Annotated in this window: 430 protein-coding genes, 6 tRNA genes and 4 pseudogenes (2 of these 440 cut by a window edge); 187 read left to right on the plus strand and 253 right to left on the minus strand. The window is 53.8% G+C overall.

Annotated elements, in window-relative coordinates:
* The 4 genes from KGFNPO_RS08265 to KGFNPO_RS08280 all read right to left on the minus strand — a co-directional run.
* On the minus strand, nucleotides 1-211 hold the start of the coding sequence (locus KGFNPO_RS08265; protein WP_472634268.1) for an MFS transporter. It extends 986 nt beyond the left edge of the window; only the first 211 of its 1,197 coding nucleotides appear in the window; the start codon lies at nucleotides 209-211; its stop codon lies beyond the left edge, outside the window.
* Nucleotides 212-336: 125 nt separating this feature from the next.
* The gene (locus KGFNPO_RS08270; protein ID WP_472634269.1) at nucleotides 337-576 is read right to left on the minus strand and encodes a hypothetical protein; all 240 of its coding nucleotides are present in this window, start codon (nucleotides 574-576) and stop codon (nucleotides 337-339) included.
* 338 nt (nucleotides 577-914) lie between these two features.
* Complete coding sequence (lon, locus tag KGFNPO_RS08275; RefSeq protein WP_472634270.1) at nucleotides 915-3,353, minus strand: endopeptidase La; 2,439 nt, start codon at nucleotides 3,351-3,353, stop codon at nucleotides 915-917.
* A 178-nt stretch (nucleotides 3,354-3,531) separates the two neighbouring features.
* Nucleotides 3,532-4,557, minus strand: a complete 1,026-nt coding sequence (locus KGFNPO_RS08280) for a site-specific integrase (RefSeq protein ID WP_472634271.1) — start codon at nucleotides 4,555-4,557, stop codon at nucleotides 3,532-3,534.
* 185 nt (nucleotides 4,558-4,742) lie between these two features.
* Here KGFNPO_RS08280 and KGFNPO_RS08285 point away from each other — a divergent pair, with 185 nt between their 5' ends.
* The 26 genes from KGFNPO_RS08285 to KGFNPO_RS08410 all read left to right on the plus strand — a co-directional run bounded on the left by KGFNPO_RS08285 (nucleotide 4,743) and on the right by KGFNPO_RS08410 (nucleotide 33,284).
* Nucleotides 4,743-5,795 (plus strand): DNA-binding protein, encoded by a 1,053-nt coding sequence (locus tag KGFNPO_RS08285; protein ID WP_472634272.1) that lies wholly within the window; start codon nucleotides 4,743-4,745, stop codon nucleotides 5,793-5,795.
* 334 nt (nucleotides 5,796-6,129) lie between these two features.
* Entirely contained in the window at nucleotides 6,130-6,393 is a 264-nt protein-coding gene (locus tag KGFNPO_RS08290; protein ID WP_472634423.1) for a hypothetical protein, read from the plus strand.
* Nucleotides 6,394-6,976: 583 nt separating this feature from the next.
* Nucleotides 6,977-8,185 (plus strand): XrtB/PEP-CTERM-associated polysaccharide biosynthesis outer membrane protein EpsL, encoded by a 1,209-nt coding sequence (gene epsL, locus KGFNPO_RS08295; protein ID WP_472634273.1) that lies wholly within the window; start codon nucleotides 6,977-6,979, stop codon nucleotides 8,183-8,185.
* A gap of 126 nt (nucleotides 8,186-8,311) precedes the next feature.
* Nucleotides 8,312-9,694, plus strand: a complete 1,383-nt coding sequence (locus tag KGFNPO_RS08300) for an undecaprenyl-phosphate glucose phosphotransferase (protein ID WP_472634274.1) — start codon at nucleotides 8,312-8,314, stop codon at nucleotides 9,692-9,694.
* Nucleotides 9,695-9,797: 103 nt separating this feature from the next.
* The gene (locus KGFNPO_RS08305; protein WP_472634275.1) at nucleotides 9,798-10,316 is read left to right on the plus strand and encodes a hypothetical protein; all 519 of its coding nucleotides are present in this window, start codon (nucleotides 9,798-9,800) and stop codon (nucleotides 10,314-10,316) included.
* A gap of 112 nt (nucleotides 10,317-10,428) precedes the next feature.
* On the plus strand, nucleotides 10,429-11,406 hold the full coding sequence (locus tag KGFNPO_RS08310) for an EpsD family peptidyl-prolyl cis-trans isomerase (RefSeq protein WP_472634276.1): 978 nt from the start codon (nucleotides 10,429-10,431) through the stop codon (nucleotides 11,404-11,406).
* Nucleotides 11,407-11,490: 84 nt separating this feature from the next.
* A complete protein-coding gene (gene epsE, locus KGFNPO_RS08315; protein ID WP_472634277.1) occupies nucleotides 11,491-12,279 on the plus strand; it encodes a polysaccharide export protein EpsE in 789 nt (262 codons plus the stop codon).
* Between the two features lie 58 nt (nucleotides 12,280-12,337).
* Nucleotides 12,338-13,762, plus strand: coding sequence for a chain length determinant protein EpsF (epsF, locus tag KGFNPO_RS08320; protein ID WP_472634278.1), 1,425 nt, complete (start codon nucleotides 12,338-12,340; stop codon nucleotides 13,760-13,762).
* 57 nt (nucleotides 13,763-13,819) lie between these two features.
* Entirely contained in the window at nucleotides 13,820-14,725 is a 906-nt protein-coding gene (gene epsG, locus KGFNPO_RS08325; RefSeq protein ID WP_472634279.1) for a chain length determinant protein tyrosine kinase EpsG, read from the plus strand.
* Between the two features lie 120 nt (nucleotides 14,726-14,845).
* A complete protein-coding gene (locus tag KGFNPO_RS08330; protein ID WP_472634280.1) occupies nucleotides 14,846-15,898 on the plus strand; it encodes an acyltransferase family protein in 1,053 nt (350 codons plus the stop codon).
* Nucleotides 15,888-16,859: a glycosyltransferase family A protein gene (locus KGFNPO_RS08335; RefSeq protein WP_472634281.1), complete on the plus strand. Its 972-nt coding sequence runs from the start codon at nucleotides 15,888-15,890 to the stop codon at nucleotides 16,857-16,859. Before KGFNPO_RS08330 ends, KGFNPO_RS08335 begins: the two co-directional genes overlap by 11 nt.
* A gap of 298 nt (nucleotides 16,860-17,157) precedes the next feature.
* On the plus strand, nucleotides 17,158-18,600 hold the full coding sequence (locus tag KGFNPO_RS08340) for a lipopolysaccharide biosynthesis protein (RefSeq protein ID WP_472634282.1): 1,443 nt from the start codon (nucleotides 17,158-17,160) through the stop codon (nucleotides 18,598-18,600).
* Nucleotides 18,601-19,698, plus strand: coding sequence for a glycosyltransferase family 2 protein (locus tag KGFNPO_RS08345; RefSeq protein ID WP_472634283.1), 1,098 nt, complete (start codon nucleotides 18,601-18,603; stop codon nucleotides 19,696-19,698). It abuts the gene before it with no gap.
* A 53-nt stretch (nucleotides 19,699-19,751) separates the two neighbouring features.
* Nucleotides 19,752-20,690, plus strand: a complete 939-nt coding sequence (locus tag KGFNPO_RS08350; protein WP_472634284.1) for a glycosyltransferase family 2 protein — start codon at nucleotides 19,752-19,754, stop codon at nucleotides 20,688-20,690.
* A 13-nt stretch (nucleotides 20,691-20,703) separates the two neighbouring features.
* Entirely contained in the window at nucleotides 20,704-22,110 is a 1,407-nt protein-coding gene (locus tag KGFNPO_RS08355) for an O-antigen ligase family protein (RefSeq protein WP_472634285.1), read from the plus strand.
* Nucleotides 22,100-22,621 (plus strand): serine O-acetyltransferase, encoded by a 522-nt coding sequence (locus KGFNPO_RS08360; RefSeq protein WP_472634286.1) that lies wholly within the window; start codon nucleotides 22,100-22,102, stop codon nucleotides 22,619-22,621. The genes KGFNPO_RS08355 and KGFNPO_RS08360 overlap by 11 nt, the downstream gene beginning before the upstream one ends.
* 36 nt (nucleotides 22,622-22,657) lie before the next feature.
* Nucleotides 22,658-23,929, plus strand: coding sequence for a glycosyltransferase (locus KGFNPO_RS08365; protein WP_472634287.1), 1,272 nt, complete (start codon nucleotides 22,658-22,660; stop codon nucleotides 23,927-23,929).
* Nucleotides 23,930-23,934: 5 nt separating this feature from the next.
* Nucleotides 23,935-25,119 (plus strand): glycosyltransferase family 2 protein, encoded by a 1,185-nt coding sequence (locus tag KGFNPO_RS08370; protein ID WP_472634288.1) that lies wholly within the window; start codon nucleotides 23,935-23,937, stop codon nucleotides 25,117-25,119.
* Nucleotides 25,120-25,302: 183 nt separating this feature from the next.
* On the plus strand, nucleotides 25,303-26,298 hold the full coding sequence (locus tag KGFNPO_RS08375) for a DUF4124 domain-containing protein (protein WP_472634289.1): 996 nt from the start codon (nucleotides 25,303-25,305) through the stop codon (nucleotides 26,296-26,298).
* 64 nt (nucleotides 26,299-26,362) lie between these two features.
* Nucleotides 26,363-27,685 carry a UDP-glucose dehydrogenase family protein gene (locus tag KGFNPO_RS08380; RefSeq protein WP_472634290.1) on the plus strand — a complete coding sequence of 441 codons (1,323 nt, stop codon included), beginning with the start codon at nucleotides 26,363-26,365 and terminating at the stop codon, nucleotides 27,683-27,685.
* Between the two features lie 721 nt (nucleotides 27,686-28,406).
* Nucleotides 28,407-29,168 (plus strand): WecB/TagA/CpsF family glycosyltransferase, encoded by a 762-nt coding sequence (locus tag KGFNPO_RS08385; RefSeq protein ID WP_472634291.1) that lies wholly within the window; start codon nucleotides 28,407-28,409, stop codon nucleotides 29,166-29,168.
* Between the two features lie 29 nt (nucleotides 29,169-29,197).
* Nucleotides 29,198-30,196, plus strand: a complete 999-nt coding sequence (gene galE, locus KGFNPO_RS08390; protein WP_472634292.1) for a UDP-glucose 4-epimerase GalE — start codon at nucleotides 29,198-29,200, stop codon at nucleotides 30,194-30,196.
* Nucleotides 30,197-30,266: 70 nt separating this feature from the next.
* Nucleotides 30,267-31,394 (plus strand): sugar phosphate nucleotidyltransferase, encoded by a 1,128-nt coding sequence (locus tag KGFNPO_RS08395; protein WP_472634424.1) that lies wholly within the window; start codon nucleotides 30,267-30,269, stop codon nucleotides 31,392-31,394.
* A gap of 9 nt (nucleotides 31,395-31,403) precedes the next feature.
* A complete protein-coding gene (locus KGFNPO_RS08400) occupies nucleotides 31,404-31,547 on the plus strand; it encodes a hypothetical protein (protein ID WP_472634293.1) in 144 nt (47 codons plus the stop codon).
* Between the two features lie 194 nt (nucleotides 31,548-31,741).
* Nucleotides 31,742-31,873 carry a hypothetical protein gene (locus KGFNPO_RS08405; RefSeq protein WP_472634294.1) on the plus strand — a complete coding sequence of 44 codons (132 nt, stop codon included), beginning with the start codon at nucleotides 31,742-31,744 and terminating at the stop codon, nucleotides 31,871-31,873.
* A 115-nt stretch (nucleotides 31,874-31,988) separates the two neighbouring features.
* On the plus strand, nucleotides 31,989-33,284 hold the full coding sequence (locus tag KGFNPO_RS08410) for an acetyl-CoA hydrolase/transferase family protein (RefSeq protein WP_472634295.1): 1,296 nt from the start codon (nucleotides 31,989-31,991) through the stop codon (nucleotides 33,282-33,284).
* A gap of 124 nt (nucleotides 33,285-33,408) precedes the next feature.
* Here the strand turns inward: KGFNPO_RS08410 and KGFNPO_RS08415 are convergent, their stop codons facing one another.
* The gene (locus KGFNPO_RS08415) at nucleotides 33,409-34,224 is read right to left on the minus strand and encodes a class I SAM-dependent methyltransferase (protein WP_472634296.1); all 816 of its coding nucleotides are present in this window, start codon (nucleotides 34,222-34,224) and stop codon (nucleotides 33,409-33,411) included.
* A 12-nt stretch (nucleotides 34,225-34,236) separates the two neighbouring features.
* The gene (locus tag KGFNPO_RS08420) at nucleotides 34,237-35,400 is read right to left on the minus strand and encodes a patatin-like phospholipase family protein (protein WP_472634297.1); all 1,164 of its coding nucleotides are present in this window, start codon (nucleotides 35,398-35,400) and stop codon (nucleotides 34,237-34,239) included.
* 305 nt (nucleotides 35,401-35,705) lie between these two features.
* Between KGFNPO_RS08420 and KGFNPO_RS08425 the strand changes: the two genes are divergently transcribed.
* Nucleotides 35,706-36,089: a DoxX family protein gene (locus KGFNPO_RS08425; protein ID WP_472634298.1), complete on the plus strand. Its 384-nt coding sequence runs from the start codon at nucleotides 35,706-35,708 to the stop codon at nucleotides 36,087-36,089.
* A 142-nt stretch (nucleotides 36,090-36,231) separates the two neighbouring features.
* On the opposite strand, the gene KGFNPO_RS08430 is transcribed toward KGFNPO_RS08425, so the two are convergent.
* From KGFNPO_RS08430 to KGFNPO_RS08450, 5 genes are all read right to left on the minus strand, one after another.
* Entirely contained in the window at nucleotides 36,232-37,626 is a 1,395-nt protein-coding gene (locus KGFNPO_RS08430) for a YVTN family beta-propeller repeat protein (protein WP_472634299.1), read from the minus strand.
* A gap of 3 nt (nucleotides 37,627-37,629) precedes the next feature.
* A complete protein-coding gene (locus KGFNPO_RS08435) occupies nucleotides 37,630-38,109 on the minus strand; it encodes a DUF305 domain-containing protein (RefSeq protein WP_472634425.1) in 480 nt (159 codons plus the stop codon).
* A gap of 8 nt (nucleotides 38,110-38,117) precedes the next feature.
* Nucleotides 38,118-38,918: an anti-sigma factor family protein gene (locus KGFNPO_RS08440; RefSeq protein ID WP_472634300.1), complete on the minus strand. Its 801-nt coding sequence runs from the start codon at nucleotides 38,916-38,918 to the stop codon at nucleotides 38,118-38,120.
* Complete coding sequence (locus KGFNPO_RS08445) at nucleotides 38,915-39,421, minus strand: RNA polymerase sigma factor (protein ID WP_472634301.1); 507 nt, start codon at nucleotides 39,419-39,421, stop codon at nucleotides 38,915-38,917. Before KGFNPO_RS08445 ends, KGFNPO_RS08440 begins: the two co-directional genes overlap by 4 nt.
* A 62-nt stretch (nucleotides 39,422-39,483) precedes the next feature.
* Entirely contained in the window at nucleotides 39,484-39,831 is a 348-nt protein-coding gene (locus KGFNPO_RS08450; protein ID WP_472634426.1) for a COG4315 family predicted lipoprotein, read from the minus strand.
* 488 nt (nucleotides 39,832-40,319) lie between these two features.
* Here KGFNPO_RS08450 and KGFNPO_RS08455 point away from each other — a divergent pair, with 488 nt between their 5' ends.
* Nucleotides 40,320-40,499 carry a hypothetical protein gene (locus tag KGFNPO_RS08455; RefSeq protein ID WP_472634302.1) on the plus strand — a complete coding sequence of 60 codons (180 nt, stop codon included), beginning with the start codon at nucleotides 40,320-40,322 and terminating at the stop codon, nucleotides 40,497-40,499.
* Here the strand turns inward: KGFNPO_RS08455 and KGFNPO_RS08460 are convergent.
* The 3 genes from KGFNPO_RS08460 to KGFNPO_RS08470 form a co-directional block, all read right to left on the minus strand.
* Nucleotides 40,487-42,208, minus strand: coding sequence for a cobaltochelatase CobT-related protein (locus tag KGFNPO_RS08460; RefSeq protein ID WP_472634303.1), 1,722 nt, complete (start codon nucleotides 42,206-42,208; stop codon nucleotides 40,487-40,489). The two genes, KGFNPO_RS08455 and KGFNPO_RS08460, sit on opposite strands and share 13 nt — an antisense overlap.
* Nucleotides 42,205-43,188, minus strand: a complete 984-nt coding sequence (locus KGFNPO_RS08465; RefSeq protein ID WP_472634304.1) for an AAA family ATPase — start codon at nucleotides 43,186-43,188, stop codon at nucleotides 42,205-42,207. The genes KGFNPO_RS08460 and KGFNPO_RS08465 overlap by 4 nt, the downstream gene beginning before the upstream one ends.
* A 118-nt stretch (nucleotides 43,189-43,306) precedes the next feature.
* Entirely contained in the window at nucleotides 43,307-44,119 is an 813-nt protein-coding gene (locus KGFNPO_RS08470; protein WP_472634305.1) for an IclR family transcriptional regulator, read from the minus strand.
* Between the two features lie 171 nt (nucleotides 44,120-44,290).
* Here KGFNPO_RS08470 and xsc (KGFNPO_RS08475) point away from each other — a divergent pair, with 171 nt between their 5' ends.
* The 10 genes from xsc (KGFNPO_RS08475) to KGFNPO_RS08520 all read left to right on the plus strand — a co-directional run bounded on the left by xsc (KGFNPO_RS08475) (nucleotide 44,291) and on the right by KGFNPO_RS08520 (nucleotide 56,286).
* Nucleotides 44,291-46,111 carry a sulfoacetaldehyde acetyltransferase gene (gene xsc / locus KGFNPO_RS08475; protein WP_472634306.1) on the plus strand — a complete coding sequence of 607 codons (1,821 nt, stop codon included), beginning with the start codon at nucleotides 44,291-44,293 and terminating at the stop codon, nucleotides 46,109-46,111.
* A 315-nt stretch (nucleotides 46,112-46,426) separates the two neighbouring features.
* Nucleotides 46,427-46,843 carry a nuclear transport factor 2 family protein gene (locus KGFNPO_RS08480; RefSeq protein WP_472634307.1) on the plus strand — a complete coding sequence of 139 codons (417 nt, stop codon included), beginning with the start codon at nucleotides 46,427-46,429 and terminating at the stop codon, nucleotides 46,841-46,843.
* A gap of 37 nt (nucleotides 46,844-46,880) precedes the next feature.
* Complete coding sequence (locus KGFNPO_RS08485; RefSeq protein WP_472634308.1) at nucleotides 46,881-48,320, plus strand: NAD(P)/FAD-dependent oxidoreductase; 1,440 nt, start codon at nucleotides 46,881-46,883, stop codon at nucleotides 48,318-48,320.
* A 132-nt stretch (nucleotides 48,321-48,452) separates the two neighbouring features.
* Nucleotides 48,453-49,472 (plus strand): taurine ABC transporter substrate-binding protein, encoded by a 1,020-nt coding sequence (tauA, locus tag KGFNPO_RS08490; RefSeq protein ID WP_472634427.1) that lies wholly within the window; start codon nucleotides 48,453-48,455, stop codon nucleotides 49,470-49,472.
* An 86-nt stretch (nucleotides 49,473-49,558) separates the two neighbouring features.
* Nucleotides 49,559-50,374, plus strand: a complete 816-nt coding sequence (locus KGFNPO_RS08495) for a taurine ABC transporter ATP-binding protein (RefSeq protein WP_472634309.1) — start codon at nucleotides 49,559-49,561, stop codon at nucleotides 50,372-50,374.
* 31 nt (nucleotides 50,375-50,405) lie between these two features.
* Complete coding sequence (locus KGFNPO_RS08500; RefSeq protein WP_472634428.1) at nucleotides 50,406-51,233, plus strand: ABC transporter permease subunit; 828 nt, start codon at nucleotides 50,406-50,408, stop codon at nucleotides 51,231-51,233.
* A 220-nt stretch (nucleotides 51,234-51,453) separates the two neighbouring features.
* On the plus strand, nucleotides 51,454-52,893 hold the full coding sequence (locus KGFNPO_RS08505) for an amino acid permease (protein WP_472634310.1): 1,440 nt from the start codon (nucleotides 51,454-51,456) through the stop codon (nucleotides 52,891-52,893).
* Complete coding sequence (sorT, locus tag KGFNPO_RS08510) at nucleotides 52,887-54,116, plus strand: SorT family sulfite dehydrogenase catalytic subunit (RefSeq protein WP_472634311.1); 1,230 nt, start codon at nucleotides 52,887-52,889, stop codon at nucleotides 54,114-54,116. Before KGFNPO_RS08505 ends, sorT begins: the two co-directional genes overlap by 7 nt.
* Nucleotides 54,117-54,133: 17 nt before the next feature.
* Nucleotides 54,134-54,457 carry a SorU family sulfite dehydrogenase c-type cytochrome subunit gene (sorU, locus tag KGFNPO_RS08515; protein WP_472634312.1) on the plus strand — a complete coding sequence of 108 codons (324 nt, stop codon included), beginning with the start codon at nucleotides 54,134-54,136 and terminating at the stop codon, nucleotides 54,455-54,457.
* 179 nt (nucleotides 54,458-54,636) lie between these two features.
* Nucleotides 54,637-56,286 carry a methyl-accepting chemotaxis protein gene (locus tag KGFNPO_RS08520; RefSeq protein ID WP_472634313.1) on the plus strand — a complete coding sequence of 550 codons (1,650 nt, stop codon included), beginning with the start codon at nucleotides 54,637-54,639 and terminating at the stop codon, nucleotides 56,284-56,286.
* Between the two features lie 118 nt (nucleotides 56,287-56,404).
* On the opposite strand, the gene KGFNPO_RS08525 is transcribed toward KGFNPO_RS08520, so the two are convergent.
* From KGFNPO_RS08525 to xsc (KGFNPO_RS08540), 4 genes are all read right to left on the minus strand, one after another.
* Nucleotides 56,405-57,352: a YeiH family protein gene (locus KGFNPO_RS08525; protein WP_472634314.1), complete on the minus strand. Its 948-nt coding sequence runs from the start codon at nucleotides 57,350-57,352 to the stop codon at nucleotides 56,405-56,407.
* 681 nt (nucleotides 57,353-58,033) lie between these two features.
* Nucleotides 58,034-58,798 carry a TSUP family transporter gene (locus KGFNPO_RS08530; protein ID WP_472634315.1) on the minus strand — a complete coding sequence of 255 codons (765 nt, stop codon included), beginning with the start codon at nucleotides 58,796-58,798 and terminating at the stop codon, nucleotides 58,034-58,036.
* Between the two features lie 226 nt (nucleotides 58,799-59,024).
* Nucleotides 59,025-60,029 (minus strand): phosphate acetyltransferase, encoded by a 1,005-nt coding sequence (gene pta, locus KGFNPO_RS08535; protein ID WP_472634316.1) that lies wholly within the window; start codon nucleotides 60,027-60,029, stop codon nucleotides 59,025-59,027.
* Nucleotides 60,030-60,236: 207 nt separating this feature from the next.
* Nucleotides 60,237-62,057: a sulfoacetaldehyde acetyltransferase gene (gene xsc / locus KGFNPO_RS08540; protein WP_472634306.1), complete on the minus strand. Its 1,821-nt coding sequence runs from the start codon at nucleotides 62,055-62,057 to the stop codon at nucleotides 60,237-60,239.
* A 94-nt stretch (nucleotides 62,058-62,151) separates the two neighbouring features.
* On the opposite strand from xsc (KGFNPO_RS08540), the gene KGFNPO_RS08545 reads away from it, so the two are divergent.
* Nucleotides 62,152-62,592, plus strand: coding sequence for a hypothetical protein (locus KGFNPO_RS08545; RefSeq protein WP_472634317.1), 441 nt, complete (start codon nucleotides 62,152-62,154; stop codon nucleotides 62,590-62,592).
* A 423-nt stretch (nucleotides 62,593-63,015) separates the two neighbouring features.
* Here the strand turns inward: KGFNPO_RS08545 and KGFNPO_RS08550 are convergent, their stop codons facing one another.
* The 8 genes from KGFNPO_RS08550 to mltG form a co-directional block, all read right to left on the minus strand.
* Entirely contained in the window at nucleotides 63,016-64,137 is a 1,122-nt protein-coding gene (locus KGFNPO_RS08550) for a 50S ribosomal protein L11 methyltransferase (protein WP_472634318.1), read from the minus strand.
* A 180-nt stretch (nucleotides 64,138-64,317) separates the two neighbouring features.
* Nucleotides 64,318-65,067: an ankyrin repeat domain-containing protein gene (locus KGFNPO_RS08555; RefSeq protein WP_472634319.1), complete on the minus strand. Its 750-nt coding sequence runs from the start codon at nucleotides 65,065-65,067 to the stop codon at nucleotides 64,318-64,320.
* A 7-nt stretch (nucleotides 65,068-65,074) separates the two neighbouring features.
* Nucleotides 65,075-65,860: a TatD family hydrolase gene (locus KGFNPO_RS08560; RefSeq protein WP_472634320.1), complete on the minus strand. Its 786-nt coding sequence runs from the start codon at nucleotides 65,858-65,860 to the stop codon at nucleotides 65,075-65,077.
* 198 nt (nucleotides 65,861-66,058) lie between these two features.
* Nucleotides 66,059-66,568, minus strand: a complete 510-nt coding sequence (locus tag KGFNPO_RS08565) for a GNAT family N-acetyltransferase (RefSeq protein ID WP_472634321.1) — start codon at nucleotides 66,566-66,568, stop codon at nucleotides 66,059-66,061.
* A gap of 9 nt (nucleotides 66,569-66,577) precedes the next feature.
* The gene (locus KGFNPO_RS08570; protein ID WP_472634322.1) at nucleotides 66,578-66,961 is read right to left on the minus strand and encodes a PilZ domain-containing protein; all 384 of its coding nucleotides are present in this window, start codon (nucleotides 66,959-66,961) and stop codon (nucleotides 66,578-66,580) included.
* A gap of 11 nt (nucleotides 66,962-66,972) precedes the next feature.
* Nucleotides 66,973-68,007 (minus strand): DNA polymerase III subunit delta', encoded by a 1,035-nt coding sequence (locus KGFNPO_RS08575; protein WP_472634323.1) that lies wholly within the window; start codon nucleotides 68,005-68,007, stop codon nucleotides 66,973-66,975.
* Between the two features lie 84 nt (nucleotides 68,008-68,091).
* Nucleotides 68,092-68,709, minus strand: coding sequence for a dTMP kinase (gene tmk, locus KGFNPO_RS08580; protein ID WP_472634324.1), 618 nt, complete (start codon nucleotides 68,707-68,709; stop codon nucleotides 68,092-68,094).
* Between the two features lie 2 nt (nucleotides 68,710-68,711).
* Nucleotides 68,712-69,731, minus strand: coding sequence for an endolytic transglycosylase MltG (gene mltG, locus KGFNPO_RS08585; RefSeq protein WP_472634325.1), 1,020 nt, complete (start codon nucleotides 69,729-69,731; stop codon nucleotides 68,712-68,714).
* 164 nt (nucleotides 69,732-69,895) lie between these two features.
* On the opposite strand from mltG, the gene ygfZ reads away from it, so the two are divergent.
* The 4 genes from ygfZ (at nucleotide 69,896) to KGFNPO_RS08605 (ending at nucleotide 72,398) form a co-directional block, all read left to right on the plus strand.
* Nucleotides 69,896-70,951: a CAF17-like 4Fe-4S cluster assembly/insertion protein YgfZ gene (ygfZ, locus tag KGFNPO_RS08590; protein ID WP_472634429.1), complete on the plus strand. Its 1,056-nt coding sequence runs from the start codon at nucleotides 69,896-69,898 to the stop codon at nucleotides 70,949-70,951.
* 116 nt (nucleotides 70,952-71,067) lie between these two features.
* Entirely contained in the window at nucleotides 71,068-71,346 is a 279-nt protein-coding gene (locus KGFNPO_RS08595) for a DUF4936 family protein (RefSeq protein WP_472634326.1), read from the plus strand.
* A gap of 19 nt (nucleotides 71,347-71,365) precedes the next feature.
* Nucleotides 71,366-72,205: an NRDE family protein gene (locus KGFNPO_RS08600; protein ID WP_472634327.1), complete on the plus strand. Its 840-nt coding sequence runs from the start codon at nucleotides 71,366-71,368 to the stop codon at nucleotides 72,203-72,205.
* Entirely contained in the window at nucleotides 72,195-72,398 is a 204-nt protein-coding gene (locus KGFNPO_RS08605; protein WP_472634328.1) for a YjfB family protein, read from the plus strand. Before KGFNPO_RS08600 ends, KGFNPO_RS08605 begins: the two co-directional genes overlap by 11 nt.
* 130 nt (nucleotides 72,399-72,528) lie before the next feature.
* On the opposite strand, the gene KGFNPO_RS08610 is transcribed toward KGFNPO_RS08605, so the two are convergent.
* The 7 genes from KGFNPO_RS08610 to KGFNPO_RS08640 all read right to left on the minus strand — a co-directional run bounded on the left by KGFNPO_RS08610 (nucleotide 72,529) and on the right by KGFNPO_RS08640 (nucleotide 77,995).
* The gene (locus tag KGFNPO_RS08610; protein WP_472634329.1) at nucleotides 72,529-72,975 is read right to left on the minus strand and encodes a GNAT family N-acetyltransferase; all 447 of its coding nucleotides are present in this window, start codon (nucleotides 72,973-72,975) and stop codon (nucleotides 72,529-72,531) included.
* A 35-nt stretch (nucleotides 72,976-73,010) separates the two neighbouring features.
* Complete coding sequence (locus tag KGFNPO_RS08615) at nucleotides 73,011-73,916, minus strand: SDR family oxidoreductase (protein WP_472634330.1); 906 nt, start codon at nucleotides 73,914-73,916, stop codon at nucleotides 73,011-73,013.
* A 26-nt stretch (nucleotides 73,917-73,942) separates the two neighbouring features.
* Complete coding sequence (locus KGFNPO_RS08620) at nucleotides 73,943-74,872, minus strand: glutathione S-transferase family protein (protein WP_472634331.1); 930 nt, start codon at nucleotides 74,870-74,872, stop codon at nucleotides 73,943-73,945.
* Nucleotides 74,873-74,962: 90 nt separating this feature from the next.
* Nucleotides 74,963-75,391, minus strand: coding sequence for a PaaI family thioesterase (locus KGFNPO_RS08625; protein ID WP_472634332.1), 429 nt, complete (start codon nucleotides 75,389-75,391; stop codon nucleotides 74,963-74,965).
* A gap of 26 nt (nucleotides 75,392-75,417) precedes the next feature.
* Entirely contained in the window at nucleotides 75,418-76,200 is a 783-nt protein-coding gene (locus KGFNPO_RS08630) for an SDR family oxidoreductase (protein WP_472634333.1), read from the minus strand.
* Between the two features lie 203 nt (nucleotides 76,201-76,403).
* Nucleotides 76,404-76,706, minus strand: a complete 303-nt coding sequence (locus tag KGFNPO_RS08635) for a Dabb family protein (RefSeq protein WP_472634334.1) — start codon at nucleotides 76,704-76,706, stop codon at nucleotides 76,404-76,406.
* Nucleotides 76,707-76,816: 110 nt separating this feature from the next.
* The gene (locus KGFNPO_RS08640) at nucleotides 76,817-77,995 is read right to left on the minus strand and encodes an acetyl-CoA C-acyltransferase (RefSeq protein WP_472634335.1); all 1,179 of its coding nucleotides are present in this window, start codon (nucleotides 77,993-77,995) and stop codon (nucleotides 76,817-76,819) included.
* Nucleotides 77,996-78,288: 293 nt separating this feature from the next.
* Between KGFNPO_RS08640 and KGFNPO_RS08645 the strand changes: the two genes are divergently transcribed.
* From KGFNPO_RS08645 to KGFNPO_RS08655, 3 genes are all read left to right on the plus strand, one after another.
* A complete protein-coding gene (locus KGFNPO_RS08645; protein ID WP_472634336.1) occupies nucleotides 78,289-79,962 on the plus strand; it encodes an MFS transporter in 1,674 nt (557 codons plus the stop codon).
* Nucleotides 79,963-80,152: 190 nt separating this feature from the next.
* The gene (locus tag KGFNPO_RS08650) at nucleotides 80,153-81,373 is read left to right on the plus strand and encodes a 6-phosphofructokinase (protein ID WP_472634337.1); all 1,221 of its coding nucleotides are present in this window, start codon (nucleotides 80,153-80,155) and stop codon (nucleotides 81,371-81,373) included.
* A gap of 21 nt (nucleotides 81,374-81,394) precedes the next feature.
* Nucleotides 81,395-82,048, plus strand: a complete 654-nt coding sequence (locus KGFNPO_RS08655; RefSeq protein WP_472634338.1) for a DUF1345 domain-containing protein — start codon at nucleotides 81,395-81,397, stop codon at nucleotides 82,046-82,048.
* Between the two features lie 214 nt (nucleotides 82,049-82,262).
* Here KGFNPO_RS08655 and KGFNPO_RS08660 read toward each other — a convergent pair whose 3' ends face one another.
* The 7 genes from KGFNPO_RS08660 to KGFNPO_RS08690 form a co-directional block, all read right to left on the minus strand.
* Nucleotides 82,263-84,344, minus strand: coding sequence for a 3-hydroxyacyl-CoA dehydrogenase NAD-binding domain-containing protein (locus tag KGFNPO_RS08660; protein ID WP_472634339.1), 2,082 nt, complete (start codon nucleotides 84,342-84,344; stop codon nucleotides 82,263-82,265).
* A gap of 180 nt (nucleotides 84,345-84,524) precedes the next feature.
* The gene (locus tag KGFNPO_RS08665) at nucleotides 84,525-85,238 is read right to left on the minus strand and encodes an ABC transporter ATP-binding protein (RefSeq protein ID WP_472634340.1); all 714 of its coding nucleotides are present in this window, start codon (nucleotides 85,236-85,238) and stop codon (nucleotides 84,525-84,527) included.
* The gene (locus tag KGFNPO_RS08670; protein WP_472634341.1) at nucleotides 85,235-86,002 is read right to left on the minus strand and encodes an ABC transporter ATP-binding protein; all 768 of its coding nucleotides are present in this window, start codon (nucleotides 86,000-86,002) and stop codon (nucleotides 85,235-85,237) included. The genes KGFNPO_RS08665 and KGFNPO_RS08670 overlap by 4 nt, the downstream gene beginning before the upstream one ends.
* Nucleotides 86,002-87,306 (minus strand): branched-chain amino acid ABC transporter permease, encoded by a 1,305-nt coding sequence (locus KGFNPO_RS08675; protein WP_472634342.1) that lies wholly within the window; start codon nucleotides 87,304-87,306, stop codon nucleotides 86,002-86,004. Before KGFNPO_RS08675 ends, KGFNPO_RS08670 begins: the two co-directional genes overlap by 1 nt.
* Before the next feature lie 4 nt (nucleotides 87,307-87,310).
* Complete coding sequence (locus tag KGFNPO_RS08680; protein ID WP_472634343.1) at nucleotides 87,311-88,258, minus strand: branched-chain amino acid ABC transporter permease; 948 nt, start codon at nucleotides 88,256-88,258, stop codon at nucleotides 87,311-87,313.
* A 167-nt stretch (nucleotides 88,259-88,425) separates the two neighbouring features.
* Complete coding sequence (locus KGFNPO_RS08685; RefSeq protein ID WP_472634430.1) at nucleotides 88,426-89,667, minus strand: branched-chain amino acid ABC transporter substrate-binding protein; 1,242 nt, start codon at nucleotides 89,665-89,667, stop codon at nucleotides 88,426-88,428.
* A 75-nt stretch (nucleotides 89,668-89,742) separates the two neighbouring features.
* Entirely contained in the window at nucleotides 89,743-91,395 is a 1,653-nt protein-coding gene (locus KGFNPO_RS08690; RefSeq protein ID WP_472634344.1) for a 3-(methylthio)propionyl-CoA ligase, read from the minus strand.
* Nucleotides 91,396-91,753: 358 nt separating this feature from the next.
* On the opposite strand from KGFNPO_RS08690, the gene KGFNPO_RS08695 reads away from it, so the two are divergent.
* The 5 genes from KGFNPO_RS08695 to KGFNPO_RS08715 are packed head-to-tail and all read left to right on the plus strand — an operon-like array spanning nucleotide 91,754 to nucleotide 95,397.
* The gene (locus tag KGFNPO_RS08695) at nucleotides 91,754-93,259 is read left to right on the plus strand and encodes a protein adenylyltransferase SelO (protein WP_472634345.1); all 1,506 of its coding nucleotides are present in this window, start codon (nucleotides 91,754-91,756) and stop codon (nucleotides 93,257-93,259) included.
* Between the two features lie 8 nt (nucleotides 93,260-93,267).
* Nucleotides 93,268-93,669 carry a peptide-methionine (R)-S-oxide reductase MsrB gene (msrB, locus tag KGFNPO_RS08700; protein WP_472634346.1) on the plus strand — a complete coding sequence of 134 codons (402 nt, stop codon included), beginning with the start codon at nucleotides 93,268-93,270 and terminating at the stop codon, nucleotides 93,667-93,669.
* Nucleotides 93,670-93,689: 20 nt separating this feature from the next.
* On the plus strand, nucleotides 93,690-94,310 hold the full coding sequence (locus KGFNPO_RS08705) for a septation protein A (RefSeq protein WP_472634347.1): 621 nt from the start codon (nucleotides 93,690-93,692) through the stop codon (nucleotides 94,308-94,310).
* Complete coding sequence (locus tag KGFNPO_RS08710; RefSeq protein ID WP_472634348.1) at nucleotides 94,307-94,579, plus strand: BolA family protein; 273 nt, start codon at nucleotides 94,307-94,309, stop codon at nucleotides 94,577-94,579. The genes KGFNPO_RS08705 and KGFNPO_RS08710 overlap by 4 nt, the downstream gene beginning before the upstream one ends.
* Nucleotides 94,580-94,620: 41 nt before the next feature.
* Nucleotides 94,621-95,397, plus strand: coding sequence for a peptidylprolyl isomerase (locus KGFNPO_RS08715; protein ID WP_472634349.1), 777 nt, complete (start codon nucleotides 94,621-94,623; stop codon nucleotides 95,395-95,397).
* A 228-nt stretch (nucleotides 95,398-95,625) separates the two neighbouring features.
* On the opposite strand, the gene purL is transcribed toward KGFNPO_RS08715, so the two are convergent.
* Entirely contained in the window at nucleotides 95,626-99,651 is a 4,026-nt protein-coding gene (purL, locus tag KGFNPO_RS08720; RefSeq protein WP_472634350.1) for a phosphoribosylformylglycinamidine synthase, read from the minus strand.
* Nucleotides 99,652-100,011: 360 nt separating this feature from the next.
* Here purL and KGFNPO_RS08725 point away from each other — a divergent pair, with 360 nt between their 5' ends.
* Both KGFNPO_RS08725 and KGFNPO_RS08730 read left to right on the plus strand, forming a co-directional pair.
* Entirely contained in the window at nucleotides 100,012-101,289 is a 1,278-nt protein-coding gene (locus tag KGFNPO_RS08725) for a D-amino acid dehydrogenase (protein ID WP_472634351.1), read from the plus strand.
* A 185-nt stretch (nucleotides 101,290-101,474) separates the two neighbouring features.
* A complete protein-coding gene (locus KGFNPO_RS08730; RefSeq protein ID WP_472634352.1) occupies nucleotides 101,475-103,040 on the plus strand; it encodes an NAD(P)H-hydrate dehydratase in 1,566 nt (521 codons plus the stop codon).
* Here KGFNPO_RS08730 and KGFNPO_RS08735 read toward each other — a convergent pair.
* Nucleotides 103,019-103,747: an ABC transporter ATP-binding protein gene (locus KGFNPO_RS08735; RefSeq protein ID WP_472634353.1), complete on the minus strand. Its 729-nt coding sequence runs from the start codon at nucleotides 103,745-103,747 to the stop codon at nucleotides 103,019-103,021. The two genes, KGFNPO_RS08730 and KGFNPO_RS08735, sit on opposite strands and share 22 nt — an antisense overlap.
* A 31-nt stretch (nucleotides 103,748-103,778) precedes the next feature.
* On the opposite strand from KGFNPO_RS08735, the gene KGFNPO_RS08740 reads away from it, so the two are divergent.
* Nucleotides 103,779-104,396: an arylesterase gene (locus tag KGFNPO_RS08740; RefSeq protein WP_472634354.1), complete on the plus strand. Its 618-nt coding sequence runs from the start codon at nucleotides 103,779-103,781 to the stop codon at nucleotides 104,394-104,396.
* Nucleotides 104,397-104,400: 4 nt separating this feature from the next.
* Nucleotides 104,401-105,462, plus strand: a complete 1,062-nt coding sequence (gene mnmH / locus KGFNPO_RS08745) for a tRNA 2-selenouridine(34) synthase MnmH (RefSeq protein WP_472634355.1) — start codon at nucleotides 104,401-104,403, stop codon at nucleotides 105,460-105,462.
* A gap of 183 nt (nucleotides 105,463-105,645) precedes the next feature.
* On the opposite strand, the gene KGFNPO_RS08750 is transcribed toward mnmH, so the two are convergent.
* The 11 genes from KGFNPO_RS08750 to KGFNPO_RS08800 all read right to left on the minus strand — a co-directional run bounded on the left by KGFNPO_RS08750 (nucleotide 105,646) and on the right by KGFNPO_RS08800 (nucleotide 119,197).
* Nucleotides 105,646-107,562, minus strand: a complete 1,917-nt coding sequence (locus tag KGFNPO_RS08750; RefSeq protein WP_472634356.1) for a SurA N-terminal domain-containing protein — start codon at nucleotides 107,560-107,562, stop codon at nucleotides 105,646-105,648.
* A gap of 80 nt (nucleotides 107,563-107,642) precedes the next feature.
* Nucleotides 107,643-107,719, minus strand: a tRNA-Asp gene (locus KGFNPO_RS08755).
* Between the two features lie 28 nt (nucleotides 107,720-107,747).
* Nucleotides 107,748-107,823: transfer RNA gene (locus tag KGFNPO_RS08760), tRNA-Val, on the minus strand.
* 52 nt (nucleotides 107,824-107,875) lie between these two features.
* Nucleotides 107,876-108,148 carry an HU family DNA-binding protein gene (locus KGFNPO_RS08765; protein ID WP_472634357.1) on the minus strand — a complete coding sequence of 91 codons (273 nt, stop codon included), beginning with the start codon at nucleotides 108,146-108,148 and terminating at the stop codon, nucleotides 107,876-107,878.
* A gap of 243 nt (nucleotides 108,149-108,391) precedes the next feature.
* On the minus strand, nucleotides 108,392-110,800 hold the full coding sequence (lon, locus tag KGFNPO_RS08770; protein ID WP_472634358.1) for an endopeptidase La: 2,409 nt from the start codon (nucleotides 110,798-110,800) through the stop codon (nucleotides 108,392-108,394).
* Between the two features lie 304 nt (nucleotides 110,801-111,104).
* The gene (gene clpX, locus KGFNPO_RS08775) at nucleotides 111,105-112,376 is read right to left on the minus strand and encodes an ATP-dependent Clp protease ATP-binding subunit ClpX (RefSeq protein WP_472615702.1); all 1,272 of its coding nucleotides are present in this window, start codon (nucleotides 112,374-112,376) and stop codon (nucleotides 111,105-111,107) included.
* Between the two features lie 150 nt (nucleotides 112,377-112,526).
* Nucleotides 112,527-113,153 (minus strand): ATP-dependent Clp endopeptidase proteolytic subunit ClpP, encoded by a 627-nt coding sequence (gene clpP, locus KGFNPO_RS08780; protein ID WP_472615703.1) that lies wholly within the window; start codon nucleotides 113,151-113,153, stop codon nucleotides 112,527-112,529.
* Nucleotides 113,154-113,209: 56 nt separating this feature from the next.
* On the minus strand, nucleotides 113,210-114,559 hold the full coding sequence (gene tig / locus KGFNPO_RS08785) for a trigger factor (protein WP_472634359.1): 1,350 nt from the start codon (nucleotides 114,557-114,559) through the stop codon (nucleotides 113,210-113,212).
* Between the two features lie 238 nt (nucleotides 114,560-114,797).
* Nucleotides 114,798-114,882 (minus strand) — tRNA-Leu (locus KGFNPO_RS08790).
* Nucleotides 114,883-114,935: 53 nt separating this feature from the next.
* Nucleotides 114,936-118,019 carry an efflux RND transporter permease subunit gene (locus KGFNPO_RS08795; RefSeq protein ID WP_472634360.1) on the minus strand — a complete coding sequence of 1,028 codons (3,084 nt, stop codon included), beginning with the start codon at nucleotides 118,017-118,019 and terminating at the stop codon, nucleotides 114,936-114,938.
* Nucleotides 118,016-119,197, minus strand: a complete 1,182-nt coding sequence (locus KGFNPO_RS08800; RefSeq protein WP_472634361.1) for an efflux RND transporter periplasmic adaptor subunit — start codon at nucleotides 119,195-119,197, stop codon at nucleotides 118,016-118,018. Before KGFNPO_RS08800 ends, KGFNPO_RS08795 begins: the two co-directional genes overlap by 4 nt.
* Before the next feature lie 149 nt (nucleotides 119,198-119,346).
* Here KGFNPO_RS08800 and hpnC point away from each other — a divergent pair, with 149 nt between their 5' ends.
* The 3 genes from hpnC (at nucleotide 119,347) to hpnE (ending at nucleotide 122,627) form a co-directional block, all read left to right on the plus strand.
* Nucleotides 119,347-120,186 carry a squalene synthase HpnC gene (hpnC, locus tag KGFNPO_RS08805; RefSeq protein ID WP_472634362.1) on the plus strand — a complete coding sequence of 280 codons (840 nt, stop codon included), beginning with the start codon at nucleotides 119,347-119,349 and terminating at the stop codon, nucleotides 120,184-120,186.
* A 250-nt stretch (nucleotides 120,187-120,436) separates the two neighbouring features.
* Nucleotides 120,437-121,270 carry a presqualene diphosphate synthase HpnD gene (gene hpnD / locus KGFNPO_RS08810; protein ID WP_472634363.1) on the plus strand — a complete coding sequence of 278 codons (834 nt, stop codon included), beginning with the start codon at nucleotides 120,437-120,439 and terminating at the stop codon, nucleotides 121,268-121,270.
* Nucleotides 121,257-122,627 (plus strand): hydroxysqualene dehydroxylase HpnE, encoded by a 1,371-nt coding sequence (gene hpnE, locus KGFNPO_RS08815; RefSeq protein WP_472634431.1) that lies wholly within the window; start codon nucleotides 121,257-121,259, stop codon nucleotides 122,625-122,627. Before hpnD ends, hpnE begins: the two co-directional genes overlap by 14 nt.
* A 16-nt stretch (nucleotides 122,628-122,643) precedes the next feature.
* Here the strand turns inward: hpnE and radA are convergent, their stop codons facing one another.
* Entirely contained in the window at nucleotides 122,644-124,017 is a 1,374-nt protein-coding gene (gene radA, locus KGFNPO_RS08820; RefSeq protein WP_472615709.1) for a DNA repair protein RadA, read from the minus strand.
* A 119-nt stretch (nucleotides 124,018-124,136) separates the two neighbouring features.
* Nucleotides 124,137-125,222 carry an alanine racemase gene (gene alr / locus KGFNPO_RS08825; protein ID WP_472634364.1) on the minus strand — a complete coding sequence of 362 codons (1,086 nt, stop codon included), beginning with the start codon at nucleotides 125,220-125,222 and terminating at the stop codon, nucleotides 124,137-124,139.
* Between the two features lie 266 nt (nucleotides 125,223-125,488).
* On the opposite strand from alr, the gene lplT reads away from it, so the two are divergent.
* Nucleotides 125,489-126,751 carry a lysophospholipid transporter LplT gene (gene lplT, locus KGFNPO_RS08830; protein WP_472634365.1) on the plus strand — a complete coding sequence of 421 codons (1,263 nt, stop codon included), beginning with the start codon at nucleotides 125,489-125,491 and terminating at the stop codon, nucleotides 126,749-126,751.
* A 235-nt stretch (nucleotides 126,752-126,986) separates the two neighbouring features.
* Here lplT and KGFNPO_RS08835 read toward each other — a convergent pair whose 3' ends face one another.
* Together KGFNPO_RS08835 and KGFNPO_RS08840 are read right to left on the minus strand one after the other, a co-directional pair.
* Nucleotides 126,987-127,337, minus strand: coding sequence for a glycine zipper domain-containing protein (locus KGFNPO_RS08835; protein ID WP_472634366.1), 351 nt, complete (start codon nucleotides 127,335-127,337; stop codon nucleotides 126,987-126,989).
* Between the two features lie 128 nt (nucleotides 127,338-127,465).
* Nucleotides 127,466-128,065, minus strand: coding sequence for a hemerythrin domain-containing protein (locus KGFNPO_RS08840; RefSeq protein WP_472634367.1), 600 nt, complete (start codon nucleotides 128,063-128,065; stop codon nucleotides 127,466-127,468).
* A gap of 828 nt (nucleotides 128,066-128,893) precedes the next feature.
* Here KGFNPO_RS08840 and KGFNPO_RS08845 point away from each other — a divergent pair.
* Together KGFNPO_RS08845 and nadB are read left to right on the plus strand one after the other, a co-directional pair.
* Nucleotides 128,894-131,557: a sensor domain-containing protein gene (locus KGFNPO_RS08845; protein ID WP_472634368.1), complete on the plus strand. Its 2,664-nt coding sequence runs from the start codon at nucleotides 128,894-128,896 to the stop codon at nucleotides 131,555-131,557.
* Nucleotides 131,558-131,645: 88 nt separating this feature from the next.
* Complete coding sequence (gene nadB / locus KGFNPO_RS08850; protein WP_472630943.1) at nucleotides 131,646-133,247, plus strand: L-aspartate oxidase; 1,602 nt, start codon at nucleotides 131,646-131,648, stop codon at nucleotides 133,245-133,247.
* A 513-nt stretch (nucleotides 133,248-133,760) separates the two neighbouring features.
* Here nadB and KGFNPO_RS08855 read toward each other — a convergent pair.
* The 3 genes from KGFNPO_RS08855 to nadA all read right to left on the minus strand — a co-directional run bounded on the left by KGFNPO_RS08855 (nucleotide 133,761) and on the right by nadA (nucleotide 136,817).
* Entirely contained in the window at nucleotides 133,761-134,450 is a 690-nt protein-coding gene (locus KGFNPO_RS08855) for an alpha/beta hydrolase (protein WP_472630944.1), read from the minus strand.
* A gap of 352 nt (nucleotides 134,451-134,802) precedes the next feature.
* Nucleotides 134,803-135,681: a carboxylating nicotinate-nucleotide diphosphorylase gene (gene nadC, locus KGFNPO_RS08860; protein WP_472630945.1), complete on the minus strand. Its 879-nt coding sequence runs from the start codon at nucleotides 135,679-135,681 to the stop codon at nucleotides 134,803-134,805.
* On the minus strand, nucleotides 135,678-136,817 hold the full coding sequence (nadA, locus tag KGFNPO_RS08865; protein ID WP_472630946.1) for a quinolinate synthase NadA: 1,140 nt from the start codon (nucleotides 136,815-136,817) through the stop codon (nucleotides 135,678-135,680). Before nadA ends, nadC begins: the two co-directional genes overlap by 4 nt.
* 317 nt (nucleotides 136,818-137,134) lie before the next feature.
* Between nadA and KGFNPO_RS08870 the strand changes: the two genes are divergently transcribed.
* The gene (locus tag KGFNPO_RS08870) at nucleotides 137,135-137,356 is read left to right on the plus strand and encodes a hypothetical protein (protein ID WP_472630947.1); all 222 of its coding nucleotides are present in this window, start codon (nucleotides 137,135-137,137) and stop codon (nucleotides 137,354-137,356) included.
* A 61-nt stretch (nucleotides 137,357-137,417) separates the two neighbouring features.
* Here KGFNPO_RS08870 and KGFNPO_RS08875 read toward each other — a convergent pair whose 3' ends face one another.
* The 14 genes from KGFNPO_RS08875 to KGFNPO_RS08940 form a co-directional block, all read right to left on the minus strand.
* Nucleotides 137,418-139,019, minus strand: coding sequence for an ABC-F family ATPase (locus KGFNPO_RS08875; RefSeq protein ID WP_472630948.1), 1,602 nt, complete (start codon nucleotides 139,017-139,019; stop codon nucleotides 137,418-137,420).
* Between the two features lie 246 nt (nucleotides 139,020-139,265).
* Entirely contained in the window at nucleotides 139,266-140,198 is a 933-nt protein-coding gene (gene ldcA / locus KGFNPO_RS08880; protein ID WP_472630949.1) for a muramoyltetrapeptide carboxypeptidase, read from the minus strand.
* A 4-nt stretch (nucleotides 140,199-140,202) separates the two neighbouring features.
* On the minus strand, nucleotides 140,203-140,682 hold the full coding sequence (gene tadA, locus KGFNPO_RS08885) for a tRNA adenosine(34) deaminase TadA (protein WP_472634432.1): 480 nt from the start codon (nucleotides 140,680-140,682) through the stop codon (nucleotides 140,203-140,205).
* Nucleotides 140,675-141,136: a 6-carboxytetrahydropterin synthase QueD gene (queD, locus tag KGFNPO_RS08890; protein ID WP_472630950.1), complete on the minus strand. Its 462-nt coding sequence runs from the start codon at nucleotides 141,134-141,136 to the stop codon at nucleotides 140,675-140,677. Before queD ends, tadA begins: the two co-directional genes overlap by 8 nt.
* Before the next feature lie 18 nt (nucleotides 141,137-141,154).
* Nucleotides 141,155-141,790 carry a 7-carboxy-7-deazaguanine synthase gene (gene queE, locus KGFNPO_RS08895; RefSeq protein ID WP_472630951.1) on the minus strand — a complete coding sequence of 212 codons (636 nt, stop codon included), beginning with the start codon at nucleotides 141,788-141,790 and terminating at the stop codon, nucleotides 141,155-141,157.
* A gap of 188 nt (nucleotides 141,791-141,978) precedes the next feature.
* Nucleotides 141,979-143,559: a glutamine-hydrolyzing GMP synthase gene (gene guaA, locus KGFNPO_RS08900; protein ID WP_472630952.1), complete on the minus strand. Its 1,581-nt coding sequence runs from the start codon at nucleotides 143,557-143,559 to the stop codon at nucleotides 141,979-141,981.
* Between the two features lie 36 nt (nucleotides 143,560-143,595).
* Nucleotides 143,596-144,633 (minus strand): sensor domain-containing diguanylate cyclase, encoded by a 1,038-nt coding sequence (locus tag KGFNPO_RS08905; RefSeq protein WP_472630953.1) that lies wholly within the window; start codon nucleotides 144,631-144,633, stop codon nucleotides 143,596-143,598.
* 83 nt (nucleotides 144,634-144,716) lie between these two features.
* Entirely contained in the window at nucleotides 144,717-146,177 is a 1,461-nt protein-coding gene (gene guaB / locus KGFNPO_RS08910; RefSeq protein ID WP_472630954.1) for an IMP dehydrogenase, read from the minus strand.
* Between the two features lie 353 nt (nucleotides 146,178-146,530).
* Nucleotides 146,531-147,508, minus strand: a complete 978-nt coding sequence (locus KGFNPO_RS08915; RefSeq protein ID WP_472630955.1) for a peptide ABC transporter ATP-binding protein — start codon at nucleotides 147,506-147,508, stop codon at nucleotides 146,531-146,533.
* Nucleotides 147,509-147,510: 2 nt separating this feature from the next.
* Nucleotides 147,511-148,506, minus strand: a complete 996-nt coding sequence (gene dppD, locus KGFNPO_RS08920) for a dipeptide ABC transporter ATP-binding protein (protein WP_472630956.1) — start codon at nucleotides 148,504-148,506, stop codon at nucleotides 147,511-147,513.
* 15 nt (nucleotides 148,507-148,521) lie between these two features.
* Nucleotides 148,522-149,460: an ABC transporter permease subunit gene (locus KGFNPO_RS08925; protein ID WP_472630957.1), complete on the minus strand. Its 939-nt coding sequence runs from the start codon at nucleotides 149,458-149,460 to the stop codon at nucleotides 148,522-148,524.
* On the minus strand, nucleotides 149,457-150,467 hold the full coding sequence (locus KGFNPO_RS08930) for an ABC transporter permease subunit (RefSeq protein ID WP_472630958.1): 1,011 nt from the start codon (nucleotides 150,465-150,467) through the stop codon (nucleotides 149,457-149,459). Before KGFNPO_RS08930 ends, KGFNPO_RS08925 begins: the two co-directional genes overlap by 4 nt.
* Nucleotides 150,468-150,620: 153 nt before the next feature.
* Nucleotides 150,621-152,231: an ABC transporter substrate-binding protein gene (locus tag KGFNPO_RS08935; protein ID WP_472630959.1), complete on the minus strand. Its 1,611-nt coding sequence runs from the start codon at nucleotides 152,229-152,231 to the stop codon at nucleotides 150,621-150,623.
* A 252-nt stretch (nucleotides 152,232-152,483) separates the two neighbouring features.
* Entirely contained in the window at nucleotides 152,484-153,407 is a 924-nt protein-coding gene (locus KGFNPO_RS08940) for a LysR family transcriptional regulator (RefSeq protein WP_472630960.1), read from the minus strand.
* 180 nt (nucleotides 153,408-153,587) lie between these two features.
* Between KGFNPO_RS08940 and KGFNPO_RS08945 the strand changes: the two genes are divergently transcribed.
* On the plus strand, nucleotides 153,588-154,118 hold the full coding sequence (locus KGFNPO_RS08945) for a DUF4124 domain-containing protein (RefSeq protein WP_472630961.1): 531 nt from the start codon (nucleotides 153,588-153,590) through the stop codon (nucleotides 154,116-154,118).
* Nucleotides 154,119-154,136: 18 nt separating this feature from the next.
* Here the strand turns inward: KGFNPO_RS08945 and KGFNPO_RS08950 are convergent, their stop codons facing one another.
* Both KGFNPO_RS08950 and KGFNPO_RS08955 read right to left on the minus strand, forming a co-directional pair.
* Complete coding sequence (locus tag KGFNPO_RS08950) at nucleotides 154,137-154,460, minus strand: RnfH family protein (protein ID WP_472630962.1); 324 nt, start codon at nucleotides 154,458-154,460, stop codon at nucleotides 154,137-154,139.
* Nucleotides 154,453-154,890, minus strand: coding sequence for a type II toxin-antitoxin system RatA family toxin (locus tag KGFNPO_RS08955; RefSeq protein ID WP_472630963.1), 438 nt, complete (start codon nucleotides 154,888-154,890; stop codon nucleotides 154,453-154,455). The genes KGFNPO_RS08950 and KGFNPO_RS08955 overlap by 8 nt, the downstream gene beginning before the upstream one ends.
* Before the next feature lie 63 nt (nucleotides 154,891-154,953).
* Here KGFNPO_RS08955 and smpB point away from each other — a divergent pair, with 63 nt between their 5' ends.
* A complete protein-coding gene (gene smpB / locus KGFNPO_RS08960; RefSeq protein WP_472630964.1) occupies nucleotides 154,954-155,403 on the plus strand; it encodes an SsrA-binding protein SmpB in 450 nt (149 codons plus the stop codon).
* Nucleotides 155,404-155,631: 228 nt separating this feature from the next.
* Here smpB and KGFNPO_RS08965 read toward each other — a convergent pair whose 3' ends face one another.
* The 3 genes from KGFNPO_RS08965 to ppsA all read right to left on the minus strand — a co-directional run bounded on the left by KGFNPO_RS08965 (nucleotide 155,632) and on the right by ppsA (nucleotide 159,565).
* The gene (locus KGFNPO_RS08965; RefSeq protein ID WP_472630965.1) at nucleotides 155,632-156,558 is read right to left on the minus strand and encodes an SPFH domain-containing protein; all 927 of its coding nucleotides are present in this window, start codon (nucleotides 156,556-156,558) and stop codon (nucleotides 155,632-155,634) included.
* Nucleotides 156,559-156,568: 10 nt separating this feature from the next.
* Complete coding sequence (locus tag KGFNPO_RS08970; protein ID WP_472630966.1) at nucleotides 156,569-156,997, minus strand: NfeD family protein; 429 nt, start codon at nucleotides 156,995-156,997, stop codon at nucleotides 156,569-156,571.
* A gap of 141 nt (nucleotides 156,998-157,138) precedes the next feature.
* Nucleotides 157,139-159,565, minus strand: coding sequence for a phosphoenolpyruvate synthase (ppsA, locus tag KGFNPO_RS08975; RefSeq protein ID WP_472630967.1), 2,427 nt, complete (start codon nucleotides 159,563-159,565; stop codon nucleotides 157,139-157,141).
* Between the two features lie 174 nt (nucleotides 159,566-159,739).
* Here ppsA and ppsR point away from each other — a divergent pair, with 174 nt between their 5' ends.
* A complete protein-coding gene (gene ppsR, locus KGFNPO_RS08980) occupies nucleotides 159,740-160,588 on the plus strand; it encodes a posphoenolpyruvate synthetase regulatory kinase/phosphorylase PpsR (protein WP_472630968.1) in 849 nt (282 codons plus the stop codon).
* Between the two features lie 94 nt (nucleotides 160,589-160,682).
* On the opposite strand, the gene KGFNPO_RS08985 is transcribed toward ppsR, so the two are convergent.
* The 17 genes from KGFNPO_RS08985 to KGFNPO_RS09065 all read right to left on the minus strand — a co-directional run bounded on the left by KGFNPO_RS08985 (nucleotide 160,683) and on the right by KGFNPO_RS09065 (nucleotide 176,732).
* Nucleotides 160,683-161,465 (minus strand): TrmH family RNA methyltransferase, encoded by a 783-nt coding sequence (locus KGFNPO_RS08985; RefSeq protein ID WP_472630969.1) that lies wholly within the window; start codon nucleotides 161,463-161,465, stop codon nucleotides 160,683-160,685.
* Nucleotides 161,462-162,028 carry a ribonuclease HII gene (gene rnhB, locus KGFNPO_RS08990; RefSeq protein ID WP_472634433.1) on the minus strand — a complete coding sequence of 189 codons (567 nt, stop codon included), beginning with the start codon at nucleotides 162,026-162,028 and terminating at the stop codon, nucleotides 161,462-161,464. The genes KGFNPO_RS08985 and rnhB overlap by 4 nt, the downstream gene beginning before the upstream one ends.
* Before the next feature lie 168 nt (nucleotides 162,029-162,196).
* Entirely contained in the window at nucleotides 162,197-163,354 is a 1,158-nt protein-coding gene (lpxB, locus tag KGFNPO_RS08995; RefSeq protein ID WP_472634434.1) for a lipid-A-disaccharide synthase, read from the minus strand.
* Between the two features lie 31 nt (nucleotides 163,355-163,385).
* Nucleotides 163,386-164,174 carry an acyl-ACP--UDP-N-acetylglucosamine O-acyltransferase gene (gene lpxA, locus KGFNPO_RS09000; protein ID WP_472630970.1) on the minus strand — a complete coding sequence of 263 codons (789 nt, stop codon included), beginning with the start codon at nucleotides 164,172-164,174 and terminating at the stop codon, nucleotides 163,386-163,388.
* Nucleotides 164,174-164,644, minus strand: coding sequence for a 3-hydroxyacyl-ACP dehydratase FabZ (fabZ, locus tag KGFNPO_RS09005; protein WP_472630971.1), 471 nt, complete (start codon nucleotides 164,642-164,644; stop codon nucleotides 164,174-164,176). The genes lpxA and fabZ overlap by 1 nt, the downstream gene beginning before the upstream one ends.
* Entirely contained in the window at nucleotides 164,641-165,711 is a 1,071-nt protein-coding gene (lpxD, locus tag KGFNPO_RS09010; RefSeq protein ID WP_472630972.1) for a UDP-3-O-(3-hydroxymyristoyl)glucosamine N-acyltransferase, read from the minus strand. Before lpxD ends, fabZ begins: the two co-directional genes overlap by 4 nt.
* Nucleotides 165,712-165,729: 18 nt before the next feature.
* Nucleotides 165,730-166,245 carry an OmpH/Skp family outer membrane protein gene (locus KGFNPO_RS09015; protein ID WP_472615745.1) on the minus strand — a complete coding sequence of 172 codons (516 nt, stop codon included), beginning with the start codon at nucleotides 166,243-166,245 and terminating at the stop codon, nucleotides 165,730-165,732.
* 61 nt (nucleotides 166,246-166,306) lie between these two features.
* Nucleotides 166,307-168,649 carry an outer membrane protein assembly factor BamA gene (bamA, locus tag KGFNPO_RS09020; protein WP_472630973.1) on the minus strand — a complete coding sequence of 781 codons (2,343 nt, stop codon included), beginning with the start codon at nucleotides 168,647-168,649 and terminating at the stop codon, nucleotides 166,307-166,309.
* Nucleotides 168,650-168,711: 62 nt separating this feature from the next.
* The gene (rseP, locus tag KGFNPO_RS09025) at nucleotides 168,712-170,079 is read right to left on the minus strand and encodes an RIP metalloprotease RseP (RefSeq protein ID WP_472630974.1); all 1,368 of its coding nucleotides are present in this window, start codon (nucleotides 170,077-170,079) and stop codon (nucleotides 168,712-168,714) included.
* Nucleotides 170,076-171,248, minus strand: coding sequence for a 1-deoxy-D-xylulose-5-phosphate reductoisomerase (gene ispC / locus KGFNPO_RS09030; RefSeq protein WP_472630975.1), 1,173 nt, complete (start codon nucleotides 171,246-171,248; stop codon nucleotides 170,076-170,078). The genes rseP and ispC overlap by 4 nt, the downstream gene beginning before the upstream one ends.
* Nucleotides 171,249-171,270: 22 nt before the next feature.
* On the minus strand, nucleotides 171,271-172,098 hold the full coding sequence (locus KGFNPO_RS09035; RefSeq protein WP_472630976.1) for a phosphatidate cytidylyltransferase: 828 nt from the start codon (nucleotides 172,096-172,098) through the stop codon (nucleotides 171,271-171,273).
* Nucleotides 172,098-172,856, minus strand: a complete 759-nt coding sequence (uppS, locus tag KGFNPO_RS09040; RefSeq protein ID WP_472630977.1) for a polyprenyl diphosphate synthase — start codon at nucleotides 172,854-172,856, stop codon at nucleotides 172,098-172,100. The genes KGFNPO_RS09035 and uppS overlap by 1 nt, the downstream gene beginning before the upstream one ends.
* 52 nt (nucleotides 172,857-172,908) lie before the next feature.
* Nucleotides 172,909-173,469, minus strand: a complete 561-nt coding sequence (gene frr, locus KGFNPO_RS09045; RefSeq protein WP_472634435.1) for a ribosome recycling factor — start codon at nucleotides 173,467-173,469, stop codon at nucleotides 172,909-172,911.
* Between the two features lie 113 nt (nucleotides 173,470-173,582).
* Nucleotides 173,583-174,299, minus strand: coding sequence for a UMP kinase (gene pyrH, locus KGFNPO_RS09050; protein WP_472630978.1), 717 nt, complete (start codon nucleotides 174,297-174,299; stop codon nucleotides 173,583-173,585).
* A 166-nt stretch (nucleotides 174,300-174,465) separates the two neighbouring features.
* Entirely contained in the window at nucleotides 174,466-175,347 is an 882-nt protein-coding gene (tsf, locus tag KGFNPO_RS09055; RefSeq protein ID WP_472630979.1) for a translation elongation factor Ts, read from the minus strand.
* A gap of 130 nt (nucleotides 175,348-175,477) precedes the next feature.
* Complete coding sequence (rpsB, locus tag KGFNPO_RS09060; RefSeq protein ID WP_472630980.1) at nucleotides 175,478-176,230, minus strand: 30S ribosomal protein S2; 753 nt, start codon at nucleotides 176,228-176,230, stop codon at nucleotides 175,478-175,480.
* 376 nt (nucleotides 176,231-176,606) lie between these two features.
* The gene (locus tag KGFNPO_RS09065) at nucleotides 176,607-176,732 is read right to left on the minus strand and encodes a hypothetical protein (RefSeq protein ID WP_472630981.1); all 126 of its coding nucleotides are present in this window, start codon (nucleotides 176,730-176,732) and stop codon (nucleotides 176,607-176,609) included.
* Nucleotides 176,733-176,899: 167 nt separating this feature from the next.
* Between KGFNPO_RS09065 and KGFNPO_RS09070 the strand changes: the two genes are divergently transcribed.
* Nucleotides 176,900-177,520, plus strand: a complete 621-nt coding sequence (locus KGFNPO_RS09070; protein ID WP_472630982.1) for a DUF2238 domain-containing protein — start codon at nucleotides 176,900-176,902, stop codon at nucleotides 177,518-177,520.
* Here the strand turns inward: KGFNPO_RS09070 and KGFNPO_RS09075 are convergent.
* From KGFNPO_RS09075 to cobT, 5 genes are all read right to left on the minus strand, one after another.
* Nucleotides 177,506-177,868, minus strand: coding sequence for a carboxymuconolactone decarboxylase family protein (locus KGFNPO_RS09075; protein ID WP_472630983.1), 363 nt, complete (start codon nucleotides 177,866-177,868; stop codon nucleotides 177,506-177,508). The two genes, KGFNPO_RS09070 and KGFNPO_RS09075, sit on opposite strands and share 15 nt — an antisense overlap.
* 248 nt (nucleotides 177,869-178,116) lie before the next feature.
* Nucleotides 178,117-178,527: a PaaI family thioesterase gene (locus KGFNPO_RS09080; RefSeq protein ID WP_472630984.1), complete on the minus strand. Its 411-nt coding sequence runs from the start codon at nucleotides 178,525-178,527 to the stop codon at nucleotides 178,117-178,119.
* Nucleotides 178,528-178,666: 139 nt separating this feature from the next.
* Entirely contained in the window at nucleotides 178,667-179,248 is a 582-nt protein-coding gene (locus KGFNPO_RS09085) for a histidine phosphatase family protein (protein WP_472630985.1), read from the minus strand.
* Nucleotides 179,249-179,274: 26 nt separating this feature from the next.
* Nucleotides 179,275-180,084: an adenosylcobinamide-GDP ribazoletransferase gene (locus KGFNPO_RS09090; protein WP_472630986.1), complete on the minus strand. Its 810-nt coding sequence runs from the start codon at nucleotides 180,082-180,084 to the stop codon at nucleotides 179,275-179,277.
* Nucleotides 180,085-180,100: 16 nt separating this feature from the next.
* A complete protein-coding gene (gene cobT, locus KGFNPO_RS09095) occupies nucleotides 180,101-181,144 on the minus strand; it encodes a nicotinate-nucleotide--dimethylbenzimidazole phosphoribosyltransferase (protein WP_472630987.1) in 1,044 nt (347 codons plus the stop codon).
* A 351-nt stretch (nucleotides 181,145-181,495) separates the two neighbouring features.
* On the opposite strand from cobT, the gene KGFNPO_RS09100 reads away from it, so the two are divergent.
* Complete coding sequence (locus KGFNPO_RS09100; protein WP_472630988.1) at nucleotides 181,496-182,353, plus strand: alpha/beta hydrolase; 858 nt, start codon at nucleotides 181,496-181,498, stop codon at nucleotides 182,351-182,353.
* Nucleotides 182,354-182,678: 325 nt separating this feature from the next.
* On the opposite strand, the gene KGFNPO_RS09105 is transcribed toward KGFNPO_RS09100, so the two are convergent.
* Nucleotides 182,679-183,572, minus strand: coding sequence for a LysR family transcriptional regulator (locus KGFNPO_RS09105; protein ID WP_472630989.1), 894 nt, complete (start codon nucleotides 183,570-183,572; stop codon nucleotides 182,679-182,681).
* 2 nt (nucleotides 183,573-183,574) lie between these two features.
* On the opposite strand from KGFNPO_RS09105, the gene KGFNPO_RS09110 reads away from it, so the two are divergent.
* The 7 genes and pseudogenes from KGFNPO_RS09110 (at nucleotide 183,575) to KGFNPO_RS09140 (ending at nucleotide 189,339) form a co-directional block, all read left to right on the plus strand.
* Nucleotides 183,575-183,808 (plus strand): hypothetical protein, encoded by a 234-nt coding sequence (locus KGFNPO_RS09110; RefSeq protein ID WP_472630990.1) that lies wholly within the window; start codon nucleotides 183,575-183,577, stop codon nucleotides 183,806-183,808.
* Nucleotides 183,809-183,878: 70 nt separating this feature from the next.
* Entirely contained in the window at nucleotides 183,879-184,928 is a 1,050-nt protein-coding gene (locus KGFNPO_RS09115; RefSeq protein WP_472630991.1) for an NAD(P)-dependent alcohol dehydrogenase, read from the plus strand.
* Between the two features lie 99 nt (nucleotides 184,929-185,027).
* A complete protein-coding gene (locus KGFNPO_RS09120; protein ID WP_472634436.1) occupies nucleotides 185,028-185,258 on the plus strand; it encodes a carboxymuconolactone decarboxylase family protein in 231 nt (76 codons plus the stop codon).
* Nucleotides 185,259-185,274: 16 nt separating this feature from the next.
* On the plus strand, nucleotides 185,275-186,294 hold the full coding sequence (locus KGFNPO_RS09125; RefSeq protein WP_472630992.1) for an aldo/keto reductase: 1,020 nt from the start codon (nucleotides 185,275-185,277) through the stop codon (nucleotides 186,292-186,294).
* A 246-nt stretch (nucleotides 186,295-186,540) separates the two neighbouring features.
* Complete coding sequence (locus KGFNPO_RS09130) at nucleotides 186,541-187,932, plus strand: MFS transporter (RefSeq protein WP_472634437.1); 1,392 nt, start codon at nucleotides 186,541-186,543, stop codon at nucleotides 187,930-187,932.
* A gap of 161 nt (nucleotides 187,933-188,093) precedes the next feature.
* Nucleotides 188,094-188,187: pseudogene (locus tag KGFNPO_RS09135) on the plus strand ((R)-mandelonitrile lyase); the annotation flags it as partial.
* 300 nt (nucleotides 188,188-188,487) lie between these two features.
* Entirely contained in the window at nucleotides 188,488-189,339 is an 852-nt protein-coding gene (locus KGFNPO_RS09140) for an EF-hand domain-containing protein (protein WP_472630993.1), read from the plus strand.
* A 39-nt stretch (nucleotides 189,340-189,378) separates the two neighbouring features.
* On the opposite strand, the gene KGFNPO_RS09145 is transcribed toward KGFNPO_RS09140, so the two are convergent.
* Entirely contained in the window at nucleotides 189,379-190,632 is a 1,254-nt protein-coding gene (locus KGFNPO_RS09145) for a putative Na+/H+ antiporter (RefSeq protein WP_472630994.1), read from the minus strand.
* Nucleotides 190,633-190,865: 233 nt separating this feature from the next.
* On the opposite strand from KGFNPO_RS09145, the gene KGFNPO_RS09150 reads away from it, so the two are divergent.
* On the plus strand, nucleotides 190,866-192,329 hold the full coding sequence (locus KGFNPO_RS09150) for an NfeD family protein (RefSeq protein WP_472630995.1): 1,464 nt from the start codon (nucleotides 190,866-190,868) through the stop codon (nucleotides 192,327-192,329).
* Nucleotides 192,330-192,331: 2 nt separating this feature from the next.
* Complete coding sequence (locus tag KGFNPO_RS09155) at nucleotides 192,332-193,108, plus strand: slipin family protein (protein WP_472630996.1); 777 nt, start codon at nucleotides 192,332-192,334, stop codon at nucleotides 193,106-193,108.
* Nucleotides 193,109-193,285: 177 nt separating this feature from the next.
* Here the strand turns inward: KGFNPO_RS09155 and KGFNPO_RS09160 are convergent, their stop codons facing one another.
* Nucleotides 193,286-193,459, minus strand: a complete 174-nt coding sequence (locus tag KGFNPO_RS09160) for a hypothetical protein (RefSeq protein WP_472630997.1) — start codon at nucleotides 193,457-193,459, stop codon at nucleotides 193,286-193,288.
* On the opposite strand from KGFNPO_RS09160, the gene KGFNPO_RS09165 reads away from it, so the two are divergent.
* Together KGFNPO_RS09165 and KGFNPO_RS09170 are read left to right on the plus strand one after the other, a co-directional pair.
* Nucleotides 193,458-193,886, plus strand: a complete 429-nt coding sequence (locus tag KGFNPO_RS09165; RefSeq protein WP_472630998.1) for a universal stress protein — start codon at nucleotides 193,458-193,460, stop codon at nucleotides 193,884-193,886. The genes KGFNPO_RS09160 and KGFNPO_RS09165 overlap by 2 nt on opposite strands.
* 58 nt (nucleotides 193,887-193,944) lie before the next feature.
* Nucleotides 193,945-194,592 carry an SAM-dependent methyltransferase gene (locus KGFNPO_RS09170; RefSeq protein WP_472630999.1) on the plus strand — a complete coding sequence of 216 codons (648 nt, stop codon included), beginning with the start codon at nucleotides 193,945-193,947 and terminating at the stop codon, nucleotides 194,590-194,592.
* Nucleotides 194,593-194,806: 214 nt separating this feature from the next.
* On the opposite strand, the gene KGFNPO_RS09175 is transcribed toward KGFNPO_RS09170, so the two are convergent.
* The 5 genes and pseudogenes from KGFNPO_RS09175 to KGFNPO_RS09195 all read right to left on the minus strand — a co-directional run bounded on the left by KGFNPO_RS09175 (nucleotide 194,807) and on the right by KGFNPO_RS09195 (nucleotide 199,947).
* Nucleotides 194,807-196,609, minus strand: a complete 1,803-nt coding sequence (locus tag KGFNPO_RS09175) for an acyl-CoA dehydrogenase (RefSeq protein ID WP_472631000.1) — start codon at nucleotides 196,607-196,609, stop codon at nucleotides 194,807-194,809.
* Between the two features lie 110 nt (nucleotides 196,610-196,719).
* Nucleotides 196,720-196,872: pseudogene (locus KGFNPO_RS09180) on the minus strand (electron transfer flavoprotein subunit alpha/FixB family protein); the annotation flags it as partial.
* 52 nt (nucleotides 196,873-196,924) lie between these two features.
* On the minus strand, nucleotides 196,925-197,416 hold the full coding sequence (locus KGFNPO_RS09185; RefSeq protein ID WP_472631001.1) for a MaoC family dehydratase: 492 nt from the start codon (nucleotides 197,414-197,416) through the stop codon (nucleotides 196,925-196,927).
* A gap of 98 nt (nucleotides 197,417-197,514) precedes the next feature.
* Nucleotides 197,515-199,176, minus strand: a complete 1,662-nt coding sequence (locus tag KGFNPO_RS09190) for an acyl-CoA synthetase (protein ID WP_472631002.1) — start codon at nucleotides 199,174-199,176, stop codon at nucleotides 197,515-197,517.
* Between the two features lie 84 nt (nucleotides 199,177-199,260).
* Nucleotides 199,261-199,947, minus strand: coding sequence for an acetate uptake transporter (locus KGFNPO_RS09195; RefSeq protein ID WP_472631003.1), 687 nt, complete (start codon nucleotides 199,945-199,947; stop codon nucleotides 199,261-199,263).
* 249 nt (nucleotides 199,948-200,196) lie between these two features.
* Here KGFNPO_RS09195 and KGFNPO_RS09200 point away from each other — a divergent pair, with 249 nt between their 5' ends.
* Nucleotides 200,197-201,714: an AMP nucleosidase gene (locus KGFNPO_RS09200; protein WP_472634438.1), complete on the plus strand. Its 1,518-nt coding sequence runs from the start codon at nucleotides 200,197-200,199 to the stop codon at nucleotides 201,712-201,714.
* Between the two features lie 567 nt (nucleotides 201,715-202,281).
* A complete protein-coding gene (locus tag KGFNPO_RS09205; RefSeq protein ID WP_472631004.1) occupies nucleotides 202,282-203,283 on the plus strand; it encodes a hypothetical protein in 1,002 nt (333 codons plus the stop codon).
* A 534-nt stretch (nucleotides 203,284-203,817) separates the two neighbouring features.
* On the opposite strand, the gene KGFNPO_RS09210 is transcribed toward KGFNPO_RS09205, so the two are convergent.
* The 4 genes from KGFNPO_RS09210 to KGFNPO_RS09225 form a co-directional block, all read right to left on the minus strand.
* Complete coding sequence (locus KGFNPO_RS09210; protein ID WP_472631005.1) at nucleotides 203,818-205,113, minus strand: extracellular catalytic domain type 1 short-chain-length polyhydroxyalkanoate depolymerase; 1,296 nt, start codon at nucleotides 205,111-205,113, stop codon at nucleotides 203,818-203,820.
* A gap of 74 nt (nucleotides 205,114-205,187) precedes the next feature.
* Entirely contained in the window at nucleotides 205,188-205,601 is a 414-nt protein-coding gene (locus KGFNPO_RS09215; RefSeq protein ID WP_472631006.1) for a CopG family transcriptional regulator, read from the minus strand.
* Between the two features lie 160 nt (nucleotides 205,602-205,761).
* Nucleotides 205,762-206,196: a thioredoxin TrxC gene (gene trxC / locus KGFNPO_RS09220; protein ID WP_472631007.1), complete on the minus strand. Its 435-nt coding sequence runs from the start codon at nucleotides 206,194-206,196 to the stop codon at nucleotides 205,762-205,764.
* 286 nt (nucleotides 206,197-206,482) lie between these two features.
* A complete protein-coding gene (locus KGFNPO_RS09225) occupies nucleotides 206,483-208,009 on the minus strand; it encodes a CYTH and CHAD domain-containing protein (protein WP_472631008.1) in 1,527 nt (508 codons plus the stop codon).
* A gap of 444 nt (nucleotides 208,010-208,453) precedes the next feature.
* Here KGFNPO_RS09225 and KGFNPO_RS09230 point away from each other — a divergent pair, with 444 nt between their 5' ends.
* On the plus strand, nucleotides 208,454-209,410 hold the full coding sequence (locus KGFNPO_RS09230) for a proline dehydrogenase family protein (RefSeq protein WP_472631009.1): 957 nt from the start codon (nucleotides 208,454-208,456) through the stop codon (nucleotides 209,408-209,410).
* A gap of 474 nt (nucleotides 209,411-209,884) precedes the next feature.
* On the opposite strand, the gene KGFNPO_RS09235 is transcribed toward KGFNPO_RS09230, so the two are convergent.
* The 5 genes from KGFNPO_RS09235 to KGFNPO_RS09255 all read right to left on the minus strand — a co-directional run bounded on the left by KGFNPO_RS09235 (nucleotide 209,885) and on the right by KGFNPO_RS09255 (nucleotide 214,557).
* Entirely contained in the window at nucleotides 209,885-210,091 is a 207-nt protein-coding gene (locus KGFNPO_RS09235) for a hypothetical protein (RefSeq protein ID WP_472631010.1), read from the minus strand.
* Between the two features lie 18 nt (nucleotides 210,092-210,109).
* Complete coding sequence (locus KGFNPO_RS09240) at nucleotides 210,110-211,783, minus strand: cbb3-type cytochrome c oxidase subunit I (protein ID WP_472631011.1); 1,674 nt, start codon at nucleotides 211,781-211,783, stop codon at nucleotides 210,110-210,112.
* Between the two features lie 2 nt (nucleotides 211,784-211,785).
* The gene (locus tag KGFNPO_RS09245; protein ID WP_472631012.1) at nucleotides 211,786-212,499 is read right to left on the minus strand and encodes a cupredoxin domain-containing protein; all 714 of its coding nucleotides are present in this window, start codon (nucleotides 212,497-212,499) and stop codon (nucleotides 211,786-211,788) included.
* Between the two features lie 167 nt (nucleotides 212,500-212,666).
* A complete protein-coding gene (locus KGFNPO_RS09250) occupies nucleotides 212,667-213,068 on the minus strand; it encodes a hypothetical protein (protein WP_472631013.1) in 402 nt (133 codons plus the stop codon).
* Between the two features lie 619 nt (nucleotides 213,069-213,687).
* On the minus strand, nucleotides 213,688-214,557 hold the full coding sequence (locus KGFNPO_RS09255) for a fused MFS/spermidine synthase (protein WP_472631014.1): 870 nt from the start codon (nucleotides 214,555-214,557) through the stop codon (nucleotides 213,688-213,690).
* Between the two features lie 177 nt (nucleotides 214,558-214,734).
* Here KGFNPO_RS09255 and ppnN point away from each other — a divergent pair, with 177 nt between their 5' ends.
* Complete coding sequence (ppnN, locus tag KGFNPO_RS09260) at nucleotides 214,735-216,105, plus strand: nucleotide 5'-monophosphate nucleosidase PpnN (RefSeq protein ID WP_472631015.1); 1,371 nt, start codon at nucleotides 214,735-214,737, stop codon at nucleotides 216,103-216,105.
* A 230-nt stretch (nucleotides 216,106-216,335) separates the two neighbouring features.
* Here ppnN and KGFNPO_RS09265 read toward each other — a convergent pair whose 3' ends face one another.
* Together KGFNPO_RS09265 and KGFNPO_RS09270 are read right to left on the minus strand one after the other, a co-directional pair.
* Nucleotides 216,336-216,998, minus strand: a complete 663-nt coding sequence (locus KGFNPO_RS09265) for a class I SAM-dependent methyltransferase (protein WP_472631016.1) — start codon at nucleotides 216,996-216,998, stop codon at nucleotides 216,336-216,338.
* A gap of 25 nt (nucleotides 216,999-217,023) precedes the next feature.
* Nucleotides 217,024-217,965 carry a CysB family HTH-type transcriptional regulator gene (locus tag KGFNPO_RS09270; protein ID WP_472631017.1) on the minus strand — a complete coding sequence of 314 codons (942 nt, stop codon included), beginning with the start codon at nucleotides 217,963-217,965 and terminating at the stop codon, nucleotides 217,024-217,026.
* 227 nt (nucleotides 217,966-218,192) lie between these two features.
* Between KGFNPO_RS09270 and KGFNPO_RS09275 the strand changes: the two genes are divergently transcribed.
* The 7 genes from KGFNPO_RS09275 to cobA all read left to right on the plus strand — a co-directional run bounded on the left by KGFNPO_RS09275 (nucleotide 218,193) and on the right by cobA (nucleotide 225,105).
* Nucleotides 218,193-218,966 carry a sulfite exporter TauE/SafE family protein gene (locus tag KGFNPO_RS09275; protein ID WP_472631018.1) on the plus strand — a complete coding sequence of 258 codons (774 nt, stop codon included), beginning with the start codon at nucleotides 218,193-218,195 and terminating at the stop codon, nucleotides 218,964-218,966.
* A gap of 50 nt (nucleotides 218,967-219,016) precedes the next feature.
* The gene (locus tag KGFNPO_RS09280; protein ID WP_472631019.1) at nucleotides 219,017-220,711 is read left to right on the plus strand and encodes a nitrite/sulfite reductase; all 1,695 of its coding nucleotides are present in this window, start codon (nucleotides 219,017-219,019) and stop codon (nucleotides 220,709-220,711) included.
* Nucleotides 220,704-221,237: a DUF934 domain-containing protein gene (locus KGFNPO_RS09285; protein ID WP_472631020.1), complete on the plus strand. Its 534-nt coding sequence runs from the start codon at nucleotides 220,704-220,706 to the stop codon at nucleotides 221,235-221,237. The genes KGFNPO_RS09280 and KGFNPO_RS09285 overlap by 8 nt, the downstream gene beginning before the upstream one ends.
* Nucleotides 221,234-221,995: a phosphoadenylyl-sulfate reductase gene (locus tag KGFNPO_RS09290; protein WP_472631021.1), complete on the plus strand. Its 762-nt coding sequence runs from the start codon at nucleotides 221,234-221,236 to the stop codon at nucleotides 221,993-221,995. The genes KGFNPO_RS09285 and KGFNPO_RS09290 overlap by 4 nt, the downstream gene beginning before the upstream one ends.
* A gap of 16 nt (nucleotides 221,996-222,011) precedes the next feature.
* On the plus strand, nucleotides 222,012-222,947 hold the full coding sequence (cysD, locus tag KGFNPO_RS09295) for a sulfate adenylyltransferase subunit CysD (RefSeq protein ID WP_472631022.1): 936 nt from the start codon (nucleotides 222,012-222,014) through the stop codon (nucleotides 222,945-222,947).
* Nucleotides 222,947-224,269 carry a sulfate adenylyltransferase subunit 1 gene (locus KGFNPO_RS09300; protein ID WP_472631023.1) on the plus strand — a complete coding sequence of 441 codons (1,323 nt, stop codon included), beginning with the start codon at nucleotides 222,947-222,949 and terminating at the stop codon, nucleotides 224,267-224,269. The genes cysD and KGFNPO_RS09300 overlap by 1 nt, the downstream gene beginning before the upstream one ends.
* A gap of 128 nt (nucleotides 224,270-224,397) precedes the next feature.
* Nucleotides 224,398-225,105 (plus strand): uroporphyrinogen-III C-methyltransferase, encoded by a 708-nt coding sequence (gene cobA / locus KGFNPO_RS09305; RefSeq protein WP_472631024.1) that lies wholly within the window; start codon nucleotides 224,398-224,400, stop codon nucleotides 225,103-225,105.
* Between the two features lie 300 nt (nucleotides 225,106-225,405).
* Here the strand turns inward: cobA and KGFNPO_RS09310 are convergent, their stop codons facing one another.
* From KGFNPO_RS09310 to lptF, 3 genes are read right to left on the minus strand one after another with little or no spacing between them, the layout of a single operon-like run.
* Entirely contained in the window at nucleotides 225,406-225,786 is a 381-nt protein-coding gene (locus tag KGFNPO_RS09310) for a sirohydrochlorin chelatase (RefSeq protein ID WP_472631025.1), read from the minus strand.
* On the minus strand, nucleotides 225,786-226,919 hold the full coding sequence (gene lptG / locus KGFNPO_RS09315; protein WP_472631026.1) for an LPS export ABC transporter permease LptG: 1,134 nt from the start codon (nucleotides 226,917-226,919) through the stop codon (nucleotides 225,786-225,788). Before lptG ends, KGFNPO_RS09310 begins: the two co-directional genes overlap by 1 nt.
* On the minus strand, nucleotides 226,916-228,046 hold the full coding sequence (lptF, locus tag KGFNPO_RS09320; RefSeq protein WP_472631027.1) for an LPS export ABC transporter permease LptF: 1,131 nt from the start codon (nucleotides 228,044-228,046) through the stop codon (nucleotides 226,916-226,918). Before lptF ends, lptG begins: the two co-directional genes overlap by 4 nt.
* 46 nt (nucleotides 228,047-228,092) lie before the next feature.
* Here lptF and KGFNPO_RS09325 point away from each other — a divergent pair, with 46 nt between their 5' ends.
* Entirely contained in the window at nucleotides 228,093-229,595 is a 1,503-nt protein-coding gene (locus KGFNPO_RS09325; protein WP_472631028.1) for a leucyl aminopeptidase, read from the plus strand.
* Nucleotides 229,596-229,762: 167 nt separating this feature from the next.
* Entirely contained in the window at nucleotides 229,763-230,527 is a 765-nt protein-coding gene (xth, locus tag KGFNPO_RS09330; RefSeq protein WP_472631029.1) for an exodeoxyribonuclease III, read from the plus strand.
* 130 nt (nucleotides 230,528-230,657) lie between these two features.
* Here the strand turns inward: xth and KGFNPO_RS09335 are convergent, their stop codons facing one another.
* Both KGFNPO_RS09335 and KGFNPO_RS09340 read right to left on the minus strand, forming a co-directional pair.
* Nucleotides 230,658-232,517 carry a sensor domain-containing diguanylate cyclase gene (locus tag KGFNPO_RS09335; protein ID WP_472631030.1) on the minus strand — a complete coding sequence of 620 codons (1,860 nt, stop codon included), beginning with the start codon at nucleotides 232,515-232,517 and terminating at the stop codon, nucleotides 230,658-230,660.
* A 334-nt stretch (nucleotides 232,518-232,851) separates the two neighbouring features.
* Nucleotides 232,852-233,439 (minus strand): isochorismatase family protein, encoded by a 588-nt coding sequence (locus KGFNPO_RS09340; protein WP_472631031.1) that lies wholly within the window; start codon nucleotides 233,437-233,439, stop codon nucleotides 232,852-232,854.
* Between the two features lie 68 nt (nucleotides 233,440-233,507).
* Between KGFNPO_RS09340 and KGFNPO_RS09345 the strand changes: the two genes are divergently transcribed.
* The gene (locus KGFNPO_RS09345) at nucleotides 233,508-233,783 is read left to right on the plus strand and encodes a hypothetical protein (protein WP_472631032.1); all 276 of its coding nucleotides are present in this window, start codon (nucleotides 233,508-233,510) and stop codon (nucleotides 233,781-233,783) included.
* 33 nt (nucleotides 233,784-233,816) lie between these two features.
* Here KGFNPO_RS09345 and KGFNPO_RS09350 read toward each other — a convergent pair whose 3' ends face one another.
* The 6 genes from KGFNPO_RS09350 to prpB form a co-directional block, all read right to left on the minus strand.
* On the minus strand, nucleotides 233,817-235,706 hold the full coding sequence (locus KGFNPO_RS09350; RefSeq protein WP_472631033.1) for a propionate--CoA ligase: 1,890 nt from the start codon (nucleotides 235,704-235,706) through the stop codon (nucleotides 233,817-233,819).
* Nucleotides 235,707-235,940: 234 nt separating this feature from the next.
* Nucleotides 235,941-237,131, minus strand: a complete 1,191-nt coding sequence (gene prpF, locus KGFNPO_RS09355) for a 2-methylaconitate cis-trans isomerase PrpF (RefSeq protein WP_472631034.1) — start codon at nucleotides 237,129-237,131, stop codon at nucleotides 235,941-235,943.
* 121 nt (nucleotides 237,132-237,252) lie between these two features.
* Nucleotides 237,253-239,847 (minus strand): Fe/S-dependent 2-methylisocitrate dehydratase AcnD, encoded by a 2,595-nt coding sequence (gene acnD / locus KGFNPO_RS09360; protein ID WP_472631035.1) that lies wholly within the window; start codon nucleotides 239,845-239,847, stop codon nucleotides 237,253-237,255.
* Between the two features lie 106 nt (nucleotides 239,848-239,953).
* Nucleotides 239,954-240,346 carry a hypothetical protein gene (locus KGFNPO_RS09365; protein ID WP_472631036.1) on the minus strand — a complete coding sequence of 131 codons (393 nt, stop codon included), beginning with the start codon at nucleotides 240,344-240,346 and terminating at the stop codon, nucleotides 239,954-239,956.
* 37 nt (nucleotides 240,347-240,383) lie between these two features.
* Nucleotides 240,384-241,535: a bifunctional 2-methylcitrate synthase/citrate synthase gene (gene prpC / locus KGFNPO_RS09370; protein WP_472631037.1), complete on the minus strand. Its 1,152-nt coding sequence runs from the start codon at nucleotides 241,533-241,535 to the stop codon at nucleotides 240,384-240,386.
* An 83-nt stretch (nucleotides 241,536-241,618) separates the two neighbouring features.
* Nucleotides 241,619-242,506 (minus strand): methylisocitrate lyase, encoded by an 888-nt coding sequence (gene prpB, locus KGFNPO_RS09375; RefSeq protein WP_472631038.1) that lies wholly within the window; start codon nucleotides 242,504-242,506, stop codon nucleotides 241,619-241,621.
* A gap of 246 nt (nucleotides 242,507-242,752) precedes the next feature.
* Between prpB and prpR the strand changes: the two genes are divergently transcribed.
* Nucleotides 242,753-244,411: a propionate catabolism operon regulatory protein PrpR gene (prpR, locus tag KGFNPO_RS09380; protein ID WP_472631039.1), complete on the plus strand. Its 1,659-nt coding sequence runs from the start codon at nucleotides 242,753-242,755 to the stop codon at nucleotides 244,409-244,411.
* A 156-nt stretch (nucleotides 244,412-244,567) separates the two neighbouring features.
* On the opposite strand, the gene KGFNPO_RS09385 is transcribed toward prpR, so the two are convergent.
* Nucleotides 244,568-246,445 (minus strand): potassium transporter Kup, encoded by a 1,878-nt coding sequence (locus tag KGFNPO_RS09385; RefSeq protein WP_472631040.1) that lies wholly within the window; start codon nucleotides 246,443-246,445, stop codon nucleotides 244,568-244,570.
* A gap of 318 nt (nucleotides 246,446-246,763) precedes the next feature.
* On the opposite strand from KGFNPO_RS09385, the gene KGFNPO_RS09390 reads away from it, so the two are divergent.
* Nucleotides 246,764-248,380: an NAD(P)/FAD-dependent oxidoreductase gene (locus KGFNPO_RS09390; RefSeq protein ID WP_472631041.1), complete on the plus strand. Its 1,617-nt coding sequence runs from the start codon at nucleotides 246,764-246,766 to the stop codon at nucleotides 248,378-248,380.
* A 277-nt stretch (nucleotides 248,381-248,657) separates the two neighbouring features.
* Here the strand turns inward: KGFNPO_RS09390 and ntrC are convergent, their stop codons facing one another.
* The 4 genes from ntrC to glnA form a co-directional block, all read right to left on the minus strand.
* Complete coding sequence (ntrC, locus tag KGFNPO_RS09395) at nucleotides 248,658-250,178, minus strand: nitrogen regulation protein NR(I) (RefSeq protein WP_472631042.1); 1,521 nt, start codon at nucleotides 250,176-250,178, stop codon at nucleotides 248,658-248,660.
* Between the two features lie 66 nt (nucleotides 250,179-250,244).
* On the minus strand, nucleotides 250,245-251,318 hold the full coding sequence (gene glnL, locus KGFNPO_RS09400) for a nitrogen regulation protein NR(II) (protein ID WP_472631043.1): 1,074 nt from the start codon (nucleotides 251,316-251,318) through the stop codon (nucleotides 250,245-250,247).
* 81 nt (nucleotides 251,319-251,399) lie between these two features.
* Entirely contained in the window at nucleotides 251,400-251,912 is a 513-nt protein-coding gene (locus KGFNPO_RS09405; RefSeq protein ID WP_472631044.1) for a DUF4124 domain-containing protein, read from the minus strand.
* 251 nt (nucleotides 251,913-252,163) lie between these two features.
* Nucleotides 252,164-253,579, minus strand: a complete 1,416-nt coding sequence (glnA, locus tag KGFNPO_RS09410) for a type I glutamate--ammonia ligase (protein WP_472612776.1) — start codon at nucleotides 253,577-253,579, stop codon at nucleotides 252,164-252,166.
* Between the two features lie 398 nt (nucleotides 253,580-253,977).
* Here glnA and KGFNPO_RS09415 point away from each other — a divergent pair, with 398 nt between their 5' ends.
* On the plus strand, nucleotides 253,978-254,439 hold the full coding sequence (locus KGFNPO_RS09415) for a rhodanese-like domain-containing protein (protein ID WP_472631045.1): 462 nt from the start codon (nucleotides 253,978-253,980) through the stop codon (nucleotides 254,437-254,439).
* Nucleotides 254,440-254,462: 23 nt separating this feature from the next.
* Here the strand turns inward: KGFNPO_RS09415 and KGFNPO_RS09420 are convergent, their stop codons facing one another.
* Nucleotides 254,463-255,803, minus strand: a complete 1,341-nt coding sequence (locus tag KGFNPO_RS09420) for a TAXI family TRAP transporter solute-binding subunit (RefSeq protein ID WP_472634439.1) — start codon at nucleotides 255,801-255,803, stop codon at nucleotides 254,463-254,465.
* A gap of 252 nt (nucleotides 255,804-256,055) precedes the next feature.
* On the opposite strand from KGFNPO_RS09420, the gene moaA reads away from it, so the two are divergent.
* The 6 genes from moaA to KGFNPO_RS09450 all read left to right on the plus strand — a co-directional run bounded on the left by moaA (nucleotide 256,056) and on the right by KGFNPO_RS09450 (nucleotide 263,069).
* Entirely contained in the window at nucleotides 256,056-257,171 is a 1,116-nt protein-coding gene (moaA, locus tag KGFNPO_RS09425) for a GTP 3',8-cyclase MoaA (protein WP_472631046.1), read from the plus strand.
* 157 nt (nucleotides 257,172-257,328) lie between these two features.
* Entirely contained in the window at nucleotides 257,329-258,468 is a 1,140-nt protein-coding gene (locus KGFNPO_RS09430; RefSeq protein ID WP_472631047.1) for a PilT/PilU family type 4a pilus ATPase, read from the plus strand.
* The gene (locus KGFNPO_RS09435; protein WP_472631048.1) at nucleotides 258,465-258,863 is read left to right on the plus strand and encodes an arsenate reductase; all 399 of its coding nucleotides are present in this window, start codon (nucleotides 258,465-258,467) and stop codon (nucleotides 258,861-258,863) included. Before KGFNPO_RS09430 ends, KGFNPO_RS09435 begins: the two co-directional genes overlap by 4 nt.
* Nucleotides 258,864-258,866: 3 nt before the next feature.
* Nucleotides 258,867-259,994: a succinyl-diaminopimelate desuccinylase gene (gene dapE / locus KGFNPO_RS09440; RefSeq protein ID WP_472631049.1), complete on the plus strand. Its 1,128-nt coding sequence runs from the start codon at nucleotides 258,867-258,869 to the stop codon at nucleotides 259,992-259,994.
* Nucleotides 259,995-260,023: 29 nt separating this feature from the next.
* Nucleotides 260,024-260,947 carry a 50S ribosomal protein L3 N(5)-glutamine methyltransferase gene (prmB, locus tag KGFNPO_RS09445; RefSeq protein ID WP_472631050.1) on the plus strand — a complete coding sequence of 308 codons (924 nt, stop codon included), beginning with the start codon at nucleotides 260,024-260,026 and terminating at the stop codon, nucleotides 260,945-260,947.
* 130 nt (nucleotides 260,948-261,077) lie between these two features.
* A complete protein-coding gene (locus KGFNPO_RS09450) occupies nucleotides 261,078-263,069 on the plus strand; it encodes an ATP-binding cassette domain-containing protein (protein ID WP_472631051.1) in 1,992 nt (663 codons plus the stop codon).
* Between the two features lie 19 nt (nucleotides 263,070-263,088).
* Here the strand turns inward: KGFNPO_RS09450 and KGFNPO_RS09455 are convergent, their stop codons facing one another.
* Nucleotides 263,089-263,460 (minus strand): VOC family protein, encoded by a 372-nt coding sequence (locus KGFNPO_RS09455; RefSeq protein ID WP_472631052.1) that lies wholly within the window; start codon nucleotides 263,458-263,460, stop codon nucleotides 263,089-263,091.
* A 408-nt stretch (nucleotides 263,461-263,868) separates the two neighbouring features.
* Between KGFNPO_RS09455 and KGFNPO_RS09460 the strand changes: the two genes are divergently transcribed.
* Nucleotides 263,869-264,429 (plus strand): NADPH-dependent FMN reductase, encoded by a 561-nt coding sequence (locus KGFNPO_RS09460; protein ID WP_472631053.1) that lies wholly within the window; start codon nucleotides 263,869-263,871, stop codon nucleotides 264,427-264,429.
* Between the two features lie 194 nt (nucleotides 264,430-264,623).
* Here KGFNPO_RS09460 and KGFNPO_RS09465 read toward each other — a convergent pair whose 3' ends face one another.
* The 7 genes from KGFNPO_RS09465 to KGFNPO_RS09495 form a co-directional block, all read right to left on the minus strand.
* Nucleotides 264,624-265,286: an amino acid ABC transporter permease gene (locus KGFNPO_RS09465; protein WP_472631054.1), complete on the minus strand. Its 663-nt coding sequence runs from the start codon at nucleotides 265,284-265,286 to the stop codon at nucleotides 264,624-264,626.
* Nucleotides 265,287-265,365: 79 nt separating this feature from the next.
* On the minus strand, nucleotides 265,366-266,106 hold the full coding sequence (locus KGFNPO_RS09470; RefSeq protein ID WP_472634440.1) for a transporter substrate-binding domain-containing protein: 741 nt from the start codon (nucleotides 266,104-266,106) through the stop codon (nucleotides 265,366-265,368).
* A gap of 214 nt (nucleotides 266,107-266,320) precedes the next feature.
* Complete coding sequence (locus KGFNPO_RS09475; protein ID WP_472631055.1) at nucleotides 266,321-267,937, minus strand: CHASE domain-containing protein; 1,617 nt, start codon at nucleotides 267,935-267,937, stop codon at nucleotides 266,321-266,323.
* Between the two features lie 5 nt (nucleotides 267,938-267,942).
* Entirely contained in the window at nucleotides 267,943-268,683 is a 741-nt protein-coding gene (locus KGFNPO_RS09480) for a substrate-binding periplasmic protein (RefSeq protein WP_472631056.1), read from the minus strand.
* Nucleotides 268,684-269,261: 578 nt separating this feature from the next.
* Complete coding sequence (gene rnk, locus KGFNPO_RS09485) at nucleotides 269,262-269,675, minus strand: nucleoside diphosphate kinase regulator (protein WP_472631057.1); 414 nt, start codon at nucleotides 269,673-269,675, stop codon at nucleotides 269,262-269,264.
* 223 nt (nucleotides 269,676-269,898) lie between these two features.
* Entirely contained in the window at nucleotides 269,899-270,168 is a 270-nt protein-coding gene (locus KGFNPO_RS09490; protein ID WP_472631058.1) for a hypothetical protein, read from the minus strand.
* 71 nt (nucleotides 270,169-270,239) lie between these two features.
* A complete protein-coding gene (locus KGFNPO_RS09495; protein ID WP_472631059.1) occupies nucleotides 270,240-271,169 on the minus strand; it encodes a DMT family transporter in 930 nt (309 codons plus the stop codon).
* Between the two features lie 239 nt (nucleotides 271,170-271,408).
* Here KGFNPO_RS09495 and KGFNPO_RS09500 point away from each other — a divergent pair, with 239 nt between their 5' ends.
* From KGFNPO_RS09500 to arfB, 3 genes are all read left to right on the plus strand, one after another.
* A complete protein-coding gene (locus KGFNPO_RS09500) occupies nucleotides 271,409-272,287 on the plus strand; it encodes a helix-turn-helix domain-containing protein (protein WP_472631060.1) in 879 nt (292 codons plus the stop codon).
* A gap of 256 nt (nucleotides 272,288-272,543) precedes the next feature.
* Nucleotides 272,544-273,632 (plus strand): CaiB/BaiF CoA transferase family protein, encoded by a 1,089-nt coding sequence (locus KGFNPO_RS09505; RefSeq protein ID WP_472631061.1) that lies wholly within the window; start codon nucleotides 272,544-272,546, stop codon nucleotides 273,630-273,632.
* A 30-nt stretch (nucleotides 273,633-273,662) separates the two neighbouring features.
* Nucleotides 273,663-274,073 carry an alternative ribosome rescue aminoacyl-tRNA hydrolase ArfB gene (gene arfB / locus KGFNPO_RS09510; protein ID WP_472631062.1) on the plus strand — a complete coding sequence of 137 codons (411 nt, stop codon included), beginning with the start codon at nucleotides 273,663-273,665 and terminating at the stop codon, nucleotides 274,071-274,073.
* A 72-nt stretch (nucleotides 274,074-274,145) separates the two neighbouring features.
* Here the strand turns inward: arfB and KGFNPO_RS09515 are convergent, their stop codons facing one another.
* Complete coding sequence (locus KGFNPO_RS09515; RefSeq protein WP_472631063.1) at nucleotides 274,146-274,451, minus strand: hypothetical protein; 306 nt, start codon at nucleotides 274,449-274,451, stop codon at nucleotides 274,146-274,148.
* A 181-nt stretch (nucleotides 274,452-274,632) separates the two neighbouring features.
* Here KGFNPO_RS09515 and ompR point away from each other — a divergent pair, with 181 nt between their 5' ends.
* The gene (gene ompR / locus KGFNPO_RS09520) at nucleotides 274,633-275,391 is read left to right on the plus strand and encodes an osmolarity response regulator transcription factor OmpR (RefSeq protein WP_472634441.1); all 759 of its coding nucleotides are present in this window, start codon (nucleotides 274,633-274,635) and stop codon (nucleotides 275,389-275,391) included.
* 16 nt (nucleotides 275,392-275,407) lie between these two features.
* A complete protein-coding gene (locus tag KGFNPO_RS09525) occupies nucleotides 275,408-276,742 on the plus strand; it encodes a sensor histidine kinase (RefSeq protein ID WP_472634442.1) in 1,335 nt (444 codons plus the stop codon).
* 361 nt (nucleotides 276,743-277,103) lie between these two features.
* On the opposite strand, the gene KGFNPO_RS09530 is transcribed toward KGFNPO_RS09525, so the two are convergent.
* From KGFNPO_RS09530 to KGFNPO_RS09545, 4 genes and pseudogenes are all read right to left on the minus strand, one after another.
* Nucleotides 277,104-279,281 (minus strand): carboxy terminal-processing peptidase, encoded by a 2,178-nt coding sequence (locus tag KGFNPO_RS09530; protein WP_472631064.1) that lies wholly within the window; start codon nucleotides 279,279-279,281, stop codon nucleotides 277,104-277,106.
* Nucleotides 279,282-279,569: 288 nt separating this feature from the next.
* Nucleotides 279,570-281,082 (minus strand): annotated as a pseudogene (locus tag KGFNPO_RS09535) (Do family serine endopeptidase).
* Between the two features lie 88 nt (nucleotides 281,083-281,170).
* Nucleotides 281,171-281,593 carry a hypothetical protein gene (locus KGFNPO_RS09540; protein ID WP_472631065.1) on the minus strand — a complete coding sequence of 141 codons (423 nt, stop codon included), beginning with the start codon at nucleotides 281,591-281,593 and terminating at the stop codon, nucleotides 281,171-281,173.
* A 180-nt stretch (nucleotides 281,594-281,773) separates the two neighbouring features.
* The gene (locus KGFNPO_RS09545) at nucleotides 281,774-282,805 is read right to left on the minus strand and encodes an ATP-binding protein (protein WP_472631066.1); all 1,032 of its coding nucleotides are present in this window, start codon (nucleotides 282,803-282,805) and stop codon (nucleotides 281,774-281,776) included.
* A gap of 1,128 nt (nucleotides 282,806-283,933) precedes the next feature.
* Between KGFNPO_RS09545 and KGFNPO_RS09550 the strand changes: the two genes are divergently transcribed.
* Nucleotides 283,934-284,665: a response regulator gene (locus tag KGFNPO_RS09550; protein WP_472631067.1), complete on the plus strand. Its 732-nt coding sequence runs from the start codon at nucleotides 283,934-283,936 to the stop codon at nucleotides 284,663-284,665.
* Between the two features lie 132 nt (nucleotides 284,666-284,797).
* On the opposite strand, the gene KGFNPO_RS09555 is transcribed toward KGFNPO_RS09550, so the two are convergent.
* The 3 genes from KGFNPO_RS09555 to KGFNPO_RS09565 all read right to left on the minus strand — a co-directional run bounded on the left by KGFNPO_RS09555 (nucleotide 284,798) and on the right by KGFNPO_RS09565 (nucleotide 286,475).
* The gene (locus tag KGFNPO_RS09555) at nucleotides 284,798-285,319 is read right to left on the minus strand and encodes a glycine zipper family protein (protein WP_472631068.1); all 522 of its coding nucleotides are present in this window, start codon (nucleotides 285,317-285,319) and stop codon (nucleotides 284,798-284,800) included.
* Between the two features lie 14 nt (nucleotides 285,320-285,333).
* Nucleotides 285,334-285,696 carry a hypothetical protein gene (locus tag KGFNPO_RS09560; protein ID WP_472631069.1) on the minus strand — a complete coding sequence of 121 codons (363 nt, stop codon included), beginning with the start codon at nucleotides 285,694-285,696 and terminating at the stop codon, nucleotides 285,334-285,336.
* 326 nt (nucleotides 285,697-286,022) lie between these two features.
* Nucleotides 286,023-286,475 (minus strand): hypothetical protein, encoded by a 453-nt coding sequence (locus KGFNPO_RS09565; protein ID WP_472631070.1) that lies wholly within the window; start codon nucleotides 286,473-286,475, stop codon nucleotides 286,023-286,025.
* 573 nt (nucleotides 286,476-287,048) lie between these two features.
* On the opposite strand from KGFNPO_RS09565, the gene KGFNPO_RS09570 reads away from it, so the two are divergent.
* Nucleotides 287,049-287,408, plus strand: a complete 360-nt coding sequence (locus KGFNPO_RS09570; protein ID WP_472631071.1) for a hypothetical protein — start codon at nucleotides 287,049-287,051, stop codon at nucleotides 287,406-287,408.
* Nucleotides 287,409-287,415: 7 nt separating this feature from the next.
* Entirely contained in the window at nucleotides 287,416-288,594 is a 1,179-nt protein-coding gene (locus KGFNPO_RS09575) for a HupA family protein (protein ID WP_472631072.1), read from the plus strand.
* Nucleotides 288,595-288,776: 182 nt separating this feature from the next.
* Here the strand turns inward: KGFNPO_RS09575 and KGFNPO_RS09580 are convergent, their stop codons facing one another.
* The 4 genes from KGFNPO_RS09580 to ispD form a co-directional block, all read right to left on the minus strand.
* Nucleotides 288,777-289,082 carry an encapsulin-associated ferritin-like protein gene (locus KGFNPO_RS09580; protein ID WP_472631073.1) on the minus strand — a complete coding sequence of 102 codons (306 nt, stop codon included), beginning with the start codon at nucleotides 289,080-289,082 and terminating at the stop codon, nucleotides 288,777-288,779.
* A 79-nt stretch (nucleotides 289,083-289,161) separates the two neighbouring features.
* Complete coding sequence (locus KGFNPO_RS09585; RefSeq protein WP_472631074.1) at nucleotides 289,162-289,431, minus strand: DUF4404 family protein; 270 nt, start codon at nucleotides 289,429-289,431, stop codon at nucleotides 289,162-289,164.
* A gap of 131 nt (nucleotides 289,432-289,562) precedes the next feature.
* Nucleotides 289,563-290,063 carry a 2-C-methyl-D-erythritol 2,4-cyclodiphosphate synthase gene (gene ispF, locus KGFNPO_RS09590; RefSeq protein WP_472631075.1) on the minus strand — a complete coding sequence of 167 codons (501 nt, stop codon included), beginning with the start codon at nucleotides 290,061-290,063 and terminating at the stop codon, nucleotides 289,563-289,565.
* 120 nt (nucleotides 290,064-290,183) lie between these two features.
* Complete coding sequence (ispD, locus tag KGFNPO_RS09595) at nucleotides 290,184-290,864, minus strand: 2-C-methyl-D-erythritol 4-phosphate cytidylyltransferase (protein WP_472631076.1); 681 nt, start codon at nucleotides 290,862-290,864, stop codon at nucleotides 290,184-290,186.
* A gap of 310 nt (nucleotides 290,865-291,174) precedes the next feature.
* On the opposite strand from ispD, the gene KGFNPO_RS09600 reads away from it, so the two are divergent.
* The 3 genes from KGFNPO_RS09600 (at nucleotide 291,175) to KGFNPO_RS09610 (ending at nucleotide 293,260) form a co-directional block, all read left to right on the plus strand.
* Nucleotides 291,175-291,423, plus strand: a complete 249-nt coding sequence (locus KGFNPO_RS09600) for a DUF2164 domain-containing protein (RefSeq protein ID WP_472631077.1) — start codon at nucleotides 291,175-291,177, stop codon at nucleotides 291,421-291,423.
* Between the two features lie 182 nt (nucleotides 291,424-291,605).
* On the plus strand, nucleotides 291,606-292,469 hold the full coding sequence (locus KGFNPO_RS09605) for a fused MFS/spermidine synthase (RefSeq protein ID WP_472631078.1): 864 nt from the start codon (nucleotides 291,606-291,608) through the stop codon (nucleotides 292,467-292,469).
* A 143-nt stretch (nucleotides 292,470-292,612) separates the two neighbouring features.
* Nucleotides 292,613-293,260 carry a hypothetical protein gene (locus tag KGFNPO_RS09610; protein WP_472631079.1) on the plus strand — a complete coding sequence of 216 codons (648 nt, stop codon included), beginning with the start codon at nucleotides 292,613-292,615 and terminating at the stop codon, nucleotides 293,258-293,260.
* Between the two features lie 128 nt (nucleotides 293,261-293,388).
* Here KGFNPO_RS09610 and KGFNPO_RS09615 read toward each other — a convergent pair whose 3' ends face one another.
* Both KGFNPO_RS09615 and KGFNPO_RS09620 read right to left on the minus strand, forming a co-directional pair.
* Nucleotides 293,389-293,646: a hypothetical protein gene (locus KGFNPO_RS09615; protein ID WP_472631080.1), complete on the minus strand. Its 258-nt coding sequence runs from the start codon at nucleotides 293,644-293,646 to the stop codon at nucleotides 293,389-293,391.
* Nucleotides 293,647-293,664: 18 nt separating this feature from the next.
* Nucleotides 293,665-293,868, minus strand: a complete 204-nt coding sequence (locus tag KGFNPO_RS09620) for a hypothetical protein (RefSeq protein WP_472631081.1) — start codon at nucleotides 293,866-293,868, stop codon at nucleotides 293,665-293,667.
* Between the two features lie 456 nt (nucleotides 293,869-294,324).
* On the opposite strand from KGFNPO_RS09620, the gene KGFNPO_RS09625 reads away from it, so the two are divergent.
* From KGFNPO_RS09625 to KGFNPO_RS09640, 4 genes are all read left to right on the plus strand, one after another.
* Nucleotides 294,325-295,797, plus strand: coding sequence for a DASS family sodium-coupled anion symporter (locus KGFNPO_RS09625; protein ID WP_472631082.1), 1,473 nt, complete (start codon nucleotides 294,325-294,327; stop codon nucleotides 295,795-295,797).
* 252 nt (nucleotides 295,798-296,049) lie between these two features.
* Nucleotides 296,050-299,577 carry a transcription-repair coupling factor gene (mfd, locus tag KGFNPO_RS09630; protein ID WP_472631083.1) on the plus strand — a complete coding sequence of 1,176 codons (3,528 nt, stop codon included), beginning with the start codon at nucleotides 296,050-296,052 and terminating at the stop codon, nucleotides 299,575-299,577.
* 40 nt (nucleotides 299,578-299,617) lie between these two features.
* On the plus strand, nucleotides 299,618-300,460 hold the full coding sequence (gene serB / locus KGFNPO_RS09635; RefSeq protein ID WP_472631084.1) for a phosphoserine phosphatase SerB: 843 nt from the start codon (nucleotides 299,618-299,620) through the stop codon (nucleotides 300,458-300,460).
* A 41-nt stretch (nucleotides 300,461-300,501) separates the two neighbouring features.
* Nucleotides 300,502-300,864, plus strand: a complete 363-nt coding sequence (locus KGFNPO_RS09640) for a DUF4870 family protein (protein WP_472631085.1) — start codon at nucleotides 300,502-300,504, stop codon at nucleotides 300,862-300,864.
* Nucleotides 300,865-301,143: 279 nt separating this feature from the next.
* On the opposite strand, the gene KGFNPO_RS09645 is transcribed toward KGFNPO_RS09640, so the two are convergent.
* The 5 genes from KGFNPO_RS09645 to phaC form a co-directional block, all read right to left on the minus strand.
* A complete protein-coding gene (locus KGFNPO_RS09645) occupies nucleotides 301,144-302,316 on the minus strand; it encodes a cystathionine beta-lyase (protein ID WP_472631086.1) in 1,173 nt (390 codons plus the stop codon).
* 163 nt (nucleotides 302,317-302,479) lie between these two features.
* Nucleotides 302,480-303,853: a 30S ribosomal protein S12 methylthiotransferase RimO gene (gene rimO, locus KGFNPO_RS09650; protein ID WP_472631087.1), complete on the minus strand. Its 1,374-nt coding sequence runs from the start codon at nucleotides 303,851-303,853 to the stop codon at nucleotides 302,480-302,482.
* Nucleotides 303,854-303,998: 145 nt separating this feature from the next.
* Nucleotides 303,999-304,598 carry a polyhydroxyalkanoate synthesis repressor PhaR gene (gene phaR, locus KGFNPO_RS09655; RefSeq protein ID WP_472631088.1) on the minus strand — a complete coding sequence of 200 codons (600 nt, stop codon included), beginning with the start codon at nucleotides 304,596-304,598 and terminating at the stop codon, nucleotides 303,999-304,001.
* 289 nt (nucleotides 304,599-304,887) lie between these two features.
* Entirely contained in the window at nucleotides 304,888-305,628 is a 741-nt protein-coding gene (locus tag KGFNPO_RS09660) for a 3-ketoacyl-ACP reductase (protein WP_472631089.1), read from the minus strand.
* A gap of 31 nt (nucleotides 305,629-305,659) precedes the next feature.
* Nucleotides 305,660-307,381 (minus strand): class I poly(R)-hydroxyalkanoic acid synthase, encoded by a 1,722-nt coding sequence (gene phaC, locus KGFNPO_RS09665; RefSeq protein ID WP_472631090.1) that lies wholly within the window; start codon nucleotides 307,379-307,381, stop codon nucleotides 305,660-305,662.
* A 54-nt stretch (nucleotides 307,382-307,435) separates the two neighbouring features.
* Here phaC and yajC point away from each other — a divergent pair, with 54 nt between their 5' ends.
* Nucleotides 307,436-307,651 (plus strand): preprotein translocase subunit YajC, encoded by a 216-nt coding sequence (gene yajC, locus KGFNPO_RS09670; RefSeq protein ID WP_472631091.1) that lies wholly within the window; start codon nucleotides 307,436-307,438, stop codon nucleotides 307,649-307,651.
* A gap of 37 nt (nucleotides 307,652-307,688) precedes the next feature.
* On the opposite strand, the gene pgeF is transcribed toward yajC, so the two are convergent.
* Together pgeF and KGFNPO_RS09680 are read right to left on the minus strand one after the other, a co-directional pair.
* Entirely contained in the window at nucleotides 307,689-308,462 is a 774-nt protein-coding gene (pgeF, locus tag KGFNPO_RS09675) for a peptidoglycan editing factor PgeF (RefSeq protein ID WP_472631092.1), read from the minus strand.
* Between the two features lie 30 nt (nucleotides 308,463-308,492).
* Nucleotides 308,493-309,497, minus strand: coding sequence for an RluA family pseudouridine synthase (locus KGFNPO_RS09680; protein WP_472631093.1), 1,005 nt, complete (start codon nucleotides 309,495-309,497; stop codon nucleotides 308,493-308,495).
* Nucleotides 309,498-309,571: 74 nt separating this feature from the next.
* Between KGFNPO_RS09680 and KGFNPO_RS09685 the strand changes: the two genes are divergently transcribed.
* Nucleotides 309,572-310,369, plus strand: a complete 798-nt coding sequence (locus KGFNPO_RS09685) for an outer membrane protein assembly factor BamD (RefSeq protein WP_472631094.1) — start codon at nucleotides 309,572-309,574, stop codon at nucleotides 310,367-310,369.
* A gap of 84 nt (nucleotides 310,370-310,453) precedes the next feature.
* Here KGFNPO_RS09685 and yaaA read toward each other — a convergent pair whose 3' ends face one another.
* Nucleotides 310,454-311,227 (minus strand): peroxide stress protein YaaA, encoded by a 774-nt coding sequence (gene yaaA / locus KGFNPO_RS09690; protein ID WP_472634443.1) that lies wholly within the window; start codon nucleotides 311,225-311,227, stop codon nucleotides 310,454-310,456.
* A gap of 34 nt (nucleotides 311,228-311,261) precedes the next feature.
* Between yaaA and KGFNPO_RS09695 the strand changes: the two genes are divergently transcribed.
* From KGFNPO_RS09695 to KGFNPO_RS09705, 3 genes are all read left to right on the plus strand, one after another.
* A complete protein-coding gene (locus tag KGFNPO_RS09695) occupies nucleotides 311,262-311,693 on the plus strand; it encodes a putative toxin-antitoxin system toxin component, PIN family (protein ID WP_472631095.1) in 432 nt (143 codons plus the stop codon).
* Nucleotides 311,694-311,763: 70 nt separating this feature from the next.
* A complete protein-coding gene (locus KGFNPO_RS09700; protein ID WP_472631096.1) occupies nucleotides 311,764-312,426 on the plus strand; it encodes an energy-coupling factor ABC transporter permease in 663 nt (220 codons plus the stop codon).
* A gap of 234 nt (nucleotides 312,427-312,660) precedes the next feature.
* A complete protein-coding gene (locus KGFNPO_RS09705; protein WP_472631097.1) occupies nucleotides 312,661-313,851 on the plus strand; it encodes a pyridoxal phosphate-dependent aminotransferase in 1,191 nt (396 codons plus the stop codon).
* A gap of 55 nt (nucleotides 313,852-313,906) precedes the next feature.
* Here KGFNPO_RS09705 and fcl read toward each other — a convergent pair whose 3' ends face one another.
* The 6 genes from fcl to KGFNPO_RS09735 all read right to left on the minus strand — a co-directional run bounded on the left by fcl (nucleotide 313,907) and on the right by KGFNPO_RS09735 (nucleotide 320,734).
* Nucleotides 313,907-314,875, minus strand: a complete 969-nt coding sequence (gene fcl, locus KGFNPO_RS09710; RefSeq protein WP_472631098.1) for a GDP-L-fucose synthase — start codon at nucleotides 314,873-314,875, stop codon at nucleotides 313,907-313,909.
* Between the two features lie 12 nt (nucleotides 314,876-314,887).
* A complete protein-coding gene (gene gmd / locus KGFNPO_RS09715) occupies nucleotides 314,888-316,054 on the minus strand; it encodes a GDP-mannose 4,6-dehydratase (RefSeq protein WP_472631099.1) in 1,167 nt (388 codons plus the stop codon).
* A gap of 121 nt (nucleotides 316,055-316,175) precedes the next feature.
* Nucleotides 316,176-317,189: a UDP-glucose 4-epimerase GalE gene (gene galE, locus KGFNPO_RS09720; protein ID WP_472631100.1), complete on the minus strand. Its 1,014-nt coding sequence runs from the start codon at nucleotides 317,187-317,189 to the stop codon at nucleotides 316,176-316,178.
* Between the two features lie 161 nt (nucleotides 317,190-317,350).
* The gene (locus KGFNPO_RS09725; RefSeq protein WP_472631101.1) at nucleotides 317,351-318,787 is read right to left on the minus strand and encodes a mannose-1-phosphate guanylyltransferase/mannose-6-phosphate isomerase; all 1,437 of its coding nucleotides are present in this window, start codon (nucleotides 318,785-318,787) and stop codon (nucleotides 317,351-317,353) included.
* Entirely contained in the window at nucleotides 318,784-319,323 is a 540-nt protein-coding gene (locus KGFNPO_RS09730) for a GDP-mannose mannosyl hydrolase (protein ID WP_472631102.1), read from the minus strand. Before KGFNPO_RS09730 ends, KGFNPO_RS09725 begins: the two co-directional genes overlap by 4 nt.
* Nucleotide 319,324: 1 nt before the next feature.
* Entirely contained in the window at nucleotides 319,325-320,734 is a 1,410-nt protein-coding gene (locus KGFNPO_RS09735) for an undecaprenyl-phosphate glucose phosphotransferase (RefSeq protein ID WP_472631103.1), read from the minus strand.
* A gap of 356 nt (nucleotides 320,735-321,090) precedes the next feature.
* Here KGFNPO_RS09735 and tsaB point away from each other — a divergent pair, with 356 nt between their 5' ends.
* The 8 genes from tsaB to KGFNPO_RS09775 all read left to right on the plus strand — a co-directional run bounded on the left by tsaB (nucleotide 321,091) and on the right by KGFNPO_RS09775 (nucleotide 328,449).
* Nucleotides 321,091-321,807 carry a tRNA (adenosine(37)-N6)-threonylcarbamoyltransferase complex dimerization subunit type 1 TsaB gene (gene tsaB / locus KGFNPO_RS09740; protein ID WP_472631104.1) on the plus strand — a complete coding sequence of 239 codons (717 nt, stop codon included), beginning with the start codon at nucleotides 321,091-321,093 and terminating at the stop codon, nucleotides 321,805-321,807.
* A complete protein-coding gene (gene rimI, locus KGFNPO_RS09745) occupies nucleotides 321,804-322,319 on the plus strand; it encodes a ribosomal protein S18-alanine N-acetyltransferase (protein ID WP_472631105.1) in 516 nt (171 codons plus the stop codon). Before tsaB ends, rimI begins: the two co-directional genes overlap by 4 nt.
* Nucleotides 322,316-323,230 carry a uracil-DNA glycosylase gene (locus tag KGFNPO_RS09750; protein ID WP_472631106.1) on the plus strand — a complete coding sequence of 305 codons (915 nt, stop codon included), beginning with the start codon at nucleotides 322,316-322,318 and terminating at the stop codon, nucleotides 323,228-323,230. Before rimI ends, KGFNPO_RS09750 begins: the two co-directional genes overlap by 4 nt.
* Nucleotides 323,166-324,227 carry a DUF1853 family protein gene (locus tag KGFNPO_RS09755; protein WP_472631107.1) on the plus strand — a complete coding sequence of 354 codons (1,062 nt, stop codon included), beginning with the start codon at nucleotides 323,166-323,168 and terminating at the stop codon, nucleotides 324,225-324,227. The genes KGFNPO_RS09750 and KGFNPO_RS09755 overlap by 65 nt, the downstream gene beginning before the upstream one ends.
* Nucleotides 324,228-324,419: 192 nt before the next feature.
* Nucleotides 324,420-325,121 carry a histidine phosphatase family protein gene (locus KGFNPO_RS09760; protein ID WP_472631108.1) on the plus strand — a complete coding sequence of 234 codons (702 nt, stop codon included), beginning with the start codon at nucleotides 324,420-324,422 and terminating at the stop codon, nucleotides 325,119-325,121.
* Nucleotides 325,122-325,232: 111 nt separating this feature from the next.
* A complete protein-coding gene (locus tag KGFNPO_RS09765; RefSeq protein WP_472631109.1) occupies nucleotides 325,233-326,309 on the plus strand; it encodes a phosphotransferase family protein in 1,077 nt (358 codons plus the stop codon).
* A gap of 21 nt (nucleotides 326,310-326,330) precedes the next feature.
* Complete coding sequence (locus KGFNPO_RS09770; protein ID WP_472631110.1) at nucleotides 326,331-327,593, plus strand: acyl-CoA dehydrogenase family protein; 1,263 nt, start codon at nucleotides 326,331-326,333, stop codon at nucleotides 327,591-327,593.
* A gap of 151 nt (nucleotides 327,594-327,744) precedes the next feature.
* Nucleotides 327,745-328,449, plus strand: coding sequence for a glutathione binding-like protein (locus KGFNPO_RS09775; RefSeq protein WP_472631111.1), 705 nt, complete (start codon nucleotides 327,745-327,747; stop codon nucleotides 328,447-328,449).
* 193 nt (nucleotides 328,450-328,642) lie between these two features.
* On the opposite strand, the gene KGFNPO_RS09780 is transcribed toward KGFNPO_RS09775, so the two are convergent.
* Together KGFNPO_RS09780 and KGFNPO_RS09785 are read right to left on the minus strand one after the other, a co-directional pair.
* Complete coding sequence (locus KGFNPO_RS09780) at nucleotides 328,643-329,326, minus strand: type 1 glutamine amidotransferase domain-containing protein (protein WP_472631112.1); 684 nt, start codon at nucleotides 329,324-329,326, stop codon at nucleotides 328,643-328,645.
* 467 nt (nucleotides 329,327-329,793) lie between these two features.
* A complete protein-coding gene (locus tag KGFNPO_RS09785; protein WP_472631113.1) occupies nucleotides 329,794-330,816 on the minus strand; it encodes an AraC family transcriptional regulator in 1,023 nt (340 codons plus the stop codon).
* Between the two features lie 334 nt (nucleotides 330,817-331,150).
* Here KGFNPO_RS09785 and KGFNPO_RS09790 point away from each other — a divergent pair, with 334 nt between their 5' ends.
* From KGFNPO_RS09790 to KGFNPO_RS09810, 5 genes and pseudogenes are all read left to right on the plus strand, one after another.
* Nucleotides 331,151-331,987: an enoyl-CoA hydratase/isomerase family protein gene (locus KGFNPO_RS09790; RefSeq protein ID WP_472631114.1), complete on the plus strand. Its 837-nt coding sequence runs from the start codon at nucleotides 331,151-331,153 to the stop codon at nucleotides 331,985-331,987.
* A gap of 24 nt (nucleotides 331,988-332,011) precedes the next feature.
* Nucleotides 332,012-332,203 carry an acyl-CoA dehydrogenase family protein gene (locus KGFNPO_RS09795; RefSeq protein WP_472634444.1) on the plus strand — a complete coding sequence of 64 codons (192 nt, stop codon included), beginning with the start codon at nucleotides 332,012-332,014 and terminating at the stop codon, nucleotides 332,201-332,203.
* Nucleotides 332,204-332,216: 13 nt separating this feature from the next.
* Nucleotides 332,217-333,404 carry a thiolase family protein gene (locus KGFNPO_RS09800; RefSeq protein ID WP_472631115.1) on the plus strand — a complete coding sequence of 396 codons (1,188 nt, stop codon included), beginning with the start codon at nucleotides 332,217-332,219 and terminating at the stop codon, nucleotides 333,402-333,404.
* A gap of 75 nt (nucleotides 333,405-333,479) precedes the next feature.
* Nucleotides 333,480-333,584 (plus strand): annotated as a pseudogene (locus KGFNPO_RS09805) (3-oxoacyl-ACP reductase); the annotation flags it as partial.
* A gap of 201 nt (nucleotides 333,585-333,785) precedes the next feature.
* Complete coding sequence (locus tag KGFNPO_RS09810) at nucleotides 333,786-335,336, plus strand: acyl-CoA synthetase (RefSeq protein ID WP_472631116.1); 1,551 nt, start codon at nucleotides 333,786-333,788, stop codon at nucleotides 335,334-335,336.
* 343 nt (nucleotides 335,337-335,679) lie between these two features.
* Here the strand turns inward: KGFNPO_RS09810 and KGFNPO_RS09815 are convergent, their stop codons facing one another.
* Both KGFNPO_RS09815 and KGFNPO_RS09820 read right to left on the minus strand, forming a co-directional pair.
* Nucleotides 335,680-336,684 (minus strand): NAD(P)/FAD-dependent oxidoreductase, encoded by a 1,005-nt coding sequence (locus KGFNPO_RS09815; RefSeq protein WP_472631117.1) that lies wholly within the window; start codon nucleotides 336,682-336,684, stop codon nucleotides 335,680-335,682.
* A gap of 122 nt (nucleotides 336,685-336,806) precedes the next feature.
* Nucleotides 336,807-337,253, minus strand: a complete 447-nt coding sequence (locus KGFNPO_RS09820) for a CBS domain-containing protein (protein ID WP_472631118.1) — start codon at nucleotides 337,251-337,253, stop codon at nucleotides 336,807-336,809.
* Between the two features lie 178 nt (nucleotides 337,254-337,431).
* Between KGFNPO_RS09820 and KGFNPO_RS09825 the strand changes: the two genes are divergently transcribed.
* Genes KGFNPO_RS09825 through bioC form a run of 5 tightly spaced genes read left to right on the plus strand, consistent with a single transcriptional unit; the run spans nucleotide 337,432 to nucleotide 342,258 of the window.
* Entirely contained in the window at nucleotides 337,432-338,754 is a 1,323-nt protein-coding gene (locus KGFNPO_RS09825) for an O-acetylhomoserine aminocarboxypropyltransferase (protein WP_472631119.1), read from the plus strand.
* Between the two features lies 1 nt (nucleotide 338,755).
* Nucleotides 338,756-339,592: an alpha/beta fold hydrolase gene (locus KGFNPO_RS09830; RefSeq protein WP_472631120.1), complete on the plus strand. Its 837-nt coding sequence runs from the start codon at nucleotides 338,756-338,758 to the stop codon at nucleotides 339,590-339,592.
* Nucleotides 339,589-340,749 (plus strand): 8-amino-7-oxononanoate synthase, encoded by a 1,161-nt coding sequence (gene bioF, locus KGFNPO_RS09835; protein WP_472631121.1) that lies wholly within the window; start codon nucleotides 339,589-339,591, stop codon nucleotides 340,747-340,749. The genes KGFNPO_RS09830 and bioF overlap by 4 nt, the downstream gene beginning before the upstream one ends.
* Nucleotides 340,746-341,468 (plus strand): alpha/beta fold hydrolase, encoded by a 723-nt coding sequence (locus KGFNPO_RS09840; RefSeq protein ID WP_472631122.1) that lies wholly within the window; start codon nucleotides 340,746-340,748, stop codon nucleotides 341,466-341,468. The genes bioF and KGFNPO_RS09840 overlap by 4 nt, the downstream gene beginning before the upstream one ends.
* A complete protein-coding gene (gene bioC / locus KGFNPO_RS09845; protein WP_472631123.1) occupies nucleotides 341,461-342,258 on the plus strand; it encodes a malonyl-ACP O-methyltransferase BioC in 798 nt (265 codons plus the stop codon). Before KGFNPO_RS09840 ends, bioC begins: the two co-directional genes overlap by 8 nt.
* A 185-nt stretch (nucleotides 342,259-342,443) precedes the next feature.
* Here bioC and KGFNPO_RS09850 read toward each other — a convergent pair whose 3' ends face one another.
* Nucleotides 342,444-343,091, minus strand: a complete 648-nt coding sequence (locus KGFNPO_RS09850; RefSeq protein ID WP_472631124.1) for a tRNA-uridine aminocarboxypropyltransferase — start codon at nucleotides 343,089-343,091, stop codon at nucleotides 342,444-342,446.
* A gap of 383 nt (nucleotides 343,092-343,474) precedes the next feature.
* Nucleotides 343,475-344,731: an IS4 family transposase gene (locus tag KGFNPO_RS09855; protein ID WP_472631125.1), complete on the minus strand. Its 1,257-nt coding sequence runs from the start codon at nucleotides 344,729-344,731 to the stop codon at nucleotides 343,475-343,477.
* 20 nt (nucleotides 344,732-344,751) lie between these two features.
* Here KGFNPO_RS09855 and KGFNPO_RS09860 point away from each other — a divergent pair, with 20 nt between their 5' ends.
* Both KGFNPO_RS09860 and KGFNPO_RS09865 read left to right on the plus strand, forming a co-directional pair.
* The gene (locus tag KGFNPO_RS09860) at nucleotides 344,752-345,333 is read left to right on the plus strand and encodes a LemA family protein (protein ID WP_472631126.1); all 582 of its coding nucleotides are present in this window, start codon (nucleotides 344,752-344,754) and stop codon (nucleotides 345,331-345,333) included.
* 38 nt (nucleotides 345,334-345,371) lie between these two features.
* Nucleotides 345,372-346,610 carry a lysozyme inhibitor LprI family protein gene (locus KGFNPO_RS09865; protein WP_472631127.1) on the plus strand — a complete coding sequence of 413 codons (1,239 nt, stop codon included), beginning with the start codon at nucleotides 345,372-345,374 and terminating at the stop codon, nucleotides 346,608-346,610.
* Between the two features lie 394 nt (nucleotides 346,611-347,004).
* Here KGFNPO_RS09865 and KGFNPO_RS09870 read toward each other — a convergent pair whose 3' ends face one another.
* Entirely contained in the window at nucleotides 347,005-348,012 is a 1,008-nt protein-coding gene (locus KGFNPO_RS09870; protein ID WP_472631128.1) for a hypothetical protein, read from the minus strand.
* A gap of 328 nt (nucleotides 348,013-348,340) precedes the next feature.
* Here KGFNPO_RS09870 and KGFNPO_RS09875 point away from each other — a divergent pair, with 328 nt between their 5' ends.
* Nucleotides 348,341-349,132: an alpha/beta hydrolase gene (locus KGFNPO_RS09875; RefSeq protein ID WP_472631129.1), complete on the plus strand. Its 792-nt coding sequence runs from the start codon at nucleotides 348,341-348,343 to the stop codon at nucleotides 349,130-349,132.
* Nucleotides 349,133-349,265: 133 nt separating this feature from the next.
* On the opposite strand, the gene KGFNPO_RS09880 is transcribed toward KGFNPO_RS09875, so the two are convergent.
* Together KGFNPO_RS09880 and KGFNPO_RS09885 are read right to left on the minus strand one after the other, a co-directional pair.
* Complete coding sequence (locus KGFNPO_RS09880) at nucleotides 349,266-349,619, minus strand: YkgJ family cysteine cluster protein (RefSeq protein WP_472631130.1); 354 nt, start codon at nucleotides 349,617-349,619, stop codon at nucleotides 349,266-349,268.
* 127 nt (nucleotides 349,620-349,746) lie between these two features.
* Nucleotides 349,747-350,094, minus strand: a complete 348-nt coding sequence (locus tag KGFNPO_RS09885) for a DUF167 domain-containing protein (RefSeq protein WP_472631131.1) — start codon at nucleotides 350,092-350,094, stop codon at nucleotides 349,747-349,749.
* A gap of 654 nt (nucleotides 350,095-350,748) precedes the next feature.
* Here KGFNPO_RS09885 and KGFNPO_RS09890 point away from each other — a divergent pair.
* Nucleotides 350,749-351,228 (plus strand): DUF6306 domain-containing protein, encoded by a 480-nt coding sequence (locus KGFNPO_RS09890; RefSeq protein ID WP_472631132.1) that lies wholly within the window; start codon nucleotides 350,749-350,751, stop codon nucleotides 351,226-351,228.
* A gap of 380 nt (nucleotides 351,229-351,608) precedes the next feature.
* On the opposite strand, the gene KGFNPO_RS09895 is transcribed toward KGFNPO_RS09890, so the two are convergent.
* Entirely contained in the window at nucleotides 351,609-352,259 is a 651-nt protein-coding gene (locus KGFNPO_RS09895; RefSeq protein WP_472631133.1) for a HugZ family pyridoxamine 5'-phosphate oxidase, read from the minus strand.
* Nucleotides 352,260-352,536: 277 nt separating this feature from the next.
* On the opposite strand from KGFNPO_RS09895, the gene KGFNPO_RS09900 reads away from it, so the two are divergent.
* A complete protein-coding gene (locus KGFNPO_RS09900; protein WP_472631134.1) occupies nucleotides 352,537-352,956 on the plus strand; it encodes a PH domain-containing protein in 420 nt (139 codons plus the stop codon).
* Nucleotides 352,957-353,120: 164 nt separating this feature from the next.
* Here the strand turns inward: KGFNPO_RS09900 and KGFNPO_RS09905 are convergent, their stop codons facing one another.
* A complete protein-coding gene (locus KGFNPO_RS09905) occupies nucleotides 353,121-353,345 on the minus strand; it encodes a DUF3079 domain-containing protein (protein ID WP_472631135.1) in 225 nt (74 codons plus the stop codon).
* Between the two features lie 448 nt (nucleotides 353,346-353,793).
* Here KGFNPO_RS09905 and KGFNPO_RS09910 point away from each other — a divergent pair, with 448 nt between their 5' ends.
* On the plus strand, nucleotides 353,794-354,723 hold the full coding sequence (locus KGFNPO_RS09910; protein WP_472631136.1) for a crotonase/enoyl-CoA hydratase family protein: 930 nt from the start codon (nucleotides 353,794-353,796) through the stop codon (nucleotides 354,721-354,723).
* Between the two features lie 116 nt (nucleotides 354,724-354,839).
* Here the strand turns inward: KGFNPO_RS09910 and pdeR are convergent, their stop codons facing one another.
* From pdeR to KGFNPO_RS09930, 4 genes are all read right to left on the minus strand, one after another.
* Entirely contained in the window at nucleotides 354,840-356,840 is a 2,001-nt protein-coding gene (gene pdeR / locus KGFNPO_RS09915) for a cyclic di-GMP phosphodiesterase (RefSeq protein ID WP_472634445.1), read from the minus strand.
* A 1,374-nt stretch (nucleotides 356,841-358,214) separates the two neighbouring features.
* Entirely contained in the window at nucleotides 358,215-358,319 is a 105-nt protein-coding gene (locus KGFNPO_RS09920; protein ID WP_472634446.1) for a DUF4113 domain-containing protein, read from the minus strand.
* Nucleotides 358,320-358,970: 651 nt separating this feature from the next.
* A complete protein-coding gene (locus KGFNPO_RS09925) occupies nucleotides 358,971-359,204 on the minus strand; it encodes a DUF3562 domain-containing protein (protein ID WP_472631137.1) in 234 nt (77 codons plus the stop codon).
* A 612-nt stretch (nucleotides 359,205-359,816) separates the two neighbouring features.
* Nucleotides 359,817-360,935: an ATP-binding protein gene (locus KGFNPO_RS09930; RefSeq protein ID WP_472631138.1), complete on the minus strand. Its 1,119-nt coding sequence runs from the start codon at nucleotides 360,933-360,935 to the stop codon at nucleotides 359,817-359,819.
* Between the two features lie 220 nt (nucleotides 360,936-361,155).
* On the opposite strand from KGFNPO_RS09930, the gene KGFNPO_RS09935 reads away from it, so the two are divergent.
* The 4 genes from KGFNPO_RS09935 (at nucleotide 361,156) to KGFNPO_RS09950 (ending at nucleotide 363,287) form a co-directional block, all read left to right on the plus strand.
* Nucleotides 361,156-361,485 carry a hypothetical protein gene (locus KGFNPO_RS09935; RefSeq protein ID WP_472631139.1) on the plus strand — a complete coding sequence of 110 codons (330 nt, stop codon included), beginning with the start codon at nucleotides 361,156-361,158 and terminating at the stop codon, nucleotides 361,483-361,485.
* 275 nt (nucleotides 361,486-361,760) lie between these two features.
* A complete protein-coding gene (locus KGFNPO_RS09940; RefSeq protein WP_472631140.1) occupies nucleotides 361,761-362,069 on the plus strand; it encodes a hypothetical protein in 309 nt (102 codons plus the stop codon).
* 280 nt (nucleotides 362,070-362,349) lie between these two features.
* Nucleotides 362,350-362,802, plus strand: coding sequence for an NUDIX hydrolase (locus KGFNPO_RS09945; RefSeq protein ID WP_472631141.1), 453 nt, complete (start codon nucleotides 362,350-362,352; stop codon nucleotides 362,800-362,802).
* A gap of 269 nt (nucleotides 362,803-363,071) precedes the next feature.
* Nucleotides 363,072-363,287 (plus strand): GDCCVxC domain-containing (seleno)protein, encoded by a 216-nt coding sequence (locus KGFNPO_RS09950; protein WP_472631142.1) that lies wholly within the window; start codon nucleotides 363,072-363,074, stop codon nucleotides 363,285-363,287.
* Nucleotides 363,288-363,338: 51 nt separating this feature from the next.
* Here the strand turns inward: KGFNPO_RS09950 and KGFNPO_RS09955 are convergent.
* From KGFNPO_RS09955 to KGFNPO_RS09990, 8 genes are all read right to left on the minus strand, one after another.
* A tRNA-Ser gene (locus tag KGFNPO_RS09955) sits at nucleotides 363,339-363,428 on the minus strand.
* A 198-nt stretch (nucleotides 363,429-363,626) separates the two neighbouring features.
* Entirely contained in the window at nucleotides 363,627-365,660 is a 2,034-nt protein-coding gene (locus tag KGFNPO_RS09960) for a putative bifunctional diguanylate cyclase/phosphodiesterase (protein ID WP_472631143.1), read from the minus strand.
* 2 nt (nucleotides 365,661-365,662) lie between these two features.
* Complete coding sequence (locus KGFNPO_RS09965) at nucleotides 365,663-366,820, minus strand: EAL and HDOD domain-containing protein (protein WP_472631144.1); 1,158 nt, start codon at nucleotides 366,818-366,820, stop codon at nucleotides 365,663-365,665.
* A 242-nt stretch (nucleotides 366,821-367,062) separates the two neighbouring features.
* Nucleotides 367,063-368,307, minus strand: a complete 1,245-nt coding sequence (hemW, locus tag KGFNPO_RS09970; protein WP_472631145.1) for a radical SAM family heme chaperone HemW — start codon at nucleotides 368,305-368,307, stop codon at nucleotides 367,063-367,065.
* Nucleotides 368,304-368,888, minus strand: coding sequence for an RdgB/HAM1 family non-canonical purine NTP pyrophosphatase (gene rdgB / locus KGFNPO_RS09975; RefSeq protein WP_472631146.1), 585 nt, complete (start codon nucleotides 368,886-368,888; stop codon nucleotides 368,304-368,306). Before rdgB ends, hemW begins: the two co-directional genes overlap by 4 nt.
* Nucleotides 368,889-369,052: 164 nt before the next feature.
* Nucleotides 369,053-369,781 (minus strand): ribonuclease PH, encoded by a 729-nt coding sequence (rph, locus tag KGFNPO_RS09980; RefSeq protein ID WP_472631147.1) that lies wholly within the window; start codon nucleotides 369,779-369,781, stop codon nucleotides 369,053-369,055.
* 4 nt (nucleotides 369,782-369,785) lie between these two features.
* Complete coding sequence (locus KGFNPO_RS09985; protein ID WP_472631148.1) at nucleotides 369,786-370,715, minus strand: PP2C family protein-serine/threonine phosphatase; 930 nt, start codon at nucleotides 370,713-370,715, stop codon at nucleotides 369,786-369,788.
* Between the two features lie 60 nt (nucleotides 370,716-370,775).
* Nucleotides 370,776-371,783, minus strand: a complete 1,008-nt coding sequence (locus KGFNPO_RS09990; protein ID WP_472631149.1) for a serine/threonine protein kinase — start codon at nucleotides 371,781-371,783, stop codon at nucleotides 370,776-370,778.
* Nucleotides 371,784-371,881: 98 nt separating this feature from the next.
* On the opposite strand from KGFNPO_RS09990, the gene KGFNPO_RS09995 reads away from it, so the two are divergent.
* From KGFNPO_RS09995 to KGFNPO_RS10010, 4 genes are all read left to right on the plus strand, one after another.
* Entirely contained in the window at nucleotides 371,882-372,784 is a 903-nt protein-coding gene (locus tag KGFNPO_RS09995) for a YicC/YloC family endoribonuclease (protein ID WP_472631150.1), read from the plus strand.
* Between the two features lie 49 nt (nucleotides 372,785-372,833).
* Entirely contained in the window at nucleotides 372,834-373,478 is a 645-nt protein-coding gene (gene gmk, locus KGFNPO_RS10000) for a guanylate kinase (RefSeq protein WP_472631151.1), read from the plus strand.
* A 41-nt stretch (nucleotides 373,479-373,519) separates the two neighbouring features.
* Nucleotides 373,520-373,723: a DNA-directed RNA polymerase subunit omega gene (rpoZ, locus tag KGFNPO_RS10005; RefSeq protein ID WP_472612889.1), complete on the plus strand. Its 204-nt coding sequence runs from the start codon at nucleotides 373,520-373,522 to the stop codon at nucleotides 373,721-373,723.
* A gap of 110 nt (nucleotides 373,724-373,833) precedes the next feature.
* Nucleotides 373,834-376,113, plus strand: coding sequence for a RelA/SpoT family protein (locus KGFNPO_RS10010; RefSeq protein WP_472631152.1), 2,280 nt, complete (start codon nucleotides 373,834-373,836; stop codon nucleotides 376,111-376,113).
* An 83-nt stretch (nucleotides 376,114-376,196) separates the two neighbouring features.
* Here the strand turns inward: KGFNPO_RS10010 and KGFNPO_RS10015 are convergent, their stop codons facing one another.
* The gene (locus KGFNPO_RS10015) at nucleotides 376,197-377,582 is read right to left on the minus strand and encodes a DUF3422 family protein (RefSeq protein WP_472631153.1); all 1,386 of its coding nucleotides are present in this window, start codon (nucleotides 377,580-377,582) and stop codon (nucleotides 376,197-376,199) included.
* Nucleotides 377,583-377,824: 242 nt separating this feature from the next.
* Nucleotides 377,825-378,394 carry a transcription elongation factor GreB gene (gene greB, locus KGFNPO_RS10020; RefSeq protein ID WP_472631154.1) on the minus strand — a complete coding sequence of 190 codons (570 nt, stop codon included), beginning with the start codon at nucleotides 378,392-378,394 and terminating at the stop codon, nucleotides 377,825-377,827.
* Nucleotides 378,395-378,737: 343 nt separating this feature from the next.
* Between greB and KGFNPO_RS10025 the strand changes: the two genes are divergently transcribed.
* The 4 genes from KGFNPO_RS10025 to KGFNPO_RS10040 all read left to right on the plus strand — a co-directional run bounded on the left by KGFNPO_RS10025 (nucleotide 378,738) and on the right by KGFNPO_RS10040 (nucleotide 381,744).
* Nucleotides 378,738-380,207 (plus strand): PAS domain-containing sensor histidine kinase, encoded by a 1,470-nt coding sequence (locus KGFNPO_RS10025; RefSeq protein ID WP_472631155.1) that lies wholly within the window; start codon nucleotides 378,738-378,740, stop codon nucleotides 380,205-380,207.
* Nucleotides 380,208-380,428: 221 nt separating this feature from the next.
* On the plus strand, nucleotides 380,429-381,088 hold the full coding sequence (locus KGFNPO_RS10030) for a response regulator (protein ID WP_472631156.1): 660 nt from the start codon (nucleotides 380,429-380,431) through the stop codon (nucleotides 381,086-381,088).
* A gap of 156 nt (nucleotides 381,089-381,244) precedes the next feature.
* The gene (locus KGFNPO_RS10035; RefSeq protein WP_472631157.1) at nucleotides 381,245-381,466 is read left to right on the plus strand and encodes a ParD-like family protein; all 222 of its coding nucleotides are present in this window, start codon (nucleotides 381,245-381,247) and stop codon (nucleotides 381,464-381,466) included.
* A complete protein-coding gene (locus KGFNPO_RS10040) occupies nucleotides 381,466-381,744 on the plus strand; it encodes a type II toxin-antitoxin system RelE/ParE family toxin (RefSeq protein ID WP_472631158.1) in 279 nt (92 codons plus the stop codon). The genes KGFNPO_RS10035 and KGFNPO_RS10040 overlap by 1 nt, the downstream gene beginning before the upstream one ends.
* Before the next feature lie 429 nt (nucleotides 381,745-382,173).
* On the opposite strand, the gene KGFNPO_RS10045 is transcribed toward KGFNPO_RS10040, so the two are convergent.
* Nucleotides 382,174-383,703, minus strand: coding sequence for a Fic family protein (locus KGFNPO_RS10045; RefSeq protein WP_472631159.1), 1,530 nt, complete (start codon nucleotides 383,701-383,703; stop codon nucleotides 382,174-382,176).
* A gap of 701 nt (nucleotides 383,704-384,404) precedes the next feature.
* On the opposite strand from KGFNPO_RS10045, the gene KGFNPO_RS10050 reads away from it, so the two are divergent.
* From KGFNPO_RS10050 to KGFNPO_RS10085, 8 genes are all read left to right on the plus strand, one after another.
* A complete protein-coding gene (locus tag KGFNPO_RS10050) occupies nucleotides 384,405-386,252 on the plus strand; it encodes a flagellin N-terminal helical domain-containing protein (protein ID WP_472631160.1) in 1,848 nt (615 codons plus the stop codon).
* Between the two features lie 70 nt (nucleotides 386,253-386,322).
* Nucleotides 386,323-386,694: a flagellar protein FlaG gene (locus KGFNPO_RS10055; RefSeq protein ID WP_472631161.1), complete on the plus strand. Its 372-nt coding sequence runs from the start codon at nucleotides 386,323-386,325 to the stop codon at nucleotides 386,692-386,694.
* Nucleotides 386,695-386,840: 146 nt separating this feature from the next.
* Nucleotides 386,841-388,856, plus strand: a complete 2,016-nt coding sequence (gene fliD / locus KGFNPO_RS10060; protein WP_472631162.1) for a flagellar filament capping protein FliD — start codon at nucleotides 386,841-386,843, stop codon at nucleotides 388,854-388,856.
* Nucleotides 388,857-388,868: 12 nt separating this feature from the next.
* Nucleotides 388,869-389,366, plus strand: coding sequence for a flagellar export chaperone FliS (gene fliS, locus KGFNPO_RS10065; protein ID WP_472631163.1), 498 nt, complete (start codon nucleotides 388,869-388,871; stop codon nucleotides 389,364-389,366).
* Nucleotides 389,367-389,371: 5 nt separating this feature from the next.
* The gene (locus KGFNPO_RS10070; RefSeq protein WP_472631164.1) at nucleotides 389,372-389,698 is read left to right on the plus strand and encodes a flagellar protein FliT; all 327 of its coding nucleotides are present in this window, start codon (nucleotides 389,372-389,374) and stop codon (nucleotides 389,696-389,698) included.
* A gap of 483 nt (nucleotides 389,699-390,181) precedes the next feature.
* A complete protein-coding gene (gene fliK / locus KGFNPO_RS10075) occupies nucleotides 390,182-391,192 on the plus strand; it encodes a flagellar hook-length control protein FliK (protein ID WP_472631165.1) in 1,011 nt (336 codons plus the stop codon).
* Nucleotides 391,182-391,457: an EscU/YscU/HrcU family type III secretion system export apparatus switch protein gene (locus KGFNPO_RS10080; protein WP_472631166.1), complete on the plus strand. Its 276-nt coding sequence runs from the start codon at nucleotides 391,182-391,184 to the stop codon at nucleotides 391,455-391,457. The genes fliK and KGFNPO_RS10080 overlap by 11 nt, the downstream gene beginning before the upstream one ends.
* A 70-nt stretch (nucleotides 391,458-391,527) precedes the next feature.
* Nucleotides 391,528-392,289, plus strand: a complete 762-nt coding sequence (locus KGFNPO_RS10085; protein WP_472631167.1) for a flagellar brake protein — start codon at nucleotides 391,528-391,530, stop codon at nucleotides 392,287-392,289.
* 346 nt (nucleotides 392,290-392,635) lie between these two features.
* On the opposite strand, the gene fliE is transcribed toward KGFNPO_RS10085, so the two are convergent.
* Complete coding sequence (gene fliE / locus KGFNPO_RS10090) at nucleotides 392,636-392,977, minus strand: flagellar hook-basal body complex protein FliE (RefSeq protein WP_472631168.1); 342 nt, start codon at nucleotides 392,975-392,977, stop codon at nucleotides 392,636-392,638.
* A gap of 249 nt (nucleotides 392,978-393,226) precedes the next feature.
* Between fliE and fliF the strand changes: the two genes are divergently transcribed.
* The 13 genes from fliF to fliR all read left to right on the plus strand — a co-directional run bounded on the left by fliF (nucleotide 393,227) and on the right by fliR (nucleotide 404,393).
* Nucleotides 393,227-394,903 (plus strand): flagellar basal-body MS-ring/collar protein FliF, encoded by a 1,677-nt coding sequence (gene fliF / locus KGFNPO_RS10095; RefSeq protein ID WP_472631169.1) that lies wholly within the window; start codon nucleotides 393,227-393,229, stop codon nucleotides 394,901-394,903.
* A complete protein-coding gene (fliG, locus tag KGFNPO_RS10100; protein ID WP_472631170.1) occupies nucleotides 394,896-395,891 on the plus strand; it encodes a flagellar motor switch protein FliG in 996 nt (331 codons plus the stop codon). Before fliF ends, fliG begins: the two co-directional genes overlap by 8 nt.
* Nucleotides 395,884-396,537 carry a flagellar assembly protein FliH gene (locus KGFNPO_RS10105; protein WP_472631171.1) on the plus strand — a complete coding sequence of 218 codons (654 nt, stop codon included), beginning with the start codon at nucleotides 395,884-395,886 and terminating at the stop codon, nucleotides 396,535-396,537. Before fliG ends, KGFNPO_RS10105 begins: the two co-directional genes overlap by 8 nt.
* Nucleotides 396,538-396,611: 74 nt before the next feature.
* A complete protein-coding gene (gene fliI, locus KGFNPO_RS10110) occupies nucleotides 396,612-397,931 on the plus strand; it encodes a flagellar protein export ATPase FliI (protein WP_472634447.1) in 1,320 nt (439 codons plus the stop codon).
* Between the two features lie 39 nt (nucleotides 397,932-397,970).
* Nucleotides 397,971-398,411 (plus strand): flagellar export protein FliJ, encoded by a 441-nt coding sequence (fliJ, locus tag KGFNPO_RS10115; RefSeq protein WP_472631172.1) that lies wholly within the window; start codon nucleotides 397,971-397,973, stop codon nucleotides 398,409-398,411.
* A gap of 20 nt (nucleotides 398,412-398,431) precedes the next feature.
* Nucleotides 398,432-399,670 (plus strand): flagellar hook-length control protein FliK, encoded by a 1,239-nt coding sequence (locus tag KGFNPO_RS10120; RefSeq protein WP_472631173.1) that lies wholly within the window; start codon nucleotides 398,432-398,434, stop codon nucleotides 399,668-399,670.
* A gap of 169 nt (nucleotides 399,671-399,839) precedes the next feature.
* A complete protein-coding gene (fliL, locus tag KGFNPO_RS10125; protein WP_472631174.1) occupies nucleotides 399,840-400,349 on the plus strand; it encodes a flagellar basal body-associated protein FliL in 510 nt (169 codons plus the stop codon).
* A gap of 4 nt (nucleotides 400,350-400,353) precedes the next feature.
* On the plus strand, nucleotides 400,354-401,358 hold the full coding sequence (gene fliM / locus KGFNPO_RS10130) for a flagellar motor switch protein FliM (RefSeq protein ID WP_472631175.1): 1,005 nt from the start codon (nucleotides 400,354-400,356) through the stop codon (nucleotides 401,356-401,358).
* Nucleotides 401,348-401,767, plus strand: coding sequence for a flagellar motor switch protein FliN (gene fliN, locus KGFNPO_RS10135; RefSeq protein ID WP_472631176.1), 420 nt, complete (start codon nucleotides 401,348-401,350; stop codon nucleotides 401,765-401,767). The genes fliM and fliN overlap by 11 nt, the downstream gene beginning before the upstream one ends.
* A complete protein-coding gene (gene fliO, locus KGFNPO_RS10140; protein ID WP_472631177.1) occupies nucleotides 401,764-402,201 on the plus strand; it encodes a flagellar biosynthetic protein FliO in 438 nt (145 codons plus the stop codon). Before fliN ends, fliO begins: the two co-directional genes overlap by 4 nt.
* Nucleotides 402,202-402,274: 73 nt before the next feature.
* Entirely contained in the window at nucleotides 402,275-403,009 is a 735-nt protein-coding gene (gene fliP, locus KGFNPO_RS10145) for a flagellar type III secretion system pore protein FliP (RefSeq protein WP_472634448.1), read from the plus strand.
* A 7-nt stretch (nucleotides 403,010-403,016) separates the two neighbouring features.
* Nucleotides 403,017-403,286 (plus strand): flagellar biosynthesis protein FliQ, encoded by a 270-nt coding sequence (gene fliQ, locus KGFNPO_RS10150; protein ID WP_472631178.1) that lies wholly within the window; start codon nucleotides 403,017-403,019, stop codon nucleotides 403,284-403,286.
* Nucleotides 403,287-403,598: 312 nt separating this feature from the next.
* Nucleotides 403,599-404,393 (plus strand): flagellar biosynthetic protein FliR, encoded by a 795-nt coding sequence (fliR, locus tag KGFNPO_RS10155; RefSeq protein WP_472631179.1) that lies wholly within the window; start codon nucleotides 403,599-403,601, stop codon nucleotides 404,391-404,393.
* An 18-nt stretch (nucleotides 404,394-404,411) separates the two neighbouring features.
* On the opposite strand, the gene flgL is transcribed toward fliR, so the two are convergent.
* From flgL to flgB, 11 genes are all read right to left on the minus strand, one after another.
* Nucleotides 404,412-405,344: a flagellar hook-associated protein FlgL gene (gene flgL / locus KGFNPO_RS10160; RefSeq protein WP_472631180.1), complete on the minus strand. Its 933-nt coding sequence runs from the start codon at nucleotides 405,342-405,344 to the stop codon at nucleotides 404,412-404,414.
* A 12-nt stretch (nucleotides 405,345-405,356) separates the two neighbouring features.
* Complete coding sequence (gene flgK / locus KGFNPO_RS10165) at nucleotides 405,357-407,036, minus strand: flagellar hook-associated protein FlgK (RefSeq protein WP_472631181.1); 1,680 nt, start codon at nucleotides 407,034-407,036, stop codon at nucleotides 405,357-405,359.
* A 119-nt stretch (nucleotides 407,037-407,155) separates the two neighbouring features.
* Entirely contained in the window at nucleotides 407,156-408,073 is a 918-nt protein-coding gene (flgJ, locus tag KGFNPO_RS10170; protein WP_472631182.1) for a flagellar assembly peptidoglycan hydrolase FlgJ, read from the minus strand.
* A 10-nt stretch (nucleotides 408,074-408,083) separates the two neighbouring features.
* Nucleotides 408,084-409,166, minus strand: coding sequence for a flagellar basal body P-ring protein FlgI (locus tag KGFNPO_RS10175; RefSeq protein WP_472634449.1), 1,083 nt, complete (start codon nucleotides 409,164-409,166; stop codon nucleotides 408,084-408,086).
* 74 nt (nucleotides 409,167-409,240) lie between these two features.
* Nucleotides 409,241-409,924, minus strand: coding sequence for a flagellar basal body L-ring protein FlgH (locus KGFNPO_RS10180; protein ID WP_472634450.1), 684 nt, complete (start codon nucleotides 409,922-409,924; stop codon nucleotides 409,241-409,243).
* Nucleotides 409,925-409,989: 65 nt separating this feature from the next.
* Nucleotides 409,990-410,772, minus strand: coding sequence for a flagellar basal-body rod protein FlgG (gene flgG, locus KGFNPO_RS10185; RefSeq protein WP_472631183.1), 783 nt, complete (start codon nucleotides 410,770-410,772; stop codon nucleotides 409,990-409,992).
* 395 nt (nucleotides 410,773-411,167) lie between these two features.
* Nucleotides 411,168-411,908, minus strand: a complete 741-nt coding sequence (flgF, locus tag KGFNPO_RS10190; protein WP_472631184.1) for a flagellar basal-body rod protein FlgF — start codon at nucleotides 411,906-411,908, stop codon at nucleotides 411,168-411,170.
* 88 nt (nucleotides 411,909-411,996) lie between these two features.
* The gene (gene flgE / locus KGFNPO_RS10195; RefSeq protein WP_472631185.1) at nucleotides 411,997-413,259 is read right to left on the minus strand and encodes a flagellar hook protein FlgE; all 1,263 of its coding nucleotides are present in this window, start codon (nucleotides 413,257-413,259) and stop codon (nucleotides 411,997-411,999) included.
* Between the two features lie 36 nt (nucleotides 413,260-413,295).
* Nucleotides 413,296-413,970 carry a flagellar hook assembly protein FlgD gene (locus tag KGFNPO_RS10200; protein ID WP_472631186.1) on the minus strand — a complete coding sequence of 225 codons (675 nt, stop codon included), beginning with the start codon at nucleotides 413,968-413,970 and terminating at the stop codon, nucleotides 413,296-413,298.
* 11 nt (nucleotides 413,971-413,981) lie between these two features.
* On the minus strand, nucleotides 413,982-414,386 hold the full coding sequence (gene flgC / locus KGFNPO_RS10205) for a flagellar basal body rod protein FlgC (RefSeq protein ID WP_472631187.1): 405 nt from the start codon (nucleotides 414,384-414,386) through the stop codon (nucleotides 413,982-413,984).
* A 5-nt stretch (nucleotides 414,387-414,391) separates the two neighbouring features.
* Nucleotides 414,392-414,796, minus strand: a complete 405-nt coding sequence (flgB, locus tag KGFNPO_RS10210; protein WP_472631188.1) for a flagellar basal body rod protein FlgB — start codon at nucleotides 414,794-414,796, stop codon at nucleotides 414,392-414,394.
* 431 nt (nucleotides 414,797-415,227) lie between these two features.
* Between flgB and flgA the strand changes: the two genes are divergently transcribed.
* The 3 genes from flgA (at nucleotide 415,228) to KGFNPO_RS10225 (ending at nucleotide 416,884) form a co-directional block, all read left to right on the plus strand.
* Nucleotides 415,228-415,923 (plus strand): flagellar basal body P-ring formation chaperone FlgA, encoded by a 696-nt coding sequence (flgA, locus tag KGFNPO_RS10215; RefSeq protein WP_472631189.1) that lies wholly within the window; start codon nucleotides 415,228-415,230, stop codon nucleotides 415,921-415,923.
* A 198-nt stretch (nucleotides 415,924-416,121) separates the two neighbouring features.
* Nucleotides 416,122-416,421 carry a flagellar biosynthesis anti-sigma factor FlgM gene (gene flgM, locus KGFNPO_RS10220; RefSeq protein WP_472631190.1) on the plus strand — a complete coding sequence of 100 codons (300 nt, stop codon included), beginning with the start codon at nucleotides 416,122-416,124 and terminating at the stop codon, nucleotides 416,419-416,421.
* A 1-nt stretch (nucleotide 416,422) separates the two neighbouring features.
* On the plus strand, nucleotides 416,423-416,884 hold the full coding sequence (locus KGFNPO_RS10225; RefSeq protein WP_472631191.1) for a flagella synthesis protein FlgN: 462 nt from the start codon (nucleotides 416,423-416,425) through the stop codon (nucleotides 416,882-416,884).
* Between the two features lie 111 nt (nucleotides 416,885-416,995).
* Here the strand turns inward: KGFNPO_RS10225 and motD are convergent, their stop codons facing one another.
* The 16 genes from motD to KGFNPO_RS10305 all read right to left on the minus strand — a co-directional run bounded on the left by motD (nucleotide 416,996) and on the right by KGFNPO_RS10305 (nucleotide 433,705).
* Nucleotides 416,996-417,763: a flagellar motor protein MotD gene (gene motD, locus KGFNPO_RS10230; RefSeq protein WP_472631192.1), complete on the minus strand. Its 768-nt coding sequence runs from the start codon at nucleotides 417,761-417,763 to the stop codon at nucleotides 416,996-416,998.
* Between the two features lie 106 nt (nucleotides 417,764-417,869).
* The gene (locus KGFNPO_RS10235; RefSeq protein WP_472631193.1) at nucleotides 417,870-418,610 is read right to left on the minus strand and encodes a flagellar motor protein; all 741 of its coding nucleotides are present in this window, start codon (nucleotides 418,608-418,610) and stop codon (nucleotides 417,870-417,872) included.
* Entirely contained in the window at nucleotides 418,592-419,323 is a 732-nt protein-coding gene (locus KGFNPO_RS10240; protein WP_472631194.1) for an RNA polymerase sigma factor FliA, read from the minus strand. The genes KGFNPO_RS10235 and KGFNPO_RS10240 overlap by 19 nt, the downstream gene beginning before the upstream one ends.
* A gap of 2 nt (nucleotides 419,324-419,325) precedes the next feature.
* Nucleotides 419,326-420,174: a MinD/ParA family ATP-binding protein gene (locus KGFNPO_RS10245; RefSeq protein WP_472631195.1), complete on the minus strand. Its 849-nt coding sequence runs from the start codon at nucleotides 420,172-420,174 to the stop codon at nucleotides 419,326-419,328.
* Complete coding sequence (gene flhF / locus KGFNPO_RS10250) at nucleotides 420,167-421,462, minus strand: flagellar biosynthesis protein FlhF (protein ID WP_472631196.1); 1,296 nt, start codon at nucleotides 421,460-421,462, stop codon at nucleotides 420,167-420,169. The genes KGFNPO_RS10245 and flhF overlap by 8 nt, the downstream gene beginning before the upstream one ends.
* Nucleotides 421,459-423,540: a flagellar biosynthesis protein FlhA gene (flhA, locus tag KGFNPO_RS10255; RefSeq protein WP_472631197.1), complete on the minus strand. Its 2,082-nt coding sequence runs from the start codon at nucleotides 423,538-423,540 to the stop codon at nucleotides 421,459-421,461. Before flhA ends, flhF begins: the two co-directional genes overlap by 4 nt.
* Nucleotides 423,541-423,564: 24 nt before the next feature.
* Nucleotides 423,565-424,707, minus strand: a complete 1,143-nt coding sequence (gene flhB, locus KGFNPO_RS10260; RefSeq protein ID WP_472631198.1) for a flagellar biosynthesis protein FlhB — start codon at nucleotides 424,705-424,707, stop codon at nucleotides 423,565-423,567.
* A gap of 259 nt (nucleotides 424,708-424,966) precedes the next feature.
* Nucleotides 424,967-426,178: an EAL and HDOD domain-containing protein gene (locus tag KGFNPO_RS10265; protein ID WP_472631199.1), complete on the minus strand. Its 1,212-nt coding sequence runs from the start codon at nucleotides 426,176-426,178 to the stop codon at nucleotides 424,967-424,969.
* Nucleotides 426,179-426,428: 250 nt separating this feature from the next.
* Nucleotides 426,429-426,827 (minus strand): chemotaxis response regulator CheY, encoded by a 399-nt coding sequence (cheY, locus tag KGFNPO_RS10270; protein ID WP_472631200.1) that lies wholly within the window; start codon nucleotides 426,825-426,827, stop codon nucleotides 426,429-426,431.
* Between the two features lie 108 nt (nucleotides 426,828-426,935).
* Nucleotides 426,936-428,012 (minus strand): protein-glutamate methylesterase/protein-glutamine glutaminase, encoded by a 1,077-nt coding sequence (locus tag KGFNPO_RS10275; protein WP_472631201.1) that lies wholly within the window; start codon nucleotides 428,010-428,012, stop codon nucleotides 426,936-426,938.
* Between the two features lie 45 nt (nucleotides 428,013-428,057).
* Entirely contained in the window at nucleotides 428,058-428,669 is a 612-nt protein-coding gene (gene cheD / locus KGFNPO_RS10280) for a chemoreceptor glutamine deamidase CheD (RefSeq protein ID WP_472612945.1), read from the minus strand.
* Nucleotides 428,666-429,562 (minus strand): CheR family methyltransferase, encoded by an 897-nt coding sequence (locus tag KGFNPO_RS10285; RefSeq protein WP_472631202.1) that lies wholly within the window; start codon nucleotides 429,560-429,562, stop codon nucleotides 428,666-428,668. Before KGFNPO_RS10285 ends, cheD begins: the two co-directional genes overlap by 4 nt.
* A 389-nt stretch (nucleotides 429,563-429,951) precedes the next feature.
* Nucleotides 429,952-430,027 (minus strand) — tRNA-Asn (locus tag KGFNPO_RS10290).
* Nucleotides 430,028-430,191: 164 nt separating this feature from the next.
* A complete protein-coding gene (locus tag KGFNPO_RS10295) occupies nucleotides 430,192-432,444 on the minus strand; it encodes a RelA/SpoT family protein (protein ID WP_472631203.1) in 2,253 nt (750 codons plus the stop codon).
* Nucleotides 432,445-432,451: 7 nt separating this feature from the next.
* A complete protein-coding gene (locus tag KGFNPO_RS10300) occupies nucleotides 432,452-432,802 on the minus strand; it encodes a RidA family protein (protein ID WP_472631204.1) in 351 nt (116 codons plus the stop codon).
* A gap of 24 nt (nucleotides 432,803-432,826) precedes the next feature.
* Complete coding sequence (locus KGFNPO_RS10305) at nucleotides 432,827-433,705, minus strand: alpha/beta fold hydrolase (protein WP_472631205.1); 879 nt, start codon at nucleotides 433,703-433,705, stop codon at nucleotides 432,827-432,829.
* Nucleotides 433,706-433,812: 107 nt separating this feature from the next.
* Between KGFNPO_RS10305 and KGFNPO_RS10310 the strand changes: the two genes are divergently transcribed.
* Complete coding sequence (locus KGFNPO_RS10310; RefSeq protein ID WP_472631206.1) at nucleotides 433,813-434,607, plus strand: 3-hydroxybutyrate dehydrogenase; 795 nt, start codon at nucleotides 433,813-433,815, stop codon at nucleotides 434,605-434,607.
* A gap of 295 nt (nucleotides 434,608-434,902) precedes the next feature.
* Here the strand turns inward: KGFNPO_RS10310 and KGFNPO_RS10315 are convergent, their stop codons facing one another.
* Nucleotides 434,903-435,553: a CoA transferase subunit B gene (locus KGFNPO_RS10315; RefSeq protein WP_472631207.1), complete on the minus strand. Its 651-nt coding sequence runs from the start codon at nucleotides 435,551-435,553 to the stop codon at nucleotides 434,903-434,905.
* Between the two features lies 1 nt (nucleotide 435,554).
* Complete coding sequence (locus tag KGFNPO_RS10320) at nucleotides 435,555-436,265, minus strand: CoA transferase subunit A (protein ID WP_472615836.1); 711 nt, start codon at nucleotides 436,263-436,265, stop codon at nucleotides 435,555-435,557.
* A gap of 141 nt (nucleotides 436,266-436,406) precedes the next feature.
* Here KGFNPO_RS10320 and KGFNPO_RS10325 point away from each other — a divergent pair, with 141 nt between their 5' ends.
* Nucleotides 436,407-436,976 carry a LuxR C-terminal-related transcriptional regulator gene (locus KGFNPO_RS10325; RefSeq protein ID WP_472631208.1) on the plus strand — a complete coding sequence of 190 codons (570 nt, stop codon included), beginning with the start codon at nucleotides 436,407-436,409 and terminating at the stop codon, nucleotides 436,974-436,976.
* Here the strand turns inward: KGFNPO_RS10325 and KGFNPO_RS10330 are convergent.
* Complete coding sequence (locus KGFNPO_RS10330) at nucleotides 436,973-437,383, minus strand: acyl-CoA thioesterase (RefSeq protein ID WP_472631209.1); 411 nt, start codon at nucleotides 437,381-437,383, stop codon at nucleotides 436,973-436,975. The two genes, KGFNPO_RS10325 and KGFNPO_RS10330, sit on opposite strands and share 4 nt — an antisense overlap.
* A 43-nt stretch (nucleotides 437,384-437,426) precedes the next feature.
* On the minus strand, nucleotides 437,427-438,203 hold the full coding sequence (locus KGFNPO_RS10335) for an SDR family oxidoreductase (RefSeq protein WP_472631210.1): 777 nt from the start codon (nucleotides 438,201-438,203) through the stop codon (nucleotides 437,427-437,429).
* A gap of 166 nt (nucleotides 438,204-438,369) precedes the next feature.
* On the opposite strand from KGFNPO_RS10335, the gene KGFNPO_RS10340 reads away from it, so the two are divergent.
* Nucleotides 438,370-440,058 (plus strand): electron transfer flavoprotein-ubiquinone oxidoreductase, encoded by a 1,689-nt coding sequence (locus KGFNPO_RS10340; protein ID WP_472631211.1) that lies wholly within the window; start codon nucleotides 438,370-438,372, stop codon nucleotides 440,056-440,058.
* Nucleotides 440,059-440,113: 55 nt separating this feature from the next.
* On the opposite strand, the gene KGFNPO_RS10345 is transcribed toward KGFNPO_RS10340, so the two are convergent.
* The 22 genes from KGFNPO_RS10345 to KGFNPO_RS10450 all read right to left on the minus strand — a co-directional run bounded on the left by KGFNPO_RS10345 (nucleotide 440,114) and on the right by KGFNPO_RS10450 (nucleotide 459,201).
* Nucleotides 440,114-440,668, minus strand: a complete 555-nt coding sequence (locus tag KGFNPO_RS10345; protein ID WP_472631212.1) for an NUDIX domain-containing protein — start codon at nucleotides 440,666-440,668, stop codon at nucleotides 440,114-440,116.
* Between the two features lie 45 nt (nucleotides 440,669-440,713).
* Nucleotides 440,714-441,010, minus strand: a complete 297-nt coding sequence (locus KGFNPO_RS10350) for a DUF2818 family protein (protein WP_472631213.1) — start codon at nucleotides 441,008-441,010, stop codon at nucleotides 440,714-440,716.
* A 19-nt stretch (nucleotides 441,011-441,029) separates the two neighbouring features.
* On the minus strand, nucleotides 441,030-442,514 hold the full coding sequence (gene nuoN, locus KGFNPO_RS10355) for an NADH-quinone oxidoreductase subunit NuoN (RefSeq protein WP_472631214.1): 1,485 nt from the start codon (nucleotides 442,512-442,514) through the stop codon (nucleotides 441,030-441,032).
* A 28-nt stretch (nucleotides 442,515-442,542) separates the two neighbouring features.
* The gene (locus KGFNPO_RS10360) at nucleotides 442,543-444,030 is read right to left on the minus strand and encodes an NADH-quinone oxidoreductase subunit M (RefSeq protein ID WP_472634451.1); all 1,488 of its coding nucleotides are present in this window, start codon (nucleotides 444,028-444,030) and stop codon (nucleotides 442,543-442,545) included.
* Nucleotides 444,031-444,047: 17 nt separating this feature from the next.
* Nucleotides 444,048-446,069: an NADH-quinone oxidoreductase subunit L gene (nuoL, locus tag KGFNPO_RS10365; protein ID WP_472631215.1), complete on the minus strand. Its 2,022-nt coding sequence runs from the start codon at nucleotides 446,067-446,069 to the stop codon at nucleotides 444,048-444,050.
* Nucleotides 446,070-446,118: 49 nt separating this feature from the next.
* Complete coding sequence (gene nuoK / locus KGFNPO_RS10370; RefSeq protein ID WP_472612960.1) at nucleotides 446,119-446,427, minus strand: NADH-quinone oxidoreductase subunit NuoK; 309 nt, start codon at nucleotides 446,425-446,427, stop codon at nucleotides 446,119-446,121.
* A 12-nt stretch (nucleotides 446,428-446,439) separates the two neighbouring features.
* Nucleotides 446,440-447,096, minus strand: coding sequence for an NADH-quinone oxidoreductase subunit J (locus tag KGFNPO_RS10375; RefSeq protein ID WP_472612961.1), 657 nt, complete (start codon nucleotides 447,094-447,096; stop codon nucleotides 446,440-446,442).
* A gap of 23 nt (nucleotides 447,097-447,119) precedes the next feature.
* Nucleotides 447,120-447,608 (minus strand): NADH-quinone oxidoreductase subunit NuoI, encoded by a 489-nt coding sequence (gene nuoI, locus KGFNPO_RS10380; protein ID WP_472612962.1) that lies wholly within the window; start codon nucleotides 447,606-447,608, stop codon nucleotides 447,120-447,122.
* Between the two features lie 24 nt (nucleotides 447,609-447,632).
* Nucleotides 447,633-448,706, minus strand: coding sequence for an NADH-quinone oxidoreductase subunit NuoH (gene nuoH, locus KGFNPO_RS10385; RefSeq protein ID WP_472612963.1), 1,074 nt, complete (start codon nucleotides 448,704-448,706; stop codon nucleotides 447,633-447,635).
* A complete protein-coding gene (nuoG, locus tag KGFNPO_RS10390) occupies nucleotides 448,706-451,024 on the minus strand; it encodes an NADH-quinone oxidoreductase subunit NuoG (protein WP_472631216.1) in 2,319 nt (772 codons plus the stop codon). Before nuoG ends, nuoH begins: the two co-directional genes overlap by 1 nt.
* A gap of 24 nt (nucleotides 451,025-451,048) precedes the next feature.
* Complete coding sequence (gene nuoF, locus KGFNPO_RS10395; RefSeq protein ID WP_472631217.1) at nucleotides 451,049-452,344, minus strand: NADH-quinone oxidoreductase subunit NuoF; 1,296 nt, start codon at nucleotides 452,342-452,344, stop codon at nucleotides 451,049-451,051.
* Nucleotides 452,341-452,820 (minus strand): NADH-quinone oxidoreductase subunit NuoE, encoded by a 480-nt coding sequence (gene nuoE, locus KGFNPO_RS10400; RefSeq protein ID WP_472631218.1) that lies wholly within the window; start codon nucleotides 452,818-452,820, stop codon nucleotides 452,341-452,343. The genes nuoF and nuoE overlap by 4 nt, the downstream gene beginning before the upstream one ends.
* 28 nt (nucleotides 452,821-452,848) lie before the next feature.
* The gene (locus tag KGFNPO_RS10405) at nucleotides 452,849-454,102 is read right to left on the minus strand and encodes an NADH-quinone oxidoreductase subunit D (RefSeq protein WP_472631219.1); all 1,254 of its coding nucleotides are present in this window, start codon (nucleotides 454,100-454,102) and stop codon (nucleotides 452,849-452,851) included.
* Nucleotides 454,089-454,697, minus strand: a complete 609-nt coding sequence (locus KGFNPO_RS10410) for an NADH-quinone oxidoreductase subunit C (RefSeq protein ID WP_472631220.1) — start codon at nucleotides 454,695-454,697, stop codon at nucleotides 454,089-454,091. The genes KGFNPO_RS10405 and KGFNPO_RS10410 overlap by 14 nt, the downstream gene beginning before the upstream one ends.
* Before the next feature lie 18 nt (nucleotides 454,698-454,715).
* Nucleotides 454,716-455,192, minus strand: a complete 477-nt coding sequence (locus KGFNPO_RS10415; protein ID WP_025917902.1) for a NuoB/complex I 20 kDa subunit family protein — start codon at nucleotides 455,190-455,192, stop codon at nucleotides 454,716-454,718.
* A gap of 3 nt (nucleotides 455,193-455,195) precedes the next feature.
* Nucleotides 455,196-455,555 (minus strand): NADH-quinone oxidoreductase subunit A, encoded by a 360-nt coding sequence (locus tag KGFNPO_RS10420; RefSeq protein WP_472631221.1) that lies wholly within the window; start codon nucleotides 455,553-455,555, stop codon nucleotides 455,196-455,198.
* A 109-nt stretch (nucleotides 455,556-455,664) separates the two neighbouring features.
* Nucleotides 455,665-455,749 (minus strand) — tRNA-Leu (locus KGFNPO_RS10425).
* A gap of 85 nt (nucleotides 455,750-455,834) precedes the next feature.
* Entirely contained in the window at nucleotides 455,835-456,221 is a 387-nt protein-coding gene (secG, locus tag KGFNPO_RS10430; RefSeq protein WP_472631222.1) for a preprotein translocase subunit SecG, read from the minus strand.
* A gap of 55 nt (nucleotides 456,222-456,276) precedes the next feature.
* Nucleotides 456,277-457,023: a triose-phosphate isomerase gene (tpiA, locus tag KGFNPO_RS10435; protein WP_472631223.1), complete on the minus strand. Its 747-nt coding sequence runs from the start codon at nucleotides 457,021-457,023 to the stop codon at nucleotides 456,277-456,279.
* A 156-nt stretch (nucleotides 457,024-457,179) separates the two neighbouring features.
* Complete coding sequence (gene dnaQ / locus KGFNPO_RS10440) at nucleotides 457,180-457,890, minus strand: DNA polymerase III subunit epsilon (protein WP_472631224.1); 711 nt, start codon at nucleotides 457,888-457,890, stop codon at nucleotides 457,180-457,182.
* A 113-nt stretch (nucleotides 457,891-458,003) separates the two neighbouring features.
* A complete protein-coding gene (rnhA, locus tag KGFNPO_RS10445; RefSeq protein WP_472631225.1) occupies nucleotides 458,004-458,438 on the minus strand; it encodes a ribonuclease HI in 435 nt (144 codons plus the stop codon).
* On the minus strand, nucleotides 458,431-459,201 hold the full coding sequence (locus tag KGFNPO_RS10450) for a class I SAM-dependent methyltransferase (protein WP_472631226.1): 771 nt from the start codon (nucleotides 459,199-459,201) through the stop codon (nucleotides 458,431-458,433). The genes rnhA and KGFNPO_RS10450 overlap by 8 nt, the downstream gene beginning before the upstream one ends.
* Between KGFNPO_RS10450 and gloB the strand changes: the two genes are divergently transcribed.
* Entirely contained in the window at nucleotides 459,200-459,994 is a 795-nt protein-coding gene (gene gloB / locus KGFNPO_RS10455) for a hydroxyacylglutathione hydrolase (protein ID WP_472631227.1), read from the plus strand. The genes KGFNPO_RS10450 and gloB overlap by 2 nt on opposite strands.
* Nucleotides 459,995-460,223: 229 nt before the next feature.
* Nucleotides 460,224-461,373: the 5' portion of a transglycosylase SLT domain-containing protein gene (locus tag KGFNPO_RS10460; RefSeq protein ID WP_472631228.1), read on the plus strand. It continues 317 nt past the right edge of the window; 1,150 of the gene's 1,467 nt are visible here — the first part of the coding sequence; its start codon is at nucleotides 460,224-460,226; the stop codon falls past the right edge of the window.

Genomic DNA, 461,373 nt, shown 5'->3' on the forward strand with positions numbered 1-461,373 from the left:
AAAATACCTTGACAATCAAAGCGGTTGCCTCGGCCGCGCCTTCAATCAGACCGACGATGAAAACGCTCGCGCCCAAGGTGGTGATCATGAAGAGCGGCAGCAGCGCATGCACCATCTCGGAGGAAACATCCATCAGCAGGCTGACCAAGCCGAGCGCCCAGATGCTGGAGGGAATCTGGCGCAGCGTGCGGAATTTTTCAGCTTTTATCATATTGAATTAATATATGGAGTATAGGTAAAAACATGCTACTTTCCGCACTGTTTAATTGCGGAACGTAAAAATACGTGATCCAGTATGTTGAATAGTGCCAATCGCAAGCTTGGCGCGCTGCGCTGTCACAGCACAACACTCAGCAGCCGGCAGGCCATGCCGCGGCCCAAGACGACGAGCCCGGGCGACAGCTTCCAGAACATCAGGGCGACGAACGCGATCAGCGCCAGGCCGAAGTCGCTCGGCGCCTGCACCGCATTGGTCCAAACAGGATTATAAAATGCCGCCAGCAGCAAGCCGGCCACGGCTGCATTGATGGCGGCGGCGCTGGCAGGTGCGGTCTTTCCAGTTTCTATTGATAACATGCGCTGCATCCAGATATTCAACCAGGTGGATGGTAATCGAAACCGGATAAAAAACGTTAATTTGCAGCAGTCAGGAATGGTGCTGTGCATCGTAACTATTCAGCCCGTTAGGTGAGGACTGTTTAATCCCCTCGCCCATTCGTGGAAGGGGGTTAGGGCGAGCATACAAGGGACGTAGCAAATATTCCGGCCGCATTATGTGGCAATGCAATCAAGGCTAAGTTTTGATTTGGCCCACCTTGGTTATTGCGGACTCCATCTCCCGCAAGCGCGCGAGAGAGCTATCCATGGCGCGCTGAATAGTTATTTCACATCCTTACATCTCTACATGTCTGAATCTATAAGGTCAACGCTGCACGCATTGCATCATCGACGGTTTCCAGCCAGACGAATGTCAGCCGCGCCTGCGCATCTTGCGAAATTTCTTCCAGATCCTTCTTGTTGCGCAGCGGCAGCAGTACGGTTTTGATCCCTGCGCGCAGCGCGGCCAGCACTTTTTCCTTGACGCCGCCGACCGGCAGCACCAGACCGCGCAGGCTGATTTCCCCGGTCATTGCATGGTCGCTTTGCACCGCCCGGTTGGTGGCCAATGACGCCAGCGCGATGAACATGGCTACGCCGGCACTGGGCCCGTCTTTGGGGATTGCGCCGGCTGGTACATGTATGTGGATGTCGCTTTTGTCGAACAGATCGGGGTCGACCTGCAATTCGGCAGAGCGTGATTTGAGCAGCGTCAGCGCAGCTTGCGCACTTTCTTTCATCACTTCGCCGAGCTGTCCGGTCAGTATCAGTTTGCCGTGCCCAGGGGCGCGGCTGGCTTCGATGAACAGGATGTCGCCACCCACCGGAGTCCAGGCCAGCCCGGTCGCAACGCCTGGGATGCTGGTGCGCATGGCCAGTTCGCTCTCGAATTTGGCGGGGCCGAGAATGGCGTGTAAATCGGCTGCATCAATGCGTACGTGGTCGGCCGTGCCTTCGGCAATGCGCATCGCGACATGACGAAAGGTGTTGCCGATTTCGCGCTCCAGATTGCGCACTCCGGCTTCGCGCGTGTAATCGCTGATGATGGCGTCGATCGCTGCAGCGGTGATTTCGCACTGCTGCGGCTGGAGGCCATTGGCTTCCAGCTGGCGCTGTATCAGATAGCGCTGTGCAATCTGTGCCTTTTCCTGCTCGGTATAGCCGGGCAAATGAATCACTTCCATGCGGTCGCGTAGCGGGCCGGGAACGGTATCGAGCAGGTTGGCGGTGCAGATGAACATCACCCGGGACAGATCAAATGCAACTGCAAGATAATTATCGCGAAACGTACTGTTCTGTTCCGGGTCCAGCACTTCCAGCAAAGCAGACGACGGATCGCCATGCACACCGGTTCCGAGCTTGTCGACTTCATCGAGCATCATCACGCAGTTATTGGCGCCGGCCTTGCGGATCGCCTGGATGATATTGCCGGGTAGGGCGCCGATATACGTGCGCCGATGTCCGCGGATCTCGGCTTCATCGTGTACGCCGCCCAGACTGATGCGCACAAACTTGCGGCCGGTCGCGCGGGCGATGCTTTGCCCCAAGGAGGTCTTGCCCACGCCAGGCGGGCCGACGAAGCACAGAATCGGGCTCTTGCCTTGCGGATTGAGTTTGCGCACCGCCAGATGCTCCAGGATACGGCGCTTGATTTTTTGCAGTCCGTAGTGCTCATCGTCCAGGATCTTGCGTGCTTCGGCAATATCGATACGATCGTCGCTGGCAACCGACCATGGCAGTTCGGTCAGCCATTCCAGATAACTGCGCAGCATCGAAGATTCGCCCGCCGCTTCGGACATGCGTTCCAGTCGCCGCAACTCCTTTCTGGCATGGATATCGACCTCTTCCGGCATCTTCGCCCGGGCGATGGCCTCCAGCAGATCGGCGGTCTCTGCCGCGCCATTGTCGCTTTCGCCCAACTGTCTCTGGATCGTTTTCAATTGCTCGCGCAATAGTGCTTCCCGCTGTCGCTCTTCCAGCCGCTTCTGAGTTTGCTCGTCGATATCATGGCTGATGCGTAACACGTCGATACGCCGCACCAGCAACTGCAGCACCTTGTCTAACCGGGCTTGCAGATCGAAGGTTTCCAGCACATTCTGCTTTTCCTCATAGGGTAAATCCATCAGGCCGGCAATAAAATCCGCCAGCATTCCTGGCGATCTGATATTGAGCGCCATCGAAGCCAGTTCGGCCGGCGCTTGCGGCAGCAATTGCAGAATTTCGCCAGTACGCGCCTTGAGCTGCAACATGCGGGCCTCGATTTCGGCACTCTGAATTTCCGCCTCGGCGTCATCCTCAGTCTCATGAAACGGTACGATGCGCGCCACATGAAACGGGTATCCGGCCAGAAACTCCAGCACCCGAAACCGTTGTTCGCCCTGGCACACAATGTGATGCGAGTCATCCTGCAAAGTGACATAACGCACGATGCTAGCGGTAGTGCCGACCTGATACAAGTCACTCGGTTCAGGGTAGACGACATCAGGATCGCGCTGCAGAATGATGCCCAGTTTTCCCCCGCTGCGGGCAGCCTCGCGGGCCGCAGCAATAGAGCGTTCACGGCCGATGGTAATCGGCACGATCAGACCGGGAAACAGCACCATATTGCGTACCGGCACGACGATAATGGCGTCAGGCGGCAATGCCAGCGGCGGATTCTGCTCTGTTTGTTGCGGTGCTACTGCGGCCTCGGAAGACTGCACTGGAGCTTCGCCGGATGCTGCATCGGCGTGTTTTTTATCGTGCTGATTATCCATGGTTCACCTGTAACAAGTGGCGGGCGCAGCACAATGCGCAGGTGTGCCGCCGCCGCGGCCTGGCAGACGGGGCTGCCTACTCTGGTATCAGTATCTTCAACAGGGGATCGCCAGTATTGCGCCGGCACAAAGACAGAAAATCTATTTCAAGCAAACCGTTTTTGACGCGGGCGCGATCTCAGAGCTTGCCTGTTCTGGACTTAAGCAGATTGCCTGCGGCATTGTGGGTGAACTGGTCCGCTTCCTCAATATAGCCTTGTACCGTGCCGTCATGCCGCCAGCCGCCCTGACGCTTGATATCCAGGAAATTAGCGCCGGCCCGGTGCGCGCTAGTGGCCAGCCCGCGCCTGAAACTATGGCTGCTGAGCTCGGGCGCATAGGACAGTTGTATTGCTGTAGCGCAGGCCGCCAGAATAGTGTTGACGCTGCCGGCATACAGCGCGCCGGCACCAATACGGTCCCAGCGCGTAATGCACCGAAATACCGGCCCCGTCACCAGTCCAGCCGCTTGCAGCCAGCGTTTGAGCGCAGTGGCCGGGCAGCAAATCCCATCCGGTGCGCCATACGGAATGGCGCGTGTGATGCCTTGGCCTTCCTGATCGGTCTTCGAGCGCATCAGCGTAATTACCAAACCCTCCGGTTCCCATTTGATGTCTTGCAACTGCAGGTTGACTATTTCGCTACGCCGAAAAGCGCCAAAGAAGGCAAGCTGCAGCAACGCACTATTTCTTAGCGCGGCCAGACTGGTTTTTTCAGATAGCGCCACGATCATCCGTTCCAGATCTTCCAGCGGCAAAGCCTTGGCTTTCTTTTTCGGCTTGCCAAGGGTGCGCCCGATGCCACGCAGCATCTTGCGTACTTCCGGCTGATCGGTCGGATCGGCAAAATTCTGAAAACGATGCCATTGCGAGAGCGCAGTCAGGCGCAAGGCTAGCGTGCGCGGACTTAACGACTCGGCGTAATTCAGCAAATAGCGCGTTATTACCGCCGTTTCGCACGGCAATACGCCACCCCACGCATAAAAATGCCGAATCGCAGAACGATAGGCAAGGCGGGTGTTGTCGGACGTGGCTGCCGCGATAAATTGCCGATGCCGTTCCTGCACCTCCAACTCGGTAAGCGCCGTACTGTCGTTACGCGTAACAGCGCCAGCTTGCATCAGGTTTGGCACGGCTTGCATGGATTGAGAAATTTTAGCAGTCATGATTTTTCGTTGATTTGAAAGCCTGTACCGGTCATTACGCATTTTCAGGCGGTTTTTATTCTTTAACACACGATAATAAACTTTATCGTGCCTTAAAAATAGAAATTTTAATATTTTTAAATAAACTTTTTAAAGTAATATTACGTATTACGTAATACGGTACTAAATATTCTTGGAGAAATTTTATGGCACGTGTCGGAATTACCTATGCCGAAGTGGAGCAGGCTGCATCGTTATTGGCTGCTGACGGCAAAAACCCCACGGTCGATGCAGTACGCGCCGCATTGGGTGGCACCGGTAGCAAAAGCACCCTGGCGCCGATGCTCAAGCGCTGGAAAAGCGCGCACCGGGAACAGGCGCAGGCGCATCAGGCAGGTCTTCCGGCAGAATTGCTGGACGTGGTCAAAGGGTTGCATGCGCATTTGCAGCAAGAGGCAGATCTGCAAGTACAGGCCGCGCAAGCTGCCGCCGCAACCGTTGTTGCCGAATGCCGGCAACAACTCGAAGATGCGAGCGCAGCAACAGCCGATCTGGCTGGCAAACGCGATGCGCTGGAGCGCGATTTGACTCTGGAAAAAGCCCGGCGCGAACAACTGGAGACCTCGGATCACGCACTGCAACTGGCATGCGCCACAGCGGAAGCGCAGAGCGTGGGGTTGATGCAGCGCCTGACTGACCGTCAAACCGAGATCGAGAATGTAAACCGACAACTGGGACAGTCGCGCACCCAGTTTGAACATTATCAGGAAGCCGTCGCAACGCAGCGCGCCACCGAGCGACAGGAAGCGCAGCAGCGCTGCAATCAGCTGGAACAGGATTTGGGCGGGTTACGGCGAAATCTGGCAGAGCTGCAGAAAACGCTGGCACAACGCGAAACGCAGCTGGAACAATTCTGTGCGCAGAATAATCGGCTGGAAAACGACCTCACTGTCTTGCAGCAAACGCATCAAGCAGTCTTGGCAGAGCGTCAGCAACTTAATCAAGAAATTGCCACGCAGTCGGTTGTTTGCTCTGAACTGCGCGTGCAGTTGAAGACAGTGTCGCAAACCATGACCGAAGCCCGCTCCGAACTGGCCGTTTTGCATCATCAGACACCGCAGTTGCAGGCCAGGGTGCTGACGCTGGAAAATAGCGCCGAGGCATTACAGCTTGAAAATCAGCTTTTAATGCAGGATAAGGCAAGGCTGGAAGGGCGGTTGGACCAGCTTTCTCAAACGGGATTTATTACAAAGATATAAACGAAGTAGATTGTTATTATCAGCCCGCTAGGTGAGGACGGTTGCATTCCCTCGTTCGCTTGCGGAGAAGGTTAGAGGCTGCCCTCGAGTGCTTTACTCAGGGGAGATATACGAGGAGGCAAATCGCACCACCGTCGTATTGCGCGAAGATGCGGTGCATATTCAGGAGTATCGGTAGTAGAGCCGTTCGGGTTTGATAATGCATGCGTCAGCATTAGTGTCCGGATAACTGCCTTTAATTTTTGCGTAACTTCCCGAGATTGATACATTGTGAGGTGAGTGGGAGGTGAGCCATGAATGTAGGCAAGACACTATTTGCGCCGTTCATGGGTTTGTGCCGAGGACGAGTTTTGCGCGCATCGCGGCTAGCTATTCCGTCAATGCTGGAGTGCACCGCCTAAATTGCGCCAGTCAATTTCGTGTGATGGCGTCTGCCAACAATTTCTATACGATGGGTTTGCGCCTAAGCCAATGTAAATTTATTAAAATTTTCCACGCAGAAATTAAATTAACTGAGGCAATAAACGTATCAAGATGTATCAGTTTTGAACTAATTGAATCCCAATACCTCTTACTGCCGTGCACATTTAGCCTATAGGCAATTATTCAGTATGGCAAATGCGTAAAAATCATTACGGAGGATTAAGAATTTTGTTAGAGATTTAATTGACTACGCACAGGGCTAACACAGGGTTAATTATCTGAGCGCTTGGTTATCGCCTGCTTGACTCAAGCTGAACGGCACTACAAATGAATTGGGTTGGAAGCAGGAATTCTTATGTGTGCTTATGTGTGGCATCGCACAGATCCAGCATCAATTCCAGATTAACATCAATATTTATCGGTTACCAATTTCGGTGCCCACGCCGCAACAGCAGTATGCGTGGATAGCTTAAACCAACATTGAGCGGCATCAAATTAGTCATCAAAACAGAGTCTGATTTTCGTTAGTCATTCTCCGCAGAAATATGCACTAATTCCGGGCTTGCGCAAGCACGCATCGAGAATGGCGCACCCTTTTTCCAAAACCTGAGCGATCTCTATGGACTGGCGGCGAGCAAGAGTCGTACTTTTCAATGGCATAGCAAGAGACGCCAGGAGAGCAATAATTTACTGCATTGAAATAAATAGAAGAGCCTATGTTTTTTAAAAAAAGGAGTCCTGTACAAATGAAAATCAAGATGCCTGCGTCCCCGCGCCAGCCGTTACCACTTTTGCGTTGCCAGTCGATGTTGCATTTGTTTCTGGGCCTGGGGGTAGTGACTTGCTTGCCGGCGTTTGCCGCTGAAGAAGATGTATTTCATCCTTACGTAGGCTATTCGTTGGCCTACGACGAAAACGTGTCGGGCATCTCGGATGCAGCTAATCCGGGCAACCTAAAGCTGTCCGACACTTCCCGCCGTGCCGAGGCTGGCCTGGCCGTCAACAAACGCATCAGTCAGCAAGTGTTATCTGCCAAGCTCAATGTCGCGCATGTAACTTATGACGAACACGGTACGCTCAATAATGACCCCAAGGATCTCCTTGGTAATTGGAACTGGCATGTGGGCGATCGTGTTGAAGGCAATTTAGGTGCAAGCTATGTACAGGGCCTTTCTTCCTATGTGGAAGGGCAGGGCACGGAGCCCAACCTGCGCACGCAGCGCCGGGAGTTTTTCGATGGCTCGTGGTTACTCCATCCGAGCTGGCGCTTGCGCGGCGGATTGGCGCGCGACAAACTTAGTTACGATGTTGATTCGGCCGCTGACCGCAACGAGAATATGACTGAACTCGGCTTGGACTATTTGGCAGCCAGCGGCAGCACGGTCGGCATGCAGTTGCGCCACGCGCGCGGCGATTTCCCGAATCAGCAGAGCGTGGACAATAGTTATGATCAGAACGAGATCAAGGCCAAGATCGACTGGCTGCTTACAGGAAAAACACAGCTGCAGTTTCTGGGCGGATATGTACAACGTAAGCACGACTCTTCGTCGGTGCGTGATTACAATGGCCTGAATGCGCGCTTGATCGCGAACTGGAAGCCGACCGGCAAGGTTGGGGTGACGCTAAGCGGCTGGCGCGAGATCGGCTCGCTCGATCAAGGCGAGATCGTCTCGCCCGAAAATCTGACTGCCAGCTATACGCTCAATCAAGGACTTAGCGTCGGGTCCACATGGGACGTGACGAACAAGCTTCGGTTCAATGGCCAACTCAAGCATGAGACCAGCGACTTTAGCGGAGCTGAAGCGGGGCGCAAGGATATTTTTCGCACCGCATCGGTCAAGCTTACTTACCGTACTACCGACCACCTGCAGCTGGCAGCCTTGCTCTATCGTAAAAACAGGGACTCCAATATTGGCGGCCATACTCCGAACACCGGCATGATGCTCAGTTCACGTTATGAATTCTGAGTTGATTCCATTTCTAAATCAATCGTGTACTTTGTCGGCTTCGCCAGTCGTACCTACTGTACTTGGGTACTGTCTGCGCTTCGCCTTCGCACTCACGATTGATGGTGAAAAGGGACGAGGTAGATCATGACCGTCAGCGACCTTCCAGTGCTATCGTTTTTCAAGCGCGTGCTTGATCCTCTCGTTATATTAAGCACACTGTACTTATTGACCCTGGCACAAAACGAACAGTTTTCCGGCAATTACCTGGTGCTGGCGATTATTGCTTTTTTCATTTCGTCGTACGTTCACGAGCAGATCGATTCATACCGCAACTGGCGGCGCGGCAGGCTGCTGGCATTCGCAGGTGATATTTTTTTCGGTTGGACAATCTTCGTTGCGGTTCTGGTTTTTATCGGCTATGCCACCGGATTTTCTTATAAATATTCCGATCGTGTCATCTTGTCCTGGTTCATCATTACGCCTTTCGTACTGCTGGCGGGTCATCTGGCATTGCGCAAAATAGCTTCCAACCTGCGCGGGGGCGGGCAAGTACGTTCTGTGGTGATCGTCGGCGCCAACGAGGTCGGTATGAAACTTGCTGATCGCATTACCGAATATCCTCACATGTTCATGGATGTGCGCGGCTTTTTTGATGACCGGGCCAAAACTCGTCTTCCGGCGGAACTCGATATTCCACTGCTCGGTCGCATGGTGGATATCGCTGGCTATGTCCGCGAGCACAATATTAATGTGATTTTTATCAGTCAGCCGATATCGGCGCAGCCACGCATACGCCAATTGCTCGAAGAGTTGCAAGACACTACCGCTTCAATTTACTTTCTGCCTGATATTTACATCTTCGATCTGATGCAGGCGCGCTTTGATGAGGTAGGTGGCGTGCCGGTGGTCGCGATCTGCGAAACCCCATTTACCGGCATTAATAGCTTGGTCAAGCGCTTGAGTGACATCGTGTTTGCCACGCTTATCCAACTATTGTTAGCGCCCGTCATGTTATCGATCGCGTTGGCTGTCAAGTTGACATCGCCCGGCCCGGTTATCTTTAAGCAACGGCGCTACGGCTTGAACGGTGAAGAAATTATCGTCTATAAGTTCCGCTCTATGGCTGTGTGCGAGGATGGTGCGAAGGTGACCCAGGCCCAAAAAAACGATCAACGGGTAACTAGGCTCGGCGCTTTTCTGCGCCGCAGTTCTCTCGACGAATTGCCGCAGTTCATCAATGTATTGCAGGGGCGGATGAGTATCGTCGGTCCGCGGCCGCATGCGGTAGCGCATAACGAGCAGTACCGCGGATTGATTAAGGGCTACATGCTGCGCCACAAGGTCAAACCCGGAATTACCGGGTGGGCGCAAGTGAACGGACTTCGAGGCGAAACTGATACTTTGGACAAGATGGCGGCACGCATTAAATATGATTTGGATTATCTGCGCAACTGGTCAATATCGCTCGATCTATGGATCATCTTGCGCACCGTGAAGGTGGTGTTAGGTCGAGATAATGCCTATTAATTTGAGCCACTTTTCATAAACTGCTGCGTATCCAATGCGAAAAAGTCCGACGCGTCCGGCGTGGAATTTGCCGGCGTTTTGAAACAAACTAAAAGGGGTTGCAATGAGAAAACAGCGATTGTTGTTGGGTGCGCTGATCTTTAGCGTTTCCAGTTGGGCCAGTGCTAGCGTACCGATTATTAAGTTGCCTGAATCCCAGAGAGTAGAAGTAAATTTTTATTCGCTCCTTGCTTTGAATAACACTTTTTTCGGAATCAGAGACAACAGTAAGCCGGTCGAAAATAATGCAGGCAATGGCATGCGCGATCTGCAGTCGGCGCCCGTTTCACCTTTGGCATTTGGCATTTTCTCAGGCATCTTGAAGCAAGTGGGAAATATGTCTTCCTTGACCGATCACCAAGTAAGTGAAGGGTCATTCTCGTCTTACGCTAAAGGGGTATCTTCATCTTATATCGGGTCAGTTTTCGATGCCGGTCCCCGCAGCGCTGAACTGCGCTACGGCCCGCTGGTTGCGTCGCCGCCAGCGCTGAAAAGTTGGGCCGTTCTGTTGCTTGCCGTTGGCTGCGTGATTTATCTGGGACGTCGTCGGCAACGTCCGTTTGGTTATCGAAAGTTAAATTGAGTGCCGTGTCTATTAGCGCATTGACGACATGTTGCTGGAGCGATCAGTGCTCTTCCCTTGCCTTTTATCGCTGGGTTGGTCCAGAAAAAAACAATCTTGAAGGATCTAAATTTTGATTTTCCAAAAAGTTAGCCCATGCATTCAGACTGGGATAACTAACTATCCGACCTTAAAAAGGCAGGCATTGCTCGGCGCCCTCGCGTTGGTTGCGATTGTGAGTCTGTCTGCCTGCGACCGGCAAGCGAGCTCGGAAGCTAAAGTTGAGCGCTCATTACCATTAGTTAAGGTCAACGACGTCGAAATCGCCATGCTGCAACCCGTCGATGATTTGGCACCTGCCGAAGGCCGCCCAACAGCTACTAAAGAGGCAGTCAATAAGCAATTGCTGGAGATGTTGATCGACCGCCAGTTGCTGCAGAAGGAGGCACTGCACAATGATCTCGACCGTGATCCTCAAGTGATCCAGGCGATTGATCACGCCAAGACACAAATCCTGGCCCAAGCTTATCTGCAAAGCAAGTTCGCCACCATAGGCAAACCTTCCAGGGCCGAAGTTGATGCGTACTTTCAGGCGCACCCCGAGTTATTTACCCAACGCAAGTTGTTCTACATGAATGAATTGGTGGTTGCCACCAAGGACTTTAGCGCGCAACTCAAAACAAGACTTGATTCTGCCAAATCGATCGAGCAAGTCGCGACCTGGCTCGATAAGAATCACGTGCAATATAAACGCACCCAATTGACGCGTAGCACTGCGGATCTTGCGCCGGAAATGATAACGAAGCTGCGAACAATGCGCAGGGATCAATTGTTCGTCATTAAGGCAGGTGAATACAGCATGCTTGACTCTATTTATGATGTAAAACCCAGTCCTGTTACGGCGGCAGTGGCCGCTCCTCAAATTGAACTCTATCTGCGCAACAAAAAACGCAAGGAGATCGGTGATATGGAACTTGGACGCTTGCGCGCATCGGCCAAAATCGAATATCTCAACAAAAAGCAACTAGCTTCAGCGACCTCGCCAGCAGCCAAGACAGCCGGTTCGCCTACGACGATACAAATACAAAACGGCATGACAGGACTCAAGTAGGGCGGTCTGCCTGGTTTTGCGGCTATCAGCTGAATATGGGTTAAATATCGATTAAGAATCGACTAAGAATAGGATGAACAAAAAATGACAAAAATTATGATGGCCGTATTGGTATTGGTGCTCAACGCCTGGAGCGCCGGCGCCAGCGCCGAAGATGTTCAGCTTGGCCCGAGCGATGTATTGAAAATTTCCGTGTATGGAAATCCTGATCTGTCACTTGAGACCAGAGTGAGCCAAACCGGCAGCATCACTTTTCCCCTGGTGGGCGAAGTCAAGGTTGGTGGACTTGCCACCTCGGCGGCCGAAAAGGAGATCGCAGGCTTGCTAATGAGCGGCGGCTTTGTTCGCGAGCCACAGGTGAATATTCTAGTCACCTCGTCGCAGAGCCAAATGGTTTCGGTCCTGGGTCAGGTTACCAAACCAGGACGCTATCCGATCAATGGAAAGCATAGCGTAATCGATATTCTGGCGCTTGCCGGGGGTGTGGTGCCGGATGGCGGCGACAAGGTAATCTTGATTCGCAAGCGCAACGGCCAGAGCAAAAAAGAAGTGATTGACCTGACCGACATGATGCGCTCTGGCAATATGAAAAAGGATCTGGACTTGATTACCGACGATGTTGTGTACGTCGAGAAAGCACCCAGATTCTATGTCTACGGCGAGGTCCAGAAGCCCGGTTCTTATCGCCTGGAGCGCAACATGACGGTGCAGCAGGTACTGTCGGTCGGCGGCGGGCTGACTGCGCGTGGCACCGAGCGCGGCATGCGCATCAAACGACGCGATGCGGACGGCAACGTGCACGAGTTTAAAGCCGGCAGCGAAGATTTAATTCAGAATGATGACGTAATTTACGTTAAAGAAAGCTGGTTTTGATTTGTGCAGACACGCTTATGCAGAGTCGAAATTGCCATCATGAACTAAGGACCGTCCAATGAATTTATCCCAATTTTTGCTGATCCTGCGCGCGCATTATAAGCTCATCCTCCTCACGCTCATCGTGACTGTGGCAGCGGCATTTAGCGTGACCGTGATCAAGCACAAGACCTACAAGGCAACGACATCGCTGGTGCTCAATTACAAGGGCAGCGATCCCGTGACCGGCGTCGCTATGCCGTCACGATTATTGCCCGGTTATATGTCGACGCAGGTCGATATTGTCAAGAGCCTGAGCGTCGCATCGATGGTGGTCGATGCACTCAAACTGGCCGAAGGCGAGGATGTGAAGCAGAGCTTCATGAAATCTACCGGTGGCGAAGGTAACCTCCGTGACTGGGTGGCTGCGGGGCTGCTGGGCAAGCTTGAGGTTGAACCGTCGCGTGAGAGCAGCGTACTCAACATCACTTTCACGAGCTTTTCTGCGCAGATGGCAGCCAACGTTGCCAATGCTTTCGGTAATGCCTATCAACAAGTGAGCGTCAAACTGAAAGTCGATCCATCGAAAAAAACCGCAGTGTATTTCAACGATCAGATCAAGTTGTTACGCGACAATTTTGAACTCGCGCAAAACAAGCTTTCCAAATATCAGCAGGAAAATGGCATTGTCAACTCTGACAAAAGCCTCGATGTCGAATCCGTCCGCCTTAACGAACTCTCCAGTCAGTTGGTGGCCGCGCAAGGACTGTCGATGGAAGCGGGGTCGCGTCAGAGCCAGGTCCAGGGTAGTAAAGCGGCCGACTCACCCGATATCGCGAACAATCCGATGATACAGAGCCTCAAGATGGGATTGGGAAATGCCGAATCGAAGTTCTCCGATATCAAGCAAAAACTGGGCGAGAACCATCCGCAATATCAGGGTGCCAAAGCCGAAGTGGACAAGCTGCGCGCAGATCTGAACGCACAAATCGGCGCCGCCTCGAATACGGTCAGCAGCAATGCGTCCATCATGCGACAGCGTGAAGCCGAGATACGTGCAGCATTGGGTGCACAAAAAAGCAAGGTACTGAAGCTTAATCGTACGCGCGATGAATTGTCCGTCCTCAGCAAGGACGTGGACAGTGCGCAACGCGCCTACGAGACCATCTCGCAGCGTTTGACGCTGACCAATCTTGAAGGACGGTCGAACCAATCCGATATCGCTGTGCTTACTCCTGCGCTCGTGCCTCTTATGCCGTTCGGTCCGAATCTTATGCTCAATACCCTGCTGGCACTCGTTGTCGGTACGCTACTTGGCATCGGTGGTGCGGTAATTCTTGAACTGTTCGACAGGCGCGTGCGTTCAGCTGCGGATTTGGCCGGATCGATCGGGCTTCCGGTACTTGGCGTAATAAAGAAATCCAACGCAGTGGCGCGCCAACAATCCAACAAGGCGGCGATCACGCGGCGCGACCCATCTACCGGATCGTCGGTTGCCGGTTAGTTGCAGAGGGCAGTCGCAGAGAACAACAATAGGCAGAAGCAACTACCTTGGAAAAAAATGATAGATACCAACATACCAGTGAAAACCAGCACCGAGTCAGAGTTCGCCGGTAAAGAAGATACCAGCCACCCGCATCGTTCAATAGGTGCGATCCTGGTCGATGCCGGACGTCTCAGCGCCGATAACGCTGAAAAAATTCTGCACCTTCAGCGCGAGCGTGGCCAGCGCTTCGGCGAAACTGCGATCGGTCTGGGTTTATTGACGCAGGCCGACATCGAACTGGGATTGTCGCGCCAGTTCGATTTCCCCTATCTATTGAAAGGCGAAAGTCAGGTCAGCCATGAGCTGATCGCAGCTTACGATCCCTTTAGCACACAGGTTGAAGCGCTGCGGGCGTTGCGCAGCCAGCTCATGCTGCGTTGGTTCGATAGCGCTAAAGAGCACACTGCGCTCGCGATCACCAGCCCGGAACGCAACGAAGGTCGTAGCTTTCTCGCTGCGAATTTGGCCGTGGCGTTCTCACAGCTCGGTGAGCGTACCCTTTTGATCGACGCCGACATGCGCAACCCGCGCCAGCACGCACTGTTCGGCCTGCCAAACCGGACTGGCCTGTCCGCCATTCTTTCCGGTCGCAGCAACATCGACGCAATTGTGCGCATTCCCTCGCTGATCGATCTTTCCGTGCTGCCGGCCGGTGTCATACCGCCCAATCCGCAGGAATTGCTGGCACGATCGCTGTTCCAGCAATTGCTGCATGAGTTGGCGCGCAGGTACGATGTCATCCTGATTGATACTCCTGCTACGGATGTGTTCGCGGATGCCCAATGCGTCGCTGCCCGTGCCGGTGCAGCGCTGGTTGTCGCGCGCAAAGACATCAGCCGCATTCGTGCAGTCCGTAATTTGGTTGACACGATGAAACAAGCCAGCGTCGTCGTAGTTGGTACGGTGCTGAATGCGTTTTGATCGCATGAGTCTTGATCGCACAAGTTTTGATAACTACAGCAGTCCAAAATCGTGCTTGATTGCGCCGCTGCCGGCTCTTGCCTGCAGGTGGGGCAACGCCATCGCCAGGGCTCTCTGTTTATGAAAAGACAGATCTGGATAGACGTATTGAAGGGCATGGGCATCATCTTGGTGGTGGTGGGACACACCACGTATAACCAAGTGCTGTTCAAGACGATTTTCATGTTCCACATGCCCTTGTTTTTTTTGATCGGCGGCTGGCTGCATAACGCGGATATTCCGCAGCGTAAATATTTGAAGGCGAAGGCGCGCAGCTTGCTGCTGCCGTACCTGAGCTTCTTGCTGATTCTGTGGCCGCTGGAATTGCTTGTTGCGTTTCCCGATCAGCCCTGGACCGGCGCCTGGATGCTCACTGAATTGATCAAGCCGATGTTGGTTGGCGGACAGCTTTTGACTGGCTTTGCTGCGGTGTTCTGGTTCGTGACATGCTATTTCCTGACGCAGCAGTTGATGCACTTCCTGTTGCGCAGATACTCGATGCAGCGCTGCGCGCTGATTTGCAGTGTGATGCTGGTATGCGCCTACCTGAATGCCTCGCTGTTGCGTCCGTGGTGGTTGCCCTGGAATGCCAATGTCGTACTCGTCGCCGCTCCGTTTTATTTCATTGGCTATTGGGCGCGCTCCCGCAATCTTGCCAGCGGCATTGCCAGCGATGTTGTCAACGAGGTTACTAAATTCATGCCGGTGTTTGCGGCGTTTGTAGCCATGGCGCTGACTGCGGTGGCGCTCATCGTGCTCGGTTACCACAATAATTTCGACATGAAAGCCGTTGACTACGGATTCCCTGTTGTCACGTTCGTCAGCGCACTGGCGTGTGTAGCGGTGCTGGCAGTGATCGCCCGGCGCCTGCAGTCAAACATTGTTGGGCGCGGCCTTGCGGCGATTGGCGGCGCCTCGATGACGATCATGTTCCTGCACCAGTTTGTGCAGCTGATGATGGGGAAAAAGCTCGGCATAGAACAGGCTCTGCCGCGCATCGTGGCGGCCCTGGTGGTGTGCTATCTGGTCCATGAGTTACTGAAAAAATCGCCGCTTATGGCACGTTTTTTCCTTGGATTGCAAGCGAATAAAAAGCCGCTTGCGGCGGCCGATGGATTAAAAAATGCAAAATAAAACTAAGATTACTGCAATCGTACCGGCATACAACGTAGAAAATTATATTGCCGCGGCGATCGATTCTTTACTGAATCAAACCGAAAAATTTCATGAAATTATTATTGTCAATGACGGGAGTACCGACGGCACCGGAGCGTTGATCGACCAATACCAGGATATCGCCGGGGTAAAAATTTTCCACACCGAGAATAATGGGCAAGGGTGTGCCAGAAATTTTTCCTTGTCTCAGGCCAGCGGCGATTATCTGTATTTTTTTGATTCCGATGATTTACTCAATGCGGATTTTGTCGAATCGATGCATGCATTAGTGCGCCGGAAGCCCGAGATCGACATCATTTATTTTTCAGGCGAGTCATTTCTGGATGACGGATGCAGATCGGACTACATGCCGTCGTATGACAGAAAAATTGACATGGAGTATCCATCCGGCATTGAAGCGACAGGTTTCATGCTGCGTTGGGATGTCTATTTCGCTAGTCCCTGCCTGTATCTATCCAAAAAAGTTTTATGGGATGACAACAAGCTGTCGTTCATGAATATTGTGCATGAAGACGAAGAGATCATCATGCGGCTGAGTTGTTCTGCCGGTGTGTCGCACTGTCTTAGCAAAGTTTTCTTCAAACGTCGCATCCGTCTGGAATCGACGATGACGCTGCCGAAATCGAAACGCAATGCGATTGGCTATCTGCGCACGCTGGAATCGATTGCGTCCTATTGCAAAATAAACCGGGTGCAGGTTGCGCCAATTTTGGGTGATTTGGTCAGACGTTTTTACAATATTTTGCGTGGATATTTTGCGCTATGCAAAGCGATCAATTTACCTCCGGAATATAAAAAACTATTTATCCTGCTTATCAAGTTAGGCCGCTTTCCCGCTCCCAGACAGCTTTACGAAATGTGGGTTCCTCCGGCTTTTCATGCAAGGATTTCTTACGTTAAACGCAAGCTGTGCAAATAAGAAATTCCACAGTTGATGCAGCGCATTGTCCACGAAAGACACGAACAGGATTCAAAGCCCGACGAGTTTCGAAAAAACAAGGGGTATAGCAATTTTCATGGCATTTTCCGCATATATTCATTGCGGTAACAAAATATACGCCAGTAAGTACAAAATAGGCATCGAGCCCTTGCCTGGCAACCTGGGCAGCGGTTCCGAAGCACTCCATTGCCACCTTTTTACGTGCCTTTCGTGGACATCGTTTTCACCATGATGAACCTGCACAGCAACAGTCACACAGAAAAAATAAGGATAAACGTTGTCCACAATTTCAAATGCACGATGGGTCGCGCTGTCGCAAGCGGCCAGGGTAGTGTCGCAATTGGTCAGCATGACCGTGCTGGCGCGATTGCTGGCGCCCGAAGCGTATGGTCTGATGGCATTGGCCGCTATCGTGACCAATCTCGCCTATCTTTTCCGGGATATGGGAACGGCTGCCGCCGTGATTCAGGCCAAAGATGTTTCGCCGGTGATGGCAAGCACGGTGCACTGGACCAATGTCGGTCTTGGGCTGCTGATCGGGGTTCTGATTGCTGCCACCGCGCCGGTGATGGCACATGTTTTTCATGAGGCTGGGCTGGCCAACGTGCTGTACCTGCTGGCGTTTGTGTTTCCGATGACCGGCTTGAGCGTGTTGCACCAGGCTTTGCTGGAACGTGAGTCGAAGTTCTCGATCGTGGCCAGCGCGGAGATTGTCGCTGCACTGGCCGGCTTGGCGGTCGCGCTGTTGTTGGCCTGGCGCGGGGCCGGTGTGCTGAGCCTGGTATTTCAGATCATTGCCGCGACTCTGGTGTCGACCACCATCATCGTGCTGCGTTCGACATTTCGCCCTGGCATGCATTGGAGCGCGCAGGCGTTCAAATCGATCGCCCGCTTCAGCGGCAATTTGTCACTATTCAATGTCGTGCTGTATTTTTCCCGCAACTCCGACAGCATGGTCATCGGCAGAATTCTCGGCACCGCCGTGTTGGGAGTCTATTCGATGGCATATCGGGTGATGCTGTTCCCGCTGCAAAACATGACCTTTGTCGTGTCGCGCGTGCTGTACCCGATCATGAGCCGCAAGCAGGATGATGTCGCCGATGTGGCGCGTTTGTACCTGAAGGCGGTCGGCTTCATCGCCTTCCTGACGGCGCCGCTGATGGCAGGTTTGTTCGCCCTGAGAGAGCCCTTTGTAAACCTGTTGCTGGGCGAGAAATGGCACGCATCGGCGGTGATTCTTGCCTGGCTGGCGCCGGTCGGTTTCATCCAATCGCTAGTCAGCACTACCGGCACGGTGCTGATGTCACGCGGCAGTACCGGTCTGATGCTGCGGCTGGGTCTGCTGGGAGCGGTGTTGCAGGTCAGCGCTTTTGTGGTCGGTGCCCGCTGGGGTATCGAAGGTGTGGCGGCCGCATATCTGGCGGCCAACATCCTCAATGCAATCCCCGCCCTGTATTTCAGCGGACGCATGATAGGCATCACTTTGGGCGCGCTGATGCGCTGTATCGCGCCAGCCGTTGCAGCGTCGGTTTTCATGGCTTTTGTGGTGATTGCGATGGCAGAAACCGTCTCGGCTTCCGTCCCTAACGCCTTGCTGGCATTTCTGATCATGGTCGTCATGGGCGCTGCGACGTATGGCGTGGCAAGTCTGTTGCTGCTGCGCCCGCAACTCATCAGCCTGCGCTCATTTTTAGGTTTTCAGAAGAAAGTAGAGGGGTAGATGGCCACTTTTGACGTATTGCTGCCGGTAAAAAACGGCATCGCTTTTCTTGCCGAGGCGATCGACAGTATCGTGCATCAGACTTTCAAGGATTGGCGTCTGATCGTTCTGGATCACGGCTCCACCGATGGCAGTCTCGAACTGGCACAGGCTTATGCCGAACGCGATGCACGAGTCATCGTTCGCCGTTTCCCTGAGGCGCAAGGGCTGTCCGGTTTACTCAACTGCGGCCTGGATCTGTGCGATTGCGCATATGTGTTGCGCCAGGATGCCGACGATGTCTCGCTGCCGGAGCGCATGGAAGTGCTGGCACGCACATTTGAAGCCGATAGTGCATTGGTGGTGGTGGGTTCGCTGGGCGACGTCATCGATGCGCGCGGCAAGATCATAGGAAAAATCGATATGCCCACCGGACGCCATGGAGTGGCCGCAGGTGCATTGTTTCGCACGCCGATCTGCCATCCAGCGGCCGCGATGCGGCTCGATGGGATGCGTCGATTAGGTAGGGCAGGGGGGCCGGGTGTTCGCTATGGCGAGGATTTCATCGGCGCGGTGCCGGCCGAGCGCAGGCTGCAGGTTCCGGGGCTGGCGGAAGATTACTTCTTGTTCGGACAATTGGCACTGGTCGCACCGTGCATGAATATCGACCGCGGCCTGATCCAGTACCGATGGCATGGCGCCAACGTCGGGGCCACCAAACACCTGGCGCAAATGCAGGTGGCGCTGAATATCTCCCGCTATCTTGCCGAATCCATCTCCATTGTGCATGGTGTGACGCAGCTTGATCCGGCACCGTTTTGCAACCATGGCGAGCGCTTGTTCGAGATCGAGGGACAGACCGATTTTTCTGCAGAATATGCAGCGCTGCGCCAGGTCCTGGTGCAGATTGTGCCGGCCAGCGTTGAGTTGGAGCGCGAATTGGCTTTTCGCAAGGTGATTTCCAACAGAGCAAAGGCAACGATGGCTGCACGCTTTTGCTCCTACGCTGTGCGCCATGGTGTGCGTCCGGCAGAATCAAACACAATCAGCTCCTGGATGTTGCACGGCTTTAAAAAACAGCCCATTTTGAAACTCAAGCCCTCCGGATTGTTGCCATGAGCATCGCCGGCAATATTACCGAAATTACTGGAATCACTGGAGAAGGATTGCGCATGCTTACCACGTCTACCACGCCAGCCATGCCCGTCGTTAGCATCATCATTCCCTCGTATAACCGAGGGTATTGCATCGCGCAATGCATCCGAAGCGCACTGAAGCAGACCTTCACAGACTTCGAAATTATTGTCGTTGACGATGCATCGAGCGACGATACGCGGGCCCAGGTTTTGCGCATTTCCGACTCCCGCATCCACTACATCGCGCATGACTCCAACCAAGGCGGGGCAGTCGCACGCAATACCGGCATCCGGATCGCGCAAGGCGAGTTCGTCGCCTTCCTCGATAGCGACGATTACTGGCAGCCGGACAAGCTGGAAAAGCAAATTGCGTCCTTGCGGCGGCTTGGCCCGACATGCGGCCTGAGCTACACCTGGCTTTCTTGCGTCGATGACGACGGCACTGAAACCTTGCGCATCAACCCCGAAATCGAGGGCGAGTGCTTCGAAGAGATGCTGGTAAAGAACTTCATGGGTACTTTTTCCAATATTGTCGTGCGCAAGTCCTTGCTCATCGAGGTCGGGGCACTGGATGAATCATTTCGCAGTTGCCAGGATTGGGACTTGTTCATCCGCCTGACCCGGCGCGCATCGGTGCATTGCTTGCGCGAATACGCAGTCTGCTATTTGCTAAGCGCCTCCGACAAGGTTCGGATTTCAACTAATCCACGCTCCGTGATTCAGGGGCACCGACGCATTCTGAAGAAATATGCGCACGATTATTCGGCATTGGCGCTGCCGTACCGGCGTCGCGCGTTTGGCTTTTTCATGCGGGTATTTGCCGACGCGGGCAGTGTTCCCGACGCGATTGCAAGCGGCTTCAAGCGCTTGCGTTGCGGACTCTCGCTTGTTGAAGTGAAAGATTCTGCTCACCTGATGCTGCGTGTATCAAGAAGGTTCTTGATGATGAAGATGCATGCATTGCGTCGTGCCTGAAGGTCGTATTCTTATGGAAAAACGCTTCTTTTTATCGTCCAGGCAGTTCTCTGTGGCTGCGCTTGTCCTGATTGCCATTCTGGTGGGACTGTCGCTGCCGGCGTATGTGGGCGCGATGGATGACAATATTGCGCGTTCGATGGCGTTGCCTGCGGTGCTCCTTTTGGGCCTGCTGTTGTTGTACAGCCGGGTAATGCTGCTGATGCTGATACTTTTGTTCAGGTCTTCCGGTGACTTAATCTTTGAATCAACGCGGTTTTCTTTGGGCGCAATGCAAATCGGCGTGGGTGGCTTGATCAATGTTTTTGTGGTTTTGATTGCATTGCTGCTGGTAGTCGAGAAGCCAAGCTTCGTGCCGAAAAAAATGCTCTCGATGTGGGCTCCGTTTCTCATTCTGGCAGTCGTCGGTGTCGTGATCTCCCCGGAAAAAGGCGCTGCGATCCGTGTCCTGCTTGCACTGATCTCCTATTTTGCGATTTTTGTCAGTGCCTTTTATGTGGTCCGGTCGCCGGACGATTTCAAGCGCTGCGTACGGGTCGTTTTGTGGTCTTCGGTGTTGCCGGCACTGTATGCCCTGGCTGATATGGCGCTGCACGGCGGCATTACCGGGCCACATGGAGCACGGCTGATGAGCACATTCTCGCATCCGAATATCTTTGCATTCTATTTGACGCTGGTTGTCTCCTTGGGTTTTTACGTGCTCAAGAGCGCAACTTATACGTTGTCAAACCGGGACCGGGTGATATTAACCGCGTATACATTTCTGATGCTTGCGTTCCTGATGTTGACGCAAACCCGAAGCGCCTGGATCGCATGCTTTTCGTTGTTCGCCGCATACGGCTTGTTTTTTGAGCGGCGATATCTGCTGTATCTGATTTTGCTTCCTTTGCTTGCCTTGCTGATCCCGAGCGTGCGCGATCGTTTGCTTGATCTGGGTGCCGGCAATGAAGTCGTCCAGTATGCAAAATTGAACTCGTTCGCCTGGCGCGTGTATCTCTGGGAGTCCGCCTTTAATTGGATGCGCCCGGAGAATTACCTGCTTGGATACGGTCTGGATTCATTTCAACGCTATTCCCCAACGTTTTTTCCACTTGCAGGGAAAACCAATTTCAATGCCCACAATATTTACGTCCAGTGGATTTTTGAATTGGGTGCGCTCGGTTTGCTCGCGTATGTGTGGCTGTTCGGGCGCTTGTTATGGTTGCTCAGGAAGATGCTGCCGATCAATAAGCTGGGCGGCTTCGTTCTGATATTGCTGGTAATTCAATATTTGATGGTTTCCTTCTCAGACAATATGGCCGCGTATCTGGCTTTCAATTGGTATTTTTGGTTTATCGCAGGTTCGGCATGCGCGGTGGTGGCGGCTGACGCGAAATCGAAATCGGACAAAAACATGGGAGGTGATGCCAATGGCGCGTGATCCAGACTGGTCTGCCGACCTGCAGCGGTACGGCGTATCTCGCCCCTTCTTGCAGGAACAATCAATTTGGGCGGTGTGGACTTACCGTTTCGGTCGGCGTTTAGACCAACGCCCCGAGGGCCTGGTCAAGCGCCTGTTGACGACCGGGTATTGGCTGCTGTTTCGTGTGGTCGAGACGACCGTCGGCGTGAGTCTGCCCAAGTCGGTACGGATTGGACCAGGCTTGCGTATATGGCATTTTGGTGGAATTTTCATTCATCCCGAAACGGTAATCGGATCGAACTGCACGCTAAGACAGGGTGTAACTATCGGCAATCGCCGGGAAGGCGGTCCGGTTCCGGTGCTCGGAGATAACGTCGAACTGGGCGCCTACGCGCAAGTTCTCGGCGGTATCCGCATCGGCAATGGTTGCAAGATCGGGGCAATGGCGGTTGTGTTGTGCGATGTCCCCGATGGCGCCACAGCGGTCGGGGCGCCGGCCAGAATTACTCTTTCGAAATGCGCCACGTAGTGAAGGTGAAGGTATTTTATGGATAAAACGAAACGAATGAAAATTGCGTATCTGGTTAATCAGTATCCAAAAGTAAGCCATAGTTTTATCCGGCGCGAAATTCTCGCGCTGGAGCGGCAGGGGTTCGACGTCCAGCGGATCGCGGTTCGTGGCTGGGACGGCGAACTGGTGGACGATGAGGACCTACGCGAGCGTGATCGCACGCGCTATGTTTTGCAAGACGGGATGGCAAGCTTGTTGGCTGCGAGCATGCGCATGCTCGCAGCCAGTCCGCTGCGGTTTCTTCAAGCATTGCGATTGGCGCTGAAAATGGGCTGGCGGGCGGATCGGCCGTGGCCGTTTCACCTGATCTACCTGGCGGAGGCCTGTCGCATCGTTCCCTGGTTGCGCGAATTAGGTGCGCGCCATCTGCATGCGCATTTTGGAACCAATTCTGCGGAAGTGGCGATGTTGGCGACGACCTTGGGTGGCCCGCCCTACAGCTTTACCGTGCATGGACCTGAAGAATTCGACAAACCGGAATTTCTTGGGATCAAGGAGAAAGTCAGTCGCTCCGCTTTCGTGGTAGCGATCAGCTCCTTTGGCCGTAGTCAGCTATTTCGTTGGGTCAAGTATGTCGATTGGCCCAAGGTGCATGTGGTGCATTGCGGGCTTGAGCCGGTGTTCCATGCGGTGCCTGCGGTGCCGATTCCCGCCGCACCTCGCGTGGTATGCGTGGGACGATTGTGCGAACAAAAAGGGCAATTGCTGCTGGTGAACGCGGTCAGCCAATTGGTCCGCAAGGGCATCGAGATCGAGTTGGTGTTGGCCGGCGACGGAGAAATGCGGGCCGAACTGGAGTCGCTAATCGTGCAGCGCAGGCTACAGGCCAGGGTGCGCATTACCGGCTGGATCAGCAGCGACCAGGTACGAGCAGAAATTCTGGCGGCGCGGGCGCTGGTGCTGCCGAGCTTCGCCGAAGGGCTGCCGGTCGTGATCATGGAAGCGATGGCCTTGCGGCGACCGGTACTGACCACCTATGTGGCGGGGATACCCGAACTGGTGCGTCCGGGCGAGAGCGGCTGGCTGTTTCCTGCCGGGGATGTCGATGCGCTGGCAGCAGCGCTGGAGGAATTTTTGGCGACGCCTGTTGCGGTACTGGAATCGATGGGCGAGGCAGGCTACCAACGCGTGCTGGAACGCCATTCGGTCGATATCGAAGCGGCAAAACTGGCGCAGCTGTTTTGCGCCGGGCAGGCTGCAGCTGCAGCTCCAGCCAGTGAAGCGGCGTCAGCCGCAGTATTGCTTGTCCCTGACCAAGTGGAGTGAACGTTATGGTTGTGTTTGAAACGATTTTCCTACTATTGCTGTTACTGTTGTCGGTACCGGTATTCGTTTTCGCAATACAGATTGCCATTGCGCTGCCGGCCGAACGCAGGAAACCAGCTTCCGGCGGCTATCGGCCATCGATCGCGGTTTTGGTGCCTGCGCACAACGAAGCCGCCGGCATCGCCGCAACCTTATTCGCTATCCAGGTGCAACTGCAGTTTGGCGACCGGGTGTTGGTAGTGGCGGACAACTGTACCGATGATACTGCCGCAGCCGCCCTGGCAGCCGGGGCCGACGTCATCGCCCGGTGCGACCCAGAGCGACGCGGCAAAGGGTATGCGCTCGATTTTGGTGTCCGCCATCTGGCGCTGGCGCCGCCCGCGGTAGTGATCATCATCGATGCCGATTGCTTGCTGCAATATGGTGCACTCGATCTTTTGGCGTGTCGGAGCCTGGCCGCCAACCGGCCCATGCAGGCTTTGTATATGATGCAGTCGCCAGCCGGGGCGAGCCTCAAGACCAAGGTCGCCGAATTTGCCTGGAGCGTGAAAAACTGGGCCAGAGCACTGGGTTTCCAGCGCCTGGGTTTGCCGTGTCAATTGATGGGTACCGGCATGGCATTTCCCTGGCCGTTGATCGAGCAGGCAGAGCTGGCAAGCGGTCATATCGTCGAAGACCTGAAGCTGGGTCTTGATTTTGCACGCTTGGGCCAGGCGCCGCTGTTTTGCCCTGAAGCGCAGGTCACCAGCGTGTTTCCGGTAAATGCGGAAGGGATGCAGTCGCAACGCACGCGTTGGGAGCATGGACATCTGGGCATGATGCTCAAGGAAGGCCCACGGCTATTACTCGAAAGCCTGCGTACGAGGAATCGGGACTTGGCTGCGCTGACTATCGATATGTGCGTCCCGCCGCTGGCCTTACTGACTTTGCTGGTGCTGGTTTTTGGTTTGTTGGGGATGGTGCTAATGGCCGTGACTGGCAATGCGCTGCCCTGGAGTCTCGCCATCATTAATCCGGCCCTATTGGGCCTTGCAGTACTACTGGTATGGGCCAGGTTCGGGCGCGGCATCCTGACGTTCCGTAATCTGGCGTATGCACCGATTTACGCTCTGTCGAAAATCCCGCTATATATGAAATTTTTAGTGCGCCGTCAAGTTGAATGGGTGCGCTCCCACCGGGATGAACCTTGAATCATCGGGTGCGCAAAAGCATTTGATTTATGTGACAACACGGAGCTGAAACAGAGCTGAAATACAAGGAGAATAATTATGAAATCAAATCATGCATCACGATTTTCCTACGCGCCCGGCCAGCAAGCATTAGCCGCTGCCGCAGCAGGCGCCACAGAGTCGAAGCGACATGTGGCAACCGCTTTGACCGCCTTTACCGCCTTTACATTACTTGCGGCGGTCTTGGCTGCATCCTCGCCCAATGCCAGTGCCGCACAGACATTGTTTACCGACAAAGTCTTCGCGTCCGACAGTTTTTGGTATTCTCAGATCCCGAAAGATGCGCCGTTGCATGCCAATTCCGTCGCGTTTGTCAGTGAGTTCTTGCGACAAAAAAAGTCCTATTACGGTAACGTCAACATCAACACCAAGTCTTACGCCAGTCCGGTGTTCGTGGTCGGCGCTAATGTTCCTGTGACGCGGGTCACGGAATGGAATTGTCAAAAAAAGACATTCACGGACAAGAACCTGGCGCAGCAATGGGCGGCAGTTCCGATTCCTCCCCATGCTGAACCGGCCGATGGCACAGACAGAGAAATGGCGATCTATCAGCCTTCAACCGATACGATTTGGGAATTCTGGCAAGCCCGCAAAGTCGGTGGCAATTGGCAAGCATGCTGGGGTGGACGCTTAAGCAATGCCACCAAGAGCGATGGCAGCTTCCCCAATCATTACGGCACCACCGCGACCAGTTTGCCTTTTATCGGTGGTCAAATCACGGCAGAAGAATTACGCCGTGGCGAGATTCGCCATGTAATCGGCATTTCGCTGGTGGACGCCGAGCATTTCACCGTGAAGTCATGGCCAGCGCATCGTTCAGATGGCTACAACCCGACAAAAGTACCAAACCGGATTCCCGAAGGCTTGCGTTTTCGCCTCAATCCGAACGTGAATGTGGATAATCTCAACATGCACCCAGTCGCAAAGATTATTGCGAAGGCGGCGCAGAAGTATGGTTTCGTGGTTTGGGATAAAGCCGGCGCAATCTCAATTCGGGCGCAAAATCCGAAATCCTACACGGCACTGGGAATACCTGATCCCTATCCCGCTTTATTCAATGGCACCAGTTCTCCGAGGGTCCTGGATGGCTTCCCATGGGATCAGTTGCAGTTTTTGCCAAAAGATTATGGCAAACCATAAAGAGTTTAGATGGGATTGACGCAGTATCGCTCTTCACTTTATTTACCGAAAGTAGAATCACAATATGAAAATAACTGTCATCGGCACCGGCTATGTGGGACTGGTTACCGGCACCTGCCTGGCTGAAATGGGCAATGAAGTGCTGTGTCTGGATTTGGATGAAAACAAGATCAAGATTTTAAACGAGGGCAATATTCCGATCCATGAGCCCGGCTTGCTGGAGATGGTGCGGCGTAACGTGGCCACCGGTCGCTTGCGGTTCACCACCAGCATCGAAGATAGCGTCGCGTTCGGCGTCTTGCAGTTCATTGCCGTTGGCACTCCGCCTGATGAAGACGGTTCTGCCGATATGCAGTATGTCACTGCCGCCGCCCGCAACATCGGCCGGTATATGACTGAATATAAGGTGGTCGTCGATAAATCCACGGTTCCGGTCGGCACCGCTGACAAGGTCAAGGCTGCCATGCAGGAGGAGCTTGCCACCCGCAATATCGATCTGCCGTTCTCTGTCGTATCGAACCCCGAATTTCTCAAGGAGGGCGCTGCGGTAGACGATTTCATGCGTCCCGATAGAGTCGTCATCGGAGCGGAAGATGAGCGGGCGATTGCTTTGATGCGCGAATTGTATGCACCGTTCATTCGCAATCATGATCGTGTCATCGTGATGGACGTACGTTCAGCCGAACTGACCAAATACGCGGCCAATGCCATGCTGGCAACGCGCATCTCGTTCATGAATGAACTTGCCAATCTGGCCGATAAGCTGGGGGCGGACATCGAGCAAATCCGGATCGGCATCGGGTCCGACCCACGGATCGGATTTCACTTCCTCTATCCCGGCTGCGGCTACGGCGGTTCGTGTTTTCCGAAGGATGTGCAGGCTTTGATTCGCACCGCCGATGAAAACGATTCCGGTCTGAAAGTTTTGCAAGCGGTTGAAGATGCCAATGAGGCGCAGAAACATTTGCTGCTGCATAAGATCAGGGCGCGTTTTGGCGCCGATCTGAGCGGCATGAATTTCGCACTGTGGGGCTTGGCCTTCAAGCCAAATACCGATGATATGCGCGCCTCTTCCAGCCGTGTCGTAATCCAAGGCCTGTGGGATATGGGAGCAACAGTAACGGCTTACGATCCGGTGGCAATGCGTGAATCAAAACGTATTTTTGGTGCAGATCCACGCCTTATTTATGCCGACTCGCCGATGGCAGCCCTGAAGAACGCGGATGCGCTAACGATCGTCACCGAGTGGAAAGAATTTCGGGTGCCGGATTTCAATGCCATCAAAGCGGCATTGAAAACGCCTACCATCTTCGACGGTCGCAATCTCTATAACCCCGCGCAAGTTCGCAGTCACGGTATTGAGTATTTCGCGATTGGGCGGCGCTGACAGCGGTTCTGTAAAGCGTCTTCGTGCCAAAAACTGGAACAGCGTTGGATGCAAATATCGACGCTGGATGGCCTGCTTTCACTCTGTTTAATTTTGTACTTCCCTTATATTGGCCGTATGTTGGAAGCGGCATGATGCCAATCTGCGCATGGTAGATTGGCATCATCTCGTTCGTCCAAATGTGTGACGAAATGTATCAATGTTGAACTATCAGTATTAAATTTCCTCTATTTTTAAGTCTTCAAGAAGTTTGTGAAAGACGTTGTGTCGAAAAACGAGGAAATATATTGTTTATGCCAATGAAACGATCTGCCATGTTTTTTCATTTCTTCCCCGCGCTATCCCGCTCATTTAATCGTTTGCCTTAATAGAGAAATTTCAAGAGATTGCGTTTTCCTTAAGTAATCCAACGCGTCGATCTATGTGTGGCATCACACAGACAATGTCGTGGTAGCACGACTATCCTTGTACAGAAGGCTGGAAATACCGCGACGCTTTGAAATTATCAGTGTTGTCTACATCACGCAGAATGTGTTCGCACTTATAAAAATAGTTGTGCCTTCTTACCTGGTAAAAAAACCAAAATTTTCCTGTGCGCGTGGTGTGAAAACGCCGCGAGCTTATTAGTTTAAGTCCGGAAAATACAGCCGGAGTGTGGATGGGTGTGCGATCGTTTTTTTTAAGCCGCCCTAAATGATATGAACAAGTATGAAAGCAACTTATGCAATCAAAAAAAACTATTCCAATTGCCGGTTTTTTAGTTAGAAAAACCAGTTCTCATAGTTTGGCCCAGTATCTGTTGGCGGAGTTGCAGATTAAAAATAAGGTGGCGTTATTTTTTGCAAATACCAATTTCATTGTGCAGTGCCGAAGCCAATTGCACCGGATGCGTGATGACTCGGTAATAGTCGTCAATGATGGTGTGGGGATGGATATTGCTGCTCTGTTGATGCAGAAAAAACGTTTTAAAGAAAATTTAAATGGCACTGATTTCACGCCGTATTTTTTTAATCGATCTGCCAGGCCGCTGCGCGTCTTTTTGTTGGGTGGGAAGCCGAATGTTTTGCAAAAAGCAGCGGATTATGCCCGCCATCAGCTAGGACAAAAAATTGTCGGCGTCTGTGATGGGTATGAAGATATACAGAAAGAACATAATTTAATTAATACGATTAATCGAACCAAGCCAGAGGTCGTATTAGTGGCGCTCGGCAATCCTATTCAGGAAGAATGGATTCTGGATAATCGCCACGCGCTAAACGCCGGTGTAGTGATTGGTGTCGGTGCATTGTTCGATTTTTGGGCCGGCGATAAGGCCCGGGCGCCCATTTTTATGCAAAGACTCCGGCTTGAATGGTTTTATCGCCTTTGCCTGGAGCCGCGGCGTTTATTGCGTCGATACACGGTCGATATTGTCCGGTTTCTTTTGCATTGCCATAAATATCGTTACAGCGATCCACTGGCGCAAAAAATTGGTAATAGGTAATAGATGGCAAAATTTGAAAAGGGTTATTCATGAAAGTATTGGTGGTGGGAGGAGCAGGGTATATCGGCTCTCATATGGTGCAGATGCTGCTTGCCAACGGGCATCAGGTCATTACTTTCGATAACCTTTCGGGCGGTTTCCGGGATGCGGTGTTGGGTGGCGAGTTTGTTGAAGGCGATCTTGCTGACAGGGTTGCACTTGACAATGTATTTGCGCTGCATCAGCCCGATGCGGTGATGCATTTTGCATCCTTTATTCAGGTAGGCGAATCGGTGAAGCTGCCCGACAAGTATTACCGCAATAATTTTTCCAATACCCTGAACCTGCTGGACGCGATGTTGGCGCATGGTGTGAAGCGCTTCATTTTCTCATCGACTGCCGCCATTTTCGGCGAACCGGAATATGTGCCAATCGATGAACTGCACCCGACCAGACCGCTTAATCCGTATGGGCGATCGAAGTGGATGGTGGAGCAAGTGTTGGCCGATTACAGGCTTGCTTTTGGATTGCAGTATGTTTGCCTGCGCTATTTCAACGCGGCCGGTGCCGATCCTGGCGGTTTGCTCGGCGAGCGGCATGCACCTGAAACCCATCTGATTCCGTTGGTGCTGCAAGCCGCATCCGGTCGACGCCCGCATATCGCGGTGTTCGGCCGCGACTACGACACCCCTGACGGCACTTGCATCCGCGATTACATCCATATTGTCGACTTGTGCTCGGCCCATTTACTGGCGCTGAATTTGCTGAATTTGCAGAACAATGATGGGCAAAGCGATTGTTTCAATCTGGGCAATGGGGAAGGTTTTTCGGTACAGCAGGTGATCGATGCCGCGCAGCGGATAACTGGCGTCAGCATCGATGTGGTCGATGCAGAGCGTCGCGCAGGCGACCCGGCCAGGTTGGTGGCCGATGCTTCCAAAGCGCGCCGCATCCTGGGCTGGACCCCGCGTCATGCTGAGCTCGATTCCATCATCGAAGACGCGTGGCGTTGGGAGTGCAAGACAGCCAACTGCAGCAATAAGCAATAAATAGATCCGTTAGTCGTCTGCTGGTGTCGGCTTTGATAATTTTTGATGTAATGGAGAAAAAATGAAAGCGATGATTCTTGCAGCAGGTAAGGGCACACGGGTGCGTCCCTTGACCTACGATTTGCCCAAGCCGATGATTCCGATCCTGGGCAAGCCAGTGATGGCGTACCTGGTGGAGCATCTTGCCAAGTTTGGTGTTCGCGACATCATGGTCAACGTGAGTTATTTGCACGAGAAGATCGAGGAATACTTCGGTGAGGGCGACCAATTCGGGGTCCAGATCGGTTATTCCTTTGAGGGTTACACCAACGACGATGGCGAAGTTGTGCCGCAACCGATCGGCTCTGCCGGCGGAATGAAAAAGATTCAGGAATTTGGTGGATTTTTTGATGAAACCACCATCGTCTTGTGCGGCGATGCGTTGATCGATCTTGATCTGAAATCCGCACTGTTCGAACACAAGCGCAAGGGCGCATTGGCCAGTGTCATCACAAAAGAAGTGCCGTGGGACAAGGTGTCCGACTACGGCGTGGTGCTCACAGACGAGGATGGCAAAATACTGTCGTTTCAAGAAAAACCAACGCAGGAGGAGGCCCGCTCGAATTTTGCCAGTACCGGCATTTATATCTTTGAACCGGAAGTGCTCGACCTGATCCCTGCCGACAAGGTATTCGATATTGGTTCCGATTTGTTTCCGTTGATGGTGGAACAGGGGCTGCCATTTTATGCGCAGAAACGCACTTATAACTGGATTGACATCGGCAGCGTTACTGATTTCTGGACCGTGTCTCAGAGTGTACTGATGGGCGAGGTAGCGCAAATGGATGTGCCGGGTCTCCAGATCACAGACGGAGTTTGGGTCGGTCTCAATACGCGTATCGATTGGGAAGACACGATCATCGAAGGGCCGGTGTACATCGGGTCCGGCTGCCACATCGAGGCGGGCTGCCATATCGTCGGCCCGACCTGGATCGGACACGGTAGCCACCTCTGCTGCGGAGCAGAGGTGATACGCAGCGTGTTGTTCGAATACACACGAATCTCGCCCAACGTGTATCTCGACGAGAAAGTCGTGTTCAAGGAATACAGCGTAAATCGCGCCGGTGAGATGACGCATGTTTCTGAATACGGTGACAGCGAATGGGGCAATGCCCGCGACCGACGCCTGAAACGTCGTTTAGCCTCGGTAGCAAATTAGAGAATGAAAATGTGGCAACTGATACGCAAGGCTAACTTGCCGGATTTCTGGGCCGAAGAGATCAATATCAGCCGCTACATGGTGCGTAAATTGCGCGAAACAGATTTGTTTCCATATCTGCACCACATCAAATGTGATGGGAGTATGCCTTAAAACATGCTGTTTCCCGCATTATTACATTGCGGGATATTAAAATACATGAATCAGTATATTTTTTTAATAAAACCGCTTTCCTTACTCTTCATGCAAAAAAATACCGGTAGCAGGCAACTCCCAGAGCGCGCTTGCCGTGTTGATAAACACCGGAATGCATGCAATTCTGACAAAACTGGAATATCAGCAAATCCATGGATATGGGCGGCCTGATGGACCAGGCCGTACCCGAAGCGATTGCTGCCGCAGCCACCAACAGCCTGGCCTGCGCTGCGTTCCTGGAAGCCGGTGCTCTGAACTCGGGCGTTATGCAATTCAGGACATAGTTATGCCAATAATATTTGCATATCATCAATACGTGTAAGCGTATGGCCCTGTTTCGACTACAATGCCCGGCTGTAGGAGCACACCCACACAACCAGATAGGGAGCGTAGCGCACCATGTCAGTCCAGGACCTGTACCAAAAAAAACGTGGCACCGTAGAAGATGCGATCGGCCAGATAAAGAACGGCGACTTCATAATTGTCCCCACCGGTGTCGGCGAGCCGCCAACTCTGCTAACAGCGCTGTCAGAACAGCGGCGACGTTTCCATGATGTGAAGGTGGGGCAGATCCTGGCGGTGCGCAAGTATGGCTACATCGACCCGGAAACGGTCGACCATGTACGCCATGTTGCGTTTTTCTTCGGTGGCGCCTCGCGCACTGGCGGCCAGAACGGCTGGATCGATTTCATTCCAAACTATTTTTCAGAAATGCCCAGCATGATCGAACGCGGCCAGATTCCGGCTGACGTCGTGTTTTCGATGGCCTCACCAATGGACCAGCATGGCTATTTTTCACTCAGCCTGGGTGCCGATTACACCATGGCAGCGGTCGCCAAGGCACGCGCAGTGGTGCTGGAAGTGAACCCAAACGTACCGTTCGCGAACGGTAATTGCCATGTACATATTTCGCAAGTGACGGCTCTGGTCGAAAGCAGCGAGCCTGTGCTGGAAGTGGGCTTGCCGAAAATCGGCCCGGTGCAGGAAGCCATCGGCAAATATGTCGCCGACATGATCGAGGACGGCTCGACGCTGCAGATCGGCTACGGCGGCATCCCGGATGCGGTGGTGATGCAACTGACCCACAAACACGACCTGGGCATTCATACCGAGATGATCGGCGACGGCATCCTGACGCTGGTCGAAAGCGGCGCCGTCACCAACCGCAAAAAGAACTATATGCCGGGAAAAATGGTCGCCACTTTCGCGCTTGGCTCGAAAAAACTGTATCAGTTCATGGACCGCAACCCGGCACTCGAAATACATCCGGTCGACTTCACCAACGACCCGTACCTCGCGGCGAAAAATGACAATCTGGTGGCGATCAATGCCACGCTGCAGATCGACCTGCTCGGCCAGTGCGGGTCCGAGAGCCTTGGCTACCTGCCGTATTCCGGCAGCGGCGGCCAGGTCGATTTCGTGCGCGCCGCCAATCGCTCACGCGGCGGCAAGGCGTTCATCGTGCTGCCGTCTACCGCCAAGGACGACAGCATTACGCGCATCGTGCCAACACTCACGTCCGGCACCCACATGACCACCAGCAAGAATGACATCAACTACGTCGTCACCGAATTCGGTGTCGCGCAGCTGCGCGGTAAGTCGGCGAAACAGCGCACGCAGGAACTAATCTCGATTGCCCATCCGGATTTCCGCGCCGGATTGACCGAAGCGGCCAAACAAATGCATCTCTTGTAACAACTGTCACTTCCGTGCCTGCAAGCCTGGGCACGGAACTTGCGCAATCCATCCAACTCCGGTGCTGCCAGCGTCTGGCAAGCGTAGTGTGCGCTCTTGTTTTCTTCAGAATTGGATCGCTAAATCACACTTGGTGAGCGTACTTTTCCAGCACATAGACCGAGTTACCCTTAATTTCTCGATTAAAAAAATATCTCATAATATATTTCGGAATTTTGTTTATCCCGAGATCTACAGATACCTCCACGATGGAAATTTTCTTTTTGACTTTATAGCCGTTTATTAAGAATATAGATTCAGGATTATCGACTGCCTTGAAAGAAGCCTTCATTTTCGCGGCTATCTCTTTCAGTTTTTGTCCGTAACTTTCGACCATCTCGCGATTCACAAGATCGCAAATAAGTTGATGCTTTGGAAATAGGCACTTGAATATTTGAAGTAATTTACTGATCTCGTTTTCATTTAGATAAATAAAGACGCCTTCAAGAATGAATACGATTGGACCTCTATGCGAAATAGGGGCGAGTTTTTCTTCCAGTGAATCAGTGCAAAAATCTATTGGGATACGGCGCAGTGGATTTACGCATTCGGCAATCGGTAATCGTGCATTTTTGTATCTCATCACCTGAGGCTCGTCCAGTTCAAACCATGTGCCTCCAGCTAATCTATAAGGACGACTATCAAAGCCGGCCCCTATAGTTACAACGCACAAATTGGGCTTGGAAACCAGCATTTTACGTAAAACATCATCGATTATGCGGTGCCTGACAATAATGCTGGCGTTGCAAAATATTTCCCCTTTGAATTTATTGTAAATGCGCCGCCCATATTCATCCATGAACAATTTTGCGTACGCATCGCCACATACGGGACTTGTTTGTGCGGCATCCTGCATCCGTACGCCGCAGCAATAAAAAGCCATATTTGAAATTGGTTTCATCCGGCCCGAAGCTCATTTTTTTGCATCACACTCTGTGGCGCATGGAATAATTTCATGGACCACCAGAGAGGTGTCTGAAGATACCTCAGCAAGCCATCCGGAGATTTCAATAGCCCGGCTAACGTCGCTATAACCTTGCTCCCAGCGCCATTCAATGGACCCCCTTGAAAAATTGATATCCTTGAACCCCATGTTCCAGTCCCGTCCGGCATAAGAAAGTCGCACGATATGAAGCGTGGTGTCGCAACCGAGGGTGGACAACACTTTCAGATCAGCCTTGTTTTTTTGGCCGGACGGTAAGCGCTCATATAGATCGCGTGCAATGCGCTGGAGTTTATGCATGTTTATGTAATCTTCCATATGGCGTATTGAGCGCGATGCAAACATCAGATCTTTTTCTCGCGTTGACACTTCGTCCAGTGTGGCCGGTTCTTTTCCTTGCGCACTCCATAAATCCACCATGAAACATAATGCATCGACATGTGGCTTGTCGCGCAAAACGGTCTCAAGAGGCGTATTTGAATATAGGCCGCCATCCCAATAAAGATCTCCGTCCACGCGAACCGGCGGGAAACCTGGCGGCAGTGCGCCACTTGCCATAATGTGCTCGACGCCGATAGTTTGTTTCGCACTGTCAAAATTGACCAGTTCTCCACTTTTTACCTTCATCGCATTCACTGTCAGCCGCATACGCTTAGTCGCATTCAGATAGTCGAAATCAACCAAATCGTTTAGCGTATCGGCCAAATTGCTGGTGTCATAAAAGCTCGCAGCTTCGGGTGCTACCGGAATGCCTGTTGCAAAAAGGCTAGACAAACGGGGCGAGAAAAAACCAGGTATGCCGCGTACCATGGTATCGAGCGTCGATAAGCGAATATTCATGCGCCGTACCGCATCCGGCACTGTGCGCATATCAACACTATCTTGCAGTGATACCTGATCCCAAAACCCTTTTAGCCGCGCCAGTCGATTAGCCTTGTTATTGCCAGCGATAAGAGCGGCATTAATCGCGCCGATTGAGGTTCCTACCACCCAGTCGGGGATCAGATTGTGATCATGCATCGCGTGATAGACCCCAGCTTGGTAGGCGCCGAGTGCACCGCCACCCTGCAACACCAGGACTACACGCTTATTTTTAGGATTTAATCTATTTTCGACAGAAGCATTGGTTTTCATGTGGGCCTCTTTTAAGACACTAAAAGACGACAACAGGGATGGAATCTGACGGCTCTTCCGTATGACACGTTGGCCGATAGTCCATAAACACTAGCAGGCGCAAGTAATCAGTTCTTTGAGGTTGATCAAAGTTAATTGCCGGTCTTTAAATATACTTTTTGGATTAATTAGTGAAATTAATCCATATAGCATCAAATCGATCGAGCGGAATATTCTCGGCTTTGTGGGGATTGCGCCAGTAACTGCCACACTAATCGGTAGGATCGGCAATCTGACATCCGAGACTGCAAAAAAAGGAGAACACCATGGATAAATTATTGAATATCGCTGCGCGAGCGCTTATGGCTCAGATTTTTATCATCTCCGGTTTTGGCAAGATTATGGGCTATGGCGCAACCGTGGGATATTTTTCTTCGCTGGGCTTACCTATGTCCGATGTGCTGACCCCGCTCGTCATACTCGTCGAGTTTGGTGGCGGTCTTGCTTTGCTGTTCGGGTTCAAAGCGCGCTGGGCGGCCGCCATTCTGGCACTATTCAGCGTGGCAACGGCTTTGATCGCGCACACTAATTTTGGCGACAAAATGCAGATGATTAGCTTCATGAAAAACCTTGCGATGGCGGGCGGTCTGCTGTTGGTTGTGAAGTATGGAGCGGGACAACCGAGCATCGACGATAAGACGGGCAGTTAGTAGGTTAGATGGGACATATTCAATAGAAGTGAGCGCACAGAATTATCCGAGTATTCGCCCACTGTCTTGTCTGCATTAGCGGTATTGCGGTATTCGAATTGACTAGCGTGTTATCGGTTGGAATTGAGTATCGGGAACCTTGCTATATTGCACTGACCAGAACCGCCTTCGTTGCATCAGCGGCTGCATCGCCTTCCATGACAATGATTTTGCTCGGTGTCGCCTTCTTGTCCGACAACGTATTCGATACTTCACGCAGCGGTCCAATTGCAGTGCCATTGGCGCCACCCATAGCATTGGTTTTAAAACTGGCAACCGGCGATTTCTGGCCGGTGACATACACGCTATAGACGGTTTGCGGCTTCAGTTTGAAGAGCGACACTTCCAACGCATCGACCACGCCCAGATTGCGTGAAACGATGAAGCCCTTCGCGTCGCCTGCGACGGCTTTCAGCGCAATGTTAATCGGTTCGCTATTGCTACGTGGCATCAGATTCGTTAGTCCATCGCCTTCAGGAACTGCCTTCGACACATACACCAAAGCCTGCGGAGCCTGGCCTACTGGGGCATGCGCGATGACTTTGTTGGCGGCGGTGTCGATTACATCGACCGCATCGCCATTCTCCAGTCCGACGTAGATCCGGCTGCTATCGTCCGATGCCCAGATGCCATGGGGCAACGCGCCGGTCGGAATCGTCGCCACCAACTTTGGCGTGTCGCCGGTGGTGTAGACCTTGACCACGTTTTCGCCACCGATCGTCACGTACGCATGCGTACCGCTGCCGGTTTTTGCAAAAGCCAGATGGTTGGTAATGAAGCCGGTATCGAACACCCCTTTGACTTCCAGTTTGTCGGTGTCGATGCGGGTGACTTTGCCCACATCCTTGTGCGTCATCCACATTTCCTTGAAGTCCGGCGTGAATTGCAGGAACGGAGAGAACGGGCTGACGACCTTGATCTGCTTGATGACCTTGTGCTCTTTCACATCGATGATTTCGACCACCGGATTAAAGCTCGATACGACGAAGGCCAGTTTACCGTTCGGATGAAACAGCACCATACCGGGACCGGCTGTCGTTTCGATACGACGCATCTCCTGGTACGAGGTGGGATCGATGACCGAAATATAATTCTCACCGCGCACCACGCCCCAGACTTCGCGGCCATCTGCAGTGAAGAAACCTTCGTGCGGCGAACGGCCGATATAGGTGATGCCCTTGACCTTGTTGGTGGCAGTGTCGATGAACGCGACTGAATTGGAGCCGTTGGAAATCGCGATCAAGGTCTTGTGATCCGGCGAGAATCCAAGTCCGTGCACGTTGATCTCGCCTTTGTAGAGCGGCGACAGGATGTCAGGTCGCTGGTTGCCTAGTCGGATCTGGCCCAGCAAGGTGTTGGTGGCGGGATTGATTACCGATACCGTGTTGCTGTTCTGATCCGCAGTGTAGACGCGGTCTTGCGCGCCGGGAGTGGCCCACGCGGTGTTGACCAGGGATACGCCAACGGCGAGTGAGAACAGAATAGAAAGCTTTTTCATGGTTCAGTTTTTCTTCTTGATGCGTTGGTTTGATGATTGGGAAGTATCAGGGGCGCGTGCAGGCCTGGCTTGATAACGCTCAAGCCAGACCTGCATCAGCTTGATTTCATTTTGCTGCTCAGCCAGGATGCCCTGCGCCAGATTTTTCAATTCGGGGTCTTTGGTGCTGAGCAGGAGCGCCTTAGCCATGTCTATCGCGCCCTGATGATGCGGAATCATCATGGTGACGAAATCGTGTTCGGGAATGCCATTCATCGTCGCGCGCTTCATGCCGTGGTCCATCACGGCCATCGCGTCATCCATCAGGACCGAAAAAGGTTTCGCGCTACTGGCGATGAAAGACGGCGGCGATTGCTCCGCTGCGGCAGCGTGATGGCGATGCATTTCCTGCGCGCCGGCAGGCGCGACGATGGCGTCCAGCAACAATGCCGCACTCAATATGCCCAGGCGATTCCGCCAAGCCTGCGTTGCTGAAGTTTGCATTGCTTTGTTCATGATGGTTTTTCCAGCTGTTCGTACACGGCCATAGCAATGCGGGACAGCTCGCCTTTGTTAATGCCTGCGGAAAGCGCATAACCGAATTTACCGTCGATCCAGTAAAAGACGTTCACCGGGCCCTCCTGCGCAAATCGAAAACCGCTGCCCTTGTTTTGCGCCTGTTCGGTCGAGACATACAGGGTCAGGCGCTGACCGGTCGCGTCGTGATACATGAACTGCGCGACTGGGCCGCTTTCACCGGGCAACAGACGCCCGCCAATCAATTCATAACCGAGCTTGCCCAGTTTGGGCGGCCGGATCTGGCTGCCGATCCGTTTCGATAGCCAGGCCACCAGTTGATCTTCTTGGTCGGCACCGATTTCGACAGGGCGTCGCACATCCGGGCTGTAGACAACATGGGCGATTGCCGCCTGATGCGCCAGGCCAGCCACTCTTTGGATTGGGGCAGGAATCGAAACTGCGTTCCGGGCGAGTTGTTCATCGCCTCCACCTGGTCCATGCAGTAGCCATCCAGCGCTGCCGCTGACGACAGCAATGGCCAGACCTGCGGCAAAGCGCTGCAGCATCCACGAATGCTGGCGTTGCACGCTGGACAGGCGGCTTGGGACCGGTTCATCCAGTACCGGGTTAAACAGCGCACGCAGCGCATCGTTTTGAGCGCGATAGGCATGCAGTCGTTCCGACTCGTCTGGCCGGGATGCCAAATAAGCTTCGATCTCGGCGCGTCGGAACGCCGGCAGCACACCGTCGACATAGGCATGCAAATCCGCTTCAGTAACAGGCAAGGTATTCATTTGACCACCTTTAATGGCGATACCACAGTGCGTCCTTCCATTAAAGCTCGCAGTTTTTCGCGCGCGCGGGAAAGGCGCGACATGACTGTTCCTATCGGGAGACGCAAGGTAAACGCCACTTCCTCATACGTCATTTCTTCCAACGCAATCAAGAGCAGAATTTCACGCTGCTCGGCCGGCAGCAGACGCAGTGCGGATTCCATATCGCGTATTTCCAGTCCATCCGTTTGAGCGGCGTTGACAAAAGGTATCGGGGTGTCGTCGTCCAATACTTCGGTCGGCACCGACGGCTTTCGAATCTGGTCCACATGCAGGTTGTGCATGATGCCGAACAGCCAGGCACGCATGTCACTGCCTTGTTGCCATGACGATAACTTGTTCCAGCCACGCTCCATGGTGTCCTGCACCAGGTCGTCAGCGCTGGCGCGGTCCCCCACCAGCGCACGGGCATAGCGGCGCAGGCGGGGAATGCAGGCAAGCAGGTTGGTATGGGCATCTTGCATGGAAGACTCCAAGCATCAATCAATCAAGCAAGTTTATATCGCGCTGCGAAAAACACCTGTGCTCAATCCTTGACCACATGCCACACATTCTTGAAATTGTCACCGGCACGGTCACCCGGCTTCTTGTCGGCTGCATACAGGTAAAGTGGCTTGCCATTGTAGGAAAGCTGCGTTGCGCCATCGTCCCGCGTAACAACCGAGTACGAAGCAGTAGTTTGTGCATTTGAAGCGGGCACGGCCGGCCAGATCGCAGCGCATGGACCGTTACAGCTGCTTTTACCGCTGCCTACCACGTCCTTGTCGAACGTGTATAGCGTCATGCCGGCTGCATTGACCAGAATGCCGTCTGATTTCATTGCCGGCGCAGTTTGGCCGAATGCGACGCCGGAGATTAATACGATTACGGCCATGGCCGGTACAGCGAAAAGAGTTTTTTTCATGATGATCATTCCGTAAATGAGGTTAAGAGGGCTTAAGTCAGTGGGCTTACATATAGGTAAACGTGGATTGCAGCGCTTTATTCCATTTAATTTAAAATATTATTTTCCGGGGTGTTGTCGCATCAATCTCGGCCAGGATGCTGGAGCAGATCGGCTGCATCGCCATCGTCGCCGCTGGCGGGGTGCGGCGCGTAATGTAAATAGCGGGGGTATGTTATATAACATGGCACTTTCCGCATATATTTAAAGCGATCTGTAAAATACAGTAATGTGTATATTTTAATGGCAACTATTCAGCCGGCAAGGCAATTAAGAGCGGAATGGTACGATGTTGTAAGAGCGCACCCGGGCGCGATCAACGGCTGCAGTCTGGCGACTGCTTTCGCGCCCGGGTGCGCTCCTACAAAAAACCACTTCGGTTTGGAAGTTTCTTGGTGCAGGCTGAATAGTTACTTTTAATGATTGATATCCTGGCGCAATCGAAGGCGGCGATCAGCAGCATCTATCTGGCCGACGATCCGTGCGATGCGGCACCAGCGTTCGTCACGCTGTCAACTCGTCTTCTGGCTATCCGTGCAACATATATGGACGCCCAATGGAGCCAATATAGAGCAGTGTTGCCGCCCTATTGCCGATGAGGCGCGCCGATCAATTGCGCGACTTCAAAGAGCAGCGCATTGTTGAGCGAGTGCGGAAGATCGGTTGCCAGGCTGCGACGGTAGTAGGTGCTGAGATCGAGGCCAACGCCTAATCCGCAAATTTCCACCTCGCCCCGCAGTTCCTGACGGGCCACCACTTGTTTTAGATGATGGGCAAGATAGAACTCGTCATTTGCCAGGTTGGTGGCGCTATCCATCGGGCAGCCGTCGGAAATGACCACAAGAATCCGTCTTTTTTCGTTGCGCAGCTGCAAGCGTCGGCAGGCCCATTCGACCGCCTCGCCGTCGATGCCCTCGCGATACAGGTCGGCTTTCAGCAGCGCGGTAATATCGGGCCGGGCCCGTCGCCATGTCTGCTCTGCACCCTTGAATACCATGTGAAGCAGTTCATTCAGTCGTCCCGGATTTTTGGGAGATCCGGCACGCATCCAGTCGCGCCGGACCCGGCCGCCGTTCCAGGCGCCGGTGGTAAAGCCCAGCACTTCGCTACTGACGCCGGCCTGTTCCAGCGCACGCACCAGAACATCGATCAGGATGGTGATCGATTCTGCGTGGGTTTTCATCGAGCCGGAGCAGTCGACCAGAAAGCTGACCAGGCAGTCGGCATCGGGCTTGTGTTGTTCCTGACGAAACAGGCGACGCTCGGCCGGTGACGTGATGAGTTGGGCCAGACGGCGGCCATCGATAGTGCCTTCTTCTTCGCCGAACGACCAGCCGTCGCGTTGCGGCAGAGCCAGCAACTTCATCAACTGGCGCGCCAGGCGCGGGATGTTGATGCCCAGTTCGGCAATGCGATGATCGATGCGTTCGCGGTATTCCCGCAGCAGCGCCTTGCGCACCAGCGAGCCGGCTTCCGCCTGCCTGTCGTATTGGGTCGAAAAAATCGCATAACCGTGCTGGGCATCCTCCAGCACCTTGCTTTGGCCGCTAGCCGCCACGGCCATGGTGTCAGTTTCGTCGCTGTCGAATTGCAGCAGCAGTCTGAATGCAGACTTGAGGTCTTCCTTCTGATTGGGTTTTTGATTGGCGTCCTGCTCGGTGCCGGCAGCACGGAGCATTTCACCGACCATGGCGGCGATCGCCAGCGCGTGCTGCGCATAGGCCGATTGATCGCCGCAGTTGCGGCGTATGCCCAGCAGATCCTTGCCCAACATCGGTGCGATCGCGGCACGGGTGCTCTCGATTAAGTCTTCTGTTCTTTCGAGCACCGGTTGGCCGGTCAGGCGCGACCAGCAGATTTGGAACACGGTGTACAGCAGGATGCCGGAACTGCTCTCGGTCAGGCCGGACTGATGGAAGGCATGCGACCAGGCAGAAAATCGATGGCGCAGGTTCTGCGTCATGCCCGGCATGGTTTCGGGCACCATGGTTTCGACCCGCAACTGCTCCAGCAATTCGAACACCAGTCGTTCGACCGGATCGACCGGGCAGAGCCGGCGATGTAGCGCCGGGTCGCTGTGCAGCAGGCGCAACGCGATGCTGTCTGCGCTGCCCCGGAACGACGAAAAATCGTCCTGTTCCGGGTCGGGTTGCAGGTGTGGCGCATGCACCGGGAGCGGTCGTTGTCCTTTATGCAGGCGTTGCCCACGATAATGAATGTCAGACTGGCCGCTCAATGCGCGAATGATGGCCGCGCACAGGTCTTCGATTTTCTGTTGCTGGCGCGCCCGGTCCTGCGGCAGGCTCACACTGCGCCCTGGAGTTCGTTCTGGTGCGATTCCGTTAATTCCTGGCCGAAGCAGCGTTGATAGTACTCGGCGACAAGCGCTCGCTCGGCCTCATCGCACTTGTTGAGAAACGAGAGCCGGAAGGCCAGCGCGGTATCGGGGAATATCTCGCAATTCTCGGCCCAGGTGATCACGGTCCGGGGCGACATCAGACACGACAGATCGCCGGCAGCAAAACCTTTGCGGGTCAATTCGGCCACCGCTACCATCGATGCGACCAGTTTGTGTCCCGCTTCATTCGTCAGAGCCGGCACGCGCGCCTGCACGATGGCGACTTCTTCGGCGGCCGGCAAGTAGTTCAGCGATGCGACGATATTCCAGCGATCGATCTGGGCGTGGTTCAGCACTTGGGTGCCGTGGTACATGCCATTCAGATTGCCCAGGCCGACGGTATTGGCGGTGGCAAAGAGCCGGAAATAAGGATGCGGATGGATCACTCTGTTCTGGTCGAGCAGAGTGAATTTGCCGTCGCGTTCCAGGATGCGCTGGATGACGAACATCACGTCGGGCCGACCGGCGTCGTATTCATCAAAAATCAGCGCCATCGGACGTTGCAGCGCCCACGGCACGATGCCTTCCTGGAACTCGGTAATCTGCTTTTCTTCACGGACTACGATGGTGTCTTTCCCGACTAGGTCGAGGCGACTGATATGCCCGTCCAGATTGACCCTGACACACGGCCAGTTCAGGCGTGCGGCAACCTGTTCGATGTGCGTCGATTTGCCGGTTCCGTGCAGTCCCTGCACCATCACCCGGCGATTGCGTGTGAAACCGGCCAGAATTGCCAGGGTGACATCGCTATTGAAGCGATACGCGTCGTCGATATCCGGCACATGATCGTCGCGCTCACGAAATGCCGGGACCATCAGATCTGAGTCGATGCCGAATAGCGCCCGAATCGACACCATGTGATCCGGTTTCAGATGCGTCAGATCCGTCACGGCAGGCTCCCGTCGAGAAGCAAGGTGCGCTCTGGCTTGCGCAACACTGGCAAGGCGTGCGTGCAGCGAGTGGGCGAATGGGGGAGTGTCAGCACGTCTTGATCCTGTCTCTTTTGGTTTATGGTTTGGGGTCCGATGGCGGCGCGGTATCGGCTTCAATCGCTGCCAGCGCTTGCGCTGCCCGCTGCAATGCAGGTAGGAAATGCAATGCCTTTTCATGCGTCAGGCGCATGATCGGGGCTTGTATGGCGACTGCCAGATTGGAGCGGCCGGCCGGGGAGGGAACCAGGACCGCCACGCACAGCAGGCCAGGCAGAAATTCCTCGTCATCGATCGCATAGCCGTTGCGCCGTACAGTGTCCAGTTCCAGTTCCAGTCTGACTGGATCGTCTTCCGTTTTGCTGGTGTACTTAGTTAGCGGCATATGCGCCAGCAGACGTCGTCGTTGCGCCGGACTCATCTGGGCCAGAAATAGCTTGCCACTCGATGAGCAATAGGCTGGCACCCGGGAACCGGGCTGTAAATAGAATCGTAATGGCGCGGCCGTCTCCATCCGGTCCAGATACACCACTTCACTACCGGTGAATGCGGTCAGATTGCAGCTTTCGCCGACTTCTTCCACCAGTTGACGCAGGACAACGCGTCGCGCGCCATGGTAAGTGTTGTTAATTAGTAAGTTCGACGCCAAACGGCGCAGGCGCACGCCAGTGCTGTAATGGCGGCCGTCACCTTCGCGCTGGAGCACACCGACGCTCTCCAGTTGTTGCAGCATCCGATGCACAGTCGGCTTGGGCAAGCCGGTTTCCTCGACCATTCCCTGGAGGGAAAAGGATTGATCCTTTTCAGCGATCACTTCCAGTAGCGAGAACAATCGCATTGTCGGCGTATCGCCTTCAATCTTTTCATGCTCCGGTTTTCGTGCGGGGATCATATTCATAATATCCAATTATAGTTAAATTTCATTTTAAAACACAAATTGTACCGATATTTAGATAATTCATTTGACATTTGTAATGCGAGGTCTTAAATTGTGATTAATCTTAAATATTGGAACTTTAAGTACCGTTTTTAATAATGCAGATCTAACAGGAGACGAAATATTATGACCGATCACACCCCCCAGGCCAACCGCACCGTTACCGTTGGTCTACAGAAGATGACACCGTCCGAAGCGATGGTGGAAACACTGGTTGCCAACGGCGTGACCGACATGTTCGGCATCATGGGCTCGGCCTTCATGGATGCGATGGATATTTTTGCTCCTGCCGGCATTCGCTTAATTCCGGTGGTGCACGAGCAAGGCGGCGGTCACATGGCGGACGGCTACTCGCGCGTGTCCGGCCGCCACGGCGTGGTGATCGGCCAGAACGGCCCCGGCATCAGCAATTGCGTCACCGCGATTGCCGCGGCCTACTGGGCCCACAGCCCGGTGGTCATCATCACGCCGGAAACCGGCACCATGGGCATGGGCCTGGGCGGTTTCCAGGAAGCCAATCAGTTGCCGATGTTTGAAGAATTTACCAAATACCAGGGGCATGTGACCAATCCGGCCCGCATGGCCGAGTTTACCGGGCGCTGCTTTGACCGCGCGATGTCGGAAATGGGCCCGACCCAGTTGAATATTCCGCGTGATTATTTCTATGGTGAAATCAAGGCCGAGATTCCGCAACCGAGCCGTCTGGATCGCGGTCCTGGCGGCGAGAAGAGCCTCGACGAAGCGGCTGCGCTGCTGGCTGATGCCAAGTTCCCGGTCATCATTTCCGGCGGCGGCGTGGTGATGGGCGATGCAGTCGAAGAATGCAAGGCTTTAGCCGAGCGTCTGGGCGCACCGGTGGTCAACAGCTATCTGCACAACGATTCCTTTCCGGCCAGCCATCCATTGTGGGCCGGCCCGCTCGGTTACCAGGGTTCCAAGGCGGCGATGAAGCTGATCGCGCAGGCCGATGTGGTGATTGCGCTCGGTTCGCGCCTGGGACCTTTCGGTACTTTGCCGCAACACGGTATGGATTACTGGCCGAAGAATGCCAAGATCATCCAGATCGATGCCGATCACAAAATGCTGGGGCTGGTCAAGAAGATCTCAGTCGGTATTTGCGGCGACGCCAAGGCCGCTGCGATTGCGCTGACCCAGCGCCTGGCGGGCAAGACGCTGGCCTGCGACGCTACCCTTGCCGCACGGGCAGCGACGATCCAGGCCGAGAAGGCTGCCTGGGAGCAGGAGCTCGATGGCTGGAGCCACGAGAAGGATGCGTTCAGCCTGGACATGATCGAAGAGCAGAAACAGGAAAAAACCCCGTTCGGCGGCACGTACCTGCATCCGCGTCAGGTCTTGCGCGAACTGGAAAAGGCGATGCCGGAAGATGTGATGGTGTCGACCGATATCGGCAACATCAATTCGGTGGCCAACAGTTACTTGCGTTTCGAGAAGCCACGCAGCTTTTTTGCGGCAATGAGCTTTGGCAATTGCGGCTATGCGTTCCCGACTATTATCGGCGCCAAGGTGGCGGCGCCGCACCGTCCTGCGGTGTCGTATGCGGGTGACGGCGCCTGGGGCATGAGTCTGATGGAAACCATGACGTGCGTGCGCCACAACATTCCGGTAACAGCAGTGGTGTTCCATAACCGTCAGTGGGGTGCGGAGAAGAAGAATCAGGTGGATTTCTATAACCGCCGCTTTGTCGCTGGTGAACTCGATAACCAGAGCTTTGCCGGGATTGCGATAGCGATGGGGGCTGAGGGCATCGTGGTAGACAAGCTCGAAGATGTCGGCCCGGCGCTGAAGAAAGCGATCGACATGCAGATGCATCAGGGCAAAACCACCATCATCGAGATCATGTGCACCCGGGAACTGGGCGATCCGTTCCGCCGCGATGCACTCTCTAAACCTATCCGCTTGCTCGAAAAATACAAGGATTACGTCTGAGAACGTGCAGGCTGAATAGTGCGTGCTGAAATTTGATGACAGAAAAAAGGGCCTTGCAATGATTGTTGTCAAGCTTGCAGGCTCTTGATCCACCGCATATTGCGTTCTGGTGGTTGCAGTTCCAGGATGGATCTTAGGTATATGGCTATATTTGATGGATGCAACAACAATGCATCTCGAAAAAAAATATAAAACATACCGTTTTGTGAGACATTTTATTGACATGGCCTGCTTATAGTACTAAATTTATATAAATATCAAATTTCAGAATATAAAGTACCATTTTTGCAAATATTTAATTTCGGAGACAAGAACATGAGTAATCAACAACACCAAGCTAGGAATGCCGTGACAAAGGAGTTTCTTCAGGCTTTCGGTGCAGCCTGGAATCATCACGATATTGATGCGCTGATGGATTTCATGGCGGAGGATTGTACATTCCACGCTGCGGCCGGACCTGAATTGTTAGGCAAGAGTTTCGAGGGACGCGAGGCAGTGCGCGCTGGTTTCCAGCTTGCCTGGCAGACTTTCCCTGACGCAGCCTGGCTTGATGCCAGCCATTTTATCTGTGGCGATCGCGGCGTATCCGAATGCACCTTCAGCGGGACCAAGGCCGACGGCACCCGGATCGAAGCGCGCATGGTGGATATTTTCACTTTCCGCGACGGCAAGATTAGTGTGAAAAACGCTTTCCGCAAAGATCGCCCTCCAGTCGCCAAGATTGGCAGCTGAGTCCATATAACCATCGCGACTGAATTGAGGACCGATCATGGATATAACTGTCGACAAACGGCTGCCGGATTGCGGCAACAGTACCTCCCCATCGAAACCGTATGACCCGGCGTACGACCCGCTGGCTTCCGATAGTCCCGGGCAAGGGCGGGAATATGCGCCGACTTACTGGATAGGCACCGCCGGCGAGCCGCCACCGGACGATGGTCCTATCACGCATGATATTGATGTCGATATTGCCATCATAGGATCTGGCTTCACTGGCCTGAGCTGCGCGATCTTCCTCGCGCAGGAGCATGGGATCAAAGCTACCGTGCTGGAGGCCAACCGGGTCAGTTGGGGTTGCAGTACGCGTAATGGCGGACAGGCCCAGTGCAACTCGGGACGTCTCAAGCGTTCGCAGTGGATTCAGCGCTACGGACTGGACACCGCGCTGAAGCTGCATGCGGAAATGTGCGACGCCATGGAGACTTTCAAAGGACTGATCAAGGATATCGATTGCGATCCGCAGCCCGGTGGTCACTTATATATAGCGCACCGCGCACGAGTCATGCCGGCACTGGAAAAAGAGGCTAAGTTGCTGCGCGAAGTCTTTAAGTACGATGCGCGCATTCTCGACGCGGATACCGTCAAGCGCGAGTATGTCGATGACAAAGAGGCGATGGGTGCAATGCACGAGCCGGAAGGTATCGGCATTCATGCCGGCAAGCTGGCGTTCGGCTACCTCAGGAAAGCCCGTGCGCTGGGCGCCAAGGTGCATCCATCCAGTCCGGTAATAAGTTGGGAAACTCGCAATGGGGTGCACTATCTCAAGACTCCCGGCGGCATGGTGCGGGCCCGTGCGGTGGCTGTTGCCACTGGCGGTTATACCTCGCAAGGCTTGCATCCGCAGCTCAAGAATCGCCTGTTGCCGATCCTGTCGAATTCCATCGTCACCCGGCCGCTCACCGAAGCCGAGCGGGAAGCCTGCAATTTTCGTACTACGCAAGTGATCACCGATACCCGCGTGCTGCGGCATTACTATCGTCTGATGCCTGACGGGCGGGTGCAGATCGGCAGCCGCAGCGCTATCACCGGCACCGATGCACCGCAAAAGAAATACGAAAATCTATTGATTGGCGACCTGCATCGCAAGTTTCCGGCACTGACAGGAATCCAGATTGATTATTCCTGGTGGGGCTGGGTTGATGTGAGTCACGACATGATGCCGCGCATCGTGCAACCTGATCCCAAGCAAACGATCTATTACGCACTTGGCTACGGCGGTAACGGCGTGATGTACTCGGCGCAAGCCGGACGCCGCATGGCGCAGTGCATCGCTGGCGACAAGGGGGTTCCGGAGTTGCCTATTTTCGATTCCAAGTTGCCTTTCCCTAATGTGCTGGAAATGGTCGAGTCACAAGCTTTTGCTCCGTTTCGTCGTCTGGGACAGAGCCTCCTGTATCGCTGGTATCACCTGAAAGACGAGGCTCAGTAATTGTATTAAGGCTCTCCGGCCAACCGCAGTCGGACTGAAGCTTAAAAATAAAAACTAGTGGCATAAGCTGACAAATAATTTATCTGCATAACATTTGTATAACAACTAGATGGAGACGAAATGACTAACTATATAAGCACAATCAAACGTGTAGCGGGCTCGACTTTAGTGCTGGGCATCATGACTGCTGCAAGCGGTACATGGGCGCAACAGAAAGAGGTCACTATTGCCTATCAGCCCATTAATGGCCCTTTTCTTTCTGTGATAGATAGCGGTGACATCGAGAAGGCTACCGGCTACAAGATCAACTGGCGCAAATTCGATTCTGGCGCAAAAGTGGCTACAGGTCTGGCATCAGGCGATGTGCAAGTCGCCGTCATTGGTTCCAGTCCGTTAGCTGCGGCGGTCAGCCGCGGTGTTGACGTGCAATTGTTCTGGGTGCTGGACGATATTAACGAAGCCGAGGCCTTGCTGGTTCGTAATGGCGCTGGAATCAACAAACCGGCCGACCTGAAGGGCAAGAAAATCGGTGTTCCTTTTGCATCCACCACGCACTTTCACACCATGTTCTTTCTCGAACTGTCGGGTATCAAGCCGAGCGAAGTGAAACTGCTGAACTTGCAACCGAACCAGATTTCGGCGGCCTGGGAGCGTGGCGACATCGATGCGGCTTATGTCTGGGACCCTGCGCTGAGCAAGTTGAAGCAGAGCGGCAAGGTGATGGTTACCTCCGGAGAACTCAGCAAGAAAGGCAAAGCTACATTCGACGGCGTAGCAGTAGACCGCAAATGGGCTGAGGCAAATGCGGATTTCATGGCGAAGTTTGTCAAGATCACGGCAGCTGCCGATGCCAATTACAAGAGCAATCCGGCAGCCTGGACCATCGATTCAAAACAAGTCAAGGCGAATGTCAAACTGACCGGCGCTGAAGCCAAGGATGTCGCTGCCTCTGTTGCCTTGTACGGCTATCCAAGTATTCAGGAACAAGCTTCGGCATCCTGGCTGGGCGGCGGCGCTAACGGCGGTGTTGCGAAAGCACTGAAAGCGACAGCTGAATTTTTGAAGAGCGAGGGGAAAATCGACGTCGTTGCGCCAGATTATGGCAAATATGTGACTCCGAAGTATGCGGAAGCAGCAATGAAATTGAAGTGACGTAAGCGCCACTGCCGCGGATTGTGCCGTCTTCAGTTGAGGATCGGCCCAGTTCGTAGTTGCTGATAAAGATACAAGGGAAGATCATGGAAAATTTGTACGTAAAAAACGTCAGCGTCATTTATCCGGGCAAGACCGCAAAAGAGCGAGTCCATGCACTTGATAATATCAACCTGACAATAAATAGCGGTGACTTCGTGGTGGCACTGGGCGCATCCGGTTGCGGCAAAACGACGTTATTGAGCTTGATGGCTGGCTTCATTTCTCCTTCACAAGGTGAAATGCTGCTGGGCGGCCGCAAGGTGGAGGGGCCGGGGGCCGACCGTGGTGTGGTTTTCCAGAAGCACGCACTGCTGCCCTGGTTGAACGTGATCGAGAACGCCGAGTTCGGCCTTAAATTACAAGGCGTGCCGAAACAAAAACGGCGTGAAGTCGCTGCCAAGAACCTGGCGCTGGTCGGCTTGCAGGATTTTCATGACAACATGATTTATCAACTCTCCGGCGGCATGCAGCAGCGGGTTGGTATCGCACGCGCCTTGACATGCGGTCCGGCGATGTTGTTGATGGATGAGCCAATGGCAGCGCTGGATGCGCTCACGCGTGAGACGATTCAGGAATTGTTGCTCGACATCTGGAAAAAAACCAAGACCATGTTTTTCTTCATTACGCACAGCGTAGACGAGGCATTGTTCCTGGCAAATCGCTTGATCGTGATGTCGCCGCGTCCCGGCCGCATTACCCATACCTACGAGCTTGATTTCAACAAACGCTTTCTTGAGTGTCGCGATGCGCGCGCCATCAAGTCCAGCCCGGATTTCATCCAAATGCGGGAAACCGTGTTGAACATCATCTACGGCGATGAGCGTGGCTCATCCCATGCGACAGGAGGCGGTCATGTCTAATCAAAAATTTAGCAAGGCAAAGCAGAAGGGCATGTTGGCCAATCTGTTCACTCAAAAGGCAGCAAAGCCGGGTGAAGCTTTTGGAGCCCCCGGACAGGGGAGTGCTAAAACCATTGCAACAATGACCGTCATTACGCTGTTTTTGCTGTGGTTTGCGGTAACCGCAACCGGTCTGGTAAGGCCGCTGTTTTTACCCTCTCCCAAAGCGGTATTCGATAAGTTCATTCTGGTGGCCACAGTAGGATTTGGCGGCTCGACCCTGCTTGAACATACCACCATCAGTCTGTCGCGCGTGTTTGGCGCATTTGCTCTGGCGTGTGTTTTTGCGATCCCGATTGGTATCCTGATGGGCGTCAGTCGGGTTGCGCGCGGCCTGTTCGATCCACCGATCGAGTTTTACCGTCCTTTACCGCCATTGGCCTATTTGCCACTGGTCATCATCTGGTTCGGGATTGGCGAATTCTCCAAGGTATATCTGATTTTTCTGGCGATTTTTGCTCCGCTGGCAATCGCTGCGCGCTCCGGCGTTCGTTCGGTGTCGATTGAGCAGATTCATGCTGCTTACTCGATGGGTGCGACTCGGATTCAAGTCATTACGCAAGTCATTCTGAAAGCGGCCATACCCGAAATTTTTACCGGGATGCGAATCGGCATCGGTGTCGGCTGGACTACCCTGGTTGCCAGTGAAATGGTCGCAGCTACCAGCGGTCTGGGCTACATGGTGTTGAGCGCATCGGAATTCCTGGCCAGTGACGTCGTCATCATGGGAATTATTGTGATCGGCTTTTTCGCCTTCATTTTCGATCTCCTGATGCGCTATCTTGAAGTCGTCCTGGTGCCCTGGAAAGGCAAAGTCTAAAACTGCGCAGAAGGGTTATCCGGATAGATTCAATTTCACGGATAGCCCTTCCGGCCTGCCTGAATATTTTCTGTTGGAAGCGTTGTGACCTGGCCCCTTGTCAGCTGAAATGGGGACGGGTGAGAGTGCGCCTATCGCTCCTCTCAAAAATTGCAGCACACAAATAAATCAATGGGTAAAAATAAAAAACAAGCCCATAAGCTATAGAGACGAGACTGAAATGATTAATGAATTAGATAACTCCTGTGGTTTGCAGCACACACTAAAGCAACGCCACATGACGATGATTGCGTTGGGCGGGGTGATTGGCGCCGGCTTGTTTGTCGGTAGCGGCGTAGTTGCAAAATCTGCCGGGCCGGCGGTCATCCTGTCCTTTCTTTTGACCGGTGGCTTGATTGTTTTGATCATGCGCATGCTGGGAGAGATGGCATCATCGCTGCCCGCTGTCGGCTCCTTTTACGAGTATGCGCGACTTGCGTTCGAGGACCGGCCCAAGGTTTCCCAGTTTCTCGGTTTCATGAGCGGCTGGATGTACTGGTATTTTTGGGTCGTGGTGGTTGCGCTGGAGGCGATTGCCGGCGCCAAACTGATCAATTTCTGGCTGCCCGATGTTGCACCATGGATCATAAGTTTGGTTTTGCTGGTCTCGATGACCTTGCTGAATATGTTTTCCGTGAAATCATTTGGTGAGTTTGAATTCTGGTTCGCTTCCATTAAAGTTGTCGCGATTATTATTTTCCTGGCTTTGGGTGGCTTGTTTTTGGCCGGCATATTGCACCACACACCCGCAAGCCTGGGACACTTTCTGACCCATGGCGGCTTCATGCCGAACGGTTGGGGGCCAGTGCTCAGCGGCGCCGTTGCGGCTACCGCATTTTATTCCGGCGCCGAAATCGTTACCATCGCTGCCGCGGAAACCGCTGATCCGGCCAAGGCCGTTGCCCGTGCCACCAATTCGGTTATTTCACGCGTGCTGTTGTTTTATGTGGGTTCCCTGTTTTTTGTGGTGTGCATTGTGCCCTGGAACTCGTCTGACATTGCGACGCCATTCGTTAGCGCACTGGAGGGCATGGGGATTCCCTACGCTGCACACATCATGAACGCGATCATTGTGACTGCTGTTTTATCTGCACTGAATTCCAGCCTGTATGCATCATCCCGCATGATTTTTGCATTGACCCGCCGTGGTGATGCGCCGACCGCTTTGGTGAAGCTGAGCAAGAATGGCGTGCCGGTACGTGCCATTCTGTTTAGCACCTTGTTTGCCTATGCGGCGATCGGGGTGTCATACGTGTCGGCAGATGTGGTGTTCCCATTCATCGTCAATTCATACGGCACGTTTATTTTGTTTGTCTACCTGTTAATTGCGATCTCCCAGTTGCGCATTCGCGCCCGTCTGGAGCGTGAGCATCCCGAGCGCATCAAGGTGCGCATGTGGCTCTTTCCCTACCTTACTTATTTCGCGATTGTCACCATGCTGGTCATCCTGGCTGCAATGGGCTTTTCACCCGATCCTGAACAGCGCCTGTCGCTCTGGTTCGGCCTGGCCAGTTTGGTCTTGTTGGTGGTGCTATATTTTGTCAAGCAATCGTTTTCCAAGAATAAAAAAACGGCCTTTTCCAGCGATGAAAAATGTTTAACGAGGAGACAGCAATGCTAAAGAAATTATTACAGAACCCGAGCAATCCACAACGCCGCAACCTGTTGGCAGGTGGCGCTGCCGCAGTAGCAGCGGCCGGCCTTGGCGGATTCAGCAAAACTGCATTGGCGCAGGCGGTTGCTGCCCCGGCGGCCAAGCCGCTACCGGCTTATGTGGCATGGAAAGACCCGAATGCGATGATCGTGCATACCTCCAGCACGCTGGAAACCAAGCGCAGCGCATTTGGCACCAGCGTCATTACGCCTAGCGAGCAACTCTACATCCGCAACAATCTGCCAGCGCCGGACGCCTCCATCGTGGCCGACCGCGATGGCTGGGAGGTGAGCATCGAAGGAGTCAAGACCCCGCGCAAGTTCACCGTCAAGGAGCTTAAGGGCCTGGGCCTGGAAACTACTGCAATGGTGCTGCAATGTTCGGGCAACGGTCGCGGATTATTTCCCAATAAACCCAGCGGCACAGGCTGGAAAGTTGGTGCGGCAGGCTGCGTGGTATGGAGCGGCGTTCCGGTGCGTACCGTGATCGAAGCGTTGGGCGGGAAACTCGACGGCACTCCTTACATGACCAGCACCGGTGGAGAAAAAATTCCGGAAGGTCTCGATCCAAAGTCTGTCATGGTGGAGCGCTCGGTACCGGTTGCTGCCATGGCCGATGCACTGCTGGCCTGGGAAATGAATGGAATTCCGATTCCACTGGCACACGGTGGCCCGCTGCGTCTGATCGTGCCCGGCTACACTGGTGTGAATAACATCAAGTACATCAAGCGGCTGGCGTTTACTGCCGAACAAACCGACGCCGCAATCCAAAAGACCGGCTACCGCATTTCCCCAGTCGGCCAGAAGGGCGATGCAAGCCAGCCTTCCGTATGGGAAATGGCCGTCAAGTCGTGGATCAATTCACCCAGCCCGGATGAAGCACCAATTGCTGCGGGAGTAACGCAAATCAAGGGTGTGGCCTTTGGCGGCATGAATGCGGTCAAGACGGTGGAAGTTTCCGTGGACGGCGGCCAGACCTGGAAAGCAGCCCGTTTTGTCGGCCCTGATCTGGGGCGCTATGCATGGCGTCAATTTGTCCTGGCAGTCAATTTACCCGCAGGCGCACACACCGTCGCCAGTCGCGCAATTGACTCGCAAGGCAACAAGCAGATGGAGCGCGGCGTAGAGAACACCGGCGGCTACAACAACAGTAGTTGGCGCGACCATGCGCTGCAAATTACCGTGGTTTAACCTAGGAGGTGAATCGAATGCATAAGCACCTCAAGATACTGCTGGCAGCTTTGTTCGGCATGGCAGGCACAGCGGCCCTGGCGCAAGACATCATGGTGGAAGGGAAGCAGCTATTCACCCAAACCGCAGTGCCGGCGTGCGCTGTCTGCCATACGCTGCAGCATGCTGGCGCCACCGGCGAAATAGGCCCGATTCTGGATGAACTGAAGCCTGACGCAAGCCGGGTCGAAAAAGCAATTCGTAACGGGATTGGGCAAATGCCCGTCATCGCCAATCTGAGCGAGGCGCAGATCAAGTTGCTGGCGCAATACGTGGCTGCGGCCAGCCGGGCCGGGAAATAGGGCATTTACGGCGGCAGTATTGATTCGGCCCGGAAAAAATTTGATTTTCCGGGCCGTTGTTTTTCCCTCTGGGTGAGGGGGCTCAGGTTCTAATATTTTTTTTCTGGATCTATACGTTATCCGGGAAACCACAATAATTTGACGGCGATCAGCCGCATGAAAAAATGGAGGGTGACATCATGAACCTGCGTAGGCTACATATCGGTACCCGACTCACGATCGGTTTTGGCATCGTGCTGGCGATTTTGGTGGCTATGGTTGGCTTGAGCAATATGTTGACCATCAAAAACAAGGAGGCGCTTATCAGTGGTCTCAATAGCGCAAAAAACAAGGAAGCCCTCGCTATTGCGATGAAGAATAGTTTGTTTGAAGGCGGTATCGCGATTCGCAATATTGGTCTGCAATCGGATGTCGCTGCGATGCGCCAGGAAATCGCCTACCAGAAAATCCAGCAAGGCGCCTATGCTGCGGCACGAGGCAAGCTGATCGCACTTGGGCTTACCGTGGCCGAAAAGGAAATCATTGCCGATATCGCAAAAATAGACCAACAGCTGGAGGCCCCGATTCAGCAAGCAATCTCCGGTGCCGTTGAGCAGGCGATGGCATTTGATAGCGGTTCGGTGTCAAAAATCTTTGCGCAGCAGATCAATCCGCTGAATCAGAAAGCGCTGCATGAAATCAACAAGCTGGTGGAGATCCAGGTAAAGGCATCGAATGCATTTTTGGAAAGTTCAATTGCCGGCGATCGTGAAATGGTGATTTTTCTGACCATGCTTGGCGGGCTTGGATTGGCTATTGGCGCGTTTTGCGCATGGCTCATAACGCGCAGCATTACGCAACCGTTGCTCCAGGCCGTGGTGGCGGCGCAGGGAGTTGCGACCGGCGACCTGACATTCGCTATTGACGATCGCAACGAAGACGAGATTGGCCAGTTATTCGATGCATTGCGTCAAATGAATGCAAGCCTGGTCGATATCGTAGGTAATGTGCGACAGGGAACCGAGTCTATTGGAGTGGCGTCCAGAGAGATTTCCGATGGTAATGCCGACCTTTCCTCACGCACCGAAATACAGGCAGCTGCCTTGGAGGAAACTGCCAGCTCCATGGGGGAACTTACCGCCACGGTCAAGAATAATGCAGATAATGCGAATGAAGCAAACCTGCTGGCGATCGCCGCAACCACGGTCGCCGGCAAAGGCGGCGCAGTGGTGTCGCAAGTGGTCGGAACTATGGGTGCGATCAAGGAAAGTTCACGCAAGATCGCCGACATCATCGGCGTCATCGACGGTATTGCATTTCAGACCAATATTCTGGCGCTAAATGCGGCGGTCGAAGCGGCGCGCGCCGGTGAACAGGGCCGCGGTTTTGCGGTGGTGGCCAGCGAAGTGCGTAATCTGGCGCAGCGCAGTGCTGCCGCTGCCAAGGAAATCAAATCTTTGATCGATGACTCGGTACAGAAAGTGGATGTCGGCAATCAGCTGGTGGATGCCGCAGGTCACACTATGAACGAAATCGTCAGTTCAATTGAGCGCGTCACCACCATCATGGCCGATATCACGCAGGCCAGCCGCAAGCAGAGCGGCGGCATCGAGGAGGTCAATCGGGTCGTTGCAGAGATCGATGAAATGACCCAAAAAAATGCAGAACTGGTGGTGCAAGCTTCAGCGGCTGCGATGAGCATGCAGGAGCAGGCTGAACGACTGCTGCAAACTGTATCGGTCTTCAAGCTGGCTGCCGATGTACCTGGAATGCCACTGCTGATGCAAACTGCGCAAACCTCTTTGATTTCAAGCAGATTCAGGGATGTTGCCAAGCTGGCAGCAAGCTGATCGGTTCAGACCCAATCAGCCTGATTTTGAGCCTTCAGAGAGCAGGCTGGGTAGTGTCGAAGCGGAAATCGACACCTGCTCACGCAGCCTTGGCGGCCAGACCGGAATGCTGCTTTCATTATCTGGCGACAATAAGAGCGATCGCCACGAACGCAGCAATCCATACCGTCTCCATCACCAACATGACAACCGGGCGCCAGCCCAGCGACACCAGCGATTGGAACGAAGTCTTTACGCCGAGCGCTGCGATGGCAGTTACCAGACAGGCGCGCGATGCATTGTTGAGCCAGCCGCCAACGTCATGCGATATGAGCCCCAGACTGTTGGTAATGACCAAGCCGACAAAGCCAATCAGGAAAAATGGCACCAGTGGCGCTGCATCCAGCTCGGTCTTTCCATCCTTGCTCTTAAAGACAATTGACAGGCCCAGCACCACCGGCACCAGACAGGCAACACGGGTCAGTTTAACGAAAGTCGCTACGTCGCCGGTGTGGTTCGATATCATGTAACCAGCGCCGACCACCTGTGCCACGTCATGGATCGTGCCGCCCAGGAAAACCCCGGCTTCAGTAGGATCGAGTCCAAAAAGTTTTACCAGTAGCGGGTAGACAATCATTGCCAGGGTTGACAGGGTAGTGACGCCCACCACGGTCAACAGCGTGAATTTTTCATTTTCCTTGTTTTGCGGTAAAACAGCGGCAATTGCCAATGCCGCCGATGCACCGCAAATGGCAACCGAGCCGCCGGACAACAGACCTTCGGTTACCGGCCGTTTCAACCATTTTGCCAGCAGATAACCAAACCCCAACGTCACCAGCAATCCACAGACGACGATTACCAGCGGCGTCACGCCCACTGACGCTATTTGTCCAAAGGTGATGCGCACGCCCAGCAAGGCAACCCCTGTTCTGAGCAGTATTTTGCTGCAAAAATCAATGCCCGGCTGACATGTGGGTTCCTGCGACAGGAAATGAAATGCCAGGCCGAAGAACAGCGCATACAGCAATTGCGGGCCACCGTAACTGGCGGAAATAAATGTTGCCGATAGCGCAATGACAATCGCCACTGCCACACCAGGCCAGTTGCGCCTGACAGCATGGGGATGCCAAGTGGAGACCACAGAAGCTAAATAAGGGATATGCATTTTAGAGACTCACAAGGCGAGCGGACAAACATGCATGTTTTTTCATGCTGTGAGCCGGATCGATCTTACAGGTTAAGGAGCAAAAATTTAACAACAGGAAACACCCGCAGCCCCATGGGAGTGGCAATCGAACCGCGGCTTTGCGGTCGAAACCAGAACATCGTGCATTATTTCCATGTCTGAGGTTTGAGCGTATTTCATCAATAACGATACAAATCATACCGATATTTAATAATACACCAGTTATTTGGCTGGATATAGAATTTTAATGATTATCGAAACAATTTGTTCCGATAAAGCGTTGATTTAATGATGGCTTCGAAGGAAAATGTAGATGCCGAATGCCATCCGGTTGAAACTGGCATGCAAAATATGGTCGAGATAGCCACTGCTGCTGCAGTCGGAAATGTTAAATATTGTCCAATATAATATTATATTTTTGCGGAGTATATTAAATAATCACTACATTACCGCATGATAATGTGCGCACTTTAAAAATACACGTAATAGTATATATTTATCAGAAAAATTTTTCGGAGTATTTTTTAGGGTGCACCCCGCACGCGCATAAGCGGCGGTGATCGGCTCGCCGCGTGCGTGGGGCTAGACCTGGAGCAGTTTTTGCGCGGCCGATGCGGCCAGCGACAAGCCGATCGCAACCAGTGCCAGGCAGGCGATGCGGCGCATGGTGCGATGCTGCAACGGCGGCGGATAGCGCTTGCCCGCCAGAGTCGCCAAGGCCACGGCCGGCAGTGCGGCAAGGCTGAGAGTCAGGATCTCCGTGTTCAGGCCGCCCTGGCTGGCGACGAAGAACGTGCGGATACTGTCGGTGATGGCAAACAGGAAGATCAAACTGTAACGGATGCTGGCCAGATCGATTTTCTGGCGATAGAACTGAAACACCAGCGGCGGGCCGGCAATGCCGAACATGCCGGAGAACAGCCCGCTGAAAAAACCGCTGAAAAAGAAGCTGCGGCTGCTCGGAGGCTGGGCGCTGGACGCCACTTTCAGGACGACGCTAATGCCGCCATAGATGATGACTAGTCCCAGTAGCAGCTTGAGGACATGGGAGGCGGACTCGCCCAGATAGTCCAGTAGCAGCACACCCGCGATGACCGACGGCACGATGCCGTAGATCACGATGCGGGTGGTGCGCCAGTCGATATGGTGTAGCGTGCCGGGCAGCGCGACCGCACAGTTGATCAGCGAAAGAAAGCTGATGGTCGCTGCTATCGTAGCCATCGGTATCAAATCCAGCCCGCTTGCGGCACCCATCACAATCATGCTCAGGCCAAATCCGGTAACGGTCTGGAAATAGGTGGCAATCGCAATGACCGCCAGGAAAGGGATGAGTATATCGCTGTGCATTGCTATCCTGCATGGCCTGGCGGCTGCTTCTATTGATTCGATCCGGAAAGAGTTTTATTTTCCGGATCGTGGCCTTCTCCCTCTTCGCCGAGAGAGGACCGGGGGTGGAGCAGAGATTTCAGATGACATGCGATTCGCCTGCATAACGGTATTCGCTTGCAAGCGAATACCGTTATGCAGGCGAGGGGGCCGGTTCCAATTTCATTCGTTCCGGATCAATGGTTTGTCAGTTCCGGACCGCTTGCGCCTGCACCACGGTTACCGCGATGACGTTAAAGATGTCATCGCTGCTGCAGCCGCGCGAAAGGTCGTTGGCCGGTTTCTGCAAGCCTTGCAGCAAAGGGCCAATCGCCACCGCGCCGCCGACCCGCTCGGCCATCTTGTAGCCGATGTTGCCGGCATCCAGATTCGGGAAAATCAGTACATTGGCTTTGCCCTTGACGGTCGAGCCCTTTACCTTGCGCTGCGCGATTTCGGCCACCAGCGCTGCATCGAGTTGCACGTCGCCGTCGATCGCCAGTGCGGGGCGGAGTTCCTTAACCCGCCTGGCGGCTGCGGTCACCTTTTCGACCGAGGCGTGGCTGGCGCTGCCGCTGGTCGAGAACGACAGCATTGCCACCCGCGGTTCCTCCATCAGCAGTTGACGCGCACTATCGGCCGCAGCCATGGCAATCTCGGATAGTTCTTCCGCATTCGGGTCTACCACCAGCGCGCAATCGGAAAAAATCAGGCCGCCCTTGAGAGAATGGAATGGTTCGCACAACATCATCAGGAAAAAGCTGGAAACCAGCTTGAATGACGGTTGCACGCCGATGATCTGGATCGCATTGCGCACCACGTCAGCGGTAGTGCGAACGGCACCGGCAACCGAGCCGTCGGCATGGCCCAGGCGTACCATCAGATTGGCGTAGCACAGCGGGTCCAGCACCTTGGCCCGTGCCTGCTCCAGAGTCATGCCCTTGGCTTGACGCAAGGCAAACAGTTCTTGGGCGAAAGCTTCGGTGTGGGGCGAATCGGCCGGATCGAGCAGTTCGACCAGGCTCAGATCGATCCCTTGTTCAACGGCAAGCGCATCGATCTTGGTGCGCGCGCCCACCATCGTAATTTTGGCGATCGCTTCCTTGCTGGCGCGTGCCGCCGCCAGCAGCACGCGAGGGTCGTCTCCCTCGCACAGCACGATTTTCCGGGGAGCGGCATGCGCCTGCTCGATGATGCGATGAAGTGCTTTCATGGGTGTGTGCTCCTAAATGTATTTCCGGACGGCAGCCTTGGCAGACGTCCGATCCGGCAGCAAAAATGGGTGGACAGTGCCGCCACGACTTAAAAAATTGCCGGAATTGCTCAGTGCGCTGTGCACCTCGGCTCCGGCAATCAAAGCCCCATGAGGAGGTATGGGGGAGTAGGCGTCACTGCTTAGTGCATTTCAGCCTGCACGTTCTCAGACGTAATCCTTGTATTTTTCGAGCAAGCGGATAGGTTTAGAGAGTGCATCGCGGCGGAACGGATCGCCCAGTTCCCGGGTGCACATGATCTCGATGATGGTGGTTTTGCCCTGATGCATCTGCATGTCGATCGCTTTCTTCAGCGCCGGGCCGACATCTTCGAGCTTGTCTACCACGATGCCCTCAGCCCCCATCGCTATCGCAATCCCGGCAAAGCTCTGGTTATCGAGTTCACCAGCGACAAAGCGGCGGTTATAGAAATCCACCTGATTCTTCTTCTCCGCACCCCACTGACGGTTATGGAACACCACTGCTGTTACCGGAATGTTGTGGCGCACGCACGTCATGGTTTCCATCAGACTCATGCCCCAGGCGCCGTCACCCGCATACGACACCGCAGGACGGTGCGGCGCCGCCACCTTGGCGCCGATAATAGTCGGGAACGCATAGCCGCAATTGCCAAAGCTCATTGCCGCAAAAAAGCTGCGTGGCTTCTCGAAACGCAAGTAACTGTTGGCCACCGAATTGATGTTGCCGATATCGGTCGACACCATCACATCTTCCGGCATCGCCTTTTCCAGTTCGCGCAAGACCTGACGCGGATGCAGGTACGTGCCGCCGAACGGGGTTTTTTCCTGTTTCTGCTCTTCGATCATGTCCAGGCTGAACGCATCCTTCTCGTGGCTCCAGCCATCGAGCTCCTGCTCCCAGGCAGCCTTCTCGGCCTGGATCGTCGCTGCCCGTGCGGCAAGGGTAGCGTCGCAGGCCAGCGTCTTGCCCGCCAGGCGCTGGGTCAGCGCAATCGCAGCGGCCTTGGCGTCGCCGCAAATACCGACTGAGATCTTCTTGACCAGCCCCAGCATTTTGTGATCGGCATCGATCTGGATGATCTTGGCATTCTTCGGCCAGTAATCCATACCGTGTTGCGGCAAAGTACCGAAAGGTCCCAGGCGCGAACCGAGCGCAATCACCACATCGGCCTGCGCGATCAGCTTCATCGCCGCCTTGGAACCCTGGTAACCGAGCGGGCCGGCCCACAATGGATGGCTGGCCGGAAAGGAATCGTTGTGCAGATAGCTGTTGACCACCGGTGCGCCCAGACGCTCGGCTAAAGCCTTGCATTCTTCGACTGCATCGCCCATCACCACGCCGCCGCCGGAAATGATGACCGGGAACTTGGCATCAGCCAGCAGCGCAGCCGCTTCGTCGAGGCTCTTCTCGCCGCCAGGACCGCGATCCAGACGGCTCGGTTGCGGAATCTCGGCCTTGATTTCACCATAGAAATAATCACGCGGAATATTCAACTGGGTCGGGCCCATTTCCGACATCGCGCGGTCAAAGCAGCGCCCGGTAAACTCGGCCATGCGGGCCGGATTGGTCACATGCCCCTGGTATTTGGTAAATTCTTCAAACATCGGCAACTGATTGGCTTCCTGGAAACCGCCCAGGCCCATGCCCATGGTGCCGGTTTCCGGCGTGATGATGACCACCGGGCTGTGGGCCCAGTAGGCCGCGGCAATCGCGGTGACGCAATTGCTGATGCCGGGGCCGTTCTGGCCGATCACCACGCCGTGGCGGCCGGACACGCGCGAGTAGCCGTCCGCCATGTGACCGCCGCCTTGCTCGTGCACCACCGGAATTAAGCGAATGCCGGCAGGAGCAAAAATATCCATCGCATCCATGAAGGCCGAGCCCATGATGCCGAACATGTCGGTCACGCCGTTGGCAACCAGTGTTTCCACCATCGCTTCGGACGGTGTCATCTTCTGTAGACCAACGGTAACGGTGCGGTTGGCCTGGGGGGTGTGATCGGTCATAATATTTCGTCTCCTGTTAGATCTGCATTATTAAAAACGGTACTTAAAGTTCCAATATTTAAGATTAATCACAATTTAAGACCTCGCATTACAAATGTCAAATGAATTATCTAAATATCGGTACAATTTGTGTTTTAAAATGAAATATTATTATAATGAAATGCGACTTCCTTGGAGAAGGGGAAGGGCTGGCACTTTTGTCGGAAATCGGCTTGTGTGTCTAAATATCGCATCTCATGCCAATCCGATCTTCCACTGCCTGCGTACAACATCATCGCAACTGGCTGAGGAACGTTTTCTGGCCATCGAAACCAGGGCACTGCTGGAAATCGATTGGGAACGAACCGCCGTCGTCAAACATCCAAAAGAATTGGACGCCGTTCGCACATCTTCCAACCGAGGTGCAGAACGCCATCGATCTGAGGTAGCCGCGCCCCAGGCGCAACTTGGTGGCCACCAGCAAAAAGCCGGCATTATTGGAAGGCAATCTGCAAGCAGTAACAGCAAAATTTCTCGCGAACGCAAAGCGAGCTAATTTTTGGCTGGGTGCGGATTTACGGTCTCAGGCTCTCATACTCTCCAAGAACTCTGACAACTCTGTCAAGCGACAGGGGAGATTTCTGTCAGCGGACTATCGTATAAATACTGTTCGCAGTTTGGTTGGTTTTCTTCATGTTATTTAACATAATGTAAATTATGCGAAATTATTGGGATGCAATAATTACAATGCCATCCTCAAGTACTCCCATGCCTAATTCTGCTAACGTCTCGCGTTAAAAAATCAAGAACCGTTTGAAATCATCGAAAATTTCTCCAGCAGCACTGACGAAATCAGCAACCCGGGCGAATCGATGCCGATCAGCCCGGGTATTTTCGCCAGTTTGGTACCGAAATTCACGTACGCCACTTGGATTCGCGGCCGACTTATCTTAAAAAAAGGCTTAGTACAAGCTTCGAATCAACCGATTGCGAGCCGCCATAGCGATGTCAGTTCTGCGGCGCGCGCTTTGTGGAGCGGATCGGTAGCGTCGCTGGCGCGCGGATGATGCGGCTTGATATCGGTTCGGGCCACGATTTTCAATCCCGCTCGATCAAAGGCGGCCAGCAAATCGGCGCGAGTACGCAAGCCCAGATGCTCGGCCAGATCGGAGAGGATGAGCCAGCCTTCGCCGCCCGGCTCCAGATGGGCGGCCAAACCATTCAGAAATCCGTACAGCATGCGGCTATCGGGGTCGTATATCGCGGATTCGATGGAGGCGCTGGGCCGTGCCGGCAACCATGGCGGATTACACACAATCAGCGGTGCGCGTCCGTCTGGGAACAAATCTGCCTTCACCACGTCGACTTGCGCGGCGAGTCCGAGCCGGGCGATGTTTTCATTGGCGCAGGCCAGCGCACGCGGGTCCTGGTCGGTGGCGATGATGCGCTTGACGCCGCGCCGCGCCAGCACTGCGGCCAGTACGCCGCTACCGGTGCCGATATCGAAAGCCAGCTTCAGCGACGGCAGTGGCGTTTCAGCCACCAGCGCCACATATTCGCCGCGTATGGGTGAAAATACGCCGTAATGCGGATGGATGCGCCCGTCCAGAGCTGAAATTTCCACCCCTTTTTTGCGCCATTCATGAGCGCCAATCAAGCCCAGCAATTCACGCAACGAGATCACCGAAGCGACTTCGCCCGGGCCATAGGCTTCCATGCAAGCTTGCTGCACATCGGGTGCGCGTCGCAGCGGAATACTATAGTCGGCCTCCAGCGGCAACAACAGCATCGCCAGCGTGCGTGCACGTTGGGACTGTGCTTGACGATGCAGATGAAAAGCTTCGCTCGGCACTTCGGACGACTTGCGCGGCTTGCGGTCGGCGCGCCGCGCAAGCGCTTGCAATAACTGGCGCGCATTCTGAAAATCACCGCGCCACAACAGCGCATTGCCTTCGCAAGCCAGCCGATATGCAGTGTCGGCCGCCATGCGGTCATCGGCAATCAGCACGCGCTTGGGCGCCGGTGCTGCGCTTTCGGAATGCCAACGGGCGCTGCGCTCTACGCCCTCTTCAACCCAACAAATAACCGGATGGTTGCTCATTGCGACGCCTTGCGCTGGCAGAGAACAACTTGGCGCTGCAATATTGGCAACGCATTGAAATGAAAATGCAAACGCATGGAATCGACCTGATAAAAGTGTGTGATAAAAATGCGCAATAAACGTGCGCGATAAAAAAACGCGATGGTTGTTGGTATGTTGAAGCGCCCCAACGCAGCCGCATTATTTGCCTGCTGGCTGCAGCTTGCCGGCTTTCTCAAGTTGATATTGCAATCCTTCGGCAATATCCTTGTGGCCGGATTTGACCGCGAAATCAATCGCGCTCATGCCCAGCTGATTTTTCAGGGTGGCGTCGGCCCCGGCATCGAGCAATAACTTGACCGTCAGGATGTGGCCGGAACGCGCCGCCATCATCATCGGCGTGGTGCCGTTCGGCGATGCGGCGTCGATGTAGGCGAATTTATCCAGCAGCAGTTGCACGATATCGTTATTACCCACTGTTGCCGCGTAATGCAGCGCGGTCCAGCCGGGGCGGTTGACCTCGGCACCCTTGTCCAGCAGCGTTTGCACCACCTGCGGCAACTCTTTGTAGGCGGCCAGCATGAGGGCGGTGTTGCCATTGAATGCGCGGGCTTCATAGTCGATGTTGTGCGCATGGATCAGCACCTCAATGACTTTTTTGGAGCCGCCCTGAATTGCCAGCATCAAGCCGGTATCGCCGCGCTTGGCTTCTATGGTGTTGGGATCGAAACCGCGCTGAAGCAAGGAAGATACTTCGCCCGCATTATCGTTGCCCACCGCACGGAAAAAATCGGTATAGGAGTCGGCAAAAGCCGGCGTCGCAATCAATGCCAGCGCTGCAATCCAGCCGGCAAGCGCTGCCAGGCGCAATTTTCGGCCGAAAATTCGGCTGAAGATTCGACTGAAAATTCGGCTGACAACGCTTCCCAAATTACTTTTAATAATCGACATGATGAATTCAGCGTATGACATTGAATAGATTGAAAAAATTGTCGCTGGTCTGTTGCGCAACTTGCGCCAACGGAACGCCCTTCAGATCGGCCAGGTACTCAGCCACATGCATGACGAAGCCCGGCTCGTTCATCTTGCCGCGATGCGGCACCGGCGCCAGATAGGGTGAATCGGTTTCGATCAGGATGCGTTCCAGCGGCACCACACGCGCCACCGCCTGCAATTCCCTGGCGCTTTTGAAAGTGACGATGCCGGAAAACGAGATGTAAAACCCCAGCGCCATAGCCGCTTCCGCAACCTCCAGCGATTCGGTAAAGCAATGCATGACGCCGGCAGCGCCACCTGCCCCGGCCGCATTACCGGCGCCCTCCTCCTGCATGATCCGTATCGTATCGGCGGATGCGGCGCGGGTGTGGATGATGAGCGGTTTGCCGCTCACTCTGGAGGCGCGGATATGGGTGCGAAAGCGTTCCCGCTGCCATTCCAGGTCCCCTTTCAGGCGGAAATAATCGAGCCCGGTTTCACCGATGGCGATGACTTTAGGGTGCTGCGACAGCGCAACCAGTTGTTCGACGCTCGGCTCCGGCGTGTCTTCATAATCGGGATGCACGCCAACCGAAGCATAAATGTGCGGATATTGCTCGGCCAGCGCCAGCACTTGCGGAAAGTCCGGCAGATCGACGCTTACGCACAGCGCATGCGTGACACGGTTTTCCGCCATGCGGGCCAGAACTTCGGGCATCCTGGCTGCGAGTTCAGGGAAATTGATGTGGCAATGGGAATCGATATACATAGTGTGACTTTACGCGTTTCCTGCAGAATCCGGATAATTAGACAAAATTAGGGAGTATGGCAAAAAACATATGATTTTCCGCATATAAATTATGCGGAGTTAAAAAATACCCATTAGGTTGGCGCTGAGTGCAGCGAAGCCCGACATTTACCGCAAGATGACCGAAAAATCCTGCTCCCAAAATATCGCAAAGCGAATTTACCCCACCCGCTTGCCCAGGATTATTAAGTCGCGCTCAACGCCATCCAGTGTAGCTACACGCGGCAACAAGGCCCAGCGCGCAAAGCCGAAGCCGTCGAATAGTTTCAGGCTGGCCAGGTTGTGGCCGAAGACGAAGCCGAGCAAGGTGTGTACGCCGATTTCCGGCGCACAGCGAATAGCTTGCGACAGCAGATAACTGCCCAATCCTTTGCCGCGAGCGTCCTGATGCAAATAGATCGAGAGTTCGGCGGTGCCGGCATACGCGGGTCTGCCGTAAAAATTCGAGTACGAAAGCCAGCCGAGAATGCTAACTGTGCCGCCAGCCTTCGATTCAACCACCCACAGCGGACGTTTTTCCGGCGAATGTTCGGCGAACCAGGCATCGCGCGATGCGATGCTGACCGGCTCGGTATCGGCCGTGACCATGCGCGATGCGACAGTCGAATTGTAAATAGCAACGATGGCTGGCAAGTCCTCGAGGCGGGCTGGGCGATAGCTATAAGACATTTGCATGTTTTATAAAGTGTGCGTGGCGCGGGTCGAATGCAAGGCGGACCCCAGCAGCACCTCGATCGAATGCTTGACACGCTTGCCGCTTTCATCGTCCGGGAAATGCACGCCGATGCCCTGCGTCTTGTTGTTTTGCGCATTGGCCGGCGTGATCCAGGCCACCTTGCCGGCAATCGGATATTTGTTCGGATCGTCCATCAGCGACAGGATCAGATAAATCTCATCCCCCAGCTTATAAGATTTGTTGGTCGGCACGAAGATGCCGGCATTCTTAAACAAAGGCATATACGCGGAATACAGCGCCGACCTCTCCTTGATCGACAGCGACAGTACTGACGGCCGGCCGATTGCTGTGGTTGCTGCCGTGACGGCTGCGCTAGCGTCATTCATTGTGGGTGCTTTCAAGGGAATAAGGTCAAATAATCCAGCAACATGTCTTCCACGAACAGCTTGGCCGACAGCGGATGTTCCGCAATCGCGCGGCGTTGGCTGGTGGCTTTCAGTATCCGCAACAAGGCGTGCGGTTCGATGCGTTCCGCCAGTACCGCAAGCGCCGTGCGGTGCGCCGGGTAATACCGAATTTTGCCGGCAAGCTTGACAGAAATCAGATCGAACAACCAGCGTTGCAGCCACGTTACCAGACGGGTTGCAGGCACTTTTTGCAAGCGGTCGGCGGTTTTCAGCAGCGCCTCTGCACCAGGTTTGGCCAGCAAAGCCAGCAGCGCGTCAATCTCTTCGCGATTGCCAGCCTGCGCCTGGGCGCTGGCCGCAAGCGGCGCTCCGCCCTCTTGCGCCAGCCAGACGGCGGCGTCATTGACGCCTTGCTGTTGCAGCCAGGCCAGAGCTTGCTCGGTCGATGGCATGTTCAGCGCAAATTTTCGGCAGCGCGACAAGATGGTCGGCAACAAGCGATCGATGCTATTGGTGACCAGCAGAAACAAGGTGTCCGGTGCCGGTTCTTCGAGGGTTTTCAGTAATGCGTTGGCTGCCATCTCGTTGAGCGCTTCGGCCGGATACAGCACGATCACGCGCTTGCCGTGCCGGTGGGTGGAAATATTCATGAAATCCGCCAGCGCCCGGATCTGGCCTATCTTGATTTCCTTGGACGGCACCTTGGTGGTTTTTGCAGCTTTCTTGCCATCGTCGGATTCTCCATCCTCCGCTGCGCCGCCGTCCGGCTCCAGAATCTCCGGCCGCACACGGCGATAATCGGGATGGCTGTAGCGAGCAAACCAGCCGCAGGAAGCACATTGGCCGCAGGCATGACCATTAACGTCAGGCGCATCGCACAGCACCGCTTGCGCCAAGCGCTCGGCAAAAACAGTTTTACCGATCCCTTGCGTGCCGTGGAGCAGGATCGCGTGCGGCATCCGGTCGCGCTGTTGCTGCAACTGTTGCCACGCTGTTTTATGCCAGGGGTAAATCAAATTATTCATTAATAATCAAACTATTATGATTTTTTATTAAAGTTAAATATGTAAAGTTAAATGTCATTTCAAAATTTTTTCAGGAATAAAGTATCAAAGACTTGTAACGATTTCTTCAAGTACTTTACGAACACTGACAATCGGCTGGGTGGCGTCGACGATGCGAAAGCGCTGCGGAAATTCTGTCGCGCGGCGCAAATATTCGGCACGCGTGGCGCCAAAAAAATCCGCCTGTTCCTGCTCGAACTTGTCCAGTGTGCGGCTTGCATCCAGGCGTGCGCGCGCCACTTCCAGCGGCACGTCGAACAGCAAAGTCAGATCGGGTTGCAAATCCGGATGCACCCATTGCTCCAGCAGATTGAGCTTGTGCAAGTCAAGCTTGCGGCCGCCGCCCTGATAAGCAAAAGTAGCATCGGTAAAGCGGTCCGAGATGACCCAGTCGCCGCGTGCCAGCGCCGGCTCGATCACTTGCACGATATGTTCGCGACGGGCGGCAAACATCAGCAGGGCTTCGGTTTCCAGGTGCATTTTTTCATGCAGCAACAATTCGCGCAGCTTTTCGCCCAAGCGCGTGCCGCCCGGCTCCCGCGTCGTGACCACGGTTTTGCCGCTGGCTGCGAGCAACTCGGCGACGAAGCCGATATGGGTTGATTTGCCGGCACCATCGATGCCCTCGAAAGTGATGAATTGTCCGCGTTCCGGATTGCGCATGGCTAGTTTCCCCCACGGATATATTTGTTGACGGCGCGGTTATGGTCATCCAGATTGCTTGAAAACTGGCTGCTGCCGTCGCCCCGCGCAACAAAATACAAGGAATCGGTATTCGCCGGCGCCAGCGCTGCCCGCAACGATTCGGCGCCCGGCAACGCGATTGGGGTCGGCGGCAGGCCGGCGCGGGTGTAAGTGTTATAGGCGGTATCGGTTTGCAGGTCGCGCTTGCTGATATTGCCGTTATATTGCTCGCCCATGCCGTAAATCACGGTCGGATCGGTCTGCAGCATCATGCCGGCTTTCAGCCGGTTGATGAACACGCTGGCAATCGTGTTGCGGTCTGCCTTTTTGCCGGTCTCTTTTTCGACGATGGAAGCCATGATCAGCGCTTCATACGGTGTCTTGTACGGCAGGCTCACGTCGCGCTTGCTCCAGGCGTCATTAAGGCGCGCCATCAGCGCGGTATTTGCCTGACGGTAAATCTGCAGGTCGTTCGCGCCTTTGGCGAACAGGTAGGTATCGGGAAAGAACAGGCCTTCCGGGTGCTTGTATTCCTGGGAAATTTCGGCCAGCAGTTGTGCATCGGTAAGGTCGATGGTGTCGTGTTTCAGGCCCGGATGCGCGGCCATCGCACTGCGCATCTGCTTGAAAGTCCAGCCTTCGATGATGACCAGGGACTCTTGCGCGAACTGGCCAAGCACCATTTGCCGAAGCAGTGTTTTCGGGGTTGCGCCGGGCTTCAACTCGTAGCTGCCGGCCTTGATCTTTCCGGCCTGGCCGGTGATGCGCGCCAGCAGCGTCAGTAGCTCGGCATTGACCGGAATGCCGGCAGCGACGATTTGATCGGCGGTACTGCGCAAGTGACTGCCGGGCTTAATGGTGAATGGCAGGCTTTGATACGGCACATTTGGCACATTTTGCGCGCCGCTTTGGATCGGCTGGTTGGCCCAGAAGTACAACCCGGCACCAGCCAATAGCCCCAATATGATGCAACTTAATAATAATTTTTTCAGGAAATACATGTCTGATAGTGGTTCCGGCGTAATTTTTTTAGCGGCTCTATAATCGCCCACAATGATAAAGCATAGGGCGCGCCTGGATACGGTATCGGGCGCGAAGGCACAATTTAAGTTGCAAATGACGGCAACGCCGATTTGATGACTATTATGGGTATAAGACAGGGATGATGAATAATTGGTTGCAATTTTTGGCCGCGCAAGGCGCACACGTTAGCAACGACAATCCGTCCGAACTGCATTTCGGCCAGCCTGCGCCGCTGGCAACGCTACAGGCCGGCTTCGTCGCGCCGCTGGCCGACTTGGGTGTAATCGCCGTTGGCGGCGAAGAGGCTGCCGGTTTTTTACATAATCAATTGACCAACGACGTGGCCCATCTGGGCGCCGATGAAGTGCGGCTGGCCGGTTATTGCACGCCCAAAGGCCGCCTGCTGGCAACCTTCCTGATGTGGAAACCGGCTGAGACGATTTTGCTGCAGTTGCCGCGTTCTTTACAGCCGGCGATCCAGAAGCGCTTGCAGATGTACGTGATGCGCGCCAAAGCCACATTGACCGATTTGAACCACAGCCATGTATTGCTTGGACTCGGCGGGCGGGCGGCCGGCGCTGCGTTGAACGCCTGGTTCCCTGCCCTGCCGGCGGCACCGTATGCCAGCGTCAGCAATGACGCCGGCACTGTGCTGCGTCTGGCGGACGCTTTTGATGCTCCACGTTATCAGTGGTTTGCCAGCGCAGAAGCAGCGCAAGACGCCTGGCCGGCGCTGACTGCAAAGCTCGCTCCGGTCGGCAACAGCGCCTGGCGTTTATCCTCAATCCAGGCCGGCGTGCCGCAAATTACCCTGCCGACGCAAGAACAGTTCGTGCCGCAAATGCTGAACATGGAACTGATCGGCGGCGTCAACTTCAAGAAAGGCTGTTATCCCGGCCAGGAAATCGTGGCCCGCATGCAGTATCTGGGCAAACTCAAGCGCCGCATGCTGGCGGCCAGCGTCAGCGCTCCCACCGTTACCGTCACTGCCGGCATGGAAGTTTTCTCCAGCAGCGATCCGTTGCAGCCTTGCGGCATGATCGTCAATGCCGAGCGCAGCGCAGGCGATGATTTTGATTGTCTGGTCGAAATAAAGATTGCCGCAGTCGCGGAGGGCACGATCCATCTGGGCGCTGCCGACGGCGCACCGCTGCAGTTCCGGGCGCTGCCGTATGCGTTGCCGAATGATCCGGAATAATTTCGCCCACCAAATATACTAGACTTTGTATTTTTTAAATGCGCAATGAATATATGCGGGAAAGCATTTGTTTTTATCTATACCCCATATATTTTCATTTGTTGAGGCAAGTCTGCATGGATTATTACATTTACTATCAAGTCGGTGATGCACAGGCGCAAACATTGCGCGACAAGGTATTGCCGATGCAGGCTGCACTCCGGCAGCAACATCAGATCGGCACCGCTCTCAAGCGCCGCCCTGATCGGCAGGATGGTCGCCAGACCTGGATGGAAGTCTATCTGGCGGTGCCGGAGGGCTTCGATGCAGCGTTGGCAGCAGCATTGGCTGCCGCGGAAATCGCGCCGCTGATCGATGGCGAACGCCATATTGAACGTTTTATCCCCGTTTTATAGCTTTATTGGAAACCAGCTTATGTGCTTGATCGTCTTCGCCTGGCATGTGTTGCCCGATGTGCCACTGATTGCGGCCGCCAATCGTGATGAATTTTTGGATCGCCCCACTGCACCCGCGATGGCCTGGGATGATTACCCGCAAATCTACGCGGGACGCGATCTGCAGGCCGGAGGCACCTGGATGGGCATTACCCAGCCGGGCCGTTTTGCCGCCATCACGAATATCCGCGCACCGTCCGAAAAGCGCACCGATGCGCCGTCGCGCGGCAATTTGGTGGCCGATTTTCTGCGCGGCGACATGCGCCCGCGCAGCTATATCGACGCGATCCGGAACACTACAGCGGAATACAACGGCTTCAATCTGCTGGTCGGCGACCGCGAACAATTGATCTGGTTTTCCAATCGTGGCGCGGAAGATGTGCGCAACGGTCAGCCATTGGCGCCGGGAATTTACGGCATATCGAACGCGTTGCTCGACACACCGTGGCCGAAAGTGGTGCGCACAAAAGCGCAATTTGCCAGCCTGCTGTGCCAGCGTGCGCCGGAAGAAGCCTATTTCGACATGTTGTTCGACACCACCCGCGCCGCCTCCGATTGCCGCTTGCCCAAAACCGGCATCGATATCGAACTGGAACGCCTGTTGTCGGCGCCGTATATCGAAGCGCCGAATTACGGTACCCGCGCATCGACTTTGGTGCGGCTCTATAACGAGGCTCCCGCTGCGCTGATCGAACGCACCCGCCCAAGCATCGCCCTCGCCCCAAAGCAGGACGCCCAACCCGAACGATTGCATTCAAGTAATGCACGCAGCTGTCGCTACTCAGAATACAACCCCGAAGGAGATCATCATGGACGTTAGCAGCATTGCCAGCCTGGCAACATCCCTTGCATCAACCCAGACCAATGACGCAATCGGCATCTCGGTACTCAAGAAAGCCATGGACATCGGCGCGTCCAATGCAGAAGCGTTGATCGCCGGCTTGTCGGAAATTCCGGTAGCAGCCAGCAATCTGCCGCCGCATCTGGGCCAGAATGTGAATACAACCGCTTGAATTTTTTATTGCATTAACAAATAAGTACTATCCACGCAAGACACGAAAAAAAAATCAAAAGGGCTTGAAAATACAGCCCTTTTGATTTTTTTTTCGTGTCTTCGTGCTTTTCGTGGTCCGATTATGGAAGTCAACTACGTTCATTGAAGATATGCCGCATATGCACATGCGGTATCCCGGCGTCCTGGTATTGCTCGCCTTCGCGCACGAAGCCGTGGCGGGCATAAAAAATTTCGGCGTGGGTCTGGGCGCTGAGTTCCACTTGATGCTCGCCGCGCCGCTGTGCCTGTTGCATCAGCGCCAGCAGTAGCGCAGCGCCGACGCCGTTGCCGCGCGCTTCTTTGAGCACCGCCATGCGGCCAATATGGCCGTCCGGCAACAAACGTCCAGTGCCAACGGCACGTTCCACACCATCATCATCCGGCATGAAAGCGACCGCGTGCAGGCACTGCGCGTCCATCTCGTCCCATTCCATTTCGAGCGGGACTTTTTGCTCCAGTACAAAAACCGCATAACGAATGGCTTGTGCTTCGGGCTTTTGGGTGGCCCAATCACCGAGTGCAATGCGAATAGTCATAAATATCCTGGAGAAAGTTTTTCAAAGGCAGCAGTTTACGCCGCTTTCATCTTGGCCCGCAGCATGTCGCGGATGTGCGGCGTGGCGGCAAACGGATCACTCGGATTGGTCTGGCTGACGATCTCTTCCATCCGGATCTGGACCCCGGCCAGTGCGTCCGGATGCGAGTAGATGTAAAACTTGCCGTCGCTGATAGCATCGAAAGTCCATTGCGCGACATCGGCCGCACTGACCTTGCCGGAACTGACTGCCTTGTCGGTCATGATTTGCGATGCCATCTGGCTGGCGGTCGGCTTTGCCATCATTTTCACATCGTCAGGTCGGTTGCGGTGCGACTGGCTGATGCCGGTCGGCACAAAATACGGGCATAGCACCGATGCGCCGATCGGCGCTTCAACCAGTTGCAAGTCGTGGTACAGCGATTCCGACAGCGACACCACCGCATGTTTGGAGACGTTATAGACGCCCATTGCCGGCGCATTCAGCAAACCGGCCATGGAAGCGGTATTGACGATGTGGCCCTGATAGCCGGCTTCCTTCTTCGCGCATTCCAGCATCAGCGGCGTGAAGATGCGTACGCCGTGGATCACGCCCCACAGGTTCACACCCAGCACCCATTCCCAGTCGGCCACCGAGTTTTCCCACACCAGGCCGCCGGAGCCCACGCCGGCATTGTTGAACAATAGATGCACCGCACCGAAGCGCGCCATGGTGGCGTCTGCCAGCGCTTGCACCTGCTCGGCCTTGCGCACGTCGCAGATCATGGCCAGCACTTGCGCGCCCTGTGCTTCGAGTTCGGCTTTGGCTTGATCGAGTGCATCTTGCTGCACGTCGGCCAATACCAATTTCATGCCGCGTTGCGCACCGATATGGGCGAACTCGCGGCCGAAACCGCCTGCACCGCCAGTTATGACGGCGACTTTATCCTTGAAATTTTGCATCTTGTCTCCTGATTGTTTTTTGAAAATTACGCTTTTTTGAGTTGAAAACCTAAGCGCGGAAAATGCACCACCACCGTGCCGGCACGGTCATCGCTGCGGCGCACGGCAAATTCCTCCGCGCTACAAATGACCAGTTCGCCGGCCACCGGATCGACACCGTAATCGGTGGCGGCGATGGTGACTTGCGTACCGAGGGCAATGCGGTGGGTATCGACGAATGCTGCAACATCAATGACCGCAGGCGTACTGTCGCGGGCAATTGTCAGTGCATCCTCGGCGCGCAACTTGCCGCACTGATGGTGGCCGATGGCGGCCATGCGGTCGGCCCAGGCCAGCAGCTTGGGTGCGGCGTCCAGAAAACCGGCCACCGCGTCGATGCGCCGGATGGTCCAGATCGCGTGATACACCGAAAAATCCGCGATGCAAGGCGCGTTGCCCAGCAGATAAGACGTGCCTTGTTCCAGCATCGATTCCAGTTGGCCCAGGTATTGGCGTAACTGGCCGGTGGCGTCGGCCGCCGAAATGCGCGCTGCGTTGCTACGCAACAAGGCGCGATCGGCCGCAAACGCCTTGAGGTGCTGCTCGGGCACATTGGCGAACATTTCCTGCATGCCAGCCGGCTGGAATGCGTACGCGATGGCAGTCCAGAACAATGTCGAATCGGCCCACTGCGCCAGCGTCCTGGCAAGCCCTGCCACTGCGCTCGGGTACAGCGATGGCGTCGGCGCGATGCGCTCCAGTACCTCGGCAATCAATGCTGTATCGCAATAGATGTCGGCGCCAATTTGCAGCACCGGCGTTTTGCGATAACCGCCGGTCAGCGCGGTCAAATCCGGTTTCGGCATGATCACCGGGATATTCACCGATTGCCATGCCAGCTGTTTAAAGCCGAAGATCAGCCGCACTTTCTCGGAAAACGGGGAATTCGGGTAATGATGAAAAATAAGATCCGGCATGGCTTCTCCAGTTGCTGGCTGCGAACTACACGGCAGTCGCAGCGAGATTGATTGATTGATTGATTGGCTGATTGACTAATTGACTAAAAATCAGTCGCCCACTTGCCCGGGCAATGGCGTACTACCGTCATCAAAGTGGCGCAGGTATTTGAAGGTGCCCATGGCCTTGGCTACCAGTTTGTCGCCGTTCCAGACTTCCCCTTCGCAAAAACACAGCGAAGTCGAGCGATGAAATGCTTTGCCGATGGCAATCAGGCGGCTGCCCGGCTTGCCGCCGGGTTGCAGGAAGCTGGTATTCATTTCGACCGTGATTGCGCCCTTGGCTTGCGGAAAAATCGAGCGCCCGGCCAGCGACATCGCCACATCAAGCAGCGTCATCGTCAGGCCGCCGTGGGCGACCGCCCAACTGTTCATGTGGCGTCCTTGCAGATCGACGGCGACTTGCGCCTGGCCGTCGCCCATACTAAGCAATTCGACGCCGATTTCATTGAGGAACGGGATTTCGACCGGAAAAGGCATGGCAGCGGATGCCGGCGCAATTCCCATCAGACTGCGCTCACGCCGCCATCGACCGCCATGATCTGGCCGGTGATGTGCTTGCCGGCGTCGGACGCAAACAGTGCCGCGATGCCTTTCAAGTCTTCATCGTCGCCGATGCGCTGCAGCGGCACGCCAGAGCACAGAGCGTCGAGGCCGATGTTTTGCAGCACGCCTTTGGTCATCTTGGATGGGAAAAAGCCGGGTGCGATGGCGTTGACGGTGATGCCGTACTTGCCCCACTCGCCTGCCAGCGTGCGGGTGAAGTTGATGACCGCGCCCTTGGAAGTGTTGTAAGCGATGGTATCCATGGTGCCGGGCGGATTGCCAGAGAGGCCAGCAATCGAGGCCAGGTTGATGATGCGACCGTATTGGCGCGGAATCATTGCGCGTTTGCCCACCGCTTGCGAGACCAGGAAGATGCTGCGGATATTCAGGTTCATCACCTTGTCCCAGGCTTCAACCGGATGGTCTTCAGCGGGTGCGCCCCAAGTGGCGCCAGCATTGTTAATCAGGATGTCGATATGGCCGAGACGCGCCAGCGCCTGCGTTACCAGCGGCTCGATGGCGGCGTCCTGCGACAAATCGGCGGCAATCGCGCTGGCTTCGATGCCGCGCTGCTTCAGGTGCGCGACCGCATCGTCCAGATCGGACTGCTTGCGCGACGACAGCACGATTTTTGCGCCCAATTCGCCCAGCGCTTCCGCAATCTGCAGCCCGAGTCCGCGCGAGCCGCCAGTAACCAGCGCGGTTTTACCTTGTAAATCAAAGAGTTGCTGAACTGTACGCATGTGTTTTCCTGGTTGTAAGGTTGGGCGGGTGACACCCGCGCAGTGTGATCGTATGAAAAGCGCGGGTTCCACCCACACTACTTTAATATAACGGGAGTATGTATAAAAACAATGCACTTCCCGCATTAATACAAATAGATATTAAAAATACACCTCTATGTATATTTTATACTGTGGCTATTTACAATCTACTTACAGCCTGTTTACAGCACATAATCCATGCACTGCCGGGCCTGCCGTATTGCGCCGATAAATGGCTTGATGGCCTGGTGCGCCGGATGATTTTGATACGCGTCCAGCGCGGCTACCGACTCGAATTCCGCATATAGCACCACGTCGTAAGTTGCCTCCAGCCCGTCCTGCGCCAGCGCGACTTCAAGCTTCAGGATGCCCGGCACGATGTCATGGCAACTTTCGAGCATCTGCTTCATTTTTACCGCATTGCTGGCCTTGTCCGCGCCTTCGGCGTGGTCTTTAAGTTGCCACATGACGATGTGCTTGATCATGATTGATATCCTGTTTATGTGATTTTGAAGAGACCAGCACCTTAAATCTTTGCGTGCTGGATGTCCAAGCGCAATAAGTGCCGAGTTCAGGGCCGAGTCAGGGCCGAGTCTTAAACCACTTCAAACAGGCCGGCAGCACCCTGACCGCCGCCGATGCACATGGTCACAACCACGTATTTGACGCCGCGCCGCTTGCCTTCAATCAGCGCATGCCCGGTCAAGCGGGCGCCGGATACGCCATACGGATGGCCCACCGCAATCGCGCCGCCATCCACATTCAGGCGATCCATCGGAATCCCGAGCGTGTCGGCGCAATACAGCACTTGCACCGCAAACGCTTCGTTGAGTTCCCACAGGCCGATGTCGGAAACTTTCAGGCCGGCTTTTTTCAGCAGCTTGGGAATCGCAAATACCGGGCCGATGCCCATCTCGTCAGGCTCACAACCGGCTACCGCAAAACCGCGGAAGATGCCGAGTGGCTGCAAGCCTTTGGCTTCGGCAATCTTGCTGTTCATCACGATGGCAACCGATGCGCCGTCGGAGAATTGGCTGGCGTTACCGGCGGTAATCACGCCGCCCGGGATTGCCGAACGGATTTTCGATACCGCGTCAAGCGTGGTGTCGGCGCGGATGCCTTCATCGGCGCTGATCGTGACTTCCCGCGTCATCAGCATGCCGCTGGCCTTGTCGGCCACACCCATGATGGTGGTCATCGGCACGATTTCGTCAACGAACTTGCCGGCGGCTTGCGCGGCTGCGGCGCGCAACTGGCTTTGCACGCCGTATTCGTCCTGGCGCTGGCGCGCGATGTTATAGCGCTTGGCGACGGTTTCCGCGGTTTGCAGCATCGGCCAATACAATGCCGGCTTGTGCTGCTGCAGCCAGGTTTCCCGGATCATGTGCAAGTTGGCTTCCTGTTGCACACAGGAAATCGACTCAACGCCACCAGCCGCATAGATATCGCCTTCGCCGGCGATGATGCGTTGCGCCGCCAGTGCGATGGTTTGCAGCCCGGAAGAGCAAAACCGGTTGACCGTCATGCCGGATGTGGTCACCGGGCAACCGGCGCGCAGTGCAATCTGGCGCGCGATATTGCTGCCGGTAGCACCTTCCGGCGTGGCGCAGCCCATCATTACGTCTTCCACTTCGCCGGGCTCGATTCCAGCGCGTTCAATCGCGGCGTGCAATACATGACCGCCCAGCGTGGCGCCATGGGTCATGTTGAAAGCGCCCTTCCAGGATTTGGCCAGAGCAGTGCGGGCGGTCGATACGATGACGGCATCAGTCATGAAAGTCTCCTAATTATCGGTGGTGTGTTGGATTTTCTAATCTGGCAAAGGGCTTGCTTGCAGCAAAGCAGATGCATTCATTGGGTTTGTCAAATCGCAGAATATCATAATTTAGTACGATCGTTCGTAAATATAAAAGGTGCTTGAAGTTTCAATCAAGCTGGCACCTTGCAGCGCTGCCAGCTTGTAATTTCCTCGCAAGAATCACGTAAGCTTCAAAGCTGAAACTCAAGCACTGCTTGGACCAGCGCGTTGCGCGCAAGCCCCTGATAAAAATAGTTTGAGGAGAAAAAATGGCGCCCGCAACACCCCCTGCGCACGTCATCACGGCAGAAGAACAGAAGGTGATTTTTGCGTCCTCGCTGGGCACCATTTTCGAATGGTATGACTTTTACCTGTATGGCTCGCTCGCCACCATCATTGCCCGGCAGTTTTTCTCGGGCGTGGATGAAAACACCGGCTTCATCTTTGCGCTGCTGGCATTTGCCGCCGGCTTCATCGTGCGCCCTTTTGGCGCGCTGATTTTCGGCCGCCTGGGCGACATGATCGGGCGCAAATACGTCTTCCTGCTGACGATCCTGATCATGGGCAGTGCAACCTTCATCGTTGGCCTGTTGCCAAGTTACGCCTCGATCGGGATTGCCGCACCGATTGCGCTGATCACCATGCGTATTCTGCAGGGCCTGGCTCTGGGCGGTGAATACGGCGGAGCCGCAATCTATGTCGCCGAACATGCGCCGCATCACAAGCGCGGCATTTTCACCGCATGGATTCAGACCACGGCGACGTTGGGCTTGCTGATGTCATTGCTGATTATTCTGGGCATGCGCACCGCAGTCGGTGAAGAAGCGTTCCAGGATTGGGGCTGGCGCATTCCGTTCCTGGTATCGATCTTTCTGCTGGCGGTGTCGGTCTGGATTCGCGTGTCCTTGCATGAGTCGCCCGCTTTCGCACGGATGAAGGCGCAAGGCAGGACTTCGCCGGCACCGCTCACCGAATCTTTCGGGCGCTGGAAAAACATGAAAATCGTCATCCTGGCGTTGTTCGGCTTGACCGCAGGCCAGGCTGTAGTTTGGTACACCGGCCAGTTCTATGCGCTGTTCTTCCTGATCCAGACCTTGAAGGTAAATGGCCAGACCGCAAATTTGCTGATTGCAGCTTCGCTGTTGCTGGGAACGCCGTTTTTCATTGTTTTTGGCGCGCTCTCCGACAAAATCGGCCGCAAGCCGATCATCATGGCCGGTTGCTTGCTGGCTGCATTGACGTATTTCCCGATCTTCAAGGCCATCACGCATTACGCTAATCCGGCGCTGGAAGCGGCGCAGGTCAGCGCACCCGTAATCGTCAAAGCCGATCCGGCCGAGTGTCATTTTCTGTTCAATCCCACTGGCGTAAAGAAATTCGATTCTTCCTGCGACATCGCGCGCACCGCACTGACCAAGGCATCGGTCAATTATGCGAACGTCGACAGCCCTGCCGGTTCGGTCGCCACGATCCAGATCGGCGAGCAGATCCTGCAAGGATTTGACGCCTCCGGCCTGAGCGCCGCAGATGCCGACGCGCAAACCGAAGCCTTCACCAAACAGATGACGTCCGCCCTGAAAGCTGCCGGTTACCCCAGCAAGGCCGATCCGGAACAGGTCAACCGCGGCATGCTGCTGTTTTTGCTGTTCGTGCTGATGCTGTTTGTGACCATGGTGTACGGCCCGATCGCGGCGCTGCTGGTGGAATTGTTTCCGACCCGCATCCGCTATACCTCGATGTCGCTGCCGTACCACATCGGCAACGGCTGGTTTGGCGGCTTTTTGCCCACCACCACTTTCGCGCTGGTGGCCTTCAAGGGCGACATTTACTACGGCTTGTGGTATCCGGTGATCATCGCGCTGATGACATTCGTCATCGGCATGCTGTACATCAAGGAAACCAGCGGCAAGGACATTTACGCCAGCGATGGATTAATTGATTGATGCAGGGCTTACGCAAAAATGTTGCTTTAAAAGTTGCTTTAATAGTCGCTTTAATAGTCGCTTTAATAGTTGATTGTCAGTAGTGCCGGCCTCCGTGCCTGCGCCGGGCCGCAGGCACGGAGGCCGGCACTACTGGTATCGATACGCTGGGGTTACAATCAAAAGCATGAGAAATTGTTAGGAGAATGGCATGGCATCTGGAAAAATTCTGGTCGCCCAGGGCGGCGGCCCGACTGCGGTGATCAACCAATCGCTGGTGGGCGTGACGCTGGAAGCGCGGCGTTTTCACAACGTTGAACTGGTCTATGGCGCCCGTCACGGCGTACGCGGCATCCTGGAGGAAGACTTTCTCGACCTGACGCAGGAAACCAGCCACAACCTGGAACTGGTGGCCAATACGCCCTCTTCAGCACTTGGTTCCACCCGCGACAAGCCGGACGTCAAGTATTGCCAGGAAATCTTCAAGGTGTTGCGGGCGCACCAGATCGAACATTTTTTCTACATCGGCGGCAACGATTCGTCCGACACCGTGCATATCGTCAGCCAGCAAGCGCAGAAAGCCGGGTATCCGCTGCGCTGCATTCACATTCCAAAGACGATAGACAACGACCTGGTCGGCAACGACCACACGCCCGGATTTCCATCGGCGGCGCGCTTTGTGGCGCAAGCGTTTACCGGCGCCAACCTGGATAACGCATCCTTGCCCGGCGTGTATGTCGGCGTCGTGATGGGCCGCCATGCGGGCTTTCTGACCGCGGCGGCGGCGCTGGGCAGGAAATTCCCCGACGACGGGCCGCACCTGATTTACCTGCCCGAACGCACCTTTGTGCTGGAGCAATTTCTGGCTGACGTGAAGGCAGTGCATGATCGTATCGGGCGCTGTGTAATTGCGGTTTCCGAGGGCATTCACGACGCTTCAGGTGCACCCATTATCAGCCTGCTCGCTAAAAATTCAGAGCACGATGCACACGGCAATCTGCAACTCTCGGGCACCGGCGCGCTGGCCGACCTGTTGTGCGAGGAAATCAAGAACAAGCTCAAGATCAAGCGCGTGCGAGGCGACACCTTCGGCTACCTGCAGCGTTCGTTCATCGGTTGCGTGTCGGACGTGGATCAGCGCGAAGCGCGCGAGGTCGGCGAAAAAGCGGTGCAGTTTGCGATGCGGGGCGGCCGCGACGGCTCGGTGGCGATCAGGCGCAGCGGTAATTATGCGGTCGATTATGCGCTACTGCAATTGCAGGAAGTGGCGGGCAAAACGCGCGTGATGGAAGACGCATTCATCGCCGCATCCGGCACCGACGTCACCGAAGCCTTCCGCCAATATCTGCGCCCGTTGCTGGGTGCGGGCATGCCGGATGCATCCCGGCTGCGGGCCAATCCGGTGGCAAAGATTATTGCTGCGGCTGGTTAATATTCCACGATATTCACCGCCATGGTTCAGTTTTTCCGCTCGCATCACCACCTACGCCTGACTTTTGCACTGCTGACCGGGTGTGCTGCCATATTTGCATTGCCCGAATCCTGGCTCTGGATCACCCGCATATTGGTTGGCTGGAATATTGCAGTGTGGTCGTATCTGTGCCTGATGGGATGGTTGATGCTGCACGCCGATCACGCCAGGGTGCGAAAAATTGCCGAACAGGAGGATGAGAGCGCGGTTGCCGTGCTGGCTATCATGTCCCTCAGCGCCATTGCCAGTCTGGCCGCAATCATCCTGGAACTGGTAGCCGCGCAAGAATTACCCACTGGACAACGCATACTGCACTATGCGTTTACCGGCGCTACCGTGCTAGGTTCATGGTGCATGGTCGGCACCATGTTTACCATCCATTACGCCCGCATGTTTTATCGGGCTCCGGCCAGCAAGCGGCCGCTCGGGTTTCCGGAGCATGAAGAAAATCCGGATTACTGGGATTTCCTGTATTTCGCATTCACCATCGCAGTGACGGCGCAAACCTCGGATGTAAACATTTTGAGTCGCCCGATGCGCAAGGCGGTGCTGGCGCAATCCCTGCTCAGTTACCTGTTTAACGCGGCAATTCTGGGGTTTTCGGTCAATATTGCGGCCGGCTTGCTGGCGGCCTGAGCATTTCGCGTATAGCATGCTTCTTTTGAAGGAGGCGGAGTATGCATAAAAACCATGCCATTCCCGCATTAATTATAAGATCTACTAAAAATACATTGGCATGTATATATTGGCATATATGTTTATGCTGCCGATTGTGTCAGCTGTCATTTCAAATAAAAGAACGGCCATCGAGTGATGGCCGTTCTTTGTCAAACACCTCCAGCACATCAGCTTATCCGTTAAAGGTGTTTCCCTCTTCGGCCAGTTTCTGTAGCAGCGGCGCCACTTTCCATGCGTCACCATTGCGGCCGCGTGCGTATTTTTCCATCGCCATCACCACATTCGGTAAGCCGACGGTATCCGCATAGAACATCGGGCCACCACGAAATAGCGGGAAGCCGTAACCGGTCAGGTAGACGATGTCGATGTCGGAGGCGCGCTGGGCAATTCCTTCGTCCAGGATATACGCGGCTTCATTAACCATCGAGAACACCAGGCGCTCGACGATTTCCTGATCGCTGATCTTGCGCCGTTCGATACCCAGATCGGCCGAGTGATTAACGATCATGTCATTGACCACTTGTGCTGGATACGCCTTGCGGTCGCCGGCCTTGTAGTCATACCAGCCAGCCTGCGTTTTTTGGCCGAAGCGTCCCATTTCGCACAACAAATCGGCGGTTTTGGAGTAACTGATGTCCGGTTTGTCGATATAACGGCGCTTGCGGATATACCAGCCGATATCGTTGCCGGCCAGGTCGCCCATGCGAAACGGTCCCATCGCAAAGCCGAATTTCTCGACAGCTTTGTCGACCTGCTCCGGCAGGCAGCCTTCTTCCAACAAAAAGCCGGCCTGGCGGCTGTATTGCTCGATCATGCGGTTACCGATGAAACCGTCGCAGACTCCGGAAACGACGCCGGTTTTCTTGATTTTTTTCGCCAGTCCCATGACGGTGGCCAGCACATCCTTGCCGGTTTTCGCGCCGCGCACGATTTCCAGCAGCTTCATCACATTAGCCGGGCTGAAAAAGTGGGTGCCGATCACATCTTGCGGTCGCTGTGTAAAGCTGGCGATGCGGTTTATGTCCAGCGTTGAAGTATTGGTGGCCAGAATGGCGCCCTGTTTCATTACTGCATCGAGCTTTTTGAACACGGTTTCTTTCACGCCCATGTCCTCGAACACTGCCTCGATCACGATATCGGCCTGGCCGATTTCTTCATACGATAGCGTGCCCTTGATCAGCGCGATGCGCTGTGCGCATTTCTCGGGCGAAAGTTTGCCTTTTTTCGCCGTATTTTCGTAATTCTTGCGAATCGTAGCTAATCCCTTGTCCAGCGCTTCCTGCTGCATTTCGAGAATGGTCACGGGAATGCCGGCATTGGCGAAATTCATCGCAATGCCGCCGCCCATGGTGCCGGCACCGATCACGGCGACCGAATGGATCGTGCGCACTGGCGTGTCAGCAGGTACATCGGCAATCTTGCTGGCCGCACGTTCGCTGAAGAATGCATGGCGCAACGCTTTGGATTCAGTGGTTTGTATCAGCGCCATGAACAGGTCGCGCTCGAACTTGAGGCCATCTTCGAACTTCATGGTTACCGCTGCTGCCACCGCATCCACGCATTTCAACGGGGCCGGGAATGGACCCGCCATCGCCTTGACCGTATTGCGCGAGAACTGGAAAAACGCTTCATGGTTCGGGTAATCGATGTTGATGTCGCGCACTTTCGGTAGCGGACGCACCGCAGCCACGCTGGCGGCAAAGGCGAGTGCGCCCTGCATCAGATCACCGTCGATGATTTGATTGAACAAGCCCGTTTGTGCCAGCTTTTCAGACGCAACCGGCGTGCCGGACACTATCATGTTCAAGGCCATTTCAACCCCGACCGCGCGCGGCAGCCGCTGGGTGCCGCCGGCACCGGGCAATAACCCAAGCTTGACTTCAGGCAAGGCGATTTGCGCACCGGGCACTGCTACCCGATAGTGGCAGGCCAGCGACAGCTCCAGCCCGCCGCCCATGCAGACCGAATGTATTGCCGCTACCACCGGCTTGGTGGAATTTTCGACCACATTGATAACGGTGTGCAAGGAAGGCTCAGTCAGGGCTTTGGGCGAATTGAATTCCTTGATGTCGGCACCGCCGGAGAATGCCTTGCCGGCACCGGTAATCACCACCGCCTTGACGGCATCGTCTGCCAGCGCTTTTTTCATCCCGTCGACCAGCGCGCTGCGGGTCAATAATCCCAGACCATTTACCGGCGGATTGTTCAGAGTGATGACGGCGACAGCGCCCTTGACTTGATATTCGGCAGTCATAAATGCTCCTTTACGTTGAGGTTGTCTCTAATTGTTGAATGGTTGAAATGAGGCTGTTGAAAACGGTATTTCGCGTACTGCAGAGCGTTTAACTATACCGTAAAAAGAACGATCGTATTATTTTAAGTTTAAAAAAACCGATGCAAAAATACATCGGCAAATTCCATCTTGCGTTGCCGGTCAAACTTCCAGCCATTCCTTGCGAATTGCGGCGTCAACGCGCAATTGCTGCGGCGTGCCTTCGAATACGATGCTGCCGTGTCCCATTACATACACACGCTGCGAGATTTCCAGTGCAATCGCCAGTTTTTGTTCGACCAATAGTATCGAGATGCCCCGCTCTTGCAGTGCTTTCAGATATTCGGCCACCAGATCGATAATTTTGGGCGCCAGACCTTCGGTCGGCTCATCGATCATGATCAGATCAGGGTCGCCCATCAAGGTGCGGCACAGCGTCAGCATCTGTTGCTCGCCGCCCGATAGCACGCCGGCGGCCACATGCCGGCGCTCTTTAAGTCTGGGGAACATTTGGTACATGTCCTCAAACGACCAGCGCGATATTTGACCTTTTATCTTGCCTTTTTTCTGGCCCAGCAGCAGATTTTGCTCCACCGTCAAAGTCGGGAAGATGTCGCGATTTTCCGGTACATAGCCAAGTCCTTTGTGGGCGATCTGAAAAGCCTTCAAGCCAATCAATTCCTCTCCCTTGAACAGAATCGAACCTGTGGCATCGACCTGCCCCATCGCTGCCTTGACTGTGGTCGAGCGCCCGACGCCATTGCGCCCCAACAGGCTGACGATCTCGCCTTTGTCAACCGTCAGGTCAACTCCGTTCAAGACGTGACTCTTGCCGTAAAAGGCGTGCAAGTCCTTGATTTCGAGCAGTGGCTTCATGCCGCAGCCTCCTGTGGTGCATGACTGCCCAGATACGCTTCTTGCACCTGGCTATTGCCGCGAATATTGGCTGGGGTATCGCAAGCGATCATTTCGCCATACACCAGCACCGCAATTTTGTCCGCCAGGCCAAACACCACACTCATGTCATGCTCGACCATCAATAAGGTTTTGCCGGCCGTTACCTTGCGGATCAGTTCCACCGCAGCATCAGACTCGGAGCGGCTCATGCCGGCAGTGGGTTCATCGAGCAGGATGACATCGGCGCCACCAGCAATGGTGATGCCGATTTCCAGCGCGCGCTGTTCGGCGTAGGTCAATAAGCCAGCCATCACGTCACGCCGTCGGGTCAGGCCGATATCGACCATTACCTTTTCGGCGCACTCCCGTGCATCTTTCAGACCATTCAAGCGGTGCCAAAACGAGTATTTGTAGCCGAGCGACCAAAGCACTGCACAACGCAGGTTTTCAAATACCGTCAGGCGATGGAAAATATTCGTAATCTGAAAACTGCGCGACAAGCCCAGCCGATTGATCTGAAACGGCTTGAGCCCGGCAATGCTGCGGCCATTGAGCAAGATATCGCCGGAACTCAGCGGGAAACGCCCCGAAATTAGATTGAACAGCGTCGATTTGCCCGCGCCATTGGGGCCGATCACCGCAAAACGCGCACCTTTCGGTATCTGCAAATTGGTACCGCGAATGATTTCGGATTTGCCGAAACTCTTGCGCACATCCTTCAGTTCCAGAGAAAAATTACACATTAGGCTGCACTCGCAATCAATTGAATTTCCGTATTCACTTCATCCCAGACTTGCTGAAATGCTGGCCGGGTGCGATTTATCCCCAGGCAACCGAGCACGAACAGGATGGCAGCCACCGTCCAGCCGGGGGCTGCCATGGTATCGACAGTAAAACCGAACAATTGCATCTCGCTGCCGTTGACCAATTCGAGACTCAGGTGATACAGCATTTCGATGGCGATCACAGCGCCGCAGAAGGCCACCAGCGAGGCCGCGCACACTGCGGCCAGATGCGGCCAGACGCGGCCAAACTTGCGGTATTTCATCAGCCGCAAATTCAACATCAGCAAGCTGGCGATGCCGCCCGGCGCATAAATCACGATGATGATGAAAAATGCCCCCAGATACAATTGCCAGGCCTTGGTAAAATCCGACAGCAAGACGGTCAGAAACACGCCGATGACGGCACCCAGCATCGGGCCGAAAAAGAAGCCGATGCCGCCGATAAAAGTAAATAACAGGATGGCCCCGGAGCGCAGCGCACTGACGTTCTCGGCGCTGACGATTTCAAAGCTGATGGCCGACAAGCCGCCCGCTATGCCGGCAAAAAAGGCCGACAGAATCAGGGTCAGGTAGCGCACCCAATGCGTGTTGTAGCCAATGAATTCAACCCGCTCCGGATTGTCGCGCACCGCATTGATGATCCGGCCAAGTGGGGTCTGGGTAAATGCGTACATGCCGATGGTGCTGACGAACAGCCAGAATGCAATCAGGTAATAGACCTGAATCTGTGGACCGTAAGTGATGCCCAGGAAAGCTTGCCCGACCACCCGATTGGCCGAGACACCGCCTTCGCCGCCGAAAAATTCCGGGAACATCAGCGAACAGGCAAACACCAGCTCGACAATGCCCAGGGTAATCATGGCGAAGGTGGTACCCGATTTTTTTGTGGTGACATAGCCGAACAGCACACCGAACAGCATGCCGGCAAAACCGCCCACCAGCGGAATCAGGGTAATCGGAATCGGCACCGTGCCAGTCGTGGCCAGATTGATGGCGTGAATCGCACAAAATGCGCCCAGTCCGGAGTACACCGCGTGACCGAACGACAACATGCCGCCTTGGCCCAGCAGCATGTTGTAGGACAGGCCGAAAATCATGATAGTGCCCATCTGGGTCAGCACCGATAGCGCAGCGCCTTGATTGAAAATGACCGGTGCGATGATCAAAATCAGCGCAAACACACTCCAGATGATCCAGCGGCCCAGGTTCAACGGGGTAAATTTCATATTGGTCGTCATGATGGTTGTCATATTGGTAATCATGGCCTCATCCCTCCCGCGTGCCCATCAAGCCCTTCGGCCTGAAGATCAGAATCAGCACCAGAAACAGGTACGGCAGGATCGGCGCGACTTGCGCAATCGTCAGCCGCAGCACCGGGTAGCCAAAGGTTTGTGCGTTGATTTGAGCGCCAAACGCACTCAGAACGCTGATGATTGAATAATCCAGCGCCACCGCAAAGGTCTGCAGAATACCGATCAATAGCGACGCCAGCAGTGCGCCCACCACCGATCCCATGCCGCCGACCACCACTACGACAAAAATGATGCTGCCCACCGCATGCGCCATATTCGGCTCGGTGACAAAGGCATTGCCGCCGACCACGCCAGCCAGCCCGGCCAATGCACAGCCGCCGCCGAACACCAGCATGAATACGCGCGGTACGTTGTGCCCCAGCGCTTCGACGGCATCCGGATGGGTCAGCGCAGCCTGGATTACCAGGCCGATGCGGGTGCGGGTGAGCATCAGATACATCGACAACAGCATCAGCAGGGCAATCAGCATGATGAAGCCGCGATAGATCGGAAAGGTGGTTGTATACAACGTAAACAAGGGGCCATCCAGCTCGGGTGGAATTGGGTACGCTACTGCCGCGCGGCCCCAGATCAATTGCACCAGTTCGACAATTACGTAAGACAAGCCGAAGGTGAATAACAGTTCAGGGATGTGTCCGTATTTATGCACTTTACGCAAACCATAGCGCTCGACACCGGCCCCTAGTATGCCAACCAGCAAAGGTGCAATAAACAAAGCCGGCCAAAACCCTAGTTGGGTACTGATGCTGTAGGCGAAATAGGCGCCAACCATGTAGAAACTGGCATGGGCAAAATTGAGTATGCCCATCATGCTCAGAATAAGGGTCAAACCAGATGAAAGCATAAACAGCAAAAGCCCATAGCTCAAGCCGTTTAGCACAGTAATTAACGTGAACTCCACGATGCGCGCCCTTGATTTTTATATTTGTTCCAGAGTATGGCTTGCGCAAGCCGGTTGCCGTGCGGATGCAGCATTTGCAGCACCGCGCATCGGCGTGCATAACGCACCCGATCAGCGTCCTTGCTTAACTGAACGTAACTTAGCGCAAGCCCCATGCAGCCAGATAGTTACCTGGCCGGGCGTTTCATCTGGCAGGAGGTCGGTTGTGCTGCAAGGTAAGTATCGACTTTTTGCTCGGTCTTCCAGCCAAAGCCGGTATTTTCCTGGTCGTATTTAACAGTCTTGCCATCCACCTTGGCCCAGGTCGCGATATACAGCGGCTGCTGAAGCTGGTGGTCGGATTTGCGCATTTCCACTTCGCCATTCAGGCTTTTGACTTTCATGCCTTCCATCGCAAAGGCAACCTTGACCGGATCGGCGGATTTGGCTTCCTTAATGGCTTTGGACAGCATCGACACTGCGGTGTAAGTCGCCATCACATAAAAGTCATCGTTGTATTTTTTCTTGAAGGCGCCAGCGATTTCCTTGCCGGAGAATGTTTCGTTGTTGGGCGTCCAGTAGGCGACCTGCTTGACATGATTGCCGCCGGCTGCACCCATGGCCGTTGGGACTCCGGTTGTGCCGCCGTAATAAGTATAGAAATTGGCTTTCAGATCCGCATCTTTGGCGGCCTTGATCAGCAACGCAAGATCGGCGCCCCAGTTGCCGGTAATTACCGTATCGGCGCCGGCAGCCTTGATCTTGGCGATATACGGTGAAAAATCCTTGACTTGCGCAATCGGATGCAAGTCGTCACCGACGATCTTGATGTCGGGGCGTTTGCGCTTCAGATATTCCTTGGCGGCCCGTGTGACCTGATGACCGTGGGCATAATTCTGCCCGATGATGTAAATATTCTTGATGCTGGCATCTTTTGCCAGGAAGCTAGTCAGTGCTTCCATCTTCATGTCGGAATTGGCATCGAAGCGAAAATGCCAGAAGCTGCATTTGCTGTTGGTCAGGTCGGGATCGATTGCCGAATGGTTCAGAAACACGATTTCCTTGCCGGGGTTGCGCTCATTATGCTTGTTGATGGCGTCGATCAGGGCTAGCGCCACGCCGGAGCCGTTACCCTGGGCGATATAGTGATAACCCTGGTCGATGGCCGACTTCAATTGCGTCAGCGATTCCTGCGGACTGCCCTTGTTGTCGAAGCCGACGAATTCGATGGTGTTGTCTCCGGCCCACTTTTCCTTGGCGGACATTTCGGCAAACATTTGATAGCTTCTCAACTGGTTTTGACCAATCGGCGCAAAAGCGCCGGACAAGGTTTCGATGAACGCCACCTTGACGTTTTCGGCGGATACAACCGGGCTGGCAAAAGCGGCCGCCAGGGATAAAGCCAGTACTGAAGTGCGAAGCTTGATCATCATTTGTCTCTTCCTTATGGATATTTTATGGGCACTACAAACAACCGACGATCTTGCGTCGCCGTACTTCTCTACTTACGCTATCGGTAACTTGTGGTCCTTGAATTGTTCCCGCATCTTGTTTTTCAGAATTTTTCCGGTGGCGCCGATCGGCAACGCTTCCACGAAGGCGATATCGTCCGGAGTCCACCATTTAGCGATCTTGCCGTCATAAAACTGGATCAATTCTTCCTTGCTCACTTCCATACCCGGCTTTTTCACCACCACCAGCAACGGGCGCTCGTCCCATTTTGGATGCACTACGCCGATGCATGCCGCTTGCTGGACTGCGGGATGCGCCATTGCGATGTTTTCCAGCTCGATGGTGCTGATCCATTCGCCGCCGGACTTGATCACATCCTTGCTGCGGTCGGTAATCTGCATGTAACCATCGGCGTCGATGGTAGCCACGTCGCCGGTCGGGAACCAGCCGTCTTCCAGCACATCGCCGCCTTCGTCCCTGAAATAACTGCTGATGACCCACTGCCCCTTGACCAGCAGATTGCCGTAGGTTTTGCCATCCCACGGCAACTCACGGTCATCGTCGCCAACGATTTTCATGTCAACGCCAAAGATCACATGGCCCTGTTTTTCCAGAATTGCCTCTTTTGCGTCTTCCGGCAAGGCGGCCTGCCGCACCGAAAGCGTGCAGGCGGTGCCGAGCGGCGACATTTCGGTCATGCCCCAGGCATGCACCACCTCGACCCCATATTGATGGCGCAAGGTTTTCATCATGGATGGCGGACAGGCGGAGCCGCCGATCACGGTGCGCTTGAAGCTGGAGAATGTCAGATTGTTTTGCGCCACGTAGGTCAGCAAACCTAGCCAGATAGTCGGCACGCCGGCAGAGAATGTCACCTGTTCCTGTTCAAACAATTCATACAACGATTTGCCATCCATTGCAGGGCCGGGAAACACCATTTTCGCGCCGACCAGCGGCACCGAATACGGCAAGCCCCAGGCATTGACGTGAAACATCGGCACTACCGGCAATACCGTGTCGCGCGCCGAAACATTCAAGCCATCCGGCATCGCCGAAGCATAGGAATGCAGTAACGTGGAGCGGTGCGAATACAGCGCCCCCTTCGGATGGCCGGTAGTGCCGGAGGTATAGCACAGGCTGGAAGCGGAATTTTCGTCGAACAGCGGCCATTCGTAATCGTCGGAACTGGCGGCGATCAATTCCTCGTAGCACAACAGATTGTCGACCTTGCTTGCTGCGGGCATGTGTTCGCGACCGCACATCATCACGAAACCCTTGACCGTGCTGCAGTGCGCTGCAATCGCTTCGATGATCGGCAGGAAATTCATGTCAAACAGCACATACTGGTCTTCTGCATGGTTGACCATGTAAGCGATCTGCTCCGGGAACAGGCGCGGGTTAATCGTATGCAGCACCGCACCGGAGCCCGAAACAGCATAATAAGCTTCCAGATGGCGATACCCGTTCCAGGCGATGGTGGCCACCCGGTCGCCCATTTTGACGCCCAAATTGGCTAACGCCTTGGCCAGTTGACGCGCTCGCTTGTGACAATCGGTATAAGTGTATTGATGGATATCACCCTCAACCCGCCTTGATACGATCTCGCTTTTACCGTAATAACGATCGGCGTGACGGATGATATTGGAGATCAACAAAGGCTGACTCATCATTTGCCCCATCAGCGGGCTTTTTGGATACTGCGACATGAACTCTCCTGAATTAGAGCAAGCTGGTTTGCGATTGATTATTGATTGATTGATTTTCGAACGAGCGTGCTAAAAGTGTCAATCACTTTCTGTTGTGCAGAGCAGCATGAATTTCGGCACGGCAACCCCATCGATCTCCCTGTCAATAATAAATTTAATAGGGAGTATGGTATTTAATTGTGCATTATCCGCATATATTTAATGCGAATATTAAAAATACATTATGTAGTATATAAAAGCATCAAATAATACTTGAATACCGGAGATACGAATCACCATCAAAATGCACGACCTTCCGGATAGTGTGATACTGCCGGAAAACACAGACAAACATTTGGCACAGACAGGATTAATCGACATGAACGCCCCCCTTTCGTCCCAGCGCGGTCATCTAACAGGCACTTTGCCGCTTAGCAATTCATTCGCGGGATTGCCGCCGGCATTCTTTACCAAGCTGATGCCAACGCCGCTGCCCGCGCCTTATCTGGTCGGCGCCAGCGCTTCTGCTGCACGGTTGATCGGGCTTGCAGCGGCCGAATTTACCAGCCGGGAATTCATTGAAACCTTTACCGGCAACCGCACGCCGGAAAGCGCGGTGCCGGTGGCGGCAGTGTATTCCGGTCACCAGTTTGGAGTCTGGGCCGGGCAACTCGGCGATGGCCGCGCGATTCTGCTGGGCGAAGTGCCGGATTGCAGCAACTCCGGAAACGCCTGGCAGGAATTGCAGCTCAAGGGCGCAGGTCTTACACCCTACTCCCGCATGGGCGATGGACGGGCGGTGTTGCGTTCCTCGATCCGCGAATTCCTATGCTCGGAAGCGATGCACGGGCTCGGCATTCCAACCTCGCGCGCACTATGCGTGACCGGCTCGGATCAATATGTGATGCGCGAGACGCCCGAAACCGCCGCAGTCGTCACGCGCATGGCGCCCACTTTTGTGCGTTTCGGTTCCTTCGAGCACTGGTTTTACAACGACAAGATGGAAGAACTGAGAACCCTCGCCGATTACGTCATCGACCGTTTCTATCCAGAATTACATGCTGCCGACAATCCGTACCAGGCCTTGCTACAGCAGGTAACCCAGCGCACCGCGCACCTGATGGCCGACTGGCAAAGCGTCGGCTTCATGCATGGCGTCATGAATACCGACAACATGTCGATACTCGGCTTAACGCTCGATTACGGCCCGTTCGGCTTCATGGAAGCTTTCGACCCGCAACATATCTGTAACCACACCGACCGCCAGGGCCGCTATTCTTATCGGATGCAGCCGCAAATGGCAGAGTGGAATTGCTACGCGCTGGGGCAAGCGCTGCTGCCGCTGATCGGCAGTGTCGATGCGACGCGGGCCGCGCTGGAACCGTTTCAGTCGCACTACGTGGCTAAACTGGATAGCCTGCTGCACGCCAAGCTCGGCCTGGTCAGCACGCGAAAGTCGGATCAACTGCTGTTCGATGCGATGTTTGGTTTGATGCAGGCCAATCATGTCGATTTCACTTTGTTTTTCCGTCTTTTGTGCGATCTGGAGCTGGATAATGCAGGTAAAGATACGCGGTTGCGCGACGTGTTCATTGACCGCGCCGCCTTTGATGCTTGGGCCAATCAATACCGGAGCCGCCTGCGGCAGGAGAATAGTTCCGACCTCCAACGTAGGCTTGCAATGCAGGCAATAAACCCCAAGTACGTGCTGCGTAATTACCTGGCGCAGGTTGCCATCGAAAAAGCGCAGAATAAGGATTTTTCGGAAGTTGCCAAGCTTTTGGCAATCCTCGAAAAACCGTTTGACGAACAGCCGGAACACGCCGCTTACGCCGAATTGCCGCCAGACTGGGCAAGTCAGCTGGAAGTGAGCTGCTCATCCTAGGAGGCACGATGAATTCACCCAAAGTCACCAAAACCGAGGCCGAATGGCAGGCACTGCTCGATCCATCCGATTATGAAGTCACCCGACACGCGGCGACCGAACCCGCTTTCAGCGGCCGCTTCTGGGATCACCATGAAGCCGGTATCTATACCTGTGTCTGCTGCAACACGCCGTTGTTCGAGTCGGACGCCAAATTCGACTCCGGTTGCGGCTGGCCGAGTTATTTCAAGGCAATCAATCCGGACAATGTTTCCGAGCATGTCGACCGCAGCCATGGCATGATACGTACCGAAATTTTATGCAATGTATGCGATGCCCATCTGGGGCACGTGTTCCCGGACGGGCCGCCGCCGACCGGACTACGTTATTGCATTAATTCAGCGTCATTGCGATTCGAGCCAAAAACCTAGCCATCAAGAAAAATTACCCAATGAAATTTTTATTCGACCTGCTCCCCGTCATCATCTTCTTTGCCGTCTTTAAATGGGGCGAAGGCAATGCAGATTCGGCGCAAGCGCTGGTATCGCATTATTTTTCCGGTCTTATTTCCGGCGGCACGATTACTGCCAGCCAGGCGCCGATCCTGCTCGCTACCGTGGTCATGATTATCGCGAGCGTGGCGCAAATCGGCTATTTATTGTCGCGCGGCAAAAAAGTCGATCCGATGCTGTGGGTATCGTTACTAATCGTCGGCATATTCGGCGGCGCCACCATCTATTTCCATAACGAGAATTTCATCAAGTGGAAACCGACCGTGCTGTACTGGTGTTTTGGCGCAGCGCTGCTGGGCGGCCAGATTTTCATGCGGAAAAATCTGATTCGCTCCATGATGGAAAAACAGATCAAGCTCCCCGATACTATCTGGCAGCGGCTGAACCTGGCCTGGAGTGCATTCTTTCTGGCAATGGGCGTTCTCAATCTGTATGTCGCGTTTAATTTCCCCACTGCGACCTGGGTCAATTTCAAGCTTTTCGGCGGTATGGGCTTGATGTTCGCGTTCATCATCGCGCAAAGCTTGTTCTTGTCCAAATACATGAAGGATTCGGCATGAGCGCGCGTTTTGATGCGATCCGCAACCAGCTGATTGCAACTTTCGATCCGACCGCATGTCAACTGGAAGACGATTCGGCGCGTCATGCCGGCCATGCCGGTGCCGCATCCGGTGGTGGGCACTACACGCTATACATCGTATCGCGTCACTTTGAGGGGCAAAGCCGTCTTAGCCGGCATCGGCTGGTGTATGATTCCTTGCAAGGTTTGATGCATTCCGACATTCATGCCTTGGCCATTACAGCTCTGGCGCCGTCCGAAATAAAATAAATTTTTTTACCTTTCTTTACTTCCCATCTTAGGAATCCATGATGACTTTAAAACCTGCCCGTTTGCTGGTGCTACTTCTTGCTGCCGTTGCCCTGCCTGTAATGGCACAAAACCTTGCCATAGTAAATGGCAAGAAAATTCCTTCCTCACGTGTTGAACTGATGGCCAAGCAACTGGCGTCGCAAGGCCAGCAGGATTCTCCGCAGTTGCGCGCGATGATCAAGGAAGAATTGATCAACCGTGAAATCCTGATTCAGGAAGCCGACAAACGTGGCTTGGGCATGAGTGCCGACGTCAAGAATCAAGTTGAAATTGCCCGTCAATCAATCGTGATTCGTGCTTTGGTGGCAGATGTCATCAAGAAAACCCCGGTCAGCGACGCCGATATCAAAGCGGAATACGACAAGTTCAAGGCTCAGGCCGGCGACAAGGAATACCATGCGCGCCATATCCTGGTTGAAAAGGAAGACGATGCGAAAGCAATCATCGCCAAGCTCAAATCAGGTGGCAAGTTTGAAGACCTGGCCAAGCAATCCAAAGATCCTGGCTCGGCAGCCAACGGTGGCGATCTCGACTGGGCCGCTCCTGCCGCCTACGTAAAACCGTTCTCCGACGCGATGATCGCGCTGCAAAAAGGCCAAGTCACTGAAACGCCGGTCAAGAGCCAGTTCGGCTATCACGTCATCAAACTCGAAGATGTTCGTGCCGCAAAAGTGCCGACGCTGGAAGAAGTCAAACCACAAATTGCGGAAAAGCTGCAACAACAAAAGCTGCAGGAATTCCAGCAGGGATTGCGTAAAAAAGCGAAAGTGGAATGAACCTGGATTTTATGATGTGATCAAAAAAGCGCTCTTAAAGAGCGCTTTTTTATATTATGTAACTGATGTTTTATGCACAAAGAATTCAGTCCACGAAAGACACGAAAAAAACCTTTTCTGCAGCAGTCAAAAGGACGGTTAGCCATTCTTTCGTGCTTTTCGTGTCTTTCGTGGACAAGGCTTTTCATGTCCTGCATGCACCGTGCGGTACATCAGATATGTAATTAATTACCCAACCCATTTGCGCGCATTGCGGAACATGCGCATCCACGGCGAATCCTCGCCCCATGACTCCGGGTGCCAGGATTGCTGCACCGAGCGGAACACGCGCTCGGCATGCGGCATCAATACGGTAAACCGTCCATCCGGCGTAGTCACAGAGGTGATGCCTTGCGGCGAGCCGTTCGGATTGTACGGATAGCCTTCCGTAACTTGGCCTTGGTTATCGACGAAACGTATCGCAACCAGCGCTTGATCGATATCGCCAGTCAAAGTGAAATCCGCATAGCCTTCACCGTGCGCGATCGCGATCGGGGTTTGCGTGCCGGCCATGCCCTGAAAGAAGATCGATGGTGAATCCGCCACTTCAACCATCGCAAAACGTGCGTCGAACTGTTCCGATTTATTGCGCGTAAACTTGGGCCATGCCTGCGCGCCGGGGATGATGGATTTCAAATTGCTCATCATCTGGCAACCGTTGCAAATGCCGAGACCGAAAGTATCGGTGCGCTGGAAGAACAGCGCAAATTGCTCGGCCAGTTTGGCATTGAAAAGTATGGTCTTGGCCCACCCTTCGCCCGCGCCCAGCACGTCGCCATAAGAAAAACCACCCACCGCGATCAGGCCGCTGAAATCGTCCAGACGAGCGCGACCGGCAATCAAGTCGCTCATGTGTACATCGACTGCGGTAAAGCCCGACTTGTGCATCACGTACGCGGTTTCCACATGCGAATTGACGCCTTGCTCGCGCAGGATTGCCACCCGAGGCCTGACGCCGGTGACGATATACGGCGCGGCGATATCTTGCTGCGGCTCGAACGTCAGTTTCGGGGTGATGCCGGGGTCTGTGATATCCAGAATGCGGTCGTATTCGGCATCGGCGCAGGCTGGATTGTCGCGCAAACGGGCGATGCGCCAGCTGGTTTCGCTCCATAAACGTTGCAACGCCACACGCGGTTGTTTGTAAATCGACTTGGCATCGCGCATGAATTCAATCACATCCTGCACCTGCGGCTTGCCGATGATGTTGCTGCAGGCACCCAGATTGTGGGTGCGCAGCACGTTCATCACTTCCGTTTTTTGTTCCGCATGGACCTGAATCACTGCCCCCAGCTCTTCACTGAACAGTGCGCGCAGGGTCAGGTCGTTGCGGCGCTCTGCCACTTGGCCGGCCCAATCCTTGGCTTCGCCACTGTCGGTGGCGTGCTCGCCTTCCAGCGTCAGCATATCCAGATTGATGGCTAAACCACACCGGCCGGCGAATGCCATTTCGGCCAGCGTGGCAAACAGGCCGCCGTCGGAACGGTCGTGATACGCCAGCAGCTTACGTTCGGTATTGAGTTGCTGGATCGCAGCGAAGAAAGCTTTCAGGTCGTCAGCACTATCGACATCCGGCGTTTCGTTGCCGATTTGCTGCATGACTTGCGTTAGTGCGGAAGCGCCCATGCGGTTTTTGCCGCGACCGAGATCGATCAGAATCAGCACGGTGTCGCCAGCATCGGTGCGGATTTGCGGCGTCAGCGACAGACGCACATCGTGTACCGGTGCAAAAGCGGTGACGATCAGCGACACCGGCGAGGTAACGGCTTTGGCAACGCCGTCATCTTTCCAGGTGGTGCGCATCGACAGCGAATCCTTGCCGACCGGGATGCTGATGCCGAGCGCCGGGCAAAGTTCCATGCCGACCGCCTTGACGGTATCGAACAAGGCCGCGTCCTGTCCCGGCTGGCCGCAGGCGGCCATCCAGTTAGCGGACAGCTTGATATCCGAAATATCCTTGATCGGTGCCGCGGCAATATTGGTGATCGCTTCGCCGACGGCCACGCGGCCGGAAGCGGCGGCGTTGATGGCAGCCAGCGGAGTACGCTCGCCCATCGCCATCGCTTCACCCAAGAATCCCTCAAAACTCATGGTGGTGACTGCGCAATCGGCCACCGGCACTTGCCACGGGCCAACCATCTGGTCACGCACAGTCATCGCACCGACGCTGCGGTCACCGATGGTGATCAGGAAGGATTTGTCGGCTACAGCCGGCAGGCGCAACACCCGGTGCGACACTTCCAGCAAATCCATGCCCGTCAAATCGAGCGCAGGCAAATCCAGTGCGACATGCGTGGCGTCGCGATGCATTTTCGGCGGCTTGCCGAGCAATACATCCATCGGCATATCGACCGGACTATTGCCATGTTCCGGATCGATCACCTTCAACTGACGCTCTTCAGTCGCAGTGCCTACTACTGCGAACAGGCTGCGCTCGCGCTGGCACAGGTATTCGAACAATGGCAGACTGTCGGGCGCGATGGCGAGCACGTAACGCTCTTGCGACTCGTTACTCCAGATTTCTTTCGGTGCCAGACCACTTTCTTCCAACGGCACTTTACGCAAATCGAAAATCGCGCCGCGTTTGGCATCATTGGTAATTTCCGGAAAAGCGTTCGACAAACCGCCGGCGCCGACGTCATGAATCGAAATAATCGGATTCTCGTCGCCCATCGCCCAGCACGCGTTGATAACTTCCTGCGCGCGGCGTTCCATCTCCGGATTGCCACGCTGCACTGAATCGAAATCCAGATCGGCGGTGTTGGTGCCGGTCGCCATCGAGGATGCGGCGCTGCCGCCCATGCCGATGCGCATGCCGGGGCCGCCCAACTGGATCAGTAAGCTGCCGACCGGGATATCGTTCTTGTGCGTGTGTATGTCGGCAATGCTGCCGATACCGCCGGCAATCATGATTGGCTTGTGGTAACCCAACACATTGCCGCCGACATTTTGCTCGTAGGTACGAAAATAACCGGCTAACGTCGGACGGCCAAATTCGTTACTGAAAGCAGCGCCGCCTAACGGGCCATCGATCATAATTTGCAATGGCGACGCGATACGGTCCGGTTTGCCATACACACTGGCATCGGTATTGGCATCCACGCCGGCTTGCGTCACATCGAGATCGTTTTCCCAAGGCTGAACGGCATCCGGCAAATTCAGATTGGAGACGGTAAAACCGCACAAACCAGCCTTCGGCTTGGAGCCACGGCCAGTCGCGCCTTCATCGCGGATTTCGCCACCGGCACCGGTGGAAGCTCCCGGGAAAGGTGAAATCGCAGTCGGATGGTTGTGCGTCTCAACCTTCATCAAGGTATGCGTCAATTCCACCGAGCTCTCATACACGTTGCCCTTGGCCGCACCGCGCTGGTAAAAGCGCGCGACAGTCGCCCCTTCCATGATGGAAGAATTGTCGCTATAGGCAACGATGGTGCCTTTCGGCTGCAGCAGATGGGTATTCTTGATCATCGCAAACAGCGATTTATCTTGGACTTCACCGTCAATGGTCCAGTCGGCATTAAATATCTTATGGCGACAATGTTCGCTATTGGCTTGCGCGAACATCATCAATTCAACGTCAGTCGGGTTGCGCTTGGCTTGCGTAAATGCGGCCAGCAGGTAATCGATTTCATCGTCCGACAAGGCCAGGCCGAGATTGGTATTCGCTGTAACTAGCGCAGCCTTGCCGCCGGCCAGCATATCGATAAATTCCAGTGGCTTGGCTGCCAGCTCGGTGAACAAGCCGGCGGCGTCGCTGGCCGACCGCAATACCATCTCCGTCATGCGGTCATGCAGCAAGGCGGCGACCGTTTGCGCCGCAGTATCGGATAATTTTTTAACGCCGCCCAGCAAGCCGGACTTCAACTGCACCCGGTACGATACGCCGCGTTCGATGCGCTTGATATGCGCCATGCCGCAGTTGTGCGCGATATCGGTAGCTTTACTGGCCCAGGCAGAAATAGTGCCAAAACGTGGAATGACGATGAATTCTTCGCTTTCCTTATCAGCCAAATGCGCGGCTGAAAAGGGTTCGCCATAGGTCAGCAACGCATGCAGGCGGCTGGTGTCGTCTTCCGATGCAGCCAAGCCGGCATCGACAAAATGCGTAAACTGCCCTGTGATGGCAATGATATTGGCATCGACAGCGTGCAGTTGCGACAAAAGACGTTGGGTACGGAAAGCGGACAGTGCGTTGGAACCGGGAAGAATCAGCATAGGGAGAGGAAACGCTCGAAGGAAATTTGATGCAGTGGAACTGCATGATTAAGACATTTAAGGGATGCGGCATTATACCGTGACGCACTAGGCGAAGCAGCAGACAAGACGGCAATCCGGCGTGCTGGCACAATTGTCTGCCTCCACAATTGGGCAACAAGCGGGCAACAAGCATCCGATAGCGCATCGGTCGGATTTGAACGCTATTCGTAAAACACTGTGAATAAATCCTGGAAGTTTGCGGCAATGCAATACCGAAGAAGCTTACAAATGTTACATTCACGGCCCGGAATATGAGACACGCAACAGCGAGTGCGGCAGTATCTTGCCGGCTTCTGGCAAAAAGGATTAGGTTCTAAATTGGCACAAAAGCAAGTAGCAGTTATCGGTGGTGGCGTAATTGGCGTTTGCACAGCGTATTACCTGGCTGCCGCGGGGCATCAGGTGGTCGTGGTCGAACGTCGCGGCAATGTCGCCGAAGAAGCCAGTTTTGGCAATGCAGGAATAATGGCGCCAGGTTATGTAACACCGTGGGCCAGACCAGGCATGCCCAAGCATTTGTTAGGCTATCTGTTCAAGCAGGAAGCGCCGCTGATGTTGCCGCGCAAAATGGACCCGGCCTTGTGGCGCTGGATTCGCCTGTGGCTTTCCGAATGCGAACTGGAAAATTTTCACGCCAATATGGAACGCATGCAGCGCCTGATCGCCTATAGCCGCGACACCTTGCAGCAACTGGAGCAGCAGTTGGAGCCGCAAGACTTGCAAATCGACAAAAAAATGCAGGGTTACCTGCAGCTGTTTCGTACCGCGCAAGATGTGGCGCTAGCCGAGCCGGCGCTTGCCATGCTAATCGAGCTCGATAGCGCGCACCGCTTGCTCGATGCCGATGCCGCACGCCTGCTGGAGCCGGCACTGGCGCCGCAGACCGCACTGGCCGGCGCGTTGTATCTGCCCCATGCAACAACGGGCAACTGCCCTTTGTTTACCAAACAACTCAAGCAGATTGCGATGTCGATGGGAGTGGAGTTCATTTTTGGCAACAGCGTCAGCACAATCACACAAAATGGCAATCAGCTTGCGCTGGAGATCGGCGAGACTGCTTTTTCGGCTGACGCCATTGTGCTGGCAGCAGGCGCAGAAAGCGCCCGGATGCTCAAGGCTCTCGGTATCAGCACCCCGCTTTTTTCCGTCAAAAGCTTTGCTGCAACAGCAACCGTGAAAGATATGGATGCGGTGCCGCTGGCTGCATTGATGGATGAAACCTATCGCGTTAGCATCACCGGCATGGGCAACCGAATCCGCCTGGCGGGAACCGTAGAACTGGCCTCGCGCTCTGTAACAGTGGCCGAGACCGCGCAACGCACTTTGCGTAAAGTAGGCGTTGACTGGCTACCGAACGCTGCCAACTATAACAATGCGAATTTCTGGTGCGGCCTGCAAGCGACTTTGCCGGGCGGCCCGCCGCTCATTGGCGCAACCCCGATCAGGAATCTGTTCGTCAATATCGGCCACGGTGCGAATGGCTGGGCAATGGCTGCCGGCGCCGGCAAACTGGTGGCCGACATCGTTTCCGAACGCAAACCGGAAATCGATCTGGGCGGTTTGACGCTGGCGCGCTATGGAGTGCAAACTGCCTGATAATTCAATTGGCATCGATATAAAAATAGTGGGAGTATATTAATATTTAGCGTGCTTTCCGCAATATTTAATTGCGGATAACAAATATACACAGACCTAGTATTTATTTTTAAATAATTTTCTACAGGATGCACCGTTTAGAATAAACGTGCTGCAACTTTCTACAAAAATATAGCGGAGCCTCGATGCCAACCCGACACGCACTGTATTCGATTGCTGAAATCCGCCGGATTGAACAAGCCGCCCTGGCCGAATTGCCCAGCGGCACACTGATGCGCCGCGCCGGGCAAGCTGCTGCGGCTGCGGCAATGACTCTGCTGCAGCCAGCGCCACCCGGCGCGCAGGTGCTGGTATTGGTCGGCCCCGGCGACAACGGCGGCGATGCTCTCGAAGTCGCCGCCCAATTGGCGCAAACCGGGTTCGCTGTCACCGCCCTGATCGCCGGTCCGATTCCGTCGTCAACAGATGCGCAACAAGCTTTGCAACGCGCCCAGAACAGCGCGGCAGTGTTCAGGGATGGTGCATTTTTGCCGGAAATCTCCAACATCCAATGGGCGCTGATTGTCGATGGCTTGTTCGGCATCGGCTTGACGCGCCCGATTGCCGGCGTCTACCGCGATCTGATCGAGAGCATCAATCGCATTAACCGCCTCAATCACCTTACCTGCCCGGTACTGGCACTCGACATCCCAAGCGGATTGGACGCCGACACTGGCAATATCGTTGATGGGGTTGCGAACGTCGATTCCGGCAATTCAGCCGTTGCCGTCAACGCGCAGCAGACTATCACTTTCATTGCCGACAAGCCCGGCCTGCACACCTGTGACGGCCGTGATTATGCGGGCAAGGTTACAGTCGCCGCGCTGGATATCGATGCGCGGCATTTCGATCGCAACCCGGCCAGCATGCATCTGGCTACGGTTGGCGAATTTAGCCATTCGTTGCAGCTGCGCCGACATAATTCACATAAAGGCAGCAATGGCGATGTAGTCATTGTCGGTGGTGCAACAGGCATGCATGGCGCACCCGTGCTATGCGGACGCGCCGCAATCCAGAGTGGCGCGGGACGGGTTATCGCCGGATTCATTGGCGCGACGCCCGCCTTCGACAGCGCGCAACCGGAACTGATGTGCCGGCCCGTGGCGCAATGCGCTTTCGCTGCAACCGTGGTAATCGGGCCGGGCTTGGGAAACTCGCATGCCGCGCTTGCAGCACTGCGCAAAGCGCTGCAATCCGAGGCGCGGCTGGTGTTGGATGCCGATGCGCTGAACCTGATCGCCGCCGACCCTGCGTTGCAGCAAACACTGGCGCTGCGCACGGCAACTGCCATCATGACGCCGCATCCGCTGGAAGCCGCGCGCCTGCTTGGAATATCCAGTGCCGAAATCCAGGCAGATCGGGTTGCCGCCGCTCGCCGGTTGGCGCGCACTTACCATACAATCATTGTCCTCAAAGGATCTGGATCGATCATCGCCGACCCGCAGAACAATATCGTGATTAACCCAACCGGCAATCCAGGATTGGCCAGCGCAGGCACTGGCGATGTTCTGGCAGGCATCATCGGTGCGCTGCTGGCGCAAGGATGGCCGGAATGGGAAGCTGCAATCGCGGCAGTCTGGCTGCATGGCGATGCAGCCGATGCACTTGTAGCCGCAGGCCAAGGGCCAATCGGGCTAACGGCAAGCGAACTGATTCCGGTTGTGCGCCGCAGCCTGAATCGTCTCGGTAATCAATACGGAGCGGTACGCTGACGGCTGGCCAAGTCTTCTGATGATGACGATAGTCTGCCAGCGGCAATAGTAATCGTACGCTCGCAGCGGGCGGCAATCGAGCTATCGTGCGTGACCAGCACCAGGGTCGAATGGCGCTCCCGATTCAAGTCAAACATCAATTGGATTACTGCCTCGCCATTCGCCGCATCCAGGCTACCGGTCGGTTCATCGGCAAACAGCAGCGGCGGTTCGGTCACGAAAGCACGGGCCAGAGCAACCCGCTGTTGCTCGCCGCCGGACAGGTATTTCGGAAAATGTTTCAGGCGACTGGATAATCCAACCCGGCCCAACATGGCTTCAGCCTTGCTTCTTGCACCAGAGTCACCACGTAACTCCAGCGGCAGCATGACGTTTTCGAGGGCATTCAGATGTGCTAGCAACTGGAATGACTGGAACACAAAGCCAATTTTTTCCTTGCGCAAAAGTGCCCGGCCATCCTCATCCAACGCAAAGATATCGACCCCGTCAAGCCGAACCGTACCACTTGACGGCGTATCCAGCCCAGCCAGCAAGCCCAGCAGGGTAGATTTGCCTGATCCGGACGCGCCCATAATCGCGAGCGTCTGTCCGTATGGCACGGTAAAATCGATGTCGTGCAAAATAATCAGTTCACCCGTCGCATCCGCGACGCGTTTAGTAAGGTTGTCAGCGGCAATGGCTGGCGCAAGCAAGGAAAGATCAGACATGCAGAAAAATAGTGGATGGTTGGAAGGTTTAATGCGCATATTCATAGCCGCAACGTTGGTCTTGTTGACCCTATTCGCGTCAAGCGCTCATTCTGCATCAAAAACGATACTGGTGCTTGGCGATAGCTTGTCCGCAGAATATGGCTTGGCACGCGGAGCCGGCTGGGTGTCGCTGCTCGAAAGTCGCCTGAAAACCGAAAATATCGATGCCACAGTCATCAATGCCAGCATTAGCGGCGAAACCACCAGCGGCGGCAAAAGCCGTCTTGGCACCTTGCTGGAAAAACACCACCCCACGGTGGTCGTGCTTGAATTGGGCGGCAACGATGGCTTGCGCGGCTTGTCGATCCGAGCATCGGAAGACAATTTGCGTAGCATGATTACCACAGCCCAAAAAAACCGAGCCAAAGTGCTTTTGGTTGGCATGCAGATTCCACCCAATTATGGTCGGAATTACACAGACCAGTTCTCGGCCCTGTATCCCAAACTGGCCAAGGAAACCAGGTCGGCTCTCGTGCCTTTTTTACTCTCTGGAGTCGCCGATCGGCCTGAATTGTTCCAGTCCGACCGCATACATCTAAAAGCGCAAGCGCACCCGATCATGCTCAAGAATGTCTGGGCGCACCTTAAACCCCTTTTGACCAAGTGAGCGTATGAAGTACCCTGCCCTACTCCCTTTTGCCGAAGTATTGCCTGTGTTGGATAAATTCGATGCCATCATAGACGTTCGAAGCCCAGCCGAATTCGCAGAAGACCATATCCCCGGCGCCATCAATTGTCCGGTACTGAACAATGAAGAGCGTCAACGCATCGGCACTCTATACAAGCAAGTCAATGCATTCGAAGCCAAGAAAGCCGGCGCGGTAGTGGTGGCAAAGAATATCGCCCATCACATTGAAACCCTGTTCCTGGATAAACCGCGCGATTGGGCTCCCCTGATTTATTGCTGGCGCGGAGGCAACCGCAGTGGAGCGCTGGCCCATATCATGGCCAAAATCGGCTGGCCAGCGGTACAACTGGATGGCGGTTACAAGGAGTATCGCCGTCATGTAAATGCCGCATTCGGCGAAATCGCGTCGCAATTTTCTTTTCAGGTCTTGTGCGGCACCACCGGCAGCGCCAAAAGCCGCTTGTTACAAGTTCTGGCGCAGCAAGACGCGCAAGTACTGGATCTGGAGCAACTGGCCGAACACCGGGGCTCCGTGCTGGGCAACTTGCCGCTGCAGCCGCAGCCTTCACAAAAAATGTTTGAGAGCCGCCTGTGGCAAACGCTGCGCGAGTTCAATCCTGCACAAGTCGTGTATGTCGAATCCGAAAGCAAAAAAGTTGGAAATGTCCGGATACCGGAAATATTGATTGAAAAAATGCGTTCTTCATCCTGCATTGCGGTGCAGTTATCACAAGAGAATCGCATCAAATTGCTGATGGAGGATTATGCGCACTTCGTCGGTGACCCTGAGAAATTGAACGCGCAACTGGACTGTCTGGTCAGTATGCACGGCAAGGAAAAAATCGCGCACTGGCAAATGTATGCTCTATCCAGCAACATGGAACCCTTGGTCACAGAACTTTTGGCAGAGCATTATGACCCGGCCTATAAGCGCTCGATCCAGCGCAACTTCAATCAATATGGGCAGGCGCGAATACTACAATTAACTGGCATCGATATTGACTCTTTGCAGAGCGCAGCATGGCAACTCACTGGCTCGCATTAACACGCTTTCAAGTCATCTACTGACACGATAAAGACCTTGGCTACTGCGTAGCGGTCATTGGAATCCGGAACAAGAATGATGCAAGGTTTTTGCAACCGACTGCAGAATAAAAAAAACCGCTCACTGAGCGGTTTTTTTTATTCTGCATCTTAATTTAGTTGCAAATATGAGTGTAGCCCTATTTTACACATCACTGTTTTTGGGTGATATAGGTTGCAGTATTTTGACTATAGCTTTCTGCTTTAAATAATCAATATAAGTGAGCATTTCCTGCTGAGCCAAGGCATTAGAAATTTGCTGCTGCTCCGCTATCCGGCGCACTTCATCCTTAACCGCAGGCTCAGTTACTTTATTAATACGATAAATCGCATATCCTTGGCCCGGTAAATCAATGCCAACGAACGCGGGTAATTTTGAGACGTCGGCTTTCATTGTGGCAGCCAGCACACTACTGTCTAAATCGGACTTCTTCGCCCTGGAAACAATTTTTGTTACACTAAAACCAGCATCAGTAGGGGTTTTCTGCAGGGATAGCAGCCTTGATTCGCCTGCTTTCTTAGCCAGTTTCTGCGCTTCAATTTGCGTTACACGCTCCCGCACCGAGGCTTTTACCTCCTCAAAAGGACGCTTGCTAGTCGGCTTGTGTTCGACCACGCGTCCCGATATCAGGATATTTGGAGCAATCTCCACTGCCTCCGTGTTGTGCTTGTTTTTGATCGAGTCATCAGAAAACAATGCCTGCAGGAATTTTGGATTATTAAACGCGGCATTGTTACCGGCGGTATTGTCAATCTGACGCGTCACTTTGGATGCAGTCTCAACCGTCAACTTCAGTTTATCAGCCACCGGTTTCAAGCTGTCTGACTGCTCATAGATGGTATTGCTGAAAATTTCCGCCATTTCCGCATACTTCTTTGCAGTCATCTGTTTTTTAATTTCTGCTGTAATCTCGGCTCTGGCATCATCCAGAGACTTGACAGAAGCAGGTTTGATGGCACTTATCTGGATAATATGAAAACCAAAATCGGATTGGACAATATCGCTGACTTCCCCTTTTTTAAGCTTGTAGGCGGCCTCTTCAAAAGGTTTGACCATCATTCCACGACTAAAGAAATCAAGATCGCCACCGCGCTCTGCGGAGCCGGGGTCCTGGGAATTTTCCTTGGCAAGCTTGGCAAATTCCGCTGGATTTTTACGCAATTGAGTTAGCAGATTTTCCGCCTTTGTCTTTGCCGTCGTCATTTCCGCAGGCGAAGCATCTTTCTTAGTTGCAATTAGAATATGGCTGGCGCGCCGCTGCTCTTCGACCGTATAGCGTTTTGCATTTTGTTCATAGTAAGACTTGATGTCGGCATCCGTGATCGACAACTGCGACTCAACGACGGCACTGTTCAAAATGACATATTCAATTTTCAATTGTTCAGGAATTGCATACTGAGCCGAATTATCCTTGTAATAGGACTGCAGCATTTCGTCAGTCACTTTTGCCTGCGCATTGAAATCAGTGGCATTGAAATTAAGCTGTTGAATTTCTCGTTCCTGGGTTGCAATTCCAGACAAACGCGCAACCACAGTTTTTGGTGCGAATGCACTTGATTGAATGGCGCTATTGAGTTGCTGCAAAGCCAGATCCTGGCGCAAGCTTGCTTCATAAGAAGATGGCGTCAAGCGCTGCGCTGCAAGCAAAGAAGCATAACGTTCACCATCGAATTTTCCATCAGGAGAAGTCAGACCCGGCATGGATAGAATTGCCTGCTGCAATGCCTGATCGGAAACCGACAGGTTTTTGCGTGATAATTCGGCCAATAATGCGCGTTGCGCAATGAGTTTATCCAGTGCGCTTTGTCGCATTTCTGGAGTATCCAGCAATTTTTGGTCAAATTGTGTTCCAAGCATTTGCCTGAAGCGATCCATTTGCTCTCGCTGCGCCGCTTCTAGTTCTTGCTTAGTAATTGAATATCCTGCCACTTTGGCGACAACATTACTGTCCGTTCCAAATCGGCTATAGCCTTCAAGCCCCACGAAAGCGAAAGAAGGAATAATAAAGAGCAATAACAATAACTGTGTCAAGCGCTTGTGGCCGCGGATAAACTCTAGCATGGTCAACCAATCTGGCAAATTTCAAAAAAATGACGCTTAATGTAAAAAAAGGCGAACTTTCGTTCGCCTTTTTTTTGTTCTGGCGGAGTGGACGGGACTCGAACCCGCGACCCCCGGCGTGACAGGCCGGTATTCTAACCAGCTGAACTACCACTCCTGAGTTACTTTAATAAAAATTGACTGATTGGTGGGTGCTGAGAGGCTCGAACTCCCGACCTACGCCTTGTAAGGGCGCCGCTCTACCAACTGAGCTAAGCACCCATAACTACTTAGTCAGTCAAATTTTTGATGCTTGTCACCACACCAAAAAGAGCTAGTTTACAGCATCTTTTAAGCCTTTGCCAGCTTTAAATTTAGGAACTTTAGCAGCTTTAATTTTGATGGATTCACCGGTACGCGGATTGCGCCCAATACGCGCCGCACGCTTACCTACCGAGAAGGTACCGAATCCAACGAGGGTAACAGACCCATTCTTTTTCAGCGTGGTTTTTACCGCAACAATCAATGCCTCCAGCGCGCGCGTTGCCGCTGCCTTGGAAATATCTGCTGACTGGGCAATATGCTCGATTAGTTCAGTTTTATTCACTTAATCCCCCTAAAGGTTGAATTCCGCAATAGTGCTATGCATCGTTTTTTTCGTGCATCCATTGCGCCACAGGAAACCTGCAACCGGTATTAAAACAAGCCTTAAAGGCCGATGTCAAGCGCTTTACAACTTAATCAATAACAGACAATCCTGTGGTACCGACATTTGATAAATGATTACATGTGCGCCGCCATACGAACAAAAATGCCTCTACGTCAGGCACTCTTGTTAGCAACTGTAAGGTTAATGTTTGACGACACCAATATCAGTTTGAGTGCTTTGGCCAGGAACCGCTGATACAGTTGCCTCCTCGTCCGTCAATGGCTCGGGGTGCCGCTCAAGAGCAATCTCCAGAACCTTATCAATCCAGCGCACCGGGATGATTTCGAGTTTATTTTTGACGTTATCGGGTATTTCAACCAAATCCTTGACATTCTGCTCTGGAATCAGCACAGTTTTTATACCACCGCGGTGTGCTGCAAGCAATTTTTCTTTCAAGCCGCCAATAGGCAACACTTCTCCTCGCAAAGTAATTTCACCCGTCATCGCAACGTCTGCACGCACCGGAATTCCTGTGAATATAGACACCAAGGCCGTCGTCATTGCAGCACCGGCAGATGGACCATCTTTAGGGGTGGCGCCTTCAGGAACATGGATATGGATATCCGTTTTTTCGAAAACTTCGTTCTTGATGCCGAGGCTTTTTGCCCGACTACGCATCACCGAACGGGCAGCTTCTATCGACTCTTTCATTACATCGCCGAGAGTGCCGGTACGGATAACCGCGCCTTTGCCAGGCATTGCCACTGCTTCGATTGTCAATAGTTCACCGCCAACCTCAGTCCAGGCGAGCCCAACCACCTGGCCAATCCGATTGTCTTTTTCTGCCACGCCATAATCGAAGCGGCGAACACCCAGGAATTTATCTAAGTTCTTCGCCGAAACGATAATTTTCTTGTCTTGTTTCTTGAGCAGCAACAATTTAACTACTTTACGGCAGATTTTCGAAATCTCACGTTCCAGCGAACGTACTCCCGCTTCTCTGGTGTAAAAGCGAATAATGTCTCGAATAGCGGATTCGGCAACGCCGATTTCCTCATCCTTCAATCCGTTATTCCTGATTTGCTTGGGTAGTAAGTATCGTTGAGCAATGCTGGTTTTCTCATCTTCCGTGTAGCCGGATAAGCGAATAACTTCCATCCTGTCTAGCAGTGCTGGCGGGATATTATATGAATTCGATGTAGCAACAAACATCACATCCGACAAATCGAAATCGACCTCAACATAATGATCGGCAAAAGTATGATTCTGTTCGGGGTCAAGTACCTCCAGCAACGCTGAAGAAGGATCACCCCGATAATCCGCCCCCATTTTATCTACTTCATCAAGCAGGAATAATGGATTGCGCACACCCGCTTTGGCAAGACTTTGCAAAATCTTGCCAGGCATCGAGCCAATATACGTGCGACGATGTCCACGTATCTCAGCTTCATCCCTAACCCCGCCCAATGCCATACGAACAAATTTTCGGTTTGTCGCACGCGCTATGGACTGCCCTAGAGATGTCTTACCTACTCCTGGAGGGCCAACAAAACAAAGAATAGGCGCTTTGAGTTTGTCAACACGTTGCTGCACGGCAAGATACTCAAGAATGCGTTCTTTAACTTTATCCAGACCGTAGTGATCATCTTCGAGGATTTTTTCAGCATTGGTCAAATCATTATTCACCTTGGATTTTTTCTTCCATGGCAAACTAACTAGAGTATCAATATAGTTACGAACAACCGTAGCTTCGGCCGACATTGGCGACATCAGCTTAAGCTTCTTGAGCTCACTCTGTGCTTTCTCACGGGCTTCCTTAGGCATTTTTGCAGCAATGACTTTTTTCTCAAGTTCATCGAAATCTGCACCTTCCTCACCTTCGCCCAATTCCTTCTGGATTGCCTTGACTTGCTCGTTCAGATAATACTCACGTTGGGATTTTTCCATCTGGCGCTTGACGCGCCCGCGAATACGCTTTTCCACCTGAAGAATATCAAGCTCACCTTCGAGTTGGCCCAATAAATGTTCAAGGCGCTTTGCGACGCTGAAAATCTCAAGGATCACTTGTTTTTGTTCGAGCTTCAAAGGCAGGTGTGCAGCAACCGTATCGGCCAGTCGACCGGCATCGTCAATACCGGCCAGTGATGTCAGAATTTCAGGGGGGATTTTTTTGTTTAGTTTTACATACTGGTCAAATTGCTGAACGATAGTGCGGCGCATCGCTTCCAATTCGGAATCGTCCCCAAGTTCGGATTCAATAGGGGTCAGATCGGCAACAAAATGTGTTTCCAATTCACTAATGTGATGAATCCGTGCGCGTTGAGCGCCTTCTACAAGTACTTTTACAGTGCCATCAGGCAACTTAAGCATCTGCAATATATTTGCTACGCAACCGATTTCATAAATATCAGCAGGTGATGGCTCATCCTTTGCTGCGGTCTTTTGTGCTGCGAGCATAATGCTCTTGCCCTGTTCCATGGCAGCTTCTAAAGCCTTGATTGATTTTGGCCTACCAACGAACAACGGTATGACCATATGCGGGAAGACAACAACGTCCCGCAACGGCAATAGCGGCAGTTGGCTTTGTTCAGTAAATGTGGGAGTCGTCATAGCAAGCCTTTTCAAATAAACCTGTTAGTGATGTTGGCGCAAGTGGCCAGAACACAAGCCCGGGAGAAACAAAAATCATCGCCAATATGCAAAATCCCAATAAAAAAAGCCACACACGAGATATTCCTCGGGTGGCTTTGCGATTGAAGCCATAATAATCATTGTTGCATTAAATTGTACCGCTTTTAGCAACCATTTAACGCAGGCCTTCAGGCTAGTGTCTCTAACTCGGCTTGGAGGGAGTTTGCACCCATCCAAAACCACACTAATCGAAACCCTTGCCTTCAGACCGGGGATTTCAAACTTATTTAGATGCCCCAGATGCCTTGGGCTGCTCATGATAAATTAACAATGGCTTGGCACCATTTGTAATGGTGTTTTCATCGATGACCACTTTTGCCACATTTTGTTGATTAGGTAAATCGTACATAACATCGAGCAATGCATGCTCAAGAATTGAACGTAATCCACGTGCACCCGTCTTGCGGGCAATCGCTTTTTTGGCAATGGCGTGTAAAGCAGCTGGTCTGACCTCCAATTCAGTGCCTTCCATTTCGAGCAGTTTTGAGTATTGTTTGATCAGTGCATTCTTTGGTTCCACCAGAATCCGTATCAGTGCCTCTTCATTGAGTTCAGTCAAAGTGGCAACAACTGGAAGGCGCCCTACCAATTCTGGAATCAATCCAAACTTGATCAGATCTTCTGGCTCAGCTTCCAGCAATACATCACTGGCCATTTTCTGGTTTTCACTCTTTACCGTTGCAGAAAAACCAATTCCGCTTTTTATCGCACGATTGGATATAACCTTCGCCAATCCATCAAATGCGCCACCACAAATAAACATGATGTTCGTGGTGTCAATCTGCACAAAATCCTGGTTAGGATGCTTGCGTCCACCTTGCGGCGGAACTGAAGCCATTGTGCCTTCGATCAGCTTCAAAAGCGCCTGTTGCACGCCTTCTCCAGAAACATCGCGTGTAATGGATGGATTATCGGATTTGCGCGAAATTTTGTCGATCTCGTCAATATAGACAATACCTTTTTGCGCCTTTTCGACTTCATAGTTACAGCTTTGCAACAACTTTTGAATAATATTCTCGACATCTTCACCAACGTAACCGGCTTCAGTGAGTGTTGTTGCATCTGCCATCACAAAAGGCACATTCAACATGCGTGCCATGGTTTGCGCCAACAAAGTTTTACCTGAACCGGTTGGGCCAACAAGCAATATATTGCTTTTTGCCAGTTCAACATCATCCACTTTACCCAAATGCTTGAGCCGTTTATAGTGATTGTAGACAGCCACAGACAAAATACGTTTCGCGGTAGTCTGTCCAATGACGTATTGATCGAGCAAGTCGCTAATCTCTTGCGGCGTAGGTAGTGCAGATTTTTCTCCGCTAATGGATTCAACGCTAACGGCTTCATCATGAATGATGTCGTTGCATAAATCGATGCATTCATCACAGATGAATACGGAAGGGCCGGCGATGAGTTTTTTGACCTCATGCTGGCTCTTACCGCAAAATGAGCAATAGAGCAATTTTTCGCCGCTGGAGGTTTTTTTGTCAGACATGGGGAGGGATCTATATAAATTTAAAGTTTCAGCTTGATATTACCCGTTAATTTAAAAATCGTCATATCAGTTTAATCGGGTAATCACTGCATTATCAATGGAAAACGCCCGAACGATAAGACGTTCGGGCGTTTTCCGCAGGACTATACGTCACTCGCGGTTTATCAGAACTTTGTCAATCAAGCCGTATTCAACTGCGGCGTCAGCCGACATGAAGTTATCCCTGTCGGTATCTTTGCCGATTTGCTCAAGAGTTTTCCCTGTTTTTTCTGCCAGGATACCGTTCAATCTTTCACGCAGATAAAGAATCTCACGCGCCTGTATCTCGATATCGGACGCCTGCCCCTGAGCACCGCCCAGAGGTTGATGAATCATGATGCGGGAGTTAGGTAGAGAAAACCTCTTCCCTTTAGCGCCAGCAGCAAGCAGGAACGCACCCATGGATGCAGCCATCCCGGTACATAGTGTTGAAACATCGGACTTGATGAATTGCATCGTATCGTAGATAGCCATGCCGGCAGATACCGAACCGCCTGGCGAATTAATGTACAAGGAAATATCCTTGTCAGGATTTTCACTTTCCAGGAACAATAATTGCGCTACTATCAAATTCGCCGTTTGGTCATTGACCGGCCCGACCATGAAAATCACACGTTCTTTCAATAGACGCGAGTAGATATCGTAGGAGCGCTCGCCCCGACCGCTTTGCTCAACCACCATCGGCACCAGACCGAGCATGTCTGTATCAAATGCGGATTTTCTGATTAAGCCTGTCATTTTCGCTCCATATGAAAGACGCTCAAGCATGTGCTTAAGCGGTGTTTGCTAGCGAATTATGCTTGCGTGTTATTGCCCATCAATTCATCAAATGCAACGGATTTTTCTGTCACTTTCGATTTACTGAGCACATAGTTGACGACATTTTCTTCTAACACAAGGGCTTCAACCTCTGACAAGCGCTGGCGATCGCTGAAATAATATTTAACGACCTGCTGTGGATCTTCATAACTTTGCGCAAAGTCTTCAACTTGTGCTTTTACTTGTTCCGCAGTTGCCTGCAGTGTATTTTCCTTGACCACTTCGGCCAGAATCAGTCCCAGGCGTACCCGACGTTCCGCCTGTGCAGTAAACAATTCAGGAGGGAACGGCATATCTTTGGCATTCATGCCGCGCTGCGTCATGTCTTGACGCGTCATCTCTGTCAGACGCACGACATCCTGATCAACCAGCGCTTTTGGAACGTCCAACTCAGCAATCTTGATGAGTGCATCCATCACGACATCTTTGTTTTTCGCCTTGATGCGGCCGGCGACTTCGCGCTCCAGATTGGCTTTGATATCTTCACGCATTTTTTGCATGTCGCCATCCACTACGCCAAGGGATTTTGCAAACTCGGAATTCAATTCAGGCAAATGTGCCCATTCGAGCTTTTTCAGGGTAATAGTAAATTCCGCTGTTTTCCCTGCAACATCCTTGCCGTGATAGTCGGCTGGAAACGATAGTGGGAAGGCTTTCGCTTCGCCTATTTTCAATCCGATTACCGCAGCCTCAAACTCAGGCAGCATGCGGCCTTCACCCAAAACGAACGGGTAATCTTCGGCGTTGCCGCCAGCGAATTCAACGCCATCAATTTTGCCGACAAAATCAACCGTCACGCGATTGTCGTTCTGTGCCGTCAAGTTTGCGCCGCCATCGCCATGCTCACCCTGCTCGTCTTTGACGTGGTAATGCACGCGTTGTTTGCGCAGAATTTCGATAGTCTTGTCGACTTCCACGTCTGTTACGGCAGCTGTGATTTTTTCGACCTCAACGTCGGACAGATCGCCGATCTTGACTTCCGGGTAAACTTCAAAAGTAGCATCGAATGCGACCGAACCATCAGCCAAATCTTCGCTTGTTTTTGGCTCGATTTTCGGATAACCGGCGACGCGCAAATTGTTTTCATTCGCAGCATCACTGAATGCACGACCGACTTTGTCGTTCAATACTTCAGTTTCGACTTGAAAGCCATATTGTGCGGCGACCATTTTCATCGGCACTTTACCTGGACGAAAGCCCGGCGCCTTGGCTGTGCGAGCGCGAACTTTCAGGCGCTTCTCAACCTCTGCCTGAACTTCAGTCAATGAAAAAGTGATGGTGAGACGGCGCTCTAATTTACCTAGGGTTTCGACTGCAGTTGCCATGTAAATCATCCAAAAAATAAGAATTCTGTGGTGTGAGAAAAGGAGTTTGAATAACGCATCATTTCTGGCTGCGGATTCGATTTATTTCTCAAGAAATAAAATAAAATCGCCGGTTTGAAAACGATTGAAAAAATTAAGCAATTTATTCAGTGACTGGCTGCAAAGATCCAATGCATTTTTTGATCAGCCGAGTTGTTGGCTACGATCAATAAAAATTCAATAAAAATCTTGGTGGACTTGGTGGGGATAGTCAGACTCGAACTGACACGTCTTACAACGCTAGAACCTAAATCTAGTGCGTCTACCAATTTCGCCATATCCCCAAAATACTGCAAGCCCTCTATTGTGCAGTAGTATCGGCTACTTATCAACCAGGTCAACCAGGTTTTTTTACGCGGAACCAGGCTGCATACAAGGCCGGTAAGAATAACAGAGTTAGCGCGGTTGCGATGATCAAGCCTCCCATGATGGCGACCGCCATCGGCCCCCAGAATACCGAGCGCGACAGCGGAATCATTGCCAGTACTGCGGCTGCGGCAGTCAAAATGATGGGACGACAGCGTCGCACGGCCGATTCGACAATCGCATTCCAGGGCGCTGCACCGGCAGCGATATCCTGTTCAATCTGATCGATCAGGATCACGGAATTGCGAATAATCATGCCAAATAGCGCAATCACCCCGAGTTGCGCGACAAAACCGAACGGACGCTGCAGTAGCAGCAGCGCCATTGCCGCCCCGGCAATCCCCAGCGGACCGGTCAAAAATACCAGCAACGCACGCGAGAAGCTGTGCAACTGCAGCATCAACAAGGTAAAGATGATGAAAATCACCAGCGGAATGTTGGCTGCAATCGAGGCCTGCGCCTTGCCGCTGTCTGCGGCAGCGCCGGCCAGTTCTATCTTGTAGCCTGGCGGCAATGTGGCACGCAGTTTATCCAGTTGCGGACTAATCTGCCCGGACACGGTCGCACCCTGGATGCCATCGACCACATCGGACTGGACTGTCACCGCCCATTCTCGCCCTTCGCGCCAGACCACGCCGGGCTCCCAAGCCATCCGGATGTGCGCCAGATTGGACAGTGGTACCGACTTGCCGCTAGCGGTCGGGATATTTGCTGCATTCAGAGCTTCCACCGTCGAGCGCTCTTGCACCGGTTGGCGCACCACTATGTCGATCAGATTATTGTCTTCACGGTATTGTCCGACGGTGGTGCCGGTCAAAATGGTATTGGCGGCACGCATCACGGTTTGCGAACTGACACCCAGCGCGCGCAATTTTTCCTGATCCAGATCGATGCGCACTACCTTGATCGACTCGTTCCAGTTGTCGTTAACGCCGATCGCATTCTGGTTGGCGTTCATGACGGCTTTTACCTGATCCGCGATGGCGCGTACTGCGTCAACCTCGGTGCCGGTGACGCGGAACTGCACCGGATACGGCACCGGCGGGCCATTGGGCAGCAGCTTGACGCGCCCGCGCACTTCCGGGAAATCGTTTTTGAAGACTGCCGTAATTTTCAGGCGCAGCGCCTCGCGTGCCTTCAAATCCTTCGGCAGCACAACAAATTGCGACACGTTGGTTTGTGGAAATATCTGATCGAGCGGCAGGTAAAACCGCGGGCTGCCGGTGCCAACATAGCTAGTCACGCTTTCCACCCCGTCTTGTGCCAGGATGAAAGCTTCAAACTTTTTCGCCTGCGCTTCATTGGCAACAAAAGTGGTGCCCTCGGGCGACCACATTTCGACCATCAGTTCCGGACGACTGGAGTCGGGAAAGAATTGCTGCTCGATAAACTTAAACCCGAATACGCCCAACGCAAATACGCCTAAAGTGATCAGGATAGTGGTCTTGCGCCAGGTAATGCACCAAGTCACGGCGGCGCGGAAACGCTTGTAAAAAGGCGTGTCGAACAACTCATGGTGGCCATCTGCATTGGTGGCAGGCTTCACCTTCAGCAGCAAGAAGCCGATATACGGCGTAAACAACACGGCCGCCAGCCAGGAAATCAAAAGCGCCAGCGCATTGACTGAAAACATCGAAAAAGTGTATTCACCTGCAGCGGATTTTGCCAGCCCGATCGGCAGGAAACCGGCTGCCGTAATCAAGGTGCCGGTCAGCATCGGGATCGCAGTCGAGGTGTAGGCGAAAGTTGCGGCGTCCAGGCGCGTAAAACCTTCCTCCATCTTGCGCACCATCATTTCAACGGCAATGATGGCATCATCGACCAGCAGGCCCAGCGCGATGATCAGCGCACCGAGCGAAATCTTGTGCAAGTCGATCTCTAATACGCGCATGAACAAAAAAGTAACCGCCAGCACCAGTGGGATGGTCAAGCCGACCACCATGCCCGGCCAGATATCGAGCCGAAACGGCTTGGTATGCAGACCCAGCGCCAGAAAACTGACCACCAGCACGATCAGTACCGCTTCGATCAGCACCCTGGTGAACTCGCCCACCGACTGCTTAACTGCCTTCGGTTTATCCGACACATTCTGAAACTCAATGCCTACCGGCAATTTTCCTTTGATTTCATCTACTGTCGTTTGCAGATTCTTGCCGAGCTTGATGATGTCGCCACCCTTCTCCATCGAAATTCCGAGGCCGATCACTTCCTTGCCGTTAAAGCGCATCTTGTCTTGTGGCGGATCTTTGTAACCCCGCTTGACGACAGCAAAATCGCCCAGACGGAAAGTCGTGCCGTTGGCGCGCAGCTCAAGATTTTCCAGGTCATGGGTTGCTTGCAAGGCGCCGCTCACCCTGACCTGCAGGTTGGCGCTGGGCGTGACCATTACGCCAGTGGATTCCACCGCGTTTTGCGCATTGATCTGATCGATGACAGCCTGAAACGGAATGCCCAATTGCGAAAATTTCTTTTGGGAAAACTCGATGTATATTTTTTCATCCTGCACGCCGAACAATTCCACTTTCGCTACCGAGGGCACTTTCAACAATTGCTGGCGCACGAAATCGGCGTAGTGCTTCATCTGCGCATAATTGAAGCCATCCCCTGACAGCGCAAAAATGGAGCCGTAAGTGTCGCCGAACTCGTCATTGAAAAACGGCCCGACCACGCCGGGCGGCAAGGTGCCCTTGATATCGCCGATTTTCTTGCGCACCTGATACCAGGATTGCGCGGTTTCTTTCGGCGGCGTCGATTCGCGCAATTGCAGGATGATCAGGGTCTCGCCGGGCTTCGAATAGCTGCGAATCTTGTCGATGTAGGGTGTTTCCTGCAGCTTTTTTTCCAGCTTGTCGGTAACCTGCTCAGCCATCTGCAGCGCGGTAGCGCCCGGCCAGTTGGCGCGCACCACCATCGCACGAAAGGTAAATGGCGGATCTTCATCCTGCCCCAGATTGACATAACCGAGGATGCCGCCAATCATCAAGACGACCATCAGGTAACGGGTAAACGGAATATGTTCGAGCGCCCAGCGCGACAGATTGAAGCCTTTTTTCATTGACCGGCTCCAGCACTATTGGCGACAGACTTGGGCGCTGACTTAGGTGCCAATTTAGGTGCAGCATCGACTGCGGCCCCCAATATTTTTACTTTTTGTCCAGCTTTCAACAGATTCACGCCGGCCGTCACGATGGTTTGCCCGGCAGTGACGCCGCTCGCCAGCAGCACATCGTCACCCGAAGTGCCGCCGATCTGAACCGGAACCAGTCTTACCGCGCCGTTTTCGACCAGCCAGACTGAAGTTGCCGCCTTGTCCTGCAACAGCGCGGTCAATGGCACGGCGAACATCGCATCCGGCGTTTTTGCGACAAAGCTGACATAGGCGGTCATGCCCAGTTTGACCTCGGCCGGCGCGTTCAATATGGTTATTTTGGCGACATAGGTGCGAGTGACCGGATCGGCTACCGGCGACAGTTCGCGCAACTTGCCTTGCAAAACCGCTTGCGGATTGGCCCAGATGCGCACCCGCACATCGGTGATGTTGCGCAGATTGGCGACCTTGTCTTCCGGAATGCCCACTACCACCTCTTTCTCGCCCGCTTGCGCGACCCACACCACAGGCGTGCCGGCCGTCACCACTTGCCCGATTTCCGCATCGACCTTGGTTACGACACCATCCACGTTTGCCACCAACGCCGCGTAACCGGTTTGATTCGATTGACCTCTGTGGGCGGCCCGGGCTTGCGCGACATTCGACTCGGCTGCTTTATAGGTAGTCTGCTTTGCATCCAGCACCGCCTGGCTGACGAAGTTTTTGCTGCGCAATTCCTGGTAACGGGACAACTCGGCCTGGGCCAGATCCCGGTTGCTCTGGGCCGCTTGCAGTGCGGCTTGGGCCTGCGCCTGCACCAGTTGCAAGTCTTGCGGATCGAGCTGCATCAGCACTTGGCCGCGCGTGACCAAGGCGCCGACATCGACCTTGCGTGCAGCGATTTTGCCGCCTACCCGAAAGCCCAGGCGAGACTCCACCCGCGCCCGCACATCGCCAGAGAATTCGGCAACCACTTCAGACTGTTGCGCGCCCAGCTGGATTGCTCTTACCGGGCGGATGTCCACCACCTTCGGCACCGGCTTGGAACAGCCGCTAATCGATACAACCAGCGCAACCAGCACAATCAGGAACGGCAAGGTGAAGTTTTGCAGCAAAATCCGGGATGGTATTTTCAGGGCGGCCACGTTTGTTTTCCTTTACTATTCGGGCTGAAATATCGGGGCTGGTGTATCCGCCGGCGATGTTCCCAATTTATTACTGACTGGGCGGTTAGTAATTATATGTGGGCCACTATCATTGTGGCAATTGTCTTTTTAGACGCTAAGTTCAAACCATGGCCGTTGATCATTACGAAAATTTTCCTGTTGCTTCATTGTTGTTGCCGGCCCGCTTGCGCCCGGCGGTGGCTGCGATCTACGCGTTTGCCCGCAGCGCCGACGATCTGGCCGATGAAGGCGATGCCACTCCAGAGCAGCGCCTGGCCGCGCTGGGCGTCTATGAACAAGGTCTCGATGCAATAGAGCAAAACCGTCTGGCAGACGCGCTGACCGCGCTTGCAGTGCCGCCGCTGTTTTTTGACTTGGAAAAAACCATACGCGCTTACCAATTGCCGCTGCAACCGTTGCGCGATTTGCTATCGGCATTCCGCCAGGATGTAGTGACCACGCGTTACCCGACGTTTGCTGACTTGCTGGATTATTGCCAGCGCTCGGCCACTCCGGTTGGGACGCTGATGCTGCATTTATACGGCGCGGCCGATGCAACAAATCTGCGCGATTCGGAGGCGATCTGCAGCGCCTTGCAGTTGATTAATTTTTGGCAAGATGCCGCGATCGACTGGGAAAAAGGCCGCATCTATTTGCCGCAGGAAGATTTGGCACACTTCGGCGTGACTGCCGCGCACCTGACGGATGCGCAGGTGGATGCAGCCTGGTGCGCGTTGATGCGCTTTGAAGTTGCGCGTGCACGCACCATGATGCTGTCGGGCGCGCCGCTGGCGCTGCGGTTGCCGGGCCGAATCGGCTGGGAGCTGCGGCTGGTGGTTGAGGGCGGCTTGCGCATTCTGGACGCGATTGAAGCCGCCGGCTTTGATGTATTCCGGCAGCGTCCGAAATTGCGCGCAACCGACTGGTGCCGCGTCTTGTGGCGCGCAATATGGATGAAATCGGTGTGAAATCGCACTAATTTGTTGCTACGCTGGCATAAAAAAATACTATTCCATGGTATTTTTAACCCCGCAATGAATATATGCGGGAACTGGCATGTTTTTGCCTATACTCCAAATAATTCTATTATTGGATGAATCTTCAGGTTGCTTATGCAACGCTGCAGCCGGCTTTAATCACACGCCGGGTTTGTTCCGAATCGCGCAGTCGGCTAGCATAGCGACTTGATTTTGCATCCAGACCACTTTTAATCCCACCATGTCACCAGACGAATACTGCCAACAAAAAACTGCGCAAAGCGGCTCCAGCTTTTATTACAGCTTCCTGTTCCTGCCGGCAGAACGGCGCCGTGCGATTACCGCGCTGTACGCCTTTTGCCGCGAAGTCGACGATACCGTCGATGACTGCAACGATGAGACGGTGGCGCGCAACAAGCTGGCCTGGTGGCACAAGGAAGTAGCCGCCATGCTGGCCGGCAACCCGACCCACCCGGTGATGCAAGCGCTGCAGCCGCACATGGCGACTTACGGTTTGGACGGCCAGCATCTGCAGGCAATCATCAACGGCATGGAAATGGATCTCGATCAAACCCGCTACCTGGATTATCCGGGGCTGCAGCGCTATTGCTGGCACGTGGCCGGCGTGGTGGGCATTCTGTCGGCCAACATTTTCGGCGCAACGCGGCCGGAAACGCTGCAGTACGCCGAAAAGCTCGGGCTGGCGTTCCAACTCACCAATATCATTCGTGATGTCGGCGAGGATGCGCGCAAGGGACGGATTTATCTGCCGGTGAATGAATTGCAGCAATTCAAGGTAACCGCTGCCGACCTGCTCAAAGCACGCCACAGCGACGATTTCGAAAACCTGATGCGTTTCCAGGTACAGCGAGCTCAAACCGCCTATGACGATGCGTTTGCGCTGCTACCCAAGGAAGATCGCCGGGCGCAACGCCCCGGCCTGATGATGGCGGCCATTTATCGCACGCTGCTGCACGAAATCGAAGCCGACGGCTTTCATGTGCTGAACCAGCGGATTTCACTGACGCCGATTCGCAAGCTTTGGCTGGCATGGAAAACCTATATCCGTGGCTAAAGCTTCAGGGCCAAAAAATGTCGCTGTCATCGGTGCTGGCTGGGCCGGTTGCGCGGCGGCGGTCAAGCTGACGCAACTTGGGCATCGCGTCAGTCTGTATGAAGCTGCCCGTACATTTGGCGGGCGCGCCCGGCGGGTTGAAGTGGATGGCAAAACCATCGACAACGGGCAACACCTGCTGCTCGGCGCGTATCGGGAAACCTTGCGACTGATGCGCAGTATCGGCATCAATGAGCGCAATCATTTGTTGCGGCTGCCGCTGCAGATGCGCTATCCACCTAAAACCGGCGGCATGGATTTCATTACATCCAGACTGCCGGCGCCCTGGCATATATTGCTGGCCTTATGGCGCGCCACCGGATTGGCGCGGGAAGACAAACTGGCGCTGGCGCGATTTACTTCTGCCGCACGCTGGATGGATTGGCGGCTCGATACCGATTGCAGCGTGGCCGAGTTATTGCAGCGCTTCGACCAGACGCCGCGTCTGTGCCGGCTGATGTGGCAACCGCTGTGCATTGCCGCCCTGAACACACCGCCCGAGCGCGCTTCGGCGCAGGTTTTCTTGCATGTATTGCGTGACAGCCTGGGCGCGAAGCGCGCCGCTTCAGATATGTTGATACCGCGCTGCGACTTGAGCACGTTGTTTCCGCAGCATGCGGCAGCGTATGTGGCAGCCCAAGGCGGCAGCGTGCATGTGGGTTGCGCTATTCAAGGATTACGACAAACGGCGGCTGGCTGGCAATTGATAGCGGGAACGGCGAATCTTCCTGATAATTTCGATGCAGTAATCTTCGACGCGGTAATCATCGCCACGCCGCCGAACCGGGCCTCGAAACTGCTGGCCACACTGGAAGCCGATACACAAGATTTACAAGATCTACGTAAGCAGCTGGATGAATTTACCTACGAAGCGATCACCACCTGCTATTTGCAGTACCACGCAGATTTCAGGCTGGCGCAGCCTTTCATGGCGCTGCTGGATGATCCTGCCACGAATAGCTGGGGCCAATTCGTGTTTGATCGGGGGCAGTTGCAGCCGCAGGATGCTGGCTTGCTGTCAGTCGTCATCAGCTTACCGAACGCGGCTCTTGCCGCTGGACGCGAAGTTTTGACAAGCCAGGTCAGCCAGCAACTGGCGCGCGCATTCAACAGCCCGGCATTATCCGAACCGCTATGGAGCGCGGTGATCACAGAAAAACATGCAACCTTTTCCTGTCGCCCTGCCCTACGCCGGCCGGATAATCCAACTGGGCTGCCCGGCTTGCTGCTGGCGGGCGACTACACTGCCGGCGATTACCCGGCGACGCTGGAATCGGCAGTGCGCAGCGGTTTGCGGGCGGCTTCACTGGTGCAATAAATCCCAACATCACTTGTCAGTCATCCAGCTCGCGCATTTTATTGAACGCTTCGTCGATGCGCTCCACCGCGATGATTTTCATGCCTTCGATTTTTTGTTTTGGCGCATTCGCTTTCGGAATCATCGCCGTCGTAAAACCCAGTTTAGCCGCTTCGCGCAAGCGTTCCTGACCGCGCGGTGCGGGACGGATTTCACCGGCCAAACCCACTTCGCCGAACACCACCAATCCACGCGGCAACGGTTTGTCGCGCATCGAGGAATTGATCGCCAGCAGCACCGCCAGGTCGGCAGCCGGTTCGGTAATCTTGACGCCGCCCACCGCGTTGATGAACACATCTTGATCGAACGCGGCCACGCCGGCATGGCGATGCAGCACCGCCAACAACATTGCCAGACGGTTTTGCTCCAGCCCGACCGACAACCGTTTCGCATTCGGCGCGTGGGAAGTATCGACCAGCGCCTGAATTTCGACCAACAACGGGCGCGTGCCTTCTTGCGTGACCATCACGCAAGAACCGGACACCGCGTTGTCGTGCTGCGACAGGAATAGCGCTGACGGATTGGATACGCCTTTCAAACCCTTTTCAGTCATCGCGAACACGCCCAGTTCATTGACCGCGCCGAAGCGGTTCTTGACTGCGCGCACCAGCCGGAAACTGGAATGGGTGTCGCCCTCGAAGTACAACACGGTGTCGACGATGTGTTCCAGCACGCGCGGTCCGGCCAGCGCGCCTTCTTTGGTCACATGCCCGACCAGAATGATGGTGATGCCGTTCTGTTTGGCGACACGCGTCAGTTGCGCTGCGCACTCGCGCACTTGCGCAACAGAGCCAGGAGCGGAACTCAAGGCGTCCGAATAGACCGTCTGGATCGAGTCGATGACCGCGACTTCCGGCTTCAGGTCAGCCAGCGTTTTGAGGATTTTTTCCAGCTGAATTTCGGCTTGGAACTTGAGTTCGCTGGCCACGATGTTCAATCGTTTGGCGCGCATGGCAATTTGTGCGCCGGATTCTTCGCCACTGACGTACAAGGATTTTTTGGTATCGGATAAATTTGCCAGCGCTTGCAATAGCAAGGTGGATTTGCCGATGCCGGGATCGCCGCCGATCAGCACCACGCCGCCGGTGACCAGACCGCCGCCGAGCACACGATCGAATTCCTCGATACCGGTGCCAAAACGCGGCACATCGGTGGCATCGATATCAGCCAGGCTCAACACCGGCGCGGTTTGCGCCAGCGCTTGCGGTTGTGCCGAAAAACGATTGGCGCCAGTTTCGACTATTGTTTCGACCAGCGTATTCCACTGGCCGCAAGCCAGGCACTGGCCCATCCATTTGTTCGATACGTCACCGCATTCGGTGCAGGTGTAATTGGTTTTTGCTTTAGCCATGGTTCTGAGGTGTTTATGCTGCGCTACCGCAATTTTAAATTGTATGGAGTATGCCGATAAAGTCGCTACTTACCGCTTATGTTTAATGCGGCATTAAAAAATACATGCAACAGTATATTTTATGTTGGGGAAAGCTCAATAATCCGCACTCTGGCCGCTAGCGCGCACATCAATTCATAACCGAGGGTGCCTGCGGCCTGCGCCACTTCATCAATCGGCAAGCCTTGCCCCCACAAAGTGACGCTGCTGCCGATGTGCGCGCCCGGCACTTCGGTCAGATCGACGGTAATCATGTCCATCGAAACCCGACCGACGATGCGGGTCTTGACGCCATCGACGATGATCGGCGTACCGTTCGGCGCATGGCGCGGGTAGCCGTCGGCGTATCCGCAGGCGACCACGCCGATCTTCATCGGCCCTTCGGCGCAGAAGCGGCTGCCATAGCCGACTGCATCGCCCGCCGCAATATCCTGGGTGCCGATGATTTCACTCTTCAGCGTCATCGCCGGCAGCAAGCCGAACTCGGCCGCGCTCTTGCCGCCGGGAGTGGCGCCGTACAGCATGATGCCGGGGCGCACCCAATCGGTCTGAATCTCGGGATGCAACAGATCGGCGGCCGAATTCGACAGATTGATTTCCGCCTCCAAACCTTCTGCTGCAGCACGAAAGCGGCGCACTTGCGACATCATCGGAAAAGTGGAATTTTCGGCATCGTCGGCATTGGCCAGATGGGTCATCAAGGTGATCTTGCCGACCGACGGCATGGCGCGCAGGCGGGCGTAAGCGGCCCGAAAGGCATTGTGCTGGAAACCAAGCCGGTTCATGCCGCTATTCATTTTCAAGTGAACCTGCAACGGCGCGTCAAATTGCATGCGTTCCAGCATGTCGATCTGCTCGTTGCAGTGAACGGCGAATTCCAGCCGATATGCATTGATGACTGCCAGATCGGCGGTATCGAAAAAGCCTTCCAGCAACAGGATCGGCTTGTTCCAGCCCAGTTCGCGCAGGCGCACCGCCGCCTCGATTTCGATCAAGGCCAAGCCATCGGCCTGTGCGAAGCCGCGCATGCCGCGCTCGAGGCCGTGGCCGTAGGCATTCGCCTTGAGCACTGCCCAGGTTTTGGCAGTCGGAACTTGCGCTTTGGCAACAGCTAAATTGTGCTGCATGGCAGCGATATCAATGAGGGCAATAATAGGTCTTGGCATCGGACAAACCTGACAATAAAAGTGCGTGGAAAGAAAGAATAATGACTGACTGACATTTTACCGGAGCCACTCTGCGGCGCGTAGATTCTGGCGAATAGCCCATATTTTCATGGTATAAAGCAGTCCAGACATATTCTGTCACAGGCTGGATTTACGAAAACGACCCATTTCCGCAGCGCAGGCCCAACAGGCTGCGCTGCTTAAGTAAATTAAGCAAACTAAGCAAATGCATTCATGTTCTTGATAATCAGTGAGCCAACAGCCGAATGAAACGCGGTTTCTATACCATCATGGCGGCGCAGTTTTTCTCTTCGCTCGCTGATAACGCGCTCCTCATCGTTGCTATCGCACTATTGGCACAATTGCATTCACCGGACTGGATGACGCCGATGCTGAAATTGTGTTTCGTATTGTCTTACGTGTTGCTGGCAGCATTCGTGGGCGCTTTAGCCGATGCGCTGCCCAAGGGCCGCGTGATGCTTATCACCAACCTGATCAAGGTTTCCGGCTGCACGCTGATATTTTTTAATGTGCATCCGCTGATCGCGTATGCGGTGGTAGGTTTTGGCGCGGCCGCGTATTCTCCGGCCAAGTACGGCATCCTGACCGAATTATTGCCGCCTGAAAAACTGGTGGCTGCCAATGGCTGGATCGAAGGCTTGACCGTCATTTCCATCATTCTCGGCACCATGCTGGGCGGGGCGCTGGTCAATCCGGCGGTTACGGCGGGACTGCTGCAGTTTGATTTCCCCCTGATCGATTTTGGCTTCAATACTTCGACCGAAGCTGCGTTGTGCGTGATCATCACCGCCTACCTGCTTGGCGCTTTATTCAATCTCAAGATTCCTGACACCTGTACACATTATGCGCACCAGGAACGCAACCCAATCAGGCTGATCGCCGATTTTGCGAACAGCTACAGCATTCTGTGGAAAGATAAACTGGGTCAGATTTCACTGGCGGTGACCACGCTATTCTGGGGCGCTGGCGCCACGCTCCAGTTCATCGTGTTGAAATGGGCGGAGAAATCGCTCCATATGCCGCTCGACAAAGCCGCCATCCTGCAAGGTGTGGTGGCGCTCGGAGTTGCTCTGGGCGCGGTCGGCGCCGCCCGTTTCATTCCGCTCAAAAAATCCCTGTCGGTGATGCCGATGGGGATTGCGATGGGCGTGGTAGTGATCCTGATGACGCTGGTGCATTCGGTCTGGATCGCTTATCCATTGCTGGTTTTGATTGGCGTCCTGTCCGGCTTTTTTGTGGTGCCAATGAACGCCCTGCTGCAACATCGTGGTCACGTGCTGATGAGTGCCGGGCATTCGATTGCGGTGCAAAACTTCAATGAAAATCTGTCGATTCTGACCATGCTGAGCCTGTATGCGCTGATGATTTCATTCAATCTCGACCTCAACGTAGTGATTATCCTGTTCGGCCTGTTCGTGGCCGGCACCATGTACCTGGTCATGCGCAAGCACGCCGCCAACCAGCGCGAACATGATTCGCTGGCGCTGATTGGCGAGCATAAGCACTGAGTTAATCGGTACGTCATGAATAGCTTTACAACGCGTGCGTGGCACAAAAAAGCACATCGCGAACATCCGGCGGCTCGGGACGAGCCATCGTGCAAGCCTTAAAATGCAACTCAAATGCAACTCGCCCAAGCAACAGACGATACCGCCGATCTTGCCGTTCGAGCCGTCAGCTTGCTCTAGTGAATTCTCGACTCGCTCGCTAGCGTTCTCGGCCTATTCAAAATAACTCCGAACACTAGCGTGATTTCAGCAAACGGCTCAAAACATAGCCGACCGCGGTAGCGATTCCCAGCGACGTTAGCGGATTCTGTTGAACGTAACTCCGACAACTTTCCATCAATTTCACCTGCGCCACTTTCAATTCTTCTCGCTTCACGTCGAAGGTTGCGGCGGCCTGGCTAGCGGCATCGACGGCCTTGTCAAAACCCTGATGGGCGCCTGCGGAAAGGTTGTCAACAGCGGTACGGGCAACGTCAGAGACTTTATCTATTTTGGCATGTGCCCCCGCATTCGCCGGATCGCCGACCGTTCCCAACGCACTGCCCGGGTCGTTCGCATTCGAATTGACGTTTCCAAAAGTATCCATTATTGCCTCCGTTGAAATTATCATGGCCTTTCAGTATTTCTTCTGGCAGGCTCTGGCCCATGCGCCGTTTAAACGAGCGCAAGACAGCAGCGCAAGACGAACCAGACGATTTTCCGCGCACACCGGTTTTAGTGAGCGCTTTTTTGGGTTGACGACACACTCCGGGAACGCTTCACGCTGCTGGCAGGTGGGGCGTCCTGCATTTTCATTTCGAATCCATATAGCGCCGCCAGCGCCTGTTTGCGGTGGTCAAGCTCTTCTCCGAGCTGATTCAGGTCCATCCCGCTTTTCTTGGCCTTTGGAAATAACTCGTTCTGTTCTTCCTTGACATGATGCGTTACATATTCGGCCAGCACCGTGAACTTGGCGTCGTACAGTTCATCGGCAGGATTCATGAATTCGAGTTCTGACACCAGTTTTTTGACCGTTGTGTGCTCCACCTTCGCTTCATCGAGCAGATCTCCGGCGCCCTGCACCTCGCGCATCGCCGGGTAGAAAATCTCTTCCTCGATTTGCGCATGCACTGTCAATTCATTGCAGGCTTGCTTGACCAGCGCACGTTTTTCCTCATCACTGCCCTTGCCCTTGCCCTTGCCCTTGAGCTTTTTATACTGTTCAAAAATTTTGCTGACTTTTTCATGATCGGCCGTCAGCAACTGGATCGCATTTGGAATCGATCTTTTGCTGCTGGATTGGCTCTTGCTGCCGGGTTGTGCTTGTTGTCCCATCACATTCTCCATCGGTTGGTGAATCGGACTCGATTTCATGCAAATGCCATGCCAAAACGGCGAACTGCGCTAACCCAGGCAATAACCAACTCTCGATCCTGCCATCCCCGTGCTGCCGCTAAGTAACATCCGCAAACGACAGTCGATTCCACTTGTAAAAATTACAGTCAAAATTGTAATTTTTACATGATGTTACGCACTGCCATAGTTAAAAAAGTGCATAACATCAGATACCTAATGATGTATTTTTAAAACACCATAAAAATAAAGCGGCAATCACATGGTTTTTACTTATACTCCCGGAAATTTTTTGCGTGATGAAACACCTCAGACCTGATCAAACGCATTGCCTCGGAATTTCTAGTGGGTAATGCGATAACTCTGGAAACCTCAATTTCTTTAGTCAAAACTTTCTGGCCGTTGCAGCGCAACCTAAAAATACTTGCAGACAACGTGTTTGGATAACCGCGTTTCCCCATGGCAAATCGGCAGCATTGCACTATGGTAATCGTACACAGTGAAACGCCATTATCAGGATGGCATCATGCTAAAAACAAGTTAAACGAGGGCAGTTTTTTCTGTCCAAATCAATGTAAATTTGCTATTGTTCGTGCGTCAATGAACCTCCGCAACCGCTCCAGCAATGAAATCAATTACGCGCCTCGGCGCATCTTTAACCCCCTGCACGTCGAAAATCAGCTTAAGTGGCTCGGGCCAAACTTTGTACCTTTTCCTTTTTCTTTTCATCTTAATTAATAGAGTTATAAAAATTAACAGCACAGCAGAAGCCGCCAGCAAAGTCACCCGGCGCGCTGCGGTCTGCTGATGATGAGATCCTTTCTTAAATCGGAAAACACACTCGCCGGCGCTGATGTTTTTCGTATCCTGTCGCCGTTCCTGTATGCCTCGGCGCTGCTGTATACGGGGCTTGTCTTGCCTTGGCGGTACGCAGCAGAGTCCTATACACGGCTGGTGGCAACGGCTGTGCTGGCACTCTTGCTGTTGCTTGCACTGCAACGCCTGCTTGCCAGTACCGCACCGGAAAGCACACATAAGCGCAGCCTGATCGAGGGTTGCGCCATGCTGGCGGCGCTGATCGCACTGTCGCCATCGCAGCTGTCATTTCCCTGGCTGGTCATGATGGCTGGCCTGTTCCCTTTAATTCTGAGCGGTAAGTTGATGATAGGCGTGGCAACCGCAATCGGCCTCACCGGCCTGACGCTCAACCTGTTCGCAGGCGTACCCGCGAGTGACTTGCTATCCCAGTTTTTTGTGACCATGTTTACCGGTGCGCTGGCAGTATTGCTCTCTGAAGTGCTGCGCGTTCATCTTGTCACGGCACGCAAGGCGCACGTCGATCTGGCGCGTTTCAATGCCATCGCCCGCGTAACCCATAACGTTTTAATCATTACCGATGCCGACTTCAAGGTGCTTTTCGTAAATGCGGCAATCAAGGAAATCGTCGGCACACCGCAGCACGAAATTTTATCCAATGGCCTGCCGTCTTCGATCCATCCGGACGATTTGGCCGCATATCAGAAAAATTTGCGCACATTGCAGAAATTGCCAAACAGCACTATTTTTACCCGCTACCGGCTGCAGCACAAGAATGGGCGCTGGCTATGGCTGGAAACCTATGGCTACAATATGCTGCACGACGATGCCATCCATGGCTTCGTTTTCGCCATCACCGACATTACCGAGCGCAAGCTGGCAGAGCAAAAACTGGACAATGAGCGCAGCCTGCTGCGCGCGGTGCTGGACCACAACCCATCCATGATTTACGCCACCGATCTGAAGGGGCGCTTCACCATCAGCAATCGCACTTTCCAACGCAGCTTTGGTTTCCTGTCGGAAGACGATTTACGCGGCAAAACCCATCACGATGTCATGTTGATGCAGTCCACAGAGATACAAAAGCATATTGCCAGGCAACTCGCGCATGAAAGCCAGTTGTACGATGCCAATATCATGCAAAGTGGCGAACCGGTACAAAATATCGAAATCGAAGGCGTCTGGAAGAACGAAACACAGGATGAGGCGCCGCGCTGGTACCAGTCCAGCAAGTATCCGTTGCGCGACAGCAATGGCAACACCATTGGCGTGCTCAATAAAATGCGCGATATCACCTATCGCAAGGAATATGAAGTTCATCTGAAATATCAGGCGCTACACGATCCATTGACTGGCTTGGCCAATCGCCGTTACATGCTGCAGAGCATTGCGGAGAGCATTGTTCTTTTCCATACGACAGAGGACAAGTTCGCAGTGCTGTTTTGCGATCTCGATTCCTTCAAGAACGTCAACGACATCCACGGCCATGAATTCGGCGACAAGTGCCTGCGGGAAATCACGCGACGCTTTGGCGCACAACTCGACAATACGGATTTTGCAGCCCGCTTCGGCAGCGATGAATTCGTGATTCTGGTCAAGGCTTCGCTCACTGAAGCCACTGCCAAAGCCCAGGCGCTGTTGCAGGCGTTATCCTTGCCGATTACTGTCAATGACGTCGTGGTCAAGATCGGCGCCAGCATCGGCATCGCCCAGATGCGCGACGACCACAACAGTCCTTCCGACCTGATCCGCGATGCCGATGCGGCCATGTATCAAGCCAAAGAGCTGGGCCACAACCGTATCAAAATTTTTGACGCTTCGCTGCACGACATCTCGACCCGGCGCGCCCAGCTCGATGCTGCTTTGCATTTCGCGCTGGAACGCAATGAACTCAGCGTTCTGTATCAGCCGAAAGTTGCGATGCAAGATCGCACTCTCAAGGGACTGGAGCTGCTGCTGCGATGGAACAGCCTGCAGTACGGGGAAATTTCACCGGCCGAATTCATCCCGATTGCAGAGAGCAACGGCCTCATCATACCGATCGGATTATGGGTGCTGGAGCAGGCCTGCAAACAGCAACGGCACTGGCAAACCGTATTCCCGCAAGTGACCGGCATGAGCGTTGCAGTTAATGTTTCGATGCGTCAATTACTGCAACCGGAATTTCTGTCAACAGTCACGCGCCTTCTGGAAGAATCGCGCGTAATACCGGGCAGCATCGAACTTGAGTTGACCGAAACTGCGGTCATGGCAAATCCGTTGCAAGTGATAGAAAGCCTGACACAGCTCAAGCGACTGGGATTGCGTCTGGCACTGGACGATTTCGGTACCGGCTATTCCTCGCTGGCGTATCTGCAAAAACTGCCGATGAACACGCTGAAAATAGATAAGGCTTTCGTGACTGGCATAGCCACGAAAAAGAGCGAGAAAGAAATTGTTCGCCTGATCATTGCATTAGCCAGAACATTGGCACTCGATATCGTCGCAGAAGGCGTGGAAACGCAGGAACAAATAGCTGAACTGACCAGATTAGGATGCGACATCGGGCAAGGATTTCTGTTTTCGCCCCCAATCAGCGCACAGGAAGTGGAAAAATGGCTCGTCATGCCAGAACGCAAATACACCGAAGTCAAGCCAGAACATATCCAGATGGATTGAAGCGCACAATGGCACCTTTGACGTTGCAACCGCTATAGTTCCTCGTCCCTGGTCTCCCGTCCCTTAACCAACTCATTCATAGACTCCCATGAAATTCGATGTCGTCATTATCGGTAGCGGCTTGGCCGGCCTCTCCGTAGCGCTCCACCTGGCTGAAAATCATCAAGTCGCCGTCGTTACCAAGCGGCATCTGCTCGACGGCGCCAGCAACTGGGCCCAGGGCGGGATTGCCGCCGTGCTCGATTCCGGCGACAGTTACGCGCAACATATCGAAGACACTTTAATCGCCGGCGCAGGATTGTGCGACGAGGCGGCCACCCGCAACATCGTCGAACACGGGCGCGAAGCGATTGAATGGCTGATCTCCCAAGGCGTGCCATTTACCCGCGACGACAACGCCGAACTCGGCTACCACCTGACCCGCGAAGGCGGCCATAGCCAGCGCCGCATCATTCACGCGGCCGACGCCACCGGCCACGCAGTACAGGTCACGCTGGAAGAAAAAGTGCGCAAGCACCCGAATATCACGCTGCTGGAAAACCATTACGCGATTGACCTGATCACATCCACCAAGCTGGACCAGAAATCGCTAACGCCGGAGTGTGTTGGGCTGTATGTGCAGGATGTAGTCACCGGAAAAGTCATCACGATTTCCGCTGGGCACACCGTGCTGGCCACAGGCGGCACCGGCAAGGTGTATTTGTACACCACCAATCCGGATACCGCCACCGGCGACGGCATTGCGATGGCTTGGCGTGCCGGCTGTCGGGTGGCCAATATGGAATTCATCCAGTTCCATCCGACTTGCCTGTACCACCCGTACGCGAAGTCATTCCTGATTTCGGAAGCGATGCGCGGCGAAGGCGGCCTGCTCAAGTTGCCGCCGGAAGCGGGCGCTGCGGCTGGACTGCGTTTCATGCCGGAACATGACGCCCGTGCCGAACTGGCGCCACGCGACGTAGTCGCCCGCACGATTGATTTCGAAATGAAAAAGCGCGGCCTCGATTATGTCCATCTGGACATTAGCCACAAGACCCCGGAATTCCTGCAAGAGCATTTTCCGACCATTTATGCACGCTGCATGGAACTCGGTATCGATATCAGCAAGGAGCCGATCCCAGTGGTGCCGGCGGCCCACTATACCTGCGGCGGCGTAGTCACCGACATGAACGGCAGCACCGATATCGCAGGTTTGTATGCGGTAGGCGAAAGCGCTTATACCGGCTTGCATGGCGCCAACCGCCTGGCCAGCAATTCGTTGCTGGAATGCCTGGTGCTGGGCCGCGCTGCCGCGCTGGAGATCGACCGCGCGCCAAGGACAATCCACCCATCGCTGCCGCAATGGGACGAAAGCCGCGTCACCGATGCCGATGAAGAAGTCGTGATTTCGCATAACTGGGATGAATTGCGCCGCTTAATGTGGAATTACGTCGGTATCGTGCGCACCACCAAGCGCCTCGATCGGGCGCAACACCGGATCAGCCTGTTGAAGAAAGAAATCCACGAGTACTACGCCAATTTCCGCATCACCAGCGATCTGTTGGAATTGCGCAACCTGGTGGAAGTCGCTTCGCTGATCGTAAATAGCGCGCTGATCCGGCGCGAGAGCCGCGGCCTGCATTACAGCCGCGACTATCCGGCTACCTTGCCCAAGGCATTGCCGAGTGTGCTGTCGCCGAAACGACTTTAGCCATGAAAAATGCACGGCAGCATACTGCTCCGTGCATTTTTTAAGACCGCAATATATTTATGCGGTAACAAGCTTGATTTCAGGCATACCCCCATAAAACATGAACTAATGGGGGCTGTTTCAGAAAACGGGAAATAAAGCACGTTAAGACTCTTTCCGCGCTTAAATGGCATGAACGACTTCAAAATCCTATTTTTACGTGCTTCAGGCATCTAATCACGTTTCAATTTTCCAAGTCCGACGGGCTGCTAGGGGGCAGCTCACGAAACGGAAAAAATCGTACGCTAAGAACTGTGGCAGCGGGAGTATTCCCGCCCTGCGGTTGGTGCCTGGGAGATGCGCAACTCCGCAGTGGCGATTTGGTCTGGGACGTACTAGGTTAGTGGCCGACGGAAGGAGTGCTCTATGTGGATATTGCCGTACCACAGCCGGATTGTTTCGTAGAAGACGGCAACAATCCAGCTGGCAAGTGTGGTTAATTTGACAGTGCCGCTCGGGCGCCCGAACGAACGTTTACTCGAAGAAGCAGGCAGCTTCCTCGATCAGGGCAACGATTTCATCGGCATGCGAGGCCAGGGACGCATGGCTCGCTTGCAACGTGATCGTTTTCTTGGGATTCATGCGCTGCGCCATCCACGTTTCGGTTTCCGGCGGGATCATGCGGTCGTTCGCCGAAACCTGGTACCAGCTCGGTTTTACTTTCCACGCCGGCGCTCCGGACTTGTCATCGAAACAGCGGGCCGCGATCGGTTTCTGCGTCAGTGCCATCACCAGCGCCTCAGTCTCGTCGAGGTCTTGGCCAAAGCTTTCACGAAACTTGTTGGGAGTGATCCAGAGAAACCCGTCCTTGTCGGGACGGATATCACCGCCTGAAGGAGATGCTTGCCGCCCGAAAATACTGGCGAGACTGTCCCCTTCGTCGGGGGCGAATGCTGCTACATAGACGAGACCAACAACATTGGGCACGTGGCCGGCACCCGTGATAACTGCGCCACCGTAGGAATGGCCGACCAGCAAGGTCGGGCCATCCTGCGCCGCCGCGAGTTTGCTGGTGCGATCGATATCGTCGGCCAATGACGTCAGCGGATTCTGTACCGCGCAGACCCGGTAGCCCTTGGCATGGAGCGGCGGAATGACGTGGCGCCAGTGCGAGCCGTCGCCCCATGCCCCGTGCACTAACAAGATGGTTAATTTAGTAGTCATCGTGATCCTCCTTGGTTGTTGCCCCAGACTTGGGTGCCGACTTCAAGAAATTGGCCAAGCTAACGTCGGGAACGCCCCTGACGCATTTCGCACCAACACGCCAAGCGACTCTACCTGTTTCCTGCCGCCGTCGTGTAAGGATAGACCACGCCATGGCGAATACAATTTTTTTCTGATTCCACCAGTGGCCTGTCAGATTGACCTATACGTCAACCGGGCGCCAGCCGCGGGGTGAAATTTGCGTCAAATTAGGGCCGATTTCGGCGTTGTCTAACGCTTGAGGCCCGATCTCTCAGGCTTCAAGCTGATTAGTGTGCTTTATTTGCCGAATTCTGCGTGCGTCCCTAATGGGTCATGCTGGCAGCTTCCCCACGATCCGCAATGAATAATCGGTGGCCCGTACATCCTTGGTCAAGCCGCCGATCGAGATCCGGTCGACGCCAGTGTCGGCAATCGCGCGCAGCGTCGTCATGTTGATGCCGCCGGAGGCTTCCAGCAACGCACGCCCGGCGGTGATGTGGACCGCTTCACGCAGCGCATCGGTGCTGAAATTATCTAGCAGCACGGATCTGGCGCCGGCGGCCAGCGCTTCGGCTAGCTGTTGCAAGGTTTCGACCTCGATCTGAATCGGTACGCCGGAACGCAAACCCAGCGCTGCGGCCATCACCGCGCCGATGCTGCCGGCCGCGGCAATGTGGTTTTCCTTGATCAAAATGCCGTCATACAAGGCCAGACGCTGATTCTGACCGCCGCCCACGCACACCGCGTATTTCTGCGCCAGCCGCAACCCCGGCAAAGTCTTGCGGGTATCCAGAATCGCAGCGCGAGTGCCTTCGATTGTCGTCACATGACGCCGTGTGGCGCTCGCCACGCCGGACAAAAGTTGCAGAAAATTCAAGGCGCTGCGCTCCGCAGTCAGCAACGCGCGCGCCGGCGCTTCAATCGTACAGACTGTGCTGTCGGGCGTCATCAGATCGCCTTCCGCGTAACACCATTCGATCCGGATGCCGGGGCCGACCGATTGCATCACACCTTCAAACCACGGCGCGCCGCATAAAACGGCTTCTTCGCGCACCAGCACGCGGGCCTTGACCCATTCATGTTCCGGCACCAAGCGGCCGGTGACATCGCCGCTGCCGATATCTTCTTGCAGCGCGACCCGGATATTCTCTTCAAAGGCTGCCGCCAGCTCGGCATCCATCGGCGCAAATCGGTTGCTCAAGGTGCTCATGCCGGTCCGATCCCTGAAAACAACTTGGCTTCCTGCGCCAGATCGGCACCGGGGCGCACATTGGCTTTCTTTGCGGCGGCAAAATCGAGCATCCGGTCGATGCAGAGCACTGCCTTGCGACCGATTTCAGCATCGACAAAGACTTCGCTGCTGCCGTTTTCCAGTACATCAGCCAAGTTCGCCAAGCCGTTCATCGCCATCCATGGGCAATGGGCGCAACTCTTGCAAGTGGCGCTGTTGCCGGCGGTCGGCGCTTCGATGAAATGCTTGGTCGGCGCTGCCATGCGCATCTTGTGCAGGATGCCGTTATCGGTTGCCACGATGAAGGTATCGGTATCCAGCGTTTGGGTGGCCGCAATCATTTGCGAGGTGGAGCCGACCACATCGGCCAAGGCCACCACCGCCTCCGGCGACTCCGGATGCACCAGCACTTTTGCATGCGGATATTGTTGCTTCAGCAATTCCAGCTCGACCGCCTTGAATTCATCATGCACCAGGCACGAACCCTGCCACAGCAGCATGTCGGCACCGGTTTTTTTCTGGATATAGCCGCCCAGATGTTTGTCTGGCGCCCACAAGATTTTTTTACCCTGTGCATGTAAATGGGCCACGATATCGAGCCCGATGGAGGAAGTCACCATCCAGTCGGCGCGGGCTTTTACCGCTGCGCTGGTATTCGCATACACCACCACGGTGCGGTCCGGATGGGCATCGCAGAAGGCGGCAAATTCGTCGGCCGGGCAACCCAGGTCGAGCGAGCAGGTGGCGTCCAGATCGGGCATCAACACGCGTTTTTCCGGACTCAGAATTTTTGCGGTTTCGCCCATGAAGCGCACGCCGGCGACCACCAGCGTCTGGGCCGGATGATCGCGGCCGAAGCGCGCCATCTCCAGCGAATCCGATACGCAGCCGCCGGTTTCTTCGGCCAGATCCTGTATATCGGGATCGACATAGTAATGCGCCACCAGTACTGCATCGCGTTCCTTGAGCAAGCGCCTGATGCGTTCTTTCAGAGCAATTTTTTCGGCGGGCGACGGCTCGGCGGGCGTGCGGGCCCAGGCCTGCGCGGTACAACTGGAACCGGTTTCCATTTGCGGGCGCTCGAATTCAACGGGTTTGATCACTTGAGTTTGCATATGCGGTTTGGTCAGTGTAGAAGGGTTGACGGTGGCTTTCGGTACGGCTGGTATCGGCGCATGGTGTATGAAAACAAGGTATCCGATATCGCCCTGGAGTACCTGCAGTCTTCCTTGGAAATCAATACCTGCGAGGCACGGTCTGCTATGCTCTGCGTCGTGTTTTATGCGGTGCAATTCGGTTCAATAAAACACGATTTGGCAACAGCACGAATTTTACGCTCGTTTTCAAGATGAAATTTTTCCGATAAAATTCTTTGCCGAAGCATGTGCAATCGTGCCTGCCCCGCAATGATCACCAGACTGAAGCTGTCTCCATGAACAATAGCATTTTCGACAAATCCCAAAAAGGCCGCGAAGAGATAGCCATGCGCAAATATGGTCTGGCGCTGCGGCTGCGCGCGCTGCTGGTGATGATCGACGGCCGGCACAGCACTGCTGATTTACTGGAAAAAGTATCCGGCCTCGGGCTCGGCGAATCCAGCATCCAGGAGTTGCTCGACAACGGCTACATTCAACTCAGCAATAACCCGAAATGACAAAAAGCGCACTGTGCTTAAATCAACAGTGCGCTTTTTTTAGTGAGGCTTTCCGGAACGGTTAAGCAATCCCCTGACTGCTCAGGTAATCCTCATAGTTACCCAAATAGTCGACGACTTCATTGTCCTTGATCTCCAGGATACGGGTTGCCAGCGAGGAAACGAATTCCCGGTCATGTGAAACAAAGATCAGCGTGCCGGCGTATTTTTCCAGTGCGATATTGAGCGACTCGATCGTTTCCATATCCATATGGTTGGTCGGCTCATCCATCAACAGCACATTATGGCGGCCCAGCATCAGCTTGCCGTAGGTCATCCGACCTTTTTCGCCGCCGGACAACACGGTTACCGATTTTTTCACGTCATCGCCACTGAACAGCAAGCGGCCCAGAATCGAGCGCACCGCCTGGTCGTCATCGCCTTCCGTAGTCCAGCGGCCCATCCATTCGGTCAGATTGATGTCTTTGGCGAAATTTTCGGTAGGGTCTTGCGGCATGTAGCCCACATCCGCATGTTCGGCCCATTTTGCAAAACCGCTATCCGCATGCAAACCGCATACAACATCCCCGCCGATGCAGCGCAGCAAAGTGGTTTTGCCGATGCCGTTGGCGCCGATGATGGCGATCCGTTCGCCGGCTTCGACCATCAGGTTGACGTTTTTGAAAATCGTGTGATCATAGCTTTTGCTCAAGCCCTGCACCTCGACTGCCTGACGATGCAATTTCTTTTCACCATCAAAACGCACGAATGGGTTTTGACGCGACGATGGTTTCAGGTCCTCGACCTTGATCTTCTCGATCTGCTTGGCGCGCGATGTAGCTTGGCGTGCCTTCGATTTATTGGCTGAGAAGCGGCGCACGAAATCCTGCAGTTCGGCGACTTTTTCTTTCGCTTTGGTATTCACCGATTGCTGCTGCTGGCGTGCTTGCGTGGAAGCGAACATGTAGTCGTCGTAATTGCCCGGATACACTTTCAATGTGCCGTAATCCATATCGGCCATGTGGGTGCAGACCTGATTCAGAAAATGGCGATCATGCGAAATGATGATCATGGTCGAGTTGCGCTCGTTGAGCACGTCTTCCAGCCAGCGAATGGTGTTGATGTCGAGGTTATTGGTTGGCTCATCGAGCAGCAGGATGTCCGGGTTGGAGAACAATGCCTGCGCCAGCAATACCCGCAATTTCCAGCCGGGCGCGACGTTGCTCATCGGCCCCTGGTGCTGTTCAATCGCAACCCCGACGCCCAGCAATAATTCGCCGGCGCGCGATTCTGCGGTATAGCCATCGTATTCGGCGAATTTCGCTTCCAGATCGGCGGCTTTCATGTAGTCGTCGTCAGTGGCTTCCGGATCGGCGTAAATCGCGTCGCGTTCGGCCATCACCGCCCACATCTCGGTATGGCCCATCATCACTACATCCAGCACTCGCATCTCTTCAAAAGCAAACTGGTCCTGGCGCAATTTGCCCAAACGCTCATTGGTGTCGAGCATGACCGTGCCGGCAGACTGATCGAGATCGCCGCCCAGAATCTTCATGAAGGTGGATTTGCCGCAACCGTTGGCGCCGATCAGGCCATAGCGATTGCCATCGCCGAATTTGACGGAAATGTTTTCGAACAACGGCTTGGCGCCGAACTGCATGGTGATGTTTGCTGTAGATAGCACTGCTGAAACCCTTAAAAAGGTGAACTGAATAACTGCCTATTATACCTTGTAAGTCAAGCGCTTATTTTGACTTTGCTGCGGCGTGTCGTGAAGCGAGCACGTGAATTTCGAATCGTTATGGCATTCCTTGAATCGGGCATTTGACATACTCCCTTATATTTTCAAAAAATGCATATTTTTCCGCATGTAATCATTGCGGCAATAAAATATACCTATATTAGTATATTTAATCTGCGTTACAGATTGTCAGCGCGCCAGTCCCGGATATGCAGAAAAAGTGAGTTGAAACGATGTTGTATCCGATCCCAGTTGTGCGCGTGCACCCACCGGTAAAGTCAATTTGTCCGCTATATGGCCGAAAGGCAGTCCGGTCAGGATAGGAACATTCAATTGGGAGCGCATGAACGCCAGCATCGCGCCAAAATCGTAGCCACGGTCGTAGTCTGTGACGCGATAGCTGGAAAAATCGCCCAGAATGATCGCCTTTTGCTGCGCCAAAACGCCCGCGTGCAGCAGTTGCAGCAGCATGCGTTCGATCCGGTACGGATGTTCGTTGATATCCTCGACAAATAGGATGCCGTTCTTGATCTGCGGGAAATACGGTGTGCCAAGCAAATGATTCAGGATCGTCAGATTGCCGCCCCACAGGATTCCTTCGGTATCGACGGTAGGATTGCCCTCTGCCTGCACCGTGATCCGATACGAGGTGGAGCGCAGGCAATCCCAGAAATGGGTGATGGTGAAAGCGCTGACATCCTCGCGGCCAAAGTCGCTGCACAGCATCGGGCCGGCAAAACTGACGGTATTGTTCTGCGCCAGCAATGCCATCTGCAGCACGGTAAAGTCGCTGTGCCCGACAAAAAGCTTGCCGCTGGCAGCCAGTTGTGCCAAATCCAGCGCCGGCAGCAAGCGCGACAAGCCGTAACCGCCGCGCACCGCCATGATGATTTGCACTTCCGGATTGGCGGCTGCCGCCTCCAGTTGCGCCTGGCAAGATGCTGGGGTGCCGCCGAAACGCTGGTAACTTGCCGCCGGGTCATAATAATTATGAATCTGACAGCCTTGCGCCTGCAGCAGCGCAATACCACGCGTCAACGCGCTGTCGTCAGCCGGATAACCGCTGGGAGCGACTAAAGCGACGCCGACATTCTGGGCGACAAGTGGGAGATTAATGGTCATTGCGTCATTGCACTTCCAAAGATTTGTTTTGCTGCATCTGGCGGCGCTGGGCAAAAAAATCCTTTAGTAATGTGCTGCATTGCTGCGCCAGTACGCCACTGACGACTTCTGTGTGGTGATTCAGTTTTTCTTGTGCGAACAGGTTGATGATCGAGCCGCATGCGCCGGTTTTTGGGTCTGACGCACCAAAAATAATGCGCGACAAGCGCGCATGCATCATCGCTCCCGCGCACATCGCGCACGGCTCCAGCGTGACGTACAAATCGCAGCCGGGCAGCCGGTAATTGCCCAGCACTTGCGCCGCCGCCCGCAAGGCCATGATTTCTGCGTGCGCGGTCGGGTCATGCGCGCCAATCGGCTGATTGCAGCCAACCGCCACGATCCGGCCATCCTTGACCAGCACTGCGCCGACCGGAACTTCGCCCAAATCCCAGGCTTTTTGCGCCTGTTCCAAAGCTTGAGCCATGAAGAAGGTGTCATCCATTCCCATTACCGCTGCCGTCAACTTCTGCCCAGCAATTGGGCGTTTCATATAGCGTGATTTTGCTTAAGGACAAACCGGTGCCGTATCTGTCCTGATAGACATTTTTAAGAATATCAAAGGCTGCGCTAGCCAGATTCTCGACCGTAGGGATGCGCTCCAGCACTACGGTCTTGTGATCCGGCATGCTGTCCAGGAATTGCCTGACCGCAGTATCGTTCTTGTACACCAGAAAAGCATGATCCCAGAGATCGACCAAATGGGTTTTGGCAAGTGCTTTGATGTCGGAAAAATCCATGATCATGCCGTTATCCGATTGACCATCTTCCTCAACCACCGCGCCGACTAGCGTAATGAGCAGCGTATAGCGGTGCCCGTGCAGGTTGCGGCACTGGCTTTTATGGTCGGGAATGCGATGGCCGGCATCGAACTCCAACTTGCGGGTAATCGTCAACATGGTGTGTACTTCATTTAATTAAGGAATCTGTAACAGTTTATGAGTTTGCAGGCTGAGTTTCCATTGCGGATTATGCTTGCAGGTCTCGATCGCCAACTGGGTGTTGGCAACAGCATCCGGCCCATCCATCGGCTGCACGAAAAAATGCTCGAAATCGAGCGCTGCATAGTCGGCCAGGTTCTGGCTGGCTTGCGGGATCACGACTTTGATCTCGTTGCCCCGCTCGACTGCCAATATCGAGCCCATTTTCGGGCTGACGCAAATCCAGTCCACCCCGGCCGGCACTGCTATGGTCCCGTTGGTCTCGATGGCAATGGTAAATCCGTGTGCATGCATGCTGGCAATGAGCGCAGCATCCAGCTGCAGCAACGGTTCACCGCCGGTAAAAACGACGTATTTATTGATTGGATAATCCTGCGGCCACAGGCCGGCTATCATGTGCGCCAAGGCGTCGCTGTCGCGGAATTTTCCGCCGCGCTCGCCATCGGTGCCGACAAAATCGGTATCGCAAAATCGACACACTGCGCTGGCGCGATCAGCCTCGCGGCCCGACCACAGGTTGCAGCCGCTAAAACGGCAAAACACCGCCGGCCGGCCGGAGTGTGCGCCCTCGCCTTGCAAGGTATAAAAAATTTCTTTGATGCTGTATGTCACTGGGTTCTTCAAATTGGATAAAAAAATGGCTGCATCAATAATGGCATCAAGCCCGGAACAGTAAATTCTGCGTCACGGCACAAATTGTAACGTGCAGATGGCGTTCCCGCTAAAGACAAAGACGATGCGCCGCTCAAGGCGGCGCATCGTCCTGTGGACAAGCCGAAAATGCGTTCAATCGACCAAAATCATTCCCACTCGATCGTCGCCGGCGGCTTGCCGGAGATGTCATACACAACACGATTGATGCCGCGCACTTCATTGATGATGCGGTTTGAAACTTTGCCTAACAGCTCGTGCGGCAAATGTGCCCAGTGTGCAGTCATGAAATCCTGCGTCTGCACTGCACGCAGCGCCACCACGTATTCATAGGTACGGCCATCGCCCATTACGCCGACCGATTTCACCGGCAGGAATACGGCAAAGGCCTGGCTGGTCAGCTGATACCAGTTGCTGCCGCTGTTTTCATCTACGGTATTGCGCAATTCCTCGATGAAAATGGCATCGGCACGGCGCAACAAATCGGCGAATTCCTTTTTCACTTCGCCCAGAATGCGCACACCCAGGCCGGGGCCGGGGAATGGATGGCGATACACCATGTCGTGCGGCAGGCCGAGTGCGACGCCAAGTTCACGCACTTCATCCTTGAATAGTTCACGCAAGGGTTCCAGCAGTTTCAGGTTCAGGGTATCCGGCAAGCCGCCAACATTGTGGTGGCTCTTAATGGTGTGGCCTTTCTTGCCCTTGCCGGCGCTTTCGATCACGTCGGGATAGATGGTGCCCTGGGCCAGCCATTTGGCGTTTTCCAGCTTGCCGGACTCGGCCTGGAACACTTCGACAAATTCGCGACCGATGATCTTGCGTTTGGCTTCCGGGTCGGAGACTCCGACCAGCGCACCCATGAACTGCGTTGTGGCATCGACATGAATCACTTTTACGCCCAGATTCTTGCCGAACATGTCCATCACCATCTTGCCTTCATCCAGGCGCAACAAGCCGTGGTCGACAAAGACGCAGGTCAGCTTGTCGCCGATGGCGCGATGAATCAGGGCCGCAGCCACGCTGCTATCGACGCCGCCGGAAAGTCCCAGGATGACTTCGTCCTGCCCGACTTGCTGGCGAATGGTGGCGACAGCTTCGGCAATGTAGTCCGGCATATTCCAGTCGGACTTGCAACCGCAAATCTCGTGTACGAAACGACCGATGATGGCATTGCCCTGCAGGGTATGCGTGACTTCCGGATGAAATTGCACTGCGTAGAAGTGGCGTTCTTCATCGGCCATCGCTGCAATCGGGCAGTTGTCGGTCGATGCCATCAGCTTGAAGCCGGGCGGCATCTGAATCACCTTGTCGCCATGGCTCATCCATACCTTGAGCATGCCATGGCCCTCGGCGGTCACGAAGTCATTGATTTCATTGAGCAAGGCAGTATGGCCACGAGCGCGTACTTCGGCGTAGCCAAATTCGCGCACCAGTCCGTTTTCGACCTGGCCGCCGAGTTGGGCTGCCATGGACTGCATGCCATAACAGATGCCCAGCACCGGTACGCCCAGTTCAAAAACTGCCTGCGGTACGCGCGGTGTATCGCCTTCCATTACGGAATTCGGTCCACCCGACAGAATCACCCCGGCCGCGCCATAGTTGCGAACGAATTCATCCGATACGTCGTAAGGAAAGACTTCAGAAAAAACACCTGAGTCGCGCACGCGGCGGGCAATCAGTTGCGTGACCTGGGAGCCGAAATCGAGAATGAGAATTTTAGAATGCATGGAGGCGCTTTTACAAAAGAGACATTAAAACGGACATTAAGACGACGAGGGTTCGCCAGGATTAGCTTGGACAACACAATTACGGCCTGTTTTTTTAGCCGCGACCAAGGCTTTTTCGGCACGGTCGATCAATTCTTCGGAGCTTGCGTCAGGAAACGTGTCGGTCGATACGGTGCCGGCGCTGACCGTTAATTGGTGTTTGACAGCGCCGACCACTTCTGTGTGCGCCATGATGGCCAAGCGCATCCGCTCTGCCACCGCCAGCGAAACCAGATGTGACGCACCGGGCAAGACCACCATGAATCGATCGCCATCGTAACGGCCCAGCGCATCGTGGGGGCGGATGCAGGAACGCAGTCGGCTGACTACTTTGAGCAGCAACGTGTCGCCGCTCGGACGGCCATGTTCTTCATTGATGTTTCTAAAATAATCCAGATCAACAAGAACCATGGACAAGGGTTTTTGTGCCTGACGGCAATTGACCATCTCGGCCGATAATGCGCGCGTGATGGCGGCGCGGTTCCAGGTACCGATGAGGGGATCGGTTAGGGAATCCCGTCGCAAATTGCGATTCTTCTTGATCAGATCGAGTTGCGTTGCGCTTGCGCTATTAAGCCGCAATTCACGCTCGAACAGGGTTGCCAGGTCGGCCAAAAGCTGCCCGTCCTCCAGATTAAAAGTACGTGGCGCATAGTCGACCAAACAAACACTGCCGATAATCTGGTTCTGCGCATCCGTGATCGGCTGCGCCGCATAAAAACGAATGTAGGGCGCACCTACCACCAGTCGATGTTGGCGCAACGATGGATCGATACGGGTATCGTTAGCCACATACAAAGCTTGCGGAATTGGTAATCCATCGACAAAAGCGGCTTCGATTGCTGCCATCGAGCGCTCGGATTCCGCACTACCTGCCTTGTAATCGGCGATGCTGACAAAGCAGTTTGTAACACCGAACAAGCGCTTGCCGATACGCCGTATACGTAAAATTTGCTGATGAATGCTGAAACCGGAGACATCCAGCGGTACGGTATTAGCACAGCTCAAATCATCCATATTTTCTTGATGCGTCATTGTCATCCAGGAGCTTCCTGATCAAGCAAAAGGCGTAACTAGCACCTGTCACAAATTCGACAGGTGCAACAGGTTCGACAAACTCAATCTGCGCGGTAATTCGGCGCTTCCTTGGTGATTTGTACATCATGCACATGCGATTCGCGCATGCCGGCCGAAGTAATTTCGACAAACTCTGCTTTTTCACGCAGTTCATCAATGGTGGCGCAACCACAATATCCCATTGACGAGCGGATGCCGCCGACCAGTTGATACATGATGGCCAAGACGCTTCCCTTGTAAGCGACGCGACCTTCGATGCCTTCCGGCACCAGTTTGTCGAGGTTGTTGGCGGGGTCCTGGAAATAGCGGTCGGCCGAACCGTCGGCCATTGCTGCCAGACTACCCATGCCGCGATAGGATTTGTAACTGCGCCCCTGGAACAAAATCACTTCCCCTGGCGCTTCTTCGGTGCCGGCAAACATGCTGCCCATCATGACGCTGGATGCGCCGGCCGCCAGAGCCTTGGAAATATCGCCCGAGTAACGAATCCCGCCATCGGCAATGCACGGTACGCCAGTGCCTTGCAGCGCCTTGCTTACATTGGCAATCGCAGTAATTTGTGGCACTCCGACACCGGCCACGATGCGGGTGGTGCAGATAGAACCAGGGCCGATGCCGACCTTAACGCCATCAGCGCCATATTCGACTAGTGCCTTGGCTGCGGCTGCGGTGGCAATATTGCCGCCGATGACATCGATCATCGGGTAATTGGTTTTCACCCATTTGACGCGGTCAAGCACACCTTGCGAGTGGCCATGTGCAGTATCGACGACGATAACATCGACACCCGCCTTGACCAGAAGATCGATGCGAAGATCATTTTCCGGGCCGACTCCGACTGCCGCACCGACACGCAACTTGCCGTATTCATCCTTGGATGCAAACGGATGCTCAGTTGCTTTCTGGATATCCTTGACAGTAATCAGGCCGCGCAATTCGAATGCATCATTTACCACCAGTACGCGTTCCAGGCGATGCTTGTTCATCAGGCGCTTGGCTTCGACCAGGTCTTCACCTTCCTTGACGTATACAAGTTTTTCCCGGGGAGTCATCTTGTCTCGGGCTTGCGCATCCAGTTCATGCTCAAAGCGCAAATCGCGGTTGGTAATGATGCCAACCACAGTCTTGCCATCGACTACTGGGAAACCGCTGATGCCATGCTGTAATGACAACGCGATCACGTCGCGGATGCGCATGGTCGGCGGGATGGTAATCGGATCACGCAACACGCCCGACTCGAAACGCTTGACCTTGGCAACCTCCCGCGCCTGTTCCACAGCGGTCATGTTCTTGTGAATGATGCCGATGCCGCCCTCTTGCGCCATCGCAATCGCCAGCCGAGATTCTGTCACGGTATCCATTGCGGCCGAGGCCAGCGGCATGTTTAACGTGATATTGCGCGTCAGGCGCGTTCTCAGAGAAGTATCTTTGGGGAGGATGTTTGAATAAGCTGGGACGAGCAGCACGTCATCGAATGTGAGTGCTTTTTGAAGTAAACGCATCTTAATTCCTATTGGCGCAAAACAGGATTATACAGAAATCCGCTTTAAAAACGTTTTTCATGACAAATCCAATTTCGCGCCATTTGGACTTTATGCAGTTTTTTAGCGCATCAAGGTGCTGCAGGTTTCCGATGACGGAAAACAACGTCCACGAAAAACGCGAAGGTCACGAAAAAAGAGGGATAAGTGCAGGAACGAGTGCCGCCACTAAATTTAGCCGAGTATATTTTTATAAGCCAATGAATGCATGCGGTAACAACCATAAAAACACATATACTAGTCATCTCATGTATTCTGTGGTTTGTTCGTGCTTTTCGTGTTTTTCGTGGACAATGTCTCTTTCGTGGGTGTGTTCAGGCAATTTCCGCCACATGATGGCAAGCAACCATCCTGCCTTCAAATGGCAGCAATTGTGGAATCTCCACCCGGCAAAGTTCCGTAGCATGGGGGCAACGATTATTGAAGGCGCACCCTGGCGGAGGAGCCAGCGGCGAAGGTAATTCGCCGTGCAAAATGATCTTTTTCTGGCGCTGGGCGGGATCGATGCGCGGCGTGCTGGCAAGCAAGGCACGCGTATAAGGATGCAGCGGCCGGCTAAAAATCTGATGCTTGGCGCCGTGCTCGACCGTTTTGCCCAGATACATCACCAGCACTTCGTCGGCGATCATCTCGACTACGCTCAAATTGTGCGAGATGAACAGGTAAGCCACATCGCTCGCCTCTTGCAAATCCATCAGCAAATTCAATACCTGGGCTTGAATCGATACGTCCAGCGCCGATACCGGCTCATCGGCCACGATGACTTTGGGGTTCAGCATCAGGGCGCGGGCGATGGCGATACGCTGGCGCTGGCCACCCGAAAACATGTGCGGGTAACGGCCGTAATGCTCAGGTCGCAAACCAACCTGAGCCATCATGGCTTGCACGCGTTCCATACGTTCCGATTTGGCATGACCGGTATTGATCGCCAACGGTTCTTCCAGAATCGCGCCCACTTTCTTGCGCGGATTCAAGCTGGCATACGGATTTTGAAACACCATTTGCACCATCGGACGGACGTGCTTGCGGGCGGCCTTATCCGCGTTTGCGATATTGATGCCGTCCATCCATAACTCGCCGCCGGTCGGTGCTTCAATCATCACAACCTGGCGTGCCAGCGTCGATTTGCCGCAGCCAGATTCACCCACGACAGCCAGTGTCTTGCCTGGGGTAAGCGTGAACGATACGCCATCGAGCGCGCGCGCAGCCACCTTCGGCTTGAACCAACCTTGCGAAACCGCGTAGTGTTTGCTGAGATTTTTTGCTTCAAGCAGAATATTTGTATTTGTCATCATCAAACCTTTTGCCAGCCGTTGGTGGGAAGGCCTTGACTATCCAGCGGGAAATGACAGCGCGCCTGCGCCCCAGATGCGCCGGTCAATTCAGGCCGCTGCTGGCGACATTTTTCGGTAGCGTAAGGACAGCGCGGACTCAGCAGGCAGCCGCTAGGACGATCATATTGACCTGGCACGACGCCAGCCAGTGCCTGCAATCGATTACGGCCAATATTGTGTTCCGGCAGCGCGGCCAGCAAGGCTTGGGTGTAGGGATGCCTTGGCGCGTTAAAAATTTCCGGCACGCTTCCAGTTTCGACCACCTGCCCAGCATACATCACCACCACGCGTTTGACCGTCTGCGCGATCACGCTCAAATCGTGGGTGATGAGCATCAGCGCCATGCCGCGTTCGCGCTGCAATTGCAGCAACAATTCCAGCATTTGCGCCTGCACTGTCACGTCTAGCGCAGTGGTTGGCTCATCGGCAATCAGCAAGCGCGGATTACAAGCGATGGCGATGGCTACCATCACGCGCTGGCTCATGCCGCCAGACAATTGATGCGGGTAAGCATCCAGGCGGCGCTCGGCATCCGGGATATCGACTTGTTTCAATAGCGCCAATGCCTTGGCCCGAAGCACCTTGTTCGGTCCGCCTTCGTGGACGCGCAAGGTCTCCATCAACTGGTAAGCGACAGTAAAAGATGGGTTCAGGCTCGTCATCGGGTCCTGGAATATCATCGCGATATCCTTGCCCAACAGCTTGCGCCGCTCGCCTTCCGACATCTTCAGCAAATCACGGCCATCGAAAGCCATGCGTTCAGCCTGAACCCGGCCCGGATAATCGATCAATCCCATCAGCGCGAGCGAAGTGACGCTCTTGCCGGAACCGGACTCGCCCACGATGCCAACCACTTCACCCTGATCGATATTCAAATCCAGACCATCGACCGCCATGAAGGGTGCGTTTTCTGAGCCGAACTGAACGCTCATGTTCCTGATTTCTAAGAGTGCCATGGTGTTTTATTTTATCTATCGCTTCAGTTTCGGGTCGAGTGCATCGCGCAATCCATCGCCCATCAGGTTAAAAGCCAGCACGGAAACCAGAATCGCCAAGCCAGGAAAAGTCACCACCCACCAGGCGCTCTGGATAAATTCGAGCGCGCTGGACAGCATGGAACCCCATTCCGGCGTCGGAGGTTGCGCACCCAGACCCAGAAAACCCAGTGCCGCCGCATCCAGAATAGCGCTGGAAAACCCCAGTGTGGTCTGCACGATCAGCGGCGCGGCACAGTTAGGCAAAATGCAATTGAGCATCAGGCGCAGGTTGCCTGCGCCGGCGATGCGCGAGGCATTGACATAATCTTTCGATACTTCGCCGATCACGGCAGCACGGGTCAGGCGGGCAAAATGCGGCAGCATCACAATGGCTATCGCATACATCGCATTCATCAGGCCAGCCCCAAGAATGGCTACCACCGCAATCGCCAGCAAAAGGCTGGGCAAAGCCAGCATGATGTCCATCAAGCGCATGATGGCGACTTCAATTCCACCCCGAAAAAAACCGGCAAGCAGTCCGAGCACAACGCCGATACTGAGCGACAAAGTGACCGATACCAGACCGATGAACAGAGATAGCCGCGTGCCGTAAATCAGGCGCGACAGCATGTCGCGGCCGACTGGATCGGTGCCCAGGATGAATTTACTGCTGCCGCCATCCTGCCACATGGGCGGAACCAAAGTCACTTCACGGTATTGCGCAATCGCGGAGTGCGGTGCGATGACATCGGCCAGCAATGCCACTAATATCAATCCGATGACGGCAAACAGCCCTATCAAGGCGCCGCGATTCTGGCAAAAATAATCCCATAATTCACGCAATGGATGCGGCGGGATATGTGAAAACGTCGGTGAAAACGCCGGGGAAGACGCCCCGGAAGATGCAGGAGAAGTAGACGTTGGATTGCTCATGAGCTGTGTCGAATACGTGGATTGATGGCGCCGTACAGCACGTCAACAAGAAGATTGACGATGATGATAATGGTGGCAGACATCAGGATGCCACCCTGCACGACAGCATAATCGCGTCGCTGAATGGCGCTTACCAGCCATTTCCCGATGCCGGGCCATGAAAATATGGTTTCGGTCAAAATTGCACCGGCCAGTAGCGTACCGACTTGCAAGCCGATGATGGTAACCACCGGAATCAGTGCATTACGCAGTGCATGGATACCGATGACGCGCCATTTCGACAATCCTTTGGCGCGTGCGGTACGCACATAATCTTCGCGCAAGACCTCAAGCATCGCTGAACGCGTCATGCGGGCAATCACGGCAAGTGGAATTGTTCCCAGCGCAATTGCAGGCAAAACCAGATGCGAAAGTGCCGATTTGAAAGCCCCTGGCTCGCCCGACAGCAAGCTGTCAATCAGCATGAATCCTGTGACCGGCGGCAGATCGAACATGATGCCGATCCGGCCCGATACCGGCGTCCAGCCAAGAGTGACCGAGAACAGCAGGATGAGCAGCAGCGCCCACCAGAAAATCGGCATCGAGAACCCGGTCAGCGACAGACCCATCACCGAATAATCCAGATAAGTATTGCGCTTCAGCGCTGCCAATATGCCAGCGGGTATTCCGATCAATAGCGCCAATAGCATGGCGCACAAGGATAATTCGACTGTCGCAGGAAACAGTGTGATGAACTCTTTAAATACCGGTTCATGGGTTGAAAGAGAAAACCCGAGATCACCGTGAAGTATATTTTTCAAATAATCAAAATATTGCACATACAGCGGCTGATCAAGGCCGAATTCATGCAGCAGGCGCGCATAACGTGCGGCATCCATGCCGCGCTCGCCCGACATGGCTTCTACGGCATTGCCGGGAATCATGTGAATGAGCGAGAACACAAGTAAGGTAATGCCTAGGAAGGTCGGAATGACCAGACCTATTCGGCGCAGGAGAAATCCAAACATCGGGGGCCTTCGATAGTCAATTGGTGTTGTGCGATAGATTGACAGCGCCATACCCGCAACACTGCTTTACCTAATCCAAACCAAGCCAAGCCAAGCCAAGCAGGATCAGTCATAACGGTGTTGCGAGAACAACGCTTATCACTTGCAGAAATCTTATTTCTTCAAATCGACGTTGTTGAAATTAAAGTGGCCGGTAGGGTCCATCTTGAAGCTGATCACATTTTTTCGTACCGGAGTGTAGGCAACCGAATGGGCAATCGTAATCCACGGTGCTTCTTCCTTGACGATTTCCTGCGCTTTTTCGTACAACTTGCTGCGTTCGGCTTGTGTTGGAGCAACCTTGGCTTTCTGGGTCAACGCTTCAAAATCTTTGTTGCACCAACGCGCCACGTTACCTCCGCCATTGACCGCGTTGCAGCCGAGCAGCGTATCGAAGAAATTGTCCGGATCGCCGTTATCACCGGTCCAGCCGAACATCATCGACTGTTGTTCACCCGCTTTGCTGCGTTTTTTGTATTCGCCCCATTCGTAAGTGGTGAGTTTGGCTTTAACGCCAATCTTGGCCCAATCGGCCTGGATCAATACAGCCATACGCTTGCCATCCGGATTGTAGGGACGCGACACCGGCAGGTACCACAAATCTATTTCCAGACCATTCGGATAACCGGCCTTGGCTAGCAAAGCCTTGGCTTTGTTGACGTCATACGCGTAATCCTTAATCTTTTTGTTATAAGACCACATGGTTGGCGGAATCGGATTTATGGCAGCCTGACCGCCGCCCTGATACACCGAGCTGAGGATACTTTTCTTGTCCACGGCCATATTCAGGGCTTGGCGCACGAGCTTGTTGTCGAACGGTTTTTTCTCGACATTCAATGCAATGTAGCCAATGTTCAATCCTTCCTGCGACAACAGGTTAATCGCTGGATCGGACTTCATCATCGCGATATCGGCTGGCTTGGGATGCGCCATCACATGGCATTCGCCGGCCTTGAGCTTGGCATAACGTACCGATGCATCAGGCGTAATGGCAAAGATCAGATTGTCGATCTTCGGCCGGCCCTTCCAGTATTGATTGAACGCCTTGTAGCGGATGATGGCATCTTTTTGGTAAGAACCGAACGTGAACGCACCGGTGCCAATCGGTTCGCGGTCGATCACTTCCGGGGTACCGGCCGCCAGCATTTTGTCAGCGTACTCGGCAGACAAGATCGAGGAAAAGTCCATCGCCAGATTGGCAATGAATGGCGCCTCCGGATGCTTGAGTGTGAAGCGCACGGTTCTGTCGTCGATTTTTTCCAGTTTGTCGACGATATTGTTCATTCCCATATCTTCAAAATAGGCAAAAGTCTGGCCTTGCGCGGTCTTGTGGAATGGATGTGCAGGGTTCGCCATGCGGTTGTAACTGAACAAAACATCATCCGCATTGAAGTCGCGTGACGGTTTGAACTTGGCACTGCTATGGAATTTGACGCCCTTGCGCAGGGTGAAGGTATACGTCAGGCCATCAGGAGATATCACCCAGGATTCTGCCAGTCCAGGACCGACCTTGGTCGTGCCAAGTTCGAATTCGACCAAACGGTTATACATCGGCACCGACGAGGCATCGAAGGTTGTGCCCGTGGTAAAGAATTGCGGATTAAAACCTTCCGGGCTGCCTTCCGAGCAATACACCAGGTTAGTAGCAGCTGCAGCGAATCCCGCGTAAGCAAACAAGACCGCAAGTACGCCAGTCTTGATCGCATATTTTCCATTTATTCCCATTGTCCGTTCTCCTCTTTAGTATTGAATTCAATGAATTGAATCGCTTTATTTCTCACCGGATGAGAATGTTTTAAGCACTTCACGCTCCGGCTAGACCGGGACAAATATACCTTCAATTCAATCCATAGTTCAGTCCTTGTTTGCATAGGGTTATGCAAACAAGGACTGAGATTTTTGCTGAGGTTGTGGGAAATACCAGAAAAAATATCTGAACGGAAGTTAGGCGGCAAGCCAGTTAGCGGACGTTCCAGATTAGACTTGATGCGACTGCAGGTAATCCCATAACTGCGCAACCAGGCGCTTTCCCGGTTTTTGGCTGGAGGGTTTTTCGCGGTACAAGCGAATTTCCATATCGGTTTCCCAGCGCAGTTGCGGGCTATCTGCGCGCACCAATTGCTGCTGCGCGAGTTCCTGCGTGACGGCTGACTCCGGCAGGAATGCAATGCCATGACCTTCCAGCGCCATCATCTTCAAGGCTTCCGCGGTTCCCGTCTCATAGCATTTTTCCAGATGCAATGGCATCAGGGCATCGGCCTGGATCAAATCGACAATGCGACCAAAATAGGCAGTGCTTGCATAGGATAAGTACGGCAGCGGTGCATCAGCACTCCCCGGCAACGCGAACTCTGGCCGGCCGGCCTGATCGCAACGGCTGTAAGCGCATAGCGTCTCGCTGCCCACAATCATCATGTCATAGCGGCTGGTATCAAGCTGGAGCGGTTGCAGCGGGTGGTAAAAAGTCAGCAGCAGATCACAACCGCCTTCGGATAACACCAACACGGCATCATGCACATTGAATGCCGTCAGCCGCGCACTGAACGGGCCGATGGCGGATTTCAGGTCTGTCAGCCATTTGGGGGTATAGGTCAGCGCCAGCGTATGGTGAACTGCAAAATCAATCGAAGATTGGGTACTGGAACGATTCTGGCGCAACAATGCCCTGACATCGTTGATCTGGCCGAGCATGGCGATGGCCTGCTCATAAAACAGATGCCCTTCTCGCGTCAGACTGGTGGGGAATGAGGTGCGGTCGATCAGATCGGTGCCAATCCAGGCCTCAAGCGATTTAATGCGGCGCGAAAACGCCGATTGCGTCACATGACGCTGCTCTGCCGAGCGGCTGAAGCTATGTGTTTGCGCCAGAGAAATAAAATCCTCCAACCATTTACTATCCATTGCACTGCATTTCTATATAATATTTTCGGTTGAAAGTACGGTTGCGACGGATTATAAGACGTAAATCAGAGACGTAAATCAGCACGACAATCCTATGGCTCGCATACTTATGTTTCTTCCCAGTTTTCATAAAACCACCATGCAGCAACCTTTCCGGTTGACTGAATCAGCAAGGCAACAATGAACCACTTGTATCTCAAACGCCTCACCGCATTGGCTATTGCCAGCCTGATACTTGGCCTGTCGTCCCATGCTGTTGCCCAGTATGTATGGCTCGATGATAAAGGCGTAAAGCAGTATTCCGACATACCGCCGCCAGCCACGGTGCCGAGCCGGCACATATTGAAGTCTCCGGGCGCAGCAAATCGGGCACCTGTTTCCGGTATTGCGCCCGAAGCTGCTTCAGCCGGGAACGATAATGCGGCGACTGTGGCAACAGCGAAGCTGCCGCTGACAACCGCTGAAAAGAATGCCGACTTCCAGAAGCGCAGGCTGGAACAGGCTGAAAAAGACAAGAAAGCAGCCGATGAAGCCCAACGCGCGGCCGACAAGAGCAAAAACTGCGAGCGCGCCAGTGCTTATCAGAAAGCGCTCAATTCCGGTCAGCGCATCTCGCGGCAGCGAAAAGACGGCCAGCGCGATTATCTGAGCGACGCAAACCGCGCCCAGGAATTGCGCGACACGAAGAGAATTCTCAGCGAATGTAAATAAACGTTGTTTACAGGTAAATCATCCTTGCACGCTGGGATTTACCCCCAGTTTTCTGTCGGCACGTCGGCGGCGCGACTCTTTCGGGTCTGCTATTAGCGGCCGATAAATCTCGATCCGGTCGCCATCCCGCAGAATCGTTTCCAAAGTCTTGAGTTTGGCGTAAATGCCGACACGGCAAGTCAATAAGTCAATTTCCGGCATGTCACGCAGTATCCCGCTGTGCACGATTGCTGCCTGCAAGGTGCTTCCAAGCGGCACGCTGACGTCGCGCAATAGCTGAACTTCCGGCTTGGCGTAACACACCTGCACCTGTATCTGCACATTGCCGACAGCCTTATCCATACGCGGTCTCCGCCCTTTTGCAAAATGATTCGACAAAACTATTGGCGATCATGCCGAATACCGGCCCGATGAGTTTATCCAGAATCCGGTTGGAAAATTCATATTCCAAGTCGAATTCAATTTTGCAGGCATCTTCGCGCAGCGGCTTGAACACCCAGGAACCCTGCAGTTGCCGGAATGGACCTTCCAGCAAGCGCATTTGTATCGACGTGGGCCGGACATTGGTATTTTCCGTTGTGAAGGATTGCTTGAGCCCGTGATAGTGTATGGCGATGGTTGCGACTAGCCCATGCCCATCGGCTGCGCGATCGCGCACCTCGGTACCGCCGCACCAGGGCAGGAAGCGTGGATAATCCTCCACCTTGTCAACCAGAGCAAACATCTGTTCGGCGCTATAACCTACAATTACTGATTTATGTACTACTGCCATCGAATCTCAACCGTTTGGTAAAATTACACGAATTCTAACCGACTCCCCTTATTGCCCCATCACATGACCATAGTTGACAACAGAAAAGCTTTCCATGACTACTTTATCGAGGACCGCTTTGAAGCCGGTGTTGCCCTGCATGGCTGGGAAGTCAAAGCTATACGCGCCGGACGGGTCCAGCTCAAAGAAGCCTATGTGATCGCACGCGATGGCGAGATTTTCCTGTTCGGCGCCCATATCAGCGCAATGCTGAGTGCCTCCACCCATGTCCATCCGGAAGCCTTGCGCACCCGCAAGCTGCTGCTCCATGCTGCCGAAATCAGTAAGCTAGTCAGTAAAGTTGATCGCTCCGGCTATACCCTGGTGCCAATCAACCTGCATTTCGTGCGCGGGCGTGTCAAGTGTGAAATCGGACTGGCCAAAGGTAAGAAACAACACGACAAACGCGATACCGAGAAATCACGTGATTGGCAGCGCGAGCAACAGCAAATCATGAAAGTGCATCGGCGCTAAACATTTAAGTCTTCACTCTATTATCTTTAAATTTTTAGCGTGGTATGCCATAAAATATGGCGTTTTACGCAGTATTCTATTGATATATATTTAATACGTATGCCTGTATGTATTAAAACACATAAAAATTGTTCGGAAACCACAGATCTGACTGATCTACATAAAAATGGAATTGGCAGCCGTTTTGACACGGCGGCCAATCGAGAACCGCTAATGACGCATCGTCTATCAGGATTTTTGCTGTGACTTGACAACCTGCATCGCAGTGGCAATCAACCCGCTGATATCGCTCATATTGGCCGGAACAATAATCGAATTATTGGTCTTGGCTAAATTGGCAAAGGCACTGACGTATTGTTCTGCCACTTTCAGATTCACCGCATCTGCGCCGCCGGGTTCCCGGATCGCCGCAGCAGTCTTGCGAATCGCATCCGCATTCGCCTCAGCCAAGGCCACGATCGCTTTGGCCTGCCCTTCTGCCCGATTAATCGAAGCTTGCTTTTCGCCCTCTGACTTGGCTATCGATGCTTCCCGCTCGCCGGTTGCGATATTGATCTGCTCCTGCTTGCGCCCTTCGGAAGCGGCAATCAAAGCCCGTTTTTCACGCTCGGCGGTAATCTGCGCTTGCATTGAATGCAGAATTTCCTTGGGCGGCGTCAAATCCTTGATCTCGTAGCGCAACACCTTCACGCCCCAGTTCGCAGCCGATTCATCGATTGAGCTGACGACACTTAGATTGATGTGGGCGCGTTCTTCGAACGTCTTGTCCAGTTCCATCTTGCCAATCACGCTACGCAGCGTGGTTTGCGCCAGTTGCGACACGGCGTAAATGTAATTTGAAGAACCATACGAAGCGCGCATCGGATCGGTCACCTGGAAATACAGAATGCCATCGACTTCCAGTTGCGTATTGTCCTTTGTGATACAGATCTGGCTAGGGACATCCATCGGGATTTCCTTCAGTGAATGCTTGTAGGCGATGCGGTCGATGAACGGCAAAACGATGTTCAGACCTGGCGCCAGCGTACCGTGATACTTGCCAAAACGCTCGACTACCCAGGCATTCTGCTGCGGCACGACATTGATGGTTTTAACCACAAAAATGATCGCCAGAATGAACAGGATGATTGAAATGCTGCTGAAATCAAATGCCATGGTGTGTCCTTTAGGTAACGGTATTGGCGACAATCAAGTGACTGCCGCGTATTTCACGAATGACGAATGCGCCGGTAATTGCCTCTGCACCCGGCATCAGTTCGATGTCCCACATTGCACCTCGATACATCGTGCGCGCATGATTACCCTGCCATTGCTTGACATGCACGATTTGCCCGATATCGAGATTGACATTCGGGTCGCGTGCTGCAGGCAATTTGCGCTGTTTTCCAAAGCTGCTTTTACGCAGTAAAAAGGTGACGATTGCCCCTGCGATCGCCGCAATCACCATTTGCACAGAAAAAACAAAACCGGCCAACGCCGCTGCACCACCCGCCAGCGCCCCCAATGCAATCATCAGCAAGTAAAACGTGCCGGTGAATATTTCGGCAATGACGAGGATGCCCGCCATGCCGAACCAGATCATCCAGTCATGCATCCGATGCTCCTTTTTGAGTGTTGTGAAATAAGTGGTCCCTCATTGCGATAAGCTGGCCCGTGGAAACAGGCTCACCATCGTAGGCTAAAAAAAACGCGAGCCGACCAGGTCGGCTCGCGTTTTTATGCCAGCAATAAATTTTTATCTAAGTGCAGCCAGCGCTTGCCAGGTATCGATTACCGTATCCGGGTTGAGCGAAATCGACTCAATGCCCTGTTTCAAGAGCCACTCGGCAAATTCCGGATGGTCTGATGGCCCCTGACCGCAAATCCCGATATATTTGCCTTGCGCGCGGCAGGCGGCGATAGCCTGCGAGATCAAGGCCAGCACGGCAGGATCGCGTTCATCGAAATCGGCTGCCAGCAATTCCATGCCGGAATCCCGATCCAGGCCGAGCGTCAGCTGGGTCAGGTCGTTGGAGCCGATGGAGAAGCCGTCAAAATGCTCCAGGAACTGCTCGGCCAGAATCGCATTCGAAGGCACTTCACACATCATGATGACGCGCAAACCATCCTGACCGCGCTTGAGGCCGTTCTTGCCTAGCAGGCCGATTACTTTTTCAGCTTGCCCCAACGTACGCACGAACGGAATCATGATTTCGACGTTAGTCAAGCCCATTTCGTTACGTACCCGTTTCATTGCGAGACATTCCATTTCGAATGCTTCGGCAAAATCGTCAGCCAGATAGCGTGCAGCGCCACGAAAGCCCAGCATTGGATTTTCTTCGTCGGGCTCGTAACGCGAGCCGCCGATGAGCTTCTTGTACTCATTCGACTTGAAGTCGGACATGCGCACGATCACTGGTTTCGGCCAGAAAGCTGCCGCGATGGTGGCGATTCCTTCGGCCAGCTTGTCGACATAAAAGGCCTTCGGTGAAGCATGGCCGCGTGCCACCGATTCAACCGCTTTCTTCAGCGCAGCATCAATATTCGGATATTCCAGAATCGCTTTTGGATGGACGCCGATATTGTTGTTGATGATGAACTCAAGACGCGCCAGGCCGACACCGGCATTCGGAATCGATTGAAAATCAAACGCCAGTTGCGGATTGCCGACGTTCATCATGATTTTCAGCGGCAATTTCGGCAATTCGCCGCGTGCCACTTCGGTGACTTCAGTTTCCAGTAAACCGTCATAAATCTTGCCTTCATCGCCCTCGGCGCAGGACACCGTGACCAGCGTACCTTCCTTGAGCAATTCGGTTGCATTACCGCAGCCCACTACCGCAGGAACACCCAGCTCACGCGCAATGATCGCCGCGTGACAAGTACGGCCGCCGCGGTTGGTAACAATGGCGGCAGCGCGCTTCATAACCGGTTCCCAGTTGGGGTCGGTCATATCGGTAACCAGTACGTCGCCAGGTTGCACCCGCTCCATATCGGCTGAATCGTGAATCACGCGCACCGGACCGGCACCGATTTTCTGCCCAATCGCACGACCGCTAGCCAATACCGTACCGGTGCTTCTGAGCTTGAAGCGCTGCTGGGCATCGGTCGCTTTCTGCTGCGACTTTACCGTTTCCGGACGTGCCTGCAGGATGTACAACTTGCCGTCACGCCCATCTTTGCCCCATTCGATATCCATCGGACGCTGATAATGATTCTCGATGATGACCGCATATTTGGCCAGTTCCACTACTTCCTGGTCGTTCAGTGAATAGCGGTTGCGCAGTTCGATTGGCACATCCACCGTCCGCACCGAGCGCCCGGCCTTGGCTTCGCCGGTAAATTCCATCTTCAGCAGTTTGGAGCCGATATTGCGGCGAATCACCGGCGATTTGCCCAGTTGCAGCATCGGTTTGTGGACGTAGAACTCGTCCGGATTGACCGCGCCCTGCACCACCGTTTCGCCCAGGCCGTAGCTGGAGGTGATAAAGACCACATCCTTGAAGCCCGATTCGGTATCGAGCGTAAACATCACGCCTGCCGAGCCGAGGTCGGAACGCACCATGCGCTGCACACCGGCAGACAAGGCTACTTCCGCATGCGTGAAACCCTTGTGGACGCGGTACGAAATAGCGCGGTCGTTATACAGCGAAGCGAACACATGTTTCATTGCTTCGAGAATATTGTCGATGCCGACCACGTTCAGGAAGGTTTCCTGCTGGCCGGCAAAAGATGCATCCGGCAAATCTTCAGCGGTAGCCGAAGACCGCACGGCGAACGACATTTCGCTTGCAGAATCCGCCACCAGTCGTTCATAAAAAGTATTAATTTCACTTTCAAGCCGTGGCTGGAAAGGGGTATCGACGATCCACTGGCGAATTTCTGCACCGGCCTGGGCCAAGGCCCGGACATCGTCGATGTTCAAGTCAGACAAACGCTGCGCAATGCGGTCAGCCAAAGTCGCGCTGCCATTTGCGCTATAGGATAGGAAATCCCGAAAAGCCTGGGCGGTAGTGGCAAAACCGCCCGGCACACGCACTCCTGCGTTTGCCAATTGGCTGATCATTTCGCCTAATGATGCATTTTTGCCGCCGACGGAATCGACATCCGTCATGCGCAAATTTTCAAATGAAGCCACGTAAGTGGCCTTCGTAGACACCCCTGTAAGTACTGCGTTGGACATAACAACCTCTAGTTTGATGATAAGAAATCTTCGTGCGCATCGTCATTGATCACTTCTTTTTGTTATTCTTATAAGAGCAACTTGATGCAAGCTAATGTGCAGCATTTTACATGCTGCGATTAGTTTTTATCTGCAGGCATGCTATTTTTAGCACAACCACTCTCTTAAGGCCCCATGCCAGCTATCTCAATCATCCAGCCTACAGCATTCGATCGCACCGTGTTTTTCGTCTCTGATGGTACCGGCATTACTGCCGAGGCTTTCGGCCATGCGGTGCTGACACAGTTCAATCTGCGCTTCAAGCAAGTGCGCCTGCCCTTCATTGACGACCTGGACAAGGCGCATTACGCTGCGGCCAAAATCAATGAAAACTTTGAACAGGAGGGCATGCGCCCGATCATTTTCTCTACGCTAGTCAAGGAAGACCTCTCCAAGATCATTCGCAATACCAAATGCATGTATATGGACCTGATCCAGACCTTCGTCGGTCCGCTGGAACAGGAACTGGGGATCAAATCGACCCACACCATCGGTCGTGGTCAGGACATTGCCAATTCAGAAGCATACAAAAACCGTATCGAAGCGATCAATTTCTCGCTGATCCATGATGACGGTCAGTCGCACAAGAACTTGTCTGCCGCCGATGTGATCCTGGTCGGCGTATCGCGCTCGGGAAAAACCCCGACCAGCCTGTTTCTGGCGATGCAATACGGCATCAAGTCGGCGAACTATCCGCTGATACCGGAAGACTTTGAGCGCGGCAAAATGCCTTCGGCCTTGTTGAAGTATAAATCCAAGATTTTTGGCCTGAGCATTACGCCGGAACGCTTATGCATAATCCGCAACGAGCGTCTCCCTGGCAGCAAGTATGCAGCCCTGGAAAACTGCCGCTTTGAGGTCAACGAGGCAGAAGCGATGATGAAGCGAGAGGGAATACATTGGTTGTCCTCTACCACAAAATCGATAGAAGAGATCTCCAGCACGATTTTGCAGGAACTCAAATTAGAGAAGCGGGTGTACTGAGGAATTCAGAACTGACGCAAAATACTGTTGTTTAGTAGTGCAGGCCTCCGTGCCTGCGGCCCGGTACAGGCACGGAGGCCTGCACTACTGAAATCTAGCGTCTTTGCCTGACTTGCTCAAAAAAGCAGACTGCCGCACTAGCCGCCACATTCAGGGATTCCATCTGACCCAGATGCGGAATCCCGACCTGGTGCGTGGTCAATGCCATCAGTTGATCGGAAATTCCCTGTCCTTCATGACCGAACAGCCAAGCCACAGGTTGCTGTAAATCGATATCGTAAATGGTGGCTTCTGCATGGGAACTGGTCGCCAGCACCGGTATGTTTGCAGATTGCAATAACTGCACCAGATCGACCTCTTCCGCGATACGCAGGTGAAAGTGCGCGCCCATGCCTGCCCGTAATACTTTGGGCGACCAGGCGAAGGCGGTGCCGGCGCTGCAAAAGACATCTGTGATTCCTGCGGCGGCGGCGCTGCGCAAAATCGAGCCGAGATTGCCCGGGTCCTGCAACCGGTCCAGCAGCACCGCGTTGCCGGACAAACGCAATGAGGCGTCATGTGCCGGCGTATCGACCACGAACAGCAAGCCAATGCCATGCTCGACCTGGCTGATGGCTTTGAATAGGGCATCCGGCAGCAAGATGCATTGCGCGCCACCTTCTTCGCAGCGTTGCAGGATCGGCGTGACTTCGTGTTGCGACACGGCGCTATCGCTGACGATGCACAAGGGCGGCGCGCCGACCTGGTCCAGATAAACTTCGCACAAATGGACGCCGTCGAGCAATGTGCGCTGAGTCTTGCGCCGGGCTTGCGAACTGGTCGCCAGCTGTTTGAGTTCCTTGTAAAGGGGGTTGTCGCGTGAAGAAATCGGTTTCATGGATGCTCCACAGCGAGCAATGCGCGCACCGGCGCATACGATTTGCGATGTACCGGCGACACCCCATGTTCGCGCAACCGGGCCAGATGCAAGGCAGTCGGATAGCCTTTGTGCTGGTCAAAGGCGTATTGTGGAAATTGCTGATGCAGTGTGAGCAATGCCGCGTCACGCGCAGTTTTGGCCAGAATCGAGGCGGCCGAGATGGCCGGCACCTTGTCGTCGCCTTTGATAATCGCTTCACAATGCAGAGTCATCACAGGACAGCGATTGCCGTCGATTAAGGCCAGCGTCGGCTGAATAGAAAGCCCTTCGACCGCACGGCGCATCGCCAACATGGTGGCTTGCAGAATATTCAGGCGATCGATTTCCTCCTCGGAGCACTGGGCAATCGACCAGGCCAGCGCACGCTGCCTGATCTGGAGCGCCAGCACCTCGCGCCGCGCCGCCGTCAGTTTCTTCGAATCGCGCAAGCCTTCGATCGGCCGGGCCGGATCGAGAATGACGGCGGCCGCGAATACCGGCCCCGCCAGCGGCCCCCGTCCGGCTTCATCGACACCACACATCAACGTGTTATCAAGTTCAATCGACAACAGGAATTGTTCCAATTTTTGCACGCTGATCACTTTAAAAGGTTTAACGAAAATAATAAAATAGGGAGTATGGTAAAAAACACTGCGAATTCCACATATATTAATTGCGGTATTGAAAATTACAGTATGGTGTATTAATCGCTATCCAGCGTTCATCACCTGCAAGACAGCCTGTGCGCTTTCCTTGGCGGTATTGCGCAACAACGCATGATGCATCTCGGTAAAACGTTGCTGCAAGGACGCTTGCAGGCTGACATCTGTCAATTGCCGCCAGAGCGCATCGGCCAGAGCTTGCGGCGTGGCGGCATCCTGCAATAGTTCTGGCACCAGGAATTCCCGCGCCAGGATATTCGGCAACCCAATCCACGGCTGATATCCCATATGGCGCATGATTTCCCAGGAAGCGCGCATCATCCGGTACGCGATGACCATTGGCTTCTTGAACAGCGCAACTTCCAGCGAAGCGGTGCCGGAAGCAACCAGCACTGCATCGGCCGCCGCCAGCACGGTATGCGACTGACCATCGACCAATTGCAGCGGAACGTCGGCCAAACCGGCTTGCGCCAGCAATTGCACAAAATAATCGCGCTGCTGCGCGCCTGCCATCGGCACCACAAAGCGTAAACCAGGCTCGCGCTGGAGCAGCAATTTTGCCGCGCCGATAAAAGCTTCGGTGTTGTATTTCAATTCCGAGATGCGACTTCCGGGCAAAATCGCCACCACCTTTGCAGTCAACGGCAAATGCAATGCAGCTCTTGCTGCCGCTACATCCGGCAGCAACGGAATCACTTCTGCCAGCGGATGGCCAACGTAGGTAACCGGGATGCCTGCCTTGCGATAAATGGCTTCCTCGAATGGAAACACTACCAGCATGTGCGATACCGCTTTGGCGATTTTCTTGATGCGTCCGCCGCGCCAGGCCCAGATTTGCGGGCCGATAAAATGCACGGTCGGTATGCCGGCGCGCTTTAACTGCATTTCCAGACCGAGATTGAAGCCCGGATAATCGACGCCGATGAAAACCGCCGGCTTTTCAGCCAACAACTGATCGCGCAAAGTGTTCTGGATCGACTTGATCTCGCGATAACGCGGAATCACTTCAAACAGGCCGCGCACCGTCAGTTTCTCCATCGGCCAATCGCTGACAAAGCCCTGCTCGGCCATTTTGACGCCACCGATGCCGTGCATGCGGGCTTGCGGCAGATGCACCCGCAGCCCCGACAGCAACCGGCTCGCCAGCAGGTCGCCGGAACTCTCGCCGGCGACCATCGCGATGGTGGTGTTAATGCTGGTGTTAATGGCGGTGTTAATGGCGGTGTTAATGATGGCTTTAGCGGATGATGCCACGGGAGGACGAGGCAATAAATTCACGCATCAAACGCAAGTATTGCGCGGCTTGCGGGGATTTCGATTCTTCTTCCAGCAGCGCAGACTGGGCCGCGTCGAGTGGCAATCCGGCGCGGTAAATCAATTTATAACCGCGCTTGATTGCCATAATCTGCTCGCTGCTAAAGCCGCGCCGCTTGATGCCTTCGCTATTGATTCCGGCCGGCACCGCACGATTGCCGGCGGCAGTCACGAACGGCGGCACATCCTGGCTGACTGCAGCGGTAAACGCGGTCATTGCATGCGCGCCGATGTGGCAAAACTGATGGACGGTAGTAAAGCCGCCGAGAAACACCCAATCGTCCAGATGCACATGACCGGCCAGCGTCGCATTATTGGCCAAAATGATGTCATTGCCCAACTGGCAATCATGCGCAATATGGACGTAAGCCATGATCCAGTTGTCATTGCCAAGCCGGGTGACGCCGGCATCCTGCGCGGTGCCGCGGTTGAGCGTGCAGAATTCGCGAATCGTATTGCGATCACCGATTTCCAGCCGGGTCGGCTCACCCGCATATTTCTTATCCTGGGGCGCGGCACCGATCGAGGCGAACTGGAAAAAAGTATTGTCGCGCCCGATGCTGGTATGGCCGTCAATCACGACATGCGGGCCGATTTTGGTGCCAGCGGCGATCATGACGTTCGGACCGATGACCGAATATGGCCCGACTTCGACGGAACTATCCAGTTGCGCCTTGGTATCAACCAGTGCAGTGGAATGAATCCCCGCCATTACTGACCCGCAGCCTTGCTAGCATCCGCGGCAGTGCGCATGGTGCACATTAGTTCAGCCTCAACCGCGAGTTGACCATCTACGGTGCCCTTGACTGCATATTTCCAGATGCCGCGCGCCACACGCAGGATTTCAACTTCCATCCTGAGTTGGTCGCCAGGCTCCACCGGCCGCTTGAAACGCGCGCCATCAATGCCGAGGAAATACACGATGGTGTCTTTGTCGGGCTTCATGTCCATCGTCAAAAACGACAGAATCGCTGCAGTCTGGGCCATCGCCTCGATCATCAGCACACCCGGCATCACCGGTTTGTTCGGGAAATGGCCATTGAAGAATTCTTCATTGGCCGTGACGTTCTTGATCGCAGTGATGCGTTTGCCTGCCTCCCAGTCCAGCACGCGATCGACTAGCAACATCGGGTAGCGGTGCGGCAGATATTGTTTGATTTGGTTGATATCTAGGGTTTTCATGATTCTTGACTCTTGTCTGTAAGCGATTTTGTAAGCAATTGCACGGTTTTTTCCAGGTTACGGATTTTCTCCCGCATTGATGTCAGGTTGCGCACGATGGCAGCGGATTTTTCCCAGTCGGCATTCTTGGCCAGCGGATAAAAACCGGTGTACTGGCCTGCCTCCCGGATCGAGCGCGATACCATGCTGGCGGATGAAATATGCACGTTGTCGGCGATGCTCAGGTGACCAAGTACCATTGCCGCACCGCCAAAAGTACAATATTTGCCGATTGTGGCGCTACCGGCCACGCCGACACAGCCAGCCATTGCAGTGTGCGCGCCGATATGGCAGTTGTGACCGATCTGAATTTGGTTATCCAGCTTGACGCCGTTCTCAATGATGGTGTCCGTCAGAGCGCCACGATCGATGCAGGTATTGGCGCCGATGTCAACATCGTCGCCAATGATCACACGCCCCGTCTGCGGAATCTTGATCCACGCCCCGTCTTCATTGGCAAAACCAAAGCCGTCAGTACCGATCACGGCACCGGAATGGAGAATGCCGCGCTGCCCGATTTCACATCCGGCATGGAATGTCACATGTGCAAAAAAATGGGTGCCGGCACCGATTTTGGCGTCGCGTCCAATAAAACAGCCGGCATCAATCACCGCATGGTCGGCAACCTGAGCCCCTGCTTCGATCGTCACATGCGGGCCGATGAATGCGGTCGCCGCAATCGTGGCGCTGGCATCCACATGCGCAGTCGCATTGATGCCAGCTGCCCGCGGATGCGCATTTTCCGCCGCAAACCATTGCGCCGCCCGGGCAAAATATGCATAGGGATTGTCCACCACAATCCGCGCACCCTGATACTCGGGACCGATTGCCGTGGCATTTGAAGCCGATAGAATAATGGCGGCCGCTTGTGTGTGCGCCGCTTGTGTCCGAAGCTTGGGATTAGAGAGAAATGTGATGTGCGACGCGTTTGCGTCATCCAAAGGCGCAATGCCGAACACTTCCGTGTTCGGATCGCCCATCAATTGCCCACCCAAGCGTTCGACCAATGCACCAAGTCGAATGCTCATAGTGGTTTTTTCATGAAATTACTTCTTGTTGAGGATCTTCAGCACTTTTTCAGTGACATCGATACGCGGATTGAAGTACGCAGCATCCTGGAAAATGATGTCGTATTTTTCAGATTCCGCAACCTGCTTGATTGCCTTGTTGGCACGTTCAACCACGATAGCGATTTCTTCATTGCGGCGCAGATTCAAATCTTCGCTGAATGCACGTTGCTTGCGCTGAAAGTCTTGGTCCATATCGCTTAATTCACGCTGACGTCGTATCCGGTCTGATTCGGAAATTACCGCCGAATCCTTGTCGAGTTTTTCTGCCAGAGTTTTGATGCGGCTGGAAGAATCGAGCAATTCTTTCTGACGCTTTGAAAATTCCTGTTCGATTTTTGCTTCAGCCGCCTTGGCCGGGGCCGATTCACGCATCACGCGCTGGGAATTGATCAAGCCGATCTTGGATTCCTGCGCATGCACATTTACGGCCAGGCATAGCAATACAGCGGCAACGATTTTTGATGATGATGTAGTTAGAAACTTCAAGTGCATTCTCCAAGAGTCAAACGACCGGGGCCGTCATAGTATTTAAGTCGTATAAGTTAAAACCCGATTAAAACCCGGTGCCCAGTTGGAATTGGAAGTTCTGCTTCCGATCCGTAGACGTGGCATTTATGGGTTTGCCATAACTTAATTTCAGTGGGCCAATCGGCGATATCCAGCTCAAGCCGATACCGACCGATGTGCGCAAATCCGTAGTACGGATCTTTTGCCCTTCTGCAAACACATTGCCTGCATCAAAAAAAGTAAACCAGCGCAAGGTCCGGTCTTTTCCGGAACCGGGAAATGGAAATTGCAGCTCGGCATTCGCAATCAAGCGAGTCGAACCGCCCAGAGATTCGCCGGTTACGCGATCAACATTGGTTCCGACACCCAATGAGGAGCCTTCATAGCCGCGCACCGATCCGATACCACCGGCATAGAAATTTTTGAATATCGGATACTTCTTGCCGCCTAACCCACGACCGTAATCGACTTCGCCATTCAATGCCAGCGTCATGCTGCTGGTAATCGGCAGGAAATATTGATCCTGATATACCGCACGGTAATACCCTAGTGTGCCGATCGCAGACAACTCCAGGTTGGCACGTTGATAGCGGCCTTTGTTGGGAGCAATCGCACTGTCGCGCCCGTCACGTTGCCATGCAACGGTTAATGGAAATGACGTTGTGCTGGCTTTTCCTATACCGGATGCACTACCGTTATCTTTGACAAATTCTTGCCATCTGTCCGGGCTGCTGGCAAAAGTTTCCACTGCTGTTCGTTCAGCACCGATGCCGAAAAACACTGTATCCAGTTCAGAGAATGGCACGCCGAATCGTATACTGCCGCCCGAGGTTACCACTTTGTAGTCGTATGTATAGGTTTCAGCCGGACGGGTTGTCCGATAAAACAGTTCATAGCTGCGACTGACACCATCCTTGGTGAAGTACGGGTCGGTTTGTGACAATGCTACCGTGCGATTGCGTTTGCTGGTATTGACATCCAGCCCTATCGTATTGCCGGTGCCAAAGGCATTGGCTTGCTGAATGGAACCTGTCAGCGTCAGCTTCTCGCTACTGGAATAACCGGCGCCCAATAGCAAGTTACCGGTCGGCTTTTCCACTACCGCCATGTTGACATCGACCTGATCTGTGCTGCCGGGCACTTCCGGTGTTTCAATATTTACTTCTTTGAAGTAGCCAAGACGATCCACCCGGTCCCGTGAAAGCCGGATTTTGGTGCCGTCATACCAGGCATCCTCAAATTGCCGGAATTCGCGTCGGATCACCTCGTCGCGCGTCTTTGTATTGCCGGCAAGGTTAATGCGCCGAACATAGACGCGCTTACCGGGGTCCAGAAGAATCGTCAGCGCGACTTCCTTTTTCTCGCGATTGATTTGCGGATTGGCATTGACGTTAGCGAAAGCGTAGCCGAAGTTACCCATGCGTTCCGATATTTTTGCAGTGCTTGCCGTCAGTTTTTCGCCTGAATAAACGTCGCCTTTTTTCAAGGTCAGCAGGGAAGCAAATTCCGCTTCGCGGCCAAACATCTGACCCTCGATCTTGACGTCGGAGACGGTGTATTTTTCCCCTTCGTTGATATTGATGGTGATGAAGATATCTTTTTTATCAGGTGTGATCGAGACTTGCGTCGACTCCACCTGCATCTCAATATAACCACGATTCAGATAAAAGGATTTTAGCGCTTCAATGTCGCCTGTCAGTTTTTGTTTCGAATATTGGTCAGCTTTGGTGTACCAGGTAAACCAGCCTGGCGTTGTCAGGTTTAACAGATCAGATAATTCGCTGTCGCTAAACGCTTTATTACCAACAAAATTGATCTGTTTAATGTGGGTAATATTGCCTTCTTCCACTGCAAAAGTGACCGTTACCCGGTTCCGCTCGATCGGTGTGACCGTAGAGGTAATTTGAACCCCATATAAACCCCTGGCAAGATATTGGCGTTTTAATTCCTGTTCGGCACGGTCCACTAAAGCCTTGTCGAAAATGCGTGATTCGCCCAGGCCAATTTCTTTCAACGCCTTGGTCAGCATTTCCTTGTCGAACTCCTTGGTGCCGGAGAACTCCACGCTGGCAATCGCAGGGCGTTCTTCTACCATGATGACCAGCACGTCGCCATCGACTTCAATTCGAACATCCTTGAAGAAACCGGTTGCATACAGAGACTTGATCGCGGTTACACTTTTTTCATCGGTGAAGGTTTCGCCAACACGCACCGGAAGATAACTAAACACAGTGCCGGCTTCAGTACGCTGGATTCCTTCTACGCGTATATCTTTTACCTTGAACGGTTCAATCGCCAGCGCTTGTCCGGAACACAGGGCAAAAACGGCAATAGCGAGTAGATTTCGGCGAAAAACAGGAATGGAAAAACGCTCAGAATATAATTTCATTGGGTACCGATTATGAATACTTTTTGTTTTGCGAGTGCCCGTTAGGCAAGATCATCATCAACTCAGGAAATAAGGCGCACGATATCATTGAAGACAGCGACAAGCATCAATGTCATCAAAATACCCATCCCGGCCCGTTGGGCAATTTCGCCAAAACGTGCAGAAACAGGGCGTCCGGTAAAAACTTCCACGAAATAATACAACAAAAGTCCACCGTCCAACACCGGGATCGGTAGCAAATTCATCACACCCAGGCTGATGCTGATGAATGCGATAAAACTGATATAGCTGACAATGCCAATGCGTGCAGTCTGACCTGCATAGTCGGCGATGGTGATCGGGCCAGTGATGTTTTTCAGGGAAACCTCGCCCACCAACATCTTTCCGAGCATTTTGAGCGACAGTACGCTAGTGTCCCAAGTACGGTTGGCACCCTTGATAATTGCATCAATCGGTGTCGCGCGCACGGTGACCATGGCTGGGATCATGGAAACTTCTGCCTTGATCTTGCCAATGATCCGGCCGCCTTGCGGTTGCCCTTCCGGGGTAACGGTTGCAGCGAAATCGCGTCCGGCTCTTTGGCCCGTCAACTTCAGTGATTTATTGGCAGAATTGCGCAACATATCTATTAAAGCCAATCCATCGACTACAGGTTTTCCATCGACGGCCTGGATTAAATCTCCCTCTTGCAGTCCGCCTTGCATGGCGGGGCCATCAGGCATAATTTTCCCCAAAACGGCAGGCGGCATTGCAAGCGAAATACCTAACCCGCCTAAAAAATCACCTTCCAGATCCTCCGGCGTCAAGCTATCCAAAGGCACGGTAATAGTGCTTAACAACGTTCCTTTGGGATCTGCCGGGTCGGCCGAACTAACGTCGAGCTTGGCGGCGCTCTTATCGATGGCTAACTGCACTATTCTCCAGCGCAAGTCAGACCATAACTCTATTGCCTCGCCATTGACTGCCGTGACACGCTCTCCACCGCGCAAACCGGCCTTGTATGCAACCGATTGCTCGGGAACAACCCGAATGTTGGCAACAGGCTCTGGAATGCCATATGTATAAAGTGAAGCGAATAACAGTATGGCAAGAATAAAGTTGGCAATGGGCCCGGCTGCAACTATGGCAATGCGCTTCCAAACGTTCTGGCTGGTGAATTCGCGCTGTTTATCCTCGGGAGCCAAGGTATCCAAGTTCTGCTCCCGAGCATCCAGCATTTTCACGTAGCCGCCCAGAGGCAATGCTGAAATCACCCATTCGGTTTGGTCTGCACCGAAACGGCGCGAAAAAATCACTTTGCCCATTCCGACTGAAAAACGCAACACTTTAACCCCGCACAGGCGGGCAACCAAAAAATGTCCCAGCTCATGGAAGATAACAAGTGTCCCAAGGGCAAAAACAAAAGCAATCAGCGTTTGTAGTAAGTTCATGAGTTCATGTAGCCGGTGGCGATTCTGCGAGCCTCGAAATCCTGCTCCAGCAAGCCTTCGATACTGTCCACCTGGAAGTACGGCAATGCATCCATTACGCGCGCAATCAGTTGGTCTATCATACGAAATCCGGTACGCCCATCCAAAAATCCCTGGACCGCAACTTCATTGGCTGCGTTCAAAATTGCCGGTGCCGAACCGCCTGCATGCAAAGCGTCAAATGCCAGTCTGAGACAGGGAAACCGATTGAAATCCGGTTTTTTGAAATCCAGCTGCCCGATACTAGTCAGATCGAGAGGCGCCACGCCGGACGCAATACGCTCTGGGTAAGCCAGAGCATGTGCAATGGGCGTGCGCATGTCGGGATTACCTAACTGTGCGAGGACAGAGCCATCGACGTATGAAACCATGGAGTGAACCACACTTTGTGGATGAATTACTACCTCGATCTGATCGGCTGAAGCGCCAAACAGCCAGTGCGCTTCGATCACTTCCAGTCCCTTGTTCATCATCGTAGCTGAATCAACCGAAATTTTCCTGCCCATGACCCACTTTGGATGCGCAACGGCTTCTGCTGGCGTCACGACATCCAGTGTCTCGACAGGCCGATTCAAAAATGGGCCGCCAGATGCTGTTAGCAATATCTTGGCAACGCCCTGCCCGGATTGTCCGCGGAGGTAATTCTTCGGAAGGCATTGGAAAATCGCATTATGCTCGCTGTCAATCGGCAGCAGTGTGGCTCCATTCAGCCGCACCGCATCCATGAAGAGCTGGCCAGCCATCACCAAGGCTTCCTTATTTGCCAGCAGTATTTTTTTACCGGCCCGGGCTGCTGCCATTGTAGGCACCAAACCGGCAGCACCCACGATTGCAGCCATGACAACATCACAATCTGGATCGGAAGATACCGCTGCCAGCGCGTCGGGTCCAAATTCGACCTGCGTTTTCAGATCTTTTTGTCGCAACTGCTGCGATAAAGCTTGTGCCGCCTGCGCTGACCCGACCACTGCTATGCGCGGCTTGAATTGTTCACACTGCCGGTACAGTGCATCAACACTGGTATGCGCGGTCAACGCATGTATAGAGTAACGATCAGGATGCCGCGCAACCACATCCAGTGTTGATGCGCCAATGGAACCGGTAGAACCGAGAATGGTAATTCTTTGCATAATTTCTATTCCAACACCAATGCTATAGCCATACATTTATCAGTACGGCTAGCGGCAAAACAGGGATTAAGGCATCAATCCGATCCAGCACGCCGCCGTGGCCTGGCAGCAGATTGCTGCTATCTTTCATGCCGGCACGTCTTTTAAGTTGCGACTCAAACAGGTCGCCAACCACACTGGCTGCAACCAAAAATGTCATGCATGCCATTAAGCTTACAAGCCCCCAACGGTCATGTGATCTTACTAAGCTTGCTGCAAAAGTATCGTGCATTGCCGGGAAGCGGGTCGAAATGAACGCTGCCAGCATGACTGCAATCCAGCCACCGAGTGCCCCTTCCCAGGTTTTTCCCGGAGAAATCGATGGCGCCAATTTGTGCCGGCCAAACGTTTTACCGGAAAAATAGGCTCCAATATCCGCAATCCAGACAATCGCCATAACAGAAAGCAAAAAAAGTGGAGAGTGTTGAAATGCGGCAACAATCGCAACAAAGCATCCAAGAATGGCAATACTATAAAAACCGGCCAGGAATCGACCACGAACACTTTGCAAAGGAGGCAAACCATTTGCCAGTAAGGGCGTAAACACCAGTAGCCAGAGTGCTACGCAGGATGCGAACAATAACGTCGCTCCGCTTGCATTACCACTCAAAAGAATGGATGCGAATACGAAGGTCCAGAATGCTGCGATAACTAGTGGGTAAGCGTTGTTGCACAGACGAAAATTTTCCCATGAAGCTGCTGCAAAAAAAATCGTGGCAATTACCGCAAATGCAAGAAAATTATTCAAAAACAAAACCGGCAGCAGCACCGCCAGCAGTATCAGTGCTGTAAGTACCCGCACTTTAAGCATCAGGAGACCTTTTTATTTTCAAACAACTGTTCGCTTGTGCGCCCAAAACGGCGCTCGCGCTGTTGATAAGAGGCGATCGCCTCATCTAGTTTCTTTGAATCGAAATCGGGCCAAAAAGTCTCGGTAAAATATAGTTCCGTATACGCAAGCTGCCACAATAAAAAGTTCGAAATACGCTGCTCGCCGCCAGTGCGAATGAACAGATCAGGTTCTGGCGCATACGCCATTGCCAGATGTGGCGCCAACTGATCTTCGCTAAATTCGGTTGCATCGGGATGCAGCGCCAGCATTTTGTTGACGCCCTGCATCACATCCCATCGACCGCCGTAATTAGCGCATATTGTGATGGTCAGACGCGTGTTTGCTGCCGTTTTTTTTTCGGCTTGAAAAATCTTGTCCTGTAGCTTGGCTTCAAATCGACTAAGATCACCCACTACTTTAAGCCGAATACCATTCGCATGCATCCGGGAAACCTCCCCGTCCAGTGCAGTAATGAATAAGCGCATCAAAAGCGATACCTCATCCGCCGGACGCCGCCAATTTTCGGAACTGAATGCAAACAGGGTCAAGTACCCAACCCCACGTTCAACACAAGCCTCTACGATGTTTCGGACAGTTTTGACGCCTTTGACATGCCCAGCCACACGCGGCAAAAAACGTTTGGTAGCCCAACGGCCATTACCATCCATAATTATGGCTATATGATTAGGCACCGCAGACACTACCGGCACTTGTTGAGTCGAACTCGATTGTGTCATGATTTCATGGGGGAAATAAGATAGTCTTGTCGTAAGGAAAAGCTGTTTTTAGTTATACCGTCAAGATTTCTTTTTCTTTTTCGGCTACCAATTTGTCAACATCCGAGACAAATTTATCCGTCAGCTTTTGTATCTCATCCTGAGCGCGACGCTCGTCATCTTCCGAGCACTCTTTATCTTTCAGTATTTTTTTCAGCGCTTCGTTGGCGTCACGGCGTATGTTGCGAATGGCTATCTTTGCATCTTCCGCTTCATTTTTTGCCAATTTAACCATTTCCTTGCGACGTTCTTCCGTCAAGGCAGGCGTCGGTACGCGAATCATATCGCCCTGCGTCGATGGGTTCAATCCGAGATCGGATTCACGAATCGCCTTTTCAACCACCGCCACCATCTTTTTTTCCCAGGGTTGGACGCCTATGGTGCGGGCATCGATCAAAGTCACATTCGCCACTTGCGTCAACATGGTAGGGTTGCCATAGTAATCCACCTGGATATGATCAAGAATTCCAGGATGCGCGCGGCCGGTCCGCACTTTAGCCAAATCAGCCTTTAACGCCTCAATGGATTTCTGCATTTTTTGATCGGTATTTTTTTTGATGTCAGGTATGGTCATCTGCAATTCTTTTTTCAAAGGTTAAATCTTATTCTATTTCCACTGCAATCGCGAACACGAATGCAGAACCTCAACCGCGCAAAATAAAATGCACGGTTAGGGTAGAAATGGAATTAAACGTGAACCAGCGTGCCCTCGTCTTCACCCATAATTGCGCGCATCAATGCACCAGGCTTGACTATCGAGAACACTTTTATCGGCAATTTTTGATCGCGGCATAAAGCAAAAGCAGTTGCATCCATTACCTGAAGACGCTTTGCAATTGCCTCGTCAAAGGTGATTGTGGAATATCGTACTGCGTTCGGATCTAATTTAGGGTCGGCGGTATAAACGCCATCAACCTTGGTAGCCTTCAGCACAATTTCAGCGCTGATTTCAGACCCTCGCAATGCCGCGGCAGTATCGGTGGTAAAAAATGGATTGCCGGTACCTGCAGCGAATACCACAATTTTCCCCTCTTCCAGATATTGAAGGGCCTTGGGGCGGACATACGGTTCGACCACTTGTTCAATACTGATGGCCGACATGACGCGGGCGGTAATTCCGGCTTGACGCATGGCGTCAGCTAGTGCAAGAGCGTTCATGACCGTCGCCAGCATGCCCATATAATCGGCGGTGGCACGATCCATGCCTTGCGCACCCGGCGCCACACCACGGAAAATATTGCCGCCGCCGATAACAATCGCTAATTCGACCCCCATACTGGCCACTTCAGCCACATCCGCGACCATGCGCTCAATCGTGGCGCGATTAATGCCATAGGCATCATCACCCATCAGTGCTTCTCCGGATAGCTTTAGGAGGACACGCTTGTAGGCAGGTTTTGTCATGAGCTGATTTCCTTTTGGTTGTCCGGATAATTATTTATCGGGTTACTAAACTCTCATTTTGAGAATACCGACAATTGAACCATCGAGTGGAGTGCGCAACATTTACTGCTGCCGGCTGTTGTCAGCCAGTCTAAAAAAACGGGCCTTTCGGCCCGCTTATTTTCGCTTAAGCCTGTTTGGCTGCGGCGACTTGAGCCGCAACTTCTGCCGCAAAGTCATCTTGCTTTTTCTCAATGCCTTCACCGACCACATACATCGCGAATGATTTCACGTTTGTATTTGCAGCTTTCAACATTTGTTCAACGGTTTGCTTGTCGTTCTTTACAAAAGGCTGATTGAACAAAGATACTTCTTTCAAGTACTTTTGCACCGAACCTGCAACCATTTTTTCAGTGATTTCAGCGGACTTACCGGATTCGATTGCTTTTTGTGTTGCGATCGAACGCTCTTTCTCGATCATATCTGCCGGCACTTGGTCCGAAGACAAGGAAACTGGCTTCATTGCCGCGATGTGCATGGCAACGTCCTTGCCGACTTGCTCGTCAGCGCCCTCAAATTCAACCAGGACACCGATCCGCGTGCCATGCAGATACGATGTCAGCTTGACAGGTGTTTCAAAGCGAACGAAACGACGAATCGACATGTTTTCACCGACACGGCCAATCAGTGCTGAGCGGAATTCTTCGACTGTTTGCGCACCCATCGGCAGCACCGACAAGGCAGCGACATCGGCTGGATTGTGTTCTGCAACCAGTTTGGCACAGGCATCTGTAAAAGCGATGAAATCATCATTTTTAGTAACGAAGTCGGTTTCGCAATTCACTTCGATCATGGCGCCCACGCCACCTGCAATATGCGTGGTCACTACACCTTCAGCTGTAATCCGGGAAGCGGCCTTGGATGCCTTGCTACCTAGCTTGACGCGCAGAATGTCTTCTGCTTTCGATATATCGCCATCGGCTTCGGTTAATGCTTTCTTGCACTCCATCATTGGAGCGTCGGTTTTTGCACGTAATTCGCCAACCATTGCTGCGGTAATTGCTGCCATGTAGATCTCCTAACTCAATTCACGTCCTATGGGACGTCGATATTCGTTATATGTTCAAAAAAATCGCTCAAAAAAAGGGGCGAACATTGTTGCCCCTCTTTCCCAACGACTGAAAAATCAGAAGAAGGGCTTATGCCTGCTCGCTGACCTCGACGAATTCATCGCCGTTGCCGGCCTTGATGGCTGCAACCACATTGTTGTCTGCATTGGCACGGCCTTCCAGGATTGCATCTGCCACACCGCGGGCATACAGCATGATCGCTTTGGAAGAATCATCATTACCAGGAATGACATAGGCTACGCCTTCAGGCGAGTGGTTGGTATCAACCACAGCGATTACAGGAATGCCCAATTTCGCGGCTTCAGTGATTGCACCCTTGTGATAACCGACGTCGACGATAAAAATCGCGTCCGGAATGCCGCCCATATCCTTGATGCCGCCAATCGATTTTTGCAGTTTGATCATTTCGCGTTCAAACATCAGCGCTTCTTTTTTGCTCAATTTTTCGACCGAACCATCGGCAATCATGCCTTCCATGTCTTTCAGGCGCTTGATGGAGGTCTTGATTGTTTTGAAGTTGGTCAGCATGCCGCCCAACCAGCGCTGGTCTACATACGGAACACCGGCGCGCTGGGCTTCAGCGGCGATGATGTCACGGGCCTGGCGTTTGGTGCCAACCATCAGGATGGTGCCGCGGTTTGCCGACAATTGGCTGATATGCTTCATTGCCTCCTGGTACATGCCAAGAGTCTTTTCCAGATTGATAATGTGGATTTTGTTGCGGTGACCGAAGATGAACGGCGCCATCTTTGGATTCCAGAAACGGGTTTGATGGCCAAAATGGACGCCGGCTTCCAACATTTCACGCATAGTAACGGACATAAATATCTCCAGGGTTAGGTCTGGAATCCGGTCAGCCACCTCATTTTGAGGCACCCTTTGTCGAGCGGATTCGCGATTTTTCAAAATCTAGCTATTTGTAAAATAAGCTAGCCGGGCATTTTACCCTGATTTCCAGTTATCTTTCAAGCGCGCCTTTTCTAAAAACGCACCAGGAATCAAAGACCACGCGCTGTAAAGCAGCCCTCGCCTGACAATTCGTTTGAAGTGAAACATGTCGGAAGTTGGAATCTCAAATCAGATCCAGCCATAGTCAATTGGCAGATCGGAATTCCATACCGTGTTTTCAATTGATGCCCTTCCGATCATCGGTATCGCGCAACGACAAACGGCGTCAGTGTAAAAACTGACGCCGTTTTTATTTTAGATTCTTTACCGTGACATCCATCGCCAACGCCAACAACAGGCCATCCAATCCATTGACTGCTCTTTTCTTGCCTTCGACATAAAAATAACTAACTAAAAAATACGGGGGTATAGTCATAAAAATAAACATTCCCGCATATATCTAATGCGATTTTAAAAATACACTACCTGGTATATTTTTTATGCGGTAAGACGTAATTCATAGCGCCGGCCGCTTACGGCCTGACCGCCGCCTTCAGCGGTTATCCTGTCGCGTTGACAACCAACGCGCAGCGCGCTCCATCCATGTCCCGTGAAAAAATTCTCATCCTGTCCGGCTTGCTGCTGATCGTCATCATGGCGATTTCGTTTGGCAATGCGTATGACCGTGCCACCTGGCTGCTGGAAGTGGCGCCGGTGCTGATCGCATTGCCGCTGCTGACAGCGACTTACCGCCGTTTTCCGTTGACGGGTCTGTTGTACGGCCTGATTTTCGTGCATGCGCTGGTGTTGATCGTGGGCGGCACTTATACCTACGCACGGGTGCCGTTCGGTTTCTGGATGCAAGACGTGCTGGCGCTGGAGCGCAACCCGTACGACAAGATCGGGCATTTCATGCAGGGCCTGGTGCCGGTGCTGATGACGCGCGAGATCCTGCTGCGCGGCTCTTATGTGTCCGGGCCCAGGATGACGGATTTTCTGTCTGTCTGCGTGGCACTGGCGATCAGCGCCTTTTATGAGCTGATCGAGTGGTGGGTGGCGCTGGCGATAGGGCAGGATGCCGACGCCTTCCTCGGCACCCAGGGCGATCCGTGGGATACCCAGTCGGACATGTTTTTGGCGATGATCGGGGCGCTGGCAGGTCTGGCGCTGCTGTCGAGATTGCAGGATCGGCAAATGCGCTTGCTTACTTTAAATCGGACTTGATGTGGCAGTGCTTGAATACTGTTCAAACGCCGCCAGCGCATCGGCCGCGTACATCAGCGATGGACCGCCTCCCATGTAGACCGCCATGCCCAGGGTTTCTTCGACTTCGGCGCGGGTTGCGCCGAGTTTGACCAGCGCCTGCACATGGAAGCCGATGCAGGCGTCGCAATGGGCGGCAATGCCGAGCGCCAGCGCCAGCAATTCCTTGGTTTTCTTGTCGAGCGCGCCGTCTTTGGTGGCGGCCTGAGCCAGCATGCCGAAGGCTTTCATGACTTCCGGCGTATCGATGCGCAATTTGGCGAGAGATTCGGAGACGGATTGGGTGATATCGCGATAATTTTTGGCCATTCTTGATCCTTAGGAAACTGAAACCAGCGGTCTGTCCGATGCTGGATTGCAGACAAGATTAAAACATAAATATCATATTTGTTTAGCAGCGCGGCTTGCCGGCGCCTGCCTTGGACGCAAGTAAGGCAGGAGTATAGCCATAAACATTGGCATTCCCGCATATATTCAATGCGGCTTTTAAAATACACTTAATAGTATATTTTTCAGTCATGGCAGGCGAACAGGTACGTCCACTTCCCACCGCACGTTTATTTTGGCCACAACACCATCTGGGTGCAGCGAAACAGCGCGATGGTTTTGCCGGTTTCGCTGGTGACGGTGGCGTCCCAGACCTGGGTGGTTTTGCCGAGGTGAACCGGGCTTGCCTTGCAGCGGATGACGCCGTCGCGGGCGGTGCCGAGGTGGTTGCTTTTGAGTTCGATCGTGGTGAAGCTTTGCGCGCCTTGCGGCAGGTTGGCGATGCAACCGTAGCCGCAGCAGGTGTCGGCCAGCACCACTACTGAGGCGGCGTGCAGATAACCGTTGGGGGCCAGATGATGCTGCTTGATCGTCATTCTGGCGTCAACCCCTTCATTATTGACACTGAGGATTTCTACTCCGAGGTGGCCGGGCAGATAGGATTCTTGCATGTCGTTGAAGTGGAGCGCGTCTGTAGTCATGGCTTTAAATAAAAATGGCTGGACGATCATTTTTACATGAATACGCTGGTCACGGCTGCGCCCATGATTTCCCTCTCCCCCGACCCCTCTCCCACAAGTGGGAGAAGGGAGAAAAATACGTCGCTACGCGACTTTCACATTATCGAAAACCGGCCTGCGGCCAGTCCAGCACGAATAACGCGCCGTAAGCGATTTGGTGCGCGCTGCCGGCGGCAACGGCGGCAATGTCTTCCATCGACCGGCCCGGTTGGCAAGCCAGCGATAGGCGAATGATGCCGGCATGGCACAGCACGATTGCGGATTCAAACGGCAAGCGCGCCAGATCGGCATAAAAGGCGTGTACCCGCGTGACCACCTGCAGCACGCTTTCGCCGCCGCCGGGGCGATAGTGGGTCAAGTCTGCAGCCCAGGCGTCGATTTCATCCCGCGCAATTGCATCCCAGGCGCGCATTTCCCAGGCTCCGAAATCCATTTCCGCCAGGCGCGCATCGAACTGCGGCGCAGCAGCGCCGCGTGCACCGGACAATCGCTGCGCCAGCGTCGCGCAACGCAATAAAGGACTGCTGAAGATCGGCGTCGTCGGCGGCAACGCTTGCAGTTGCGGCAGCAATGCCGCCAGCGTTGTGGCTTGTTCCTGGCTGGACACCGTCAAGTCGCTGCGGCCGTAGCACATATCAAGCGCACCTTCTGGTCGAGGATGACGAATCAGATAAATGCGCATGACCTCGTTTTTGCTCCTGTTTCTGCTTACACCACGACGGCCAGCAGGCCGAGATAAAACGCGACTTCGGCCACTTGCTGCACCGCGCCCAGGCAATCGCCGGTGTAGCCGCCGATACGCTGGACGAACTTGCGCGCAAGAAAAACCGTTGCCAGCGCCGCACAGATTGCGCCGGCCAGCAGCCCTTGCCACGCGATCCTGCCTAACCCCAGCGCGATGGCCGCCGGCAGTGCAACTGTCAGCGCTGCAATCAAAAATTCGGCAGATGACATTTCTTGTGCCAGCGGCTTGGCCTTGCCTTCTGCCTTTGCGTACTTCAGCCGCCAAATCAACGTAGTCGCCAACAGGCGCGACAAAGTGTGTCCCAGCAGCAGCGCAATCACGACACTCGCGCCTGGCAGGCTGGAGAGCAGCACGCATTTGAGCGCCAGCAACAGCGCGATGCCGATTGCGCCGTATGCGCCGACGCGGGAATCCTTCATGATTTCCAGCACCCGCTGCTGCGTGAGGCCGCCACCAAAGCCGTCACAAACATCGGCGAAACCGTCTTCATGAAAAGCGCCGGTCAGATAAATGCCGGCGATGGTCGACAACAGCACCGCCACCGCTTGCGGCCACAGCAGCGCCGACAACGCATACACGGCGGCGGCAACTGCCGCCACCACCCAGCCGACAGCCGGAAAATAGCGCACCGCGTGCTGCAACCAGGCGGACTCGAACCCGACCCAGCGCGGAATCGGTATGCGCGTGAAAAATTGCAGCGCGATAAAGAACAGCCGCAACTGATGCAGGCAGCGATTAATCAAGCCTGGCGGCTGGTATGCAGTGGATGGCATCGGAGAATTTATTGTGTTATTCCGTCTGTTCACTGACCTGCGCCGATTCGAAAGTCGCCATCTGGCACAGGAAATTGGCCGCGGCTTGCAACAACGGCAAAGCCAACGCCGCGCCGGTACCCTCGCCCAGCCGCAGATTTAGTTGCAGCAACGGTTTAACGCCAAGGTGGGTCAGCATGCGCGGGTGCCCGCCCTCATTGGAACAATGTGCAAACACACAATAGTCCAGCAGCGCCGGTTGCAGCCGCGCCGCCACCAGCAACGCGGAAGTGACGATGAAGCCGTCGATCAGCACTGTCATGCGGCGTTCAGCCGCTCCCAGCATCGCGCCAACCATCATCGCGATCTCGAAACCGCCGAAAGTGGCGAGCACGTCCAGCGGCTCCTGTACCTGTATGCCGGCGTGGAATGTGACCGCCTGCTCAATCACTTCGCGCTTGTGTTGAATGCCGTCAGGGGCCAGACCAGTGCCGGCGCCGACGCAATCGGCTACCGGGATGCCGCTCATCTTGTGCATCAGCGCAGCACCGGCAGTGGTGTTGCCGATGCCCATTTCACCGAAACCGACCACATTGCCGTCCAGCGCGGCCACCAGCGCACGGCCGTGCTGCATCGCTTTCATGCACTCGTCTGCGCTCATCGCCGCCTGCCGGGCGAAATTGTGCGTACCCAGCGCAACTTTACGGTCGATCAAGCCGTCACGCGGCCCGAAATCGTGATTCACGCCGGCGTCGACGATCTGCAATGCACAACCGTTCTGGCGCGCAAAGACGTTGATGGCAGCACCTTGCGTCAAAAAATTCTCCACCATCTGCCAGGTCACGCTTTGCGGATAGGCTGAAATATTTTCCGCAGTGACGCCGTGATCGGCGGCGAACACGATGATCGCCGGCTGGCGTATGGCCGGCTGCGTGGTCTGCTGAATCAGGCCCAGCTGTTTAGCCAGCGCTTCGAGCAGGCCCAGACTGCCGAGCGGCTTGGTCTTGTTGTTGATGGCTGCGTCCAACTGCGAAGACAGCGCGATATCGAAGGTGGAATTGATCTTGGCAAATGTTGACATGAGAATGATGGGTTGTTAGTGGTCCCGGTCGCGGCTGCGAAACGGGTTTGCTGGGTTTGCTGTTAGGTAATGCCGGCAGTTTTGTAGGTCGGGTTAGCGGCTTCATCGCGGAACCTACAAAACTGCCCCGACATTTGCGGCTGAGAATGTCGGGTTACGCTATCGCTAACCCGACCTACCGATTCCGGCTCGTTCTGCTTGGGAAGTGCATAACATCAGTTAAGTAATACCGGCAGGCTGCTAGTGTAGGCAAGCTGGGCAAGTGCGTCAAACTGCAAATACCGATGCGGCAATGCGTTATCCTTGCGCATTGAACCCTGCCCTGCCCCTGATCCCGACCAAACCCTTGCCATGAAAAACCCGACAGAATATTACAGTCAGCAATACGACGCGCGCGCGATGATTCCCGAGCATTCCCGCATCTTTACCCGCTGGGTTCGCGATTCGGCCCATGTACGACGCACCAAACTCGGCTTATACGACCTCCCTTATGGCGAGTCGGCCGGCGAACGGCTGGATTTTTTCCCGGCCACGCGGGGTGGCGCGCCGCTGCTGGTATTCATCCACGGCGGCTGGTGGCGTTCGCTGGACAAAGCGAACTTCTCCTTCATCGCCCCGCCCTATCTGGACGCTGGCTTGAATGTCGCGCTGCTGAATTACACGCTGGCGCCGCACGCTACTATCGAAGACATCACGCGCCAGCAGCTACGCGCACTGGCCTGGTTGTACCGGCGTGCCGAGCAATACGATTTCGACCCGCAGCGAATTGTAATTGTCGGCCATTCGGCCGGCGCGCATCTGGCGGCGATGATGATGGCGGCCATCTGGCCGGCATTCGACCCGGAACTGCCGGCAGACCTGATCAAGGGCGGCGTGCTGCTGTCCGGTGTCTATGATCTGGACCCGCTGCTGCACGCCGATTTCGTCAATGCAGATTTGCAACTGACTGCGCCGCGCGCCGCCCTGCTGTCGCCAGCCTGGCTGCCGCAAGCGCATCACACGCCTTTTCTGAGTGCGGTCGGCGACGGTGAGTCGGATGAATTCAAACGGCAAAACGCATTGATTGGCCAAACCTGGAAAGCCAGCCACCTCGGCAATATCGCGCTAGCCACCGAAAACCACCTGACCGTCTGCGATGCATTCGCGACGCACGGCCACCCGCTGTTCGAGGCGGTCGTGAAACTTGTGGCGGGGCTGAAAGCGCGTTGAAAGAGGTTCCGGGCGATTTGTAGAAAAAATTAAATACATGCCATTGTATTTTTACAATACGCAATTAAAATAAGCGGAAAGTGGCATGTTTTACTGCATACTCCACTAAAAATTGTGTAGTAGAGATTCCTGCCAAACATCACGGTGTGCAGTAGTCGCCGCTCTGTAATGCACATTCGATGAAGGTTGCAACCATACCCATACGTCCGATTGAAGGAATACCGAGGCGCAGATTAAATCGTCTCGTGAAATTAGGAGCGAATCCGCTGCTGCAATAGGGTTGGTCTCGATACCCCCGTGTTTGCCACTGGCAGCAGGCACGGCGTCAAGCCCGGTAGCGCAGCGCATCAACCAGCAAAGCAAAAGCCGGTGAGGATTGACGGCGGCTCGGGTAGTAGAGGTGATAGCCCGGAAAAGCCGGACACCATTCTTCGAGCACCCGCCTGAGATGTCCTTCGGCGATATGTTTCTGAGCCATATCCTCAGGTACGTAGGCCATGCCGAATCCGGCCAGTGCCGCCCTGAGGATCGGAGGACTGCTATTAAATACCAACCGGCCTTGAACGCGTACGTTCAGTTCATGGCCGTCTTTCTCGAATTCCCAAGCATAAAGGCCGCCATAGGTTGGCAGCCGCAGATTAATGCAGTCGTGTGCCGCCAAGTCCTGCGGCGCCTGGGGCGGCGGCTGCTTTGAAAAGTAGGTCGGAGACCCAACCACGGCCATGCGCAAGTCCGGCGCGATGCGCACCGCGATCATGTCCTTTGCCACCTGATCGCCGAGGCGTGCGCCGGCGTCGTAGCGCTCGGCGACGATGTCTATCAGACCATAGTTGACGGCGATCTCGACCTTAATGTCCGGATAGTGCGGCAGGAATTGGGCCAACTTGGGCCAGAGGACGGTGTTTGCTGCATGCTCCGCAGCCGTGATGCGTATGTTGCCTGCTGGCTTGTCCCTAAGTTCACTTAAGGCTGCCACCTCAGCCGCAATCTCGTCGAGGCGGGGCGCCACGGTTCTGAACAGGCGTTCGCCTGCCTCGGTGGGAGAAACGCTGCGCGTGGTCCTTGTCAGCAGGCGAAGCCCCAATCTTGCCTCCAGGCCACGGATGGTGTGGCTCAACGCCGACTGGGACACCCCAAGCTGCGCAGCCGCTCTGGTAAAGCTCCCCTCGCGCGCTACCGCGACGAAGGCAAGGAGATCGTTGAAATTTTCGCGCGCCATTCATGAATTCCACTCATAAGCCTATGCCGATTATATCGTCTTATCAAGGGCCGCCCGACGCGGTAAAGTACGCAGCCATGGGCACCCGCAAGCTCGCTCGTATGGAAGAGAACGTCGCTGCGGCCGATATCGAACTGACAGCCGACGACCTCCGTAAGATCGAGTCAGCATATTCAAAGATCACGGTGCAAGGAGCGCGGCTTTCGGAAGACCACATGAAGCTGATCGACCGCTGAGTTACGCCGACGAGGTCAACAGGTGTCAGCACCGGCACCCAATTCTAAACATCATCAATGAGGAAAAACTATGAATGTACTTGGTTACGCCGCACACTCGGCCACGGACGACCTGGCTCCCTTTCGCTTCGAGCGGCGGCAACAGCGTGCAACCGACGTGGTCATCGAAATCCTCTACTGTGGCGTATGTCACTCAGACCTGCATAACGCGCGAAATGACTGGGGTAACACGATGTATCCGGTTGTGCCCGGCCATGAAATCATTGGTCGCGTGATCAGTGTCGGGGCGGATGTGGGTCGCTTCAAACGTGGCGACCATGTCGGCGTCGGTTGCATGGTCGACTCCTGCCAGCACTGCGCGGCGTGCGCACGCGGGCTGGAACAGTATTGCGACGAGTCCCCGACACTCACCTATAACGGGGTTGATCGTCACGACCAGCTGCCGACTTTCGGCGGGTACTCCGAGAAGATCGTCGTGTCGGAAAAATTCGTGCTGAAGATTCCCGAAGGCCTGGATCTGGCGGCGGCCGCACCGCTGCTATGCGCGGGGATCACTACCTGGTCGCCGCTGCGCCGCTGGAAGGTGGGCGCGGGCAGCAAGGTCGCGGTCATCGGCTTGGGCGGGCTGGGCCATATGGCGCTGAAACTGGCGAAAGGCCTGGGCGCCGACGTCACGCTGTTCACCCGCTCGCCTGGGAAGGAGCAGGATGCGCGGCGCTTGGGCGCGAACAATATCGTGCTATCCACCGACCCACAACAAATGGCTGGGGTGAAGGGGCGGTTCGACCTGATCCTCGACACAGTGCCTTATGTTCACGATCTCAACCCGTATGTGCCGACACTGTCGCTGGATGGAACGCTGGTGCTGGTTGGGTACTTGGGTGAACTCGATCCCATGCTGAATTCCGCCCCGTTGGTGTTGGGGCGCAAATCGGTGGCGGGTTCGCTTATCGGCGGCATCGCCGAGACCCAGGAAATGCTCGATTTCTGCGGCAAGCACGGCATCACCTCAGACATCGAAGTGATCAAGATTCAGAACATCAACGCAGCGTATGAGCGCATGCAAAAGAGCGACGTGAAGTACCGCTTTGTAATCGATATGGCTTCACTAAAGGGCTGATGGCGACATCGGCCGGCGCGTAAGGAGAATTGAAAATGAATGCCGACAAGACTCTCAACGCCGCGCAACAGGCCTTCGGCGACGAGGTACTGTTCGGCGATGTGTGGGGAACGTCCGCAGCTCTCGAAACGAGATCGCAGTTTGGTCACTTGCGCGGCCTTGGTCGTCCGCGGAAAGGGCGAGCAGATGCGCTTTCATTTCCCGCGTGCTATCGAAAACGGGGTCACGAAGGAGGAGCTGATCACCCACTTGGCGTTCTATACCGGTTGGCCGCACGCGATGTCGGCCATTGTGCGAGCAAAAGAGCTGCTCGGCACCAAGCAACTTTAGCAATCAGGAGCAATACATGGAATACCGCAGACTGGGCCGCAGCGGCCTGAAAGTATCCCCGCTTTGCCTGGGAACGATGATGTTCGGCGACCAGACCGACGAGGACACGTCCCGGAGCATAGTCGACAAAGCAAGGGAGGCCGGCGTGAACTTCATCGACACGGCCGACGCATACAGCGGCGGCAAGTCGGAGGAGATCGTCGGCCGGGCGGTGAAGGCCGACCGGGATCGCTGGGTCATTGCCACCAAAGTCGGCTACCCGGTCGACTCCACGCTTCCAGGCGATCTCTCCCGCAAGTACCTGATGCGTGCCGCGGAGCAGAGCCTGCGGCGGCTCGGCACCGACTACATCGACCTCTATTACCTCCATCGCGACGATGCCACCACGCCGCTGGAAGAGACAGTGCGCGCGCTGGCCGACCTGATCCATCAAGGCAAGATCCGCTACTTCGGTGTTACGAACTTCCGCGCCGGGCGCCTGACAGAAGTGGTTCGTCTTTGCAAGGAGTTCGGCATCGACGCACCGGCGGCAAGCCAACCGCAATACAACGCGATGAACCGGATGCCCGAGCTCGAACTCCTTCCCGCATGCGAATTTTACGGTGTCGGCATCGTTCCCTACGGCCCCCTCGCCCGCGGTGTCCTCACCGGAAAGTACGCGAGTATCGACAAGCTACCCGAAGGCAGCCGCGCCGCACGCAACGACAGGCGCACCTTGCAGACGGAGCTGCGGCCGGAGTCCATCCGACTGGCGCAAGAGATCAAAGCGCATGCAGACGCGCGCGGCGGGAAGGTATCGCATTTCGCGCTCAACTGGGTGCTCAACAATGTTCTGGTGAATTCCGTCATCGCGGGGCCGCGTACCCTGGAGCAGTGGGACGATTACCTGGAAGCGTTGAACACCCCGTTCACGTCGGAAGACGAGGCGCTGGTCGACAGACTCGTGCCACCGGGACACCCGTCCACCCCAGGGTTCACCGATCCACAGTACCCGGTGACGGGCCGGGTCCCGCGTGCTGCCGCTTCCAACGGCTGAGTACCGGTCGGCGCCGTGGTGATGCTAACCGCACCTTCAACAGACGGCTTCGGCAGCCACGTTAGATTTTGGTCGAAGCCGGACTATCGGACTGCGCAGAGAAATCAAGCGCCGTGGCTGTCGATTCCGCGAGCTAATTCGGTGCCGAAAGCGCGTCCTCCGCCATAGGCGACCGCCCTTGCACTCATCCTACGAGGAGACCTCATGACAAACCGCGCACCCCTCCAGGCTGGCCTGCATGCCGGCATGCGGATTCGCACTGCACCCGTGCTTGCCATCATCCTCGTCAGCTACCTGATGATCGTGCTCGACATCTCGATCGTCATCACAGCGCTGCCGAAGATCCGGGGCGGTCTCAACTTCTCGGACACCGGGCTTTCCTGGGTGCAGAACGCCTATACGCTCGCCTTCGGCGGCTTGCTCTTGCTCAGCGCGCGCGCCGGCGACATCCTGGGCCGCCGCCGCCTGTTTGTCGTTGGACTGGCGCTATTCACTGCCGCATCGCTCGCTATCGGTCTGGCACAGTCATCTTCCTGGCTGATTTGCGCCCGCGCGGTTCAAGGTGTCGGCGCTGCGATCCTGGCTCCTTCGTCGCTGGCCTTGCTATCGACGAATTTTCGTGATGGGCCCGAACGCACGCGCGCGGTCGCCTATTACGCCGCCACCGCCGGTGTCGGCGCCAGCATCGGCCTTGTACTCGGCGGCGTCCTCGCGGACTGGCTCTCATGGCGCGCCGGGTTCTTCATCAACGTGCCGATCGGGATCGCCTTGGTGCTCGCCACGAAGCGCTATATCGCCGAGACAGAGCGGCATTCCGGCGCGTTCGACCTTGCAGGCGCACTCAGCTCGACCGTGGGCATGACCTCGCTCGTCTACGGCATCGTCCGCTCGGCGACTGCCGGCTGGAGTGATGGCGTCACGGTCGTGACGCTCGCAGCGGGCGTCATACTGCTTGTCCTGTTCGCTTTCATCGAATCGCGGGCACGGCAGCCGATCATGCCGCTGCGCCTGTTCGCGAGCCGCGAGCGCACTGCCGCCTACGCAGCCCGCCTCCTCTTTCTTGGCGCCATGGTCGGCTTCTGGTTCTTCACGACCCAGTTCCTCCAGGGTGTGCTCGGTTACCGCCCTTCCGAGGCTGGGTTGGCCTTCTTGCCGACGACCCTCCCCAACTTCGCGGCCGCCATCGCCACCCCGATGCTGACGAAGCGGATGGGCAACGGACGCGTGCTCGCAACAGGGCTCACACTTGCGCTGATCGGAATGGCCTGGCTCAGCCGCGTCTCGGTCGACACGGCCTACCTCACTGGCGTCGCACTGCCGATGATCTTGATCGGCATCGGCCAAGGCCTTTCGCTCGGCCCGCTGACCGTCGCAGGCGTCGCGGGGGTCGCCGCCAAAGACGCCGGTGCTGCCTCCGGGCTCGTGAATGTCGCTCACCAGCTCGGCGGATCACTCGGATTCGGCGTGCTCGTGGTCGTATTCACGGCCGCCGGCAGCGGCAGGCTCGACGTCGGGGAGATACTCGCGCATCAAGTTGCGGCCGCGCTCACCGCCGGCACGGCAATGATGGCCATCGCCCTTGCAATTGTTTTTGCCTTGATCACCCAGCCCCGAAGGGCCGGGAAAACCAGTCACTAAATCAAAGAATCGAAATGAAACTGCTGACTGCGGCTGCCATGTCGCTTGCACGTTCGCCCAAACATACGAAGTATGAGCGGCCTCGGTATCAGGTAGTCACCCGACCGTTACCAATGAAAAAACGATCACTCTCGTACCTCTGGCGCCTACGTTACGTTTGAGTTACGTTTGAACCAGGTGCCCGTTCCGCATGGCATACCTACCCTCTTGGGCCAGACTCTGATCGTGACTGCCGACTCCGGCCGAATACAGCGCTGAGGCGGCGTAGGTCTGGGAGTGTCGATTGCGCGCGAGGCCGCGCGCCAATGCGGCGGCACGGTACATTTGCGCAATGCCGATGAAGGCGGCTTGATTGCCGGCATTGCCATTTCCCGTTGAGTACTCACACTAAGTTTCTTTGTATCAACTTTGTTACAAAAAGGAAATATTGCCGATACATTGGTTTGAGATAATTGGAATATTCTGCAGCTAGACCGTATTTACGCTGCAGTCTTTAAACACAACCAGGGGATTGTTATGAGTGCTATCGGCAGCGTGGGCGGTGGATCAGGAGTAATGCAACGTTTTGATACATCCAGCATGGTGAAGAATCTGTTCGCCAAAGTGGATACGAAAAACCAGGGTTATATCGACAAGGCGGGACTGCAATCTGCGTTTGATCAGATATCGGCGGATGCCACATCGAGCAGCACCAGCAAGACCAGCAACAACGTCGATGCAATTTTCAAGCAGCTCGATGGTGATAGCGACGGCAAAATCACTGAACAGGAGATGACCGATGGCGTGGCCAAACTCGCCAATGCACTCGACAGCCAATTCAACCAGTCCCGCATGAGTGGCACAGGCAGCGCTCGCAAAGGCGGCGAGGATACCGGCTTCACACAGGAACAACTGACCAGCATGGCCAAGGAAATCGGCACCAGCGACAGCAAGCGCTCCGATCTTATGACCAGCATTGCCAACAATTTCGACAAGGCCGATACCAATAGCGATGGCAAGGTTAACGGCGCAGAGGCCATGTCCTTCGACAAAGCCAGCAAGACAGCCGCTGCTGCAAACAACACCAGCGACGCCAGCACCGCAATCGAAAGCAACTCCGGCGTGCAATCGGCACGAGGAGCGCCACCGCCATCCGCCTCTAGCGGCGGGTCCGACAGCAGCGCCAGTTCTGGTTCTGCAAGCACGATCTACGATGCGGCCGACACCAATCAGGATGGCACGGTCAGCATGATGGAATTGCTGGCATCGCTGCAAGCCGATAGCAGCACCGACAGCACATCCGCCACCGACACGGAGGACAGCAATGCCGCAGTCAAGAAGATGGTGATGCAGTTGTTAGAAGCGTACGGAAAATCTGAGCAGGATTCGACCCAATCGCGGACTAACGGGGTTTCGGTAACGGCTTGATGTCCGGCACCCAACGGGGCCGGACGCGGCAAGAACCGGCTACAGCACTAAGAAGAAAAGCGCCGCCACCATCGTTGGCAATAGTGCGCCCAGCAACAAGCCGCCAGCCCCGATTGACGCATCGTTGAAGCCGCTACGCAGCAATGCCACGCCGGCAGGGTTGGGGGCGTTTGCAATTACGGTGAGACCGCCGCCAGCCACCGCGCCGGCAACCAGCATGTACTTGGCTTGATCGGACATGCCCTCGATCAATGAACCCAGATAAGTCAGCGCCGCATTATCGGTAATGGCGGTCAATCCCAGTGCGCCAAAGAACAGCGCAGTCGGTTCAAGGCTGGAGACAATCGGCTGAAGCCACCACTGTTGCATCCCTCCCAGAACCACCAAACCGGCAAGAAAGAAACCGACCAGCAGGCCCTCTTTCAGGATCAGCGGGTTTTGATATTGTGCGTAGGCTTGGGTGAATCCCATGAAGAAAAGAAAAAGCCCGATGAACACCACCGGATGATGCGCAAAGATGACAACGGCTGCCAAGAACAACAGATGAATGGCACGTACCAGCCATGGCACTGCAAGTTCCGTATCTGCAGCGTGATCCTGTTTTGCGTTGGCGACATGGCTGCGTAACAAAAAGGTAACGACGGTCGCGTTGATAATGACCGCGAGGCAGGCTTTCCAGCCAAAATGGGTTGCCATGAAAAGGCTATCCCATTGCCAGGTGGCAGCCACCATCAGTACCGGCGGCGCGGCAAACGAAGTTAAGGTGCCGCCGATGGATATGTTCACGAACAGCACGCCGAGAGCGCCGTATTTCAGCCACTCCGGAATCCCTTGCCGGAAAACCTGCGGCGCCAAAATCAGCGCAGCCAGCGTCATGGCGGCAGGCTCCGTAATCAGCGAACCGATCAGCGGCACCAGCGCGAGTCCAAGCCAGACACTGGCGACAGCAGAATTCACCGGAACCAGCGCCGCGATCGCGGCCACCAGGCCCTTCACCGTTTCCAAAACCGGCCGCGACGCCGCCACTACCATGACGACGAACACGAACATGGGTTCCGTATATTGGCGCGATTCCGCATACTCGATAGCCTCGGTTCCGCCCACGGCCAGCGCCATGATGACAAGCAGAATAAAAGCCCAGAATCCGAAAACTACTTCGATTTCGCCCAGCAGATGAAACAAGCCGGCATGTTTGGAATGACGATCGGCAAGGCGTTCGAAGTATTTTGCGGCAAAGGTATGAACCAACGCGATAGCGAAAATAACGGCCGCAATAATATTGATGTTGTCCATTTTTCTCTTGGTAGTGTTTAGTTGGTTTTTCATTATGGCGCAATATCGGCGTTGCGACGCTGGACCACAATGCGCAAAAGCAACCCCTTCCCGCCGGGCTAGACGGCAAACAAGCGGGATTTTGATTTCACGCAAGTCCAGGGCAGTGATGTGCGTGAGAATGAGAAAGTAATTCCTATCTCAGTAGTTTCAATCTCGACCTGCAAACCGGTTTCCGTGTTCAGGAGCAAACCATGTTTCCACAGGAGCAGGTTGTTGCCTTTGACGCCGGCACTGCGTTGCGCCGAACATGGGGCATGGCGACCGCAAATAGCCTCAATAGCCTCCTGCATGCATTTATCGCGTTACTGTTGACCACATGCTCCTTGCTGGCCACTGCCGCCCCCGCGCCGTTAACGCTGCTGACGATCGATGGTGCAATCGGCCCGGCCAGTGCCGACTACGTGGTACGCGGCATCGCGCGCGCCGCCAAGGACGGCAGCCAACTCGTGATACTGCAGATGGATACGCCGGGCGGGCTCGATACTTCGATGCGCGCCATCATCAAGGCGATCCTGACGTCGCCGGTGCCGGTCGCCAGTTATGTCGCACCGAGCGGCGCGCGGGCGGCCAGCGCCGGGACTTACATCTTGTATGCCAGCCATATCGCGGCCATGGCGCCGGGCACGAATCTGGGAGCGGCTACGCCGGTGCAAATCGGCGGCAATCCGATGGAACCGAAGCCTGAAAAGCCCGTGCTGGGCAAGAAACCGGCTGACGCCGACGCCGACGCCGACGCCACAGACAATCCAAACACATCGCCAATGGAGCGCAAACAAGTCAACGACGCCGCTGCGTATATCCGCGGGCTGGCGCAAATGCGGGGCCGCAATGTCGAGTGGGCCGAGCGCGCGGTGCGCGAGGCGGTGAGCCTGCCGGCGCAAGAAGCATTGGAGTTGCATGTCATCGACATCATCGCCGCCGACCTTCCCGCACTGGCTAAACAGCTTGACGGCAAGAAAGTGAATGTAGCTGGGCAAGACAAGCTGCTGCAAACCAGGGGCGCGCTTATCAATGATGCCAAGCCAGACTGGCGCGCGAATCTGCTCGCCGTCATCACCAACCCCAGCATCGCGCTGCTGCTGATGACTATTGGAATTTACGGGATCATCTTTGAATTCACCAATCCCGGCCTCGCCTTTCCTGGCGTGGTTGGCGCCATCTGCCTGCTGCTTGCGCTGTATGCATTGCAACTCTTGCCGGTCAACTATGCAGGACTGGCGTTGATCCTGCTCGGCATGGCGTTCATGGTGGCTGAAGCATTCCTGCCCAGTTTCGGCGCGCTCGGACTGGGCGGCATTGCCGCATTCGTGGCCGGCGCACTGATCCTGATCGACACCGAGCTGCCCGGCTACGGCATCCCGCTCGCACTGATCGCCGCCATTGCGGTAGTTAGCGCGCTGCTGCTTGCAGCCATGGTCGGCATCGTGTTGAAAACGCGCCGGCGTGCTGTTGTGAGCGGTCCCGGCGATTTGATCGGCAGCGTCGCGGAGGTGGTGAAAGCGACACAGCGCGAAGGCTGGGTGCAATTGCGTGGCGAAACCTGGCATGTGGTCAGCAATACGCCGCTGCAACCCGCGCAGAAGGTGCGGGTCGTGGCGCGCAATGGATTGGTGCTGGAGGTTGTCCCCGTCGGCAATAACGAAAAAGGAGAATAACCATGTTTTTCAATGTCGGATTCGGATTCGGATTTGTTGGTCTCGCCATTCTGGTCCTTGCGCTGCTCGCTGCCTCGATTCGCGTGCTGCGCGAATACGAGCGCGGCGTGGTGTTCCAGTTGGGCCGATTCTGGGCGGTAAAAGGACCGGGATTGATAATCCTGATCCCGGTGATTCAACAGATGGTGCGGGTCGATCTGCGCACTGTCGTGCACGACGTGCCGACGCAGGACGTGATCTCGCGCGATAACGTCTCGGTGAAAGTCAACGCAGTGCTGTACTTTCGCGTGATCGATCCCGAGAAAGCCATCATTCAGGTCGTCAATTTCTTCGAAGCGACCAGTCAACTGGCGCAAACCACGCTGCGCTCGGTGCTGGGCAAGCATGAACTCGACGACATGCTGGCCGAACGCGAACGTTTGAACATGGATATCCAGCAAGTGCTCGACGCCCAGACCGACGGATGGGGTATCAAGGTCTCGAATGTTGAAATCAAGCATCTCGATCTCGACGAGACGATGGTGCGGGCCATCGCCCGACAGGCCGAAGCCGAGCGCGAGCGGCGTGCCAAGGTCATTCACGCCGAGGGCGAGTTGCAGGCATCGGAAAAATTGATGCAGGCGGCCCAAGTGTTGGCGCAGCAGCCAGGAGCTATGCAATTGCGCTACATGCAAACGCTGGCCAACATCGCCGGCGACAAATCATCGACCATCGTGTTCCCACTACCGATTGAGCTGCTTACCGGCATGGCTGAGTTGCGCTCGAATCGAAAGGAATGACGGCGAAGCATATTTCGACGCGCAAGCACCAGTGCTGGCCGGCAGGAACGGAATAACAACCTGGTCCACAGAAAGCACGCACATTTTCTAGAGCGTGCAGCGCAATCTCATTACTCAATGCATGAATCACTGTATCGATACAAGGTATTGATGTATTTTGTGTCTTTCGTGGAAAAATCACAGTTTCCAGAATGAATCGGTTGCCAGTGCCTGGACCGATTTGCGCTGGATCAAACGAATATTGGGACGCGTCAGTAGCCTTGGCGCATCTGATGCGGCGCGTTGCTGCGTGCTGCGTGCAACCGCACCCTCGAATACCACCGACCAACACTTCCTGAAGGAAACCAGCATGCGAAAAATATTGATACCCTGCGACGGTTCGGACAATGCATTACGGGCGGTGCGTTATGCCGCCTCTGTAGCGACCAGGCGCTCCGATGTGCAACTGGAGCTGCTGTATGTGCAGGATGCTGTACCGCTAAAATTGCATGCGTCGCTATCCTTGCAGGAAATCGAGCATATGCAAACCGACGAGAGCAACCGCGTTCTGCAACCAGCCAAACAGATCCTCGACGACGAAGGCGTGCCATACCAGCTCCGCTGGTGCGCAGGCGCAGGCTCATCCGCCCACCAAATTGCGCGGCACGTACACGAAACCCAGTGCGACGCAATCATCATGGGCACCCGTGGATTGAGTCCGGTGGCCAACGTGATGGTCGGTTCGGTCGCCGCCAAGGTCATCCATCTGGTTGAAGTCCCGGTGACTCTGATCAAGTAGGGGCACGGCATGCCGTGCCCCTACGTAGATTATTTAAATTTATTAATTCTGGAATCCCATGCTAATCATCACCATCAAACAAGGCAAAGAAAAAAGCCTGCTGGAAAATCACCAACCGTGGATTTATGCGTCTGCGGTTGAGCGCGTCGATGGCAAACCCGAAGAAAAGATGAAATCGGGCGCGACGGCGCTGGTGCGATCCTCTTCCGGGCAATTTCTGGCGCGCGCCGCCTGGAGCCCGAAGTCGCAAATTCGCGCCCGTATCTGGAGTTTCGATCAAAACGAAGCTGTTGACCATGCGCTGATCAAGCGTCGCGTCAAGACAGCCATCGCCGCACGCAACGTCGCCGCCAATGGTAAAAAAGCAGCGCCAAGTCATATGATTCACCTCATTCTGGGCGAAGACGACGGTTTGCCTGGGCTGGTAGTTGACTGGTTTGGCGGCCAGCAAGGTTATTTGGTGTGCCAGTTTCAGGCCGCTGGCGTGGATGCCTGGAAGATACCCATCGTGCAATCCCTGATCGCCGAAACCGGCTGCCCGAATGTGTACGAACGCGCCGATGCATTGGTACGCAAGGGCGAAGGTTTGCCGCTCACATACGGCATATTGGCCGGCGACGAACCACCGGACGAAATGCTGTTCACCGAGAATGGCATGCGTTATGCGCTTAATATCAAGACTGGCGAAAAGAGCAATTTCAAGTAGATCAGACTTACGCAAAATACGACTACTTACTTAGGTAGACCTCGTAGTGCAGGCCTTCGTGCCTGCGCCCTGCAACCCAATGCAGGCACGGAGGCCTGCACTACTGGGTATTGCGTAAATCCTATATATAAACGAAAAAGCCGAGCAAACGCTCGGCTTTTTCATCAGGTCTGCACTATTTAAGAGTGCGCAAAAACGTACTTCTTTATAAATTTTAGAACTGGTCTTCAGTCAAAGCTAGCACGCCGGCGCTACCATCAATGATCGCAGTGCGCAGCCCGGGAGCTTGCGACAGGATGTGATCCGCAAAGAAACGCGCAGTGCCAATTTTCGCTTGGTAAAACTGTGCATCGCCAGCACCAGCGTCCAGTTTTTGCTGTGCAATCACGGCAGCCCGCGCCATCTGCCAGCCGCCCAGGACAATCCCCGCCAGTTTCAGGTACAACACGCTGCCTGAGAAAACCGCCTTGATGTCCGTCTTCATGTTGGCAGCAACGTAGTCCACCACGGCTTCCAGCGCAATGCTACCTGCGGACAACTGGCGCAAAATTGCCTTAAAGTCAGCACCATGTGAACTTTCGCCCAATTCGGCCAGGTGTGCTTCGGTCGCACGTACCCGGGCGATGATGCCCCGCGCTGTTGCACCACCGTCACGCACAGTCTTGCGGCCGATCAGATCGTTGGCTTGAATCGCCGTCGTGCCTTCGTAAATGGTCAGAATCTTGGAATCGCGGTAATGCTGGGCAGCGCCAGTTTCTTCGATGAAACCCATCCCGCCATGCACTTGCACGCCATCGCGCGTTACGTCTTGCGACATTTCGGTGGACCAACCCTTGATGATTGGCACCAAGTATTCATACACCGCCAGATTTGCGGCGCGAGTCGCTGCGTCCGGATGGTGGTGGGCAATGTCGCTGATGCCCGCGCCAACGTAAGCCAGCGCACGCGCTGCTTCGGTCTGTGCGCGCATCGACATCAACATGCGGCGCACATCCGGATGATGAATAATCGATACCGGGCCGGCAGAACCGGTCAAGTCACGCGATTGCTGCCGATCTTTCGCAAACGCTACCGCTTGCTGGTAGGACCGTTCAGCCAAACCGATACCTTGCATGCCTACGCCAAAACGGGCTGCGTTCATCATGATGAACATGTATTCAAGGCCGCGATTTTCTTCGCCGACCAAGGTGCCAATCGCGCCGTCATTGTCGCCAAATTGCAATACTGCTGTCGGGCTACCCTTGATACCGAGCTTGTGTTCGATAGAGACGCAATGCGCATCGTTGCGCGCACCGAGCGAACCGTCAGCATTGACCAGGAACTTCGGCACGATGAATAGTGAAATGCCTTTCACGCCCGCTGGTGCATCCGGGGTACGCGCCAGCACCAGATGGATGATGTTCTCAGCCATGTCGTGCTCACCGTAGGTGATGAAAATCTTGGTGCCGAATACTTTGTAAGTGCCATCGTCTTGCGGTACGGCGCGTGTGCGCACTGCCGCCAGATCGGAGCCGGCTTGCGGCTCGGTCAGGTTCATGGTGCCGGTCCATTTGCCGGAAATGAGCGGTTCAAGGTAAGTAGCTTTTTGCGCATCGCTGCCGGCGATCAGCAACGCTTCAATCGCGCCATCGGATAACAAGGCAACCAGCGCGAACGAGACGCTGGCCGAATTGAGCATTTCGATGCATGGCGTCGCGACCAGCTTCGGCAAGCCCTGGCCACCGAATTCGGCCGGATGCTGCACGCCCTGCCAGCCAGCTTCGGCAAAGGATTTGAATGCTTCCTTGAAGCCTTTGGCGGTCGTCACATTACCGTCGTGCCAGGTGCTTGGCTCCTTGTCGCTCGGCCAGTTCAGCGGCGCGACTACGTTGCCGCAAAATTTCGCATTTTCTTCCAGCACGGCTTCCACCGTGTCCGGAGTCGCGTCTTCGCAACCTGGCAAGGCGTTCACTGCGTGCATGCCTGCCAGTTCATTCATGACGAACAGCATGTCTTTCAGGGGGGCTGTATAACTCATCTTTTATTCTCCAGAGATACAAGCCACGGAACCCAGCACTTTCCATGCTGGACTTGCGTAGCTTGCAAAGTTCAATCTACATTATTGGACAAACCTGCTTAGTCCGGTTTTTAGCCAAGTTCTGTCATCAGTTGCGGCACGATGTCAAACAGATCGCCCACGATGCCGTAGTCGGCAATCGAGAAAATCGGCGCTTCAGGATCTTTGTTGATCGCGACGATGGTCTTCGAGTCTTTCATCCCGGCCAACAAGCGGCTTCTTCCTGGCCTTCATGATATTTGGCAGCGTCTCCTGGCACGGCTCGTTTAGGCGCATTCAGCCGCATTCAGCCGCAAACTTGCTTTTCTCAATTGCTGCTGCAGACTCCCGCAGCGCTGCCGCCAGGCTTGATCCGACCTTGACCAGCGCCTCGCCGTCGATCACGACTTGGCCTTTGACGGTGCAGGTGGTTTCCAGCACCACGCGCTTTTTCTCCAGGATGATTTCCTTGACGGTCACCGTCGCATGCACGGTGTCGCCGGGTTTGACCGGGGCCCGGAAATTCAAGCTTTGGCTCATGTAGATTGCTCCAGGGCCAGGCAGTTTATTAGCAACCGCCGCCGAAATGACGCTGGCCGTCAACATCCCATGCGCAATACGCCCGGCAAATGACGTAGTTTCCGCATATTCCTGATTAATATGAAGCGCATTGTTGTCGCCGGAAACGCCGGCAAACAAAACAATGTCCGCCTCGGTAATGGTTTTGGAAAATGTCGCGTTCATGCCGATCGAGAAATCCTCGATGTCGTAGCCGCCCAAGATGTTCATCTGCGTTCCTCTGCTAACTTTCGATTATTGGTTTTTGCCGTCTAATCCGGCGCAGGATGGCGACAATCCAAACGGATGCCACCCGCCACGCCGTCAGGTCATGCCAGTGCGTCTGCCATTGCTATTTGTTCCTTAATCTGCTCGCGCAGGCGGAATTTTTGCAGCTTGCCGGTCGATGTCTTTGGAATCGTGCCAAACACTACGGATTTTGGCACCTTGAAATGGGCCAGATGTTCGCGGCAGAAACTGCGAATTTCATCTTCCGTTGCGCTGGCGTCTGGCTTGAGCTGAATAAAAGCACACGCCACCTCGCCCCACTTCGGGTCTGCCTTGGCCACTACCGCTGCCACTTCCACTGCCGGATGCCGGTACAGCACGTCTTCGACTTCGATCGACGAGATGTTCTCGCCGCCGGAGATGATCACGTCCTTCGAGCGATCCTTGATGCGGACATAACCGTCAGGATCGACCACCGCCAGATCGCCGGTATGGAACCAGCCGCCGGCAAACGCTTCTTCGGTGGCGGCCGGATTCTTCAGGTAGCCCTTCATAGTGATGTTGCCACGAAACATGATTTCGCCGATGGTCTGGCCATCCTGCGGCACTGGCGCCATTGTGATCGGATCGAGTACCGTCATCGCTTCCTGCATCGGTGTGGCAACCCCCTGGCGGGCGTTCAAGCGGGCGCGCTCGGACAACGGCAGTTCAGCCCAGCTTTCATGCTTAGCACAGACCGAGGCAGGGCCGTAAGTTTCGGTCAATCCATAGACATGGGTAATGTCAAAACCGAGGCGTTCCATCCCTTCGATGGTGGACGCTGGCGGCGCCGAGCCGGCGATGAAGCCGCTGACCTGGTGCGTGATGCCTTCGCCCAGCGCTGGCGGGATATTGATCATCATGTTGTAGACGATCGGCGCGGCGCACATGTGGGTGACGCGATGGGTGCGGATAGCATCGAAAATCAGCGCGGAATCGACCCGACGCAGGCAGACATTGGTACCGGCATTGGCCGCCATGGTCCACGGGAAACACCAGCCGTTGCAGTGGAACATAGGCAATGTCCACAGATAAACCGCATGTTGCGGCATGCCCCAGGAGACGATATTCGAGATCGCATTCAGATAGGCACCGCGGTGGTGGTACACCACACCCTTCGGATTGCCGGTGGTGCCCGACGTGTAGTTCAACGTGATCGCATCCCACTCATCAGCCGGCAGCTCCCAGGCAAAATCGGGATCGCCTTCCAGCAGCAATGCTTCGTATTCGATCTGTCCCAGCAACCCGCCGCCTTTATACAGGTCGTCGTCGATGTCAATCACCAGCGGTGGGTTTTCCATCAGCGCGAGCGCATGCGCAATCGTGCCGCTGAACTCGCGGTCGGTAAGCAAGACTTTCGCTTCGCTGTGCCCCAACTGGAATGCAATTGCTTCGGCATCAAGCCGGATATTGAGCGTATTGAGCACCGCGCCGATCATCGGCACCCCGAAACTGGCTTCGTAAGTTGCCGGAATGTTGGGTGCCATTACCGCCACCGTATCGCCGGCGACTATGCCGCGCCGCTGCAGCGCACTGGCCAGGCGGCGGCAACGGGTATACGTTTCGGCCCAGCTGATGCGCCGCTGGCCGTGGATCAGCGCAATCCGCTCGGGATAGACAGCGGCCGCTTTCGCCAGAAAGCTTAATGGTGAAAGCGCGGCAAAGTTGGCAGGTGTCTTTTCCAGGCCGACGCTGTACGGACTAGCAGATTTGGTTGGCAGCATGATGAATGTCTTTCTTAAAAATAGATTACGGTTATTGCTGGTGACGGCTGGTGATACGGTCGTCGGTCGTCGATCGACCAGCGCTTATTTTTTCGCTGCAGTTCCGAGCGGGATCACCTGCAGATCCTTGGCCGGGCGTACTAGCGGACCTTTGCGGATGAAGCCAAACGGTTTGCCGAGCGGCAGCAGCGTGCGGCCAAAATAGCTGTTCAGGAATACCGCCCCTGCGCAGTAAAAGCCGAGCAGTGAAATCGCCAGTTCAGAATAGGCGGCAAGCATGCCGAAGAAAGGTGCGTTGATGCCGAAGATACTCAGCGCCAGCGATGGCAGCAGAATATTAATCATCACCAGAATCGCGGCAAATACCTTGTTCGCTTCGAATGCGGCAACCATGATGAACAGCGAGAAAATGAAATAGCCGATACACGCCACCCCGAGTTGCCTTGGGTCTGCCTTGTCGCCAACCGCACCCAGCCAGCCCAGACTGATTGCCCAGTGCATCGCGACCGCGATCCAGAACAAGCCATAGGCACCGAGCACAATCGCGCCGAAATAGTTATTCTTTTTAAAGTCGATGCTGGAAGCCCATACCTGTGCGATCGAACCGAGAAACAGCGCCCACGGGATCAGATACACGGTGCCACTGGTCCAGCCCATTTTTGAAGAAGCCGCCACGAAAGTGACCATTGCCAAGCCAAATACGCCAAGTGCGGTCGGGTCGGACATGATGATTTTGGTTTCGGTAACCGGAGTCTGGGGTGTAGTTTGCATGAAGTTTTTCCTGAAGTTGATAATCGGTAGAGTCGGACCGGCAGTACACAAACTTGCGCCGTCAGGAACAGCGATGGCTTGCTTTTGAGGCCTAGATACAAGGGCAGAATTATAATTGCCACGTCGCAAACCAGTGTTTTAAATGCCAAGCTATTTGCGTTGGGTCAATACTTATAAACACGGCCTCACCCTTACAATACCCTTGACCCACCACTCAGCCCCATCCATGCCCGGAATTTTAGGAGTTACATCTTGCTAACCCCCCATTTCATCGCTCCCGCCCACTTTGACGATCCTGCTGCTGCACTGGACCAGGTGCATGCCATTTATGAACGCAGCATCAGCCACCTGCGCGAATCCCTGCAGCGTTTCGTCAGTGGCGAAAATCCTTCAGAGCATGTGCGCGCCTGTTATCCCTTTGTGCGGGTCCATACCGATACCGTGGTACGGGCCGATTCGCGCCTGTCTTACGGCTTTGTGGCGGGCGCCGGCACCTTCGAGACCACGCTCACGCGACCGGATTTGTTCTCGAACTACTATCTGGAACAATTTCGCCTGCTGCTGAAAAACCACGGGCGCAACCAGCAGGTGCAACTGGAAGTGGGCACCAGCACGCAGCCGATTCCGGTGCACTTTTCGTTTGCCGAGCACGACCATATCGAAGGCAGCATGAGCGCCGAGCGACGTTTGTCGATGCGCGACATGTTCGACCTGCCCGATCTGGCCGCGATGGACGATGGCATTGCCAACGGCACCTACGAAGCGCCCCCGGGAGAGGCTCGACCGTTATCGTTGTTCACTGCCCCTCGGGTGGACTATTCGCTGCAACGGCTGCGCCACTACACCGGCACCGCGCCCGAATATTTCCAGAATTTTGTACTGTTTACCAACTACCAGTTCTACATCGACGAGTTCGTGCGACTGGCGCACGAAATCATGAACCGTGCTCCCGATCCTTTGGCCCCGGCGGACGACGACACTTACATCGCCTTTGTCGAGCCGGGCAATGTGATCACGCGAAGAGTGGGACAAAGCGTACAACTGGGGGATGAACTAGGTGCAGCGCCACCACGTCTGCCGCAAATGCCAGGCTTTCACCTGATCCGCGCCGACGGCAGCGGCATCACGATGGTCAACATCGGGGTTGGGCCGGCCAATGCCAAAACCATCACCGACCATATCGCCGTATTGCGTCCGCATGCCTGGCTGATGCTCGGCCACTGCGCTGGCCTGCGCAACACCCAGCAATTGGGCGACTATGTATTGGCGCACGGTTATGTGCGCGAAGACCACGTGCTGGATGAAGATTTACCGCTGTGGGTACCGATTCCACCACTGGCAGAAGTGCAAGTGGCAATCGAAGCAGCGGTGGCTGAAATCACCCAGCTCACCGGTTATGACCTGAAACGCGTGATGCGCACCGGCACCGTAGCCAGCACCGACAATCGCAACTGGGAACTACTGCCGCAGCGCACGCCTGAGCGCCGTTTCAGCCAGAGCCGCGCCATTGCGCTGGATATGGAAAGCGCCACCATCGCTGCCAATGGATTTCGTTTTCGCGTGCCCTACGGCACCTTGCTGTGCGTAAGCGACAAACCGCTGCACGGCGAAATCAAGCTGCCCGGCATGGCTAACCAGTTCTATCGCGACCGGATCGATCAACATTTGCGCATCGGCATCCGTGCGTTAGAGTTGTTACGCAAGCAAGGCGTGGACAAGCTGCACAGTCGCAAACTGCGCAGCTTTGCTGAAGTGGCATTTCAGTAAAATAATTGTTTATCAGGAGTGCAGGCCGTAAAGGGATACGGAAGTTGAGATTATTGCCACGATAGTTGAGACTGACTCGCCCCGGATTTACTGTGAGCACTGCATCAGAACTGTGACCTTCAATCAGCTCGCCACATGATGTTAATGTGCCAATTTAAGGCGGCTATAACTCAGAGCTATTTCAGACAATGCCGGCGACTAAGCCTAATTTTGTGGGCGCTGACGTGAATTTGACCTAATCCTCGGAATTCCTTTACACCTAGACATACTCGCGTGCCGAGCAAATGATTGGCCTTGTCGGAATGTCAGACATTGGATATGAAGCGGCCGTTGGGGATTGCGACGCGGATGGCGGTTCAAGACTGAAACCAGCCATTCGAGATTCATGCACGACCGACAGCATTGCAGAGGAAGCTGCCGTTCGCACAACAATGTCGGCGTGCGAGCAGCATAATGTTATATCAACCTTCTGAGCGGTTTTGGATGTTGTAGAGTAGCGTTCTCAGGCTTAAGGTATTTAAAATACTGCAGTATTTCGTATCGATTAGATAATAATAGGGGTGGATAATGCCAAATTTTAGGGATTACAGATATGATGGATTTTTGGGGGAAGTTAATCGAACAAAGCGTCTTTATCATATATTAATATTTACTCCATTTGGCCTTGGACTTCTCCTCTATTTCATGCCTGCTACGATATATTTTTTCCTCTCTCGTACGCTAGGAATTGGCGAAAATATATTCTTTCCAGTTTCTTTAGGATTTTTTGCGATTTCGATTTCCGTTTGGTTACTTCGCTATCTGCAATATGGAGTAGGACTGCCATCTCTGCCGAAATTATCGGATTATAGTAGTGCGCCCATTTCTGATCATGAAAAATTAGTCACTAAGTCCCAATCCGACCTCATTGCTGAACCTGATTTGGCTGTGTCTACAATTGCCAAAGCATCCGTTATGATCGGTCAAGCAAAACTCGATGGGGCGAGAAACACTGAAGTACGTATTCTTCCATTGAGCACGAAGGCAAATATTAGTAGTGCTGAAGCCTCAATGTCCGAGCCACGAAAGAGACTATGTATGGAGGTGGGAAAGCTGGGCTTTCGCAACAATGTGAATTTAGTTTTTGGAGTGATTACAGCAGCAAGCGGCTTGTGGTTATTGTCTCATCCAGTTTTTAATGCTCCGATAGAACTAGAAAATCTTGCAAAATTCGCGGCTACTTATTTGCCCAGACTGACTTTAGTTATTTTCATTGAAATTTTTGCCTATTTCTTTCTAGGACTCTATAAAAAGGGGCTTTCTGAAATAAAATATTTTCAGAATGAGATTACCAATTTAGAAGCAAAAGAAATTGCATTAGATGCTGCTTTGAATACAAAAAATGACAAATTGATCTCAGAGGTCATTGGAAAAATATCTGAGACTGAACGAAATCATATACTCAACAAGGGGCAAACCACGGTCGAAATAGAAATAGCCAAAAATGAGCGTGCGGCTATAACTCAATCTGTAAAGAGCCTTGCAGCAATCGTTAAAACATTAACTGGCAAAGACGTTGATAAGATCTAGAAATTTATGATATGCACCTCGAATCACCAGGCGCCTCGTAGAACTGTAATGGCTATTTAAAACAATCAGAGAGTGCGCCGGGCGAATGACCGCTTTCGCTGCAGTGCAGTCATTCAAGGAATCACCCTGACCGGCTGATTTGGGTCGAATACAGCTGGTCAGGGCCTTTACATAATGCTTAACGGTCTTTTACTTTCATCCACTGCAATAATTTTAGTTACCAAAAATTCATCCATCATCGACTAATTGAGTTTCACCAGTTAATACTATAAAAGTGAGCGCTCCCGAAAATTTCATCTTTCGTGGCTAAGGCCGAAAATATCTCATCTTCTACGTCAAATCGACTCATCTTCTTTGGCAAAATCCCTGTTAAGTCTTTGATTCCGACTTTTTACAATTTCACTTTTCATGTCACTGCACTCAGGCCTCCGTGCCTGCGGCCCGGTACAGGCACGGAGGCCTGCACTACTTGATATTGCATTTTAGTAATTAAGCCGGGAACGCCGAGCTTACGCTCGACGCTCCCGGAAATTCCTACTTCTTTTTCGCTTGCGTAGTGAAGAACCGCATCATCTCCTGGCTCGCATCCGGACCTTTGGCGTCGGTATAGCTGCCGCGTTTGCTGCCGCCGGCCCAGGCATGGGCAGCACCATGGATCACCCAGTGCTCGGCCACGATCTGTCCTTCGGCATTTTGATGCGTGGTCTGGGTGTAGGCGTGGCCGTTTGGAATTTTGCCGCGCAACACGCTTGGCTCGGGTGTGCCCGACGTTGCTGCAGAAGTCGCTCCTTGATGACGAACAACTTGGCTTTGCGCCATCACCTTTTCGCCGTTGCGCGGATGCACCGTGGTGTCCCGATCGCCATGAAATACGATGATCGGAATCGTATTTTTCTGTGCAGCAGCCGCCGATTCAGCTGATTTATTAAGCGCCGACCTCCCTGCCACGCCACCTTTCATTGCAGCCAGCGCAGACGGCAAATCATGTGCGGCCGCATACGGCAAACCGGAATGGACGCCGACTGCCGCGTACAGATCGGGATAGTGCGTGCCCATGATGACGGCCATCGCGCCGCCGGCCGACATGCCCGCGATATACACCTGGTTAGCGTCGATATTGTGGCTGCTGATAATCTGGCGCGTGATGCCGGCGATGATCGACGGCTCGCCCTGGTCGCGCTGCTGATCGATGGCATTAAACCAGTTCCAGCACTTGGAGCTGTTGGCTGATTGCGTTTGTGCCGGATAGACGACGAAGCATGGCTTTTCTTCCGCGATGGCGTTCATCCGGGTGCCGGCGGCAAAATCGTCTGGACTTTGCGTACAGCCATGCAGCATCACAATCAACGGCAGCGCCTGGCCGTGGTAACTGCTCGGAATATACAATTTATAACTGCGGCTGCCGGCCTGGTTGGAATAAGAACCGGCGATAAACTGGCCTGCGCTGCTGGCATCTATTTCCACCTCATGCTGCGGCTGCGGAATAAAGGATGGCGTCGAAAATTCGGGCGGGACAAATTGTCCACCTTCGAGGCCGGTTTGAATCCCCAGCTTTGCCAATAAGTCGGACACAAAATCATTCGCCAGCGGGGCCGCAACTTTATCAGCCGCCTTGGCGGCATGCATCGTGTCTTTTTCCGGCAAGGGATTGATATCGTGCATCGGCCGTGTCTGGGGCGCGGTCCAGGCCGAGTACGCCGCAGCATGCTCGGGACTGACGCTTTTTTGCAATGCCTGCTGAATTGCCGCAGTCGCTGCCGCCGATCCGCCGGCCATCATTTTTTGCGTGGCTTCACGCATTTTTTCAAGCATTTTTTCATTGAGTTTCATGGTATTGCTCCTCTCAATAGTCACCGGGCGGTGTGCCATTGGCGACAAGGGTTAATTTTTTGAACCTGGGCAACTTAATGAATGCGCCCGGCGAGCGCTGCTTTGATTGCCGGACTCGCATGCAATGCTCCTAATACCATCACGGAATCAATCGTCGCCAGCGCCAGTTCAGGCGACACATCGGTGCCGATACTAGCCAAACCCAACACTTGAATTTGCAAGCGCTGTCCGGCGGCTTGCACGGCTTCAAGATCTGCGCGGGAATAATGTTGCAACCCGAGCACCAGACTTTTGCGCGCCACCGTTTGCTTGACCACCTCGGCATGGGTGCTCAATTGATTGCGAATGGCGGTGCGGATCAGATCGGTGCGATTGGAATAAAAGCCTTCCTGTACCAATAAATCGATTTGCCCCAGATCGATCAATCCCAGATTGATAGTGATTTTTTCGCTATCACTGAGCTTGGGCCGAATTTCATGCACGCTCATATATCCTCCTATACTCTCAATTTAACTCCGTATGGCATCCATATGCCATCTGTATGGATGGTAGTATAGGTCTCCACATATGATTGTCAAGTAAAAAAACGACGCTATCGACAAAAGTCGATGCGTCGCACTATCGCGATCAAGCAGCGAGCCAAACTACTTATGCGTGCGCCTTCGCCCACGCCGCGATACCGGCAGCATCCATCGCACCGGCTTGCCGCGCCACTTCGAGCCCGTTCTTGAACAGCGCCAGAGTTGGAATGCTGCGAATGGCGTATTGCGCTGCCAATTCCTGCGCTTGTTCGGTATCGAGCTTGACAACCCGGATTGCCGGCTCCAAAAGTTGCGCCGCCTGCGCGTAGGCTGGCGCCATCATGCGGCACGGGCCGCACCACGGTGCCCAGAAATCGACCAGCACCGGAATCTGGTTGCGCGTGATATGCCGTGCAAAACGGGTGCTATCGAGTTCCAGCGGCTGTGCTACGAACAAGAGTTTCTGGCACTTGCCGCAGGTGGGTTGCGCGTTAAGTTTGTCCACTGGGACGCGGTTGACTGCATCGCAATGCGGGCAAACGATATGCAGGGAATCTGGCATGGTTTTCCTTTCGGCTGAAAAAGGGAATGCAACAATTAATAAAGACTTTACGCAAAGACCTTACACAGTCTCACAATTCATTAAAAAACAGGAGTATGCCAAATAACATGCGATTTACCGCATATAAAACATGCGTAATATAAAAATACTCGTAGGTTGGTACTGAATACAACGAAGCCCAACACCATTATCATTAATTTTGGCGAGTATATTTTAAACAACAATCAAAATATGCGGTAAATGCCATGAAAATTACTATACTCACGACTTTATGGTAACTATGCGATCATTGCAAAATAGGAATTTTTACCCGCATGCAGCGCCGCCCGTGCCGCCCCAAGGTACGAATCTGCCGCTCAGTACGCGCATCGAGATAGCCCTGCGCTAAACCGGCACTGTAAGCAAGATCGGGATGGCTATGGGCCAGTTGCGGCAACAAGCGGCCGGCTACCGCGACGTCATTGAGCCGCCCCAACCGGTCCTGCAAGCCGGACAGCGCCTTGAGATACGTTCCCATCGACTTAGGCCGGTACAGCGACTGGAAAAATTCACTGGCATAACGCAATTTCTTGGCCGCAATACGCACCCGATGGCGTGCCTGGGGCGTGTCATCTTGCAGTCTTCGCAATAGTTTGATGCGCTTTTTCAGTTTTTTGTGGCATAGCTGCAGCGTGCTTGCCGCAAAGTCAGCCAGCGGCAATGCCCTCGTTCGGTCGCCCTGCGCCGACGGCGCGCTGTGCAGCCAACTACCGACAGCCAGCAAAAATGCCGCATAGCGCACCGAACCCAAGGCCAATCCAGCCTGATGGCGATGCCGTTGCACCAGCGTATGCGCAACCTGCAGTAGCGCTTCTTGCGCCGGAATCGGGCCGGCATGTGCCAGCGTGGTGCCGGAAAAAACTTCCCAGTCGCGCGCCGCGCCCAATGCGCCCAACAGCCATTTCAATTCGGCCAGCAGCGCCGCAGAGCAAGGCGCGAGCTCGGCGAATAATCCGATTGCGCAGCGCAACCGACGTAGGCCGACGCGCATCTGGTGCACGCTTTCCGGATCGCGGCCATGCATGACCCCGTCCTCATTGCCCTGAATTTGCGCCAGACAATTACCGACTATCGCTTGCAAGCCCTGCTCTACGCTCAAGTCTGGAGTCAGCATCAGGCGCGCCGCCAGCACCACCGTTGGTGCCGGCGCTTGCGGCGTTAGCAGCGCATAACCACGCTCGGCCTTGCTTATATTACTAACGCGCAACGGCAGCGTTTGTTGCAACTCCAATGCAAATTCGAACAGTCCGGCCGGCGCGCCGGATTTGAGTTCCAACTCGATCTCGCTAATCGGCAGAAACAGTGCTTCATGTATAACGTCGCCCTGATCGAGTGCCAGTTCGACCTCTTCCCCGTGCGCTAGACGCAATTGCCAAATCGTGCGCCGGAATTTGGTGGTGAAAATCGGCACCAATTGCGCGCTCAAGTCAGCATTGCGCAATCTCCGGCCCCATTTACTGTGCCGCCCTACCAGATCGGCCAAAGCCGTGAGATCGGGAAATGCGCCAGTCACAGCACATTCCCATTCCTCGCGCTGATGCAGGCCGGCCGCCACCTGACCGTCCGCCTTGAGAGTCTGTATCCACTTACCCTGCACCCGACGCACCCGCAATCCGGCATCGTGTCGTCTGAAATAACTGTCGGGCGTATCGAAATAGATACTGATAAGTTGTTGCGCGGTCGACTTGGCAAGCGCATATCGGCGCAACAAAGGATGCCGGCGAAAAACCGCTACGTCAGTTGGGTCCAGCAATAGTTTCAGTTCGGTTTCCATGAGCACATCCCTGAAAATTGGTTCATCGCAGGCTCCCATAAAGCTGCAAAATAGCATGTCTAAATATAACGTATAACTGTAACGGCACGCATTTGACGCGTTTTTCAGCTCACAATAATTGCAAATGAAGGGGGGTTCATGCTCACGTTAAGTGCAAATGACAGAAGGCCCCTGATTTCGTTTTATTTGGGTCTGGACTCTCAAACGGGAATACATTTAAAACACAAATTGGACCCTATTAATGCATGAAAATTGTCCCAATGGCAGCGACGCGTTTGGGTGTACTCAAACGGGACGGAAAAATGACCGCCAAAAGGACACAGCATCCGAAAACAGATCAATAGCGCAGCGTACAATACGGCCATTTCGTGATTTTGCCTCCAATAAGAGCCTGATCAGTTCCGCCGGACATGCGACGATTATAAGAAAGAAGGGACTAAATTTATGATGAGACGTTTGTGGCAATCGGCAATGATTGGCCTTGCGAGGTCGGCTCGCGTCAAATCGATCATGCAAACATCGCGCGCGACATCGTTCCTGGCCCAAAAATATGTTGCTGGCGTGACACCATCGGAAGGTGTCAGTCGTGCCATTCAACTGTTTGAAAAAGAGAATATTCGTAGTTCTCTTTTTTATATGGGTGAATATGTCGACCGACTTGATCTGGTAGAGCAGAATGTCGAAAACAAAATTCTTGTCGCCCAGGCCTTGAGCGCGGCGTCGATCGATATTCACGTTTCTGTCGATCCGACCCAGATTGGGCACCACATCGCCCCGGAGATCGTGTATGAACGGGCTGCGAAAATTGCAACCGTCATTCGCAACGCCATCGGCAAAAAGGACAGTGTAAATTGCCTGATGTTCGATATGGAAGATGCATCGCTGAACGACCCGACCATCAATGTTCACAATGCGCTCCAGAATGCAGGATACCCGGTAGCGCTGACGCTGCAGGCCTATCTGAAGCGCACAATGACCGACATACAGCACCAGATCGCACGCGGCAGCCGTGTTCGCCTTGTCAAGGGAGCATTCGCAGCGGGACCGGATATCGCCTACACGAGGCTTGTAGATGTGAAGCAGAATTCGCGGGCGCTCATCGATTTGATGTTCTCGCGTGAAGCGAAAGAAGCTGACTTCTATCCGATCATCGCGACCCACGATACGAGGCTACATGACTATACAGTCGAACGTGCTCGACAAAACGGCTGGGAACCGGGCGAGTATGAGTTTGAGATGCTACTTGGTGTGCGAGAGGATGCGGCCAGAGCTTTGGCCCTGCGCGGTGAACGCGTGCGGCTCTATGTTCCATTCGGTCGCGACTGGTGGCCCCATGCCATCCGGCGCATAGGCGAGAACCCTTCGAACGCTCTGCTTCTTGCACGCTCGCTGGTCGGCTGATTATTAATCCACCACCCCACGATACAAACGGGAACACTCATTCACGACCAGATCATGACCGCAGTGAAGGCATAGATCAAACGGATAACGGATAGTCAATTCACTGCATTACGTTCGGCTGTGGATAGTCGTCTGACATCCTTCTAATTTCATTTGCAATTAATGTGAGCACACGGTCATGGAATGCGAGCCGACGCCGATCAATGCAAGCGCATTTGCAGATAATATGAGCACGAGCGCTCTTCATTTGCAGTTAATTCGAGCCAAAAACGGCGTCAAATGCGAGCCCGACCGGTTTCAAACGCGAGCCGTTACAGCTAGCCGTTGGTGAACATTGCCGCCATAAATTGCGGCGTATCGGCACACCCAAACGCGTCAAGTGCGAGCCGTTACACCTGACGCAGCGGACCATGTTGTGCATCAACAAGATGCGTGCCAGAATTCCCTCTGCGTTACGGTTGACACAATCCACCTTTATACGTCTCCACGTCCGCTGTGTATTGGCCGCAAACCAGGTTTGCGCCAAAGCAGCAAGCCAGACAGTCCCAGAAACAATAAAGAGCCAAAACCCCATACCCAGGCGTAGCCAATCATGTCGGCCCAAGGCACCAACGCATAGGCCAGTCCGAGCAGCGCCCAGACAATGGCAATCGGGACGATCAGCCAGAAATCTTCATTCATGTGTTTACTCCTTGAGAATCAATGACCGGCGCCGCCGCCAACGGCGGTTACCGGGAGTGCTTGCATCAGCTCAAAGCCAATCGCCGAGAAGGCGTACATCGCGATCACAATCACCAGCACCGAAATGGGACCGACCCAGGCTTTCAGCCCTGTTTGCACGGGACTGCCGCCCCACGACACCGTCAGTCCAGCCGTCGATGACGCGGTTGTCTGACGTCCGGGCCACAAGGATGCAGCGATACCCGCTGCGAAAGCGGTCAGCGCCACGGCCATGATGCCTCCGCCAATGGCCACGGTCATCATCAGGCCTTGCCACAGGGCCGGTGCCTGTTGCTGGTAAGTCACATCCATCACCCGGCGCGGCACGCCCAGATAGCCGGCCGTTATGCCTGCCGCACCGAACAGCAGCAAGCCTGCAAACGCCAGCCATGGCATCCAGCGCAACAGATCGGGACGCCACAGAGGACGCCCGCCAATGGCTGGCAGTACGACTGCCAGGGCCGCCAGCAAGGTCATACTCACCGTACCGACAGTGAAAAAGTGGAAATAACCCGGCACGAAGAAGGTGTCCGACAGCAGCGGCGCGAGCTGGGCCTGGATCAACACAAAGGCAAACACCAGCCCCAATCCCATGCTCAACACGGCCACGCCCATGGCGGCCATGGCTGGGTGACGCCACGGTAGCAGACGGATCCAGCCGAACAAGCCGCGGCCACCTTGGGCGCGGGCGTGTACTTCCAATGACGCCACGATGATCAGAAAAGCGGTGATCGTAGGCACACTGACGAACAAGGACAATATCGACCCGCCGACTTGAACCACCTTGGGCAAATTTGGCTCCAGAAACATGTGGTAGAGCGAGGTGGGTGGCACAAATATCAGGTACATGGAAAAAACGATCTTCGAGAAGCGCTCTCCAAACACGGATTTGACCCCGGTGAGTGTTTGCATCAGCACGTACCAGAGGATCACCGTCGCCATCAGAGGCAGGTAATGCATGTTGTGAAACACGATGTGCCAGCGGGTGCCGTGGTTGGCCGGAAAGGATCCGACACCCAGCGCCCACAAGACGCCAGGCGCAAAGGTATATAACGCGGCGAATCCCGTCACCATCAAAAATCCGGCCCAGGCGAATAGGGCAAACCCCAGGGCGCTCAGACGCTCCTGTTGACCCTGCCAGCGCGGCTTGAGCAAAGTCGCAATGGCTGAAGCCGGCAGCGCCATCAATCCCAAGGCCAGACACAAGTAACCCAGGTTGAAGACGAGCAAGGCGCTTGGGTTGTCGGCAGCCAGTTCGGGCGCACCGTTGTAAAGCAGCGGCGTGCCCATGAACGAGCCCGCCATACTCAAGCCCAGACCAGCCAGTATCAGCGCGAAGCCGCTCCACGCCAGGCGCGGCAAAGCCAGTCCGCCACTGTGTTCGGTAGCGGCAAAGCCCAACAACAACGCCGCCTGCGCGGTGAACAGCCAGTAGAAGAAGATGCTCTGACCGTGCACGGTCAGAGCGCGGTAGCCGGTGTTCAGAGGGAGGTCCAGCAAGCCACCGCGCACCAGCGCGGTAGTCAGGCCTGCCAATACGCCTATCGCCAGTGCCACCAGCGCGACCGCGGCCATGCTCTTGAGCAGGCGACGGTCATGCGCCGGCAGGGTGATAAAACGTTCGATGTAAGTGGGTGTGGGTGTGTGCGTCATTTTCATGCTACCTCAATCGTTGCCTGCATCATGTCGTGAGCGGCACCGCAATAAACGGTGCAGTACATCAGATAGCGCCCCGGGCGTTGAAATGTAAGCTCAGTCTCGGTGATCCGCCCCGGCAGCAGACGCATCATGCGTCCACCCTTGCCGAACTGGATCGACGCACCGTGGGAAACGTCCAGCGCCATCATCCTGAAGCGGTAAGGTTGACCCACGTCCAGACGCAAAGCATTGGGCAGGTAGTACCACTTGCCGGCGGTCATCAGCACTTCGATTGGCGCACTGTCGACTGCGGCTTCTGGGGCAATGCCATGTCCGGCATGCTGATCTGCCGCCATGCCTTGCATGGCACTATGCCCGGCGTGCGGATCGGCCTTGTGGATTGGCGCAACTGCGAGCCGACGCGGGTAAACGCTACCGTCTGGCAGGCGGTAGCGTTCGCTGAATTCAACGGTCATGCGGCTGAACTCGTCGGGACTGGGACCATTGGCTGCAACGCCATGACCGCCATGTCCCCCCTCTGCGACTGGCTTGATGTGAGGCTGGGCAGCGCCTTCGGCATGGGTTTGGTTATCTGTGCCGTCCAGTCCGAGCAACGCCAGCGGTCCGGGAGCTGCGCCATAGGCGGCCCACAGCCCATACAGGCTGACGCCGCCAAAGCCGGCGGCAGCAATAAAGGCGCGCCGGGTTGTGAAGTGTGTTGTGTGTTTCATTGTGTTGTTCCAAAGACAGTAATACATTGGCCAGCGGAAAACGCGAACGTGCCCAGGCTGATTCTTTGGAAAAACCGAAGAATCGCAGTGCGCACCAGACAGTGCGCAGTAAACCAGCATCGTCCGCGCATGACGCGCGACGATAACGGACTAAGCGATCTGGAGAGTTAAATGCGGAAACAGCAGTTGCGGATAGAGAGCGGTGGCGCGGTGACCCGCGTCAGCAGAAAGGAATTGTGGTGTGCGGCAATCGGGCTGTATGCAGGCTTGATGTCATCGAATATTAGCGACAATGCCACCGGGATAAAGGATTGAACATGTGGCGATTCGGGCTTGTCGAGAGACTGCTTGCCCACTTGCGCGTGCGCATGGCACAGACTGGCCTGCGCCACATCCACACCGTCGCACCCATGCATGCTGCCGGCATCAGCGGATATCGCGACCGGTTTACTGACGAGCCCGATGTTGAACTCCGGGCACGCGTATCCCGCTACAGCAAGCTGCATGAACAGCATGCTGAGCAACGCGATGCAGGCGGCGATAAAGCGGGATGGGCGGGACAGTTTCATTGGTTGCTTTATTTTTATTGGTTTTTTATGAGTTGCTTTATTTTTTCTTGAAAAATGATAGTCAGTGATAAGGTCTATTGTCAAGGATGCAGATCAAATCCACAGACGCCGAAACCCGCTGCATGATGCTTTCTGGATCTCCCGGTCCGGGTAAGGCATTGCTCTCACCGATATCCATTTCGCAGCCATTGCAAAACAGCGGATACGGTGATCCGCGGAACTACGCTGAGCCTGCTCTGACAATTTCCTTGATACCGAAGATGTCAAGGAGGTGCGCGCATGTCAAACATTAAACATGGGCAACTTAAACTTCATGTAATCCATCATCAAACGCGCTAACTAGCGGTTTCATAAGGTTTTTTTAAACTATCCACAACAACTGTGGATAACTTTGTGGATAAGACCCACTTGACAGGCTGCGACGCAAGCAAAGACGTGGGTTTCAATAAAATGCTTAATCCGTTTGCAATAAATAATACGTTTAAAATCAATTACTTGCAAAATCAAATCGAAGAGCGGAAAAAATATTTAAATATTTTTATGCTTGCATTATTTGTGCATAAGTGTTTTTTTCCAACTGTGTTTCCATATAGAAACATCGGAGCTATCCTGGGGTAATTCAGGAGTGACGGCACCGCAGACGCTCGACCAGTTGCGGCAAATCCAACTGACATCGCAAGCTGCTGGCTTCGGCTCTTTGCCGCAGCTGCGGGCGAAAATCATGCTGGCATTCATTAACATAACAGTCGCGTAGCGACTCACTTTGCTCCCCTCTCCCGCAGGCGGGAGAGGGGTCGGGGGAGAGGGCGGCGTTAACGCCCTCCTCGTCACCGTTGATGGCAAAGACGATCCGGTTGCCGCCGCCTTCGGCGCGGCACCAGCACACCCGCAGATCGAACTCCGCATGCAGGTATTGCATGCAGAATGGCAGTTGGGGATCGCGATCAATGATGTTGGCAACCAGCACACCGTGCGGATTGAGGGCGCGCCGGCAGGCCGCATAAAAATGCGCCGAGCATAACTCCGGCGGCAAGCCCTCCGCGCCGAAGCCGTCGAGCAGCAGCACATCAATATCCTGCGCTACGCTTTCCATGAAGTCGGCGGCGTCGGTATGAATGACCCGCAAGCGCGCATCGTCGGGCGGAATCAAGAATTGGTCGCGCAGCGCAATCACGTCGGCATCCAGTTCCAGCACAGTGATACGGGTATCGGGCAGATAGCGATAACAGAACTTGACTATCGAGCCGCCGCCCAGCCCAACCATCAGCAAGTGCTTTGGGGCGGGCTGAAATAGCAGGAAACCCATCATGGCGCGGGTGTAACTGAACATCAGTTCATCCGGCGCAGAAACCCGCATTTCACTCTGGATCGCGACCCCGTTAAAATGCAGGGATAGCAGGTCGCCTTGACGCTGAACGAATGGCTTGCCGCCCGCACCTTCCAACAAGTCCATAAAATCGTCGAAGTAGGTCTTGAATGGCTTGGGCATTTGGCATCCTGTTGGTGGTGGTTGGTTCATTCGTGGTCCGCAATGGTGCGCCAAAGCGGCCCTGCGATGCAAGAAAAAGGCTGCAAAGCAAGACGCATCGTCGATTTATCAGTAAAGTAATCATTTGTTTCAATACTTGTCAGCAACGAACATTTCACCTTGGGAATTCACACGTTTATGAAATACGAAGTCGTCAATATCCAAATCTCACCGGAAGGTCGTCTGGAAGTGCTGTCCAAGGCGGAAGTCAGTAAATTGCTCGATACCAGTCATGGCGGTTTATACGCGTTGTTTCGCAATTGTTCGCTGGCTGTACTCAACTGCGGCAGCGACGTCGATGATGGCAAGGAATTACTGGAGCGTTACAAATCCTTCGAAATCAGCATCATCCAGCGCGAACGCGGCATCAAACTGAACGTCATCAACGCGCCCGCGGTAGCCTTTGTCGACGGCAAAATGATCAAGGGCATCCACGATCACCTGTTTGCCGTGCTGCGCGACGTAATTTACGTCAACGACGAAATCCATGACAACCCGAAATTCGACCTGAATACTGCAGACGGCATCAGCGATGCGGTTTTCCACGTATTGCGCAACGCCAGCATTCTGCGCCCGTTAAACAATCCGCAACTGGTGGTGTGCTGGGGCGGCCATTCGATCAGCCACGAAGAATACGATTATTCCAAAAAAGTCGGCTATCAACTGGGCTTGCGCCATCTCGACATCTGCACCGGCTGCGGCCCCGGCGCGATGAAAGGTCCGATGAAGGGCGCCACCATCGGCCACTCCAAACAGCGCATCCATAGCGGACGCTATATCGGGATTTCCGAACCCGGCATCATCGCCGCTGAAGCGCCTAATGCGATTGTCAACGAACTGGTCATCATGCCGGACATCGAAAAACGGCTGGAAGCCTTCGTGCGCGCCGGACATGGGATCGTGGTGTTTCCCGGCGGCGCCGGCACGGCAGAAGAAATCCTGTACATCCTGGGCATCCTGCTGCATCCCGACAATGCGGCGGTGCCGTTTCCGCTGATCTTTACCGGCCCGGAAAAGTCGGCAGATTATTTCCGCCAGATCGACCAGTTCATCGGCGACACGCTGGGCAGTGCGGCGCAACAGCGCTACAAAATCATGATTAACGATCCGGTCGGTGTGGCGCAGGAAATGCTGGCCGGCATCAAGCTGGTGCGCGAATTCCGCAAGGAGAAAGGCGATGCCTACTATTTCAACTGGATGTTGAAAATCGATGCTGAATTCCAGCGGCCGTTTATTCCCACCCACGACGCCATGCGCAGTCTGGAACTGCACAAGAACCAGCCGAGTCACCTGCTGGCGGCCAACCTGCGGCGGGCTTTTTCAGGCATCGTGGCCGGCAACGTCAAGGATGAGGGAATCCGCACCATAGAACAGCACGGCCGCTTCGAAATTCACGGCGACGCCGCCATCATGGCATCGATGGATGCGCTGCTGACATCCTTCGTAGAACAACATCGGATGAAATTACCGGGGAAGAAATACATCCCCTGCTACCAGATCATCCAGTAACGCGCAGACCGCCAGCGCGCCGGAATGCTCTCTCGGCGCGCTGGCATTCATTGCATGAACTGGATGGGGGTATGATGATAAATACCTTGTTTTCCGCTCTATTTTAGTGCGGCATTGAAAATACTGTCTGGATAATAGCGATACAGGTAGCCGAACAACCAGCGCGTAGGGGCAGGTTCCAAACCTGCCCTCGTATTTTGATGGCGCAAGCGTGGGTTTGGAACCCACCCCTACTTAAGCCGGCAACTCATCAACCAGGTGTGCTGCAAGCGCAGGATGCGGATATCTTTGGCGACGCCGGCAAATTTCTTGCGCAATGCGCTATCAGTAGGGAAATTTTTGACATATTCGTAGCGCTCTCCGTCGGCCAGGGTTTCAATCTGGTAGGTGTTGCCCTCGGCATCGGTACGCGCCACTGGCGCTGTATCTGCTTCCAGATAGTTGTCATCGATCAATATCAACAATCCATCTTTGCCCGTGATTTTGCGCAAGCGCGCCAGCAAGTCGGTTTGCTGCTCACGCTTGACGTGAGCCCAGAAAAATCCGGCGAAGCAAGCCGTGTAATCGTTCGAAAAATCGACCTCAAAGGCATCGATCTGGGCGATTTGCACCTTCTGTCCCGGCAAATCCCGCGCTTGCGCTGCTTTCAGCATCAGCGGATTGTTGTCGGTTGCCAGCACAAAATCTGCCGTGCCTGCCATTGCCGCAGTCCAGTAACCGCTGCCGCACGCCAGCTCCAGCACTTTGTGCCCTTGCACCAGTTCGGCCACGCGTTCGCGCAGGAGGGCGAACTCATGCTGCCGGTCGGGCTGCGTATAAACGCCCTCGCCGCTATGGTTGGCGGTGGCGAGGCTGGTGTAATACGCACTTAATTCGGTATGCAAGGTAGTCATCAAACGTTATTTCCTGGTAATAATTTCATAATTCGTAACTTTCTTTTTCGCCGCTCATCGCGCGCTCAATCAGTTTGCGGTTGAGTGTCGGCGTGAGCAATTCGATAAAGGTATAGACATAACTGCGCAGATAAGCGCCTTTTTTGACTGCCACGCGTGAGACATTCATGCCGAACAGGTGGCCGACCGGGATCGCTTGCAGGTTTTTATCGCGCTCGGCATCATAAGCCATGCCGGCGATGATGCCTACGCCCATGCCGAGCTCGACATAGGTCTTGATGACGTCGGCATCGATCGCTTCCAGCAGTACATCGGGCTTTAAGCCACGCAAGGCGAACGCATGATCGATCTTGTTGCGGCCGGAAAAGGCGCTGTCATAGGAAATCAGCGGATAGGTGGCGATCTCTTCGAGCGTAATCGGCTTCGATTTCAGCAGCGGATGATCCATGGGCACCACCACGATATGCTCCCACTGGTGACACGGAAACGAGAGCAAACCCTCGATACTGGCAATCGCTTCGGTGGCGATCACGATGTCGGCCTGATCTTTCAGTACCATCTCGACTACTTGCTTTGGGTTTCCTTGCAGCAAGCATAAACGCACTTTCGGATATTTGTGGGTAAACGCCTGCACCACTTTTGGCAACATGTAGCGGGCCTGGGCATGCGTGGTGGCGATGGTAAAGCTGCCGCTGTCTTGCGCCGCAAACTCTTTACCGATGCGTTTCAAGCTATCGATTTCCTGCAGGATCAGCTCGACCGACTTCAACACTTCGTGCCCCGGCTCGGTCAGGCCGCGAACCCGCTTGCCGTGGCGGGTAAAAATATCCACCCCCAGTTCTTCTTCCAGTTCGATGATCGCTTTCGACACACCCGGCTGTGAAGTAAACAGCGCCTTGGCAGCTTCGGTCAAATTGAAATTTTGTCGGACGGCTTCACGCACGAAGCGCAATTGATGGAGATTCATGGATTTTCCCAGGTCATTTACCTGATTTTATTGCTATAAAGAATTTTTTTTAGGACCGATGATGGTGCTCGCAATCCGGCAAACATAACGCAAAACAACGCAGCATCAGTAAGTTCTCATGAACAATCGGCATCACATACCGCATAACCATATAAGCAAATAAATACTTTGTAGTTTGGAATGTGGCCGTGGTTTATTACTATTGCCTTCATTATACGCGGGGTGTTATGACTATTTCTTATGTAGCTTCTGGTTTTGCGGTGGGTTTATTGGTCGGTCTGACAGGTGTCGGGGGCGGCTCATTAATGACGCCTTTGCTCACCTTACTGTTCGGCATCAACCCGACCGTTGCGGTCGGCACCGATTTGGCTTTCGCTGCCATCACTAAATCTGCCGGCACTTTCACCCATCGCTTGCGCGGCACGGTAAACTGGGCGGTTGTCAAACGCCTGTGCATCGGTGCATTGCCGGCCGCAATTATTACCACGCTGATCCTGAAATATTTTGGCGGCTTGACCGACAGCATGGGCCAGATCATTCGTTACTCGATCGCCGGCTCGGTAATGCTGACCGTCGTCGCGCTACTCTTCAAGAGCCGCATGATTACGTGGTTAAATGCCCATCCCGAAAAGCAGTTGCATGGATCAAAACTGACTGGAGCGACCATCTTCGCCGGTGCCGTGCTCGGCACTCTGGTGACGGTGTCATCGATCGGCGCCGGCGCCATCGGTGCAACTTTGCTGGTCATGCTGTATCCAAAAATGAGCGCCGCCGAAGTCGTCGGCACCGATATCGCCTATGCTGTGCCGCTCACAGCCATCGCAGCTTTCGGCCACTGGTGGCTGGGCTCGATCCACTGGGTTCTGCTCGGCACTTTGTTGCTGGGCTCGGTGCCAGGCATCATGCTGGGCTCGTGGGCGGCCCGTGCAGTACCGGAGAGATTCCTGCGTGGCTTGCTGGCAACCACACTGACCGGCGTGGCGTTAAAACTGGTGCTCTGAATCCGTACTCAGAATGTGTACTCGCAAAACAGATTTTTTAAGGAACGCAGATGTATAAATACGACCACTACGATCACCAACTGGTGAAAGAACGCATCGCGCAATTCCGCGATCAGGTGCGGCGACGCCTGTGCGACGAACTCACGGAAGAAGAGTTTCTCCCTTTGCGTCTGCAAAATGGCCTGTACATGCAGCGCCATGCCTATATGTTCCGCATCGCCATTCCGTACGGCCTGCTGTCATCGACCAAAATGCGCAAACTGGCATTCGTTGCGCGCAAATATGATCGTGGCTATGGCCATTTCACAACCCGCCAAAACATTCAGTACAACTGGATCAATATCGAAGACACTCCCGACATTCTGGAACATCTGGCCAGCGTCGAGATCAATTCGATCCAGACTTCCGGCAATTGCATTCGCAATATCACTTCCGATGAATATGCCGGCGTTGCGGCCGATGAAATCATCGATCCGCGCCCGTTTGCGGAAATTCTGCGCCAATGGAGCACCTTTCATCCGGAATTTGCCTATCTGCCGCGCAAGTTCAAATTCGCCCTGAACGGTGCGCTGGAAGACCGTGCGGCGATCGCAGTGCATGACATTGGCCTCAATGTAATACGCAGCGCTGACGGAGAAGTCGGCTTCCAGGTCATGGTCGGCGGCGGCATGGGCCGCACTCCGATCCTGGGTTCGGTAATTCGCGAATTCCTGCCGTGGCAGCACGTCATGTCGTATCTGGAAGCGATTCTGCGCATCTATAACGAATACGGCCGGCGCGACAACAAATTCAAAGCGCGCATCAAGATTCTGGTCAAGACGCTCGGCGCGGAAGAATTTGGCCGTATGGTCGAAGAAGAATGGAGCCTCATCAAAGATGGCCCCAGCACTCTGACCGAGGAAGAGCTGAACCGCGTTACCGCCTTCTTCACGCCGCCCGACTACGAAACTTTGCCGGCCGCCGATGCTGCCCTGGAACAGCACAAGTCCGAAAATAAGCCGTTCTCCAACTGGATGAAGCGCAACGTCAAACCGCACAAAGTTGCCGGCTACAACGCGGTCCTGCTGTCGCTGAAAAATCCGGCGGTGGCGCCGGGTGACGTCAGCGCCGATCAGATGGATTTCATCGCAGATATGGCGGACCGTTACAGCTTCGGCGAACTGCGCGTCACGCATGAGCAAAATCTGGTGCTGGCCGATGTGCGCAATACCGACCTGTTTGCATTCTGGAAAGAAGCTAAGGCGCATGGTTTGGCAACCCCGAATATTGGTCTGCTGACCGATCTTATCTGCTGCCCGGGCGGTGATTTCTGCTCGCTGGCGAATGCCAAATCAATCCCGATTGCGCTCGACATCACGCGCCGTTTCAACAATCTCGATTATCTGCACGACATCGGCGATATCGAACTCAATATATCCGGTTGCATCAACGCTTGCGGCCATCACCATGTCGGCAACATCGGCATTCTTGGAGTCGATAAGGATGGCAGCGAGTGGTATCAAGTCTCGATCGGTGGAGCCCAGGGCAATAACGCCACCCTCGGCAAGGTTCTCGGACCCTCTTTTTCTGCCCATCAGATGCCGGAAGTAATCGACCGCATCATTCAGGTGTACATGCGCGAACGCATCGAACACGAACGCTTCATCGACACCGTGCAGCGTCTGGGCATTACGCCATTCAAGGAATTTGTGTACGCCACGCCGATTAAAATCGAACAAGCAGCAGGAGAAGACGCATATGCCTAACCCGACCACACGCATCATCAAAAACAAGGCGATTGTCAGCGACGACTGGGGCGTTTTGCGTCTGACTGAAGACCAAAGCGCCGAGACCGTCAGCGTGACGGAAGGCCGTGTCATCGTGCCGCTACCAGTCTGGCAAGCACAAAAAGACGTTCTGAAAAATCGCCCTGAGCTGGGAGTCTGGTTTGCCAGCGACGAGCGGCCCGAGGCATTGCAGGGCGAAGTCGATCAGTTCAGCGTGATCGCGGTGGATTTCCCGAAATTCACCGATGGCCGGGGTTACTCGATTGCCTACAATCTGCGTGCCCGCCTCGGTTATAGCGGCGAATTGCGCGCCATTGGCGACGTCTTGCGCGACCAACTGTTTTACATGCAGCGCGTTGGCTTTGACGCGTTCGCACCCCGCGCCGACCGCAGCATTGAAGATGCGCTCAAGGGATTGTTTGATTTTTCAGAAAAATACCAAACTTCGTGGGATGAAAAATCACCGCTGTTTCGCCGCGCCCAACGCAGCGGAGCCGCGGTATGAGCAACGACGTGAGCAACGACGTGAGCAACGACGTAGACAATGACAATTATGACGCACTGGTTTTGGCTACCAAAGCGACACTAAGCCGCATCGCCAGCGACTTCACGCCAGCCGTGTTCGCCTCCAGTCTGGCGGCCGAAGACATGGTGCTGACCGATCTGATCCTGCGTGCCGCGCTACCGATTGGCATCTTCACGCTGGAGACCGGCCGTCTGCACGCCGAAACCCTGAACGTGATTGATCGGATCAAGGAAACCTACGGCTACGATGTGGCGCTGTATCGGCCCGAACCTGCGGCAGTGGACGCCTATGTGCAACAGAAAGGCTTGAATGCGTTCTATGAAAGCATCGACTTGCGCAAGGAATGCTGCCACATCCGCAAGATCGAACCACTAGGTCGCGCGCTGACAGGCAACAAGGCTTGGGTCACCGGTCAACGACGCAGCCAATCAAGCACCCGTGCGGCGCTAGACGTGCAAGAACAAGACAGCGCCCACGGCATGACCAAGTTCAATCCGCTAGCCGACTGGTCGGAAGAAGACGTTTGGCACTACATTCGCAGCAACAACGTGCCTTACAATGCGCTGCACGACAAAGGCTATCCGTCGATCGGCTGCGAACCTTGCACCCGCGCCATTCAACCCGGTGAAGATGTACGCGCCGGACGCTGGTGGTGGGAAAACCCCGACACCAAAGAATGCGGCCTGCACGTCGTCGATGGCAAACTCATTCGTATTAAACCTGTAGCGGCACAATAATCGGCATAAAAAAATCATGAATAATGCAGTTGAAAAACACTTTATAGATGCCGCCAGCAATCGCCATCTGGATTGGCTGGAATCCGAAGCGATCCACATCATGCGCGAAGTGGCGGCAGAATGTGCAAATCCGGCATTGCTGTTCTCGGGCGGCAAGGATTCCGTAGTACTGACGCGTATTGCCGAAAAAGCCTTCCGTCCCGGCAAATTTCCATTCCCACTGGTACACATCGACACCGGCCACAACTTTGCCGAAGTGATCGAATTTCGCGACCGCCGTGTCGCCGAAATGGGCGAACGTTTGATCGTGCGCTCGGTCGAGGGTTCGATGGAGCGCGGCACAGTGCGCTTGCGTAATCCGGCAACCGATTCGCGCAATGCGGCACAAGCGGTGACCCTGCTGGAAACCATCGCAGAATTCAAGTTCGATGCCTGCATCGGTGGCGCCCGCCGTGATGAAGAAAAAGCCCGCGCTAAAGAACGCATTTTTTCCTTCCGCGACGAATTCGGCCAATGGGACCCGAAAGCGCAACGCCCGGAACTCTGGGACCTGTACAACACCCGCGTCCATCCGGGCGAAAACATGCGCGTGTTCCCGATTTCCAACTGGACCGAACTCGATATCTGGCAATACATCGAGCGCGAAAAACTGGAACTGCCGTCGATCTACTTCGCCCATCAGCGCCAGGTGATCCCGCGCAACGGCTTGCTGGTGCCGCTAACCGATCTGACACCCGTCAAAGAAGGCGAGACTGTCGAGACGCAGCTCGTGCGTTTCCGCACCGTCGGCGATATCTCTTGCACTTGCCCAGTCGCCTCCGACGCCGCGACCGTCGCGGCGATTATTGCCGAGACCGCCATTACCCAAATTACCGAGCGCGGCGCAACCCGCATGGATGACCAAACATCCGAAGCCTCCATGGAAAAACGCAAGAAAGCAGGTTATTTCTGATGAACGCAATCGTTTCTGAATCCGTACTGAGCGAATCGAAAAAAGAACGCGGCCTGCTGCGTTTCATCACCGCAGGTTCCGTCGATGATGGCAAGAGCACGCTGATTGGACGTCTGCTGTTTGACAGCAAAGGCATCTTCGCCGATCAACTCGACGCCATGTCACGCGCCAAGCACAAACGCACCGTGGGCGACACGATTGATTTGTCATTGCTAACCGACGGTCTGGAAGCCGAACGCGAACAAGGCATCACGATTGACGTTGCTTACCGCTATTTCGCCACCCCCAAGCGCAAGTTCATCATCGCCGACACCCCGGGCCATGAGCAATACACGCGCAACATGGTGACCGGTGCATCGACCGCCGATGCGGTGATTATTTTGGTGGATGTTTCCAAAGTGAAGCTCGGTGATGACGGCAGTGTTGAATTGCTGATCCAGACCAAACGCCATTCGACCATCGCCCACTTGCTGCAAATCGAGCACGTGATCGTCGCCGTCAATAAGATGGATTTGGTCAATTATGATCAAACTGTCTATGACCGCATCGTGGCCGCCTATCAGGAATTCGCGCAGCAACTCGGACTGAAAGACATCCATCCGATCCCGCTGTCCGCTCTGACCGGCGACAACGTGGTGACTGCCGGCGACAAGATGCCGTGGTACCAAGGCCCGACGCTGATCGAATTACTGGAATCTCTGAGCGTCTACGACGAATCGCACGATGAACCGTTGCGCTTCCCGGTGCAACTGGTGGCGCGCCATAACGGCCATGAAGCCAATGATTTCCGTGGTTACATGGGACGCATCGAAGCCGGCATGGTGCGCAAGGGCGACAAACTGGTAGTGCAACCCAGCGGCCAGAGCGCCACGGTGAAAGATATTTTGACGCTGGAAGGTTCGCTGGAATCCGCCGTAGTGGGCCAATCCGTCACCATCCTGCTCGACGAATATCTGGACATCTCGCGCGGCGACATGCTGGCATCCGCAGAACGCCCGGCGACCCTGCTCAAGACGGTGAATGCCGATGTCTGCTGGCTGTCGGAAGAACCGCTCGACTTGCGTCGCAAGTACTGGCTCAAGCACACCACCAAACAGGTTGCTGCCAAGATCACGAAAATAGAGACGCTGCTGGACATCAACACCCAGCAAAAACGCGTTTCCGATAGCGTCAAGCTCAACGACATCGCCCGCGTCAGCATCAATGTGCAGCAAGCACTGGCCGCCGATGCCTACGATGCGATCCGCACCACCGGCGCCTTCATCCTGATTGACGAAGTCACGCATCAGACCGTTGCCGCAGGGATGATCAGACTCGATTGAAGTAGGGGCGGGTTCCAAACCCGCCTTTTTGCAACCATACGCAACCATAGTACGAGGGCGGGTTTGGAACCCGCCCCTACCAGCCCAACACGCACTTTTTCCACAAACCTGCTGAAAGCAAAAGCAACATGACGATACCGGCAGGAAAAGTCGTTCTGATCGGTGCCGGACCAGGCGCTGCAGATCTGATTACAGTACGCGGCGCCCGCATTCTGGCGCAAGCCGAGGTGGTGCTGCACGACGCACTGGTCACAGAAGAAATGCTGGCGCTGTGCCCGCAGGCAATCAAGATCCCGGTGGGCAAGCGTTCCGGCCTGCGCTCCACCGCGCAACCATTCATCAATGAACAATTGGTGGATTGCGCCAGGCGTTATAGCCTGGTGGTGCGCTTGAAAGGCGGCGACCCGATGCTGTTCGGACGCGCCGACGAAGAGCTGCAGGCACTTGAAGCTGCAGGCATTGCGGTTGAGATCGTGCCCGGCATCACCACCGCATTTGCCGCCGCAGCGGCCTCCCAACAGCCACTCACCAAACGCGGCATTGCCCGCAGCGTGGCTTTTTTCACCTCCAGCGCGGCACCGAACCATCCCGAGCAAACCACCCTGCCCGATTGCGATACGTTGGTGCAATACATGGGTGGGCGCGAAGCCGCCGCCACCGCGCAAAAGCTGCTGTCGTTGGGGCGCAGCGGCAGCACACCCGTCATCGTGGTCGAAAACTGCAGCCGCGAGAATCAGAAAATCATGCGCCTATGCCTGGCGGATTTGGCGCATGGGTTACCTGGCATGGTCGGCCCGGTGCTGGTGATGATAGGACAGGCGATGGCACAGCGTTAAATTGAATAGAAAAAAATACACACTAATGTATTTTTCATGAGTGCAATGAAACAATGCGGGAATGGCATTGTTTTAATGCATACCCCACATATTTATTAAATAACACAACTGTTCAGTTAGCATGTAAATCAAGCTCGCAGTGTTGCGATTTTGTAGGAGCGCACCTGGGCGCGATCAGCGGTAGCGATGCGCAATCCAGTCGCGCCCGGGTGCGCTCCTACAGAAACATACTTCGGTTTCACAATCTCCCTTAGGAACTGAACAGTTACTAAGCCACTGCACTTCGGCAGTCATCGGCATTCAAACCAAATCCATAGCGCCCAGACAATACTGTGCCATAGCCTGCAACACCGACGCATCTTCGCCGACCGCATCCACCTGCTTCAACTGTAAGCCCGGATACTGTTCGCGCAGCCCGGCCATGAGCAGCGGCAAATCGCGCAACACATGGCCGCCCTGCCCCAAAAATACCGGAACGATGGTGATGTCGCCGCATTGCGCCTGCACCAGTTGTGCTACCGCAGTAGGCAAATCAGGCTGAATAAATTCAAGATAGGCGTTGCAGACCATAATGTCCGGCTGTGCTTGCTGCGTGATCTGTTGCAGTTTCTGGAACGGCGCCGCCCAGCGCGGATCGCGGGCGCCATGTGCGAACAAGACCAATGCGCGTTGTGGCTTCATCAATGTCTTTCAACCCACCATAATGCACTCAGCGCCGCCAGCAGAAACAGCGCGCTCGGCAATGCCGCAGTTGCGAACGCGGGCCATGTGTTTAACAATCCCAGATGCGAAAACAGGCTGTTGATCAACTGAAAACTCACGCCTATCATGATCCCGGCAAAAATCTTCAGACTAACGCCGCCTGAGCGGAAATGCAGATAGGCAAACGGCAAGGCCATCGCCATCATCACCAGGATCGCAAACGGATAAATGGCTTTCTTCCAGAAGGCGATTTCATAACGCTCGGTACCTTGCTTGTTATCTTCCAGGTGTTTGGTATACGCGGCAAGATCGATCGCCGACATGCGGTCCGGGTCCGCGAACAGTACCGACAGGATTTCCGGCGTGATTTCGGACGCCATGTCCTGACTCGGCAGTTTTTCGATCGCGACCCGGCTCGCCGCATTATCTTCAAATCCCACAGCCGGGAAGCGGGTTGACGCAACATTTTTCAAGCGCCAGATGTGCGCACCGACATATTCGGCGCTTTCGGCCAAAATCAGCGCAGTCATGTGAAACTCGAGATCAAGTTCATAGATTTTTACGCCGCGCAACTGACCGTCGGTACGCAGTTCGCTGACATTGAGAAAGCGCGAACCGATCGGGTCGCCGCCGATGCCGTCCGACCGGATCACATCCTTGGTCCATAAGCCGGTCCGAAATCCTTGCGACAGCGACGAACCTTGAACCCGCAACTTCAGTGCCTCGGCCAACCGGGTGCTGGCCGGCACCACAAATTCACCCATCAGGAAAGTCAGCAGCACCAGAATCAGACCGATCCTGGCCAACATCCAGCCCGCCATGACGGTCGACATGCTGGCGGCCCGCATGATAGTGAATTCGGATCGCGAGGCAAATTGCGCCAGCACATAAATAGTCCCGATCAGCGCCGCAATCGGCATCAGTTCGTAAGCGTAGCCCGGCAAACTCAGCAATACATACAGGAATGCGTGCTGCAACCGGTAACCGCCCTGTCCTATCGACTGCAACTCGGCGATCAGATCAAAAAACGCAAATAGCGCCAGGAAAGCGATCAGGACGAACAGTACCGAACGCAGTATCTCGACAGTAAAATAACGCTGCAGGACTTTCATTGCGCGGCCCTTCCAGCGCTATTGGCATGCTTGCATCTGGACCAGATCACCAAAGGATGGAAACGGCTATTCACGTTCAGGCGCCAGGAAAACAGCGCGGCAATAAGAAGCACCGCCATCAAGTGGATCGGCCACCACGCCATGCCGAACGGCAATTTGTTTTGCACTACCAAGGCCTGAAAGAAGCTCACCATATTGCTATAAGTAACAAACAGCAACAGGGCGATGATCAGATTGGCCGAGCGGCCGGCGCGGGGATTGACGAAACTCAGCGGAACCGCCAGCAACATCAATAAAACGCCCATCATCGGCAGCGAAATACGCCACAGCACTTCTCCCATGTTATAGACGCTACGGTCGGCCAGCAGCGCGTTTATCGGTAACGAGCGTGCAGTCTTGTCGCCCACCACGGCTTGCGTGTTCGCTGTCACCAGTACGCTGTAACGCTCAAACTCCATCAGCCGGAAATCCGGCGCACTCGGTATGCCTTCATAACGCCGGCCTTTGCGCATTACCAGAAATTTGTCGCCGCGCTCATCAATCTCAATCGTACCTTCCTTAGCGACCACGACGCTGTTGCGACCGTCCTTGATGGTGTTGACGAAGACATTCTGTACGTGGCTGAGGTCGCCGGACAAGCCTTCCACAAAAAATATACGGTTGGCCGATGCGGATTCCTGAAATTTGCCCGGCGAAACCCGCGAGATATCCTCGCGTTTCTCGAAACGCTCCCGGAACTCTGCGCTCTGGCTGTTGGCCCATGGCGTGACCATGAAGCTCAGGAGCGCCGTTAACAGGATGATGGGAACGCCGAAACCCAGTATCGGCCTGATCCAGCGCGTCAGGCTTAGGCCGGATGCGAACCAGACCACCATTTCGGAATCCTGGTACCAGCGACTGACGACCAGTTGCACCGAAATAAATCCGGTCAGGATCAGGATTATCGGCAGGTAATTCAATGCCGAAAACCCGATCAACTGCACCACATCGGTAGATGCAACCCTGCCGCCGGCAGCCTGGCCCAGGACGCGAATCAACATCACGGTGATGGTGATGGTAAAAAGTGTCGTGAAAACGGCGCCTGCAGTACTCACCAATTCGCGTTGAAGCGCACGCTGAAAGATCATTCGAAGACTATAATTAAAAGTTGATCAAAGGACTGAGGAATTAGCCGTGGACTTTAGCATAAAAACAATCGACACAAAGAACACTCTCGACAGTGCCAAAACCGGCTGCATCGCAGTTGGCGTGTATGAAAACAGCAAACTGACGCAAGCGGCACAGGCACTTGACCAAAAGGGCGCCATCAGCGCTGCAATGCAATCCGGCGACATCAGCGGCAAGGCCGGTTCCACCTTGCTGTTGCGCACCCTCGATGGCGTGAGCGCAGCCAGAGTGTTACTAGTCGGCCTGGGCCTTGATGAAACCGTCAGCGACAAGAATTTCACCCAAGCGGCACAAGCAACCGCGCGCGCATTCGCCACCCTGGGCGCTGGCGATGCGCTGATCGCCTTGCCACTGGCCGCGGTTAAAGACCGTGATGTCGCCTGGACGATTCGCTGCATAACGCTGGCGGTGCGTGAAAACGCCTATCGTTGCGATAGTCAGAAGAGCAAACCAGAAGCAGCCCAAGGCGGCGTCAAGAAAATTGCCTTTGCCATCGACGCCACTGCTGCAACTGAAGCAAAGCAAGCATTAGCCCAGAGTTTGGCTCTGGCCAATGGCATCGACCTGACCAAGGATCTTGGCAATCTGCCGGCCAACGTCTGCACCCCAACTTATCTGGCAAACACTGCTAAAGAACTCGCCAAGGATTACAAATTCGGCATCGAAGTACTCGACCACAAGCAATTGCAGGCGCTCAAGATGGGCAGCTTCCTGTCGGTCACCAACGGCAGCGAAGAGCCGCCAAAATTCATCGTCCTCAAGCACATGGGCGGCAAGGCGAAGGATGCGCCTACGGTGCTGGTGGGCAAAGGCATCACTTTCGATACGGGCGGCATTTCGCTCAAGCCCGGCCTCGGCATGGATGAGATGAAGTACGACATGTGCGGTGCAGCATCGGTGCTTGGCACTTTCCGCGCAATCGGTGAAATGCACTTGAAACTCAACGTCATCGGCATCATTCCGACCTGTGAAAACATGCCATCGGGCCGCGCCACCAAACCGGGCGACATCGTGACCTCGATGTCCGGACTAACCATCGAAGTCTTGAATACCGATGCCGAAGGCCGCCTGGTATTGTGCGATGCGCTGACCTACGCCGAGCGCTTCAAACCGGCTGCAGTGGTCGACATCGCGACACTGACCGGAGCCTGCATCACAGCGCTGGGCCATCATAATTCCGGACTTTTCACCCGTCACGACGCCGCGCACGACGCTCTTGCCGACGAATTGCTGGCCGCCGGCCGCGCCACCGGCGACACCGTCTGGCGCATGCCGATCGAAGACAGTTATCAGGAACAACTGAAGTCGAATTTTGCCGACATCGCCAATATCGGCGGCTCGGCAGCAGGCAGCATTACTGCGGCCTGCTTCCTGGAGCGCTTCACCAAGCAATACACCTGGGCCCATCTGGATATCGCCGGCACCGCATGGAAATCCGGAGCAGCCAAAGGCGCAACCGGACGTCCGGTATCGCTGCTAACTGCTTTTCTGATCAACCGGGCACAATAGAACGTGCGCGAAATAATTTGCGTATTTGTTCCGTGTCTGGCGGGCGCGCTGCGGCGTTGCTCGTCGTCGTCATAGCGCGCTATGACTCCTCCTCACGCCTTGCATCGCATCCCGCCGGACACGTCCAAATCCGCAACTTATTTCTTACACGTTACTAAGCCGCCTGCATGAAACTTGCCACTTGGAATGTAAACTCGCTTAAAGTCCGCCTGCCGCAAGTGCTGCAATGGCTTGCCGCTAACCCGGTCGATATATTGTGTCTGCAAGAAACCAAGCTCACTGACGATAAATTCCCGGTGGCAGAAATCGAGGCGGCCGGCTATCAGGTCGCGTTTAGCGGCCAGAAAACTTATAACGGCGTCGCCATCCTGTCGCGCCACCCGATCACCGATGTGGTCAAGAACAATCCGCTCTTTGCCGACCAACAGCAGCGCATCATCGCCGCTACCATTGAAGGCAACCGCATTGTCTGCGCCTACATCCCGAACGGGCAATCGGTCGATTCGGATAAATACCGCTACAAACTGGAATGGCTGGAGGCCTTGCGCAACTGGCTGCAACAGGAGCATCAGGCCCATCCGAATCTGGCACTGCTGGGCGACTACAATATCGCGCCGGAAGATGCCGACGTATATGATCCGGTCGCATGGGAAGGTGCAATCCTGTGCTCGGATGCAGAACGCGCCGCCTTCGACCGTTTGCTTAATCTCGGGCTGAAAGACGCTTTTCGTCTATTTAAACAGGAGCCGAAATCGTATAGCTGGTGGGATTACCGGCAACTGGGATTCCGCCTCAACAAGGGCATGCGCATCGACCATATTCTGCTAAGTGAAGCACTGGTGCAGCGCTGCAGCGCCTGCATCATCGACCGGGTTCCGCGCAAATGGGAGCAACCGTCGGATCACACGCCGGTAATTGCGACGCTGGAATGACTGTTGCTACTATCGCGCGAAGTTGCCAGGTTGGCGCTGTTCCGCCGGGAATGAAATAGCGTGAACTGATGGTACCGCCGGGTCTTCGATCCGAAACCGTCGCTCAAAATAGTCTGATCGGGCGTGAATACTACTCACCGGCAATTTCAATCCGGTTACGACCACTTTCCTTGGCACGGTATAGCGCCATGTCGCAGCGAGAAAGAGATGCGTCAGAGCTGGCATCGGTCACATTCATGACAGCAATACCGATACTCACTGTTACCAAGATTGTCTTATTGTCCACAACAAGAGGCGTTTCAGCTATCTGTTTTTGCACTCGTTTTGCGAAGATATTTGCCTCAGCGATACCCACACCGGACAAAATAATTGCAAATTCTTCGCCTCCTACCCGGCCCACAGTATCGTTCTTGCGCAGCGCATCACGCAGGATGTTTGCAAAATGCTTGAGCACCAGGTCACCTGTCGCATGACCGTAGCTGTCGTTGATTATTTTAAAATGATCAAGATCACACATCAGAACTGCGGTACACGTGGCGGCAATGCTCTGAATTCGAGCCAGTTCTTCTTCCATTCGCGCCATGAAATAGCGCCGGTTGGGTAATTGGGTCAGGAAATCCATTGTGGCGAACTCCTGCAATTCAATCTCTATGCGCTTGCGTTCGGTAACGTCGGTGACAAAACCATGCCACAGTGTGCTGCCGTCCTGCAATCGACGCGGCCGCGCCTCCCCATTCCGCCAACGCAGACCTTGCCTGGGCAATATGACGCGGTATTCAAGATGCCAAGGCGTCAGGCTGGCGGCGGATGTATCGAGCGAAGCACGATAATTTGCGAAGTCATCCGGATGAATGATTTCATGTATGAGAGAGACATTATCGGTCACCTGTTCTGGCGTGAGCTCGTAAATATCCCTGATGCCGTCGCTGACATAAGAGAAAAACGCATCTCCATTCGGCAATAAGCGATGTTGATATACCAGACCTGGAATTTCATTTGTCAGACAGGTTATCAAGTCGACGCTCTGCTGCAGACTGTCGGACAACGCCCGCATGGCCGATATATCCGTCGTCGTGCCTATCATGCGAAGCGGTTTGCCTTCGATGTTGCGGCTGACAACCTTGCCGCGACTCGATATCCATTTGTAGCCGCCATCCTTGCAGCGGATTCTGTGTTCCACCGCATAGCTTTCTGATTTTTGATCAAAATGTGCCTGGATTGCCGCTTGTACAAAAGCCAGGTCATCGGGATGCACACGCGTATAACTTTCTTCGATCCGATTGGTGAGTTCTGAATCCGTGTAACCTAGAATCGCTTTCCAGCCAGCTGAATAATGAATCTCGCCAGTTGCGATATTCCGATCCCAAATTCCGGTTCCGCTTCCTTCGACTGCCAGCGCGATTCTCGTTTCGCTCTCGCGCAAAGCATTCTCGGCCTTTTTTATCCTGGCTTGGTCGATATTGCGCTCAATGGCAATCGATGCCAGAGCGATGACATCGACAATCGATTGTCGATGCTGGTCGCTGGCCCGCCCGGGCTTTTGTGAATAGGCGATGAAAATTCCAAGCACGCAGTTTGTGGCAGAGCGGATCAGGGTCGCCGAGCATGGATTCAATCCATGTTGCAGGGCCAAGTCGCGAAAACCGGGCCAGAATCGGCTTGCTTCGATAAATTCGGCGCCAATTCTGGCATCCGTTGCAAGCTGACGCGCCCATACTCCAGCGTCAGTAGCCATGCCATCCATTGCGCGAAGGTAGTCCTGATGCAGGCTGGGCGCGGCACCCAAATGCAGGCGATTGCCATCCTCAGCCAGCAGGAAAATAGCGCCCAATATGTCGGGATTTTGATCTTCAATGCCGCTCACAATACAGCGCAGCGTCTGGGCCAGAGGAGCACCCCGTGCGAGGTGCGCTAACGTCAAATTGTTCGCTGCCAGCGATCTCTGATGCAAATTAAAATCCGCGCTGTTGCGGGATATGTCCAACGCCATTATGTGGTCAACATCAGTTCGCATATGTGGCTCTGTGGTCGCGGCAATGCTTAACAATTAATACTTAACAATTAATACATAACGATTATTTAAGACAACAGGAGAGCCATCACGACATGCGCATTAACAGTCATTAGTGCCATACGACGCCAGCAAGAACAGCATTGATGCTCGCTGCCCGGCTTATTATTGCACTAAAACATTTTTATGATGCAACACTGACCGAAGACCACGACATCGTTTATCGCGAAGCCGTGATGCCGGATGAACTGGCGTCACCGTGAGTGAGCATGCTGCCGACGCCGGGTTAAAACCGGGGCCGGCGCATTAAAATTTACTTGATGAGTCGGGACAAGTCCCGAAACTGTGGGTGTTTGGCGTCGCGCAGCCACTCGAAAAGCACCATTTCTGTGGTGACCAGCCCAATGCCGGCAGCACGCATGCGCTCTAATGCGGTGTGCTTGCTGATCGCGCTGCGCGAACCTACCGCATCGACCACCAGCCGCACATCGAAACCTTGCGCATGCAACTGCAAGGCAGTTTGCAGCACGCAGACATGCGCTTCGCAACCGCTGATCAGCAGGGTCGGCGCGCTGCATGGAGCCAAGCGCTGCAGCGCCTCCAAAAAGGCTGGCGTGCCGCAAGCGCCAAATGTGGTTTTTTCAATGCTCTCGCAACACATGGCGGCAATCCCGGGCGCAGTGTGGCCCAGTCCGATCGGATACTGCTCGGTCGCCAGTGCCGGAATCGCCAGCAGTTGTGCCGACTGCGCCAGTATCAGCGCATTGCGCAGCACAGCCCCGCCATCCGCGATCGCCGGCATCAGCCGCTGCTGAAAATCGATTACCAGCAGCAGGCTGCTGGCTGCATTGATCAAACCGGCATCGCGGGTTGGTTCAACAACAGAATTGGTGGACGTCATCGAATATTATCCTCAGTCATTCAAAGAGAAGCATTGTCCACCAAAGACACGAAAAGCACGAACAAGCCTTGCAACACGATGCATTTCTTGAAAAACAAGGAGTATCGTCGTTTTCATGGCATTCACCGCATATTTTTATTGCTTCTTTAAAAATACTCATAGATAACACTGGCTTTGCAAATTATTCGGCCAGCGCTGTTGGGCTTCGCTGCGCTCAGCACCAACCTACCGGGTATTTTCATTCTTCGCAGGTTTTATATGCGGTAAATGGCATGTTATTTGGCATACTCTATGTATGTGCGATTAAATGGCATCATGCTGCAGATGCCACCCTTTTTTCGTGACTTTCGTGCTTTTCGTGGACATTGTTACTTCAATCAACTACCGAGCGCGCCCTCGATCTGATTGAGCGAAGTCGGGTCTTCAATCGAAGACATATCGCCCGGGTCGCGCCCTTCGCAGATGGCCTGGATCGAACGTCGCAACAGTTTGCCGGAGCGCGTCTTCGGCAGCTGGGCAATGAAATACACGCGGGCCGGACGGGCCACCGCACCTAACTGGCGATCGACCACGCCCATGATTTCCTTTTCAAGCACTTGCTGCGCCTGCGCTGTGTTGGCTGCTGCGGGATTTTTCAGGATCACGAAGGCAACGGCAACCTGCCCCTTGAGCTTGTCTTCGACACCGACCACGGCGACTTCCGACACATTGGCATGACTGGAAATGCTTTCTTCGATTTCTCGCGTGCCGAGCCGATGGCCGGCGACGTTGATTACGTCGTCGGTGCGGCCGAGGATGAAGTAATAACCCTCTGCATCGCGAATGCCCCAGTCGAAGGTCGAATACACATGTTTGCCATTCAAAACGCTCCAGTAGGTGCTGACGTAACGCTCGTCGTCGCCGTACACAGTCTGCATGCAGCCTGGCGGCAGCGGGCCTTCGATCATGACCACGCCTTTTTCATTGGCGCCGCATTCTTCGCCGGTCAATTCATTGAACAGCTTGACGTTAAATCCCGGAATCGGAACGCCAGGGCTGCCGAGCTTGGTCGGCATGTCTTCCAAGCCTTTGGCGACCGACAGGATCGGCCAGCCAGTTTCAGTCTGCCAGTAATTATCGATAATAGGCACGCCCAGAGCGTCCGAAATCCAGGCCGAGGTAGTTTCGTCCAGCGGCTCGCCGGCCAGATACAGCGCCTTAAGCGAAGACAGATCGTATTTCTGCATGAATTCTTGCGGCTGCTTCTTTAGCACCCGCACCGCAGTCGGAGCCGAGAACATCCGCGTAACCTGGTATTTCTCGACGATGCTCCACCAGATGCCGGCATCCGGCAAGGTTGGCAAGCCTTCATACATGATGGTGGCCATGCCGGCGATTAGCGGGCCATAAACGATATACGAGTGGCCGACCACCCAGCCGATATCGGAAGTGGCAAAGTAAGTCTCGCCCGGATTGCCGCAGAAAATATGCCGCATCGAAGAAGCCAGAGCGACCGCGTAACCGCCGACATCGCGTTGCACGCCCTTGGGCTTGCCGGTAGTGCCGGAGGTATACAGAATGTAGGATGGATCATTCGAGTCCAGCCAGGTCACTGGCACCTGCGAATCCAGGTGTTGCGCGCGCAGCGCTGCGTAATCGACATCGCGCCCTTCCACCAGTTTCATAGGGGCCAGGTTGCGGTTGACCAGCAGCACCTTGCCCGGCTTGTGGGTTGAAAGCGCAATCGCTTCATCCAGCAAGGGCTTGTAAGGAATCGGCTTGCCGCCACGGGAACCGGCGTCTGCAGACACGATCAGCTTCGGCTGCGCATCTTCGATCCGTGTGGCCAGACTATGGGCCGCAAAGCCGCCGAACACGACCGAATGAATGGCGCCGATGCGGGCACAGGCCAGCATGGCAAAAGCGGCTTCGGCGATCATCGGCATGTAAATCAACACACGGTCGCCCTTGCCCACACCCAGCGTTTGCATGATGGCAGCCATGCGGCTGACTTCAGCTTGCAATTCCTTGAAGGAATAGACTTTCTCGGTTCCGGTTTCGGTCGAAATCGCGATCAGCGCGGCTTTCTCGCCCTGGGTGGCGACCCAGCGATCGACGGCGTTGTGGCACAGATTGGTCTTGCCGCCAACAAACCATTGGGTGAATGGCGGTTTTGAATAATCGAGCACTTCCGAGTACGGTTGCTGCCAGTCGATCAGCTTGGCTTCGCCGTCCCAGAATGCTTGCGGTTGTTCAATCGAATTTTTATAAATATTTGCGAAATTCATGTCTTCTCCGAGTCTCCAAGCGCTTGCGAACCAAGCGATATTAAGAAAATAATATTAATGTCAACAGCTTACTGTTCACTTACCACAAGTAGCAGTGATAAAAAAGGCGTAAAGACAATCTGCCTGTACGCCTTTTCGTTACCCGGTCTACGAAGATCAGATCAACGTATTCATGCTCCGGGCGCTTGGCAGACTTCATGTCTAGAGAGACACGGAAGTCGGCAGCATTGTTCCTCAGAATGCATCGCCGGGCACACGTACCCAGCCGTCCATCAGCACCCGGGCGCTGCGGCTCATGATGGCCTTTGTCACAGTCCATTCATTGTTGACCTGACTGGCTTCCGCACCCACTCGCAAGGTGCCTGAGGGATGACCGAAACGCACCGCTTCTCGCAAACTGCCGCCAGCGGCAAGGTTCACCAGCGTGCCCGGTATCGCTGCGGCGGCACCGATGGCAACGGCTGCGGTGCCCATCATGGCGTGATGCAGTTTGCCCATGGACATTGCGCGCACCAGCAGGTCGACGTCACTGGCAGCGACGCGTTTGCCACTGGAGGAGACGTAATCGGCAGGTTTGGCGACAAAGGCTACCTTCGGCGTGTGCTGGCGATTAGCAGCTTCATCAATGTACTTGATGAGGCCCATGCGCACTGCGCCATGCGCACGAATGGCCTCAAACTTGGCCAATGCCTTGGCATCGCTATTGATGGCGTCTTGCAACTCTGTGCCGGTGTAACCGATGGCGTCCGCGTTCACGAAGATGGTCGGGATGCCTGCATTGATCATGGTGACTTTCAGCGTGCCAATGCCCGGCACCTCTAGATCGTCAATCAGGTTGCCGGTTGGGAACATGGAACCGCCCGCGCCTTCTTCATCGGCGGCCGGGTCCATGAATTCGAGCTGCACTTCAGCGGCGGGGAAGGTAACGCCATCCAGCTCGAAGTCGCCGGTTTCCTGTACGGCACCGTCTGTGATGGGCACGTGCGCGATGATGGTCTTGGCGATATTCGCCTGCCAGATACGCACGATTGCCATACCGTTGTGCGGGATGCGGCTGGCTTCGACCAGTCCGCTGCTGATGGCAAATGAGCCCACGGCGGCGGAGAGATTGCCGCAGTTGCCGCTCCAGTCAACAAATGCCTTGTCGATCGACACTTGGCCGAACAAATAATCGACGTCGTGCTCAAGCTTGCTGCTCTTGGACAGAATGACGGTCTTGCTGGTGCTTGAGGTCGCTCCACCCATGCCATCAGTCTGCTTGCCGTAAGGGTCCGGGCTACCGATGACACGCAGCAGCAGCGCATCGCGCGCCGCGCCGGGGACCTGTGCGGCTGCAGGTAAGTCCTGTAGGCGAAAGAACACGCCTTTGCTAGTACCGCCACGCATGTAAGTGGCGGGAATCTTGATCTGGGGTACGTGGGTCATGAATGTTTACTCGTTATTCCTTATGGCGGAAGGCGCTTCGCTTTTCCGCCCTACAGGGGTACAGAGGAATCGTTGCACGTAGGGCGGAAAAGCAAAGCGCTTTCCGCCGCACGACAGTTTCTTAAGCAGCCTTGGACGATTCGAGGAAGTCCTGTGCAAAGCGCTGCAACACGCCTCCTGCATCGTAGATCGCCACTTCTTCTGCCGTATCCAGGCGACAGATCACTGGCACATCAACGCGCTCACCGTTCTTGCGATTGATCACGAGCGTCAGCGTTGCACCGGGTTTATGGTCACCGATGACGTCGAAAGTTTCGCTGCCGTCGATGTTCAAGGTCAGGCGGTTCACACCCGGTTTGAATTCGAGTGGCAGCACGCCCATACCTACCAGGTTGGTGCGGTGAATGCGCTCAAATCCTTCGGCCGCGATAGCTTCCACACCGGCCAGACGCACACCCTTGGCAGCCCAGTCACGCGAGGAGCCCTGACCGTAATCTGCACCGGCAATGATGATCAATGGCTGCTTGCGCTCCATGTAGGTTTCGATGGCTTCCCACATGCGGGTGACCTTGCCTTCCGGCTCGATGCGAGTCAGCGAACCTGCTTTCAGCTTGCCTTCCACCACCACCATTTCGTTCTTCAGAGTGGGATTGGCAAAAGTAGCGCGCTGCGCGGTCAAGTGATCGCCACGGTGGGTCGCGTAGGAGTTGAAGTCCTCCTCTGGCAAGCCCATTTTCGCCAGGTACTCTCCGGCAGCGCTGTTGAGCATGATGGCATTGGACGGAGACATGTGGTCGGTCGTGATGTTGTCACCCAGCACTGCCAGCGGACGCATGCCCTTGAGCGTACGTTCTCCGGCCAGCGCGCCTTCCCAGTAAGGCGGACGGCGGATGTAGGTGGTCTGCGGACGCCATTCGTACAGCGGACTGACCTTCTCGCCATCGTCTTGCTGCTTGGCGAACATCGGGATATACACCTTGCGGAACTGCTCCGGCTTCACGCTGGAAGCGACGATGGCGTCGATTTCTTCATCAGACGGCCAGATGTCTTTCAAGGTCACCGGTTTGCCATCGGTGTCGATACCCAAGACGTCTTTCTCGATGTCGAAACGAATGGTGCCGGCAATGGCGTAGGCCACCACCAAGGGCGGCGAAGCCAGAAAGGCTTGCTTGGCGTACGGGTGGATGCGACCGTCGAAGTTGCGGTTGCCGGACAGCACGGCGGTGGCGAACAGGTCGCGCTCCACCACTTCTTTCTGGATCACAGGATCGAGCGCGCCGGACATGCCGTTGCAAGAGGTGCAGGCGAAGCCCACGACGCCAAAGCCCAGTTGCTCCAGTTCCGGCAGCAGTTTGGCTTCTTCCAGATACAGCTGAACCGTCTTGGACCCCGGTGCCAGCGAAGTTTTTACCCACGGCTTGCGGGTTAAGCCACGGGCATTGGCGTTGCGGGCAATCAGGCCGGCGGCAATCATGTTGCGCGGGTTATTGGTGTTGGTGCAACTGGTAATGGCGGCGATGATCACGGCGCCGTCCGGCATCAGCCCCGGCTCGTTCTCGACCTTGCCGCTGATGCCGCGCGCAGCCAGTTCGGAAGTCGGCACGCGGTTGTGCGGGTTGCTTGGCCCTGCAATGTTGCGCACTACAGAAGACAGGTCGAATTTGAGTACACGTTCGTACTCGGCGTTCTTCAGGCTGTCCGCCCAGAGGCCGGTTTCCTTGGCATAGATTTCCACCAGCTTGACCAGCGCATCGTCACGACCGGTGAGCTTCAGGTATTTGATGGTCTGCTCGTCGATGTAGAACATCGCCGCGGTGGCGCCAAACTCTGGCGTCATGTTGGAGATGGTCGCACGGTCGCCCAGCGTCAGGTGGGAAGCGCCTTCACCGTAGAACTCAAGGTAAGAGGACACGACCTTTTGCTTGCGCAGGAATTCGGTCAGTGCCAGCACGGTGTCCGTCGCCGTGATGCCCGGCTGAGGCTTGCCGCTCAACTCCACCCCGATGATGTCCGGCAGACGCATCCAGGAGGCGCGGCCCAACATCACGCTTTCAGCTTCCAGCCCACCCACGCCGATGGCGATCACGCCCAGGGCGTCGACCATCGGGGTGTGGCTGTCGGTGCCGACCAGGGTATCCGGAAAGGCGACGCCGTCTTTTACCTGCACAACCGGACTCATGCGTTCAAGGTTAATTTGATGCAAGATGCCGTTGCCCGGAGGGATCACATCGACGTTCTTGAACGCTTTTTTGGTCCAGTCGATGAAGTCAAAACGGTCTTCATTACGACGGTCTTCGATGGCACGGTTCTTGGTGAACGCATCCGGATCGAAACCGCCGCACTCCACCGCCAGCGAGTGATCCACCACCAGTTGCGTCGGCACAACCGGGTTGACCATGGCGGGGTCACCGCCTTGGGCGGCAATGGCGTCACGCAGGCCGGCGAGGTCGACCAGTGCGGTCTGGCCCAGAATGTCATGACAAATTACACGGGCCGGGAACCATGGGAAGTCCAGGTCGCGCTTGCGCTCGATGAATTGCTTCAGGGAATCGTTCAGTGTGGCCGGGTCACAGCGGCGCACCAGGTTTTCAGCCAGTACGCGTGAGGTGTACGGCAGTTTGTCATAAGCGCCGGGCTGGATCGCGTCGACCGCAGCACGCGTGTCGAAGAAATCTAGCTTGGTGCCCGGTAGGGGCTTGCGGTTTATGGTGTTCACGGATTAGTCCAGAAAGAGTGTAATGATCAGGGGTCAGACTTTACTTACGGTCCTTGGACGGCACGAACTGCAGGTCGTCGTGGCCGACATTCCTGTTCAAAAAAATTTATCGGGTCTTGCATTCATTGGCAAGCTGCTGGCCTGCCTTGGCATTCAAAAGCATGGATTTGGCCGGGATCTGAATCCACACATGGCCGCTGGCCGTATCTTCATAGCGCAGCGCACCGGTGGAGGTTGCGACTGCTTGCAGCGGATACGAGCGTCCCTTCCAAGCTACATTGATCGCGTCCGGATGCTGCAGGTCGGCACTTACGTCGACCTGATTGCCAAGTTCACAGCGAAAATTGCCGGCGATCAAAGCTGTTTTGGCAGGCACCGGTTGCAACATCGGTATTGCAGCCACTGGCGCCGGCTTGGTTTCCGACAGCGGCACCTTGGATGCGCAAGCTGCTAACAAGGCGGCGAAAATCAGGGTGGATGTCAGTCTCAGGGCAATCATAATTTTCTCCAATACCGATACGCGCCGGCCGGATTGGCTAGCGTTCGCCGATTGGTACGAATTTTAAATCGTCTGGACCGACATAGTTGGCGGAAGGACGGATAATTTTGTTATCGATGCGTTGTTCGATAATGTGCGCAGCCCAGCCGGAAGTACGGGCAATCACGAACAACGGTGTAAACATTGCGGTCGGCACCCCCATCATGTGATACGACACAGCCGAGAACCAGTCCAAGTTCGGGAACATTTTTTTGATGTCCCACATCACGGTTTCCAGACGCTCGGCAATGTCGAACATCGCAGTCGAACCGGCTTCCTTGGACAAATTGTGCGCAACTTCCTTGATGACCTTGTTGCGCGGGTCGGACACGGTATACACCGGATGACCGAAACCAATCACGACTTCCTTGTTTTCGACGCGTTTTTTGATGTCCGCTTCGGCTTCGTCCGGATTGTCGTAACGCTTCTGGATTTCTAATGCAACTTCATTCGCGCCGCCGTGTTTTGGGCCGCGCAAGGCGCCGATTCCACCCGTGATGGCGGAGTAAATATCGGAACCGGTGCCGGCGATGACGCGACTGGTGAAAGTAGACGCATTGAATTCATGCTCGGCGTACAGGATCAGCGAAGTGTGCATCGCCTTTTCCCATGCAGCGGACGGTTTCACGCCATGCAGCAAGTGCAGGAAATGGCCACCGATCGACTCGTCGTCGGTTTCAACGTCAATACGTTTGCCATTGGTGCTGAAGTGATACCAGTACAGCAACATGGAACCGAATGACGCCATCAGACGGTCGGCGATGTCGCGCGCGCCTGGGACGTTGTGATCATCTTTTTCTGGCAGAGTGCAGCCGAGTACAGAGATACCGGTGCGCATCACGTCCATCGGGTGCGATGCGGCAGGCAGCGCTTCCAGCGCAGCCTTGACGCTGGCAGGCAAGCCGCGCAAGGATTTCAGCTTGGCTTTGTAGCCCTTGAGTTCGGCTGCGGTAGGCAGTTTGCCGTGTACCAGCAGATAGGCGATTTCTTCGAATTCGCAAGTATCGGCGATATCCAGAATGTCATAGCCACGGTAATGCAGATCGTTGCCGTTCTTGCCGACGGAACACAGTGCGGTGTTGCCTGCAGTGACGCCAGACAAAGCGACGGATTTTTTAGGCTTGAAAGTTGCTAATTGCGGTACGCTCATTTTTTGTTTCCTAACGAGAAAGAATCCTGTTTCAGGTGTGCAGGCTTGCGGCTGCACACCTGAGAATACACTACGGAAATATCTTATTTCTTCTGTGCCGCAAACAACGCGTCCAGATGCTGTTCGAAATCGTGGTAATTGATGCGGTCGTACAGTTCCATACGGGTTTGCATGGTGTCGATCACATTCTTTTGCGAGCCGTCACGGCGGATTGCGGTATATACGTTTTCGGCAGCCTTGTTCATCGCGCGAAAAGCCGACAGCGGGTATAGCACCAGGCTGACATCGGCTGACTTCAACTCTTCCACCGTAAACAACGGCGTAGCGCCGAATTCGGTGATGTTGGCCAGCACCGGCACTTTGACCGCAGCGGCAAACTTCTGGTACATCGCCAGCTCGGTAATCGCTTCCGGAAAGAGCATGTCGGCACCAGCTTCGACGTAAGCGATGGCACGTTCCAGCGCGGACTCCAGCCCTTCGACTGCCAGCGAATCGGTGCGCGCCATGATCACGAAATTCTCGTCGGTACGGGCATCGACTGCAGCCTTGATGCGGTCAACCATTTCCTGCTTGCTGACGATTTCCTTGTTCGGACGGTGGCCGCAGCGCTTGGCGCCGACCTGGTCTTCGATATGCAGCGCGGCAGCACCGAACTTGATCATCGATTTGACGGTGCGCGCAACATTGAACGCGCTGGAACCAAAACCGGTATCCACATCGACTAACAGCGGCAGGTCGCAGACATCGGTAATGCGCCGCACGTCGGTCAACACATCGTCCAGATTGGAAATCCCAAGGTCGGGCAGACCGAGCGAGCCGGCAGCGACACCGCCACCAGAAAGGTAAATCGCCTTGAAACCGGCACGTTTGGCCAGCAGCGCATGGTTGGCGTTAATCGCGCCAATGACTTGCAACGGGGACTCTTCTTGCATCGCCTTGCGGAAGGCGGCTCCTGCGGAATACAAACTCATGTCTTCACCTTATCTGTTGAGAGGTTTCACTGACGCTAACTGCGCACTGTATTGCAATCGCCGTGCCACATTGACGGAAATGCCGGCATGCGCGCATCAGAAATTTAAAAATACCTTGCGATTCATTAGCTTGAGAAGCTTACAGCGTAACGTGCAGCGGCATGCGATTTCTTGATGTGGGCAAGTTTTGTTTCAATACGCGTTACAATCGTCGCCTCATTTGAAACATTGAAACAGGATTGAAACATGCGCCCCAATCCAAACGCCCACTTTCAGAACGACAGCAGCAAGGAAAAACCGGTCATCTGGACCGTTTCCGTATCGCGTTTGGCGGACCTGTTTCGCGACATCACGCTGGAATACGACGATCGCGCCACCATCGAGCCGATTGATCTCGGTTTTGAAGATGCGGCACGCCATATCCGCGAGCGCATGGCAACCGAACGCTGCGACGCGGTGATAGCCGCCGGCTCCAACGGCACTTATCTGAAAAGCCGCTTGTCGGTGCCGGTGGTAATCGCCAAGGCCAGCGGCTTCGACGTGATGCAGGCGCTATCGCGCGCGCGCAAAATCACGCCCGACATCGGCATCATCACCTATCAAAGCACGATGCCGGCGCTGAAAGAATTTCAAAACGCATTCGGCTTTCGCATTGCGCAGCGCAAATATGCTACCGAGGAAGACGCCCGGGCCCAGATCAACGAACTCAAAGCCAGCGGCATCAAAGCCATCGTCGGCGCCGGTCTGATTACCGATCTGGCTGCGGAAGCAGGACTGGCAGCAGTCTTCGTATATTCGGCCGCATCGATCCGGCAAGCCTTCGACGACGCGCTGGAAATCGCCAAACTGACGCAACTGGAGTCGCAGCGCGGGCGCGGCGCACCGGTGACCGCGGCTGCGGGTATGGCTGACACCTTGCGCGCCAAACACGGCATCACCGATTTGCGCGGCGAATCCAGTGCCATGGAAACATTGCGGCAAACCGTGGTGCTGTATGCAAGGTCCCCCGCCACCGTACTGATTCAGGGCGAAACCGGCACCGGCAAGGAATTGGTGGCGCAAGCGATTCACCGCGAAAATCCGCGCATGGCGGCCGGCAACCGGCCCTTTGTCGTCGTCAATTGCGGCGCGATTGCAGAATCCCTGCTGGAGTCCGAGTTGTTCGGCTATGAAGAAGGCGCATTCACCGGATCGCGCCGCGGTGGCCACGCCGGGCTGTTCGAAGCGGCCCAGCGCGGCACGCTGTTTCTGGATGAAATCGGCGAAATGCCGTTGACGCTGCAAACCCGGTTGCTGCGAGTACTGGAAGAGCGTGAAATCGTGCGCGTCGGCGGCACCCGGCCGATTCCGGTCGATGTGCGCATCATCAGCGCCACCCATTGCGATCTGGAACAACGCATCCGCGCAGGGCGTTTTCGCGCCGACTTGTTTTACCGGCTGGCGGTGCTGCGCCTGACGCTGCCGCCGCTGCGCGAACGGTGCGACGACCTGATTGCGTTGGCGGTGTGGTGCCTGAAAAACGCACTGGCTGCGCTCGGCGCTCGTCCGCATCCGAACTTGCAGGCAGAAATCAATACATGCGACGTGTTGCTGCAAAGTTATGCCTGGCCCGGCAATGTGCGTGAGTTACGCAATCTGATGGAGCGCCTGGCGCTATTTTTGGCAGCCGAACCGTTGCAGGCGATTTCGCCCGGATTTATGGTGAAAGTGGCGCCGGAATTGCTGCAGTCTTCATCTGATGCAGAAATGGCGCGCACGGCTCCTGTCTTAGAACAGCACCCGACGATGCAGATTGAAAACATCCACCAAACTCTGGCTCGCTTCAACGGCAACCGCGCCGCCGTCGCCAAACACTTGGGCATCAGCCGCACTACGCTGTGGCGCCGGATGCAGCCCGGCGAATAAATATACTAGCAGTAGCATATTTCATTACCGTATATTTTATATGCGGTAATGTGCATATTTATTGGCATACTCCCGCTATTCTTAATATATCGGGTAGGATGGGTGCAACCCATCGCATATCTAACTTACAAGATGGGTTGCACCCATCCTACGCACTTAAATCTCGACCTGCGTACCCAACTCGATGACACGGTTAGCCGGAATGCAATAGTAGTCGGCTGCATCGCGGGCATTGCGCGACATGCCGGCAAAAAGTTGTTCGCGCCACAGCGCCATGCCGGAACCCGGGGTGGCAATAACGTTCTGGCGGGCGATGAAGAACGAGGTTTCCATCATGTTGAAATCGAGCGCATATTGCTTCGACAATTCCAGCGCCTTGGGAATATCCGCCGTGTTCTTGAAGCCGTAATGCATGTCAAGCTGGTAGCAATTGTGTCCCAGGTCATGAATTTGGATGCGATCCGAGAACGGCACCCACGGCACATCGTGCTGATACACGGTCAGGAACACTACCCGCTCGTGCAGCACCTTGTTGTGCGACAGGTTATGCAGCATCGCATGCGGCACTCCGTCGCCAGGGCCGCGCATGAAAATCGCCACCCCCGGCACCCGTAGCGGCGGGTCGGTAAACAGCGAAGCCAGAAAATCCTCCAGCGGAATCGCATGTTTTTGCAAATTATCACTCACCAATTCACGCCCGCGTTTCCAGGTCATCATCACCGTAAACATGACCGCGCCCAGCAACAACGGGAACCAGCCGCCATGCAGGATCTTGAGTATATTGGCTGAGAAGAAGGCAACGTCGATCACGAAAAAGAAGCCGGTGGCGCCGACGCACAGCGCCAGATTGTATTTCCAGCCGTAGCGCAGCACAAAGAAAGACAGCACTGTGGTGGCTATCATGGTGCCCGTCACCGCAATGCCATAGGCGGCCGCCAAGTTGGAAGAAGAACCGAAAGCCAGCACCGCCAAAACAACCACGCCCCACTGCAGCCAGTTAACCAGCGGAATGTAGATCTGGCCGATTTCTTTCGAAGAAGTTTGAATGATCTTCATGCGCGGCAGAAAACCCAGCGCAATGGCTTGCTTGGTCATCGAATAGGTGCCGGAAATAGTCGCCTGCGAGGCAATGATGGTAGCCACTGTGGACAACACGATCAGCGGATAAATACTCCAGTCGCCCAGTTGCTGGAAGAACGGGTTCGAGACCGCCTCCGGATTACGCAGCAACAAGCCGCCCTGACCCAGATAATTCAGCGCCAGCGCCGGAAAGGTGATGAAGAACCAGGCCATGCGCACCGGCTTGCGGCCGAAATGCCCCATATCTGCATACAGCGCTTCGGCGCCGGTCAGCGTCAGTACAATCGCGCCCAGCGCGACGAAAGCGATCCAGCGGTTGTCATTCAGAAAATAGAGCGCATGCAGAGGGTTCAAGGCAGCGAGGATTTCCGGCGCGGCGATAATGTTGACGATACCCATGCCGGCCAAGGTGACAAACCAGACCATCATGATTGGCCCGAACCATTTGCCGATGCCGGCGGTGCCATTTTTTTGCAGCATATACAAGCCGGTCAGCAACACCAGCGTCAAAGGCACCACGTACGGCTTGAAAGCCGGCGTTGCCACCTCCAGCCCTTCCATTGCGGACAAGACCGAAATCGCCGGGGTAATGACGCCATCGCCAAAAAACAGTGCGGCGCCAAACATGCCCGTCACCAGCAACGGCAGATACCAGCGCGACAAGGGCCCGACCGAAGACAGGGTCAGCGCCAGCAGCGCCATGATGCCGCCTTCACCATGATTATCGGCGCGCAGCACCAGCGTCACGTACTTGAGCGAGACCACCGCAATCAGGCTCCAGACGATCAGGGAAACCACGCCCAGCAAATTGCCCTGGCTCAATGTAAGCCCGTGCTGCGCCGAAAAAACTTCTTTCATCGCATACAGCGGGCTGGTGCCGATGTCGCCGTAGACAATACCGACGGCAGCCAAAGTCAATACCGCCAACCTGCTTTTTGGATTTTTTGAGGCCAATTACACACCTGTAGTTTGTTATGCTGCGCCGCAGCATATTGGATGCCATTTTAAAAAGCAAGTCACATCGATGCATTCAGGATCGATTGCGCCTGAGACGCCGCACTGCACAGAGTATCTAAATGTGGATTTAGAGATGGTTTTTTGGTTTTGCAGCGCAAGCCTGCACGTCGGCATTAGGTGGCAGGCATCGAAAAAACTGTTTTTTTGTATCCATGGAAATATACCATTTTAGTGATCGCCCGGGCATGTGGCGTTAAAATAGCGCCCTCCCCGCTGCCGGCGTTGTTGCCGCGGGCTTATCACCGGAAGATGGTTATGTTGCGACTCAATGAAGTAAAACTGCCGCTGGATCATGCCGAAGGCGACATTAAGGTTGCCATTCTGGCGCGACTGGAGATTCCGGAGCCGATGCTGGTCAGCTATACGATATTCAAACGCAGCTACGACGCTCGCAAAAAAAGCGCCATTGTACTTATTTATGCGCTCGATGTGGTCACGACTGACGACCAGGCGATCCTGCAGCGCACCCAAAAAGACTGCCATATCGGCATCACGCCCGATACCGATTACCATTTCGTCGCGCACGCCAGCGGCACCATGAAAACTCGCCCGGTGGTCATCGGTACCGGCCCTTGCGGCCTGTTCGCCGGACTGATCCTGGCGCAGATGGGATTTAATCCGATCATCCTGGAACGCGGCAAAATGGTGCGCGAACGCACCAAGGACACCTGGGGCCTGTGGCGCAAGGGAGAACTCAACCCGGAATCGAACGTGCAGTTCGGCGAAGGCGGCGCCGGCACTTTTTCGGACGGCAAGCTGTACAGCCAGATCAAGGACCCCAAGCATCTGGGCCGCAAAGTCTTGACCGAGTTCGTCAAAGCCGGTGCGCCGGAAGAAATCATGTACGTCAGCAAGCCGCACATCGGCACCTTCCGGCTAGTAAAAATGGTGGAACAGATGCGCGCCACCATCGAAGCGCTGGGCGGCAGTTTCCGCTTCCAGAGCAGAGTCGAGGATATCGAGATCGAAAACGGCCAGGTGCAAGGCGTGCTGCTGGCCGGTGGCGAACGGATCGAAACCAACCATGTGGTGCTGGCGATCGGCCACAGCGCCCGCGACACCTTCGAGATGCTGCATCGGCGCGGCGTGTATGTGGAAGCGAAGCCGTTTTCAATCGGCTTCCGGGTTGAGCATCCGCAATCGCTGATCGACAAATGCCGCTTCGGCCCGAATGCCGGCAACCCGATTTTGGGCGCGGCCGATTACAAGCTGGTGCACCACAGCGCCAACGGCCGTGCGGTGTACAGCTTTTGCATGTGCCCGGGCGGCACCGTGGTGGCCGCCACTTCGGAACCGGGCCGGGTGGTCACCAACGGCATGAGCCAGTACTCGCGCAATGAGCGCAACGCCAACAGCGCAATCGTGGTCGGCATTACGCCGGCGGATTACCCAGGCGATCCGGGCGATCCGCTGACTGGCATCGCGTTCCAGCGCCACTGGGAATCGCGCGCGTTCGAGCTGGGCGGCGGCACTTATCAGGCACCAGGTCAATTAGTCGGCGACTTTGTTGCCGGCAAAGCTTCGACCGAATTCGGCAGCGTGATCCCGTCCTATAAACCGGGCGTGCAATTGGGCGACCTGTCGACCGCCATCCCCGACTATGCGACCGAAGCGATGCGTGAAGCGTTTCCGGCTTTCGACAAGCAGATCAAGGGATTTGCGATGCACGACGCGCTGCTGACCGGGGTTGAAACCCGCACATCGTCGCCGATTCGCATCAAGCGCAACGATGATGATTTGCAGAGTTTGAACACCAGGGGACTGTTTCCGGCCGGCGAAGGCGCCGGTTACGCCGGCGGCATCCTGTCGGCGGCGGTAGACGGCATCCGGGTTGCCGAAGCGCTGGCATTGAGCATCAACGCCAGCAAGTAAGCGCATTGGAAATAATACTGATTATGGTATTTTTATGTACCGCACTGTTTATATGCGGCAATTGCATTAAAAATACATATACCCCACCATATTTTCATGTACTACCAATTCACGCCAGAATCCGTAGGGGCGGGTTCCAAACCCGCCCTCGTATTTTGACGGCCAAAGGGCGGGTTTGGAACCCGCCCCTACGAACATGGCAGACACCGAACTTGCGAAACCCAACACACAGCCTGAATAGTTGCCTACAGACACAACAATTGTTTCTTCACGCAGTCTAATCGTCACCGGCACCGTCTATGCCGAGTTCCTGAATCTTGCGGGTGATTGTGTTGCGACCAATCCCGAGCCGCACCGCCGCATCGTTTTTGCGTCCATGCGTATGTTTTAGCGCGGCCCGGATCAATACCGATTCAAACTGGCGGCCCAGCACTTCCATTACGTCTGGTTGTCCGCCCGCCAGCAAGCTGGCCGCTTCCGACTCCAGCAAAGTTTGCCAGCAGGCAGCAGCATCTGCCGCTGCCTGACTGGAATAAGCGGCAGGGTAAGCCGACACCTGAGGTGCGCCGACAGCCGGCAGACCGGGAATGAAACTGGAGGCAGAATTGGGAGCGAAACTGGAAACTGGAGCCACCACCTCCACCGGGGCGCTCACCAAGTCTGGCGGCAAATCCTTGACCTCGACGGTTTGCCCCGGCGCCATTACGGTGATCCAGTTGCACAGGTTTTCCAGCTGGCGCACGTTGCCGGGCAAATCCAATCCACAAAGGAACTGCATCGCCGGTTCCGACATGCGCTTGGCTTCCACGCCCAACTGTGTGGCGCTTTGCACCAAAAAGTAGCGCGTCAGCAGCGGAATGTCTTCGCGCCGCTCCCGCAAACTGGGCAGGCGCAGCCGGATCACATTAAGCCGATGGTACAGATCCTCGCGAAACAGTCCATCCTTGACGCGCTGTTCCAGGTTCTGATGGGTGGCCGCAATCACCCGCACATTGGCTTTCTGCGGTTGATGGCCGCCGACCCGGTAGAAATGACCGTCCGACAGCACCCGCAACAAACGCGTTTGCAGATCGAACGGCATGTCGCCGATTTCATCCAGAAACAGGGTGCCGCCTTCCGCTTGTTCGAAACGGCCGCGGCGCGAAGTCTGGGCCCCGGTAAACGCGCCGCGCTCATGGCCGAACAGTTCGGATTCGAGCAAATCCTTCGGTATCGCCGCCGTATTCAAGGCAATGAAAGGCTGCGCCGCACGCGGGCTGTGCTTGTGCAGCGCGCACGCCACCAACTCTTTGCCGGAACCGGATTCGCCGGTGATCAGCACCGTCACATTCGATTGCGCGAGCCGGCCGATGGCGCGAAACACATCCTGCATGGCCGGCGCCTGACCCAGGATTTCCGGCGTCTCGCTGATGATTTGCGGGGCGCTGGCTTCGCGCAGGCTCTCCTCCAGCGCGCGCCGGATCAGTTCGACCGCCTTCTCCAGATCGAACGGCTTGGCCAGATATTCGAAAGCGCCGCCCTGAAAAGCCGCTACCGCAGAATCCAGATCCGAGAACGCCGTCATGATGATCACCGGCAAACCCGGATACTGGGTCTTTACGGTCTGCAGCAATTCCAGGCCGGATGCGCCCGGCATGCGAATATCGGACACCAGCACCTGCGGCGTATCGACCGCCAGCGCAGCAATCGCATCGCGCGCATTGGTGAAACTGCGGGTGATCAGGTTTTCACGCGCCAGCGCCTTTTCCAGCACCCAGCGTATCGATTCGTCGTCGTCAACAATCCAGATTGGCTTCATAGTTTCTTGTATCTCCTGCGCATGAATCACGCTCGTTGTTGTATGGCGACCGCCATCGCCACACCATCATGGCAGCGGCAGCAGCATCCTGAAATCGGTATATCCCGGCCGGCTTTCGCATTCGATCACGCCCAGATGCTGCTGCACGAATGTTTGCGCCAGCGTCAGTCCCAATCCGCTACCGCCATCCCGCCCCGACACCAGCGGGAAGAAAATGTGGTCCCGGATTTCAGGCGGGATGCCCGGTCCGTTATCGGTGATATGCAAGTCTAATGCCAGCCTGTAGCGCACCTTGGCCAGAGTGACCTGGCGCATGATGCGGGTCTTGATGATCAACTCGGCGTCGCCGGCCAGAATCCGCTGCGACAGCGCTTGCGCAGCGTTGTGCGCAATATTCAGCACGGCTTGGATCAGTTGCTCCTTGTCGCCCCGGAATTCCGGGATCGAGAGGTCGTAATCGCGCTTAATGTGCAAGCCGAGCGGGAATTCGGCCACGATCAGGCTGCGCACCCGTTCGCACACTTCATGGATATTGACGTCGCCGACGATATGCGCATGCCGTTGCGGCGCCAGCAAGCGGTCCACCAGGACTTGCAGGCGATCGGCCTCCTTGATGATGACTTGCGTGTACTCGCGCAACTCCTTCAACTGCCGCTCCGGCAGTTCCAGCTCCAGCAATTGCGCCGCACCGCGGATGCCGCCCAGCGGGTTCTTGATCTCATGCGCCAGATTGCGAATCAACTCCTTGTTGGCCTGGCTCTGATCGATAATGCGCTCTTCCCGGTCCAGCTTGAGTTGCTGCACGTTTTCGCGCAACTCGATCAATACCGGCATCTCAGCGCTATCGAGCGCGGTAATAATGCTGTCCACGCACAAAGGCTCGCGTCCGGTGCGCTGCAGCGTCAAGTCCTGGCGCTTGTCGGAAAACTGGTGCGCGCAAGCCTGCTGGAACACCGTATCCAGCTCCGCACCATTGATGAACAAGGCCGTCAAAGCCTGCCCCATAAGAGTGCGGGATGCGCTTTCCAGCAAAATCTCGGCCGCAGGATTGACATAAGTGATGCAACCCTGCGGGTCGAGCACGATCACGGCCGACGACAGCAAATCCAGCCCTGCCAATGAAATTAATGATGTTTTCACGTGCCTCCCCCAAAAAAATAAAGGCCGCTATACACTATATAGCGACCCTGGACTGCATGCCCGCGGCACAGGCAGGCACAATTATTTCATGTTGCCGATTTCACGCTTCAGCGCTTCCACATTGCGCTGCGAACGGTGAATGGCTTCCTCCATACCCTTGACCCGCTCCTGGTACTTGGCATAGTTGCGCTCGCTACCCAGGCGGTCCGGTTGGCCATTGTTATATTCTTTTTCCAAATTTTCCAGTTTCTGCTGTTCGGTCTTCAACTCATTTTGCAAAATCTGTTTGCGATCGTTGTCGCGCTCTTTTTGCACATTGCCATCCACCTTCGGAAAATCGGACGGAGTAGCCGTCGATTTCCTGCTCGGACCGGCTGCTGGCGTTTTTGGCGGCGGCGCAGCAAAAGTGGTGATGTCGGGCAGATCAATTTTTTTGCAGCCCCTGGTTTCACCGGTATTTTTATATTCTTTTTTGCCATTTTGATCGATGCACAGATACACCCCAGACTGCGCATATGCATGCCCGGCTGCCGCAGTGGACAGTATAAGTGCGAGCATCGATGCGAGCTTAAGTGCGGCAAGTTGTTGTTTCATAAACCCTTTTTCTGAAGCAATTCAAGACGCTTGTTAGTTTATGGCAAGTCTCAATGCAACACCAACGACTATCGCCCAATTTGCGCCATTGCAACAACAAGCCCTTAAAAAAAACAGGCGGGCAGCGCCGAAGCACTGCCCGCCTGTTTCTTGTTTGACATTGGAGTCGATCTTTTGACTGCCCTTATATCTAATACAAATGTCAAATATTATGACGCGTAACTTATGACAAGTAGCTTATGACAAGTAGCTTATGACGAGTAGTACATGTCAAATTCAACTGGATGCGTCGTCATGCGAATACGCTGCACTTCAGTCATTTTCAGTTCCAAATATGCATCAATCATGCTGTCGCTGAAAACACCGCCACGGGTCAGGAACTCGCGATCCTGGTCCAGCGCTTCCAGAGCTTGCTCAAGCGAAGAACATACAGTCGGGATCAGTGCTTCTTCTTCAGGCGGCAAATGGTATAGATCTTTGGTTGCTGCTTCACCCGGATGAATCTTGTTTTGCACCCCGTCTAAGCCAGCCATCAGCAGAGCGGCGAAGCACAGGTATGGGTTAGCCAGAGGGTCCGGGAAACGCGCTTCAACCCGACGTCCCTTCGGATTTGCCACGTGTGGAATACGAATCGAAGCGGAGCGATTGCGGGCCGAATATGCCAGCTTGACCGGTGCTTCATAGCCTGGAACCAGACGCTTGTAAGAGTTGGTGCCAGGATTGGTGATTGCATTCAAAGCGCGTGCATGCTTGATGATGCCGCCGATGTAATACAGCGCGAAGTCCGACAAACCGGCATAGCCGTCGCCTGCAAACAGGTTTTTGCCGTCTTTCCAGACTGATTGATGCACATGCATGCCGGAACCATTGTCGCCAACCAACGGCTTCGGCATGAAAGTTGCCGTTTTACCATAGGTGTGGGCAACATTCCAGACCACATATTTCATATTCTGGGTCCAGTCCGCACGCTCAACCAGCGTCGAGAATCGGGTACCGATTTCATTCTGGCCGGCACCGCCGACTTCGTGGTGATGCACTTCAACCGGAATGCCGAGGCCTTCCAGAATCAGGCACATTTCAGAACGCATGTCCTGGAAACTGTCGACTGGTGGCACTGGGAAATAACCGCCCTTGACAGCAGGACGATGGCCGCTGTTGCCGCCTTCAAGCTTGGCGCCGGTCGACCAGGATGCTTCGTCCGAATCGATCTTGACGAAGCAGCCGGACATATCGACGTTCCAGCGCACACTATCAAAAATAAAAAATTCAGGTTCCGGACCAAAGTAGGCGGTGTCGCCCAGGCCAGACGATTTCAGGTAGGCTTCGGCGCGCTTGGCAATCGAGCGTGGATCGCGGTCATAGCCTTTGCCATCGGATGGCTCGATCACGTCACACTGCATGAACAATGTGGTTTCTTCCATGAACGGATCGATATTGGCAGTTGACGGATCTGGCATCAACAACATGTCGGACGCTTCAATACCTTTCCAGCCAGCGACCGAGGAGCCATCGAATGCATGGCCGGACTCGAATTTGTCCATATCAAAATGAGATACCGGAACAGTCACGTGCTGTTCTTTGCCCCTTGTATCTGCAAAGCGAAAATCAACGAATTTGACTTCGTTGTCTTTGGCCATCTTCAAGACTTCTGCGGCTGTCATTGCCATGCGAAACTCCTCAAATAAAGATAAAAATAATTCGAATTAAGTATTGAGCCAACCATTAAGCCAACCATTGGGCCAACTGTTCCAGTGCGATCAAACTTCAGCGAAAGATCATAGCAGATTCCATGCCATGAACTTCCACCCCACAAGACATTAATCAGACTGGTTTAATAAGGTATTTCAGCCGCATAACAATCAATTTACATATTGCAATCCAGCGCGGCTCACCATATCGGTGCAAATAAAATATTAAGCGCTAATTTAGTGCATCAATATAAAAATATCTTGTTTCGCATCAAAACAGTGCGCGCCATCCCAAAACAATTGCCATCAATGATCTGCATGCAATCTCGTTTCACGCATTATAATTATTTTACCGATCCTACAATGCAAGGCTGAATATGAATCCTCGTGACATTCTTGCCATCGCGAGACAGCGCGGCACAGAGCAATCTCTTCCCTATGCCGGTGCCGTCACACCCCAGGAAGCGTTCACTTTATTGCAGGCAAACATCAAGGTCAAACTCATCGATGTGCGTACCAATGCCGAACGCGACTGGGTTGGAAAAGTAGACATTAATGATATCCAGCTTGCAGCCGTGCAGTGGAACATCTATCCGGGCAGCATTCCGAATCCGGATTTTCTGGCCCAGTTGAAGCAAGTAGCAAGTAAAGATAATATCCTGCTGTTCCTGTGCCGCTCTGGCGTACGCTCGCGCCATGCGGCCAAACTAGCCACAGAAAATGATTATCTGCACTGCTTCGATATTCTCGAAGGCTTCGAAGGCAACAAGAACGCCGATGGCCATCGCAAAACCGTAGGCGGCTGGTGCCATGCCGAACTGCCCTGGACCGGCGCCTGATTTGATTTGATGTAAAAGAGAAATCAGGCGCCGTCGCTACCGCGCATCAACAACAGTATCCGCTTGCGCACAAAATCGATATGACTGCGCAAGTCATACACACCTTGGGCGAAAGACAGTGGAATCGAAATCCGGTTTACGCTCGCCTCGATCTCGCCCAGCCGTTTCAATTGTGCCGCATACACTTCGGCCCGCTTTTCCGGCGGCACCTCTTCTATCGTCTGCTCGACGATGCGCAGCTTGCCGTACCAGCGATAGATGCGCGAACGGATGCGCCACACATAGAGCGGCGGCACGATGCGCGACAGCGGCAGAATCAGCGCTCCCAGCGCCACCACCACGACCCACATGCGCTCGGAAAAATTCGCCAGCCAGAACGGCAGGTATCGTTGCATTAGCGGCGGCCCGCTTTTGTAGAATTTCTCGGCTTCCGGGGCCACCGGGATTTCGGTATAGCTGGCAGTCGGAAAATCGCCTCTTTTACTGAACCAACCGGCGCCGCCATGGATCTCAGCCGCCGCCTGCACCAGCAGATCGATCAGGGACGGATGCAAACCGGCGCGCGCCACCAGAGTAGCCGTCGGCGCGATCAAATGATAATCCTCGGCTGGCAAATCCCGTCCCAGATCAACAATGCCACGCGGCAAAACGACATGCGTCAAATAAGGAAAGCGTCGGGAGTAAGCCTCGGCCTGGGTAAAATTAAACAATTTGATCCCTGGCGTTTGCAGCAACATCTGGATCAAGGGCGCATCCGGTGCCGAACTGAATACCAAGCCATCGATTTGCCCTGCCAGCAGAGCCATTGTCGCGGGCGTGTTTTCCAGGCTGCCGAGCGTCAAATCACTGGCCTCGATGCCATTGACGTCCAGCAGTTGTCTGACCAGGCGCGGCACGCCGGTGCCTTCCGGGCCGACATTGATCGACAAGCCCTTCAACTGGGTCAGTTGTGTAATATTTTTGGATTCGCGGTAAAACAGCCAGACCGGCTCGGTGAATAAACTCCCGAGCGACAACAAGCCGTGTTGCTGCGCCTGCTCCAGCTTGATCGAGCCGCTCTGGACAAATGCGATATCCACTCCGGAGCCTGGATCTTCAAGCCGCCGCAGGTTTTCTTCCGAACCCAGCGACGCTTTGAACTTGATGCTGATGCCCTGCTTTGCCAGCGCTTTTGCGTACTTGCCGGCAAATGCCTGGTACGCACTATTTTCCTGGCCGGTGGAAAGTGTGATTTTGGATGGCGGGGATGGGTCCACCAGCCAGTAAGCGAGGCCACAAACCAGTGCGATAATCAGAATGGTGGGGCCCGCCGTTATCAACAAATCACTCAGGGAAAAGCGGGTGAACTTGAGGATTTTCGGCATGAATCGTTTGCGCAGTGTCATGTGAACGCACATTGCCAAGAAACGCGCCACTATGCAAGGAAAAACCTTTGCTCTCAGCACGAATGAGCGCATTTCCGCATCGGATCGGGCTGGCGCGACACGGTCAGTCCGATTTTCGCCGCCTTTCGCCTGTGAGTTGGCCGCCCTCGTGGTATCTTATTTCCGAAAACCCCGTTGGCGGCAAGACAGCAACGATAACGGGGCTGCAAGTGCCAACTCAAACCAGATGCCATGACTGAAAAATTTATCCCACTCACGGATTACCGCAACCTCAATAACGTACCTGAAATACCCTCGGTGCTTGAAGCACCGAGCGGTCTGTTAAGCGACACATTGAAGCGTCCCTTGCGTGACCTGCGTATTTCCGTGACAGACCATTGCAACTTCCGCTGCGTGTATTGCATGCCGAAAGAAACGTTCGACAAGGATTACGCCTTCCTGCCGCACAGCGCATTGTTGAGCTTTGAAGAAATCACCCGCCTCGCCAAAATATTCATCGATCATGGCGTCGAAAAAATCCGGTTGACCGGAGGCGAGCCGCTGCTGCGCAAAAATATCGAGCGCTTAATCGGCATGCTCAGTAGTCTGCGCACGCCCGATGGCCGCGAGCTGGATTTGACCCTGACCACCAACGGTTCGCTGCTGGCAAAAAAGGCCCAGCTGTTGAAGGATGCCGGTCTCAAGCGCGTCACGGTGTCGCTCGATGCACTCGACGACGCGGTATTCAAGCGCATGAACGATGTCGATTTTCCGGTGACAGATGTACTGGCAGGGATTGATGCCGCCCATCAGGCCGGTCTCGGCCCGATCAAGATCAATATGGTGGTCAAGCGCGGCATGAACGAGCAGGGAATCCTGCCGATGGCGCGCCACTTCAAAGGTTCGCCTTACATCCTGCGCTTGATCGAGTACATGGATGTTGGTGCATCCAACGGCTGGAAGATGGATGAAGTCATCCCATCGGCCGAGGTGGTGCGCCGCATCCATGCCGAACTGCCGCTGCAGCAAGTTGCGCCCAATTATCCGGGCGAGACCGCCGGGCGCTGGCGCTATCAGGATGGCGGCGGTGAAATCGGCGTGATTTCCAGCGTCACGCAAGCGTTTTGCCACGACTGCAACCGCGTCAGACTGTCGACCGAAGGCAAGCTCTACACCTGTCTGTTCGCCGGTGCGGGACACGACTTTCGCGCGCTGCTACGCGGCAATAACAGCGATAGTGAAATCTCCACCGCAGTGGCGCAGATTTGGCGCGTTCGAGACGACCGCTATTCGGAACTGCGCAGCGCCAACACCTCCGATTTACCGCCAGCGGTCAGGAAAGTCGAGATGTCGTATATCGGTGGCTAAAGCAAAAGGCGGGTGCAACCCGTGCGCAATTTCAGGCGCGGGTTGCACCCGCCCTTATTTTTTCGTGCCTTTCGTGTTTTTCGTGGACAGTATTTTTCTCCATGATGAACGCGCATAACATCAATTATTCACATAACAAATAAATCGGGAGCGCATGATGAGCATGGATCGTTTATTTTCCCTGATGAACGAAAAAGGTGCGTCAGACATGTTTCTGGCCATCAATTCCCCGATCCACCTGAAGATTCAGGGCAATCTGGTACCGATCAATCAGCAAAAAATGGACATGCAGCACATCATGGCGCTGCTGGGCGAAGTCTTGTCTGCTGCCGACATGGCCAAGCTTGAACGGGAAAACGAGCTCAATATCGGCATGCCGGCACGAGACATTGGCCGCTTCCGCCTGTCTGCATTCCGCCAGCGCGGCACCTTTTCGGCGGTGTTGCGGTTCATCCCGCATGATATTCCGGCGCTCGGCACGCTTGGTCTGCCGAGCATCCTGTCCGAACTGATCATGGATAAGCGTGGGCTGATTCTGGTGGTCGGCGCCACCGGTTCCGGCAAATCGACCACGATTGCCTCGATGCTGGATTACCGCAACGAGATGCGCACCGGACATATCCTGACGCTGGAAGACCCGATTGAGTTTTTGTTTACCAACAAGCGATCGATTGTCAACCAGAGGGAAATCGGCACCGATTCCGCCAGCCTGGAGATCGCGCTGAAGAACTCGCTGCGGCAAGCGCCCGATTGTATTCTGATCGGCGAAATCCGCGACAAGGAAACCATGTCGGCAGCCCTTGCGTATGCGCAGTCCGGGCATCTGGTATTGGCTACTTTGCATGCGAACAACAGTTACAACGCATTGAACCGCATCATCAGTTTTTACCCGATCGAAAATCGCTCTGCGCTATTGCTGGATATTGCATCGACGCTGCGCGCCATCATCTCGCAACGACTGGTGCGCTCGCCGACGGGGCAACGTCTGGCCGCAACCGAAGTCATGCTCAATACGCGCTATGTGGCGGAACTGATCGAAAAAGGGGAAATCACGCAGATCAAGGAAGCGATTGAAAAAAGCCTTTCGTCAGGTTCACAGACTTTCGAGCAAACCCTGCTGCACATGATCAAGAGCGGCAAAATATCGCAGGAAGAAGGCTTGTCCAATGCGGATTCGCCCAGCAATCTGCTATGGCAACTCAACAATAATGAGCAATCGAGCAAACTTGCGCCGCAGGAACCGGTAGCCAGCAAGCCCCACGAGCCAACTTTCACCGAATTCACCCTCAACACATGATGGATCACGGCCAGTTCGAAAAAATCACCCTGTGCGGCATACCCAACTGCGATACCGTCAAAAAAGCCCGCGCCTGGCTCGATGCCCACACCTTAGCCCACACCTTAGCCCACACCTTTCACAACTTCAAAAAGGATGGCGTGACGCCGTCCATGATTCAATCGTGGCTGGAAAATAACGATTGGGAAATATTAGTCAACCGCAAAGGCACGACCTGGCGCGCGCTGTCCGACGAACGCAAAGCGGCTATCATTGACGCGCCCAGCGCAATTGCGCTGATGTGCGAATCGCCGTCCGTCATCAAGCGGCCGGTATTGACGATGAACATTGCCGGTGAAGAACAATCCCATATTGGGTTCTCCGACGCACTCTACCAACAGATTTTTAAGATATAACCCATGCACAAAACCCTCGCGCTAGCCGAAGAGTTGATCGCGTTAAGCTCCGTCACCCCGCAAGACAAAGGCTGCCAGCAGCGCTTGATCGCGCGATTGGCCCCGCTCGGCTTTGCCTGCGAAGCCATTCAATCCGGCGAGGTCACCAATCTGTGGGCGCGCAAAGGCACGACGCAACCGCTGGTAGTCTTCGCCGGCCATACCGATGTGGTGCCGACCGGCCCAGTCGAACAATGGCAATCGCATCCGTTCCTGCCGACGCAGCGCGACGGTAAACTGTATGGGCGCGGCGCGGCCGATATGAAGACGTCAATTGCCGCTTTCGTAGTCGCCACCGAAGAATTCGTCGTCGCTCATCCGGACCATAAAGGCTCGATCGGTTTCCTGATCACCAGCGACGAAGAAGGTCCGTCCACCGATGGCACGATCATCGTCTGCAATCTGCTCAAGGCGCGCGGCGAACAGATCGACTACTGCATCGTGGGCGAACCGACTTCCTCCGGCGAACTGGGCGACACCATCAAGAATGGCCGCCGCGGCTCAATGTCCGGCAAGCTGACCATCAAAGGCATCCAGGGTCACATCGCCTATCCGCAACTGGCAAAAAACCCGATCCACCTGGCCGCACCGGCAATAACCGAACTGGTGGCCGAGCATTGGGACCAAGGCAATGCCTATTATTTGCCGACCTCATTCCAGATTTCGAATGTCAACAGTGGCACCGGCGCCAATAACGTGATTCCGGGCGACATCGTGATCGATTTCAACTTCCGGTTCTCCACCGCCAGCACCGCAGACGGACTGCAGCAACGCGTGCATGCGATCTTGAATCGGCACGAACTGGAATACGACCTGCGCTGGACCATCAACGGCTCCCCGTTCCTGACGCCGCGCGGCATACTGAGCGATGCGCTGTGCGCTGCGATCAAGGTGGAAACCGGCATCGACGCCGACCTGTCGACCACCGGCGGCACCTCGGATGGCCGCTTCATTGCGCAAATTTGCCCGCAAGTGATCGAGTTCGGCCCGCCCAACGGCAGCATCCACAAGATCGACGAACATATCGAACTACGCTTCATCGACCCGCTGAAAAACATCTATCGCCGCACGCTGGAAAACCTGCTGGCCTGACGAACATTTAATACCGACATACGATACCCATGACCCACCAAATACCAGCCCACCCGTTCTCCACCCCGCGCGACCTGTTTCGCTATGCGATCACGCGCTTCAATACCGAACAGCTGTTTTTCGGCCACGGCAGCAGCAATGCGCTGGACGAAGCCGCCTACCTGATTCTGCATACGCTCAAACTACCGCTGGAAACGCTCGATCCTTTTCTGGACGCGCGCCTGCTGCCGGAAGAAGTTGCCGCCATCCTGGAGGTCATCGAGCGCCGCGCCACCGATCGGGTGCCGGCCGCTTACATCACCCATGAAGCCTGGCTCGGCAGCTACCGTTTTTACGTTGACGAGCGGGTAATCGTGCCGCGTTCCTTCATCGCCGAACTGATTCCGGAGTTTTTTTCACCCTGGGTCACAGACCCGGAAAGCGTGACCGACATCCTCGAACTGTGCACCGGCTCCGGTTGCCTGCCGATCATGTTGGCCGATGCGTTCCCAAATGCCCATGTCGATACCGCCGACATCTCGAAGGATGCGCTGGACGTGGCGTTTCGCAACGTCGCTGATTACGACTTGGAGGATCGGATTACCCTGATCGAGTCCGACCTGTATACTAATGTCCCCGACAAGAAATACGACCTGATTGTCGCCAACCCGCCCTACGTGAACAGCGGTTCGATGGGACAGCTGCCGCAGGAATATCTGCACGAACCGCAGATTGCGTTGGCGGGCGGTGACGATGGCATGGATCTGGTGCGCAAAATAGTGGCTGGGGCGATGCAGCGTCTGACCGACAATGGCATACTAATCGTCGAAATCGGCAATGAATACGCGTTCGCCGAAGCTGCCTTCCCGGATTTGGAATTGACGTGGGTCACCACCAGCGCCGGCGACAATATGGTATTTTTGATTACAGCAGAACAATTGAAGCAGCAACTGATGGTGCAACTAAGACAATAAGCTTCAAACTGCAGCACAGGCAATACGGGAGTCTGGTCAAATTGACCGTACTCCCATTTGTATTTTTAAACGCGCAATGAATACATGCGGTAATGGCATGGTTTTACAGCATACTCCCTAGAAATTAATTATGATTCGGTTCCAGCAAGTCAGCCTGATGCGCGGCATCAAGCCTCTCCTCGACAACGTCGACGTCACACTCAACCCCGGCGACAAGATCGGCCTGATCGGCGCCAACGGCGCAGGCAAATCCAGCCTGTTCGGCCTATTGCGCGGCGAACTGCACGCCGACCAGGGCGAAATCGACTTCCCGGCCAAGTGGCGCGTCGCTTATGTCGCGCAGGAAACCCCGGCGCTGGCCCGCGCCGCGCTGGATTACGCGATCGACGGCGACCTTACGCTGCGTAAGCTCGAAGCAGAATTGGCCGTACTGGAAGCGCAACCGGAAAGCCACGACAACGGTATCGCCATCGGTAACATGTACGGCGCGCTGGCCGACGCCGACGCCTATACCGTCAACTCGCGCGGCGAGCAGCTTCTGCTCGGTCTGGGCTTCACGCTGGAACAGATGCAGCAACCGATTGCCAGCTTCTCCGGCGGCTGGCGCATGCGCCTCAACTTGGCGCAAGCGCTGATGTGCCCGTCCGACCTGCTGCTGCTGGATGAACCGACCAACCATCTGGATCTGGACGCCATCATCTGGCTGGAAGACTGGCTCAAACGCTACGCCGGCACGCTGTTGATCATCTCGCATGATCGCGATTTCCTGGATGAAGTGGTCAACGTGATCGTCCATATCGACGAACGTAAATTGAAGCGCTATTCCGGCAACTACTCCAGCTTCGAGCGCCAGCGCGCTGCGCAAATGATCCTGGCGCAAGGCGTGATGGAAAAGCAAAATCGCCAGCGCGCCCATCTGGAATCCTTCGTCAACCGCTTCAAGGCGCAAGCCAGCAAGGCGCGCCAAGCCCAGAGCCGCATGAAAGCGCTGGAAAAAATGGCGGAACTTGCGCCATTGCGCGCTGCTGCCGAATTCTCGTTCGAGTTCCGCGAGCCTTTGAATGCGCCGAACCCGCTGCTGGTGATGGAAGACGTGAATGCGGGTTACCAGCTCACGGACGAGAACGGCCACCAGAGCGGCGAAAAAATTATCGTCAACAACATCAACTTCTCGCTGCAGATCGGCCAGCGCATCGGCCTACTGGGCGTGAATGGCGCCGGCAAATCGACGCTGATCAAAACCATTGCCGGCGACATCAATCCGGTCACCGGCACTTTTACCACCGGCAAAGGTTTGACCATCGGCTATTTCGCCCAGCACCAGGTTGAAATGCTGCGCCACGACGAATCGCCGCTATGGCATCTGGCCAAGATCGCGCCCAATGTGCGCGAGCAGGAATTGCGCAACTTCCTCGGCAGCTTCAACTTCCCCGGCCAGATGGTCACCGCTTCCATCGCACCGTTCTCCGGCGGCGAAAAAGCGCGTCTGGCCTTAGCATTGATCGTCTGGCAGCGCCCCAACCTGCTGCTGCTGGATGAACCGACCAACCATCTGGATTTGGAAACCCGCGAAGCGCTGACCGAAGCGCTGGCTCAGTTCGAAGGCACGCTAGTCGTGGTTTCCCATGATCGCCACTTGCTGCGCGCCACCACAGACCAATTCATCATCGTCGCCAACGGCAGGCTGCAACCATTCGACGGCGATCTGGACGACTACAAGGATTGGCTGTTTCAGACCAAACTCGGCAAAGGCACCGATGTATTGCCGGTCCACCGGGACACATCCGAAGACTTGCCGAAAGCCACCCCGGTGGCCCCGGTGGCCGCCGCGTCAGCCATCGACAAGCGCGACCAGAAACGACTGGACGCCGAACAACGGCAGAAAAACGCCACGGCAAGAAAGCCGATCGAAAACAAGATCAAGCGCCTGGAAGAGCAAATCAGCAAGCGCAACGAGCAAAAAACGCAAATCGATGCCGAACTGGCCGGGTCAAGCATCTACGACGCCGCCAACAAAGCCAAGCTGAAAACCCTGCTGACCGACCAGACCTTTTACACTAAAGACCTGGCGCAACTGGAAGGGGAATGGCTGGAGCAGCAAGAAGAATTGGAAAAACTGTAATTTTAGAAGTAGCAGCAGTTCAGGAGCCCGCCTTCGCTTGCCACAACGCGAAACTGGCGCCGGTCGGATCGATAATCACGCTGATCCAGCCATGTTCGCCTATATCCATCACTTCCTGCACGACGGTTGCGCCCAGCGACTTCGCCTTTTCGGTGCTGGCCTTGATGTCGTCAACCCCGACATACGCCTGCCAGTGTGGCGGCGCGTGCGGCGCCGGATTGGTCATCATGCCGCCACCGGTGCCCTCGCCCACCTTGATCATGGTGTAGGGCACGCCGCCATCGGGGTTCGCGAGATCTTCCAACTCCCAGTCGAACAACTGGGTATAAAACGCCTTTGCTTTGGCGAGATCGCCGGTGTGCAATTCAATATGCACGAATGGATTTGCCATGATGCCGTCTCCTTTGAATGAACCAAGTGCAAGCAACGCTAACGCAACAGCGTTCGTTCGCCGCCAGTCAATAACCCAGTAACCCAACCGCCGCCGCACATGGACGGCCAAGCAGTGGATTAAGCAAAATCGCCATTGAGGGCGGCGGTAATCGGAATTGTAGGATGTGCGACGCAGGATTGCTGCAGTAAGTAGCCAACCTTTAACTTGGCGCAATCCGGCAAGGCGGCCGTGCTGGTTGCAGGTCCCGATGCGGTATTCACCGCATGCATTTTGTGCCATATTATTGACTCGACCCGAGTGACGTTTTAGTTCTTCGGGTGCATTTCTCAGCTGCCCCTGAGAAATGGTCGACTTTTTGTGTTTCACACCGAATTATCGTTTTGCTTCTTAACCAAAGGAACCATGATGAATACGACCAAAAATGTTGCGATCTTTGTCGGCAGCCTGCGCAAGGATTCATTGAATCGGAAAATGGCGAACGCATTGATTGCGCTGGCGCCGCCTTCGCTCAAACTGGAGATTATCGAAATTGGCAATCTGCCCTTGTTCAACCAGGATTCCGAGGCGCAGCCGACACCGGCAGTGAGCGCATTCAAGCAGAAAGTACAGGCAGCCGATGCGGTATTGTTTGTCACGCCCGAATACAACCGCTCGGTGCCGGGCGTACTGAAGAACGCGATTGATGTCGGCTCGCGTCCATACGGTAATAGCGCGTGGGATGGCAAACCGGGCGCGATCATCAGCGTCTCGCCGGGGGCAATCGGCGGCTTCGGCGCCAATCATCACCTGCGCCAATCTCTGGTGTTCCTGAATGTGCCGGCGATGGCGCAACCCGAGGCTTATATCAGCAACGCCAGCAAACTGTTCGACGATAACGGGGCGATTGCCAGCGACGACACGCGCGACTTCATGCAGAAATTCCTGCTGGCATTTGAAGAATGGATTGACCATCATCAGGCGCGTTAAGATTTTTTAATCCCAATTCAGGCGTGCGCCCACGATCTTCGCGCAGAATATATACGCGGCCAAGTATTTTTTAATCGCTATTAGAATTAAGCGGGAGTTATATGCTTTATGCATATACTCTCGCTTTTTCAATCATTGTTGGGTCAGCTTAAGCATCCATTCAAAGCAACCAGCCTGCGCCGGATCGACGCTGGCTAATCCTGCCGGTGCGCCTGCTCCAGCCGGCGCTCCAAACGGCGTTGCAGGGTTTCAAAGCACAGGCACAGGCACCAGTAAATCGCCGCTGCCGCCAGATATAAAGGCAATGGACGAAAAGTGGTGGCGATCACTTCCTTGGTCGCCAGCATCAGTTCGGTGACGGTGATGACGGACACCAGCGAAGTATCCTTGATCAGACTGATCAGGGTGTTGCTCATCGATGGCACTGCGATGCGCAGGGCTTGCGGCATGACGATATGGCGCAGGGTTTGCAGATAGCCGAGCCCAAGGCTGTAGCCGGCGGCCCACTGACCTTTGCCAACGCCGAGAATCGCACCGCGGATGCTTTCCGACAGATACGCGCCGGCATTCAGGCTCAAGGCCAGCACCCCGGCCACTGCCGGCGAAAAATCGATGCCGATACTGGGCAAGCCGTAATAAATTACGAACACCTGCACCAACAACGGGGTGCCGCGCATCAGACTGACGTACAAGGCGGCTGGCGCTCGCACCGCTTTCCACGGCACGATGCGCGCCACTGCCAGTAGGAAACCGAGCGCCAGCCCGCCGCCCATTGAGGCCAGCGCAAACAGCAGCGTGTAGCCAGCACCCTTGAACAAGACTGGCGCAGCCTGCTCCAGCAACTCCCAAAGTTCCATGTCGATCCTTAATATGCAGCGCCAAAAAACTATCCCCGCAGCGCGTGCGGGGATAGTTTGATGCCAGCCTGGTGCTTATTTATTGCGCTACCGGAGCCTTGCTCACATCGCGGCCAAACCATTTGTTCGATACCTGGCTGAAGCTGCCATCCTTGATGATGTCGGCAATCGCCTTGTTGATCGCAGCCTTGAACTTCGGATTGTTTTTCTGGAACGGGATCGCCATTTTATCGATATCGCCCAGCGGCGCACCCGCTTTCAGCGGCAGATTCGAGGTCTTCAGCAGGTACGACACCATCAGGCTATCGTTGAGCGCCGCATCGATCCGGCCGCTGGCCAGATCCTGCAGATATTCCGGCGCACCGGGATAGCTTTTGACTTCGATGCCGCCCACGCTCTTGGCTTTCTGCTCGTGATTGGTGCCCTGCCCTACGCCCAGTTTCTTGCCTTTGAGATCATCAAAACCCTTGAATGCCCGTTTCTCGTTTTTCTGCACGATCAATTGTCCGCTGGACAGCGTGTACGGATCGGAAAAATCGAAAGTTTCCTGCCGCTGCGCGGTCACGCCAACCTGATTGACGATCACATCGTATTTACCATTCGCCAGCCCTGCCAGAATGCCGCTCCACTCGGTGGTGGTGAATTCCGGCTTGACGCCCAGTTTGGCCGCCACCAGTTTTGCCACATCGACATCAAACCCGGTCAGTTGGTTGGTTTTCTTGTCCTTGAAATTGAACGGCGGGAAAGTGCCTTCCAGCGCGATTTTTAGCGTGCCGCGCGCCTTAACGGTGTCCAGCAAATCCGCTGCCGAAGCGCCCATGGCGACAGCCACCAGCAACGTCGCTGCAGTCCATCGGGTTATGCGGGATAACAGTATCTGTGTCATTTCAGAATCCTTTATGTTTGATGTTTGATGCGGTGATTTATGTCGCGCGGCAGGCCATTGCATTGCACCGGGTTTTCATTTACGCCAATTATAAAGAAGGATCGCGATATCAACCGGGCAGCCGGAAAAGCCGGGAATGTCCGCCCCATCAGGAAGTGATTTTCGCCTGAAATACATGCACGGTATTGCGGCCATTCTGCTTGGCGCAGTACATGGCGCTGTCGGCATTCCTGGATAACTGTATTTCATCCCGGCCATTTTCCGGGTACACCGCAACCCCTATGCTGGACGAAATATTCAGGATATTTCCGTCCGGCATCTCGAACGGTTGGCTGATGGCACTACGGATTATATCCGCCAGCACCCGTGCATCCTGCGCCTCCTCGATCGAAGACAGCAACACCACGAATTCGTCGCCGCCCATGCGCGCTACCGTATCGGATGCACGGACATGCTGCTGCATACGCGTGGCAACCTCCTTTAGCAGAAAATCACCGACATGATGCCCCAGGTTGTCATTGATCGGCTTGAAGGCGTCGAGATCGACGAACATCAGGGCCAGGCGTTGGCGCTGGCGCTTGGCCTGTGCCAACGCCTGCTCCAGGCGATCGCTGAACAGCGTCCGGTTCGGCAAACCGGTCAGGGCATCGTGTTGCGCCTGATGGCGAAAACGTGCTTCGCTTGCACGCAATTCCTGCGTCATTTCCCGTGCCAGTGACATCGCACGAGCGCGTCCCGACAAAAGCGTCCAGCTGAGCAAGGTCAGCAACAGGCTCAGGCCAACACCGGCAATCGCAATCAGGCGCGAACTATCCTTGCCTTGTAGTACATCGAACTCGGGCAGAGAGCGGATCGCCACGGTCCAAGTACGGCCGCCAACCGCAATGTATTCGGTCGCCTTGATGTGCTTATTGTGCTCATGCGCAATATCGTGCGGCTTGCCACTGGCCGCCTGGGAGTCATACAGCAAGGTCTGTGGCGTCATTTCAACACCATCGGAGATGGTGATGTCGGCCATCGAAGCGCGTCTGCTATACAGGCCGGCCATCAGGTTATTCATGCGAAAAGTCGCAACCAACCAGCCGTTGATATTGGCGCGGCGCGCGGCAATCGTATCGCTATGCGTGCCTTTTTTGAACATCGGTAAAAACATCACAAAACCAGGCTGAGCGTCGGTTTCGGTATCCACAACTAGCTTGACCTTGCCAGTGATGGCGGGCGCACCCGAGTCGCGCGCCTGCTCCATGGCGCTGCGGCGCGACGGGACTGCGTAGGGGTCACGGCCCAGCATCAGCAGATTGCGGCCAACAAAAGGCTCGAACTGAATCACCGGAGCGTATATATCCCGATGGCTTTCAGGTTTTATGCTGTAGTCGGGAAAACCTTGCTTGCGCATGGCCGCGATGTGCGCATCTTTTTGTGCCTGCGGCACGAGTGGAATGATGCCGACACCCTGGATACCGGAATAATTTGCACCTAGTTGCAAGGCGTTGATGTAGACCTGAAATTCCTCCCGCTCCACATCTCCTGAGGCGGAGTACAAGCCTTGCGCGCCGCGCAACACCTGTTCATAAGCCGCCATGCGCTGCTCGATACTGCTGATGGCCTCGCGCAGATTGAAGTCGAAACTTTTTTGCTGATCAATCGCAATATTGCGTTGTTCGTGCTGCCACAACTGGTAGGTAACGCCGAGCGAAGTCGCAAGAATAAGCAGGGTCAGCAGAGGCAACAGGGCCGGAATTTGGTAGCGGAGCCGACGTTTCATGCTTGTCAGAAAGTAACCAGAGACCTGGCAAGGTCGGGGTTGAAGTATTTTTCAAAAATACGCAGCACAGTGCCATCAGCGCGCATCCGATTGACCAGCATCCGCCATTTTTCCTGCTCTGCAAGCGAAATGGATTTCCTGGACATGATCAGGCCGTGTGGTACCGAGGCATCATTGAGGTCGATAATGGCCGTCAGCGATCTGATCGAACCAGCATCCACCTGCGGATAATCGAAAGGCTCAATAATCATCCCCTGGACACGATTGAGCGCCAGAATTTGATATAGCGGCTCCAGGCGCGTTGCATAATCGACGCGCTGTTCCAATGTGAGATTGTCTACCAGATGGTTGGCATTTTCGCTGTAGCGGAAGCTGCGAATGACGCCCATCATCAGTTCGGGATTGTTTTCAAAATCAGCCAGCCGTTGCACTCTGGCGTCCTTGCGTACCAGCAGATAATATTTGTTGGAAAAATACCAGGCAAAACCGGCAAATTTATCGCGCGCCTCGTTAGTGATGCCAGACAGGCTGAAATCCAGCGCGCCCGATTCGATCAATTGCCAGATCCTGACGCGCGGCATGACGGTAACGGTGATCTTGCAACCGCTGCGGCGCACCAATTCATTGGCAAAATCCTTGTCGATCCCGGCGTCAGTCTGTGACGAATACAACAAACCGTGATCGTGCAAGGCGAGCGTCAACGGCCGTGCGCAATCCGGCCCATCAGCGGCTTGGGTGGCCGCCATGGAACAGAAAAGTAACGCAATGAGCAAAGGACGAAAGTAGGATTTCATAGATTTACATATTATACGGACCCAATAAAAAAATTCCCATAAGCCAACTTTAGCATTCACACGATGCCAATCATGCGGCATCAGTGCGCATGCAGTGCCGGATAAAAGATTGTTCTGGATTTACTGTGCAGCCCGCGATGAATAGCCCCGCCCTTCTCTCCCGGCCTCTCTCCCACTAGCGGGAGGGAGCTGGCGAACAGACAAGGAAATTCAAGCAATTGTTGCCTGGCAGCCTCAACAGTAACGTTCTGGATTGATTATCAAGTTGCCCGAACCACCATTTTGGTGATGCTGGAAAATGGTTATTAAAATGGTTGTTAAATAGAAGAAATTAATGCATGTGCTAACAGAATTAGGTGCAATTTTCCCATTGCAACAGTTTCAAATATTGCTATAAATCAAATAAATATGAAATAACAGTTGTTTGGGATGATTGGCCGGGGTTTGACGCGACCTCTCGGGGCTCTGTCGATGCCCGATTTCGGTCGACCCGGCAATAAGATTTTTGCGAGTCGACCGGTTAGCATGGTTTATCTATGAAACTCTCCGGCGCGTTCCGGCTGATAGACGACCTCCACAATGCGCACTTTCAGAATGCTGCCGCCGGGACCGGGCCATTCGATATGATTGCCGGTGGAAAGACCCAGCAAGGCGCTGCCGATTGGAGCCAGTATTGAAATCCGGTCAGCAGTGCCGTCAATATCTTTCGGGTAGACCAGCGTCAGGCAAAACTCTTCTTCCGATGGTTCAATGGCAAAACGCACGGTGGAGTTCATGGTCACCACCGTGGGTGGAATTTGTTCCGGCTCCATCACTTCGGCGCGATTGAGCTCTGCCTGCAATGCAGCCTTGCCAGGAAAAGCATTCATCGGCAACGCGTCAAGCAAAGCCTCCAGCCGGTCCAGATCCTGGGATGACAAAATAATAGTGGGTTGTTTATTCATGGTTTCCTCATTTATCAATTAAATAGCGAAATAACGCCATTCAGAACATGCAATCTGGCTTTCAACGTAAATACACGGCACAAAACCGGGTTTTGTACCGTGCAAATACGTCAAATTGTGAGCTGAACCGGATCGGCCCCGCTACTGTAAAAAAGCTCCGATTAGCTGCCAGTCGGGGGTTTTTGTATGCAATTAACACACCTCGCTTTGCGAGCGTACCGAATTACTCAACTTTCTTTTGGGTGAAATTTGAAGCGGCAAACGTTGCCGCCCTTGGACATGCATGCGTGATGCTCGACCATGCTACCTGTAAAGGATGACAATAACGCAAGGTCAAACTTGCAGAGCTCCGGGTTTTGCATCGCGAGATTGTGAAAAACGCACTATTCGCCTCGATCACCGGGATATTGCTGGCGTTCACCGTGCTATGCGCATCATAGCCAATCTGCTCCATGAATGCCGGCGAACTGGCAGCCTTTTTAAGCAGAGCCAAACAGTTTCCCGCCAAATTCCAGTGACCCGCTAAATTTGAAACACTTATTTTGGAACACTTATTTGGAACATTTACTGGCTTGCCGTGCCGCTAGCCGCGCTGCCAGTGACACGCGGCGGCGATAGCGGTGCTGGGCGCTGCTTGCGAAACACCAGCACATTTCCCGCAATCACCAGCAGCAAGCCGCCCAGCCCGACTGCCGTCCACTGATAACCTTCCAGCCAGGCCGAAATATTCAGCGACACCACCGGAAACAATACCGTCGAGTACGCGGCGCGGTCAGGGCCGATGCGCCCAACCAGCATCAAATAGGCGGTAAAGCCCACCACCGAACCTGGAATCGCCAGGTACAGCAGCGCGCCCAGATACTTCGGACTCCAATCCATCGTCAGCGGCGTGCCGCTCACTGCGACGCCTGCCAGCAGAATCATGGTGCCCACCAGCATGGCCCAGGCATTGGTGCCAAGCGGCGTCAAACCGCGCGACTGCAGCGCACTCGACAGCAAGTTGCCGGCAGAAAAACTCAGAGTGCCAAGCAGTGCCAAACCCAGTCCCAGCCAGGTATAGGTACTGGCGGTGTGATGGCGCATCTCGGGCCAGAACAATGCCAGAATGCCGCTCATGCCCAGCACCGCACCGCCCATGACTTGCGGGGTGATTTTTCGTTTTAAAAACAGGCGGCCGTTGAGCGCATTCCATAACGGCGCGCTTGAAAACACCACCGCCACCAGCCCGCTCGCAATCCATTGGCTGGCGTAGTAAAAGCACAGAAAATTCACGCAAAACAAAGTCACGCCCTGCGCCAGCAGCAACTTGCCGGCACCGGCCGGAGGACGCTTCAAGCGCCCGGTAAAAGCCAGAATGCAAAACAACACCAGCGCCGCCAGCCCGAAACGGTAAGCAATCGATAGCGGGATGGCGACGCTGCCAAGCTGCATCTTGATGGCAATCCAGGTTGTGCCCCAGACCACCACTACCAGAAAATACAGAAAGATATTCACAATGCATGCTCCGTTTAATATAAAAATTGCGTAGCGACTCACTTTGCTCCTCTCTCCCGCAGGCGGGAGAGAGTTAGAGAGAGGGCGGCCATGGCGCTTTCATTCGTTTGGGTGGCATTTTCGCCATGGCCGATAAGTTATGCCGAAGTATCGAGCCACGGCAGCAGCGTGTCTTGCACGCCCTTGCGTTTTTTTGCGCTTGTTTTACCAATTCCGCCGCCCGCCGCTATCATGTGATGATGAACGACACCCTCAATCGCCTGCATGTATTCAACCGGCTCGCGCACTCCAGCGCGCAGTTGGAAGGTGCGGCGGCGCTGGGGGATGGCATGGCGGTGGCGGTTTGGCGCAATCGGCTGGATGCGGTCAGTTATGCGCCGCAGGGGCATCACACGCTGTCGTGTTATCTGGAGGGCGGCTATGACACTTTTTTGCGCGGCCGCCCCGAGCAGCGCGGCGCTCCCGGCCGCCTGTGCGTATTGCCGGATCAGCAGGAGACCGACTGGGTGATCAATGGTCATCTGCGTTTTGTGCATCTGTATTTTTCTCCGGAGCAGTTTGCCAGCCAGACTCTGACCCTGCTGGACCGCGAACCGCGTGAAATGTGCTTGCCGGAGCAAACCTTTTTTGACAATCCGCAACTAGCCAGCCTGTGCCAGGCGTTGCCCCGGCTGGACTGGCGCGATCCGGGCCAGCGCCTGCTGGGCAATACGCTGGCGCATCATGCAGTGGCGCAACTGATTCAGTCCCATTTGGGGCCGCGCCGGAATCTGCGTTTAAAAGGCGGACTTTCCGCAACGCTGCGGCGACGCATGATCGAATGGCTCGAGTGCCGGCTCGATCAACCGATCACGCTGGGCGCGATGGCAACGGAGGCGGCATTGTCCGAAACCCATTTCGCGCATATGTTTCGCATCTCGTTCGGGATGCCGCCGCATGTCTGGCTGCAGGCGCGCCGTCTGGCCAGAGCGCGCCAATTGCTGGGGCAGAATCAATTATCACTAACCGAGGTCGCGATGGCTTGCGGTTATAGTTCGCCCAGCCATTTCAGCAACCGCTTTCGCGCAGCGCTGGGCATTACACCTTCCCGTTATCGCGATCTGAATCGGTATTCGTAGGTTGGCGCTGAGCTTGCGAAGCCCAACATTCTGCGCAGAATGTTGGGCTTCGACGTTGGGCTGCGATGTTGGGCTGATATTGCTTTATCCCAACATACAAAATCTGTTTCAACTTATGCTTAATTTTATTGCAATGCCAAACATGTTTTTATATACTAATATATGTATTTTTTAGTACCGCAATTAAATAATGCGGTAATTGCAGTATATTTACATATACTCCCTATTTTTTACATTACTAATTATTCCGACAATCATGCCTACACCTATCGATCTGCCGCTCACCGGTATCCGCATTCTTGACCTGACTCGACTGCTGCCGGGGCCGGTGGCTAGCATGCATCTGGCCGACATGGGCGCGGAAGTCATCAAGATCGAAGACCGTGGCGCCGGCGACTATGCGCGCACCATGGGGCATGTAAAGCACACGGTGTCGCAGTTTTTTATTGCCGTCAATCGCGGCAAGCGCTGCATCCTGCTCGACTTGAAGGATGCCAGCGAGCGCGAAGAATTCCTGCACATGGTGGAAAGCGCCGATGTGGTGATCGAAAGTTTCCGCCCCGGCGTGATGGACAAGCTGGGGGTCGGTTGGCAAATTTTGCGGCAACGCAATCCGAAACTGGTGATGTGCGCCATCACCGGCTACGGTCAAAACGGCCCGTTCGCACAATTGGCCGGGCACGATATCAATTACACCGGATTTGCCGGCATGCTGGAGCAAAACGTCGGGCCGGATGGCGTGCCGGCGCTCTCGAATCTGCAGGTCGGCGACTTGCTGGGTGGCGCGCAAGCGGCGGTGCAAGGCATCCTGGCTGCACTGCTGGGCGTGAAAATGGGCGGTTGCGGGCGCTTCGTCGATATCTCGATGACCGATACGGTGCTGGCGCACAACATCATGCCGCTGGTGGCGGTGAATAATTTCGGCCGCACTGCTGCGCCGGGACGCGATCTGCTGACCGGCGGCGTGCCTTGCTACAACGTATATCGCACCAGCGATGATCGCTTCATGGCGGTTGGAGCGCTGGAATTGAAATTCTGGGAAGGCTGCTGCGATGTGCTGGCGCGCCCCGATTTGAAGTCACAACACTGGAGCCTCGAACAAACCATCGGCGGCGCGGAAGCGATGGCAATCAAGGCGGAACTGGATGCGATTTTTGCGCAGCAGACGCTGGCGGTATGGAGCGAACGCTTTGCCGCTGTCGATTGTTGCGTGACGCCGATCCTGCGCATGGATGAAGCGCTCAATCATCCGCTGTTTCTGGCCCGCGACATGGTGCGTCAGGCGCAACATCCGACTGAAGGGAATTACGTCAGCACAAGGCCTGCGGTAAAGTTTCATCCTTAATAATCTTAAAAACGCAGCGTTTTCACAATCATGCACAAACCCGCCATCACCATAGTCGAGCACGAAGTCGAGATCAGCGCGATCCGCGCCCAAGGTGCCGGCGGCCAAAACGTCAACAAGGTATCGAGTGCAATTCATCTGCGTTTCGACATTGCGGCGTCGTCGCTGCCGGAGCATATCAAGGAGCGTTTGCAAGCTCTGAACGATCAGCGCATCACCAAGGATGGCGTGGTTGTGATCAAGGCGCAAGCGCACCGCAGTCAGGAGAAAAACAAGGGAGAAGCGATGCAGCGCTTGCAGGAATTAGTCGACAGTGTGGCGGTGCTGCCGAAACACCGCAGGCCGACCAGACCAACCCGCAACTCGCAACGCAAGCGCCTCGACAGCAAAGCCACGCATGGCAATCTGAAGCGCACGCGCGGCAAGGTTAGTGGCGTTTGAAGATAATGTTTGTGGAATGTTTAGTACGGAAACGTTTAGTACGGAAACTTAGCGGCTGTTTTAACGCCTGCTTTACCGCCTGTATTTGCCGGAATAGATATCCTGCCCAGCTTCATTGATCTGGCGGCGCAGTGCGCTACGCTCTTCCGGCGACATGCGACTATTGTTTCTTGGCGGTGCGCGCCGATTGGCATCCGGCCCATTCTGTTCGTTGCGCTGCATTCCACGCCCAGAGTCGCGTTCACCTTCATATCGTTGCTGTGACTGGTCCTGCTGGCGCCCTTCCTGCCCCCGGCCCCGGCCTGGATCGGCGTAAGCACTCGCCGTCCCTACCAGCAACAGTAATGTGAGGAAAATGCTTTTGCATGATATTTTCATTGCGATTTCTTTCATATTGCCGACTTGACTTTGCCGCATGAATTCCAGTGTAGGCCGCTTTTCTTCTGGCTCTAAGCGCCATACGGTAAAGTGTGTAACTGTTTGTAATGCCCTGCGACTTTGCATTTTCGCAGCATCTTTCTGACGTTACCATAGCCCCATGAATAAAATAAACTCGACCATGCCGCCTAATACACAGGCCAGCGCACAAACCAACGATACCCATCAGGCCAAAATCATGGTGGTGGACGACGATATCCGGCTGCGCGATCTGCTGCGCCGCTACCTGAGCGAACAGGGCTTTAATGTTGTCACGGCCGAACATGCGACGGCCATGAACAAGCTCTGGCTGCGCGAACGCTACGATTTGCTGGTGCTCGACTTGATGCTGCCGGGAGAAGACGGGCTGTCGATCTGCCGCCGCCTGCGCGGTGCCGGCGACGACACGCCGATCATCATGCTGACCGCCAAAGGCGAGGATATCGATCGCATCATCGGGCTGGAGATGGGCGCGGACGATTACCTGCCCAAGCCGTTCAACCCGCGCGAACTGGTGGCCCGCATCAACGCGGTGCTGCGCCGCAAAGGCCCCGACGAGATTCCCGGCGCGCCGTCCGGCACCCCGCAAACCTTCGAATTCGGCAGTTTCGTGCTCGACCTGGCAACCCGCACGCTGAAGAAGGATGGCGAATCGATTGCGCTCACGACCGGCGAATTCTCGGTGCTAAAAGTCTTTGCGCGCCATGCGCGGCAACCGTTGTCGCGTGAAAAATTGATGGAAATGGCGCGCGGGCGCGAATATGAAGCGTTCGACCGCAGCCTCGACGTCCAGATCTCGCGCCTGCGCAAGCTGATCGAGCCGGACCCATCCAATCCGCTCTACATCCAGACTGTCTGGGGCTTGGGATATGTATTCATTCCCGAAGGCCAGCCGCGCTAGCGCGCCGGCAAGATCGATGCAACTTACCGATAAACGTTTCAACTGGCTGCACAGCGGCTTGTTCTGGCGCACTTTTCTGCTGCTGGCGATTCTGATGATGACCAGCATGACGGTCTGGATCAGCTCTTACCGCCTGCTCGAACGTGCGCCCCGCGCCCGTCAACTGGCCGCGCAAGTGGTTTCCATCGTCACCATCACGCGCGCGGCGCTGACGCATTCGGCTCCCGATTTGCGGCGCGAATTGTTGTTCGACCTGGCTAGCAATGAAGGCATCCGGATCTATCCGCTGGAGCGCAGCGACCGGGTGGAACCCGTCCCCGATAGCGAAATCGGACTCGCGCTGCAAGAAAACATCCGCAGCACGCTGGGCCGGGATACCCGTTTCGCTGGTGATGTCAACGATGTCGCCGGTTTCTGGATCAGTTTTAGTATCGAAGACGATGAGTACTGGCTGATGCTGGAAAGGGAGCGCATCGAAAATTTCACCAACCTGCAATTGCTGGGCTGGGGCGCCAGCGTCTTTGGATTGTCTCTGCTGGGCGCGCTGTTCATCTCCGGCTTGATCAACCAGCCGCTGGCCCGACTGACCGCGGCTGCCCGCGCCATAGCGAAAGGCAAGCAAATGGCGCCGCTGCCGGAACAAGGCCCGACCGAAATCAGGGAAGCCAACCGCAGCTTCAACCAGATGGTCGATGACCTGAACCAGATCGAATCGGACCGCGCCGTGATCCTGGCCGGCATTTCGCACGATCTGCGTACGCCGATCACCAGAATGCAACTCGAAATCGAGATGGCGCCTTTGTCCGCCGAAGCCCGGCAGGGCATGTCGGACGACATCGCCCAGATGGACGCCATCATCGGGCAGTTTCTCGATTACGCCAGGCCGGCAGATGCCAATAGCTTTTCGACGGTCGATTTATCGGCCCTGTTGCATGACTGCATCGGGCAAGCAGAACGCTGGCCCGACGTCAGCATCACGTCCCGCATTGCGGACCAGATGCAAGTGACAGGCAATCAGACCGATCTCAGGCGCGTTATCAACAACCTGGTAGAAAATGCGCGCCGCTATGGCAAGACGGCCGGCACCGACATTGCCGAGATCGATATCCGCGGCACCATTGAAAATGGAAATTCCATCCTGGAAATCGCCGACCACGGCGCCGGCGTGCCGGATGCGGAAATCGATCGCCTGCTGCGGCCATTTACCCGCATGGATACGGCACGCGGACAAGCCAACGGCGCCGGCCTGGGGCTGGCAATTGTGCAACGCATTGTCAAGCGCCACGGCGGGCAACTGCAATTAGGCCGCGGCAAGGATGGGCGCGGGCTGGCGATCAGGATTGTTTTTTAAAGCAAAAACCTGCGACTACAGCAAGGGCACCATATGCGGTGCCCTTGCAAACGTCACAAGTATTTTTGAAAAACAGTAACTGTTCAGCCGGCAATCCAATTAAGAGCGAAATGGTAACGATGTTGTAGGAGCGCACCCGGGCGCGATCAACGGCTGCAGTCTGGCGACTGCTTTCGCGCCCGGGTGCGCTCCTACAAAAAACCACTTCGGTTTGGAAGTTTCTTGGTGCAGGCTGAATAGTTACGAAAAACATATACCGGTCAGGTGTATTTTTTAAATATGACTATATAAATGCAGAAATAGCCATGTTTTTGGCTATACTCCATCACATCAATAGAACCCCGCAAGCTATCCTTTTACACTACTGTGAGCGCGGCCTGACGCTGGACACGAGCCTGGCGCTGGGTTGCAGCAGGCCGGCTTCGTCGCTGACGATATGGACAGCTTCGTTCAACAAGATGTCTTTGGCATTTTTCTGCGCTGTTTCAGCCGCCAGTTCATTGGCGAGATTGCGCTCGTCAGCCTGCAAGCCATCGTCCTGAAGGGCGCTCTTCTTCCCCGCCGCTGGTTCCTTGCCGGCAACGTCCTCATGGACGCTCCCGCCAGCATCCGTCCTGTTCCTGACTTCGCGGGAACTCTGCCGCGCCTCCTTGATATCCCGTTCCTTGCGTCGTTCGGTTTCGTTCAGCGAGACCCGATTTTTTTTGCGTTGAAGCTCGAATTCGGCAATGTCTTCCTGCAGGTACTGGAAATCCTTGTCCATCTTCACGCGGGCGTCATGGCGTGTCAGCAGAATGGGCAGCAGATATTTCAAGTCGCCGGCCGGCGCATAGTCCGCGGCCTTGATGTGCACCCAAGGAAGTGCGTTGTCGAAGTTGGATTCGCCAAAGTTGTCTGGATCGGAAGCCGTAGGAAAGTGGATGTCCGGCTTCACACCACGCAGTTGCGTGGTGCCGCCATTAATGCGGAAAAACTGTGCAATGGTTAATTTCAGTTCGCCGAATTCCGGTTTGTCATTTTTGGCGACCTGATCAAGATTAATGATGTTTTGTACCGTGCCTTTGCCAAAACTCCGTTCACCGATCACCATTCCACGGCCGTAATCCTGAATGGCTGCGGCAAATATCTCCGACGCTGATGCCGAGCCCCGGTTGATCAGCACGCCAAAGGGACCATTCCAGGCGACGCTGGCGTTTGTGCTGCGCTCTATAGTGATATTTCCCTGGGCGTCGCGCTGTTGCACCACCGGCCCCTTGTCAATGAACAAGCCGGTGAGCGCAATCGCTTCGGTCAAGGAACCTCCGCCGTTATTGCGCAAGTCGATCAGTACGCCGTCGACCTTTGCCAGTTTCAATTCATCCAGCAGGCGCGCCACGTCGCGGGTTGCACTTTTGAAATCCTGGTCGCCTTTTTGCTGCGCTTCGAAATCCCGGTAAAAGGTGGGAAGGGATATCACGCCGATGTGACGCGTGCGCTTTCCGTCGATCACCGAGAGAACCGATTTCTTGGCAGACTGATCTTCCAGATTGATCTTCTTGCGAATGAGTGAAACCAGCTTATGTTTGCCATCCGGTCCTGCTTCTGCGGGGAGTACGTCGAGCAGGACATTCGAGTCGGCCTCACCGCGAATCAACGCAACGGTTTCGTTCGGACTCCAGCCCAGGACGTCCGTCATGACTCCATTTTTTCCTTGGGCAACGCCGAGGATGCGGTCGCCGATTTTCAGCTGGCCCGAGAGAATCGCAGGGCCGCCCGACACAAGTTCCCGGATCGTGCTGTAGTCATCCTTCCCCGCCAGCACCGCGCCGATCCCGACCAGGGACAGGCGCATCGATATGTCGAAGTCCTCCACGGCCTGCGGCCCCAAGTAGTTCGTGTGGGGCTCGATGGCCATGGTGTAGGCGTTCATGAATGTCTGAAAGGCGTCTTCGCTCTTTACCCTGCCAACGCGTTTTTGGGAATTGTCATAGCGTTTATCAAGCGTCTCGACGATGCTCTTGTCGTCTTTCCCTGCGAGCTTGAGCCGCAGCCAGTCGTTCTTGACCCGCTTGCGCCACAGTTCGCGCATTTCCGGCTCGGATTTCGGCCACGCTTCCTTTTCCCGCTCGGATTGATAACTTTCCTGCTGCTGGAAATCAAACCCCGCCTTGAGCAAGGTGCGCGCATAAGCAAATCGCCCGGACACGTGCTGCACGTAGAGATTGAAAATGACGAAGGGAGCGCTCAGGTCCTCCTTGATGATGGCGTCGTCCAGTGTGGTGCGAAACCCGGCCAGTTGATCAATATCGGCTTGAACGAAAAAAATCTTCTCGGAATCAAGGGCTTTTAGATAATGCGCGAATATTTTCTCCGACATGGCATCGTCGAGTGGCATCGATTTGTAGTGATATTTCGTCAGCAGTGCAGCGGCCAGATACGCCGCCTGAGACTGTTGTTGCATTGGCGCTAACTCGGGAGGAAGCGGCGCTTCCATGCCGAACGATGCGGCTTGTGCTGCCGTCATCCATGCAAAGACGATCCATAGCAGTTTCTTTTTCATTTGCGCTCCCTCGCAAGGCCGCAATCTCGGCCGGTTGTGTGTAAAAAACAGTACTGGATGGTGGAAAAAATTATTAAGAATATGACAATAATATACATCAATACCTTACACCGGCCAGTATTGATATTGCACCGGAACTGCTAGCTGTCGACGCGGTAATTCAAGCCCTGCGTCATGGCTCCCTCTGCGTCTTGCGGCAGAGAATTTGTCTGTGGTTTCAGCCGAATCTCCTGTTCTTTCGACGCCAGCGCAGCGACAGATTAATGTACGTACGTGCGTGCATACCGCTCACCCCAACCGTAACGGAATATAGATTTTCGTTTCGCCGCGCTGCACCAGCAGCGCGACGGCTTTGTTGGACAGGCCTGCGGCATCGCTCGCCTGGGCGACGCTGGCAACTGTATTGCCATCTATCGCCAACAGCACGTCACCCGCTTGCACGCCGGCAAGCGCGGCAGCGTCGCTCACGCTTTCAACCAGCAAGCCTGAATCAATCCCGGCTTTGCGCTTCTCCTCTGCCTGTAGCGGTCGCATCGCCAAGCCAAGGCGACCCGGAGCGTTCGACGCGTTCGGCATTCCGGCGTCTGCCGTCTGTCTGACCGGGGTCTTCGCCTCATCCAGCCGGGCGTGCAGTGTGCGCGCCACGCCGTGGCGCCAGACCTCAAGGTCGATCCGGTCACCCGGTTGGGCCAGACCCACCGCCGAAGGCAGATCGCCCGACGTGTCGATCGCCTTGCCATTGACCGACAGCACCACGTCGCCGCTCTCAAGGCCGCCCCGCGCTGCCTTTCTCGACGTTGGCGACCAACGCACCGGCAGGTTTGTCAAGCTTGAACGACTCCGCAAGCGTCTGGTTCACCTCTTGCACCGTGACGCCGAGCTTCGCGTGTCGGACCGTGCCCGTGTTCAGAATCTGTTGCTCGATGTTCTTGGCAACCTCAATCGGAATCGCGAACGACAGCCCCTGGTAGCCACCGGAACGGGAGTAAATCTGCGAGTTGATGCCAACCACTTCCCCGCGCATGTTGATCAGCGGGCCACCCGAATTGCCGGGATTAACCGCGACATCGGTCTGGATGAACGGAACGAATCCATCGCCTGGCAATGAGCGCCTGGTGGCGCTGATCACGCCGGCAGTCACGGTATTCTCGAAGCCGAATGGCGAACCGATTGCGAGCACCCATTCGCCAACTTGCGGCGCTTGCGCAGCCGCGATCGCCACGACGGGCAGGTTGCCGGCATCGACCTTGAGTACTGCGATGTCGGTCAGCTTGTCGGAGCCAAGCACTTTCGCGTGGAATTCGCGGCGGTCGGTCAGCTTGACCACCACATCCTGAGCGCCACTGACCACGTGTGCGTTGGTCAGGATGATGCCGTCGGACCGGACGATGAAGCCCGAGCCCTCGCCTTGAATCGGCACACGTATCTGTGGCGGCAGCGCGCCGAACCGCTGTTGGAAGCGGCGCAAAAGATCGCGTGTAGCATCCGCGTTTTGTTCATCGTCATCATCGGTGGCGGCGTCACCGGCGTCGCCCAAAGCGTCGGCGGCAGTGGAGACCTTGCGCGTGCCGCTAACGCTGATATTCACTACCGCCGGACCGAAACGCGTGACGATGCTTGCCATGTCGGGCAGTCCCGCAGAGCCAGACGCAATAACCTGGCTGGCCGTTGCCGTGGGCCCGATTGTCACTGGCTGTACATAACCGCGCTGGTAGTAGCCTGCTGTTGCCATCGCGGTCGCGGCGGCAACAACGATGGCGATGGCAATGGAGATGGCTAAACGACGTTGCGGGGTCGACATAAGTAGCATGATGTTTCTCCGGGGCGGGTGGATTTTGTGGGTTTTATGGATGTGATGACACGTTCATGTGCAGGTGACATATAAGCCATCATTGCCGACCTGGCGCCAGGCGCAGATACAGATCGAACGATGCGCCGTGCTTGAGCGTCATCGTGTAGCCGCGTCGGACATGGTCCAGCTGTGCGGCGACGTGGTATGTGCCGGCTGGCAAGACTACATCGACCAGTGGCCCGGCGTCGTCGAGGGCGAGCACCTCGTGCCCCTGCAAATCGATGATTTGCAGTCTGAGCGGCAACCGCTCATGGTGCTGCGGGCCAGCCGGGTACAACGCGCGCAAGCGCTGCAGCAAAGATTTGAAGTCATGCCCGCTGGCCGCGCTGTTGCTGTCGCTGTTGCCGTCGGCGTGGATCAAGAGCCGTGCCGCCAACGGCGCGGTCGAGTCAGCCATCAGCGGCGATGCCATGTGCATTTGGGCCAATCCCTCGGCTGGCTTGATATCGCGAACATGCATGATTTTTCCCCTTTTGAGCTGGCGTATCGGGATTGATGCGATGACATCATCGTCTCAGGGCATTGGTGCGGCCATGTGTCAAAACGGTCGCCGCTGTATTGCATCTGAAATGGAAGCACGTAGTTCTGACCCATCGCGGATATGTCCGATATGTCCAATATGTCCGATGCGTCCGACAACTCAGCGCAGCAACTCGGCCAGCGCACGCGCGAGGTCGGCGCGCTGCAATGGCTTGGCCAGCACCTGCGTCACACCGGCGGCAGCGGCCCGCGAGGCTAGCAGCGCACCGCCGTAGCTGCTGACCAGTAGCACGGGCAGGTGCGGCGAGTGCAGCCGCACCGACTCGGTAAGCTGCGTTCCACTGAGCCTTGGCATCACTTCGTCGGTGATGACGGCGGAGAATCGCTGCGAATTTTCGCGTAGCGCCTGCAGCGCCGCGACCGGATCACTGTAGCCGACCGGATCGTAACCCAAGCCCTTGAGCAACTCTTCCGCCAGGGCTACCAGCGCGGGCTCGTCGTCGACAACCAGCAGCGTCTGGCCGGCGCCGCTGGGCACTGCCTTCGCCACGGGCGCGGGCGCATCAAGTGCATCGGTGCATTCAGGAAAATACAGAGTGAACCGAGCGCCAATCGCCGGCGTGCTGTGCACATCGATTGCACCACCGAACTCAGCCACCACGCCATGCACCACAGCGAGACCCAAGCCCGTGCCCGACTGCGCTTCGTGGGTGGTAAAGAACGGCTCGAACAAGCGTTCCATGACTTCAGGCGTAATGCCGCTGCCCTGATCCGACACGGTTAGCGCCAGATAGTCGCCGGCCGCCAGTTGGCTGTGCGACAGCACGCGTGGTTCGGCCACATGCACGCGTTCCAGCTGGACCCCCAACATGCCGCCACCGGGCATGGCCTGCAGCGCGTTCGTGCATAGGTTCATGACCGCCTCGAAAGCCAGCGTCGGGTTCCCGCGCAGCCGCGCTCCGTGGGCCTCAAGCCCACGTTCCAGCACCATCCCCGGGCGCAACGAGGCCGCCAGCAAAGTGAGCACCTCTTCGACGATGGTCTCCAGCTCAAAAACCATCAATGCGTGCGCGCCGCCGCGGCTGAAGGCAAGAATCCGTTCGACCAGCGCCTTGCCGCGCAATGCCGCCTGCAGCACATTGTCGAGGTGGCGTCTCTGGTTGCTGCCCTGCGGTGCAGCATCGTGCGCCATCTCACCGTAGCCGATGATCGCCGCAAGCACGTTATTGAAGTCGTGCGCCACCCCGCCAGCGTGCCCAACGATTTGAGCTTACTTGCCCGTGATTGTTGCGCCTGTAATGCGCGCTGCGCCACAGCCCGGCGTAAATCGGCACGCTGCACGAGGTAAACCGACACCGCGATGACAAACAGAAGAAGCGCAACGCCCGCTGCGGTCAGCCGTGCCGCCTCGCGCCAGGAGACCAGCATGACCCCCAAATCTCGCGTCAGCACCACTTTCAGGTCATAGCGCGGCAGACTGTGCAGTGCGACCAAACGCTCGCTGCCATCGCGAAATTGGCGCAGCTCCGCAGTGCGAAGAGTAGCCAAGCGCTTGGCCACACGCGCTTCGTCGAACGTGGAAGTAGCAACGATTGCGCCGGCCAGGCGAACGCCATCGCCCCGAAAAACAGCCATGCGTGCATCGGCAGCAGGCAAAGCGACGGAGAATGCGCCAAGCAGCGTATTGGCAGGCATGGCAGCCAGAACCCAGCCGCCTGGCGCACCCGGCGTACCCGCCGCACCGGCGAAACGAACGGCCAGCGTTACCAGCGATGTTTTCGTACTCACGTCCATGAACGGACGACTCACCGCTACCGCGCCCTCCGCTAACCGGTTCAGATCCGGCGAGAATGACGGCAGCGGAGGTACTGGTGTCGCGTCCGACGATGAAAGCAACCGTCCATCTTGGCCTACCAGCCAGAGCGTTCGCACAATCGGCATCAACTCGGCACGTACCCGCAGTGCTCGCTGCGCCTCAATGCCGGTGGTCCGCAGACGGCCTTCGCGCAATTCGACCCGCATCGCATGCAAGCCCTCTTCCGCGCCTTGCAAACCGCGATCAATCTCATCGGTCAACGCGAGCGACAGCAAGCCAAGTTCGCGCGCCTGGCTGTCTATGGCGTCGTGGCGCAGGTGCCACAACTCGGTGCTCGCGACCACCGCAAGAACGAATCCCAATCCCAGCACAATCAACCATGGTCGTGGCGACCGGAGCGCCCGCTCTTTTGCTATATCATGCATAAAAGGACTCCCTTATGCCGTGCACTAACGGCATTCACTCATACCGGCGGCATCAGCTTAAGCCCAATCGTCCAAATCCATGAACATCCCCGTCACCCCGCATATTCTCGTGATTGATGATGATCCCATCATCCGCGACCTGGTGATTGAATACCTCAGTAATAACGACATGCGCGTCAGCGCCGGTGCTTCGGGACGCGCAATGTTCGATGCGTTCGACCGCGAGGCCATCGATCTGGTGCTGCTGGATTTGAAGTTGCCCGGCGAAGACGGCATGCAACTGGCGCGCACCCTGCGCGAAAGGGCGACCGTACCAATCGTATTACTCACCGGACGCAGCGAGGAAGCCGACCGCGTAATGGGCCTGGAGCTAGGTGCCGACGACTACGTCACCAAGCCTTTCAGCCCGCGCGAGTTGCTGGCACGCGTGCGCGCCGTGCTGCGCCGTTACCAAGTCCAGTCCACCCTGCCCGAGCGCGACAATACACGCAGGGCTTTTCGTTTCTCGGGCTGGGAACTGAACCTGCGCACCCGACGCCTGGTGTCGCCCGACGGCGCTTCGGTAGAACTTTCCAATGGTGAGTTCAGCCTGCTGAGTGCGCTGTGCCGAGCACCGCAACGCGTGCTGACGCGCGACCAATTGCTGTCGATGTCGCGCTTGCACGAAGCCGAAGTCTACGATCGCACGATTGACGTGCAAATCCGGCGGTTGCGACTCAAGATCGAGGCCGACTCCGCCAATCCCATCCTGATTGTCACCGAGCGCGGTGCTGGCTACCGGCTGGCCAGCGATATCGAAACGCTCTACTGAAGCCACTACGATTTGACCACCGAAGACTTGGGATCGGTCATGTCTTGGGCAAACAACCAGCGCGAACCTGGTGCTGGCATCAGTAGTCGATCCCGGCTACAAAAAATTTGACAATACTTAATTCGACCGGACCTAATAGCCCGGCCTCACGTCCTGAGGCGGTGGCGTGTTTGGCGGGGGCACTGCATAGTATCCACGCGTTGCGGGACGTGTTTCAGCCGAGAAACCGCCGGAAACCGGCACTCGATGGCCGCTTGCATACATGCATTGCTGGTATCCGAAATCATAGCGCCGCTGCACGCCATAACCGGAACTGTTGCCGGCCCCCGCGCCAGCAAGGCCGCCGAACAGCAAGCCGGTACCCGCGCCAACACCGGCGCCACTTCTGCCATTAATGGCAGCACCCGCAACAGCACCCAGCACCGTGCCCAGCGCTGCACTGCGCACACCGCTATCTACCGCGGCCTGATCGGCAGTCGCACCGCCAAGTTGGCCCTGCGCATATTGCCGGCACGAGGCTTCGTCGGCCCGGAACTGGTCAAAACTCTTTCCTGTCCCCGGCAATACCATCACACTCGGCCCCGATGGCATGGAGACGCAGGCGCTCAATAACAACAAGGCAAAAAGCGGAGAAAGTCGTAAGGATGTAGGCATGATATCGGTTCCAATCAATTGCCTGGAGGTTGTGGCATCACCTGCTGCCAGCCTGATGGGCACTGTTGCACGTAAGGGTAATATCCCTGCGGGTTGTTGCAGAAATACCAGTACTGTTGCGAAGACGATGGTTCCTGTTCAACATACATTGGAGGCGATGACGGCGGGTAAGACGGGTAGTAATAAGGTCCTTGGTAATACGGTTGCGGGTAGTAAGGCCAAAACAATGGCGCACCAATAAAAACGCCGACATGCCCATGCCCACCCCCATGACCATGACCACCAAAATGCCCGCGGTCAGCCCACACTGGTTCGCTGGCAGCTGCCCCAAACAGGATAATGAGCAGTAATGCAGATTTCCATTTATTCCATTTCATGATAATTACCTCGCCACGCAAGTTTCTACACCGTTATGACATTGCCGCATTTACTTTACCCGGTATCTATGTGATCCAGATGAGCATGTATAAAAAACAATCATTCTTAATTGATAGTATTAGCATCTCGGAGAAAGAATGAAAGTGACAGATACAATTCTTAACAAGATTTACGTTCTTACATCAGCGAGCACCCGTATGTGCAGTCTTGGGAATAATTCCCTGGCGTCCTGCGGCTTGCTGTGACGAAAGATTTCTGCTTGCCATAGGCATTCCTGGAGCCAAAAGTGGACAATGGATACCACGAGCCGGGGCATATCTCAGGTCTAGGTCTGGTCGTCGATCTCATTGGTGCGGACGTGACGAGTTCGGGCGCGTTGCAGAAGCGCTGTCACCAGCAGCGCCGCTGCCGCCGAGCCAACCAATGCGGGCGATGCCACCAGCATCTGGGCCAACCCATCAACCGCCTCGACGCTAACCTGCTGGACATAGTTGACCAAGTCGATCACGTCGCTGGCGCGCACGTTATGTATATCTTCAATCCGAATGTTCAAGGTCTGCTGCCCGCTGCGAAACCAAGCCTTTGCAAAGATGCCGTTGGCCACTGCAACCAGGGACAAAATACCGAGCGGTCGCAGCAAATGTCCAAGGAGGCGGCTTTGCTCATGAGCGGGTGCGGTCTCATACACCTGGCCGACAAGTTGCGCGATCATGATGTCCGATGGGGGGCCGGCCGGCTCGTTTGGGGGAACTACTGAGGATATAACGTGTAAATTCATGGCATGTTGCTCCTGGCTTAAAGGGTACGCTTTGTTGCAAAAGGACAATACTTACGGATCTTTGAGTTCACCCGGGTTATCTTCTCCGGCAATCGACACAGCCATATGTCAGAACGGTTGCCGCCGTGTTGCATTTGCAATCAAAGGTTAGCCGGCCTAGGCGCAAAAGGACCGTGCCATCATAGATGCCAAAAGCAGCCGCTTCGAAGCGGTTTTGCAAAAACTGGTTGATGGTCTGACCAAGCCTGCGCACAACGACTCGATCAGGTCGCGGCAAGGATAGTCGCGGAGTGGCGATTACGATTGTTTTTAGGCTTGCTACCAGGTAGCTGAATGGCATCATGCATTTATTGCGTTTTCGCAAATTTAAAACTAGAAAGTTTCAACAATGCATTGCTTCTTGTTTGTTGTCAATTGCACACCATTATTTCACGGATAAGTTGGTGTCAAGCCTTTCTTCCATGCTATGTCCTGGAGAAAAAGCGAAATTGATTAAACAAATTGGAGAAATATGATGCGTCACGCCCCGTACCACAAAATCCTTTCGCTCCTGTTGGCAACTTCTGTGACCGCATGTGGGGGGGGGGGATCCTCCGACCCAACATCGACAACAACACCAACATCAACAACACCAACACCAACACCAACATCAACAACACCAACACCAACACCAACACCAACACCAACACCAACACCAACACCAACACCAACACCAACACCAACACCAACACCAACACCAACACCAACACCAACACCAACACCAACACCAACACCAACACCAACACCAACACCAACACCAACACCAACACCAACACCAACACCAACACCAACACCAACACCAACAATTCCGCCTCCTGTCACTGCCTCGATGACAATGAGTTGCGTCGATGGCGCAAATTATCAGTGCAGCGGGACGAGCATCATCAGAAGTGATAACGGCGTGGCGTTGACGAGTTCTGGCGTGCAGGTATACGGCAAATCCACCAATGACCTGGCAAACCCGATCGTAGAGGTGGGCGCGGCATTTGGCTTGGCCCTGGCATCAGGCGGTCTTGCAGAATTCAGGCTGGCCAAGGACGGCAACAGCAAGGTATCCAGTGCCGCGATGCTGCTTAGCAACCTCGACATCACTTGGGATGGAAAAACAGAGCGGCCAACGATTATCGAGACTTTCAAAACTACGCCAGGTTTTGTCAAGCTCGACGCAACCGGAGCGATCGTCTTCGGCGCGCTGCCTGCAAGTTCTGATCTCGGCTACTACGACTTTGCCACCAAAGGCGCTGCCGCCACGCAGGCGAACTACGCCAACAATCAATACTTTCAACGCAATGCTCCATCGCGTTGCCCATCGCCGCCGTGCTCGGCCATAGAAACGACAGGGGTGCACTTTATACCGGGAGACTGGAGCACGGGCGGAAACACGGCCGACCTGGCTGGCGCCACCCGCGAGCATGAAGATGGCGACATCCACGCGGGCGACGGCCCACTGGACGGCACCGGGCCGGGGGTTCCTTTCCCAGGCTCGAAAGGCGGACGCGATCTGACCAACTGGAGTTTTCAATACGGAAATCTGGGCGCATGGAAGACGCATGACACGGTGTCTATCAATGAATGGGGCGGAAACATTGAGCATAACCAGAATCGCCTCGGCCTCGTGGCGTTCGGCGACGTCTCCAACCCGTCCACTGTGCCGGTCACCGGCTCTGCAACTTACGCGGGCTTTATTTACGGATGGTATGCCCCCAATGCCACCGCAGAGCCTTCCCTGTTCCGTGGAGATGCAAAGATTAGCGTAAATTTCGTTACGCGGGTGGTTGTCGTGACGGTTGAAAAAACGCTGGCGCAAACCCGGTCCGGCAGTGACTATCTGGTACCGGTGCCGGTAACCTTCAACGCAACAACGGCTATGGGTGCAGCTGACCAGAGCGTCGCCAACTATCTGACCGGACCGGTGAATAATGGCACGTTGACAGGCGGCCTGAGCGGGCGCTATTTCGGTCCAGTGGTGACTACAGGTACGAGCGGGACTGGGCCAGCGGAAATCGGCGGTGCGCTCTCGTTGTCGAACGCGGCAACCGGCCAGGCCGTAGTTGCAGGCTTTATCGGGCGCAAGCAGTAATGGATTATTACTGGAGATCACCCTCGGCTTTGCCGGGGGTAATTTAGACTTGACCGTCCCGGCTGAAATCCAGGGTTTCGACCGATTCGTTTTGGGATCGGTGCAAATCCCCAAATCACGTCAGAGACGTAGGACCGAAGGCCCATGCTAATTGGTTTTCGGAGGGATTCTTACTCTTTAATTCACACTTCCGGATCTTGGTGCTGGCCGGTAATCGGGCCGGCCTTGAACAATGCATCGCGTAACTCATGGTCCATTTTTGGGTCGCGCCGACGTATCCACTCCAAAATCATCGCAGCATGTTCTTTTTCTTCGTCGCGGTTATGCGCCAAAATCAGCTTGAGTTGCGGATCGGTACAGGCATCGACGCGCTGGTTGTACCAGTCCACTGCTTCCAGTTCTTCCATTAATGAAGTCAGGGCGCGGTGCATGTCCATCGTTGGTGCAGTGAGTTTGTCGATCGGTTCGTGGTAGCCTTCATTTGACATTCGGTGCTCCTGTTTCAAGTTAAAAATGGCGGTTTGCAAGTGCAATGCGGGGCGTTTCTGCAAACCACGTTGTGGGTGTTCAGATACCCATGCGATTCAGGATCTGGCCCAATTCCCGCAGGATTGGCTCCAATTGCGGATGCCGGGCAGCAAATTGGGCTGAAATAGCTTGTGAGCGATCTATCAACTCATCTGTGATGGTGGTGTCCGTGGTGTCTTTCTCCAACAAATTCTGAATGTCCTTGTCCAGCACCTGCAGGATTTCCTTCAGCTCGGGATCGACGTTTTCGGCTGTCTCCAGATTGGCATGCAGCCTTGTTAGTGTCTGCTTCAGGCTATTTGTATTCATGATGTCCTCGGTCGTAGTGGTGTGGCTGCAATAGTAGTGATTTCAATAGAATGGCTTCAATACCTCGCATACCGGCTTGTCAGCATTTAACCAAAATTTCAAGCGACTGGGAAGATTTATCGCAACAGCGCTTACCGCGTTTGGCGGCAATAAATCAATACTACCGCCTGCGCCGCAATCCCTTCTTCCCGGCCCAAAGTGCCGAGCTTCTCGTTGGTCTTGGCTTTGATGTTGACCTGCGCCGCTGCCACACCCAAATCTTCGGCCAGATTCGCTGCCATCTGCGGGATATGCGGCGCCATCTTCGGCGCTTGCGCGATGATGGTGGCATCCAGATTACCGACCGCATAACCGGCCGCCACCACCCGTTTAAGCGCCTCGCGCAACAGCACGCGCGAATCGGCGCCAGAAAATTGCGCATCGGTATCCGGAAAATGGCGGCCGATATCGCCCAGGCCGGCCGCACCCAGCAAGGCATCGGTAATCGCGTGCAGCAACACATCGGCGTCAGAGTGGCCGAGCAAACCGGTCTTGTGCGCAATCCGCACGCCGCCAATAATGAGTGCGCGGCCGGGCACCAGCGCATGGCAATCGTAGCCTTGGCCGATACGAAATGGGATTGGATTAGTCATTGTTACATTGCCCTCAAATAGAAAATAAAACAGGGAGTATCATTAAAAACATGCCAATTACTGCACATGAATAAAGCGGGTATTAAAAATACATTTAGTAGTATATGTTTTGCAATCATTTTACAATCCGGCAGATAAAAACAACTCCGCCAGAGCAATATCCTCTTGCCGCGTCACCTTTAAATTGCAAGCATGGCCTTCCACTAATAGCGGCGTCTGGCCGATGGCTTCGATTGCGCTGGCCTCGTCGGTGACATCTTCCACTTCGCGCAAGGCCCGCTCCAGCAAGGCGTAACGAAACATTTGCGGCGTCTGCGCCAGCCACAAACCGTCCCGTGCAATCGTCTGCACCCGCCCCGCTTCCACCCGCTTGACGGTATCGACCACCGGCAGCGCCAGCAGGCCACCAACCGGATGGTCGCCGATGGCGGCAATCAGTTTAGCGATCAAAGCCGGCGTCAGGCCGGGACGCGCCGCGTCATGCACCAGCACCCAATCGTCGGCGGCAAGTTGATCGCGCAGCGCCTGCAAACCATTGCTCACCGACTCCTTGCGGGTCGCGCCGCCGCAACGCAACACCGTCACGCCCGCCAACGCACCGAGCACATGGTCGATATACGCATCGTTTGGGCTAACCACCACAAAGGTGTGCGCAATCAGGGAATTGTTCAAAAAAGCCGCCACGGTATGGCGCAACATCGGCTGGCCGGCCAGCGGCAAATATTGCTTGGGGCAATCGGCCTCCATGCGGGCACCGACGCCGGCGGCGGGGATCAGAGCGAAGTGGCGAGGTTGATGCATTGGATTTTGGTTCATGGTTCGGAGTAAGAGCTTACGCAAAACGTATTGTAGGGTGCGCCACGCGCACCGATGCGCCGTCATCACAAAAATGACTCCGGCAAACCCGTTGTCCATTTGGTCTGGATAGATATTGCATCATTTGATTCTGCGTGGTGTGCGGCGTAATGCGCGGCGCTTATTACGCCCTACGTTGCCTGGAGTATTGCCATTTTTATGGCATTTTTCGCATATTTTTATTGCGGTGCTTTAAAATACTCGCCATAAATGCATCGTTCAATCAGGCTCAACCATCACTATCACAAAAATTAACATGACCATCAAACTCAGGGAAGAAACCCAACAGCGCCTGATTGCGTCGATCCAGCGTTATTTTGCAGAAAACATGGACGAGCCAGCCGGCGACCTGAAAGCCAAACTCTTGCTGGATTTCTGCGTCAGGGAAATCGGTCCCAGCATTTATAACCAGGCGATACTGGACGCGCAATCCCATCTGCAGAACAAGGTCGCCGAGATGGATGGCGATTGCTACGAAACCGAATTTTCCTATTGGCGCAAATAACGGGCAAGGGGCGTTCTGCTCCATGTCAGCGCGGGCAGCTTGGGACGATTTATGGCAAGACAGGCTCCGAATCCCGACTAATAATCTGCCGCGACGGTCCGCGTACAATTGACCTCCTCCTCACGCCCTGCGCGCCTAAACAATCATTCAAGCTTTATCAAGCGCTTATCAAACTAGTCAATATGAAAAAATCAAACCGTGATGACGACATCACCCTCCCCAGTCGCTTTGAAGATGATCTGCATAAAAGTGAAGGCAAACCCTTTGCGTTCGATCACGGCGACATGCGCACCTTGCACTTCGATGGCAGATTCATTCAAAGCGCAATGCTCATTTCGGAACCAAAACGGTTGTTGCTGAGTTACACGCAGGCAATGATGGCTTTCCTGCTTTTTAATCCAGAGCCGCAACATATTCTGATGATTGGATTGGGCGGCGGTTCGCTTGCCAAATATTGCCATCGCACGCTGCCGGCAACCCGCATTACCGTGCTTGAACTCGATAACGATGTGATTAATTTACGCGGCAAATTCGTCGTTCCCGACAACGACGCGCGCTTTCAGATTATTCACGCCGATGCTGCCGACTATCTGGCCGCCATGGACCACAAGGTAGACATCATCTTGCATGATGGCTTCACTGCCGACGGCCTCGCGCCGTCGCTCAGTACCGAAGCATTTTATCGGCGCTGCAACAGCGTACTAAGCCGCGATGGCGTTCTGGTATCGAATCTTTGGGGAGATGCCGACGATCTTGCTCCCGTCATGCAGCGACTGTATGACGCTTTTGATTCAAGAATATGGTGGAGCGGCGCCAGCGGCAGCTTCAACCGCATCGTTTATTCTGCCAAAAATGGTGATGAAGCAACGTACCAACTGGCGCTTCCAAAACGTGCGATTCAGCTCGACTTGCGCCACGATTTTTCTTTTTGCGACCTGGTTGACCGCTTACAGACTTCCTGCGGTAAAAGCCGTGTCGATTTCGAGGCGATTGCCGGCAATGACATGCGCGCTGCCTTCATGCAAGCCGACCCGCAGGACGCCTGAGCAGTCGATCATATAAGATTCCATTGCCAGCCAGCCGCAATGTTCAAAGCATCGACACAGCATCTGCTTCACCCGGCCCTTTGCCTCCACTATCCACGGCAGTTTCGAGGATAATGCCGCTTCCCTGATCGTACCTACTTGCTATGTCCAACTTTGTATTTCCACAGCAAAAACCTTCGATGTCGCTAGAGCAGGCGATTCAACAAACGATTGCGCATTGTCAGGCCGGCCAATGGCAAGAGGCTGAAAGCTTGTACCACGCCCTCAAGCAATCCCAGTCGTCCTCGACGCAGGGGCAATATTGGCTGAGTTATATCGACGCCCTGATTCAGGCCGGCAAGCCGCGGTCTGCTGCACCGGCACCGAGCATCGCGCCGACCGCACAGACGACACAAGTTGCGCCACCGCAAGAAATTGAAAAAGCACAGGAAGTTAAAAAAACACAAGAGCGCCCCGCCAGCATCAAGCTGGCCCGGCCGCCCAATCCCTGCTACACCGCCAAGCGGCCGGGATGGCCGTGGAAAATGGACATGGGCTGCGGCCATGTGCCCAGCCGCGGGGAAATCCATCTGCTGCTGGCCCGCTATCGAGACGCACGTTATGACGAGGCCGAAACGCTGGCGCGCAGCGTCACACGCGCTTTTCCCCGCCACGATCTGGGCTGGAAAGTGCTGGTGGCCGCGCTACGGATGCAGGGCCGGATGGTGGAAGCACAGCAAGCCCAGCAACAGCGCAAGAGTTGCCATGCCGGCAGACGCAGGAATGTATTGATGGCGCAGCAGCCGATATAACTTGACTATGGAGTATGGAAATTTTCATGCCATTTTGCGCGTATTTATATTGCGCCACTTAAAAATACTCCACGTAAACGCAAAGCGCGCAGCCAAACTGCGCGCTTTGCATGTTTCCTTGCGGAAAATTATTTTGCGTAAACCATATGGCGATGATGTTTCGGATGGCGCTTTGGATGATGCTTCACATGATGCATAGGCTTTGCATGACGCATCGGTTTAGCGCCCATACGATCATTATGCATCGGTGCTCCAGAGTAATTGGCTGCCCCGTTTCGATCGTTTCGGGCGTCTGGATGGCCAGGCAATCCCGCACCGCTGTTCTGCGCTTGTACCAGTGGTGAAAATGCCAGGATGAGTGCAGCGATGCTCAGTAGTTTTTTCATTTTCAATCCTTCGAATAGTCAGGTTTCAAAATCCGCATTGGTCGCGGCATGAGACCAGAACGCGGCAGGATATATTCGGTTGACAGCGATTACAGATATGCGCAGCAGTTCGATAAAGCGGATTTTCTTGCTGATCAGACCATCGATGCGGGTGGTTTCACGGTCGAGGTGGGCTGCGATATCCGGCTGCGATATCCTTTTGCCGAGTTCGCACAGATCCATCGGCGATGTGTTCAAAAAGCGCAGGCAGCGCCGCGCAGCAGGTGGCGGACAAAACATACTCCCAATAAAAAATTATAAATCATGCGTTTACCGCATTATTTCATTTCGGATAAAAATAATACTGCCTGTGTATCTTATCTAGCACACTGCAACGCAGTTTACCCATCATGGCTGCAATGATGCGTTTTGGCGGTTTGCTGCAGGCGGTTTTATACCGAGCGAACACTAACGGCATATAACTTTCGTTATTAGTGATTTTTCATTGATAAACGTCAATACGGCTACTGATACATATCAAACAAATAAATGCGGCAAAGAGGTACAGTGCGGGAATTCTTACTTGCAATTAAGTTTCCTTTACCCTACCTCACAAAATTATGAAATATAAAGTCGTTAATCTTCAGAAATTCCTTTTTGCTGCCTACAGCTGCACCACGGCTATAGGTGGCAAATGCGATGAATAAGCTGTCACTTCCTAAGCCAATTCCAACCGCCATTGCACTGGCCCTTGCCGTTCTAATCTGGTTTGCCATTCCAGTTCCTGACAAAGTTACGCCTGAAGCGTGGCATTTACTGGCGATATTTATCGGAACCATTGCCGCCATTATTGGCAAAGCCATGCCGATTGGCGCTTTGTCGATTGTGGGCATCTCTTTGGTAGCAGTGACAGAAGTGACCCGTCCGGGCAATCCGGATGGCGCGATTGCCGATGCTTTAAGTGGTTTTTCCAACCCGCTGATCTGGTTGATTGCGATTGCCGTGATGATGGCAGTGGCCTTGACTAAAACGGGACTGGGCACACGCATTGGCTATTATTTTATTGCGCTGTTTGGCAAGAAAACCATAGGCGTGGCGTATGGTCTGGTTTTTTCGGAGCTGGTCATTGCTCCGGTAACGCCCAGCAATACCGCGCGCGGCGGGGCCATTATTCACCCTATCATGCGTTCGATTGCGGATAGCTTTGGTTCCAGCCCTGAATTGGGCACTTCGAACAAAATTGGCAAGTATCTGGCGCTGGTGAACTACAACACCAACCCGATCACGTCAGCCATGTTCATCACGGCCACCGCGCCCAATCCCTTGATCGTGGATTTGATTGCCAAAGCGACAAACTCGAACATCAGTATCACTTGGGGCCAATGGGCCTTGGCTGCGCTGCTGCCGGGTCTGTGCATGCTGTTGCTGATGCCGCTGGTGTTGTATTTTCTTTTTCCGCCTGAAATCAAAAACACCCCCGACGCCAAAGTCTTTGCCAAAACCGAGTTGGTCAAACTGGGGCCATTGAAGATGTCAGAGTTCATCACGCTGGCCGTTTCAGGGCTGATGCTGTTCATGTGGGCCGGGGTGCCGAGCATGTTGTTTGGCCCAGCTTTCGATCTCAACGCCACGACCACGGCCATCATTGGCTTGGCGCTGTTAATCATTACCGGGGTGCTGGCTTGGGACGATATTCTCAAAGCCAAGACCGCCTGGGACACTTTGATCTGGTTTGCGGCATTGGTGATGATGGCTTCTTTTCTGGGTAAGCTGGGTTTGATTGGCTGGTTTTCGCTGAGCATTCAAAACGGCATTAGCTATCTGGGCCTGAATTGGATCAGCGCCACCGCCATTTTGGTGCTGATTTATTTCTACTCGCATTACTTTTTTGCCAGCACTACAGCCCACATCACCGCCATGTTTGCCGCTTTCTTTACCGCCGGCGTGGCGCTGGGCGCACCGCCAATGCTGCTGGCTTTGCTGTTGGCTTTTTCGTCTTCGCTGATGATGTCATTGACCCACTACGCCACAGGCACGGCGCCCATCATTTTCGGCTCGGGCTACACCACCTTGAATGAATGGTGGAAAGCCGGCGCAGTGATGAGCGTGGTCAACCTGCTGATTTTGGTAGTGGTGGGTGGAATCTGGTGGCGTGTTTTGGGGTATATCTAAGCAAGCTGCCTGCAGTTGCGCAACCTGCCAACAGTTTTATCTACGCCGATTGGCGCGCACAGGCTTGCAAAAAGCCTGTGCCGTTTCGTAGGCGCATGGCACGCCATGCGCACCCCTACGACACCCCTACTACACCTCTACTTCGCAACCGGCTGCGGAGATTCCCCTATAATGCAGGCTCCGATTTCAATCATCAAACCCTGCCAAACCGGCAATCTTTGACTCTCATGACACACTGCCTGTCATTACCGAATGTCTTTTGACCTTATAAAACATCTCCCCCAATCCGGCCATCGTTTCGTGCTGCCAACCTTGCACGGCTCGGCCGATGCGTTTGCGTTGGCGCAAGCGGCGATTGCGCTGAAATCAGAAAAACGCATGCTGGCCATCGTGGTCGCCAACGCCAGCGATGCGCAGCGCTTGCGCGATGAAATTCCATGGTTCGGAGAACAGGGCTCGGGCTCGCTGCGCTGCCACTTGCTGCCGGACTGGGAAACCCTGCCCTATGACGCGTTTTCGCCGCACCAGGATCTGGTATCCGAACGGCTGGCGACGCTGTATGAAATCCAGAACGGCCATTGCGACGTGCTGATCGTGCCGGCCACCACGGCGCTGGTACGGATGGCGCCGCCGTCTTTTTTGGCCGCTTACACCTTCTTTTTCAAGCAGGGCGAGAAACTCAATGAAGCGCGCCTGAAGTCGCAGTTGACGCTGGCCGGTTACAGCCATGTGTCGCAAGTGATGTCGCCGGGCGAATATTCGGTGCGCGGCGGCTTGATCGACTTGTTCCCGATGGGCTCCGTGCTGCCGTATCGGCTGGATTTATTCGGCGACACGATTGAAACGATTCGCACCTTCGATGCCGATACGCAACGCTCGCTGTATCCGGTGAAGGAAGTGCGCCTGCTGCCGGGGCGCGAATTCCCGATGGACGATGCGGCGCGCACCACCTTCCGCAACCACTGGCGCGAGCAATTTGAAGGCGATCCGTCCAGATCAGCGACGTATAAGGATATCGGCAACGGCATCGCTGCGGCTGGGATCGAGTATTACCTGCCGCTGTTTTTTGACGACACCGCGACTTTGTTCGAATATCTGCCGGCGGATACCACTTTCGCGCTGCTGGGCGATATTGATAGCGCGATCAAGCGCTTCTGGGCCGACACGCAGTCGCGTTACAAATTCCTGAAATCCGACCGCGAACGGCCTTTGCTGGCGCCGGAAACGCTATTCCTGAGCGACGAACAATTTTTCACGCAGGTCAAACCGTATGGGCGCTGGATCATTACGCCCAGCGATACAGCATCCGAACTATCCGCACCGATCCCGAATATCGCAGTCAATCGCCGCGCCGATGACCCGCTGGTGAACTTGCGCGCCTATCTGCTGCAAACCGATAAACGCGTGCTGATCTGCGCCGAATCCAACGGCCGCCGCGAAACCTTGCAGCAGTATTTCAACGAATACGCGCTTGGCCTGACGGTCTGTGATGGCTATGCCGATTTCGCCACCGGCAGCGACAAACTGATGCTGGGTGTTGCGCCTCTGCACGCCGGTTTTGAACTGAATGCGGCCGCCGGCAAGCTGATCTTCATCACCGAAACCGAGCTATACGCCGGCTCCGGCCGCCGCGCTGGCAAGAAGAGGCAGGAAGGCACAACCCAAGTCGAGTCGATGGTGCGCGACCTGTCGGAACTCAAGATCGGCGATCCGGTGGTGCATATCAACCACGGCATCGGCCGCTACATGGGCTTGACCAGCATGGATTTGGGCGAAGGCGAGACCGAATTCCTGCATCTGGAATACGCCAAGGACACCAAGCTGTATGTGCCGGTGTCGCAATTGCATGTGATTTCGCGTTATTCCGGTGCCTCGCCGGAAGATGCGCCGCTGCACGTACTCGGCTCCGGCCATTGGGAAAAAGTCAAACACAAGGCGGCCCAGCAAATCCGCGACACCGCCGCCGAATTGCTGAATCTGTATGCACGCCGCGCATTGCGCCAGGGCCATGCGTTCGCGTATTCGGCGCACGACTATGAAGCCTTTGCCGAGAGTTTCGGCTTCGAGGAAACCCCCGATCAGGCCGCCGCCATTACGGCGGTGATCGATGACATGACCTCCGGGCGTCCGATGGATCGCCTGATCTGCGGCGATGTCGGCTTCGGCAAGACTGAAGTCGCGCTGCGCGCTGCGTTCGTGGCGGTGATGGGCGGCAAACAGGTAGCGATTCTGGCGCCGACCACGCTGCTGGCCGAACAGCATGCGCAAACCTTCGCCGACCGTTTTGCCGACTGGCCGGTGCGCATCGCGGAACTGTCGCGTTTTCGCACCAGCAAGGAAATCACGCAAGCGATCAAGGGCATGGGCGACGGCACCGTCGATATCGTGATCGGCACCCATAAATTGCTGTCGAGCGATGTCATATTTTCGCAACTGGGCTTGGTCATCATCGACGAAGAACACCGTTTCGGCGTGCGCCAGAAGGAAGTTTTGAAAGCTCTGCGCGCCGAAGTGGACGTATTGACGCTGACCGCGACGCCGATCCCGCGCACCTTGGGCATGGCGCTGGAAGGTTTGCGCGACTTCTCGATCATCGCTACCGCGCCGCAAAAACGGCTGGCGATCAAGACTTTCGTGCGCAGCGAAGATAACTCCGTGGTGCGCGAAGCTTGCCTGCGCGAACTCAAACGTGGCGGCCAAGTGTATTTCCTGCACAACGAAGTCGAAACGATCCAGAACCGGCTGGCGATGCTGGAAGAATTATTGCCGGAAGCACGCATCGCCGTCGCCCACGGTCAAATGCACGAGCGCGATCTGGAAAAAGTGATGCGCGATTTCGTCGCGCAACGCTTCAATATCCTGCTCTGCACCACCATCATCGAAACCGGCATCGACGTGCCGACCGCCAACACCATCATCATGCATCGCGCCGACAAATTCGGCTTGGCGCAATTGCACCAATTGCGCGGCCGGGTCGGTCGCTCGCACCATCAGGCATATGCCTACCTTTTGGTCAACGACGTGCAAGGCTTGACCAAACTGGCGCAGCGCCGGCTGGATGCGATTGTGGAGATGGAAGAACTCGGCAGCGGTTTTTATCTGGCGATGCACGATCTGGAAATTCGCGGTGCCGGCGAAGTGCTGGGCGACAATCAGTCCGGCGAAATGACCGAAATCGGTTTCCAGCTGTATTCCGACATGCTTAGCGAAGCCGTGCGTGCTTTGAAAAGCGGCCAGGAACCCGATCTGGCTGCGCCGTTATCCAGCACCACCGAAATCAATCTGCACGCGCCGGCGCTGCTGCCAAGCGATTTTTGCGGCGACGTGCACGAGCGCTTATCGCTTTACAAACGGCTGGCCAATTGCACCACCCAGGGCAAGATCGACGATTTGCAGGAAGAAATGATCGACCGTTTCGGCAAGCTGCCCGATCCGGCGCGGGCATTGGTTGAAACCCATCGTTTGCGGGTAGCCGCCAAAACCATCGGCATCGTCAAAATCGATGCCCATGACGACGCCGCGCTGCTGCAGTTCATGCCGAACCCGCCGATCGACGCGATGCGCATCATTGAGCTGATCCAGAACAACCGTCATTTCAAGCTCAGTGGCCCAGACAAACTGAAGATCACCATCAGCATGCCCGACCTGAATGCGCGAGTAACGCAGTTGAAATCGACCATGCGTCTGCTGATGATGGGCATGCCGAAAGCGTCTGAAAAGGCGCCCCCGACCATGCAGAATGCGCCCCAAGCAGCGAAAAAACGTCAGAAGGCACATTAAATATGCCTTCCAAACCATTGAATACATTTAAACAATAACCATGAATCTGATCCTGCAAGGTACCAGCACCGACCGCGCCACCATCGAGCGCATCGCCGCGATGGCAGAAGCCAAAAACATCGTAACCCTCCACGCCAACGCTTACCGTTGCGAAGACATCAGCTATTCGGACGAAATCCAAGCCCAGATAGACACTGAAAGCCACGCCGCCCGACTGGATGCGGCCTTCGTTCCGCCGAATCTCGCCTTGAGCGATTTCAAGCTGATCGCGATGGATATGGATTCGACTCTGATCACCATCGAGTGCATCGACGAAATCGCCGACATGCAAGGCTTGAAGCCGCAAGTCGCGGCCATTACCGAAGCCGCAATGCGCGGCGAAATCGCATTCCGCGAAAGCCTGACCCGGCGCGTCGCGCTGCTGGCAGGACTAGACGCCGGCGCGCTGCAGCGCGTGTACGACGAACGGCTGCAACTGTCGATAGGCGCCGAGCCGATGCTGGCTGCCATCAAAGCTGCCGGATTGAAAACGCTGCTGGTGTCGGGTGGTTTCACCTTTTTCACTGACCGCATGAAAACCCGCCTGGGTTTGGATGTCACCCATTCCAACGTGCTGGAAATCATCGGCGGCAAACTTACCGGCCGCGTGGTGGGCGGCATCGTCGATGCGGAAGAAAAAAAAGCCACGCTGGAACGCACCTGCGCGGCCCTTGACATCACACCGGCCGAAGCGATCGTGATGGGCGATGGCGCCAATGACTTGCAAATGATGGGTATCGCCGGCCTGTCGGTAGCCTTTCGCGCCAAGCCGATCGTGCGTGCGCAAGCGGACGTGGCCTTGAATTTTGTCGGACTCGATGGCATCTTGTCATTATTCGGGTAAGAACCCCACTGCCCCCATCATTTCACCAACCGGGAGTACGCATGTCGCAAGAAATCGTTTTAGATACCAAGCTGGAATCCGCCAAGAACCTGGCATGGTGGCTGTATCTGCTGCACGCTGCTTGCTTCGTATTTTCTTGGGGTTTGTTCTCGTTCATTCCCCTGATCATCAATTACGTTAAACGCGACGATGCTGCCGGCACTTTCGTCCACAGTCATCACAACTGGCAAATCCGCTCGTTCTGGTGGTTTATGTTCTGGAGCGTGATCGGCTGGATCTGCATCTTCACCTTCTTCGGCATGGTGATCGGAATCCCGATTCTCGCTATTGTATGGATCTGGAAAGCCTATCGCCTGATCAAGGGCTTACTCGACCTGAACGACAACAAGGCGATGCCGGTGTGACGTTTTTATGGCGATAATCTGCTCAAAATTAAGCCTTCTTTCAAGTGGAGGCCGCAGCGCCGTAGGTGCGAATTAATTCGCACGAGTACGCATGAAATAGGTAAATGTGCGAATGAATTCGCACCTACAAGAGCAACAATAGCGCTATTTTGATTGGGATATACAGCGCTGCTTTAAATACAAAAAACAAGGGGTATGCATGAATTTCATGCATACCCCGCATTGTTTACGGAAGACTTAAAAAATACTGCCAACAATTCCCTGATTAGCGAATATTAATTACAACAAAGCCTTGCTCATCGCCTGTTCCAGATCTGCAATCAAATCCTGCGGATCTTCCAGCCCGATATTTAGGCGCAACAACTGTCCTTTGTGCGGCCAGTGGGCGCGCATCGTTTGCATCCGGTATGGCACGCACAGGCTGTTCGCACCGCCCCAGCTGAAACCGATCTTGAACAGCTTGAGCGCATCGACCAGGCTATCGGTCTGCGCTTCCGTGTAACGATCATCGAATATCACTGAAAACAGGCCGCCGGCACCCTGAAAGTCGCGCTGCCAGATTGCGTGTCCGGGGCAGTCGGGGTACGCCGGATGCAGCACCGAAGCGATCTCGGGACGCGATTTCAGCCAGGCGGCAACCGTACGGGCTCCCGCATCGTGCGCTTTGAGCCGCATCTGTATGGTTGGCAGGCTGCGCAACACCAAGTATACGTCATCCATACCGACACCAAAACCGAGCCGCATGTGCGCTGCACCGAGCCGCCGGTTCAGTTCTTCGTCGCGGGTGATGACTGCTCCCATCAAAACGTCAGAGCCGCCGGACTGGTACTTGGTCAGAGCTTGCACCACGATATCGACCCCGTGTTCGAAGGCGCGAAAGGCAATCCCGGCCGACCAGGTATTGTCCAGCGCGACCAATACGCCCTTCTCGTGCGCAGCCTTGCAGATCGCCGGAATGTCCGGCACTTCCATCGATACCGAACCCGGAGTTTCAGTCCAGATCAAGCGGGTGTTGGGCAGAATCAGAGCGGCAATATCGGCGCCGATCAGCGGATCATAAAAGCGTGCGGTAATGCCGAAATCCTTGGCCAGCCAGTTTCCCAGATCGCGATTCGGGTTGTATACATTATCTGGAATCAGCACATCGTCGCCGGATTTCAGAAAGGCAAAATCGACCATCGTGATGGCTGCCAAGCCGCTCGGCGCCAGCAGACAATGCTGGCCGCCTTCAATCTCGGCCAGCCGTGCTTCCAGCGTAAAGGTAGTGGGCGTACCGTGCAGCCCGTAGGTATACGCGTTTTTGTGCTGCCAGCTGCGCGAACGCATCGCGGCGACATTGGAAAACAGCACAGTGGAAGCCGGATGCAGCGCCACCGGAAAAGCCGCAAAGCCCTCGGGTGCGCGGTAGTCGCTGTGAATAAGCGCGGTTTGGAAAGATTTTTTGCGTGTCATGGTTGACCTTTGTTGTTCTGCTGGCGCGCTCATCCGTTATGTAATTACTTGTTGGAGCGGGTTTGCACGCGATTTAGCGGTTGATTATTGAGCGAGCCCAGTTTATTCAGTCCCTTTGGGACTATTCGCGCGCGGGCACGCTTCTACAAGACCCTCAGAAAAATCAGGCCTCGGCCCACAAGTCATGCGCGTCGGCACCATTGATGGTGACATCAATGAATTCACCGACCACCAACTTGCGGTGCGGTTCAAACGGCGGCTTCACATACACCACGCCATCGATCTCGGGTGCATCGGCGGCAGAACGCGCCACGCCGCCATTGCGGCTGACTTCATCGAGCAATACGCGCATGGTCTTGCCGACCTTGGCTTGCAAGCGCTTCTTGGAAATTTCTTGCTGCAACAACATGATGCGGCCGCGACGCTCTTCCCGCAACTCTTCCGGCACCGGATTAGGCAACTCGTTGGCAGTCGCACCTTCCACCGGAGAATAGGCAAAACAACCCAGCCGGTCGATTTGCGCTTCTTTCAGGAAGTCCAGCAGATATTCGAATTCGGCTTCAGTCTCGCCGGGAAAACCAGCGATGAAGGTCGAGCGTATTGTCAGGTCTGGACATAATTGGCGCCATTGCTGGATGCGTTCGATGTTTTTTTCGCCGCTAGCCGGGCGCTTCATGCGCTTGAGCACATCGGGATGCGCATGTTGCAGCGGCACGTCCAGATACGGCAATATCTTGCCTTCTGCCATCAATGGAATGATGTCGCTCACATGCGGGTATGGGTATACATAATGCAGCCGCACCCAGGCGCCATATTGCGCGGCCAGTTCGCCCAGGGCAGCGACCAGTTGCGTCATGTGGGTCTTGATCGGCTTGCCGTTCCAGAAGCCGGTGCGGAATTTGACATCGACGCCATAGGCGCTGGTGTCTTGCGAGATAACCAGCAATTCCTTCACGCCTGCCTTGAACAGGTTTTCCGCCTCCAGCATGATCTCTGCCACGGGCCGCGATACCAAATCGCCGCGCATCGACGGGATGATGCAAAAGCTGCAGCGATGATTGCAGCCTTCGGAAATTTTCAGGTAAGCGTAATGTTTCGGCGTCAGTTTGACACCTTGCGCCGGCACCAGATCGAAGAATGGTGCGTGCGGTTTGGGCAAATGCACATGCACCGCATCCATTACTTCACCCAGCGCATGCGGCCCGGTGACGGCCAGCACTTTCGGGTGTACGGACAAGATGATATCGTTGCCAGCGGCGTCTTTCTTGGCACCGAGGCAACCGGTTACGATAACTTTGCCGTTTTCATGCAACGCTTCGCCAATGGCGTCGAGCGATTCCTGTACTGCCGCGTCGATGAAGCCGCAGGTATTGACGATGACGAGGTCGGCACCTTCATACGACCTGGCAGTCTCATAGCCTTCGGCTCGGAGTTGGGTCAGGATTTGTTCGGAGTCGACCAATGCCTTGGGGCAACCGAGGGAAACGAAACCGACTTTGGGCGTGATTTGGGAAGCGACTTGGGAAGCATTAGACATAGAAAAAAGGGCACAAAAACGAATCCGTCATTGTACCCTCCTCATGTCACGCTTGCCGAAACTGCGGCAGGAAAGCGCTTTTTACCGAGCCAGCACGAGGAGTTTCGACTTCATCGTGCCCGTTCTCGCCTGGAATAGGCCCAGCTCATTTGGGCTTGTCGTCGTTTTCAGGGGCAACGGGGGCAACGGGGGCAACGGGAGCAACGGGAGCAACAAAAGGAAAAGTATTAAACATGGTGGCGCTTTTGGTCTGCATTTGTTCCTGCATTTGCACGAACAGGGTTTTGCTCTGCTCGATGTAATTGGTCATCATGCCTTGCATCATCGGTCCCTGCACGCTCATGAATTGCGTCCACATTTCGGGGCTAAAAGGTTTGCCCTCGTAGACGCCTTTTGAGTTTTCGGTCAGCTTGTTCTGGATGTCGATGAAAGCCTGGATGTTTTTATCCAGATACGAGCCCATCATGCCTTGCATCGCATGTCCGTAATAACGAATGATTTGCGACAAGGCTGTGCTTGAAAACATCGGCACCCCGCTGGATTCTTCTTCCAGAATAATCTGCAACAGAATGCTGCGCGTCAAATCTTCATTGCTCTTGGCGTCGATTACCATGAAATCCTCATTATCGAGGACCAGTTGCTTCACATCGGTAACCGTTATGTAGGAACTGGTTTGAGTGTCGTACAGGCGCCGATTCGGATACTTTTTGATCAAGCGCTCGGAAATTTTTTTTGCACTATTCATCGAAATTCCAGTTTGTTGCGTCGCAATACATTTAAAGCCATTCAAAAAATGCACGGTCACATGTTTTTTCGGAATTCCATTATAGAGCGGAAAAACCGATATCTGCAGCATATGGACAGTTTTTGCATTATTGCAATGCAATGAATGGTGTTTGCGGGAAGCAGAAAAGGAGCCGTTGTAAAACGGCTCCTTTTCTGCTTAGTGTCTGTTGAACCGGAAGAATCGAAGCGAGAAAAATACCATCGCTAAGAGTAATTTGTGACGGATTCTCCCAAAGTCCGACAGCCTCCTAGGCCATGTACAGACCACCATTGAGGGAGAAGTCAGCGCCGGTCGCGTAGCCACCTTCCTCTGATGCGATCCAGGCAATGATGGAAGCGATCTCTTCCGGTTTTCCCAGACGTTTGACTGGAACGCCGGCAACGATTTTTTCCAGCACATCAGGTCGAATTGCCTTGACCATGTCGGTGCCGATATAACCGGGCGAAACCGTGTTCACCGTTACGCCTTTGGTTGCCACTTCTTGCGCCAATGCCATCGTGAAGCCATGCAATCCGGCCTTGGCGGTGGAGTAATTGGTTTGACCAAACTGCCCTTTCTGACCGTTGACCGAAGAGATATTGATGATGCGTCCCCAACCGCGATCGGCCATGCCGTCGATGACTTGCTTGGTCACGTTAAACAGTGAGTTCAGGTTGGTATTGATGACTTCATTCCACTGCTGCAGGGTCATCTTGCGAAATTGTCCGTCACGCGTAATGCCGGCATTATTGACCAGCACATCGACCTCGCCAATTTCCTGCTTGACCAAGTCGAAAGCCGCCTTGGTTGAATCCCAATCGGATACATTGCCTTCCGATGCATGCACGTCGTAACCTTCAGCGCGCATCTCGGACAGCCACTTATCCTTGCGCGGCGAATTCGGGCCACAACCGGCAACCACAGTGAATCCTTCGCTGCAAAGGCGCTTGCAAATCGAATTTCCAATGCCACCCATCCCACCAGTTACATAAGCGATACGCTTTTTCATGCTGTCTCCTTCTTCGTTAAGATCAAGTTATTTAGTTCGCTCTTACCTTGACGTAACGTCCCGGCGCGTCTTCAATCGGTTTAAATGCCGCATTTCCCAGCTTGCTCGGCGCCTTCACCTGATTACCTGCATGTTCAGACAAAAAGGCTGACCACTCCGGCCACCAACTGCCCGGATGCTCTGTTGCTGTTTCCAACCATGCTTCAGAATTCGGAGAAAGCGTGTCGTTTGTCCAGTAACTGCGCTTGTTCTTCGCAGGCGGATTGATGACACCCGCTATATGCCCGGATGCACCAAGCACAAAACGATTTTGATTCGGCTGCTCAGGATTCAATACCGCAGTGGACGCATAGGCACTGCCCCAAGGCACGATATGGTCTTCACGCGAACCGAAAATAAAAACCGGCGCATCGATGGTGCCGAGGTCGATTTGTTCACCCGCCACCGTCAACTTGCCCGGCACCTTAAGGCTATTTTCCAGATAAGTATTGCGCAGATACCAGCAAAACATCGGGCCCGGGAGATTGGTGCTATCGGCGTTCCAGTACAGCAGATCGAATGGCGGCGGACTCTCGCCCTTGAGGTAATTCGACTGGACGTAATTCCACACCAGGTCATTGGCGCGCAAACTGGAAAAAGTGGATGCCAGATCACGGCCAGGCATCAGGCCACCTTTGCCGATCGCTTGCTCACGCATCTTTACCTGCATCTCGTCCACAAAAATATCCAGGACGCCGGTGTCGGTAAAATCGAGCAGGGTCGTCAGCAGAGTCAGACTGGCAACAGGTTCCTCGCCACGAGCAGACAGTACTGCCAGCGCAGTTGAAACAATCGTGCCACCGACGCAAAAGCCCAAAGCATTGATACGATCCTGTCCGCTCAGTTTTTGCACTACGTGAATTGCCTCAATCGCGACTTCTTCAATGTATCGATCCCAGGTCACATCGGCCATCGAATCATCGGGATTGCGCCAGGACACCAGGAACACGGTATGACCCTGCTCCACCGCGTAACGCACCAGTGAATTTTCCGGCTGCAGATCGAGGATGTAAAATTTATTGATGCAAGGCGGCACAATCAGCAGCGGTTTCTCGAATACAGTTTTGGTCAATGGCTTGTATTGAATTAACTGAAACAGTGCATTTTCAAACACCACCGAGCCTTCGGAAGTCGCAACGTTTTTGCCAACTTCAAAAACAGATTCATCGGTTTGGGAAATGCGCCCTTTTTGCATATCGGCCAGCATTAGAGCCAGACCTTTAGCCAGGCTTTCCCCTTTGGTGTCGAGTATTTTTTGCTGCGCTTCGGGATTCGTGGCAAGAAAATTCGCCGGCGACAGCGCGTCCACCATCTGCTGCACAGCGAATGCGATTTTTTGCTTAATATGGGGAGTCGCCTCAACCGCCTCTGCCAGGCTCATCAGAAACCTTGCGTTGAGCAGATACACTGCAGCATTGAATGATGAGAAAGTATTCGATTGCCATGCGGCTGAAGAAAATCGCCTGTCAGTGAGCACCGTCACACTCTTCGTTAGCAAAAAGTTCTGCCAAAGCGCTGCCAACTGTTGGATATATTCATTTTGCAAACGCGTAACAGTGGCCGGTGCGATTTTTGCACCGGCTTCTTTCAGAATGTCTGCGATTGGATTGGCGTTGGCTGGCTGAACCGATTTGAGCCAGGATTGCCAGGGACTCTGATCTGTCACTTGCGATAACCATGCTGTAACCATGGCTTGAGAATCCGGCTTGTTCATGCTTGCTTCCTTTTTTTGGCGTATCGTTGCGGTTTTTATCATCGCATCAACATCATGTATATCGTTGCTATCGGGTGGATCTATGTTGTGCTCATGATGTCCATCACTGAGCGCTCGGTTATCGCTGGAATTATGACGCTTTTAATGTATGGTGTGTTGCCTTTGGCAATCCTTTGGTATGTAGTGTATGCGCCACACAGAAGACGACAAAAGAAACAACGCGAGCAGATAAAAGCAGAGTCTAAAAACGCTATTGATACCGCCAAATAAGCTTGTCACCGTTAATTTCACTTGACAGGATGTTGCCCTAAAACAGCGCCTCCTGTTTGAGCCAGATCAACGAAGTCATTCTTCCTGTGATTTTGTCGCGCCGATAAGAAAAAAAACGGCGAGAATCGCTGACGGTACAAAACTCGCCACCGCTGATGCTATACACCCCTGCGCTCTGCAGCCGGGCACGTGCCAATGCGTATATGTCGGCCAGATACTTGCCTTTATGTGCAGCGATTGGCTTGAATGCGCTCGATGCACTAGCGTCTTGCGCAGTAAATGTCTGGCGCACATCTTCACCGACTTCAAAATAATCCGGACCGATAGCAGGCCCTAGCCAAGCTGATATTTTGTCCGCACCGGCGTCGCGCATGCGGGCTACTGTTTTTTCAAGGATGCCGGCGGACAAGCTGCGCCATCCTGCGTGCGCGGCGGCAACAACGCGTCCGTTTTGGTCGCAAAACAAGACCGGCAAGCAGTCGGCAGTCATGATCGCGCAGACCACACCCTTAGCTGTAGTAAAGCTGGCATCAGCCTCGGGCACATCAGATAAGCTTGCCGCATCGACGATGACAGTGCCATGTACTTGCGTCATCCAAGCCGGCTCGGATGGCAGCAAAGTACGCAACAATTTCCGATTTTCGCGGACATGCAACGGACGATCCGTTACATGCGTGCCCAGATTCAAACCGCCAGCTCCGCTGCCGCTGCCATCGTCAAATGGAGCAAGACTGACGCCGCCTCGCCGCGTAGTGGACAAGGCGCCTACGTTGGCAGGCAAATCAGGCCAGTCAGGGATGATTAGATCCATCGCTTTCCAATCTCCCGTTATGCATAACCTTTATACGGGAGCTTCGATTCCTGCACTTGCCAGCAGCGCTAAAAAATCATCGGCCAGCGGCACGCTCCAATCGCAAGCATCCCCTGTGGCGGGATGAATTAACCCCAGGTGTTGCGCCTGCAGGGCCTGGCGCGGGAAAACAGAAGCTAAATGGGCTTTTCCGTACAGTACGTCGCCGACCAAGGTATGCCCGATAGACATCATGTGGACGCGAATCTGATGCGTGCGGCCGGTTTCCAGCTTGCAGCGCATCAGGCTGACCGGGTGACGTCCCAGCAGGCCGGTCGCCAGACGCTCGAAATGTGTCACCGCAGGTTTGGCGGTCATGCTCTCCAGCACCGCCATTTTTATCCTATCGCGTGGATGACGGCCCATCGCGGCATCCACAGTACCGGTCAAATTTGGGGTTCCCCACACCAACGCCAGATATTCGCGCCGCACGGTACGGGCCTGCAACTGGCGCACCAGATCGGTATGCGCTTCCAGGGTCTTTGCGACGACCATCAAGCCGCTGGTGTCTTTATCAAGACGATGAACGATACCGGCGCGCGGCACGCCGGCAATCGCCGGGTAATGATGCAGCAAGCCGTTGAGCAAAGTGCCGGACCAATTGCCGGCAGCCGGATGCACCACCAGGCCAGCCGGCTTGTTGATGATGATGATGGTGGCGTCTTCATACACAATCGCCAGATCCATGGTTTCTGCGGTATACGCGTCATCTTCGGGGGCTGGCTGCGGCGAAACCACTACCGTTTCGTCGCCGAAACTGGTCATCTTGGTCTTTGCGACCTTGTCATCCACAGTGACGTGCCCAGTTGCGATCCATTGCTGAATGCGACTTCTGGAAAATTGCGGAATCAGTCTTGAAATCACTTTATCCATGCGCTCGCCGCACACATCGGGCGTCAGCTTCAGAGTAATGGGTTCCATCTGCAGCAGCGCGCCGTTCTCTTCGTCCGCATCATCCAGCGTGGACGCGAAAACAGGTTCCGCCAAATTTGGCATTGCGGGTAATATCACGGCAGGTCCCATCAGCTATAATCAGTGTTCTTGTTAAGATGCATTCTTGCACACACGTCATGCAAAAAAAATTATTTAAAATCGCAACAATCCTTCTGGCCTTGTCAATTTCGGCATGCAGCTTACTACCTGAAAAAATCGACGAGACCAAGGCGTGGTCAGCCTCGAAATTATACTCGGAGGCACGCGATGAACTGGCGAGCGGCAATTATGACAAATCGGTTCAGTATTTTGAAAAACTCGAATCGCGTTATCCATTCGGCACCTACGCGCAACAGGCACAGCTGGAAATCGCTTATGCGTATTACCGGCAGGCAGATCAGCCGCTGGCCTTGGCGGCGGCGGAACGCTTCATCAAGCTCCATCCGAATCACCCGAATGTCGATTACGCCTATTATTTACGCGGTCTGATCAACTTCAACGACCGCGTTAGCGCATTCAATTTCCTGTCGCGTCAGGATGCCACCGAACGCGACCCGAAAGCGGCGCGCGAAGCATTCAATGCATTCAAGCAACTCGTCGAGCGTTTTCCCGACAGCACATACACGCCTGACGCCATCGCCCGCATGAAATATCTGGTCAATGCCATGGCGCAGTATGAAGTCCACGTGGCCAATTATTACTACAAACGCGGTGCTTATCTAGCCGCCGCCAACCGGGCCCAGTATGCGGTCAAGGAATACCGTGAAGCGCCAGCCTTGGAAGAAGCGCTGTTTGTCATGGTGCGCTCTTATGATGCGCTGGGCATGACGGAGTTGCGCGACGATGCCGAGCGCGTCATGAAAACCAACTATCCGAACAGTGTGTATTACAGGGGCGGCCCGGTCAAAGACAATGCATGGTGGAAACTCTGGTAACTCAGTTTGCTTAATAAAAATGCCCCGCAATCCGGGGCATTTTCATTAATGACGACGCTAACAATAGATTCGAGCCAAACAGCATCAAGCCAGTCTGCGACGGAATAACCAATTGTGTTCGCTGGAACCATCGGCATCAAACGCATAACCATCCATGTCAAAAGCCTGCAGTTGTTTCGGCTGCGTCACGCCGTGCAGCGCCGCATAGCGCGCCATCAAGCCGCGCGCACGTTTAGCATAGAAGGAAATGATTTTGTATTTGCCATTTTTCCAGTCTTCAAACACCGGCGTAATGACCGGCACCGACAACAAGTCTGGCTTGACCACTTTGAAATATTCTTCAGACGCCAGATTGACCAACGCAGAATAATTCCGTGCCCGCAGCACCTCATTGAGCGCCGTGGTCACGATATCGCCCCAAAAGGCATACAGGTTCTTGCCGCGCGCAGTGGCAAGACGGGTGCCCATTTCCAGCCGATAAGGCTGCATCAGGTCAAGCGGGCGCAACATGCCATATAGGCCGGATAAAATACGCACATGCGACTGCGTGTAGTCGAGTTGCCCCGCGCTCAGCGTTGCCGCCGCCAGGCCCGCATAGACATCGCCATTGAATGCCAAGACCGCCTGCTTTGCATTCTGTGGCGAAAACTCCTGGGTCCAGCTAGCGTAGCGGGCGAAATTCAAAGCCGCCAGCGGATCGGAAATACGCATCAGGCTAGCGACCTGTGCCGGAGAAAACGTCTTCAAAACATCGATGAGTTGGACCGAATGCGCGATAAACTCCGGCAGGCTGCTTTTTATCGCAGCGGGCGGCGTCCCCATGGCGAGCGTTTTGGCGGGTGACAAGACAATCAGCATTGCAACATCCATAGAAAATTAAAGAATTTAAAACATGATACCGAAACGCATCGTACTCGACACCAACGTTTGCCTGGATTTATTCGTCTTCAACGACCCCCGCTGGGCCGCCTTGCTGGCTGCGCTGAAAAGCGGCGCCGTCGAGGCTGTCACAAAAGCAGAATGTCGCATGGAATGGCAGATTGTCCTGGGTTATTCACAATTACACCTGAATGAAGCCATGCGCGCCGAATGCAACGCCGCCTTTGATGCGCTGATCGACTGCATTGCGCCGGAACCGCGCATCAATATCAAACTGCCGCTATGCAGCGACCCCGACGATCAGAAGTTTCTGGAGTTGTCGCGCGACGCGAAAGCCGCGACCCTGATCACGAAGGATAAAGCCCTGCTGAAACTAGCCAGGAAAACCGCACGAGCCGGTCTTTTTGAAATTATCCTGCCGCAAGCTTGGGCGCTAGAAACCTGAATTCTTTGCAGTTTGCGGTGATAATTAACCGCATATTCGCGCACACGGTTAACTGCAAAGATAATCTCTCATGGGCATTTTCAATACACCTCTCCCGATTGGCGTAGCCATCATCACATGGTGCCTGGCCATCTTTGGCATGTTGCGTTGCGCCATGAGCGCGCCCTGGAAACGACTGGAAGCGCCCACGGTGTTTTCAGCCTGGTGCGCGCTGCTCATCATGCTGACGATGCTGTGGCGGCTACGCATCAACATCAACAGCGACCTGAACTTGCATCTGATGGGCTTGTCGCTGTTTCCGCTGATGTTCGGCCGCTCTCTGGCCACGCTGGGCTTGGGGCTATCCGTTATTGCCTACACAGCGCTGTTCAACGGTGTCTGGGGCAATCTTGGCATGAATTTGCTGTTGTTGGCAGTGCTGCCAGCATGGTTTAGCGATGTCATATTAACTGCGGTCAAAAAGCGTTTGCCGCATCATATGTTCGTCTACTTGTTCGGCAACGGTGTTTTCGGCTCGATGGTGGTGCTCTCTCTGACCGGTTTGATGTCAATTGCCGCTCACGGGCTATGGATTGCAGCGCCATTGTCCAGTTCCTACGACACGATTGCCTACATGCTGCTATTGGCGTGGGGCGAAACTTTCCTGATCGGATTTCTGGTCACGATCTTCGCGGTGTATCGACCGCAATGGCTTTTTACTTTCGACGATGCGCTGTATCTGCGTGGGCAGTAATCGAATTGTGCACCGATAACACTATTTTTTAGGGAGTATAGGCAAAAAACATGTATTTTACGCATTAATTTAATGCGCTCTTTAAATATACATGAGTAGGTATAAATTCCATCCTGGAAATCTTTATGGAAGCGCATATCACCCGTTCATTGCACCAACTCCTGCCACCTCCTGCCACTTAAACCATTGCCGGCGTTAAAATTCCGGCTCGACCACAGCACCCCGATCCCAATCATGAATCAGCCACTCCCGCTTGCAACCGCCCATTTCGAACCGATAGCTCTGACCTCCAAGCTACCCAAAGTAGGCACCACGATTTTCAGCGTCATGTCGGCCTTGGCGCTGGAAAAAAATGCGGTCAACCTGGGCCAGGGCTTTCCGGATTTCGACTGTGATCCGGCGCTGATCGACACCGTCACCGCAGCCATGAAAAGCGGGCTGAACCAATATCCGCCGATGGCCGGAATTGCTCCTTTGCGCGAAGCCATTGCGCGCAAGATTGACCAACTTTACGGCCACCAGTACAACGCAGCCAGCGAAATCACGGTAACTGCTGGCGCCACGCAAGGACTGCTGACCGCGATCCTTTGCAGCGTGCATGCCGGCGACGAAGTGATCGTCATCGAGCCGGCGTATGACAGTTACGTGCCGGCCATCGAACTCGCAGGCGGAGTGCCGGTTTTTGTGCAAATGGAAATCGGGCCGCGCGGCTATTCGGTTCCGTGGCACACAGTAGCGGCAGCGGTAACGCCTAAAACGCGACTGATCATCATCAATTCGCCGCACAACCCGACCGGCTCGATTCTGCTCAAAAAGGACTTGGATGCGCTGGCCAACATCGTGCGCGGCACCGGCATACTGCTGATTTCGGACGAGGTATACGAACATATGGTGTTCGACGGGATTGCGCATGAATCGGTCTGCCGCCATCCGGAATTGGCGGCACGCGCCTTCGTCGTGTCCAGTTTCGGCAAGACTTACCATGTCACCGGGTGGAAAGTCGGCTATGTGGCGGCACCGGCAGCGCTGATGGCGGAATTTCGCAAGGTGCACCAGTTCAATGTATTTACCGTCAATACGCCGATGCAGCATGGCTTGGCACACTACATGCGCGACCCTGCGCCCTATCTGGAGTTGCCGGCGTTTTACCAGCGCAAGCGCGACTTGTTTAGAGATGGCCTGAAAAATAGCCGCTTCACATTACTGCCGTCGGACGGCACTTATTTTCAATGCGTCGAATATTCCTCCATCTCGGCCCTGAATGAAGTTGAATTCAGCCAATTTCTGACGTCTGAAATTGGCGTGGCGGCGATTCCGGTATCGGCCTTTTATCACCAGCCGAAGGAATCCGGCGTCGTGCGTTTTTGTTTCGCCAAGAAAGATGCAACACTCCAGGCCGCTCTAAAATTGCTCTCTGGAATATAAACAATACTACAACAGGTATTTTTTACATTGCCCTTAATAATTGAATCCGCGATGGCTAATCGACCTGTTTCAGGGAATTTACATAGTGTGAATAAGTAACGATCAGCCCTTTATCCAACTCCATTTTTCTGTGCCATCCCAACTTGGACAGTCTGTCGTTAGAGATTAGCTTTCTTGGTGTTCCGTCCGGTTTATCGGCGTCGAATTCGACGGTTCCTTGATAGCCGGTTACCTTGCCGAGCAGTTCCAGCAGTTCCCGGATGGTGACTTCTTCCCCGGTTCCGACATTGATATGGCTTGACGTCGGCGTGGTATGGGCATCATAGGTGGCGCGCTCCAGCTCCATCACATGCACACTCGCTTCAGCCATGTCTTCTACATATAAAAATTCGCGGCGCGGCGTGCCAGTGCCCCAGACCACCACTTTTTTTGCGCCGGTGCTTTTGGCTTCGTGGAAGCGGCGAAGCAATGCGGGAATGACGTGGCTGTTCTCCGGATGGTAATTGTCGCCGGGGCCGTACAGGTTGGTGGGCATGACGCTGCGGTAGTCAGTGCCGTACTGGCGGTTGTAGCTTTCGCACAGCTTGATGCCGGCGATTTTGGCAATCGCGTAGGGTTCATTGGTGGGTTCGAGCGGGCCAGTCAGCAGAAATTCCTCCCTGATCGGTTGCTCGGCCAGGCGGGGGTAGATGCAGGAGGAACCTAAAAACAACAGCTTTTGCACGCCCGTGCGCCAGGCTTCGTTGATGACGTTGGCTTCCATCATCATGTTCTGATAAATGAATTCCGCAGGATAGGTATTGTTGGCATGGATGCCGCCGACGTGCGCAGCGGCCACGTAGACTTCATCGATCTTTTCCGAGTTAAAAAAAGCACGCACTTGCGCCTGGTCGGTCAGATCGAGTTCCGCATGGGTTCGCGTGACAATGTTGTTGTAGTCGCGCTGCCGCAGCGTACGGACAATGGCGGAGCCGACCATGCCGCGGTGGCCTGCTACGTAGATGCACTTTTTCGTATTGGGCATTTTGATAAGTCCTTATTCGCCATGCGCGTAAGCGGCAAAACCGTTCTGCCTGATCAGCGCGTACTTGCGATTGGCGTCCAGGTCTGCCTGCACCATCTCTTTGACCAGTTGCCCGAATGTGGTGGCGGGCCTCCAGCCTAATTTGGCGTGGGCTTTGCTGGCGTCACCGAGCAGGGTTTCCACTTCGGTGGGGCGGAAATAGCGTGGATCAACACGCACGATGACCTGGCCGGGCTTGGTGCCGGTATGCGGCCCGGCATTTAATACACTGGCGGTTTCTTCCTGCCCTTCACCTTGCCAATCTAGCGTCATGCCTAGCGCAACGGCTGCTGCGTTGACGAAGTCGCGTACGCTGTACTGGAAACCCGTGGCGATGACAAAGTCTTCCGGTTGCTCCTGCTGCAGCATCAGCCATTGCATTTCAACATAGTCGCGTGCATGACCCCAGTCGCGCTTGGCACTCATGTTGCCCAAATACAGACAATCCTGCAGACCGAGCGCAATACGCGACAGTGCGCGGGTGATCTTGCGGGTGACAAAGGTTTCCCCGCGCAACGGCGATTCATGGTTGAAAAGGATGCCGTTGCAGGCATACATGCCATACGCTTCGCGGTAGTTGATGGTGATCCAGTAGGCGTACAGCTTGGCCACAGCATAAGGACTGCGCGGGTAGAAAGGCGTTGTTTCGCGTTGTGGGGTTTCCTGCACCTGGCCATATAGTTCTGAGGTGGAAGCTTGGTAGAACCGTGTTTTTTTCTCCAGGCCGAGGATGCGGATGGCTTCGAGCATGCGCAGTGGCCCGAGCCCATCGGAATTGGCGGTGTATTCGGGCTCTTCGAACGAGACGGCGACATGGCTTTGGGCGGCGAGGTTGTATATCTCGTCCGGTTGGGTCTGCTGGATGATGCGGATCAGGGATGAGCTGTCGGTCATGTCGCCGTGATGCAGGGTGAAGCGATGCGGCGTCTCGTGCGGGTCCTGGTATAAATGGTCTATGCGCCCGGTGTTGAGCAATGATGTGCGGCGTTTGATGCCGTGCACTACATAGCCTTTTTGGAGCAGCAGTTCTGCCAGATACGCGCCGTCCTGGCCGGTCACCCCTGTAATCAGTGCCACTTTAGGGGTGGTTTTATGATGGGGCGTGATGAGATTGAAAGGGGCGTGCGGTTCGGTCGTCATGGTTATTCTCCCCTTATTAACTTGTATTTTTGTCATTCTGGCAGTGCCCGCCCGCGCTGGCTTGACTTGGGTCATGCTCCTGCAAATAATGTGAGATGGATCTGATGCGTTTGTCCCTGACTCAATACCCCTGCGGATTCATCCTTTGCCAGCGCCAGTGGTCCACACACATTTCTTCCAGATTTTTTTCTGCGCGCCACCGGAGTAATTCACGCGCTTGTGTTGGCGACGCATAGCAGCTGGCGATATCGCCGGGGCGGCGCGGCATAATGTCAAACGGTACAGCGCAACCGCTGGCTGCTTCGAAGGCGCGCACCGCTTCCAAAACGCTATATCCCTGGCCAGTGCCGAGATTGACCGTAAATCCTCCTGGTTGCGCAAACAGCCGGCCAAGCGCCGCAACATGCCCCCGCGCTAAATCCACCACATGAATGTAATCCCGTACGCCGGTGCCATCCGGCGTCGGGTAATCGTTGCCAAAGACTGCCAGCCGGCCGCGCCGACCGACTGCGACCTGCGCCACAAAAGGCATCAGGTTATTGGGAATGCCTTGCGGGTCTTCACCGATCAAGCCGCTCGGGTGCGCACCTGCCGGATTGAAGTAGCGCAAGATGCCGATACGCCAATTCGGGTCGGCCTGCATCAGGTCATTCAGAATCTGCTCCACCATTAATTTGGAACGGCCATAAGGATTGGTCGTTGATAATCGTGCAGTCTCCATGATGGGTACGGATTCCGGGTCACCATAGACGGTCGCAGACGAACTGAACACAAATCGCTTGACGTTCGCCTCTATCAAAGCCTGCAATAGCGTGACCGTGCCGGATACGTTGTTATCAAAGTACAGCAGCGGCTGGGCTACCGATTCACCCACCGCTTTCAGGCCAGCAAAGTGTATGACCGCATCAATTGCGTGTTCGCGCAATACACGGTCCAAAGCAGCGCGGTCCCGCACGTCAGCTTGGTAAAATGGCAATGCACTACCGGTGATGCGCTCCACCCGTGCAATCGCTTCCTGGGAACTGTTGCAAAGATTGTCCAGCGCGATAACAGTAAAGCCAGCCTGCAGCAACTCGACGCAGGTATGTGAGCCTATATAACCGGACGCGCCTGTTACGAGAATTTTCTTTGGCATGATGAAAATGACCTAAGGTGAATTTCGCATATAAATCGCATTGTGGAGTATGCCAAATAATATGCAATTTACCGCATATAGAATATGCGTAGCATAAAAATACCCCATAGGTTAGCGCTTAATACCGCGAAGCCCAACATGGTTTTAATCTTGTCGTCTGCTCATGATGGCGTTCCGACGCGGCCGTAATTGTCTTGCAGTCGAACGATGTCGTCTTCACCCAAATACGCGCCTGACTGAATTTCGATCAATTCCAATGGAATTTTTCCGGGGTTTTCCAGCGAATGCACAACGCCTAGCGGAATATAGGTGGACTGGTTTTCCGTCAGCAGGTATTCCTGATCGCCGTTAGTGATTTTTGCCGTGCCCGACACAACCACCCAGTGTTCTGCGCGATGGTGGTGCATTTGTAGCGATAGCTTGGCGCCTTGTTTGACCGTAATGCGTTTGACATGGAAACGCGTACCGGCCTCGATGGAGTCGTACGACCCCCAGGGACGGAATATTTCGCGATGCTGTGTGGCTTCTGTGCGCTTGGTATCGATTAGACGCTCCACCAGTTTTTTGGCGTCTTGAGCCCGATCGGCGTCCATGATCAACAGGGCATCTGCGGTTTCAATGATGATCGTATTGCGCATGCCTACTGCGGTAACCAGGCGGGCGCTGCCATGCACCAGGCAGTTTTGACAATCCTGCAGCATTACATCGCCCTGCTGGGCATTGTTGTCGCCATCTTTTCCGGAGGCTTTCCACACAGCTGCCCAGGAGCCAATATCGCTCCAGTCGGCGTCCATTGTCACCATTGCGGCGTTTTTGGTGCGTTCCATCACCGCATAATCTACTGCCTTGCTGGGACTGTCGATATACGACTGGCTGTCGAGTCGAATAAAACTGAAATCCTGTTTGGACAATGCCATGGCCTGGCTGCATGCGGCAACAATTTCCGGCTCAAAGTGTGTGAGTTCTTCCAGATAACGACTGGCACGAAAAATGAACATGCCGCTATTCCAGAAATAGTTTCCACTAGCGAGGTAGTGTTCAGCGGTGGCATGGTCCGGCTTTTCCACATATTCGATTACAGGTTGCGCTTGTGCCGGCCCAGGCTCGGCAGTGCCTGCGCGGATATAGCCATAACCGGTTTCCGGGCCCAACGGGGTAATGCCAAAGGTCACCAGTTTGCCTTTTTCGGCAGCAATTTTAGCTTTGTGAACTGCGCTATAAAAGGCGGTATGGTTATTAATTACATGGTCTGATGGCAGTACCAATAACAAAGGATCACCGCCCCTGGATAGCGCTTGCAAAGCAGCCGCGGCAATTGCCGGTGCGGTATTGCGCCGTGCCGGCTCCAGCAGAATCTGGGCGTTTTCCATACCGATTTCCCGTAATTGTTCCGCCACCACAAAACGCGAACTTTCATTGCAGACGAGGATTGCAGGATCGACATCCTCAATGCCTGTAAGCCGCTGCATGGTTTGCTGCAGCAGGGTGTCTTTCCCAAGCAAACGTAAAAACTGTTTGGGATAAGTCTCGCGCGACAGAGGCCAGAGCCGGGTCCCTGAGCCCCCGCAAAGAATGACGGGAATAAGCGGAGTAGTCATTTTGTGGCCAATTCAAAATAAGCTTGGGTATAGGGATGGACCAGCGGGTGCTGCTTAGCCTGGTCCGGTTGCATCCAGATGGTTTGGCTATGCTGTTGGCGCGACAGCGCGAACAATCGATGCTCTGTTTGCAGGCGATAGGCCAGCACAATGTAATGTGTGCTGGCACCTGTGACACCGGCAAAATTGACATCATAAAAATGTTCAAAAACGCCTACGAGCCGACTCTGTGCAATGGGCATAACGCAGCCCAATTCATTTTCTGCAATGCGCCTAAAGGCAGCGTTGATCGCTTCATTCTTCAGAATGCGCCCACCCGGTACAAACCAGAACCCTTGGGCTGGCGGGTTATTGCGCAAACCGAGCAGCACGGCTCCCTGCGGGTCGGTCACTATCAAATCAATGGCAACCAATGGCGTATGCGCAACCACGCTGGCAAACAACTCTGTGCTCAGGAAAGCTTCGGATTCTGTGCCGGAGACGCTGTCGATGCGACAGTCGTCCGCGATTTTTCCTGACCGGATGGAGGTGCTCATGCTAATAGGCATGGTTGCCCGTCCATCCTTTGAATGCAGTCCAGACAATGATGCGCAAGTCGAGCCAGAACGACCAGTTGTGAATATAGTAGAGGTCGGATTGCACCCGCTTTTCCATCTTGTCTATGGTGTCGGTTTCACCCCGATGACCATTGATCTGGGCCCAGCCGGTAATGCCGGGCTTGACCCGATGCCGCAGCATGTATAACCCCAGGACATCCTTGTATATTGCGTTGTGTTGTAGTGCGTGCGGCCTTGGACCGACGACCGACATATCTCCCATCAGTACGTTAATGAACTGCGGCAGTTCATCCAGGCTGGTGCGTCGCAGGAATTGCCCGATGCGGGTGATGCGCGGGTCGTTTTTGGTGGCTTGCGTGACCTTGTCATGCTCTTGATGCACTTGCATCGAGCGGAATTTATAGATGTTGAATTTTTTCCCGTTCAGGCCCAGCCTGGGTTGCTTGAAAAACACCGGACCTGGAGAAGAATATTTGATGCCGATTGCAATCACCGCGAACAGCGGCAGCAATAGTGTCAGCACGATGAAGGCAAACAGCTTGTCGAACAGATCCTTGCCGATGCCACCCAGACCGCTGGACGTCGGGCGATTCAAGTCCACCGCAGGCATGCCCAGAAAATCGATCATCTTGTTGCTCAACATTTGCAAGCTAAAAATATCAGGTATCCAGCGTATATCCACCAAGGCGTTACGCAGTAAGTATTGCAGTTCATGCAATTGATCCGATGCACTCATTGGCAACGTAATCCAGATTTCATGAATATCATTGGCCGTCACAAAATCATGAATGTTTTCCAGCTTATGAATGCTTACTATTGCGGGGTCTTTTAAAAAATTGTCGGGGTCGCTGGTACAGGTATGTACGCCCTTAACTTCATAACCGTAAAAATCCTGTTGCAATGCGCGTTTATGGATTTCCTGCCCGATGGGGCCATAACCGACGATCACCACGCGCTTGTTATTCAAACCATTTTTACGTAAATAGCGCAGGGTTGAATACACCAACGTTCTGTAGATCACCAAAAAAATAACGCTGGTTACGTACCAGTAAATCAACCACAAGCGTGACAATGCGCCTACGTGGTGAATCAGGAAGCTGAAAAACACCCCGATTAGCAACACCAGTGCCAAAGTAGCGGCAAGCCGCCCGAACATGCTGAACATCGATCGTCCACGCCATGATGCATACAAATCGAATTGTGGAAATATTAAAAAAACCAATCCGCAAGAGAAGTACAGCAGCACCGCATGAATTGGAGCAGCCATGTCGAGAGATGTAGCGAAATGCAGTTGGCTGGCGAAATGACCGGCCACTAGCAGCACAAGAACGTCCATCAGCCGCATCGAAAATTCCAGCCTGGTAGAATTTTTGAGAATTAAATCATGCATGATTGACCCACCATTTCGTTCGTTATAAGTGCGGCTCAAAAAACACATTTCCACGACGCTTGCGGTATCCGAATGAATGCCTGTGGCTTTTCACTCAAAAAAATGATTTTTCCTTTCTTCGGGAACTGATTTTCTTGAAGTTCGCTTTCAAGTTAAATGTCGCTCAGTTCCTAAATGTATAAATTGATAATTATCAAAAATATAATTATTAAGCGGTCACGGCGCCGGCGTGGATTCAGATACGACGTGAATCCGGCGTTCGTATCCAGTTCGTATCCTGATGACTTGGGTGGATATGAAGATCTCATGTGCATGCTCCGCATCTATGGATCTGGCCATCGCGGTAAAATGCACGAATGCCACTCATCCTTGCCATCGAAACCTCTTCCGAACTTGCCTCCGCTGCCTTGTTGCAGGGCGATACGCTGCTTGTGCGCGAATCGTCGGGCGTTCAGACCCACTCCCAAACCCTGTTGCCGATGGTGCAAAGCGTGTTGGCGCAGGGCGATATACGCCTGTCGCAATGCGCTGCGATTGCTTTTGGTGCCGGGCCCGGTTCCTTTACCGGCGTGCGCACCGCTTGCGGCATTGCCCAGGGGTTGGCGTTTGGGGCAAATTTGCCGGTGATCTCCATCGTCACCTTGTTGTCTATGGCCGAGGCTTGCCGTGCCGAGACCGGCGCGCATGAAGTGCTGGCGGTACTGGACGCACGCATGGGCGAGGTGTATTGGGCCCAATACAGTTATGCCAATGGCTGGCATACCGTGGTCGCGCCGACCTTGTCTGCCGTTGCGAATGTGGTGCCGCAGTCTAAGGATGGGCTGGTCGCTTGCGGCAATGGCTTTGCTGCATATCCGGGCGAGTTCGCGCTGCAGGCGCACAGTTATCCATGGGTGCAACAGGCGCGCGCCGAAGTGATGCCGCACGCAGCGCAGGTGGCGCGCCTGGCACGTACCGCATTTACAGCGGGTCAACTATTGACCCCGGAACAGGCGCAACCGATCTATTTGCGCAACAAAATTGCGCTGACCACTGAGGAGCGGTTGGCGTTCAAGGCGGGAGTATCCAAGTGAGTGCCCAGGCCGTATCTACCTCTGCATCGCTGATGCGATTTGCGCCGATGCAGCCCGAGGACCTCGATGCGGTGTTGACCATCGAAAACACCGTTTATCCACATCCGTGGACACGCGGTAATTTCAAGGATGCATTGCATAGCGGCTATCAGGCTTGGGTCGCTCGCGCGGAAGTGGGTAAGGAAATTGGCGACGCAGTGGGCAACTTAGTTGGCAACTTAGTGGGTTATTTTTTACTCATGCTGGTGGTGGATGAAGGGCATTTGCTCAATATCAGCGTGCGGGTCGATTTGCACGGGCGCGGATTCGGGCGTGCATTGCTGGATCGGGTGGTGTCGATGGCGCGCGAACTGGGACTGACTTCCATTTTGCTGGAGGTGCGGCCATCCAATACACGCGCGCTCAATATGTATGTGCAATACGGTTTCATGTCGATCGGCCGTCGCAAGGCGTATTACCCGGCTGCCGGCAATACGCGGGAAGATGCCATCGTCATGCGGTTATCGCTATGACGCTGGAACAGCGCCGCCGTGCCGTTTTTTTGCAGGAAATGGGCGTGGGCGAGATTTGGGTGCGCCGCAATGTTGCGCCTGTTTTTGAATCCGCACCCAACCCCGACTCAGGCCTGACCAGCGAGGCCGTTAGCGTTGTTGATGCTATTAATGCCACCGAAGTTGCTGAGGTTGCATCCACAGTGGCCAAACCGGACGCTCCATTTCCTTTTCCATCTCCCGTCAGCCCTTCCCCGGCTAGCACACCTGCGGCGTGGGATGATTCTCCTTTGGTAACCGATCCGGCAACCTTGCCGTCTGCAGCGGAAATCGCCTTGATGGATTGGCCGCAACTGCAGGCTGCCGTTAGCGCTTGCCGCGGCTGCGATCTGTGCCAGAAGCGCAACCAGACCGTCTTCGGCAGCGGCGACCGGCAAGCCAAATGGCTGTTCGTTGGCGAAGGCCCTGGCCGCACCGAAGATCAACAGGGCGCGCCTTTTGTGGGTCCTGCCGGCAAACTGCTCGATGCCATGTTGTCGGCCATGGGTTTGAAGCGCGATGCCAACGTGTATCTGTCCAATGTCGTCAAATGCCGCTCGACCGATGCAAATAGTGCCGACCACGCACCGTCTCCGCAACAAATTTCCTTGTGCAAACCTTATCTGGAGCGACAAATTGCCTTGTTGCAACCGACTGTGATCGTGGCTCTCGGCAAAACAGCTGCGCTGACGTTGCTGGAATGCAGCCCCGGCACCAGCCTGTCGTCGCTACGCGGCCAGTTGCATCGGGCTTATCGATGCCCGACCGTGGTTACTTACCATCCTGCCTATTTGTTGCGCAAGCCAATCGCAAAACGCGAGGCCTGGGATGACCTTTGCCTGGCGCTGCGCACCTATGCCGACCAAACCGCCAATCCAAGCGCTGCTGAATAAGCCCGTGCTGTTTGCCACATGCCAGGCCGATTTTCATCGGCGCTGGGGGCATCTGCGCGACCCGCATGTCCGTGCGCTGGCTTGGTTGCTGAGCGCGCCGGATTTGCTGGATGTGCTGGCACCGCAATGGCGCGGCATGATCGCGACGCTGGACGGCGCACGGGATCAGACCACGATTGACTGGCTGGCAGCGCTGGATGCGGCACCGGCCGAACTGCATGCCTTTCTCGATATCAGACCATTCACCCGCCTTGGGCATTACGCCGAAAAGCTTTTGGCATTTTATTTTCGGCGTCAGGGCTTGCTGTTTGCGCACGGACTCCAGGTGCGTGCCAGCAAGGACGATACGGTGGGCGAGTTCGACTTTCTGCTATGGCAAGAATCTGGACACGCATCTGCATACGAAGCTGCGCTGCTGCACTGGGAATTTGCCACCAAATTTTACCTGCTGGAATCGAGCGCAGCCGGCGCTGGGGCCAAGATCGCGGCGGATTATTTCGTCGGCCCGAATCTGGCCGACACACTGGGCGCGAAAATGCGCAAAATCCTCGACCAACAACTGATGCTGGCGCAGCATCCGGCGGCGCAAATTCACTTGCCGCAATCAGTCGCATCAGCCCAGGCGCTGGTCAAAGGATGGCTGTTCTATCACGACGACGATGCATTGCTGCCGCCAGCGATGGGTTTGTCGCCGGCGCATTGCCGCGGTTTCTGGTGTTCATTAACGGAATTCGAGGCGATGCCGGCAGAACGGCTGGCGATTTTGCCGCGCTTGTCATGGCTGGCGCCAGCACGGGTATCGCCGTTTGCCGCGCTGGACAAACCGCAGTTGCAGGATGCACTGGCGACCCAATTTTCACAGACCACCATGCCGGTGCTGGTGGCGCTTCTGCAGCAGCATGGGGAGGAGAACTGTCTGCTGGAAAGCAGCCGCGGCTTCATCGTGCCCGACGACTGGCGCAGCAAAGCGCAGCAGCGCAGCCAACGCAGGGGTTGAGTCGACTTGCCACAATAGAACATTAAACCTCTTGCTACGAAGGTACACTGGTATTAACCCTATCCAATCCATCGACAAAAAATACACTCCACCCGGACAGAGTTGCAGCCACAATGGAAAGCTTATCTGCCGCCATCGCGATGCGCAAAAAGGTATCAGCGCATTTCTCTCCAAACACTCACCAGAATACAAATGACTCCACACAAAAGACGACGCATCTACCTGATGCGGCACGGCAGCGTCACTTATTTCGACGCCAACGGCAAACCGCATTTGCCGGAACAAGTTCCGCTCAACGAACAAGGCCGCGCCCAGGCTACTGCTGCCGGCAGGGTATTCGCGCAGGAAAAGATTAAATTCGACCGCGTCATCGTATCCGGCCTGCCGCGCACAGTCGAAACCGCCAACCGGGTGCTGGCTGAAACCGGGCAGGATATCGCACCCGAGCATTGGCCCGAACTGGAAGAAATCAGAGGAGGCAAATTATCCAGTATCCCGGATGTCGATCTGAACGATGCCTTTCTGGGCGCCTTTGACGGCGTGGTGGCCGAACACAAGCGCTTCCTCGGCGGCGAGAGCATCGGCCAGTTGCTCGACCGGGTATATCCCGGAATCGACCGCTTGCGCGCCGACAGCAGCTGGGATACCGTGCTGCTGGTGCTGCATGGCGGCGTCAATCGCGCCATCCTATCGTATGCCCTCACCGGCCAAAGATTGTTTCTGGGTAACATGGCACAAACCGCAGGATGCATCAATGCGCTCGATGTCGGTCCAGCCGCCAATGACTGGGTGCTGCGGATTGCGAACTTCTCGCCGCCCTCCCTGCTGCAGAGTCAAAACCGGTGCACCACCATGGAAACCCTGCTGGAACAGTATCGGCAATCCAGAACATGACGGCATCGGCATTTGATAACGTGCAAAACATTTTAAAAATAGTACGACCGTACAATTTTATAGGTTAGAATCGTCTTTCGGCCATTCCCGCCAACCACAGGAGGAGACACGATGTTCGAAGAATTCATGGGAACCATGCCGGTCAGCGAGCGGCAAAAATTCGATAGCGACGCTCTGGCCGATTACATGCGGCAGCACGTCGCAGGATTTTCCGGCCCACTGGCGGTGGAGCAGTTCAAGGGCGGGCAATCGAATCCGACCTTCAAGCTCACCGCAGGCGGCCAGCGTTACGTACTACGCACCAAACCCGGCCCAGCGGCCAAACTGCTGCCATCGGCACACGCGATCGAACGTGAATTCCGTGTCATGGATGCATTGCACAAAGCCGGTTTTCCGGCGGCGCAGCAATATGCATTGTGCATCGACGAAGCCGTCATCGGCCGCTCCTTTTACATCATGGAGTTTGTCGATGGCCGGATTCTATGGGATCAGTCGTTACCCGGCATGGACAAAGCCGAGCGCAGCGCAATTTATGATGAAATGAATCGCGTGATCGCGCAGTTGCACAGCATCGATTACGCCGCCATCGGCTTGGCCGACTATGGCAAGCCGGGCAATTACTTCGCACGCCAGATCGACCGCTGGACCAAGCAATACCGGGCCTCGGAAACTGAAAAAATCGAAGCCATGGACCATCTGATCGCATGGCTGCCAGACAACATCCCGGTCGGCGACGACACCAGCATCGTGCATGGCGATTACCGCATGGACAACATGATTTTCCATCCGACCGAACCGCGCATCCTGGCGCTGCTGGATTGGGAATTATCGACACTCGGCCATCCGCTGGCGGATTTTTCCTACCACTTGATGAGCTGGCATATCGCACCGGGCCAGTTCCGCGGCATTGGCGGCCTGGATCACAAGGCGCTCGGCATTCCGTCGGAAGACGCCTACATCGCTCAATATTGCGCGCGTACCGGCAAGACGATCCGCAAGGAAGATCTCAGTTTCTATCTCGCTTACAACATGTTCCGCCTGGCTGGCATTTTGCAGGGCATCATGAAGCGCGTGGTGGATGGCACTGCAGCAAGCGAGCAGGCATTAAAGGCAGGCAGAGCCGCCAGACCACTGGCGGAAATGGGCTGGTGTCATGCCTCTGGAATAGATAAAAATGAGCGTAGCTAAATTTTTCAACGAGGAGAAATAATGGATTTCGCATATTCAGATCGGTGCAAGTCGTTGCAGGATAAACTCCTGAAATTCATGGATGAACACATCTATCCGAACGAAAACAGCTATAAAGATGAGGTCTATCGTAACGGCAAGGAACAGGGAAATCGCTGGATTCCGACCCGCATCATTGAAGAAATGAAACCGAAGGCGCGCGAGCTCGGCCTGTGGAATTTGTTCCTGCCGAAGTCCAGTCGCGCACCGGAAGGCTTGTCCAATCTGGACTACGCCCCTTTGTGCGAAATCATGGGCCGGGTCGGCTGGGCGCCGGAGGTATTCAATTGCAACGCCCCCGACACCGGCAACATGGAAACCATCGAACGCTACGGTTCGGAAGAACAAAAGACCCAATGGCTGGAGCCGCTGCTGCGGGGCGAAATCCGTTCCGCCTTTGCCATGACCGAACCAGCGGTCGCCTCCAGCGATGCCACCAATATCGAAACCCGCATCGTGCGCGACGGCGATGATTATGTGATCGACGGTCGCAAGTGGTGGGCTTCCGGTGCCGGCGATCCACGCTGCAAGCTTTTCATTGTGATGGGCAAAACTGATTTCGATGCGCCGCGCCATGTACAGCAATCGATGATCCTGGTGCCAGCCGATACCAAGGGGGTTACCATCAAACGCCCGTTGCCGGTGTTCGGTTATGACGATGCGCCGCACGGCCACTGTGAAATCCTGTTCGAAAACGTGCGGGTGCCGGCTTCCAGCATCCTGCTGGGTGAAGGACGCGGCTTCGAAATCGCCCAGGGCCGCCTGGGCCCCGGGCGCATCCACCACTGCATGCGTGCCATCGGCGTCGCCGAGCGCGCACTGGAACTAATGTGCAAACGCCTTAACGCCCGCGTTGCTTTCGGTCGTCGCCTGTCGGAACAAGGTGTATGGCGCGAACGCATCGCCGAGGCGCGCATCCGAATCGATTCGGCGCGTCTGCTGACCCTGAAGGCTGCCTACATGATGGATACCGTCGGCAACAAGCACGCCCAGGCAGAAATCGCGATGATCAAGGTGCTGGCTCCGAATGTCGCCCAACAAGTGCTCGACTGGGCGATCCAGGCACATGGCGCGGCCGGGGTCTCGGATGACTTCCCGCTGGCGTATATGTGGGCCGGCAACCGCACCTTGCGCCTGGCCGACGGCCCGGATGAAGTGCACCGCAACGCAATCGCCAAGCTGGAACTGGCAAAGCATATGCCGCCTGCAGACAAGGAAGTCAAAGCTCCGGCTAAACACTCTTGATCGACTTCCAATAGGCAGGAAATGCAGCAAGCACGGCTGCAACCACGCGACGGATAGACTAAACTATTCGTCGCGTATGCATTTCCAAAGCTGCTGCCATGTATCCCGGTGACAGCGGCATTGGCCTGCCACTCCCAAGAAAAGGAACTCCATGATTGACGTTTATAGCTGGCCCACTCCTAACGGCCATAAAGTCCATATCATGCTCGAAGAATGCGGCCTGCGATTGAACCAGGAATGGCGTGTACATCCGGTCGACATCGGCGCCGGCGACCAATTCCAGCCGGATTTCCTGGCAATTTCGCCCAATAATAAAATTCCGGCCATCGTCGATGCAGACGGCCCTGGCGGCCAGCCGATTTCACTGTTCGAGTCGGGTGCGATATTGCTGTATCTGGCCAGCAAATACGACCAATTTCTGGGCAATAATGATCGGGAAAAATTCAACACCATGCAATGGCTGATGTTTCAGATCGGCGGATTCGGCCCCATGTTGGGGCAGACGCACCACTTCCGCATCTATGCGCCAACCCAGATCGAATACGCAATCGAGCGCTACACCAACGAAGCCAAACGCTTGTATCGCGTGCTCGACCAGCAACTCGCCAAAACCGCCTATCTGACCGGCGACCAATACACAATTGCCGACATCGCCACCTTCCCCTGGGCCAGGTCATGGAAAAATCAAGGCATAGACTGGGCCGATTACCCCTATGCGAAACGCTGGTTCGATGAAATCAGCGCCCGCCCGGCAGTTCAGCGTGGGGTACAAGTACTGGCCGATTTGCGCAAGCCTTTGGTCGACGACAAGGCAAAAGAAACCTTGTTCGGGAAGACGCAGTATCAGAAGAGATAACCGATATTACGTATGTCTGCGCAAGACACGATGCTTTCATCACTCAAAGATATTAGCAAAAAATAGGGTGTATCACTGTTTTCATGGCATTTTCCGCATATGTTTATTGGCACCATAAAATATACTAAAATAAGTATGTAAAATTCGCCCAACCGTCATTGCAGCGTGGACAGCTATTCCTACACAAACCACTTCAAGTCTTTTGCAACTGTTTCAAAACCGCGATTGCAGCTGCTTCCGACGAAGCCGGGTTCTGCCCGGTGATCAGGTTGTCGTCAACCACGACATACGGCAGCCAGTCCGGCCCTTTGGAATACTTCGCGCCGCACTTGCGCAACTCGTTTTCTAACAGGAACGGAACGATATCCGTCAGCTGCACCGCCTCTTCTTCCGTGTTGGAAAAACCGGTTACGGCTATTCCCTTGAGCAAAGGCAGCGAATCCTGCGCCATGGTATGGCGAAATACGCTGGGTGCATGGCATACCGCAGCAATCGGCTTGCCCAAGGCAAACATGGTTTCGATCAACGTGACCGAATCCGCATTTTCAGCCAGATCCCACAATGGCCCGTGCCCGCCGGGATAAAACAGTGCATCGAAATCGTCAGAAGACACAGTGGAAAGTTCGACCGTACTGGCCAGTGCGGCCTGCGCCGCAGCATCCTGCTTGAAGCGGCGCGTCGCATCTGTCTGAAATTCGTCCGCGTCGCTTTTCGGGTCCAGCGGCGGTTGTCCGCCTTTCGGTGAAGCCAGGGCGATATTCGCGCCGGCATCCTTGAAAACGTAATAAGGCGCGGCAAACTCTTCCAGCCAGAAACCGGTTTTTCGGCCGGTATCACCAAGCTGGTCATGCGACGTCAACACCATCAATATATTCATAAGACCTCCAATGTACAGCGCAGATTTTAGGTTCGACAAATATTACATTAAATAGCAAAACATCATCAAAATGCGTCTTTGCATCTGCCGGCAATCAAAGGTTTTTCGTAACTATTCAGCCCGCTAGGTGAGGACTGTTTGGTCCCCTCTCCCGGCATGGCTTTTCCTGGTGCCCGAATCGCCATGCGATTCGCTTGTGGGAGAGGGTTAGGGAGAGGGTCTTAGCAAACATTCCGGCCGCATTATATGGCAATGCAATCAAGGTTGAACCTTGTTTTGACCACCTTGCTTATTGCGAGCCCCCTCTCCCGCACGCGGGAGAGGGGGGTTACCCATAGCTAACTGAACAGTAATGGTTTTTCGTAACTATTCAGCCTGCATACTAGTTAAGAGCGAAGTGGTGCGGCAGGCCTCCGCCATGTTCTTATCCGTGCAACAACGCCGCAGCCATCCACTTTCATATCAAGCTACCCACCTTTTCGGCCAGGCCCTAGCCGGCGATAGGCACCGGGGGCGCTACCGGTCCACAACTTGAATGCCCGATTGAAAGTGGTCGGATCATCGAATCCGATGGACGCGCCGATCTCGGCAATCGGCAACTCGGTCTTGATCAGCTGCAGAATGGCCATGTCGCGCCGCAGTTCATCCTTCACCGCCTGAAACGTCGTTCCCTCTTCGGCCAGCCGGCGCGACAGCGTGCGCACCGAAAAATGCAGCGCCCGGGCGGTCGGCGCTACTGTCGGCATGCTGCCCAGACGGGATTCGAGATAGTCGCGCACACGGTGCGTCAGCATTCTTTCGTTAAACGGGACGTAAAGCCAGTCGGCCGGCGCATTGCGCAGAAAATCGCTGAGCGCGCTCTTGTCCTGGCGAATCGGTGCGTTCAGATACTCCGAATCCACGTAGAGCGCCGTTTGCGCCTGATCGAAATTGGTCGGCCCCGGAAAGACGTACACATATTCCGGCGCTCGCGCCGGACGGGGAAAGGCGAAATCCACCTGCGCCAGCGCAATCCTGCGCCCAATCATCCAGGATGCCACGCCATGCACGAGCTTCAGCATCAGTTCGTGCACCAGCACGCGCGAGCCTTGCGGTGGCACATGCTCGATCAGCGCGATGCGCGTCAGGCTCTCTCCGCGCGACACCTCGAAGCCCATGTCATCCAGCATCAGGCGGAAATAGCTGACGAAGCGGTGAAAGGCGATGTCCAGATTAGGCGAGCCAAACATCCCCAAACAAAGAAACTTCAGCGTTCCGTTGCGCAAGGGGCGAGAAAAAAAGCGCGGCGTTTCGTCGTCGAGCATCAGGGCAAGCTGGCGATAAAGCTTCGAGAACTGCTCGATCGTTACCCGGCCACCCGCCTCCTGCAATAACTCGGGTGCAATCTCGGCATGGCCGATGGCGGTCCTGACCAATAAGGAGTCGGGATCGAGTCCGGCAAGCAAATCGGTCGCCAGGGCAATCGGAACGGTGGCTGTCTGTCGGTTCATAGGATCGTGCAATGCAACATTTTTCTTGCGCTAATTTTGGCATGAAATGCAAACATTTAGGCCACTTCTGTCATCACGACAAAACATGAGCGCCCCTATAATCATCGAACGAACAGCAACAGCAACAACAAAAAACGCCGGAATTTTATGCATTGCTTGCCCGAGGCGACCTACGCTGTGCGTGGCACGCAATGCAGATTTCGAATGATCGCAAGAGGAGGCAGCAGCCTCCTCCGTTCAAGATAAAAGAGGAGACAAGCCTTGCATCAAGGTTCCGCCAGTTCGATCCACCCGATCCTCGAGATCGAAACCATCTACGCCGAAGGTTCCGCTAATGCCTGACGCCTCGCTCCTTCTGGAAATTACCGAGGGGGTGGCGGTGATTACCCTCAATCGTCCACAACAGCGCAACACCCTGACGCGCCAGTTCGCCGCAGCCTTGCGCGACGCTGTCGGCGAGATCGGCCGCACGCCCTCTGCCAAGGCCGTCCTGCTGCGTGCTGCGGGCGAGCACTTCATGGTCGGTGCTGACCTCAACTGGCTCGGCACACTGGTCGGCAGCACGCCGGACGAAGCCGTCAACCCCGAACGCGATGCGATGCGCCGTCACGAAGTTGCCGGCATCATCGACGACGCGCATGCGGCAATCCTCGGCCTGCGTCAATTGCCGCAACCGGTAGTAATTGCCGTGCGCGGCGCAGTTGCGGGTTTCGGATTTTCGCTTGCCTGTGCTGCGGATCTCTTATTGGCCGCGGACAACGCCCGTTTCACAGTGGCTTACAACGCTCTCGGCGCCAGCACCGACGGCGGAGCCAGCTATCATTTACCTCGTCTGATCGGCCCGCAGCGCACCATGGCAATGGCGCTCCTCAATGAATCGATGGATGCCATCACGGCGAAAGACTGTGGACTAGTGTATCGGGTGACTGCCCTCGACGAACTGGACGGCACCGCCCTGGCGCTGGCCCGACGACTTTCCACCGGGCCGGCTGCAGGGCAGGCATCGATCAAGCGACTGATCAATTTCAGCTTCGAACGTACCCTGCCTGAGCATCTGCAGGCCGAGGCCGCGGCTTTTCTCGCGGCCTCCGATACTGACGACTTCGCCGAAGGGGTCCGCGCCTTTCTCGAAAAGCGCCCACCTCGCTTCGGCCAGCTACCGCCTTCATAAATACGCAGCGCCCAGCAGGCGTCGATCGCCAAGTCCGGTGCCGCCGTCGCGGCAATGTGGGCGGCGACGGAAGCCATCCAGATTTTTGGCGGCATGAGCTACAGCACCGAATACCCGGTCGAAAAACTCTTCCGCGACGCCAAGGTGCTGCAGATCTACGAAGGCGCCGGCGAAATCCAACGCAACATCATTGCCCGCAAAATGGTCCGGGCTTAATCAGGAGAACAGTATGCAGAACAACAACGAACCCGTCATCCTCGCCGCCGTGCGCACCCCCTTCGGCCGTCGTGGCGGCGCCCTGCGCGAAACGCGGCCGGATCAACTGCTGGCCGGTATCATCGGCGCGGCACTCGAGCGCGCCGGGCTGCCCGGCGAAGCCGTCGGCGACGTCATTGCCGGCTGCGTCAGCCAGGCCGGCGAACAGGGTGCCAATATCGCCCGCCAGGCCGCCCTCCTCGCCGGCCTGCCGCAGGAAGTGCCGGGCGTCAGCCTCAATCGCATGTGCGGTTCCAGCCAATATGCGGTGCATGCGGCAGCGCAGGCGATAGCGGCCGGCGACCTCGATTTCGTCATCGGCTGCGGTGTCGAGAGCATGAGCCGGGTGCCGATGTTCCTCGACCTGACGCTGGGCAAGGGCGAGTTCCGCGGCTTCGACAATCTCCACCCCGGCATTACCTCGCGCTACGCCATTCCGCATCAGATCGAGAGCGCAGAGCTGATTGCCGACCACTGGAAACTGTCGCGCAGCGAACTCGACAGTTTCGCGCGAGAAAGCCATCGCCGCGCCTACGCCGCCCGACTGGCCGGTGTGCATCGGGAAATCGTCCCGCTGCCCGGTGTCGACAAGGAAGGCGCCGCGCTGACGCTGGATTACGACGAAGGCGTGCGCCCCACCATCGACGAACAAAAGATGGCCGCCATGCTGCCGATTTTCCGTTCGCCGGAAAACGGTGTCGTGACTGCCGCCAACGCCAGCCAGATGGCCGACGGCGCGGGTGCTGTGGTCGTCGGTCGCCGCTCTGCCGCCGAACAGCGCGGCATCCGGCCGAAGGCCCGTTTTCGGGCCCGTGTCGTCGCCGGCTCCGACCCGGTGCTGCAACTCACCGGCGTCATTCCTGCCACCCGCATGGCGCTCGAACGTGCCGGACTAACGATTGCCGATCTCGACTGGATCGAGCTTAACGAAGCCTTCGCCACCGTCGCCCTGTGCTGGGCGCGTGAATTCAAGCCCGACATGGACAAGCTCAACCCGTGGGGCGGCGCCATCGCCCACGGCCACCCGTTGGGCGGCAGTGGTGCCAGTCTGATGGCCAAGATGCTATGCGGCCTCGAACAGCGCGGCGGCCAGTTCGGCCTGCAGGTCATGTGCATCGGCCACGGCATGGCCACTGCCACCATCATCGAGCGCCTGAACTAAGGTCACACCGGCAATATCAACGGCAACGCAGTTATCGCCTTACCGCATCAAGCGTCAATCCTCTGGAGATATGCAATGAGTGGGAAACTCGATAGCAAGGTTGCACTCGTTTCCGTCTCCGGTCGCGGCATCGGCCGGGCCGTGGCCCTCAAGCTGGCGCGCGAAGGCGCCCGCGTTGTATCTTCTCAATAACCCGTGGCATCATTCCCGCAAAGGGAGAATCCAGGAATATGCGCAACATATTGAAACACTGGATTTCTGCCTGCGCGAGTAGGGCAATTCATTTTCATGAAGCGTTTGCCACGGCTTATTGAGAAGTTACTGCATCTGACGCAAGATACGCAACTGACACCCGACAACAACAAACTCCGGAGAAAAATCATGAGCCAGACCGAAATCCAGCAAGCCAGCCGCAACACCATCGGCGACGCCCTGCGTCGCTCCGTGCGGCGCAATCCGAACAGGGAAGCCCTGCTTTACGAAGACCGGCGCTGGACTTACGCCGCGCTGGATGTCGCCGTCAACCGCGTCGCGCACCGGCTGCTGGGCCTCGGCCTCAAGCCGGGCGACCGCGTCGCCGCCTACGGTCGCAATTCCGACGCCTACGTGTTGCTCTGGCTGGGCTGCGTGCGCGCTGGACTAACCCACGTGCCGATCAACTACGCGCTGACCGAAGGCGAACTGCACTACATCGTCGAACAGTCGGGAGCTCGCGTCCTCTTCCACGACCTGGTCATCGCCAGGCATATCGAACAGTTCGGCCCGCAGTCGCCGTGCGAATGGGTTGGCACACTGCACGGCGGCGACACGCTCGATATTCTGGCTTTTGCCCGCGCCCCCGGCTGCGAGAGCGCGCCCGAGGTTTCGATCAGCGAGGAGGATCTCGCGCAACTGCTCTACACCTCGGGCACCACAGCTGCCCCTAAGGGCGCGATGATGACGCACCGGGCGCTGATGGCCGAATACACGAGCACCCTGCTGGCCACCGAAATCAACTCAACCGACCGCTCGCTGGCTTCGCTGCCGCTCTACCACTCGGCGCAGATGCACGTCTTCGTGATGCCGCAACTGCTGGTGGGCGCCACCACCATCGTCATCCAGGCGCCACAGCCCGAGCTCTGCTTCGAGCTGATCGCCAAGGAGCGCATCACCTCCTTCTTCGCGCCGCCCACGGTTTGGATCGCCTTCCTGCGCCATCCGGATTTCGACCGCCACGATCTCTCCAGCCTGGCAAAGGGCTACTACGGCGCCTCGATCATGCCGGTGCCGGTGCTACAGGAACTCTCCCAGCGTCTGCCGAAAGCCCGCCTGTTCAACTGCTACGGCCAGAGCGAAATCGCCCCGCTGGCCACCGTGCTCTCGCCGGAAGATCATGCCGAGCGCCCTGCTTCGGCCGGAAAACCTATTTTCAACGTCGAAACACGCATCGTTAACGAGCAGATGGAAGACTGCGCGCCTGGCGAAATGGGTGAAATCATCCATCGCTCGCCGCAGTTGATGACGGGCTACTGGAACAAGCCGGAAGAAACCCTCGAGGCCTTCGCCGGCGGCTGGTTTCACTCGGGCGACGTCGGCTATTTCGACGAAGCCGGCTTCCTCTACATCGCCGACCGCATCAAGGACATCATCAACACCGGCGGCGTCGTGGTATCGAGCCGCGAAGTCGAAGAATGCCTCTATACCCACCCGGCCGTCAGCGAAGTGGCGGTGATCGGTCTGCCTGACGAGAAATGGATCGAGGCCGTGGTTGCCATTGTCAGCCTCAAGGCAGGCCAGCAGGTCGATGCCGAGACTTTGATCGCTCACGCCAAGGCGCACATCGCCCCCTTCAAGGTGCCCAAGCGAGTGTTCTTCGTAGAATCCATGCCGCGCACTGCCTCTGGCAAGCTGCTCAAGCGCGAGTTGCGTCAGCAGTACGCCAGCGCCAGCTGATCAAGGAGCAGAAGCAAATAAAAAATTCCCCAACCTCGCGAGTCGGGTGGGGAACGTGTTGCTGACTTTGCAATCTGAGCCTTACAACGCCCTCTGTACTGAAAGATTCACTCTCTTTCAAGAAACGTGTTTATGTTTGCATTCAAGGGAGTGGATAAATTTGCGAAAAAAATCTTGACTTGGGTTTCATCATAGAAGGGGCGGACCCGGTCACGACTGTTTGCGTCCGGTCGCGGTCGGGTCCGCTCCACCAAAAATCACAAAAACTGCTTCGGTTTAGAAGTCTCTTATAGCCGGCTGAATAGTTACGTTTTTTCAGGATTGGCGATCGATAAAAACCCGATCAAGAGCCCACTGCCGCGGCCAGCGCCAAGCCACTCAAATAGGCATTTTCAACCCGTCCACTGCCTTCCAGGCCAGCCGCGAACCAGTCGCCGCAGGCACCGATGCGCAGTTTTGGACGCCACAGGCAATCCTCTGCCAATGGCGCAAGCGCCTGAGCGTATCGCCAGCGGTGCGCACTGGCATGGACCGGTTGCACCTGCGAACCTGTCGCCTCGTGAAAGGCCTTCAGCAACTTCTCCTTGGCACGCTCCTCGTCGTCTTCCAGATGTTCGATACTCCAGTCGACAGAGGCGTGCGCCACCCAGCGCTCGCCATCGCGATGTTCCGGCTTGGCGTTATCGCGAATAATCCAGGACAGGCGCGAACCGCTGACCCAGGCGCCGTCGTAACCGAGCGCCAAAGGCAACGGAAAGCTCAGCATCAAGGCCCAGCACGGAGACATTTTTGCCTTTGCCACCTGCTTCGCCAAGGCCGGCACCGCTGTTAGCAGCGGCACCGCCTGATCGGCCGGAACCGCCAGCAGCACCGCATCGAACGGGCCGGCGCTGGCATCGATTGCCACGCTGTTTGAACCGACCGACAGCAGCCATTGCTTGCCGAGCGGTTCAATGCGCCGCACCACCTGCTCGGTGCGAATATCCAGCCCTTGCGCCAGATGTTTGCACAGGCTGCTCATGTCGGGGATGGCGATAAAACGTTTTTGGGAGCGTCCGGCCGGCTTGTGCACACCCGGCGTACCCTGTTCCAGCTGCACCAGATCCGGACTCCAGTCGATGATCAATTCTGCCTTCTTCCAGGCGGAAATCTGCTTGCGAAAAGCTGCCGAGCTAGCGGTAAAATATTGCGCGCCATAATCGAAGCCGCCGAACTCAGTCTGACGCGTACTCATGCGGCCACTCACCTCGCGGCTTTTTTCATACACAGTCACGCTATGCCCCTGAATTTGTAATTGGCGAGCGCAGGTTAAACCGGATAATCCGGCACCGATGACGGCAATATGCATGGTCGATCCTTTTGTGGTTGAGAGATGGGGCCAGACGTTAAAACAAAAAAAGCCGCTCGCGGCAGTATCACCGTGAGCGGCTCTTGCATCAAGCCGCTAACGGCCAGACAGTAATAATCTCTTTAATCTTCCGCCTCACCCGGCCAGTCGCGAATGTAAGCTTTGAGCATCCTGTTCTCGTAACTTTGTGCTTCGAGCACTGATTTGGCCACGTCATAGAAGGAAATCACGCCCAGCAGGGTTTTGGCATCGATTACTGGCAGATAGCGGGCGTGTTTTTCCAGCATCACGCGGCGCACTTCATTGATGTCGGTATCCGGCGTCACCGTCAGCGGATGGTCATCCATGTGCTTGCGCACGCTATCGCTGCCCACGCTGCCGTTGTTCTCATGCACCGTCTTGAGCACTTCGCGGAAAGTCAGCATGCCGACCAGATCGCCATACTCCATCACGACCAGCGAACCTATGTCCTTTTCCGCCATCGTGTTGATAGCATCGATCATCGGAGTATCAGGCGTGACCGTATAGAGGATATTGCCTTTGACCGTTAGGATTTCTGAGACTTTCATGATTCTTCTTTGTGTGATTGTTAATTGTGCTATGACTGTAGCGCAAGCACAGTGAAAAATCCAGCATGCGAATCAATACAATCTATTTTGATGAGGTGGCACATCGCAGCGTACAAAAGGCGTGGTGCTAAACTTCCCGCTGCAACGCCAAAACCCAATAACGGAGACTTAATCCAGCATGAGCGGCACACATTACCTCAAATTCGACACCCTGTCGCTGCACGCCGGCGCCGCACCCGACCCGGCTACCGGCGCGCGCGCAACACCGATCCACTTTACGTCGTCCTTCGTTTTCAAGAACTCCGACCACGCCGCATCGCTGTTCAATATGGAGCGCGCCGGTCACGTCTACTCGCGCATTTCGAATCCGACCAATGCGGTACTGGAAGAGCGCATCGCCGCACTCGAAGGCGGCGTGGCCGGGATCGCGGTGGCCAGCGGCCAGGCCGCGCTGCATCTCGGCCTGGTGACGATTGCCGGTGCCGGCGCACATATCGTCGCCTCGCGTGCGTTGTACGGCGGCTCGCAAAATCTGCTGGCCTACACGCTCAAGCGCTTCGGCATCGAAACCACTTTCGTTGATCCACGCGACCTCGATGCGTGGCGCGCCGCGATCCGCCCCAACACCAAGGTGCTGTTTGCCGAAACCCTCGGCAACCCGGGACTGGAGGTGCTGAACATTCCCAAAGTTGCGGAAATCGCGCATGAACATTTTTTGCCGCTGATGGTCGATGCGACTTTTACCACGCCGTATCTGCTGCGCCCGTTCGACTATGGTGCCGACCTGCTGTTCCATTCGGCCACCAAGTTCTTGTGCGGCCACGGCACCGCGATCGGTGGCTTGCTGGTCGATGGCGGCACCTTCGACTGGCAGCAAGCCTATGACAAAACCGGCAACTTCGCGGAATTATGCGAACCGTATGACGGCTTCCACGGCATGGTGTTTGCGGAAGAATCGACGGTCGCACCGTTCGCGCTGCGCGCGCGGCGCGAAGGTCTGCGCGACTTCGGTGCAGTGATGAGCCCGCACAATGCGTTCGCGGTATTGCAGGGAATCGAAACGCTGGGCTTGCGCATGGATCGGCATGTCGCCAATACGCGCAAGGTGGTCGAATTCCTGCTCGCACATCCTGCGGTGGAATCGGTTTCCTATCCCGAACTGGCATCGCATCCCGATTACACACTGGCCAAAACGCTGCTGCCGAAAGGCTCTGGCGCGGTATTTACCTTCAGCATCAAGGGTGACCGTGCAGCCGGCCAACGCTTTGTCGAGACGCTGAATATCTTTTCGCACCTGGCCAATGTCGGCGATGCCAAATCGCTGGTAATCCATCCTGCTTCGACCACGCACTTCCGGGTGCCGGCCGATCAACTCGCGGCTGCCGGCATCACCGAAGGCACGATTCGGTTGTCGATCGGATTGGAAGATGTGGACGACCTGATGGATGACTTGGCGCGCGGTCTGAAGATGTCACAGCCCAGCACCAAGAAAGGCGGCTAGCATGCTGACCGACATCCACGGCTTCGATGCCTATTGTTACACCGGCGGCAAACCGTTCAACCCATTGCTGCCGACTGCCGTCTTCATCCACGGCGCACAGCACGACCATTCGATCTGGATACTGCAAACCCGTTATTTTGCGCACCACGGCTTTAACGTGCTGGCAGTCGACCTGCCCGGCCACGGCCGCAGCAAAGGGGCGGCGCTGACCAGCGTCGAAGCCATCGCCGACTGGTTGCTGGCGTTGCTGGATGCTGCCGGCGTGGAAAAAGCAATGCTGATCGGCCACAGCATGGGTTCGCTGGCGGCGCTGGAAGCCGCCTACCGAGCGCCGCAACGGGTGAGCAAACTGGCGCTAGTCGGCACCGCCTATCCGATGAACGTATCCGATATCTTGCTCGATGCGGCGAAAAATGATGAGCAAAGCGCAATCGACATGGTCAATATCTGGTCGCACACATCGGTAGCGCAAAAACCCTCCAGCCCCGGCCCCGGTTTTTATGTAATGGGCAGCAACCAGCGCCTGATGCAGCGCATCTCCAAACTCAATCCGGACCATGTTTTTTACACCGATTTTTCGGCCTGCAATACATATGCGAATGGCGACATTGCCGCGCAATCGGTGCAATGCCCAACCCTGTTTCTACTTGCCCGGCGCGACATCATGACGCCGATCAAGGCCAGCGCCGGCCTGACCCGCACAATCGCGCATGCGCAAGTGGTGCAACTCGACCACTGCGGCCACAACCTGATGGCGGAACAGCCGGACGCGGTGCTCGATGCCCTGTATTCGTTTGCCAATTCGTTTGCCAATACGTTTGCCGGAAGCGCCGCATGATCCAGGACGAACTCGATAGCGCACTGGCCGGACTCAAGGCGCAAGGCCTGCAACGCCGCAGGCGCGTGCTGGACACGCCCTGCGGAGTTGAGGTCGAAGTCGATGGCTGCGCGCTGCTGTCGTTTTGCAGCAATGACTATCTCGGTCTGGCCGCAGAACCGGCGCTGATCGAAGCCGCGCGCGAGGCAGCGACCCGCTGGGGCGTCGGCTCCGGCTCTTCGCACCTGGTCGGCGGCCATCTGGCGCCGCACGAAGAACTGGAACAACGCCTGGCCGCTTTTGTCGGCAGCGCCCGTGCGCTGTATTTCAGCACCGGCTACATGGCCAACTTGGGCGTGGTGCCGGCGCTGGTCGGGCGCGGCGATGCAGTATTCGCCGACCGCCTGAACCACGCCTCACTGATCGACGCCGCTCAGTTATCGCGCGCCGCCCATCAGCGCTATCCGCACAACGATCTGGCCGCGCTGGAGCGTCAACTGGCCGCCAGCACCGCCAGGCGCAAGCTGATCCTGAGCGATGCTGTGTTCAGCATGGACGGCGATCTGGCGCCATTGCCGCAACTGCTGGAACTGGCCGAGCGCTTCGACGCCTGGCTGGTGGTGGACGACGCGCACGGCTTCGGCGTGCTCGGCCCCCACGGGCGCGGCACGCTCCAGCATCTCGGCATCGAGCTCGGCGCCCATCCGCGCCTGCTGTACATCGGCACGCTGGGCAAGGCGGCCGGCGTCTCCGGCGCGTTCGTGGCCGGTGCCTCCAATGTGATCGAATGGCTGATGCAGCGCGCCCGCACCTATATTTTCACCACCGCAGCCAGCCCGATCGTGGCCGCCACGCTGATCAAGAGCCTGAAACTGATCGAACAAGGCGACGCGCTACGCAGCCATTTGCAGAATCTGATCGAACGCCTGCGCAATGGCCTGGCAGACACGCGCTGGCAACTGCTGCCGTCGCCGACCGCGATCCAGCCCATCATCATCGGCGCCAACGATGCTGCGCTACGCTGCTCCGCAGCACTGGCCGAGCAAGGGATCTGGGTACCGGCAATCCGCCCGCCCACCGTGCCCAAGGGCACTGCGCGGCTGCGCATCACACTCTCGGCCGCACACAGCCTTGCGCAGGTTGACCGACTGCTCGATGCATTGAGGCAGTTGCAATGAGCGAACTGGTTTTATGGCACGGCTGGGGCATGCTTCCGGGGGCATGGGATGGTCTGGCTGCACAGCTCAAAATTCAAGCACAAGCACAGGCGCTGCCCGGCTACGCCGGCACAGCAGCGCCCTCCTTTTATACGCTGGATGCGCTGGTCGATGTGCTGCTGGCTGAAGTGTCCACCCCGGTCACGCTGTGTGGCTGGTCGCTCGGCGCGCTGCTGGCGATGCACGCCGCGCAACACCATCCGGACAAGGTCGCGCGCTTGATCCTGATCGGCGCCACGCCCAGTTTCATGCAACGCGCCGACTGGCCGCACGGCATGACACCCGTAGCGCTGGCGGAATTCACCGAGGCGGTCGACAACGATCCGAAAACCGCGCTCAAGCGCTTCATTGCGCTGTTCAACCAGAACGACGTCAACGGCCGCAGCATCGGCCGCGCTCTGGCCCTGGCCACGGCCGAACTGCCGCCCGCTGCGATACTCACAGCCGGCCTGGCGCTGCTGCGCGACACCGATCTGCGGGCGCTGGTGCCGCATATCAGTCAATCGACACTGCTGCTGCACGGCGCGCACGACCAGTTGATGCCGCTGGCCGCCGCGCAATGGCTGGCGGCCGCGCTGCCGCAGGCGCGACTGGCAGTCTTGCCGGACGCTGCACACGCCCCTTTTCTGTCGGACCCGGCACGCTGCGCCGCGCTGATTACGGATTTCATCGATGCCTGACGTCGACAAGCGCAAGGTCAGCGCCGCCTTCGATCGTGCCGCCGATTCTTACGACGCGATGGCGCAATTTCAGCACCAGGTCTGCGACCGGCTGGCGACAACGCTGCCCGACATACAAGTTGATACGCAGGCCGACCTGAAACCAATCCGCATTCTCGACGGTGGTTGCGGCACCGGTTACGGCGCCAGCCTGCTGCGCCGGCAGTGGCCCGAAGCGCTGGTGGTCGGTTGCGATCTGGCACCGGAAATGGCGCGCAAGACGATGGCGCGCGGCATCGCCAGCGTCTGCGGCGATCTGGAACGCCTGCCCTTCGCCGACGCCAGCTTCGATCTGATCTGGTCCAGTCTGGCGCTGCAATGGTGCCAGCCGGCGCTGGTCTACGCCGAATTGCAGCGGATACTCGCGCCCGGCGGCCTGCTGGTATTTTCCACGCTGGGACCGAACACGCTGCATGAACTGGAGAGCGCCTTCGCCGGCATCGACGCGCACCGCCGCGTGCTGTCGTTCGCCGCCGCGGCTGAGGTCGAGACGGCGCTGGCAACCGCCGGTTTCGAGCACATCAAAATGACATGTGAAAACTGGATCACTCGCCACAGCAATTTCAAGACCCTGCTCGCCACTATTCGCGGCATCGGCGCCAACCAGATCGGCGGCAACCGGCGCCGCAGCATGATGGGCAAAACCGCATGGCAAGCCGCGCAAACGCGTTACGAAATGCTGCGCGATAACGACGGCCTGCTACCTTTAACGTATCAGGTAGTGTTTGGGGTTGCGGAAAAGCGGCGGTAATGGGCGAATGGCTCGTCGAATTTCCATCTATTTGCAGGGAGTATAGTAAAAAATGCCGTAATTCCCGCAAATATTCATTAGCCCATTAAAAATATAGGTGCCAGTATATTTTAAGCCATGGTGGAGCGGCTAAAAGTAGTGCAGGCCTCCGTGCCTGCATCGGGTTGCAGGCACAGAGGCCTGCACTACTTCCTATACCCGATCTGCTGCGCCACAAAGCCGTCAAACGCCGTCAGCAAAGGCTGAAACTGTTCAACGCCGCCCTCCAGCTGCATCAGCGCGGCGCAAGTCGCCTCCAGCGTGGAAAGCTGATCCGGCCGATGCGCCTTGCGGATCAGGTAATGCGAGGCCGGGGTGTCGCGCAGCGGCAGGCGCGGCAATCGTTGCAGCAGCGGATTCAGGTAAAGCATCTTGCGGCTCTTGCGCCAGGTACCGTCCAGCACGATCAGGCGCAATTGCGACGGATTGCGCAGCAAGTCCGGCGCCAGAACCGGCTGCGCCGGAATGCCCAGCACCTTGTCCTCCTTTGTCTCCGGATACAGCAGGATCGCATGTTTCGGACTGTGTGCCGCCGGCTTGGGCGCGAACGGCGCAGTCAGCAGCGCCTGCAATTCCGGCTCGGCGAACACTTCGCCGGTCACCATCCGGCTGCGCGGCAGACTCAGATGCAACAGCCGTGCGCTGCCTTTGGCGTTAGCCACCTCCAGCGGATGCTGCAAGATCAGCACCTCGACCGCGTGCGCTGTCGGCGTGATCCAGCGGCAGATGCAAGTGCTGTGCGGGCGCAGGCAGGTCGCGCAGATCGGGCGTTTGGTGTTGGGTGCGGGGGTCATTCGGGGGAATTTTTTCTAGTGCTGCTGTGCAGGCGCACATTTTTTTAGCAAATTGCGATGATACAAGACATGACCCAACATGCCGCAAGTGTTATTGCCTGATAGACACAAGCATCGTCTGTACGTATGCTGTCGTGCAAATAACAATTATGTGGACCCAACTGATCGAAATAAACAGGCGACAGACCACGGTTTTAAGTATTGATGGGCAAAAACCGTGGTCTGTCCCCAATGCTGTTCACTTAACGATCTCCGGTATCCAGTGACAGCGCAAGTTCATCGGCTCATGACCTTTCCTTGGCAGGTACTGCTTTGTTCGTCGCTTAACCACACGAGGATTGGTGCGTCCTCGTGGACTGGTGATGATGCCTTCCGCTACAGCATCAATAAGTTGCTTCCACCACTTCGGGAACTGCTTTGGGGGAAATGGCACCGCTAGCGGGAAGCTTGCGGCGCAGAAGTGAAAGGCTGTGCTTGAAACTCAAGTCATTTGGTGCTCGCTCACGCGCCAGCGCTGCCTCCAGCATGAGCTTACGCACGACGTGATGAGCGAGCATGAGCCCCCAGAATTCTTGGCGCACCAGTTCCGGTGTCTTGCTTCGCATGACAACATCAGCGCCTTTAAGCGTTGTTTTAATTTCGGAAAACGTCGTTTCAATTGTCCAGCGGCTATGATACAACGCTGCCAATTCTTGGGCGGGAGCTGCTTCTGGATCAAGCATATTGGTAATCAAGCGATAGATCGGTTCCGCATCGGGAACACCTGGAAGTCGATAATCAATGACACGCACCGCGAGTGCTGGGGCAACCTTGTCGTTCATTTTTTTCAGCGTTGCTGGCGCAGGCTCAATCTGCGACAAGTATGAGCCATCGCTCAGGCGACGATTGACAGGCAGGACCCGATTCTTCGGAATCCGCCACAGCAGTTGTGCGCCAGTGCGACTGGCCGCCTGCCATAGCGGATAGCCAGCAAAGCCCCTGTCCGCCAGACATAGTAAGCCTGGTTTTAGATAGGCGATGGCCTGGTGCGCCAATGTCACTTCCGCATCTTTGTAACCGCCAAGGGCAATCCCGAGCAACGCATGCGTACCGTTCTCAAGCAAGCCGACGAAGCGCAGTTGTGGATAGCCGGTGCGTCCTTGCTGGGTTCCCGGTACGCCGAACGCCTTGCGATTGGCTTCCTCATCGGCTACTTCAAGCGTGGAGCCGTCCAAGCTTACAAGGCGCAACCCCTTGTAGAAGGCGCCGGCCGTTTGTTCGGTTACCAATGGCGTTAGTGCATATTCCGCGATCGTCTGCATCACCGCAGCGCCGAGACGGCTTCGTGCCGCGCTGATCGCGGACTTGCCAACCTCGCGCCGAATCGCGTTGGCGCCGAGGTATTCCATCCCCTCGGTCACCACTTGGAGCACTTCCTCGGTATTGACACCCCGATACAACGAGAGCGCCATCACGTAGTACGCCACGGCATGGGCAGGTAAATCGCGCTGCCGCACACTATGCTTTCCATGAGCTGTCAGCGCCTGATCGACCAGCGAGGGAGGAACAAGCCGAGCCAAAAGGCCCAGACTCAAGTAGTCAGCAATGCGAATCGGTCCACCCAGTTGAAGCGGTTTGCCAGCCATGGTCGAATGCCTCATGATGATGCAATGAAGGCATTATGATCGAATTCTTATTAAGTGAACAGCATTGGGTCTGTCCCCTATTTTTTCAAATTAACAATTTAAATATGTCAACAGAACATCTTATTCTCACCTTAATAGCTCTAATTTTTATCGTACCACTTGTTTTTAGCATAAGCATTTACAACGAGGTTCAGCGACTGCTTAATATCATTCCCGAGGTACATTCCAACATTTCTGTTTTGCAGAAAAAACGTGGCGATCTGATCACTAAGCTGATTTCCATTGTGGAATCTTACGGAATTCACGAAAGTGGGATTGCTGGCAAAGTTTCCAGCGATTTCAGTGGGACGGCGAATCCATCCTCCGGACACGGTATTGTCGAGCGCCTGTCCAATTTGCGGATGACATTTCCCGAGTTAAAGGCGGACGGTCTGTATGGAACTCTGATGGAAGAGTTGGCTCAGGTCGAATCCGACATTGCTGACCGGCGCGAGCAATTTAACGCTACTGTCCGTGCCTATAACACTACGATTTCACAATTTCCGAACAACTTATTGATGCTGCCTTTTGGGTTCCATAAGGAACAGTTCCTGTCGGAGCAGGAGCTTTCATCGTAGTCGTGCCGAATCAATAAACACATCAAGAATACAAATATATGAAAAACAACAAAAGTAGCTTTCTGTTCATAATCCTTTTTGTCGCCTATTTGGGGCTGTCTGAAAAATCAGCAATGGCCGCCGGATTTGACTGCTCTAAGGCCGGTAGTACCGTAGAAAGTATGGTCTGCAGTGAGCCTATGCTATCGCAGCAGGATGATCAGCTTACCATTGCGTATCACAGGGCTGTAATCAATAATCCGCAGATTAAACAGCAACAACTTATCTGGTTGCAGGATGTACGTAACAGATGTGCCGATGTTGAATGCCTTAAAGCTGCGTATCACATGCAGATCAGCAGTCTGAATAAGTGGGCTGACCCAGCGTCCAGAAACACCGACGTCACGCCGCAGAGGAATGCAGGTGTTATCGGAGTCCCAACGCCACAGTCACAAGCCACTGCTATTCCAGACACGTTTCCTTCACAACCTAAAACCGGCTCTATTCCATCCTCAGTGCAACCACAGAAAGATGCTGGCGAGAACCCGCTTGCCATCTTAATGGACATCAACTATTTTGTCGGTCAGTCAGAATTGTCAAGAGACTCTATCTGGTCCGACCCCAGAGGTGAGCTTTATGGTAAGAAAGCGCTTGAATGGACTGATCAGGATTTTCAGTTATTCGAGCAAAAGCTAAGGGAGCAGATTGAGATTAGGCGCAATGCGGCATTAAAACGAATCGCAGACGCGAGGCACGGATATTCGCTCCCGGCACTGGACGATGACTACGCCTTCAACGAAGCCAATGTCTTGCTTAAGAAGATCATCGCTTCGATTCCTAAATACAAGTATTTGGCGAGCCGGGCACGCGATAAAGAAACCGCTGCACACACTGAGCAAGAAGCACAAGAAAAACAGCGCTTGGAGCGGGAGTCAGCACTTGAACAGCAGCGGATCGCTGATGCCGAACTTCAGTCGTTAAATCTCCAGAAGAGTCAAGAAAAGGACGCACGGTCAAGGAATCTTTTGATATTTTTGGCGATTGTGGCTGCAGCTGCCTACGGTTGGTACTGGAATAAATTTATCCGGCTGCGTTGTCCTACTTGCAAGTCCACTGACGTAAATACACAGGAAATTGAAGAACTTGATCGTTGGCGCGGTACCAAAAAAGTGTCGGAGCGAAATTCTCGTGGTACCAATACCCGTCACGTTTCAACTACCTATGTGAAAAACCAGTATCACTATCAATGCCAGGATTGCCAGAAAATATGGATGCAGGTTAAGAAACAGGAACTCTGATTTCTAACGGACAAACAACACGTGGAAAAGAAATACAGGAGGCCGGTCAATATACGAAGAAATTGTGTATTCCGGCACTAATTTACTTCCAACTACGAGAAGTAATATTCCCAGAGGTAGCTGACTGTCTAGCCTGAATGTTTCATAAACTGGTATTACAGCAGAGATGCGTTCGCAATGTCGGTTTGCCGGGTGGTCTAAAAAGCGCTGGGTGAAACTCGCCCTACCCATGCGAAATGGGGTGTTGGCAAGCGGGTTGGGTAGTGAAGGTTACGGGCTGAACAAGAGGAGACAGACCGGTCCGTCCCCTTTTTTCGAGCGGTTGGCGGTCTTGCAATTCAGGGTATTTTGCAGCCGCTTCTCCGCAAGTCCGACAGGCTCCTGGCATGCGCTCCTAACGACGCTCCTGATCGCGCTCTTCCTCGGCCTGGTTCCCCCGCCCGCGGTTCTGGTGTTCGGCCTTGTTCCCGCGATCCCTGTTTTGCTGTTCAGCGTTGTTTTCACGGCCCCTGTCTTGCCGATCAGCCCTGTTTTCGCGACCCTTGTCCTGCTGTTCGACCCGGTTCTCGCGACCCTTGTCTTGCGGTTCGGCTTCCGGGCGCTGCATTCGCTGCGGCTGCTGCGCGGGCGACGGTGGCCGTTGCTGATTAATCTGCAAGTCATGTTGTTGCTCTTTTTGTTGCTCTTTTTGTTGTTGTCTTTGTTGCTGTTGTTGCTGCTGCTGTTGATGCTGATTCATCTGAAAGTCCTGCTGCGGCCTGGCGCGCGGGTTGTCCCGCCGGTTGTCCGCGTTGCCCCGCTCGTTGCCACGCTGTTGCAGGTGCTGCTGCGTTACTTCATCACGCGGCTGGTAGCGGTACTTCTCGGATCGGATCGAATGTTGTTGTTCTGCCGCGCGGGGATAGCGATTCCCCGAATACTGCCGCTGGTAGACCGGCAACGGTGCGGCGCTTGGGGCGGAGCGGCGGTCCCAGCGGTCCCAACCGCTTCGGCGCTGCTCCCAATCCCGGCCCCAGTGATCGCCCCAACGTGGCGGCGCGTCGGTGCGCCAACCGCGAAAATACACCGGAGGCTGGCGGTAGTAGCGCACCGGAACGCGCAGCACGTACAGCGGCACATATTCAGGCTCCGTCAATTCCCACGGTCCGTTGTACCAGCTGCTCGCATACCAGTTATCGTCCTGGTACACCCAGTACAGGCCGTCGTAAAAGAAGTAATTCGAATTCGCGCGCGGGTTGTAATAGACCGGGTAGCCAGGTATCAAGACAAGATTCGGATACGCCGGCATGTTGATGCCGATACTGATACCTGGCGATTGAATGCCGACGCTGATCTGGGCGTGGGCTGCGGTAATCGAGCCAAACAGCATCGATAACGCAATGAGCGGGTAGCGAATTTTCATTTTCCGTCCTTTTGGGGTAAGCGTTTTGGTGTCCATGAAAACAGCTTGCTCGCAAGCACCTGGCTCCGTCGGTGCGGTAGCGCACTGAGCGACGTGGCAAGTCCGCTTGATTTTTTCAGCGCCGACATGATTGACTGGCCGTATTCGACGCTTCGTCTGGCAGCAGTTGGCATGCGGCGCTACTCGGCCTTTCCCCTGCCTACTTCGCTTTAAGCCATACTGCTAGCCTGTTTGAAGTTATTTTTCTTCCCCCTCATGCGGCGGCGTCAATGGGGATGAGTTAAGAAAATGCTATTCCTATCAAACTGTGTTTATTGGGAGAGCTGCTATGCACCGTGCAATAAAAACCTGGTTCGCGTCGTTGCTGCTGGTAGTTGTAGTCCACGCGCATGGGCAGGCCGCTCAGAAAGTCGTCGATATTCCGACCCGTCCAGGCGTCACCCAACGGATGCTGGTACTGTCCCCGCCCGAGCCGAAAGCCACTGTGATCCTGATGTCTGGCGGTCACGGCGGGCTGCAAATTTCCCCGAATGGCGCATTCGGGTGGGGCGAGGGAAATTTCCTCGTTCGCACCCGCCAGTTCTTCGCCGAACAAGGATTGCTGGTGGCGGTCGTCGATGCGCCGTCGGATCGTCAGAATGCCCCGTTCCTGGCCGGCTTTCGCCAGAAGCCAGAACATGTGGCCGATATCAAGGCCGTCATCGCCTGGCTGCGCGGGCAGGCAAAAGTACCGGTGTGGCTGGTCGGCACCAGCCGCGGGACCCAATCCGCCGCGCACATCGCCACGGAGCTTTCCGGCCCGGAAGGGCCAGACGGCATGGTCCTGACTGCAACTATCCTGACCGACAACAATGGGCGCGCGGTGCCTGCCATGCCGCTAGACAAGCTACGCATCCCGGTCCTGGTGGCGCATCACGAACAGGACGGCTGTGCTCACTGCGCATTCAGCGAGATTCCGGGCTTGATGGAGAAACTCAAGAATGTACCGAGAAAGCAGTTACTGACTTTCAAGGGCGGTGAAAGCCGCGGCGACCCTTGCGAAGCGTTCGCCCATCATGGCTTCAATGGACTGGAACGCGATGTGGTCAAACAGATTGCGGCGGGAATTCTCGGAAACTAAGCCATAAGCCGCACATGTAGGGCACCTTGTTTACCGCATATATCAATTGCCACTCAAAAAATACAATAATCAGTATATTTGAAACGACGACAGCCTCTGCGTTTGCCATCAGGTTTGCCGGAAGCGGCGCGCATCAAACCAATACCTGGCGCGTTTGCGCAAAATACTGGTGGATTTGCAACTCGACGTCAGGGTCGATCATTACCGCAGGCCGCTTGCCGTTCGGGCAGGCGAGCCGCGGTGTGGTTCCGAACAAGCGGCAGATCAGAGGACGCTCTGCGTAGACTCCACATCCATTGTCGCCGAGGTGTGGACAACTCAGGTCGGCAAGCGCCGCATCGTATTCTTCCTCGCTTTTGACGGGCAGCCTTGCCATCTCTTCGGTAGAGGTGGTCACCGGGCCGCAACAGTCGTGGCATCCGGGTATGCACTCGAATGCAGGAATACGACTGCGGAAAAATTTTATTTTTTGGCTATTTGATGTCATCCGGGCGCATACGATTCAAAGTTCAAGCCGGCAGATCATATAAGGCTAGGAGAGTCGAAAGAGTAGCATAAGCGCGCATGTGAAGTGAGCGTGACGCCGCCTGTCGAGTCGCAACCCCATCATTCTCTCAGCATAATTCCTGCTGTCCAATTGCCGCAGGCAGTCGTTTAGGTGCTTTGATACGCACTTGTTTATTCACATTCATGCGGCCAAACACGACCTCGATATCCGAAGGTGACACGCCAAACTCTTCCGCCAAAAAGCGCACCATATAATCAGTTGCCTTGCCGGCGCGGGGTGCTGCCGTGACGCTGACGTTGATCTGCTTTCCTTTGATCTTGCCAATCGCATCTTGTTTTGCGCTTGGCTTGCCGAGGATGTTGAGCACCAGCGTATCGCCATCCCACGCAAAAGCGGAATCCCGAGCCGAGGTGTTTGTTCTGGCGGTTTCTGTACTATCTTTGTAACGTTTCATTGCTGCAATTGTCACTATCGAATGTGGGTACGCAAGGTTACGTACAAATGAGGAATCTGATTGGGTAACGCATGGCAGTAGCCTATGACGTGCTGAGCGCCGCCAACAAGGATATGTGCAACATCGAACTTGAATAATGTGCAAGTCGGCAGGATAAAGTGCGGTATTTTTTGTGCGGGTTGAACTGTGGGGTTTTGGTACTAAACCCCTTGGAACCGCATGCATATTAGTGTTCTGGCGGAAGCAGTGAAACACTCGCCTATAACACATATTCCCCTTATATTTCAATGACTTATGATATCACGCCACATCCAATTTGTCACACAAAGATGTACCACAGTGCTTCCACCTTGGTGGAACTGTGCAACTCATAACGATTCAGTTGGATGAAGGCACGTCCACAGAATTCAGGTTAGTACTGTGCCAGGGCCTTAGTGAGCGCCACGACATTACGCCCTTGAGCAATACCTTCACGATGATTCTGACACGACAAAGGGATGCATTGGCACATTGTTACGGTGACTAAAGATGCCAGGGTGATTGCGCCTAATTGAGGTGGTTGTATATTCTGTAAGCGAGGTAGTCGATTATTGCCACCAACGACAAATAGATGTGCCACCGTTCGTCCACCACCATTAAAGTGAGGTTTAAAAAATGGAACAGCAACCTTTGCCTATTGAATTACCAGACGTTTCTGATGTTTTAGCTACGGAAGAATTGGTTAAGCTTCTCAACACCTTGCTTGAAGCGGAGCGGGCCGGCGCAAAAGTATTGTCGGCATTCCTTGACGAATACCCGCGCGACTCAAAGGAATGGAATCAGCTGCGACAATTGCAACAAGACGAGGCAAACAACTGTGCCAAACTGATGGATTGCCTCCGCAGCCTTGGGAGAGTGCCTAGCAGCTCCGTAGGTGCGTTCTTCCACAAGGCGCTCGCGGTACAAGGCCGCGCCGCACGGCTCGCATTCCTTAACCAAGGCCAAGCATGGGTGGCGCGCAAAATCGCCGAAGTACTACCGAGAACTCCTCTTGGTCCGATACGCAAGATGTTGCATGAAATGCGTGAATCTCACATTGCAAATATCGAGGCTTGCGATATGTTGCTTATCCATCTTGGCAACACAACTACTTAAATAAATGCTCCACCCTATGCGGACTTCACAATAGTAGCGGCTGCGATGCTGCCGTTGCCGCTCTGGTCAATCAGGCCAGAGCGGCAACGGCAGAACCCTGACCGTAATTGCCGGACGGTCTGCTGCGGGTTATGTCCGCAATCGAGCCTAGAAGAGACATTCTTTGTCAAACAGCATAACGATTTTCCAATCTTAGAGAAAATCAGCACGCTAGAAAGGCTGCGAAAACTGCATGGCATATCATTTAGCGTCAGTACATTCAGCAAGAACATCCGCTGTTTTCTGGAAAGTGCTGCGCACTGATTTACAGGCTAGCTGGTAAATACAGACCTGCCTACGGCATCAAAAATCCCAACGCAAACTACCAAATCCTTCACATTTTACAAAACAGTAAGAAGCCGTTTAACCACTTCGCCAACATTCTCCATTGCAACCGGCGCATTAGGAAACTGGTGTCGCTCACGCTTGCCTTGACGCTCAATGTCGACGCCATAGCGGTCCAAGCCGAGTAATCGACCCCCCATCGGTAAAAACTCAATCAGTTCCCAGTAAAAATTTGCCTCGTCGGGCAGCGGCAGGACTACCTCACTTGCCCATTCGGCTTCTTCCATCCAACTCATTTCCCCAAAACCAGCAACATACCTGGCGCGCTTCGGGGTGAGTCGAAAGAAAGCAAAATCTCCAAGAGCGAGGTACTGCTTGGCATCTGGCTGATAGCGAAGGTAGCGCGCAATTAATTCCTGTGATGCGTCGAAACGACTCACATCTCCGACTAATGTTAGACGCGCACCGGTTAGAACGTTTTTTCCGTCGGGGCTAGAGACAAGAAAACTAGCACGAGGGTCCGCCAAAATATTTTTCGTGTGCTCAGCCAGACCACTTATGAGAAATATGGGGCACTGTCGTTCATCGAGCACGAATGGCAAGATAGAGGCGAAAGGGTATCCCTGCACTTGCGTTGATTGCGTCGCTAGGACGCCATATGGCGTCGTGTGCAGTAATGGGATAACGGTATCAAGATGAATTTTCATGTTCATAGATTAACTGTTAGTGGAGAATTTTTGTATTGCGCGAAGCGGAATATTTGATAAAACAATTTCAATGGTAGTTGTCCGGTATCACTTCTTTGAGAGCGCCTTCAGTTTCAACGGACGCCAATTACGCTTGTGCCAGCGCTGGACGGGGGGAAGTATCAATGTGGGGATGAGCACTACCGTGTTTTTCCTAGTCTATATGAAACTGATAAGATAACTTGCAATACGATTGCAACCCCGCAACCCCCTATCAGACACTCCTGAAAGCGCAAACATGTCTCAAGAGCAAGCTATCTGGTCAGGAACCCCTTCTCAAGTAATTAACCTGGGAACCTATATTTTATGCATCCTGTTTTTCTGGTTGATTATTCCTGTATTTATTTTGCTCTGGAAATGGCTGGTGGTTCGAAATACCCAGTACGAATTAACGACGCAACGATTGCGGCTGCGCACTGGTGTACTTAACAAGGAGTCGAGTGCTCTGGAACTCTATCGCGTGAAAGACTTCACAATCGAGCAACCCTTGTTTCTCAGGTTGTTTTCAGTTGCGAACATTATTCTGGAAACATCCGATAAATCCCACCCCACCGTTGTGATTCGGGCAGTTCCTGATGCGGAAGCGCTCGCGAGTACGATTCGGGAACATGTTGAAACTATGCGTCGGGGCCGCGTGCGGGAAATGGACTTGGCTTAAACCTGCAACCCAGCCTCTAACAATACTGTTAAGACATCATAAGATGTAAACTAGCTGCTATTTTTTCACGCATATTGTCTGCTTGCTTACCATTCTTGGCCAACAACGTTCTCCAACGCTACGCTGTCCAGCATCCTTAGGGACAAGCGCCCTTGCCCGTTATCTCACGTCTGCGATTTGCCGCTGCGGTCCACGAACTCTTCCGGTTCTGACGGCTCTCCGGGAGCATCGAGGCCCCAATTAAGCCAATCATTTCCAAACAGTTCAACCGGATGCTGTGTGCGGTCCGAGCCGTTTCCGCAAGCAAGGGAATCGACTGGACAATATCTGTCGCAGCCCCAGCAGATTCGCTCGGGGTTACTTGGATGAATGGGGAATTTTTTGGCCATTGCAGGGCATTTTTTGCAAAATTGTAATGTGTAGGCAACTCATTAGTCCGTATCACTCGAACTTTCCGTAGCCCAACTGCAGAGAAAATCCAGCGTCACCTTAATAACTATAATATCACATTGTGATGTATTTTTCATCGATGAACTTATCTTCAAGTGACTGCCGAACAGCGGCCGCCATCTACAGGCCTCAGGCATTAGGAACTGGGTATTGTTGAAAAGGCCGGCCTTCATTGCTGCCAGTGTGAAATGGAACCAGACGCCAACGTTAGGCTGACCCACATTCAAGTTCAAAAATCCCAATGATGGCAACGACTTTCAAGACATGACCTTGGGTCAACGATATCCTGCAGGCGAATCAATTGACAACTGGCGCCAACACTCCTATTCAGACGCATCTGTTTTGGCCATTATCTTGACTCCTATCACTATTTTATGAGTCCTAAAAATGCCTCTACTAAACCATCCCAAAACCCGGCGCTTCATCGAAGCTGGCATGCTTACACAAATGTCAGCATGGTATGAAGCCGAGCGAAATGTGATGTGGATGATGCTGCAAGCTCATCCACGCCCTTGCGTCAGTTTTGAACTCCTAAAGGACATCACAAATTTGACGCGCGCCGCACGCGCTTCGAATCTTCCAATTGAATTTTGGGTGACTGGCTCTACGGTCCCGGGGCTGTATAACCTCGGCGGTGACTTATCTTTTTTTGCACGTCAAATTCGCTCCGGAGAGCGCTCATCTCTGAAGGCGTATGCACGTGCATGCATTGATGCGGTCCACGAGGTGATAACCGGCTTTGGGGTCGGGGCTATCACAATTGCGATGGTAGAAGGAAGCGCACTTGGGGGTGGCTTTGAGACAGCTCTGGCACACGAATACGTATTGGCGCAAAAAGGCGCGAAGCTGGGCTTTCCCGAAATTGCCTTCAATCTGTATCCGGGCATGGGGGGTTATTCGTTGGTCGCACGAAAGGCGCATATGCGTCTGGCCGAGCAACTCATTAATAGCGGCGAAGCCCATACCGCTGAATGGCACCATGAAAAAGGGCTGGTAGACCGCCTATTTGAGCAGGGAGGAGCCTATAAGGCGACCCGTACATTCATCGATGGCATACGCCCAAAACTGAACGGAATCCGTGCAATGCTACGCACCCGCCGGCGTGTGTTTCCCCTCACCAAGACTGAGCTACTAGACATCACCGAAGACTGGGCTGAATCTGCATTCCTTCTGGAAGAGAAAGACCTCGCCTACATGGAGCGCCTGGTTCTGCTCCAGAACAGACGTAGCGGTAAGTCCCTAGAAGCCCTGGCAGCTACGGTAACACCCGCAGCTAACGAAGGGTCCGCAGCACCCACTGCAGGGCACAATTGCTAAAAACGAGTACTGGGCTATCCTAGTTTCGGGAGTAATCGCTCTCGCAACTCTTCTGCAAAGGCAAAGCAAAAGTCCCGAAATGTCCGGGGCTTTTTTGGGGCCAGGTTTCGGTGTGGCTACGCGATGAGGCGCAACACTTTGTTCGACGAAACCGGCATCCATGCCAGAAAGTCCGCGAGTTTCATTGGCTTACCAAACAGGTAGCCCTGCGCGTAGTCGACCCCGATATTTCGCAGGAAATCGGCTTGCTCCTGGGTCTCGACACATTCTGCAACTATTTTCAGGTTCAACTCGTGACCCACAGCCACCATCGAACGCACTAGCGCTCGCATCTTGGCATCGGTGTGAAGGGACTGGATGAAACTACCATCAAGTTTCAAGACATCCAGCGGTAAACGGGCTAATTGCGACAATGACGAGTAGCCGGTACCGAAATCGTCCAAATGCACATGAGCCCCCAGTTCGCGGAACATGCGAATCAAACGATGGGCCAGCTTCTCGTCTTCCACGAGGCAACTCTCTGTCAATTCAATGTCGAGCATCGAAGGAGACATGTCGTTGGAAAGAATCGCATGCGTAAAATCTTCCATAATCGTTGGAATACGCAACTGGCGTGCGGAGACATTGATGGCAACACGCAGGTTCAATCCTTGCTTCTTCCAGACGCCGGCCTGCTTGGCAGCCGCATTCATCACCCACCTCCCCAGCGGGACAATCAGTCCGGAATCTTCTGCGTACGGAATAAATGACGCTGGCGTAATCAGGCCACGTTCCGGGTGATTCCAGCGAATCAGCGCTTCGACGCTGTCCACCTTACCAGATAGCAGGGATACTTTTGGCTGGTAGTACAGCTCGAACTGATTTTCCTCCAATGCGTGACGCATGTTTGTGTCGAGCCATATATATTCGCTGGCCTTGTTATTCATGTTCGGCGAGAACACCCGGTATGTGCGCTTGCCCTCTTCTTTAGAGACGTACATTGCGGTGTCGGCGCTGCGCACCAGCTCCTCAAGGCTGGAGCCATGCGCCGGGAACATGGCGATACCAATCGAACAGCTAGAATAAACTTCAGCGCGCTTGAGTGCAAACGGTCGCATCATACGGTCCAGGATGCGTTGCGCTGTTGCTTCCACCGAATCCTGCGATGGGCTTCCGACTATAACCAAGAATTCGTCGCCCCCCAAGCGCGCCAGCACATCGTTCTCAGTCAGGCAGGTGCCAAGGGCGGCGGCCACTTCCTTGATGAGAGCATCGCCGGTGAGATGTCCATAATAGTCATTTACCTTCTTGAAGTTGTCGAGGTCGAGAAATATCAACCCGAACGATTCGGTATTTTCTGACGTGACTGCGGCCTTGATTTTCTCCTGAATGGCGTGGCGGTTCAATAGACCGGTCAACACATCGTTATTGGCTAACTCAGCCAAACGGGAATGCGCGAGCAACTGTTCTGTCACATCGGTGCCGGAGCAAACAAGAAATTTCTCTGGCACACCGTTTCCGGACTCCATGAGAGTGTTTCGCCACTGAATCATGCGCACACCTGTTTTGGTGTTGATGGGGCGCACCGTTCCGGACGTTGCACCTTTTGTAAAGAAACCCTGGACATTAACGCGGATGTCTTCGCGTTGTTGTTCATTAGCAAAGAGGTCAAATGCGTTTTTCCCTACCACCTCCGCCTCCAGCACGCCCGTGACTTCTTCACACAAACGATTGAACCTTTTGATTTTACCCGCGGAATCAAGAATGATAACCAGCGAATTGACATCAGAGATGACTTTTTCGGAGAAATTCAGGCTGTTTCCTAATTCTCGGGCGACAGCCTTTGTATCGTCATAGCGCGCAGCGGTGCCACCCCAAATCCTGGTGTCTATCTTGCGGCCAACCAGATGGAGCCGAATTGAGGTGCCAAAAATGGCAACCGACAACGCCAAGTTGGAAGTGACCCCAGTCATCGCGCGGAGTTCTTGGGCTTGCGCAGAAGAGAGCTCAACGGCCACCGTGACAGCTCCCTCTTCTCCGGACAGTAGCAGCGCGTCACTGTCGGCCACCAGTTTCCAGAAAGGGCTAGTTGTGCCGAAGTGAGTAAAAAGCTGTGGGTTATCAATGTCTTCATCAATAATATGCATAGCTAATCTTTCGTTTCAGGCGTCTGATGGCATCATTCATCTATAGGAGCCTTCTAGGTAAAAACACGCCAATAATGTTTTTACTTCTACAGAAAACCATTTCCTTGAGGGCGCGGCCACGTGTGTCGATATTTAATATTGGTATCAGCTGTTAGTTCGTGGATCTAAATTTTTTTACTAGAATCGCTGTTAGTGGATAATTTGAATTCATCAAACGCTTTGTCCTATTGCCGCTTTACACAAACAGAGAGACCCCGCAAAAACGCAAGTCGTTGAAGCTCTGAGTCAGACGTTTACCTGGATTTTAGTCCGCCAGAGTGCGTTAATCATTTCATAAAACAACGGTAGAAAAACAGCCGCAAACAATAACCTATACGGTCGACAATTAGAAATTGGTCAACATGCATTTTCTAATGCTGGCCGAGCAATGAGTGATAATGCAATAATGCAACAATGCAACAATGCAACAATGCAACAATGCAACAATGCAACAATGCAACAATGCAACAATGCAATAAAAAGATTACCATAGCACAATCAATAAATGTGAATTACTCACCAGTGCCTTGTTGATGAACAAGCTACTGAATGCTAGCTAGTTCATCACTGAAAAAATTCTCTTCCTCTATCAGTGCTGATGCCGATGGAAGGAGTCAAGACTCCCTTCCAGTCAATATCATTCTGCTCTATTCGTGCCGGCATCCCCTTGACCGGTACGGAGACGTCTCACCGAAATTGGCCATATCAGCTAACAGCAGACCTGTATCCGAAATAGCAATTGAATAAATTTCCTCGGTTGAACATAACAAGAAATTTCGTATGAAATGCGACCAAATAAGTGGGCCCTTGGGCGAAGCTGGAAATAGAAGCAAGCTCTTAATGTCATCAACAGGACATCAAGTCCATGCAGAATACATGTCAATATTAATTCAACACTGCGCCAAACAAATGCCGCGAAGCTTTTCATTAATATCTGTGACGACGCTAACATTAGACTCAGAATTTTAGAATTAAAACCTGATATCAAAGGTAAAAAAATTGAACTGTTTTAATATAAGTGCCAAACAGGACTGCTCTAATATTGCATCGCTTAAAGAATTGATGAGCGCACCGCCGATGACTGCAGAACAACATTCAGCGTTAACGCACAAACGTAGAGAACTGCGAAGGACAGCCGAAGCAGCACGTGAGTTGAAAGCAGAGACCCAAAGAAATTCCTGGTAATCGTTTCTTGTCGAATTGGTTCTCCTTCCCATACCGACGGAATGCTTCTTGCGAACCCCAACATGTACCACCTATTCGCTCGCCCTTGAGTTGCAGTGACCTGCGGACGTTACATTATCAGGTCGGTCCATTCGATTGAAATTAATTGATCCAAACCTTCGGCACTTCATCCCAACGGGCCGTACATCTCGGTGTCCTTTTTTCAGCGCACATTGTCCACCGCGGTTGAATGCCGGCTGCCGAAATCTGGAGGGATGCATCGGCCTAGATAAAAGACATTTCACTACCTGTGTAACCTCACCGTACATTGCCCTTCCATTGTCACGATTGAATGGCCGACGGTATTAGCTGTTACAAGCGCTTTTTATTTCCTATGGTCGCAACAATTATGGGGCAGTCTGAACTATTCCAAATCAGTGAATTGGACATATTTATTGCGCATTATCAATTTCTAAAATCATCATTTATCCATACTCTCCATTAATATGTATCAAGGAGAGCATGATGAAAAAAGCAGATAAATTAGATAAGGTGATTGGAAATGGGTTACTCGTTATCGCCCTTTTGTCGGCAGTTTGTATTACGGTAATCTCTCTCTAGTTGCAGTATTTAGGCCCATGTACCAAGAGGATTCCTGCCGCTCTTGAAATAGGGGAATAAGCAGAACTGTGTTGCCCTCTTCTATTTCGCAGTTGCTGCTGCCGGGGCATTCATCTTTGATGTGGCGCGCAGGAAAATATAACTCTGACATACCCCTTTGGTCAGCATCAATGTCTTTCGGCGCCACCAAGACCGGGGACCGGCAGTCATCGGCCATCCACACTAACTACTGTAGTCGTCGGTTTTTGAAGTTATTACTTAATGCGGCAGAATAGCGATTATTAAGAATAGCAATTCTTAATTTGCTACGTCACCTTTGCGGGCCGTACCGAAGATGAGCTTGACTTTTCTCGATGTAAATATCGTGAGATAGTCGCGGATAACAGCTTTCTTTGCAAATTGCATCAAAACCTCTTCATACAAAAACGCCACTTCTTCTGCTAGACGATTCAACTTTGCAGCAATAATTTCTATACACCGGAGATGTTTCAATCGTTCCTGAACGTCGATATATGAGCAATCATCAAGCATTCACAAACTCCTCAAGAAAGATTACCACTGCGTTTCGTCAGGGTTCTGCCGCGCTAACTTTTTTGACCTTCACGACATACGATATGTGGAACCATTGTCGTCCGCTGACACGAACTATTCTAGACAATCACACAACCAATTCAAGACAATTTTTTAGATTTCTAATTAACAAGACAGAGCATGAATTCGGCCGCCTAATGTTCATCTAGGCGTTAAGTTATCGGGTTGAAATTATTGCTAATAAGCATGCAGCCCTTTCAGTCGTGCCACTTTGAGGGAGATTTTTTATAGAGAGAGGTAAATTCTTCTCAGGCCATTTTGCCCGCTGTGCAGTCTGAGTTTACGAGAATTAACGTCAACTTTTGCAAAAATCCTGGGGGTCCGAATTACCCTGTCTGGTCGCGTGTCAGGGAGTGGTTCAAAGCCGAGCTACGGCCTGACCATTTCGTGGTTTATGGACTTGGAAACCAGATTATCAATACATAACACTATCGGAGCCCTTGGTCTACACAGTTGCTCCCGCCATCTCGCCTCTTCTCGGGCCGGCGCACCCTCGCCGCAGTGTTTGATAAGGAGCTAGCCTTGGGTTGCGGCAACTCAATCGCGATTCCGTTATGACAAGTTCCTGGCTCCGCGTTTCAGCAGGAATTCTGCGAACAGTGGGTCATCAATCGTTGTGCCAACTCCGCTTTTCGACAGGAGACCAGTACGTTTCAACTTCTCGATTGACGACCTGACCTTAGATATCGTCGGCTTCGCGCCAGGAATCGCCCCCAGAATCTTCAACGTGGCCTGGCTCAACGGAGGTTGGCCGTTGGCAATAGCAACCAACACGCCTTGGTCGAAAGCATCGACCGCGTTCAGGAGCGCCGACCAGATTGCTACCTGGTGGTCGCTAGCCATATAGTTTTCGACCCCACGCTTAACATCAGTGATACCTTCTGCCGACATCGCCTTGACAATATCTCGCATCAGTGCCGGTTTGAAACCGATTTTCCTGAACATCTCGCGTAACTCGCCCAACTCAAGCTTTTTGCCTGGATGAACTTTGCTGAAATGTTCTGCGAGTAACTGCAGAAATTCATCGCCGAGAAAGGGGAAATCGATAATCTGTGCAAACTGATACATTGGCGCCCCTACGGTATTCATGAGCCGAGCCAGCCCTTCCTGTGAAGAGCCGGTAAAGACGGCACAGACATCCTCACGTCGCTTGTGAAGCACGGCCCGCAAGGTCGCAACCATTGATACACCGTCTGGTGCATCGACGAGGGTCTGAACCTCGTCGAGCATCAACAAAATCTGGCCCTTGTGCTGCCTGGCCAGCCGGGTGACCAGAGCGTCCAGCCGTAAGGCCGGAGACTCCGGCAAAGGCCGGCGATGCGGCTCATCCCCAAGGTCGATGCTAGCACCGAGAACACCAATCTTCTTCACCTGAGTTTTTGCTATCTTCCCGATATTGCTGGCCGGAACAAGCAAATCGTCCAGCGCTTCTTCCAGTGCGTGATTTACCGCTTCCAGCGGGGCCGACTTGTGCAGCCACAAGTCGGCATACACTGGCAACATCCCCGCATCCTTCGCCACGGGAGCGAGGTCGTGGTCAAGGAAGAATGTTTTGCCGACACGCCGAGGGGCGAACAGGGCCAGTGGACGTCCGGGTTGGGCACCAAGTAGTGATAGGTAACTCTGCGCGATGGCGGGGCGCCGGACTTCGATTTCATCGAATGTTTTCATGGCCCCATTGTCGCACATTGTCGTAAAAATCGCAATTGCTAATTATACAGCAATTAACGGCAACAGCCGGACTCCCGTTGGAGTGCCATGCCCGGGGACTACCAAAAAAAGTGGGCTGCAGACGGACAGGCTTTTGTGCGGGCCGGAAATTACGGAACGTTATCTTTTGCAAATTAACAACTGTTCACTATACAACTAATACACATAAAAATGAGTTGTCATGAAGCGCCCTGCCCCGACCTACACTAACGATCAACTACTCGCCGCAATCAACGCGCCGACCGAGCCCGCCCCGTTTCCAGCTGAGGAAACCGACGGCACGGTCTATCTTCCGGAAGTGCATAGCACCTCATACGCAATGAACCCGGCTATTCTTTGCAGTGCCCTTTTGGGCATCAGCAAAGGCGAGCGCGTCGTCGACGGCAAAACGCGATTCGTGCGCAGGTACGCCGAGCGCAAGTTCAAAACCACCAATGGTGCGGCTATTAAGTACCGCGGCAAAGAACTGTGCCAGAACGACCTGACCGTGCTGCTCGGCTTGCTGAACTAGCATGCCGGCAAAGCCACCAGCTTCGAAATTGAGTTTGCGCCTTCTGCCTTTTGCACTCAAATCGGCTGGTCCGACAGTGACTATAACGCTCTTCGACTGCAGGACTGCCTGCTGCGCCTCCGCGTGACCTTCCTCATCGTTCGCGCCGCGAAGAAAGAAGACGACGGACAAACGAGCAAGCTGGCTAAGGCCATCGCGCCGGATGGACTCTCGGCTTCGTGTCGGACTTTAAGTGGGAAGGCCTATCGCGCTGGTCGGTGCAGATTGATGCTCGCATGGGCCAACTGTTCGAGGCCACCCCAACGTACCTTATCGCCGCCAAACGCAAGGCATTGACCGAAGGCCTCCAGACCTGGCTGTACGGCTACATCGAAGCTAACACCTGCGCATACGCAGTCCCGCTAAACACAATTCACGAAGCCTCAGACTCTGCAGCACTATTGAAAGAGTTTGCCCGCCAAGTTCGCGACGCCCTCCCTAAATTGGCAGCGGTCGGTGCTGTGCGTGAAAACTCCACCGTAAAAAACGGCAAGGTCATGATTTTCAAAAGCTCGTCGGCCAGGCTAAAAAGCCGCATAAGCTGAGCTCCCTTTCGGGGGCTCTTTTTAATTTTTGCGGGTTTCCGCGCATGGAAATTTACTCCTATTTTGGGCTAACCACGACCTTGACCCAGACGCCAATGTTAGGCTAACCAACCATCAATTTCAAGAATCCCAATAATGGCAACGGCTGTCAAGTTGTGAGCCTGGGCCAGCGATATCCCGGCAGGTGAATCAATTGACGACTGGCTCCAGCACAATGGCACCCAAAAGAAAGACATGCCACACTAATCATTAATGACACTTTTCTAAAAAGGGCTAGAGCATGTCGTCATTGGAAAAAACGGTAGCAAAAAAGGAACTCGCAACATCGTGCGGTACCCTCGTCATCAATAAAAAAGGTGAGATTCTTCTCTGCCACGTGACAGGTACGAACCATTGGGATATCCCGAAAGGCATACAAGATGCCGGAGAATCGACCCTTGAGGCGGCAAAAAGGGAGCTATGGGAAGAGGCCGGCATCGAGTTTGACGAAGAACTGTTCGAAGAAATCGGGAGTTTCGACTACCGCAAAGATAAAAGACTGCACTTGTACAAGGTGCGCGCTGCAGATGATTTTGACAGCCTTGCCCACCTTAACTGCACCAGCCATTTTCCGCACCATCTGACCGGCAAGCCAATCCCGGAAACGGATGGCTTCTGCTGGGCCTCACGCAACGACGTAAGGACGCTCTGCTGGCCGCGCATGGCTGAGAGGTTGCTTTCGCTTGAATGGTAACTTCACCTCAGCAACGTCGGCGAGAAAGTGAACTATGTAAAGTACGGCCCAAGTGAACGCGGACCGAATGGCGTATGCGCTATCATTTCACCAGCACCATTGTCATGTACTTCATACATGACGGACGTATAGCACTTTAGTGAGGGAAGTCGGAAAAAAGTATTCAATCTATCCAGGTCAGTTGCGCTGAGCGCTATGCTGCCAAACGACGCCTTCCCTTTTTACACTCCAAAGGAAATAGGCTGAGCACAGCCGTTCTCAAGTTTGTTTTGACATGCCCGCAATGCGGCTTTACCAAGATGGGGACCATGCCGACCGACGCATGCCAGTTTTACTACGAATGCGGAAACTACAAAGTAATGCTCAGGCCGAAAGCCGGCGACTGCTGCGTCTTTTGCTCCTATGGGTCTGTGAAGTGTCCGAAATTACTTGACCACTGCACTTTCCTCATCTTTAACGCACTTCTTTGTCACACCCGTTCCTAAAATAGTGTTTAGAAACAGCAAGATAAGGGAAGTCAAGCACTTACAGCATTCTGGCGGAAGCGGTGAGATTCGAACTCACGAAGGGCTCACACCCTCGCCAGTTTTCAAGACTGGTGCCTTCAACCGCTCGGCCACGCTTCCGGAAGCCGGAATTATACCTAAACCGGATGGTTCGATATACATTTTTATAAATTTAGCGCAACAACCAGGGAAATAAATTGACAGCAGTCGCGGAATAATCAAGACAAAAGCATCATGGTTCGCGAAATAATGGCTACGCAAATTGCAATCCGATAAGGATGGCAAGGTTGATTGAAATCATGGGACAAATCAGACGCATCATTCAATTCCGAACCTACGGCTTTCTTTCAGCATGCTCCCCATTTCCAGCGGCGCTACCGGGCGGGAAAAGAAATATCCCTGTATTTCATCGCATCCCTGCTTCCGAAGAAAATCCAGCTGCTCGGCAGTTTCGACACCCTCAGCGATAACCTGGTGCTGTAGTTGCTTGGCAATGCCGATAATGGCACTGGCGATGGCGCAGTCGTTTGGATCATCTGGAATGCCCATGATGAATGAGCGATCAATTTTGAGCGTGTGGATAGGAAAGCGCTTCAGATAAGACAGGCTGGAATAGCCAGTACCGAAATCATCCAGCGAAAGCGTCACGCCCAAGGCATTAATCTCTTTCATGATTGCAATCACATCATCGGTGCTGGCCATGAGCATGCTCTCCGTTATTTCCAGTTCCAGCCAGGCAGCACTAATGCCATGCCGGTTCAACGCCGCTTGTACACGACCGGGCATAGACAAAGTAAATTCTCCTGCCGACAAATTGACTGCCACGCGCATCGGTGCCAAACCGGCCTGCTGCCATGCCGCCGCTTGCAGACATGCCGCCTCCAGCACCCACTCGCCGAGCCGTATTACCAGCCTGCTTTCTTCCGCGATCGGAATGAATTCCGACGGAAAAATCAGACCCCTGTCCGGATGCTGCCAGCGCACCAGAGCTTCCGCTCCCACTATACTGCCATCCTCAATGTTGATTTTCGGCTGGTAATGCAACAGCAGTTCATGGTTGTCAATTGCATGGCGCAGTTCGGTCTCGATCAGCAGGTGACTTAAGGCGGTGCGATTCATTTCCTGGCTATAGAAAGCGTAACTGCCCTGATCATTTCCCCCGCATTTTTTGGCACGAAACATGGCGATGTCTGCCAGACGCAACAAGGTTTCCGAATCGGCGCCGTCCTGTGCATAGATACTAATACCGATGCTGGCGCCGATGCGTAATTCATGCTGCTCGACCAGATACGGCTGTTCCATTGCGTAGAGCAGCTTTTGTGCGACGAAACCGGCGTGGTAATGCTGGTTGATGTCAAACAATCCAACCACAAACTCATCACTGCCGAGTCGGGCCACGATATCGTCATCGCGCAACGCATCCTTGAGGCGAATTGCCACCTGCTGCAACAATTGATCGCCGATTGCATGGCCCAGGGTATCGTTAATCGGCTTGAAACGATTCAGATCGATAAACAATAAAGCACCAGTCGAGCCGTTGCGATTGGCCGACACCAGCGACTGGTCTACCAGCTTCATGAACAAGGTACGATTGGGCAAGCCGGTTAATGCGTCGTAATAAGCCAGATGGTGAATTTTTTCCTGTGCCTGCTTGCGCTCCGTGATGTCCATGAAATAGCCAATCAGTCCGACCGGCTGGCCCGTATTGTCACGCAACGAAGACAGGCAAAGGCTGGCCCAGAAGATTTCCCCTGATTTTTTGCGTCGGCGCACCTCCATCTCGCGCCCACCTTGTTGCAGGAAAGTGTCTTGCAACGGTTCTTCTTCATCCGCTTCATTTTCGTAGAGAAAAATGATATTGCACCCAATGATTTCAGCCGCGGCATAACCGAATAATTTTTCTGCTCCCTTGTTCCAGCTGGTGATGAAACCGGTCAAATCCATGGTAATTACTGATTCATGGATTTGATCGAGTATTTGGGTCTGCTGCAACAATTGTTCGGTAGCTTTTTCGAATTGGCGCGCACTGCGATCGGTGTCTGCACGTGCCTGCAGCAGTCGCGCCGTCAAGCGCGCCAAAGCAGCAAGGCGCTCACGGTCCATGTAATCGTAACCACCAATGCGTCCGGATACTGCATAGCGGCCGAAAACCGCGTTTCCATGAAAAATTTCTTCTGCCAGGTCTGATTTCTCGGGCAACTTGCCATGAAAATAGCCTCCCTGCGGACTCTCCAGCAAGACCCGGGCAATACGACTCAGACTTTCATCGAGCGCATGGCCGCGCAAACTTTGCACGGCTTCACATAACGCAACGGTACAGTCGATATCTTCAGGCGCATTCAGGAATGTCATAATCAATCCGCCCGTGAAACCTGAATTGACCAGGCACAGGCCTGCACCAGTGCGCGGCAGAAAAGCTCTGTATCCACCCCGCAGGCAATCAGTTTTGTCTGCAGCAGGGGCAGGTTTCCCGAGCAAGCATGTTCAGTCAAGTCGAGCATCGCTCCCAAGCGGCCACTACGCGTTTGGAGCGCACCCAGCACATCTTCGGACAGATGCAACGGTTCGAGAATTTCGGCCAGTGGCGTGCCGAATAGTACGTCCAGCAACGAGAACATGCCGACCATGAAGGCGCGGTCTGCTTGATACCGGTCGCCACCCATGTGCTGACATAACGCTTCCATCAGGCCGGCCCGCAATGCGGCTATCGGTAACAGCGGGTTGACGCCGCCATCGCCCGCTCTATCCTGATGCGCATACAGTAGCAACTGCAGCCATCGTTGCAATTGGCGGCGTCCCAGTACATTGATGGCCTGACTAAAACTGCTAATTGCGCAGCTTCGCGCATACGCCGCGGTACTCACCAGCTTGAGCAAATTATAGGAAAGCGACGGGTCCTGTTTCATCAGCCCTTCGAGTTCGCGCGACTCGGCATCGCGAGCCACCAGAGCGAGCAGCTTCAACAAACGGCTACGTGACGGCATCTTGTTACGCGGCATGCCGGCGCTCGGATGGTGCGGATAATCACCGAGAAACCAGTTGAATCCTGCAGCGCGGCACGTGTTGAAACAGGTTGGAGTGTTGACATCGGTGGCCAGATGCGGACCGGCCAGTGTGTGTTGCCAAAACGGAGTTTGGCTTTTTTCGATTTGATCGCAGCCGATTGCCAGCGAATCTACGCCAACCGGCAATGCGGCATCCGGCGCGGGCCAGCCGTCCAGCATGATGCTAAAACCTTGCGACTGCATATAATCCAGCTTGGTTCGGGCCTCTGCCGCTGTGCCATCTGCTGCAGGCACCCGCAACATTACCTGCTTTTGTGGCAGATGCGTCATCAGATCCAAGTCGACCTGATTCAGGTTCGGGACATCCAGCACACACAGAAAGTCTCCTAATGCGTCGCGCAAACCGATTTCATCATAAAGGTGCACGAATGCCTTAAGGACGTCGGTTTCGGCTTTTTCAAAATGAAAAACAATTCCCACCCACTCGTGATGGACATTCGTCATCATCTGCATGGAAACCAGGGGGAAAGTAGGTACGTTTGCTTCGGATAAGATCATATTATTTATACATAAACGGGTTTATTCAAAGCAACAATAGAATACAGACAACCTTGTACGAGGTTGTCTGTATAACTTTCTAGCTATAAAACGAATTACCTGTATCTATATAAGCAACGACCAAAATCCGGATAACTTTAACAAGATTGCATTAGATTTAATGTGCATCTGCCGAATATCGATATCGGTGACTAATCTGCCAAAAATAATTGCTGCAAATCGTTCAGGAAAGATTGGCCGAGAGCCGTCGGCTTGATGATTAGATGATCGCGATACAGCAAGCCTTTCGATTCGGCCAGCGCCAGCGTTTTTTCGATTGTGTTAAGCGCCATGCCGGTACGTTCGGCGAACAAATTGACTTGAAAGCCCTGGTTGAGGCGCAATGCGTTCAACATGAATTCAAAAGGCAGATCTTCACGGCTGACTTCATTTTGATCCTGGACTTGCGTCCCCTGCAAAATGTGTTCCAGATACGCCTTGGGCTGCTTGTAGCGCACCTGCCGCACTATCCGGTGCGGAAATGACAGCTTGGAGTGGGCACCCGCGCCGATCCCGAGATAATCGCCAAACTCCCAGTAATTGCGATTGTGGCGTGCCTGCCGCTGCGGTTGCGCATAGGCCGAGACTTCATATTGCGCATAGCCGACAGCTGCGGTCAGGTCGCCGATCATGTCCTGCATATCGGCGCTGGCATCGTCGTCCGGCACCACCGGCGGATGTTTGGCAAACAAGGTGTTCGGCTCCAGCGTCAGGTGATACAAAGACAGGTGCGGCGGCGCATAGGCAATCGCAGTCTCGATATCCTGGCGCGCTTCTGCCAGTGTCTGCCGCGGCAACGCGTACATCAGATCCAGATTGAAATTGTCAAAATTGGCGTGGGCGATATCGACTGCCCGGCGCGCCTCAATGCCATCGTGAATCCGCCCTAAAGCCTGCAAATGGCGCGCATTGAAACTCTGGATGCCGATCGATAGCCGGTTGATGCCACTGGCACGATAAGAGCGGAACTTCTCGGCCTCGAAAGTGCCGGGATTGGCCTCCATCGTGATCTCGGCCGCGCCGTCCAGCGGCAGCAAGGTACGCACGTCCGACAGCAATCGGTCCAGGCCTGCAGCAGACATCAGGCTGGGGGTGCCGCCGCCAATAAACACGGTGTAAATCTTGCGCCCCCAGATCAGCGGCAGCGCGCTTTCCAGATCGCTGCGCAAGGCTGCCAGATAGGCATCCTCGGGGAATCCGCCCTGCACCTCATGCGAGTTGAAATCGCAATACGGACATTTCTTGACGCACCAAGGGAAATGGATATACAGCGACAACGGCGGCAGCGCCGCCAATTGCAGCGCGCCCGGCTTCAGAAAAGCCGCAGCCGTTTGCAGCGGCTGGACAGTGCTGCTGGCAGGCTTGCCTGTCGCGTCAATCAATTTAATCGGAATCATTGCAATTTCTTCACAAGTTCGCGCAATGCCTGGCCGCGATGCGACAGCGCATTTTTCTGCTCAGGAGCTAATTCGGCTGCGGTCTTGCCCAAGCCTGCCAGCCAGAAATGCGGATCGTAACCGAAGCCGCCGGCACCACGCGGCGTGGCGATGATCTCGCCATCCCAGCGCCCTTCGGCAATAATCGGTTGCGGATCATTGGCATGACGCAGATACACCAGCGCACAGTAATAGTAAGCGGACTTGTCGGCATGCGACGCCAGGTCCATAAGCAACTTGCGGTTATTGGCGGCATCCGATTTCGGCTCACCGCCGTAGCGCGCCGAATGCACGCCAGGCGCACCGCCCAAGGCATTGACGCAGACGCCGGAATCATCCGCCAATGCCGGCAAGCCAGTAAGGGCCGCGGCGTGGCGCGCCTTGGCCAGCGCATTCTCGATAAAGGTCGGATGCGGCTCCTCGGCTTCCGGCACATTGAATGCACCTTGCGGATGCAGCGTAAAACCGATTGCCCCCAGCATCTCGCCAAACTCCTTGAGCTTGCCGGCATTGTTGGAAGCTAAAACGATGGTTTTTGTCATAAAATTCTGGCGCAGAAACCTGTTACCACAACGGCTTCCGCTAGTTTCTACAATATAAAAATAGGGGGAGTATCATCAAAAACCATGCCTTTGCCGCATTTATTTATTGCGATAACGAAAAATACCCATGAAAGTATATTCGGCAAAAAAGCACAGCAGAAAATCTACAAACCAAGCGTTTCTTTCTGCAGGCTGATCAGGTCGGCTATCCCTTGCTGCGCCAGGTCAAGCAACTGATCCATGGTGGCACGATCGAATGCCGCGCCTTCTGCGGTGCCTTGCACTTCGATGAAGTGGGCAGCGTCGGTCATCACCACATTCATGTCGGTGTCGCAGCCAGAATCTTCCTGATAATCCAGGTCCAGCAACGGCTTGCCCTTATACACGCCAACAGAAATCGCCGCCACGAAATGCCTGAGCGGCACTGCCGCAATAACGCCGCGCGCGACCAATTGCGAAAATGCATCGTAAGCTGCGACCATGGCGCCGGTGATGGCTGCGGTGCGGGTGCCGCCATCGGCCTGGATCACGTCGCAATCCAGATGCAGCGTGCGTTCGCCGAAGGCTTGCAGATCGAAAGCGGCGCGCAGCGAGCGGCCGATCAAACGCTGGATTTCCTGGGTGCGGCCGGATTGCTTGCCTTTGGCCGCCTCGCGATCCATGCGGGTGTGGGTGGAACGCGGCAGCATGCCGTATTCGGCAGTCAGCCAGCCCTGCCCTTTGCCTTTCAGAAAACCGGGCACCTTGTCTTCGATGCTGGCAGTACAAATCACGCGGGTATCGCCGAACTCGACCAGTACCGAACCTTCAGCATGTTTGGTGTAATTGCGGCACAGGCGAATCGGGCGCAGCGCATCGGCAGCACGTCCGTGGGCGCGTATTTCATGTTGCATAGTGTCAATCCTTGGAAGTTATACGGGTGCTTTTCTGAATCGCGCCGCGAATCTCTGCAATCGCTCTTTCGATTTCAGCTTCGTCGAATGCGTCAGCTTCTACCGTCTCACCTTCCGGCATGGCCAGAATGGTGGTGGTGACCTCGCCCAAAGGCAAGGTATTGGTGGTAATTGTAGCCTCATCGGCAGATGCATTGCTGCCATCCCACATCATCGCCAGCGCAGTGACATTGTCCGAATGCTTGCCGGCAATGCCGGTGGCGCTGGCTAGCAACTCAGGAACCGCACGCACAATCGTATTGCTTTGCAAACTCTGGGCCAATACGTGATCCGGCAGCACCGACCACAAACCGTCCGAGCACAACAACATGATGTCGCCTGCCTGCAGCGCGGAACGGCGGGACATCTCGACAATCGGCAAATTGGGCGCACCGAGACAATTGAACAACTTGTTGCGGTCGGGATGCGTATCGCGCTCGGAAGGCATCACCTTGCCTTGCGCAATCAGGGTTTCGATGCGCGAATGATCCCTGGTGCGCGCCAGGATTTGGCCGTTGCGCAACCAGTACAGGCGTGAATCGCCGCAGTGCGCCCAGTAAGCGTGGCCATGCTGGATCAGGCAGGCAACAATGGTGGTGCGCGGCGTTTCCGGCAAATTATGGGAAGCGCGGTAATGCAAAATTTCACGGTGCGCATCCAGAAAACTTTCCTCAAAGAACCGCTCGGGCTGTTTGATAGTGGGGGCCGCATTCTGCCGAAACACCGCATTGATGGTCTGCATCGCAATCGTGGCTGCCATTTCGCCCTGAATATGCCCACCCATGCCATCGGCCAGCAATAGCAACAAAGCGTCGCGGGTAAAGCTGTAACCCATGCGATCCTGATTGACCTTGCGGCCGCCGATATGGCTTTCTTGATAGACGGAAAATCGCATGGGACCGATCTGGTATAAGAAGACGGCCAATTTTGACCGCCTGCATGAATGAGTGAAAAGTTACCTGGTGTGCTCTTGAATAGTAACGCCCGGCTTGGGATTTTTTAGCCCGATGCCATCCCACATACCGCGTAATTTATTGGAAAAACGCAGCAGCAGGCCCGGCTCCGGAGTAACTGCCACCTGTTGCTGCAAGGCCTTTTGCAGCGCAAATACGCTGGGTGGGCGCTGCAGCAGATCAAGCATCAGGCACCACTTGACCACCTGGATCAATTCGGGCGAATACAAACCTTCCAGCCTAGCCAGATGGGCATCGAGTTTATCGGTCTTGTTGCGCTGCTCCACCGGCGGCGGCGGCGCCCCGGTCATGCAGGCAAACATCGCCGCGCCAATACTGTAAATATCGGTCCAGGGGCCTAGATTACCGTTCTTGACATATAACTCGGGCGGCGCAAAGCCCGGTGTATACATCGGGTACAGCTTCACCAGATCGGTGCGAAAGGTTTGCCGCGCGGCGCCGAAATCGAGCAAGATCGGCGTGCCGTCGATGCGCAAGTAAATATTTGCCGGCTTCAGATCGAGGTGCAGCAGTTTGCTCGCATGCACTTCACGCAAGCCATTCAAAACTTGGCTGAACATGGTGCGAATGAAACGTTCTGAGAGCAACGGTTTCTCGCCCGTATCGCGCCGTCGCAAAATATGGTCCTGCAACGAACGGCCCGACTCATACGCCATCACCATGTAGACCGTATCGTTGGCACGAAAGAAATTGACCACGCTGACTACGTTCGGGTGCGAAATGCGCGCCAGGGCGCGGCCTTCCTCAAAAAAACATTTCAGACCCATCCGAAATACCGGCAGATTTACAGCCGAAACCAGCGGCGACAACTCGCCCGGTTGCCGCAGCGCCAGACTGCTGGGCAGATATTCCTTGATGGCGACGGCGCTGCCGTTTTCGTCATACGCCAGATAGACAATACTGAACCCACCGGACGCAATCTTCTTTACAATGCGATATCCGGAAATTTCAAGGCCGTCTGGCAGTGGTGCATTGTTTTGCGCAGCCATATTTTCCTAAGAGTAAGAAATTCGGATTGTGTTGATAAATCACACATTTGTAAAGCACAGTAAAGTAAAACACGGGAGTCGACTTGAGTATTTGCAGCATGACTGGCTACGCAGTCACCATCAAAGAAGCCGCCGCCGGCACTCTGACCATCGAGATCAAAAGCGTCAATTCGCGCTTTCTGGACCTGCAATTTCGCATCAATGATGATTTGCGCGCAGTCGAGTCGATCTTGCGCGAAGCCATCATGGGCCGCATCACGCGCGGCAAGGTCGAATGCCGCCTGAGCTTCGGCCGCAAGGTCAAGTCGGACGCTGGCCAGGCGCTCAATGCCGCCCTGCTGCTGGATCTGGCGGCGCTGCAACACGCAGTGCGCCAGCAATTCCCGGATGCGCCGCCGCTATCGGTCAATGAACTGTTGCGCTGGCCCGGCGTCATCGCGGAAGCCGAAATCGGCCAGGAAACTCTGCAAGCCGAAGTCGTTGCCGCCATGAGCGCAGCACTCGACGCCTTCGTCGACTCGCGCGCGCGCGAAGGTGCGGCGCTGCAAGCCATGTTGCTGGTGCGGGTTGACGCAATGGATCAGATCGTCCTCGACATCACCCCGCTGATTCCGCAAGTTGTCTTGCAGTTCCAACAGAAAGCCACAGAACGCATGCAGGAAGCGCTCGGGCTGGCGCCTCAAAACGGTGCTGCAGCCGCAACCCAGGCGCTATCACGCCAGGAAGCACTGGAGCGCATCCGGCAGGAAGTCAGCCTGTACGGCATCCGGATTGATGTCTCCGAAGAATTATCGCGTTTGGCCGCCCATCTGAGCGAAACCCGTCAGATCCTGAAAAGAGGCGGCCAGGTCGGCAAACGGCTCGACTTCATGATGCAGGAACTCAACCGCGAAGCCAACACGCTCGGCGCCAAGGCGGCAGTCAAGGAATTATCCGATGCGTCGATGGCGCTAAAACTGCTGATCGAGCAAATGCGCGAGCAAGTGCAAAATTTGGAATAATTTCCGTACGGGCACGGCATGCCGTGCCCGTACCGTCACAAGGATTACCATGTCCCAAACCAACACCTCTTCAGGCAGCCTGTTTATGGTGGTAGCGCCATCGGGCGCCGGAAAATCCACTCTGGTCAATGCCCTGCTGGCGCAGGAATCGGGCATCCAGCTTTCGATTTCCTTCACCACCCGCGCACTCAGGCCGGGCGAAGAAAACGGACGCGAATATCACTTCATCACGACTGAAGATTTCCTCGCAAGAAAAGACCAGGACGAGTTTCTGGAATCCGCCGAAGTGCACGGCAACCATTACGGCACCTCCCGGTTGCGGATCGCAGACCAGATCAAGGCCGGCACCGACGTCTTGCTGGAAATCGACTGGCAAGGCGCACAACAGATCAAAAAGCAATTCCCGCATGCAGTCGGCATCTTCATCTTGCCGCCATCCATAGCAGCATTGGAAGAGCGCCTGAAAAAACGCGGACAGGATGAACCGCACATCATCACGCGCCGGATTCTGGCCGCAGGCGGGGAAATCGCCCACGCCCCGGAGTTTGAATATGCTATTATCAACCGAGATTTTGCGACCGCATTGTGCGAGCTAACGGCGATCGTAAAAGCGGCCCGTTGCAGATTTGCGCAACAAGCGGCGCGCAACACATCACTATTTGCCCAGTTGGGCATACATGCAAATTTAAGTTAATTTAACGAAATTAAGCCAAAGTCGCATTTTTAGGAGCATTCATGGCCCGTATTACCATCGAAGATTGTATTGATAAAATCCCGAATCGTTTTCAGCTCACCCTGTGCGCCACCTACCGCGCCCGCCAGTTGCTGCAAGGTCATTTACAAAAAGTGGATGCTGACGACAAGGCGACCGTGATTGCTCTACGAGAAATCGCAGCCGGAAAAATCGGGATAGAAATGCTGAAAAGGGTTCCCAATTAATTGTTCGGCCGCTTAATCCAAGGGTTATTATCCAGGGGTTATTAACCCAACGCACCCACGATTAACCCCACTGTACCCGATGACCGCCATGTGGCTGATAGCTCCTGAGCATGAACCAAAAACCTGCAGAGTCGCCTCCATCAGCCGCATTAAATAACCGGCCTGCTTCCGAGCGGCCGGAGCCGCATCTTGCCAGCCACAAAAAATCACCATCGAAAGACGGCATCCAGCATGGTATTGGCGCGCTGTCGATTACGCCGCTCACCACTAAACTAGCCCAGTATCTATCTCCTTCGGACTTGAAAAAAGTCAAGGAAGCCTATCGCTTCTCGGACGAAATGCATCTGGGCCAGATGCGCCAGTCCGGTGAAGCCTATATCTCCCATCCCATCGCTGTAGCCGAAATTTGCGCCGACTGGAAGCTCGATGCGCAAGCCATCATGGCGGCCTTGCTGCATGACGTGATGGAAGATCAGGACGTCAAGAAGGATGAACTGATCGAGCGTTTCGGAGCGCCGGTAGCCGCCCTGGTCGATGGCCTGTCGAAGCTGGAAAAAATCGAATTCCAAAGCAAGGTAGAAGCACAGGCGGAAAACTTCCGCAAGATGCTGCTTGCGATGGCGCGCGACGTGCGCGTCATCCTCATCAAGCTGGCCGATCGCTTGCACAACATGAGTACGCTGGGCGTGATGGCGCCGGACAAAAAACAGCGCATCGCGCGCGAGACGATGGAAGTCTATGTCCCGATTGCGCGCCGGCTCGGGCTCAACAGCATCTATCGTGAACTGCAGGACATGTCGTTTCTGCATCTGTACCCAAACCGTTACAAAACACTGACCAAGGCAGTAAAAGCTGCGCGCGGCAACCGCCGCGAAGTGGTCAGCAAGATACTAGAATCGGTCAATAGCACCCTGCAAGCTGCCGGCATCGAAGCGCAAGTCTATGGGCGCGAGAAAACGCTGTACGGCATCTACAAGAAAATGCGCGCCAAGCACTTATCGTTTTCCCAAGTATTGGACGTGTACGGCTTTCGGGTGGTGGTCGACAGTTTCGCCGATTGCTATCTCGCCCTCGGTACGCTGCACGCGCTCTACAAGCCGATGCCGGGAAAGTTCAAGGATTATATTGCCATTCCCAAACTAAATGGCTATCAGTCACTGCACACGACACTGATCGGCCCCTATGGCACACCGGTCGAATTCCAGATACGCACCCAGGACATGCACCGCGTGGCAGAGTCCGGAGTCGCCGCGCACTGGCTCTACAAAAGCAGTGAAGCCAACCTTTCCGACCTGCAGCAGCGCACCCACGTCTGGCTGCAATCGCTGCTCGACATCCAGAAGCAGACCGGCGATTCGGCCGAATTCCTCGAGCATGTGAAGGTCGATCTGTTTCCTGATTCGGTATACGTTTTTACGCCGAAAGCGATAATTATTGCACTGCCGCGTGGTGCAACCGCGCTCGATTTTGCCTATACCATCCACACCGATATCGGCCATCAGGCAATTGCGGCCAAGATAAACCACGAAAACGCGCCATTGCGCATGGAATTGCACAATGGCGACATCGTCGAGATCGTTACATCACCCGCATCGCGCCCTAGCCCGACCTGGCTCTCCTTCGTGCGCAGCGGCAAGGCGCGCTCCGCAATCCGGCACCATCTGCGCACCATCAACCCATCCGAATCGCTTGAACTCGGCAAACAACTGCTGACACAGGCTCTTGCTGCGTTGGAAATTGACACCGCGTTGCCGCAAGCGCTGCTGGAACGGTTGATGAACGAATCCAGAGCCAAATCGATGGAAGAGCTGTATCTCGATATCGGCATAGGTAAACGGATGGCGGCGCTGGTGGCGCGCCACATCATGAGTTTGTACGAGAATGGAAATTCACAGTCACGAAAAATTAAAAACCATTCTGCAACCGATAAGCTCGAACCCGTAATGATTTATGGCAATGAAGGTGCAGCGGTTCAGCTGGCGCCGTGTTGCCAGCCGATACCGGGCGACCGCATCATCGGTCAGTTAAAGCGTGATCAAGGCTTGATCGTACACACCGAAGATTGCGATGTGGCCAAACGTTTAATCAGCAAGGAAGCGGAGCACTGGACCAGCGTGATCTGGGGCGAAAATCTGAATCGCCGCTTTGATTGCCGGATCAAGCTTCTGGTGCAAAACGAAAAAGGCATACTGGCGCGCGTAGCAGTCGAAATCAATGAAGCGGATGCCAACATCATTCATGTATTGATGGATCAGGAAAAGTATCAGGACCGTTCCATGATACATCTGCACTTCACCCTCCAGGTCAAAAACCGCGTCCACCTGGCGCACCTGATCCGCAGCGTGCGACGTCTGGCCGGAGTCGAACGGCTGGAACGCGAGCGCGGATAATATTGTAGGGCGTCAATAAGCGAAGCGCATTGCGCCGAATGCCTACGCAAAACCGCAACAATGCACAACTATCGCCCCGCCTGCTATCCAGTGGCACCGACTTCCTGAGCACCAACAGACGGCGCTACATGCTGTACGTGCTTGTGCATGCGGCGCAAGCCGAGCCACACCCCGACCGCAATTACTGGCACCAGAATGCCGGTCGCCACATCCGGATTGACGGGCAATCCACCCGCTTTCATCGCCTTGCCAACGTAGCCGATCAAGCCTGCCAGGTAATACGAAATCGCCACCACGGACAACCCTTCCACCGCCTGCTGCAGGCGTAATTGCTGGGCCGCGCGGGCATTCAAGGATTCCAGAATTTTTCTGTTCTGGCGCTCCTGCACGATGCCGACCCGGGTTCTGAGCAAGTCATTGGTATGCGCAATCCGCTCGGCCAATGCTTCCTGACGGCGCACTATCGATTCGCAGGTATTCATCGCAGGCGACAAGCGGCGCGCCATGAACTCGTCCACTGTCGGCACGCCATCAATCCGGATTTCCCGCAATTCTTCAATGCGCGCCTTGACCAGCCGGAAATACGCTTGCGAGGCGGCAAAACGGTAGCTGTTATCCATCGACAGCTTTTCAATCCGTGCCGCTAATCCGGTAATGTTACGCAACAAAATCTGTTCATCATCAGCGTCGCTCGACAAGGCTTCCAGAATCGCCGCGTCGGTATCGGTCATGGTGGCAGTGAGCGCCGTCAACTCGCTTTCGACATCATTCAAAAGCGGCGCTGCATATTGTGCGTGCGGCAAGCCCAGCAACGCCATCATGCGATAGGTTTCCACCTCCAGCACGCGCTGCACCACCCGCCCCGACTGTTGCGACTGAAAGCCGAGATCCCGAATCACGAAGCGGCTAAAGCCATCCGCCTTGACCAGAAAATCGGTCCATACTTCACCGCCCTGCAAAACGGTGCTACCGACCAGCACATCGCCATCGAGAACGCTGCACAGGTCCGACAATACCGTTGCATCCAAGGGTTGCGCCAACCCCAGCGCCACATGTGCTGCAACCATCACTTTGCCTTCCAAGCCCAGCAGCCAGCCCTGTGGAATCAGCGCCAGCGGCATGTGATCAAAGACATCACCCATGGCAAACTGCTCCGCGTGAATCTGAGCAAAAGTATAAGTGGCGAATTCGGTATGACATTCCCATTGCAGACGAAACTGGCCAAAATTGTGAAAGAAATATTTGGCCTCACCCGCCGGCGCGGCGACGCCGAAATAGGCGCACAAATCAGACAGGATTTTATGCTGCAGCGCAAGATTGTCATTGCTGATCTTGCTATCGCCATGCGCATAAACCGCAAGATGGGTCAGATTTTCCGAAGCAGACAGACGCAAAGAAGGACGGGAATGCACCTCGGCCGCCAACGGCACGCGCAAAGGATGATTCAAACGAGAATAGGCAAAAGTCATATGTAATGGCGATAAAAAATTGTTGAGAATTTGTGCGCATTCAGTGCGCTATGTGAGAAATTCGGCGTCCCGCGAAAGCGCTGATCGATACGCCGGTGATGCGTCATGCTCCGTATAGATTCCGGACTGCGCGGGAACGACGGCGTTAGTAGCGCAGGCCTGTCGTGTCTGCCCCGTGCCGCAGGCACCACAGGCACCACAGGCACCACAGGCACCACAGGCACCACAGGCCTGCGCTACTGTCAAACAATAACACCGCCAGGTGCGGGGTAACTGACCGTCAGAATCTCCAGTTCGTCGATGCCTAAAGGCGTTTTCAGGATCACCGATTCGCCCTCATGGGCCTTGGTAAGCGCTCTGGCTACTGGCGAAATCCAGCTGATCTTGCCATGCAGCGGATCAAGCTCGTCGATCCCGACAATGGTCACCGTGACCTCTGCGCCGGCTTGATTCTGATACGTCACCGTGGCGCCGAAAAAAACCTGGTCCAGTCCATAGTGAACGCTCGGATCGACCACTTCAGCCAGATCCAGCCGCTTGGTCAAAAAACGGATGCGGCGATCGATCTCGCGCAAACGCCGCTTGCCATAAATATAATCGCCATTCTCCGAACGATCGCCGTTGCTGGCCGCCCACGACACGATCTGCACCACTTCCGGACGGGCAACATCAATCAACTGCAGCAACTCTTCCTTGATGCGCTGATGCCCGGCCGGCGTCATGTAATTTTTCGAGCCGGCAGGAATCGCCGACGCGATTTCCCATGCGTCGTCATCATCTTCATCCGTCTCTTTTACAAAGGCTTTACTCATAGCGCTCCATTCTACGATGTAACGGCATTTCGGCGGGTTAGGACTTAGTAGTGCTGGCCTCCGTGCCTGCACTACTAGATATTGAAAGGATTATAAGAGATGCACTACAGAGTAATTCTGCTATTAAAACTCACAAAATCGTACAATTCCAACAGTTACAATCGATTTTCGCATCAGCGCCCATGTTAAAGTTGGCCAAAATCAAGCATCGCATTCACCCGATTCAATCTGTAATTCCCTTTCTACATCAATTGTGAACGCGAAGGCGAAGCGCAGACAGTACGCATGTACGGCAAGCGAAGCCGACAAAGTGCACGATTGATTTAGAAATGGAATAAGAAATATGTCCAACATAACCCAAGCAGGATGGTTGCCCACGATCATGCAGGGGGCGTTTAATGAAATTTATGTGATCGATTGCAGCACGCTGCGCTTGATTGAAATCAATCAGGCGGCACGCGACAATCTGCAGTTCAAAACCAGCGCATTCACTTCCATGACGCTGGCCGATCTGGCGCATCAACCGATCGCTGCACTAGAGCAAACCCTGCAAACTCTGCACAACAATAACAGGCAGGTGCAACACATCGCGCTGGAGTTGACCTTCAACCGGCGCGATGGCAGCAGCTATCCGATCGCATTACGCATCTTCCTCACACCGGACACATCAGACACATCAGACCCAGCGGCGCCGGTTTTTATCGCCATCGGCCACGACATCAGTGCGCAGCGCCTGTCGGAGCAAGCGCTCGATCAAAGCGAGTCGCGTTACCGCGCCATTGCAGCGAATACGCCCGGCCTGGTGTACCAGTTCCGCCTGCACGCGGACGGCAGCACAGCGTTTCCGTACCTCAGCGCAGGCTGCCATGCGCTGCTGGGCATCAAGGCCAATCGCCTGCGCGCGCGACCGGAACTATTCCTGAACCTGATCCTGCAGCAGGACCGGGCCGCCTATCTGTCCGCCATGAAAGCCTCTGCCGCACACATGAGCAGCTGGAACTGGGAAGGACGGATTTGGGTGGATGCATGGAAAGACGTCAAATGGATCAACCTGCGCTCGACTCCCGGCCTGACACTGCAAAACGAAGTGCAGTGGGAAGGCATCATGACCAACATCACCCAAAGCAAGCTGGAACAACTCGAACTCAAGCATTCCCGAGCGCATTTGGCGGAGCTAACAGCCCATGTCGAGCAGGTAAAGGAACAGGAGCGCACTCGTATCGCCAGGGAAATACACGACGATCTGGGTGGCAACCTGACCGCGATGAAAATAGCCTTGGCCCTGCTCACATGCAGGCTGCCGACAACGGAGCCGGAATTAGCGGAAAAAGCCCGATACCTCGATGCTCTGGTCGATCGCACCATCGATGCGGCGCACCGGATCGCGCGCGATTTGCGCCCAGGCATTCTCGACATCGGCATCGTGGCCGCGATTGAATGGCAGGCCACAGAATTTGAAAAGCAAAACGGCATACCCTGCTCCGTATGCTGCGATCAGGACGACATTGAGATACACGCAGACCATGCAGCGGCGCTGTTTCGGATATTTCAGGAAGCGTTGACCAATATTGCCAAACACGCCAAAGCCAGCCATGTTGTAGTAAGACTAAACCGTACAGCCCAAGGTATCCGACTGGAAATCACCGATAATGGCCAAGGCATCACCGCAATGGACCGTTTGAAACCAGAATCCTTCGGCATACGGGGCATGATCGAGCGCGCCAAAACGCTAGGCGGCGAACTCAGCATCAGCGCGCCACGCGAAAGCGGTTGCACCATTAGCATTGAGTTACCGATTGGCAATGCGCCATAAGACAAGAATCAGGATGCGCGATAACGCGCTGATCGGAGCTTTTTAGGGATATATTACTACTATGCAGTATCACTAAAAAACAATGCATTGCCGCATATGAATAGTGCGACTTTAAAAATACTCATTATATTTAATAAAAATTACGCCAGGTAGGGGCGGGTTCCAAACCCGCCCCTACGAGTTGAACAGTTACCAAACTAAAACGAAATAATCCGAACCCAATGACAGCAACCACCAAAATCCATGTCCTGATCGCCGACGACCATGCAATTGTGCGCGAAGGCTTGAAGCAGATCCTGGCTGACACCAAAGACATCGTGGTGGCAGGCGAAGCGGAAAATGGACTTGGCGCCATTGCGCTTGCGCGCGAAAACGCGCACTGCCCCAGCTGCCAAGTCATGCTGCTCGACATATCCATGCCCGACCGCAACGGCATTGATATCCTCAAGCAACTCAGGAAAGAACTCCCGAAGCTGGCCGTACTCATGCTATCGATGCACCGGGAAGACCAGTATGCCATCCGCGCCCTGAAAACCGGCGCCTCCGGCTACCTGAACAAGCAAAGCGCCCCGGCCGAACTGGTCGATGCGATACGCCAGGTCGCCTCCGGCAAAAAATACATCAGCCCCGCACTGGCGCAAGAACTCGCCAACCACATCAACGAAGACCATGAAGCTGCGCCGCACGAGAAACTCTCGGACCGCGAATACCAGACCATGACCATGATCGCCTCCGGCAAAACCGTCACCGACATCGCCGGCGAACTAGCGCTATCGGTCAAAACCATCAGCATGTACCGCGCCCGCCTGTTGCAAAAAATGAAACTGCGCCACAACGCCGAAATAACCCATTACGCGATTAAAAATAAGTTAGTGGATTGAGCAAAGTGCTCGCGCCCGGGCGCGACCAAATCTTGTATAAAAAACAGGCTGGCCTGGTGCGCGTTTGTATGGCGAACGAATATTTGTATTTAAAATGGGCCTGCCCTATCATGAAGCTACTTTTGTAGTATTTTATTTTGGGGTAACGCTATGGGAATGCCGGTACGCATTGATGATGCTTTATACGAAATGGCACGGGCGCAAGCCAAGGCTGAACGCCGTACGATTGCCGGGCAAATAGAATTTTGGGCTTTGCTGGGGAGAACCGCTTTGGACAACCCCGATCTGCCGATAGATTTTGTCCGGGATTTGCTGATTGCCCGCGCAGAAGGGCCTACGCTTGTCACGCCCTTTGTGCCGGAAGGTAAGCACAGTTGATGGGCGATGCGGTCCAGGTTCAGCAAAGCGCGATGTTCAAACGGGCTTACAAGCGCCTGCACCAAAATCAAAAAGCCGATGTGGATGGTGCCGTGGCCGACATTGTGCGCGATCCGACTATTGGTGAAGCCAAGAAAGGCGATTTGGCGGGTGTATTTGTGTACAAATTCAAATGCAATGATCAACTGACATTGCTGGCCTGCGAATACGATCCGGGCACGCGTCTGTTGCTATTGCTGGGCGCACATGAAAACTTCTATCGGGACTTGAAGCGGTAGAGCATGCGGCGCAATGCCCTTCGGTTATTGCGCCCTACGCGCTAATCAGCAACCGTAGGGTGCGCCGCGCGCACCATCCACCATCCGCACACTCCCGGCACCGGTGCGCACGGCGCACCCTACCGATACGTATCATAAACAGGCTATGTTCGCATTACACGTTGCCGCAGTCCTGAGTACCGTAGGATGGGTGCAACCCATCGCGTATCGGACTTACATGATGGGTTGCACCCATCCTACTGACGATAAGAGCGCCGCTTTCATACAAAAATAACGGGAGTATGCAAAAAAACAATGCCATTACCGCATATACATACTGCGAAAACAATTTATACACGGCAATGTATGACCGGTAATGAGCCGCAGCCCTGAGTATTCCCATCCATTTAATAAGACTAGCGTGCACACCTGCGTTGCGCACTGCTTTTCTCAGCTTATCTGGGAGGCAGCTCCCGAGACAAACTCGAATGCTTCCCTAAAAATAGCTTCAAAATTAGCGGTTTCTTTGTCAGATAGAAATTCAAAATGACTTGCGCGCTTGCGCGCAGATAAGCGGCCCTTGTTTTCCGCCAGGACTCTGATAAACAGGTCAAGCCTGCCTTTTGGCCAATCGAATTCAGTGTTTAATTGTTCGTAAGCCGCGTCGTAGTGCAGCAGAAATTGGATTTCTTCTTCGAGGTCGTGGCTTACTGTGCGTTCCAGGGCTGAGTACAGGAATTCGACTTGTCCTGTCGCATCGAAAAAGCGGTAATACAGCGCGTCATTGCCGCTCGCCCGCGCCTGCGGAACATTGGGGTCGAAATGGACCAAGGGGGCAAGCACTTTGGAGAAATTTTCCAGTGCGGCGATATAGGCATCCAGATTGGCCAGCATGACCGCTGAAACGGGCAGGATGATGCCGCGTGGCGTGAATCCGCGGCGCGAAAGCATCTGGTGAATAAGAAACCGGTGCAAGCGGCCGTTCCCATCCATGAAGGGATGAATGAACACGAAGCCAAAAGCGACACATGCGGCTACCGCCACATCATCGAAGGCCTGGGTGTCTGGTTGCATGTACTGATTAGCGAACGCCAACAGCCCGTCCAGTAGCGGTTCCACGTCATCCGGCCGGGGCGGCATAAAGTCGACGCGCTTGTAATAGCTGCCAATTTCTCTGCCGACCCAGTTCTGTTGACTGCGGAACCAGGGTTCGGCAAAACGGCCATCAATGACAGCATTCTGCAGCCGCACCAGTTCCTCCTTGGTGAGATCACTCACGTCGCCGGCGGCTGCAAGGAGCTGTGCAAAGCGCTCGGCGCGATTGGCAGAAGGCTTTTCCCGTTCGATGCTAAATGAAGAATGCGTTTCTTTTAAATACAAAAAAGCAGCAGCGCGGTCCAGCAAAGGTTTGTTGTACCGGGCAAGCGTTTGTGCAGCTAGCGCTTTTAGATTTTTTCTCTGTTGCTCGATGATGTACGGCGTATTTCGAACAGTGGGGCAAAAAGCGGCATCCCCCAATAGATTGACAATCAGTGCGAACTTGGCACTGCGCGTCTCGGGACCGGTTAAATATTTCGCCGGGTCCAGAAGGGGAATATAGCGCGTCTTTGACGGCACACCAGACACATCCAAAGTATGCCCGGTCAAGAATTCATACAAAAACCCAGCTTGACGTGCATAACGACCAACAGGAATCGCGGTGAGCCAGGCTTCAATTTCGGGCTTGCCACGTTGTGCAAACAATAACGCCAGCACTTCCAGATTGGGACCCTCGTAGCGCAAAGCAAATTCCAGATGATCTGCCAATGTGCCGTCACCCTTTAAGTAACTCGACTCAAAAACATGGTAGGTTTGCCCTGCACGAACGGTTTCGCGGCGTTGCCGTGCCAAGGTATCGATGCAACAAACCAAAGTCAACTCTCGGGCAGGCAGCCCGTAGGCGGAAACAAGATGTGCGTAACCAATCGGGAGTTGAGCCATAGAGGGAACTTTGTGCGCGTAGACGGGAAATTTTAACGGGATTCATTAATTTTACGGGATTTTCACACGCGTCTCGATTTTTGCGCAAGTAAATCCCGTTGATATTTTATTTAGCGGCTATTTTTCCCAGTGGCGCGCTCAAACTTCCCAAAATAAGGGAGTTTGCATCTTTAACTCCGTAGATACTCGGTTCAAAATCAGGCCTTTTGCACGTTGATACAGCAGTGCAGTAGGTGCGAATTTATTCGCACTTTTAACGTTTCCATCCGAACTGATGTGAATGAATTCGCACCTACAGGGCCCGATGTCGCAACGTGAAACAGGCTTAATTTTGAACAGCGTATCTACTGTACTGCTTCGCCCCTGCCGACATATATTATGTGCATGAGTATATTTCACTACTGCAATTAAAACATGCGGTAAATGCCATGAAAATTTGCATACTCCTTGTTTTTACTAAACTCGCCAAGTTCCAAATTTTGTTCGTGCTTTTCGTGTCTTTCGTGGACAAAGAGTTTCAGCGCCTGATACCGCGCACATCCCCCGCATCAAGAAAAATCCTGCCTGCACCCTAAACTTTCGCAAATGCAACCCGATACAACAAACAACAGCGGTTTGATTGCTTCTAAAAATGAAGCAGACCAAAGTGGACGGCACACCAGCCGGAATGTATTGGAATCAGGAAATTCAGGAGAAATACCATGGCTGCAGTAATTAACACCAACGTCGCCTCACTAAACGCACAGCGCAACCTCACCACTTCCCAGACTGCGTTAGCCACTTCACTGCAACGCCTGTCGTCCGGCTTGCGTATTAATAGCGCCAAAGATGACGCCGCCGGTCTCTCGATCTCGGATCGGATGACTTCACAGATCCGGGGCTTCACACAGGCTGGCCGCAATGCCAACGATGGCATTTCGCTGGCGCAAACGGCTGAAGGCGCATTGGGCGAAGTCGGAAACAACTTGCAACGTATTCGCGAACTGGCACTGCAATCCGCCAATTCGACGAACTCGGCCTCGGACCGTGCCGCGTTGAACGCTGAAGCACAACAATTGGTTGGTGAAATCCAGCGGGTGTCTGGGTCAACCCAGTTCAACGGTACCAACCTGCTGGATGGCTCATTCTCTAACGCACAATTTCAGGTCGGCGCCAACGCCAACCAGACAATTGCCGTTACGATCTCAGGCGCTTCCACCAACCTGATCGGCGCTTACCAGGCAAAAGGTACTGCCGTAACTTCTAATGCGTTCGACGGTGCCGGCTTCACCATCAACGGTACTGAAATCGGTGTATCCGTAGCGACCAGCGCGGCTGGTGTGGATGCTGACAGTGCGGCCGCAAAGGCCACTGCCATCAATGCAAAATCCGTCGATACCGGCGTCAGCGCCACAGCGACCAACTCGCTGACCGGCTCCGCTCCGGTTGCCGGTGCTGGGCTCGCCAGCGGTGCACTGTTAATCAACGGCGTTGCGGTCGGTGCAATTTCTGCCAGTGGCAGCGCAATAACCCAAGGCGGTAATGCTGCGACAGCGATCAATGCGATATCGAACACGACCGGGGTTTCTGCCGTCGCAGACGCGAGCACGGGTGCCCTGACTTTAACGGCAGCTGACGGCCGCAACATCGCGATTACCTCCTCGCCTGCAACAGCCGCCGGTGTTACGGCGATTCAAAATGCCATAGGTCTCGATGCATCTACCGGTAACGCTGCGACTGGCAAAGACACCTTTAATGTCGTGGTGGGCGGTGCTTTTGACACGACTACGCCCGCCGCCGGCTCCTTGACCGAAGGCGATTCCTTTACTCTGGATGGTCTCACCTATGAGTTCACCACTGATGCAACAGTTACTGGAACGAGAGTGGCGGTTACCGTAGCTGATGCAAATAATATTACTCAGGTAGGGGATGCGATCGCACTCGCAATCAACGCTCAACACACGCTTGGCAACACCTCTGTCACTGCGTCTAATGGAGCCGGCACCGTCGCCATGACCAACAACAAGCTTGGCGCGAGTGGCACGCTTGCCACTTTCGCCGATACGGGTGTAACTGGTGGTGGCACTACAACTGCGCTGGTTGAAGGCGCAGAGACTGCTGGTACTAGTGCAATTTATGCCGCTGGCGGCGTAACAACACGCGGTACGTTGACACTCAGCTCGTCCAACAGCTTCACAACCGGTGGCACCGATGTTACCTTTTCCGGCCTAGGTTCGACATCGGCTTCGCTGACCAAGTTGAATACCGTGAGCCTCAGTACGGTAGCGGGCTCCAACGCAGCAATTGCAGTCCTGGATGGCGCTCTGAGTCAAATTTCGAGCCAGCGCGCTTCTCTCGGCGCTTTCCAGAACCGTTTCAGTTCGGTGGTGAGTAACCTGCAAACATCTACAGAGAACCTTACCGCTGCACGTAGCCGGATCATGGATGCCGACTTCGCTTCGGAAACAGCCTCACTGTCACGTGGCCAGATCTTGCAACAAGCCGGCACTGCGATGCTAGCGCAAGCCAACTCGCTGCCTAACGGCGTATTGGCCCTGTTGCGCGGTTAATCCGTAAAGACGGTGATGTGCTCCCCGGCTGAACCTGTTTGGCCGGGGAATTAATTTGGAGAATGTCATCATGGATATCGGTGCTCTTGGCAATGGTGCCAGCAACCTGCACAGAACAGCTGACACTAAGCAGCCCAGCCCCACTTCGTTGCTTGCAACTGCGCAAGCTGCGCCAGTGCAAACCGCAGACGCAGTGCAAAGACCGGCCATTGCGCCGTCACTGGATCAAGTCAAGCAAGCGGTACAAGATATCAACCAATCCTTGCAGTCACTGGCGCAGGGCCTGGAATTCTCGATCGATGCCGATAGCAAGCAAACTATCATCAAGGTAATTGACCCGCAGACCAAGGAAGTGATCCGCCAGATGCCGTCGCAAGAAGCGCTGGAAATCGCCAAGGTGCTGGACCAGGTGCTGGGCAAATTGATCAGGGAAAAAGCGTAGATTACTTCTCCCCCGGCCCCTCTCCCACAAGCGAATCGCATCGCGATTCGGGCACCAGGAAAAGACATGCCGGGAGAGGGGAGCAAGACCGCTGATTTGGTATAGTTGTTAAGTAAGTACATTATTGTTTTTAGCAGGAGGCACAAGTGGGTCTTTCATCTCCCGGTATCGGTTCCAACCTTGATGTCAATAGCATCGTAACCCAGCTGATGTCGGTCGAAGCCCAGCCGTTGACTACTCTCAGCAAGAAAGAAGCAAGCTACCTGTCCAAAGTAACTGCATTTGGCAGCCTGAGCGGCGCTCTCAGTGCATTCCAAGGCGCACTGGCAGGACTCAGCAGCCCGGCCAAATTCCAGTCCGTATCAGCCACTTCTACCGACTCCACCATTGTCAGCGGCACGGCCACCAGTAAGGCGGTCGCGGGCAGCTACACGGTCGATATCACGAAGCTAGCCCAAGCCCAAACCATCGCCACGGCAGGGAAAGTCAGCACCACAACAGCTATTGGCAATGGTACGCTGACATTCCAGTTTGGCACCATCAGCGGCGGAAAACTAGAAAATGGGGTGTATGTCAATGATGCCACTGCTGTTCCGCCGGCTCCTGGCTTCGCCCAGGATGCTAACCAGGCCAGCGGCACCATCACCATCGATAGCACAAATAATTCGTTGCAAGGCATCCGGGATGCGATCAACAAGGCGGCGATCGGCGTGACCGCCACAATCGTGTCCGACGGTAGCGCAACGCCCAATCATCTGGTGTTTACCTCGAACAAAACCGGCGAGACATCCAGCATGAAAATCGCGGTAAATGGCGACACTGCGTTGCAGGATTTGCTTGCCTATGATCCCGCCGGCACACAGAACATGACGCAAAGCAGCGCAGCGCAAAGCACTGCGCTTACCGTGAACGGCATCGCAGTTAACGGCACGACAAAAACTATCAGTGAAGCTATCCAGGGTGTCACACTGAATGTGAGCAAAATAGGCAGCACCACGATAACTGTTGCGCGCGACACTGCAGCGGTGCAATCCAGCGTCAGTGCCTTCGTCACGGCATATAACGAACTCGATAAAACCATCAAATCCCTGACTGCCTACAACCCGACGACAAAACTGGGTGGCCCGTTAATAGGCGACTCATCGGTACGCAATATTCAGACCAAAGTACGCAGCATGCTTGGCGCCTCGTTAACCGGTGCGGGCGGCAGTTTGACAAACCTGTCGCAAATCGGCATCGCATTTCAAAAAGACGGTTCGTTGGCGCTCGACTCAACAAAATTGCAGAGTGCAATTTCCAGTAAATTCAATGACATCGCCGGCCTGTTTGCCTCAATGGGAAACACCACCGATAGTCTGGTCAGTTTCGTCAGCTCCACTTCTGCCACGAAGCCGGGCAATAACGTCGTTAATCTGACTACATTAGCGAGCCAGGGCAAGGTAACTGGCTCTGCCGCACCTGCCAGCCTGACCATTGCCGCTGGCGTCAACGACCAGTTAGCGATGACAGTTGATGGCATAAGTGCCACCGTCACGCTGGCGCCGAACACATATACGTCCAGTTCACTGATAGCGCAGATCCAATCGGCGATTAACGGCGCTTCAGCGTTTTCAGCCGCCGGCATTGCCGTCAGTGTCAGCGCAGATGTGGATGGCATATTGAGCATCACGTCAAATCGGTATGGCTCAACCTCAAACGTCAGTATTAGCGGCAGTGGCGCAGACAATTTATTGACTACATTAACCAGTACTGCCGGGGTTGATGTTGCCGGCACCATTAATGGTGTAACGGCTACCGGTTCCGGCCAGTTTCTTACCGGAGCGGCTGGCTCATCGACGGAAGGACTCAAGCTGGAAATTACCGGCGGCACGATTGGTGAGCGCGGCACGGTCAATTTCTCGCAAGGCTATGCCTATTTGCTCAATAAGTTGGTAGATAATTTTCTGGGCAGCAGCGGTCTCATCACCGGCCAGACCGATGGCCTTAACCGCAGCATCAAGGGTATTGGAAAATCGCGCGATGCTTTGAACCTGAAGCTAGTGGCGACTGAGAAACGCTATCGGGCACAGTTTACCGCGTTGGACGTCCTGCTCAGCAAGATGAGCACGACCAGTACATTTTTGACGCAGCAGTTGGCTGCGCTAACCGCAAACGCTGCATAAAGGACAATAATAATGTTTGGATCAATGAAAAGCGGCGCCAACGCCTACGCCAAAGTCGGCATCGAAACCGGCGTTCTGGCAGCCAGTCCGCACAAGCTGATTGTGATGCTGTTCGATGGCGCATTGACTTCGGTGCGGATGGCGCAACAGCACATGCAGTCGGGGAATATCGCGGCCAAGGGCATGGCGATTTCCAAAGCCATTTCGATTATCGATGACGGCTTGCGTGCCAGCCTGAATAAAGATGCAGGTGGCGATCTGGCGCTGAGTCTGGATTCGCTGTACGAATACATGAGCCGTCGCCTGCTGGAAGCCAACCTCAAGAATGCGCCGGAGTTGCTGGAAGAAGTGTACGGTTTGCTGCAGGACATCAAGGGCGCATGGGATGCCATCGACCCCACCGCTGCCACGCCGGTCAAACAAATCCAGCAGGTCAATACACAACAGAGTCCTGAAGTTTCCGGCTACGGCGATTTTGGGTTGCGTTCATTTACTTATGCGAGCGCCTGATTATCATGCACAGTCAAGAAATTCTATCCTTGTATGCATCCATGGCGGATATTACCGAACAGATGCTGAGTGCCGCACGCACCGGCGATTGGGATCGCGTCAGCGAACTGGAAACCCATTGCGCAGGCCATGTCGCGACCCTGAAAAACGGTGAAGCCCCTATCGCTCTGAGCGGTGCTGACCGTACCAGAAAGGTGGCGTTGATTCAGCAAATCCTGGCGGGCGACCGTGCGATCCGCGATATCGCACAACCGTGGATGGCAAATTTGTCTGCGTTGATGCAGAACGCCGGCACCGAACAAAAACTATCGCAGGCTTACAGGGCTTATTGATGGTAGAGTTTTCGTAGGTTGGGTTAGCGGCTTCATCGCGTAACCCGACATTTTATGCTTGACGATTACCCTCTCCCCCGGCCCCTCTCCCACAAGTGGGAGAGGGGAGCAAAGCAGTTTGGTAGGGCGGGCGCAACCCGCGCAGTTTGATCGTACGAAAAGCGCGGGTTGCACCCGCCCTACACACTACCTGGTATGCCTTAAAATGCATTATTTTCCGCATATAAACAGGGTTACTTTAAAAATACCCCATGTATTTTATACGATAGTAAGGCCGGATGAACTCGTAGGGGCGGGTTCCAAACCCGCCCTGCACTTAGGCGACGAAAAGGCGGGTTTGGAACCCGCCCCTACGAGAGGATGATTGGCCCGCCGGTTGGCGCTGCGCTTGCAAAGCCAACACGCAGCCTGAATCGTTGCGTCTTTTCGTGCCTTTCGTGGACAATGGGTAAGTTGGTTACAAAATAAAAGGAAATCCAGACCATGCTGTTGCGCACGGGAATAGCGGATGTACGGGCAATTTCTCCGGTCGTGGGTTTAGTCACAATCGGCGACGCCAAGCAGGAGGCATTCCAGCGCGCCATGCAACCGCTGCTCGGCCAACGCTTGCCGGCGGAAGTGATGTCACGCCTGGACGATGGCAGCTTTCTGGTGAAAATTGCCGGCTCGACTGTGCAGATGTCTCTGCCGCAAAATACGCGTGCAGGCGACATGCTGCCGATGACGCTGGTGTCGCTGGCGCCCAAGGCAACTTTCCTGCTCGATATGGGCGGCGATCATGCAGAGACAACTCTCAGCCCGGCCGCAAAAATGATTGCAAATCTGCTTCAGATAGCCCAAAAATCCGGCACTGAAACAAGCTCCGCAAGCTCTACCTCACCATTAAGCAAGTTGCCCATCACGCAAAACCCTGCAGCTAACGTCCAACAAATCGCGACTGCATTGCGCGATACGATGCGCAGTAGCGGGGTTTTTTATGAATCCCACATTGCCGCATGGGCTGAGGGCAATGGCAATCGCAGTCTGACGGACCTGAAGCAGGAGCCGCAGGCACGTCTGGCAGAACAGGCGGCCCGGATATTAGCCAGCGACATGGATGCGCCGCAGAAAATCGCAACCAATACGGTTGAGTTGGCGCGGATCGTCAGCCAGCAACTCGACACGCTGGAACAACAACGCGTATTGTGGCGCGGTGAAGCCTGGCCCGGTCAGCCGATGGAGTGGGAAGTCCAGGAACACTCCGGTCAGGACGCGCAGGACGACACGCAAACAGCGCCAGCCACATGGCAAAGCACGGTACGCTTCGATATGCCGACCTTGGGTAAAGTGGCGGCGACGGTGTATCTGCAGGCAGGCCAGTTGCGCATTCACATCACAGCTGCCTCTGAAGAGGCCCGCGCAGAACTTCAGGCGCAGGGTCAAAAACTGTCGGCGTCGCTGGATGCTGCCGGATCGCCCTTATCCGCTTTTTTGGTGAAGCAAGATGCAAGCTGATAGCCCGATGCAAAATGCAGTCGCCCTGGCCTATCAGGCCGGCGAAGGCTCGCCCAAAGTCGTTGCCAAGGGACGCGGCCTGGTGGCGGATGCCATCATTGCCAGAGCCAAGGAGCATGGCGTATTTGTGCATGAGTCGAAGGAACTGGTCGCCATGCTGATGCAGGTTGATCTGGATGACCGCATCCCTCCGGCGTTGTATAGAGCCGTTGCGGAACTGCTGGCTTGGCTGTATAGAATTGAAGCGGAACAAGCTGAAAAATAGGCTGACAGATGGGATACCCTTTATATGTTTATGCTGTACCGCCTTTTAACATTGTAAGTAACAAAATCTGATGCAAAATTCCAATTACGGCTCTGAACGCGAGCTTCCAAACCCTTATGCCATCACATCGCCACGAGAAATCGTGGCCTTGTTGCGCTCGGTTAAAGAAAAGAGGCAATTAATCAGAATGCTGATCCATGGCGGAGCCGAAGCCATAGTCACATCGATTCTCGAGGTGGATTTGCACAACGACGCGGTCATTATTGACTGCGCTCCTGAGCCCAGTCTGAACCAACACATCATCGACGCCAGCAAGGTTTCGTTTGAGACTACACTGGATAAAATCAGCATCCTGTTTTCAAGCACACAGGTAGCTATTTGTCTCAAGGATGATCGTCCGGCATTACGCATTGCCATTCCAGTCAGCCTGATTCGGCTGCAGCGACGCGAGTTTTATCGCATCAACACGCCTATCACCAGTCCGGTGCGCTGCATTATTCCATTACAAAACGATGCAGGCAAAGATGTTGTTACAGCGGTGTTGCAAGATATCAGTTGCGGGGGAATCTCGATATCGGATGACAACAGAATGCTCGACAATACCATTGGACGTATCTACAAGGATTGCAGAATTGCGCTACCCGGAATCGGGGCCATAACAACATCGCTTGCTGTGGCTAATTCCCAGGAGCAGACTCTGCTCAACAACAAGAAGAGACTCCGCATAGCCTGCACCTTCATCGATCTGCCTAATTCGATGTTGAATATGATGCAACGCTACATTGGCAAACTGGAGCGCGAATTGAACGCGAAACGCCAGGGGCTTGATTGATTGATTGGGATATGGTTTCAGCGTTCGCATTTGCGTTGCAAATGGTCGCGCCCAGGTGCGCTCCTACAAAAACACGGCACCGTTGTAGGAGCGCACCCGGGCGCGAACGGCCTACGATGAAGTGCGCAGGTTGATGGCAATTGGTAAGGTTGCAAACTGCGTGTTGGGCTTCGCACTTTCGACGTCAACCTACTGCCTAACCATTCTCTCGTAGGGGCGGGTTCCAAACCCGCCCTTGCACTTTGGCGGCAAAAGGGCGGGTTTGAAACCCGCTCCTACGGAAATTTCTGCTGCCTGACATTAATGGCGCGCTGCTTTCTTCAATTATTCGCCAGCTTTCCACCTATTACACTTGCATATTCATGATGTCATGGTAGGCAGAAACCAGTTTGTTGCGGACCTGAACGGTCGTTTGCAACGTGATGCTGGCTTTTTGCATGGAAATCATCACATCTGACAAGTTGACACTATCATCGCCGAGCGCAAAACGTTGCCCGAGCTTGGTCGACTGATCCTCGGACTTGCTGACTTGATCCAGCGACGCTTTCAGTACATCGGCAAAATTAATCTTGTTATCAGACGCAACTTCAAGCGCCGCGCTTTCCCCGACTTTGGCATTGGCCGACATCGCCTTTATCTGGGCCAGCATGGCTTCTATTCTGCCGGTATCGATCGATCCTATGCTCACAAAAACTCCTTCGCGTACGCGTTACGACATAATTACTGTGTTGCGACATCACAATCAGACTTGTCTATCCTGTCACGATATCATTAACAAGAGTAATAATTGTTGCAATAAGGAACTGAAACGGCATTCTTTTTAAGTGATTGAACTCTGTCTTGCCGGCTATAATCGATTCTTGAGCGCAATGTACCATGGGCGGGAATACAACTTGAATCAATTATTTTTTTACAGCTACAGTCGCAGGCGAGCATCATGGCAGTAGCAACCAATGTCCTCATTAGCGACAAAATGACCAGCTTTTCAAAGACGCCAGGTGCGCAAAAATTTTTGATTGGCCTGGGTATCGCAGCTGTCATTGCGGTCATGGCGGGCGTCTGGATTTGGAGCCAACAACCCGATTATCGCGTACTGTTCTCGAATTTTAACGACCGCGATGGCGGCGCCATTGTCGCTTCGCTGCAACAAATGAATGTGCCATACAAGTTCGCAGAAGGCGGCGGTGCGATTCTCGTTCCTGCCAGCCAAGTGCACGACGCGCGCTTGAAACTGGCAGCCCAGGGTTTGCCCAAAGGGGGCAATGTTGGCTTCGAGCTGATGGAAAACCAAAAGCTGGGCATCTCGCAATTTTTGGAGCAGGTGAATTTTCAGCGCGCGCTGGAAGGCGAACTGGCACGCTCGATTGAGTCGATTGCGGCGGTACAAGCTGCGCGCATTCATCTGGCATTACCCAGGGCTTCCGTATTTGTACGCGATCGGCAGCAACCGACTGCTTCAGTTTTGCTCAATCTGCACGCGGGCCGGACTCTGGATAGACAACAGGTCAGCGCAGTGGTGCATCTGGTGGCCAGCAGCGTACCGGATTTACCCATCAAAAATGTCACCATCGTTGATCAAAATGGCAATTTGCTATCTGAAACAAGTAAGTCCGGCGCCGTTAACGGTCTTGATGCTACGCAGCTCAAGTATGTTCAGGAACTCCAGCGCAATATCGTCAAGAGGGTTGAGTCGATCATCACTCCGATTGTCGGCGCAAACAATGTGCGCGCAGAGGCCACCGCAGATGTAGATTTTTCGCACAGCGAACAGGCCGCCGAAACGTACAAGCCGAATCTTGCGACAGATGCATCCTCGGTGCGCAGTCAGCAATCCAGTGAATCGTCCAACCCGAATAATCCGAATGCAACCGGCATTCCTGGCGCGCTTACCAATCAGCCGCCAGTGCCTGCTACCGCACCGATTACTGCAGCGGCCAACAATAATGCTGCAACCGGCACCGCAGCCGTGCCAAACTCAGCCACCAATACGCGCAAGGATACGACTGTCAATTACGAAGTTGACAAGACTATCCGTTATGTACAGCAACCGATGGGTGGCATCAAACGCTTGTCGGTAGCAGTGGTGGTCAATTACAAACATGTCGTAAACAATGCCGGAAAAACCTCCAGCATTGCCTTGACCGATGTTGAAAAAACCCAGATTACAGATTTGGTCAAGGAGGCTATGGGCTACAACAAGGAGCGTGGCGACTCGTTAAATGTCGTCAATAGTCCGTTTGCCGGTATGGAAGAAGAAGCCATTGCCGAACTACCGTTGTGGAAGCAGCCGGATATGATCCAGTTAGCAAAGGAAATCGGCAAGTATCTGTTGGCCGGAATTGTTTTGCTTTACCTGTTCTTCCGTGTCTTAAAGCCGATGCTGCGCAAGCTGACCAGTCAGGGCGCTGTCACAATCAACGGTGCAGAAACCTTGCCTGCGCCTGATGGAGGCGAAGATCCGGTCCAGATCGGGAATGCAGCCAAAATGCTGGAACAGGAAAAACGCCAGCTTTCCGGTTACGAGAAAAATCTGGAGACAGCCAAGCAACTGGCAAAAGAGAATCCTAAAATTGTGGCCAACGTCGTGAAATCGTGGGTCAATAGCAATGAGTGATGAGGGCGTAATTAAAGCGGCTGTTCTCATGCTGGCACTAGGCGAAAACGAAGCGGCTGAAGTCATGCGGCATCTGGGCCCGCGCGATGTGCAAAAGCTGGGGGCCGCGATGGCCACCATGAAATCCATTCCGCACGAACAGGTTGAAACCGTATTGGCGTCTTTCAGTATCGAAGCAACCAAAAATTCCTCGCTGGGACTGGATTCGGATGACTATATCCGTTCCGTATTGACTAAGGCCTTGGGCGACGACAAGGCGTCCTCACTGCTGAACCGTATTTTGGGCGGCAGGGATGCCAGCGGAATTGAAAGCTTGAAGTGGATGGATTCGCAATCCGTTTCCGATCTGATCCACAATGAACATCCGCAGATCATCGCCACCATACTGGTGCATCTGGAGCGCGATCAGGCATGCGAAATTCTCTCCCACTTTACTGAGCGCCTGCGTAACGATGTGGTGCTACGCATTGCCACGCTGGACGGGGTGCAGCCGACCGCATTACGCGAACTCAATGACGTCCTGACAAAACTGCTTATCGGAAATGAAAGTCTGAAAAAACAACCAATGGGGGGCATTCGCACCGCTGCAGAAATCCTGAACTTCATGAGCGGCGAAAACGAAGCATCCACAATGGATAGTCTGAAAAGCTATGACGCTGACATGGCGCAGAAAATCATGGATGAAATGTTCGTATTCGAAAACATCATGGATATCGACGATCGCGGTATTCAGCTTTTATTGCGCGAAGTACAGTCGGAGACCCTCATCGTCGCGCTCAAAGGCGCCGGACAGGAATTGCGTGAGAAGATTTTCAAGAACATGTCGCAGCGCGCCGGTGAAATGATGCGCGAAGATCTGGATTCCAAAGGACCGGTCCGGTTGTCCGAGGTCGAGGCGCAGCAAAAGCAGATTCTGCAGATTATCCGTCGCCTGGCAGAGGAAGGGCAAATCATCCTGGGTGGTAAAGGCGACGATTCGTATGTCTAGTCACTTGATCCCGAAAGAACAGTTATCCGCTTATCAACGATGGGAGATGGCTTCGTTCGGTGACGAGAAGCCGGTGCAGTCGCAGGATATGCCAGCGCAAATTGCCCTGCCGACAGCTGAACAGATTGCCGCAATCCATGAAACAACCCGCTTGCAAGGTTATGCCGACGGACGCAAGGAAGGTCATGCCGCTGGATTGGCGCAAGGGCGCAGTGCAGCCGCCGCCGAACGCGATATTTTGCTAAAAATAGCAGAAACGTTTAATGAACAGGTCGCCAGGGCTGACGAATTGATCGCCAAAGACCTTATGGATTTGGCGCTGGATCTATCCAAGGCAATGCTCAAAAATGCACTAAAAATTCGCCCCGAGCTGGTGCTTCCGATCGTTAGCGAAGCCATCCATTACCTGCCCAATCTGGTGCAGCCGGCATTGCTTTTTCTTAATCCCAACGATGCTTCCCTCATCAGAGAACAGCTTGGAGCAGCTCTGGAGGAAGCAGGCTGGCGTGTCAAGGAAGAGCCGTCGATGGAACGCGGTGGCTGTCGGATTGAAACAGGCAGCAATCAGATCGATGCCACCACACAATCCCGCTGGCATCGCATTGCCAGCGCACTGGATTCCCAAGCAGACTGGCTAGCGCAGTGACCAGCCAATCGCACAGCGCTCGCTGGCAAGCGTACCTGCACGATTGCAGCGAGCTGCTGGCAATCGCGGAACCAATGCAAGTATCGGGCCGCGTCACACGCGTAGCCGGATTGGTGATGGAGGCGGTCGGCCTGAAATTGCCAATTGGCAGTGGTTGCACCATCCCGTTAAATAATGGCACCCTTATTGAGGCCGAAGTGGTTGGCTTTGACGGTGAACGCATTTTTCTGATGCCGCAAAACGACGTCGAAGGGATTGCACCGGGGGCGCGTGTTTTTCCGGTCGAGATTATTCATACCTTGCCTAGTCCGGGGCAAGTCATGCATCCGCGCCGCCGCCCTAGTGATCGCACCCGCCATCTCCCTGTTGGCGCAGAACTGCTGGGCCGGGTGCTGGATGGGGCCGGCCGTCCACTGGACAACCTGGGCCCTATTCTTGCAACGCATACGGCTCCGCTCAATGTAAGAGCAGCCAACCCGTTATCGCGCGCTCCGATTACCGACATTCTTGATGTGGGTGTTCGCGCCATCAATAGCATCCTGACGGTGGGTCGCGGCCAGAGGATGGGCCTGTTCGCAGGTTCTGGTGTGGGCAAGAGCGTACTGCTTGGGATGATGGCGCGTTACACCGCGGCTGATGTGATTGTAGTTGGGCTGATTGGTGAACGTGGCAGGGAAGTCAAGGAGTTCATTGAGCAAATATTGGGAGCGCAAGGGCTGGCGCGTTCTGTGGTGGTTGCGGCTCCCGCCGATACCCCGCCGCTGATGCGATTGCAAGGCGCCGCTTATGCAACCGCGATTGCGGAACATTTCCGCGATCAGGGCAAGCATGTATTGTTAATCATGGATTCCTTAACGCGCTACGCGATGGCACAACGCGAGATAGCACTTGCCATTGGCGAGCCGCCAGCAACCAAAGGATATCCACCCTCTGTTTTTGCCAAATTGCCGATTCTGGTCGAGCGTGCTGGCAACGGTGATATCAATGGCGGCTCGATTACCGCTTTCTACACCGTGCTAACGGAAGGCGATGATCAACAAGATCCGATTGCAGATGCGGCGCGGGCCATTCTGGACGGCCATATCGTACTCAACAGAACGCTGGCCGAAAGCGGGCATTATCCAGCGATCGATATTGAGCAGTCGATCAGCCGCGCCATGAACAACATCACCTCGCCACAACAGCAGGAGCAGGCACGGCATCTGAAACAACTGTACTCGCGCTATGAACGTAACCGCGATTTGATCAGTGTCGGCGCCTACAGTCACGGAACCGATCCCGTATTGGACAAAGCCATCGCATTGCATTCAAAAATAGAATCATTTCTGCAACAAGCAATCTCTGAGCGTGCCGGCATTCAAGAAAGTTTAGAGCAACTTACCGCTCTATTCTGACGATGGCAATAGTAGAAATAAAATTAAAATGAACGCATCATGGCATCCACTTCTCAACTAAACACACTGATTTCATTGGCAGAAAAGAAAACGGACGATGCTGCCAAGATGTTGGGTGCAGCAATCCGTGCCGGCGGAGAAGCAGAACAAAAGCTGGCATTACTGCATCAATATCGAGATGATTATGCGGCACGCCTCGAATCCACCCGGTCGGTTGGCCTTAGTATCCTTAGCCATCAGAATTATCAGGTTTTCTTAGGCAAGCTTGACAGCGCCATCATCGGTCAAGAAGTGGTTGTGGAACATGAGAAAAAGCGCATCGCTGAAAGCCGGTCTGTATGGCAAGCAAATGCACGTAAAAAAATGTCGTTCGGCGCCCTCTCCCAGCGCGCACAGGAGGAAGCGCAACGACTTGAAAGTAAGCGCGATCAAAAGCTGATGGATGAGCATGCGGCAAGGCTACGAACCTACAAACGGTAGTAGAAAAATAAACATTTACCATGATGACCGGTGAAAAAATGCAAACACCCTTGATATTTAGCCCAGTTAGCGCCAATCAGCAAGCTGCGCCAATCAGCAAACCAGCCGATAACACGGCCTCGAAAGATCTGTCATTCAAGCAGATGCTGGCGCGCCAAGTAGCCAATCACAGCGATAGCAGTCCCGTCAAAAAAAACAGTGATGCTGCGAACAGCAAAAAAACATCTGAGAGTGCTTCAAAGATGGGTCCTGATGCCGCGCCGGTAGAGGACGAGGTCGATGGTAAAAGAGAAATCAAAAAAACCGACGACATAGCCCGCAATCCCACTGAAGCGACACCATCCGCTACAGCCGAGCTATTGGCGTTGGTTGCAAATATCCGCCAACCGGCAGAAAAATTGGATGACACACTGTCTGACAAAGACAAGTTGTCCAAGGTCGATGACGAAGCCAAGCTATTGGCGCTGGTTGCAAATGTGCGTCAACCAGTAGAAAAATTGGATGACACACTACCTGGCAAAAATGCGCTGTCGAAAGTCGATGACGGTTCTGATCCTGTGATTGGAAAAGGCAAGCATAGCAACCCGGTAACAGACCGTACATTCCTGGAAAATACAAAAAAACAGGACTTGCTCAATGATGACGCTAGCAAACCAGCGCCTGATTTGATTCAGAGTATGAATAAGAACGGCGATGCAAGATTATTGACGGATGCTGCAACACTGCAAAAATCCGATTCCCAGTCGACAACGATTGCTGCAAACATGGTGGCATCGCAGACAATCGCGCAGGAAGTCGGTGAAGCTGCAACAAACCCTGTTTCTGACAAATTGACGCCGTACGTGGGAAGCAGTGCCTGGAACCAGGCCTTGGGACAAAAAATTACATTGATGGTAGGCGCAACGCAACAAACTGCCACTTTGTCGCTCAATCCGCCAGACCTTGGACCATTGCAGGTGATCTTGAACATCAGTAAAGATTCGGCTGATGCGACCTTCATTGCGGCCCAACCTGAAGTCCGGCAAGCGCTCGAAGCTGCCTTGCCGAGGCTGCGCGAAATGATGAATGAAGCAGGCATTGCGCTAGGTCAGGCCAACGTAAGCAGCAATATGCCGAACCAGCATGACGGGCAAAGCGGTTCGGGCAGCAGAATGGGCGCTCAAACCACCGGGGACAACGCGCACTCGGAAGATGTCCCACCCATTACCCTAGGCGCCAACCGAACAATCCAGATGGGATTGATAGATGCCTTTGCATGAATGTACTCTTTAGCAATATACATGTAGCCCGGATATATCCAGCGCAATGCAAAAGAAATAAATATGCGCTAGCATCCCGCTCTTTTCATTGCATCTGCAACGTCACTTTGTCACAATGGCGCACGAAGATAATGCACCAATGCACTAATGTAGGACGATAGGAAACAAGATGGCAAAAGCAGCCCCAAAAGAAGATATGAAGGCTGATCCTGCAGAAGAAAAATCAGGAAAATCCAGGAAAAAACTATTTCTGACTATAGGTATTGCCATAATCACAATTGGCATAGGTGGTTCTGCAGGCGCACTGTATTTGAATAAGAAAAGCGCTTCTTCGAAAAATGCAGCTAAACACATATCGGAAGCACCGCCGGTGTTCCTCAACCTGGAATCATTTACAGTCAACCTGCAGTCGGAAGATGGCGGCCAATATCTCCAGATAGCTTTCACATTACAAGTTGAAGACGAGAAACAAGTTGAGATATTCAAGCAGAATATGCCGCAAGTCCGCAATCGCTTACTCATGCTACTTTCCAGTAAAAAACCTTCCGAGATTGCATCCACAGAGGGTAAGAAGCAGCTTTCCAAGGAAATTGTAGCGCTGTTAAAACAACCTTTTTCCCCACAAGGAAAACCACAGCATGTGTCAAGCGTGTTCTTTACCTCTTTTATAATTCAGTAGCGCGATGGCTGATAATTTCCTTTCCCAGGAAGAGGTTGACGCCCTGCTCAAGGGCGTCAACGGCGATCAGGATGACATCCATGCGCCTGAAGATACCTCCGGTGTACGGCCCTACAATCTTGCCACGCAAGAACGCATTGTACGTGGCAGAATGCCAACGCTTGAAATCATTAATGAGCGTTTTGCACGCTTATTGCGCATAGGCTTGTTCAACTTCCTGCGGCGCAGTTGCGAAGTATCCGTTGGCACCGTGCGCGTTTCAAAATACAGCGAATTCATACGCAATTTGGTAGTGCCAACCAATCTCAATTTGGTGCACATGAAGCCGCTGCGTGGTACTGCCCTCATGGTGTTCGATCCAAATCTGGTATTCCTGATTGTCGATAATCTTTTTGGCGGCGATGGCCGATTTCACACCCGAGTGGAAGGCAGAGATTTTACCCAAACTGAGCAACGCATCATTCAACGCATACTAAGTGTCGTTTTCGAGGCTTACGCAAAATCATGGGAGCCCGTATATCCGGTTGAATTCGAATATATACGTTCAGAAATGAACACCCAGTTTGCCAATATCGCAACCCCGAACGAAGTCGTTGTAGCTACAACATTTACCCTGGAACTGGGGTCTGTCAGCGGCGAAATGCACTTTTGCATGCCTTATTCGATGATCGAACCGATCCGCGACACTCTTACCAGCAGCCTGCAGGGCGAGGCACTGGAAGTCGATAAGCGTTGGGTGCGACTGATGACGCAGCAGATCCAGATTGCGGAAGTCGAGATTGTTGCAAATCTGGGCTTGGCCAAAATTACCCTGGGCGAGATCATGAATATGAAAGCCGGTGATGTCATTCCATTCTCGATCCCCGAAACTGTTGCGGCAACAGTAGATGGCGTTCCCGTCATGGATTGCAGCTACGGAGTATTTAATGGCCAATATGCATTACGTGTCGAAAAATTGTTGACCTACCAATCAAACGAAATGGCACAAGGAGATACAAATGGCAGATGACTTAGACGCTCAAACAATTGCAGAAGATGACTGGGGTGCTGCTATCGCCGAACAGGAAAAGGCAGAAGCAGTTGCACTGAAAAGCCAGCCGGCAGCAGCAGCTATCTTTCAGGATTTTTCTGGTCAAAAAGTCAAGGGTGGAACTCACAACGATATTGATTTCATTCTTGATATTCCTGTGCAGCTAACGGTGGAGCTTGGCCGCACTAAAATTGCAATCAAAAATCTTTTGCAACTGGCGCAAGGCTCAGTGGTGGAGCTCGATGGTCTGGCGGGGGAACCGATGGATGTGCTGGTCAATGGCTGCCTGATCGCGCAAGGTGAAGTAGTGGTCGTAAACGATAAATTCGGTATTCGCTTAACCGATATCATCACGCCGTCCGAGCGGATTAGAAAACTCAACAAATGATCCGCCGACCATGCCGACGATACCAACTATTTAGCGCGTGCCTGTTTGCCTTGTTCTGCGTTACAGCCCATTCGGCGACAGAACAAGGCGCTAACGCTACCACCGGCAATCTCACTCAAGTATTGTTGGGTCTGCTTGCTGTTTTGGGACTGATGGCCGCAACCGCGTGGTTGCTCAAACGATTCGGTGGACGGCAATTTACCGGCAGCGCAGCAGTAAAAATTGTGGGTGGCGTCAGTGTCGGCGCCAGAGAACGTATTCTGGTAGTGGAAACTGCTGGTCAGTGGATTGTGGTGGGTGTCACACCAGGAAGAATCAATGCATTGGCCACCATGCCGCGTCAAGAGATACCTCTGGACCCAGAATCCCCGCCTATCACAAAAACTTTTTCTGAATGGTTGAAGCAAACCATTGAGAAACGCAATGCCAAGTAATCTACTCATGCAACGACATTACCGCACCTCGCAGCCTGCCGCAAAATCTGCAACACAGATAAACACTTGCCTGCTGCCCTATCTGCTACCCCTGATTTTGCTGATTATTCCTGCACTTTCATTCGCACAGGCGAGCGGGTTGCAGGCCATCACCAGCACCCCAGCCGCAGGTGGCGGGCAAAACTATTCGCTGAGCGTGCAAACCCTGCTGCTCCTGACTTCCCTTTCATTTTTGCCGGCTGGTCTACTGATGATGACCAGTTTCACCCGCATCATCATCGTGTTATCTCTGCTGCGACAAGCGCTGGGCACACAGTCGGCTCCGCCTAATCAGGTTCTGCTGGGCCTTACCCTATTCCTGACTTTTTTCGTCATGGGGCCGGTGCTGGACAAGATATATGTTGATGCCTACCAGCCTTTATCGGAAAACAAAATCACGATGACCGAGGCGCTCGATAAAGGCGCCGTACCGCTCAAGGCTTTCATGCTGAAACAGACGCGCCAGGCCGATTTGGCGCTATTCGTAAAGCTTTCCAACTCCGGGCAGTTACAGGGGCCGGAAGATGTGTCTTTGCGGATACTGATTCCCGCTTTTGTCACCAGTGAATTGAAAACCGCTTTTCAGATTGGGTTTGCCATTTTTATTCCATTTCTGATCATCGACATGGTGGTGGCCAGCGTACTCATGTCGATGGGTATGATGATGGTGTCGCCGGCGATTGTTGCGCTGCCGTTCAAGATGATGTTGTTTGTTCTGGTGGATGGCTGGCAGCTACTGATCGGCTCATTGGCAGAGAGTTTTTACTGAGATCGCCATGACACCTGAAAGCGTAATGTCGATGGGCCGTCATGCAATGGAGATCACATTGATGGTTGCCGCACCAATGCTGCTCACAGCGCTGATAATTGGCTTGATAGTCAGTATTTTCCAGGCCGCCACGCAAATCAATGAAGCAACGTTGTCATTCATCCCGAAGCTGGTAGGCATATTTGTAGCTTTAATCATTGCCGGACCGTGGATGCTTTCAATCATGCTGGATTACATGCGAAGCGTGTTTACCGGCATATCGAATTTGTCCGGATAACTTCAAAGAAACGCAATTCTTAGGCCGACATCGCAACTTTGGCGGGGAAAGGGCGGGTTTGGAACCCGCCCCTACAGGAGAATGGTTGACCCCGCAGAATGCTTTGAGCTGTAGGTTGGCGCTGAGCTTGCGAAGCCCAACACACAGATTTAAAAATTCACATGGGAGTATAGCTAAAATATAGCCATATTCCGCAATAAAACAGTACATTCCAAAAAATACACACGATTGTATTCATATGAAGCATATTATTTTGCGGCATATTACTCACTGCACGGCATCTGCGCAGAATAACTCTCAATAATAATAATAATGGTCACATTTTCCAGTGTTGAATTAAACGCATTGATTGCAGGCTTGATATGGCCTCTAAGTCGTATCCTCGGTTTGGTTGCTGCTGCGCCCATTTTTGGCAATGTCAGTGTGCCCGTACAAGTCAAGATTGGATTTGGATTTTTTTTATCGATCATCATCGCGCCGCTGGTGCCGGCTTTGCCTGCGCTGGACCCAATCTCGTTTCAAGGATTGTTGATACTGGCCCAGCAGTTCATTCTTGGGCTGGCTATGGGATTCGCAATGCGCATCATATTTGCAGCAGTGGAAATGGCAGGCGCTCTTACCGGCATGACCATGGGGCTAAGTTTCGCCACTTTCTTTGACCCGCAGTCACACGGCCAATCGACTGCGATCGGCCAGTTTTTCGCATTGATTGCGACGTTGGCGTTTCTTGCAATCGATGGCCATTTGTTGCTGGTCTCAACGCTGGCGGAGAGTTTTCTGACGCTACCTATCGTGTCGGCACCTTTGGAGGCACAAGGCTTTTATCATCTTGCGATTTGGGGTGGGAAGATTTTCAGCGCGGGATTACAACTGTCACTGCCTATTCTGGCGGCGCTCCTGATCACCAACATTGCGCTGGGCATCCTGACCCGTGCCGCGCCGCAATTGAATATTTTCGGAATAGGTTTCCCGGTAACCTTGAGCGTTGGATTCATCCTTATCGCAGTGGCACTACCCTATTTGGCAGTGCCACTGGAAAAACTGTTTCAGGAGGCGTTTGAAAGCGTCAGGCAAATATCAACGACAGCATCTGTGCTAAAGCGCTGACAGGATAGATAAAAAAAACTAGCTGATAAAGTTAAACAAAGATAACGAAGTGGTTTTAACGTAAGCCAACTGCGCCGCCTCGAGTACGAATTTTAGCTGTGCAATGTCGCTGAAAGATTTCACCATATCCAAATCCTGCAACTGCGACAATGTGGTCTGGTACTGTATTTCCCGATCCGCGCCGGTGTCGTCGAGCGAGTCTAATTCCTTCAGACGTGTTCCGACCGAAGTGCGGACATCCAGTACTTTTTCATAGGAGTTGTTCAGAGCTCCGCTAGCCCTGGTCATGTCAGCGGCAACAACATTCGCTTTCGGGGTCTGCAATAGCTTGATGATGTCGTCCAGAGCCTTGAATACACTGCTGCCACCGCTGCCAAACACCACTTCGCCGGTATCGCTCAAGGCCATCTTTCGCGAAGTATCGACCTGCAACATCCGTTGCCCCTGATCGCCTTTGTACTCGACTGCTTTGGTCACAGTAGTTGTTACGGGATCGGTCGTAGTAACTTCTACGAATGCCTCAGATGACGTTTGATACCCTGCAAACAACGTGTTGCCGGTGCCATCCTTGGTATTTGCCAGCCCCAGCAATTCTTCATAACGCCCACGCAATTCCGTTGCCAGATAACCGCGGTCGGTATCGGTCAATGTTCCATTGCCTGCATGAACCACTATAGATTGGGCATCCTGCAACAAGGTTACAACGCTATCTAGCGCGCCATTTTCAGCATTGAGAGCACTTTGAGCGTTCTGGCGATTGACACCGAATTGTTTATTCACCGACTGGGCCTGCGTCACGACCACAGCCCGCGCAGCGCCGACCGGATCATCTTCCGGCGTCATGATTCTGCGAGTGGAAGATGCTTGCTGATTCATTTTGGCTAAATCCGATTGCAACTCACTGATGCGGGCGGACCCTACGTCATACATGGTATTGGTACTGATGCGCATAATAAATTCTCCTTATCGACCGAGGCTCAGCAAAACATCGAACATGTCGCTGGCAATCTGCATCACTTTGCCGGCTGCCTGATAGGCTTGCTGATAACGCAGTAAATTTGACGCTTCCTCATCAAGATTGACGCCGGACACGCTTTGCTGTGACTGCACTACCAATGACAAGCGCTGCTTCTCCGACTCGCCAGTAACTTGAACCTCCCTGGTTTTGTTGCCAACCAGACTGACCAATTGAGAGTAAGCGCCTTGGTAAGTGGTCTTAGTGCTGATGCCATCGATTGCATGAATCGATGTCTGTAATCCCGCCAATACTAAGGCATTGGTGCCGTCGCCTACGCCGCTGGTGCTTGAGCCTACTGTGAAAGTATCTTTATCACTTGGTTTGCCTGTGATAGTGAAACTTACATCACCAATCTTAATCGGTTGTGCAGTTGGATCTGGATAAGAGACTGTAGAGACTGTAGATGATCCATCTGGATTAGTTATTGAGACAGTGAAATTTGGGGGGATTAATAATGCGTTGTATGTCAGAGATGCAGTTGGAATTGTCGGAGGTGAGGTGGCCGGTGTGGTACTGACAACAGCGGCACTAATCTTTCCCAATCCAGTGTTTAAAGATCCGGGTTCAGTAAACACAAGTGCTGCGGCGGCAATTTTGGAGGTGTCCGTAATGGCAACACTGAAAGATTTTGCGCCTAAACCAGTTTCAAAATTAAAGAAATTTTCTCCGGGGTTCCCTTTTAAATCCGCCCCGCTTCTATGCTGATCATTGAATGTCGTTGCAATCGATTCTGCAAGACTTCCCAAAGCATCCTGCGCCTTACCCAATATCTGGCTGCGAAAATCGAACAGGCCGCCCAGTTTGCCGCCATTCAAGCTACTTTCTGCCAAGGCTACGGTAGTCGCCCCGAGTTGGTAACTGACGCCAAAGTCCTGAGTGCCGGTTGCCGCCAAATTATATGACTGCACCCCGGCCACCAAAGCCTGGCCATTGCCAATGTATATGCTGTAATTGCCACCGTCTTGTTTGACCACAGAAACCTTGACTTCTTCGCTCAAGTTCTGCACCAGTTGGTCGCGCTGATCATATAAATCATTGGGAACGTTATTGCCGGTAGCGCCTTGCAGCTTGCTTATGGTGGCATTGAGTTCGGCAATCTGTTTTGCATAACTGTTGATTGTGTCTACAGTGCCTGCAATTTCCTGATTGACGCCTTGGCGTATTTCATCGAAGCGCACATCCATTGATTGAAAACTGGAGGCTAGCGCCTGTGCGGAAGATAACGTGGCCTGACGCGCCGACACCAAGCTCGGATTAGCGGCGAGATCATTTATCCCTTTGAAAAAATCTTGAATTGCCGGCGACAGACCTGTTGAAGAGTTGCCAAGCATATTATTAATCTGGCTAATCTGATTATAGTAGGTGCTTAATCCGCTGTAGGAAGACTGTGCGGAATTAACTTGATCACCAAGATAATCACTATAGATGCGCTTGACGGAGGATATTTCGGTGCCCTGACCAACAAATCCATAGCCGTAATTTTGTGCTGTTGCCGTGCTCTGCGTCACTACCTGCCGGCTGTATCCCGGGGTTTTGGAATTGGCAATATTGTGCCCGGTTGTACTAATACCGACTTGCGCAGCAGCGAGCGCGCTTTGAGCGATGCTTAATATACTGGATCCCATGTCTGTTCTCTTTTTTGCTGTAACTAAGTATCTTGGTTTTCGACATGCGGGGTGGAATCTTTAACGCCGGGGAATTTTAAACATGAATGCCGTCCGACTTGCCGCGGTTGCGCGGTTAATTAGCCAGATAACGAAGTATTAATAATGCGCATCACCTTGTCGGCGTAATGGGGATCTGTTGCGTAACCGGCACGTTGCAATCCTTGTGCAAAACCTTTTGCGTCACTGGCGTTAGCCAACACGTTTTCATAACGCGGATTATTGCGCATGAGGTTTGCGTAATCCTGAAAAGAATCCGCATAAGAATCGTAGGCACGGAATTTTTCCATCTGCCGCTGCGGCACCCCATTCACATACTCGGTTGTAGAAACATTGACCACCCGCCCCTTCCAGCCTCCGGTAGCCTTGATGCCGAACAGATTATGGCTAACGGTGCCATCGGCGCCAACGATTTGCTTGCGTCCCCAACCACTTTCCAACGCAGCTTGCGCCAGCATGAATTTGGCAGGAATACCGGTTGCCTTGCTTGCCACTTCCGCATGCGATAAAAGCTGATCACGAAAGGCCTGGACATGCGATGGCAAGGAAGAAGCCAATTTTTTCGCGCCTATCACTGCATCAACCGTTTTTTGATAGGCCTTTATCGCAGGTTGCATGTTGATTGCAGATGGAGAAACAGAAGCCGAATTAGAGGCAAGTTGCGCAACTTGTTCTGACAATGACTGCGGCGCCGCAACCGTATTGGACAATTGTCGCGTCAGCACATCTGCCAGTCCCAAGCCCTTACTGGCCAAGGTCTGGCTGAGTTGCTGATCGAGCATGGATGTATACATCCGGCTCTGCTCGTTATCAAAGACACCATCTTGCGCGCTCGCCTGACGCATGCTCTTGAGCATCATACCCATGAGCAAGGCCTCGAACTGTTTTGCCGTTGCCTTTAAAGCCTCAGGAGAATTCTGTTTCGAGAGTTGGCGCAAATCATTCAGGCTATTTGCGTCAATTGCGAGTTTTCCGGATAGATCACTCTGATTAATCATGAGAACCGTCCTATATTATTTCAAGCTCAGCACGCAGAGAGCCTGCAGCTTTCATTGCCTGCAAAATGGCTACCAAGTCCTGGGGGGTGGCGCCAATGGCATTTAAGGCCCGTACGACTTCGACCAGTGATACGCCGGCCCTGAGCATCAGCACTTGCCCAGGCTCCTTGTTTATCTCTATCTGCGACACTCCGGTCACCACGGTCTGGCCTTTTGAGAAGGGAGCGGGCTGACTTATCACCGGTTCGGATTTGATAACGACCGATAGATTGCCGTGTGCCACGGCGCAGCTGTCCAGGGTGACGGATTGGTTCATGACAATCGAGCCTGTTCGCGCATTCAAAATCACCTTCGCTGCCAATTGCGCCGGATTTACATTCAAACTTTCCAATGTGCCCAGGAACGACACGCGCGCATCACTCGATTGCGGCGTGCGAACACGAATAACCCGGCCATCCACAGCTGCTGCGGTACCCGCGCCGAAATGCTGATTTACTGCCGCGACCACACGACTGGCAGTTGAAAAATCGGTGCTATTAAGTTCCAGATGAATGACATTGCCTTCTCCGAGAGAAGAAGCAACTGCCCGCTCGACAGTTGCACCAGCAGAAACACGCCCAACACTCAGGTGATTAATCTGCGCCTTGCTGCCGTTGGCAGAAGCGCCCACGCCACCGACGACGATATTGCCCTGTGCCATCGCATAAATCTGATTATCAGCACCTTTTAAGGGCGTCATCAGCAATGTTCCACCCCGCAGACTCTTGGCGTTACCCATAGAGGAAACCGTAATATCCAGGGTTTGACCAGGTTGTGCAAATGCTGGCAAGGAAGAAGTCACAACAACGGCAGCAACATTTTTCAGTTGCAAATTGACGCCAGAAGGCAGGTTGACGCCCAACTGTTGCAACATGCTGACCACGCTTTGCACGGTGAATGGCGTCTGTGTTGTCTGGTCGCCGCTACCATCGAGACCGACCACCAGACCATAACCGATCAGTTGATTTTGTCGTACCCCTTGAATGCTGGCAAGGTCCTTAAGCCGTTCTGCGTGCGCCAGTGGGCTCACATGCAGACATGCTATTGCGAACATTGTCGCTACTACTTTTAGTGCAAAAGACGAAGTTCTGACTTTCCAGTATTGCATTTTTAATCCAGAAACCAGAGTTACAGTGGTATAAAACTCAAGAAAAATCGGCTAAGCAATGACATCACTTGCGCGCTATCGAGTTGGCTATTAGTGCGGTATTCAACCCGTGCATCTGCAACCTTGGTTGAAGATACAATATTGCCGGCGCTGATCATGTCCGGACTAACCACACCGGAGAACCGTACGAATTCGGCGCCTCCATCAAAGGCAATTTGCTTTTCGCCGCTAACCACCAAATTACCGTTTTGCAGCACGTCAACCACGGTGACGCCCAAGGTGCCTGTAAAATTATTACTTGCAGTCTCTGCTCCTTTGCCATCGAGTTTATTGGCTGAACTGGCCTGCAGGCCAACCGCCGCGGTTCTACCAAATAATAATGGCGCTGCGAAATTGGTGCTTCCCGATTTGCTGCTAGAGTTTGCCGACGCCTTGCCGGCACTGGTTTTTTCAGTGATGACGATGGTGAGAATATCGCCAATCATGCGCGCCCGCCGATCCTCGAACAAAGGGCGATAAGCGGCACTCTGAAATATCGCGCCGTTTGCTTGCGGCAGAACCGATGGCGATATTGGTTTGGCCGTCGTTGGCTGCAAAACAATCGAATTCGGTGTTACACCGCAGCCGGACACTATTACCGCCAAACTGATTGCCTGCAGGGCAGTAGCGCCTCGCAACTGACAAACTGCCTTAACTCCACGCATGGCAATGGTATGCACTGACCACAAAAAACGCGTCCAATAAATTGTTAATGCTTGATACTCAGATCTCATAGTTGAGTGAGCCGCTGCAGCATCTGATCAGAAGTTGAGATTGCCTTGCTGTTGATTTCATAAGCGCGCTGGGTCTGAATCATGTTGACCAATTCCTCCGCCACATTCACATTCGAGGTTTCAACGTAGCCCTGCGAAATCAATCCGGCGCCATTGGAGCCCGGCGTATTGGTGTTGGCTGTGCCGGAAGCCGCTGTTTCGGCGTACAGGTTTTCACCCATACTTTGCAGACCGGCCGAGTTGACGAAAGTTGCCAGTTGCAGCGAGCCTACTTGCACCGGTGCTGTTGAACCAGGCTGGGTTATCGATACGGTGCCATCACGGCCAACTGTGATGCTGAGTGTGTCCGCTGGTATGGTCATCGACGGTTGTATCGCAAAACCGCTTGCGGTGACTAATTGCCCTTGGCTATCGACTTGAAACGAGCCATCGCGGGTATATGCAGTGGTGCCATCTGGCAATAACACTTGAAAAAATCCCTCACCCTGAATAGCTATGTCTTTGCTATTGCCAGTCTGTTGCAGGTTGCCTTGGGTAAAAATTCGTTCTGTTGCGACGGTGCGCACACCAGTACCAATCTGCAGGCCGGAGGGCAATTGTGTTTGTTGCGATGACTGCGCACCAGGCTGGCGCAGGGTCTGATACAACAAATCCTCAAATACTGCGCGTGAGCGCTTGAAGCCACTAGTGCTGACATTGGCCAGATTATTGGCAATCACATCCATCTGCGTCTGCTGCGCATCAAGACCGGTTTTTGCGATCCATAAGGAACGAATCATTTAAATCTCCAGATTGGCCATCAACAACAATAGTTAATAACTGATGTTACGCACTTCACAAGCAAAACGAATCTGAATCAGTAGGTTGGGTCAGCGATAGCGTAACCCGACATTCCCAGCCGCAAATGTCGGGTTACGCGATGAAACCGCTAACCCAACCTACAAAAGTCGTTTCAATCTGTGCTCAGGATAAGTGCTTAACATCAGTTATTAACTGATGTTAAGCACTTATCTACAAAAGTCACGAACCAAGCTCAGAACACAACGATTTTCATAAAACAAGGAGTATCGCCATTTTCATAACGATTACCGCACATATTCATTACGTGTATAAAATATACTCACACTATCACGCCGAATGCGCCGAAGCCTCACAAGCTAATCAATTGCCACAGCTATGACAAGTTCAGAATTTGACTTGCCTTGTTGGCATTGGTATCGGCATTTTGTATTAATTTCATCTGCATCTCGAACTGGCGTGCCAAACTGATCATGTTGACCATGGCATCGGCGACATTTACATTACTGCCTTCGAGCGCTCCACTCAGGACGGTGACGCCTGCATCAGCATCTGCCGGGTTGCCATCTTTCAGCACAAACAACCCATCCTCACCACGCACCAAAGTATCCTCAGGCGGATTAACCAGCTTGATCCGACCCAGCACTGTCACGGCTGACAACTGGCCACCGACCGGAACGCTCGATACGGTGCCATCCTTGGCGATTGTTATGGCAACGTCGGGTGGAATGCTGATCGGACCCGCATCGCCCATTACGCTCAGACCGGAATGCGTTTGCAAGACCCCATTTTCATTCAATTTCAGACTTCCGTGACGGGTATAAGCCTCGCTTCCATCGTCTTTTTGTACCGCGATCCAGCCGTTTCCCTGCACTGCCAGATCAAGGGCACGCCCGGTTTGCTGGATGGGACCCGGACTAAAATCGGTGCCGACCGTTGAGTCGACCACAAATGCCCGCGTAGGCAAGCCTTCACTGATGACGGAAACTGCCCTGAACGCATCTATCTGCGAACGAAAACCGGTGGTTGTTGCATTCGCCAGATTGTGTGAATTATTTGCCTGCTGCTCCAGGATATGCTTGGCGCCTGTCATCGCGGTATAAATCATGCGGTCCATGCGGTCTCCTCAATGCCATTTACAAAGAATATCAACGCACCATTAATGCCAAGGCCAAAATCGCCAATTTCAGCATGCGAGCGCAAAATCATCTCAAGTTAACCAAGGTCTGCATCACTTGATCCTGCGTCTTGATGGTTTGGGCGTTCGCCTGATAAATCCTTTGCGCGGTAATCATGTTGACCAACTCGGCGGTCAGATCAACATTCGACTCTTCTACCGCAGAAGATTGCAAGACACCGCGGCTTCCAGAATTAGGCGAACCTACCGAGGCATTGCCGGAAGCGGCAGTGGCGGCCCAGAGATTATTTCCGAGCGATTGGAGTCCATTCGGGTTAGTAAAATCGGCCAGCACCACCTTGCCAAGCGGAGCGGCATTGCCATTAGTGTAAGTGCCGGTAATAGTGCCATCGGCTCCAGTAGTAAAACTTGACAAGCGGCCGGATGAGAAGCCATCCTGGGTACTTTTTGCATTGAATTTGGAGCCGAATTGCGTGGTTCCTGTGAAATCGATTGTCAAATTCGGGGGGGCTGCACCGTTGGTATATGCGAGACCTGTGATAGGAACAGGAATGTTTGGCGCTGGCGTTGTCAACTGACCTAAGTTATTGAAAGTAAGGTTGGGAACAAGCTTAACAGCTGTGCTGCCTGTCAGATCGGGATCTAAAACGGCATGAACCTCCCATTCTCCGGCAGTGGCCATTTTTACATAAAACGTTTGCAGCATGTGCGAATTCCCTAAGCTATCAAAAACAGAAACCGAGGTTGATTCATTGTAGCTTGCAGGAACGCGAGCGGCAGGAGCAAACGCCACTGTGGGCACTACAGAACCCGAGTTTAGATTAAGCAGCGTCTGAATCGCTTTGAATGGCGCCGCCGCCCCTCCGGTCGGTCGTGGCGCGAGGTCCCCAGTGTTGATTTTTAACGGTACGGGAGAACCACCGGAAGTCGGAAGATTTCCACTGGCGTCAACAGGTATTCCAGTCAGACGAGCACCGTTCGCATTGACTATGTAACCTTCTTTATTCAGCTGAAACTGGCCATTGCGCGAATAAAATGGTGCTCCATTAACGTCCATGACAAAAAATCCGCCGCCGTTAATGGCGATATCCATCGGATTATTCGATGCAGTAACGTTTCCTTGTGTAAATTGCTGCGCCACTGTGTTCAACTTGGTGCCGATACCAATTTGTGAAGCGCCTGCGCCCGTCAGGGAATTTGCGAATACGTCAGCAAATTGCGCCTGAGACTGCTTGAATCCGACGGTGCTTGAGTTCGCTACGTTATTGCCGATGACTTCCAGGTTTTTCGATGCCGCATTCAGTCCGCTCAAGCCTTGTTGGAAACTCATTTTTTTCTCCGTGTGTTCGTAGTGGTTACAACTGGCTTAAAGAATCTGACGTACATCTGCTATCCCAACCGAACCCATCCCCGACAGATTCAGCGATACACCCTTGGCGCTGGTGCTAACACTGGAAACCTCACCAACAGCAAGTGCGGTTACCACCACGCCTTGCCCTGCACGCGTAGCCACGACTTCAAATTTATAAGTGCCGTTTGCCAGGGTTGTGCCATCGGTACCCACACCATCCCACGTCAACGGATTGACGCCCGCATCCATCGCACCCAAGTTCAAGGTATCTACAAGTCTGCCAGAGGCATCCTTGACCGACACTACAACACTGTCGGCAGGGGTGTCGAGTTCCACCCCAAGCACTGCCTGGCCATCGCTCAAAGACAAGGTATTCCCGGGCACGACGACAGCACGCCCGATCATGCTGGCGGCCTGCAGCGATTGGCTCGATTGATAACTGCCGATCAAACTTTCGAGAGTCGCATTCATCTTGTCGATGCCCGTTACCGTCGATAACTGGGCTAACTGGCTGGTCACTTGCGCATTGTCCAAAGGATTCAAGGGGTCCTGATTTTTCATCTGCGCAACCAGCAACTTCATGAAACGGTCCGACGTCTCACCAACGCTGCTAGCGCTTGTAGTGCTTTTTGTGCCATTCATCTCAGCCATCAAAGCAGCCGAGACAGTATTATCTTGTATGGTAGTCATGATTTTCCCGGTTATTGACCAATAGTGAGCGTCTTCAGCAGCAAGGTCTTGGCTGCGTTCATGGTCTCTACATTGGTTTGGTAGGAACGGGATGCGGACAGCATATTGACCATCTCATCCACAGCATTCACATTGGGCATGGCCACATAGCCTTTTTCGTCCGCCATCGGATGCTTCGGATTGAAGACCAGCCTGGGCGGAGAATTATCTTCAACAATCTGCTGCACTTTGACGCCGCTGGACTCCAGACTGCCCACCGGCGTCGCACTGAAAACGACCTGCTTTGCCTTGTAGAACGCTCCGGTCGAACTGGTCGTGCTATCTACGTTGGCAAGATTGCTGGAAACTACATTAAGTCGTTTCGCTTGCGCACTCATTGCGGAGCCGGCAACATTAAAGATATTAAATAAGGACATGGCAATTACCCTTGAATGACAGTTAACATTTTCTTGATTTGCGCACTGATCATGGTCAAACCTGCTTCGTAACGAATTGCATTATCGGCAAATTGGGTGCGCTCAACATCCATATCAACTGTATTGCCATCTATACTGCCCTGTTGCACAGGACGATATAGCAATGGAACCCCAGCGAGACCATCGGCCTTTCCTGCGAGATGCGCGACATCCGTCTTTGCCAGTCCTACAGTGGATTCACCACTGCGCGATAACGCATTTTTCAAGGCGCTTGAAAACTCGATATCGCGTGCCTGGTAATTGGGCGTATCGGCGTTTGCTATGTTTGATGCCAACAATTGCTGCCTCTGCGCACGTAAATTCAGTGACGCTTCATTGAAGCTTAAATAGTTATCCAGTCTTCCAACCATCATCATCTCCGCAAATTATCGTACTTGATGTCGATTACATTTTTTGATCATCACAATATTATATGATGTCTTACAGCATCAATCAGCCGATAAAGAATAAGAAGAACAGTCTTTTCTTCCATTTAGGCAAACATGTAAGAACCCAACATGCAGTTAAAATATGTGACTTAAATATTTTTAACCAACGCATCTGATACGCGCCTGCCATATTCTCGTCACCGTCATTCCCGCCCACGAACTATTTTTCTGAATATTTTAGTGGGAGTATATTAAAATAATGCTTACTTTACGCAATCGTTTATTGCAGCATTGAAAAATACCTGCTCTAGTATAAATTCACGGAATATTTCATCCTCGACCTTCATGCGTGAAAGCCCGATGAAAGTCTTAGCTAGCCAAGTTTTTCATTTGTCGCCCAAAAAATCCTCCGCATGAAAAAATTCATCGCATTACTCCTGTTGCTTTTGCCCGTCACGATGGTAATGGCACAAGCCAATGGTCAAATGCAAAATGCAGCTGTTACCCAGCAGGCGATCAAGCATTTTCTGCAATCGCAAACAGCCGGCTTGCCCGGCAAGGTAAAAATAGTCATAGGTCCGATTGACCCTCGCCTTTCATTGACGGCCTGTGCCGCGCTGGAACCTTTTGTTCCCCGGGGCGGTAAGCTTTGGGGCAAAACAACGGTAGGCGCAAAGTGCACAGCACCTGTGCCGTGGACTATTTATGTCCAAGCTAACATTGTCGTAATAGCCGACTATATCGCCACCACTAAGCCAATCTCGCAAGGGCAAATCATCGCGGCAGACGACCTTACGGTTTTGCAGGGTGACTTGACGTTGCTACCACCTGGGATTATTACCGCTGCTGCACAAGCCGTTGGGAAAAGTAGCTCTGTATCGATTCCGGTTGGCACCCCATTACGGCAGGATTCCGTGCGCAGCCTGCCCGCAGTCCAGCAAGGGCAAATCGTGCGATTGGTCTCGGAAGGCGCCGGTTTTCAGATCAGTAGCGAAGGAAAGGCACTCAACACTGCCAGCGAAGGCCAGCCGGCCCAGGCGCGAACGCAATCCGGCCAAGTGGTCAATGGGATAGCCCGGGCAGGTGGCGTAATTGAAGTTACTTATTAGTGCAGAGCTTAGCGCAATGTGTTGCAAGCAGTTAAGCCGTAATCCGGCGCTCTGCCCCATTCCTGTATCGCGCCAAAGCATGTTGGCAACATAAAGCTGACGACATAAACAGGTCTAAAATGCTAAAGTTTATAGCAGCATAACCGTTACCGGCTTACAGCAAGGGCAAAATTGCCCTAACCATACAAGGGTAATATCGTGAAAATTGATGACACAGTCAAAAAAAATACCGGACTGGGTTCGAACCAAATCGTCAGTCGCTCGGATAAGAATATTGATGCGGGAAATGTCACAAAAACAGCGTCCGACAGTGTGCATCTGTCTTCGCAACTTCACGCGCTGGAGGGTCAACTAGCCAGCAGTAGCGTGTTTGACGCTAAAAAGGTTGAGGAAATAAAACTGGCTATTACAAGCGGCCGTTTTGAAGTCAGTGCTGATAAAGTCGCAGATGGACTCATTAAGGAAGTCAGCGATTTGCTAACCGCCGGCAAGCAATGAGATGACGAGCCCCACCTCCACCTTGCATGATGAACATGCCGCAGTTTCCAGTCTGATACGCTTGCTTCAAAAAGAGCAGGACGCATTAATTGCTGCAAATATTGAAGAATTACCCGCTCTAATAGCCGAGAAAGCCGCCATCGTCGCCAAGATGGCTGAACTGGCAAATCATCGTCAACTCGCACTGACAGCGGCCGGATTCTCGCTGGAACAAAACGGCATGGAACAATGGATCGCGCAAACCAGCGACAATATGGCGCGCGCGCTCTGGCAAGAACTCTTGTCTCTTGCCAAATCGGCCGAAGAATTAAATCGGATCAATGGCAAACTCATCAACCAACATGCAACTTATAACCAGAATGCACTGAATGCCTTGCAAGGTGTTCCAACTGGCGGCAATTTTTATGGGCCGAATGGCAAATCGACGGTAAAGCCGCCAACACGCAAGCTGATTATTGGTTAAAACATCACTGCTCACTGCTGGATTTGACAACGGCATGGAGATGCGAAGGCGACACATCGAACTAACTTCCTGCGCAATATGAAGCAGATATTTATTGCATGTGAATTCCGATTATTTGCCGTCGACCGGAACTTCAGTAATCGGGTCCGGAATGGCCGACAGGATGGTGACAGCAACCCGCCGGTTCTTTGATCGCCCTTCCGCCGTATTATTCTCCGCTATTGGTCTTGTCGGTCCGTAACCCACTGCGGTCAGGCGCGTCTCGACAATGCCATTTTCAATAAATAGCCTGACAACGCTACTGGCACGTACTGCGGAGAGTTCCCAATTTGAAGGGAATATAAAGTTACCGATAGGCAAATTATCGGTATGTCCTTCAACCTGTATGACATGCGTATCGTCTTTAAGAACAGTTGCGACCGCTTTCAAGGCTTGTCCCGATTCCTCTGTCAGTTTGGCATCGGCGCTGGGAAATAAAACACTGGCATTTATTTCCACGCTAACCCCAAGACTGGTTTGTGTAACGCGCACCTTGCCCTCTTGAATAAGGGGTGAAAGCACTTTCAAGATATCACGCGCCATCGATGTCATCTGCTCACGCTCATGGCGTATGGCTTCACTGCGCCGTGTTTTTGGGTTGGTAAGGCGGCTTGGAATTGGCAATGCTGCCGGTGGTTCCACAACAATGCCAGGCATCACGGACACGCGTCCGAAAGCATTGCCCAGTGCATTGGAAAGCACACGATATTTTCCCTCGTTGATAGAAGATACCGCATACAGCACCACAAAAAGTGCAAACAGCAGCGTGATGAAATCTGCATACGAGATCAGCCAGCGATCGTGATTTTCTGCCTCCTCCTCGTACTTTTTTCGAGCCATATTATTTTTGACGCATCTCTATGCTTGCATCGCCGGGCATAAAGAAAGGAATATTGGAAGAACGCCGTTTCCTTTCGCTACACACTAGGCCCCTGAATGCATCGGCTTATTTCAAGTATCCTTCGACCCGTTCCTCGATAACCCTTGCATTGTCGCCGGTGGCTATATCCGAAAAAACGTCTATCAACATTTCACGGCGGCGCACTTCAAACCCTGCAATGGTCTTGAGCTTATGGCCGATCGGTAAAAAAACCAGATTAGCGAGGCCTACACCGTAAATAGTTGCGACAAAAGCCACGGCGATTCCGCCGCCCAGCTTGGCCGGGTCCGAGAGGTTTTCCATCACATGAATCAGCCCCAGAACTGCTCCCAGAATTCCGATTGTGGGTGAATACCCTCCCGCGGCTTCCCAGATTTTGATTGCCTGACGTTCGCGCATCTCGTAAGCTGAAACATCACATTCCAGAATTTCGCGTATTTTGCCGGGTTCGAAACCATCTATAACCAGTCGCAAACCCTTTACCACGAAAGCATCAGTAGCTGCATCCATATAAGGCTCAAGCTTCAGAAAGCCCTCACGCCGTGCCGTGACGCTCCAGGTATATATATCTCGCGCCATTGCCTGTCGGTCATCCAGTGGCGGAAAGAAAACAAGCCTGACCATTTGAACGCCACGTAAGAAACTTGACAGCCGCGTTTGCAGCAGAACAGCCCCTAGCGTACCGATGAAGACAATCACAAATGCAGCAGGCTGTAGCAGCGCATCGAGACGTCCACCCTCCAGCATTTGTCCAAATATAATTCCGGAAAATGCCAGTAATACACCGGCTAGACTACCCCAGTCCATGTCGCATCTTTAAGTGTTGACCTTAATCTGGCAACGGCCTGACTGTGCAGTTGGCACACACGAGATTCGGAAACGCCCATTACTGCCCCAATTTCTTTCATATTCAATTCCTGTTCGTAATACAACCCCATCAATAATCTTTCTCTTTCAGGGAGTTTTTCAATCGCAGCAATGACTGCCTCACGAAAATCATCGTCAAGCAGATTTTTTAAGGGGTCGCTGGAATCACCGGAGCAATGGCGATCAAGAAAATGCTCGCTATTTTCCTTATCATGAAAGTCTTCATAATAAATAAGCTGGTGGCCTGCGCCTTCGCCCAACATTTTCTGATATTCAGCCAGTGGAAGCTGCAGTTGACGGGCAACCTCCGATTCAGTAGGCGCATGGCCGAGTCTTTGCTGCAGTTCACTCATTGCCGCTTCTATCTTCCGCATATTCTGGCGCAAACTGCGCGGCAACCAGTCGCTGCTGCGCAACTCATCGAGCATTGCGCCGCGTATCCGTTGCACAGCATAAGTCTCGAATTGCGCGCCATGACTTGCTTCGTAACGGCCAATTGCATCCAGCAGACCGATCATCCCCGCCTGGACCAGATCATCCACCTCCACACTGGGTGGCAACCTTGCTTTCAGATGGTGTGCTAGTCGCTTCACCAGGGGCGCATGTTGCGCAAGAAGGTGATTTCTATCGGTTTTCCCTTGAATGGTGTACATATTCAAGTTCCGAGAGTCGCGCCACAAGTTGAAGTGGTGCGCGATCTTTGATGGTCAGGGGCTGAAATAACGAAACGACCGGCCAGCCGCCTGAATGCAACCGAAGCGCCTGCAAGCGGATAGGCATCAACGACCGAACGACCGAGACGCGTGGCACGACTAAGATGCTCATCCGCCGGCACCGACCCCATTGAATTTAGTTGAATGGCCAAATAACGGCTGGCGGCTTGCGCCATATTGCCGTAAATAACTTTGGCTTCTTTTTCTGATGCGCCGGTAACCAAAACACTGAATGATCGCCGCCCCAGCCGGGAGCTTAATCGCTTAATCAGGCCATAGGCCATCATGATGGAAGTTGGATTAGTCGAAACTTGTACCACGATCTCACTGGATGCCATTGCTGGCATAGGAAACATGTCTTCTACATCCAGTTCTCCATCCACGACGACGACATCGGATTGTGCAACCAATGTATCAAAAGTATTGGCAACATTGCTGACTTCATCAGGATCATATTTGCCGCAATAGAAGCGCTCACTAGCCAGTCTGGCCAATCCGAAGCCTTGCGCCATGGGCCTGACAATTTCTGCAACGTCACACTTTTTTCGTGCCGCATCAAGCAAGGTAACGCCATTGGGCAGCCCCAACCAGGACCCGATCCCTGTCGATTCAATACAAGCGTCGAGCAACAATACGCCGCTGCCGGCGCCAACTAATGATGCACCCAGATTTACCAGCATTGCGCTCTTGTCTTCCCTATCCGTAGCCGACAAAAAGGTGATGATGCGCGGTTTTGGCCCTGCCAGCATGCGCCGCAGACCCTCTGCCTGATCGGAACTGAAGTTAGCCAAGGTTCACCTCACGCAGGGTCTTGTCGTTCAACGCACGGGAGGCATGCGCTACGACAAAAGGCAGTTCGGCATCCTGAAACTGAAAATGGGCAGTTTCACGTTTCAATTTGAAAGCGCGATCGACCAGATACAACGGATTGGCCATATGCAGGTCTTCCGGTACGCGCTGCCCATTTGAAACATAATACAGATTCAACTTCTGCCGAATGACTGCATCCAGTACGCTGCCTATGGTTGCTGCCTCATCAAGCTTGGTAATGATGCAACCGGCCAGTCCGCCCCCCTTGTAGGCGCGAATAACTTCATTCAAAGTTTCGCCGGTAGAGGTCGCATTGAGGCACAGCAAACGTTTCACATCGGCATCAGCACCGGAAAGCATGGCCACCTGCTCCGCCACCATTTGATCGCGCTGACTGACACCGACAGTATCAATCAGCACGGTATGCTTGCTTTTCAGTTCTTTTAAAGCAATGCGCAAATCTGCCTCATCCCGCACAGAATGCACTATCACGCCAAGAATTTTGCCGTAAATACGGAGTTGTTCATGGCCGCCGATACGATAGCCGTCAGTGGTAATGAGGGCGAGCGTCCCAGTCCCGTGTCGCATGACACAACGCGCTGCAAGTTTAGCCGTAGTGGTTGTTTTTCCAACCCCTGTAGGGCCGACTAATGCATACACTCCGCCTTTTTCAAGAATTTCGTTTTCATTAGTCATGCTCGTGATGTTGCGGGCCAAGATCGATTTGACCCATTGAACCCCCGCTTCGGGCTTAACTGTAGTTGGGGATTTTTCGGTCAGATAACGTGCGAGGCTGGCGCTGAAACCAGCGGCCAGCAATTCTCGCAATATCACCGATTTGACAGGTTCGCGCTTTTGTAGCGTCCCCCAGGATATTTCTGCCAATTGGGTTTCCAGCATACCGCGCATTGAACGAATTTCGCTCATCACTTCCAGATGCTCGTGGGCAGCAGCATCTTTGGCAAGCGACATTTCACGCACCATCTCAAGTGCATCAGCCAGACCAGAAAGATGTTCCGGCTCGATAGGAGTCTGCGTTGCAATCGGGGGTTTGATCGGCAGCTCAGAGATGGGTTTGTTCTGCTGACGCTCCCTGTTCTCGGACTGTCTGGAATCGATGGAAGAAATATCATCATGCGCCAATGCCATAATCTCGACCCCACCATCAATTGGACGATTAGAAAGTATGACTGCGTCCGGGCCGAGCATATCGCGAACTCGCCTCAAAGCGTCGCGCGAGGTAGCCCCGGTAAATTTATGAACATTCATACTTGGCCTCCAACCAGGCTGGTAACTTTAATAGTTTTTGAATCGGGTAATTCTGCATGGGACAGTACCTTGATCTGCGGAAGCGCACGCCGCAAAAAACGAGAAAGCAAGGCACGCAATGGTGCCGGTACCAACAGCACCGGCGCCAAACCCATCTGTTCCTGATGCCGCGTCGCCTGCTCCGCCTGCATTACCAGGGTATCGGCCAATCCGGGTTCTATGCCAGCACCTTCCGGGCCGCTTGCCTGCAAAGCTTGCATCAGTAGGCGCTCCAACTTACTGTCGAGCGCGATGACCGACAATTCGCTAGTTGCCGGAAAAATTTGCTGCACTATCGCACGGCCAAGAGCAATGCGAACCAGCGCAGACAATTCGTTCGGGTCCTGAGTGCGTGCCGCATGTTCAGCCAAGGTTTCGATAATAGTTTGCATGTCACGTATATGCACACCTTCGGCCAGCAAATTTTGCAAGACTTTCTGCAACGTCGACAGTGGCAACTGCTTCGGTATCAGATCCTCCACCAGCTTAGGTGAATTCTTGCCCAGATAGTCGATTAATTGTTGCACTTCCTGGCGCCCCAGCAATTCAGCCGCATGCAGCGTGATCAAATGATTGATATGGGTGGCCACCACCGTTCCAGCATCAACCACGGTGTATCCCATGGTCTGAGCCTGCTCGCGAAACGATGCCTCGATCCAGGTGGCTGGCAAACCGAAGGCGGGGTCACTGGTAATCGGCCCTGGTAAATTGCCTGTCGCCATACCAGGATTGATCGCCAGGTACTGGCCTGTAAGTGCCTCGCCGGTGCCGATTTCAACGCCTTTAAGTGTAATGCGATAAACCGAAGGTTTTAATTCGAGGTTGTCCCGGATATGCACCGGCGGCGCAAGAAAGCCTACCTCCTGCGCGAATTTTTTACGAATACCTTTTATGCGGCGCAGCAGTTCGCCGCCCTGCCCTTTGTCGACCAGCGGAATCAGGCGATATCCAACCTCCAGCCCAAGGGTGTCAACTGGAACGATATCCTGCCAGGTTGCCTCCTCGGACTCCACTGGCGCAGCAATTGCCGCAGGCTCTGGTGCAGCAGCTTCTTTTTTAGCCATATGCGTTCCAGCATAAGCAATGCCGCCTAACGCCAGAGCCAGTAAAAGAAATGAAAAGTGCGGCATGCCCGGGATCAGGCCCATGCCACCGATGATCGCGGCTGTAATATAAAGCACGCGTGGTTTTGCAAAAAGCTGGGTAACCAGTTGCCCGCCGATATCCTGATCACTGGCAACCCGCGACACCACCACACCGGCAGCAGTTGAAATAATCAGTGAAGGAATCTGCGCCACAAGGCCATCACCGATTGCCAGCAGTGTGTAATTTTTCAATGCCACAGCAAAACCCAAGTCATGCTGGACCATACCTACCACCAAGCCACCTACTATATTAATAATGGTCACTATGATGCCCGCCACCGCGTCGCCTCTCACATACTTGCTGGCACCATCCATCGCGCCATAAAACTCAGCCTCTTGTGCAACTTCCGTGCGACGACGTCGGGCTTCCTGCTCAGCGATAAGTCCTGCATTCAAGTCCGCATCGATGGCCATCTGCTTGCCGGGCATGGCATCCAATGCAAAGCGTGCACCGACCTCAGCTATCCGGCCGGCGCCTTTTGTCACCACTGTGAAATTGATAATGGTAAGAATAATAAAAACGACAATCCCGACCGTGTAATTACCACCGATCAGAAAATGTCCAAATGCCTCGATAACTTTGCCGGCAGCGTCCGGCCCGGTATGTCCTTCGGTTAACACTACCCTGGTCGAGGCAACATTCAGCGATAACCGCAACATGGTACTAACCAGCAGAACCGTTGGAAAAGCCATGAAATCCAATGGTTTTACCGTGTACAGGCTGGTCAGCAGAATAATGATTGCAAGTGCAATATTGAAGCTGAATAAAATATCAAGAATGATGGCCGGCAAAGGCAATACCATCATCGCCAATATCATGATGATAATAAGGGGTGCTGCCAATGCCTTGCTATTTTCGGCACTGAACCAAGCGGGAAATTTAATGCTATTCATTAATCAGGTTTGCGCGTTCGTCACTCAAGACATTGCATTTTTAGGATCTAATTCAAACGGAACATCCAGATTATCAGGCGCTACGGGGCAAACTCCCCCCTGCTGACGATAGGCGCGCAACTGGAATACATAGGCCAATACTTCGGCCACCGCAGTATAGAGTGCCTCAGGAATCTCGTCACCCAATTCAGCGTGTTTATAAAGCGCACGTGCTAATGCAGGCGCGGCCAATAGCGGAACGTCATTTTCGCTGGCTAATTCACGAATTTTTGCAGCTACGGCACCCGCACCCTTGGCCACCACTTTAGGTGCCCGCATTCCCGCTTCCGCATATTTAAGGGCTACCGCAAAGTGAGTTGGATTTGTCACGATCACATCTGCATTAGGCACCTCGGACATCATCCTCCGGCGTGCCATTTCACGCTGCTGGGCACGTATTTTCGCTTTGATTTGCGGATTACCATCGGATTCCTTGGATTCCTGAATGACTTCCTGCCGTGTCATTTTTAATTTGTTTGCGTACTGCCAGATCTGATACGGCACATCGATCAGAACAATCAAAAGAAGTGCGCAGGCAATAGCAATAAAACTTGTGCTCAATATGGACCCGAGATGCGCCCCGCTGGTACGCATGGGTTCCAGAGCGAGCGCCAGCACTGCATCTTTTTCACGCCAAATAACGATCCATGCCACGATGCCGACCAATAGCGTTTTACCAACCGCCTTGCCCAGTTCCACCAGTGCCTTGGTGGAAACCATATTAGTCAATCCCTTTATTGGATTCATGCGACCAAAATTGGGCTGCAATGATTTGGCGCTGAATAACCAGCCACCCAGCAATAATGGCGATGCTATCGCTACTACCATCAGAATTACTCCGAAGGGTAAGAACACCGTCATGACTTCAACAATATTGCCCCCTAAGCGGTTCAGAAGAACGTCGGCGTCGAAAACCTGTGCCCTATCAAACGCCAAGCCTGAAACTAGAACACCTCTCAAACTACGGATCAAGCCATCGCCGGCAAACAGAAAAATAAAACCGGCAGTCAACAGAAGCAGGCAGGTAGCAAGCTCCCTGGAACGAGGAACATCACCCTCTTCCCTTGCCTTTTCAAGCCGCCGTTGCGAGGCAGGCTCGGTCTTCTCCATATCACTATCTTCAGCCACCGCTACTCCCTACCCACTCCAACAAAAAAACATGACATCAAGATACACTACAATGTTAATGTAAAGTATCAAGTTGCATCAATGGAATAAACGCTAAATCCACGCCTAGTTCGCAGTATGCTATTGGCCACCAAGCAGCACTGGCTGCAATATGACTGCGATATCCAGTCCCAATTAAAAAAGCGTACTTTGTACGCTTTTTTAAACTAATCAATGGATATCTGCGTCCCACCGTCATCCCACCATATTCCTGTGATCATCAGGTCGGTAAATTTTTGACCCAGGCCAGAGCAGACAAATGAGCATGATTAATATCTGTAGCACTGAAATGATAAGGGGATGCCAAAGCTGCAACCAGGTTGGCATTGAGCTCACATGCTTCAGCCAGCGCCAGAAACGGCCCGTACACGCCGGTACGTGACAAAAGAGCATCTGATATGGCTTCGGATACCTGGATTTTGGCTAAAACCTCATCCATCGATATCCCCAGCAAACGGTCCAGAAGAGAAAACATGCCAACCACAAAAAGATTCTCTGCATCGTTTTTTGCAAGTATTTTTTGCCCCAATATTTCGGCCAGGCGCCCCCGAACCAAGGCAGCCTCCAACAAAACCGGAGAGAAGCCATTCGTCGTCGACGTGGCCAGTAGCAATGAAAGCCAACGGTACAAAGGGTTATAACCAAGTAACTGCAGCGCTTGTTTCAATGACTGAATTTCCCGTCGCTGCCCCAATCCGGCTGAATTGATATAACGCAGCAATTTATAGGTAATAGCTGCATCGCGCCTCAAAACGTCTTCCAATTGTTGTATGTCCGTATTTGCCCTGACCATTTGCATTAATCGCAAAATAACGGTTTGGGAAGGATTCAATCCCTTATTTTGAGAAATTGATCGCGGTGTTAAATGCAACTTGCCCACAAATGCATCCAGACCCAACGACGCACAAACATCAAAAGCCTGCCAGTCGGTAACTTGTCGTGCCAACATACGAATGCCGGACTGCTTAAGTGCGCCATACACTCTGGCCTGCGTTGTAAAATCAGCGGACGAGAAGTCTATTTCAACATACGTCAAATGATTCAGAAGTGATTTATCGTGCAGCACCAAATTGGCGTCGCGTAGCGAGACTCCAAACCCGCGTTCACGCAAAGCGACAATCTTCGCCAAAGTATTCTGGTCACGCAAATCGGCAACAGTTACGACAAAAACCGTATTTTTGGGCGGTAGCAGCGATAACGCATCCAGTGACAATGCGCCTGGCGGCACATCCAGGAATATCAAACTGTCCGCCAGCAACCAGCCGTCTTCCGTGTTATTAAACGCATCGCCCATTTCAGCAATGTAGGTAGCATGGCGCTCTTCAGATAAATAGCTTTCTGGATGCCGAGTAGCCCAACTCAACGCATAACCGATTACATTGTGTTTTGAATCAAGCAACGGGTCACGGATGATGAAATTTTCGTCAGGCATAGTGTGTTTGCGTGTGTCTCGTTCTTGAAATTATTGTTTAAAAACCGATATGAAGAGACCACCCGCCACATCCTCCGCATGCCGTCTCGCCAGATTCCAGCTGAGCAACATCCTTCCCGCCTTTCAAAAATATATACTTATATATGTATTTTAAGATCGACATATATAACAAGCGCGAAAGCCTATTTTTTAGGTAATACTCCGTATAAAAATAATATATTCTTGCATTGCAAGAAGTGACTCACAACAATCAGGACCCAGCTTTTTCAAGTTTTTCAAAGATTTTGCTAAGCTTCTCATCAAGTGTTGCCGCAGTGAATGGTTTTACCACGTAACCACTTGCTCCAGCCTGCGCTGCTGCGATGATATTTTCCTTTTTGGCTTCTGCTGTGACCATTAGAACCGGCAACTTGGATAATGCAGGATCAGCCCGGATGTTTTTCAGCATCTCAAGTCCATCCATATTCGGCATGTTCCAGTCCGACACTACAAAGTCGAACTGCTCATTGCGCAGTTTGGATAGTCCCATGACGCCATCCTCTGCCTCATCGACGTTGGTGTATCCAAGTTCTTTAAGCAGATTGCGGATAATGCGCCGCATTGTTGAAAAATCGTCGACGACCAAAAATTTCGTATTTGGACCAGCCATATATCGCCCCATTCATTTTACAAAAACAGATTACCAATTCATTAATAAGCTTGTATCAACAACTTTGTCTCAGCAGCTTTGAGCCAGCAACACAACGCGTGTGTTGGCTCATACCCTAAGTGCGCGATTGCCTGACGCATTCAAGAGTTCCAGAACTTTACGCGGCAATTCGCCTAAAGGTGCGACTTCATGCACGGCGCCGATGGCGATAGCTTCGCGCGGCATGCCAAAGACGACGCAACTGGCTTCGTCCTGGGCAAAATTGTACGCACCCGCCTTGCGCATTTCTAGCATCCCTGCTGCACCATCCTTTCCCATTCCGGTAAGAATCACGCCCATCGCATTTTTACCTGCGCAATTTGCTGCCGACTGGAACAATACATCAACCGAGGGTCGATGACGATTCACCGCAGGACCCTGATCAAGCTGAGTTACGTAGTTCGCACCGCTGCGCATGAGTAGCAAGTGCGAGTGTCCAGGTGCAATATAAGCATGTCCGGGAAGAACCCGTTCACCACCTTCAGCCTCCTTGACGGAAATCTTGCACAGCCCATCAAGACGCTGCGCAAACGATCGCGTAAAACCTTCCGGCATATGCTGTGTGATCAAAATTCCCGGACAGTCTGACGGCATCTGCATGAGAAAACTCTTGATTGCCTCTGTGCCTCCGGTGGAAGCGCCAATGATAATGAGTTTCTCGCTACTGATCAGCGGATTACGGATCAGAGGCAACGGTACATCCGTCAACTTGGCGGAGTCATTTGCAGCAATTGAATGGGACTTGATTCTGGCACGGGATGCAATGCGAATTTTGTCTGCAATCAGGTTGGTGTACTCAAGCATGCCGCTTTGAATCGATAACTTTGGCTTGGTGACAAAATCCACCGCGCCCAGCTCCAGCGCACGCATAGTAATCTCCGAACCGCGTTCAGTTAGGGACGAAACCATGATCACCGGCATGGGCCGCAAGCGCATCAGTTTTTCAAGGAAATCAAGACCATCCATTTTTGGCATCTCGACATCCAGCGTAAGTACATCCGGATTTATTTTCTTGATCATATCTCGCGCCACAATCGGATCTGGCGCAACGCCAACGACTTCCATGTCTGATTGGCTGCTGACAATTTCGCGCATGACACTGCGAATTAAGGCTGAATCATCCACAATCAGAACTTTGATTTTCATAAAAATGCTTCCCATGCTCAGCACCGCAGTGCCAGTAATCCGGTATCAGAAAAGTTCAACTTCACCACCAACCGGACTCGTCTTGAGTCGGCTGGCATAGGCATGCTCGCGCATGGCGAGCGTGTCATTATGCGTTTGCTTGAGTTTTTTGACCAAGACTTTCCCTGTCCTGGGAAAGAAATAGACCTTGCGCGGATATATGTCATTAAGATCTTCCGCCGTTATTCGCATATTTTCCATATGCAGAAAATCCCGGACGAACTGCGCATTACGCTCTCCGACATTGATCGAGGTAAAGCCAGCCAGAACATTGCCGCCACCAAACACCTTGGCTTCCATGTTTTCACGCCGTGCGCCTAGCTTTAGAAGTTGATTGATCAACACCTCCATGGCATAGGCGCCATAGCGCATGGATGCAGAAACAGGGCTGTTTCCATCGTTACCGCTGCCATCTGGCAGCATGAAGTGATTCATCCCCCCAATACCGGATACACGATCACGGATGCAAGCCGATACGCACGAACCCAGCACCGTCACGATCAGCATGTCCCTCCCTGTACAATAATATTCACCCGGCAAGATTTTAGCGGCGTCACAATCAAATGTTCGGTCGTAGTAAACATTGGCTGCAAATTTCTCTTCGGGCATCTTACTCATAACGAATTTCTCATATTCACCGCAATTGCATCTGCTGCGCTGTGCGGTGCAGCAGATGCCAACTCGTATACTGTTTTTCCTCGCAAAGTAAAGGCATCCGAAACATACAGGAAATTTTCCGAATGTCCGGCAAACAACAATCCATCAGGCTTCAGCAGCGGCCTGAACTTGGCCAAAATTTTTCTCTGGGTTGGTTTATCAAAATAGATCATTACATTGCGGCAGAAAATCGCATCGAATGGACCTGATATGGGCAAACTATCGGCCAGTAGATTAAGCTGTTTGAAAGTGATCATTTGACGCAGTTCCGGGCGAATTCTTACCAGCCCATCCTGTTCACCCTTGCCCTTCAGGAAAAACCGTTTGACCTGCTCAGGCGGCATTTTCACTATCTTGTCAATCGCATAAACGCCATTTGAAGCGGTGCTCAGTACATTGGTATCGATATCGGTAGCAATAATATGCACCGGCGGATTTAAAGTACCGAATACCTCACATGCGGTTATTGCAATCGAATAAGGCTCTTCTCCAGTGGAGCTGGCAGAACACCAGATCGTAATTGGCCCTTTCACATTGCGCAGGTGCTCGGCCAGAATAGGGAAATGATGTGCCTCACGGAAAAAGGAAGTCAGGTTGGTGGTAAGCGCATTGGTAAACGCTTCCCACTCGTCGTCATCTATACCTCTCTCCAAGTCATCCAAATATTGTTCAAACGACACAATGCCGGTAGCCCGCAATCGACGAGCAAGGCGGCTATACACCATCTCTTGCTTCGTATCCGTCAACGCGATTCCAGCACGCTGATGAATCAATGCCTTCACTCTGGTGAAATCCTGGGCCGTAAATTCAAATTCCTTAACGCCATCCAGCTTATTTTGAGGCGCTAATTTCATACTATGACTCTCTCTCAAATCCACACTCATACAAATCAGAAATCGCCAAAGATAAAAGGCTTTTCAACGCTGAATAAATCAGCCCCCGCATATGAAAGAGTCGGATAAATTTTCTACCAGCCAACACCAAAATGGCTACATGCAACGCAACCATTCTAATTACGTAATGGGTCCAATAGACCCTTAATTTATAACGGCTCAAACACGATTAAATTGAGACTGGCACAGCCTATTATAAATCCACGATGGGTAGAAAAATTGCTCCATGGACATATCAGATGCAGCTTTTGGTGAATATCGGCAATTGCTGCATATGGATCGAGCAGCTTGAGGGAGGACAGCGGGATAAAACAAAAGGGCCGAGCATGATAGCTCGACCCTTTGAATTTTGGCTCCCCGACCTGGACTCGAACCAGGGACCTGCGGATTAACAGTCCGTCGCTCTACCAACTGAGCTATCAGGGAAAAGATGATATTTACTGCCTGCTTGCGCGCAAAAAATCAAACAAATTGCATCACAACGGGCCGAATTGTATCATGAATATATTTTGTGTCGGGCAAAACATTAGTTTCGCAATGCCCATGATAAATCTGACAGTAGTAATACATTGCGCCATAAATTGCCCCAATTAATACCGATTGACTTCTAGCACGCCGGCAACCTCTCGAATCACTATCAACGCTTTTTGCAAATGCGCGGTTGAGGGAATTTCGGCGGTGAAATACATGCGTGCCAATCCTTTCGCGCTTTGCGTTTTCACGCCAATAACATTAATTTTTTCCCGCGAAAATATCTCTGAAATATCACGTAGCAGCCCCTGGCGGTCAGCCGACAACACAAAAATATCGACTGGATAAACCGTATCAAGACCGGCATTCCCCCATGCAGTTTGAATAATGCGTTCGGGTGCTTGCACGCGCATCTCGGTAAAATTCTTGCAACTGGCACGATGAATGGAAACACCATGACCGCGCGTAACAAAGCCCACAATCTCGTCGGGAGGAGCCGGACGACAACATTTCGCCAACTGGGTCAACAAGCCATCTGTACCGACCACCAATACACCCGATTTTGCACCCTGCGTGATGCTGGAGGCACGACTCTTATTTGTAACATCGGCCTCCTCTACTTCTTTGACTGTCTTGCCTGCATCTTCGCCATGCAACATCTGCTCGACATTGCGCAGGCTGAACTCATCTTTTCCGACTGCCAGAAAAAGCTCATCCACTTTCAGAAAACCGAGTTTGCGCGCAAGTTCTTCCAGATTGACGGCAGTCTTGCCTTCGCGCTGCAGGGTTTTTTCAATCAGGCTGCGGCCGCTTGCCAGCGTTTCCTGTTGATCTATGGCATTAAACCAGGCGCGCACTTTGGAGCGCGCACGCGCACTGACGGTGTAGCCGGCACCGAGCCAATCACGCGACGGCCCTGCTGTTCCTGGTGCACCCTTGGCCGTCACGACCTCAACTGTCTGGCCGTTTTTGAGCGGCGTGTTGAGCGGCACCATCGCACCATCAATACGCGCGCCGCGACAGCGGTGCCCGACGTCCGTATGCAGATGATAGGCAAAGTCAATCGGCGTGGCGCCGCTGGGGAGTTCGATGACCCGCGCCTGTGGCGTCAATACGTAAATTCGATCATCTAGCGTGGCTGACTTGAGTTTTTCGATCCATTCGCGCTGAATTTCTTCCTGCCCTACCACCGCATCGGCAACTTCACTCTTCCATGCCAGCAACTGCCTTAGCCAAGCGATTTTTTCGTCATATTTCCGTTCTGAAAAATTCGATCCGCTGGTTTCTTTGTAACGCCAGTGCGCAGCCACGCCGTACTCGGCGAAACGGTGCATTTCTTCGGTACGGATCTGGACTTCCAGCGCGCGGCCGTCTTCCGCAACTACGACCGTATGCAATGACTGATAACCGTTCGACTTGGGGCGCGAGATATAGTCGTCGAATTCCTTCGGAATCGGAGCCCAGATATTGTGCACAATCCCCAGCACGGTGTAACAAGTTTTGATATCTTCGACGGTCACACGAAAAGCGCGCACATCGTACAGTTCCGAAAAATCGAGCGATTTGCCGCGCATTTTGTTCCAGATGCTGTAAATATGCTTGGGCCGACCAGAAACATCCGCCTTGACGCCAGCCAAAGCCAGTTCGGACTTCAGCCTGGCGATTGCATCGCCGACGAACTCCTCGCGCTCCATGCGTTTTTCTTCCAGCATTTTGGCGATGCGTTTATAACTCTCAGGCTCCAGAAAACGGAAGGATAAATCCTCCAGTTCCCATTTCAATTGCCAAACACCCAGACGATTCGCCAATGGGGAGTACAGATCCAATGTTTCGCGTGCATATTGATGCGTGGTGTCGTTATAAAATTTCTGTTCCGCAAAAAAACGCAGGGTGGTCACCCGTGATGCCAGCTGCACCAGTACCACGCGCATATCCGACGCCATCGATAACAGCATCTTGCGCAGCACTTCGATCTGGGCCGCGGCTTGCTGTGATGCATTTTTACCGCGGCCAACTGGCCGCTGCCCCGAAGTCAACTCCCGCAAACGCATCAATTGCCGGATGCCAGTAACCAGATCACCCACATCCTTGCCGAAACCAGCTTCAATGCTTTCGGCGGCAGCCGGGTCCAGCGCCGGCAACTCGAACAGCAGCCCGGCAATAATTGTTTCTGCATCCACATTCAGTGCTGCCAGCGTGGTTGCCACACCTTTGGAAAATTCCAGTGCGCACTGGCCTGTTGCGATTTTTTTTTCGGCATACAAAGGGCAGACAAACGCAAACGCATCCAGAACACGCACACTGTCCGCCTCAGAAAGCCCGGCTGTAAGCTGAAGCGAGATATCGTTTTGCGGGGTGACTACCGAAACCATTGTTGCCTTATATTTGTGCTGCCGTAATGACAATTTCGATCAACCATTCCGGCTTGGCAAGTTGTGCCTGGATGGTTGCGCGGGGCGGCGTGCAGCCTGACGCCACCCATTCCTCCCATACCTGATTCATGGCATCAAAATTCTTCAGGTCGGAGAGAAAAATCTGGCACATCAGGATGCAGGTTTTATCGCTGCCGGCCTGTGTCAAAAGGCTGTCTATCTGGCTTAAAACCGCACGCGTTTGATCCTGAATGTCGTGCGACGCATCGGCCGCAACCTGGCCCGCCAGATAAACCGTGCCGTTGTGAATGGCAGCCTCAGACATTCTTTTGCCTACGTGCAATCGCTTGATTTCCATAAATATCTTTCCAAAGTTGGTAAATTAACCCAGTAAAAAATCCTGCACAATTTTGATCTGATCTGCATGCATGAAAGTCGGCGCATGTCCGATTCCAGGCAATTCAATCAGCTTTGCCTTGGGTCCGCGCTGCGTCATCGCCTGCGCTGTATGGCCCGACAAGAGGTCGGATTGGGCGCCGCGTACCAACAAGGTTGGGCAGGATATCGCATCATAAGCCATCCATAACAGCACCTCGGCAATTTTCAGACTGTCCGGCGTTGCCGATTTGAATGCTGCAGCCAGGCCCAGATCATAATGACGAATCCACAGCCCGTCCTGATCCTGGCGCAAGACATCTGACGCCAGTTTGCGCCACTCGTCATCGGAGTGCGGGCCAAAAGTGGCTGAAATTTCACGAATATATTGTGCTGCCTCGTCGAAAGTCTGAAACCGCACCGCTTGGCCGATATAGTCGCCAATCCGTAGCAGCGCCTCACTATTCAAAGCCGGCCCGACATCATTGAGTATCAATTTTCCGATCGGGTTATCCGGCAACGAAGCCAGCCCGATCCCGATCAAACCGCCCATCGAAGTGCCGAACCAATCGACGGTTGTTGTGGCCGGATGTGCGGTGATGCGCGCCAGCAGGCTCACCATATCGCTGACATACTGCGGAATCTGATAGTGCAGTGGATTACGCAGCCTTTCCGAGCGCCCGCGTCCGACTACGTCCGGGCAAATCACGCGATACGACTGGCAGAGTGTGCGCGCCATATTGTCGAAATCATCCGACACCCGCGTAACCCCGTGCACGCAAACCAGCACCTTGGGATTATCGACATCGCCCCACTCCTTATATGCCATCCGGTGCAAGCCGCTGGGAGAGATGCACTGTACCGTCCTGATTTGTGGTTGTGTCATTGTAATGGCTGCCTGGTTGCTGTGGTTCCGACATTTTACCGGTCGTTGGGCTTAAAATCTTAGTGCAAGTTCACCATCATCGTAATTTCTCACTCTCAGAGGACATCATGCAAGGCATTACACTCAAAGGTAAAACCGCGCTCATTACTGGCTCCACATCTGGCATCGGGCTGGGAATCGCGCAGACGCTGGCGGCACAAGGCACCAATATTGTATTAAATGGCTTTGGCGATGCGAATGAAATCGCGCTTTTGCAAGATGCCATCGCCAATGATTATGGCGTAGCAGTGCTGTATAACGCTGCCGATATGTCTAAGCCGGCGGAAATCGAAGCGATGATACGGGCCAGTGCAGAGAAATTTGGCGGGATTGATATCTTGGTCAACAATGCCGGCATCCAGCATGTTGCCAATATCGAAGACTTTCCGGTAGAAAAATGGGATGCCATCATCGCCATCAACCTGTCTTCTGCCTTTCATACCGCACGTCTGGCGCTGCCTTATATGAAGTCAAAAAACTGGGGCCGCATCATCAATATTGCCTCTGCCCACGGACTCGTCGCTTCAGCACAAAAATCTGCCTATGTCGCAGCCAAACACGGCTTGGTCGGACTGACCAAAACCATTGCGCTGGAAACCGCGCAAACCGGCGTCACCTGCAACGCGATCTGCCCGGGTTGGGTGCTCACGCCGCTGGTGCAAAAACAGGTCGATGCGCGCGCCGAGCGCGAAGGTATTTCAAATGAGGAAGCCAAGAAAGGATTGCTGGCAGAAAAACAGCCTTCCGGCGAATTCGTTACGCCAGAACAACTCGGTGCGCTGACGGTATTCATGTGTTCGGAAGCGGCCAGCCAGGTGCGCGGCGCGGCATGGAACATGGATGGCGGTTGGGTAGCACAATAAACTGACAAGGCGGCGCCCGGGCTTGATTGCTGTGTCGCCGCTCATTGAGTGCAACAAAACTTATTGCCGGATTTAGTGCCGATTAGGCAACGTAAATATACTACGTTATGTATTTTTATATACCGCAATTAACGTATGCGGTAAATGGCATGTTTTAATACATACCCCATATAAATTATTCAATGTTCAAGGCTGTGGATGCCACTTTTCATGTTGTCTGCAAATAATATTTTATTTGGTACAAGTAAAAAAATGGGCCGGAGCCCATTTTTTTTATCCGTACCACCTTACCTGGTCATAGCGCCGTAACGTCCAGCGCGACACCGGTTTTAGCCTGAATTTCTTCCACACTAACACCGGGTGCAAGCTGCACCAGTTTCAATCCGGCAGGTGTCACATCAATCACCCCCAGATCGGTAATGATCCGATTGACCACGCCTACTCCGGTCAGTGGCAAGTTGCACTTCGGGAGAATCTTGTGCGACTCGGTGCCATCTTTTGCTTTTGCCACATGTTCCATCAAGACCACAACGCGCCCCACTCCGGCAACCAGATCCATGGCGCCGCCCATCCCCTTGACCATCTTGCCGGGAATCATCCAGTTAGCCAAGTCGCCATATTCGGATACCTGCATCGCCCCCAGAATCGCGAGGTTGATCTTGCCGCCCCGGATCATGCCGAACGAATCCGCCGAACTGAAAATCGATGATCCCGGCACGGTCGTTATGGTCTGTTTGCCGGCATTGATCAGGTCAGGATCGACCTCATCGTCAGTCGGGAAAGGGCCGATGCCCAATAATCCGTTTTCGGATTGCAGCCAAACATCCATGCCCGCAGGCACGTAATTGGCGACCAAGGTAGGCAAACCGATGCCAAGATTTACATAAAAACCGTCTTGCAGTTCCAGCGCCGCGCGTGCTGCCATTTCATCACGAGTCCATGCCATCTTATTCTCCTGCCTGTTTTGCACGAACCGTGCGTTGTTCAATCCGCTTTTCGGGATTTTCATTGACGACGATGCGATGCACGAAAATCCCCGGAGTGTGCACATCATCCGGATCGATTTCGCCGATTTCAACCAATACCTCGACTTCGGCTATTGTGATCTTGCCGGCCATGGCAACATTCGGGTTGAAATTGCGCGCCGTCTTGCGATACACCAGATTGCCGGCCTTATCGGCTTTATATGCTTTTACCAGCGACACATCCGGCGACAGGGCGCGCTCCATCACGTATTGGTGGCCGTCGAATTCACGGATTTCCTTGCCTTCGGCCACAATGGTGCCCACGCCGGTTTTAGTAAAAAAAGCAGGGATGCCCGATCCGCCCGCACGCAATCTCTCGGCCAGCGTGCCTTGCGGGGTGAATTCCAGCGCCAACTCACCTGCGAGGTACTGACGCTCAAACTCCTTGTTTTCTCCCACATAGGATGAAATCATTTTTTTGATTTGACGAGAGGTCAGTAATTGACCAAGCCCGAACCCGTCCACACCGGCATTATTGGAAATGGCAGTCAATTCCTTGACGCCCGAATCCCGCAAAGCAGCAATCAGTGCTTCAGGGATGCCGCACAGGCCGAAACCGCCCACGGCAATAGTCTGGCCATCCTGAACGATGCCGGCCAGTGCCGTTGCGGCATCAGGATAAACTTTGTTCATACCAAATCCCTTTAAAATGTAATGTAAAACCATAGCGGCAATTACCGTTCCCAACAGCATAAGACGCCAAATTCAAAGGCGCAATACCGTAAAAATACGACAATCCTAGTTTTATAACCTGCAAAAGGTATACCCGCACTTATGCTTCCCACCTTGCTTATCGATTTTGAAAAAATCTTCCTGTGTGCTCCGGTCGGGATGTGTGTTTCTCAAAACCGCGTCATTCAAGCGTGCAACGAGGTACTCTGCACCACATTCGGCTGTACGTCTGAAGACCTGATCGGCCAGTCGTTTCTGGTGCTTTATCCAAGCGCAGGAGAATTCGAACGCACGGGCGCCCGTATCGTTCCTATCATGAATGCGAAGGGGCAGTACTCTGACGAGCGCATCATGAAGCGCTCCAATAATGAACTATTCTGGTGCCGCGTGACTGGGCGCGGACTGTTGCGCGACGATCCACATGCTGCCGGCATATGGACTTTTGTAGACCTTAGCCCCAAACGCCCGCTCAGCGTCGAATTTACTCCCAGAGAGCGGGAGATATCCGCCCTGCTGGTAGAAGGAAAAACCAGCAAATTGATTGCCCGTCAGTTGGACTTGAGCCCGCGCACAGTGGAAATGTATCGATCCAAGCTGATGCGCAAACTAAATGCCGCCAATTCAAGCGAGTTGGTTCAGAAATTACTCGACGTACATAGTGCTAAAGACTAATCAGTTGCCGCCAGCAGCTGACGCACCCGGTCGGGCAGAGGCGTGGATTTTTCGGATGGAAAGTGGACCCAGACGACTTTGGCGCCACCGTGCGCATATATCATGTCCGCCACATCGACACGGCGGATTTCCTGAATGGTTTCAAAACTTGATCGTCCTGGCGGCCCAACATATGTCAAGATTTCAATCTCACCCGGATATTTCAATTGCTTGATGAAGCTGCAATGGGCATTGACGATTACAGGACCTTCAGCGGCCGGATCAGGGTCGCAGCCAATAGTCGTGAACCATTCGATACGCGCCTGCTCCAGGTAACGGAAATACACCGTATTATTAACGTGTCCCATTGCATCCATGTCGCCCCAGCGGATCGGAATACGCGCAGTGTGAACCAGCTTTTTATGCATATGTCTGAAAATGGTGTCTGATTGAATACATAAATTATCTGGCTTATTCGACACTCATGCCATCATCTGCCGTGATAATTGTTCCGTTGATAAAACGAGACTCATCGCCGGCAAGAAGCAGCAACAAACCATCCAGGTCTTCAGGCGAACCGACTCTTCTTCGCGGCAGCATGCTGATTAATTTCTGCCCTTCTTCACTGGCGAAATATTCGGCATTAATTTCGGTCGTAATATAACCAGGACAAATTGCATTGACATTAATACCGTATCTGCCCCACTCCACCGCCATGGATTTTGTCATGTGCACCACAGCCGCTTTGCTCATGCAATAAATCCCGATTTTCGGCAATACACGCAAACCTGCGACAGAAGCAATATTGATGATGCGATGCTGTTTTTTCGGGTCGCCTTTGGCGCGGGCGATCATCCGCTTTGCCGTTTCCTGAGCGACAAAAAATGCTCCGCGCTGATTAGTATCCATCACGTAGGCATAATCCTCTGGCGTTACATCAAGCAGGTTCTGGGTAGTGGAAACGCCGGAATTATTAACCAGTATGTCAATTGGTCCGGCTTCGGTTTCGGCGTGTGCAATTGCCGATTTAATACTGGCATAATCGGTCACGTCCAGGCTGACTACATGCGCCGCACCACCTTCAGCTTCAATTTCCGCACGCAACTCTTTCAAGCGGTCAATTCTGCGTGAAGCAAGCACTACCTGCGCCCCTGCCTTCGCCATGACTTTTGCAAAACGCGCCCCGAGACCACTGGACGCGCCAGTAACTAGAGCAATTTTTCCTTCAAAATTAACTTCAATGCCCACGAATCTCTCCCAATGGTTTATCTTATGACCGCTTCTATTAACGAATTAATATATCTCAATGATTACATGAATCAGCAGGGATTAGATTGCAGTATCTAGCTTATTACTAGAGAATCCCTATCAATTAGCACGTTCGTTCGATATTTATATTTATATTGGTGAGAGCATGGAACAAAATAATACACAAAACCAAGACATAACCGCGCAATACGGACCCCGCGAAACAATGGAGTATGACGTTGTCATCGTTGGAGGTGGCCCAGCCGGATTAGCCGCTGCCATCAAACTCAAGCAGCTTGCCGCCACGTCAGAGACGGAACTCTCCGTCTGTGTACTTGAAAAAGGGGGCGAATTAGGCGCACACATTCTGTCGGGTGCAGTTATGGATCCTCAAGCCATGACGGAGCTCTTTCCTGATTGGAAAGAACGCGGTGCCCCACTCAACGTTCAAGTCACTGAAGACCGTTTTTTGTTTTTGAGCGAGACCAAGGCCTACAAAACGCCAAATTGGATGTTACCCGGCTGCTTCCAGAATCATGGCAATTACATCATTTCATTAGCAAATGTCGTACGCTGGCTTGGCCAGCAAGCTGAAAACCTGGGCGTCGAAGTTTTCCCAGGATTTGCCGCTGCCGAAGTTCTGTATAACGAAGATGGTTCGGTCAAAGGGGTTGCAACCGGCAACATGGGCGTCAATCGCGCCGGCCAGCCGACTGATGCCTTTCAGATCGGCATGGAGTTGCACGCTAAATACACATTGTTTGCCGAGGGCTCACGTGGGCATCTGGGCAAGCAATTGATCCAAAAGTTTGACCTTAATAAAGGCAAAGACCCGCAAACCTATGGCTTGGGTATCAAAGAACTATGGGAAATCGATCCAGCCCAGCATCAACCTGGCCTAGTGGTGCATACCGCGGGTTGGCCGCTCGACAATAAAACCTATGGCGGCTCATTTCTTTACCACATGGAAAATAATCAGGTCGCCGTAGGATACGTTGTCGGCCTTTCTTATGAAAATCCATACTTATCGCCTTATGAGGAATTTCAGCGTTACAAAACGCATCCTGATATCCGTAAATTTTTTGAAGGTGGTAGACGTCTTGCATATGGTGCACGCGCCATCACGGCCGGCGGTTTGCAATCTCTGCCTAAATTAGTATTTCCTGGTGGCGCCTTAATAGGCTGCGAGGCAGGATTTTTGAATGCAAGTCGCATCAAAGGCAGCCATGCCGCGCTTAAAACAGGAATGCTGGCAGCAATAGCGGCATTTGAAGCGTTAACAGCAAAACGCCAGCATGACCAGCTATCCGCTTATGAAACTGCTTTTGAACAATCCTGGCTACATGAAGAGTTATACAAGGCACGCAACTTCAAACCAATGATGAGTAAAGGCCTTTATGCTGGCACTATTTTGGTAGGAATTGACCAGGTTATTTTTGGCGGTAAGGCGCCATGGACGCTACATCACAAACATGCGGACCATGAGTGTTTGCGCCCGGCAGTAGAATTTAAGTCAATCAAATACCCGAAACCGGATGGCAAACTCACATTTGATCGCTTGTCATCGGTATTTATATCAAATACTAATCACGCAGAAGATCAACCCATTCATCTGACGCTCAAAGATCCAACTGTGCCAGTGCGTATTAATCTGGCAGAATATGCTGGCCCTGAAGCGCGTTACTGCCCGGCAGGCGTGTACGAATTCATCAAAACAAACGAAGGTGAAGACAGGTTGCAAATCAATGCGCAAAACTGCGTACACTGTAAAACTTGCGACATTAAAGACCCAACCCAAAACATCGTTTGGGTCACTCCAGAAGGTGGTGGCGGCCCGAACTATACCAATATGTAAAGTGCAATAAAAAAGCCGCAGACTGCGGCTTTTTTATTGTGAGCAGAAACGAAAATCAGGTCCACTGCCCAGCACTAATCTTATCTAACCAAAATGCACCTATGACTGTTTTCACATCAGTTATCTTACCTTCCCGAACCCAACCCAACACCTCGCTCATTGGGGCCCTGAAAGTTTCTAAAAACTCTCCGTCATCCAGCCTAGCGATACCCACCTGTAGGCCGCGAGCAATAAAAATATCGAGATATTCATCGGAATATGCTATCGCATTATGGATAGTACAAACAAACGTCCAGTCAGATGCGGTATAGCCAGTTTCTTCCTGCAATTCACGCCTGGCTGTTGCCAGTGAATCTTCATTAGGATCTATTTTTCCCGCTGGAAATTCAATAAATACACGATTCAACGGATAGCGAAACTGACGCTCAAGCAATACTGAATTATCATCAAATAACGGAAGAATAACTACAGCACCCGGGTGCTTGATATATTCTCTTGAAGATATTTTCCCATCAGGTAATCTAACGGTATCGTTTTGCACCTTGAGAAAATTGCCATCGAAAGCAACTTTTCCTTCAATTTTAATTTCTTTAAGATGCTTATCGTCCATATTAAAAATGAGGGCCGGTTTTTAACGAAGCTGGAAGCCAAACAATTACTTACGTAAATAACGCAAGACAAAGCCAGGATAGGCCAAAACCAAAAATAAAAAAGACGTAATGGCAAAGAATTCCCATTTTTGGTCAAAAATATTGCCCAAATTGGCCTCAAACAAATGCGCAATAAAGCCTATAGAAAAATATAAAATCACTAGCTCTATCAGACGCAGCCAAAAAGGTTTTACTGATCGACGAATGGGAATAATTGCAAGAAAACGCTCATTTAAAAACGGCATATTAGCGGCAAATACCGCCAATACGATCACTATCCAAACTGAAAAAGTCACATTCATAAACTAGGCCTCTGTAGCCTCAAATACCAAGAATTTTACTCATTGCATTTATACACATTGCCATCAAAGCACCCGGCATCAGTCCAATTCCAAGAACAATAATGGCATTAAGACTAAGCGCTATACGCATATCCTTGTTGACTACAATCGGAGATTTATCAATTGCCTCATCAAAATACATAAGCTTAACAACACGTACGTAAAAGAAAGCCCCTATCAAAGAAAATAATATTGCTACAAGCGCTAACCAAGTTTGCCCGGTTCCCAAAACTGCCTGTATAACGGACAGCTTGGCGTAGAAGCCCATCATTGGCGGAATACCAGCCAAAGAAAACATAAGTAGCATCATAACAAGGGCAAACCATGGGCTACGCTGATTCAAACCTTTAAAATCATCCAAATTTTCAGCTTCAAAGCCCTTGCGCGACAACAACATGATGACGCCAAATGTGCCAAGTGTAGTTAGCACATAAGTGATGGTGTAAAACATAGCTGAACTGTAGGCATTGGCAGCAGGTGCGGTGCTTCCTCCAACTACGCCTGACAAGAACCCCAGCAACATAAAACCCATTTGGGAAATGGTGGAATAAGCGAGCATCCTCTTCAAATTAGTCTGAGCAATGGCAGCAATATTCCCAACTGCCATTGATAGAACTGACAAAATAACGATCATTTGTTGCCAGTCAAAGGCCAAAGGCAAAAGCCCATCAACTAATAATCGGATAAAAATTGCAAAAGCTGCTAATTTTGGTGCGCCACCCAGCAACAGTGTTACTGCAGTTGGGGCCCCTTGGTAAACGTCTGGCACCCACATGTGAAAGGGAACCACACCGAGTTTGAACGCCAGGCCGGAAACCAGAAAAACCACACCAAAAACCAAAACTGTTCTGTCTACAGCACCTGTGGCAGTAACTTTAGCAATTTCTGTCAGATCAAGTGAACCTGTTGCCCCGTATAGCATTGACATGCCATAAAGCAAGAATCCAGATGCCATCGCGCCCAAAATAAAATATTTCATTGCTGCTTCAGTCGAAATCTTATGTTCGCGACGCAGTGCTACCAAAGCGAACAAAGACAATGACATTAACTCCAGCCCCAGGTAAATAATAAGAAAATTATTACCCGAGATCATAATCATTTGCCCTAACAACGCAAACAGTGTCAATACATAAAATTCACCACCAAGATGGCCGCCGACCATTCCTCGTTCAGTTACATATTGACGTGAATATATTAACGTCAGGCCAACGGCCAGATAAGAAAACATTTTCAACACATTCGACATCGAATCTGTCACAAACATGTTGTTAAAAGTATAACCAGTAACCCCTGAATTCAGTAAGTTCAGGTTAAGCAATACACATCCCAGTAGGGTCAATAAAGACAAGAGATAGGTAATGTAACGTTTCCCATCTGACAGGAACATGTCAATAAGCAAAATTGCCGATGCAGCGATAACAAGAAATACTTCGGGATAAAGTAAAGTTAGATTCATGGTATTCATTTAAGTCGCCTCTTATATATGCACTGTTCTAGTTCACTTTTGAGATAGCGACATGTTTCAATAAGTCCGTGACAGACGTTTGCATTACGTCTGTAAATGGAGCTGGGTACAAACCCATTCCGATTACTGCTATGGCTAATAAAGCTAGCATAAAAAATTCACGTTTATTAATATCCGGCAGTTGCTTTACATGCTCGTTTGCAATTTCACCAAATATCACGCGCTTGGCCATCCAGAGAGAATATGCTGCTCCCAAAATAAGAGCAGTTGCAGCGAGCATACCAATCCAGAAATTGAATTTTACGGCGCCTAAAATCACCATAAACTCACCAACAAACCCGGATGTCGCCGGCAGACCGGAATTTGCCATGGAAAATAGAACAAAAAAAGCAGCAAACTTCGGCATAGTATTTATCACCCCACCATAATCTGCAATCTGACGCGAATGCATGCGATCGTAAAGCACGCCAACACAAAGAAACATGGCGGCTGAAACAAAGCCATGGGAAATCATCTGAGCAATGCCACCCTGCACCGATAAATCATTAAACATGAAGAAACCCAGTGTCACAAATCCCATATGTGCAATCGAGGAATAGGCTACCAGTTTCTTCATATCTTTCTGCACCATTGCAACCAGTCCAATATAAATCACGGCAATCAGGGATAAGGTAATCATGAAGCCTGACAAATAGTGACTAGCATCCGGCGTAATTGGTAAAGAAAAGCGTAGAAAGCCGTAAGCGCCCAGTTTCAGCATAATAGCTGCGAGCACTACCGATCCACCAGTAGGTGCCTCCACGTGGGCATCTGGCAACCAAGTATGTACTGGCCACATCGGAACCTTGACAGCAAAAGCCATAAGGAACGCAAGAAAAATAAATATTTGAACGGATAACGTCAGTGGGAATTCATGCCATACAAGGATGTCAAAGCTGCCTGTCTTGGTATAAAGATACAAAATTGCTAATAACGTTAGCAGAGAACCCATCAGCGTATAGAGAAAGAACTTGAATGCTGCGTAGACACGATTCGCGCCGCCCCATATGCCGATAATGATAAACATCGGGATTAGAGTTGATTCAAAGAAAACATAAAACAACATGCCATCCAGCGCACAAAAAACACCTACCATCAGGCCTGATAAAATCAGGAAAGCCCCCATATATTGGGCAACTTTTTTCTCAATCACTTCCCATGCTGAAATAACAACGATCACTGTAATGAAGGATGTCAGAACAACGAACCATATTGAGATACCATCAATTCCGAGAAAATAATTGATATTGAAGCGATCAATCCAACTATGTTTCTCAACAAATTGCATGCCATGCGCAGCATTATCGAAGCCCCGAAGCAGAGGTAACGTAACAAAGAAACTTGCAACTGCACCAATCAGTGATGCAACCCGAACCAAACCAGGATTGTCATCACGACCAAATGCCAAAATGAAGATACCAAAAGCGATAGGACACCAAATCGCTAAACTCAAAAGTGGGAAAGTTGATTGCATAATGGATATTATTAGCCAGCTTATTTAGCGAACGGAAAAGGCATGAAATAAATTAAAAAGCCTAAAACGCCGAGGATCATTACAAAGGCGTAGTGATAGAGATATCCTGACTGAATTTTTCTGGAAAGTCTCGATAACAAGCGAATTAATTTAGCACTACCATTAACTAAAAATCCGTCAATTAAGGTTTTATCACCAATACTCCATAAACCATTACCAAGTAAACGAGCACCGCCAGCGATAACCACTTCATTAAACTTATCTAGATAATATTTGTTATCCAGTAAATTATAAATTGGGCCTGATTTATCCTTGATGTATGCAGGAATACGTGGGTCTACCATGTAGAAATAATATGCGCTAACAACACCTGCCAGGGCAAGAAGGAAAGGCGCAGTGGTGAATGAGTGAATCGCCATTGCAATCGGGCCGTGAAATTCTTTTGAAATTTCTGCCATCGCCGTATGTGCCTCGGCAACAAAAATAACATCCTTAAAGAAGTCTCCAAACAAAAGTGGTCCAATTGCGAAGTAACCAATAATAACGGACGGAATTGCTAAAAATATAAGCGGCAAAGTTACCACAAGCGGAGATTCATGTGGTTTTTGCCCAAAAGCTAATCCATCGTGCGCATCATGATGTGCGTCGTTGTCGTGTGCTTTACCAAAACGTTCCTTCCCATGAAAAACCAGGAAATACAGTCGGAATGAATAAAATGCTGTTACAAATACGCTAGCTAGCACCGCGAAATTCGCAAAACCAGAGCCGTAAATTGTTGAATTATGAACTGCTTCTATGATGCTATCTTTTGAGTAGAACCCCGAGAAAAAAGGTGTTCCAATCAATGCCAACGCACCTAGTAAAGATGTTATCCAAGTAATAGGCATGTATTTTCTCAAGCCGCCCATATGGCGAATATCTTGAACGTGATGCATCCCGATAATTACTGAGCCGGCAGCCAGGAATAATAATGCCTTAAAGAATGCATGCGTCATCACATGAAATATAGCAACCGAATAAGCTGAGGCGCCCAAGGCCACTGTCATATAACCCAATTGGGACAAAGTAGAATAAGCAACGATCCGCTTAATATCGTTTTGGATAACCCCGAGAAAGCCCATAAACAATGCAGTAATTGAGCCAATAATCAAGACAAATGACAATGCTGTATCCGACAACTCAAACAATGGTGACATCCGAGCCACCATAAAAATGCCAGCAGTAACCATTGTCGCAGCATGAATCAAGGCAGATATTGGTGTAGGGCCTTCCATCGAGTCAGGTAGCCAGACATGCAATGGAAACTGTGCCGATTTTCCCATTGCACCAATAAATAAACAGATGCAGGCAACTGTTATCAACAACCATTCCGTACCTGGTAATAACAACTTTGCTAATTCCTGTTTTTGAGCAAATATTTCTCCGTAATTGAGTGACCCCGTATATGCCACCAATAGGCCAACTCCAAGAATAAAACCAAAGTCACCCACCCGATTTACCAAAAATGCTTTCATGCTGGCAGCGGTAGCAGTCGGCCTCGTAAACCAGAAGCCAATTAACAGATAAGAAACTAAGCCCACGGCTTCCCAGCCAAAAAACAATTGCAATAAATTGTTGCTCATAACAAGCATCAACATTGCAAATGTAAATAGGGAAATATACGAAAAGAAACGGTTATACCCCTCATCATCCTTCATATAACCGATAGTGTAGATGTGCACCATCAATGATACAAATGTGACTACACACATCATCAAGGCAGTAAGGCTATCAATCAGGAATCCAATTTCAAACTTCAATCTAGCAATAGTCATCCAGTTATATATGGTGTCATTGAACGAAGCTCCGTTCAACACCTCACTTAATGTCATGCAAGACAGGACAAATGCAATCAGTACACCAAGTATTGTTACGGTATGAGATGCTGTTCGACCAACAATATTGCCCAAAAATTTGGTACCGAAAAGCCCTGCTATGACAGATCCCACAAGGGGCGCCAATGGAACGACAAGTAGTAAATTAGGGTTAAGTTGCCCCACCATGATGACCCTTATATTAATTTCAGAAAGTCTATTTCAGAAAATCTGATTGTTATCCTTTGAGAGAATCCATATCTTCAACATTAATAGTGTCCATATTTCGGAACAAAACTATCAGAATGGCGAGGCCAATTGCTGATTCAGCTGCGGCCACTGTCAAAATGAAAAAAACGAAAATCTGACCAGCAGCATCTCCCAAATAATGAGAAAAGGCGACAAAATTCATATTCACAGCAAGCAACATTAATTCTATTGCCATAAGTAAAACAATAATATTTTTTCGATTTAAAAAAATACCAATAATTGAAATCGAAAATAGTATTGCGCCTAGAATTAGATAATGCGCTAGTGATAGTGTCATTTTTCGAAATCCTTATTTCTGTTCTGTTCCAGAGATTGCTGCAGGTAATGCTGATGATTTAGTATTATTTGAACGATCAGATTCTGATTTCATCTTTACAATGCGGATACGATCATTCCGTTTAACTTTCACTGCATCCGATGGGTGGAAATGTTTGCTGTCTTTGCGACGCCGCATTGTGAGGGCAACAGCAGCGATGATAGCAACTAAGAGAATCACAGCTGCAATTTCAAATGCATAGACATATTGCGTATAAATCAATTTTCCCAATTCCTTGGTATTGCCAATCATGTCAGCAGCAGCTGGAATCAGTGGTTCTGGCATCCAGAACCCACGCATTAACACTGCAGCCATTTCTAGCGCGATTACTACACCAATGGTTGCAGCTAAAGGGAAATATCCCCAGAAACCTTCGCGCATCTTGCCTAAATTAATGTCAAGCATCATTACGACGAATAAAAAAAGTACCATTACTGCACCGACATAGACCAGCACCAGTACTATCGATAAAAACTCAGCCTTGAGCAACATCCAAAGTGCGGCCGCCGAAAAAAAAGACAGCACAAGAAAAAGTGCTGAATGTACCGGATTACGGGCTGTAATAACGCGTGTCGCAGCAATAACTAATATCGCCGAAAAAATATAGAAAAGAACGGTTTTAAATTCCATAACAAGCCAAATAAAGGACCAGATTAGCGATACGCGGCATCAGCTGCGCGAGCTGCAGCGATTTCATTTTCATAGCGGTCACCGACAGCCAGCAACATTTCTTTTGTGTAGTACAAATCACCACGTTTTTCACCGTGGTATTCAAGAATGTGCGTTTCTACAATTGAATCAACTGGGCAAGATTCTTCGCAAAAACCGCAAAAAATACACTTTGTCAAATCTATATCATAACGAGTGGTTCTTCTCGTTCCATCTGCGCGCTGATCAGATTCAATTGTAATCGCCATGGCAGGGCAAACTGCCTCACAGAGTTTGCATGCAATACAACGTTCTTCACCATTAGGATAACGACGTAAAGCATGCAGTCCGCGAAAACGGGGTGATTGCGGCGTTTTTTCTTCGGGAAACTGAACCGTAATCTTGCGTGCAAATAAATATCGTCCGGTCAATGCCAAACCTTTGAGCAACTCTCGGAGCATTAAACTACCAAAAAAATCCTTAACGGCTTCCATAAGATATCAGCCTCAACTTTCCAATTACTTCCAAATATTCAAAGACGTCTGCATCCAGACAGCAACAATAACCAAGTATGCCAAAGTTAGCGGAATAAATACTTTCCAACCGAGACGCATAATTTGATCGTAGCGATAACGTGGGAAAGACGCGCGCGCCCATATAAAAATCGACACGACCAAGAATGTCTTGATTCCAAGCCAGATCCATCCCGGAACCCAATTAAGCAAGACAGAATTGATTGGTGATGCCCAACCCCCAAGGAACATCAATGATGCCAGTGCAGAGATTAGAATCATGTTGGCATATTCAGCCAAAAAGAACATAGCAAATGACATTCCTGAATATTCAACCAAGTGACCAGCAACAATTTCCGATTCGCCCTCCACCACATCGAATGGATGCCTATTAGTCTCTGCAATGCCTGAAATCACATAGACAACAAACATCGGAAACAAGGGAAGCCAGTTCCATGAAAGAAAATTCAGCCCTTTGTCAGCAAAATAACCACTGGATTGAGTCATCACAATATCAATAATATTAAGACTTCCTGAAACCATCAGTACAATTACCAATACAAATCCCATGGCTATCTCGTAAGAGATCATTTGAGCGGAAGCCCTCATGGCACCTAAAAATGCATACTTTGAATTGGATGCCCATCCGGCAATAATGACGCCGTATACTTCCAGAGAGGTTATCGCCATAACAAATAGCAATCCCGCGTTTACGTTCGCCAAGACAGTCTCAGGACCAAATGGGATAACCGCCCACGCCGCTAATGCCGGCATAATTGTCATGATAGGGGCGATCACAAATAATATTTTATTTGCTTTTGCCGGGACAATAATTTCTTTCAACAATAGTTTCAACGCATCTGCAATCGGCTGCAGCAGACCGGCAGGACCTACTCGATTGGGTCCTATGCGTACATGCATCCAGCCAATTAACTTGCGTTCCCACAGTGTCAAATAAGCAACGCAAGCCATAACAGGCAGTACGATACAAATTATTTTCACTAAGTTCCAGACTAGAGGCCACAAGAAACCGAAGAAATTTTGTCCAGTCGCTTGAATTGTGACAAGCATTTGATCCATTAGCCACGCTCCACAGAAACAGGACCAAACATTGCACCAAGCATTGCCGTCGAAGGATGTCCAGCCGCCACTCTTACTACATGTTCTGGCTGACCGACGCCAATTGCTGCCGTCAATAAGGCGCTACCTGCACCTTGGCGTACGACAACTCGGGCATCATTTTGCAATCCAAGTTTTGCAAACAGAGTGGCCGACAAATAAGCTACTGGTACCGCTGCATCGGAAGTCTTTTGAAGCGAAGCAGCACGTCGTACTATCGCATCTGTGAAATAGATCGGCACATCTGCAATCCGTTGTAGACCGGGTTTCTCTGTGACTGGTGAATTCAATTGTGCTCTAGCGTTGTTATTCAAACGTCCAGTAACAATTCCATCACCAATAATTTCATCACGAATAACTTCAGAGGATTCATAATTAAACTCAGGTATATCGAGCAAGTTGCCCAATACCCGCAACACTTTCCAGCCAGGTCGCGCTTCGCCAAGTGGTTTAACCGTACCATTGAAGCTTTGTATGCGCCCTTCGCAATTCACGTAGGAACCAGATGTTTCAGTAAAAGGTGTTATCGGCAGCAAGACATCGGCATAATCAAGAGCATGTTTAAATGCCGACATCACTACTACCATTTCAGCCTGTTCCAAAGCGTCATTCGCCACTTGCGGGTTGGCACAATCGACAGCAGGTTCTGCGTTCAATAACAGGTATGCTTTGCGCGGCACCGATAAAAACTGTGCTGCATTCGTCCCGTTTACCGGAATTGCATTAGCCAAGTAACCGCCTACGGTATTGGCAGCTTCCGTCAAATAACCAAATTTAGAGCCAGTATTATCGGAAAGCCACTCTATAGCCGCATGCAGTTGTGCGGCATGCGGATGTTGTGAAGCGGCATTACCGAGAAAAATTGCTTTAGGTAGATCTAGCAACAATCCAGAAGCAATATTTTTTGCTTCATTGGATGGTTCCAAACTGGCAAACTGCGCAGGAACAGTAATATTTTTTTCTTGCGATACGGCAACAATTATTTCACCCAATATAGATAACCAGTCAGTCGGCGCCTGGATAATTTTATTTGAAATAGGGATTAACAAGTCATCGTCGGTTGCATGCAGAATATTTAACTTTGCCCCTAGCTTGACTGCCTGACGCAAACGCGAGGCTAATAGCGGATGATCCTTGCGTAAAAATGAGCCAACGACAAAAACTTGCTTTAACTGCGCAAACTCTGCAATCGACATGCCTAGCCAGGGCGTAATTTTTCCATCAAGCGAAAAATCCGACTGGCGGAGGCGAAAATCAACGTTATCGGAACCGATTCCCCTGACAAGTTTTTGCAACAACGACAACTCTTCAAGGGTTGAATTCGGTGTGGCAAGCGCAGCAAGCGCATCGCCACCATGTTCATTCTTAATGTTTTGTAAGCCATGTGCAACGTATTCCAACGCTGTCTGCCAGTCCGTTTCCTGCCACAGGTCACCCTGTTTAATCATCGGTTTGGTAAGGCGATCTTCGCTGTTTAGACCCTCATACGAAAAACGATCCTTATCCGACAGCCAGCATTCATTAATGCCCTCGTTTTCGAGCGGCAGAACGCGCATCACCCTATTATTTTTAACTTGCACGACAAGATTTGCGCCTAGACCGTCATGGGGACTAACAGACTTTCGCCGTGATAATTCCCAAGTACGTGCGGTGTAACGGAAGGGTTTTGAAGTCAGCGCCCCTACTGGACATAAATCGATCATGTTGCCAGATAACTCAGAGTCAACTGTCTTGCCCACAAATGCAGTTATTTCGGCATGTTCACCACGATTTAGCATGCCGAGTTCCATCACGCCAGCGATTTCCTGGCCGAAACGTACGCAGCGGGTGCAGTGAATGCAACGCGTCATTTCCTCCATCGAAATCAGGGGACCGGCGTCTTTATGAAATACGACGCGTTTTTCTTCATGGTATCGTGAGGAGGAGGCGCCATAGCCAACTGCCAGATCCTGAAGTTGACATTCACCGCCCTGATCGCAAATTGGGCAATCCAACGGATGATTTATCAGCAAGAATTCCATTACCCCTTTTTGGGCCTTGACAGCCCTCTCACTCTTCGTGCGCACTATCATTCCGGATGTAACGGGCGTTGCACATGCTGGCAATGGCTTGGGCGCTTTCTCAACCTCGACCAGGCACATGCGGCAGTTCGCTGCGATCGACAATTTCTTGTGATAGCAAAAATGTGGAATATAGGTGCCAAGTTTATTCGCAGCATCCATAACCATGCTGCCTTCTTGCACTTCTACTTTTATACCGTCTATTTCGATTTCGACCATGGCTTTACTTTTACCTAACCTGGCTTATAAGTATGCGGGCACCAAGCAATGCTTATGCTCGATGTGATATTCAAACTCTTCGCGGAAATTCTTGATGAATGCACGTACTGGCATTGCTGCAGCATCACCCAGCGCACAAATCGTGCGCCCTTGAATGTTGTCGGCAACGGAATTGAGAATATCCAAATCCTCAGGTCGGCCTTCGCCATGCTCGATCCTATGCACCATTCTGTACATCCAGCCGGTGCCTTCGCGGCATGGGGTACATTGCCCGCACGATTCTTCAAAATAAAAATACGATAAGCGCAGCAACGATTTGACCATACATCTAGTTTCATCTAGAACGATCACCGCGCCTGAACCAAGCATCGATCCGGCTTTTGCGATCGAATCGTAATCCATGTCAGTAGCCATCATTGCATCACCAATTATCACCGGCGCCGAGGACCCACCTGGAATAACCGCCTTGATTTTTTTTCCGTCGCGCATTCCCCCAGCCAGTTCCAACAAAGTGGCAAACGGCGTACCCAACGGAATCTCATAGTTGCCTGGTTTTGCCACGTCGCCGGATACCGAGAAAATTTTGGTACCGCCGTTATTCGGTTTGCCTATTGCCGCATAAGCTTCGCCGCCAAGACGAAATACGAAAGGTACCGCTGCAAATGTTTCAGTATTATTGATCGTGGTCGGCTTGCCATATAAACCGAAACTGGCAGGAAAAGGTGGCTTGAATCGGGGTTGGCCTTTTTTTCCTTCCAATGACTCCAGCAATGCAGTCTCTTCACCGCAAATATATGCCCCGTAACCGTGGAATGCATGCAACTGAAATTTAAAACCGGCTCCGCAAATATTGTCGCCCAACATGCCGGCCGCACGCGCTTCCTCAAGTGCTTCTTCAAAGCGCTCATATTCAGCAAAAATTTCACCATGGATATAGTTGTATCCAACAGTGATTCCCATCGCGTAAGCACCTATAGCCATACCTTCAATTAAGGCATGCGGATTATAACGAATGATGTCACGGTCCTTGAATGTGCCAGGCTCCCCTTCATCCGTGTTACACAGCAGATATTTTTGCCCTGGAAACTGGCGTGGCATAAAGCTCCACTTCAGTCCCGTTGGAAATCCAGCGCCCCCGCGACCACGCAAAGATGAGCTTTTTAATTCTGCAATGACCTGCTCTGGCGTGATTTTTTCGGCAAGGATGCGTTTGAGGGCTTCATAGCCGCCACGCTTGACGTAATCACCCAAGTGCCAGTTAGTGCCATCGAGTCCTGCCAGAATGAGTGGATCAATGTGCCGATTATGAAGACTCGTCATTTCTTCAATTCCTCCAACAGCACGTCGATACGGTCATTGGACATATGACTACACATACGCTTGTTATTTATTATCATTACTGGTGCGTCGCCACATGCTCCCATGCACTCACCTTCAAGCAGAGTGAATTGGTCATCGCTCGTAGTTTCTTTGTAATCAATGCCCAGTTTTTGCTTCAGATAGTGTGCGGCACGTTCGCCACCGGACAAGGCGCACGGCAGATTGGTGCATACCGTAATCTTGTTTTTTCCAACCGGTTTAAGGTTGTACATGTTGTAAAACGTTGCCACTTCCTGGACCGCAATAGCGGGCATGCCCAGATAACTTGCAATATCCTGCAGCACTTCCGGCGCTAGCCAACCTGTTTCATCCTGGGCAATAGCCAATGCAGCCATGACCGCAGATTGTTTCTGGTCGGCAGGAAATTTCGCAATTTCGCGATCAATTTTCTTATACGATTGTTCTGATAACAGCATTATTTTTGCCTCAAATATCGACACGCATTTAACGGTCAATCTCACCGAACACAATATCCTGAGTACCAATGATTGTTACCGCATCAGCAAGCATATGACCTCTTGCCATTTCATCCAGTCCTTGCAGATGCGCGAATCCTGGCGCGCGAATCTTGAGACGATAGGGTTTATTGGCACCATCGGAAATCATGTAGATGCCAAACTCGCCTTTCGGGTGCTCAATCGAAGCGTAAGCCTCTCCAGCAGGAATATGAAAGCCTTCTGAAAACAGCTTGAAGTGATGAATTAGCTCTTCCATGTTGGATTTCATATTGACGCGGCTTGGTGGTGCAATTTTATTGTTATCGGTCATGACCGGACCCGAATTGTTGCGCAACCAATCAATGCATTGCTTGATGATATTGTTGGATTGACGCATTTCTTCAATCCGCACCAGATAACGATCGTAGCAATCGCCATTGACGCCCACTGGGATATCAAAATCCAGCAAGTCGTAAACTTCATATGGCTGTTTTTTACGCAAATCCCACTCGACACCGGAACCGCGCAACATCGGCCCCGTAAATCCCATGGCTTTTGCACGTTCCGGAGATACCACACCAACTCCCACCAGACGCTGCTTCCAGATGCGGTTATCCGTCAGCAATGTCTCATATTCATCAACGTAGGTTGGAAACCGGTTTGTGAAATCCTCAATAAAATCCAGCAATGAACCTTGCCGATTTTGATTTAACGCCTTGATAGCCTTTTCGTTGCGCAGAATTGATGCTTTGTGTTGCGGCATGGAATCAGGAAGATCCCGATACACACCGCCCGGGCGATAATAAGCAGCATGCAAACGCGCGCCAGAGACTGCCTCATAGCAATCCATTAAATCTTCACGTTCACGAAACGCATATAGAAACACGCCCATAGCACCCACATCAAGAGCATGCGCGCCCAACCAGAGCAAGTGATTCAGCAGGCGGGTAATCTCATCGAACATCACGCGAATATACTGCGCACGCAAAGGCACTTCCAGACCGAGCAACTTCTCGATTGCCATCACATAGGCATGTTCGTTACACATCATCGACACATAATCGAGACGATCCATGTAAGGAACCGATTGCAGATAAGTTTTTTGTTCAGCTAGTTTTTCTGTGCCTCGGTGCAATAAGCCAATGTGCGGATCGGCACGCTGTATCACTTCACCATCGAGTTCCAGAACCATGCGCAAGACACCATGCGCGGCAGGGTGCTGCGGGCCGAAATTGAGTGTGTAGTTTTTAATTTGAGCCATTATTCATCCCGTAATTTTCTTCACGAATCACGCGTGGCGTAATTTCACGAGGCTCGATCGTCACTGGCTGATAAATCACTCGCTTTTGCTCTGGGTCGTAGCGCATTTCGACGTAACCGGAGACCGGGAAATCCTTGCGGAACGGATGGCCGATAAAACCATAATCAGTCAGAATTCGACGCAAATCAGGATGACCATCGAACATAATGCCAAAAAAATCAAAAGCTTCACGCTCGTACCAGTTTGCCGAATTCCATATAGTAATAATGGAAGCCAGCAGCGGCACCTCATCGTCCGGCGCGAATACCCGTACACGCAAACGCCAGTTATGCTCCATGGAAAGCAGATGCGAAACCACTGCATAACGCGATCCGTCCCATGCGCCATCACCATACGTCGAATAATCGACGCCACATAAATCAATCAACTCATCAAAACGCAGATCAGCATGTTCGCGCAAGGCGCGCATCACCGACAAATAGTTTGACGCCGCCACCAGCATAGTGATTTCACCAAAAGCAACCGTCAGACCCTCGAGACGATCCGCGATCACACTGCGCAAAGCAGCCTCAAGCGATTCCAGTTTTGTCATCATTTTCAATCGATCATCCTATTAGCGCGCAATGGTATTGGTGCGCTTGATCTTGTTTTGCAACTGCATGATGCCGTAGAGAAGCGCCTCCGCTGTCGGCGGACAACCTGGCACATAAATATCTACTGGCACAATGCGATCGCAACCACGCACTACCGAATAGGAATAATGGTAATAGCCACCACCATTGGCACATGACCCCATGGAGATTACCCAACGCGGCTCAGCCATCTGGTCATATACCTTACGCAGTGCCGGAGCCATCTTATTGCACAATGTACCAGCCACAATCATCACATCCGACTGCCGCGGTGACGGGCGAAAAACTACGCCAAAACGATCCATATCGTAACGCGATGCGCCTGCATGCATCATTTCAACAGCACAGCAAGCCAAACCAAACGTCATAGGCCACATAGAACCCGTGCGCGTCCAATTAATCAACTTATCTGCCGTTGTGGTGACAAAACCCTCGTTTAATACGCCTTCAATCGACATGACTCACTCCCAATCAAGGGCACCTTTCTTCCAGATGTACCAAAAACCGACAGCGAATTCAACGATAAACACTGACATCGTTACAAAGCCGGCCCAGCCAAGATCGCGCATTGCTACGCCCCAGGGAAAGAAAAACGCAGTTTCCAGATCGAACAAAATAAACAGAATTGCGATCAGGTAGTAGCGCACATCAAACTTCATGCGCGCATCTTCGAAAGCTTCGAAGCCGCACTCGTAAGGAGATAGCTTTTCAGCATCAGGCGAATGAGGTGCCATCAGGCGACCCAGCACCTGCGGCACGATACCGACGCCGATACCAACCAGAATAAATAACAGAATGGGGAAGTAAGTTTCGAGGTTCACATTTTTCTCGTAATTGCGCTGGACGCATACCGCCTGAAACAACAGGCCAAACAGCTTTCTTCTCAATAAAAAGCCAGCTTAAGATTTCTTATGCTGGCCTCTAAAATTTTGGTGCCGGCGGCGAGACTCGAACTCGCACAGCTTTCGCCACTACCCCCTCAAGATAGCGTGTCTACCAATTTCACCACGTCGGCACTAGTCCTACATTTTAACTCGCTTAACATCTTTGTTCAATGCACAATTGCAGCTAAGTATTATGCAAACGCATTATTTTCTAACTTATTTAGGAATCTGACCTGCATTGCCTGTAGCAGGCGCAGGGGTCTTGGTAACGCCCGCTGGACTCGGCTTCGGCACACTATCAGCAGCCGGTGCCGGTGCCGATGTTGCAGGAAAATTATCCATGACGCCACCCGTAGGGACAGTACCTTTATTGCTGAAATAAGCCAAAGCCAAAGTTGCGCTGAAGAAAATTACTGCAGCTAAACCGGTCGATTTCGACAAAAAATTTGAAGAGCCCGTGGCGCCGAACAAACTGCCGGACGCCCCAGAACCGAAAGCGGCGCCCATATCAGCACCTTTGCCGTGTTGCAACAAAACTAGCGCTATGATTGCCAGCGCAGACACGATCTGCACTACAACGATGGTAGTAAACAAGGATTGCATTTAACAATTTCCAATCTTATAAAAATCTATTATTTTTAATGCCGACATTCAACCATCAGGCTGAATGCACGATTGCCAGAAAATCCGCCGAATTCAATGCAGCGCCACCGATCAAACCGCCATCGATATCAGGCATTGCGAGTAATTCTCGTGCATTATCAGGCTTCATGCTGCCGCCATATAGAATTCGCACTGCTCGCGCCAATTCGCCATTTTTTTGCGCCAGTTTGGCGCGCAATATCGCATGTACGTCCTGCGCCATTTCTGGCGTTGCAGTTTTGCCCGTGCCAATAGCCCATACCGGCTCGTAAGCGATCACCACTTTCCCCAGATCAGCATCATCAATCGCCGCTAGCAGGACGTCCATTTGAGCGCCGACCACAGCTTTAGTTTGCCCTGCCTCACGCTGCGCAAGAGTCTCGCCAACGCACACAATCGGCGTCATGCCGGATTGGATGACGCGCTGCATTTTCAACGCAACCAACGCATCGGATTCGCCATAATAGGCGCGCCGCTCCGAGTGTCCCAGTATCACGTACTTGCAGGAAAAATCCTGCAACATGGATACAGATATTTCACCGGTGTATGCACCTGCAGCATGCGCAGAAACGTCTTGCGCTCCCCAGCCCGACCCGCTGCCCGTCAATTCTGATTGACATTGTGCAAGATAGACTGCCGGTACGCAGACCGCCACTTCACAGCCTGACTGTGACAACCCTACCTTGATGCCCGCCAACAACGCGGCATTCGAGGCCAGATTCCCATTCATTTTCCAGTTTCCACAAACAAGTTTGCGACGCATATCAGCCCAAATTTTCAATAACCCCGCATTCTAGCCCGTTGCCACGGGGACGGTCAAACTTCAAGGCTAACTTATCGATGCGTAGCATGTCAGCATGCAATTTTCACGAAGAACTGTCCTGGACAACTGTTCCTTCAAGCCAAATTTATCGAGCAATTAATCAGCGTTTTTCTTGCCCCATACACAATCGCCTCTGGTCTCTTTATCAAGGCTAATTAAAATGGCCTCATGTTCGGCAAGCTCTTCCGCTGTAGCGCAAACGCGGATGACATCCGCTAGCGGCGGCATTTCCGTAACGGTGCCGCTGGCAAGTTCTTGCTCCGGGGCTACCAGATCGATGGAAAAACTGTTTTGCCCGCGCGTCAGAGCTAGATAGACTTCGGCCAGCAATTCCGCATCCAGCAGCGCGCCATGCAAGGTGCGATGCGCATTCGAAATGCCATAGCGGTCGCACAGGGCGTTCAGTGAGTTGCGTTTGCCTGGGTGCAATTCTTTTGCCTGCACTAGCGTATCGGTAATTTTTCCTGTGTAAGTATCAAAGTTCTGCAAATCGAGGCGTTTAAGTTCGGCATTCAGAAACGCCAGATCGAAAGGCGCGTTGTGGATAATGATTTCAGCGCCGTTGACATAATCCAGCAAATCGTTTGCGACTTCTGCAAATTTGGGCTTGTTGCTCAAAAACTCGGTCGTCAAGCCATGCACTGCAAGCGCACCCTCTTCCGAGTCGCGCTCCGGATTGATGTAAAAATGCAGATTATTGCCGGTAAGGCGGCGGCTCAGAAGCTCTACGCAACCGATTTCAATAATGCGGTCGCCCGAGCGCGCGTTCAAACCGGTTGTTTCTGTATCGAGGAGAATTTGCCGCATAGTCACTTTTACCTGCTCATGGCATCTACACATACTTATCTAGTGTATTTTTTTATAGCCAATATTATATTGCGGAAATAATGCTATTTTACGGCATACTCCATATGTTAAATTTATAGGATGGATTCCACGCCAAGATTGGCGAGCGCATCGGCGCGTTCATTGCCGACATGGCCGGAATGTCCGCGCACCCAGCGCCATTCAATACGGTGTCTGGCTTGCTCGGCATCCAGGGTTAGCCATAAATCGACGTTCTTAACCGGCGCTTTGGCAGCGGTTTTCCAGCCGCGCGCCTTCCAGCCTTTGATCCACTCGGTAATCCCCTTGAGCACGTACTGGCTATCGGTATGCAGCACCACTTCGCACGGCCGGTTGAGCGCCGCCAATGCTTCGATGATGGCGGTCAACTCCATCCGGTTATTGGTGGTATTTAATTCGCCGCCAAATAATTCCTTCTGTTTTCCATCGGCTACTAGCAGTGCGCCCCAGCCACCTGGTCCCGGGTTGCCCTTGCAAGCGCCATCTGTATATATTTCAATTTTATCCATTGTTTTTTCTGCTGATTTTATTAGCGACTGGCACGCGGTTGCCCGCTTGCACTGGTTTTTTGCTCCAGACCGGGCCGATCAGATGCATGCCTTTGACACGCTTGATTGCCTGTACCATATAAACCGCGCCAAAATACGGCCACCAGCGATCACCCGCTTTTTCCATGAAGGCAAAACGCTGCAGCCACTGGTCGGTTTTGCAGGGCGGCACATAGCAACCAAAATGTCCACGACTGACTTCCATGTTGAGCAACTTGAGCCAATCTTTCAAACGCGGCAGGCTGATGAATTCCCCATTCTGCGGCAAAAAATGCGCTCCGCTGAGTCGTCCCACCACCTGCCGAATACCCCAAAGACTGGCTGGATTAAAGCCGCTGATGATGACCTGCCCTTCCGGTATCAGGACGCGCTCCACCTCGCGCAGAATCTGGTGCGGCTCCTGGGCGAACTCCAGCACATGCGGCAACACCACCAGATCCAGGCTTTGCGACGCAAAGGGCAGTTCGGAAAAATCATGCAGTAGCGTAATCGGCAGCGTCGCCTGTTTTGGGAAATGGGTGTTCGTCAGCCACCGGCGCGGCATCCTGTTGGCGTTCAGCGCGGCTATTTGTGGCAGTCCTATCTGGACTGCATTGAAGCCGAAAATATCCACAGTCAATGCATCAAAGCGGGCCTGTTCCCAGGCGCGCAGGTATGCGCCAGCCGGTGTATCGAGCCAGGAACCGAGCGCTATAATGGATTTTTGTGATGACGGATATGCCATGTCTACCGGACTTCCCAAACCTTTGATTGTATTAGCTGTACCTGCATTTAACGATAATTATCTATGGCTGATACACGATACACATTCTGCCGTGGTGGTCGATCCCGGTGATGCGGCGCCCATTTTAGCTGTACTCGCCAGCCTGCACCTGAAACTGGTCGCTATTTTGCTGACGCACCATCACGGTGACCACGTTGGTGGCGTAACGCAATTATTACAGCACTTCGCGGTGCCGGTATATGGCCCGGCAAACGAGACTATCACAGGCGTGAGCCAGCGGTTGTCGCAAGACGATGGCGTGACTGTACCTGAACTGGGGCTGCAATTCTCGGTGCTGGAGGTGCCTGGTCATACTCTGGGGCATATCGCCTATCTGGCGCCGGAGCAGGGCTGGCTATTTTGCGGCGACACACTGTTTGCCGGCGGTTGCGGGCGTTTGTTCGAGGGTACGCCGGCGCAAATGCGCGCCTCCCTGACTAAGTTGGCGGCATTGCCGGATTCGACGCAAGTCTATTGCGCGCATGAATATACCCTCGCCAACTTGCGCTTTGCGCTGGAAGTCGAACCGGAAAATGCCGCCCTGGCGTTGCGCTTCGAGCGCGAACAAGAAAAACGCGAACAGGGATTGGCAACCGTGCCATCGACCATCGGGCTGGAAAAAGCGACTAATCCTTTTTTGCGCGACCAGACGCCGGCCATCGTCGGGCGCCTGATCGCCAGCGGCAGGCTGCGGGAGAATACGCCGGTAGCTGCATTTGCTGCGCTGCGCGAATGGAAAAACACTTTCCGTTGATATTTCTCTAACTATAGGGCGGTGCAGACTGCCAAAAAGACACTTTTTTCTTGTTAAAAAAAATACAATAAAAAAACTCTGGAAAATATTTATTGCAAAGCTGATACCAGGCAGGTAAGTCAAACGTAAAAATGTAATATTGCTTGCGCGATAAAAGGCAGCTACGTACACTCCAACGATTGAATTTATACCCTTAAAGACGATGATTCAGCCAAACCAAATCAATCCCATGTGCCGATTATCTCGATTATCCCGATTCCCCCTACTCCCACTCAAGCTTGCGCTGCTGCTGTGCATCAGCGCCCCCTTCCTAAGTCAAGCTAACGACATCACGATTTCTTCCGCCATCATGGCGCCTGGAACCGCATTTGGCGGCGACGAGAACGATGCTGCGCAAGTGCTGGCGATGGAAGAAGTCGACGTCTGGGAGCGCATCCGTACAGGTTTCAGTATCCAGGACCTGGACAGCCCGCTAGTGGCCAGCCAGGCGGCGCTCTACAGCGCCAACCCGGAATATTTTTTGCGCACCACCAAACGCGCATCGCGCTATTTATTTCATGTAGTGCAGGAACTGGACAAGCGCGGCATGCCGACCGAACTGGCGCTGTTGCCTTTTGTCGAATCCGCTTTCAACCCGGAAGCCTATTCCAGCGCCAAGGCATCCGGCATGTGGCAATTCATTCCTTCTACCGGTTTGATGTTCAAGCTCAAGCAAACCATGTTCAAGGATGAACGGCGCGATGTTCTGGCATCGACTGACGCTGCCCTCAATTATCTGGAGAAGCTGTACGGCATGTTCGGCGACTGGCAGCTGGCGCTGGCAGCCTATAACTGGGGTGAAGGCTCGGTGCAGCGCGCCATGAAGAAGAACGAAGCTGCCGGCAAGCCGACTGATTTCAATGGCCTGTCGAATCTGATGCCGGCAGAAACCCGCAATTACGTTCCGAAATTGCTGGCAATTAAAAATATCATCGCCGATCCGGGGCACTATGGCATCAACTTGCCAAAAGTGGAAAATCAGCCGTATTTCGTCACCATCAATAAAACCCGCAACATCGACATCAAGATCGCAGCCCAGCTGGCGGAATTGCCGATCACTGAATTCAAGGCGCTAAACCCCCAGTTCAATCGCCCGATCATCATCGGCGGCGAGAAAACCCAGATTTTATTGCCGCATGAAAACGCTGAAAAATTCCAGCGCAATCTTGCCAAATGGCAGCGTCCGCTCTCCACCTGGACTTCGATCACCGTCGGCACCCGCGAGCGGATCGAAAACATCGCCCGCATGTTCGGTACCAAGGCTGAAATAATTCGCGAAGTCAACCATATTGCGCAAAAAATGGTGCTCAAGGCCGGGTCCACCATCCTGGTGCCGAAAG

The organism is Gelidimonas diazotrophica (assembly GCF_055694025.1).

Coding starts and splice junctions, on each gene's coding strand:
- tmk (WP_472634324.1), bottom strand. CDS start 68,709: ATGCGCAATCCGGAACGCGGACAATTCATCACTTTCGAGGGCATCGAT.
- KGFNPO_RS10180 (WP_472634450.1), bottom strand. CDS start 409,924: ATGCGTGGAGTTAAGGCAGTTTGTCAGTTGCGAGGCGCTACTGCCCTG.
- xsc (WP_472634306.1), top strand. CDS start 44,291: ATGACCGATCACACCCCCCAGGCCAACCGCACCGTTACCGTTGGTCTA.
- KGFNPO_RS10450 (WP_472631226.1), bottom strand. CDS start 459,201: ATGGCATATCCGTCATCACAAAAATCCATTATAGCGCTCGGTTCCTGG.
- KGFNPO_RS09770 (WP_472631110.1), top strand. CDS start 326,331: ATGGATTTCGCATATTCAGATCGGTGCAAGTCGTTGCAGGATAAACTC.
- guaA (WP_472630952.1), bottom strand. CDS start 143,559: ATGCATTCTAAAATTCTCATTCTCGATTTCGGCTCCCAGGTCACGCAA.
- lptF (WP_472631027.1), bottom strand. CDS start 228,046: ATGATCTTTCAGCGTGCGCTTCAACGCGAATTGGTGAGTACTGCAGGC.
- KGFNPO_RS08595 (WP_472634326.1), top strand. CDS start 71,068: ATGGATTATTACATTTACTATCAAGTCGGTGATGCACAGGCGCAAACA.
- KGFNPO_RS09755 (WP_472631107.1), top strand. CDS start 323,166: ATGACCTTTGCCTGGCGCTGCGCACCTATGCCGACCAAACCGCCAATC.
- KGFNPO_RS09940 (WP_472631140.1), top strand. CDS start 361,761: ATGGGCCAACTGTTCGAGGCCACCCCAACGTACCTTATCGCCGCCAAA.
- KGFNPO_RS09760 (WP_472631108.1), top strand. CDS start 324,420: ATGACTCCACACAAAAGACGACGCATCTACCTGATGCGGCACGGCAGC.
- KGFNPO_RS09820 (WP_472631118.1), bottom strand. CDS start 337,253: ATGAAAGTCTCAGAAATCCTAACGGTCAAAGGCAATATCCTCTATACG.
- KGFNPO_RS08550 (WP_472634318.1), bottom strand. CDS start 64,137: ATGAGCAACCATCCGGTTATTTGTTGGGTTGAAGAGGGCGTAGAGCGC.
- yajC (WP_472631091.1), top strand. CDS start 307,436: ATGTATATCGTTGCTATCGGGTGGATCTATGTTGTGCTCATGATGTCC.
- ygfZ (WP_472634429.1), top strand. CDS start 69,896: ATGAATAATTGGTTGCAATTTTTGGCCGCGCAAGGCGCACACGTTAGC.
- KGFNPO_RS09215 (WP_472631006.1), bottom strand. CDS start 205,601: ATGAGCGTGCATGAAATTCGGCCCAAGCTCAGTGATAGCGAAAAAATC.
- rimO (WP_472631087.1), bottom strand. CDS start 303,853: ATGTCTAATGCTTCCCAAGTCGCTTCCCAAATCACGCCCAAAGTCGGT.
- KGFNPO_RS08750 (WP_472634356.1), bottom strand. CDS start 107,562: ATGCTAGAGTTTATCCGCGGCCACAAGCGCTTGACACAGTTATTGTTA.
- KGFNPO_RS08605 (WP_472634328.1), top strand. CDS start 72,195: ATGGACGTTAGCAGCATTGCCAGCCTGGCAACATCCCTTGCATCAACC.
- KGFNPO_RS09855 (WP_472631125.1), bottom strand. CDS start 344,731: ATGAGGCATTCGACCATGGCTGGCAAACCGCTTCAACTGGGTGGACCG.
- greB (WP_472631154.1), bottom strand. CDS start 378,394: ATGAGTAAAGCCTTTGTAAAAGAGACGGATGAAGATGATGACGACGCA.
- nadC (WP_472630945.1), bottom strand. CDS start 135,681: ATGAGCACCTTGAGCAACCGATTTGCGCCGATGGATGCCGAGCTGGCG.
- KGFNPO_RS08845 (WP_472634368.1), top strand. CDS start 128,894: ATGAGATCCTTTCTTAAATCGGAAAACACACTCGCCGGCGCTGATGTT.
- rpoZ (WP_472612889.1), top strand. CDS start 373,520: ATGGCCCGTATTACCATCGAAGATTGTATTGATAAAATCCCGAATCGT.
- KGFNPO_RS10345 (WP_472631212.1), bottom strand. CDS start 440,668: ATGGACGATAAGCATCTTAAAGAAATTAAAATTGAAGGAAAAGTTGCT.
- tsf (WP_472630979.1), bottom strand. CDS start 175,347: ATGGCAGCAATTACCGCAGCAATGGTTGGCGAATTACGTGCAAAAACC.
- flgL (WP_472631180.1), bottom strand. CDS start 405,344: ATGCGCATCAGTACCAATACCATGTATGACGTAGGGTCCGCCCGCATC.
- KGFNPO_RS08735 (WP_472634353.1), bottom strand. CDS start 103,747: ATGTCTGATCTTTCCTTGCTTGCGCCAGCCATTGCCGCTGACAACCTT.
- KGFNPO_RS08600 (WP_472634327.1), top strand. CDS start 71,366: ATGTGCTTGATCGTCTTCGCCTGGCATGTGTTGCCCGATGTGCCACTG.
- tsaB (WP_472631104.1), top strand. CDS start 321,091: ATGCCACTCATCCTTGCCATCGAAACCTCTTCCGAACTTGCCTCCGCT.
- KGFNPO_RS09160 (WP_472630997.1), bottom strand. CDS start 193,459: ATGCTGGTTTCCTTCAGGAAGTGTTGGTCGGTGGTATTCGAGGGTGCG.
- KGFNPO_RS09685 (WP_472631094.1), top strand. CDS start 309,572: ATGCAAAAAAAATTATTTAAAATCGCAACAATCCTTCTGGCCTTGTCA.
- flhA (WP_472631197.1), bottom strand. CDS start 423,540: ATGAATAGCATTAAATTTCCCGCTTGGTTCAGTGCCGAAAATAGCAAG.
- KGFNPO_RS09210 (WP_472631005.1), bottom strand. CDS start 205,113: ATGAAACTCAATGAAAAAATGCTTGAAAAAATGCGTGAAGCCACGCAA.
- KGFNPO_RS09235 (WP_472631010.1), bottom strand. CDS start 210,091: ATGAATGAAGATTTCTGGCTGATCGTCCCGATTGCCATTGTCTGGGCG.
- KGFNPO_RS08415 (WP_472634296.1), bottom strand. CDS start 34,224: ATGAAACCAATTTCAAATATGGCTTTTTATTGCTGCGGCGTACGGATG.
- trxC (WP_472631007.1), bottom strand. CDS start 206,196: ATGCCAGATTCCCTGCATATCGTTTGCCCGCATTGCGATGCAGTCAAC.
- KGFNPO_RS10055 (WP_472631161.1), top strand. CDS start 386,323: ATGGATATCGGTGCTCTTGGCAATGGTGCCAGCAACCTGCACAGAACA.
- KGFNPO_RS09405 (WP_472631044.1), bottom strand. CDS start 251,912: ATGAAACAACAACTTGCCGCACTTAAGCTCGCATCGATGCTCGCACTT.
- KGFNPO_RS09785 (WP_472631113.1), bottom strand. CDS start 330,816: ATGAACCGACAGACAGCCACCGTTCCGATTGCCCTGGCGACCGATTTG.
- KGFNPO_RS09645 (WP_472631086.1), bottom strand. CDS start 302,316: ATGACACGCAAAAAATCTTTCCAAACCGCGCTTATTCACAGCGACTAC.
- KGFNPO_RS09640 (WP_472631085.1), top strand. CDS start 300,502: ATGTCGCAAGAAATCGTTTTAGATACCAAGCTGGAATCCGCCAAGAAC.
- KGFNPO_RS09115 (WP_472630991.1), top strand. CDS start 183,879: ATGAATGTACTTGGTTACGCCGCACACTCGGCCACGGACGACCTGGCT.
- dppD (WP_472630956.1), bottom strand. CDS start 148,506: ATGGCACTCTTAGAAATCAGGAACATGAGCGTTCAGTTCGGCTCAGAA.
- KGFNPO_RS08570 (WP_472634322.1), bottom strand. CDS start 66,961: ATGAATGACGCTAGCGCAGCCGTCACGGCAGCAACCACAGCAATCGGC.
- secG (WP_472631222.1), bottom strand. CDS start 456,221: ATGCAATCCTTGTTTACTACCATCGTTGTAGTGCAGATCGTGTCTGCG.
- KGFNPO_RS08485 (WP_472634308.1), top strand. CDS start 46,881: ATGGATATAACTGTCGACAAACGGCTGCCGGATTGCGGCAACAGTACC.
- serB (WP_472631084.1), top strand. CDS start 299,618: ATGAATCTGATCCTGCAAGGTACCAGCACCGACCGCGCCACCATCGAG.
- KGFNPO_RS09075 (WP_472630983.1), bottom strand. CDS start 177,868: ATGGCCAAAAATTATCGCGATATCACCCAATCCGTCTCCGAATCTCTC.
- hemW (WP_472631145.1), bottom strand. CDS start 368,307: ATGATTCCGATTAAATTGATTGACGCGACAGGCAAGCCTGCCAGCAGC.
- KGFNPO_RS10085 (WP_472631167.1), top strand. CDS start 391,528: ATGCAAAATTCCAATTACGGCTCTGAACGCGAGCTTCCAAACCCTTAT.
- KGFNPO_RS08400 (WP_472634293.1), top strand. CDS start 31,404: ATGTGGCAACTGATACGCAAGGCTAACTTGCCGGATTTCTGGGCCGAA.
- ppnN (WP_472631015.1), top strand. CDS start 214,735: ATGAAATACGAAGTCGTCAATATCCAAATCTCACCGGAAGGTCGTCTG.
- KGFNPO_RS09170 (WP_472630999.1), top strand. CDS start 193,945: ATGCTAATCATCACCATCAAACAAGGCAAAGAAAAAAGCCTGCTGGAA.
- KGFNPO_RS08870 (WP_472630947.1), top strand. CDS start 137,135: ATGAACAATAGCATTTTCGACAAATCCCAAAAAGGCCGCGAAGAGATA.
- KGFNPO_RS08420 (WP_472634297.1), bottom strand. CDS start 35,400: ATGAAAACCAATGCTTCTGTCGAAAATAGATTAAATCCTAAAAATAAG.
- flhF (WP_472631196.1), bottom strand. CDS start 421,462: ATGAATGTTCATAAATTTACCGGGGCTACCTCGCGCGACGCTTTGAGG.
- cysD (WP_472631022.1), top strand. CDS start 222,012: ATGAATAATGCAGTTGAAAAACACTTTATAGATGCCGCCAGCAATCGC.
- galE (WP_472631100.1), bottom strand. CDS start 317,189: ATGCCAAAGAAAATTCTCGTAACAGGCGCGTCCGGTTATATAGGCTCA.
- fabZ (WP_472630971.1), bottom strand. CDS start 164,644: ATGAAAACCCTAGATATCAACCAAATCAAACAATATCTGCCGCACCGC.
- KGFNPO_RS08560 (WP_472634320.1), bottom strand. CDS start 65,860: ATGTATATCGATTCCCATTGCCACATCAATTTCCCTGAACTCGCAGCC.
- KGFNPO_RS09365 (WP_472631036.1), bottom strand. CDS start 240,346: ATGATTGCCCTGAGACTGACATCCACCCTGATTTTCGCCGCCTTGTTA.
- KGFNPO_RS08500 (WP_472634428.1), top strand. CDS start 50,406: ATGTTGGCCAATCTGTTCACTCAAAAGGCAGCAAAGCCGGGTGAAGCT.
- KGFNPO_RS10175 (WP_472634449.1), bottom strand. CDS start 409,166: ATGTTCGCAATAGCATGTCTGCATGTGAGCCCACTGGCGCACGCAGAA.
- KGFNPO_RS10200 (WP_472631186.1), bottom strand. CDS start 413,970: ATGACTACCATACAAGATAATACTGTCTCGGCTGCTTTGATGGCTGAG.
- KGFNPO_RS09600 (WP_472631077.1), top strand. CDS start 291,175: ATGACCATCAAACTCAGGGAAGAAACCCAACAGCGCCTGATTGCGTCG.
- tpiA (WP_472631223.1), bottom strand. CDS start 457,023: ATGCGTCGCAAACTTGTTTGTGGAAACTGGAAAATGAATGGGAATCTG.
- KGFNPO_RS09555 (WP_472631068.1), bottom strand. CDS start 285,319: ATGCCTACATCCTTACGACTTTCTCCGCTTTTTGCCTTGTTGTTATTG.
- KGFNPO_RS10015 (WP_472631153.1), bottom strand. CDS start 377,582: ATGACTTTTGCCTATTCTCGTTTGAATCATCCTTTGCGCGTGCCGTTG.
- KGFNPO_RS10310 (WP_472631206.1), top strand. CDS start 433,813: ATGCAAGGCATTACACTCAAAGGTAAAACCGCGCTCATTACTGGCTCC.
- KGFNPO_RS09945 (WP_472631141.1), top strand. CDS start 362,350: ATGTCGTCATTGGAAAAAACGGTAGCAAAAAAGGAACTCGCAACATCG.
- yaaA (WP_472634443.1), bottom strand. CDS start 311,227: ATGCTGATTGTCTTGTCACCCGCCAAAACGCTCGCCATGGGGACGCCG.
- KGFNPO_RS08330 (WP_472634280.1), top strand. CDS start 14,846: ATGAAAAGACAGATCTGGATAGACGTATTGAAGGGCATGGGCATCATC.
- KGFNPO_RS08690 (WP_472634344.1), bottom strand. CDS start 91,395: ATGTCGCAGTATCCAAAAAGCCCGCTGATGGGGCAAATGATGAGTCAG.
- fliG (WP_472631170.1), top strand. CDS start 394,896: ATGAGTGATGAGGGCGTAATTAAAGCGGCTGTTCTCATGCTGGCACTA.
- KGFNPO_RS08950 (WP_472630962.1), bottom strand. CDS start 154,460: ATGGATAAGGCTGTCGGCAATGTGCAGATACAGGTGCAGGTGTGTTAC.
- KGFNPO_RS09580 (WP_472631073.1), bottom strand. CDS start 289,082: ATGTCAAATGAAGGCTACCACGAACCGATCGACAAACTCACTGCACCA.
- KGFNPO_RS08615 (WP_472634330.1), bottom strand. CDS start 73,916: ATGCAAAATTTCAAGGATAAAGTCGCCGTCATAACTGGCGGTGCAGGC.
- KGFNPO_RS08915 (WP_472630955.1), bottom strand. CDS start 147,508: ATGACAAATACAAATATTCTGCTTGAAGCAAAAAATCTCAGCAAACAC.
- KGFNPO_RS09185 (WP_472631001.1), bottom strand. CDS start 197,416: ATGAACATCTTGGGCGGCTACGACATCGAGGATTTCTCGATCGGCATG.
- KGFNPO_RS09960 (WP_472631143.1), bottom strand. CDS start 365,660: ATGACATTCCTGAATGCGCCTGAAGATATCGACTGTACCGTTGCGTTA.
- KGFNPO_RS09730 (WP_472631102.1), bottom strand. CDS start 319,323: ATGAGCACCTCCATCCGGTCAGGAAAAATCGCGGACGACTGTCGCATC.
- moaA (WP_472631046.1), top strand. CDS start 256,056: ATGACTGAAAAATTTATCCCACTCACGGATTACCGCAACCTCAATAAC.
- KGFNPO_RS09125 (WP_472630992.1), top strand. CDS start 185,275: ATGGAATACCGCAGACTGGGCCGCAGCGGCCTGAAAGTATCCCCGCTT.
- KGFNPO_RS09265 (WP_472631016.1), bottom strand. CDS start 216,998: ATGACTACCTTGCATACCGAATTAAGTGCGTATTACACCAGCCTCGCC.
- dapE (WP_472631049.1), top strand. CDS start 258,867: ATGCACAAAACCCTCGCGCTAGCCGAAGAGTTGATCGCGTTAAGCTCC.
- epsL (WP_472634273.1), top strand. CDS start 6,977: ATGCCTGCGTCCCCGCGCCAGCCGTTACCACTTTTGCGTTGCCAGTCG.
- fliO (WP_472631177.1), top strand. CDS start 401,764: ATGATCCGCCGACCATGCCGACGATACCAACTATTTAGCGCGTGCCTG.
- bamA (WP_472630973.1), bottom strand. CDS start 168,649: ATGAAATTATATTCTGAGCGTTTTTCCATTCCTGTTTTTCGCCGAAAT.
- fliN (WP_472631176.1), top strand. CDS start 401,348: ATGGCAGATGACTTAGACGCTCAAACAATTGCAGAAGATGACTGGGGT.
- lpxA (WP_472630970.1), bottom strand. CDS start 164,174: ATGGCGGGGATTCATTCCACTGCACTGGTTGATACCAAGGCGCAACTG.
- rnhB (WP_472634433.1), bottom strand. CDS start 162,028: ATGTGTGGTGTCGATGAAGCCGGACGGGGGCCGCTGGCGGGGCCGGTA.
- KGFNPO_RS09230 (WP_472631009.1), top strand. CDS start 208,454: ATGATGAGACGTTTGTGGCAATCGGCAATGATTGGCCTTGCGAGGTCG.
- KGFNPO_RS08380 (WP_472634290.1), top strand. CDS start 26,363: ATGAAAATAACTGTCATCGGCACCGGCTATGTGGGACTGGTTACCGGC.
- flgB (WP_472631188.1), bottom strand. CDS start 414,796: ATGGTTGGAAGACTGGATAACTATTTAAGCTTCAATGAAGCGTCACTG.
- KGFNPO_RS08575 (WP_472634323.1), bottom strand. CDS start 68,007: ATGAATAATTTGATTTACCCCTGGCATAAAACAGCGTGGCAACAGTTG.
- KGFNPO_RS09890 (WP_472631132.1), top strand. CDS start 350,749: ATGGAACAGCAACCTTTGCCTATTGAATTACCAGACGTTTCTGATGTT.
- KGFNPO_RS08620 (WP_472634331.1), bottom strand. CDS start 74,872: ATGCCGGATCTTATTTTTCATCATTACCCGAATTCCCCGTTTTCCGAG.
- KGFNPO_RS09735 (WP_472631103.1), bottom strand. CDS start 320,734: ATGCATGATTTAATTCTCAAAAATTCTACCAGGCTGGAATTTTCGATG.
- xth (WP_472631029.1), top strand. CDS start 229,763: ATGAAACTTGCCACTTGGAATGTAAACTCGCTTAAAGTCCGCCTGCCG.
- KGFNPO_RS10045 (WP_472631159.1), bottom strand. CDS start 383,703: ATGGCTCAACTCCCGATTGGTTACGCACATCTTGTTTCCGCCTACGGG.
- fcl (WP_472631098.1), bottom strand. CDS start 314,875: ATGCCCAATACGAAAAAGTGCATCTACGTAGCAGGCCACCGCGGCATG.
- sorT (WP_472634311.1), top strand. CDS start 52,887: ATGCTAAAGAAATTATTACAGAACCCGAGCAATCCACAACGCCGCAAC.
- flgG (WP_472631183.1), bottom strand. CDS start 410,772: ATGATTCGTTCCTTATGGATCGCAAAAACCGGTCTTGATGCGCAGCAG.
- KGFNPO_RS08285 (WP_472634272.1), top strand. CDS start 4,743: ATGGCACGTGTCGGAATTACCTATGCCGAAGTGGAGCAGGCTGCATCG.
- KGFNPO_RS10295 (WP_472631203.1), bottom strand. CDS start 432,444: ATGGTTTCGGTAGTCACCCCGCAAAACGATATCTCGCTTCAGCTTACA.
- nuoE (WP_472631218.1), bottom strand. CDS start 452,820: ATGCTGTTATCAGAACAATCGTATAAGAAAATTGATCGCGAAATTGCG.
- KGFNPO_RS08440 (WP_472634300.1), bottom strand. CDS start 38,918: ATGAATACCTTGCCTGTTACTGAAGCGGATTTGCATGCCTATGTCGAC.
- KGFNPO_RS08480 (WP_472634307.1), top strand. CDS start 46,427: ATGAGTAATCAACAACACCAAGCTAGGAATGCCGTGACAAAGGAGTTT.
- KGFNPO_RS09120 (WP_472634436.1), top strand. CDS start 185,028: ATGTGTGGGGAACGTCCGCAGCTCTCGAAACGAGATCGCAGTTTGGTC.
- queD (WP_472630950.1), bottom strand. CDS start 141,136: ATGTTGACGATTACCCGCAAGTTGGAGTTCGATGCCGGCCATCGCATT.
- KGFNPO_RS09070 (WP_472630982.1), top strand. CDS start 176,900: ATGTCCCGTGAAAAAATTCTCATCCTGTCCGGCTTGCTGCTGATCGTC.
- fliK (WP_472631165.1), top strand. CDS start 390,182: ATGCTGTTGCGCACGGGAATAGCGGATGTACGGGCAATTTCTCCGGTC.
- flgE (WP_472631185.1), bottom strand. CDS start 413,259: ATGAGTTTCCAACAAGGCTTGAGCGGACTGAATGCGGCATCGAAAAAC.
- KGFNPO_RS08425 (WP_472634298.1), top strand. CDS start 35,706: ATGGATAAATTATTGAATATCGCTGCGCGAGCGCTTATGGCTCAGATT.
- KGFNPO_RS09815 (WP_472631117.1), bottom strand. CDS start 336,684: ATGCATATTGCCGTCATCGGTGCCGGATTATCCGGTTTAACCTGCGCT.
- KGFNPO_RS08675 (WP_472634342.1), bottom strand. CDS start 87,306: ATGATTACCAATATGACAACCATCATGACGACCAATATGAAATTTACC.
- KGFNPO_RS09480 (WP_472631056.1), bottom strand. CDS start 268,683: ATGGCGGCCACCCAAGCCGCTGATGGGCCGGATTGCGCACGGCCGTTG.
- pta (WP_472634316.1), bottom strand. CDS start 60,029: ATGAAAGCACTTCATCGCATCATCGAGCAGGCGCATGCCGCTCCCCGG.
- KGFNPO_RS09585 (WP_472631074.1), bottom strand. CDS start 289,431: ATGAATACAAATAGCCTGAAGCAGACACTAACAAGGCTGCATGCCAAT.
- KGFNPO_RS10330 (WP_472631209.1), bottom strand. CDS start 437,383: ATGCATAAAAAGCTGGTTCACACTGCGCGTATTCCGATCCGCTGGGGC.
- KGFNPO_RS09450 (WP_472631051.1), top strand. CDS start 261,078: ATGATTCGGTTCCAGCAAGTCAGCCTGATGCGCGGCATCAAGCCTCTC.
- KGFNPO_RS08695 (WP_472634345.1), top strand. CDS start 91,754: ATGAACGCCCCCCTTTCGTCCCAGCGCGGTCATCTAACAGGCACTTTG.
- fliF (WP_472631169.1), top strand. CDS start 393,227: ATGGCAGTAGCAACCAATGTCCTCATTAGCGACAAAATGACCAGCTTT.
- KGFNPO_RS09850 (WP_472631124.1), bottom strand. CDS start 343,091: ATGACCCCCGCACCCAACACCAAACGCCCGATCTGCGCGACCTGCCTG.
- galE (WP_472634292.1), top strand. CDS start 29,198: ATGAAAGTATTGGTGGTGGGAGGAGCAGGGTATATCGGCTCTCATATG.
- KGFNPO_RS10035 (WP_472631157.1), top strand. CDS start 381,245: ATGCCGGTACGCATTGATGATGCTTTATACGAAATGGCACGGGCGCAA.
- KGFNPO_RS08660 (WP_472634339.1), bottom strand. CDS start 84,344: ATGACTGCCGAATATCAAGTCAAGGGCGCTGTCGCCGTCATCACTCTG.
- radA (WP_472615709.1), bottom strand. CDS start 124,017: ATGGCTAAAGCAAAAACCAATTACACCTGCACCGAATGCGGTGACGTA.
- rph (WP_472631147.1), bottom strand. CDS start 369,781: ATGCAACATGAAATACGCGCCCACGGACGTGCTGCCGATGCGCTGCGC.
- fliQ (WP_472631178.1), top strand. CDS start 403,017: ATGACACCTGAAAGCGTAATGTCGATGGGCCGTCATGCAATGGAGATC.
- clpP (WP_472615703.1), bottom strand. CDS start 113,153: ATGACAGGCTTAATCAGAAAATCCGCATTTGATACAGACATGCTCGGT.
- KGFNPO_RS10235 (WP_472631193.1), bottom strand. CDS start 418,610: ATGGACTGGGGTAGTCTAGCCGGTGTATTACTGGCATTTTCCGGAATT.
- nuoN (WP_472631214.1), bottom strand. CDS start 442,514: ATGAATACCATGAATCTAACTTTACTTTATCCCGAAGTATTTCTTGTT.
- KGFNPO_RS08305 (WP_472634275.1), top strand. CDS start 9,798: ATGAGAAAACAGCGATTGTTGTTGGGTGCGCTGATCTTTAGCGTTTCC.
- KGFNPO_RS08360 (WP_472634286.1), top strand. CDS start 22,100: ATGGCGCGTGATCCAGACTGGTCTGCCGACCTGCAGCGGTACGGCGTA.
- KGFNPO_RS09765 (WP_472631109.1), top strand. CDS start 325,233: ATGTTCGAAGAATTCATGGGAACCATGCCGGTCAGCGAGCGGCAAAAA.
- KGFNPO_RS09515 (WP_472631063.1), bottom strand. CDS start 274,451: ATGAAAATATCATGCAAAAGCATTTTCCTCACATTACTGTTGCTGGTA.
- lptG (WP_472631026.1), bottom strand. CDS start 226,919: ATGAAAGTCCTGCAGCGTTATTTTACTGTCGAGATACTGCGTTCGGTA.
- KGFNPO_RS10315 (WP_472631207.1), bottom strand. CDS start 435,553: ATGGCATGGACTCGTGATGAAATGGCAGCACGCGCGGCGCTGGAACTG.
- KGFNPO_RS09525 (WP_472634442.1), top strand. CDS start 275,408: ATGCAACTTACCGATAAACGTTTCAACTGGCTGCACAGCGGCTTGTTC.
- KGFNPO_RS09570 (WP_472631071.1), top strand. CDS start 287,049: ATGTGGGGGGGGGGGATCCTCCGACCCAACATCGACAACAACACCAAC.
- KGFNPO_RS08740 (WP_472634354.1), top strand. CDS start 103,779: ATGCGCATATTCATAGCCGCAACGTTGGTCTTGTTGACCCTATTCGCG.
- KGFNPO_RS09150 (WP_472630995.1), top strand. CDS start 190,866: ATGTTTCCACAGGAGCAGGTTGTTGCCTTTGACGCCGGCACTGCGTTG.
- KGFNPO_RS08835 (WP_472634366.1), bottom strand. CDS start 127,337: ATGGATACTTTTGGAAACGTCAATTCGAATGCGAACGACCCGGGCAGT.
- KGFNPO_RS10050 (WP_472631160.1), top strand. CDS start 384,405: ATGGCTGCAGTAATTAACACCAACGTCGCCTCACTAAACGCACAGCGC.
- KGFNPO_RS09500 (WP_472631060.1), top strand. CDS start 271,409: ATGAACGACACCCTCAATCGCCTGCATGTATTCAACCGGCTCGCGCAC.
- xsc (WP_472634306.1), bottom strand. CDS start 62,057: ATGACCGATCACACCCCCCAGGCCAACCGCACCGTTACCGTTGGTCTA.
- KGFNPO_RS09090 (WP_472630986.1), bottom strand. CDS start 180,084: ATGCCATCCACTGCATACCAGCCGCCAGGCTTGATTAATCGCTGCCTG.
- epsG (WP_472634279.1), top strand. CDS start 13,820: ATGATAGATACCAACATACCAGTGAAAACCAGCACCGAGTCAGAGTTC.
- KGFNPO_RS09800 (WP_472631115.1), top strand. CDS start 332,217: ATGCAGAACAACAACGAACCCGTCATCCTCGCCGCCGTGCGCACCCCC.
- KGFNPO_RS09790 (WP_472631114.1), top strand. CDS start 331,151: ATGCCTGACGCCTCGCTCCTTCTGGAAATTACCGAGGGGGTGGCGGTG.
- KGFNPO_RS08350 (WP_472634284.1), top strand. CDS start 19,752: ATGCTTACCACGTCTACCACGCCAGCCATGCCCGTCGTTAGCATCATC.
- KGFNPO_RS09560 (WP_472631069.1), bottom strand. CDS start 285,696: ATGAAATGGAATAAATGGAAATCTGCATTACTGCTCATTATCCTGTTT.
- fliL (WP_472631174.1), top strand. CDS start 399,840: ATGGCAAAAGCAGCCCCAAAAGAAGATATGAAGGCTGATCCTGCAGAA.
- KGFNPO_RS09080 (WP_472630984.1), bottom strand. CDS start 178,527: ATGACTACAGACGCGCTCCACTTCAACGACATGCAAGAATCCTATCTG.
- KGFNPO_RS08365 (WP_472634287.1), top strand. CDS start 22,658: ATGAAAATTGCGTATCTGGTTAATCAGTATCCAAAAGTAAGCCATAGT.
- purL (WP_472634350.1), bottom strand. CDS start 99,651: ATGCTGATTCTTCCCGGTTCCAACGCACTGTCCGCTTTCCGTACCCAA.
- lon (WP_472634270.1), bottom strand. CDS start 3,353: ATGGATAATCAGCACGATAAAAAACACGCCGATGCAGCATCCGGCGAA.
- hpnC (WP_472634362.1), top strand. CDS start 119,347: ATGGCCGTTGATCATTACGAAAATTTTCCTGTTGCTTCATTGTTGTTG.
- KGFNPO_RS09270 (WP_472631017.1), bottom strand. CDS start 217,965: ATGAATCTCCATCAATTGCGCTTCGTGCGTGAAGCCGTCCGACAAAAT.
- KGFNPO_RS08545 (WP_472634317.1), top strand. CDS start 62,152: ATGTCAAATGAATTATCTAAATATCGGTACAATTTGTGTTTTAAAATG.
- KGFNPO_RS09130 (WP_472634437.1), top strand. CDS start 186,541: ATGCGGATTCGCACTGCACCCGTGCTTGCCATCATCCTCGTCAGCTAC.
- alr (WP_472634364.1), bottom strand. CDS start 125,222: ATGCCAAGACCTATTATTGCCCTCATTGATATCGCTGCCATGCAGCAC.
- KGFNPO_RS09335 (WP_472631030.1), bottom strand. CDS start 232,517: ATGGCGTTGGACATATCCCGCAACAGCGCGGATTTTAATTTGCATCAG.
- KGFNPO_RS10080 (WP_472631166.1), top strand. CDS start 391,182: ATGCAAGCTGATAGCCCGATGCAAAATGCAGTCGCCCTGGCCTATCAG.
- KGFNPO_RS10405 (WP_472631219.1), bottom strand. CDS start 454,102: ATGGCTCAAATTAAAAACTACACACTCAATTTCGGCCCGCAGCACCCT.
- KGFNPO_RS09455 (WP_472631052.1), bottom strand. CDS start 263,460: ATGGCAAATCCATTCGTGCATATTGAATTGCACACCGGCGATCTCGCC.
- pgeF (WP_472631092.1), bottom strand. CDS start 308,462: ATGGATCTAATCATCCCTGACTGGCCTGATTTGCCTGCCAACGTAGGC.
- ppsR (WP_472630968.1), top strand. CDS start 159,740: ATGCCAGCTATCTCAATCATCCAGCCTACAGCATTCGATCGCACCGTG.
- KGFNPO_RS09300 (WP_472631023.1), top strand. CDS start 222,947: ATGAACGCAATCGTTTCTGAATCCGTACTGAGCGAATCGAAAAAAGAA.
- KGFNPO_RS09605 (WP_472631078.1), top strand. CDS start 291,606: ATGAAAAAATCAAACCGTGATGACGACATCACCCTCCCCAGTCGCTTT.
- KGFNPO_RS08645 (WP_472634336.1), top strand. CDS start 78,289: ATGGCGCCCGCAACACCCCCTGCGCACGTCATCACGGCAGAAGAACAG.
- KGFNPO_RS09110 (WP_472630990.1), top strand. CDS start 183,575: ATGAATTCCACTCATAAGCCTATGCCGATTATATCGTCTTATCAAGGG.
- KGFNPO_RS09660 (WP_472631089.1), bottom strand. CDS start 305,628: ATGAAAAAGCGTATCGCTTATGTAACTGGTGGGATGGGTGGCATTGGA.
- KGFNPO_RS08705 (WP_472634347.1), top strand. CDS start 93,690: ATGAAATTTTTATTCGACCTGCTCCCCGTCATCATCTTCTTTGCCGTC.
- ldcA (WP_472630949.1), bottom strand. CDS start 140,198: ATGACCATTAATCTCCCACTTGTCGCCCAGAATGTCGGCGTCGCTTTA.
- KGFNPO_RS09995 (WP_472631150.1), top strand. CDS start 371,882: ATGACTGGCTACGCAGTCACCATCAAAGAAGCCGCCGCCGGCACTCTG.
- KGFNPO_RS08985 (WP_472630969.1), bottom strand. CDS start 161,465: ATGAAACCGATTTCTTCACGCGACAACCCCCTTTACAAGGAACTCAAA.
- KGFNPO_RS09990 (WP_472631149.1), bottom strand. CDS start 371,783: ATGGCTGCGCAAAACAATGCACCACTGCCAGACGGCCTTGAAATTTCC.
- KGFNPO_RS09035 (WP_472630976.1), bottom strand. CDS start 172,098: ATGCTTAAAGTGCGGGTACTTACAGCACTGATACTGCTGGCGGTGCTG.
- KGFNPO_RS09085 (WP_472630985.1), bottom strand. CDS start 179,248: ATGCGCATTTATCTGATTCGTCATCCTCGACCAGAAGGTGCGCTTGAT.
- KGFNPO_RS08925 (WP_472630957.1), bottom strand. CDS start 149,460: ATGAGCAATCCAACGTCTACTTCTCCTGCATCTTCCGGGGCGTCTTCC.
- KGFNPO_RS08650 (WP_472634337.1), top strand. CDS start 80,153: ATGGCATCTGGAAAAATTCTGGTCGCCCAGGGCGGCGGCCCGACTGCG.
- pyrH (WP_472630978.1), bottom strand. CDS start 174,299: ATGACAAAACCTGCCTACAAGCGTGTCCTCCTAAAGCTATCCGGAGAA.
- ntrC (WP_472631042.1), bottom strand. CDS start 250,178: ATGAAGCCAATCTGGATTGTTGACGACGACGAATCGATACGCTGGGTG.
- nuoL (WP_472631215.1), bottom strand. CDS start 446,069: ATGGTGGGGCAACTTAACCCTAATTTACTACTTGTCGTTCCATTGGCG.
- KGFNPO_RS09825 (WP_472631119.1), top strand. CDS start 337,432: ATGAGCGGCACACATTACCTCAAATTCGACACCCTGTCGCTGCACGCC.
- KGFNPO_RS08655 (WP_472634338.1), top strand. CDS start 81,395: ATGGTTCAGTTTTTCCGCTCGCATCACCACCTACGCCTGACTTTTGCA.
- KGFNPO_RS09470 (WP_472634440.1), bottom strand. CDS start 266,106: ATGGGCGCTTCGGCAGCGGATTTGCTGGACACCGTTAAGGCGCGCGGC.
- KGFNPO_RS08470 (WP_472634305.1), bottom strand. CDS start 44,119: ATGATCCCCGCACGAAAACCGGAGCATGAAAAGATTGAAGGCGATACG.
- KGFNPO_RS09140 (WP_472630993.1), top strand. CDS start 188,488: ATGCAACGTTTTGATACATCCAGCATGGTGAAGAATCTGTTCGCCAAA.
- nuoH (WP_472612963.1), bottom strand. CDS start 448,706: ATGGATCAAATGCTTGTCACAATTCAAGCGACTGGACAAAATTTCTTC.
- KGFNPO_RS08395 (WP_472634424.1), top strand. CDS start 30,267: ATGATTCTTGCAGCAGGTAAGGGCACACGGGTGCGTCCCTTGACCTAC.
- KGFNPO_RS08270 (WP_472634269.1), bottom strand. CDS start 576: ATGTTATCAATAGAAACTGGAAAGACCGCACCTGCCAGCGCCGCCGCC.
- KGFNPO_RS09965 (WP_472631144.1), bottom strand. CDS start 366,820: ATGATGACGAATGTCCATCACGAGTGGGTGGGAATTGTTTTTCATTTT.
- KGFNPO_RS10305 (WP_472631205.1), bottom strand. CDS start 433,705: ATGACACAACCACAAATCAGGACGGTACAGTGCATCTCTCCCAGCGGC.
- KGFNPO_RS10340 (WP_472631211.1), top strand. CDS start 438,370: ATGGAACAAAATAATACACAAAACCAAGACATAACCGCGCAATACGGA.
- KGFNPO_RS09390 (WP_472631041.1), top strand. CDS start 246,764: ATGTTGCGACTCAATGAAGTAAAACTGCCGCTGGATCATGCCGAAGGC.
- KGFNPO_RS08840 (WP_472634367.1), bottom strand. CDS start 128,065: ATGGGACAACAAGCACAACCCGGCAGCAAGAGCCAATCCAGCAGCAAA.
- KGFNPO_RS09430 (WP_472631047.1), top strand. CDS start 257,329: ATGAGCATGGATCGTTTATTTTCCCTGATGAACGAAAAAGGTGCGTCA.
- KGFNPO_RS09930 (WP_472631138.1), bottom strand. CDS start 360,935: ATGAAAACATTCGATGAAATCGAAGTCCGGCGCCCCGCCATCGCGCAG.
- KGFNPO_RS09700 (WP_472631096.1), top strand. CDS start 311,764: ATGGGCATTTTCAATACACCTCTCCCGATTGGCGTAGCCATCATCACA.
- KGFNPO_RS08665 (WP_472634340.1), bottom strand. CDS start 85,238: ATGAAGCCACTGCTCGAAATCAAGGACTTGCACGCCTTTTACGGCAAG.
- msrB (WP_472634346.1), top strand. CDS start 93,268: ATGAATTCACCCAAAGTCACCAAAACCGAGGCCGAATGGCAGGCACTG.
- KGFNPO_RS08520 (WP_472634313.1), top strand. CDS start 54,637: ATGAACCTGCGTAGGCTACATATCGGTACCCGACTCACGATCGGTTTT.
- KGFNPO_RS09925 (WP_472631137.1), bottom strand. CDS start 359,204: ATGCTTGATGATTGCTCATATATCGACGTTCAGGAACGATTGAAACAT.
- KGFNPO_RS08435 (WP_472634425.1), bottom strand. CDS start 38,109: ATGCAAACTTCAGCAACGCAGGCTTGGCGGAATCGCCTGGGCATATTG.
- KGFNPO_RS09240 (WP_472631011.1), bottom strand. CDS start 211,783: ATGACGCACACACCCACACCCACTTACATCGAACGTTTTATCACCCTG.
- KGFNPO_RS09310 (WP_472631025.1), bottom strand. CDS start 225,786: ATGAAGCCACAACGCGCATTGGTCTTGTTCGCACATGGCGCCCGCGAT.
- ompR (WP_472634441.1), top strand. CDS start 274,633: ATGCCGCCTAATACACAGGCCAGCGCACAAACCAACGATACCCATCAG.
- ispC (WP_472630975.1), bottom strand. CDS start 171,248: ATGCAAAGAATTACCATTCTCGGTTCTACCGGTTCCATTGGCGCATCA.
- KGFNPO_RS08385 (WP_472634291.1), top strand. CDS start 28,407: ATGCAATCAAAAAAAACTATTCCAATTGCCGGTTTTTTAGTTAGAAAA.
- KGFNPO_RS08730 (WP_472634352.1), top strand. CDS start 101,475: ATGCCAACCCGACACGCACTGTATTCGATTGCTGAAATCCGCCGGATT.
- KGFNPO_RS09750 (WP_472631106.1), top strand. CDS start 322,316: ATGACGCTGGAACAGCGCCGCCGTGCCGTTTTTTTGCAGGAAATGGGC.
- KGFNPO_RS10105 (WP_472631171.1), top strand. CDS start 395,884: ATGTCTAGTCACTTGATCCCGAAAGAACAGTTATCCGCTTATCAACGA.
- nadA (WP_472630946.1), bottom strand. CDS start 136,817: ATGCAAACTCAAGTGATCAAACCCGTTGAATTCGAGCGCCCGCAAATG.
- flgJ (WP_472631182.1), bottom strand. CDS start 408,073: ATGATTAATCAGAGTGATCTATCCGGAAAACTCGCAATTGACGCAAAT.
- KGFNPO_RS08370 (WP_472634288.1), top strand. CDS start 23,935: ATGGTTGTGTTTGAAACGATTTTCCTACTATTGCTGTTACTGTTGTCG.
- KGFNPO_RS10025 (WP_472631155.1), top strand. CDS start 378,738: ATGTCCAACATAACCCAAGCAGGATGGTTGCCCACGATCATGCAGGGG.
- KGFNPO_RS08555 (WP_472634319.1), bottom strand. CDS start 65,067: ATGTCGATTATTAAAAGTAATTTGGGAAGCGTTGTCAGCCGAATTTTC.
- KGFNPO_RS10040 (WP_472631158.1), top strand. CDS start 381,466: ATGGGCGATGCGGTCCAGGTTCAGCAAAGCGCGATGTTCAAACGGGCT.
- KGFNPO_RS09530 (WP_472631064.1), bottom strand. CDS start 279,281: ATGAAAAAGAAACTGCTATGGATCGTCTTTGCATGGATGACGGCAGCA.
- KGFNPO_RS08625 (WP_472634332.1), bottom strand. CDS start 75,391: ATGCCTTTTCCGGTCGAAATCCCGTTCCTCAATGAAATCGGCGTCGAA.
- KGFNPO_RS08610 (WP_472634329.1), bottom strand. CDS start 72,975: ATGACTATTCGCATTGCACTCGGTGATTGGGCCACCCAAAAGCCCGAA.
- KGFNPO_RS08530 (WP_472634315.1), bottom strand. CDS start 58,798: ATGCACAGCGATATACTCATCCCTTTCCTGGCGGTCATTGCGATTGCC.
- KGFNPO_RS09540 (WP_472631065.1), bottom strand. CDS start 281,593: ATGCATGTTCGCGATATCAAGCCAGCCGAGGGATTGGCCCAAATGCAC.
- KGFNPO_RS09905 (WP_472631135.1), bottom strand. CDS start 353,345: ATGGCCAAAAAATTCCCCATTCATCCAAGTAACCCCGAGCGAATCTGC.
- KGFNPO_RS08505 (WP_472634310.1), top strand. CDS start 51,454: ATGATTAATGAATTAGATAACTCCTGTGGTTTGCAGCACACACTAAAG.
- KGFNPO_RS09420 (WP_472634439.1), bottom strand. CDS start 255,803: ATGCCGAAAATCCTCAAGTTCACCCGCTTTTCCCTGAGTGATTTGTTG.
- frr (WP_472634435.1), bottom strand. CDS start 173,469: ATGACCATACCTGACATCAAAAAAAATACCGATCAAAAAATGCAGAAA.
- glnA (WP_472612776.1), bottom strand. CDS start 253,579: ATGGCAATGACAGCCGCAGAAGTCTTGAAGATGGCCAAAGACAACGAA.
- epsE (WP_472634277.1), top strand. CDS start 11,491: ATGACAAAAATTATGATGGCCGTATTGGTATTGGTGCTCAACGCCTGG.
- KGFNPO_RS08345 (WP_472634283.1), top strand. CDS start 18,601: ATGGCCACTTTTGACGTATTGCTGCCGGTAAAAAACGGCATCGCTTTT.
- KGFNPO_RS10300 (WP_472631204.1), bottom strand. CDS start 432,802: ATGGAAATCAAGCGATTGCACGTAGGCAAAAGAATGTCTGAGGCTGCC.
- mnmH (WP_472634355.1), top strand. CDS start 104,401: ATGAAGTACCCTGCCCTACTCCCTTTTGCCGAAGTATTGCCTGTGTTG.
- KGFNPO_RS10325 (WP_472631208.1), top strand. CDS start 436,407: ATGCTTCCCACCTTGCTTATCGATTTTGAAAAAATCTTCCTGTGTGCT.
- fliS (WP_472631163.1), top strand. CDS start 388,869: ATGTTTGGATCAATGAAAAGCGGCGCCAACGCCTACGCCAAAGTCGGC.
- gmd (WP_472631099.1), bottom strand. CDS start 316,054: ATGACGACCGAACCGCACGCCCCTTTCAATCTCATCACGCCCCATCAT.
- KGFNPO_RS09275 (WP_472631018.1), top strand. CDS start 218,193: ATGACTATTTCTTATGTAGCTTCTGGTTTTGCGGTGGGTTTATTGGTC.
- KGFNPO_RS09340 (WP_472631031.1), bottom strand. CDS start 233,439: ATGACGTCCACCAATTCTGTTGTTGAACCAACCCGCGATGCCGGTTTG.
- KGFNPO_RS09190 (WP_472631002.1), bottom strand. CDS start 199,176: ATGCTGCCAACCAAATCTGCTAGTCCGTACAGCGTCGGCCTGGAAAAG.
- KGFNPO_RS10285 (WP_472631202.1), bottom strand. CDS start 429,562: ATGAAATTAGCGCCTCAAAATAAGCTGGATGGCGTTAAGGAATTTGAA.
- uppS (WP_472630977.1), bottom strand. CDS start 172,856: ATGACACAATCGAGTTCGACTCAACAAGTGCCGGTAGTGTCTGCGGTG.
- KGFNPO_RS08670 (WP_472634341.1), bottom strand. CDS start 86,002: ATGTGTAATTTTTCTCTGGAACTGAAGGATGTGCGCAAGAGTTTCGGC.
- KGFNPO_RS09695 (WP_472631095.1), top strand. CDS start 311,262: ATGATACCGAAACGCATCGTACTCGACACCAACGTTTGCCTGGATTTA.
- phaR (WP_472631088.1), bottom strand. CDS start 304,598: ATGAATAGTGCAAAAAAAATTTCCGAGCGCTTGATCAAAAAGTATCCG.
- KGFNPO_RS08280 (WP_472634271.1), bottom strand. CDS start 4,557: ATGACTGCTAAAATTTCTCAATCCATGCAAGCCGTGCCAAACCTGATG.
- KGFNPO_RS09290 (WP_472631021.1), top strand. CDS start 221,234: ATGAGCAACGACGTGAGCAACGACGTGAGCAACGACGTAGACAATGAC.
- KGFNPO_RS09875 (WP_472631129.1), top strand. CDS start 348,341: ATGCACCGTGCAATAAAAACCTGGTTCGCGTCGTTGCTGCTGGTAGTT.
- nuoK (WP_472612960.1), bottom strand. CDS start 446,427: ATGACACTATCACTAGCGCATTATCTAATTCTAGGCGCAATACTATTT.
- KGFNPO_RS09255 (WP_472631014.1), bottom strand. CDS start 214,557: ATGCCCAAGCCATTCAAGACCTACTTCGACGATTTTATGGACTTGTTG.
- KGFNPO_RS08630 (WP_472634333.1), bottom strand. CDS start 76,200: ATGCGTACAGTTCAGCAACTCTTTGATTTACAAGGTAAAACCGCGCTG.
- KGFNPO_RS09870 (WP_472631128.1), bottom strand. CDS start 348,012: ATGAAAATTCGCTACCCGCTCATTGCGTTATCGATGCTGTTTGGCTCG.
- KGFNPO_RS08955 (WP_472630963.1), bottom strand. CDS start 154,890: ATGGCAGTAGTACATAAATCAGTAATTGTAGGTTATAGCGCCGAACAG.
- KGFNPO_RS10375 (WP_472612961.1), bottom strand. CDS start 447,096: ATGGAATTTAAAACCGTTCTTTTCTATATTTTTTCGGCGATATTAGTT.
- cheY (WP_472631200.1), bottom strand. CDS start 426,827: ATGGCTGGTCCAAATACGAAATTTTTGGTCGTCGACGATTTTTCAACA.
- KGFNPO_RS09910 (WP_472631136.1), top strand. CDS start 353,794: ATGCCTCTACTAAACCATCCCAAAACCCGGCGCTTCATCGAAGCTGGC.
- KGFNPO_RS09880 (WP_472631130.1), bottom strand. CDS start 349,619: ATGACATCAAATAGCCAAAAAATAAAATTTTTCCGCAGTCGTATTCCT.
- KGFNPO_RS09015 (WP_472615745.1), bottom strand. CDS start 166,245: ATGCACTTGAAGTTTCTAACTACATCATCATCAAAAATCGTTGCCGCT.
- ispD (WP_472631076.1), bottom strand. CDS start 290,864: ATGCATCAACCTCGCCACTTCGCTCTGATCCCCGCCGCCGGCGTCGGT.
- KGFNPO_RS10410 (WP_472631220.1), bottom strand. CDS start 454,697: ATGATGACAAAACTGGAATCGCTTGAGGCTGCTTTGCGCAGTGTGATC.
- KGFNPO_RS10350 (WP_472631213.1), bottom strand. CDS start 441,010: ATGAATGTGACTTTTTCAGTTTGGATAGTGATCGTATTGGCGGTATTT.
- KGFNPO_RS09350 (WP_472631033.1), bottom strand. CDS start 235,706: ATGAATTTCGCAAATATTTATAAAAATTCGATTGAACAACCGCAAGCA.
- tadA (WP_472634432.1), bottom strand. CDS start 140,682: ATGGATGACACCTTCTTCATGGCTCAAGCTTTGGAACAGGCGCAAAAA.
- KGFNPO_RS09550 (WP_472631067.1), top strand. CDS start 283,934: ATGAACATCCCCGTCACCCCGCATATTCTCGTGATTGATGATGATCCC.
- rdgB (WP_472631146.1), bottom strand. CDS start 368,888: ATGACAAAAACCATCGTTTTAGCTTCCAACAATGCCGGCAAGCTCAAG.
- KGFNPO_RS09565 (WP_472631070.1), bottom strand. CDS start 286,475: ATGAATTTACACGTTATATCCTCAGTAGTTCCCCCAAACGAGCCGGCC.
- KGFNPO_RS09620 (WP_472631081.1), bottom strand. CDS start 293,868: ATGGATCTGTGCGAACTCGGCAAAAGGATATCGCAGCCGGATATCGCA.
- KGFNPO_RS09465 (WP_472631054.1), bottom strand. CDS start 265,286: ATGGAACTTTGGGAGTTGCTGGAGCAGGCTGCGCCAGTCTTGTTCAAG.
- gmk (WP_472631151.1), top strand. CDS start 372,834: ATGTCCCAAACCAACACCTCTTCAGGCAGCCTGTTTATGGTGGTAGCG.
- lpxD (WP_472630972.1), bottom strand. CDS start 165,711: ATGAGCATTCGACTTGGTGCATTGGTCGAACGCTTGGGTGGGCAATTG.
- KGFNPO_RS08410 (WP_472634295.1), top strand. CDS start 31,989: ATGTCAGTCCAGGACCTGTACCAAAAAAAACGTGGCACCGTAGAAGAT.
- mfd (WP_472631083.1), top strand. CDS start 296,050: ATGTCTTTTGACCTTATAAAACATCTCCCCCAATCCGGCCATCGTTTC.
- prpF (WP_472631034.1), bottom strand. CDS start 237,131: ATGACCCACGTACCCCAGATCAAGATTCCCGCCACTTACATGCGTGGC.
- KGFNPO_RS08710 (WP_472634348.1), top strand. CDS start 94,307: ATGAGCGCGCGTTTTGATGCGATCCGCAACCAGCTGATTGCAACTTTC.
- KGFNPO_RS08905 (WP_472630953.1), bottom strand. CDS start 144,633: ATGACGCATCAAGAAAATATGGATGATTTGAGCTGTGCTAATACCGTA.
- KGFNPO_RS09225 (WP_472631008.1), bottom strand. CDS start 208,009: ATGGAAACCGAACTGAAACTATTGCTGGACCCAACTGACGTAGCGGTT.
- flgF (WP_472631184.1), bottom strand. CDS start 411,908: ATGGACCGCATGATTTATACCGCGATGACAGGCGCCAAGCATATCCTG.
- KGFNPO_RS08685 (WP_472634430.1), bottom strand. CDS start 89,667: ATGATCAAGCTTCGCACTTCAGTACTGGCTTTATCCCTGGCGGCCGCT.
- sorU (WP_472634312.1), top strand. CDS start 54,134: ATGCATAAGCACCTCAAGATACTGCTGGCAGCTTTGTTCGGCATGGCA.
- KGFNPO_RS08445 (WP_472634301.1), bottom strand. CDS start 39,421: ATGCAAGATGCCCATACCAACCTGCTTGCCTGCATTCCCCGCCTGCGC.
- KGFNPO_RS10010 (WP_472631152.1), top strand. CDS start 373,834: ATGAACCAAAAACCTGCAGAGTCGCCTCCATCAGCCGCATTAAATAAC.
- KGFNPO_RS10320 (WP_472615836.1), bottom strand. CDS start 436,265: ATGAACAAAGTTTATCCTGATGCCGCAACGGCACTGGCCGGCATCGTT.
- clpX (WP_472615702.1), bottom strand. CDS start 112,376: ATGTCTGACAAAAAAACCTCCAGCGGCGAAAAATTGCTCTATTGCTCA.
- rpsB (WP_472630980.1), bottom strand. CDS start 176,230: ATGTCCGTTACTATGCGTGAAATGTTGGAAGCCGGCGTCCATTTTGGC.
- KGFNPO_RS10240 (WP_472631194.1), bottom strand. CDS start 419,323: ATGTACACCATTCAAGGGAAAACCGATAGAAATCACCTTCTTGCGCAA.
- KGFNPO_RS09165 (WP_472630998.1), top strand. CDS start 193,458: ATGCGAAAAATATTGATACCCTGCGACGGTTCGGACAATGCATTACGG.
- fliR (WP_472631179.1), top strand. CDS start 403,599: ATGGTCACATTTTCCAGTGTTGAATTAAACGCATTGATTGCAGGCTTG.
- KGFNPO_RS08935 (WP_472630959.1), bottom strand. CDS start 152,231: ATGGGAATAAATGGAAAATATGCGATCAAGACTGGCGTACTTGCGGTC.
- KGFNPO_RS08940 (WP_472630960.1), bottom strand. CDS start 153,407: ATGGATAGTAAATGGTTGGAGGATTTTATTTCTCTGGCGCAAACACAT.
- KGFNPO_RS10275 (WP_472631201.1), bottom strand. CDS start 428,012: ATGAAAATCAAAGTTCTGATTGTGGATGATTCAGCCTTAATTCGCAGT.
- KGFNPO_RS08430 (WP_472634299.1), bottom strand. CDS start 37,626: ATGAAAAAGCTTTCTATTCTGTTCTCACTCGCCGTTGGCGTATCCCTG.
- nuoG (WP_472631216.1), bottom strand. CDS start 451,024: ATGGTCGAAATCGAAATAGACGGTATAAAAGTAGAAGTGCAAGAAGGC.
- KGFNPO_RS09245 (WP_472631012.1), bottom strand. CDS start 212,499: ATGAAACACACAACACACTTCACAACCCGGCGCGCCTTTATTGCTGCC.
- KGFNPO_RS09900 (WP_472631134.1), top strand. CDS start 352,537: ATGTCTCAAGAGCAAGCTATCTGGTCAGGAACCCCTTCTCAAGTAATT.
- rnk (WP_472631057.1), bottom strand. CDS start 269,675: ATGAATAAACAACCCACTATTATTTTGTCATCCCAGGATCTGGACCGG.
- smpB (WP_472630964.1), top strand. CDS start 154,954: ATGACCATAGTTGACAACAGAAAAGCTTTCCATGACTACTTTATCGAG.
- KGFNPO_RS08635 (WP_472634334.1), bottom strand. CDS start 76,706: ATGATCAAGCACATCGTCATGTGGCAACTTAAAGACCACGCCGAAGGC.
- KGFNPO_RS09885 (WP_472631131.1), bottom strand. CDS start 350,094: ATGAAACGTTACAAAGATAGTACAGAAACCGCCAGAACAAACACCTCG.
- KGFNPO_RS08965 (WP_472630965.1), bottom strand. CDS start 156,558: ATGGCATTTGATTTCAGCAGCATTTCAATCATCCTGTTCATTCTGGCG.
- cheD (WP_472612945.1), bottom strand. CDS start 428,669: ATGAGTAAGATGCCCGAAGAGAAATTTGCAGCCAATGTTTACTACGAC.
- epsF (WP_472634278.1), top strand. CDS start 12,338: ATGAATTTATCCCAATTTTTGCTGATCCTGCGCGCGCATTATAAGCTC.
- nadB (WP_472630943.1), top strand. CDS start 131,646: ATGAAATTCGATGTCGTCATTATCGGTAGCGGCTTGGCCGGCCTCTCC.
- KGFNPO_RS09705 (WP_472631097.1), top strand. CDS start 312,661: ATGAATCAGCCACTCCCGCTTGCAACCGCCCATTTCGAACCGATAGCT.
- KGFNPO_RS09285 (WP_472631020.1), top strand. CDS start 220,704: ATGCCTAACCCGACCACACGCATCATCAAAAACAAGGCGATTGTCAGC.
- rnhA (WP_472631225.1), bottom strand. CDS start 458,438: ATGGATAAAATTGAAATATATACAGATGGCGCTTGCAAGGGCAACCCG.
- KGFNPO_RS08930 (WP_472630958.1), bottom strand. CDS start 150,467: ATGTTTGGATTTCTCCTGCGCCGAATAGGTCTGGTCATTCCGACCTTC.
- ispF (WP_472631075.1), bottom strand. CDS start 290,063: ATGACTAATCCAATCCCATTTCGTATCGGCCAAGGCTACGATTGCCAT.
- KGFNPO_RS09205 (WP_472631004.1), top strand. CDS start 202,282: ATGCCAAATTTTAGGGATTACAGATATGATGGATTTTTGGGGGAAGTT.
- KGFNPO_RS08715 (WP_472634349.1), top strand. CDS start 94,621: ATGACTTTAAAACCTGCCCGTTTGCTGGTGCTACTTCTTGCTGCCGTT.
- KGFNPO_RS09625 (WP_472631082.1), top strand. CDS start 294,325: ATGAATAAGCTGTCACTTCCTAAGCCAATTCCAACCGCCATTGCACTG.
- KGFNPO_RS09145 (WP_472630994.1), bottom strand. CDS start 190,632: ATGGACAACATCAATATTATTGCGGCCGTTATTTTCGCTATCGCGTTG.
- KGFNPO_RS10030 (WP_472631156.1), top strand. CDS start 380,429: ATGACAGCAACCACCAAAATCCATGTCCTGATCGCCGACGACCATGCA.
- KGFNPO_RS09810 (WP_472631116.1), top strand. CDS start 333,786: ATGAGCCAGACCGAAATCCAGCAAGCCAGCCGCAACACCATCGGCGAC.
- KGFNPO_RS09475 (WP_472631055.1), bottom strand. CDS start 267,937: ATGAAACGTCGGCTCCGCTACCAAATTCCGGCCCTGTTGCCTCTGCTG.
- prpR (WP_472631039.1), top strand. CDS start 242,753: ATGCGCCCCAATCCAAACGCCCACTTTCAGAACGACAGCAGCAAGGAA.
- KGFNPO_RS09680 (WP_472631093.1), bottom strand. CDS start 309,497: ATGCCAAATTTGGCGGAACCTGTTTTCGCGTCCACGCTGGATGATGCG.
- fliM (WP_472631175.1), top strand. CDS start 400,354: ATGGCTGATAATTTCCTTTCCCAGGAAGAGGTTGACGCCCTGCTCAAG.
- KGFNPO_RS08335 (WP_472634281.1), top strand. CDS start 15,888: ATGCAAAATAAAACTAAGATTACTGCAATCGTACCGGCATACAACGTA.
- lon (WP_472634358.1), bottom strand. CDS start 110,800: ATGACGACTCCCACATTTACTGAACAAAGCCAACTGCCGCTATTGCCG.
- KGFNPO_RS09505 (WP_472631061.1), top strand. CDS start 272,544: ATGCCTACACCTATCGATCTGCCGCTCACCGGTATCCGCATTCTTGAC.
- flgA (WP_472631189.1), top strand. CDS start 415,228: ATGAAAAAATTCATCGCATTACTCCTGTTGCTTTTGCCCGTCACGATG.
- phaC (WP_472631090.1), bottom strand. CDS start 307,381: ATGAACAAGCCGGATTCTCAAGCCATGGTTACAGCATGGTTATCGCAA.
- KGFNPO_RS09860 (WP_472631126.1), top strand. CDS start 344,752: ATGATCGAATTCTTATTAAGTGAACAGCATTGGGTCTGTCCCCTATTT.
- KGFNPO_RS09065 (WP_472630981.1), bottom strand. CDS start 176,732: ATGACTATACCCCCGTATTTTTTAGTTAGTTATTTTTATGTCGAAGGC.
- KGFNPO_RS09435 (WP_472631048.1), top strand. CDS start 258,465: ATGATGGATCACGGCCAGTTCGAAAAAATCACCCTGTGCGGCATACCC.
- arfB (WP_472631062.1), top strand. CDS start 273,663: ATGCACAAACCCGCCATCACCATAGTCGAGCACGAAGTCGAGATCAGC.
- cobA (WP_472631024.1), top strand. CDS start 224,398: ATGACGATACCGGCAGGAAAAGTCGTTCTGATCGGTGCCGGACCAGGC.
- lplT (WP_472634365.1), top strand. CDS start 125,489: ATGAAACGCGGTTTCTATACCATCATGGCGGCGCAGTTTTTCTCTTCG.
- KGFNPO_RS09780 (WP_472631112.1), bottom strand. CDS start 329,326: ATGAATATATTGATGGTGTTGACGTCGCATGACCAGCTTGGTGATACC.
- rseP (WP_472630974.1), bottom strand. CDS start 170,079: ATGAACTTACTACAAACGCTGATTGCTTTTGTTTTTGCCCTTGGGACA.
- bioF (WP_472631121.1), top strand. CDS start 339,589: ATGATCCAGGACGAACTCGATAGCGCACTGGCCGGACTCAAGGCGCAA.
- guaB (WP_472630954.1), bottom strand. CDS start 146,177: ATGCGTTTACTTCAAAAAGCACTCACATTCGATGACGTGCTGCTCGTC.
- prpB (WP_472631038.1), bottom strand. CDS start 242,506: ATGAGTTTGTATTCCGCAGGAGCCGCCTTCCGCAAGGCGATGCAAGAA.
- prpC (WP_472631037.1), bottom strand. CDS start 241,535: ATGAGCGTACCGCAATTAGCAACTTTCAAGCCTAAAAAATCCGTCGCT.
- KGFNPO_RS09615 (WP_472631080.1), bottom strand. CDS start 293,646: ATGAAAAAACTACTGAGCATCGCTGCACTCATCCTGGCATTTTCACCA.
- KGFNPO_RS09195 (WP_472631003.1), bottom strand. CDS start 199,947: ATGCAAACTACACCCCAGACTCCGGTTACCGAAACCAAAATCATCATG.
- KGFNPO_RS10225 (WP_472631191.1), top strand. CDS start 416,423: ATGACGAGCCCCACCTCCACCTTGCATGATGAACATGCCGCAGTTTCC.
- KGFNPO_RS09840 (WP_472631122.1), top strand. CDS start 340,746: ATGAGCGAACTGGTTTTATGGCACGGCTGGGGCATGCTTCCGGGGGCA.
- dnaQ (WP_472631224.1), bottom strand. CDS start 457,890: ATGCGGCAAATTCTCCTCGATACAGAAACAACCGGTTTGAACGCGCGC.
- cobT (WP_472630987.1), bottom strand. CDS start 181,144: ATGTCAACATTTGCCAAGATCAATTCCACCTTCGATATCGCGCTGTCT.
- KGFNPO_RS08855 (WP_472630944.1), bottom strand. CDS start 134,450: ATGACTACTAAATTAACCATCTTGTTAGTGCACGGGGCATGGGGCGAC.
- prmB (WP_472631050.1), top strand. CDS start 260,024: ATGACCCACCAAATACCAGCCCACCCGTTCTCCACCCCGCGCGACCTG.
- KGFNPO_RS10265 (WP_472631199.1), bottom strand. CDS start 426,178: ATGCCTGACGAAAATTTCATCATCCGTGACCCGTTGCTTGATTCAAAA.
- fliI (WP_472634447.1), top strand. CDS start 396,612: ATGCAAGTATCGGGCCGCGTCACACGCGTAGCCGGATTGGTGATGGAG.
- nuoI (WP_472612962.1), bottom strand. CDS start 447,608: ATGGAAGCCGTTAAGGATTTTTTTGGTAGTTTAATGCTCCGAGAGTTG.
- KGFNPO_RS09545 (WP_472631066.1), bottom strand. CDS start 282,805: ATGGCGCACGATGCTGCACCGCAGGGCAGCAACCAGAGACGCCACCTC.
- KGFNPO_RS08455 (WP_472634302.1), top strand. CDS start 40,320: ATGATTGATATCCTGGCGCAATCGAAGGCGGCGATCAGCAGCATCTAT.
- KGFNPO_RS09105 (WP_472630989.1), bottom strand. CDS start 183,572: ATGGCGCGCGAAAATTTCAACGATCTCCTTGCCTTCGTCGCGGTAGCG.
- KGFNPO_RS08565 (WP_472634321.1), bottom strand. CDS start 66,568: ATGTCTTATAGCTATCGCCCAGCCCGCCTCGAGGACTTGCCAGCCATC.
- ppsA (WP_472630967.1), bottom strand. CDS start 159,565: ATGTCCAACGCAGTACTTACAGGGGTGTCTACGAAGGCCACTTACGTG.
- KGFNPO_RS08795 (WP_472634360.1), bottom strand. CDS start 118,019: ATGAAAAAAGGCTTCAATCTGTCGCGCTGGGCGCTCGAACATATTCCG.
- KGFNPO_RS08300 (WP_472634274.1), top strand. CDS start 8,312: ATGACCGTCAGCGACCTTCCAGTGCTATCGTTTTTCAAGCGCGTGCTT.
- fliJ (WP_472631172.1), top strand. CDS start 397,971: ATGGCATCCACTTCTCAACTAAACACACTGATTTCATTGGCAGAAAAG.
- nuoF (WP_472631217.1), bottom strand. CDS start 452,344: ATGACGAGTCTTCATAATCGGCACATTGATCCACTCATTCTGGCAGGA.
- KGFNPO_RS09280 (WP_472631019.1), top strand. CDS start 219,017: ATGTATAAATACGACCACTACGATCACCAACTGGTGAAAGAACGCATC.
- gloB (WP_472631227.1), top strand. CDS start 459,200: ATGTCTACCGGACTTCCCAAACCTTTGATTGTATTAGCTGTACCTGCA.
- KGFNPO_RS08495 (WP_472634309.1), top strand. CDS start 49,559: ATGGAAAATTTGTACGTAAAAAACGTCAGCGTCATTTATCCGGGCAAG.
- KGFNPO_RS09895 (WP_472631133.1), bottom strand. CDS start 352,259: ATGAAAATTCATCTTGATACCGTTATCCCATTACTGCACACGACGCCA.
- KGFNPO_RS09155 (WP_472630996.1), top strand. CDS start 192,332: ATGTTTTTCAATGTCGGATTCGGATTCGGATTTGTTGGTCTCGCCATT.
- KGFNPO_RS08405 (WP_472634294.1), top strand. CDS start 31,742: ATGGATATGGGCGGCCTGATGGACCAGGCCGTACCCGAAGCGATTGCT.
- mltG (WP_472634325.1), bottom strand. CDS start 69,731: ATGTATTTCCTGAAAAAATTATTATTAAGTTGCATCATATTGGGGCTA.
- KGFNPO_RS09610 (WP_472631079.1), top strand. CDS start 292,613: ATGTCCAACTTTGTATTTCCACAGCAAAAACCTTCGATGTCGCTAGAG.
- motD (WP_472631192.1), bottom strand. CDS start 417,763: ATGGCTCGAAAAAAGTACGAGGAGGAGGCAGAAAATCACGATCGCTGG.
- KGFNPO_RS08640 (WP_472634335.1), bottom strand. CDS start 77,995: ATGACTGATGCCGTCATCGTATCGACCGCCCGCACTGCTCTGGCCAAA.
- KGFNPO_RS09865 (WP_472631127.1), top strand. CDS start 345,372: ATGAAAAACAACAAAAGTAGCTTTCTGTTCATAATCCTTTTTGTCGCC.
- KGFNPO_RS08970 (WP_472630966.1), bottom strand. CDS start 156,997: ATGCATGACTGGATGATCTGGTTCGGCATGGCGGGCATCCTCGTCATT.
- hpnD (WP_472634363.1), top strand. CDS start 120,437: ATGTCACCAGACGAATACTGCCAACAAAAAACTGCGCAAAGCGGCTCC.
- KGFNPO_RS10070 (WP_472631164.1), top strand. CDS start 389,372: ATGCACAGTCAAGAAATTCTATCCTTGTATGCATCCATGGCGGATATT.
- flgK (WP_472631181.1), bottom strand. CDS start 407,036: ATGGGATCCAGTATATTAAGCATCGCTCAAAGCGCGCTCGCTGCTGCG.
- KGFNPO_RS08945 (WP_472630961.1), top strand. CDS start 153,588: ATGAACCACTTGTATCTCAAACGCCTCACCGCATTGGCTATTGCCAGC.
- KGFNPO_RS08355 (WP_472634285.1), top strand. CDS start 20,704: ATGGAAAAACGCTTCTTTTTATCGTCCAGGCAGTTCTCTGTGGCTGCG.
- bioC (WP_472631123.1), top strand. CDS start 341,461: ATGCCTGACGTCGACAAGCGCAAGGTCAGCGCCGCCTTCGATCGTGCC.
- KGFNPO_RS09460 (WP_472631053.1), top strand. CDS start 263,869: ATGAATACGACCAAAAATGTTGCGATCTTTGTCGGCAGCCTGCGCAAG.
- KGFNPO_RS09775 (WP_472631111.1), top strand. CDS start 327,745: ATGATTGACGTTTATAGCTGGCCCACTCCTAACGGCCATAAAGTCCAT.
- KGFNPO_RS09830 (WP_472631120.1), top strand. CDS start 338,756: ATGCTGACCGACATCCACGGCTTCGATGCCTATTGTTACACCGGCGGC.
- KGFNPO_RS09725 (WP_472631101.1), bottom strand. CDS start 318,787: ATGACTACTCCGCTTATTCCCGTCATTCTTTGCGGGGGCTCAGGGACC.
- tig (WP_472634359.1), bottom strand. CDS start 114,559: ATGGCAACTGCAGTCGAAACCCTAGGTAAATTAGAGCGCCGTCTCACC.
- KGFNPO_RS09935 (WP_472631139.1), top strand. CDS start 361,156: ATGAAGCGCCCTGCCCCGACCTACACTAACGATCAACTACTCGCCGCA.
- KGFNPO_RS10415 (WP_025917902.1), bottom strand. CDS start 455,192: ATGTCGATTGAAGGCGTATTAAACGAGGGTTTTGTCACCACAACGGCA.
- KGFNPO_RS09100 (WP_472630988.1), top strand. CDS start 181,496: ATGAAAAACCCGACAGAATATTACAGTCAGCAATACGACGCGCGCGCG.
- KGFNPO_RS09250 (WP_472631013.1), bottom strand. CDS start 213,068: ATGAAACTGTCCCGCCCATCCCGCTTTATCGCCGCCTGCATCGCGTTG.
- KGFNPO_RS10120 (WP_472631173.1), top strand. CDS start 398,432: ATGATGACCGGTGAAAAAATGCAAACACCCTTGATATTTAGCCCAGTT.
- flgC (WP_472631187.1), bottom strand. CDS start 414,386: ATGTCCTTATTTAATATCTTTAATGTTGCCGGCTCCGCAATGAGTGCG.
- KGFNPO_RS09175 (WP_472631000.1), bottom strand. CDS start 196,609: ATGAGTTATACAGCCCCCCTGAAAGACATGCTGTTCGTCATGAATGAA.
- KGFNPO_RS08450 (WP_472634426.1), bottom strand. CDS start 39,831: ATGGCCGTAATCGTATTAATCTCCGGCGTCGCATTCGGCCAAACTGCG.
- KGFNPO_RS09415 (WP_472631045.1), top strand. CDS start 253,978: ATGAATCCTCGTGACATTCTTGCCATCGCGAGACAGCGCGGCACAGAG.
- KGFNPO_RS09985 (WP_472631148.1), bottom strand. CDS start 370,715: ATGCGATTTTCCGTCTATCAAGAAAGCCATATCGGCGGCCGCAAGGTC.